The organism is Rhizobium sp. BK591 (genome assembly GCF_014195045.1).
GTDB lineage: Bacteria > Pseudomonadota > Alphaproteobacteria > Rhizobiales > Rhizobiaceae > Rhizobium > Rhizobium anhuiense.
Map to the genome: position 1 here is coordinate 113,200 of NZ_JACIAZ010000003.1, position 450,013 is coordinate 563,212.

Here is a 450,013-nt window from a genome sequence, read left to right on the forward strand (position 1 = left end):
GAGCGGTCTTTCAGGAATACGGCTGGCATGGCGGAACCTGTCGCGTTGGTCATCGCTCAGAGGTATGTCTTCATGAGGTGGATCGCAAGCGCCATGCGAGATGTGAAAGGCGCAAGTGAGACGGGGGTGTCAGTCGCCCGCCGTGAAGAATTTCCATTTGCCCGCAGGTGTGATGCCGAGGCGGTAGAAATTATATCCGCCGAACTCCTGCATGTCGGAGAGATCGCCGGCGGTGACGATGCGCAGCAGCTCGACGCGCTCCGGCGGCGTGAGCGACTTCAGATCCTTCTCGGCAAAATAGGGCCAGACATACATGTCGTCTGCGGTGCCCTGGCCGACATGCACGAAACCGGTCGAGACGATGTCGAGCATGATGGCAAGAATCTCGTCTCCGTCAGGATCGCCTGAAAGATCCTTCAGCGTGCCGATCGGATCGTCGGTCGGCTCGCCCACCGTCACCTGCGTCTGTTCGGCGCCGGTGCCCATCAGCGGCCGCAGCCGTTCGAGATCGCCGGAGGCGGCCGCCTCGACGATCTGCTCACGCATTTTGCGAACCGGCTCCGGCACCTTGCCGATATCGTAGATCACCTCGACAGGCTTGGAAGCATCCTGGGCGCCGGGCGTCTTGTCGACACCCTGATTGTTCTGGCTGTTGACCAGCGGATCAGCCATCGGAACACCGGGAGTGGTCCCGCCTTGCGGCTGGCTCTGTCCCTGAGCGTTTCCCTGCGCGGGCGGAGTGTCGTTGGCCGCCTGGCCCGGGATCTTGTGCAGTTCGGAAAGCGCATAGGCTGCCGGCGCGAGGAAAACATTGCCGGCGGCGAGGCTGAACGCAAGCAGCACCGGCGCGAGGGGAGTTCGCGAAATTTTCTCTTTACCGGGGCGCATCAATCTCTCTGATTGGTCGTTATTGCAGGGTGCGGTTCGCGGAGAATTCGCCGGCAAGCATGCGCTCACGCAGCGAATCCAGCAGGGCTTCGGCACTGTTTTCCCCATGCAATCTGATCGTCTCGCGCAGCGCATGCGCAATGGCGGCATCAGCGATGATTTCAGGCTCGATTCCGTCGGCCATGCCGTCGGCCCAAGCCTCGTTCTGGTACTCCAGAGCCGCCTGCATCTTTTCGTGGACGATCATGTCGTCGATGTCGTTGAGGCTTGCTTCCATTGTTTTTTCCTCAGAACTTCTCATGTCTTACTGCACCGTTAACAACACTAACAGCCTTTTCCCAAAACGACACGTCCGCATGCGAAAACAGGTTAATTTAAGGTTAATTTCCAAAGCGCGAGGTAATTTCTGTGGCGAGTGTTGCACCTTCGTTACGGTAGCGCTCTTCTGCCACGATGGCCGCCGGGGTGCAATCCGTATAGACCGAGGCGAAGGTGCGATAGCCGCGATTGAAGGCCGCTGTGAGCTTTTCCCGACGCTGCGGTTCGTTGCCGGTCTCCGAATCGAGCAGTTGCTGCATGCCGTCTCGCCACTCGTCGCCGCCCGCTGCCTTGCAGAGCGTTCTGAGATAATGCACCGATCCCAGCACTTCGGCGAGCCGCGCCAGCTTGTCATCATAGGGCACGGCTACAGCAGGCGGCGGCGCAATTTCCTCCTCCTGTGGAGGCGGCGTATTCTTGCCCTGCGCCATCGTGGGGCCGGCGAGCACGAGCAGGGCCAGGAAAACGCGTCGAACGGGAATCATGCTCGTAGTTGATACGCTGAGCATGACGGCAACAAGGCGTGCCTGAAAGTTTCCACTTCTATTCGCCGCCCGAAAGCCGCTCCGCGCATTCGAGCACGCTCTGCGGAACCGGCAGCCGCCGGATTTCCTCCACCGTGTACCAACCGAGGGCGGCCGCATCGTCGGCGGCTTCCGCCACCGCGTCGCGATCCGCGTCGACGCGAAAGACCGACAGCAGGAAATGGCTGTTGATGCTGCCGTCGGCCGCATGCGTCTTCAGGTCATAGGTCGAAAACAGCCGCGGATTGCGGGCGGAAATGCCGGTTTCCTCGCGGAATTCCCGCAATGCCGTTTCCTCCGGCGTTTCGCCGGGTTCGGCACGTCCGCCGGGAAAGGCATACATGTCGGCTGAAGGCGGGTTGCGTCGCAACACCAGAAGGAAGCGTCCGTCACGTTCGAGAATGGCGGCGGAGCCGGGTTTGGCGGTGGATGTCATCGGGCCTGCTCTTGCTGTGATCGCCCATCTTATCGGATGAAGAGTGCGACGGGGATTCGAAAGGTGCTTCCGTGACCTACATCATCTTTGCGTTTGCCGCTCTCTTCGAGATCGCTGGCTGCTTTGCCTTCTGGGCATGGCTGAAGCTCGAAAAGCCCGCTTGGTGGCTGGCGCCGGGCATGGTCTCCCTGGCGCTTTTCGCCTGGCTTCTGACGCTGGTTCCGAGCGAGGCTGCCGGCCGTACCTTCGCAGCCTATGGCGGCATCTACATCCTCGCCTCGCTGCTCTGGCTGTGGCTGGTTGAGAGCCGCGTGCCGGACCGTTACGACATCGGCGGCGCGCTGATCTGCCTTGCCGGCGCCAGCCTCATCCTCTTCGCGCCGAGAGGTTGAGGCGCCTTGACCGGACACGAGCTGGGTGCAAAAACAAGCCGATGTGTGGACGTTTCTCCCTGACAAGCTCCCGCGCCGACCTGCGCGATTTCTTCTCCGGTCTCGATCTCGACGATTTTCCGGCGCGCTACAATATTGCGCCGACGCAGCCGATCCTCGTCGTCATCGCGGGCGAGGGCAGGGAGCAGGGCAGCAATCTGCCCGACCGGCGCGCCGTGCTCGTGCGCTGGGGCCTCACGCCGGGCTGGGTCAAGGACCCGAAGGATTTCCCGCTGCTGATCAATGCGCGCTCCGAAACCGCGATCGGCAAAGCCTCCTTCCGCGCCGCCATGCGCCATCGCCGCGTGCTCATTCCGGCCTCCGGCTTCTATGAATGGCATCGCCCGTCCAAGGAAAGCGGCGAGCGGCCGCAGGCCTACTGGATCAGGCCGCGCCAGGGCGGGGTCATCGCCTTTGCCGGGCTGATGGAGACATGGTCCTCGGCCGACGGCTCCGAGGTCGATACCGGCGCGATCCTGACGACATCGGCCAATTCAGGCATATCGGCGATCCACGATCGCATGCCTGTCGTCATCAGACCTGAGGATTTCTCGCGCTGGCTCGATTGCAAGACGCAGGAACCACGCGACGTGGCCGACCTGATGCAGCCCGTTCAGGATGATTTTTTTGAGGCCGTCCCGGTCTCCGACAAGGTCAACAAGGTTGCCAATATGGGGCCGGACCTGCAGCAGCCGGTCGTCATCGAAAAGCCGCTGAGGGCGCCCGAGAAGCAAAAGCCGGAAGACGGCCAACTCAGCTTCTTCTGAACGATATCCTAAGATGTTCAGGGCCGCCGGCGGCCTATCGGCGCCGACGTCTCACATCAGCGGCGGCGTCGCGTCGGCCATCAGGTTTTTCGGGTTGTGCTTATGTCGCCAGAGCGTTGTTAGGAGATTTCCGGCGATCGCCTCGTCATTCACTTCGTCAGCGGTGCCTAACGCATGTAACCCGAAAGCACGCATGATCCCAATTTGAAGTCTTCCGCCTCAAGCGGATTTCTTGACGCTGGTCGGCTTATGCTTTGCCATCAGCGATGCTGCGGCAACAGCCTTCAGGCCGACGGGGCGATAGTTGGCGGCGAGGTCTGGCTTGGACGCCTGCTGTTCGCCGGTACTGCTCTTCTTCGAAGTCACGATACTCTCCTTACGTGGTTCTTCCCTGGGTATTTTATGGTTTGATGTTTGGTCACGAATAGCGACAAAACGGGGGCGTAGCTTATCAGGATTTGTAAACGCCGACCATAATTCGCGAGGCTTAACTGAAGCCTACGTTGGTTAATACTTACTGAAGGGAGCGGTTCCAATAAAAGCGCGAAAGCGGTTTTCTGGGGAAAAGCGCGCAACGGTTTTCACCGGGATAAAGCGCCTGCTTTCCCGGGGATAGCTGAGAATGAAGGAAAAGAAGCATTTCCGTCATTTGGAGAAATCCGGAAATGCTCGAAGATCAGATGTGCCGGCCGATATCGTCGTCGCCGACGCCGGGTTCCTCGATCGTCAGGGTCCCGTATTTCCGCTGCCATTTCCGTGCGCCGAAGGGAAGCGAAACGAGGTAGGCGGCAACGGTAAAGACCATTACCTCCCAGGTGTAGCTCATCAGCAGCGCCACATAGAGCACGACGCCGAGCATCATCGGCAGCACGAGATCGCGCCGCAGACGGTTGCCTTCCGATTTGCCCGACCAGACCGGCAGCCGGCTGATCAGCAGGAAGGCGATCAGCACCGTGTAGATCGACGAGAGATAGGCGAAGGTGCGGTCCGTTGCCAGTCCGAGGAAGCCGAGATAGACCGGCAGCAGCACCAGCATGGCGCCGGCCGGCGCCGGCACGCCGACGAAATATTCCGATTGCCAGCTCGCCTTGTTCTCGCGTTCTGACATGACGTTGAAGCGGGCAAGGCGAAGCCCGGCGGCGATCGCATAGATCAGGGCGGCGATCCAGCCGAGCGAACGCGCCTGGTCGAGGGCGAAGACATAGACGACGAGGGCGGGCGCGACGCCGAAATTGACGATGTCGGCAAGCGAATCCATCTGCGCGCCGAACTTCGAGGTCGCCTTCATCAGCCGCGCCACGCGCCCGTCGATGCCATCGAGGAAGGCGGCGAGCAGCACCATGGCGACGGCGAGCTCGTAACGATTCTCGAAAGCCAGCCGGATGCCGGTCAACCCGGCGCAGATCGCCAGAATGGTGATGAGGTTCGGAAAGACGAGCCGGAGCGGGATTTCGCGCAGACGCGGGCCGCGGGCGGAATCATCCGGCCCATTGGGCTCGAAAGGCGGAAAAGGCGTTTCCATATCGCGTTCCAATCGTTCCTAAAGCAATTCCAGCAAGGCTGCCCAGCGGTCGCTTCCGTGAAAAGCTGAACCGCTTTAGCTGCGGCGGCTGATGACAGGACCCTTGGCGGAGGCGAATTCGGCAATCACGGTTTCGCCGGCAACCGCCGTCTGGCCGAGCGAGACGCGTGGTGCCGCACCGGCGGGCAGGAACACGTCGAGTCGCGAGCCGAAACGGATCAGCCCGAAGCGCTCGCCGGCATCCACCGGCTCGTTCGGGTTCGCCCAGCAGAGGATGCGCCGCGCCACCAGGCCGGCAATCTGCACGACGCCGATCTGGCCGTGGCGGGTTTCGATCACCAGTCCGTTGCGCTCATTGTCCTCGCTCGCCTTGTCGAGTTCGGCGTTGACGAAGCTGCCGGGGCGGTAGTTGATGCTGACGATCCGCCCCCGCATTGGCGCCCGGTTCACATGGCAATTGAAGACGTTCATGAAGACCGAGATGCGCAGCATCGGCTCGGAGCCGAGGTCGAGCTCGGCCGGCGGCGTCACCATCTGGATCGCCGAGACCTTGCCGTCGGCAGGAGAGATCACCAGATCGTCGTCCTGCGGGGTCACGCGCTCCGGATCGCGGAAGAAATAGGCGCACCACAGCGTGAAGATCAGGCCGATCCAGAAGAGCGGCTTGAAGATCCAGCCCAAGACCAGCGATGCGACGAAGAAGGCGGCAACGAAGGGATAACCCTCCTTGTGCACGGGGACGATCGTGTTGCGAACCGTGTTGAACAGGCTCATGCTGCCGGTCTCCTTGCGTTGTCGTTTTTTGCTGGTTAGCGAAAAACCGTCTCCGGGGCAATGCTGTGGCCCTGGCCCCGGTTCCCATGCCGGGGTTCTGAACAACAAAAGCCGGCCGGCGCCGGTTTCCAGGTTCAGCTTGCCGGAGCAAGCCGCGTGATCACGCCCATGTCGTCGCTTTCGCGCACTTGCTTCAGATGTTCCTCCGCCTGTGTCGCCTCGCGCTGGCGGTTCCACATCGAGGCATAGAGGCCGTTCCTTTCGAGGAGGGCGGCATGTGTGCCGCGCTCGGCGATCTCGCCGCTTTTGAGCACGATGATTTCATCGGCGCTGATGACCGTCGAAAGACGGTGGGCGATAACAAGCGTCGTGCGGTTCTTCGAGACCACGTCGAGCGCCGTCTGGATCTCCCGCTCCGTCGTCGTGTCGAGCGCCGACGTCGCCTCGTCGAGGATCAGGATCGGCGGCGCCTTGAGGATGGTGCGGGCGATTGCCACCCGCTGCTTCTCGCCGCCGGAAAGTTTGAGCCCACGCTCGCCGACCTTGGTTTCGAACCCCTCGGGCAGCGTTTCGATGAAATGCGCGATCTGCGCCACCTCGGCCGCCGCAAAGACCTCGCCGTCGCTGGCCGATGTGCGGCCGTAGCGGATGTTGTAGGCGACCGTGTCGTTGAAGAGCACCGTATCCTGCGGCACCATGCCGATATGAGAGCGCAGGCTCTTCTGCGTCACCGTGCGGATATCCTGGCCGTCGACGGTGATCGCGCCGCTCTGAATATCGTAGAAACGATAGAGCAGCCGTGACAGCGTCGATTTGCCGGCACCCGACGGACCGACGACGGCGACCGTCTTGCCGGCCGGCACCTCGAAGGAAATGCCCTTCAGGATCGGACGGGCCGGATCGTAGGCGAAGTGCACGTCCTTGAAAGAGATTGCGCCCTGGCCGATCCTGAGCTCGCTCGCATCGGGTGCGTCTTTGACCTCGGACTTCACCTCGAGCAGGTCGAACATCTGCTCGATGTCGGTCAGCCCCTGGCGAATTTCGCGGTAGACGAAGCCGATGAAGTTGAGCGGCACGGAAAGCTGCAGCAGCATCGAATTGACGAAGACGAAATCGCCGACCGTCTGCTCGCCGCGCTGCACCGCCAGTGCCGACAGCACCAGCATGATGGTCGTGCCGATGCCGAAGATGACGCCCTGGCCGAAGTTCAGCCAGCCGAGCGAGGTCCAGACATCGGTCGCCGCCTTCTCGTAGCGTTCCATCGATTTGTCGAAGCGCTTTGCCTCCATTTCCTCATTGCCGAAATATTTGACGGTCTCGAAATTGAGGAGGGAGTCGATCGCCTTGGTGTTGGCGTCGGTATCACTGTCGTTCATCGACCGGCGGATGGCGATGCGCCAGTCGGATGCGCGGATCGTGAACCAGATATAGGCCCAGACGGTGAAGGCGGTGACGGCGAGATAGGAGAAACCGTAACCCCACCAGAAGATCACCGCCGTCAGCAGGAATTCGATGACGGTCGGGACCGAATTGAGGATCGTGAAGCGTACGATCGTCTCGATGCCCTTGGTGCCGCGCTCGATGATGCGCGAAAGCCCGCCGGTCTTGCGCTCGAGATGGAAGCGCAGCGACAGTTCGTGCATGTGCACGAAGGTCCTGTAGGCGAGTTGGCGCACCGCATGTTGCCCGACGCTGGCAAAGAGCGCGTCGCGCAGTTGGTTGAGGCCGAGCTGGATCAGCCGGGTGATGTTGTAGGCGATGACAAGGGCGATGGCGCCGGCAAAGAGCGGCGGCACGGAGCCGGCAAGATCCATCCTGCCGTTCAGCGCATCGGTCGACCACTTGAAGAAATAGGGAACCAGCAGCAATACGAATTTGGAGATCAGCAGGTAGACCGAGGCCCAGACGACGCGCATCTTGAGGTCGCTTCGGCCGGCCGGCCACATATAGGGCCAGAGGTTGAGAAGTGTGCGCAGCAGATTGGATTCCGAGACTGTCTTGCCGTTTGCCATGCTTATCTCCAGCCCGGACGAAATGTACCGTCGTAGCGGCGCTTCGATGCCGGCAAAGCGCGGAATCGGAATGTGCCTGAAGGCGTTTCCCACAACCCGCAGCCGCCAGATAGGGTGCCGCGCGGACGAATACAACACGTGCGGGCTTCAGGAAAAGAGAAGCCGGGCGGGTTATCCCGCCCGGCCTCGTCATGTTGTTGTTGGAGCTTAGAGCCGCTGACCGGAAAGACGCTTGCGGTGCAGCTCTTCGGCATTCGGCAACACATCTTTCGGCAGGCCGAAGATCTGGCCGGGGCGGATGCGATCGGGATTGATGATCTTGTCTTCGTTGGCGATGTAGATCGTCGTGTAGCGCACGCCGAGGCCATAGGTGCGGCGTGAGATCTGCCACAGCGTGTCGCCGCGGCGAATGATGACCGCCGCGTTGTTTGCCGTCAGCGGCGCCTGTTCGATCGTCTTCGGCTCATTGCTGCCGATGTCGTTTGCAGTGGGTGCCGCCGGAGCGGGTGCAGCGGTGAGTTCGGCAATCATGCCGCCCAGCCTGTCGAGTGCGGCGCCGACAGACTTCGCATCCCCGGGCAGGCTTTGCAGCAGCTTCAGCGCATTGCCGGCGACCTGCGACGAAGAGCCGGAGGCTTGTTTGAAGGCGTCCGGGGCATCGGCCGCCGGGCGGAAGTCGGCGACGGAGCGCAACGCGAATTCCGTTGCCGAGCGCGCCGCCGCAAGCTGTTCGGCGCCAGGCAGCTTGCCGTCGGCAAACAGCCCCTTCAGCAGCCCGAACGCCTTGCCGGCCTCGGCCTGGAGCTTGCCGAGCTCGCCTTCGTCGAGCGGCACCATCGAGGAGGCGCCACTCGCATCGGCCGGGACCGATTGCGCCGCGACCCTCACCTGATCGCCGGCCGGGCGATTGAAATTCACCGCCGCGCGCACGATCACTTTGCCTGTGGGGTCGACGACGTCGACGCGGATTTTGTGGTCGCCGACCGAAAGCGCCACCACGCCGTCGATGACGAAATGACCGTCGGTGCCGGCCGTGTCCTGGCCGATGAGGTTGTCGTCTGCATAGCCGATGACCTTGGCATTGGAGCGCGTCGTGCCGGCAATGAAGATCTTGTTGCCCTCGATCTCGACGGCATTGACCATCACATCGGGCGCAGTCGTCTTGTCAGGTGCGGCCGTGGCGGGAGTGGCCGGTGCCGTATCCGTGCCGCCGGAGGTATCGGTGACACCAGGCGTCTGCAACGCCAGGTCGCCGGTCGGCGCAGCCGCGGTTTCGCCCGCCGGCTTGTCCGCAGGCGGCGCCGCCGGATTGGAGGCATCGGCGACTTCGGTTCCGGCCTTCGGCGCGGTGATGATCCGGCTCGCCGCGCCGGGTTTGGAGACCATGGCGAGCAGGTTGGCGCCATTGCCGTCCTTCGGCACGGATATGGTCGCGACCTCTTCGGAAAGCGTGCTCTTGCCGTCCTTGTCCGTGAATTTCAGCACGAGCTGGTGGTCGCCGGCTGGAAGCGGATCGTCGAGGACGGCGGCAAAATCGCCGCTCGCATCGACATTGGCCGTCGTCACCACCTTTTCGCCGTCGAGCACCTCGAGTTTGCCGTTCGGTTCGGCGGAGCCGGCAATCACCGTCGAGCCGTCGGGTTCGACGCGCAAGACGTCGAAAGCCGGAAGCTTCGGTCCGGTATTCGCAGCCGCATTATTCGCAGTAGGGGCGGGCTCGGGCGCACCGGTCAGCGCGGCCTCGGCCTTGGCGATCGCGGCAGACGCATCGGCGATGTTCTCTGGCAGCGACTGAACGATGGCGAGCGCCTTTGTGCCGCCGTCCTTGGCCTTGGCGGCAAGGGTCTGGGTCGCGGGATCGAGACCCTCGGGGATGGCAAAATCGGCAAGTGCCGTCAATGCGTTGACGGCCTTGGTCTTGGCGGCGGTGAAGGCATCGATGGCGGGGCCTTTGCCATCGGCGAACAGCGCCTTGAGCTCGCTGAGCGACACGCCGGCATCGGCCGAAAGACGACCCACCTTATCGGCGACCGCAGCCGTGTCGGCGATGGTGGAGCGTGATGTCTTTGCCGCCTCGTTGACCGTGTTCTTGAGCTCCGTGCTTGCCTGGTTGATGGCGTCGCCGACCTTGGTTGCATCGCCGCCGATGCGCGGCATGACGAAAAACACCATCAATAGGATTGCGATTACGAGGACTGCAAGAGCCAGCAAGCCGGCACGGTTCTTCATCATTATGTCTCCCAAGGCGGCAATTTGCCGTAGTAACCAAAATTGCTAGCGATTCCCGTTGCTTTTCACAAGCATTCAAAGCAATTAGGCAAGCTAGGCATGCTGCTTTTCAGTCAATTTTCTTGACTGCATTGAAATGGAATAGTTGTTTGCCTCTATGACCGAACAATCTGTATCGATTCGATCCATCTGCGTTTACTGCGGCTCAAGGCCGGGACGCGATCCTTCCCACATGGCGGCCGGGCGTGCTCTCGGAAGAGAGATCGCCGAATACGGCCTGCGCCTCGTCTATGGCGGGGGTACCAAAGGCATCATGGGCGCGGTTGCGAGCGGTGTTCTTTCAGGCGGCGGTCAGGTGACGGGCATCATTCCCGAATTCCTGATCGATATGGAAGCGACTCGCCACTCGCTCGGTCAGCTCAACGAACTCATTGTAACCCCTGACATGCACGCGCGCAAACACACCATGTTCGAGCGCTCCGATGCTTTCGTCGCACTGCCCGGCGGCATCGGTACGCTGGAGGAGATCGTCGAGATCATGACCTGGGCGCAGCTCGGCCGCCACGAGAAGCCGATGGTCTTCGCCAACATCAACGGTTTCTGGGATCCGATGATGGAACTGATGCGCCATATGACCGAAGAGGGCTTCCTGCACACCGCCCACCGGGTTCAGCCGCTCGTCGTCGACGAGATCTCCGGCATCATCCCGGCGATCATGGCCCAGGCAGCCCAGCTCGCCGCCGATCGTGACGGCGAGGAGGACGTGATTTCGAAGATGTAGGGTTTCAATGCAGGTCGCCCCAGCGGTTTTGGGACAACGGCATGCATAGAACAAAGACCTGAAGCGCGTCGCGTGACTCCGGTTTGACGCGACGCCCTTTGGCGCTTCAGCGTCCGCGGCTCCCCTTCAGCATCGACCAGCTATAGAGGAACAGCCCCGCCCAGATCAGCGGGAAGGCGATCATGCGCGCCGTGCCGAGTGGCTCGTGGAAGACGAAAACCGCGATCAGGAAGATCATTGTCGGCGCGATATACTGCATGATGCCGATCGTCGAGAGCTTCAGGAGCTTGGCGCCGTTCGCATAGATCATCAGCGGCACGGCGGTGATGACGCCGCAGCCGAGCAGCAGGGTCGTGTCGGCAAGGCCGGTGCGGTAGAGATGACCCTGGCCGCTGCCGAATTCGAGATAGAGGATGTAGAGCAGGGCCGGGCCGCTCAGGATCAGCACTTCGAGGAAGAAGCCCTGGTTCGGCCCGAGCGGCAGCGTCTTGCGCAGCAGGGCATAAAAACCCCAGCTGATTGCCAGCGTCAGCGCCACCCACGGGATGCCGCCGCTATCCAGCGCGAGAACGGCGACGGCGAGGGCTGCCAGTCCGATCGCCGCCATCTGCAGCGGCTGCAGCTTTTCCTTGAGGATCACCGCGCCGAGAAAGATGCTGAACAGCGGATTGATGAAATAGCCAAGCGCCGCATCGAGCGAATGGCCGGCGCCGATCGCCCAGACATAGGTGCCCCAGTTGACGGTGATCAGCGACGCCGTCAGCGCCCCCATCGCCAGCATGCGCGGCGAGCGGAGCGCGGCACGGATATCCCCGGTGCGTCCGAGCACGACCAGCACTAGGCCTGCCAGCGGCAGCGACCAGACGATGCGATGGGCGATCACCTCGGCCGGCGAAATATGCGCCACCGCCTTCATGTAGATCGGCAGGAAGCCCCAGAGCAGATAGGCCGTCAGCGCGAAGGCGAACCCGCGCGGACTGTCTTCGTTCTTGGCCAACGGAAGGGATGCATCGGTCGACATCGGTGTTTCCATCTTTGTTCTTCTTCTGATCCGGCCTAGCTTAAGCGCCGTGAATAGGCCAATTCATTTCGTTGAATGAAGGGTGAGAAGATCTGAAGCGCAAGACGCCGGCCGGCATCGGCCGCGGCGACGCCCGAAGGGGACGAACGGTATTTGGATGGGTCTTGTCGCCGAACCGGCGGAATAGACTTATTCCGCCGCGATCTTGCCCGCCAGCTGCCGGTTCTTCATCAGCTTATAGATGACTGAATCCATCAGCGCCTGGAACGAAGCGTCGATGATGTTCTCCGAGACGCCGACCGTCCACCAGCGCACGCCGTCGCTGTCGGTGGATTCGATCAGCACGCGGGTGATCGCCTCCGTGCCGCCATTGAGGATACGCACCTTGAAATCGGCGAGCACCAGATCGTCGATCTCGTGCTGGTACTTGCCGAAATCCTTGCGCAGCGCGAGGTCGAGCGCGTTGACGGGACCTTCGGCATCGGCAACCGACATCAGCGTTTGGCCGTCGATGGTAATCTTGACCACCGCTTCCGAGACGATCTTCACACGGCCAAGACTGTCGAAGCGGCGCTCGATCATGACGCGGAAGCCGTCGATGGTGAAGAATTCGGGGATCGTGCCGAGCGTGCGGCGCGCCAGCAGCTCGAAGCTCGCATCCGCGCCCTCATAGGCATAGCCCGTCGCCTCGCGTTCCTTGACGATCGAGATCAGCAGGTCGAGCTTCGGATCGTCCTTGGCGACCTCGATGCCGCGCCGTTTCAACGCATTGATGAAGTTTGCCTTGCCGCCCTGGTCCGACACCATGACCTTGCGGAAATTGCCGACGCTTTCCGGCGGCACATGTTCATAGGTGCGCGGATCCTTGAGCAGCGCCGAGGCGTGGATGCCGGCCTTGGTGGCGAAGGCGGAAGCGCCGACATAGGGCATCTGGTGATCGGGCGAGCGGTTGAGCAACTCGTCGAAGGCATGCGAGAGCCGGGTGAGGTTGAGCAGCCGCTCCTCGTCAATCGCCGTTTCGAAACGTGTATTGTAGGCGCTCTTCAGCGCCAAGGTCGGGATCAGTGTCACCAGATTGGCATTGCCGCAGCGCTCGCCGATGCCGTTCAGCGTGCCCTGGATCTGCCGGACGCCGGCTTCGACCGCGGCAAGCGAATTGGCGACCGCCTGGCCGGTGTCGTTATGTGCATGGATGCCAAGACAGTGGCCGGGAACACCCGAGGCGATCACCGCCTCGACGATCGCCCGCACCTCCGGGGGCTGCGTGCCGCCATTGGTATCGCAGAGCACGACCCAGCGTGCGCCGCTCTCATAGGCCGTCTTGGCGCAGGCGAGCGCATAGGCCGGATTGGCCTTGAAGCCGTCGAAGAAATGTTCGCAGTCGACGATCGCCTCCTTGCCGGCGCCGACCGCCGCTTTGACGCTTTCGCCAATGCATTCGAGGTTTTCTTCATTGGTGCAGCCGAGCGCCACCGCGACGTGATAGTCCCAGCTCTTGGCGACGAAACAGATGGCGTCGCTCTTGGCCTGCAAGAGCCCTGCAATGCCGGGATCGTTGGACACCGAAATGCCTGCCCGTTTCGTCATGCCGAAGGCGACGAAACTGGCCCGGCTGGTGCGCTTCTCGCCGAAGAAGGCAGTATCCGTCGGATTGGCGCCGGGATATCCGCCCTCGACATAATCAAGGCCGAACTCGTCCAGCATGGCGGCGATCGCAATCTTATCCTCGACGGAGAAATCGATGCCGGGCGTCTGCTGCCCGTCCCGGAGCGTCGTGTCAAAGAGATAGATGCGTTCTTTCATGTCGTTTCCTCCCGCCAAGCGGGTGTTGTTTCTGTCGTGCGGATGCCCCCTCATCCGCGCTACGGGCACCTTCTCTCCGAGGGGAGAGGGGTAGCCACGTCGTTCGCCTTGTCCCCTCTCCCCTCGGGGAGAGGGTTAGGGTGAGGGGGCTTTACGGTGTGGCTTATGCCTTCCCGGCAAACTGATCCGTCGCCCGGATCAGCCGATCGAGAATCCCGGGCTCCGAATAGGCATGGCCCGCACCCTCGATCAGGTGGAACTCCGCCTTCGGCCAGGCCTTGTGCAACTGCCAGGCATATCTAGCCGGGCAGGGCATGTCGTAGCGGCCATGCACGATGACGCCGGGAATATCCTTGAGCCTGCCGGCATCGCGGATCAGCTGTCCCTCGTCCATCCAGCCGGCATTGACGAAGAAATGGTTCTCGATGCGCGCAAAGGCATAGGCGAATTCCGGCTCCTCGAACTTGCCGCTCGTCGAAGGTTCGGGCAGCAGCGTGATCGTTTCGCCTTCCCAGATACTCCAGGCCTGCGCGGCCTCGAGGCGCACCTTCCTATCCTCGTGCGTCAGGCGGCGATGATAGGCATGCATCATCTCATGCCGCTCTTCCGGCGGAATGGGAGCGATGAAGCGCTCCCACTTATCCGGGAACATTTCTGAGACGCCGAATTGATAGTACCAGTCGAGCTCGGCCTTGGTCAGCGTGTAGATACCGCGCAGGATGAGCTCGGACACGTGCTGCGGATGCGTCTCGGCATAGGCGAGCGCCAGCGTAGAACCCCAGGAGCCGCCGAACACCTGCCAGCTGTCGACGCCGGCCATTTCGCGCAGCCGCTCGATATCGGCGACGAGGTGCCAGGTCGTGTTGGCATTGAGATCCGCATGCGGCGTCGACCTGCCGCAACCGCGCTGGTCGAACAGCATGACGTCGTAAAGCGCGGGATCGAAAAGCCGGCGGTGTGCGGGCGAAAAACCGCCGCCCGGACCGCCATGGAGGAAGACGGCGGGCTTGGCGCCAGGCGTACCGGAGCGCTCCCAATAGATCACATGGCCGTCGCCGACATCGAGATGGCCGGACGCATAGGGTTCGATTTCCGGATAGAGCGTGCGCAGGATCTCGGTCATATCTTCACGCCTTTCGCGGGCCAGACTTCTGTGTCGTGATCGGGATGCTGGAAGGAGATGATCGCCTCCTGCCGGGCGTAGAAATCCTGATCCTTCAGCACCGGCGCCTTGAAGATTTCCTCGACCCAGGGCAGGCGGGCCTCGTAGTTGACCTGGATCAGCGGTGCGAGGTCGCCGCGGTCGTCGAAGGTGCCGATCGCAAGCTCCAGTCCGCCCGGATGACGATAGGTCATCGGGGTGCCGCAATTGCTGCAGAAGCCGCGATCGATATTGACCGAGGACTGGAAGTAGCTCGGCTCGCCGCGCGTCCACTCCATGCCTTCCTCAGGCGCGGTGACGAGCGCCGAGAAAAAGCCGCCGAACTGCTTCTGGCACATGCGGCAATGGCAGATCGAGGGACGCCCCAACTTGCCTGAGATGCGGAAGCGCACGGCGCCGCACTGGCATCCGCCTGTCTTGATCGTGTCCGTCATGAGGTCTCTCCGAAAGGCCAGCTTTTCGTGTCGTGGTCGGGGTGCTGATGATTGCTCGCCGCGATCGCATTCTCGCGGTCGGGCGTCTCAGGCTCCGGTTCGAGCGGCAGGCCGTCCAGCGCATGAAACCAGGACATCTTCTGGCCGGTATTCGATTGCGCCACCGGCCTGACCGCGTCGGGCTCGTCGAGCGAGCCGAGCGTGAGGTTGATGAAGCCTTCGCCCGGAATGTCGTAGAACAGCGGCGTGCCGCAATCGCCGCAGAAACCGCGCCGCACCAGATCCGAGGACTGGAACCATTTTGGCGCGCCGCGCGTCATGGTGAAATCGCTGCGCTTCACGCCGGCCAGCGGCATGAAATAATTGCCGGCCGCCTTCTGACACATGCGGCAATGGCAAAGATGGGGATAGCCGAGTTCGCCTTTGGCGCGGTAACGCACCGCCCCGCATTGGCACCCGCCGCTTTTGTCCGTTTCCGTCGTCATTCGAGCTCCTTGGGGGGGCATGCCTGCGTCTCATGATCTGGATGCTGGTAGGAGACAAGCTCGAGCAGGAAGGGAGCGGCTTGCACATCCTCCTCCGTCCTGTGCCCCGGCAATTCGTGCAGATGATCGACGAAACCGATCTTGCCCTCGACGCCGAATCGGACCAGCGGCGGAAACGCCGAAGGATCGTCGAAGGCGCCCGCGGCAATCGCCATTCCATCCGGCGCTTCGTAGGTGAGCGGCGTGCCGCAATCGCCGCAGAAGCCGCGCTCGACGAAATTGGAAGAGCGAAATCTTTTCCGCTCTCCGCGGGTCCATTCGAAATCGGCACCGCGCACCGAGACCAGCGGCGCATAATAAGCCCCGAACGCCTTCTGGCACATGCGGCAATGACAGATCGACGAATCCTTGATGTCCCCGCTGACCCGGAAACGGATCGTCCCGCATTGGCAGCCGCCGGTGTAGGTGGTCATCTCTTGACCTCCCACGTCGTCACGCGCTCGCCTGTCACCGGATCCTTGCCGTCTTTCAGCTGGATACCCTTTGCCGTCAGTTCGTCGCGGATCTTGTCGGCCTCGGTGAAGTTCTTCGCCTTCAGCATTTCGAGACGCATGGCGACCAGCGCATCGATCGCCGATGCGACGGCTTCGTCGATCTCCATCTTTTTCGGCAGCAGGCCCAGAAGGTCGGCCGTTGCCGCAAAGGTGGCGCCCACGGCGGGATCCGTATGGGCGGCCTGCGCCAGTGCATGCAATGCCTGCACCGCCGCCACCGTGTTGAGATCGTCCGCCAGCGCATTCAGCACGCTTTCATCGGGCGCCGCGTCGCCGGCTTCTGTGGCCGGCCATTTGGCGAGCAGACGTTCGGCCTCTTCCAGTCGCTTGATCGAGAAATCGATCGGCTCGCGGTAATGCGTCATCAGCATGGCAAGGCGCAGCACCTGGCCCGGCCATTGGCGGCCGCCGAAAGTATCCGTGTGCAGCAATTCGTGGATGGTGACGAAATTGCCTTCGGATTTCGACATCTTGCGGCCTTCGACCTGCAGGAACCCGTTATGCATCCAGACATTCGCCATCACTTGGGTACCATGGGCGCAGCGCGACTGGGCGATCTCGTTTTCATGGTGCGGGAAGATCAGGTCCAGCCCGCCGCCGTGAATGTCGAAGACATCGCCGAGATAACGCTTGCTCATCGCAGAGCATTCGATGTGCCATCCAGGCCGGCCGCGGCCCCACGGGCTCTCCCAGCCGGGCTCGTTGTGGCTCGACAGTTTCCAGAGCACGAAATCGCCCGGGTTCTTCTTATGCGCGTCGACGGCGATGCGCGCACCTGCCTGCTGCTCGTCGAGCGGACGCTTCGAAAGCTGACCGTAATCCGCCATGGATTTGGTGTCGAACAGCACTTCGCCCGATGCGACATAGGCATGGCCGTTACCGATCAGCTTCTCGATGATCTCGATCATCTCGGCGATGTTGTCGGTGGCGCGCGGTTCGAAATCCGGCTCCAGGCAGCCGAGTTCGGCGACATCGGCGTGAAATTGCGTTTCGGTTTTTTCGGTGACCGCGCGGATCGCCTCATTGAGTGGCAGGCCCGGGTGGTCCCGAAGTGCGCGCGCATTGATCTTGTCATCGACGTCGGTGATGTTGCGGGCGTAAATGACGTGGTCTTTGCCGTAGACATGACGCAGCAGCCGGAACAGCACATCGAAGACGATGACCGGCCGGGCATTGCCGATATGAGCGAAGTCGTAGACGGTCGGCCCGCAGACATACATGCGGACAGCGTCGGGATCGATCGGCGAAAACACCGATTTTTCCCGTGTCAGCGTGTTGTACAGCTTCAGTTCCGGCGTCGCGTCCATTCCACTCTCCCAAAGGCACGATCAGAAAAATAATGCGACCGGCGGACCGGGGCGTTTCGCATCTTGACTATTTGGGAGACGAAAACGGCCGGGCCAGCGCTCGCGCTAGCGAATAATCTTCCGGCAGATAATGCAGATAACCGTTTTCATGGCGGGTTTTATGGCCCGGTTCGCGCTTCCGGTCAAGGGGGACGAAGAGCGATCGGCGGCAACAGGATCCATCCATCCGATTCTGCCATTTTCGCGGCGCAAATCTCGCATAGCCAGATGAGAAGCTGTCGAAAATTGGGGGGAAGGGATGCGGAAACTGGCTCGATCGACGATCGGAGCAACTGCAATTCTGGTGGTCGCATTCGCGGCATATCTGGCATACGATTTCGGGATGCTTCGCTTCAACAATCCCTCTCTCGACAGCTATCCGATCCAAGGCATCGATGTCAGCCATCACCAGGGTGATATCGATTGGAAGGCGGTCGCTACGCAGGCGAATGTCCGCTTCGCCTTCATGAAGGCGACCGAAGGGGGAGATCATCGGGATTCCAAATTCGCCGACAACTGGCAGCGCGCCAGAGATGCCGGCGTGGTCAGGGGCGCTTATCATTTCTTCACCTTCTGCCGCCCGGGCAGGGATCAGGCGCAGAATGTCCTGGCGACCGTGCCGAAGGAGCAGGGAACCCTGCCCATCGCCGTCGATCTGGAGTTTGTCGGCAATTGCAACAGAGTCCCGACGCTCGAGGAAATGGCGGCCGAGGTGAGCGCCTTCTTCGCCGAACTGAAAGTCACCTTTCCCGAAAAGCCTATCTTTTACGTCACGCAGGAATTCTTCGATCAATATCTGAAAGGCAATGAATCCCGCTTCCCCGATCATTACCTGTGGCTGCGAAGCGTGTTCAGGGAGCCGAGGCAGGAAGAATGCAGCCGTTGGTCGATCTGGCAATTTGCCGATAACGGCACATTGGACGGCATTCAGGGACCGGTGGATCTCAACGTCCTATGCCCGTCGGAAACGGGCCTGGCGCATCTGTTCCCGGCCGTTGCTGCGAAGTGAGACGTCTATAGCGCCGCGCGTCTTTCTATTCCGGCAGCCGGTAATCGACGAGCTTGTTTTCCCGCACCATAAACAGTTTGCCCGTCTCCGTTACTCCGGGACCGAGCAACGGCAGGATCGCCTTCGCCACTTCGGATGGATGCGGCAATGTCTGCGGATCTTCGCCGGGGACCGCCTGCGCCCGCATCGCGGTGCGTGTCGCGCCGGGATCGACGCTGGTGATCCGCAGCGGTGTGCTTTGACTTTCGCCCGCCCATGTGCGCGCCAGCGCCTCGACGGCGGCCTTGGAGGCAGAATAGGCGCCCCAGAAGGGGCGGCATTTATGGGCAGCGCCTGAAGACAGGATGACCGCTCGGCCGGCATCGGAACGGGCGAGCAGCGGATCGACCGAGCGGATCAGCCGCCATGTCGCGGTGACGTTGATGCTCATCACCTTCTCGAACACTTTCGCTTCGATATGGCCGATCGGCGAAATGACGCCGAGCACGCCGGCATTGGCGACGAGGATGTCGAGCTTGCCCCAGCGCTCGAAGATCGAGCCGCCGAGCGCATCGATCGCATTCATGTCGGCAAGGTCGAAGGGCACGAGCGTCGCCGTGCCGCCGACGGCCTTGATCGCATCGTCGAGATCCTCGAGCCCGCCGACCGTGCGGGCGCAGGCAATCACATGGGCGCCGGCTTTGGCCAGTTCCAGCGCCGTGAAATAGCCGATGCCGCGCGACGCGCCGGTGACGAGTGCGATCTTGCCCTCAAGATTGATGTTCATGATGTCGTATTCCCCGACGAAGGGAGAGGGGTGCGGTGAACCCCTCCGGGATGGATGATAGGAAAGCCGGCCCCGGTCAGCCGTTGCTTGTCAGCCGTTGCTGGCAAGCATCGAAAGCTTGTTGCCCATCGACTCGCCGTTCTTGTCGAGTAGGCGGGTCGGGTAGTCACCGGTGAAATAGTGATCGGTGAATTGCGGCCGGGCCGGATTGCGATCCTCGCCGCCGACGGCGCGGTAAAGCCCGTTGATCGACAGGAAAGCCAGCGAATCCGCACCGATATATTTGGCCATGGCTTCGACATCGGCATACTGGTTTGCCAGCAGCTTTTCGGCATCGGGCGTGTCGATGCCGTAGAAATCCGGGAAGAAGATCATCGGGCTTGCGACGCGGACATGGACTTCGCGCGCGCCGGCTTCGCGGATCATCTGGACGATCTTGAGAGAGGTCGTGCCGCGCACGATGGAATCGTCCACCAGCACCACTCGCTTGCCTTCGATCATCGCCCGGTTGGCCGAATGCTTCAGCTTCACGCCGAAGGCGCGGATCTGCTGCGTCGGCTCGATGAAGGTACGGCCGACATAATGGTTGCGGATGATACCGTATTCGAAGGGAATGCCGCTCTGCTGGGCATAGCCGAGCGCTGCTGGCGTGCCGCCATCCGGCACCGGCACGATCACGTCGGCATCGACGGGCGATTCCTTGGCGAGGTTCATGCCCATGTTCTTGCGCGTCGTATAGACGTTGCGGCCGCCGACGACCGAATCCGGCCGGGCGAAATAGACATATTCGAACAGGCAGAGGCGCTCCGGCTGCGGCTTGCTGGGCTTGCGCGCATCGATGCTGATCGAGCCGTCGGGCTGGATTTCGCAGATGACGACTTCGCCGTTTTCCACGTCGCGGATGAACTTGGCGCCGATGATATCGAGCGCGCAGGTTTCCGAGCAGAAGATCGGCTTGCCGTCGAGTTCGCCCAGCACGAGCGGGCGGATGCCTGTGGGGTCACGGGCGGCAATCAGCTTCGTGCGCGTCATGGCGAGCATCGAATAGCCGCCTTCCATCTGGCGGATCGCATCGATGAAGCGGTCGGATGTGGACGCATGGCGCGAGCGGGCAATGAGGTGGAGGACAACTTCCGTGTCGGAGGTGGACTGACAGATGGCGCCGGTGGCGATGATCTGGCGGCGCAGCGTCAACCCGTTGGTGAAATTGCCGTTATGGGCAATGGCGATGCCGCCTTCTTCCAGTTCGGCAAAGAGCGGCTGCACGTTGCGCATTGCCACTTCGCCTGTCGTCGAGTAGCGCGTATGGCCGATCGACATGCTGCCGGGTAGGCGGGCGAGCGTCATCGGATTGGTATAGTGGTCGCCGACGAGGCCCATATGGCGCTCTTGATAAAAGCGCTTGCCGTCGAAGGAGACGATGCCGGCCGCTTCCTGTCCGCGATGCTGAAGCGCATGCAGGCCAAGCGCCGTGAGCGCTGCGGCATCGGGATGTCCCAAAATTCCGAATACCCCGCATTCTTCATGCAGCGTATCTCCGTCGAGCGGATCGTCGGTCGGGATGGCATGGGACTGGTTCATTTCTGCGGGCCTCTGCTCTCACAAGAATGGATCGGCATTTCCAGAAATAACGGAAGCCCGGCGGAGCTGGAATGCCCGACCGGACCCTCATTCACATTCCGCTCAAATGGCAATTGCCTTAAGGCGGGTCAAGCTCTTGAACACTGTGTCAATTCGCCGGCTGCTGTGCGCCGTCTGCAGGCGCATTCGGTGCGTCTTCCGCCGGAGCCTGGTCGCCCGTCGGCGGCGTGGTACCCTCAGTGCCCTGTGCCTGCGGCTGAAGCTTATCACGGATGCTCGCCGGTATCATCTGGGCAAATTGCTCCGGCAGAGCCGATTTCAGCTTCACGACCATCGAATCCAGGAAGGGCTTCGATTTGGCTTCGTTGACCCAGGCCGGGCGGTGATCGACATCGACCAGCCAGTTCCAGAAGGCGACGGCAACGACAAGCAGCAGCACGCCGCGGGCTGCCCCGAACAGGAAACCGAGCGTGCGATCAAGCGCGCCGACGCGGCTGTCGATGATGAAATCGGCGATCTTCATCGTGATGAAGGAGATGACGATGAGCGCGATCAGGAAGACGACCGCTGCCGAACCGATGATCGCAATGCGGTCGTCATCGGTGTATTTCTTCGCATAGGGCAGCAGGTAGGGATAGAGGTAGTAGGCCGCCGCCGCCGAACCGCCCCAACTCGCGATCGAGAGGATCTCGCGCGAAAAGCCGCGGACCATCGCCAGCACGGCGGAGAAGAGCACGACGCCGATGACAATACCGTCGAAAATCGTAATGGGCATGTATATTCAACTCCAGGACTGCCGCTTGGCGGCCGTGTCGTGCCTTATCGTGTGCCTCCTATATCATCACCAATCTTGGCAATGAAAGGATCAAACCTCGTCTTCCACACGCAACGCCCCCTTCGACCCGGCGATGCGCGCGACCAGATCCGGCAGGCTTTCGACCTCGCTCCAGCGCCCGCCGGAACCCTTCGGCAATTCGGCGGAGGCGGATGGAAGCAATGCTGCGGAAAAACCCAGCTTCTCGGCTTCCTTGAGGCGCTGGGCGGTGTGCGCAACCGGCCGGATGGCGCCCGACAGGCTGACTTCGCCGAAATAGACGCAATCGGCAGGAAGGGCAATACCGGCAAGCGAGGAAACGAGCGCCGAAGCGACGGCCAGATCGGCCGCCGGTTCGGTGATGCGGTAACCGCCGGCAACGTTGAGGTAGACGTCGTGCTGGCCGAGCCGGACGCCGCAATGGGCTTCGAGCACGGCCAGGATCATCGATAGCCGGGCCGAATCCCAGCCGACCACGGCGCGCCGCGGCGTGCCAAGCGAGGTCGGCGCCACCAGCGCCTGCACCTCGACGAGCACCGGACGCGTGCCTTCCATGCCGGCAAAGACGGCAGCACCTGGCGATTTTTCGTTGCGCTCGCCGAGGAAGAGCTCCGACGGGTTGGCGACTTCGCGCAAGCCCTTGTCGGACATTTCGAAGACGCCGATCTCGTCGGTCGGGCCGAAGCGGTTCTTGACCGTGCGCAGGATGCGGTAGTGATGGCCGCGATCGCCTTCGAAATAGAGCACGGCATCGACCATGTGTTCGACGACGCGCGGGCCGGCGATCTGCCCGTCCTTGGTCACATGCCCGACGAGCACCATGGCGGCCCCCGTCTGCTTGGCGAAACGGATCATCGCCTGCACACCGGTGCGCACCTGCGTCACCGTTCCCGGCGCGGATTCGGCCAGTTCGCTCCAAAGCGTCTGGATCGAATCGATGATGACGAGGTCCGGCCGCTTGCCCTCGGCGAGGGTCGCCAGAATATCCTCGACATTGGTTTCGGCCGCCAGCATCACGTCGGTATCGGCCGCCGCGAGGCGTTGCGCCCGCAGCCGGACCTGCGCTACGGCTTCTTCGCCGGAGACGTAGATGATCTTGTGGCCGCGCCGTGCAAGGGCGGCGGCCGCCTGCATCAGCAGCGTCGATTTGCCGATGCCGGGATCGCCGCCGATCAGCACCGCCGAGCCGCGCACGAAGCCGCCGCCAAGCGCCCGGTCGAGCTCCGACATGGCGGTGTGGATGCGCGGCGCCTCCTCGATCTCGCCGGATAGCGCCGTCAGCGCCACCGGGCGGCCCTTTTTCGGCGTCTTGCCCGGACCGGAGCCGATCCCGCCCATCGGGTCCTCTTCGACGATGGTGTTCCACTCGCCGCAGTTTTCGCATTTGCCGGCCCAGCGGTTATGAACCGTGCCGCAATTCTGGCAGATGAATTGTGTCCTGGCCTTCGCCATCAATTACTCTTTCAGTCCGGGTTCCCGAGGCAAGCAGACGCGCCGCTTCATCGAATCATTGTCGTGCTTGAGATAATGGCTATCGCGACGGATCAAAACTAATGATTTCCCCATCAGCGCGCGCCGTGCCTATCCTTTGTTCTCTGCTTATCCGGAACGGTGGAAGATGTTCGATTATTCGCTCGCGCACTGGCTTGCATTTCTGTCGGCTGCGGTTTTGCTCAACCTCTCGCCCGGCCCCGACATCGCCTTCATCCTCGGTCACACGATGAGAGGCGGAAAACGTGCCGGTTTTTCCGCGTTGTTCGGCGTCTGGTCTGGCGCCTGCCTGCACGTGCTGATGGCGGCACTCGGTCTTTCCGCCGTGCTTGCCGCTTCCGCCGCCGCCTTCTCGACGGTCAAATGGATCGGCGCCGCCTATCTCGTCTGGCTGGGCATCCAGGCGTTGCGCGCCGGCGGCGGCAATGGACTGATAAAGGCTGCCGGTGAAGAAATGCCGGGCGCAAGGATCTACCGGCAGGGAATCCTGGTGTCGTTGCTCAATCCGAAGGTGGCGATCTTCTTCCTGGCCTTCCTGCCGCAATTCGTCGTCGAAGGGGCAGGACCGGCATGGGCCCAACTCCTGCTGCATGGCGGGCTTATCATTGTCGTCGCTGCCTTCATCGAGCCGCCGCTCGTCCTTCTCGGCGGGCGCCTTGCCGATGCGCTCAGGCATAATCAGAAAGTCGGGCTATGGCTCGATCGCAGCCTCGGCGCGCTTTTCGTAGCGCTCGGCGTCCGCCTTGCGCTCAGCAGCCGTTGACGGGCGAACTCTACTCCTCGGCGACATAGCGCCGCTCATGGCGGAGCCCCATGCTGGTCAGGATCTCGTATCCGATCGTGCCTGCTGCCCGCGCCACGTCGTCGACTGGCATATTCTTGCCGAACAGCTCGACATAATCCCCGGCGCGCACGGCATTGTCAGGCAGGTCGGTGATATCGAAGATCGTCAGGTCCATGGTGATCCGGCCGGCAACCGGCACCTTGTGTCCGGCGATAAAGCCTTGCCCGCCTTGCGGCACCGCTTGGCGCAGCGGCACGCCGCCGCTCGACTGGCTGCGCATATAGCCGTCGGCATAACCGGCCGAGGCGATCGCCAGCCGGCTTTTGCGGTTGAGCTGCAGCGCCCGCCCATAGCTGACGGTCTCGCCGGCCTCGACATTTCGCACCTGGATGATGCGCGCTTCCGCGGTTGCCACCGGCCGCATCGGGTTCGTCATGCCGCAGACCGCTTCGCCGCCATAGAGCGCAATGCCGGGGCGGGTCAGGTCGAAGTGATAATCCTCGCCGAGAAAGATGCCGGCCGAGGCCGCAAGACTTGAATCGATGCCTTCATAGGCGGCGCTAACCCTGTGGAATGATTCGAGCTGCCGCCGGTTCATCGCATGGCTGGGATCGTCGCCGCAGGCGAGATGGCTCATGACAAGCACCGGCGCGAAACTCGCCGGCCGCGAAACATCGTCGACGAGCGCGATCGCATCGTCGATATGTAGTCCGAGCCGATTGAAACCGGTATCGACATGCAGGGCGCAGGGGTAGTCGCCGTAATCGGCCAGCACCGCCATCCAGAAGGCGAGTTGCTCGTCGGAAGAAATCACCGGCACCAGATCATTGTCGAAGAAGCGTCGCTCGGTGCCCGGCCAGATGCCGGAGAGCACGAAGATGCGCGCCTCCGGCGCATAGAGGCGAAGGGTGACGCCCTCGTCGACGGTCGCGACGAAGAAGTCGCGGGCGCCTGCCATATAGAGCGCTTCGCCGGCATCCTCGATGCCCATGCCATAGGCATCCGCCTTGACGACGGCCGAGGCGCGCGCTGCACCGGAGCGGCGCGCCATATCGCGCCAGTTCTCCGTAAGCGCGGTCAAGTCGACGGTCAGCCGCAGGCCTGCGGAAGCGAAAAGATCGTCGTCGTCGAAGGGAATGGGAAAATCTGTCATGAATCGCCGTGAAGAAATGAAGGGAAAATCACCTCACCCAGTCTAGTGAGCATTGTGGCCAAGGGAAAGCGCGGGCGGTCACATACCATCCTTTGCCGCCTGTACGATCACTTTTGTTCAAGACGCATGGCGGCTTCGGCGCTAATCTACCCGCATGCAGAACGTATCTCAGAAAGAGGCGGCGGAGGCTATGCCGCTCGCCAACGTGGAATCGGCCCGCTTTTGGCGGGACAGCCGCTTCCGTGACATGGAGTGTCTGAGCGCTACCTTTCTCACTCATGAATATGCGCCGCATGCGCACGATACATTCAGCATCGGCGCGATTGAAAGCGGCAGCCAGATCGCCACGCTGAGCGGCAGGCGGGAGGAAACCGGCCCGGGCGACCTTTATCTTATCGATCCGGGCGTCATTCATGACGGCGCTCCCGGCGGCGAGGGCTACCGCTACCGCATGATTTATCCGGACATGAAATTATTCATCGATATTCTGGAGGATGTGACGGGCAAGGCCTTTCACGCGACGCCGTCTTTTTCCGGCGGGCTTCCACGCGATCCGCAACTCGCCAATGCTTTTCACGCCGCCCACCGCACGCTCGAAAGGGGCGCAGGTGCATTGGAGTCCGATGAAAGCATGTTCTCGGTGCTGGCGGCGATCTTTGCGCGCCACGGCAGCACGATCGTCGTGCCTGTCGATACGCAGGAGCGAAGCGCCGTCGCCCGCGCGCGCGAATATCTCATCGAGAATTTCGACAGCGACGTCGGCCTTGAGGAACTGGCCGGGGTGGCGAGGTTGAGCCGCGCGCATCTCATCCGCGCCTTCCGCAAGGAATACCACATCACGCCACATGCCTTCCTGACGGACCGGCGCGTGCAGGTGGCCCGCAGGCTGCTGCGGCAGGGGCACATGCCCGCCGATATCGCGCTCGCATGCGGTTTTGCCGATCAGGCGCATTTCACCCGGCACTTCAAGGCGCGGACAGGCGTAACACCCGGTCAATTCCGTACTGGCTGATCACTTTCGTTCAATACGGCTGTGTCGGGCTGGGCTACTGCTCCGTGATCTCAATCAGGAGGTTGCCATGTTGCAGCAAAGCCGGCCATCCAGCGAATTTCTTACCGGCGAATTTCTTGCCGGAATGCGCGCCATCTTTCCGCTTGTCGTCGCCGTTGCTCCGATCGGTCTGGTTTTCGGCGCGATTTCGGCCACCAAGGGTCTTTCGGTGTTGGAAACGACGCTGATGAGTGCGCTGGTCTTCGCCGGCGGCTCGCAGTTCGTGGCAATGGATATATGGGCGCATCCGGCAAGCTGGGTCGGCGTCGGCTTCGCAACACTGCTGGTCAATATCCGCCATGTGCTGATGAGCGCGTCGCTCGGTATGAAGATGCAGTCCTTCTCCACCATCAAGCGCTATGCCGCCATGCTGTTTCTCGCTGACGAACTCTGGGCCATGGCGGAGTTCCGCGCCGGCAGCACACGGCTGACGCCCGTCTGGTATGCCGGCATCGTCGCGCCCTTCTATGTCGCCTGGGTCGGCTCTTCGCTCGCAGGCGCGTTGCTCGGCGTCTTTCTGGGCGATCCGGCGGTCATCGGTCTCGATTTCGCTTTTCCGGCCGTGTTTGTCGTGCTGGTCATGGGCTTCTGGAAGGGACCGGAAACGGGCGCAATTCTGGCCGCGAGCGGAATTGCAGCCGTCGCCGTCCATCATTTCGTGCCGGGCGTCTGGTATATCGCAGCCGGCGCTTTGGCCGGACTGGTGATGGCTTTCTGGAAGGGTGGGGTCCAGGAGCAGGCCGCATGACGCTTGATATCAATACCCTGCTTGCCATCCTCGCGATGGCATTCGCGACGATTTTCACGCGCATCAGCGGTCTCGTCCTCATCCGTCACGTGCAGCTGGACGAGCGCTGGAAAACGGCGATTGAGGCGATCCCGCCTGCGGTCCTGATGGCCGTGATCGCTCCGACCGCCTTTGCGACCGGCTGGGCGGAGACACTGGCATGTGCCGCAACGGCGCTGGCCGCCCGCCGCCTGCCGATGCTTGCCAGCGTCGTCGGCGGCGTTGTGACGGTGGCCTTGTTGCGGGCCACAGGTTTCTAGGGGAAATTGACCCGGAAAACCGCGTCAATGTTCCTCGTACTGTGTGAAGGAGGGATCGGCGAGATCGGCGAAGCGGGTGAATTCCGACTGGAAGGCGAGCTTCACCGTGCCTGTCGGCCCGTGGCGCTGCTTGGCGATGATGACGTCGGCCGTACCTTTTACCTTGTCGAACAGCGCTTCCCATTCCGGATATTTCGGATCGTGGATGTCGCGCGGCTCCGAATTTTTGACGTAGTATTCCTCGCGGAACACGAACAACACGACGTCGGCGTCCTGCTCGATCGAGCCGGATTCGCGAAGGTCGGAAAGCTGCGGGCGCTTGTCGTCGCGGCTTTCGACCTGACGCGAGAGCTGCGACAGCGCGATGATCGGAACGTTGAGCTCCTTGCCGAGCGCCTTCAGGCCGGTGGTGATCTGGGTGATTTCCTGGACGCGGTTGTCGCTGGATTTGCCCGAGCCGGTCATCAGCTGGATGTAGTCGACCACAAGCACGTCGAGGCCGCGCTGGCGCTTGAGGCGGCGGGCGCGCGCCGAAAGCTGGGCGATCGAAATACCGCCGGTCTGGTCGATATAGAGCGGCACTTTCTGCATCATCATCGAGCAGGCGACGAGCTTTTCAAAATCGGCATCGTTGATGTCGCCGCGGCGGATCTTCGAGGAGGAGACTTCCGTCTGCTCGGAGATGATACGGGTGGCGAGCTGTTCGGACGACATTTCGAGCGAATAGAAGCCGACGACGCCGCCGTTCTTCGCTTTCATGCTGCCGTCCGACTGGACTTGGCCTTCGTAGGCGGCGGCGATATTATAGGCGATATTGGTGGCAAGCGAGGTCTTGCCCATGCCGGGACGTCCGGCCAGCACGATCAAGTCCGAACGCTGCAGGCCACCCATCTTGGAATCCAGCGAATGGATGCCGGTGGAAATGCCGGAAAGCCCGCCATCGCGTTCCTTGGCGACGGCCGCCATGTCGATCGCCAGCGCAACGGCATCGTTGAAGGCCTGGAATCCGCCGTCGTAGCGGCCGTTTTCCGCCAGTTCGAAGAGGCGGCGTTCGGTATCTTCGATCTGCGACTGCGGCGGCATGTCGAGCGGCGCGTCATAGGCGATGTTGACGACGTCCTCGCCGATGGTGATCAGCGCCCGGCGCAGCGCCAGGTCGTAGATCGCCCGGCCGTAATCCTCGGCATTGATGACGGTGACGGCGTTGCTGACGAGGCTCGCCAGATATTGCGAAACCGTCATGTCGCCGACCTTCTCGTCGGCCTTCAGGAAGGTCTTGATCGTCACCGGATTGGCGATCTTGCCCATGCGGATGATATCGCCGGCAACCTCGAAGATCTTCCGATGCAGCGGTTCATAGAGATGGATAGGCTTCAGGAAGTCCGACACCCGGTAATAGGCGTCGTTGTTCATCAGGATCGCGCCCAGAAGCGCCTGCTCGGCTTCGATATTGTTGGGTGCTTCGCGATAATGCTGCTCCGACGGAGCAACGGCTGCAATCTTTCGAGCGGCGTCGTTCATCATCATCCGTTCTGTCTTTTTCCAGCTCCGGATTTGCAATTCCGGACGCGAAAATCAAGAGGCTGCGAAAGGAGCGGGAGCTCTCTTCGCCTAAATCCTGAACGCTGTGCACGTTGTTCGACTTCTCCACAGTCCTGGGCGACACAAAGGAGAAATACCGGCAGTGTCACCCGCACGACACGGTCTGGCGCCGACTCAGCGCATCCGTTTCGGAGAAGGGTATTTTAGCGTGGCGCGATAAGGCGCGCAGCAAAAACATCCAGGAAATCCCCTTAAAAAAGCGACCCCGATCGGCCGCGCCTGTCGAAGGGGTGGAAAACGGTCTGTCGAAGGTGTGTAAACGAAAAAGCCCGGCGCGATGGCCGGGCTTTCTCTCTCGTGGATCGCTCCGACGAAAATTATGCTTCGTCTTCGTCGACGCCGTCGGCTTCCGGATCGAAGAAGTCTTCCGGACGCAGCGCGTCTTCGTCGACGCCGTAGATCGCGTCGACCGAGGTGAGTTCTTCACCCTTGGCCTGGCGCTCTGCCTCTTCGGCAGAACGGGCAACGTTCAGCTCGACGTGGATTTCGACTTCGGCGTGCAGTTGCAGCTCGACCTTGTGCAGGCCGATCGACTTGATCGGCGTGTTGAGGTGGACCTGGTTGCGGCCGATGTTGAAGCCTTCGGCGGCGAGGATCTCGACGACGTCACGGGCGGCGACCGAACCGTAGAGCTGGCCGGTTTCGCCGGCGGAACGCACGACGATGAAGGACTTGCCGTCGAGAACGTCGGCGACCTTCTGGGCTTCCGACTTGCGCTCGAGGTTGCGGGCTTCGAGCGTCGCACGCTCGGCTTCGAAGCGGGTCTTGTTGGCGGCGTTGGCGCGCAGCGCCTTGCCGAGCGGCAGCAGGTAGTTACGGGCAAAGCCGTCGCGAACCTTGACGGTTTCGCCCATCTGGCCGAGCTTGGAGATGCGTTCGAGAAGAATGACTTCCATTTTCTTTTTCCTTTCTTGTGTCTCAGATTTTCGTATCGGGTTGTTTGGGGGCATCAGCATCTTTCGTCGGGGTCAGCGCGATCGCCTTGCGCGTATCGCTGAGACCAAGGACGAGGATGAGGAGAGCTGGCAGCAGCATGAGCATCGAAGCCAGGTAGCTAAGGATGAGGGCCGGCATGCGCCAGTCCTTGCCGCGCGTGCGGAAATGCAGCGAGGCGAAACCGGAGAGCATGAAACCGGCGCCGAAGGTGCCGATCACGGTCGCGCCGACCAGCGCCGGAACGCCGCCGAAGAAGCAGGCGGCAAGCCCGGCCAGGAAGATGAAGATCGAGTTGCGGTTCATGCGCAGCGACGAGGGAATGTCCTCGCGCGGGCGAAGGCCGCGGCCGGAGGCTGAGACGATGCGCACCGCAAAATAATAGGCAGCAAACAGCATGGAGACCCACATGCCGCCCTGCAAAGCCGGCAGCATCAGCAGGATCAGCGATTTGGTCTGCGCGGTCGCCGCCGGATCGGGCATGAATTCCGGCTGCTGCTGTTTGAGCGAGGTGATCAGCAGGTCGACGATCGGATCGGTGATCTCAGGCCCGTAGCCGATGATCACGCCGATGACGATGACGGCGAGCGTCACCAGGCCGCAGAGATGCAGCAGGATATCGGAGAGCGGATACCAGGCAAGCAGGTGGTCGGGGCCACCGAGTTCGGAGGCGGGACGCGCGAGATTGGCGAGATGGCTCAGCCAGCCGGCCGGCAGAAGCGTCACCAGCGTCATGATCAGCGCGAAGGAAGGCGAGATCAAGATCGCGCCGAGTGCGGCAGCGGTGGTGACGGCCGAGATCGCCGCGGCATTGCCCCATCCGAGCCCGACGATCAGGATCGGCAGCGCTGAAGCCGTGTAGAGAAGCGCGCTGAAAAACGACGGCTGCATGCTCGCGCCCAGCACCAGCAGGGCGGCGGTCAATCCGGCGAGTGCGCCGATCAGCAGCGTTCTAATGTTTAGTCGTTTCAAGGTCGCTGTCCTGCTTCATCAAGCAGTTAGAGAATGTTGCTGAATCGAATTCAGAAACGTCTCAACATGGGTTTTAAGAGTTCCGATCCGCGCCCATCGCGAAAGGGAGAAGGGAAGGCACGAATGCCTTCCCTCAATGGTATTGGCGTTGGCCGATCAGGCGACGACGTAGGGCAGCAGGCCGAGGAAACGGGCGCGCTTGATCGCCTGGGCGAGTTCGCGCTGCTTCTTCTGGGAAACGGCCGTGATGCGGGACGGAACGATCTTGCCGCGCTCGGAAATGTAGCGCTGCAGCAGACGTACGTCCTTGTAGTCGATCCGCGGCGCGTTGGCGCCGGAGAACGGGCAGGTCTTGCGGCGGCGATGGAACGGGCGGCGGACCGGAGCGGAGGAAGTTTCAGACATATCTCGGATCTCCCTTATACACGGTCTTCGCGCGGACGGCGCGGACGGTCGTCACGGTCGCCGAAGCCACCTTCACGCGGCGGACGCGGGCCACGGTCGCGATCACCGAAGCCGCCTTCACGCGGGCCACGGCCGCCTTCACGCGGACGGTCGTCACGGTCGCGCTTCTGCATCATGGCAGACGGACCTTCTTCATGCTTCTCGACGGCGATCGTCATGTAGCGAAGAACGTCTTCGCTGATGCGCATCTGACGTTCCATTTCCTGGACGGCAGCAGCCGGTGCATCGATGTCCATCAGGGCGTAGTGCGCCTTGCGGTTCTTCTTGATGCGATAGGTGAGGGACTTGAGGCCCCAGTTCTCGATACGCCCGACCTTACCGCCGTTAGCTTCGATCACACCCTTGTACTGTTCTACGAGGGCATCGACCTGCTGAGCGGAAATATCCTGCCGGGCAAGGAATACATGTTCATAAAGAGCCATGACAGCTTTGCCTTTCTTGCGTTTGGTTCAACCCGATATTCGGCGGCTAAGCCTCAACGACTGCTCCTGATTGGGTAAACCCAGGCAAGAAAGCGTTTCCGAGACGGTCGAGAGCGGAGACACGGGAGGCTGGAACGCTTCCGTTCCGAACGATTTCCAAAAGGAAACCGGCCCTCCGTTCAGCCACCAGCCAGAAGACCGGGTTAACGAACAGGGCGGCTTATACGGATTTTTTGGGCAAAGGCAAGTGCAATCGGACCCGACGCAAACCGATGGTCGGCGTCGGGGGGCGTTACGGCAAGATGATCAAAGCGTCAGCGGATACTGGCGGTGCACCTTGGCGATCTCCGCCAGGACTTCGTGAGAGAGCGTCAGTTCGGCCGCGCCGATATCGACTTTCAGCTGCTCCATCGAGGTTGCGCCGATGATGACCGAGGCCATGAACGGCCTTGATCGGCAGAAGGCGAGCGCCATGGCCGCCGGGTCGAGGCCGAAGGTTGCGGCGATCTGCAGGTAGGCTTTGGTCGCCGGTTCCTGCAACGGCTGCAGGCGACCGCCGATATCGGGGTTGATCGAACCGCGCGAACCCTTCGGCCTGCCGCCATCTACATATTTGCCGGACAGGATGCCGCCGGCAAGCGGCGAATAGGCGAGCAGCCCGACATCCTCGTGATGCGAGAGTTCGGCGAGGTCGAGATCGAAATGACGGTAGAGCAGGTTATATTCGTTCTGGACGCTGGCAACGCGCGGCAAGCTCTTCTGTTCGGAAAGCGTCAGATATTTCTGTATGCCCCAGGTGGTTTCGTTGGAAAGGCCGATCGCGCGGATCTTGCCTTCCTGCACCAGCGCGCCGAGCGTTTCCAGGATGTCGAGCATGTTGGCGACGGCCTTGTCGCGATCCTGGTTGAAGGGATTGTAGCTCCAGTTCTGGCGGAAATGGAAATGGCCGCGGTTCGGCCAGTGGACCTGGTAGAGATCGACGTAATCGGTCTTCAGCCGCGCCAGGCTGGCCTCGAGCGCCAGTCGGATATTCTTTGCATCGGCGCCTTGGCCGCCGCGAATATAGTCGCGGCCGCGGCCTGCAACCTTGGTGGCGAGCACGATATCCCCGCGCTTGCCGGTCTTTTCGAACCAGCTGCCGATATAGTCTTCGGTCCAGCCCTGCGTTTCGGCCGAAACCGGCGTGGTCGGATAAAGCTCGGCCGTGTCGAAGAAATTGACGCCTTTTTCGACGGCGTAGTCCATCTGCGCATGCGCGTCGGCTTCGCTGTTCTGCGAACCCCAGGTCATCGTGCCAAGGCAGATCTCTGAAACGGAAATCTCGGTGCGGCCTAGTGAATTGTACTTCATGGAAAAACCTTGGAAGAGAGGTGAAAGCCTTGGGAGGGTCCGCGCAAATCTAGGCTGGATTTGGCGGAGCGCAAGAGCAAAAACCGGGCTTTTGCGCGCGTGCGAAAGGCTTTGCGCATAAGGGGCCGCCACTTGACTCTGCCGGAAAGAATGTCAATTGGAGGCAAAACAGCCTCAAGGGGCGCAATCAGGGACATGAAAATGACCATCGCTTTCACTTTTCCCGGCCAGGGCAGTCAGGCCGTCGGCATGGGCAAGGATCTCGCCGAGAATTTTGCCGAAGCCCGCGCCGTCTTCGACGAGGTCGACGAGGCACTCGGTGAAAAGCTTTCGGACGTCATGTTCAATGGTCCCGAGGATACGTTGACCTTGACGGCGAACGCCCAGCCGGCGCTGATGGCCGTCTCGATCGCCGTCGTCCGCGTTCTTGAAGCCAAGGGGCTGGAGCTGAAGTCCAAGGTCGCCTATGTCGCCGGCCACTCGCTCGGCGAATATTCGGCACTTTGCGCCGCCGGCACCTTCTCGCTCGCCGATACTGCGCGGCTTTTGCGCATCCGCGGCAATGCCATGCAGGCGGCCGTCCCCGTCGGCGTCGGCGCCATGGCCGCGATCATCGGCCTCGAACACGCCGACGTCGTTGCCGTCTGCGAGGCAGCGGCTGCCGTCGGCGCCTGTCAGATCGCCAACGACAACGGCGGCGGCCAGATCGTCATCTCTGGTGAGAAGGCCGCCGTCGAAAAGGCCGCCGGCCTTGCGACCGACAAGGGCGCCAAGCGTGCCATCCTGCTGCCGGTCTCCGCTCCCTTCCATTCAACGCTGATGGCGCCGGCCGCCGACGCCATGCGCGAAGCACTGGCAACGGTTTCGAAATCCGATCCGGTCGTGCCCCTCATTGCCAATGTGCGTGCCGCCCCCGTGACCGGCGCCGACGAGATCGCCGGCCTCCTGGTCGAGCAGGTCACCGGCCAGGTCCGCTGGCGCGAGACGGTGGAATGGTTCGCCGGAAATGGCGTCACGACGCTTTATGAACTCGGTTCCGGCAAGGTGCTGACCGGCCTTGCCCGTCGCATCGACAAGACGATCAACGGCATCTCCGTCAACGGTCCGGCGGATATCGACGCGGCCGTCGCCGCCCTCATGGCCTGATTGGTATCTCCAGATATAAGGAACGTTTCCATGTTCGATCTTTCCGGCCGCAAGGCTCTCGTCACCGGCGCATCGGGCGGTATCGGCGAGGAAATCGCTCGCCTTCTTCATAAGCAGGGCGCTATCGTCGGCCTCCACGGCACCCGCGTCGAGAAGCTGGAAGCGCTGGCCGCCGAACTCGGCGAGCGCGTCAAGATCTTCCCGGCCAACCTCTCCGACCGCGATGAGGTCAAGGCGCTCGGCCAGAAGGCCGAGGCCGACCTCGAAGGCGTCGACATTCTCGTCAACAATGCCGGCATCACCCGCGACGGCTTGTTCGTGCGCATGAGCGACGAGGACTGGGACAGCGTGCTCGAAGTCAACCTGACGTCGACCTTCCGCCTGACGCGCGAATTGACGCATCCGATGATGCGTCGCCGCTATGGCCGCATCATCAACATCACATCGGTCGTCGGCGTCACCGGCAATCCGGGCCAGGCCAATTACTGCGCCTCCAAGGCTGGCATGATCGGCTTCACCAAGTCGCTGGCGCAGGAAATTGCCACCCGCAACGTGACGGTCAACTGCGTGGCGCCCGGTTTTATCGAGAGCGCCATGACCGGCAAGCTGAACGACAAGCAGAAGGAAGCGATCATGGGAGCGATCCCGATGAAACGCATGGGTACGGGCGGCGAGGTCGCTTCGGCTGTCGCTTATCTTGCCTCCTCCGAGGCTGCTTACATGACGGGCCAGACGCTGCACGTAAACGGCGGCATGGCGATGATCTGAAACGACAAACTGTTGGCATGGGTATAATTCCGCCAATAGCATGTTGAGCAATCACGAACCGTTGATTTTCTGGCTTTGCGGCAGACATAAAGCATGTTAAGCGGGCCATGACTGTGAACAGTCGTCCCGAGAAAGCAGACGGACCGGCGGGCTTTTTGCAAGCCTGGGACATCTCTGAAGCCGGGTAAACGAGTTTGCCGAGGATGTCTGAAAACATCGCAGGCTGAAACAGGGTAAGGGTGCCGCAACGGCATTCCGATCAGGACATAAGGTCGAGGAAACCGACATGAGCGATATCGCAGAACGCGTAAAGAAAATTGTTATTGATCATCTTGGCGTCGATGCCGACAAGGTCGTCGAGAGCGCCAGCTTTATCGACGATCTGGGCGCTGACTCGCTCGACACGGTCGAACTTGTCATGGCTTTCGAAGAAGAATTCGGCGTTGAAATTCCTGACGACGCTGCCGACTCGATCCTGACGGTCGGCGATGCCGTGAAGTTTATTGAGAAGGCCCAGGCCTGATCCTGTGCATTTGAGAAAGGGCGGGCCTGGAGTCCGCCCTTTTCTTTTCGGCATATTTCTCCATAGAACATAAGAGACGGGGGGAAGCACGCGATGAGACGTGTCGTCATCACCGGTACCGGCATGGTATCACCCTTGGGATGCGGAACAGAGGTGACGTGGTCCCGGCTGCTTGCCGGCCAGAACGGCGCCCGCCTCGTCACCGAATTCGAAGTCGACGACCTTCCCGCCAAGATCGCCTGCCGTATCCCTGTCGGTGACGGCACCGACGGCACATTCAATGTCGATCAGTGGATGGAGCCGAAAGAACAGCGCAAGGTCGATCCCTTCATCATCTTCGGCATGGCCGCCGCCGACATGGCGCTTGCCGATGCCGGCTGGCACCCCGAGACCGATGAGGACCAGATCGCCACCGGCGTGCTGATCGGCTCCGGCATCGGCGGCATCGAAGGCATCGTCGAGGCGGGTTACACCCTGCGCGACAAGGGCCCGCGCCGCATTTCTCCCTTCTTCATTCCCGGCCGCCTGATCAACCTCGTCTCCGGCCAGGTCTCGATCCGCCACAAGCTGCGCGGCCCCAATCATTCGGTCGTCACCGCCTGTTCGACGGGCGCGCATGCGATCGGCGATGCCGCTCGGCTGATCGCGCTGGGTGACGCCGACGTCATGGTCGCCGGCGGCACGGAATCCCCGGTCAGCCGCATTTCGCTTGCCGGCTTCGCCGCCTGCAAGGCGCTGTCGACCCAGCACAATGACGACCCGCAAAAGGCTTCGCGCCCCTACGACCGCGACCGCGACGGCTTCGTCATGGGCGAGGGCGCCGGCATCGTCGTGCTCGAGGAACTGGAACACGCCAAGGCGCGCGGCGCCAGGATCTACGCCGAAGTCGTCGGCTACGGCCTGTCGGGCGATGCCTATCACATCACCGCGCCGTCCGAGGACGGCGAGGGCGCCGGCCGTTGCATGGCGATGGCGCTGAAGAGGGCCGGGCTGACGCCGGCCGATATCGATTACATCAACGCCCACGGTACTTCCACCATGGCCGATACGATCGAACTCGGCGCCGTCGAACGGCTGGTCGGCAATGCGGCGTCGAAGATCTCGATGTCCTCGACCAAGTCGGCGACAGGGCACCTTCTCGGTGCTGCCGGCGCCATCGAGGCGATCTTCACCACGCTCGCCATCCGCGACAATATCGCGCCGCCGACGCTCAATCTCGACAATCCCGAACGTGAGACGGCGATCGATCTTGTGCCGCACAAGGCGCGCGAGCGAGAAATCAATGTGGCGCTGTCCAATTCGTTCGGATTCGGCGGCACGAACGCGTCGCTCGTGCTGCGCCGCTACGCACAATAAGGGCCTCTACGCGGCGTAACGGGTGTCCCTTGCGCCGCAGGGCGGCCGTTCCCTACGTTGCGTAGCGGGACGTGCGGGAGCATAACGACCGGCAGCGGCGCCGTTGAACGGCGGCAGAACCTGCTTTTGCCGCATTGCTTCGCGAAATAGCGAAGTGAGGGTCAAGTTTTAGAGGATTGCCGGTGAGCGATACGACGAACCAGAGCAACGATACCCCGCAGGGCGAGAACGACCGGCAGGCACAGAAGGGACCGATCATCCCGAAGTCGCCGAGCGAAGCCCTGCGTCCGGAGCGCGTTCCGGAGCCGCCGAAGCGGTCCAAGAAAGCCCGCGGACAGGTGGTTCTTTTCCTGAACTTCATCATGACCATGGCGGTTCTGGTCTGCGTCGTCGCCGTCATCGGCTTCTACTATGCCACATCGACCTATCGAAACCCCGGTCCGCTGCAGACCAACACCAATTTCATCGTCCGCAACGGCGCTGGTCTGGCCGAAATCGCCTCGAACCTCGAGCGCAATGCGATCATCAGCGATGCCCGCATCTTCCGCTATCTCACGGCAACGCATCTTTCTGCCGGTGAGAGCCTGAAAGCGGGTGAATACGAGATCAAGGCGAGGGCTTCCATGAGCGATATCATGGAGCTTCTGAAATCGGGCAAGTCCATTCTCTATTCCGTTTCCTTCCCGGAGGGCCTGACGGTCCGCCAGATGTTTGACCGCATGCTGCAGGATACTGTGCTGGAAGGCGACTTGCCGGCCGCCCTGCCGACCGAGGGCAGCCTGCGTCCGGATACCTACAAATTCTCGCGCGGCACCAAACGCTCGGAAATCATCGACCAGATGGCGGCTGCGCAGCAGAAGCTCGTCGATCAGATCTGGGACAAGCGCGACTCCTCGCTGCCGCTGCGATCCAAGGAGGAGTTCGTGACGCTCGCCTCGATCGTCGAAAAGGAAACCGGCGTTCCCGACGAGCGTGCCCATGTCGCCTCCGTTTTCCTGAACCGGCTCGGCAAGGGCATGCGCCTGCAATCCGATCCGACGATCATCTACGGTCTCTTCGGCGGCGAGGGTAAACCGGCCGACCGGCCGATCTACCAGTCGGACCTGAAGCGGGACACGCCATACAATACCTATGTCATCAAGGGGCTGCCGCCGACGCCGATCGCCAATCCCGGCAAGGATGCGCTCGAAGCCGTCGCCAATCCCTGGAAGACGCAGGATCTCTATTTCGTTGCCGACGGCACCGGCGGCCATGTCTTTGCGGCCACGCTCGAGGAGCACAACGCCAACGTCAAGCGCTGGCGCAAGCTCGAAGCCGACAAGGGTTCGGATCCGAACATCGCAGTCGACGGCCAGCCGGAAGAGCAGCCGGCGGATAGTGGCGCGACCGTCGTGCCGCCGAAGAAAAAGAAGATCAACTGATACCTTCGGGAGGTTCGCATGGCTTTGCAGTCCATGACCGGTTTTGCGCGGCGCGAGGGAACGAGCGGCCGCTGGCGCTGGGCATGGGAACTGCGCTCGGTCAACGGCAAGGGCCTTGATCTGCGCCTGCGCCTGCCGCCCGGCCTCGAACGCATGGAGGCGGAGGTCCGCCGCCTCGCCGGCGAAAGCTTCAGCCGCGGCAACCTGCAGGCATCCCTATCCGTCACCGCCGACGAGAACCGCTTCGAGGCGGTGCTGAACAGGGAGGCGCTCGCCGCCGTGCTGGCCATGCGCGAGCAATTGGACGGGGTGATCGATCCGTCGCCGCTGAAGCTCGATACGCTGCTCCTGGTGCGCGGCATCGTGGAATTCCGCGAAGGCGAGGATGGCGAGGAGGCGCTTGCCGCCCGTGACGCCGATATCGCTGCCGGTCTGTTGGCCGCGCTTGCCGATCTGAGGGCGATGCGCGAACAGGAAGGGGCGGCGCTGACCCGCATTCTTCTCGACCATGTCGCGACGATCGATGGCCTGGCACGGACGATCGAGGCCGATCCGTCGCGCTCGCAGCAGGAGATCGCTGCGCGGCTTGCCGGGCAGGTCGCCTTGCTGATGGACGGCATGGCCGCGCTCGACCGCGACAGGCTGCATGCCGAAGCCGCGCTGCTGGCGACCAAGGCCGATCTGCGCGAGGAAATCGATCGTCTGAAGGCCCATATCGCCGCCGCGCGCGATCTTCTGGTGAAAGGTGGCCCTGCAGGGCGCCGGTTGGACTTCCTTGCACAGGAATTTAACCGCGAATCGAATACCATCTGCTCGAAGTCGAATGCCTCGGCGGTCACCGCTGCCGGCATCGAGCTGAAAGTCGTGATCGACCAGTTCCGCGAGCAGGTCCAGAATTTGGAGTAAGACATGAAACCGGCGAAAACTTCGCCCGTGCAGATCGCCCGCCGCGGTCTGATGCTTGTCATTTCGTCGCCGTCGGGCGCCGGCAAGTCCACCATCGCGCGCACGCTGCTGGGGATCGACAAGAATATCGGCCTTTCCGTCAGCGTTACCACGCGCCCGCGCCGCCCGAGCGAGGTTGAGGGCGTGCATTACCACTTCAAGAGCGTGCGTGAGTTCGAGCGGCTGCGTGACAGCGATGCGCTGCTCGAATGGGCCGAGGTGCACGGCAATTTCTATGGCACGCCGCGCGAGCCGGTGGAGCAGGCCATGGCCGAAGGCCGCGACATGCTCTTCGATATCGACTGGCAGGGCGCCCAGCAATTGCAGGAGAAAATGTCGGCCGACGTCGTCTCGATCTTTGTGCTGCCGCCGACCATGACCGAACTGCAGTCGCGGCTGCATCGCCGCGCCGAGGATTCCGAAGAGGTCATCCAGACGCGCCTCGCCAACAGCCGCGCCGAGATCGCCCACTGGCGCGAATATGACTATGTCATCGTAAACGACGACCTCGACACCGCCTTCGACGCCGTTCAGTCGATCGTCAAGGCCGAACGCCTGCGCCGCGACCGCCGCCATGGCATGTTCGACTTCGTCCGCGGACTGCTGGAAGAAACGCCGTCGCTTTAGAGCAATTCCAGCAAAAGTGCACAGCGGTTTTGCGTCCGGAATTGCGTGAAAACAAAGAGATAGAGCATTTTCGTGATTCGAAGAAAAACGGAAATGCTCTAGAACGGCTGGCTTTTCGCCGAGCTTTGAAGGCTGTTCGCCAACAGGCAGAACTCTTCGACGGAAAGGGTCTCGGCTCGCCGCGCCGGATCGATCCCGGCCTTGATGAGCAGGCGCTCACCGCCGAGCGGTTTCAGGCTTTGGCGCAGCATCTTGCGGCGCTGCCCGAAGGCGGCCTGCGTCACCTTTTCCAGATCGGCGACAGCGCAGGGGATGGGATTTTCGCGGGGTGTGAGATGCACGACCGTCGACGTCACCTTCGGCGGCGGTGTGAAGGCTTGCGGCGGCACGTCGAAAGCCATGCGGGCCTCTGTCCGCCAGCCGCAGAGCACGCCGAGACGGCCGTAGTGATCATCGTCTTCGCCAGCGACGATACGCTCGCCGACTTCCTTCTGAAACATCAGCGTCAGCGACTGCCAGAACGGCGGCCAGGCTTTCGGCAGCAGCCAATTGACCAAAAGCTGCGTGCCGACGTTGTAGGGCAGGTTGGCGATGATCTTGATCGGGCCTTCCGGCGCCAATGTCTCGAAATCCGTCTTCAGCGCGTCGCCTTCGATCACCTCGAGCCGGCCGGGATAATGATCGGCGATCTCGGCGAGCGCCGGCAGGCAGCGTGTATCCCGCTCGATGGCGATAACCTTCCTGGCGCCGAGCGCCAGGATCGCGCGGGTCAACCCGCCGGGGCCGGGGCCGACCTCGATGACGGTTGCCTCGTCGAGCGTCCCCGCCGTGCGGGCGATCTTCTGGGTGAGGTTGAGATCGAGCAGGAAGTTCTGCCCGAGCGCCTTGCGCGCATCGAGGCCGTGGCGTTGGATGACGTCACGAAGCGGTGGCAGACCGTCGAGTGCAGCCATCAGCGGCGGCTTTCGGCGCTGCGGCCAAGCTGGGCGGCGAGCTTCAGCGCGGCAATGAGGCTCTGCTCGCGCGCCAGTCCCTTGCCGGCGATGCCGAAAGCGGTGCCGTGATCCGGCGAGGTGCGCACGAAGGGAAGCCCGAGCGTCACGTTGACGCTGTCGTCGAAACCGAGTGCCTTGGCCGGGATCAGCGCCTGATCGTGATACATGCAGACGGCGACATCGTATCGCGCCCGCGCCTCGTCATGGAACATCGTATCGGCGGGCAGGGGGCCGATCGCATCGATGCCCTCGTCGCGCAGGCGCTCGATCGCCGGACGGATAATGTCCTCGTCCTCCCGGCCCATCGTCCCGCCTTCGCCCGCATGCGGGTTGAGGCCGGCAACGGCGAGCCGCGGCGCCTCGATGCCGAAGCGGTGCCTGAGGTCTTCATGGGCGACGCGGCAGGTTTCGACGATCAGTTCGCCGGTCAGCGCCTGCGGCACGTCCCGGACCGGAATGTGGATGGTGACGGGAATGGCCCGGAGTTTCGGACCGGACAGCATCATGACAGGCGTCACCGGCCGGCCCGTCGCCCTGCCGGCAAGATCGGCGAGAAATTCGGTATGGCCGGGAAACCGGAAACCCGCCTCGTAGAGCACGGCCTTGGCGATCGGGTTGGTCACGACCGCGAGCGCCTCGCCGCTGATGACGAGCGACACGGCTTTCTCGATCGATGCGATCGTGCCCTTCGCCGTAGCCGCATGCGGCTCGCCGGCCACCACTTCGATGCCGGCCGGTACGGTCATGACCGGCAGCGCGTCGGCAAATAGGCCGGCAGCCTCGCTGGCCGTGTCCGTCTCGCGGATCGAAACCGCCAGATTGAGCTGGCAGGCTCTCAGCGCCAGAACATCAGGATCGCCGATCAGGAAGAAAGGCGGCAGCCCGAGTTCGCGCCGCCGCAGCCACGCCATCAGCGTAATATCCGGCCCGATGCCGGCGGGGTCGCCCTGGCTCAGCGCAAGCGGTCGCGAAAACGGTGTCGCCATCGTCGGTCAGCGGTAGGCGATCTGCGCCTTTTTGCGCAGTTCATCCAGGTATTTCTTGCTGTTTTCATTTTCCGGGCCGGCATCTTTTTTACCGGCCTTGGACTTGTCGAGATCCTCCTGGCGGAAGACCATTTCGGCGGCCTGGTCGTCGGAGACCTGGCGCTGGCTGCAGATCGCCAGATATTCGACGCCCTTGTCGGTGACGCGGGTGCCCGTCGTATTGCCCTTGGCCTGCTCGACCAGCGGTTTCCAATCCGGCGGGATCTCGGGGGCGAGCATGCGGCCGAGATCGCGCACAGACACGTCGCGCATCGTCGCGGCAAAGACCTTTGCCTGATCACAGCCCGGAAATTTCGAGCGCGACGCCTCGGCCTCGCCCTTACGCTTGCCGGTGATGGCGCCGCGCTTGGCTTCAGGAATGACGAAGATGATCTGCTGCAGCATATATTCCGTCGTCACCGGCTTCTGCTTGTTGTTCTGCATCATGCGCGAGACGAGATCATAGTTCGACAGCCGCGAGGTCGAGCCGTAGCGCGCGTTGACGACGCGCGGCCAGCTCATCTGTACGGCGATGAAAGCCTTGAAATGATCAACGCCGACGCCGGCGCGATCGAGGATCTGCGACATTTGCTCGACGGAAAGCTTGTTGCCGCTCGAAAAGCGCGCGAAAGACGCATCGACGTCCTGCTGCGAAACCGACATATGGACGCGGGAGACCTCCTGCCGCTTGAGCGTCTCGTCGACCAATTGCTCCTGCGCAGTCTTCGCATCGGCCTTCGTGTGCTGCAGGCGCAGGAAGGCCTGGCGCTTGGCGACATCGCCGCTGGTGATGGCGGTGCCGTTGACCACGGCCTTGACTTCGCTTGCCGCAAGCGCGGGACCGGCGAGGCTTGTCAGCAATGCAAGCGCCGCCCCGGCGAGGAACGTGGTTATGGCTTTTTTCGCGTCAATCATCTGTTGACCTCCCAATAGCGCCGCGAGACGTGTTCGCGGCGTCCTTACCACAGTGCGAGACATGCAGAAATCGCTCCCGTCACGGCGCGAAACCCCTATGCCTCAGATATCGACTGGCGGCAATGTCCTGCACAGGCTTACGGCGAAAGAATGGCTTCAGGCGATGTTTGCGCCCGCCTGCCGTCACTCCAGGCTGTCGGTGCCGATCTTGATGTCGCCGAGCGTGCGGAAGGTCAGCCGTGCGCCGATCGTCCAGTCGCTTGCCGTCTCGTCGTCGGAATCCCTGCTGTCGGTGTAGGCGATCGTGAAGATCGTGCACTCGTCGTCATAGGAGAGACCAAGCGTCCGGCGGCTGATCACATCATTATTCAGATCCCAGGCGATGCCGCCGAAAATCGCCCAGTAATCCTTGAACTTGATTCTGCTGCTGGTCTGGATCTCGTCATTGTCTTCGTCGAAGCCATATTCCGGCTGGGCGCTGAGATGGGTGAAGGTCACCTGCGTCGAGAAGGTGTCGTTCTGGTAAGCCGTCGTCAGGTCGCCGCGGCGGAAATCGAAATCCTTCTCGTCGAGGCGGTAGGAGGCGGTCACTGAAAGGCCGAACGGTGTCTCGACGCCGCCGAGGCCGACATAGTCGGAACGCGTGGTTTCAAGGCCGGAATCCGCGCCGACATTGACGAGATCATCGGTCGCAAACGAATTCTGACCGGCGATCTGGTAGGACTGGCCAAAAATACCGTGCAGCTTGTAGCCGCTGTCGAACGTACCGGTGTACTGGACGCCGACATTGGCGCGGGTCCCGCCTTCGACGCGGTCATAGCCCGAGAATTTGTCGCGGTCGAACAGTGAGGTGGCGTCGAAGACGAAGCTTTGCGCATCCTCGTTCGGCAGGCGGCCTGCCAGCTGCTCGTCGGGGCGGGCATAGATCTGTGCGATCGGCTCGAGAATATGCGTGCTGTTATCCGTCGTCATCAGGATCGGATAACGCATCTCCAGCCCCGCCGTGAACATCGAACGGGTGGCGGAATTGCCGTCGACATAGTTGCCGGTGTAGCCCGTGGGATCGTCCATGTTCAGCGCGAAGGCGTCGCCGCGCGCAGCCAGCAGCGGCGTGATCACCAGGCCGGTCGGCGTGACGTAGGTGCGCTTCCACTGCAGCTCGGCAGTCAGCCGCGAGGTCTGGCCCTTCAGGCCGCGGAAGCGGTCGAAGCCGTCGACGGTATAGAAGTCGTCATGGGTGCGCGAAATATTCGTCAGGTTGACATCGGCCGAAAGCTCGCCGCCGGCAAGCGGCTGCGGCGCCACATAGTGATAGTCCATCGCGGGATAGACGATCGCCTGCTTTTTCTCGGCCGTGTTTGTGCGGTCGGCATCCTGGACGTCGAAATAGAACGCCCGCATATCGAAATAATTGCGTTTTCCAAGCCCCGTCAGATAGATCTGGTTGGTCCGATCCGTGCTGCTCAGACCGCGCAGCTTGTAGGTGCGTGAAAAATTGTTGTCGCTCTGCATCATGACGTCCCAGCCGAACGTCCAGCGCGGATTGATGCGGAATTCGGCCTTCGACGCCACCATGCCACGCTGGCCGGCTTCGGCATCGCTGGTGCCGGAGCTGAAATTGTCCGGCTTTGCCTGGTCGATGCCGGCGACGCGCAGGATATGCGTGCCATTTTCGAAGCGCTGGCGGAATTCGCCTTCGACGAGGAAGCCCTGGGCCGTGTAGCCGGTGGCGGTGACCGTCGCGTCCATGCTCGGCGAGATCACGTAATAATAGGGAACGGAAAGCCCGAAGCCGAGATTCTGCGACAGGCTCATCGTCGGGAAGAGAAAGCCGGACTTGCGCTTCACCGTATTGTCGGGAACTTCCATGACCGGCACGAAGGCGATCGGATAACCGAGCAGCTCGAAGCGCGCGCGCTCCAGGCGGATCGTGTGCGTCACGCCGTTCTGGATCACGCGCTTGGCCTTGACCTGCCAGAAGGGCGCGCGTTTCGGATCTTCGGCGCAGGGAAGGCAGGCCGTGTAGACACCCTTGTTCAGAATCATCTGCGTGCCGCCGACACGCTCGCCGCTCTCGGCGACGATACGCGTATTGTCAGCCGTTTCGATGCGCAGTTCGTTCAGGAACCCGTCCGCGAAATTGTCGGTCACGTCAAGGTTGTCGGCATAGATGCGGTTGCCGTCGGGGCTGACCAGCTCGACATTGCCGAGCGCCATCATCCGGCCGGTCTTCTGATTGTACTCGACCTTCTGTGCGACCATTTTGTAGCCGCCATAATTGATCTGAACGCCGCCGACCGCCGACACCAACTGGGCGTCGCGATTGTAGAGGAGTTCGTTGGCCGAAAGCAGAAGCTTCGCCCCTTCAGGAATCTTATTCTTTATCGTTTGTTCGGGCGCGCTGGCCTGGCCGTAAGAGGCCGGGGCACTGCCGAAATAGGAAGATACAGTCGCGCCGACAAGCAGGGCAACCAGCTGTTTACTAAAATACTTGCGGTCGCCTGCCGCCACTAGCCGTCCTCCTGATGAAGCAGAATAGTCGCACCCAAGGCCAGCGCGACGACCACCGGTATCCACGTCGCCACGAAGGGAGGCACGACTCCACTGCTTCCGAATGCCTTTACAAGCACGGTGATGACATAAAGCATGAAGCCCGAGAGGATGCCACCCAGAATCACGGAGCGGGATTGGTTGAACCGGCTAAATTTTAGGGACACTGTTGCAGCAATGAGAGTCATGGCCACCAGCAGCAATGGCTGGGACAACAGGGAGTTGAATTGCGTCTCCAACGCCTTGGTTGAAATACCGAAGGATTTGGCAGCCGCAATCCGGTTGGAAAGGTCAAAGAAACCAATTGTTTCCGGCGCTGTCAGCCGCTCCTGGACGAAATCCTGTTTCAGATTGGTGCGAAGTTGAACCGAAGCTTTACGCAGGGGGATTTCGCCAGGCTTACGCTCGACGACGTTGTTAAGTTGCCAGTAACCATCTTCCAATTTTGCCGTGGCGGCATCCTGTCTCAGAATGACCTGACCACCTGAATCGAAATGGATCAGCACGGCGTCGATCAGCTTGGTTCCGTTCTCCTGAACCGTCTGAGCGCCGATGATGACATCGTCTCGGCCACTGATCTGGCGCAGCCACGGAATCTGCGGCGCCTTGCGCAGGACCGCGTTCTCGCCGCGCCAGTCGGATTCGACCAGCAGCGCCTGGCGCTGTCCCCAGGCCGCGAGCGGATTGAGCGCCGTCATCGTCAGCAGGCCGAGCGCCAGCGAGCCGGCGATGAAGGGGAACATGAACTGCCAGACCGAAATGCCGGCTGCGCGCGTGACGACCAGCTCATATTTGCGGTTGAGCCCGATCAGCACCGTCATGCCGACGAACAGCGCGATGAACGGCACGGTCTGCTGCAGGATGAGCGGCAGGCGCACGGCGGTCATCAGGATGCCGCCGCTGATCGTGTAGCCGGGCAGGCCGGACATGCGGCCCGCCGTCTCGCTGAAATCGAGCAGGAAAGAAATCGCCGAGACGCCGATCAGGAACCAGCCCGTCGTCGCCAGGTAGCGGCGAAAGAAATAACGCGACAATGTCCCGAACATCATTGGGCAGTGCCCCCGCCGGTCCTGCCGGTGGCGGCAAGCAGTCTTTCCTGCGTTCGTCTCCAGAAGGACGACATCCGGTCCCGAACGAACGACGGCATGACCAGTCGTTTGTGCAGGCCGAGGAAGACGATCGAGATGATGCTGCTGACGATCGGGATGGCGTAGAGGACGGCAATATATTCAGGGTCGGTGTCGATCTGATTGGCCGCGTAGAAGGCCGCCCATCGCATCGCGAAGGCATAGGCAAGCGCGCTCACCATCGGATGCAGCCGCGCTTCGCGGTGCGAGCGCGCGTCGCCGGCGATCGCCAGCGAAAACAGGGCAAAGACGACCGGCAGGATCCAGTCCGTCAGCCGGCGGTGCAGTTCGGCGCGGTAGCTCTGCGGCCGGATCGTATAGTCCTTGTCGGCCGGATCCGGGTTGAACAGGAACCACAGGTCACGGTCGCTGGCACGCAGCGTCGCCTGGCCGCGATTCTCGGTCATGTCGGAGAGGTCGAAGGAATAGGAATCGAAGTTGATCACCGAGACATTGCCATCGGGCGTTTTGCGGTGCACTTCGCCCTCATGCATGATCAGCGTCGTGCCCGTATCGTCGACGGCGCCTTCCTTCGCATAATAGATCAGTTCGTAGGCCGGATCGCGCTCGTCGGCGACGAACAGGCCCTTCAGCATGCGGCCCGCCATCCGCTTCGAGATCTGCACATAAAGACCTTCATCAAGCTTGCGGAAGGTCTTTTCTTCGATCACCGAAGACAGCAGGTCGGCATAGGTCTCGGCGATCATCTGGCGCACGACGGTCTTTGCACGCGGCTCGACGACGTTGTCGACGAAGAAGGAAAAGACGCTGATGACGGCGGCAAGCAGCAGGATCGGGCGGATCAGCACACTGCGCCGCGCCCCGGCCGCGTCGATGACGGTGAGCTCGGAATCGTTGTTCATCGTCGTCAGCGTCTGGGTGACCGCGATGACGAGGGCGAAGGGCAGCACGACGGGAATGATCGACGGCAGAATCATCGTCGCGAGCTTGGCGAACGAGCCGATCGACTGGCCGCTGTCGGTGACCAGGTTGATGCGCTGCAGAACCTGTGTCGTCCAAATGATCGCCAGAACGGGCAGGAGCGCCACGAGAAACATCTGGCCGACGCGCCGCAATATGTATGTCTCGAGTAGTTTCATGCCTGCCCTTGAAAGCACCTGCACGCCCAAACGGCTTTGCAGGAGAATCCCTCTACGCTCTTTGTCGCGCTTTTGCGACAAGCTGGTGTCAAAAATTCATTCAAATTTCAGAATTTTTTTGATGCTGTTGCGACTCAGTTAACGCCAGCAGTGCGGCGAAGACGACCAGCGAGGAAAGCCATCCGAGAACGACGTCGGAGAGGTAGTGCGCGCCGAAGGATAGCCGCATCGCCGGCGTGAGGATGGAGATCGCCGCCACCGGCGGCACCAGCGCGTAACGCAGGGATTTCGGAACGAAGATCAGAAGGCAGAAGAGCCAGCCGGCGCTTGCTGCCTCGCCTGATATGAACGAGCAATTCGAAACGCATTTTCCGGCAAGCGAACCCGCCTCGGCGAAATGCAGCGCACCGCCGAAAATATCCGTCTGTATCGGCCGCGGCCGGCCCCAATGTTCTTTCAGCACGACATTGACGAGCAGCACCGGTCCGATCAGCAGCGTTCCGAGTGCGACCTTGAGCTTGCGGGCCCGATCTGCGTTGAAAGTCGCGCCATGCTGCTGGTAGCATTCGATGATTTTCCACACCATCACGATCGCGACGACATAGGGCAGGCGGAAAAAGATGGTGCGTAGCAGATCGAAGGTCGCGACGTCGCGATAGGGAAAGCCGCCGCAGATGCTCCCGGCGGCGGCAGTCGCACCGCAATCTGTGGCCACGAAAAAAAGCTGGGAAAAATAGATGTCTATTCCGGGGAAGGCGCGGAAGACGGCAAGCAGCGCCCACCACGTCCAGAACAGCAGCATGAATGCGCCGAAAGTCGTTTTCGGCAGGCGGATTGCGAGCCCCCGCCATCGATTTTTCGAAAAAACTGTCAACGCGAATATCTACGAAACTGACGAAAACATGAGGGCCGTGATGGCCGCGGGCGACCATAACAATTGTCGCAAGCCATTGACAGACCCGCCAAACGCGAAATTATCCGCCAGGGACGGATTTCAAAGAATCCCAGCGGAGAAGACATGTCAGCAAAGTTGGAAATTTCATTCGCAAAGTCGGCAAAGCTCAATGGCGGCCTGTCGATCCTGTTGAAGACCGTGGAGGCCGACAGCGCTGCCGGCGCCGAAACGGTCGACCCGGCAGGCGTGATCGTCAAGGCTGCCAGGATCGCCCGATTCTCCGCGAAATCCATGAGCGCTCTCGATATCGTCGCCCCCGAAGGCGCGGCCGTCGAGCGGATCGTCGTCATCGGGCTTGGCAAGGCCGCCGAACTCACCGCCCATGACTGGCTGAAGGCCGGCGGTGCCGCGGCATCGAGAATCAAGAATACCGACAAGGCCGCTGTCTTCATCGACGTGCCTGGGCTCGAGACGAGCGCGCGGGCCGCCGCCGACTTCGCGCTCGGCATGCTGTTGCGCGCCTATAGCTTCGATACCTACAAGACGAAGAAGGGCGACGAGGAGGAGAAGCCGGCGAAATCTGTCAAGGTGACGATCGTCACCGCCGATGCGGCTGGTGCCAAGAAGGCGTTTTCCGATTCCGAAGCGGTTGCCGGCGGCGTCAATCTGGCCCGTGACCTCGTCAACGAACCGCCGAATGTGCTCGGGCCCGTCGAGTTCGCCGCCAAGGCGAGAGAGCTGGAAAAGCTCGGCGTCGAAGTGGAAATCCTGACCGAGAAGGAGATGCGCCGTCTCGGCATGGGCGCCCTTCTCGGCGTCGCCCAGGGCTCCGTGCGCCCGCCGCGCCTGGCGGTCATGCAGTGGAAGGGCGGCAAGGCCAAGGATCGTCCCGTCGCCTTCGTCGGCAAAGGCGTGGTCTTTGATACCGGCGGCATTTCGATCAAGCCGGCCGCCGGGATGGAGGACATGAAGGGCGACATGGGCGGGGCGGCAGCCGTCACCGGCCTCATGCATGTGCTCGCCTCGCGCAAGGCCGCCGTCAACGCCGTCGGTATCATCGGCCTGGTCGAGAACATGCCCGACGGCAACGCCCAGCGTCCGGGCGACATCGTCACCTCGATGTCCGGCCAGACAATCGAGGTGATCAACACCGATGCCGAGGGCCGTCTCGTGCTCTGCGATGCGCTCTGGTACTGCAACGATCGTTTCAAGCCGCAGTTCATGATCAATCTCGCCACGCTGACCGGCGCGATCGTCGTGGCGCTCGGCAACGTCCATGCCGGGCTGTTCTCCAATGACGACCAGCTTTCCGCCCAGCTGACGGCAGCGGGCCTTTCGAGCAATGAGAAGCTCTGGCGCATGCCGCTCGGCCGGGACTACGACAAGCTGATCGACAGCAAGTTCGCCGACATGAAGAATACCGGCGGCCGGCAGGCGGGCTCGATCACGGCGGCGCATTTCCTCAAACGCTTCGTGCAGGACACGCCCTGGGCGCATCTCGACATTGCCGGAACGGCGATGGGCTCGCCGCAGGACGAGATCAACCAGTCCTGGGGTTCCGGTTTCGGTGTGCGCCTGCTCGATGAACTCGTCCGCGCCCATTATGAATCCTGATGACGGACGTTCTCTTCTATCATCTGACCGAAAGCCGGCTGGAGGACGCGCTTCCGCCGCTGATCGACAAAAGCGTCGAGCGCGGCTGGCGCGTTGCAGTCCAGACGCGTGAGCCGGCGCGGCGCGATGCTCTCGATCAGCATCTTTGGACGTTCCGCGAGGAGAGCTTCCTGCCGCACGGCACCGACGAGGGCGATTTCGCCGAAAGCCAGCCGGTGCTTTTGACGGTGACGTCAGACAATGCCAATGCGGCGACCGTGCGTTTCATCGTCGACGGCGCCGAGCCGCCGCCGGCCGATGCCTATGAGCGCATCGTCTTCATGTTCGACGGTCATGACCAGGAGCAACTGGAGGAAGCCCGCGCGCAATGGAAGAAGCTGAAAGGCGAGGGGCATAACCTCACCTATTGGCAGCAGACGCCGGAGGGGCGGTGGGAGAAGAAGGCCTGACGCTGTAAGATCTTGAATTGCTGTACGAAGTCTTCCGACGTCGTTCTCAGCGGCCGTCGGAAGCCGTTATCCTTTCGACCCTTTGTCCTCGTCGAGGTTCGTCAGGATGTTGAGGGGGACGATCCCTCCCGCATCTTCCGACGGATTGAGCGCCTCCACTGCCAAAACCCGCTTTCCGCTCGGACTGACAAAAGCGAATGCCCACGCGCTGTCGGCAAAAGTGCTGACCGGCATTTCCGCCCAGCCGGCTTGATGGACAAGGCGTTCGGCATAATAGGCCTTGATGCTCTGCGGGCTGGTGGTGCTGGCGAGATTGCGCGCCAGGACACGCACGGATTTCTCTCCGAACCGCCCTTCCAGTTGGTCCAGCACCTTTTTGGTGGCCTGCCAATCCTGGGCCTGGGTCGCAGATCCGAAGGAATATTCCTCGGATCGGGAAACGCCCGGTGCATCAGGAGGCATGACGACCTGTTCGCCCGAACATGCTGCAAGGCCGAGAAGCGGCACCACAAGGATGCCAATCTTCAAAACGCGGAAAAATCGGCCCTTGCGGCGGATTTTGTTGCTCATGAGCGGCTGCCCCCGAACACTATTGCACATAGGCCGGCAAATCTTGCCGGTTTCTATGACGTTATTGCGACCCTCAGTCGTGGAATGCGTCGACGAACTTCCGCTTGCCGAGCATGAAGGCGTCGGCGACGTGGCGCAGCGGCGCGAGGTCGACATCCGATCTGCCGGCTTTGACGATTTCGGCGAAGCGACGGTAGAGCGAAGGATATTCCTGCTCCGGTTCGGCGAATGTCAGCGCACCGTTGATGGAAAACTTGGCGCCGCCCTCGGAAAGCACCATCTGGCCGGCGGCCGTCTCCGCGACGATGTCCCAGCTCTGCTTGCCGGTCTGGCGCCAGTCGAATTCGGCATGAACCGGCAGGCCGTCGGCATTGCGGAAGTGGATATCGGCCGCGATCGGCGCATCGCGATTCTCGGGAAACTCGAGAACGGCCTCGGTGATGAAGATCGGCCGCGGCAGGATATGGGTGACGATCGACAGCGCATTGATGCCGGGATCGAAGACGCCGAGGCCGCCGGCCTGCCAGATCCAATCCTGGTTCGGATGCCAGTGGCGGACATCCTCCTTCCAGATCACATGCACGCTTTCAATCGTCGTCGAGGCAAGAAACGCCTTCGCGGCCTCGACGCCCGGCGCATAGCGGGAATGCCAGCTGGCAAAGAGCGACGCGCCCTGCTTGCTCGCAAGCGCCTCGAGATCGGCCACTTCGCTCAGCGTGGCGCCGGGCGGCTTTTCCAGGAAGACATGCTTGCCGGCGACGAGTGCTTTGTAGGCTGCCTCATAGCGATATTGCGGCGGCATGCAGAGCGAAACCGCATCGATCGACGGCTCGGCGTCGAGCATCGCCTCGATCGTGGTGTAGCTCGTGACGCCTTCGACCGTGCCGTGGCGGCTCGCCGTGGCGACGAGCTTAAAATCCGGGTTCTTGGCGATGGAGGGAAGATGCTGGTCGCGGACGATCTTGCCGACGCCGACGATGGCGAGGTTGATAGGGGACATGGTGTTTCGCTCGAGCCTGTTAAAAAGTATGATTTATTGAGCCTGTTTGTAGCAGAAAGAGGCGCGCCGACAAGCTCTCCTCCTCCAATTCTGTTGTATCCTAATACATGTCGCCCGGAAGTGTGCAGCGGTTCCGGGATAACGACATGTATAAAACAAAGAGCTTTAGCGCATGATGGTTTGGCGAAGGAAGCTGTAACCCATCGCCGCGCGGGCGGCGCGCTCTTCGGAATTGCCGTCGCCACCATGCCCGCCGGAGCCGAATTCATGGAAGAGCGGACGGTGTCCCGCTTCCTCCAGCCGCGCGGCAAAGCGGCGCGCATGCGAGGGATGCACGCGGTCGTCATTGGCGGAGCTTTCGATATAGATCGGCGGATAGCTGACCTCGGTCGCCGGCCCGACATTGTGCAGCGGCGAATAACCGAGCATGAAATCCCGGTCCGCCGGCGTCTCCGGATCGCCGTATTCGTCCATCCAGGCTTGTCCTGCGCTGAACAGGTGGAAGCGTGTCATGTCGAGGACCGGCACCTGGCACCAGACGGCGCCGAAATCCTCCGGGTAGCGCGTCAGCATCACGCCGGTCAGCAGACCGCCATTGCTGCCGCCCTGGCAGGCGATCCGCGACGGCACGGTGTAGCCGCGGGCGACGAGATCGCGGGCAATGGCGACGAAATCGGCAAAGGCCCGGTCTCGCCCCTGCCGCTTGGCGCTGCGATACCAGTCGGGTCCGAATTCGCCGCCGCCGCGGATATAGGCCTGCACATAGGCGCCGCCTTGCTCCAGCCAGCGTCCCGTCACGCCGGAATAGTTCGGCGACAGCGAAACATCGAAGCCGCCATAGCCGTAAAGCAGCACCGGCAGCGCCCCCTTGATCCACTGCTTCGGCAGGATCAGCCGATAGGCAACCTTCGTCCCGTCCTCGGAAACAGCCTCCAGCGTTTCGGATGACATATCGGTCGCATCGAAATAGCTTGGCGCCGCGGCGACGAAAATCGGTTCGGCCTCTCTGCTGCGATCCGACAGCTCGAGGCGATAACAGGCCGGAGGCTGCAGGAAGCCTTGGCCGACGATGCAGAGCGTATCGTCGCCAAGATGCAGATCGGCATGCATCGGCCTGAAATGGGCCGTCTGCATGTCCGCCGGCAGCGCGATTTCGCGCTGTTCGGCATCGGGCCTTGTCAGGTCCAGCACCATGAGACGCGGACGCAGCCGATCGGAGATGATGAAGACGCACCACTCCCGCATCAGCATCATTTGCGAGATGGACTGGCCCTCGGCAGGCTGAAACAGAATCCGCTCCGGCCCGAGCAGAGCCGTCTCCGAGTTGGGGTTGAAGCGTTGCAGCACGAGGCTGCCGGACGCAACGCGCTCATCGGTCTTTGCCCGCCAAAGGCAATGATCGTGATTGAACTGGAAATCGGCCTCCTGAGGCAGATCGATGCGCCGCTGCGTGCCGTCATTGGCGATCAGGAACGCGCTGGCGACGCCGATCTCATGGGCGGCGACGAAAATGTCGATCAATCCGGCATCGGCCGAAGCGCCCGACAGGGCCGGGTCGATGACGAGATTGAAGCCGTAGACGTCCTCGTCGGCGGCTTCGAACATGACGGCGGCCTCTTCCGGCCGCTGCCCGCGCTTCAATCGCCGCCCGACCCGCGGCCATCCCGAACGGGTCGCCGAAAATCGGTCGATGGAGCCGAAATAGCAGATCTTGTCACGGCTCAGCCAATTGGCATGCGATCGCGCGGCTGGCGTATCGAAGCCGCCCTCGACGATTTGCTTGCTCTCGGCGTCGAATTCGAGCAGCCGGAGAAGATCGGAGCCGCCGTCCGAAAGTGTGAGCAGCACCCGCGTCGGTTCCCATGGGCAGGTGACGGCGCCGCGCCAGTTCCAACGCTTGCCTTCGCTCATGCAGAAGGCATCGAGATCGAAGACCGGTTCCCAGCCGGCATCGGGCAAAGGCTGCTGATCGGCCGGCAGGCGGAGCCAGACGCCGAGAGGATTGTCCTTGCTCTGCCGGAAATCGAACAACCACCCGCCTCGGCGCATCGGGACGATCAGCCTGTCCTGCTGTTCGATCAATGCTTTTATCGCATCGCGATCCCTAACGAATTCCGGTGTTCTCAGTGCCTTGTCGGAAAGCCCGTTATGCTCGTCGATGAATTGGCGGGTACGCGGATCGTCGTCCGTTTCGAGATGAAGGTTCATGTTCGACCTGCCTGATTCCGTTGACGTCGTATGTCTAGCCAATATTTCGCACAGTTAGGGCGAAATTAGTGCCGGCCGCGCAAGGCCGAGATGCTCGCGCAGTGTCGAGCCATCATATTGGGTGCGGAACAGGCCGCGTTCCTGCAGGATCGGCACGACCATCTGCGTGAAGTCTTCGAGCCCTTCGGGAAAAAACGGCGGCATGACGTTGAAGCCATCGGCGGCGCGGCTTTCAAACCATTGCTGCATCCGGTCGGCGATCTCGACCGGCGTGCCAAGCACGATATGGTGGCCGCGACCGGCGGCAACGCGCAGCGCCAACTGACGGATGGTCAGGTTCTCGCGCCTTGCAAGCGCGGTCAGCAATTCGGCACGGCTGCGCAACTGGTCGGAGATCGGAAGGTCCGGCAGAGGGCCATCGACATCGTAATCGGCAAGGCTGTGGCCGATGCGTTCTTCCAGAAGCGGCATGGCGCGTTTGATGTCAGTCCACTTGTCGAGTTCTGCAAGTTTGTCCTCGGCTTCCCTGGCGGTGCGGCCAATCACCGGCAGGAAGCCCGGCATGATGGCGACCTCGTCCGGCTGACGTCCGAAGCGCGCGACGCGCTCCTTGACGCTCTTGTAGAAGGCCTGCGCCTCTTCGAGGCTCTGCTGCGCGGTGAACACCACGTCGGCGGTGCGGGCGGCAAGATCCTGGCCGGGGCCGGATGAGCCGGCCTGGATCAGGATCGGATGGCCCTGCGGTGCGCGCGGAATGTTCAGCGGCCCCTTGACTGAGAAATACTTGCCCTTGTGATCGAGCACATGGAGCTTGGCAGGGTCGGCATAGACGCCGCTCTGCTTGTCCTTGACGAAGGCGTCGTCATCCCAGCTGTCCCACAGTCCGCGCACGACGTCGACGAATTCCTCGGCCACGGCGTAACGCTCATCGTGCTCCGGGTGCGCCTTGGAGAAATTGTTCGCCGTGCGGGCATAGGATGTCGTGACCACGTTCCAGGCGGCCCGGCCGTGGCTCAGGTGGTCGATCGAGGCGAAGGCGCGGGCAGTGTGATAGGGCTCGCCATAAGTCGTGGATGCGGTTGCCGCGAGGCCGATCTTGTCTGTCACCACGGCGAGCGCCGAAAGCAGCGTCAAAGGCTCGAAACGCGCGATCGTCGAGGGATGAGCGTCGATGCCGCTGGTCAATCCGTCGGCCAGAAAGACCATGTCGAATTTCGCTGCTTCGGCGATCTGGGACACGCGTCTCAGCAAGTCGAAATTCTCGCTTCCCGCCTCGGCGTGAGGATGACGCCAGCCGGATACGTGGTGGCCCGCCCCTTGCAGAAACAGGCCCAGGTGGATTTCTCTTTTGCGAGTCATGACAATATCCTTCGTCATTCTGGATTTCGGGCGGCATCCTGGTTGAGCAGCGCCAGAAGTTGGCGAAGGTCGGCCGTGCTGCTCATTGTCCGGACGAGCGACGGGACATCCGCGAAGGCGGGATTGCGCGCAGTTGCGTCGCGAAATTTTTCGGCCGGATCGCTCAGCCCCGGCAGGCCGTCGAAGCGGCGCTGTATCGCGCTGCCGTCGCGAAGCACGATATCGACGATCACGAAGCGGGTGCGTGGATCGCTCGACATGCGGGGCGCAGTCTCGTCGTGGCGGCGGCCGGCGCGCCGGGCAAGGTCCATCAGGCGCGGCAAGACAGGCCGCTCGTCGAAATGGTCGAGCCGCAGAGCCCCGTCGATGAGGGCGGCGGCGAACACGTATTCGGGACTGAAGCGCGCCTCGATCCCATTGCCGGGCTTGTTCACCACCAGGGCGGCATCGGCGCCGGGCGGGTAGGTGAAGGTGATATGCTCGATCGCATCAGCCTCCAGGCCTTCCCGGCTGAGGCCGATGCCGAGAGACGCGACCGGATGGCTGGCGGTGCAGCAGGGATAGGCCTTCAGCGTCAGCCCGGGCGTCACGATCTGCCATGGCGAACCCCAGTTCTCGGTCACGGCGGAAGGGCGTTCCGCGCCGAAGGCATAGACCAAATGGAAGCCGACCGGATTGTCGAGGAAATCCGGCGCGCCGCCGAAACCCGCAGCTGCCATTCTCGCCGACAGGAGCCCGGATCGCGCCGCCATGCCGGCGTGGAAAGGTTTGGCGTCCGTGCCGAACTGCAGCCGCAGGCCGGACGATTGCGTTGCCGCAAGGCCCAGCGCGACGGCGGTCTCGTCGATGGAGGCGCGGGTCAGATGGGCGATTGCCGCCGCCGCGCCGATCGTCCCGAGCGTCGCCGTGGCATGGAAACCGTTCTCGTAGTGCTTTGAGCCGAGCGACAACCCCAGCCGCGCCATGGCTTCGAGCCCGACGATATAGGAGGCGATCAGCGCATCTGCGGAAAATTCGCGCTCGGCGGCGAACGCCAGCAGGGCCGGGATGATCACGGTCGTCGGATGGCCGCGCACGCTTGCATGCACGTCGTCATAATCGAGCACATGGCCGGCATGACCGTTGACGAGCGCCGCGACCAGCGGATCGGTTCGGCGCGAGCTGCCGAGCAGGATCGCTTCGCCCGGCAGATTGGCGCCGACGGTATCTGCCAGAATGCCGGTCGTGCGGTCGCCGGCGCCTGCGATCGCACAGGCGAGAAAATCGATGATCGCCGTGCGCGCCGCGTCCAATGCCACGGGATCTTTCGATGGATCCGAGGAGATGATCGCCTGGGCGAATGCCGAAGTCAGGGGCGCGAATGTGCTCGTCATGAAAAAATCCTAGATGCCTTCGCGCACTGGCCCGCGCCCTCCGGCGAGACCGCCGACGAATTGGCGGATACGGGGATTGTCGAAGGTATGGAAAATCTGTTCAGGCGAGCCTTGGTCGACGATGCGGCCGTTCTCGGTAAAGACGACGATGTCGCTGATCTCCTCGGCGAACCGCATTTCGTGGGTCACGAGGATGCTGGTCATGCCGTCGCGGATGAGGTCGCGGATCACCCACAGCACTTCGCCCACCGTCTCGGGGTCAAGCGCCGAGGTGACTTCGTCGAACAGCACCAGTTCCGGCTTCATCGCCAGCGCGCGGGCGATCGCGACGCGCTGCTGCTGACCACCGGAAAGCTGGCCGGGATAGGCGCCGGCTTTTTCCGAAAGCCTGACCTTGTCGAGCAGTTCGCGTGCGAGTTTTTCCGCTTCGTGCCGCTCGACGCCGAGGATGCGGGTCGGGGCCAGCACGATATTGTCCAGCACGCTCAGGTGGGGAAAGAGATTGTACTGCTGGAAGACGATGCCGATACGCTTGCGCAGCGCGATGCGTTCGCTCTCCTTGGCCAGTTGATCGACGCGGGTGCCGTCGACCGTGATGCGGCCGCGCTGCGGCGCCACCAATGCGTTGATGCAGCGCAGGATCGTCGACTTTCCCGAACCGGACGGGCCGATAATGGAAACCGCATTGCCCTTGTTGACGGTGAGGTCTATGCCCTTCAGCACCTCCGTCTGGCCGAAGGACAGGTGCACTTCTTCCAGTCGCACGATCGTTTCGTCGGTTTTTGCGTTCATCATTCAAATCCTCAGGCCGTCTTGAAACGCCGCTCGAGGCGTCGGGTCAGGCGGGCGATCGGGTAGCAAAGCGTGAAGAAGGCGGCCATCACCACGATATAGGCGATGATCGTGAAATCGAGGCGGCGCACGGATGTGCTGGCATCGGTTGCGGCATGCAATAGTTCGTGCACGCCAACCAGCGAGGCGAGCGACGTGCCCATGGTAATGGAGGCCAATATGTTCATCCATGGCGGCAGCGAGCGCCGCAGGCATTGCGGCAGGATGATCCAGCGCAAGGCCTGGCCGCGCGAAAAACCGAGCCCCTTTGCCGCTTCCCATTGCGTGGTCGGGATCGAAAGGACGGCGCCGCGGGTGATCTCGGCCACATAGGCGCTGGCCGGTCCAGTATGCCGAACACGGCTCCGACGGTCGTTCCAAGCGTCATCGCGCACAGGCTGATGATGACGTTCATCATGAAGCCCGAGCCGAGATAGGGAAGCCACGTCACCAGTTCGCGCCCCAGCGTCAGGTCGGTCAGCGACCACAGGACGATAACAAGCGGGAGTGCCGTAAAGCCGATATTGCGCAGCAGGCGACCATTCCTGCGCTGCTCGGAAAGTACCGCAGTCGTCATAGGCCATACCCCGGAATGGCGAGCTTGCGCTCCACCCACAGGCCGATGCGGGCAACGGCAAGGTTGATGATGCTGAAGAACAGCAGAATGACGATCATCAGTGACACCACGTTGTCGCGCTGCGTCCAGACCATGATCGAGGCATAGGTAATCTCGCTGACTGCAATCGCATTGCCCACCGTCGTCAACTTCACGAGATTGATGAGATTGTTGACGATCGCGGGCAGCGATGCCCTCATTGCCAGGGGAACTTCGACGTAACGCAGGATCTGCAGCGCGCTGAAGCCGATGCCGCGCGCCGCTTCCACCGTGGCCGACGGCACCGCCTCGATACCTGCGCGGATCGCCTCGGCATGCAAGGCGGCGATGTGCAGTCCGACCACCGCCACCACCCAGAAGAAGGGTGTGAGCGGATTGTTCTGCGTCCCGCCGACCAGGTTCGATACGAATGTATTGAGAACGAGGAAGCTGAACATCAACTGTACCAGCGTCGGCGTGTTTCGGGTGATTTCCACGAAAGCGCGGACCGGCGTCGATAGCCAGGGCTTGCCGGATGTCAGGCAGGCGGCAAACAGCAGCCCGGCAATCAGGCTGACGGGGATCAAGAGGGCAATCAGATAGAGTGTGGTGATGAAACCATCACGCCATATCTGCGCCTCGTACCCCGCCGCCAGGAACTCGTAGTTAAGGCCAAGCCTGTTCGTCAGGTTGACGAACAGGCTGGTCATGCTGGTGTCCTGCATGTCGATCCGCCAGTGTAGCCTGTCTTACTTGCCAGCCGACAGGGTCTTGCGCTCTTGTTCGAGATAGTCGGTATTGCGGAGCCGGTTCGCCTTCGCAAATTCCAGGAGCTTTCCTGACGTATGGAGCTGCCGGATCGACTTATCGAGCGCCTCGGCCGTCTCCTTTTCGCCTTTTCGCACCCAGATCACCGAGTCGGAAGGGAGCAGTTCGGTCGGGAAGAGAATAGTGTAGTCCTTCCACTCCTCGGGCCGGTCCTCCAGCAGAAGGCCGACGGTTGCGCCGACATGGACGGCGGCGACACAATTGCCGCCCTGCAGCGCCAGCAGCGATTCCGGCTGGCTCGGCAAGCCCTTTACCTCGGCGCCGTATTGTTCGATGAGCGGCTGCGTGAAGTTCGACCCTTGCGAAACGCAGACCGGCTTTCCCTTGAGATCTGCCCAGTCCTTCAGGCCGCTGTCCTTGCGTCCGACGGCAGCACCGCCGCTGCGATCATACGGCGTCGCCACCCAATCAAGAACTTTGGCGCGGTCCTCGGTATATTGCATGTTCGCAATCAGGATATCGACCTTGCCCTGCTGGAGAAATTGCACCCGGTTCGGGGGCGTGACGGTGACTGTTTCCAGCTTGACGCCAAGATCGTCCGCGAGCGCTTTTGCAATATCGAGATTGTATCCCTTCTGCGTTTGCGATGTCGGATCGATATAGCCGAAGGGCGCCCCCGAGAGGATGACGCCAACGGTAAGGGTGCCGCGGGCTTTGATGCGGTCGAGTGTGGCATCCGCCGATGCCTGCGTTGCCGCCAGCAAGGCAATCGACATGGCGAGGAGCGCCTTCGGGAGAAATTTGCGTGACATGTTTGAGCTCCGTCTTGGGAAGGTGGAGGGACCGGTTCAGGTCCTCGAGCAATTGCAGCGCTCTTTGGCTCGACTGCTATGGCGTGGATGTGCGCCACTTCGAGGTGAGGCCGAAAGGCTGGTGATGAGATGGACGTCGGCTTCCCGCGCAATATTGGCCATGCTTCTCCGCGCTGATAGAAAAGGACGCTGACCGCATCGCTTTCCTGCGCGAATCGGCAACTGGACGGCTTTGAAAGGCATAGGGAACCGATGAGAGAGAAGGAACGTTCTGTCTCAGAGAAAATCATCATTGTGATGGATTTTGTAGATTTTATTTTCTGAAATAGGCGCGTTCGTTGAAAAATCTTGTGCACGAGAGGGTTGCTGATCGGCAACCTTCCCGCCCGGTAATGGCATCAAAAAACGGATTTTGCTCGGCCGAATTCCTGCCGTCTTGCGGCTAATCCCGACTTGGCAACCCGCCTTAGCGGATCGTCACGAAATCGGCCGAGGCAAGGACGTTGTTCGGCATCGGCGTCTTCTTGAATTTCAGCGTCACGACCTTGTAGCCTTCGGTTTCGAGTTCCGAAAGCAAGGTTGGCAGCATCGTCGCCGTGCGTTTGTGGATGTCATGCATCAGGATGATGCCGCGGCCGCGCTTGTGCAGCAGGTCCATCGTCCGCTGCGTCACGGAGACCGGCGTCGTGTTGAAATAGTCCTTGCTGTCGATGTCGACATCCATGACCACCATGTCGCGCATGGCGATCGCGGCGCGCAGCCTGTGGCTCTCGGCTAGATAGGGGAAGCGGAAGAAGGAGACATCCGTGCCGGTCGCCTTGGTCACCGCCAATTCGCCCTTGATCACCTCGGCCATCGCCGCGTCGAAATCCAGCGAACTCAAATTGGCGTGGTCATAGGTGTGACTGCCGATCGTGTTGCCGTCCTCGGCGACCTTGCGCGCCAGCGCCGGATGCATCTCGGCCATTTCGCCGACCATCATGAAGGCGCCCTTGACACCGAACTGGTCGAGGATCGCCAGTACCTTGTCCGTCCGGCCGGGGATCGGGCCGTCGTCGAAGCTCAGGATCACTTCCTTGTCCTGCAGCTTGAGATCGGCGAGCGAGGAAACCTCCAGCGTCCGCCCGGCCAGATGATGCCAGCCGGTCATGCGCGGCGCCGCAGCGTCGCCGGTATAGGCAAGCTTCCGCTCCTCGGGTGCGATCACCGAGGAGGTCTTGATCGATGTGTCCGGCGCGGATTGTCTGGTGGTGCTGCAGGCAGAAAGAGTGGCCGTGAGGGCCATGCAGGACAGAACGAAAAAACGGTACATGGAAAGGGCTCAACAAATCGGTAACGAATGTTGAGACAACCTTTCGAATTATGGTTAACGATCGGTTGATGCAGGCGGGAATTGTGCCGATGCGCGGCACTTCGCCACGCTTTCGCCAGAGCATGATGCCGAAAAGTGTGCGCGGTTTTCGGACGACATCCTGTTCTAAGGCCTGTGGCTATCCCGCCATCGCTTCTTCGTATTCGGCCGAAAGCATCAGCCAGTCTTCCTCGGCGGCAGCCAGTTTTGCCGCCGCTTCGCCGCGCTGTTTTGCCTTCTCGGCGGCCTTGGCCGGTGTCTTTTCATAAAGGGCGGGATCTGCAAGTTCCGCGTCAAGCGCCTGAATCTGTTTCTCCAGTTTCGCCGTCAAGGATTCGATTTCGTTGATCTTTTTCTTGAGTGGGGTCAGCGAGGCGCGACGTTCGGCATTGAGCTTGCGCTGGTCGGCCTTCGACGTCGCCTCTTCAGTTAGCTGCGGCTTTTCTTCTTTTTTTTTACCGGATGTGACGATCAGGTCGCGATACTCGTCCATATCGCCTTCGAAGGTCGTCACCGTACCGCCATTGACCAGCCACAGCCGGTCGACCGTCGCCTCGATCAGATGGCGATCATGCGAGATCAGGATGACGGCGCCTTCGTAATCGTTCAGCGCCTCGATCAGCGCGCGGCGGCTGTCGATGTCGAGGTGGTTGGTCGGCTCGTCGAGGATCAGCAGGTTCGGCGCATGGAAGGCGGCAAGCCCCATCAGCAACCGGGCTTTTTCGCCGCCGGAAAGATCCTTGGCGGCCGTCGCCATCTTCTCGGTCGCAAGCCCCATCTGGGCGACGCGGGCGCGCACCTTGGCCTCCGGCGCGCCGGGCATCAGCCGGCGCACATGTTCCACCGGCGACTGCTCGGGAATGAGGTCGTCGAGTTGGTGCTGCGCGAAGAAGCCGATCTTCAGGCTCGGCGCCAGCTTCACCTCGCCGCTCTCGGGTGCAAGTCGCCCCGAGATGAATTTGGCAAAGGTCGATTTGCCGTTGCCGTTCGAGCCGAGCAGGGCGATGCGGTCGTCATTGTCGATGCGCAGATTGAGGTTCTTCAGGATCGGATTGCCGGGCTCGTAGCCGACGGCGCCGCTCTGGATCGCGACGATCGGCGAGGCCGGCTGCTTTTCCGGCTCGGGAAAGGTGATCGGCTGGACGTGGTCCTCGATCACCGCGGCGACCGTTCCCATGCGCTCAAGCGCCTTGACGCGCGATTGCGCCTGCCGTGCCTTGGAAGCCTTGGCCTTGAAGCGATCGATGAAGCTCTGCAGATGTTTGCGGGCCGCGTCGTTCTTGGCCTTCGCCTTGGTCTGCAGCTCGTCGGCTTCGGCCTTCTGCCGCTCGAACTGGTCGTAGCCGCCGCGATAGAAGGTCAGCTTCTTCTGGTCGAGATGGACGATCGCATTGACCGCATTGTTCAGGAGGTCGCGATCGTGGCTGATGATGATGACGGTGTGCGGATAGCGGCGGACATAATCTTCCAGCCACAGCGTGCCTTCGAGGTCGAGATAGTTGGTCGGCTCGTCGAGCAGCAGCAGATCCGGCTCGGAAAACAGCACGGCGGCAAGGGCGACGCGCATGCGCCAGCCGCCGGAGAAGGAGGAGGCGGGGCGGGCCTGCGCCGCCTGGTCGAAACCGAGGCCGGCAAGAATGCTCGCTGCGCGCGCCTCGGCCGAATGCGCGTCGATATCGACGAGACGCATCTGGATTTCGGCGATGCGGTGCGGATCGGTCGCCGTCTCCGCCTCGGTCACCAGGGCCGTGCGTTCCTTGTCGGCGGCAAGCACGATCTCGATCAGCGCGTCTTCGGTCGCCGGTGCTTCCTGCGCCACCTGGCCGATGCGTGCGGCCTTCGGGATCGACACCGATCCGGTCTCCGAGCCGAGATCGCCGGTAATGACGCGAAACAGCGTGGACTTGCCGGCGCCGTTGCGCCCGACCAGCCCTGCCTTCGTGCCCGAAGGCAGCGAAATGCTGGCATTGTCGAGAAGCAGGCGGCCTGCAATGCGGGCGGAAATGTCGGTGAGCGTGATCATGGCCGGCGTTTTGGCCGAAAGCGCTCGCCAAGGCAAGAGTGCTTTGCCTGCCGCAAGAGACTTGTACGCCTCAGCGGCCGAAAGCCTGCACCGGTTGTCGGGGGTTCGACTGCGCGGCGAGAAGCGCCACACGGGCATTGGCCTGCAACTGCCCGGGCGTTGCCGCATCAGTGCTGAGCGCCACGCCGATCGAAATGGTGAGCCGGCCGGGATCGGCCTTGTCGGATGTCGCGAAGACGAGATTGTCCTCGACGGAGGTGCGCAGGCGCTCGGCGATCGTGATCGCATCCTGCATGCCGACATGGGAAAACAGCAGGGCGAATTCGTCGGCCTCGGTGCGGGCGATGAAATCGTTCTTCTTGACGCATTTGCGGAAGAGGCCGGCGAGCTTCTTCAGAAGCTTGTTGCCCGCCTGGGTCCCGTATCTGTCGTTGAGATCGGTGAAATTGTCGATATCGACCATCATCAGCGCGCTGCCGGCGGCACCCTCTTCGCGCGCGTAGAGATCTGATATCGTCCGGTTCAGCGCGATGCGGTTCGGAAGCCCGGTGATCCTGTCGGCCACAGTGGCCGATTGCATCGCCGAAATGCCGCGTTCCAGCGTTTCCAGCACCCTGATGTCATCCTGCAGCCTGACGCCGATTTCCATCTCCGCCGACAGCACTGTCGTCAGCGAGGCGGTGAGATAGTCGATCTCGCCGAGGAAGGCGGCAAGGCTCTGGTCGTCGTTGCCGGAAACGGATTTCAGGATCGTCCCGCAGGCGCGGGCAAAGGCGTTCTTGTGCTTCAGCCCTTCGGCAAGCCTTTCCGCCACCTCGCGCAGCATCCGGCTCGCCTCGTTGCGTGAGGTCTCCCCCGCCAGTCCGCAATGGCCGACGAGGCGGTATTTCAGGCCGAGTTCGTCGAGCATCGGCTGCTGCGGTTGCGGCCCGAGTGCTGCAATATCCTGCGCAAGGCCGGCATTGAGCCCGACGATCGCTTCATGGAAGAGTTCATAGTTGCGCGGCAGCGCGGCAACGTTGAGGCGCGCCATGTGCTGGGCAATCTTCTGAATATCCGCCATCGGCGCCGGACGCGCGGTCTCGCGCGGCACCAGTGCGTTTGCGCTTGCATTCTGCATGACGATCCCTCGCAGCCCGGCCACATCTCTCACATCCCGCTATGCCCGCAAGCTTTTAAAAGAGGCTGAATTTTCAATCGGAAAGCTCTGGATCGACGGCGGAACCGGCAAAGGCGGTTAATTCAGTGTTGATCGCCGGAGCATGATGCCGAAAGTGCGAGCGGTTTTGGATGACATCATGTCCTCGCTTTTAATTTGGATCGGATCTTACATCCACTCGCGGCCCTCGTTGCGCAGGAAGTAGATGAGATCCAGCGTGAGACTCGGCTTGCCGAGTGCCGTCAGCGTCATATGGCACTGGCCGCGATGATGGGTCTGGTGGTTGAAGAAATGCGTGAGCGCCGATGTCAGCGGCTGGGTGATCTCGACCGGCTGTACCGCCGTGACATAAGTGAAGTCGCCGGCGAGGGTTTTCTCGTCCAGCATGCTCGTCCAGGCAATGATCCGCTCATCCTCCGCTTTGCGGGCGGCGGCCAGCGCATCCAGCTCTTCGAAGAGCACGGCATCGAGTGTCGTCGGCGCATTGCCGGTGCCGGTGAAGCGCTTCATCCATATCCGGTCGGCGACGAGCAGATGATTGAGCGTGCGATGCAGCGAGCCGAAGAAGGCGCCGCGATTGCTGCGGAAGTCTGCATCGCTGAGTTCGGCCGCGGCCGCGTAGACTTGCGTGTTGGCCCAGCGATTATAGGCGGCGAACATCCTGTAATGTCTGAGCATTCACTCCCTCCCGGATTGGTCGCTGCAGTCTAGCCCGGTTTCCCCGAAATCGCAGTGATATGCCCATGAAATTTCCTGATTTGATCGCCGGCGCTTTCTGTCGTGGAATGGATGCAGCCGTGATCTCGAAAGGACTGTCATGACCAGAGCCCTCTATTCCCTCTGCGGTGCCGACGAGCGGCGCTTCTTTTCTCCCCATTGCTGGAAGGCGGTGATGGCGCTGGCGCATAAAGGGCTCGATTTCGAGGAGATTCCGACGACCTACGCCCGCATCCGCGCGATCGGCGGCGGCGTGTCGCCGACCGTGCCGGTGCTCGATGACAACGGCCGGCTGATCCCCGACAGTTTCGACATCGCCCTCTATCTGGAGGAGGCCTATCCCGAGCGGCCGTCGCTGTTTGGCGGCGAGGGCGGCAAGGCGCTATCGCGCATGGTCGAAGGCTATTCGCAGATGATCATCCATCCGGCGATCATGCGCATTGCCCTTCTCGATATCCACGCGAACCTCGACGAGGGCGACAAGGCCTATTTCCGCGAAAGCCGTGAGGTCAGGCTGGGCAAGCCGCTGGAAGTGGTTGCCGCCGATAGCGAAGCGGAGAAGGCTTCCTTCGGCGCCAAGCTGGAGCCGCTCCGCCACATGCTGAAGTTCCAGCCCTTCATCGGCGGGCAGACGCCGCTGTTTGCCGACTATATCGTCTTCGGCGCGCTGCAATGGCTGCGTGTCTCCGCCGGTCTCGCCATGCTGGCCGCCGCCGATCCGGTCATGGGCTGGTTCGAACGCTGCCTCGATCTTCACCAAAGCCGCGGCAGGACTGTGACAGCGGCGTGAAATTGCAGCCGACCCCTTGTTTTCGGGCGTTGGGGCGGGTAAAGACCGCCCACTTTTCCCGAGAAAACAGAGGATTTGACTATGGCGATTGAACGCACCTTCTCGATGATCAAGCCGGATGCAACCAAGCGCAACCTGACGGGCGCCATCACCAAGATGCTCGAAGATGCCGGTCTGCGCGTCGTCGCCTCCAAGCGCGTCTGGATGAGCCGCCGCGAAGCCGAAGGCTTCTACGCCGTTCACAAGGACCGTCCCTTCTTCGGCGAACTGGTCGAAGGCATGACCTCCGGCCCGACCGTCGTCCAGGTGCTGGAAGGCGAAGGCGCGATCCTTAAGAACCGCGAGATCATGGGCGCGACCAACCCGGCAAACGCTGACGAAGGCACGATCCGCAAGGTTCACGCCCTCTCGATCGGCGAAAACTCCGTTCACGGCTCGGATGCTCCGGAAACGGCCGCCCAGGAAATCAAGTACTGGTTCTCCGACACCGAAATCGTCGGCTGAGGCCTTACGTCGGCATTCGTGCCGAACACCTTGAATTGACTCTTGAAAGCCGGGGCTCTGCTCCGGCTTTTTCTATGTGCCCTTGTTTCTATGCCGGGCATTTATCGGTATTGGAGAAATCGACGCTGCCGTCAGGCTTGAAGACCTCAGGGTTCTTTTCATAAAGCGCGCCGATAACGAGCGGTTTGCTCGGCAGGACGGTCTGGTCGAGGTCGGAACGGAACTGCGTTTTCAATTCCTGCAGCACCTTGCCGTCCTTGTCGACCAGCCGGACACTCACGGAATAGGGGCGGTCCTTGCGCACACAGTGCAGGTTCTCGCTCTGCAGCGCGATCTTGTCGTCGATCGGGTAGATCTTCTGGTTCAGTACCAGCGGATCGCCACCTTCAGGATTTTCGAATTCGGCGATGATCACCGAACCGTCGGGAATGGGTCCTGTCTTCTTCAGCGTCAGCAGATAGGTGGCGCTCGCCACCCGATAGTTGAAGACGAAGAGATGGCCGGTGACCTCGACCAGATTTTCCGCCTGGCGCTGGCAGGCGGACAGCAGCCCGACAGTGACCGCCATCACGATCCAATAATTCCTCATGGCGTCTCCTCCTTCTTGCGGCGATAGTGCCGATTGGCCTTGGCGCGGTTGCCGCAGACCGCCATGTCGCACCAGGCCCGGCTCCGGTTCTTGCTGCGATCGATGAACAGCCAGCCGCAATTTCCGCAGATCTTCATCCGCTCCGGATCCGGCATGGCGATCAGCCGTAGCACCGAATGGGCAGTAGCCGAGGCCAGGCTGCCGGGGCTTGGGTCGCGCAATGTCTTCGCCAAGGCTTCCAACAGCCCGGCCAGCAGTTGGTCGTTGCCGCCATCGAGTATACGCTTGCGGAAATAGAGGTCGATCTCTTCCCGCAGCGCGATGAAATCCGGCTCGTTTTCCGCCGCCACCGGCGCGATGTCGCCGAAGAGGGCGCGTTCGGCGCAGAATTCGGCGGCCGCGCGCGGAAAACTCCGCATCTGATCGCTGACTGCGAAGCGATCGATCCGCCGCGTAGCATCGTGGCGCAGAACGACGCTGTTGGCGACATCGAGCGCCAGTGCGCCGCCGGCAAAGCGGTGAGGGGTCCAGGAAAAGCTCATATTGAAATTATAACTGGCAAAATAGGTTTTACCAGTTATAATTTTGCGGACGCGGAGTGTCTGGAATGGCCTATCTTCTGCAGCAGCTGGCGAATGCGGTTCCGCTCGCTGCCCTCTATGCCGCGCTCGCCTTCGGTTATGCCGTGGCCTTCGGCGTGACGAAGCGGGCCGACATCACCTATGGGGCGATCTTTGCCTTCGCCGGCCAGATTCTGCTGCTCTTCACCGAACTCGCCTATGTCAGGTTCTGGCTGGTGCTGCCGGCGGCTCTTGCCATCGGCGCCGGCGCTTCCATCGTCTATTCGCTGGCGGCGGGCCTCTGGATCGGCCGCTCGATCATGCTGCCGCTGGTCAGCAAATCGCCGAATACGGTCATCGTCGCCGCCCTCGGCATGATGATCGTGCTGATGGAGACAGCCCGGCTTGCCGCCAATAGCCACGGCATCTGGCTGCCGCCGTTCCTGAACGACACGGTCGTCTTCTGGAGCGACGGCCTGTTCAAGGTGACGCTCACCTATATCCAGCTGATCGACACCGCGCTGATGTGCGCCATCGTCGCGGTGGGTGCGCTGATCCTCAGACGTACGGCTTGGGGCCGCGTCTGGCGCGCCGTCACCGACGATCCGTTGGCCGCCGAACTCTGCGGCACCAGCGCCGATCGCGTCTTTCTCGGCGCCTATGCTGCCGCGGCCCTCGTCGCCACCCTCTGCGGCATCCTCGCCACCTTCTATTACGGCTCGATGGATTTTGGCGCCGGCCTGATGTTCGGGCTGAAGGTGCTGCTGATCGCTGCCGTCGGCGGCTACTCCGATCCGCTGCGCTCGGCCGGTGGCGCTGCCGGGCTTGCCGTCGTCGAAACTTTGTGGGGCGCCTACGGCCCCTTCGTCTGGCGGGATCTCGTCATCTTCTCGCTGCTCGTCCTGCTCCTGGTCATGAGCCGCAGGGAGCGCGTCGTGCTCTGATCATTTCCACTTGTCGCGCGCCGTATCGTCGGCGTCTTTCGCCGCGACCCAGTTGCCCGTAGCGCCATCCTTGCCATGTTCCTTCTTCCAGAAGGGGGCGGCGGTCTTCAGGAAATCCATGACGAAATTGGCGCCGTCGAACGCCGCCTGCCGGTGCGGTGCGGCTGCGACGACCAGGACGATATTCTCGCCGGCCGCGATCTTGCCGTAGCGGTGGATGGCGGTCAGGCCGAGAAGTCCGAAACGCGTTATGGCAAGATCGCCGATGCGCCGTATCTCCGCCTCCGCCATGCCGGGATAATGCTCCAGTTCGAGGGCCGCCAGCGTACCGCTTTCATCGCGGCAGAGACCGGAAAAAGTGACGACGGCGCCGATACCGGCTTTATCTTTGGAGAGCAGATCGACCTCGGTCTGCAGGTCGAAGTCTTCGTGTTGAACGCGGATGGTGGGGGTAACGGTCATGATAACATCCCCGACTGTTTTGATGCCGTAGCGGGAGGTATGGAGAGGGCGGAGGGGGGTATCGATACGACACCACCATCACCGCTTCATCCCCCGGTCATCGGCGGAAATATCCCGATCTCCCGTGCGGCGCCGATCGGTTCGTCATGCTCGACATGCTCCATGTCGAGCGCCACGCGGATCACCTCGGGATATTGAAGTGCGGTCTCATATTCTTCGCCGAGCGTCTTCAAATGATTCAGAAGATCGGCGACGGTGACGACGGAGGAGGGGAGGTCGATCTCCTCCTCGCCCTTGCCGATGCGCTCGCGCACCCATGCGAAATAGACAAGCCGCGTCATTCCTCGTCATCCACGATATGTTTCAGCCCGGCGCGGAAATAATCATAGCCAGTATAGATGGTCAGCAGTGCGGCGATCCACAGCAGCGCAATGCCGGTCTGCGTCGTATAGGGGAAGATCTCGTCACCGGCCGGGCCGGCGAGCAGGAAGGCGATGGCGACGAGCTGCAGCGTCGTCTTCCATTTGGCGATCCGTGTCACCGGTACGCTGACCTTCAGCGCCGCCAGATATTCGCGCAGTCCCGACACCAGGATCTCGCGGCAAAGAATGGTGATCGCCGCCCAGATCGACCAGCCGGCAATCGTCTGGTCGGCCGCGACCAGCAGCAAGATCGAGGCGACCAGCAGCTTGTCGGCGATCGGATCGAGCATGCGGCCGATATTCGACGTCTGGTTCCAGATGCGTGCGAGATAGCCGTCGAGGAAATCGGTGAGTGAAGCGATGACGAAGATCCACAGCGCCACCCAGCGCGCCGTGTTGCTGATCGACAGCCTGCCCTCGATGAAGAAGCAGAGAACGATCAGCGGCACGGCGAGGATGCGGCCGTAGGTCAGAAGATTGGGAATGCTGTACGCACGCGATGCCATGGGATCGTTTCTCTGAATTGATGCGCCGTTACAGCGCCGCGCGTCTTTCTGAGGCGCGCAAAGGACGCTGTAACATTTTGAACCTGCGCATCGTGCTTTCCGAAAATCGAGTCCGATTTTCGGGCCGATGCGGTAGATGACGGCTTTGGCCGCGGACCGTCAACATTCTTTCTGTCTTTTCACCGCCTTTGCGTGGAATTTGCGACGGAGGCCGGTTATTTCGCGGCGTCGTCGTGGAAATGATTATAGACCTGCTTGGCGACCGCTTCCGATATGCCTTCCACCGCCATCAGGTCGGACAGGGCGGCGCGCGAAACCGCCTTCGCCGTGCCGAAATGCTGGAGCAGCGCCCGTTTGCGCGATGGGCCGATGCCGCCGATCTCGTCGAGCGGGTTCTTGATCATTTCCTTCTTGCGCCGCGCCCGGTGTGAGCCGATCGCGAAACGATGCGCTTCGTCGCGCAGGCGCTGGATGAAGTAGAGCACCGGATCGCGCGGCGGCAGCGTGAAGCTCTCGCGCCCCGGCGGAAAGAAACGTTCGCGCCCGGCGTCGCGGTCGACGCCCTTGGCGATGCCGATCGCCGTGACGCTGTCGGTGATGCCGAGTTCGGCAAGGATGGCGCGCACCGCCGTCATTTGCCCCTGGCCGCCGTCGATCAGGATCACATCGGGCCAGGTGGGGAAGGGCATGTCGGCGGCGTCGGGTGTGGCCGCCTGCACCGTCCGGTCTGGAATGCCTTCCTCCTTGATCAACCGCGAGAAACGCCGTGTCATCACCTCCTTCATCATGCCGAAGTCGTCTCCGGGCGTGATGTCGGTCGATTTGATGTTGAACTTGCGGTACTGGTTCTTGACGAAGCCTTCCGGCCCCGCGACCACCATGCCGCCGACGGCATTGGTGCCCATGATATGCGAGTTGTCGTAGATCTCGATGCGCTGCGGCGCATAGGAAAGCCCGAACGTTTCCTTGAAACCCTCGAGCAGCCGCGACTGCGACGCCGTTTCGGCGAGCTTTCTCCCATGCGCCTCGCGTGCATTGCCGACGACATGATCGACCAGATCGCGCTTCTCGCCGCGCTGCGGCACGAGGATGGAAACCTTGTGGCCGGCCTTTTCGCTGAGTGCGGCAGCGAGCAGCTCCAACTCTTCGACCGTTTCCGACAGCATGATCTGCTTCGGCACCGGCTTGTCGTCGTAGAACTGCGCCATGAAGGAGTTCAGCACTTCGGCGCTCGAAAGCTGCGGATCGGCCTTCGGGAAATAGGCGCGATTGCCCCAGTTCTGTCCGGTGCGGAAGAAGAACACCTGGATGCAGGAAACGCCGCCCTCATGGTGGATGGCGAAAACATCAGCCTCTTCGACGCCGGCCGGATTGATGCCCTGGTGGCTCTGCACATGCGAAAGTGCCGCCAGGCGATCACGATAGATCGCCGCCCGCTCGAAATCGAGGTCCTCGGCCGCCTGGTTCATGGCCTCGGCCATATGCGACTTCACCTTCTGGCTCTTGCCGGACAGGAAGTCCTTCGCCTCCTGCACCAGTTCGCCATAACCCTCGTCGCTGACCTCATGCGTGCAGGGCCCGGAACAGCGCTTGATCTGGTAGAGCAGGCAGGGTCGCGTCCGCGTTTCGAAGACGCTGTCGGTGCAGGTGCGAATCAGGAAGGCGCGCTGCAGCGAATTGATCGTCCGCCCGACAGCGCCGGCCGAAGCGAAAGGTCCGAAATAGTCGCCCTTTCGCGCTCTCGCACCGCGATGCTTGAAAATCGCAGGCGCCCGGTGGTCGCCGGTGATGAGGATGTAGGGGAAGGACTTGTCGTCGCGCAGCAATACGTTAAAGCGCGGCCGCAAGCGTTTGATCAGATTCGCTTCCAGAAGCAGCGCTTCGGTTTCCGTGCGCGTCGTCACGAATTCCATGTTCGCCGTCTGGCGCACCATCTGGGCGATGCGGTTGGAGTGCACGCGGCCGACGGCGTAATTGCCGACGCGCTTCTTCAGGCTGCGCGCCTTGCCGACATAAAGCACGTCGCCCTCGGCATTGAACATGCGGTAGACGCCCGGGCTGTTCGGCAGCCGCTTGACGAATTCACCGATCAGTTCCGCGCCGATGAGCCCGGTTTCATTGAGGCTGCCGGCATTCCAGTCGACGGCTGCGGCAAGCGGAGCGGCGGCGGAAACATCGCCTTCCACCTCGATATCGTCTTCGTTCTCATCCGTCTCGTCGTAGAGAACGCCGCCATCCGGCAGCTTTCGTCCGTTCATTCCGTAATCTCCGCCACATCGGGCGTCTGCCAGGCGAGGTGCTGGCCGCCGTCGAGGGCAATCATCTGGCCGGTGATCGAGGGCGTGTCGTAAAGGAAGCGAATCGTTTGTCCGAATTCCTCGAGCGCCGGCCCTCGCTGCAAGATAAGGGCTGAGACCTGCGCTTGGAAGTCCTCCATCGCCTGCCGCTCGCTCGGCATCGAGGGACCGGGGCCGACGGCATTGACGCGGATGCGTGGCGCCAATGCCTGTGCAAGCGTCTGCGTCGCCGTCCACAGCGCGGATTTGGAGAGGGTATAGGAATAGAAGCTGGGCCTCAGCGCCCAAACCCGCTGGTCGATGATATTGACGATCAGCCCCGATGCCGCAACGGGCATCTGCTGCGCGAAGGCCGCCGCAAGGATAGAGGGCGCACGTACATGCAGGTCGAAGTGCAATGCCCAGGTGGCGGCATTGAAACTACGCGCTGAATCATGCTGGAAGACCGACGCATTATTGACGAGCAGATCGAGCGGCCCGAGTGCTTCCGACGCCTTCGCGACCAACGCGCCGGTTTCGCCGATATCGGTCAGGTCGGCCTGCAAGGCGGCTGCCCGATATCCCTTCCGCCGCAATTCCGCCACCAGCTCTTCGGCTTCACCAATGGAGCCGTTCGCGTGGATCGCGACGGAAAAGCCATTTGCAGCAAGGTCTTCGGCGATTGCCCGTCCTATTCTCTTAGCTGACCCTGTTATAAGGGCCGTGCGAAGTCTTTCGTCGTTCAAAATCTTGCTTTCTGATCCCGCGAGTCTGCCTGCAGACTATATAGGGGCCGGCGGAGATTATATAAATAGGCCGTTGCGGTTGCGTCCCTGAGCGAGATATTCTATGTATTATTTAAGAATGCGATTTACTAAAATAAGTATTTTAAGTTTAACTCTTCGGTATGGTTAATGAAGTGTATGTTGCGTCAAAGCAACATCGAATTTCAGCCATGCGGCTGCCACAATGATATCACAATTTGGCTCTTTCAAATCCGCATTTGAGTTCCAATTTCAGTCTCGATCCGGAAGGGACATCTGGCAATATCCCGCCAATGCTTCACTGATAGACAGATGACAAGCGGCGCGGGACTGAAAGGAGACTAAGTATGCGTGTACTCATTGCTGGCCTCATGGCCTCCGTTTTTGCAATTGCGGGCGTCTCGGCAGCTCAGGCGGCCGATGCCGTCGACCAGGTTCCGGAAGCGCCGGTTGCCCAGGACGCTCCGGTCAAGCCGGCAGGAAACTGGGAAGGCTTTTATCTCGGCGGCGCCGGCACGTACAACATGGGTGACTTCGGTTCCGACCGCCACACCTATGGTTTCGGCGGTCAGGTCTTCACCGGCTACAACTGGCAGGCGGGCCAGATCGTCTACGGCGTTGAATCCGACCTCGGCTACAGCGGCGACGACGTCTCCTCGGGCGGCGTCAAGAACAAGTATGGCTGGAACGGCTCCGTCCGTGGCCGCGTCGGCTACGACATGAACCCCTTCCTGCTCTACGGCACGGCCGGTCTGGCGATCGGCGACGTCAAGGTTTCCGACGACACCTCGGACGAAAGCAAGACGAACTTCGGCTATACGGTCGGCGCCGGCGTCGAAGCCTTCGTGACCAACAACATCACGACGCGCCTGGAATATCGTTACACCGACTACCAGAGCAAGGACTACGACCTCGACTCCGGCAGCTTCTCGCGCGGTTACGACGAGAACAGCGTCAAGCTCGGTATCGGCGTCAAGTTCTAAGCCGGACAAACCGTTCAAGCATGAAAAGCCGGGCTCATCGCCCGGCTTTTTGCTGTGCGCTTGTTGGTCCGGTCGTTCAGCCGTGCGCTTTGAGCACACTCAGCCCTGGGACTTGAGCTCGTTATGGGCAGGGAATTTCTTGCCGAACTGCCGCAGCCAGTCGGTGAGCGGCGCATGATCGGCCTCCCACTGGTCCTTGAAGCGCAGTTCAAGATAATCGAGCGTCGCGGCCAGCGCGAAATGCCCGCCGCTGAGCTTCTTGCCGAGCTTCGGCGGATTGGCGCTCAGATGCGCGAGCCCGCTCGTCGCCTTCTTCCATTGCCGGTCGATCCACGGCTGGTGAACCTTTTCCTCGTCGCGGAAGCGCCGCTCATAGACGATCGCCAGCAGGCAGTCGCAGATGCCGTCGCAGAGCGCCTCGAGGATTTCCGCATCCGTGCGCTTGCCCTTCTTGGAGGGGTAGAGCCCACCCTTCGTCAGCCGGTCGAAATAATGCATGATCGCCACGCTGTCATAGATCGAAAGCCCGTCATCGGTCAGAAGCGTCGGAATCTTGCCGAGCGGATTGTTATCCACCAGGATCGCCGGTCCGGTATTGGTGTCGACCCGGATGGCGTTCAACTCCAGCTCCAGAAAATGCGCGGCCATCCGCACCTTGTTGGAATAGGGCGAGGCGGGCGAACAAAGGAGCTTCATGGGACACCTGATGAGATTGTGGATTGCGGCGCGGACTATCCGCGAAGCTAGCGCATAACCCCGAAAATCGAAATCGATTTTCGGAAAGGATTATGCGCAAATTCAAAGTGCTACGGCGTCTTTGCGCGTCTGAAAAGACGCGCGGTGCTGTAGTTAGCTATCGTCCTTTATGGCCTTGTTCTCGCCGCGTAGCCAGAAGGCGCGGTGCGAGGCGAAACGATCCTGCGCCAGATGGTCCTTCAATGCGGGCAGCAATTGGTGCAACTCGTCCTTCAGCGTGAAGGGCGGGTTGACGATGACGAGGCCTGAGCCCGTCAATCCGGTAGTGCCGCGGTCGCTGCGAACCACGAGTTCGGCGCAGAGCATTTTCGGGATGTCGAGCGCCTGCAGGCTCTCGTGGAATTCCTTGATCGGCGCGCCCTTCTTCAGTGGATACCACAGGCAATAGGTGCCGCCGGGAAAACGCCGATAGGCCTTTTCCAACCCTTCGGCCAGACGCTGATATTCATCCTCTTCCTCGAAGGGCGGATCGACGAGCACGATGCCGCGCTTCTCCTTCGGCGGCAGATGCGCGCCGAGCGCCAGCCAGCCGTCGAGCTCGGTGATGCGGGCATGGTGATCGCCCTCGAACAGCCGGTGCAGCCTGATAAAGTCCTCGGGGTGCAGTTCCATGGCCGACAGCCGGTCCTGCGGGCGGAACAGCATGCGCGCAAGTTTCGGCGATCCAGGATAGAAGCGGATGCCGCCCTCTGGGTTGAGTTCGCGGATTGCCCAGAGGTAGGGCTCAAGCAGTTCGGAAACCTGAGGTCCGAACTCGGCCTCCATCAGCTTGCCGATGCCCTCGAGCCATTCGCCGGTTTTCTGCGTTTCCTCGGAGGAGAGGTCGTAGAGGCCGATGCCGGCATGCGTGTCGAGCACGCGGAACGCCCCATCCTTCTTCTGCATGTAGCGGATCAGCCGCGCCAGCACGGCATGTTTCAGCACATCGGCAAAGTTGCCCGCGTGGTAGATGTGGCGGTAGTTCATTTTCGCTGATGTCCGTATGAATTCGCGTCATGGCGAGCTTTTGTGGCTTTTGGCCGTGCAGGCCTTGGAATATACAAATGCCATGAACATTGCGACCCCCATCCACGCCAAATCAGAAAAGCCGGACAACAGGGTGGGCCACACCGCCTGTCCGCATGACTGTCCCTCCACCTGCGCGCTGGAGGTCGATATATCAGAGGATGGCCGCATCGGCCGCGTGCGCGGCGCCAATGACCATTCCTACACGTCGGGCGTCATCTGCGCCAAGGTCGCCCGTTATGCCGAGCGGCTCTACCATCCCGACCGCCTGATGCATCCCTTGCGCCGCGCCGGCGCCAAGGGGGCAGGGCAGTGGCAGCAGATTTCCTGGGACGATGCGCTGGATGAGATCGCCGAAGCCTTTGTGAAGGCCGAGGCGAGGGACGGCAGCGAGGCGATCTGGCCCTATTTCTACGCTGGCACCATGGGCTGGGTGCAGCGCGATTCGATCGATCGTCTGCGTCATGCCAAGCGTTACTCCGGCTTCTTCTCCTCGATCTGCACCAACCCCGCCTGGACCGGCTTCACCATGGCGACCGGCACGCTGCGTGGTCCCGATCCGCGCGAGATGGGCCGCACCGATTGCGTCGTCATCTGGGGCACCAACGCGGTCTCGACGCAGGTCAATGTGATGACCCACGCCATCAAGTCGCGCAAGGAGCGCGGCGCCAAGATCGTCGTCATCGACATTTACGACAATCCGACGATGAAGCAGGCCGACATGGCGTTGATCGTCAGGCCGGGTACCGATGCAGCACTCGCCTGCGCCGTCATGCACATCGCCTTCCGCGACGGCCATGCCAACCGTGATTATATGGCGCGGTATGCCGACGATCCCGAGGGTCTCGAAGCGCATCTGAAAACCAGGACTCCGCAATGGGCTGCCGCCATCACCGGTCTTTCGGTCGAGGAGATCGAAGCCTTCGCCAGCCTCGTCGGCACCACGAAGAAGACCTTCTTCCGCCTGGGCTATGGCTTCACCCGCCAGCGCAACGGCGCGGTCGCCATGCATGCGGCCGCCTCGATCGCCACCGTTCTCGGCTCCTGGCAATATGAAGGCGGCGGCGCCTTCCATTCGAACAGCGATATTTTCCGCATGAACAGCGCCGAACTGACCGGCCGGTCGATGAAGGATGCCGATATCCGCATGCTCGACCAGTCGCAGATCGGCCGGGTGCTGACCGGTGATGCGGTGGCGCTCCGTCATCGCGGCCCGGTGACGGCGATGCTGATCCAGAACACCAATCCCGCCAACATCGCCCCCGAGCAGCGCCTCGTCAGACGCGGCTTTGCCCGCAACGACCTCTTCGTCGCCGTCCACGAGCAGTTCATGACCGAAACGGCTGAGATCGCCGATATCGTCATTCCGGCGACGATGTTTGTCGAGCATGACGATATCTACCGGGCCGGCGGCCAGAACCATATCCTGCTGGGGCCGAAGCTGGTCGAGCCGCCGCCGACCGTGCGCACCAATCTCTTCGTCATCGAGGAACTGGCCAAACGCCTCGGCGTCGCCGATCGTCCCGGCTTCGGCTTCACCGCCCGCGAGATGGTCGACCGCATCCTCGAATCGAGCGGCCTGCCGGATTATGAGCATTTCCTCGAACACAAATGGTTCGATCGCCAGCCCGCCTTCGAGGAGGCGCATTATCTGAACGGCTTTGCCCATCCGGATGGCAAGTTCCACTTTCGCCCGGACTGGATCAATCAGCCGGCGCCGAACAAGCCGCCGGCCGCCATCGGGGTGCTCGGGCCGCATGCCGAGCTTCCGGCCTTCCCTGATCAGGTCGATGTCATCGAAGTCGCCGATTCCGAGCATCCTTTCCGGCTGGCCACGTCGCCCGCCCGCAACTTCCTGAATTCGAGCTTCTCCGAGACCAAGACCTCTCGCCAAAAGGAAGGGCGCCCCGAGGTGATGATCAATCCCGCCGACGCCGAAGCCAATGGCATCGCCCATGGCGATCTCGTTCGCATTGGCAACAGCCGCGGCGATCTGCGCATCCACGCCCGCATCACCACCGAAGTGAAATCCGGCGTGCTGATCGCCGAGGGGCTTTGGCCGAACAAGGCGCATGTCGATGGCGAGGGCATCAATGTCTTGACCGGCGCCGACCCCGTCGCACCCTATGGCGGGGCGGCCGTTCACGACAACAAGGTCTGGCTTCGCAGGGACGCAGCATGATGCAGCCGACATCACGCGTGAAGATCGTCAGCGGGGAAATTTTGTCGAATGGGTGGACGCGGCTCGCCAGCTACCTGCTCGATTATATCGACCGCAAGGGCGCAACCCAGCGGTTGAAGCGGGAAGTCTATCACCGCACGCCCGCCGCCTGCATCCTGCTTTATGATCCCAGGCGCGGCCTTGTCGTGCTCGTCCGCCAGTTCCGCCTCCCTGTTCATCTCAACGGCGATCCCGCCTGGACAATCGAGGTGCCGGCCGGCCTTCTCGACGATGATCATCCCGAGGCGGCGATCCGCCGCGAGGCGATGGAGGAGACCGGCTATCGCCTGCGCGACGCGCGCTTCCTGTTCAAATCCTATACCTCGCCGGGCGCCGTCACCGAGGTCGTCCACTTCTTCGCAGCCCTCATCGACACCGCCGACCGCGTGGCGGAAGGCGGCGGCCTGGACGAAGAGCACGAGGATATCGAGGTCCTCGAAGTCCCGCTCGACGCGGCCGCGGCAATGATCGAAACTGGCGAGATCTTCGATGCCAAGACGATCGTGCTCTTGCAATGGGCGCTTTTGAACAGGGGCAAACTTCATTAGCGGTAAGGCGATCGAGACCTGGTTCGTCAAGTTACTTCGGGCAGATCGACATGATCCGCGACCCGTTTAGTTTTCCCCGCGAACTCGCATCATCTGCTGAAAGGCGCGCTGCTTCAGTGCAGGTATCGCATTGATGATGCGCATTACGCCGCGCGTGACAGCGAGTTGAAGTCTGCCGACAATCGGCCGATGGACCAGGTCGCGGGCATCCATCTGCTTTTTCGATTCTCGGATTGCTTCGGTACTGTAGCGAAGCATCTCGACTTCGTAGGCATGTATGGCTTCGACAAGCGGTTTTCGCCCTTGGTTCGCTTCAACCAGCATGCGTCCGAGCAGTGCGGCATCGCGAAGCGCGGTATTGGCGCCCGCGCCTCGTCCTGGTGTCATCGTATGGACGGCGTCACCGAGCAGAGTGACATTCGAACTCGCCCAAGGCGTCAGCGGGACGGCGGTTCTCATCCTGATATCGTGGATCGTCGAGGGCTCCGTCATCTGAATGAGCGCATGTAAGTGCGGATGCCAGTCCCGGGTGAGTTTCAAGCCCAGTTCTCTCAATTGTTCGCCGCTCAGACCGGTCGGGTCCCGCGGCCAGTTCTGCCGAGCGCCCCATACCCCCCAACCGACGCTGTCCTCGTCGAGTGCTTCGACGAAGTCCGGCCAACGAGCAACAAAATCTGGGTCGCTTCTAGTGCCGGCGAACTCGAGCGAGTGAATGATTGCGCCGAAGCCCATCGGCGCCATGATCAGCGACATGCCTTGAAACATTTTGTCCGACAGCAGAGCTTTCGTCGCGACCGTCATCGGAATTTTGCCCCCGAGCGACACGATCCCCGTGTCTTCCAGACGCGCTTCCGGCAGACGTTGCTTGCGTACAGTCGAATTCGTGCCGTCAGCGCCCACCAGCACATCTCCCGTCGCGAGACTTCCATCCTGAAAGCAAGCTATGACCGACCCGTCGGCGCTGTTTGTGTAACTTTGAAGCGTCTTCCCGAAGAAGACGTCGTCTTCAAGTCCTCTGAGCAGAACCCGCCTCAGCGTCTTTCGAATGACGTTCTTTTCACCGTCGAGGGTGTTCGGGCCTGCATCATCGATATCGAAGCTCAGGACTTCGCCCAGTTGTTCAGTGAGCATGTTGAAATAGCGTGGCGACCTGGCGCAGGTGGCGACATAGAGATCGTAGAGTTCGCCGGGGACACAGGCTTTTAGCGCGCGGCTTCCAGCCGGGCTGATGCCGACGCGATAACCACCACTGTCGGTGCTCGGCGCAAAGTCGCGCTCATATACCGCTATGCAAACCCCAGCCTGCTTAAGCAGATGTGCGAGTGCCAAACCGCCGGTCCCGGCGCCGATAATCAAAACCTTCATGGTGTTGGTCCTAGTCGAGTTTGGGGGCGATGGAGAATTTGGCGGCGATCTGTCTCAGCCACTCCTCTGTCCAGGTGATACGCTGGGCGCGGAGGTCCCCGACAATGCCACTGACCCAGGATAATTCGGCTGCGTGGATCGCTCGGAGATATTCCATCTCGAGAAGGAAGAGCCTTGGAACAGCCTGAGCTTCCTGCAAGACGTCGTCGATCCTGCGAAGTTCCGACTCGATGGCTTTTGCTCTGAGCTCAAGCTGGCTCGCCACATCATCAGGCGTAAGCAGCGGAAGAAATGACATCGCCGCGGGGAATTCCGGATATTCTCGCGTCAGGGTCGACAATATCGCCCGCATCCATTCCAGCGCGATTTCGCGGCCTTTCTCGGTTATCTCGTACACGGTTCGCTCTGGACGCTTGTCGTCCCGGACTGTTTTCCGCGGGATGATCAAGCCCTCGCGTTCGAGCCGCTGGATTGTTTGATAAAGGCTCGCCCTCTGCGTGACATTGATCACTTCGTCCTTGCCGCGCTCCTTGATGAGCCGCTGCATTCGGTAAGGATGCATTGGCTCTTCCATGAGCATTGCAAGGACGGCGAGCGCGACTGGAGAGCGTTTGATAGATGTCATAGTAATAATACTACTAGTTTATTTATAACTAGTCAATTCGAAGGCTCCAGGTCGCTGGATTCGAGACTCGCGCTGTTTGAAACGATGGTCGTGAATCCGCGCGGCGAGCGCATTCAACCAATTCCAAAGCGCAAGTTTCCGCTTTAAGGTGATCGCGCTCGAAATTTCATACGACTGTCACGAAGCGGTTTTATCCGCTGCGGCTTGTCAATCATCGGATGCGGTCAGGAGAAAGCCCATGTGGCTCAGCAATTTCACCCTCGTTCTCCCAAACGAGGTGGTGAGTGAAGGTGCCGTGCGTGTTGAGGATGGCGTCATCGCTGAGATCAGGCCGGAGCCGGTCGCCGCCGCTGCCGTCGATGGCGGCGGACGGCTGCTGATGCCCGGATTCGTCGATCTGCACGGCGACATGATCGAGCGCGAGATCGCCCCGCGGCCGAACGCGACGATGCCGATCGATTTCGGCATCCACGAACTCGACAAGAAGCTTGCCGCCGCCGGTGTCACGACCGCCTTTGCCGCCGTCTCTTTTGCGACCGAGAGCGTCTACGGCCATGTCCGTTCGCTGGAGACGACCTCGGCAGTGATCGAGGGCATCAACCGTCTGCGCGATGATCTGCTGATCGACCACCGCGTCCATGCCCGCTACGAAATCACCAATGTCGGTGCAGCCCCGGCACTCGAGCGTCTGCTGAATGCCGACCAGATCGACATGGTGTCGCTGACCGACCACACGCCGGGCCAGGGCCAATACAACAATCTGCAGAGCTACATCCTCAGCATTTCCGAGCGCCGCGCCATCTCAGAGGACATGGCGGCGGAGATCGTCGCCAAGCGCATCGCCATGCGCAACAATCCTGACATCGAGGCCAAGCTGAAGGAGATTGTCGCGCTGTCGCTGAAGCACAAGCTGTCGCTTGCCTCGCATGACGATGACAGCGTCGAAAAGGTCGCCGAAATGTATGATCTCGGCGTGACCATCAGCGAGTTTCCGGTCACGGCGCCTGCGGCGGAAGAGGCGCGCCGCCGTGGCCTCTGGACGCTGATGGGCGCGCCGAACGCGCTGCGCGGCCAGTCGATGTCGGGCAATCTCAGCGCCCTCGATGCCGCAAGGGCCGGCCTGCTCAGCGTCATCGCCGCCGATTATCATCCGGCCGCCTTCGTGCCCGGCATCTTCAAGCTTGCCGACATGGTGGAAGGCGGCCTGCCGGCAGCCGTTGCCATGGCGACCGGCAATGCGGCCCGCTCGGCCGGTCTGTCGGATCGTGGCGAGATCGCCCTTGGTCAGCGCGCCGATCTCGTCGTGGTCGAACCGGGCGATATCAACCGCATCCGCGCCACTTTCCGCGCCGGCCGCTTCGTCTACAGCGACGGCACGCTGCATCCGCTGCGGGCTTTGGCGGCTTAGCTGCACGTCTGAGCGTCGAAATAATCCCTCCACCACAGAATGACGAGATCCCGGCTAAGCTGGCTTTCTCGTCGACGGTACCCCGACTATCACATAACTCCGGAACAAGACGCCAACGATGCGGAGTCAAGATGTCATCTGAGCCGAGATTGCTGCACAAGGAGTGGGGGCTGCTACCGCTCGTTTTAAGTGGAATCGCGACAATATGTGTAATTGTTGTGTCAATTTACTACGACAACCAATATGGTATCCCGAAAGTCTATATAGGTGGCAAATATATACAATGCGAAAAATCGGCTGCTTCCTTATTGAATGCGATTATATTTGTATATAAGTATCCAGGATTTGTTCTGATATTTATTTCTTTGATTTCTGTTGTTTTTTGTTATATATACGACAGGGGAATATTTGTTTTTGTTGTAATATATTTTGTAATATTCAACTATACATTTGCTACGATATTGAGCGGATCCAAGATTGTTTTAAGTCAAGCTTCAGTAGAGACGCTGTGTGAGAGGGGAGGTTACGGCTCGGTCGCGATTCACCTTCCTCTATTGTTTTTGTCCTCTTACGTAATCATTGGAAATATTGTTCTGGTGGCCAAGCGATGGCTCAGAAGGAGAATCAAGAATACCTGATACCACAGGATGGAATCAGTTGGCTGACCTCTGTGATTATTTTGGGGTCATAGCGGCGAGCGCTGCTCAATTCTTTCCGAAAGCTCCGGTGTTGAGATCAGTAGGGAAGACCTGATAAAGTTACAGGCTTTCAGAAAATAGCGCAGCAATCTAAGCGCGGTCGCCGATCAGCGAAATCAGCTGTGCCTTGGGTGCGGCGGTCGAGGCCTCCGCGCCGACGGCCTTGCCGCCTTCCATCGTCACCCGGCCTTCGGCAAACAGCCGCAGCGCCTGCGGATAGATTTGATGTTCGATGGTGAGCACACGCGCGGCAAGGCTTTCGGCTGTGTCGCCCGAGAGAACCGGTACGACCGCCTGGCCGATCACCGGCCCTTCATCCATGCCCTCGGTGACGAAATGCACCGTGCAGCCCGCGATCCGCATCCCGGCGTCGATCGCCCGCTGATGCGTATGCAGGCCGGGAAACAGCGGCAGCAGGGAAGGGTGGATGTTGAGCATCCGGCCTTCGTAACGCTGGATGAAAGTTGCCGTCAGTAGCCGCATGTAGCCTGCCAGGCACAGAATGTCGGGCGAAAGCTCGTCGAGCGCCGAAAAGATCGCCGCCTCATGCGCGTCCTTGCTGGCGTAGTCCTTGCGGGGGAAAGCGAAGGTGGCGATGCCTTCGGCATCAGCCTTGGCAAGCCCGCCGGCATCCGCCTTGTCGGAGATCACCCCGACGATCTCGGCCGGATAGTCGGCGGCCTTCGCCGCCGCAACCAACGCCATCATGTTGGAGCCGCTGCCTGATATGAAGACGACGACGCGTTTGCGCGGTGCGCTCATATCGCAAGCGTGCCCTTGTAGACCGTGCCGGCAGCGCCTTCGTCGCGGGCGATCATGCGGCCGAGCGTGATCACAGTCTCGCCCTCGGCTTCGAGGGCGGCCGAAACGGCCGCGACGTTCTCGACGGCAACGACGGCGATCATGCCGACGCCGCAATTGAAGGTGCGCAGCATTTCCCTGGATTCGACGCCGCCCGTCTTGGCGAGCCACGAAAACACCGCTGGAACCTTGACGGCATCAAGATCGATCTCGGCGGCTAGGTGTTTCGGCAAGACGCGCGGAATGTTTTCCGGGAAACCGCCGCCGGTGATGTGCGCCAGCGCCTTGATGGCGCCGGTCTCGCGGATCGCCTTCAGAAGCGGCTTCACATAGATGCGGGTCGGCTCGAGCAGCGCTTCGCCGAGCAGCCTGCCTTCGGCAAAAGGTGCGGCGGCGCTCCAGTCGAGGCCGGACAGTTCCACGATCTTGCGTACCAGCGAAAAGCCGTTGGAATGGACGCCGGAGGAGGCGAGGCCGAGGATCACGTCACCCTCGGCGATATCGCCCGAGGGCAGCAGCTTGCCGCGTTCGGCAGCACCCACGGCAAAACCGGCGAGATCGTAGTCGCCGGAGGAATACATGCCGGGCATCTCGGCGGTCTCGCCGCCGATCAGCGCGCAGCCGGCCTCGCGGCAGCCGGCGGCAATGCCGCCGACGATGGCTGCGCCCTGGTCGGGGTCGAGCTTGCCGGTCGCGAAATAATCGAGGAAGAACAGCGGCTCGGCGCCCTGCACCACGAGATCGTTGACGCACATGGCGACGAGGTCGATGCCGACGGTGTCGTGATAGTCGGCATCGATGGCGATCTTCAGCTTGGTGCCGACGCCGTCATTGGCGGCGACCAGAACCGGATCGCTGAAGCCCGCCGCCTTGAGGTCGAAGAGCCCGCCGAAGCCGCCGATCTCGCCATCGGCGCCGGGACGGCGCGTCGAACGCACTGCCGGCTTGATCTTCTCGACGAGGAGGTTGCCGGCATCGATATCGACGCCTGCATCGCTATATGTCAGGCCGTTTTTCCCAGACTGGCTCATGCTGGTCTCCGATGGCTATTTCAGGCGGCAAACGTGCCGCGTCATCTGCCGGTCGCAATTGCATGACAGGGGCGTTTATGCAAGCGTTGCATGGCAAAAGCCCCCAATTTCCCGCGTCTCCCTCCACCCTTTCCGGGATTTGACGCGACAGGGTTGACCATCTTTGCGCCTGCATCCTATGTGCTGAATGGCCGCTTCGGATCGGATGCGGCGTTTGGCGGCGGCGAGCAATCAACGGGGAAGCGATGCCACAGCATGTCAGCGGCAACAGTCTCAAGCGTCAGATCTTCTTCTGGCTGGCAGTGCTCGTCTTCTTCATCGTCTTTCTCTATGTCTTCAGCTCGATCCTGCTGCCTTTCATCGCCGGCATGGCGATCGCCTATTTCCTCGATCCGGTGGCCGACCGGCTTGAACGCCTGGGCCTGAGCCGCATGATGGCGACCATCGGCATTCTGGTCGCCTTCGTCATCGTCTTCGCCTTAGCGCTGATGATCCTCATTCCGGTGCTCATCAGCCAGTTCAACGATTTTGCCGAGCGTCTGCCGGGTTATATCAGCCAGTTGCAGCAGTTCATCACGCAGGCGCAGAATTCGCTGCTGCCGGACTGGGTCGAGAACCAGATGGGCGCGATCAAGGACAATCTCTCCGGCATCCTGTCGGAGGGTATGGGGTTCCTCACCGGGCTCTTCGCGCAGATCTGGAATTCCGGCAAGGCGATCGTCGACGTCATATCGCTGCTCGTCGTCACCCCCGTCGTCGCCTTCTATATCCTGCTGGACTGGGACCGCATGGTTGCCAAGGTCGATCAGTGGATCCCGCGCGATTATGTCAGCGATGTCCGCCAGATCGCCAAGGAGATCGACCAGGCGATCGCGGGCTTCATCCGCGGCCAGGGCTCGCTCTGCCTTATCCTCGGCATCTATTATGCCGTCGGCCTTTCTCTCGTCGGGTTGAATTTCGGCCTGCTGATCGGCCTCTTCGCCGGCATGATCAGTTTCATTCCCTATGTCGGCTCGATGGTTGGCCTCGTCCTCGCCATCGGCGTGGCGCTCGTGCAGTTCTGGCCGGATTATCCCTGGATCGGGCTGGTGCTCGTCGTCTTCTTCAGTGGTCAGTTCCTGGAAGGCAACATTCTGCAGCCGAAGCTCGTCGGTTCCAGCGTCGGCCTGCATCCGGTCTGGCTGATGTTTGCGCTTTTTGCCTTCGGCGCGCTCTTCGGTTTCGTCGGTCTTTTGGTCGCCGTGCCGGCCGCCGCAGCCGTCGGCGTCCTTGTTCGCTTCGCGCTTTCACGCTACCTTCAGAGCGATCTTTATTTTGGCGGGTCATCAAGCGGCCGCGCCAGGAAGACGAAATCAGTTCCCAATGAATGACGTCAAGAACGCTGATCCGAAGCGCAAGGCCGGAGAGCAGTTGCCGCTGGTCTTTTCGCACGATGCCGCAAGCGGGCGCGACGACCTCCTGATCTCGGAGCGTCTCGCCGCCGCCGTTTCGATCGTCGATGCCTGGCCCGCATGGCCATCGCCGGTCGTCGTGCTCGCCGGCCCGGTCGGCTCGGGTAAATCGCATCTTGCCCGCATCTGGCGGGACTTGAGCGGCGCCGTCGACATCCATCCCGAGCTCGGCTCGGATGCCGCCGTTGCCGCCGCCGCCGGCCCGGTGCTGTTCGAGGACGCCGATCGCCTCGGCTTCGATGACAACGCGCTATTCCACGTCATCAACAGCGTGCGCGAAAACGGCACCAGCCTGCTGATCACCAGCCGTCTCTGGCCGATGTCATGGCCGGTTTCGCTGCCCGATCTGCGCTCACGCCTGAAAGCGGCAACCGTCGTCGAGATCGGCGAACCCGATGAGGCGCTGTTGTCGCAGGTGATCGTCAAGCTCTTCGCCGACCGGCAGCTTTATATAGATGACAAACTCGTGCTCTATATCGTCAACCGGATGGAGCGGTCGCTGAACGCGGCCCAGACGATCGTCGAAAGGCTCGACCGGCTGGCCCTGTCGCGGGGTACGAAAATCACCCGGTCTCTTGCGGCCGAAGTATTGAATGAATTGGGAAATTCAGAACCGGCCGATTGACTGTCACAGTTCCGTCGTCAAACTGATATAATTGCCTTTGGCGATTGAGAACGGGGTAAGCGGACAATGGATAGTGCAGTCGCAGAACATCAAGAACTCGCTCCCGAGATCAACGACAACACTCCCCCGCTGGAAGAGCTGCTCAAGAGCCCCGAGCGCTTCATCAACCGAGAATTCTCCTGGCTGCAGTTCAACCGCCGTGTCCTCGAAGAAACGCTGAATACCGAGCATCCGCTGCTCGAGCGCGTCCGCTTCTTGTCGATCTCAGCCGCCAACCTCGATGAATTCTTCATGGTGCGTGTCGCCGGCCTCGAGGGCCAGGTGCGCCAGAACATCGCCATCCGCAGCCCCGACGGCAAGACGCCGGCCGAGCAGCTCGACTCGATCCTGCAGGAGATCGACCATCTGCAGATGGAGCAGCAGGCCTCGCTCGCCGTCCTGCAGCAATATCTCGCCAAGGAAGACATCCTGATCGTGCGCCCCGGCGCCTTGAGCGATGCCGACCGCCAGTGGCTGGCTGCCGAATTCGAACAGGCGATCTTCCCGGTCCTGACGCCGCTGTCGATCGATCCGGCCCATCCGTTCCCCTTCATTCCGAATCTCGGCTTCTCGATCGGCCTGCAGCTCGTCAGCAAGAACGGCCGCGAGCCGATGACGGCGCTGCTGCGCCTGCCGGTGGCGCTCGACCGCTTCGTTCGTCTGCCGGATGATGGAAACACGATCCGCTACATCACGCTGGAAGATGTCGCCAACATCTTCATCCATCGGCTCTACCCGGGTTACGAGGTGCAGGGTTCCGGTACGTTCCGCGTCATCCGCGACAGCGATATCGAAGTCGAGGAAGAGGCCGAGGATCTCGTCCGCTTTTTCGAAACGGCGCTGAAGCGCCGCCGCCGCGGTAAGGTCATCCGCATCGAGACCGACTCGGAAATGCCGGCCTCGCTGCGCCAGTTCGTCGTTCAGGCCCTCAATATCCCGGACAATCGCGTCGCCGTTCTGCCGGGTCTTTTGGCGTTGAACACCCTGTCCGAGATCACCAAGGCGCCGCGCGAGGATCTCAGGTTTGCCCCCTACAATGCGCGATTTCCCGAGCGCGTTCGCGAACATGCCGGCGACTGCTTTGCCGCCATCCGCGAAAAGGACATGGTCGTCCATCACCCCTACGAATCTTTCGACGTGGTGGTCCAGTTTCTTCTCCAGGCTGCGCGCGATCCTGACGTCCTGGCGATAAAGCAGACGCTTTACCGTACCTCCAACGACAGCCCGATCGTCCGCGCCCTGATCGACGCCGCCGAAGCCGGCAAGTCGGTGACGGCGCTGGTCGAGCTCAAGGCCCGCTTCGACGAAGAGGCGAACATCCGCTGGGCGCGCGATCTCGAACGCGCCGGCGTGCAGGTCGTCTTCGGTTTCATCGAGCTCAAGACCCATGCCAAGATGTCGATGGTCGTCCGGCGCGAGGAAGGCAAGCTGCGCACCTATTGCCACCTCGGAACGGGCAACTACCACCCGATCACCGCGAAGATTTATACCGACCTTTCCTATTTTACCTGCAATCCCGTCATCGCCCATGACATGGCGAATATCTTCAACTTCATCACCGGCTACGGCGAGCCTGAACAGGGCATGCAGCTCGCCATCTCGCCCTATACGATGCGCCCGCGCATCCTGCGCCACATCGAGGAGGAGATCCAGCATGCCAGGAACGGCGCGCCGGCCGCGATCTGGATGAAGATGAACGCGCTTGTCGATCCCGACATCATCGATGCGCTCTATCGCGCCAGCCATGCCGGCGTCGAGATCGATCTGGTGGTGCGCGGCATCTGCTGCCTGCGCCCGCAGGTGCCCGGGCTTTCGGAGAAGATCCGCGTCAAGTCGATCGTCGGCCGCTTCCTCGAACACAGTCGCATCTTCTGCTTCGGCAACGGCCACGGCCTGCCGTCCGATAAGGCGCTGGTTTACATCGGTTCGGCCGACATGATGCCGCGAAACCTCGATCGCCGCGTCGAAACCATGGTTCCGCTGACGAATCCGACCGTTCACGAGCAAGTCTTGTCACAGATTATGCTCGGCAACGTGATTGACAATCAACAAAGCTACGAGATATTGCCCGACGGTACGTCGCGACGCATGGAAGTGCGCAGGGGCGAAGAACCGTTCAATGCGCAGCAGTATTTCATGACCAATCCGAGCCTGTCGGGCCGTGGTGAAGCTCTGAAGTCCAGTGCGCCGAAGCTGATCGCCGGCCTGCTCGAAGGCCGCAACAACAAGTAAAACTGGACCTAAATGGTTGAATCTGAAGCCCAGGGGCGCCTTCCGGGGATCGCCCCGGTCTCCGTCGTCGATATTGGATCGAATTCCATTCGTCTAGTCGTCTACGAAGGCATGTCCCGTTCGCCGACCGTCCTGTTCAACGAAAAGGTCCTCTGCGGCCTTGGCAAGGGCGTCGCCCTTACCGGCAAGATGGATGAAGACAGCGTCGCGCGGGCTTTGGCGGCGCTGCATCGTTTCAAGGCTCTGTCCGACCAGGCGCGCGCCGCCACCATGTATGTGCTGGCAACGGCAGCCGCGCGCGAGGCGAGCAACGGTCCCGATTTCATCCACCAGGCAGAAACCATCCTGAACCGCAAAGTCCGCGTGCTTTCGGGCGAGGAAGAGGCGAAATTCGCCTCGCTCGGCATCATCAGCGGTTTCTACAATCCTGACGGCATTGCCGGCGACCTTGGCGGCGGCTCGCTGGAGCTGATCGATATCAAGGGTAAGGAATTCGGCAAGGGCATCACTCTGCCGCTCGGCGGCCTGCGCCTGTCGGAATATGCCGGCGGTTCGCTCTCCAAGGCCCAGAGCTTTGCCCGCAAGCAGTTGAAGACGGCAAAGCTGCTGTCGAAAGGCGAGGGGCGTACCTTCTACGCCGTGGGCGGCACCTGGCGAAACATCGCCAAGCTGCACATGGAAATCACCCATTATCCGCTGCACATGATGCAGGGCTATGAGGTGTCGCTCGAAGCGATGATGCAGTTCCTCGACCAGGTGGTGGCCGCGCGCGACTCCAGGGAGCCGGCGCTGCAGGCCGTTTCCAAGCACCGTCGGTCGCTGCTGCCCTTCGGCGCCGTCGCCATGAAGGAAGTGCTGAGCGCGATGAAGCCGTCGATGATTTCCTTCTCGGCGCAAGGTGTGCGCGAGGGATATCTCTATTCGCTGCTGTCGGAGGCCGAGCGCCGCGCCGATCCGCTGCTTGCCGCTGCCGGCGAGCTGGCGATCCTGCGTGCCCGCTCGCCGGAGCATGCTCGCGAGCTGGCCGAATGGACCGGCCGCATGATGCCCCTCTTCGGCATCCAGGAAACCGAAGAGGAAAGCCGCTACCGTCAGGCCGCCTGTCTGCTTGCCGATATCAGCTGGCGCGCCCATCCTGACTATCGAGGGCTGCAGGCGCTGAACGTCATCGCTCACTCTTCCTTCGTCGGCATCAGTCATCCCGGCCGCGCCTTTATCGCGCTTTCCAACTATTACCGTTTCGAAGGCCTGCATGACGACGGCGCCACCGGCCCGCTGGCCCAGATCGCCACGCCTCAGCTCATCGAGCGCGCCAAGCTGCTCGGCGGCATGCTGCGTGTCGTCTACCTCTTCTCGGCCTCGATGCCCGGCATCGTCAAGAACCTGACCTTCCGCAAATCGCCGAACCCGGACCTCGACCTCGAATTCGTCGTGCCTCCCGAGTACCGCGATTTCGCCGGCGAACGCCCGGACGGCCGCCTGCAGCAGCTGTCGAGACTGACCAACAAGCGGCTGGCGTTTCTGTTCGAGTAGGGTAGGCATCTTTACGGCGGGCTGTTTTGACCGTGCCGTCCCTCCGCCTTCCCTCATTCCTGTGCTCGTCACAGGAATCCAGCCACCGCGCGTCCGCTCGGTGAACGACTCAATGCGAGGGTTGAAAAAGTCTCTTGCGCCCAACGACTTGGGCGCACTGCATTCCTGTGACGAGCACAGGAATGAGGGAGAAACTTAGATGCCCACGACCAGATAAAAAAGGGCGGCGCTTACGTACCGCCCTCTCTATCTCACATCAAACCCGAATTACTTCGCGTTCAAAAACTCGCCGACCTCAAGCAGGCTGAACTCGTTATTGTCGGCCTTGTCGACGGCGCGGCCGGCCGAGAAGGGCAGGTTGTTGTCGTTGCCGATGATGATGTGCGTGGCGTCGACGCGGTCGACGTTTTCGATCGTCACGAACGGCATGTCGTAGACGCCGTCCTTGCTGCCGGCCTTCTTCTTGTTGTCGGGGTCCTGGATATTGAGGAGGTCGATATAGCCGATCTTGCGGACGGCCTTGCCGACATTGGCATCGTTGAACTCGATCTTGTAGACGCGCTTCAGTTCGGCCGGAGCCTCGAAGCAATCCGGCTTCGGCTGCTTGGGGTCGGCGCAGGCCTTGTCCTTGGCGCCGGCGCCGCTGTCGCGCTCGATGACGAGAGCGGTCGTGTCGTCGAGCATGTTGAAGTCGCCGATCGACACGCCCTTGTCTTCGAACGGATAGAGCCAGCTGCGGCCGGTCCACTTCTTGGCGGCGACGTCGAATTCGATAACGCGGATGGCGGTGTGGCCATCGACCGTTTCCATCGTGCCGTCATCCTTGTAGATGGCGCCTTCGAGTAGGCCGTAGAGCTTGGAACCATCCTTCGACATGGCGAGGCCTTCGAAGCCGCCGGAGCGCTTCAGGTTGAAGACCGGCATCTTCGCGGCCGGGTTGCCCGGCAGCTGGATCAGCGGATTGTCGGGCGAAAGCACCGGCTTGCCGTCGAGCGTCGTCGGGATGACGTCGGTCAGGCGGCCTGACGGGTCGAATTTCAGGATGTAGGGACCGAATTCGTCGCCGAGCCAGAAGCCGTCGGCAACCGGCTGGATCGATTCGATATCGAAGTCGGCGCCGGTGAGGTAGCGCGTGTCGGTGCCTTCGAGCACGATCGGGAACGGAGCGATCTTGTTGGGGTCGGAGAGGAAGAGGTTCTTGACGACATCAGCCTTGTTGCCGGCCCAGTCGAACTTCATCTGGTGCAGGAAGAGCATGGAGTCGGACGAGTTGGCCTTCGAGCCGAAGCCGTTGTCGGAGAGCGTCCAGAAGGTGCCGTCGGTCATCGTCTTGATGCCGGAAAAACCCTGGATCGGCTGGCCGTTGAAGGGAAGCTTCAGATCGGTGATGCGGGCGCCGTCCTTGCCGGGAACGGTGCCGAGCGCTTCGGTGCGCTTGCGGTCCGCCGTCGTGAACTTGCCGGAATGCTTGAGGAATTCGGGGGCATCGGCCGGTGCCGGAACCATGGTGTTGGCAGGCAGGATCGCCTGGCCGGCGAGCTTGGCCGGAAACTGCTGCTGGTCGGCCGCAGCGGAGGTCGCGACCAGGATGAAAAGCGATACGGAAGCAAAAAGGACGGTCTTCATAATATCCCCGTGGAACGGATGCGAATGCTTTCCGCTTAGCAGGGCTTTGATGTCAGCGAATTGACGGTTGGGTGAAGCTTTGGTGACGTGCGGCCGAACCGCTGCTCAGCCGTGCAGAATGACGGCGGGCGTGTTCAGGACGGTCACCGCGCGTGAGGAAAGCGCCATGACGCCAAGCGCCTGGCCGCGGCCCCTGACGGCATGGGTGCCGAGATCTTCGCAGGAGATGTTGTCGGGAAACTCCATGCGCCGGGCAAGCTCGGCGGAGATCAGCACCGGCCGGTTCAGACTGCGGCAGAGGGTTTCCAGCCGAGCGGTGGTGTTCACCGTATCGCCGAAATAGCTGATTTTGTGATGGTCGACGCCGACTTCGGCGGTGATGATCTCGCCGCCGTGAAGGGCGGCGCGCAGCTTCGGCACCTGGCCGTAATTTTTCCGCCAGCCGGCGGCATTGGCGTCGATATCGGCGAGAATGTCGAAGATGCAGCGCACGCAGCGCGCATTCTTGACACCACGGGCAAGCGGCCAGGTGATGATCGCGGCATCCCCGACATAGTCGTTGATCATGCCCTTGTGACGCCTGACGGGCTCGGCGAAGGTCGCAAACAGCGAGCTCAGCAGCTGCTGCGCCCTGAGGTCACCGTGCTTTTCGGCAAAGGCCGTCGAATCGACGAGATCGATGAACAGGAAGACACGTTCTTCCCTGACCGGATTGCGGTAGCGGCTGACGAGCATGCTGAGGAAAACGTCGCGGCCGAGCAGTTCTCGCACACGCAGGACGAAGATCATCAAGGCGCAGACCGCCAGCGCATAGAGGAAGACCTCGAACGGCATGATGACGAGATCGAGGAGCGACGGCGGCTTCAGCATGCCGACCGACCAGAGCAGCAGGCCCGCGCAGGCAAAGCCGATGCTCATCAGGATCTCATAGATCACCAGCTCGGTGATGATGAAGGCGAAAGTCGGCAGCTTTTGGATGCGCCTGTAGAGCGTGCGCAACAGCACCTTACGCTCGAAAGCGATGATCGGCATGCCGATGAAAAGCGCGAAGATCGCTCCGATGACGGGCGTCTGGTTGGAATAGAACATGGAATCATAGATGACGCCGCTGGCCGCGAGGACGATCGCGATCAGGATCCAATTCTGCGTCGGAGATATTTCCCGCATGCCGCCTCTGCGCCGTGATGTTTCACCCAGCCATTGTTTCCGGCCGGAACCAACCGTCAAGCGAATTCGAAACGACGGCGCCGCGTCGTTCGGACGCGTGAAGCACGATGCAGCCCTTGGAAGTGCTGCATAATCTATCCAACCTCAGAGGCTGACGGTTTCGACCTTCCGGTCGACGAAGCGCAGAGCGATGTCGCCCTGGATCAGCCGCAGCGCCGGCTCGCCGAAAAGATCGCGCCGCCAGCCGCTGAGGGCCGCGACATCGGCCTTTTCGCCCTCGGCGGCGATCCTGTCGAGATCCTCGCTGTTGGCGATCACCTTCGGCGCCACGCCGTGTTTTTCCGAAATCAGCTTCAACAGCACCTTGAGCAGTTCGACGGCGGCAGCGGCCCCTTCGGGCGCCTGCGCCTGGCGTGGTGCGTGCGGCATATCGGCCTTCGGAAGAGCAAGCGCCGCGTTGACGGCCTCGATGACAGCGGCGCCGGAAGTCGAGCGCTCCCAGCCTTTCGGAATGGTGCGCAACCGGCCCAGCGCCTCGGTATCCTTGGGCTGCTGCTGGGCGATCTCGTAGATCGCATCGTCCTTCAGCACGCGCGACCGCGGCACGTTGCGGGCGCGGGCCTCGCGTTCGCGCCAGGCGGCGACATATTTCAGGATCGCCAGCTCCTGCGGCTTGCGCAGGCGCATCTTCAATCGCTGCCAGGCATCGTCGGGATGCATGTCGTAGGTTTCGCGCGCCTCGAGAATGTCCATTTCCTCGGAGAGCCAGGAGGTGCGGCCTTCGCGATCGAGCTCCGCCTTCAGCGACAGGTAGACGTCGCGCAGGTGGGTGACGTCGGCCAGCGCATATTCCAGCTGCTTGTCGGAGAGCGGCCGGCGGCTCCAGTCGGTGAAGCGCGACGACTTGTCGATATGGACACTCTTGATGCGGCTGACCAGTTGATCGTAGGAGACGCTGTCGCCGAAGCCGCAGACCATGGCGGCGACCTGCGTGTCGAAGATCGGATGCGGAATGAGATTGCCGCGATTGAAGATGATTTCAATGTCCTGGCGCGCCGCATGAAAGACCTTCAGCACCTTCGTATCGGCCATCAGCTCGAAGAAGGGGGCGAGATCGATGCCCTTGGCCAGCGGATCGACGAGAACTTCGGTCGTCGGGCTTGCCATCTGGATCAGGCAGAGCTCCGGCCAGAAGGTCGTCTCGCGCAGGAATTCGGTGTCGATGGTGATGAAGTCGGACTTGGCCAGCTCTTTGCAGGCGGCCGCCAAATCGGCGGTGGTTTCGATCATATCATTTCATTCGCAAGGAAAAGGTCGGTTGAACCTTCCTTCTCCTTTCGGTTCGATATGTCAATACAACAGCATACGCTTCGAGCATTGCTGGCGAAGAATCACGTCCAAACTGAGGCAAGGGCGAACCACGGCGCGACGCGCGGCCACGATCGTGAAGGCGCGCGGTCTCAGCTCACCCTGAGATAACTCGTCATCCCCGTCTTCTGATGCTCGATGATATGGCAATGCAGCAGCCAGTCGCCGGGATTGTCGGCGACGAAGGCGAGCTGCACCTTCTCGTCCGGTTGGATGAGATAGGTATCGGAGGTGAGCGGCATCACCTCCCGCGTCGAGGAGGAGATCACCGTGAAGCTCATCCCGTGCAGATGGATCGGATGCGTATGCGGCGTGGTGTTCTCCAGATTGAAGACATAGCTCCTGCCGAGCTTCAATTCCGCAAGCGGCGCCGTCGGATCGGGCGTGTCGCCCGGCCACGGCACCTTGTTGATGGCCCAGAAACTGTAGCCGAGCGTGCCGCAGATGCTTTCGACGGCGGCATTCTCGGCGGTGGCGCTCAGCACCAGCGGGATCTGTTCGGCGGCGGAAAGATCGGCCTTCGGCACCGGATTTTCGACAAGCGTCCCGAGATCGCCGATATCGCGCTTCAACGATGATCCGACCGCGCGCAGGCTGGCGATCGTCTTCGGCGTCGTGCCGCGGATATCTTCCAGCGTCGCGACCGCGCCGTCGCTATCCGGCATGCGCACGGCGAGATCGAGCCGTTGACCCGGCCCGATCTGCAGGAGGTCGAGGGGAAAACGCTTCGGCACCGGGTTGCCGTCGATCGCAATCACCGTCGCATCGGCGCCTTCCATCTTCAGCGAGAAGATCCGCGTCACGTCGGTGATCGCGATGCGCAGCCGCACCAGCCCGCCGGCCGGCGCGTCATATTGCGGTTCCTGGTGCCAGTTGGCCGTGCGCACCGTGCCGTAGGTGCCGGTCTTGGCCGCGTCGCGCGGCCGGAAGGGAGCGATGAATTGCCCGTCGCCGCCGAGCCGCCAGTCACGCAGGTTCAGCACCACTTCGGCATCGAACCCCGGATCGGCTGGGTCCTCGACGACGATGACGCCGGTCATGCCGTGCCCCATCTGCGTCAGCGTGTTGCAATGTGGATGATACCAGAAGGTGCCGGCATCGGGTGGCGTGAAGGCATAATCGAAGCTGTCGCCGGTATAGATGTAGGGCTGCGTCATGAACGGTACGCCGTCCATGCGGTTGTCGATGCGAAGCCCGTGCCAGTGGATCGTGGTCGGCTCGTCGAGCCCGTTTTTCAGCCGCGCCGCATAAGGGCGTCCCTTGGTCATCCTCAAAACCGGCGGCATGCCGTCGTGGCCCCAGCTCATGATATCCTTGGTCGGTCCCGCCTCGGTCAGCATGGCCTCGGTCTTTACCGCCGTCAGCAACTGCGGCTCGGGAGCTGCCTCGGCAAGCCCGAATTTGCCGGCAATGCCAATGCCGGCGCCATAAGCGCCCGCGACGGCGGATGCCTTCAAGAGGTTGCGGCGGGTAAGCAGAGGCATGCGGACGCTCCACGGTGAGAATGCCGATCCTTTTAAAGTTGACCGGTAGCTTCAGCAATACGGCAAGCGCGGCCAAACTGCCGCAGCATGGCGGCCGCCGCCTCGCCATAAACGCGTGTCAAACGCCCGGCCGCGTGCGCCAAGCCTTGACAAATCGGAGCGTCCATGCGCTTTTCCGCCCGATTTTCTTGTCGGCGCTTGAGGGTCCTGAAACCCTTGCTGCCGTCTCAGTACATGCCAGGATTTGACATCATGCATCGCTATCGCAGCCACACATGCGCCGCACTCCGCAAGACGGATGTCGGCTCGACCGTCCGCATTTCCGGCTGGGTCCACCGCGTTCGCGACCATGGCGGCGTTCTCTTCATCGACCTTCGCGACCATTACGGCATTACCCAGGTCGTCGCCGATCCCGACAGCCCGGCCTTCAAGATGGCGGAAACCGTGCGCGGTGAATGGGTCATCCGCATCGACGGTCTCGTCAAGGCCCGCACCGAAGACACCGTCAACAAGACCATGGCGACCGGTGAGATCGAGCTCTACGCGCAGGAGATCGAAGTCCTCTCCGCCGCCAAGGAATTGCCGCTGCCGGTCTTCGGTGAGCCGGACTATCCCGAGGACGTCCGCCTCAAATATCGTTTCCTCGATCTTCGCCGCGAAACGCTGCACCGGAACATCGTCAAGCGCACCCAGGTCATCTCCGCCATGCGCCGCGAAATGGGCAATGTCGGCTTCACCGAATATACGACCCCGATCCTGACGGCTTCCTCGCCGGAAGGCGCACGCGACTTCCTCGTGCCCTCGCGCATTCATCCCGGCACCTTCTATGCCCTGCCGCAGGCGCCGCAGCAGTACAAGCAGCTGCTGATGGTCGCGGGCTTCGACCGCTACTTCCAGATCGCGCCGTGCTTCCGCGATGAAGATCCGCGCGCCGACCGCCTGCCGGGCGAATTCTATCAGCTCGACCTCGAAATGAGCTTCGTGACCCAGGAAGACGTCTGGAACACGATGGGTCCGTTGATGACCAACATTTTCGAGGAATTCGCCGAAGGCAAGCCGGTCACCAAGGAATGGCCGCGCATCCCCTATGACGAGGCGATCCGCAAATATGGTTCGGACAAGCCGGACTTGCGCAACCCGATCGTTATGGAAGCGGTGACCGAGCATTTCGCCGGCTCCGGCTTCAAGGTCTTCGCCGGCATGATCGCCTCCAACCCGAAGGTTGAGATCTGGGCGATCCCGGCAAAGACCGGCGGCTCGCGCGCCTTCTGCGACCGCATGAACGCCTGGGCGCAGAGCCAGGGCCAGCCGGGCCTCGGCTATATCTTCTGGCGCAGCGAGAACGACAAGCTCGAAGGCGCAGGTCCGCTTGCCAAGAACATCGGCGAGGAACGCACCGATGCGATCCGCACCCAGCTCGGTCTCGGTGATGGTGACGCCTGCTTCTTCGTCGCCGGCGAGCCGGAAAAGTTCTACAAGTTCGCCGGCGAGGCTCGCACCAAGGCTGGCGAAGAACTGAACCTCGTCGACCGCGACCGCTTCGAACTGTGCTGGATCGTCGACTTCCCCTTCTTCGAGTGGAGCGAGGAAGACAAGAAGGTCGACTTCGCCCACAACCCGTTCTCGATGCCGCAAGGCGGCCTTGACGCGCTGCAGAACCAGGATCCCTTGACGATCAAGGCGTTCCAGTATGACGCCGTCTGCAACGGCTTCGAAATCGCCTCGGGCTCGATCCGCAACCAGTCGCCGGAAACCATGGTCGCCGCCTTCGAGAAGGTCGGCCTCAGCCAGCAGGATGTCGAAGATCGTTTCGGCGGTCTCTACCGTGCCTTCCAGTATGGCGCGCCCCCGCATGGCGGCGCTGCCTTCGGCATCGATCGCATCGTCATGCTGCTCGTCGGCGCGAAGAACCTGCGCGAAATCTCGCTGTTCCCGATGAACCAGCAGGCCCAGGACCTCTTGATGGGGGCGCCGAGCCCGGCAACGCCGACGCAGCTGCGCGAGCTCTCGATCCGGCCGATCCCGCCGGTCAAGAAAGACTGAGATCTCTGATCCCAAATGCAAAAGCCCGGCGGCACAACCGCCGGGCTTTTTGCTTGTTTCACTCGCTCATAATGCCGCGTAGATCGCCTCGCGAAGATCGACGGTGAACTTGCCCCACATGCCCTCCAGCGTCGTGTTGGTCAGCGCCACGACGGTCAGCCCGTTGACCGGGTCGATGAACCAGCTATGGCCGTAGACGCCGCCCCATTTCAGCGTGCCCTTGGGGAAGGGGACGCCTGCCTCGGCCGGATTGGTGATAACGGACCAGCCGAAACCGAAGCCGGAACCGGGCTCGTGCTGTTGGCGGCGCCCGCCGGCCTGGTCGGTCGTCATCATCCCTACGGTTTCGCTCGAGACCAGCGGGGCGCCGCCCCTGCGGATGGTGTCGAGGATGGCGAGCACGTCACCCGCGGTTCCCGCCATGCCGGCGCCGCCCGAATGATAGGAGGCGGGGTCGAAGATACGGTTCGGCGCGAAGCGGATGGGACCCATCAGCGACATCACCAGCGCATTCTCGCCCATCAGCGCCGGTTCCGGTGAAGCATCCATATAGGCCGCCGCCAGCCGGCTGCGGTCGCGAACCGAAAACGTGGTATCGGCAAGACCGAGCGGTTTCGTCACTAGATCAGCGACCGCGTCGCCGAGCGGCACGCCGGTTTCCGCCTCGATGACGCCGCCCAGAACATCCATGGCGAGGGAATATTGCCAGTCGCTGCCCGGGGTGAAGCGCAGCGGCGCGCTGGCGATCCGCCGCAGGTTCTCGGCCAGCGGCAGTCCCGGTTCGTCGAGGCCGTCGGAAACGCCGGCGCTGATATAAGGGCCGCCGTCCTCTTCGGAGAAGCTGTAGCCGAGGCCCGCTGTATGGGTCAGCAGGTGGCGGATGCGAATGGTTGCTTCGGCGCCGTCGGGCAGCCTTGGACGGAAGTCCGGCAGCCATTGCGTCACCGCGTCGTCGAGCCCGATTCTTTCCTGCTCGACGAGCCGCATCGCGGCGATGGTGACGATCGGCTTGGTAATGGAGGCGAGCCTGAAGATCGTGTCCTCGCGCATGGCCAAACCGTTTTCGCGATCGGCAAGGCCGGCGGCGCGGCGATGGACGATCTCTCCGTCGCGGGCGATAAGCACCACCGTTCCAACCAGCCGTTGTTCGGTAAGCGCGCTTGTGATTGCCGCATCGACCGCTGCGGCAAGGGATGAACTCCTGTCGGCATCCGCCGTTTCGAGGGGAAGACTCATCAGATTAAATCTCCTATAATCACAATGACCGTTCCTGAATATAGCAAGGCGCCTCGAATTTCTAGAGTGATCATTGTGAAAAATACTCCAGACGTAGAAAAAACCACCGCCCGACGACGCGGCCGCCCGCCGGCCTTCGACCGCGAGACCGTTCTCTCGGCGGCGCGCGAGACCTTCTGGGCGCATGGATATGAGGGCGCCTCGATCGCCGATCTCACCGCCGCCATGGGCATCACGCCGCAAAGCCTCTATGCCGCCTTCCACTCGAAGGCCGATCTCTATCGCGCGGCGCTCGAGCAATATCGCGGCCTGGGCGCCGATACGTTTTCCGCGCTCGGCGAGCCGATCGACACCGTCTCCGCCTTCGAGCGCATATTGCGGGGCTCGGCGGCGATCTTCTCGGCACCGGAGCATCCGAAAGGCTGCATGATCTCGACGGCAGCGCTGAACTGCGCCAGCGAGAACGACGTGATCGTCGATCATGTTGCCGCGATGCGCCGTCGGTCGCTCGACGCTTTCACCGCGAGGATCGAGCGCGGCATTCGCGAAGGCGATATCAAGGCCGGGACGAACCCTCGCGCACTCGCACGGTTCCTCGGCGCCATCATCCAGGGCATGTCGGTGCAGGCGAGGGACGGGGCGCCTCTTGAAGAACTGCTTGATATCGCAGCCCACGCGATCGCCGAGGTCGCCCGCCACCGCGCCTGAAAACGAAAAGGCCCGGCAGTCCGTGAACTGGCCCCGAAAGTTGGACATCAACCTTTGGGGCGCAGTTCACTGCTGCCGGGCCTTTGATCGCAAGATCGAAGCGATCAGTCGTTGGCGGTAACCTTGACGCCGAGCACCTGCGGCAGGGTGTTCGGGGCGCCCATGGCGGCGCCCACGATCGTCGGGAACGGCACCGGCTTTTCAGGCGCGGCCTTGACCGTCAGGCTCTTCGGATCGTCGAGGAAGGTGTTGACGGCGGCCGAAACGGCGTTCTGCAGTTCCGGGATATTGAGCTGCGCCAGCATGATCGGCGTCATCGCCTTCAGCGAATCCGCCATCTGCTTGCCGGACATGTTCTGCTGCGAACCGGCATAATCCAGCGCGCGCTTGGTGATCGAAGCATCTTCGAAGCGCACCTGTGCGGCCTCGAAGGACAGCTGCTGCATCAGGCCAAGCATGGCAAGGCCGAGCGCCTGCTGCGACTGTTCCTTGTTCGGATTGGCTTCGGATTCCTTCATCGCATCCTGCATCGATTTCATGAAGGCCATCGTGTAGCCGGAGATCTTGAAACCGAGATTGAGCTTGCCGACGTTGGTGAAATCGAGGGCGAATTCCGAAATGTCGATCGTGCCGGGCGCGAGTTCCCAGGCGCCCTTCATGGTGATGTCGCCCTGGACGTGCTGCAGAGCGAGCTTCTCGATCGCGTCCTTGCTCTGCGCATCCTGGGTCTTGGTCAGATCGGCCTTCATGCTTTTGAAGGCGCCGTCGAAATCGAAGCCGGATTCGTCCTCGCGCAGCGTCAGGTTCATATTGCTTTCGAGCACCGAGAACACTTCCGCGCCGTCCTTGACCACCTTCAGCGGGCCGGTATGGGCACTTTCGTAGAGCATCATGGTATCGAGCGTGTCGCCGCCCGCCGTTGCCGGGATCGAAATGCCGCCGAGCGTCAGCTCCTGCGCCGTCACCGTGACGCCGTCTTCCGTTTTGTTGATATCGGGGAAGGCGGCCTCTTCGATGTAATAGCCGCCATCCTCGTCTTCTTCGACGCCGGAAAGGGTGACTTCGCCGATCGGCAGGCTCTCGCCGCCGGTCGGCTTGACGGTGACATTCTTCAAGGTCACGGTCGTGCCGTCGATGTCGATGTTCTCAGCCGCAATCGTCCCGCCCTGAGCGGCATAGGCGGCATTGAGCTTCTTCAGCAAATCGGTGCCGTCGAGAGCGAAAGCCGAACCGGCGAGCGAGAAAAAGGCGGCGCCCGACAGCATCAGCCGCGTTGTCCGGGAAATATTCATGGGGTGATTCCTCTGGTGGCGTGTGGCGGTTGGAAATCTGCAGTTACGCTACTACGGATTGGGCCCGCTTTATATTTGCGGACTTCTAAATTTCCGTTGAAAGGAACGGCAAACGAAGTCCAAATTACGGCGGAACGTTTGTCTCATCCTTACAGTGCCGCGCGTCTTTCAGACGCGCAAAGGACACTGTAACACTTTCAATCCTCGCATCGTGCTCTGCGAAAATCCATTCCGATTTTCGGAGAGCACGATGCGTTGGAGATGTCATTCCCAAGACTTCATCCACAGCTGCAATAGGCTAGATTCCTTGCCCGCCGGGCTCTTCTGGGCTAGTCAAGACCCATGGGACAAGAGATTTTGCCGCCTTCCGGCGGAGACGACGACAACATCCAGCCGGTCGACCTCAAGGCGGCGCTCGAGCAGCGTTACCTTGCCTATGCGCTGTCGACCATCATGCACCGCGCTTTGCCTGACGTGCGCGACGGGCTGAAGCCCGTCCATCGCCGCATCGTCTATGCGATGAACGAGATGGGGCTGAGGCCGAATACAGCCTTCAGGAAATGCGCCAAGATCGTCGGCGAAGTGATGGGTAACTACCATCCGCACGGCGACCAGTCGATCTACGATGCGCTTGCCCGTCTCGCCCAGGATTTCTCGCAGCGCTACACGCTGGTCAACGGCCAGGGCAATTTCGGCAATATCGACGGCGACAGCCCCGCCGCCATGCGTTACACCGAATCGAAGATGACGGCGGTCTCCGAACTGCTGCTCGAGGGCATCGATCAGGATGCCGTCGATTTCCGTGATACTTACGACGAATCGAATACCGAGCCGGTCGTCCTTCCCGGCGCCTTCCCGAATCTGCTCGCCAACGGCTCCTCCGGCATCGCCGTCGGCATGGCGACCTCGATCCCGTCGCACAATGCCCACGAGCTTTGCGATGCCGCCCTGCATCTGATCAAGCATCCGGATGCCACCGTCGAAAAGCTCGTCGAATTCATTCCCGGCCCGGACTTCCCGACCGGCGGCATCATCATCGACAGCCGCGACAGCATCATCGAGAGCTATCGTACCGGCCGCGGCGGTTTCCGCGTGCGGGCGAAATGGCAGACGGAAGATCTCGGCCGCGGCGGCTACCAGATCGTCATCACCGAAATTCCCTTCCAGGTGCAGAAATCGCGGCTGATCGAGAAGATCGCCGAGCTGCTGATCGCCCGCAAGCTGCCGTTGCTGGAGGATATCCGCGACGAATCGGCCGAGGACATCCGTGTCGTGCTGGTGCCGAAGACCCGCAGCGTCGATCCGACGATCCTGATGGAATCGATGTTCAAGCTGACGGAGCTCGAGAGCCGATTCCCGCTCAACATGAACGTGCTCTCCATGGGCCGCATCCCGCGGGTCATGGCGCTGAACGAGGTGCTGAAGGAGTGGCTGGACCACCGCCGCGAAGTTCTGCAGCGCCGCTCGCGCTTCCGTCTGGCGGCGATCGACAGGCGCCTCGAAATTCTCGGTGGTCTTCTGGTCGCCTATCTCAACATCGACGAGGTCATCCGCATCATCCGCGAGGAGGATGAGCCGAAGCCGGTGATGATGGCGCGCTGGGATCTGACCGACAATCAGGTCGAGGCGATCCTCAACATGCGGCTGCGCGCCTTGCGCAAGCTCGAAGAGTTCGAGATCCGCAAGGAATTCGACGAACTCACCAAGGAAAAGGGTGAGATCGAGACACTTCTTGCCTCCGACGAAAAGCAGTGGCAGACGGTCGCCTGGGAAATCGGCGAAGTGAAGAAGAAATTCGCCAAGGCGACCGAGGTCGGCCGCCGCCGCACGCAGTTTGCCGATGCGCCTGAGGCCGACGAGGAAGCAATCCAGCAGGCGATGATCGAGAAGGAACCGATCACCGTCGTCATTTCCGAAAAGGGTTGGATCCGCGCGCTGAAGGGCCATATCGCCGATACGGCGACGCTGACCTTCAAGGAAGGCGACGGCTTGAAGATAGCCTTCCCGGCGCAGACGACGGACAAGATCCTGATCGTCACGACCGGCGGCAAGGCCTTCACGCTCGGCGGCGACAAGTTGCCCGGCGGTCGCGGTCACGGCGAGCCGCTGCGCATCATGGTCGACATGGATAACGATCAGGCGGTGTTGACCGCTTTCGTCCACGATCCCGCGCGCAAGCAGCTGATTGTCTCCACAGCCGGCAACGGCTTCGTCGTTCCGGAGGCAGAGCTGGTCGCCAATACGCGCAAGGGCAAGCAGATCATGAACGTCGCGCTGCCCGAGGAAACGCAACTGCTCGTGCCCGTCAGCGGCGACCATGTCGCCGTCGTCGGCGAAAACCGCAAGCTGCTGGTCTTCCCGCTGGCGCAGGTGCCGGAGATGTCGCGCGGCAAGGGCGTCCGTCTGCAGCGTTACAAGGATGGCGGCATTTCCGACGTCCGCTGCTTCGCGATATCAGACGGCCTTATCTGGGAAGACAGTGCCGGCCGTACCTTCACGAAGAACAAGGACGAGCTTGCCGAATGGCTGGCCGACCGCGCCACTGCCGGTCGCACCGTGCCGAAGGGCTTTCCGCGCAGCGGTAAATTCGCCGGCTGAGGCATAAATTCCGCGCTCGTCTCTTGGCGGGCGCGGCAACTCCTCTATCTCATTGCTGTTACCAAAAATATGAGAGGCCGGCTCCGGAGGCGGACGGAATGGTCGCAGGCCGCGCACGGGAGGAGTGTGCGCGCATTACCGGAGGAAAATTGATGCCCGCCAGCACAATTAAAGTGCATGTCAGCCACACCTACAGGGCCCCGCCCGCCGTCGTCTACGACGCCTGGCTTAACCCCGAAATCGCCCGCCGCTTCCTGTTCGCGACCGATGACGGTCACGTCATCCGCGCCGATATCGATCCGCATGTCGGCGGCCGTTTCTTCGTCGTCGACCGCCGCCCGACCGGCGACGCCTTCCACCAGGGAGTCTTCCTGGAACTGAAGCGCCCACGACGCATGGTCTTCAGCTTCTCCGTCGAGGAGCATGATCACAATTGCGACCGCGTCGAAATCGAGATCGAGCCTCTCGGCGGCGGCAGCCGCCTGACGTTGACCCACGAAATGTGCGCCGAATGGGCCGAACACGAGGAAAAGACCCGGCAAGGCTGGGCGCATGTGATCGAGGGGCTTGGCAGGGAACTGGAGCAGCAGCAGTTCAAGGCGACGGGTTGAGCGCTATGCTGAAATCCCGAAGGAAGCGGGTCGCGCCTTCCTCGTCGATCTCGCCGGCGGCGACGTCGAGTACAAATGCAATGACCTGCGCGTTATCGGCATTGATGACGTAGCGGTTGATATAGAAACGTAAACGCCGCGAGATAGCCGGTACGCTTGTTTCCATCCTTGAATGGGTGGTTTCTAACAATGGCGTAGAGATAGGCTGCGGCGAATACGAAGATATCGGTTTCGCCATGTGCCGACCTTGTCGAGCGGCCGTGCCAAACTGGTTTCCAATGCGTTGGCATCCCGCAGGCCAGACAGACCGCCGTGCTCGGCGATCTGCTCGTCATGCATATTTTCAATCGCCTGGCGAATTCGCGGAGCGCCACTCGATATTTTTCCATGCCGATGCGGGCTGCCCGCACTTGCTCGGCAAGGTCAGCCGATTCCGGCACGAGCCGAATATTACCCTCGACCTCTCGCAATTCGAGGCTGTCACCGCTGCTCAAGCCCAGCCGCTGCAGTACCTCTTTAGGGATAATAACGCCCTCGGAATTGCCGACCTTGCGGATTGTGCCCTTCATCATTTTATCCCCTGTAATAACGGAGTTACAACATGGTCCGATCCGGCGGCAACGTCCTATTCCGCTGGTTGCCTGATGCTCTTCTCCCGCACCATCCAGAAGCAATGCCCGGCGATCGCCGTCACCAGGATGCCGCCGCCGACCAGCGTCATCGTCGCCGGCGTTTCGGCGAAGATCAGCCAAACCCAGATCGGCGCGAGCACGGTCTCCAGCAGATAGAACATGCCGACTTCAGGCGCGGAAAGATAACGCGGCCCCGTTGCAAGGCACCAGAAGGCGACCGGCATCATGATGGCGCCATTCAAGAGGATCCAGCCGGGATGGGCGATGGAAAATCCCAAGGGCAGAGCTTGCGCGAGGCCGAGGGCGGCCGGCAGGATGGCGGCAAGCAGCGGCACGAAGCCCATTTCCCGGCGCGAGCCACGTCCGATGGTGATGGCTGCGGCAAGAATAAGCGCGCTGAGAAGCGCCATGGCGTCGCCAAAAATATGGCCGCTCGCAAGCCCTTCGCGCACGATCAGCCCGACGCCGAAGATCATAAACAGCATGGCGATCAGCGTCGCGGCCTGCGGCTTCTCCTTCAGGAAAATCCAGGAAAGCAGGGCAGCGAACATCGGGTTGAAGGCGACGATGAAGACGACATTGGCTGTGGCCGTATTGAAGACTGAAAGCACGAAGGTGAGGGAGGAGAGGCCGTAAAGCAGGCCGGCGAATAGGCCTGCTCGCCCAGGAATGAGGACCGGCCATTTGCCCGAGGCAAGGCGCATTGCTCCAAGGATGACGAGCGTCGCAAGAATCGTTGCTGCGCTTCGTATTCCCAGGATCGACCAGATGTCGCCATCGCCAAGACGGACGAGCGGGATATCCATCGAAAGCGCCAGCCCGCCGATCGCCGTCAGCAGCAGACCCTTCCGATGATCGGAAAGAGCGGTGGGGAACATTCAGTCGTGGGTGCTTTCGGGCATGGAGGCGGGATCGAAGCGTTCCCAGCCGCGCGGCGTCAGATGCTCCTGCGGCTGGAAGCGCGTCTTGTAGTCCATTTTCCGCGACCCTTGAACCCAGTAGCCGAGATAGACATGCGGCAGTCCCAGCGCTTTCGTGCGCCTGATATGGTCGAGAATCATGAAGGTGCCGAGCGAACGCCGATCGAGCGCCGGATTGAAATAGGAATAGACCATCGACAGCCCGTCGCTCATCGTATCGGTCAGCGCTGCGGCAAGCAGCTCGCCCTTCGGCCGCTGCTCCAGTCCGGAGCCTTCCTCGCGCTGGCGGTATTCGATGATTCTCGTATTCACATGCGTGTCTTCCACCATGATCGCATAGTCGAGCACGGTCATGTCGGACATGCCGCCCTGCTGGTGGCGAAAATCGAGATAACGCCGGAAGAGCGAATATTGCTCGCTGGAAGGCTGGGCGGGGAATTCAGTGGCGATGACGTCGGAATTGGCGGCAAGCACCCGCTTCATCGATTTCGTCGGCTCGAATTCCTGGGCGAGAATGCGCACGGAAACGCAGGCGCGACAGGATTCGCAGGCCGGGCGGTAGGCGATGTTCTGCGAGCGGCGGAAACCGCCCTGCGTCAGGATGTCGTTCATCTCGGCGGCACGCGGGCCGACCAGATGGGTGAACACCTTGCGCTCCATCTCATGCGGCAAATATGGACACGCAGCCGGAGCCGTCAGATAAAACTGCGGGGATGGCGTGGTCTGCGTATTCATTTGTCGCGGAAATTTCCTTGTCGAGACAGTGCCGTTTTCAGACAGCATGACCTAAGAATAGAAAACGTCAACAGCGGGGCGGGTTTCGCCCTTCATTTCAGTCTTCTAATTTTAGATATGGAGCGTCCGAAGTTCCCGGCAAAGGCAAGGCGGAGACTTTATTTCGTCTCCGCCCTCCAAAAAAGCCCAAAGTTGCAATGAGGCTCTGAGCCAGGGTCTCAGGCTGTGCGCACCGTTGCCGTGCCGACCAGCAGGTCGTGGACGAGACGGCTGCGCTCGATGAACAGGCCGGCCAGCAGGATGAGCGGCGTCAGCACCGAGTTGAGGATCCAGAACAGCGCCAGATGCACGATCGCCGTCATGAAATCCATCGGCCGCCCATCGACGCGCACGATTGCGATTCCCATGGCGCGCATGCCGAGCGAGGCCTGGCTCGGCCCGCCCACCGTCAGGCCGAAGTAAATGCCGGCGACGATGACGAAGAGGGCAGGGTAGAGAAAGAAGCCGAGCCCCAGCGTGACGATCGACAGGAAGAACAGTACGATCGCCGCGGGAATGCAGAGCAGCGCCACGATGACGTAATCGAGGATGAAGGCGAGGACACGGCGGCTCAACACGCCGCTATAGGCGCGCCAGTCCTCCGGTGCGGCATAAAGCGGATTGGGGTTGTAGCTCATCTCAATCTCCTGCGGAAAAACGATGCCGCTGATATGGTATCGGCAGGGCAAAATGCAATAATATGTCTGCCCCCAAATCGCCAATCTGCTTGAAATCACCGCTTCGCGAGAATCCTCGCCACCTCGACCGCGAAATAGGTGAGGATGCCGTCGCATCCTGCCCGCTTGAACGACAGCAGCGTTTCGAGCATCGCCCGCTCGCCGTCGATCCAGCCGTTCATCGCCGCAGCCTTGATCTGCGTATATTCGCCGGAAACCTGGTAGGCGAAGGTCGGCAAGCCGAAGGCCTCCTTTATCCGCCAGCAGATATCGAGATAGGGCAGGCCGGGCTTGACCATCAGCATGTCGGCGCCTTCCTCGACGTCGAGGGCCGCGTCGCGGACTGCCTCGGTGCCGTTGGCGGGGTCGAGATAATAGGTCTTCTTGTCGCCTTTCAGCAGCCCGCCCGTCGAGATCGCCTCGCGATAGGGACCGTAGAAGGCGGAGGCGAATTTCGTCGCATAGCTCATGATGCCGACGTTCTGGTGGCCGGCCGCATCGAGCGCCATGCGGATCGCGCCGATACGCCCATCCATCATCTCCGACGGTGCGATGATGTCTGCGCCGGCATCCGCCTGCATCACGGCGGCGCGCGCCACCTGGTCGACCGTTTCGTCATTGACGATTTCGCCGTCTCTGAGAATACCGTCATGGCCGTGGCTGGTGAAGGGATCGAGCGCGACGTCGGTGATGACGCCGATATTGGGCACCGCCTTCTTGATCGCTGCCGTCGCCTGGTTGATCAGATTGTTGGCTTCGAGGCTGTTCGAGCCGGTCTCGTCGCGCAATTCCATCTCGATATTCGGAAAGGTGGCAAGTGCCGGAATGCCGAGGCCGGCCGCTTCACGCGCGGCTTCCACGGCTTTGTCGATGCTCATCCGGTTGACGCCGGGCATGGCCGGGATCGGATCGACGATGCCGGAACCCGGGACGATGAAGATCGGCCAGATCAGGTCGTCGACCGTCAGCCGGTTCTCCTGCACCAGCCGGCGTGTCCAATCCGCCTTGCGGTTGCGCCGCATGCGGCGATGGCCGGTGATCTCGTCGACGAGATGAGTCCTGTCCTGCATGATATCTGTCCCAAGCCCATTCCATTTATCCGAGCGCTCATTATCATGGCGCCCGGAAAATCCAAACCGGACGATTGGCCGCGGCGGAAAACCTCCGGCGCATAACCGCGAAATTTGGAGTCGATTTTCAGGGTTATGCGCCAACGCAATGTGATAGAGCGTCCTCAGCCCGTCTTGTCAGATGCGCGGGCGCCTTTGTGAAGATGCAACCCCAAACCGATGTCTGCGCTATGGAAACCGATTCCCCGACGATACCGAAACGCACGCTGGCGGATATCCTCTTCATTCTCTTCCTGAGGCTGGTTGCCGTCTCCTGCTTCTGGTTCGGCCTGCAATATTGGGCGATGCTCGTCGGCTATTCGCTGGTCGGCGCCGGCCGCTTCGATCTTTTGAGCCTGCCGTGGAAGGTAGCGAGCACCAGTCTCGCGGTGCTTTTCCCCGTTGCCTCCCTCGGTCTCTGGCTCACCGTTTCCTGGGGACCGGTGATCTGGGTGCTCGCTGCCGGCGGGCAGATCCTGATGTATGGCCTGCTGCCGGATATTTTCGGCCCCAACCAGCTGATCATCCTGCTGCATGTCTTGGTCGCCGTCGTTTACTGGATTTTCCGCCTGCTGCTGTGGCTGGAAAAGCGCCGGCATCGCCGCCAGGTAAGCGTTGATTTACCCTGAGACAACGTGGAGTTACCGGTAAGGCTCCGTTAAGCCTGCGGTTTAAGTCGAATTTTATATGTATTCGATAGGGTCTCACTCAAGGCGGGAAGAAAACACACCGCCAAACAAACAGTGAGGCAGTTAATATGAATACGAAAATCAAGCCGCAGGCGGTATCGACCTTCCGTGACCAGCAGGATCATGACATCCGTGATCTTTACATGGAATCCCTTCATCTCGTTGAACGTCTGCACCGTCGTCTTCTCGACGTCATCAAGGACGAATTCGACCGTCAGGGTCGCAGCGACGTCAACGCCATTCAGGCGCTGCTCCTTTTCAACATCGGCAATTCCGAGCTGACCGCCGGCGAGCTGCGCTCGCGTGGCTACTATCTCGGCTCCAACGTTTCCTACAACGTCAAGAAGCTGGTCGATCTCGGCTTCATCAACCACCAGCGCTCCCGCATCGACCGCCGATCGGTCCGCATCAGCCTGACCGAAACCGGCCAGGACATCGCCGAAACGGTGGCCAAGCTCTACGAACGCCACATCGCCTCGATCGACAAGGTCGGCGGCATCGGCACCGACGAGTTCACCCAGATGAACAAGCTGCTCCAGCGTCTGGACCGTTTCTGGAACGATCAGATCCTCTATCGTCTCTAAAACCCGGACCTCCTTTCAGGGTTGCAGAAAATCGGACGTGTTCCCTGCACGTCCGATTTGCCGTTTGATCCGCGTGGCATCTTTGCAACGCAGGGCAGACAAGCGCAAAGCCCGGTATTCAAGCCGTTTTTTAGCCGTTATTAACCGGCACGGTTTACCCCGTCATATGGTTCGTTGCGTCGTGTTCCCGGCAGCCGACAGTCCTTCTGCCGACCTGGCAACACGAATTGGCCATATTGGTGTGGCAGCGCAAGGCTTAACAACCGGCGCTTTCAATGGACCGATCAGAGTTCAGGCTTTCTCATCGCAATCTTGTGATGGGGGAGGCGGAGTTTTTTGATACGCCGGGACAACGAATGGACAGGGATCTGCGTTAAAGCGCAGTGATTTCGCAAAGAGCCGCGGCTTGTTCTTATGGCGGCATTGAGTGGTTGGGACTATGTCGAAGAAAAACGGAATTGAAGCTCTCTCTCGCCGCGCTTTCCTTGCGTCCGCGGCAACGGTTGGCGCCAGCGCGATCGCGGCGCCGGCATTTGCGCAATCGGCGCTCGATACGCTGATCAACGCGCCGCGCCGCGGCAACTGGGACGACCAGTTCGACGCCAAGGCGGCGTCGCGCACGGCGACCGCCATGGTTTCCAACACGCCGATCCTTGGGCCCCAATCTGTCGCGAGCGCCCAGCAGGCAATCATGCAGTATCAGCAGATCGCCGCAGCCGGAGGCTGGCCCGAGGTCAATCCCGGTGATCAGCGCCTGCAACTCGGCGTCAGCTCTCCCGCCGTCCAGGCGCTGCGCCAGCGTCTCGCGATCACCGGCGATCTGCCGCGCGAGGCCGGCCTGTCCAACGCCTTCGATTCCTATGTCGACGGCGCCGTCAAGCGCTTCCAGGCGCGTCACGGTCTGCCGGCCGATGGCGTTCTCGGCGAATTCACCCTGAAGGCGATGAACATCCCCGCCGATGTTCGCCTGCAGCAGCTGAACACCAATGTCGTCCGTCTGCAGACCTTCCCCGAGGACTTGGGCCGCCGTCACCTGATGGTCAATATCCCGGCCGCCTATGTCGAGGCCGTCGAAGACGGCAGTGTCGCGACGCGTCACACCGCGGTCGTCGGCCGCTTGAGCCGCCCGACGCATCTGGTCAATTCGAAGATCTACGAGGTCATCCTCAATCCTTACTGGACGGCGCCGCGCTCGATCGTCGAGAAGGACATCATGCCGCTGATGCGCAAGGATCCGACCTATCTCGAAAAGAACGCCATCCGCCTGATCGACGGCAAGGGCAACGAAGTCGCCCCCGAAACCGTCGACTGGAACGGCGAGGCGCCGAACCTGATGTTCCGACAGGACCCCGGCAAGATCAACGCCATGGCGTCGACGAAGATCAACTTCTACAACAAGAACGGCGAGTACATGCACGACACGCCGCAGCAGGGCCTGTTCAACAAGCTGATGCGCTTCGAATCCTCGGGCTGCGTCCGCGTGCAGAACGTGCGCGACCTGACCAACTGGCTGCTGCGCGAGACCCCCGGCTGGAGCCGCCAGCAGATGGAGCAGGTGATCGCCACCGGCGTCAACACGCCGATCAAACTCGCGGCGGAAGTTCCGGTTTACTTCGTCTATATCTCTGCCTGGGGCATGCCCGACGGCATCGTCCAGTTCCGTGACGACATCTATCAGATGGACGGCAATGCCGAGCTGGCGCTCGACACCACGGCTGGCATGGAACAGCCGGTTCAGTAAGCGGCAAGCTCTGCATCGCAATTTGAGAACCGCGCTTTCGGGCGCGGTTTTTTTATGCCGGGAGGGGCTCTCCATAAAATGGCCGCCAGGCATCGGCGCGGCGCGGCCGGAAAAGAGCGTGAGCGCGCGCTTTGCTCAGCAAATGTCGTTCTTCGTATTGCCCTTGCCACAGCGGAAGGCTAATACCTCAGCGCATTCCAGTTGAGGAGCCCGCCCATGACCAATGCTTCCACCGAATCCTTCTTCAATCGCTCGCTTGCGGACGTCGATCCGGACATTTTCAGCGCGATCGGAAAGGAGCTCGGTCGCCAACGGCACGAGATCGAACTGATCGCTTCTGAGAACATCGTCTCCCGCGCCGTGTTGGAAGCCCAGGGCTCCATCATGACCAACAAATATGCCGAGGGTTATCCCGGCAAGCGTTATTACGGCGGCTGCCAGTTCGTCGATATCGCCGAGGAACTGGCGATCGAGCGCGCCAAGAAGCTGTTCGGCGTCAATTTCGCCAACGTCCAGCCGAATTCCGGTTCGCAGATGAACCAGGCCGTGTTCCTGGCGCTCCTGCAGCCCGGCGACACTTTCATGGGTCTCGACCTGAATTCGGGCGGCCATCTCACGCATGGTTCGCCGGTCAACATGTCCGGCAAGTGGTTCAACGTCGTTTCCTACGGCGTGCGCGAAGGCGATAACCTGCTCGACATGGAGGAGGTCGCCCGCAAGGCCGAAGAAACCAAGCCGAAGCTCATCATCGCCGGCGGCACTGCCTATTCCCGCATCTGGGACTGGAAGCGCTTCCGCGAGATCGCCGACAGCGTCGGCGCCTATCTGATGGTCGACATGGCCCATATTGCCGGCCTCGTCGCCGGTGGCGTTCATCCGTCGCCGTTCCCGCATTGCCATGTCGCGACGACGACGACCCACAAGTCGCTGCGCGGCCCGCGCGGCGGCGTCATCCTCACCAATGACGAGGATCTGGCGAAGAAATTCAATTCGGCCGTTTTCCCCGGCCTGCAGGGTGGTCCGCTGATGCACATCATCGCCGCCAAGGCCGTTGCCTTCGGCGAGGCACTGCAGCCGGAATTCAAGGATTATGCCGCTCAGGTCGTCAAGAATGCCAAGGCGCTCGCTGAAACGTTGATCGCCGGCGGCCTCGACGTCGTCTCCGGCGGCACCGACAACCACCTGATGCTGGTCGACCTGCGCAAGAAGAACGCCACCGGCAAGCGCGCCGAGGCAGCGCTCGGCCGTGCCTACGTCACCTGCAACAAGAATGGCATTCCCTTCGATCCGGAAAAGCCCTTCGTCACCTCGGGTGTGCGCCTGGGCGCACCGGCCGGCACCACCCGTGGCTTCAAGGAAGCGGAATTCCGCGAAATCGGCAATCTCATTGTCGAGGTTCTCGACGGCCTGAAGGTCGCCAATTCCGATGAAGGCAATGCCGCCGTAGAAGCCGCCGTGCGCGGCAAGGTGGTCAATCTCACCGACCGCTTCCCCATGTATGGCTACATGGGATAAGGAGTAGGGATGCGCTGCCCCTATTGCGGTTCGGAAGATACTCAGGTCAAGGATTCGCGCCCGGCGGAGGACAACACCTCCATCCGCCGGCGGCGCATCTGTCCGGATTGCGGCGGTCGCTTCACCACCTTCGAGCGCGTGCAGCTGCGCGAGCTGATGGTCATCAAGAAGACCGGCCGCAAGGTGCCATTCGACCGCGACAAGCTGGTGCGCTCTTTCGAGGTGGCGCTACGCAAGCGCCCGGTCGAGCGGGATCGCATCGAGCGCGCCGTCTCCGGCATCGTCCGCCGGCTTGAAAGCTCCGGCGAAACCGAGATCTCTTCCGAGCAGATCGGCCTGCAGGTGCTGGAGGCGATGAAGAGCCTCGATGATGTCGGCTTCGTGCGCTACGCCTCGGTCTATCGGGATTTCTCGCTTGCCGAGGATTTCGAGAAGGTCATTTCGGAAATCAACGCCAAGATTGCCCGCGACCCGCTGGACAGGTGAGCCATGAGCATCACGCCGCATGACGAACGTTTCATGGCGGCGGCGATCCGCCTGTCGCGCTGGCATCTCGGCCGCACCGCTACCAACCCCTCCGTCGGATGCGTGATCGTCAGGGATGGCGTCATCGTCGGCCGGGCGGTGACGGCGCTCGGGGGCCGCCCGCATGCCGAGACGCAGGCGCTGGCTGAAGCCGGCGCGCTCGCCCGCGGCGCCACCGCCTATGTGACGCTCGAACCTTGCTCGCATCACGGCAAGACGCCGCCCTGTTCCGAGGCGCTGATCGCCTCTGGCGTTGGCCGCGTCGTCATCAGCGTCACCGATCCAGATCCGCGTGTCTCGGGCCGCGGCATCGCCATGCTGCGTGAAGCCGGCATACAGGTGGATGCCGGTGCTCTGGAGGAAGAGGGCCGGCGTTCGATTGCCGCCTATCTCACCCGCCAGACGAAGAACCGGCCCTATGTGACTCTCAAGCTTGCCGTTTCCGCCGACGGCATGGTCGGCCGTCAGGGGGAGGGACAGGTGGCAATCACCGGCCCGCTTGCCCGCGCGCAGGTGCATGCGCTGCGCGCCGAAACCGATGCGATCCTCGTCGGCATCGGCACGGCGATTGCGGACGATCCGCTGCTGACGGTGCGAACACCAGGTCTCGAAGCCCAGTCCCCGATCCGCATCGTTCTCGATCCCACCCTGGCATTGCCGCTGACCAGCAAGCTCGCCCTGACGGCGCGGGACGTGCCTGTCATCGTGGTGGCGAGTGAGGAAGTGTGGCCTTTGTCGGCGGATGCGGAGGGGCTACCCCCCTCTATCCTGCCGGACACCTCCCCACCTGTGGGGGGTCCGAAGGACGGGTCGAGACCTGTGGCTCGGCCCCGGTACTCCGGCAGGGCAGAAGGCGGTACCCCACCCACAGACGCTACCGACATGGACTCGCGCCGCGCCGCACTCGAAGCCGCCGGCGTCGAGATCGTCTATTGCAATCCTTACCATCCGGAAATCCTGCTGCCGGCACTCGCAACACGCGGTATTTCCTCGCTTCTGGTCGAGGGCGGCGCAAAGACGGCGCGGCTTTTCCTCGAGGCTGGCCTCGTCGACCGTATCCAGCTTTATCAGGCGCCTGTCGTTATCGGCCAGCGCGGTATTGAATCGCCGCTTGATGCAACCGACATACCATCGGGTTTTGCCCATAGGGGCACGCGGATGTTCGGCGAAGATCGCCTGGACGAATATGAAAGAGGGTTTTGATGTTCACCGGAATAGTCACCGATGTCGGCACGGTCGAATCCGTTTCCCCGTTGAAGGAAGGCATCCGCCTGCGGGTCGCGACCGCCTATGATCCCGCGACCATCGACATGGGCGCCTCGATCTCGCATGCCGGCATCTGCCTGACCGTCACCGCCCTGCCGGCCGAAGGCAGCAACGGCCGCTGGTACGAGGTCGAGGCCTGGGAGGAGGCGCTCCGGCTGACGACGATCGGCACCTGGCGGGAAGGCAGCCGCATCAATCTCGAACGGTCGCTGAAGATCGGCGATGAGCTCGGCGGCCATATCGTTTCCGGCCATGTCGACGGCAAGGCGGAAATCCTCTCGGTGACATCGGAGGGTGACGCCACGCGCTACCGCCTGCGTGCGCCCGAACACCTCGCAAAATTCGTCGCCCCCAAGGGTTCGATCGCACTCGACGGCACCTCGCTGACGGTCAATGCGGTCGACGGCACGGATTTCGACGTGCTGCTCATCCGCCATACGCTCGAAGTCACCACCTGGGGCGACCGCAAGGCCGGCGATTTCGTCAATTTCGAGGTCGATACCATGGCGCGTTACGCCGCCCGGCTGGCCGAATTCCCCAGCGCCTCAGCCTGAAATGTGCCCCTCACCCTAACCTGCCGGGGTCGAGCCACTCGTATCGCCCCGTCCTTCGGACCCCCGTAAAAGCGGGGCGAGGGGACGTGCCATGCGAGACGCCGGCGAAGGACGGAGAGGTCGCCGCATATTCCCTTCGCCCCGTTTACGGGGAGAAGGTGCCGGCAGGCGGATGAGGGGCCGCTACCGCGAAAACTGAATAATCTCGCCATTGTATTGCGTCCGCGCCGTCTCGCGAAAACCGAGCTTGGCTGCCACCCGCAACGAAGCCTCATTCTCGGGGCTGATGATGCAGCTCATTGGTTTTCCTGGGAAATGCGCCTCCGCCCAGCCGATCAGGATTGCCAGCGCCTCGGTGGCATAACCGCGGCCGTGTGCTAAGGGCATCAGCGCCCAGCCGACTTCCATCGTCCCTTCGATCGACGGTTCCATCTCGCGGCGGGCTTCGAGGAAGCCCGCTTCGCCGATGAACCGGCCGCTCTCTTTTTCGATGATCGCCAGAAAGCCGAAGCCCATATGATGCCACATGCCGGCGAGGCGCAGCATGCGGCTCCAGCTCTGCTCGCGCGTCGATGGCACGCCGGTGATGAAGCGAACGACGTCCTCGTTTGCCCATAATGCCGCATGCGCCTCGAAATCGTCGAGGCGGTGAGGGCGCAGCGTCAGCCGCGCCGTTTCGAAGGTCGGAATGTCGGTCACATCAGGTCCTTATGGAAATCGCGCCCTCAGGCGCCGGGCTCGCCGTCCCAATAATCGAGATCACCTTCCGACCGTCCGATGTGGCGGAAGCGCCCGGCTTTTGTGCCGTCCCTGTTGGTCTTGGCAAGGAACTTTCCGGAATCGGGATATTCGACGATCTCGGTCTTCGCCATCGTCGAGATGCCGAGATAGACAAGCGTCGTCGTGCCGGTGTTGATGATTTGGTGCGCCGTTTCCGGCCCGCCAGCCGGCGCGCCGAGCACGTCGCCCGCCCTGATCGGATGGCGCGCGTCGCCGAAGCGGTATTCGCCGGTGCCTGCGATTATATGGAAGAGTTCGTCTTCGACATGATGATTGTGGAAGGGACAGCCCGACTTGCCTGGCGGTACCTCGTTGTAGCTGACGCCGAGTCCGGCGAGGCCGAGAAGCGTGCCGAACGAGGTGTCGACGCTTTCATAGAACTCGCCCTGTTTCCAATGGTCGAGCTTGAGATCGGCGGTATTGATCACCGCCTTCGGTTCCATCGCCATGATGTTCTCCTGTTCCAGGAAGAGAAACTATCATCGCGCCGGAAAATTCAATGCCTATCTCGGAAATCCCCGGCATGGGCGGAGAGGAGACCGCCGCCCATGCTGTGAGCGGCCGCGCATGGAATGGAACACGCTAGGGACGCTCGATCACTTCAACCCACGCATACCCCCGAAGATCGATTCCGATCTCGGGGGTATGCGCTGGAGCGTCAGCGGACGTAGAAGGTCAAGCTTCCGTCGGCTGCCTGCTCGGCGTTGACGATGTTGCGGACGTCGACGCCTTCATTGTTGAGCCGGTGGGCCAGCGATCTGTTGGCGTCGATCGAGGCCTGGATGCCGCGAACGGCCTGACCGGAGCGTTCCGGCGCCGAGCGCGGACCGGTCGTTTCGTCGTCGAGATTGCGCCAGTTATGGACCTGCTCGACATTGAAATCATTGCCGTGGAAGGTCCGGAGTGTCTGTTCGATGCCCTGGGCCGTGTTCATTCCAAGGCTTTCGGCCCGGCTGACGCCGGCAAATGCGAGCGAGGAGAGGGCTGCGGCGAGGGTGACGGTGACAACGCGGTTCATGATGGTATCCTTTCATCTGCTTTGACGGTCGACTGTCGTTGCAGGGGATCGTCTGCGTCACGACATGGAATTGGCGTTGCCCTCTTCGCGATTCAATGGGTTAAGCCACTGAAAATCCATTAAGAATTGTTCATGAAAACCGCCTTCGAATTGCCGTTTTCAAGGCATCCGGGAAAGCTGATTTGAAAGGCTTGCCCAGCAGTGCAGGCAGGACGCGGCTATCCCCTTGCAGATATTTCTTCTTTGGCATTGGGGCATCGGGCGAAATTGCTTGCCATTCGGACGAAGGCATGTTTTGACCGCGGGCTGCCGAGTGGGAAATGTCCCGCCAACCGAAGGTGAACCATGCCGAGAGAGACCGCTCCCCATATTTTGATCGTTGAGGCCCGCTTCTACGACGACATGGCCGACGCCCTGCTCGAAGGCGCGACTTTCGCATTGCAAGAAGCCGGCGCCACCTTCGAGGTGGTCACCGTTCCCGGCGCACTGGAAATTCCGGCGGCGATTGCCATGTCGCTCGATGGAGACGACAATGGCGGCACGCATTATGACGGCTATGTCGCCCTCGGCATGGTCATTCGCGGCGAGACCTATCACTTCGATATCGTGTCGAACGAATCCTCGCGCGCCTTGATGGATCTTGCGGTCAGCGAGTCCCTTGCCATCGGCAACGGCATCCTGACCGTCGAAAACGATGAACAGGCATGGGCGCGCGCGCGCCGCTCGGATAAGGATAAGGGCGGATTTGCCGCTCGTGCAGCTCTGACGATGATCGAGCTGAAGCAGAAACTGGGTGCATAACGAATGAACGACGACAAGACGGAACGGCCGGTCAAGACTGCAAACCAGCGGGGCGCTGCCCGTCTTGCTGCCGTTCAGGCACTTTATCAAATGGATGTCGGCGGCACCGGCGTTCTGGAAATCGTCGCCGAATACGAGGCGCACCGTCTTGGCCAGGAACTCGACGGCGCGACCTATCTGAAGGCCGATGCCGCCTGGTTCCGTTCCATCGTCTCCGGCGTCGTGCGCGATCAGGTCCGCCTCGATCCGCTGATTGCCGCGGCACTGCAGGATGATTGGGCCTTGTCGCGCCTCGACAGCACCGTGCGCGCCATTCTGCGCGCCGGCGTCTTCGAGATCACCGACCGCAAGGACGTTCCCGTGGCGGTCATCGTCACCGAATATGTCGAGATCGCCCAGGCCTTCTTCGACGACGACGAGCCGAAGCTTGTCAACGCCGTGCTCGACCGCATCGCCAAGCAGGTCCGCGGCGAGGCGAAGAAATAACTCCTTAGCCGCCAAACAATCTCCCTGCGTCTTTCTTCGCACTGCAATGGTTTTCGCCCGTTGCGGTCTTGACGCAACGTGATCGACCACGCAATCTCCGCACCGCTTAGCTGTGGCATTTCTGTGGAGAGGAAGGCGATTCGGCGGCGTATCTGCCGGAGAAGGAGTGATCTCCGGCCTATGGGAGGAACGAGCGAAATGACCATTCTTTTATGCGTAATCGCATGCGGTCTGCTCTCGGTGGTCTATGCCGCCTGGGCAACCCGGTCGGTGCTTGCCGCCGATCAGGGCAATAGCCGCATGCAGGAGATCGCGGGTTACATCCGCGAAGGCGCTCAAGCCTATCTGACGCGCCAGTACAGAACCATTGCCCTTGTCGGCGTTGTTGTTTTCATCGCAGCCTGGCTGCTTCTTTCCGCCACGGCCGCCATCGGTTTCCTGATTGGCGCCGTACTATCAGGCGCTGCCGGTTTCATCGGCATGCATGTCTCCGTCCGCGCCAATGTGCGCACCGCCCAGGCAGCCTCCATCAGCCTTTCCGCTGGCCTCGACATCGCCTTCAAGTCGGGTGCGATCACCGGCATGCTGGTGGCCGGTCTGGCGCTGCTCGGCGTCTCCATCTACTACACTATTTTGACCATCGGGCTCGGCCATGAGAGCGGCTCGCGCGAAGTCATCGATGCGCTGGTGGCGCTCGGCTTCGGCGCTTCGCTGATCTCGATCTTCGCCCGTCTCGGTGGCGGTATCTTCACCAAGGGCGCCGACGTCGGTGGCGACCTCGTCGGCAAGGTGGAGGCCGGCATTCCCGAAGACGATCCGCGCAACCCGGCAACGATTGCCGATAATGTCGGCGACAATGTCGGCGACTGCGCCGGCATGGCCGCCGACCTCTTCGAGACCTATGCGGTCTCGGTCGTCGCCACCATGGTTCTCGCCGCCATCTTCTTTGCCGGCGCGCCGATCCTCCAGTCTGCGATGGTCTATCCGCTGGCGATCTGCGGTGCCTGCATCATCACCTCGATCATCGGCACCTTCTTCGTCAAGCTCGGTGCGAACGGTTCGATCATGGGCGCTCTTTACAAGGGTCTCATCGTCACCGGCCTGCTGTCGATCGTCGGTCTCGGCGCTGCCACCTCGCTGACCATCGGCTGGGGCTCGATCGGCTCCGTCGGCGGCGCCGATATCTCGGGCGCGCACCTCTTCTTCTGCGGCGTCATCGGCCTCGTCGTCACCGCACTGATCGTGGTGATCACCGAATATTATACCGGCACCGGCAAGCGCCCGGTCGTCTCGATCGCCCAGGCCTCGGTCACCGGTCACGGCACCAACGTCATCCAGGGCCTGGCCGTCTCGCTGGAATCGACGGCACTGCCGGCGATCGTCATCGTCGGCGGCATTCTCGCCACCTACCAGCTCGGAGGCCTGTTCGGCACCGGCATTGCGGTCACGGCGATGCTGGGCATTGCCGGGATGATCGTCGCGCTCGACGCCTTCGGACCGGTGACGGACAATGCCGGCGGTATCGCCGAAATGTCGCATCTGCCGCCGGAGGTGCGCAAATCCACCGACGCGCTCGATGCTGTCGGCAATACGACCAAAGCCGTCACCAAGGGTTATGCCATCGGTTCCGCCGGTCTCGGCGCACTGGTTCTCTTCGCCGCCTACTCATACGACCTCAAATATTTTGCGGCGAATGGCGACAAGTTCCCTTATTTCGCGGGCATAGGCGAAATTTCCTTCGATCTTTCCAACCCCTACGTCGTGGCGGGATTGATCTTCGGAGGTCTCGTTCCCTACCTCTTCGGCGGCATTGCCATGACCGCCGTCGGCCGTGCGGCCGGCGCGATCGTCGAGGAAGTCCGCCGTCAGTTCAAGGAAAAGCCCGGCATCATGCAGGGCACGGAAAAGCCGGATTACGGCAGGGCCGTCGACCTTCTGACCAAGGCCGCCATCCGCGAGATGATCGTGCCGTCGCTGCTGCCGGTGCTGGCGCCGATCGTCGTCTATTTCGGCGTGCTGCTCATCTCCGGCTCCAAGGCTTCCGCCTTTGCCGCCCTCGGCGCATCGCTGCTCGGCGTCATCATCAACGGCCTCTTCGTCGCCATCTCGATGACATCGGGCGGTGGCGCCTGGGACAATGCCAAGAAGAGCTTCGAGGACGGTTTCGTCGACAAGGACGGCGTGCGTCACATGAAGGGTTCGGATGCGCACAAGGCCTCCGTCACCGGCGATACGGTCGGCGATCCCTACAAGGATACCGCCGGCCCCGCCGTCAACCCGGCGATCAAGATCACCAATATCGTCGCACTTCTGCTGCTCGCTGTTCTCGCTGGCTAGACGGGATCAGAGACCATTAAAAAACCCGCCGGAGCGATCCGGCGGGTTTTTCGTATGAGGTATGTCCGATCAGCGCAGGCTGCTTGGGTTCTGCGGCGTACCGCCGGCGCCGCCGCCGAACAGGCTGCGGGCAGCACTTGCGGCGCTGCCGCCGGAGAGCATCTGCTGCAGGAAGGTGAGTTCCTTGCCGCCGGTCGGCGTAACGCGTCCGATCGTGTCGAACACCTTGCCGTCCTGCAGCGTATAGTTGGCGCGGCGGCTGACGACGTTGTCCTTGTCGAAATAGATTGCCAGAACGCTCTGGTCGACGACCTTCAGCTTCTGGAAGGCGACGGCACGCGTGCGTCGCTGCGAGATATAATAGAAGACTTCGCCGTCGAAGGTCGCCGTCGTCGACGGGGTGCCGAGCGACAGCAGCACCTGCTCGCGGCTTGAGCCCTCCGGAACGAGGTTCAGCGACTGCTGGTCGGCGACATAACCGCCGTTGAGCACGGTGCTGGTCTGGCAGCCGGAAAGAGCTGATGTGGAGGCGATTATGAAGGCAATGGCCGCACTGCTGAAGAATTTCATGTCAGACTTGAAATACCGTTTCTTCAACGACATCTACTCCCTTGAGTGTCGATAGCAGCCATTTTGGGCCTTGCACGCTTTCCTCCTGCAAAACCATTGTGGCCATTCCGAGTCGAATGTCCCGAATTCGCTTCGTAGACGCATTGAAGGCATTGTCCCGAAACTGGCCACGATCAGCATTGCAATTCGCGCCTGCTTCGGTAAACCAGCTTTCGAAATCATGCAACAAGGCCAGACGCCAGCCGGCATGAAGAATGAGGCATTTCCGGAAAAAACAATGATCTTCGGGCTCTTCCGTAAGAAAAACAACAATCAGGCGATCGTCGACAGGCAATATGCGGCCTTGGCGGCGGCCGCGCGCATGCCGGAACTCTACGAGCAGCTCAATGTGCCCGATACGGTCATGGGCCGTTTCGAGATGCTGTCGATCACCATGATTCTGTTTTTTCGCCGCACGCGCGCTTCCGCCACCAGCGGTCAGGAGATCGCCCAGGAGATCGTCGACGCCTTCTTCCAGGATATCGACTATTCGATCCGCGAGCTCGGCATCGGCGACAACAGCGTGCCGAAGCGCATGAAGAAGCTTGCCGGCATGTTTTACGGCCGGCTCGAAGCCTATTCGAAGGCGATGGACACCGGCGATGCCGAAGCCCTGGCTCTTGCTCTTCAACGCAATATCTACCCCGAAACCGAAGCGCCGGCCGATATGTCCGGCCTCGCCGGATGGATGATCACCGCGGAAGCGCATCTGTCCGCTCTAGCCGAAGAGGTGATCGCCACCGGCTCGGCAACGCTTTCGCCGGTCGCCAGCCCACCGGTTGCCTGAAGGAGGAAACGATGAAGAATGATCGGGACGATGTTCCCTTCTCCTATCATGTCAAGGTCGGCCATATTTCGGCCAACCCCGTCGAGGTCCATGTCGAGGCCGACGCCAGCGAACTCACGGCGCTTGCCAAGACCTGGAACGTCGTTTCCGTCGACGATCTCAGCGCCGATCTGCAGATTGCCCGCTGGAAGCGCGACGGCGTGCGCATCAAGGGCCGCGTGCAGGCGAAGATCGTCCAGTCCTGCGTCGTGACGCTGGAACCGGTCGAATCCGCCATCGATGAGAGCTTCGAGCAGATCTTCGTGCCGGAGGGCTCCAAGCTTGCGCGCCAGCCCGGCAGCGACGCCGGCGAGATGCTGCTCGATCCCGACGGTCCCGATCTGCCCGAAACCTTTGTCGGCGATACGATCGATGCCGGCGAGGTGGTTGCAGAATTCGCCGCTCTGGCGATTGATCCCTATCCGCGCAAGGAGGGTATCGAATTCTCAGGTCATATCGAAGATAGCGGCGAGGACGATAAAAAACCCTCCGCTTTCGCGGTCCTCAAGGACTGGAAAAAGGACTGAAGCGTCTCTGGCATTTGACACAATTCAGTTGTAAGCGACGCCAAAACCGGTATTTTGGCCGAAATTTCGCCCCTCGGCGAAAAGAAGGATCAGGGACGCGTGATCAGAATATCTCTCGACCTCATGGGTGGCGACTTTGGTCCCCAGGTTGTCATCCCCGGCGCCGCCAAGGCGCTGGATCGGCATCCGGATATTTCCTTCGTTTTCTACGGTCTCAAGGAACAGTGCGATCCGGTTCTCGCCAAGTTTCCGAAACTCAAAGAAAAATCGCTCTTTCACGATTGCGAACTTGCCGTTGCTATGGATGAGAAGCCGAGCCAGGCGCTGCGCCGCGGCCGCTATATCTCCACCATGTGGCGTTCGATCGAGGCGGTGAAGACGGGGGAGGCCGACGTCGCGGTCTCGGCCGGCAATACCGGGGCGCTGATGGCGATGGCGAAGTTCTGTCTGCGCACCATGGCCAATATCGAGCGCCCGGCGATCGCTGCGATCTGGCCGACGCTGAAGGGTGAGAGCATCGTCCTGGACGTCGGTGCGACGATCGGCGCCGATGCGCAGCAGCTGATGGATTTCGCCCTGATGGGTGGCGCCATGGCGCGCGCGCTGTTCGAAGTCGAACGCCCGACGATCGGCCTTCTGAACGTCGGTGTCGAGGAGATGAAGGGCCAGGAGGAGGTCAAGGAAGCCGGCCGGCTGTTGCGCGAGGCCAATATCGATTCGCTCGAATATTCCGGCTTTGTCGAGGGCAACGACCTTGGCAAGGGCACGGTCGACGTGGTCGTCACCGAAGGATTCTCCGGCAACATCGCACTCAAGACCGCCGAGGGCACCGCCAAGCAGATCGGCGAATATCTGCGTGCCGCCATGTCGCGCACGCTGCTCGCCCGCATCGGCTACCTCTTTGCCAAAAGCGCCTTCGACATGCTTCGTGAGAAGCTCGATCCGAGCAAGGTCAATGGCGGCGTGTTTCTCGGCCTGAACGGTATCGTCATCAAGAGCCATGGCGGAGCGAATGCCGAAGGCATCGCAGCCGCCATCGAAGTCGGCTACGACATGGCCAAGAACGGCCTCAATCAGAAAATAGAAAACGATCTTAAGAAATATCATGCCAAACGGCTGCCCCCAATGGGCCCGGAAGCGGCATGAGCGATAGGGTTCAGTCAAATATGATCCGTTCAGTGGTACGCGGGTTCGGAGCCGCACTTCCGAAGCGCGTGATGACCAATGGTGACATGGAGGCGATCGTCGACACATCCGACGAATGGATCGTCCAGCGCACCGGCATCCGCCAGCGTTATATCGCCGGTGATGACGAAACGACGGCGTCGCTCGGCGAGGCCGCCGCGCGTGCAGCCCTTGCCAATGGCGGTCTGACGCCCGCCGACATCGATCTCATCATCTGCGCCACCTCGACGCCGGACAACACCTTTCCGGCAACGTCGGTCAACATCCAGAACCGTCTCGGCATGAGCCACGGCTTTGCCTTCGACGTCCAGGCTGTCTGCACCGGTTTCGTCTATGCGGTCACCACAGCAGATGCCTATATCCGCGGCGGGCTTGCCAAGCGCGTTCTCGTCATCGGCGCCGAAACTTTTTCGCGCATTCTCGACTGGAACGACCGCACCACCTGCGTGCTTTTCGGCGATGGCGCCGGCGCGATCATACTCGAAGCGACCGAAGGCGAGGGCACCGTTGCCGACCGCGGCGTGCTGACCGCGCATCTGCGTTCCGACGGCTCGCATAAGGAAAAGCTGTATGTCGATGGCGGACCGTCGACGACCGGCACTGTCGGCAAGCTGCGCATGGAAGGCCGCGAGGTCTTCAAATATGCCGTCGGCATGATCACCGATGTCATTCAGGCGGCTTTCGATTCGACCGGCACCACTGCCGATGATCTCGACTGGCTGGTGCCGCACCAGGCCAATCGACGCATCATCGATGGTTCGGCGAAGAAGCTGAACATCGACGCGGCGAAAGTCGTCGTAACCGTCGACCTGCACGGCAACACGTCGGCCGCCTCGATCCCGCTCGCACTGGCGACCGCTGCCGGCGACGGCCGCATCAAGAAGGGCGACCTGGTGATGCTCGAAGCGATGGGCGGCGGCTTTACCTGGGGCGCCGTTCTGCTGCGCTGGTAGGCAGGAATCCTAAAAAACTGGCGGCGAACAAGAGCTTGACCGTAAGGCGCAAGACAAATACTCTTCGTGCGATTTCACAAAATAGTTTGTAGTGGGCGGGGAAACCATGACCGGAAAAACAGTGACGCGAGCAGACCTGGCGGAATCCGTTTTCCGAAAGGTCGGGCTTTCCCGGACCGAATCTGCCGAACTCGTCGAAACCGTCATCGACGAGATCTGCAATGCGATCGTGCGCGGTGAAACCGTCAAGCTTTCCTCCTTTGCCACTTTCCAGGTGCGCGACAAGAACGAGCGGATCGGCCGCAACCCGAAGACCGGCGAGGAGGTTCCGATTTCCCCGCGCCGTGTCATGACCTTCAAGGCGTCGAACGTGTTGAAGACGCGCATCCTCAAGGCGCATGTCGCTCGCAAGATCAAGCTGAAGCCGCAGAATCCGGCTCCCTGATCATCGGCTTCCCGTTTCTAAGCAGCGTTTTTTGCTTTCGCACTGTCCAACGTTGTGCGCAACGTCGAGACATGACTTGAATTGTCGACGCCAAACCGTTGAAATATGATGAGTCGCCGTTGGATCGAGCCGCGAGGTCGCGTAGCAGTATGACGTTGGACAAGAGCCCCGATGCCTTTCGCACCATCAGCGAAGTCGCAGACGATCTTGATCTGCCGCAGCATGTGCTGCGCTTCTGGGAAACGCGTTTTCCCCAGATAAAGCCGATGAAGCGCGGCGGCGGCCGTCGTTATTACCGGCCGGAGGACGTGGATCTCCTCAAGGGCATCCGGCATCTGCTCTATGATCACGGCTATACGATCAAGGGTGTGCAGAAGCTTCTGAAGACCAATGGCAACAAGTTCGTCATATCGGTCGGCCACGGCGATCTCGCCAGCGTCGAGGCGCTTGCCTCGGGCGTGCAGGATGCCGGTGCCGGCGAACCGCGCGTCGGCATGGCCGACGAAGATCAGATCGTCGGCCGCGCCAAGCCGCCGATCACCCGCCGATTCTTCAATTTCGTCGCTGGAGACGACGAGCAGGAAGTTTCGATCGGCAAGTCGAGCGTCGGCAAGGAAGACAGGGCGCTACTGCAGGAGGCGCTCTATGATCTCCTGGAATGCAAGCGCCTGCTCGACCAGGTGCGCTGAACCGCTTCAGGCTTCGGTCAGCCGCTTCATCGCCTGTTCGAGTTCGCTAAGCTGGAAGGGTTTTTGCAGCACGGGCAATGTGCTGGGGCTGCTGCCATCAGGCGCGGTGCCGTATCCCGTCGCGTAGAGATAAGGTTTGCCGCGTTCGTCGAGCAGCTTTGCGACCGGCAGTGAACTCTGCCCGGCCAGCGAGACGTCGAGTATGGCAGCGTCGAACTCCGTATCCCTGGCGGTTGCCAGCGCTCGCTCCAGATCGGGCGCGCTGGCGCAGACCCGGTAACCCAGATCGGCGAGCATGTCCTCGAGCAGCATGGCAATCAGCGCGTCGTCTTCGACGATGAATATGTCTTTCATGATCCGGTCCACCCATTGCCCCCTTGCTAGAGCGCCGTGCGTCCTTTCGGATGCACAAAGGACGCTCCGACACTTTAAACCTACGCATCGTGCTTTCCAAAAATCGATTCTGATTTTCGGAAAGCACGATGCGTAGGCATGATGGTTTATGTGGACCGCTTGCACGGCTCGTCAAGACGTCGTGCCCGGCAGTGTGAGAAACAGCATATTGCCGGTTGAAATTCGATGTGCAAAAGCTGGGATGCCGGCCGCGCAACGGCCACTTGCTGCATAATTCCTGAAATCCGAATCGATTTCGGGATAAAATTATGCAGAAATCCAAAGTGTTACAGCGTCTTTTGCGCGTCTGAAAAGACATGGCGGTGCTGTAAGAAGGGGTGTCGGATGGATTTGCTGAGTGCCACGGATTGGCTGCGTCACAGGCCGGGTTTTACCTACCCGCTTGCCGTTGCCTTCGTTGGTCTGACGTTTCTTTTGAGGCTTGCCGCCAGCGACTATCTCTCCGGCTTTCCCTTTCTGAGCTTCCTTCCGGCGATATTGCTCGCAAGTTTCATCGGCGGCGCCGGGCCGGGCCTTGTCGCGGCCATGCTTGCCGCTTTCATCGTCCAGCAATTTTTCGTCGAGCCGCACAATATTTTCTGGCCGGTCAGCGCCGGCCAATGGGTCGGTCTTTCCACTTATCTCATCAATGCCGCGATCATCGTCGGCCTGATGGAGATGATCATTATCGCCCATGAGCGGCAGAGCCGCCTTCGCAACGAGCTCAACAGCTTCAACACGCGCCTCGAAGAGACGGTGGTCCAGCGCACGGCCGAGCTCCGCCACGAGATGGAAGAGAATGCTGCCGCTCAGGCGCAGGTCCGCCAGTTGCAGAAGATGGAGACGATCGGACAGCTGACCGGCGGCGTCGCTCACGATTTCAACAACATGCTGGCGATCATCATCGGTAACCTCGATCTCGCCCAGCGGCGCCTGACCGGCAACGAGGATCCCCGGCTGCTGAATTCCATCCAGAACGCCAAAGACGGCGCGCAGAGGGCGGCCGTTCTGACCGCGCGCCTTCTCGCCTTCTCGCGCCAGCAGCCGCTCGCGCCTGAAGTGATCGACCTCAACAAGCTGGTCGGCGGCATGTCCGAGCTGCTACGGCGCACGCTCGGCGAGCAGATCCGGATCGAGACCGTGCTCGCCGGTGGCCTCTGGCCAAGCTTTGCCGATCTGAGCCAGCTCGAGAACGCTATTCTGAACCTGGCCGTCAACGCCCGTGATGCCATGCCGGGCGGCGGAAATCTGACGATCGAGACCGCCAATACCGAACTCGACGAGCGCTATTCTCGCATGCATTCGGAGGTGGAGGCCGGCCAGTATGTGATGATCAGCATCACCGATACCGGCACCGGCATGTCGCCGGAGGTGATCGAGCGCGCCTTCGACCCGTTCTACACGACCAAGGGACCCGGCAAGGGCACCGGTCTCGGCCTTAGCCAGGTTTACGGCTACATCAAGCAGAGCGGCGGCCACATCAAGATCTATTCGGAAATCGACAGGGGCACGACGGTGAAGATCTATCTTCCCCGTCATGTCGGCGCGACGGACGCCCGCTTGAGCGCCGCCGGCGCTCAGCCGCTTCCTCAGGGCAGCGTCAACGATACGATCCTGGTGGTGGAGGATGATGAGAACGTCCGCACCATGACCGCAGAAAGCCTGCATGAACTCGGTTACACCGTATTGCAGGCGGCAAGCGGTATGGAGGCGCTTTTGCTTCTGGAGGAGAATGCGGCAGTCGACCTGATCTTCACCGATATCGTCATGCCGCAGATGAGCGGACGCCAGCTTGCCGATGTCGTCCAGGAAAAATGGCCGGCGATCCGGATCCTCTACACGACGGGCTACACCCGCAATGCCATCGTCCACAATGGTGTGCTCGATCACGGCGTTTCCCTGCTCGCCAAGCCCTTCAGCTTGGAGCAGCTCGCCCACAAGATTCGTGAACTTCTGAATGTGCCGGTGAGGATGGAAGATGAGCGGACGTGAAGCCGCTAGATCATAATGCCGAAAAGTGTGTGCGGTTTTCGCACGACATCATGTTCTACTCCTTAATTTAGAACAGGATTTAGATTTTAGGCTGGCCGGGCCTAAAATCATCCTGTTCTAGACGGCCGCACGTCCACGGTTAGATCAGATTATTCCAGGACCTGGATTATGCGGTGCGTCTTCGGCTCGACGATCACGCGCCGCTCGTTGACGACGGTGTAGCCGTAGCCGTCGACGTTGGGCACGGTATGCACTTCGACGGTATCGGGCAGTGTCGCGCCGACTGCGATATCGCCTTCATAGACGACGGACGGCGCGGTTTGCTCCATCACATAGGTGCGCACTTCGCCGGGCAATACCACGGAGCCGGTCGGTGCGGGATCGGTGACGATGACGGTGCTCTGCGCGAAGGCGGCGGAGCTGATGGTCAGCATGGCGGCCGCAGCCAGCATAATCTTGCGCATGGGATATTCTCCTTTTCCTACCCAGACATCAACGCAACGCCGGCCATGCGGCATAGTTCCCCACTGACTTTTGCCGGACGGAGACACGCGCAATGAGAGCGGTTGAGGTGTTGCGAAACTGGTTTGTGCATCATACGGTTGAGCTGTCCGAATAACGTCCAGTGTGATTCCCTCCGGTGATATCAGCGGCTCGTTCTTTTTTACTCTTCATTAACCATGCTGGCGGTTTATGTCGGATGAACGGCCGGGTGGTCGTTGATTCGAAGGTCCGTCGCGTTTCGGTTCGCGAATGGATATCTGAAAAGACGATTGCGGCGGCTCGAAACATGCGTTTGCGGAAGACGATATCGCTGATGGCCGTGGCAGGCGTGATGGCCGGCTGCACGTCGACCGGCGGTGTGCATCAGCCTTCCGGGCCGGAAACCGTGGCGCCTGAAAAGGCGCTGGTCCTGCCGCCGCCGGGCGGCCCGTCGATCGTCAGCGTCGTCGAGCGCAAGCGCGGCAACGGCGTCGAGCAGACGATCTCGCTGTTTACCTCATCCGCCGTGCCCGGTCAGAATTTCCTCAAGGTCCAGTTCCTCGGCGCTTCCGGCGCCAATCCCGGCACCGGCAATGCCGGCTTCAGCATGATCAACGAGAGCGGCATTACCCGCGAGGTGGCCCGCTCGGCCCCCGGTGTGCCGATGGCGACCTCGGCGACCTTCCTGCAAAACGCTTATGGGCCCTTCGGCTATGCCGCCGGCCGCAGCCGCGCAGGCGACACCTGCATCTATGCCTGGCAACAGATCCGGTCGAGTGCCGCCGCCAATACCCAGGCGCGCAATTTCGGCATGATCCAGCTGCGTCTGCGTCTCTGCGATGCGAGTGCTACCGAGCGTCAGCTGCTCGGCATTGTCTACGGCTACACCGTATCAGGCACGTTCGACGGCGAGATCTGGAATCCTTACGGCAATCCGCCGCCCGCCGATGGTGCGCTCGGGCGCAGCGGCGCGCCGATCTATCCCGACGAGGGCGGTTATCGCGCCAGTCCGATGCCGATCGGCTATGAGCCGGCGCCCGCGATTGTCAGCCGGCCGCGGGCAACGCCTCTTCGCAAGACCCCGACCTCGCAACCGGCTCAAGGCGCAGCACCTATGCCCGCGCCCATTGGCCCGCGCGTGCCGCTGCCGGGCGAGGCGCCACAGACGAGCGCAAAGCCGGATGCCGCGCCTGCGCCGAACCAACAATCGGCAAGGGCGATCGGCGTCACCGTGCCTTCGCCGGACTGTATAGGCGACGCGGCCATGACGGCCGCCTGCCGGAAATAGTGAGCATGCCAGGGGCGCCGGAAGGCGCCCTGGTTGAGCAACTTCGAAGGAACGACGATGCGCAAAGCCCGCAGTGTCATCATATGGGCCGTGGTTTCGCTCTGCCTGATCGTGCTGATCACGCTGCCGGTCAACCTGCAGACCCAGCTCATCACCAGCATCACCGTGGTAACCGTCATGGCGGTGATCAAGGTCTTGAAGGGCGAGGGGACGTGGCGCCTCGTGGCGCTTGCCTTCGGCACTTCGATCGTGCTGCGTTATGTCTATTGGCGCACCACCAATACGCTGCCGCCTATGAACCAGCCTGAGAATTTCATTCCCGGCCTGCTGCTTTATCTCGCCGAAATGTATAGCGTCGCGATGCTGGCGCTCAGCCTTTTCATCGTCGCCACACCGCTGCCGCCGCGCCCCTCGCGTGCCGCCAATCCCGGGCGTCTGCCGCATGTCGATGTCTTCGTACCGTCCTATAACGAGGATGCCGGGCTTCTCGGAAACACGCTCGCCGCCGCCAAGGCCATGGATTATCCGGCCGAGAAGCTGCATGTCTGGCTGCTCGACGACGGCGGCACCTTGCAGAAGCGCAATTCCGGCAAGCTGCTCGAAGCCCAGGCGGCTGCCGCCCGCCATATCGAGCTGAAGCAACTCTGTCAGGATCTCGACGTCAGCTACCTCACGCGCGACCGCAACGAGCACGCCAAGGCCGGCAATCTCAACAACGGCATGAAACATTCGACCGGCGAACTCATCGCCGTCTTCGATGCCGACCACGCGCCGGCTCGCGATTTCCTGCTCGAGACCGTCGGTTATTTCGAAGACGATCCGAAGCTCTTCCTCGTCCAGACCCCGCACTTCTTCATCAATCCCGATCCGCTGGAGCGCAATCTGCGCACCTTCGACAAGATGCCGAGCGAGAACGAGATGTTCTACGGCATCATCCAGCGCGGCCTCGATAAATGGAACGCCGCCTTCTTCTGCGGCTCGGCGGCGGTTCTGAGCCGCAAGGCGCTCGAATCCCAGAACGGCTTTTCCGGCATCAGCATCACCGAGGATTGCGAGACGGCGCTAGCGCTTCATGGCAGCGGCTGGAACAGCATCTATGTCGACAAGCCGCTGATCGCCGGCCTGCAGCCGGCCACCTTCGCAAGCTTCATCGGTCAGCGCAGCCGCTGGGCGCAGGGCATGATGCAGATCCTGCGCTTTCGCTTCCCGCTTCTGAAGCGCGGCCTGACGATCCCGCAGCGCTTCTGCTACATGTCGTCTACGCTTTTCTGGCTCTTCCCGTTCCCGCGGACGATCTTCCTGTTTGCGCCGCTCTTCTACCTGTTCTTCGATCTGGAGATCTTCACCGCCTCCGGCGGCGAGTTCCTTGCCTATACGCTGGCCTACATGCTCGTGAACCTGATGATGCAGAACTACCTCTACGGGTCGTTCCGCTGGCCCTGGATTTCCGAGCTGTACGAATATGTCCAGACCGTACATCTGCTGCCGGCCGTGGTCTCCGTCATGCTCAATCCGAGGAAGCCGACCTTCAAGGTCACCGCCAAGGATGAATCGATCGCCGTCAGCCGTCTGTCGGAGATCAGCCGTCCGTTCTTCGTCATCTTTGCGGTACAGATCGTCGCGCTCATCATCACCATCTACAGGATCTATGCCGAGCCTTATAAGGCCGACGTCACGCTCGTCGTCGGCGGCTGGAACCTCATCAACCTGATCATGGCCGGTTGCGCGCTGGGTGTCGTGTCGGAACGCGGCGAGCGCGCCTTGTCCCGCCGCGTCCGAGTTAACCGGCGCTGCGAATTCGGCGCCAACGGCAAGTGGTACGCGGCTTCGATCGAGGACGTTTCCGTCCACGGTGCGAGGCTTCACATCTTCAACAAGCAACTCGACGAGATGCTGGTCGGCGCACTCGGCGAAATCCGCTTCCGACCCTATAGCGGCGCCGATCTGGAAACCCTGCCGCTCATCGTCCGCAACATCGAGCCGTCGGGCGACATCAGCAATGTCGGCTGCCAGTACGTGCCGAAAAGCGCGCTCGACCATCGCCTGATCGCCGACCTGATGTTTGCCAATTCCGGTCAGTGGACCGAGTTTCAGGCCTCGCGCCGCCGCAATCCCGGCCTGATCCGCGGCACCATCTGGTTCCTCGGCCTGTCGTTCTACCAGACGAGCCGCGGCCTCATTTACTTCTTCCGCAGCATGCGGCCGGAGCGGGAAGCCCAGCAGCGGGCGGCAAAGGTCAATGCCGGATGAGAAGGATCGTCGCCGCCTCGCTTCTCCTGCTGAATGCCTCCGCCTTTGCCCAGGCGCAGACGGCGCCCTTCGACATGTCCGGCGAGCGGCCACCCGGGGCATCCGTTACCCCGAGATTGACGCCACCCACGCCGCCGACAGCCCCTGCACCCGCTCCCGGCACGCCTCCGGTTTCCGTAACACCCGCACCTGCAACGCCGGCCGCTCCTGCTCCCGCAGCCGTTCCTCCGACGATTGTCGTCCAGCCGCAACTGGCAGCACCCGCGCTCCAGCCAGCCGCGGCGGCAAATACCGCTGCGCCGCCGCGCTCCGGCGATGTCCGTCGCTATGTCGTGCCCTTTTCGAAACTGGATCTCAGTGGCGAATACGATCGCCGGTCATGGTCGGTCTATCTGACGCCGGAACAGGCGGCGGCCAAGGCAAGCTTTACCTTCGCCTACCAGAATGCGATCGTCGTCGCGCCTGAGGCCTCGGCGGTGACCGTCTATCTCAACAACCGCCCGATCGGCCAACAGCGCGTCGGCTCGCCGGATGGACCGTCGGCCGTCACCTTCCAGGTTCCGCCCGGTTTGCTACAGCCCGGCGCCAATCTCGTCACCTTCGAGGCCGCCCAGCGCCACCGCACCGATTGCAGCATCCAGTCCACTTATGAGCTGTGGTCGAATATCGATCCGGCCGGAACCTATCTGAGCTTTGCCGGCAGGGATGCCGCCCAGCTGTCGAGCGCCGACGCGATCCGCGCCATCGGCGTCAACGGCGCCGGCAAGACCGAGTTCGACATCGTCGTCCCGGCACTGGAGCAGCCGGGAACCACCAAGCCGCTGCTGCGACTGGCGCAGGGCCTGTCTGTGCTGAGCAGCATGCCGAACCAGATCTTTGCCTTCAGCACCGCTTCGCTTCCGGCCGCCGGGCCAGGTAAACTCAGCGTGCTCGTCGGTACCGCGGCGGAGCTGCGGCCGCTTTTTCCGAGCCTGCCGCCCGGCGCCGAAAGTGCGGCATTCGCCGCTTTTGCCACCGATCCGCGCAGCGGTTCGCCGGTGCTTCTGATCAGCGGCCCCTCCTGGCAGGCGGTCTCCTCGGCGATTGATACCATCGTCTCGCCGACCGACAGGTCCTCGGATGTCCGCCGCGACGTGCTCACCACCGAGCGCTGGAGCGCGCCGAACGCGCCGCTGGTCTTTTCCGATACGAACATCGCCTTGTCCCAACTCGGCGTGAAGACCACCGAATTCTCCGGCCGGCGGCTGCGGACCAGTTTCAACGTCGCCGTGCCGGCCGATTTTTATGCCAATGCCTACGGCGAGGCGAAGGTGCTGCTCGACGCCGCCTATACCGATAACGTGCTGCCCGGCAGCCACATCGATATCTACGTCAACGACAACATCGCCTCCACCGTGCCGATCACCACCACCACCGGCGGCATTCTCCGTCATCTGCCGATTCGCGTGACGATGCGGCACTTCAAGCCCGGTCTCAATTCGGTGGCGATCGAGGCGATCCTGATGACCAAGGACGATGCGGCTTGCGCGCCGGGCGCCACGGCCGGTGCGACGCCGCGCTTTGCCCTGTTCGACACATCCGAGCTGCAGATTCCGGATTTTGCCCGCGTCGGTCAGCGTCCGAATCTGGCGGCAATGTCCGGCACCGCCTATCCCTATGGTCGGGCCACCGAGCCGACGCCGCTCTTTATCGACCGCGTCGATGCCGATACGCTTTCGGCCGCCGCCACGCTGCTCGGCCAGATGGCGATCACGGTCGGCCATCCGATTGCCGTCGACACCGTCGCCTCGCCGAATATGATCGGCGATCGCGACGCCATCTTCATCGGCTCCGTCTCGCAGATGCCGGCCACCGCGTTGTCGCAGGCCAATATTTCGACGGAGAGCCAAGCCTCGTGGCGTCCGGTGGCCGATACGCAGGCGAGCGTCGTCGATACCGGTACGGCCTTTGAGGAATGGAATTCCAAGGTCAGCGGCGGTGTCTTGCACAACCGGATCACGGCTTTCCGCGAATGGGTGTCGCGCAATTTCGATATCTCCCGCAGTTCGCTGCAATTCGTGCCCGGCGCCGAGGAGATTTTCACGCCGTCCAACGTCGACACGCTCCTGGTGGCCCAGGGCTCCAGTCCCGCGGGGGCGGGCGCGTGGACCGTGGTGACGGCGCCGTCGGCGAAGGATTTGCGCGAAGGGCTGGAGGTTCTGACCGCGCAGCTGAACTGGCCGCAGATATCAGGCCACATCACCACCTACTCGAGCAAGACAGGCAAGATCGAGACCGTGCCCGTCACCCGTTTCGATTTCGTGCCGTCCACCCCCTGGTCGATCTCCAATTACCGCTTGATCGCCGCCAACTGGCTGTCGACGAATATCCTCTCCTATGCCTTCCTGCTGGTCGTCTTCGTGCTGCTGATCGGGGTCACCACCTCAAGCATGCTCGGAAGGCTGGGTCGGTCGAAATGAGACGGTTACGCGCGCTCCTGCTTGCGGCATCGGTCGCGCTCGCTCCGGCTGGAGCGCCCGCCGTTGCGCAGCAGGCGATGATCAATGCCGGCGCATGGTCGGCATACAAGGCGAAGTTTCTCGATGCGAGCGGCCGTATCGTAGACAACGGCAACGGCAATATCAGCCACAGCGAAGGGCAGGGCTATGGCATGCTGCTCGCCTATCTCGCCGCTAGCCCCGCCGATTTCGAGCAGATCTGGTATTTTACCCGCACCGAACTGCTGCTGCGCGACGATGGCCTGGCCGTCTGGAAATGGGATCCGAACGTCAAGCCGCACGTCACCGACACCAACAACGCCTCGGATGGCGACATGCTGATCGCCTATGCGCTGGCGCTGGCCGGCACGGCGTGGAAACGCGAGGACTATATCCTTGCCGCCTCCCGCATGGCGCAGGCGCTGCTTGCCGAAACCGTCGTGCGCTCGGCTGGCCGGACGCTCCTGTTGCCGGGAAGCGAGGGTTTTACCGGCAGCGACCGTGACGACGGTCCCGTCGTCAACCCGTCCTACTGGATTTACGAGGCTATTCCGGTGATGGCGGCGCTCGCTCCGTCGGATGCCTGGAAACAACTGTCGGAAGATGGCGTGGCGCTGCTGAAGACGATGCAGTTCGGCCCGCGCAAGCTTCCCGCCGAATGGGTGAGCCTGCGCGGTCAGCCGCAGCCGGCCGAGGGTTTCGACGCGGAATTTGCCTATAACGCCATTCGCATTCCGCTTTATCTCGTTCGCGGCGGCGTCACCGACAAGGCGCTGCTGACCCACCTGCGCGAGGGGATGTCGAAAGACGGTGTTCCTGCCACCTTCGATCTGACCACCGGCCGGCCGAAGGCGGTGTTGCCGGATCCGGGTTATAGAATTGTTAACGATGTTGTGGCCTGTGTAATCGATGGGACCAAGCTGCCGGGCTCGGCCCTGCAATTTGCGCCCGCACTCTATTATCCGTCTACGCTCCAGTTGCTGGGGCTGGCCTATATCGGGGAGAAGCATCCGGAGTGTCTGTGAAGTCTTCCCTCGTGGCGGTTTCAGCGGCAGTCGTGGTGGCGACCCTCGTCACCGGGCTGAAGGATCGTGCCGCTCTGCAGGAACGGTTCGGCCTTGGGCCTGCCGGCAAGCCGGTGCCGGAGCTGATGATGGTGGGCCGCATCAAGCCGGCCGATGCTCCCGGCGGCAATTCCGAATTCAACGCGCAGCTCGTCGCCGACAAGATCGAGGCAATCACCTCCTCGCCGCCGCCGGCACCGGATACCTCCGCGCCGGATGCCGCAGCACAGCAGCCTGAAGCGCCTCCACCTGTGGCATCACAACCTGCGGCACCGCAGACGGCCGCCCCGCCGGCGCCGGTCACGCCCCCCATCGTTTCCGAGCCGCCCGCGCCGCAACAGGCTGCGGCGCCGCCGCCGCCCGCCGTCGATGAAAGTGCGCTTCGTTATTTCGCCAGCCGCGGCGACAAGCTGCGCCTGCAGGCCGAAATCTCCCGCCTTCAGGCGCTCTACCCCAACTGGGTTCCGCCGGCCGATCCGCTCGCCGTGCCGCAGAATGGCGACAAACAGCTCGAGGCCATGTGGCAACTCTATTCCGATGGCCGCTATGCGGAGCTGCGCAAGGCGATCGCCGACCGCCAGGCAGCCGATGCCGGATGGCAGCCGCCGGCCGATCTGCTCGACCGGCTTGATGTCGCCGAGGCCCGCGCCCGCCTCATCAATGCGTCCGACCTCAAGCAATTTGCGACGGTGGTCGATACCGCTGCCGCAACGCCGAGCCTGCTCACCTGCAGCGAGATCGATATTCTCTGGCGCGTGGCCGAAGCCTTCATCCGGACCGAGAGGACGCAGCGCGGCCAGGACGCCTACACCTATATCCTGAAGAACTGCCCCAATCCGGCCGAGCGGCAGGCGACGGTCGAAAAAGCCTCGACGCTGCTTGCCTACCAGCCGATGCAGGCGCTGCTCGCGCTGGAGAGGCCTGCCAGTGAGGGCAGCAGCGAATTCGATGCGATCCGCGACAACCTCGCCCGGCGCTTCATGGCCGAAGGCAATGACGATCCGAATCTCGCCATCGCGCCCGATTATGTCGCCCGTCTCGAAAAGCTCGCCGCGACCCAGGGGCTTGCCTCGGATGCGCTGCTGCTCGGCTGGTATCAGCTTCGCCGCAACAACGATGCCGATGCCGAGAAGTGGTTCCGCGCCGCCCGCGCCAAGCAAGATTCGGCGGCCGCTTCGCAGGGGCTGGCGCTGGCGCTGATTGCCCGCAAGGCGCCGCAGGAAGCCGAAGAGGTGATGTTCCGCTGGCGCGCCGATTCCGAGGATGCAACATCAACCTATCTCGCCGCCACCGCCAATCTGATGGCGCTGCAGCCGCCGGCCGATCTGGCCGAGGATGTGCTGCATCGCGTCGCCGCCGAAGTCATCGCCCGCAAATACGCGCCGACGGCGCAGCAGTTCGGCTGGTATGCCCGTTCACTCAATCAGTTCCAGACCGCCGCACGCTGGTTCGAGACGGCTCTTGCCTGGAAACCTGATGACGAACCGTCCGCCTATGGCCTTGTCATCACCCGCGAGCAGTTGAGCGACCGCAAGGGCGTGCTCGACCTCCAGCGCGCCTGGGCCGGCCGGTCGACCCGGATCACCAAACTCGAAGATACCTCCTCGCTGACGCCGAATGCGGTCGCGACAGAGAAGGGGACGCTCGCTCCGCAGCAGCCGGTTCAGCCGACGCAGCCGCCGCGTCCGACCGCCGCTCAACCGCTCCCAGCCGAGCAGGGACCTGCACAGAAGCCGGAGCCGGAAGTCGCCGTTGGCGCGGCAAGGCCTTCGCTGCAGACGGTGACCGTCCAGCGCGGTCCGCGCCAGACACGCGGCTGCTCGACGACCATCGATGCAGGGCAGCTCAGCCCGGCCGACGCCCTGTCGCGCGGCTGGTGCCTGATGGATATCAACCGGCCGATGGAGGCGATCTCGGCCTTCGAGGCGGCATTGCAGAGCCCGGCCCGCAAGGTCCGTGAAGACGCGGCCTACGGCCAGAGTCTTGCCTATCTGCGCGCCGGCCTTTCCGGCAATGCTGCCGTCGCGGCCACCAAGGCGCCACAGAACCGACAGCGCGCCGCCGAGCTTCAGGTGGCGATCCTCGCCGACCGGGCGCTTTCGGCCTTCGATGCCGGCCGTTATCGCGAAACCCTGATCTATCTCGATCAGCGTGCCCAGCTGCAGCAGGAACGTATCGACCTGATGGTTCTGCGCGGCTACTGCTACCTCAATCTCAAAATGTACGGCGATGCGACCCGTATCTTCGAAGCCGCTGCCGCGACCGGCAGCCGTGATGCCGCCCGCGGCCTTGCCGACGTCCGCAACGTCACCCATCCGGACGTCAACGACTGACGTTGACGCCGCCGCCGCTCTCCGCTACTCGCCTGCGCAGGGGCCGCCGCGGCCTCATGCTTCCCGGCCTCATGCTTCAAGGAAAAGCCCGTGCCCGCTCGCCATGACGTCCTCGACAGGTCCTATGATGCCTTCCTCTTCGATATGGACGGAACCCTCCTGAATTCCATCGCCGTCGTCGAACGCGTCTGGAGCGACTGGGCAAGACGCCACGGCTTCGAACCGGAGGTTTTCCTGAAGACCATCCACGGCATCCGCGCCTCCGACGTCATCCGCGGGCTCGGCCTGCCCGGCGTCGATCCGGCCCACGAGTCGGATCTGCTGCTCGCCGAGGAGATGGAGGATGTCTCCGGCATCGTCGAAATCCAGGGCGCCATCCGCTTCCTCTCCGCCATTGCCGATGGCAAATGGGCAATCGTCACCTCGGCGCCGATCGAGCTCGCCAGGCGCCGCATGGCTGCCGCCGGCATCCCGATGCCGAAGGTCATCGTCAGCGGCCAGGAGGTCAAATCAGGCAAGCCCAGCCCCGAAGGTTATCTGCTCGGCGCAAGCCGCCTCGGCGTCGATCCCGCGAAATGCCTGGTCTTCGAAGATGCCGTCGCCGGCATCCTCGCCGGTGAAGCCGCCGGCGCCGACGTCACCGTCATCACCGAAACCCACGCCACCCCATTCGAAACACCGCATTTTTCGATCGCCAACTACCAGGCATGGCAGCCCATTCAAACCGCTGAAGGCCGATTGGCACTCGCCGCGATCTGAGCATTCGCACAAACCGCTTCCTTTTTGTGGGAGGCAAGGTTTTTCCGCTTGCATTGCACGCGCTGAAAAACTAAACGAAGCAAGCCGTTTCGGCAGGTCGGGGCGTAGCGCAGCCCGGTAGCGCACTTGACTGGGGGTCAAGGGGTCGCTGGTTCGAGTCCAGTCGCCCCGACCATTTATCCCCTTGAAATCCCAGTCAGAATGTCACTTTCTTCGTCCCGCCGGTGGCGGAAAACGGAACGAGACATGGCCAGTAGTGCTGAAACGGGAACCGAAAACCCCGGAAAAGTCCCGAACGAAAACGTCATTTGTTGATGTTGCAGACGAGTTGCTGCGCCGCCATTGAAAACACGGCGGGCGTTACGCCGTCTTCAGTGCGGTTTCTGAGCGATCGCGATCATCGACTTCGCCAGCAGCGGAACCCTCCCGACATATTCGAAGTCGACGTCTTCGAAGCCTGTTTCGACGAGCAGCGTGCTGAGCGTTTCGGGAGACCAGAATTTGATATGGCCATGGTCCTTGAGCGGCATGAAATGGTCATCCATCTTTCCGCTTACGGCCAACGCCAGATTTTTCCAGTAGCCGTGAAAAGGCGTCGAGACGACCGCGATGCCGCCGGGCTTGACCAGATCGTAAATGGTGGCCGAGAAAGATTTGGGATCATAAACATGCTCCACCACTTCGAGGCTTATCACCGCATCGAAGGTCCCGTACCGGCTGGAGAGATCTTCGTAACCAGAGCCGATCTCCAGCGGAAGATCGGGATGAGCCGTTCTCGCTTTCGCAATGCCGTCCTCGGACGGATCGACACCGACGACGTCGTAACCTTTTTTTGCCAGCACGGCGGCAGCACCGCCGGTGCCGCAACCGAGGTCGAAGACCGCAGTCTCGTTTGCCTCCTGGAAATTATTCTGGAGAACATCGACAACGGCCGGCAAGATATAGGAATGGGCGGTCGCCGGCTTGGCGTGGACATAGGTAGTCGCGTCCAGTTCGATAGACATGTTACCTCCTGATAAGTGAGCCGCCGCAATGGTACGGCGGACTTTGACGGCAGTGTGGTGTCGTTGTGGTATTAAGGTGATAAACGCCGAAGGCGTTCGCGGCTGGCAAGGGATCTCCAGCGGTCCCGGCGCTCGTCTCGGGGAAATCCGCGAAGCTGATTGACAGGGTGCCAGGAAGATGCTGAAAACGGGCCGCAATTGAGGTTGCCGCATTCTCGCGGACCAAAGGGCCGCTGTATCGGCTCCAGCCGTTTCGACCATTTAAAATAAATAACGCGCCGGAATACCCTTTGGGAGTGTGTCACAAATAGTTCCTGTAGTTCTTTTTGGTACTCCCTCAGTTGGGAGAGGTGATGATTGTTGTATTTTGTTAAGGCTATACAGAGCTTTGAAGTTAAGAGCCCAATTTTGATTTGAAAAAGATCTGAACCCTCTTCGCTTTCTGGCGAATATGTGTAGATTAACATTATCCCTGTCAGAAATAGCCTAGTGCGAGCGCATGGCGGATATGAAGCAGAATCTCACTTGCAGGCAGGCCCTCGCAGCCGCTTTCCAAGCTCTCTCGGAAGAGGCCGTCAAAGCCGGCTGGTCGGAGGGCGATGTCGCCCTCGCGCTCGCTGAACTAGCCGAGGAGCAGGTGATCGAAGTGACCGCCAAGGTCATCACGGAAGGCTCCATCCATCCCCAGTTCGCCGCCAGCGGCCGTAGCAGCTAGAGCAATTCACACCAGCAATCCTGCCGCTTTGGCTGCCGTGACGAAGGAAGCCTGCGCTGCGCGCGGGCTGCGCAGTCCGTCGAGCGCATCCAGGCAATGCTGGCGCGCAACGCGATAATCGCGCCCGCGCTTGCTCGGCCACCGTTTCAGATATTCGACGGCCTCCCAGACGGTGGAAACGATCAGGCTGCTATTTGGAGAAAGGACCCGGACGGGGGAGGGAAAGCGTATTTCGCTCACGTCTGCACTCACTGATTCCTGCTACAAGCGCCACCAAACGCGCGGGACAAAATTTTGTTCCATAATTTTATTCCCCGGGAATTTGCGCAGTTGCTAAAGTTCGGACCGTCGCGCATAATGATTTTATGACGGTTGCGGAGGGCGGCCGGCGATGCAAGCGTGAATGCGTTTGCCCTCGGAGGATGTGCGGCGTGATGTTACGATCATCAATTCATCCGCATGATTTACCGCTATTTTCGGAAGATCTCGATTTGCTGTCGCAAGTGCTCGACAAGGTCTGCGACGAACGCGGCCTGGCCAGGACGACACCGGAGGCCGAGCGGATCGGTGCGGTCATCATTCAGCTCTACAGGCAGGGCGTGAAGGACGGCGGCAAACTCGCCGATCTCGCAAAAACCTATCTCTGACGATCAGTTCTGCTCGATCGACACACCATTCTTGCCGATGCTCATCTCGATCCCCTGCGGCTTGCTTTCCTCGTGGAAGATGTAGGCGCCAAGACCGACGACGGCGACGACGAGAACGCCGATGATGACGTAGAGACCATTGCTGCGGTTCAAGAGACTGCCCCCGGATGTGTTCATGGGACAGCGAAACGCTGAGCGCACCGATTGGTTCCGTCAGTCGTCGTTGGCGGCGTTGAGGTTTTCCGGCCGGATGCCGTCATCGCTGGAGCTGCGTGCGCGCAACCGGATGCCGGGGCCGCCTTCATCCTGATTGCCGCTGGAAAGGAAGATGATGCCGTGCGCTTCGAGCGTACTGCGCACATCGAACAGCGCGTGCGGCTCGCCCGCAAATTCGCCGTTTTCGAGCGCCGTCACGGTCTCCACGGGCAGGCCGCTGGCGGCGGCGAGCTCTTCGATACTCATTCCGATCATGGCGCGCGCGCCGCGTATCTGCGTTGCCGTTATCATGGTGGAAAATCTAGCGCATTTGCAGCGCTTCTCAAGTGGCCCGGCGATTGATTGGCGAACGAAGCAATGCTGCATGCATTCTTCAAACGTCCCTCAGTTTTACGCCAAACAGATCATCATGCATGCGCTGGACCGCGATCCCCACGCCGCCCATTAGGGCGGCCCGGTTTCCGAAGCGGCTGATCTCGATGCGCGGCGGGTAAGGGGTACAACGCGGCAGGAAACGCCGGATGGCGTCCACGAGTTCCGGTCTCGAGCCGATGCTGCCACCGGTGATCACCAGTTCAGGATCAAGAGTTGCTCCGATTGCCGCAATGGCGACCGCCACCAGCCTGGCCGTCTCTTCGATTGCGGCCACGGCGCTTGTATCTCCTGCATCAAACGCGGCGAAGAGATCGGCCACGGTGGATGCGTCACGCCCGCCGAAACCGGTGTAGCGGCGCAGCATCGCCACGCTGCCGACCGCGCTCTCAAAGGTTCCAAGCGTAAAGCCGCCGGGATCGAACGCATCCCCGCCGATCGGGAGATAGGCGATTTCGCCGGCCGCGCCACGCGCGCCGCGCAACAGAGTTCCGTTGGCGATGATGCCCATGCCGACGCCTGTTCCAAGGGCAACGAAAGCAAAATTGCCGGTTTCGACACCGTGTCCCTGCCACCGCTCCCCTTGCGCCGCAAGGTTCACATCGTTTTCCACGATCACGGTGATACCCATTCTGTCGCTGAAGACTTGCTGCAGATTTATGGCGTCGATGCCGGGGATATTCGGCGCGACGTTGATGTGTCCGGTGACCGGATCGAGCACGCCGGGTGTGCCCAGGACGGCGAGACGGAGCTTGTCGGCGGTGGTCCCGGCCGCAAGCGCGAGTTCAACGAGAAGATCGCTGAATTGATTGACGAGATGCATGCCTCCGCGCGGGTCGGTGGCCACTTTGGTTTCGGCAACCACGTTTCCCAACAGATCGCAGATGGCTGCGGCGATCTTGGTGCCTCCGAGATCGATAGAGACAGCCAGTCCGGCCCTCGCATTGATTTCATAGATAATGGCATTCCGGCCTGGACGACCGTCGGTCTGCCCGACAGGTTTCAGCCATCCGTCATCCTCGAGGTCGCGCACGACCTCGGAAATCGTCTGCTTTGATAGACCGGTCAGCTTGGCGATATCGGCGCGGGAGATCGGCCCGTTTGCCAAAATGGTTCGGATCACCGCATTGGTTGAAATTTTTCGTGCGATGGGTGTCTGTACGACGGAAGATGTCATTGCCATCCAGCCAGATCGATCCAATTAGTTCGGAGCGCATACTTAATTGGGGCGATATTAGATCATAATTATCAAGAAGAAGAGAAATTCGGAGGCTTGGCTCCGCCGTCCTCCCGGATTTGAGTATAGCAAGATCGGCAATTTGTCTATGTCCTTGACAAATAGGGATCGGCCTGTAGGCTGAGGTCAACGCGCAATCCAATGCGCGTGATATAAAGAGGGTCGAGGAGCAGTATGCGCCATACGTCTCGTCCGGGTAGACATGCGCTCGCCAAGGTCGTCCGAAGAGGAGCTGGCCTGGGCTTATTCGGCTCTATTTCTTTTTCTCGTCCTGCTGTCTGTTGAACTTGGCGTGCGGGGATCTGCCCATGATAAAGCCTTCGACTGATGGACAGCTTTTCGCCGAAGAGCCCGTATTACTGCCTGTAATGGCGCCGCGCCTTCAGGCCGATGTTCATCCGGGTGGATATGCTGATCTTGCCCTGTGGGGAGCCGGCAGCCTGGGGCGTGTGAGATTTTCTCCACTCACCGGCCCTTATGCTTATGCCCCGAACCGAGTCGTCTCGAAACAGGGCGGCGTGTTTGTCGCGCAGTCGCGGCCGGTGATGCTGATCCGCCAAGCAAGCCTTCGGGGCGTGTACCCTGCGCGTCGTTGCGCTTGGTGGCACGAGCCGGATGGCAAGGGTCCCAGGGTGAGGGTCACCCGCAACCACCATCGGCAGACTTTCGAAATGGCCTGGGGTGTCCTCATTGTCGAAACGTCGGGTTCGGATTTGCGGATCGCCATCGGCGCCTCAGGAGACGAAGCTGAGAAAGCGTTGAGCCTCACCAGCGAAGCCATCATCGGGGAAGCCGCTGAATATGCGGCGCGTTGCGACAGGATGCCCGAGGCCGATCCGTTGATGCGCAGCATGGTCAGCCAGGGGATACACGCCGCTCTTTCCAGCATCAGGCACGACGAAAACGGGGCCTTCGCTGGCCTTGCCGCCGGGCAGGCCTATAGTGCTCCGGCGCGAACCTATTACCGCGACGGCTACTGGACGATGCAGCCTCTTTTGATGCTGGCGCCGGAGGTGGTGCGCGACGAGATCCGAATTCTCGCCAAGGGAGTGCAGCCGGATGGAGAGGCCCCGAGCGGCGTGATCTTGACGGGGCCGGCGCAATCACAGGCCTGGCAGCACTTTGTCGCCGACAGCAAGGCCAATCCCAAAAACCACAAAAGAGCCGTTCCGGAATACCACAACCGTCCGCAGGACTGGTGGAGCGATCACTTCGACAGCCCGCTTTTTTTCATTCTGTTTCTGAGCGATTATTTCAGCGTGACGCAAGACCTGGCAGAGGTGCAACTGCACTGGCCGATCGTCAGAGCAATCACCGATCGCTATCTCGGCCTGGCCGGGGCTGACAGCGTTCTGCCGCTGAAACCGCGCAACGACCGGGACTGGGCCGACAACGTCTATCGTGAGGGTCTCGTCTCCTATGACCTCGGTCTTTTCGTCGGCGCCATGGACGCGGTGGCAAGGCTTGGCGAGGGCCACGATCCGACGCTTGCCGCACGCGCGCTCAAGACCGCAAATCTGGCCCGTGAAGAAATCGAGGCCAGGCTGTTCGTGCCGGCAACGGCGGGATATATCGATTATGGAACGCCTGGCGCTTTCATCGAGGATCATCTGGCTCTCGACAGCCTGACCTTGTCGCGATTCAGCGCAATTTCGAAGCATAGGGCCGTCGGCTTGTTGAAAGCTTTTGAAAACAGACTGGAAACGCGCAACAATCAACAACAGCCCTATGGCAGTTGGGGTGTCATGTGCGCCTATCCGCCATTCAAGCGGCAAGGCGATCTGCGATCCAAGACCGCTTTTCCCTACCGCTACCACAATGGCTCGGACTGGCCGTATTGGGATGGCGCCTATGCAGAAGAACGCCTTCGCCACGGACTTGGGGGTGCACGCTATGCATTGACACGCTGGTGGGAAACCTGCCTCGACAATGGCTGGATCGGTGCGGTGGAATATTTCTCGCCGCCTTATGGGCGCGGTTCCCTGCTTCAGGGCTGGAGTGCCATGCCGGCGGCGGTCGTCTTGAAATATGGCCTGGACGCTGCAAATGCGGAGCCAAGGTCATGAACAATACTGCGCCGTCGGTTCTAGCGGGACCCCTCATCGATCCGCATCGCGAAGGCGACGGAACCATCCCGTTCGAATTCGGAAAAGCCGAGGTGATGGTAGAAGCCCCTGGCGCGGTGGTTGTTGGGATCGACACCGAGATGCACCGCTCGGACGCCGTGATCTCTCAGCGCCTCAAGCTCAATGCTGATCATCCTGCGTCCCCAACCGGCTGCCTGAAGTCCGGGAAGGATGTTGATGTGAAGATGCGCGGGGTAGTCGTCTTGAAGCCACGGCGTGCCGCTGCGCGGGTTTTGAATACGTTCGATCACGTCGGCGTCGCGCGGACGGGCGGGCGTCAGGCCAGCGATCTCCTGGCGGACGAACGGCCACCAATTCGCCTGCAACTCTCTGTCGAACGCCCTGGTATCCGGGACGCCGACGATATAGCCGACCGGGCGGCCGTCCTGAATCAACACAAAGGCAAAGTCTTCGGCGAATTTGAGATAGGGCACCGACCAGATGTAGCCGGGCAGATGCGGGTCGCTATAGAGCGCGCTGGCATCGTCGCCGCCGTTCGCGGTTTTCAGGCAGATGTCGAAAAGGGCTTCGGTATCCGCTTCGGTCGCCGGGCGGATGGAGCAGTTGTTGTCCATCACTTTGCCACCTCCTGCGTGGCGTTTTTTTATTTCAGGTTGCGAGGGAGGCTCATGCATTGACGATTACCTCAGATTCGCCAGCCCGGCAAAGCTCTGGGGGAAGAAAACGTTCGGCCGTCGCCTGGGCGGCAGGTCTGAACGGAAAGTGGAGAATAAATCAATGAGGTGGAACCGATGAATAGAAGCGTGAAATCGATCAACATACTGCCGGGATGCCAATGGAAGGCAGCCGTCGCGCTTGCTGGTGCAGCGCTTATAAGTTTGGGCCTTTCGGCAGCCGCGCGCGCTGACGATCTGGCTGTGTGGGATGACCAGACCTATGAAGGTCAGAGCGCTGTTATAGAGCAACTGAACAAGGAGTTCGAAGCTGCGCATCCCGGTGTCACGATCAAACGCACCGCCCGCACCTTTGATGACATGAAGTTGACGCTGAAGCTTGCGGTTTCGGCAGGGAACGGCCCTGTCATCACGAAGGTCAACCAGGGCGCCGGCGACATGGGCGCGATGGTCAAGGAAGGATTGCTCCTTCCGGTTGACGACTACATCAAGAAATACAGCTGGGACAAGCGGCAGTCGGATTCAGTGCTTGCTCGAGACCGCTGGGAGGATGGAAAGTTCGGGGTCGGCAAGACCTACGGCATATCAGGCCTCGGTGAGATCGTTGGTCTCTTTTACAATAAAAAGATCCTCGACGATGCGGGCGTAGCATTGCCGCAAACCTTCGAGGAGTTTCTGGCCGATCTTGATAAGCTGAAGGAAAAAGGCGTTGCGCCCTTCATGATGGGCTCGGCAAAGCAGCATCTGGCCCTGCACATGATCGGCGCCATCGAGCAAGCGCATATCGACGCGAGCAATCGCGCCGAACTTGATGATCTGATCTACGGCAGGGGCGGTTCCTGGAACACCAAGGGGAACATCGAATCCGCGAAACTCGTGCAGCAATGGGCACAGGGCGGTTATTTTTTCCCCGGTTTCGAGGGCATCTCGGGTGATGACGCCGTCCAGCTTTTCATATCAGGGCAGGGTGCCTTCCTGATCTCCGGAACCTGGTATTTCGGCGACATGCAACACAATCCGGATATCGGCTTCATGGCCATTCCCGCCCCGAAGGGCATTTCCAAACCATTGAGTGTCGGAGGCGTGGACCTTGCTTGGGCGATAACGAGCCTTGCCAAAACCAAGGCAACGCAGGACCTGGCAGGCGATTATATCGACTATATGGTTTCGGAAAAGGCTGCTGAAACATGGGCCGCTGCCGGCTATCTTCCGGCGACGTCGCTGGCGGCCGACGCAAAGCCAAAGCTCACGCCGCTGCTGAGCTCCGGCATCGAAATGTGGAAGACACTCAACGCGAACGACGCGCTCGGCCATTACCCCGACTGGTCGAGCCCGACGATGCTGAAGACGATAGACGACAACACGCCGCTTCTTCTGTCCGGCAATATCACCCCCGAAGCCTTCGTCGACGCCATGGACAAGGACTATCAGGCGTATTTGAAGGATAAGAAATAAAAGGTGCGGGCGCCGGTCGCGGCCGTCCGCCTTGGAGGCCGCGGCCCGCGTCTTGTCGATCCACGTTAAAATCAGCGCTGCGAGCTGCGGCTTGCAGCGCGATCACCAGCGCCTTGGCTTCATGGAGTACTGGATGAAACGCTCCGCACTTGATGGCTCGAAACACACCAATTTTATCTATTTATTGCCTGGATTGCTGCTCTATGCGGCCTTTGTCTTTGGACCGATTATTGCGGCTTTGGCTTTGAGCCTGACCAGTTGGGACGGCTTGAGCATGCCCAGTTGGGTTGGCTTGGGCAATTACGTCGATCTCTTTTCCGACAATCGTTTTTATATCGCCTTGCGTAACAATGCCGCGCTGATGATCTTCTATTGTGTTCTGCCGCTGGTGCTCGGTATAGGCCTTGCCGCCTGCGTCTGGAATCTGAAGCAACGCGAACAGCTCGCGCTGCGGACATTCTTGTTCCTGCCTTACATCATGCCGACGGCCGTGTTGGGCATCATCTGGGCATGGCTCTACAATCCTGCCTTTGGCCCGTTCAATCAGTTTCTGAGAGCAGTAGGGTTGGGCGCCTTGGCGTTGCCGTGGCTCGGCGATTTCAATTTTGTGCTCCCCGCGGTCGGGATCGTTGCCACTTGGTATTTCTTCGGTTTTTGCATGGTCATCTTCCTCACAGGAATTCAGCGCATCGACCCGTCTCTCTTCGACGCCGCCAAGGTCGATGGCGCTTCGGCGCGAAAAACCTTTTTCTGGATCACGCTGCCGCTTCTATTGCCTGAGATAAGGGTGGTTTTGCTTTTGACGGTCATCGCGTCGATCAAGAGCTTCGACCTGATTTTCACGATGACCCGAGGGGGACCCGCCAACGCCACCCTCGTGCCGAATATCTACATGTATCAGCTCGGCTTCGAGCTCAATCGCTTCGGCGCCGCGGCGGCCATCGCCATTGTCGGCGCGGTACTCACATTCGTCATCAACTATGCAATTCACCGATTTGTGGGATCGCAGAATAAAGGATTGGCTTGATGAGCCGTTCGTCCAACTTTCCCGTCGGTGCACTATTCCTCCGCATTGTCCTCTGGCTTCTTGCGTTCGTCACCATCATCCCCTTCCTGCTTCTGCTTCTGACGTCGATAAAGAGCAAGGCTGACGTTCTGCAGGGTGCGTTCGCTTTGCCGGCATATCCCCATTTCGAAAATTACGTCGATGCCTGGAATGCCGGACATTTCAACGTTTACTTCTGGAATTCGATTACAGTTGTCATACCCGTCGTTGCTGCCAGCGTCTTTCTGGGCCTGCTGACCGGTTTTGCCTTCGCTTACCTGTCATTTCCGTTTCGGCGCACGCTGTTCGCTATCCTGACGCTCGGCATGATGGTGCCGGCGGAGGCCTTCATCATCCCGCTTTATTATGAAATGCGTTATCTCGGCCTTATCAACACCTATGCGGCTCTGATCTTGCCGCAGATCGCGATGTCGATACCGTTCTCAACGATCTTCCTCGCCAGCGCGATGCAGCAATTGCCGGAAGAAGTTCTCGAAGCGGCGGTTCTCGATGGCGCCGGACGCTTCTATATCCTCCGTAAGATCGTTATCCCGCTTATGGTGCCGGCAATGTCGACGCTGGCGCTGTTCCTGTTCATCTGGACCTGGAATGAGTTTTTGATCCCCTTCATTCTGGTCAACGACGACGCCTATCGGACGCTGCCCCTCGGTATGCTGTTTTTCCAAGGGCGCTACACTGTCAATACGCCGGTTTTGACCGCCGGTGCGGTGATCGTCATTGCCCCGCTCATCCTGACCTATCTGGTTTTCCAGCGGCGGTTCATTGCCGGCCTGACGGCAGGAGCCACGAAATAGACAGCTGTGCGATTTCAGACGCGCAAAGCACGATGCGCCAGAGGGTCAGGCCTCACGCCGGTCCCTGGCGCCTTCGCTCGCGCTTGTGGCGCACTTCCAGCGCCGCGCAGCCCCAGACGGTGCCAAGCAGCAGATAGACATGGCGCCAGTGGTCGATGTCGATGACGTTGCCGATCGCCGCATGGCCGAGGACGGAGATCCAGGCGACCATCAGGAAGGGTTGCCACGGCCGGTCGAGCAGCAGGTATCGAAAGCCGAGGGCGAGCGTCCAGACAAGCATGCCGACATAGCTGACGAAGCCGAGCCAGCCATAGGTGGTCAGCGATTTCAGCCAGATATTATGCTCGTCCTCGGGAAACATCGTCCCGAACACCAGCGGACCGATGCCGAGCGGGCGCTCCATCATCATGGTGAAGCCGATCCGGTGGCGCTCGAAGCGGCCGAGATGTTCGCCGTCATATTGCTGCACCAGCTGGGCGCGCGCTGAAAACAGTTCGGCGACCTTCGGGATCTGCAGCGCCACCAGCAGCGAGGCGACCAGCATGATGATCGCCGCCAGCGATAGCACCAGGACCCTCAGACGAAAGGCGCCGCTGCGCTCCTTGAGCAGCATGATGAAGATCAGCAGCACCAGGCCGAGCGCAAAAAGCCCCCAGGCGGCGCGGGAAAAGGAGAGGAAGATGCCGAGTGCAAGCACGAGCAGGGCGGCGGCCTTCAACGGCGATTTCTTCAGGTCGCCGGCCAGAATGCCGTGGATGAGGTAGAGCGATGGCGGCACCAGAAAGGGGCCGAAAACGTTGGGGTCCTGGAAGGCGCCTTTGGCGCGGTCGTAGAGCGTGAAGACCTCCGCGCCCGGAAATGCGTGGAAATAGCCGAGTACGCCGAGCGCCGAGGTGGCGACGGCGGCGAAGGTCCAGGCGTTGAACATCAACGGCAGCCGCTTGTGGCTGTCCTCGATGATTGCTGCATAGAACACCGCCGTCAGCGCCAGGAAGGTCGACACCGCGATATACATCGGCCCCGTCGCCAGGTCCTTCATCTGCGTCAGCGACAGCATGCCGCCGATATTGAAGGTGAGCAGCAAGGCGAGCAGCGGCGCTACGCCGCGCGAAATCCTGAGGCCCAGGATGAACCAGAGGCCGATCAGCCCGGCCATCCAGAGTTCATAGGGCGCCGGCTCGTCGATCACGAAACCGGAGAGGAAGACGCCGAAGGCGACGAAGGCCGAGCCGATCAGGCGCAGCGTCATCCGCTGCGGGTGGGCGACACGGGGATATGTCGCCTCGATCGCGCTCAATAGGCGTTTTCCGTGTTGAGCAGCCGGATCGGTGTCAGGAACAGGATCTTGAGATCGAACCAGAGCGACCAGTTCTCGATGTAATAGAGGTCGTAAGCCGTGCGGAACTTGATCTTCTCGTCATTGTCGACTTCGCCGCGCCAGCCGTTGATCTGCGCCCAGCCGGTGACGCCGGGCTTGACGCGGTGGCGGGCGAAATAGCCCTCGACGACATCGGAGAAGGCGCGATCGCGCGCCTGGGCGAGAACGGCATGCGGCCGCGGACCGACCAGCGAAAGCTCGCCTCTCAGCACATTGAAAAGCTGCGGCAATTCGTCGATCGAGCTCTTGCGGATGATACGCCCGACGCGGGTAACACGTGGATCGCCCTTGGTCACCGCAGCCTTGCCTGTGGGGTCGGCCATGTTGGTGTACATCGAGCGGAACTTGAAGACGTTGATGATCTCGTTGTTGAAGCCGTGGCGCTTCTGCATGAAGAAGACCGGGCCTTCGGAGGTCGCCTTGATGGCGATCGCGGTCGCGACCATCACCGGCCAGAGCAGCGCAAGCGCGACCACGGTGAAGAAGATGTCGAAGCCGCGCTTGGCGACGGAATCCCAGTCGCGGATCGGCTTCTTGAAAATGTCGAGCATCGGCACCGTGCCGACATGCGAGTAGGCGCGCGGCCGGAAGCGCAGCCGGTTGGCATGCGCGGCAAGGCGGATATCGACCGGCAGAACCCAGAGCTTCTTCAAAAGGTCGTAGATGCGGGCCTCGGCCGAAAGCGGCAGGGCGATGATCAGCATGTCGATGCGCGTCAGCCGTACGAATTCGACGAGTTCGGCCACGGTGCCGAGCTTCGGATAACCGGCGACCATGATCGGCGAGCGTTTCTCTCCGCGGTCGTCGAAGATGCCGCAGATGCGGATGTCGTTGTCGTCCTGCTGTTCGAGGACGCGGATCAGATCCTTGGCCGGCTCGCCGCCGCCGACGATGACGGCGCGGCGCTCCATGATGCCGTTGCGCGCCCAGTTGCGGATGCCGTAAGCGACGAGGAAACGTTCGGCCACAAGGAAGAGCGCGCCGGCTGCGAACCAAGAAATATAGGCATCGACCATTGCCCATGTGGTGCCGCGAATGAGCGTAAACAGGCCGAGGGTCAGAAGAAGCGCGATCGTCCACGACGCCAGAATGCGCGGCATCAGCCGCAGCTTCGCCCGAAGCGCGGGAATGGTGTAGGTGTCGGTAAGCTGGAGGCCGATGACGGTCAAGGCAGAAGCGATCGCCGCCATGCCAGCCCGCACCAGCGCGGAATCGTGGCCGTCGCCGGGCCAGACATAGTGGACGATCAGGGCGATTGCGAAGAGCGCCAGGAATTCCAACAGCCGCAATTGCCCGATGATGATGGCCGGCGAATAGGTTCCATCGCGGAACTGCTCGGCGATCTGGCGGGCATAGGGGTTGATCTCGGTCGGGTCGGAAGGTTTTTCCTTACCTGCGTCGCCGCGCACCTCGATGTCGGAGACCTGCTTGCGCAGCGCTTCCACGTCGAATTGATCGCCTTTTTCCAGCTTGTTCATGGGGCCAGCTTGTCTATGGGGCATTGTCGCTCATTGTCACCGAGCGAAATACCAGAAAGCCCCTAAGAAATATTTACGAGGCGGCGGGCATTGCTTGGGCCGGCAGCGGTCTCGACGAGTTCGTGGTACAATTTCAGCACATCGCGCGCCATGACGGCGGAGGAAAACACCGCCTTCACCGCCTCGGGCTTCGGCATCGTCCTGGCGTGCCAGCCGGGCGTGCTCAGCGTTTCCGCCATGACGCGGGCGAGATCGTCGGAATTGCCGGGCTCCACCAGTGCAGCGCTGTCGGCGCCGAGCACCTCGGGAATGCCGCCGACTCGGCTTGCGATGATCGTCTTGCCGGCGCCGAGCCCCTCGAGCACGATATAGGGCATGGCTTCGGCGCGCGAGGGAACGACGAGGTTCTGCGCCATCGAGAAAGCCTCATGCACCCGCATTGCCGGCAGCATGCCGATACGTTTGCCGAGGCCGCGTTCGACCATCATCTCGCGGTAGCGGTCGCGATCCGGCCCGTCGCCGATCATCAGCGCCGACAGCGGCCTGCCGAGCAGCCGTTCGGTCTTGGCGAAGGCATCGACAAACAGATCGGGACCCTTGAGGTCCCGGAGCATTCCCACATAGATGAAATGCACGGCATCCGAACGGGTCGGGATCGGCTCGAAATCACGCTCGCTGATACCGTTATAGATCAGTTTCGTCTTCGTCCGCGGCTTACCCACCTTGCGTGCATAGGTGTCGCGCTCATATTCGCAGATGAAGACCAGCGCATCGGTGAAATATTCCTGCAGCCGCTCCATCCTCAGGACGAACTGTCCACTGAAGGAGGAGCGCGAATAATGCAGGCTTCCGCCATGTGCGGTATAGAGGCGGGCTACGCGATACCTGTTCACCCGCAACGCTGAGCCGGCAAGTCGCGCGAGCACGCCGCCCTTGGCGCCGTGTCCGTGCAGCACATCCGGCCGCAAACTTTTGATTTTCTTGTATGTATCCCACATCGTCGCAATATCGGACGGGCTGATCGAACGCCGGATCGGCACGCGTGTCAGGCCGAGCGAGAGATAGGGTCTTATATCGTCGAACAGGCTGTCCTCGTACTCGCCGCCGGTCGAGCTGTCGCAGAGGATGCCGATTTGATGACCGGCCTTGCTGTGCTCCTCGACCAGATCGCGGACATGGCGGAATATTCCGCCGACCGGCGACCTGAAGCAATGGAGGATGCGGAGCGGTCTCTGTTTTGACATTGCTCAGAAGAGCCGTTCGCGAACGTAGATCGTGTCGCCTGCAATGATCGGGCCCGATATGTTGATGCGGCCGGTCAGCACCTGTCCGTTGATCTTGCGGGTGACGTCGACCATGCTCTGGTTGGCGCGGCTGGTGAAGCCGCCGGCAACCGCGATGGCATTCTGCACCGTCATGCCGGGAACATAGGCATACTGGCCGGGCTGGCCGACTTCACCCATGATGAAGATCGAACGGTAGCGATCGACATCGATGGTGACGTCGGGATCGCGAAGATAGCCTTGCTGCAGTTTCTGGGCGATCTGCCCCGAGAGTTGCTGCAGGGTCCGGCCGCGGGCAGGGACCTGGCCGATGAGCGGGAAGGCGATATAGCCGGCCTGATCCACCGTATAGGTGTTGGTCAGGCTCTGCTGGTCGAAAACGGTAACACGCAACCGATCGCCGCTGTCGAGCGTATAGGGCTGGATGGTCGCCTCGTTGAAGGCCTTCGGAGCCGGCTTATACGTCGTGCAGCCGCCCAGTGCTGCCGTCATGGCTGCAAGGCTCAGGGCCAAAAAGATCTTGGGCTGGACGAAAGACATCCGTTTGTGCTCACAGAAAATGAACTCGGTGCAGTCGTTATCGATCCGTTAGGGTTAATGCCCGGTAAAGGACGCTTGCAATTTCCCGGTATCCTTGATCGATCGTCCCTCCTCTACTTGGCAAGGTCGCCATTAACCGTTGAGTTACCATGGTCGTTTACACTTGCGGCACCTTTGTTGTGGAGTAAGAGCATGTCCAGCGTAGCTCGTGATCAGGATGTGGACATCGACCTCGGCCAGTTGGCCCGCGCGGTCTGGGCGCGCCGTCTGCGGATTTTGACGATCACCCTCGTGGGGGCGGGCGTCGCCTTTGCCGGCGCCAAGATCATGTCGCCGCAATATCGCAGCGAAACGCGCATCCTCATCGAACCCCGTGCGCCGGCCTTTGCCAACACCCAGCAGGTCAACGACGCCAGCGCCGGTCCGCTGATGGATGAACTCAACATCGCCAGCCAGGTGCAGCTCCTGCAATCGGCAGATCTCCTCAAGAAGGTGATCAACGACCTGAAGCTCTACAACCTGCCGGAATTCGACGATGCCGCCAACGGCTCGGCGATGAGCAGCATCCTGGTGAAGCTGCACCTGAAAAAGAACCCGCTGGAGAATCCGCCGGAAGAGCGTGTCATCGATGCCTTCGTCGAGCGCCTGCAGGTCTATCAGGTACCGGGTTCACGCGTCATCGGCATCAATTTCACCTCCAAGGACCCGAAACTCGCCGCCGCAATTCCGAACGCCATGGCGAATGTCTACCTTTCGACCCAGAGCGGCGCCAAGCTCGATTCCAACTCCGAGGCGACCCGCTGGCTGGAGCCGGAGATCGAAGGCCTGCGACGGAAGGTCAGCGAAGCCGAGAAGAAGGTCGCCGAATACCGCACCTCGCACGGGCTGTTGCAGACGAACGGCACGACCACTTTTCCGGCGCAGCAATTGAACGATATCTCCGCCGAACTGACCCGCGTCAGGGGCGACAAGGCCAATGCCGAGGCGAGAGCGCAGGCGGTGCGCAATGCGCTGTCTTCGGGCGAAGCCTCCGATACGCTGCCCGACATCATGTCCTCGCAGGCGATCCAGCGGCTGAAGGCGACGGAATCCGGCCTGCAGTCGCAGATCTCCGATCTGCAGACCAGTCTTCTCAACAACCATCCGCGGCTGAAAAGCCTGCGTGCGCAACTCGCCGATATCCGTACCCAGATCCGCCAGGAGACGCAGAAGATCCTGACGAGCATCGAGAACGAGTCCAAGGTCGCAGATCTCCGCGCTAGCGAACTCGAGCGCCAGTCGGACACGGTGCAGGCCACCAGCGCCCGCGCCGGTGAGGATGAGGTCGGTCTCAATGCGCTGGAGCGTGAGGCCAACGCCCAGCGCCAGCTGCTCGAAACCTATCTGGTGCGCTATCGCGAGGCCGCCTCCCGCGCCGACAGCAATTCGAGCCCAGCGGATGCCCGCATCGTGTCCAGGGCCGTCGAGCCGGTCGATCCCTATTTCCCCAAGGTGGTGCCGATCGTCGTCGTCGCTGCCGTCGCGACGCTGATTATGAGCGCCATCATCACCATGCTGGCCGAACTTTTCAGCGGCCGGGCGCTCCGCCCGGTGGATGCGTCCCCGGAGGCAATCGAGGCGGAAGCAGCCGTCGAGGAGAAGCATGTGCCGCAGGCCGCTCCGATCGCCGTAGCAGTCAGAAAGCCCGTGCAGCCGAGCATGCTCGCCGTGGTCGCGGACGAGGATGAGCCGGTAGCGGCCGTGGAGGCTGCCGAGGCGCCGGAGGACGACAATGAATTCTCCATCGCCTCAGTTGCGGATTATCTGACCGGCAGCCGTGCGCCGCTGGCAATTGCCATATCCCCGACCGGTGACAATGGTTCGGCGGCGACGGTTTCGCTGACCCGCACGCTCGCCGACGCCGGCCGCCGCGTCATCCTCATCGATATGACCGGCTCCGGCTACCCCACGGAACTGATGGTCGAGGATCAGGCCGCCCTTGGCGTCACCGATTTGCTTTGCGGCGAAGCCGCCTTCGGCGACACGATCCACAGCGACCGCCTGTCCGATGCCCATCTGATCCCCCAGGGCCAGAGCGACGTGCGCCGGGCCATGCGCGGTGTCGACCGGCTGTCCTTGCTGCTCGATGCGCTTGCCGCCGCCTACGACCTCGTGGTGGTCGAATGCGGTTCGGCCGATGTGGCCGGCGTCTCGCGGCTGACGCGCAGCCGCGACGTCGAGATCATCCTCTCGCTGCCTGAAGTCGAAGAGACCATCTTCGTTGCACTGATGACGGAATTCCAGGCTGCGGGCTATGAGCGCGTCGTGCTGATGTCGGGCGGCGAAGGGGCCGAGCAGGAGTTCGGCCGGGCGGCCTGAACGGTTGAAGCATGTCGCGCAAAAGTGTGCCGCGGTTTTGCGGCAACGACATGCGTAAAAACAAAAGGATAGAGCGGTTCTGCGTTTCAGTTAAAAGCTGAACCGCTCTAGCCAATTCGTGCCCGGACGCCCTGGGCGAATCTATAAAGCTTCGGGCGCGCCTTGATATGGGCCTTGCTGCGGGTGACGACCCGGTGGGCGGCGCCGGCGAGAACGCCGAACCGAGAGACCGGCAGCACCACGTCGTAGTGGGCGGTCTCCACAGGCGCCCAGGAGCGCTTGTAGGTCTGGTCGCCGAGACCGAAATCGAACAGCGCGACACCCTTGCCATGCAATCCCGAAATGGTCTGCCAATAGAGGAATTCGCCGGGGCTGGTATCAGGCACGAGCTCCTCATCGATCGCGCCGAACTGGCAGATGATGTGGTCACCCTTGCGCGAGATGCCTGCTATCGCGGCGATCCTGCCCTCAAGCGCGCCCTTGAGCCGGAGCACCTGCATCTGCAGCCCGAAATACTGCCTGCTGTCATCCACCCTGTCGAGCAAGCCATGCAGGAAGGCCTGCGTTTCCCTGTCGGCGAAAACGTCGGGAAGGCCGAGACTGGCAAAGCGTGCGCTCTTCAGGCGGAAAAAGATATCGAGCAGGCGATGCTGCTCTTCCGATGTCTCGGGAATGACGTATTCGAAGCCGCCGGCTGCCTCGAGGCGCTTCGACTGAACACGGAATTTCTTGCGCCGGTTCTTGGCGTTGAGCTGCTTCAGCGTTTCCTCGAAAGTCGAGAAGAACGGCAGCTGGTAGGCATGATTCTGGTTCTGCACCATCGGCAGTCCGGTGAGCGGGGTCTGTCGCCCCCGCCATTCCAGCGGAATGTTCTGCAGCAGCAGCAGATCGGCTTGGCCCCTGAGCGCCTGTTGTAGCTGGCCGGCGAACTTGCCGGCATCAATGGATCCGCCGCTTTCCGCAAAACTCTCGGAGAACAGGCCGGTATTGATGTTGCTGTGATCGGCACCGATGAACTTCGCGATCGCCAGTCCCCGGGACTTGACGATTTCGACCGGCAGAATGAAAGCCGTCTGGCCGGCATGGGTGCCTTTGAGGATTGCAAGCGGCCGCTGGAAGGCGCTCACCCAGGCGGCGCACCAGTCGTAGCTTTGATGGAGTGATTGCAGATTGTCGCGCTCCAGAGCCCGCCAGTCATCTTCCAGCGGCTGCATCGCGTCGAATACGTCGATGTCGATTTCAGCCATGGCGAGTTTCATGCTCAGCTGGCGCAGGCGCGACATGGCCATATCGGCCAGCGCCACCTTGTCGGACGGCTGTTCATGGACATCGAGCTTTTGCGTCTGCACGGTTTTCTCCGGTCAAGAATGCTGAACGGGAAAGTAGGTATGGGAGACGTATATTTGGTTTAATCGCAGGCGGTGAGCGAGGTTTTCCGCGCATCACGGTTATTCGGCCGTTAATGACCTACCGCTGCGGCGGCCCGGCCATCCATTTGATGATTACCATCGCCGGCAATACCCAGAGCAGGCCGGTGAGAAAGAAATAGAGCAGATGTCCCCACCAGGGCGCGTTGCCGAGCGTTGCCACCGCGATCGTGTTCGCCACCAGCGCATAGACGAGCACGAGCACGATGATGAGGATCGTGCCGATGAATTTGCGGAGGCGGACGGGCATCGGTTATCTCTCGGCATGGAGGGGGCGAACCGGCGCGACGGCATGCCGCAAAGGTTCGGGGCTTGTTTTGCATGAGCCGGTGGGGCAAATCAACTGCCGGATAGAAGGAGACATCATGGCCGTCGCAAACCCGACCACGGAACAGGCGATCCTGAGCGAAATGCGCAAGCAGAATCGCGACCGCCGCGCCTTGCGCCTCTGGCTCGGCTTCGTGCTTTTGGCGCTCTTCTGTCTCGTGCTCGTCGGCGGCGCCACGCGACTGACCAATTCCGGCCTGTCGATTACCGAGTGGAAGCCGATCCATGGCGTCATCCCGCCGCTGTCGGCCGCCGAGTGGGAGGAGGAATTCCGCCTCTATCAGCGCATTCCCGAATTTCAGCAGCTGAACAGTTCCATGACCGTCGACGAGTTCAAGGGCATCTTCTGGTGGGAATGGGCGCACCGGCTGATCGCCCGCGGCATCGGCGTGATCTTCGCGCTGCCGCTGATCTATTTCTGGCTGACGGGGCGTATCGAAAAGCGCCTGCGCTGGCCGCTCGTCGGCATCCTGGCGCTCGGCGGCCTGCAGGGCTTTATCGGCTGGTGGATGGTGTCTTCGGGCCTTTCCGTCCGCACCGACGTCAGCCAGTACCGGCTCGCCACGCATCTCGTCATGGCCTGCCTGATCTTTGCCGGCTGCATGTGGATCATGCGCGGTCTCTCACCGCACTCCGACGATCCGCCGCCGGCCAGAAGCTCGCGCGCCTTTGCCGCCGCGATCGCCATCTTCTCGCTGTTCCAGATCTATCTCGGCGCGCTGGTGGCGGGGCTCGATGCCGGTTTTTCCTACAATACCTGGCCGCTGATGGATGGCGCCGTTATCCCCTCCGATCTGCTGATCCAGCAGCCCTTCTGGATCAATGTTTTCGAGAACCCGAAGACGGTGCAGTTCATCCACCGCATCGGCGCCTACACGCTCTTCGCATTGACGCTGATCAACATGGTGATCGCCCTTCGCGCGGCACCTTGGACCACCCATGCACGCCGTGCCGTGCTGCTTTTCGCACTGGTGACGATGCAGGCGGCGATCGGCATCGCCACGCTGCTGATGCAGGTGCCGCTCCACTGGGGCCTGTTGCATCAGGCCGGTGCGCTGGTGGTTTTCGGTTTCGCCGTCGCCAACTGGCGCGGCTTTTACGGTGAATATCCGCATGGGACGATGATCGCCGAACGCGATTGAAGCCGTCGCTGCTGGGTTCTACCGCAGCACCCCATCGAGCAGCGGCATGCCGATGATCGCGGCGGCGGCGATCAGGACGTAGCAGGCGATACGGAAGGTCCGTTCTTCGGCAAGCCCGAACAGTTTCGACCCGCCATAGAGCCCGACCGCATAACTCGGCAGGACGACGACGGTGAGCGCGAAGACGGCAGGCACGAACAGCCCGCCGAAATAATAGCTGATGGCGCTGAGAACGCTCGAGATCGAGAAATAGAGCACGACATTTGCCCGGACGCGGGTGAAGTCGCTCTTGCCGCCGAGCCAATAGGCGACAACCGGCGGCCCGCCGAGCTGCGCGGCGCCGCTGAAAAGCCCGGCGATCAGCCCGACGCCGCTGGTGAGCGGTGCGGATGCCTCGCCGTGGTAGCGCCATCCCGATACCAGCAGCGCAAGCAGGCAGCTGGCGATGATCGTGATACTCCAGCGCAAGAGCAGCGGGTCGAGCAACGCCAGTATCGCCGTGCCGGCCGGAATGCCGAGCGCAGCACCTGCCGCCATGACGAAAACTTCTCGCCGGTTGGCGCCGCGCCAGGCCGGCGGGATCATCCCGAGCGAGGCAACGCCGTCGATGACGAGCAGGATCGGCGAGATCAGCTTCGGCCCGACGATCGCGCCGCCGAGCGGAACGAAGATCAGGGCGGCGCCGAAGCCGGAAAAGCCGCGGGCAAGCCCGGCGATGAAGGCAAAGACCATCAGCGCATAGATGCCTTGGTCGGGCAGGGCGGCGGTAAACCATGCGTGCACGCCATCGACCAGCGCATCGAGCGTCATGACATCAGGCTCCGTGATTCGGGAACGGCAGGCGAGGAAGGTCCGCCCTCATAGCCCAATCGTCGCCGATGATCGAGCCGAAAACGATGCTGCGGCCGCCGAGGCAGGCGGCCACGAGATCATTGTATAACGAGATCGACACGAAGCGTGAGCGGCATCATCTCGATGCCGCCATTCACGCCCTTACGAGGCGAGCATCAGGTCCATGTTCTGGACGGCGGCGCCCGATGCGCCCTTGCCGAGATTGTCGAGCAGCGCCACCAAATTGACCTGCGAAGCGCCTGGGGTGCCGAAGACGAAGAGCTTCATCGTGTCCTTGCCTTCGAGCTCGACGGCGTTGACGCGGGCAAGCCCCTTGCTTTCGGCCAGCGGCACGACACTGACGATATCCTGGCCGGCATAATGGGCGACGAGGGCGGCATGGATGCTCTCCATCGTCGCGCCCTCGGCGAGATCGTCGAGATGCAGCGGCACCTGCACGATCATCCCTTGAGCAAACTTGCCGACAGATGGCGAGAAGATCGGCGCGCGGTCGAGCAGGCCGTGCACGGTCATCTCCGGCACATGTTTATGGGTGAGCGGCAGGCCATAGAGGAAATGCGGTGCGGTGATCGCATCCGGGTGATCCGGGTTTTCCATCTGCGCGATCATCTGCTTGCCGCCGCCGGTATAACCGGAGACCGCGTTGACCGTGACCGGATAACCGTCCGGCAGAATGCCGGCGGCGCGCAGCGGCCGGATGAGACCGATCGCTCCCGTCGGATAGCAGCCGGGATTGGCGACGAAACGGGCGGCCTTGATCCTGTCGGCCTGCGCACCGTCCATCTCGGCAAAGCCATAGGCCCAACCGGGATTGACGCGGAAGGCGGTCGAGGTGTCGATGACGCGCACATTGTTGTTGGCCGAAACCATCTGAACCGCTTCCTTCGACGCGTCGTCGGGCAGGCAGAGAATAGCGATATCGGCGCTGTTCAGCATGTCCTCGCGCAGGGCGGCGTTGCGCCGCTCGGCTTCGGGGATGGACAGAAGCTCGACATCGCGGCGGCCGGCCATGCGCGTGCGGATCTGCAGACCCGTCGTGCCGTGTTCGCCGTCGATGAAGATTTTCGGTGCCATGTTAAACCTGCGCTTTCAATGGGTTCTGAAGGTTTCCGGATTCAGTTTGAGCGATGATAAGTCAGCCTTGTGACACGGCGATGGCGCGTCGCTCGGCGTGAAGCCCCAGCATATACATCGCCACCGTTGCCCCCGCAATGGCGGTGATATCGGCATGATCATAGGGCGGCGATACCTCGACGACATCAGCGCCACGGATATCGAGCTGGTGCAGGCGCTGCAGCACCGAGAGGATCTTGACGCTCGACGGCCCGCCGGCAACCGGTGTGCCGGTACCCGGCGCAAAGGCCGGATCGAGGCAATCGATATCGAAGGTGAGATAGGCTGGCGCCCCGCGCGTATGGGAGATGATCGCCGAGGCGATATCGCCGGCGCTCATTTCTTCGACCTGATGACCGTAGAGAATATTGACGCCGCAATCCTCCGGCGCATGGGTGCGGATGCCGATCTGGATCGAGCGGTCGGGATCGATGATGCCTTCGCGAGCCGCCCGCGCCACGAAGGAGCCATGGTCGATGCGCCGTTCTTCGTCGAACCAGGTGTCCTGGTGCGCGTCGAACTGCACGAGCGCCAGCGGCCCATGTTTTGCCACATGGGCTTTCAGCAGCGGCCAGGTGACGTAATGATCGCCGCCGAGCGTCAGCAGGAAGGCGCCGCTGTCGAGGATGACATTCGCCTGGCGCTCGATGGCGGCAGGCGTATCCTGATGATTGCCGTAGTCGAGCAGGCAGTCGCCGTAGTCGATCACCGCCATGTCGGCGAAGAGATCGCGGTGGAAGGGATATTGCGCGTCATTGTCGAAGATCGCCGAGGCGCGCCGGATCGCCTGCGGCCCGAAGCGCGTGCCCGGCCTGTTCGATGTCGCGGCATCGAAGGGAATCCCCCAGACGGCGACGTCGACGCCGGCGAGTTCCTTGGTGAAGCGGCGACGCATGAAGGACAGCGCGCCGGCAAAGGTCGGGTCGCTGGCGGCAGAAGTGAGGCTGGTCGCCGTGAAGGCGTGGTCAATCGATCTGTTCGCCAAGTCATGCTCCTTTTTTCGGTGGCAAAACCATAGTCGCGTTCGGTGCGGACGCTGCGTTGCATGATCACCGTTCGACGCCAAAGCGTCGGGTGGCGGTCTCGCGAAGGAATTGGCTGATCCCTTGCGCGCAGAAAGGGGTAGGCGAGCTGCGGGCAGATTTCAAGCCATCGATCGGATGACGGCCGCCCATTGCGGTCGAGCGGCCGTTCTTGACCATCTGCTGTCAGGCCGGCTGCCGCAGGGACCACAACCCGGCGAGCGTCGCCAGCGCGCTCACAGAGATATAGCCAACGACCGGCCAGGCGCTGTCGCCGCCGAGCAGAAGCACAAAGACCGTTCCGGCAAAGCCGACCAAGATGCTCTCGACACAGAAATACAACGCGACCGCCGTTCCTGCCGTGTCGCCAAAGGCCTCAAGCGCGCCATTGGCAGTCACCGCGGTCGCCAGGACGATGCCGATCGCGATGATCCACATCGGCACGACGAAGCTGACAAAGGAGGGCTGCAGAAACAATTCTCCAAAGGCAAGCAGCACGGCGCCGAGAAGCAGCGTCGCCATGCCTCTGGCAAGACTGCCTGCAATGCCCCAGCGCATGACGAAGCTTTTGGCGAAAGGCGCCGTCACGATCATCGCCAGTGCCACGGTGGCAAAGGCGACGCTGAAGCCGATGCCGGAGAAGCCGGCCCTATCGATCAGGATACGGGGTGCCGTCGAGAAGAAGACGAAGAAGGCACCCATCGCCGTGCTGAAGCCTAATGTATAGACCCAGAAGGGAAAGCTCTTCAGGATCGGGCGGAGGGCGATCTTCGCGGTGGCGGCGGGACGGGTCTCATGCCACCGCATGCCGGCGTTGAAAAGGGCGGCAACCGAAAGGAGGCCGATGACGAGGAAGATGGCGCGCCAGCCGAAGCGATCGGCGATCAAGGCTCCGGCGATGGGGCCCAATGCCGGCACGAAGGAGAGGATGGAGCCGAGCAGGCTATAGATCGTGCTGCTTTCGGGACGCCCGGCGTAGACGTCGCGCACTGTTGCGAAGGTTGCGACGAGAGCCGCCGACGCACCGACTGCCTGCAGCAATCTCCAGGCCACGAAAAGCGGTGCCGCCGAAGTGCCGGCAAGCAGGAAGGAGGAAGCGGCAAAGAGTGCCGTGCCTCCGAGCAGGACGGGCCGTCGTCCGACAATATCGGAAATCGGCCCGAAGACGATCTGCCCGGCGCCGAGCACGAGCATATAGAGGCTGAGGGTCAGTTGGATGACTTCAGGTGAGGTGCCGAGCGCCTCCGGCATAACAGGCACAATCGGCAGATAGATATCCATGGCGAGAGAGGTCAAGATGTCGAAAGGCGCCATCAGCAGCATGGCTGCCGGCACGGAATAGCTCCAGCGCTGGATTTTGGGATAAGACATGGGAAAGCATCCGCTCAAATGATTTCATTCGGCGGCGATCTGTCTTTTCATCAGTATCGGAATTGGCCGGACAGACGCCGCAACAACAGGGCAGGGTTGTTGCGGCCTATTTGTCTGCGGACTTGGTTGTTCCCATGATGCGACCCTGACTGCGGCTTCGCTCATTCGCGAAGCGTTTTGCCCAGTTTCTACCAGCAGAGTTTCTACCAGCAGAACCGAAATGCGACAATGGCAGCCGGCACGCTTCCGCCTGGGTTGAACAGCGCAAATAAAAAGGCCGGGTTTCCCCGGCCTTCGTAATTCCGTCTGTCCGAAGCGATTAACGCTTGGAGAACTGGAAGGAGCGGCGGGCCTTTGCCTTGCCGTACTTCTTGCGTTCGACGACGCGGCTGTCGCGGGTCAGGAAGCCGCCCTTCTTCAGCACCGAGCGCAGGCCCGGCTCGAAGTAGGTCAGCGCCTTGGAGAGACCGTGGCGAACAGCGCCGGCCTGGCCGGACAGGCCACCGCCGGCAACGGTTGCGACGATGTCGAACTGGCCGTCACGGGCAGCCGCAACGATCGGCTGGCGCAGGATCATCTGCAGCACCGGACGGGCGAAATATTCCGCGAATTCCTTGCCGTTGATGATGATCTTGCCGGAGCCCGGCTTCACCCAGACGCGGGCGACGGCGTTCTTGCGCTTGCCGGTCGCGTAGGAGCGGCCGAGCGAATCGACCTTGCGGACGTGGGCCGGAGCAGCAGCTTCGGAAGCCGTGCCGAGATCCTTCAGGGAGGAGAGGTCAGCCATGATCAGGCGCTCCTTACGTTCTTTTTGTTGAGCGCGGCAACGTCGAGGGCGACCGGCTGCTGGGCTTCATGGGGATGGTTGGAGCCGGCGTAAACGCGCAGGTTCTTCATCTGGCGACGGCCGAGCGGGCCACGCGGAACCATGCGTTCGACGGCCTTTTCGAGGACGCGCTCCGGGAAGCGGCCTTCGATGATCTGGCGTGCGGTGCGTTCCTTGATGCCGCCGGCATAACCGGTGTGCCAGTAGTAGACCTTGTCGGAATACTTCTTGCCGGTGAAAACGACCTTGTCGGCATTGATGACGATGACGTTGTCGCCGTCGTCAACGTGGGGCGTGAAGGTTGCCTTGTGCTTGCCGCGCAGGCGCATAGCGATGATGGAAGCGAGACGGCCAACGACCAGCCCTTCGGCGTCGATGATCACCCACTTCTTCTCCACCTCTGCAGGCTTCTGGGAGAAGGTTGCCATAGTGAATACTCTCTTTTGGGACCCTTGGCCCGAGGGCTTGAAGGGCGTTTCTTGTTGCTTGGATTGGCAGGCGCAAGGCATGCCAAAAAGAAAGCAGCCCGGATAGGCTGCGTTCTGGCGCGGTGTATAAAGGGAACGTGACATCGGGTCAATATCGACTCTTCCGACGCCTGTAAAAAATTCAAAGCGAAAACAATATGTTAGATATGTGGTATTATGATACCTCACATTTGTTAGGTCGTGAACTGGGGAGGCTGACGTTTTTTATCTCGTCGCTGCCGGCTTTTGAAACCGCATCCCGCGGTCGAAAGCGGCCTAACCTTTGAACTCGCGCAGGCATTTCATCATTTCGCGAAGGCCGCGTGTCAGATGTTTGTCCCGGCGCAGCACCATGCCGAGGCGGCGCGTGAGCTGCGGATTCAGCGATGATGTCGTCACCAGGCCGGCGCGTTCGCGCTTCAGCGCCAGTCCCGGCAGGATCGACCAGCCGAGCCCCACCGCCACCAGTTCCTTGATTGCCTCGATGCTGCCGAACTCCATCGCGGGGCGGATTCTGGTATTGGGAGCAGCCAGCCACGCATCGATTGCCCGCCGCGTATTGCCTCCCTCGTAAAGCAGCAGCGTCCTGTCGCGCATGAAGGCGGCGTCCGGCCCGCCTTCGGGAATGAGACTGCCTGCGGGAGCGACGGCCAGCAGTTCCTCCTCGTAGAAGGGTTCGATCTCGAAGTTCCGTCCCGATGCCGGCAGGGCGATGACGGCGATGTCGAGGCTATTGTCCTCCAGATCGCGCAGAACGTCGTCGGCATCACCGATGCGCACGGTGATTTCGAGGCCGGGCATGCGTTTTCTGGCGGCGGCGATGGCGCGCGGCAGCAGATGGATCGACGCCGTGCCGCCGCTGCCGATGCGCACGCGGCCGCTTGCGCCATCTCTGTACGGCAGCATCGCTTCTTCCGCCGCCGCCGAATCCTGCAGCAGGCGTCGTGCATGCGCGAGAAGATCGAGACCTGCCGCGGTGGGCTGCGCCCGTCGCCCGACGCGCTCGATCAGCCGGACACCGAGCCGCTGTTCGAGGCCCTTTACCTGCAGGCTGACGGCTGGTTGCGTCAGGCCCTCCTTGTCGGCTGCAGCCGTAAAGCTTCCGAGATCGGCAACATTGACGAAGGTCGCGAGTTGATCGAGGTTGAGCGCCATGCCAAAGAAATCCTTATGCATATCATAATATCTATAAGCTTCTTTCATGGCGTCTTCCAGCGCATCTTTCATCCGTTGAAGGAAGGAAGAACAGATGGCTTTGGAAACAAGCGGGATCTTTGTGGCGCCTCGCGATATCGTTCGATCGAAACTGCGCCGCCTGGCGCGTTGGGGCCTGCGGCGGGTGGCCGTCATCGAACATCATCTCGAAAAGCGTCGTAGCCGCCGCACGCTGTCCGAACTCACCGACAACGAGCTTCGCGATGTCGGTCTGACGCGTGCGCAGGCAAGTGCCGAGGCATCGAAGTCGTGGTTCTGGTCCTGACGGCAGCGGCTTACGCGCGGCGTGCGGATCCTGCTCGAAATTGCCAGCGCCTTGTGGCAAAACGTCTGCTTGGAATCGAGCGAGCGCAGGGAGCAGCATCATGGCCGAAATCGTATCCTTCCCGGACGCAGCCAGGGCAGAAGAGGGCGGATTGCTGACCCGCTCGCTGCGCGACGGCGTGCTGCGGTTGGTGCTCAACAATCCGCCGGCCAATGTGCTTTCGATCGCGCTTCTCGAAGCGCTGATGCACGAGCTGGAGACGGCCGGGGCGGATTCGGATGTGCGCGTCGTCGTCATCGCTTCGATCGGCAACGTCTTTTCCGCCGGGCATGATCTCAAGGAACTCACGACCCATCGCGCCGATGAAGATCAGGGGGCCGGCTTCTTCGAAAAGTCCTTCCGGCTCGCTGCCGATCTGATGCTGAAGATCGCCCATCTGCCGAAGCCTGTCATCGCCGAGATCGACGGGCTTGCAACGGCTGCGGGCTGTCAGCTGGTTGCCTCCTGCGATCTGGCGATCTGCACCGACAGTTCGACATTCTGCACGCCGGGCGTCAACATCGGCCTGTTCTGTTCGACGCCGATGGTTGCCGTTTCCCGTGCCGCGCACCGCAAGCAGGCAATGGAAATGCTGCTGACCGGCGAGACGATCGACGCCTCGACCGCCAAGGATTTCGGCCTCGTCAACCGCATCGTGCCGAAACAGTATCTGGTGCAGGTCGTGTCCAAATATGCGGCGGTGATCGCCAGCAAATCGCCGATGGCGCTGAGGATCGGCAAGGAAGCCTTCAACCGCCAGCTCGAACTGCCGGTGGAGGCGGCCTATGATTATACCGCCAAGTTGATGGTCGAAAACATGCTGACGCAGGACGCGCAGGAAGGGATCGGCGCCTTCCTCGGCAAGCGTATGCCGGAATGGAAGGGCGAATGACTCACGCCAGTTTCAGAACCAGTCCGCCGATTGCGATAACCACGCCGGCGACGTAGCGCCAGATGCTGGCCTTTTCCTTGAAGACGGTGATCGAGATCACCAGCGCAAAGAGGATCGCGGTTTCGCGCAGAGCGGCGACGGTCGCGACCGGGGCTTTCGTCATCGCCCAGAGCGCCAGCCCGTAGGAAGCGATCGAGCCGGCGCCGCCGATGAGGCCGCGCCACCAGTTGCGACGGACGTGGCGCGCGACGGCGGCAGCGCCGCGCTGCGACGCTGCCCAGGCAAACAGCAGCACCGGCGGCAACAGCGACATCCACAAAGTGTAGGAAACCGCATTGCCGGAGATGCGTGCGCCGATACCGTCGACATAGGTGTAGCTGGCGATGACGCAGGCATTGGCAAGCGCGAACATGACGGCGCGGCTGCTGCCGCGCTGCGCCTCCAAAGCCAGCGTCAGCACCCCGGCCGAAATCGTCATCGTGCCGGCAAGAGCGCCCCAGGAAAGATCTTCCTTGAGGATGAAACCGCTTGTCGCGGCAATCAGCAGCGGTGCGCTGCCACGCATCAATGGATAGACGAGGCCGATATCGCCGGCGCGGTAGGCGGCGGCGACCAATTGAAAATAGGCGAATTGCAGGATGGCCGAGGCGCCGATGAACGGCCAGGCTGAGGCTTGCGGCAGCGGCAGGAATGCCAGGAACGGCAGCGCCGAAACCGCACCGCCGGCCGAGATCAGTGCCGCATCGAGGGATTTGTCGCTCCCCGCCTTGACGATGGCGTTCCATGTCGCGTGCAGCAGTGCGCCGAAGAGAACGAGCAGGATGACGTCGAGAGGCAAGGGAGTAAATCCGGAAAGGATGAGAAGAAGCGGAACACGCCTCGCTTCAGCGTTTCGAATTCCTGAAAAGACAACTGAGATTTGCACGAAAATGCACGGCGGCGGCCGCTTATGCGGTCATGTGTCGAATAGCATTCTTTCAGTAGGTGAACAATGGTGGCTCATTGGAGCAATTTTTACGTGCGCGCGACATGCGTTCAATCCAGGCGCTCCTTTCAACTATGAGATGTTTCTAATGGACATAAGAACATAGCGCGGCATTATCATGAACAAAAGGAGAAAAAAGCTGTCGGAACTCGGAAGCAGATTATCCTATGCTGCTGAAATATAGATATTATTCTATAACTTTGACATAGGGGAAAATTAAAGCTTTTGATTGTGCAATCTTCAAAAAATCGCAGCGCGGGATTGAGCCCCAAACCTTTCGCAAGCGCGAAAGACGTATAGTTTCCCGCGGCCGTTACAACCGTTAAAACCATCAAAGTTGATGATGGGGAACGAAAAGCATCCCGTCAAGGTTGTCGATGTTCTGGCAGTTCAGGACCGGGCAGCGGGGATCGTCCTTCGAGGGAATATGCGTCCATTCCGCATAATCGGTCGCGTCGCAATAATTGCTGTTGCGGACATAGCGATCGTAGAGCGGCAAGCCGCGGGGAGACTGGTAGCGGAAGATGACGGCGCCCTGATTGTGGATGGCGGCGCGCACGCTGGCACAGCTCATGGCGAGCGGATTGTAGCGCGAGATCGCCAGCGCCGGCGATGCGGCAAGCACGAGCATGAGGGCAAGAGCGATTTTTTTCATCGAATCATCCTCAGGGAGTATCCAATTCATATATACGGAAAAGACGCCCAGCCGGTTTCACGGAAATGCAAAAAAACATGCGGGGCCGTGCTGAAGGGCTTTCGGGAGTGGAGACACGGACATGAATCACGACGCTTACACGGATGACTACCTCGCCGGAATCCTGCATTCGGTAAAGACCATCGCTCTGACCGGCGCTTCGCCCAATCCGGCCCGGCCGAGCAACGGCGTCATGGGTTATCTGCTGTCGTGCGGCTATGAGGTCATTCCTGTCAATCCGGGGCAGGCGGGTAAGCAGATTCAGGGCCGTACCGTGTATGCCCGGCTCGCCGACATTCCCGTGCCGATCGACATGGTCGACGTATTTCGCGCCTCCGAATATCTGGACGGGGTCATCGAGGAGGCGCTGGCGCTGAGCCCGCTGCCGAAGATCATCTGGTCTCAACTTGGTGTCCGCGACGATGCGGCGGCGGCAAAGGCGGAGGCCGTCGGTGTCAAGGTGGTGATGAACCGTTGCCCGGCGATCGAATATCCTCGTCTCATTGCCTGAGTTGCTGTTGGCGGAGACGGATTTTCCACGGAACGCCCGCGGGTTGAAACGGATCGCGATTAACTTTCGTTCGTGAGTGGTTATGATCCCGCTCGTCAGCAATAACGGGAGGACGACATGGCCAAGAACGATCCGGGATTCAACACGTTGGCGATCCATGCCGGCGCACAGCCCGACCCGGCGACCGGCGCGCGGGTAACGCCGATCTACCAGACGACCGCTTTCGTCTTCAATGATTCCGATCATGCCGCCGCCCTCTTCGGCCTGCAGGCCTTCGGAAACATCTACACCCGCATCATGAACCCGACCCAGGCCGTGCTCGAGGAGCGTGTCGCAGCGCTCGAGGGCGGCACGGCAGCACTTGCCGTCGCCTCCGGCCATGCAGCGCAGATGATCGTCTTCCACACCATCATGCGCCCCGGCGAGAACTTCATCGCTGCGCGCAGGCTCTATGGCGGCTCGATCAACCAATTCGGCCATGCCTTCGAGAATTTCGGCTGGCAGGTGCGCTGGGCCGATTCCGACGATCCGGCAAGCTTCGAAAGCCAGATCGACGACAAGACGCGCGGTATCTTCATCGAAAGCCTGGCCAATCCCGGCGGCACCTTCGTCGATATCGCCGCCATTGCCGACGTCGCACACCGCAACGGCCTGCCGCTGATCGTCGACAACACGTTGGCGACCCCCTATTTCATCCGTCCGATCGAGCATGGCGCCGACATCGTCGTACATTCGCTGACGAAATTTCTCGGCGGCCACGGCAATTCCATGGGCGGCCTCATCGTCGACGGCGGCACCTTCGACTGGTCGAAATCCGGCAATTACCCGATGCTGTCGAGCCCGCGGCCGGAATATAACGGCATGGTCCTGCACGCGACGTTCGGTAATTTCGCCTTTGCGATCGCTGCCCGCGTGCTCGGCCTGCGCGATCTTGGGCCGGCGATTTCGCCCTTCAACGCCTTCCTGATCCTGACCGGCATCGAGACGCTGCCGCTTCGCATGCAGCGCCACAGCGACAATGCGATCGCCGTCGCCAAGTGGCTGAAGGCGCACAGCAAGATCGCCTGGGTGAATTATGCCGGCCTCGACGACGACCCGAACCATGCCCTGCAGCAGCGCTATTCGCCGAAGGGCGCCGGCTCCATCTTCACCTTCGGCGTCAAAGGCGGCTATGAGGCGGGCAAGACGCTGGTCGAGGGACTGGAGCTCTTCTCCCACCTCGCCAATATCGGCGACACCCGTTCGCTCGTCATCCATCCGGCCTCGACGACGCACCGGCAATTGACCGACGAGCAGAGGATCGCCGCCGGCGCCGGGTCTGACGTCGTGCGCCTTTCCGTCGGCATCGAAGACGTCAAGGACATCATCGCCGATCTCGAACAGGCGCTCTCGAAGATCTGAGATCAAAGGGGTCCATAATGACCACGGCAAATTTCATCACCTTCAGCATCGACGGCGTCCAACCGGAGTTCGGCGCCCCGGAGCCCGGCCGGATCATCTCGGGCGATCCGCAATTCCGTAGCTGGAACCTGGAGGAGGCCGAAGGTGGCCTCTATTCCGGTATCTGGGAGGCGACGCCGGGCAAGTGGCGGATTGTCTACGAAGAGTGGGAATATTTCAGCCTGCTCTCCGGCCATTCGATCGTGACGGAGGAGGGCGGCGAGCCGGTGCATCTGAAGGCGGGTGACCGGATGATCCTCAGGCCCGGCTTTAGGGGAACGTGGGAAGTCGTTGAAACGACTCGCAAGGATTATGTGATCAAGGTTTGAGCAGACCGACGCCGGCGACCCCGGGCCTGTCCCGGTTTGCGGCGATAGTGGCCTGTTTTTCCGCCAATGACAGCGCTTCCTTGCCGGATAGAACGCTTTTAACCAATCCCATTAATCGGGCCTACATCGTCAAATGCTAGATCTGATCTGCAGCGCATTGCGGACATGATGTCTCCTGCCGTCTCACAGACATGGCCTTGCAATTAATCTTTGCGGAATTTGCATGTCGTCGAATCTTGCAGGTAGGCACGTTCGGACTCAGACGTCTTCCATCATTGCGACAACCGTCTGCTTCCTCGTCGTCGCTCTCGTCCTGACCGGCCTTATGGCTCATGTCGTCGTCAAGATGACCCGGTCGGCAAACGAGATCGACGATGCCAGGGCCAATCGCGCTGCCCGCGCCGCAATCGGCGCATTTGTGGCTCGCCTGGGTTCGACAACGACTGACAATGCCGTATGGGACGATGCCTATCGTGCGACCTCATCGCCGACCGCCGCCGATTGGGCCTATGAGAATTGGGGAAAAACCAGCGAGGATTACGCGCTCTATGACGGCGCGATCGTCATCGGCCCCGACCGGTCTTCGGTTGTCTCGGCCTATGCCAAAGGCAAGCCCTTCCAGCCGAGCGCGTTTTTTGGCGAAACCTTTGATCAGCAGATCAATGCGGCCGCTGATCCTGGGCGGGCGCCGGTGGTCAATTTCATCAAGACCGAGAGCGGCGTCGCGCTGATCGCCTCGCAGGCAATCCAGCCGTTCGAGGCGAGCGGCGAGCTTCCGAAGCTCAGCACGTTGAGCTTCTACAAGGACATCACGCCTGAGGTTCTCGACACGCTCTCGAACGAACATGAACTCGAAGGCCTGCACCTCGAGACGACGCCCAAGCCGGCGTTCCTGAACGCGCCGATCACCGACATGAAGGGGGCCGTCATCGGCTATCTCGTCTGGCCGAGCAAGGCGCCCGGAAGCACCGTGTTTCATCAGGTTGCTCCTTACGTCGCGGCCGCTATCGCCATCCTTGCGCTGTTCCTGATCGGCGTTCTGATGGTTGGCGCGTCCGAGGCGCGACGCCTGCGCCAGTTGGCGCAAGCAGCACTTTTCGAGGCGGGCCATGATAGCCTGAGTGGCCTGTTGAACAGGCATGGGCTTCTCAGCCTGCTGGAAGACCTGGAGGATGTGGGCTCTACGCCACTCCGGCTCTATCTGGTCGACCTTGATGGCTTCAAGGCCGTCAACGATGCCTGGGGGCATGCGGTGGGGGACGATTTGATCCGGCTGGTCTCGAACGCGCTGACCGCCTGCCACCCCGAAGTCGTTGCCGCGGCCCGGCTGGGGGGCGACGAATTTGCATTGGTGCACGTCGGATCCGCTACGTGCGAAGACATGGAAAAGACCATTCTGGCGTTGTTTACCGAGCCCTTCAAAATCGACGGACGAACGATCGAAGTCGGCGCAAGCATCGGAGCGGCCGCGCTCAACGGAGACATTCCGCCTTTGGAGCTGCTCCGCAGAGCGGATATGGCCCTCTATCGCGCCAAGACAAATGGCAGGGGTCAGGCGATCGAATACGATCCTGAACTGGACCAGGAACGCCAACGCGTCGCCGAGTTGGAAGGCCTGTTGAAGCACGCCATCAGCAGTGGCGCGATCGAAGCCGTTTTCCAGCCTCTCGTCTCCGCCACAACAGGCGCCGTCACTGGTCTTGAGGCGTTGGCACGCTGGCGAACGGCGACGGGCAACATCAGTCCGGAGATTTTCATCCCGCTTGCCGAGAGATGCGGCCTCATCGATGCGCTTGGCGTTCATATGCTCAGAACATCGATCGAGCATGCCAAGAACTGGCCCGATCTGGCATTGTCGGTGAATGTTTCGCCGATCCAGCTCTGCAATCCGGAATTTGCCGCCGAAGTGATCTCGGTGCTGCAGGAACTCGATTTCAATCCAAGCCGGCTGACGCTGGAGATCACCGAAGGTGTCCTGATGACAAATCCGGACCAGGCGCGACGATCGATAGATCAGCTGAAGCGCGTCGGCATCAAGTTTGCGCTCGATGACTTCGGCTGCGGCTACGCCAGCATTGGCGCATTGCGGCAGTTCGGGTTTGATCGCATGAAGATCGACCGCTCGCTCGTGTCGGCTCTCGACGAAGGCTCAAATGGCGCCGATGTTCTTCGGGCGACCATTTCCCTGGCGACCGCCCTGCAGATTCCGGTGACCGCCGAAGGGATCGAGAATACCCGCCAGGCGGCGATCTTGCGCGACGCCGGCTGCGATCAGCTGCAGGGATATCTGCTTGGAAGACCTATGTCGGCACACGACATATCCAGCAAGCTGGAAGAAGAGTCAGCCGCATGACTTTCCAGGCGCGGCTGTGATCACCATTGCAGATCCAGCCGGTCCAGCCCGTGGAAATGGTAGACGTCCTTGACCACCGGCGTCTTTGACAGTTTGAGACCGGGAAGCCGTTCGAACAGGATCGGCAGCACGACATTGAGCTCCAGCCGGGCCAGCGGCGCGCCGATGCAGAAATGGATACCGGCGCCGAAGGAGAGGTTCGCCGCCTCGTTGCGATCCGGCCGGAAGGCGAGGGGATCGGTGAATTTCGCCGGGTCGAGATTGGCGGCGGCGAGGATGAGGCTCACCTTGTCGCCGCGCTTGAAGGAGACGCCGTCGATTTCGGCAGGCTCCAGCGCCCAGCGCTGGAAGATGTGCACCGGCGCGCCGATGCGCAAGGTTTCCTCGACCGTGCGCTCCGTCGTCGCTTCGTCCCGGAAGAGTTCCGAGGGATCGCAGCCGCTGTCGAGGATGATGCGCACGGAATTGCCGATCTGGTGCACGGTCGCCTCATGCCCGGCATTGAGCAGCACGATCGTCGTCGAGACGAGCTCCTCCTCGGTCAGATATTGGCCCTTGTGCTCGGTATGGATCATGTGGGTAAGCAGGTCGTCGCGCGGCTCGGCGCGGCGTTCTGCGATCACCGTCTTGACGTAGTCGGAAAATTCCTTGGCCGCCCGTTCGGCCTCTTCCTCCTGCTCGCGCGTGCGGCCGAACATGTACATGCGGACATAGGCGTGCGACCAGGCAAGCAGCTGCGGCCCCATCTCCTCGGGAATGCCGATCATCCGGGCGATCATCGTCACCGGGATGATGTCGGCAAAGGCCGAGAGCAGCTCGACCTCGCCCTTTTTCGCGAAGCCGTCGATCAGCCGGTTGGCGAGTTCGGCAAGCTCCGGTTTCATCTTCTCGACATGGCGGGAGACGAAGGCGCGGTTGACGAGCGTGCGCAGCCGCGTGTGCTCGGGCGGTTCGAGTTCGAGCAGGGAATACCGTTCCGAGAGATCGAAACTGGCAAGATGCGGCATCGGCTCGGCAAGGCCGAGCTCCTCGCGGCTGGCGATATGCAGGATCTGCCGGCCGAAGCGGCGATCGCGCAGCAGCGCGTTCACATGGTCGTAGCCTGTGAAGAACCACTGCTTCTGCTCGCTCCAGTAGAAGGTCGGGCAATGGGCGTGAAGTGCTGCATAGGCGGCATTCGGGTTGCCGTAGAAGGCCGGGTTGCGGCCGTCCAGCGAGACGTGGCGGCGAGCCGGATCGATCGAGAGAAAGGACGGTATCATCATGTCCCGAGGCTTAGCGGATTTGCCGTGCCTCGGAAAGATGCGGGTGAAGAAGCGGGCTAGCCGGCCCGCGACAGCGTGCCCATGCGCCGCAGGGCCTCGACCTGATCGTCGACCGTCGGCACGAGTTCGCCGGCGGTGCTGCTCGGTGTGGCCGGTGCAGGGGCTGCGGCCTCCGCTTCGCCGAAGGTGACCGTGCAGTTGCGGCCGGCGGCCTTGGCGGCATAGAGCGCCCGGTCGGCAGCCGAGATCAGCTTGTCGATATTGGCTTCGATCGAGGAGGCGAGCGCGATGCCGATGCTGACCGTGACCGGGACGATCGCTTCGCCGGTGCTGACGGGCAGGCGGCAGAATTCGGTGCGGATGGCTTCGGCGATCGCCTCGGCTTCCGTCTGGTCCGTAACCGCGGCGAAGGCTGCGAATTCCTCGCCGCCCATGCGGCCGAAGATGCTGTTCGGAATATACTGGCGGGCCATGCGGGCAAACGCGGTGAGTACGGCATCGCCGGATTGGTGGCCGAAACGATCGTTGACGCGCTTGAAATGGTCGAGATCGAAGAGCATCACTGCGACCTGGCGCTGCTCGTTATGGGCTTTTTCCTGGGTGGCGTCGAAATAGCCGAGCAGGCCGCGGCGGTTGAGCACGCCGGTCAGCGAATCGGTCAGGGTCAGCGCACGCAGGTGCCGTTCGGAGCGCTCCATGATCAGCCGGCACGTGAACGCGAAGGCGATGGTCAGCAGGAAGGCGCTGGCCATGGCGGAGACGCCGCCGAGATTGGTCGCCTCGATGTCGCTCGGCAGCGTCAGCGCCGTCGTCAGCGCCGAGCCGAAGCACAGGCAGCCCTGGATGACGAAGACGCCCATCAGTTTGACGCGGGTGCGCTCGCGGCGCATGTCGCCGGCGGCAACCGCCATGGCGAGTGCCGTCGCACCTGTCGCCGAAGCGAGATTGTAGAGCACCACGCGGTTCGAATAATCGCTGTTGACCCAGGGCAGGAAAACCCCGGCCAGCCAGATGACCGGCGGCAGCAGCGCCCACCATTCGATCCTCTTGCGGTCGAGTGCGAGAAAACCCGCCACCCAGGCGCTCTGGCCGAGCAGCGCAATGGCATTGCCCGCCTCGATGGAAAGCACGCTTGGGATTTCGCTGCGCAAGGCAATCATCGCAAAGCCGATGCCGGTCAGAAGGAAGCCGAGACCCCAATAGAGATAGGCCTCGTTCCTGACGTTGTGGCGCCAGGCGACGAACAGCACCAAAGCAAGCGTCATGGCCTCGGAACACCAGATGGCGAGACCTGTAGCAATATTGAACACGGCAGCAAACCCCTCGTCTGTCGGCCCTTTTCAGTTGGCTTGCATCCTTGCCGAGGAAGCTCGCCACTTCCTTAATGTCGCTGCGCTGCGGCATGGTTTTGGGCCGATATCTGCCGGTAGGCTTTCCGTTGGGTAAACGTGTATAAGCACGGTCGAATGAAGTAAGCCTTCCTTCATCCTGTCATGGAGAAAAACCGGGGGAGACAATGCCGAGGGCTCGCCGTTAACAGGCGTTTGGGGGAAAGAGGCTACCAGGAACCGCCCGGCCCCGCCTTCTTAACGTTATCCTCAGGCGTGTCTTGAAGAGGAGGGCAGGGACACTCTATGTAGGGATAAGACATTTTTCTTTGATTCCCGGCGCCGGCCGGCGAGACGTTGACAAAGGACGCACATGAGAAACCCAGTCGATACCGCTATGGCCCTCGTGCCGATGGTCGTGGAACAGACCAACCGCGGTGAACGCTCCTACGACATCTATTCCCGCCTGTTGAAGGAACGCATCATCTTCCTGACGGGCGCCGTCGAAGACCACATGGCGACGCTCGTCTGCGCCCAGCTTCTCTTCCTCGAGGCCGAAAACCCGAAGAAGGAAATCGCCCTCTACATCAATTCGCCCGGTGGCGTCGTCACCGCAGGCATGGCGATTTACGATACGATGCAGTTCATCAAGCCCGCGGTTTCGACGCTCTGCATCGGCCAGGCCGCGTCCATGGGCTCGCTGCTGCTGGCCGCCGGCCACAAGGACATGCGCTTCGCCACGCCGAATTCCCGCATCATGGTGCATCAGCCCTCGGGCGGCTTCCAGGGCCAGGCTTCGGACATCGAGCGCCACGCCCGCGACATCCTCAAGATGAAGCGCCGCCTGAACGAGGTCTATGTCAAGCACACCGGCCGCACCTATGAAGAAGTTGAAAAGACGCTCGATCGTGACCATTTCATGGATGCGGACGAAGCCCAGGGCTGGGGCGTCATCGACAAGGTTCTGACGTCGCGCCTCGAAATGGAAGGCGAACAGGCCTAGTAATTAATTGGGATGGTGTTTTTGTCGCCACAGTTCTATCCCATTTGTGATTGAACAAGGGCTTTCATCCGGCGACGAAGACGCTAATAGTAACTATTAATGCTATGTTGAATTTTTATGACATAGCATTCGGCATTCGAAGGGGAATTCGTTGCCGCCGGAACCCGGACATGATTGGTTGGGACCGGTTCGTACCCCCTGAAGCCCTTCTCGGCAAAGGCTCCGGAAACGGAGTGCCGCCAGGAGCTGATAGAGTGGACCGCGATTTCGCCTTGAAAAGCGGCGTGCTGGAAGGAAAATGATATGAGCAAGGTCAGCGGCAGCAACGGCGGCGACTCCAAGAACACTCTCTATTGTTCGTTCTGCGGAAAGAGCCAGCACGAAGTCCGGAAACTGATTGCCGGACCGACCGTCTTCATCTGCGATGAATGCGTCGAATTGTGCATGGACATCATCCGCGAGGAGAACAAGTCCTCGATGGTCAAGTCCCGCGACGGCGTTCCGACGCCCCAGGACATCATCAAGGTCCTCGACGAATATGTCATCGGCCAGCGGCAGGCGAAGAAGATCCTGTCGGTCGCCGTGCACAACCACTACAAGCGCCTGGCGCACGCCTCCAAGAACGGCGAAGTCGAGCTGGCGAAGTCGAACATCATGCTCGTCGGCCCGACGGGCTGCGGCAAGACCTATCTTGCCCAGACGCTGGCCCGGATCATCGACGTTCCCTTCACCATGGCCGATGCGACGACGCTGACCGAGGCCGGTTATGTCGGCGAGGACGTCGAAAACATCATCCTGAAGCTCCTGCAGTCTGCCGACTACAACGTCGAGCGTGCGCAGCGCGGCATCGTCTACATCGACGAAGTCGACAAGATTTCGCGCAAGTCCGACAACCCGTCGATCACCCGCGACGTCTCGGGCGAGGGCGTGCAGCAGGCGCTGCTGAAGATCATGGAAGGCACGGTCGCTTCCGTACCGCCGCAGGGCGGCCGCAAGCACCCGCAGCAGGAATTCCTGCAGGTCGACACGACGAACATCCTGTTCATCTGCGGCGGCGCCTTCGCCGGCCTCGACAAGATCATCTCCGCCCGTGGCGAGAAGACCTCGATCGGCTTCGGCGCCACCGTCAAGGCCCAGGACGACCGCCGCGTCGGCGAAGTCCTGCGCGAACTGGAGCCGGAAGACCTGGTCAAGTTTGGCCTCATCCCCGAGTTCATCGGCCGTCTGCCGGTTCTGGCGACGCTCGAGGATCTCGATGAAGATGCGCTGATCCAGATCCTGTCCGAGCCGAAGAACGCGCTGATCAAGCAGTATCAGCGCCTGTTCGAGATGGAAGACGTGGAACTGACCTTCCACGAGGATGCCCTGCGCGAAATCGCCCGCAAGGCGATCGTGCGCAAGACCGGCGCCCGCGGCCTTCGCTCGATCATGGAGAAGATCCTGCTCGACACGATGTTCGAACTGCCGACGCTGGAAGGCGTGCGCGAGGTCGTCATCTCGGAGGAAGTGGTGCGCGGTTCGGCCCGTCCGCTTTACATCTATGCCGATCGTCAGGAAGAAAAGGCCAACGCTTCGGCGTGATCTTGCTGCTTTCCTATGATTATTTTGGGGGCTTGCCATCGGCAGGCCCCTTTCTATTTGAAAAACCATGCGAGGCGCTGTTAGTATTTTGCCGGTGGGAACCGGAATTGCCTTTGCCGATGTTGCGCAAAGGGGAGTGCTTGGCAATGATGCCGTGATTCCGTAAGCCTATTGTTGGCGTTTGTATTTTAGCCGGGTCGGAAGTGGTAAGCGCCGGTCCAGCCACGCGCTTCATAGTGTTGGCGTTCCGTTGTAACAAAGCCGTCACATCCGGGGAACGCGGGCGTTAGCGTGGCTTGAAAAGCGTAGTCAGAACCTCCACTTGTAGCAACAAGTGAGAGTGCCGGCCGGTCCCAAGCGGCCGTGCAGAGAGCCCGGTAACGGGACGATGGAAAGGACATAAAATGACGAAGAAAACGTCTGTAGCGAGCAGCACTGCCTACCCTGTTCTGCCCCTGCGCGACATCGTGGTTTTCCCGCATATGATCGTGCCGCTGTTCGTCGGACGGGAAAAGTCGATCCGTGCGCTCGAAGAGGTCATGGGTTCCGACAAGCAGATCATGCTGGTGACGCAGATCAACGCCAGTGACGACGATCCGGATCCGTCCGCGATCCACAATGTCGGCACCGTGGCGAACGTGTTGCAGCTCCTGAAGCTGCCCGACGGCACCGTCAAGGTTCTGGTCGAAGGCCGCGCCCGCGCCGAGATCGACACCTATACCAGCCGCGAGGATTTCTATGAGGCGCTCGGCCATGTGCTCGAGGAGCCGCATGACGATCCGGTCGAACTGGAAGCCTTGTCGCGTTCGGTCGTCTCCGAATTCGAAAGCTATGTGAAGCTCAACAAGAAGATTTCGCCCGAAGTGGTCGGCGCCGCCAGCCAGATCGACGACTATTCCAAGCTCGCCGATACGGTCGCCTCGCATCTGTCGATCAAGATCACCGAGAAGCAGGAGATGCTGGAGACGACCAGCGTCAAACAGCGCCTCGAAAAAGCTCTCGGCTTCATGGAAGGCGAGATCTCGGTCCTGCAGGTCGAAAAGCGTATCCGCTCGCGCGTCAAGCGCCAGATGGAGAAGACCCAGCGCGAATATTATCTTAACGAGCAGATGAAGGCGATCCAGAAGGAACTCGGCGACGGCGAGGAAGGCCGCGACGAGATGAGCGAGCTGGAAGAGCGCATCTCCAAGACCAAGCTGTCCAAGGAAGCCCGTGAAAAGGCCGATGCGGAACTGAAGAAGCTGCGCCAGATGAGCCCGATGTCGGCGGAAGCCACCGTCGTGCGCAATTATCTGGACTGGCTGCTCGGCATTCCGTGGGGCAAGAAGTCGAAGATCAAGGCCGATCTCAACAATGCCGAGAAGATCCTCGAAGCCGATCACTTCGGTCTCGACAAGGTCAAGGAGCGCATCGTCGAATATCTGGCCGTGCAGGCCCGCGCCACCAAGATCAAGGGCCCGATCCTGTGCCTCGTCGGCCCTCCGGGCGTCGGCAAGACCTCGCTCGCCCAGTCGATCGCCAAGGCGACCGGCCGTGAGTATGTCCGCATGGCACTCGGCGGCGTTCGCGACGAAGCCGAAATCCGCGGTCACCGCCGCACCTATATCGGCTCGATGCCCGGCAAGGTCATTCAGTCGATGAAGAAGGCGAAGAAGTCCAACCCGCTCTTCCTGCTCGACGAGATCGACAAGATGGGCATGGACTTCCGCGGTGATCCGTCCTCGGCTCTGCTCGAAGTGCTCGATCCGGCGCAGAACTCGACCTTTATGGACCACTACCTGGAAGTCGAATACGACCTGTCGGACGTGATGTTCATCACGACGGCGAATACGCTGAACATTCCAGCACCCCTGATGGACCGCATGGAAATCATCCGTATCGCCGGCTACACCGAGGATGAAAAGCGCGAGATCGCCAAGCGGCACCTGCTGCCGAAGGCCATCAAGGAACATGCGTTGCAGCCGGAGGAATTCTCGGTCAGCGACGACGCCCTGATGGCGATCAGCCAGCAGTACACCCGCGAAGCCGGTGTCCGCAGCTTCGAACGCGAATTGATGAAGCTCGCCCGCAAGGCGGTCACCGAGATCATCAAGGGCAAGACGAAGTCCGTTCACGTGACGGCCGCCAACATCTCCGACTATCTGGGCGTCCCGCGCTTCCGCCATGGCGAAGCCGAGGGCGAGGATCAGGTCGGCGTCGTGACCGGTCTTGCCTGGACGGAGGTCGGCGGCGAGCTGCTGACCATCGAAGGTGTGATGATGCCGGGCAAGGGCCGCATGACGGTCACCGGCAATCTGAAGGACGTCATGAAGGAATCGATCTCGGCAGCGGCCTCCTATGTCCGCTCGCGCGCCGTCGATTTCGGCATCGAGCCGCCGCGCTTCGACAAGAGCGACATCCACGTGCACGTGCCGGAAGGCGCGACACCGAAGGACGGCCCCTCGGCCGGCGTCGCCATGGCAACCGCGATCGTCTCGATCATGACCGGTATCCCGGTGAGCAGGCATGTGGCCATGACCGGTGAAATCACCCTTCGCGGCCGTGTGCTGCCGATCGGCGGTCTCAAGGAAAAGCTGCTCGCAGCGCTTCGCGGCGGCATCAAGAAGGTGCTGATTCCGGAGGAAAACGCCAAGGACCTGGCGGAGATTCCGGATAATGTGAAGAACAACATGGAGATCATCCCGGTATCCCGCATGGGCGAGGTGATCAAGCATGCGCTGATCCGGCGGCCGGAGCCGATCGAATGGGACGGCACGGTGGAAACGCCCGTCATCGCAACGGTCGAAGGCCTCGATGAGACGGGCGCAACCATAGCGCATTGAGTGGCCTGTGCCACATTTATGCCCCATTGGGACAAAACACGCAAAAAGGCTGGCGGAAACGCCAGCCTTTTTTGTGAAAACGTCATGTAGACGCTTGCTTTTCCTTGATTTGCAGGGCTTTTGGGTTTCCGGCGGGCCTGATGAAACCTATTCTGCGCCTAGCTTACATTTGAGTCGTTTCATACCATTTAGAAAGGGGTGGAAACATGAACAAGAATGAACTCGTGTCCGCAGTAGCCGAAAAGGCAGGACTGACGAAGTCTGACGCGGCTTCCGCTGTTGACGCGGTTTTCGACGTTGTCCAGGCTGAACTCAAGAACAAGGGCGACATCCGCCTCGCGGGTTTCGGCAGCTTCACCGTTTCTCATCGCGCTGCAACGAAGGGCCGTAACCCGTCCACGGGCGCTGAAGTCGACATTCCGGCTCGCAACGTGCCGAAATTCACGCCCGGCAAGGGCCTGAAGGACGCCGTCAACGGCTGATCTGAGATTATCCGCCAACCGGAAACGAGACCGGTTGTGCAGGATTTGAGAGGGGTTCGGCTTGCCGGACCCCTTTTGCTTTGCCGGACCTTTTTGCTTTGGTTGATCTTGCCGCCGCGCGGGCTTTGATCTACGACATTTCTGTTCTCAGGGCGGGGTGAAACTCCCCACCGGCGGTAAGGGTTTACAGCGCCGCGCGTCTTTTCAGACGCGCAAAGGACGCTGTAGCATTTTAAGTTGCTGCATAATTTTTCCCTTAAATCGGTTCCGATTTAAGGAAATTATCCAGTAGGCTCAAGCCCGCGAGCGCCTTCTCTCATGTCGAAGCGGGGGAGGGGTCAGCAGATCCGGTGCGATTCCGGAGCCGACGGTTAAAGTCCGGATGGAAGAGAATGAGTGTCGGCTGTGCGAAGGGCAGGGGTCTGCCCCGTGTCGCTTGGTCGTGGCTCATGCGTCCTGATTTATGTTGGTCCCTGGTTTCGGATGAGAGACATGAATCAGACTTCCCTAGCCGCAGAGCCGTCTCGCGCCGTTGTCGGCGCCCTCTGGATGGTCCTTGCCGGCATTGCTTTTTCGCTTCTCAACGTCGTCACCCAATGGCTGACGATGAAGCTTGCCTTCCCCTCGGCCCCGGCCGCCTTCTGGCAATATGGCTTCGCTTTCCTGTTCTCGCTGCCCTTCCTTCGCAGGCTCGGCCTTGCGGCGATGCGCACGCGCTATCCCTGGCGTCACCTGGCGCGCGTCGCACTTGCCGCGCTCGGCGTCGAGGCCTGGATCGCCGGCCTTGCTTCGGTGCCGATCTGGCAGGCGATCGCATTGGTGATGACCTCACCCTTCTTCATCATTCTGGGCGCCCGGCTTTTCCTTGGCGAGCGCGTCGGCCCGGCCCGCTGGGCGGCGACCGCGGCCGGTTTCACCGGAGCGATGATCATTCTGCAGCCCTGGTCGGACGGTTTTGGCTGGGCGGCTCTCCTGCCCGTGCTCTCGGCGCTATTATGGGGCGCCTCGTCGCTGATCACCAAGAGCCTGACGGGCATCGAACGACCGGAGACGATCACCGTCTGGCTGCTCGTGCTGCTGACGCCGATCAATGGCGGGCTGGCGCTCGCGGCAGGCTTTGCCGTGCCGACCGGGGCGACCCTTGCCCTGTTCCTGCTGGCGGGGCTTTTGACCGCGGCAGCCCAGTATTTCCTCACTCTTGCCTATGCCGCAGCCGATGCCGCCTATGTCCAGCCTTTCGACGATCTGAAGCTGCCGTTGAACGTGCTGGCCGGTTGGCTGTTCTTCGGTTATGCGCCGGCGGGTTATCTCTGGTTGGGAGCGGCTCTGATCCTCTCCGCGTCGCTTTTCATCATGCGAAACGAGATGCGCAGGGAGCGCAAACCCGCCTGAGGTGATCCGGCGAAAAATGCCGCCTCTGTCATGCCTCTGTCATGCCGCTCCCGCAGAAAACTCATGTTTCGAATATTCGACACATGGGGGATTTCATGACCATTTCATCGCGCAAGGCAGCGCTTGCTGCCGTGCTTCTCGCATCCGTCGCCTTTCCGGCCGCGGCCGAACCAGTTTTCAACCGCATCGCTTCCTTCCCGGTCGCCCAGAACCTGCCTGATGACAAGGACAAGCTGTCGGTCAGCTCCGCCGAAATCATCACTGCGACCGACGACGGCAACACGCTGATCTATAGCGACAGCCCGCTCGGCGCGATCGGCTTCATCGACATCACCGACGCCAAGGCTCCGAAAGCCGGCGGCGCTGTCATGATGGACGGTGAGCCGACCTCGGTCACCTCGAGCGCCGGCAAGGCGCTCGTCGCCGTCAACACCTCCGAAAGCAAGGCAAAGCCCTCGGGGCGTCTCGCGATCGTCGATGTCGCGACCAGGAAGATCGAGAGCACTTGCGATCTCGGCGGCCAGCCGGATTCGATCGCCCTCAACAAGGACAAGACGCTCGGCGCCATCGCCATCGAAAACGAGCGTGACGAAGAGGTCAATGACGGCAAGATCCCGCAGATGCCGGCCGGCGACCTCGTCGTCTTCCAGGTCAGGAACGGCACCGTCGATTGCGGCACCATCAAGCATGTGGCGCTGACCGGCCTTGCCGGCGTCGCCCCGGAGGATCCGGAGCCGGAATTCGTCGCCTTCAACGGGTTGAACGAGATTGCGCTGACGCTGCAGGAAAACAACGAGATTGTCATCATCGACGCCAATACGGCCGCGGTGAAGACGCATTTCTCCGCCGGCAGCGTCGATCTGACCGGCATCGACACCAAGCGTGACGGCGCCCTGAAATTTTCAGGCGAATCCAAGGGCGTGCTGCGCGAGCCCGACGCCGTGAAGTGGCTCGACGACAACCGCCTCCTCGTCGCCAATGAAGGCGACTACCAGGGCGGCTCGCGTGGTTTCACCATCTTCGACAAGACGGGCAAGCTTCTCTACGAATCGGGCGCATCCTTCGAACGCGCTGTCGCCCATATCGGCCACTATCCGGAAAGCCGGTCGGGATCGAAGGGCGTCGAGCCCGAAGGTCTCGAAGCCGCCAAATTCGGCGACGAGCAATATTTCTTCCTGCTCGCCGAACGCGCCTCGGTCGTCGGCGTCTATAAGGATACCGGCGCCGATCCCGAACTCGTCCAGTTGCTGCCGTCCGGCATTTCGCCGGAAGGCGCGATCGCCATTCCTGCGCGCAATCTGCTTGCGACCGCCAACGAACTCGACCTCGGCAAGGACGGCGGTGCGCGCTCGCATGTGATGATCTATGAGCGCTCGGAAGGCGAAAAGGCCTATCCGCAGATCGTCTCCGCCGACAAGGACGGCAATCCGATCGGCTTTGCAGCTCTTTCGGGTCTTGCTGCCGTTCCGGGCAAGCCGGGCATGCTCTATGCCGTCAGCGACAGCGTTCTCGGCTCGCAGCCGACGATCTACACGATCGATGCCAGCAAGAAGCCGGCCGTCATCACCGAGGCCCTTGTCGTCAGGCGTGACGGCGCTCCGGCCCAGAAGCTCGACATCGAAGGCATCGCGGCTGCCGCCGACGGCTCCTTCTGGCTCGCCTCGGAAGGCTACAGTGAACGTCTCGTTCCGCACGCCCTCTATAACGTCAATGCCAAGGGCGACATCAAGGCCGAGATCGCCCTGCCGAAGGAGCTTGCCGCCAACGAAATCCGCTACGGCTTCGAAGGCGTGACCATTGTCGGCACCGGTGACGATACGACACTCTGGATGGCGGTGCAGCGCGAGTGGGGTGACGACGAGAAGGGCTTCGTCAAGCTCGTCTCCTACAATCCGAAGAGGAAGGAATGGGGCGCCGTGCGCTATCCGCTCGACAAGACGGAAACCGGCTGGGTCGGCCTGTCGGAAATCTCGGCCCAGGGCGACAGCGTCTACATCATCGAGCGCGACAACCTGGTCGGCGATGCCGCCAGGCTGAAGAAGCTCTACAAGGTCGCGATATCGGAGCTGAAGCCCGCCAAGCTTGGCGGTGCACTGCCGGTCGTCAAGAAGACCGAAGCACACGACTTCCTCGGTGAACTCAAGACCGCGACCAACGGCTATGTGCTCGACAAGCTCGAAGGCTTCACCTTCGACGCCTCGGGCAAACCCTACGCGGTCACCGACAATGACGGCGTCAGCGACTCCTCCGGCGAGACACTGTTCTTCCCGGTCGAGCTGAATGCGACAAACTGAAACCTGCCCCTCGCCCTAGCCCTCTCCCCGTAAAACGGGGAGAGGGGACGTGCCCTGCGAGAGGTATACGGGGAACGGAGGCGTTGCGGCATGGTCCCTTCACCCCGCGAGCGTGGAGAAGGTGGCGGAAGCCGGATGAGGGGCCATCTGGCCTCCCCAGCCAAGAATCAGCACTCCAACCCTACCAGCGCTGATGCACATGCGGCGCGATCAGCTGCTCGTAGATCTCGCGGGTTGCGGCCATGATGTCGGCCGAAAGCGGGGCAAGGTCGGCGGCGGCGGCGTTGGCTCTGGCTTGCTCGGCATTGCGGGCGCCGGGGATGACGACGGTGACGGCTTCAGCCATCAGGATCCAGCGGAGCGCGAAGGCGGCCATCGTGGCGCCTGCGGGCACCAGCTTGCGCACCTCTTCCACCGCCTGCAGGCCGACCTCGAAGGGCACGCCGGCGAAGGTCTCGCCGACATCGAAGGCCTCGCCGTGACGATTGAAATTACGGTGGTCGTCGCTGGCAAAGTGCGTGTCTCGGGTGATCTTGCCGGAGAGGAGACCGCTTGCGAGCGGCACGCGGGCGATGATCGCCACGTTCTTGCGGCGCGCCTCTTGGAAGAACAGGTGGTCGGGGCGCTGGCGGAAGATGTTGTAGATGATCTGGATGCTGACGACGCCGGGATATTCGATCGCCTTCAACCCGTCCTCGACCTTTTCGACGCTGACGCCGTAACCCTTGATCTTGCCGGCCTTCTGCAGCGCGTCCAGGCTCTCGAAGACCTCCGGTTGGTAAAGCACCTCGCGCGGCGGGCAGTGCAGTTGCACGAGGTCGAGGCTGTCGACCACGAGGTTCTTGAGGCTGCGATCGATGAAGCCTTCGAGATTGGCCGTGGTGTAGCCTTCGGCGACATGCGGGTTGAGGCGGCGGCCGGCCTTGGTGGCGACCATCGGGCGGGCGCCGCCGCGCGTCTTCAGCACGTCGGCGATGATTTTTTCCGAGCGGCCGTCGCCGTAGACATCAGCCGTATCGATGAATGTCATGCCGGCATCGAGTGCGGCATTCAGGGCGGCGCGTCCGTCCGCCTCGCTGATATCGCCCCAGGAGCCGCCGATCTGCCAGGCGCCGAAGCCGACATTGGTGACGGTGAAGGGCATGCGGCCAAAAGCATGGTGTTTCATGAAAAATCCTCCCTACTGCATGTCGCCTGAAACTGTGTAGGGATAACGACATGCATAAAAACAAAGAGCCAAGGCGCGTCGCATGAAGCAAGCGCGATGCGATGCGCTTTGGTGATGAAAGACATTGGAATTATCAGTCGGGCGACTTTGCGGCAATTGTCGATCCGGCTTTGATTGGCCGCCTCGATGAAATATCGTTCCGCCACAAGGCTTCAACCGCAATGAATGGAAAAGGAAAGATCATGGAGATCAAACCCGCCGGCTCTCGCCCCTCGACGAAGCCACCGGCCGACTATTTCACCGGCGCTGTCCGCCAGGATCCGCTGATGGAAGCGCCGGCGCCGGCCCGGGCGAGGGCGGTCTCCGTCACCTTCGAACCCGGCGCCCGCACGGCCTGGCATACGCATCCGCTCGGCCAGACACTGATCGTCACATCAGGCAAGGGCCTCGCCCAGAGCTGGGGCGGGGACATCCGCGAAATCCGCCCCGGCGATACCGTCTGGTTCGCACCTGATGAAAAACATTGGCACGGTGCTGCCCCGGATACGGCGATGACGCATATCGCCGTGCACGAGGCGCTGGATGGCAGCCATGTCGACTGGATGGAGAAGGTCAGCGACGAGCAATATTCCGGCAAAGTGTGAGCGGATCAGAGCCGCTTCAGGCAATAGGAAAAATGCGCGTGCGATTCGACCGTCAGGAACTCGAATTGCCAGCCGTAATCCTTGCAGAACTTGGTGACCGCCTCGACGACGCCATAGACGATCGGCTTCACCGTATTGCCGGTGCAGAAATCATGCCCGGCAATGCGCCCCGTCCGCTTCACCTTCTTGTCGCAGAGCAGCAGTTCCTGCCAGGTGAGGTCGAAGGAATGGTCGGTATCGATATAGGCCCAGTCGAGGAAATCGTCCTCGAATTCGGCAAGCTTCTCCAGCGATGTGCCTTGCATCAGGTGCAGCCGGCCGGCCGCGATCTCGCCCGCGAAGTTCGTGTGGATCGCGTCTAACCCGGAGCTGTAACGATCCATCGACCAGGGATCGATGAGGTAGAGCTGCGCCGGACGGTTCTTTTCCAGGATCTCTGCCGTATATTCGCCGAAGGCTGCGCCCACTTCGACGCCGATGCCGCCGTTCGGGATGCGATAGAGCAATTCGCCGCGGTCCGGCAGCAGCCGGGCGTTTTCCATGTGATGGGCGCTGAGCGGCGTGCGCGGCATGCTCGCCCGGAGCGCCTGCCTTTCTTCACGTGTCTTCATCTCTGATCTCGGGATTGCGGGCGACTGACGGCCCTGATGCGGTTTGACGGGAAGGTAGGAGCGACTGGTGCCGATGACAACCGCATGACGGGAATTTGCTTCTTTTCGACAAACCGCTAAGTTCCATCTGTGAACTGACGAAAAAGCCTCGGGAGGAGCGATTTCATGAGACGCATGTGGCCTGAAGAATTCAACGCCATCATCAGCGGAGCTGAGGAGGTGATGTTGGAAACACCAGCCGAGGCCGGCGAAGCGCCGCTGCAGCGCAAGGCTCTGAAGGCGCGAATCACCATGCAGGATTATGAGCGGATCTGGCCGCTCGCCGAGATGCGCTTCCGGCTTGGCGAAAGGGATGGCAAGGCCATCACGCTGATCACCACCAATCCCCATTACCATGCCTGGCACCCGAAGGACGGCGGCAGCGTCGATTCCGTGTCGGACAGCGGCCGCCATTACAAGACGGACTATCTCGTCGTGCACTTCCTGCTCGACGATGTGAAGGAAACGTCTCCCGCCTGAGGCTGAGGCCCGGTGCGGCCGGAAGCCGCACCGGCGTCCTGTGGAAGCCAAGTTGATCCCGACGCTGATGACAACGGCGGCGATATCGCTAACTTGGGCGAACCATATCCTTACGAATTGGAGGTTCCCGTGACAGGCAACGTGCTGGATATCCCGGTCAAGACTGTGGATGGTCGCGAGACCACGCTCAACGAATACAAGGGCAGGGTGCTCCTGGTCGTCAATGTCGCCTCGAAATGCGGGCTCACGCCGCAATATGAGGGGCTGGAAAAGCTCTATGGCGAAAAGCGCGAGCGCGGCTTCGTCATCGCCGCTTTCCCCGCCAACGACTTCAAGGGCCAGGAACCCGGCACCGACGCCGAGATCCTCGACTTCTGCACCAGCGCCTATGACGTCACCTTCCCGATCTTCTCGAAGATCTCGGTCAAGGGCGAGGCGCAGCATCCGCTTTACCGGCAACTGACCAAATCGGGTGTCGCGACGACCGGCGACGGACCGATGCGCGAGCGCCTGAAATCCCACGGCATGACAGGCGGCGACGAGGACGACATCCTCTGGAACTTCGAAAAATTCCTGATCGGCCGCGACGGCAGAGTCGCCGCCCGTTTCGCGCCTGACGTGACCGCAGATGATTCGCGGCTGGTTTCGGCGGTGGATAAGGAATTGGCGAAGAGATGAAGGCCCTCGGGCGACACCAGTGGCGTCTGGACTGCGATGAGTGCTCGGCCGGTGTTCAGATCCCAAGCACGGTCACAAGCGGGGGCGTAAAGTCCTTGTAGCCCAGTCTCGGCCAGTCACACCTTCTGTCGAATCGCGTTTTTGGTTCGTGGCGCTGGCATTTCGGATTCGTCTTGAAGGCGTATCCGGGCAGGCTGACATAGATGGCACTTGGCGTACAAAGGGCAATAGCGATGCACAGCGTCAAGGCGGAGCACAGGGCCTTCATGGCACACCTCCAGGCGTCGTAAGCCTTTAAGCGCGGAAACTTTCCGGGCGGCAAATATTCCCACTTTTGCCGAGCCCCATCCATTCGCCCAATAGGAGGTGGCGCGGCGGCCGGGAGTAGTCCGTTTTGGTGGAGTGCTGTCGCGATGGCGCGCATCTGAAGCTGCCGGGCGTAACGCCTTATTGCGCCGGAACGTCTCGCCGAATGCCGCCTCGAGAATGTAGACCCGCCCACAATTCGGATCATGCGGCGAGCCGGGCATCGGCCAGCCGATTGCACCGGGCACGGAGAATCGTGACAACCGACAGGCGGCGTATGGGCTTTGCGACGATCCACCGGAAGACGATTCGCAGCTGGTTTCGGCGGTGGATCAACAACTGGCGAAGCGTAACGATGAGTGCCCGCCAAACGGAAGGCGTACCCATCACCCCAATCACGCAATCACTTCTGCGTCAGAGAAAATGAGAAGGCGCATCGGGCGCCGCTCATAAATGAAACGCGGTTCTGGAAAAACGAAAACCTATATTCATCGCCACTTTGACCGCTGTCTCTAAAAGATGCGGGGAATCGGCTGATTTTGCTGAAGACGCCGCGCTGGCTGGCTTTCATGATTTCCAGGCTGCAGGCTGAATTGTCGGCATCGACCGAAAAAACAATCGGCAGATCCGACTGCATTCTCAGGAGATATGTTCTGGCTTCGCGGCCCGGAGTTTCTCCCGAGGTCGTCATCGTCTGGTCCCCGGCAGACAGGAACACCTCTTGCGCGGGCTCCTTGGCAATGCACGGCGGCACAGCCACGCCGGCGAGAAGCAGCGCAGAGATGATGGCAACGATTTTCATGAGGTGTCTCCTGACGAAACACCTTGCGCAGATCGTGACCGGATTAGCGAGCTAATTCGAAAGCCCGAATCGGATGGACAAGCAGCGGGAAAGTTTGGAAATGGTGGGCGATGAGAGACTCGAACTCCCGACATCCTCGGTGTAAACGAGGCGCTCTACCAACTGAGCTAATCGCCCATCGCAAACGAAGCCGGATCGGCCTGCCGCGTTGGTGGCCGTGATCTATGCGGAACGCGGCAAAACCGCAAGAGTGTTTGTGAAGATTTTTTGATTTTTTTGGTGGTGCTCCCGTGTCTTGCCCCGTGTCTTGCCCCGTGTCTGGCAATGCCGCTTAGGTTCGGCTCGGCTGTGGAAAAGTGAGAGGAGGGTGACGCGCATCTCCGTTTCGAAGGCGCTGCGTCTGCGCTTGAGCATCGCTGCGGAACACGGAAGTGCCGGCTTTTGTTCATCTGGCACCCAACCCGTCGAAACATTTCACAGACTGTCATGGTTTTGTCTCCAAACCTGCTTGACACTAAAAGACGAACCCCGTAGTTAGCCGCTCATCGAAACGGGCAGCCGTTTTGGTGAGGGTGCGAAGGCATCCGGACTGCTTGAAATGAATTGCGGGTGTAGCTCAGTTGGTTAGAGTGCCGGCCTGTCACGCCGGAGGTCGCGGGTTCGAGCCCCGTCACTCGCGCCATTTCAAGTCTTTGTAAAACGCAAATGCGATTTGTCGTTTGTCCGGTTTTCTTCATCCTCGCGGCCGCCAATGGCCGATCATATGCGCGGGTGTAGCTCAGTCGGTTAGAGTGCCGGCCTGTCACGCCGGAGGTCGCGGGTTCGAGCCCCGTCACTCGCGCCATTTTCTTCCGAAAGCCATGCAGTTTCCAATGGTCAGACATGCAGCTTCAGGCGGCTTGCGTGGATTTGTCGCGACATCGTTGCATCTGCTTGATAATGTCCGCGCGCGACGCGTCGAATTGCCTCTGTAAATCTCTTGCGCCGGGGCGTCGGCTGCGCTAACCACGGCTTGTTGCAACGCACGTTCGCTTGCCGGGCATTTGCCCAAATGCGCGCCTGGCGCCTCCGGCAAGCAGGGATGAACATGATGACTGAACTGCTCAGTTCTTATATTCCGATCGCTATCTTCATCGCTATCGCGCTCGTTATCGGCCTGGCGCTGCTCATTGCGCCGTTCGCCGTGGCTTTCAAAGCGCCTGATTCGGAAAAGCTCTCGGCTTACGAATGCGGCTTCAACGCGTTCGACGACGCCCGCATGAAGTTCGACATCCGCTTCTACCTCGTGTCGATCCTCTTCATCATCTTCGACCTCGAAGTCGCCTTCCTCTTCCCCTGGGCCGTTTCCTTCGGCGCCATCGGCTGGTTCGGCTTCTGGTCCATGATGGTCTTCCTTCTCGTGCTGACCATCGGCTTTATCTATGAATGGAAGAAGGGAGCCCTGGAATGGGAGTAGCCCCTGTGAGCAATCAGCCCCTCGTCGCCCAGCAGCCGAAGGGGATCATCGATCCCTCGACCGGCAAGCCGATCGGCAGCAACGACGCCTTCTTCGGCGAGATCAACAATGAGCTCGCCGACAAGGGTTTCCTTGTCACCTCGACCGACGAGCTGATCAACTGGGCCCGCACCGGCTCGCTGATGTGGATGACCTTCGGTCTGGCCTGCTGCGCCGTCGAAATGATGCAGCTGTCGATGCCGCGCTACGACGTCGAGCGCTTCGGCTTTGCGCCACGCGCCTCGCCGCGCCAGTCCGACGTGATGATCGTCGCCGGCACGCTGACCAACAAGATGGCGCCGGCGCTGCGCAAGGTCTATGACCAGATGCCCGAGCCGCGCTACGTCATCTCGATGGGCTCCTGCGCCAATGGCGGCGGCTATTATCACTATTCCTATTCGGTGGTGCGCGGTTGCGACCGCATCGTGCCGATCGACATCTACGTGCCGGGCTGTCCCCCCACGGCGGAGGCGCTGCTTTACGGCGTGCTTCTGCTGCAGAAGAAGATCCGGCGTACCGGCACGATCGAACGCTAAGGGTTAAGGACAAGGCAATATGAGTGAAGCCCTGACTGAGCTTGCGTCCTACCTTGGTGAAGCGCGCGGCAACCTGGTCGCCGCATCGCAGACGAAGTATGGCGAGCTGACGGTGACGACGACGGGTGAAAACCTGGTCGCGCTGCTGACCTTTTTGCGCGACGACGCCAAATGCGGTTTCGTCAACCTGATCGATATTTGCGGCGTCGACTGGCCGCAGCGCGAGCTGCGTTTCGATGTCGTCTATCATCTGCTGTCGCCGAAGAAGAACCTGCGCATCCGCGTCAAGGTCGCGACCGACGAAGATACGCCAGTTCCCTCGGCCTGCGCCGTCTATCCCGGCGCCGACTGGTTCGAGCGCGAGACCTGGGATATGTACGGCGTGCTCTTCACCGGTCACCCGGACCTGCGCCGCATCCTGACCGACTACGGTTTCGAAGGCCACCCGCTGCGCAAGGACTTCCCGACGACAGGTTTCGTCGAGGTCCGTTACGACGACGCCGCGAAACGCGTCGTGTACGAGCCGGTCGAGTTGAAGCAGGAATTCCGCAACTTCGACTTCATGTCGCCATGGGAAGGCACCGACTATGTGCTGCCCGGTGATGAAAAAGCGAAGCAATAAATTAAAGGCGGCTGGCGGCTTTCGCCGCCACTCATCGGTTATCTGAGAACGCGAGCCATCGCCATGACAGAACATAACGTCCGCAACTTCAACATCAACTTCGGACCGCAGCATCCGGCGGCGCATGGCGTTCTTCGTCTTGTCCTGGAGCTTGACGGCGAAATTGTGGAGCGGGTTGATCCGCATATCGGCCTGTTGCATCGCGGCACCGAGAAGCTGATCGAGACCAAGACCTATCTTCAGGCCGTGCCCTATTTCGATCGCCTCGACTATGTCGCGCCGATGAACCAGGAGCATGCCTATGCGCTGGCCGTCGAAAAGCTGCTCGGCATCGAGATTCCGATCCGCGGCCAGCTGATCCGCGTGCTCTATTCGGAAATCGGCCGCATCCTCTCGCATCTTCTGAACGTCACCACGCAGGCCATGGACGTCGGGGCGCTGACGCCGCCGCTCTGGGGCTTCGAAGAGCGTGAAAAGCTGATGGTGTTTTACGAGCGCGCCAGCGGTTCGCGCATGCACGCTGCTTATGTCCGCCCGGGCGGCGTCCATCAGGACCTGCCGGAACAGCTCGTGCAGGATATCGGCGACTGGTGCGACCCCTTCCTGAAGGCGCTCGACGACATCGACGACCTGCTCACCGGCAACCGCATCTTCAAGCAGCGCAACGTCGATATCGGCGTCGTCTCGCTGGAAGACTGCTGGGCCTGGGGCTTTTCCGGCGTCATGGTGCGCGGTTCGGGCGCTGCCTGGGATCTGCGCCGCGCCCAGCCTTATGAATGTTATTCCGATCTCGAATTCGACATTCCGATCGGCAAGAACGGCGACAACTACGACCGCTACCTGATCCGCATGATCGAGATGCGCGAATCGGTCCGCATCATGAAGCAATGCGTCAATCGCCTGCTGTCCGATGCCAAGACCGGCCCCTTCTCGTCGATCGACGGCAAGGTCGTACCGCCGAAGCGCGGCGAGATGAAGCGCTCGATGGAAGCGCTGATCCACCACTTCAAGCTCTATACCGAAGGCTACCACGTGCCGGCCGGCGAAGTGTACGCCGCCGTCGAGGCGCCGAAGGGCGAGTTCGGCGTCTATCTCGTCTCCGACGGCTCCAACAAGCCTTATCGCTGCAAGATCCGCGCGCCGGGTTATGCCCATCTGCAGGCGATGGACTTCATGTGCCGCGGCCATCAGCTTGCCGACGTCGCGGCCGTGCTCGGCTCGCTCGACATCGTCTTCGGCGAGGTGGACCGCTGATGCAGCTTCTGCCGCTGGCCGTCGCACTCCTTCTTTCGGCATCCGGAGTTTCGGCTCAGGAGGCCGATAGCCTCGGCACGCCGCTGGGCCATAAGGAAGAGACGCCGCCGGCGCAGCAATCGTCCATGGGCGAGCTTTTGTCCAAGGGCTATCAGATCAAGGCTGCCGTTCCGAACGGCGGCAAATTCGTAGTGTTTATGCAGAAAGACCAGTCGGCCTATGCCTGCGAAATGCAGTCTTTGACCGCTTCGCGGTGTGGAACCCTAAACTGACAAGGCGTGAGGAAGAATGTCCGTTCGTCGATTAGCCGAAGATCAATTTCAGCCTGCCGCATTCGCCTTCAGCGATGAGAATGCGGTCTGGGCGGACAAGACGATCCAGAAATACCCCGCCGGCCGCCAGCAATCGGCGGTCATTCCGCTATTGATGCGGGCGCAGGAGCAGGACGGTTGGGTCACGCGCGCGGCGATCGAAAAGATCGCCGACATGCTCGACATGGCCTATATCAGAGTGCTCGAGGTCGCGACCTTCTATACGCAGTTCCAGCTGCATCCTGTCGGCACGCGCGCCCATGTCCAGGTCTGCGGCACGACGCCCTGCATGCTGCGCGGCTCGGAAGCGCTGATGTCGGTCTGCAAGAGCAAGATCCATGCCCATGCCTTCGAGCGCAATGCCGAAGGCACGCTGTCCTGGGAAGAGGTCGAATGTCTCGGGGCCTGCGTCAACGCGCCGATGGTGATGATCGGCAAGGACACCTATGAGGACCTGACGCCAGAGCGTCTCGAAGAGATCATCGACGTCTTTGCCGCCGGCAATGGCGCCAGCATCAAGCCCGGCACCCAGATCGACCGGATATTTTCAGCGCCCGAAGGCGGCCCGACCTCGCTGACGACGGAAGAGCCGAAGGCCAGGACGCGCGCCAAGAAGGCCGATGCCGAAACCGTGTCGGCCCCGGTCGACGCCGCGCCGGTTCCGCCTTCCGAGGCCGCCCGCCCGAAGAGCACCGATGCCGAGACCAATGCAGCGCTGAAGACGCCGGCAACCGCACCGAAGGCGGCGGCGAAGAACGCCAAGGCCGCCGAAGAGCAGCCGATATCGGGCACGGCGGCTGCCGAACCGGCGCCGAAAGCTACCGTCAAGGCCGAAGCCGCCCCGTCGGCCAAGCCTTCCCTGACCGACAAGAACCGTCCGTCCGGCATCGAAAAGCCCGCAGCCCCGGATGATCTGAAGATGATCTCGGGCGTCGGTCCGAAGATCGAGGCGACGCTGAACGAAATCGGCATCTTCACCTTCGCGCAGGTCGCGGGCTGGAAGAAGGCCGAACGCGAATGGGTCGACGGCTACCTGAACTTCCGCGGCCGCATCGAGCGCGATGACTGGGTCAAGCAGGCCAAGGCGCTCGCCAAGGGCGGGGAAGCGGAATATATCAAGGTCTTCGGCAAGAAGCCGCGGTAAGAGGTGAAGCATGTTACAAGATAAAGACCGCATCTTTACCAACATCTACGGCCTCAAGGACAAGTCCCTGAAGGGCGCGATGAGCCGCGGCCACTGGGACGGCACCAAGCAGATCCTCGAAAAGGGCCGTGACTGGATCATCAACGAGATGAAGGCATCCGGCCTTCGCGGTCGCGGCGGCGCTGGCTTCCCCACGGGTCTCAAATGGTCCTTCATGCCGAAGGAAAGCGACGGACGCCCGCATTACCTCGTCGTCAACGCCGACGAATCCGAGCCCGGTACCTGCAAGGACCGCGACATCATGCGCCACGATCCGCATACGCTGATCGAAGGCTGCGTCATCGCGAGCTTCGCCATGGGCGCCAATGCGGCCTACATCTATGTGCGCGGCGAATATATAAGAGAGCGCGAGGCGCTGCAGGCGGCGATCGACGAATGCTATGATTACGGCCTGCTCGGCAAGAACAACAAGCTCGGCTGGGACATGGACATCTTCGTCCATCATGGCGCCGGCGCCTATATCTGCGGCGAGGAAACCGCGCTGCTCGAAAGCCTCGAAGGCAAGAAGGGCCAGCCGCGCCTGAAGCCGCCATTCCCGGCCAATATGGGCCTCTACGGCTGCCCGACGACTGTCAACAACGTCGAATCGATCGCTGTTGCACCGACGATCCTGCGCCGCGGCGCCGGCTGGTTCTCCGCCATCGGCCGCCCGAACAATGTCGGCACCAAGCTGTTCATGCTCTCCGGCCACGTCAACAAGCCGTGCACGGTCGAAGAGGAAATGGGCATCACCTTCCGCGAGCTGGTCGATCGCCACGCCGGCGGCATCCGCGGCGGCTGGGACAATCTGCTCGCCGTCATTCCGGGCGGCGCATCCTGCCCGATCGTTCCGGCCAAGGACATCATCGACTGCCCGATGGATTTCGACGGCTTGCGCGGCGTCGGCTCCTCCTTCGGCACGGCGGCGGCGATCGTCATGGACAAGTCCACCGACGTCATAAAGGCGATCGCCCGCATCTCCGCCTTCTTCAAGCACGAGAGCTGCGGTCAGTGCACGCCGTGCCGCGAAGGCACGGGCTGGATGTGGCGGGTGATGGAACGCATGGCCAAGGGCAATGCCCAGAAGCGCGAAATCGACATGCTGTTCCAGGTGACCAAGCAGATCGAAGGCCACACCATCTGTGCGCTGGGCGACGCAGCCGCATGGCCGGTGCAGGGTCTGATCCGTAACTTCCGTCCCGAGATCGAAAAGCGCATCGACCAGTATACGGCGAGCGCGCTCGATCACGGCGCGGTTCTGGAGGCGGCTGAATAATCATGGCGGACAATGCATCCAAGGCTGGGAAGAAGGAAGAAGTCGCCGATTTCGCGGCCGGTTTCGGCCGCCTTGCCGCCGAGATGCTTGAAAATGCACAGGCGATGCCGGTGCATCCGCTGATGGCGCATCCGGCTGCAGCCTTTGCCGCGGCAACGGCGATCGGCTTCGGTTTCTCGACGCAGATGGCCGGCGCCTTCTTCGGCGCCTGGCAGAGCGCCCTGGAAACCACGAGCAAAGTCGCTGCCGCTCTCGATGACACGCCGCCGGACGAGCCGGCGCCCGATGTCGAAATCCGGCCGGAGAATATTCGCCCTGCCGTCAAGGCTTTCACCAAGCCGGCGGCCGGGAAGAAGGCAGGGCCGACACTGACTGTCGTCAGGCCGGTCAGCGAACCGATCCCGGCCAGCCAGACGAAGCCGGTCACTGAAGCGAAGCCGGTCACTGAAGCGAAGTCTGTCGGCCAAATGAAGTCGGTTAGCGATACGAAGCCGGGCCAGCTGAAGCCGGCCGTGAAGGCAAGACCGGCTGCGCGGGCTGTCAAGGCCGACGATCTCAAGCTGATCGCCGGCATCGGCCCGAAGCTGGAGCAGGTGCTGAACGCCAAGGGTATTCGCAGCTTCGCCGAGATTGCCGCCTGGACCGACGCGGAAATCGCCCGGCTCGACGCCGAACTCGGCTTCAACGGCCGCATCGGCCGTGACGACTGGACCGGTCAGGCAAAAGTTCTGGCAGGGCGAGGCCGCAGGAAGAAATGAACTGTCCGGCCGTGTCAATCGGCCGGAAGAATGGGCAGATCGGCGGACGGGCGGGGGCCTTTCGATGCCGGTGCGGGTTCCGGGTCTGGAACGCGTGACAGAGAATTTCGGCGACATCCGGTGTCGGCAGGACGAAAGATCCGGCTTGGCAATGAGAATGTTGCAAAAATAGGTTTGTTTGCCGTCATCAGGCAAACGGGAAACAGGACTGAGCGACGATGGCAAAACTGAAGATTGACGGCAACGAGATCGAAGTTCCGGATCATTTCACGCTATTGCAGGCGTGTGAGGATGCCGGCGCCGAGGTTCCGCGCTTCTGCTTCCACGAGCGCCTGTCGGTTGCCGGCAATTGCCGCATGTGCCTCGTCGAGGTGAAGGGTGGCCCGCCGAAGCCGCAGGCTTCCTGCGCCATGAGCGTGCGCGACATTCGCGGCGGCCCGAACGGCGAACTGCCCGAGGTCTTCACCAACACCCCGATGGTCAAAAAGGCCCGCGAAGGTGTGATGGAATTCCTGCTGATCAACCATCCGCTGGATTGCCCGATCTGCGACCAGGGCGGCGAATGCGACCTGCAGGACCAGGCGATGGCCTTCGGCATCGACACCTCGCGCTATCAGGAAGACAAGCGCGCCGTCGAGGACAAGTATATCGGCCCGCTCGTCAAGACGGTGATGAACCGCTGCATCCACTGCACACGCTGCGTTCGCTTCACCACTGAAGTTGCCGGCATTTCCGAACTCGGCCTGATCGGCCGCGGCGAGGATGCCGAGATCACCACCTATCTCGAACAGGCGATGACCTCCGAGCTGCAGGGCAACGTCGTCGACCTTTGCCCGGTCGGCGCGCTCACCTCCAAGCCCTTCGCCTTCACCGCGCGTCCGTGGGAATTGAACAAGACCGAATCGATCGACGTCATGGATGCCGTCGGTTCGGCGATCCGCGTCGACACCCGCGGCCGCGAAGTCATGCGCATCCTGCCGCGTGTCAACGAGGCGATCAACGAGGAGTGGATCTCCGACAAGAGCCGCTTCATCTGGGACGGCTTGAAGACCCAGCGCCTCGACCGGCCTTATGTGCGCCGCGACGGCCGCCTGCAGCCCGCCACCTGGGCCGAAGCTTTCGGCGCCATCAAGGCCGCCGTCAGCGCCACCTCGGGCGACAAGATCGGCGCGATCGCTGGCGACCTTGCTTCCGTCGAGGAAATGTATGCGCTCTCCGAACTGGTGAAGTCGCTGGGCTCGACCAATCTCGACTGTCGCCAGGATGGGGCGGCACTCGATCCGTCGCTCGGCCGCGCAAGCTACCTGTTCAACCCGACCATTTCGGGCATCGACCAGGCCGATGCGCTGTTGATCATCGGCGCCAATCCGCGCTTCGAGGCGGCGATCCTCAACGCCCGCATCCGCAAGCGCTGGCGCCGCGGCAAGTTCCCGATCGGCGTGATCGGCGAGCCGGGCGAGCTGCGCTACAGCTATGATTACCTCGGCGGCGGTCCCGACACGCTGAAGGATCTGATCGACGGCAACCACGCTTTCGCCGAGGTGCTGAAGAACGCCGCCAAGCCGATGATCATCATCGGCCAGGGCGCGCTGTCGCGCACCGACGGCGCCGGCGTTCTCGCCAGTGCCGCCAAGCTCGCCGGTTCGGTCGGTGCAGTCGTCGAAGGCTGGAACGGCTTTGCCGTCCTCCATACCGCAGCCTCGCGTGTCGGCGGCCTCGACCTCGGCTTCGTGCCGGGTGCTGCCGGCGTCAATGCCGCCGAAATGCTGAGCGCGATGGACGTGCTCTTCCTGCTCGGCGCCGACGAACTCGATTTCGCCGCCAAGAAGGCCAGGCTCACCGTCTATATCGGCTCGCATGGCGACAACGGCGCGCATCATGCCGACGTCATCCTGCCGGCTGCAGCCTATACCGAAAAGTCCGGCACCTGGGTCAACACTGAAGGCCGCGTCCAGATGGGCAACCGCGCTGGCTTTGCGCCGGGCGACGCCCGCGAGGACTGGGCGATCATCCGCGCCCTGTCCGACGTGCTCGGCAAGAAGCTTCCCTTCGATTCGCTGAGCGAACTGCGCGTCCGGCTCTACGCCGCTTTCCCGCATTTCGCCGCCATCGACGAGATCGCCGAAAGCGATAGCGCCCAAATTGCCGCAGTTGCGAAAAAAGCCGGCAAGATGAACAAGTCAGGGTTTGCGTCGCCGGTCAAAGACTTCTATTTGACGAACCCGATAGCGCGCGCCTCGGCTGTCATGGCGGAGTGCTCGGCATTGGCCCGCAACAACTTCAAAGTCGCGGCAGAGTAAGGGCAGGGGACTATGGATTCTTTCTTTTCGACCTATGTCTGGCCGGCGATCATCATGATCGGTCAGTCGCTGCTGCTTCTGGTCTGCCTGCTCGTCTTCATCGCCTATGTGCTGCTCGCCGACCGCAAGATCTGGGCGGCCGTACAGCTGCGCCGCGGCCCGAACGTCGTCGGTCCCTTCGGGCTGTTCCAGTCCTTCGCCGACCTTCTGAAGTTCGTCTTCAAGGAGCCGATCATTCCGGCCGGCGCCAACAAGGCGGTGTTCCTGCTGGCCCCGCTGGTGACGGTGCTGCTGGCGCTGTCCACCTGGGCGGTGGTGCCGCTGGCCGACGGATGGGTGATCGCCAACATCAATGTCGGCATCCTCTATATTTTCGCCATCTCCTCGCTCGAGGTCTACGGCATCATCATGGGCGGCTGGGCTTCGAACTCGAAATATCCCTTCCTCGGCGCGCTGCGCTCGGCGGCACAGATGGTCTCCTATGAAGTCTCGATCGGCTTCGTCATCGTCACCGTGCTTCTCTGCGTCGGCTCGCTGAACCTGACCGATATCGTCAATGCCCAGCATACCGGCCTCGGCACCATGCTCGGCCTGCCGTCGTCGTTCCTCGACTGGCACTGGCTGTCGCTCTTCCCGATGTTCATCATCTTCTTCATTTCGGCGCTCGCCGAGACGAACCGTCCGCCCTTCGACCTTCCGGAAGCCGAATCGGAACTTGTCGCCGGCTTCATGGTCGAATACGGCTCCTCGCCATACATGATGTTCATGCTCGGCGAATATGCGGCCGTCGTCCTGATGTGCTCGCTGACGACCATCCTTTTCCTCGGCGGCTGGCTGCCGCCGGTCGATTTCTGGCTCATCAATTGGGTGCCGGGCATCATCTGGTTCATGCTGAAGGCCTGCTTCGTGTTCTTCATGTTCGCGATGGTCAAGGCTTTCGTACCGCGTTACCGCTACGACCAGCTCATGCGCCTCGGCTGGAAGGTCTTCCTGCCGCTGTCGCTCGCCATGGTCGTCATCGTTGCATTCGTGCTGAAACTGACGGGTTGGGCATGATCATGTCCGCTCTCGTTTCCGGCAAAATTGGAGGTTGAAGATGGCAAGCTTGTCCGGCTCCATCAGCTCGCTGTTTCTCAAGGAATTCGTCGGCGCGTTCTTCTTGTCGATGCGCTATTTCTTCCGCCAGAAGGCGACGATCAACTATCCCTTCGAAAAGGGTCCGGTCTCCCCGCGTTTCCGCGGCGAGCATGCGCTGCGCCGTTATCCCAACGGCGAGGAACGCTGCATCGCCTGCAAGCTCTGCGAGGCGATCTGTCCTGCCCAGGCGATCACCATTGAGGCGGGTCCCCGCCGCAATGACGGCACGCGCCGCACGGTGCGTTACGACATCGACATGGTGAAGTGCATCTATTGCGGCTTCTGCCAGGAAGCCTGCCCGGTCGACGCGATCGTCGAAGGCCCGAATTTCGAATTTGCGACGGAAACCCGCGAAGAACTCTATTTCGACAAGGCGCGGCTTCTGGACAACGGAGACCGGTGGGAGCGCGAAATCGCCCGCAACATCGCGATCGACTCGCCGTACCGCTGATTGAGATTTGAAATGCCGCGATGGAGCAACGGCTCCGATCGCGGTCAATATGCACAGGAGCTTTGACGGTTCGCGCCGCGCAAAGCTCTATCGGGCAGGGAAACTCCCGGCTGCCCGGGGGAAGATGAAAAAGGCACCAACATGGGTCTGCAGGCTCTATTTTTCTATCTTTTCGCCTTTGTCGCGGTGGCGTCGGCGTTCATGGTCATCTGGGCGAAGAACCCGGTTCACTCGGTTCTGTTCCTGATCCTGGTGTTCTTCAACGCGGCCGGCCTCTTCCTGCTGCTCGGTGCCGAATTCCTGGCGATGATCCTGCTGGTCGTCTATGTCGGCGCCGTCGCCGTGCTCTTCCTCTTCGTGGTGATGATGCTCGATATCGACTTCACCGAACTGAGGGCCGGCGTTCTCGAATATGCGCCGATCGGCGGGCTGATCGGGGTGATCCTGGCGGCCGAACTGATCGTCGTCATCGGCGGCAGCGTCATCTCGCCTGAGATCGCCAAATCGGTCGCCATGCCGATACCGGCATTGACGGAGCGCACCAATACGGCCGCCCTCGGCGACGTGCTCTACACCAACTACGTCTATTTCTTCCAGATCGCCGGTCTGGTGCTGCTGGTGGCCATGATCGGCGCGATCGTGCTGACGCTCAGGCACCGCACCAACATCAAGCGGCAGAATATTCCCAGGCAGGTTGCCCGCACGCCCGCCACCGCCGTCGAGGTGGTGTCGGTCAAGCCCGGGCAGGGCGTCTAAAGGCAGGTCAAGGAACAAAGAACATGGTCATCGGACTTTCCCACTACCTGACGGTCAGCGCCATCCTCTTCACGCTCGGCGTCTTCGGCATCTTCCTGAACCGGAAGAATGTCATCGTCATCCTGATGTCGATCGAACTGATCCTGCTTGCCGTCAACATCAACATGGTCGCCTTCTCCTCCTTCCTGAACGACATCGTCGGCCAGGTCTTCGCGCTGTTCATCTTGACGGTCGCGGCAGCCGAAGCGGCGATCGGTCTTGCAATTCTCGTTGTCTTCTACCGCAACCGCGGCTCGATCGCGGTCGAAGACGTCAATATGATGAAGGGCTGAGTGGCTCATGTTCCTCTATAAGGCTATCGTCTTTCTTCCCTTGATCGGTGCGATCGTCGCCGGCCTCTTCGGCCGCGCCATCGGCGCCAAGGCTTCGGAATATGTCACCAGCGGCCTGATGATCATCGCCGCCATCCTGTCCTGGGTTGTCTTCTTCACGGTCGGCATGGGCCACGCCGAAGGCGGCCCGATCAAGGTCGAGGTGCTGCGCTGGATCCAGTCCGGCGGCATCGACGTCTCCTGGTCGTTGCGCGTCGATACGCTGACCTCGGTGATGCTGATCGTCGTCAACACGGTCTCGACGCTGGTGCATGTCTATTCGATCGGTTACATGCACACCGATCCGCACCGCCCGCGCTTCTTCGCCTATCTCTCGCTCTTCACCTTCGCCATGCTGATGCTGGTGACCGCCGACAACCTTGCCCAGATGTTCTTCGGCTGGGAAGGCGTCGGTCTCGCCTCCTATCTGCTGATCGGTTTCTGGTTCAAGAAGCCGTCGGCGACGGCTGCGGCGATGAAGGCCTTCATCGTCAACCGCGTCGGCGACTTCGGCTTCGTGCTCGGCATTGCCGGCGTCTTCGTGCTGTTCGGCTCGATCAATTTCGACACGATCTTCGCCAATGCCTCGAACTTCGCCCCGCATGAAGGCGGCGGCGAGGCGGGCGAGGTGATCCTCAACCTCTTCGGCATGCAGCTCGACAAGGCGCATGCGCTGACCGGCATCTGCCTGCTGCTGTTCATGGGCGCGATGGGCAAGTCGGCGCAGTTCCTGCTGCACACCTGGCTGCCGGACGCCATGGAAGGCCCGACCCCGGTCTCGGCCCTCATCCATGCCGCCACCATGGTCACCGCCGGCGTCTTCCTCGTCGCCCGCATGTCGCCGCTCTTCGAACTGTCGCACGATGCACTCGTCGTCGTCACCGTGATCGGCGCGATCACCGCCTTCTTCGCGGCCACCGTCGGCCTCGTGCAGAACGACATCAAGCGCGTCATCGCCTATTCCACCTGCTCGCAGCTCGGCTACATGTTCGTGGCGCTCGGGGTAGGGGCCTATGGCGCGGCGATCTTCCACCTCTTCACCCATGCCTTCTTCAAGGCGCTGCTCTTCCTCTGCGCCGGCTCGGTCATCCACGCTGTCGATGGCGAGCAGGACATGCGCTACATGGGCGGCCTGCGGCCGCACATTAAGTGGACGTTCCGTATGATGATCATCGGCACGCTGGCGATCACCGGCGTCGGCATTCCCTTCACGCCGTTCGGTCTTGCCGGCTTCTTCTCCAAGGACGTGATCATCGAGGCGACCTATGCATCGCATTCGCCGGTCTCGGGCTTCGCCTTCGCGCTGCTCGTCATCGCGGCTCTGTTCACCAGCTTCTATTCCTGGCGCCTGATCTTCATGACCTTCTATGGAAAGCCGCGCGCCTCGCACGAGGTCATGCACCACGTCCACGAGTCGCCGCAGGTCATGCTGGTGCCGCTCTATCTGCTGGCGGTTGGCGCGGTGCTTGCTGGCTACTTCTTCGAAGGCCGTTTCTACGGCGAGGAGTATGCCGAGTTCTGGAAGGGCGCGCTCTTTACTGGCGCCGAGAACGAACTGGTCGAAGAGTTCCACCATGTGCCGGCGCTCGTGGCTTTGAGCCCGTTCATCGCCATGGTGCTCGGCTTCGTCACGGCCTGGTACATGTATATCCGCTCGCCGCAGACGCCGCGCATCCTGGCGCAGCAGCATCGCGTGCTCTACCAGTTCCTGTTGAACAAGTGGTATTTCGACGAGCTCTACGACTTCCTCTTCGTCCGCACCGCCAAGGCGCTCGGCCGCTTCCTGTGGAAGAAGGGTGATGTCGGCGTCATCGACACCTACGGCCCGAACGGCGTCGCCGCCCGCGTCGTCGCCGTCACCGACCGCGTCGTCCGCCTGCAGACCGGTTACCTCTATCACTACGCCTTCGCCATGCTGATCGGCATTGCGGCGCTCGTTACCTGGATGATGCTCGGGAGTTCCTTCTGATGACCGATTGGCCTATTCTTTCAACGGTCACCTTCCTGCCGCTCGTCGGCGTGGTGCTCCTGCTATTGATGAACGGCGAGAGCGAAACCGGCCGGAAGAACGTGCTGTGGATCTCGCTGATCACCACCGTCTTCACCTTCGTCGTCTCGCTCTTGATCTGGACCGGCTTCGACAATGCGAATCCGGGCTTCCAGATGGTCGAGAAGCATAACTGGCTCGGCACCGGCATCGGCTACCACGTCGGCGTCGACGGCATCTCGATGCTGTTCGTCATCCTGTCGACCTTCCTCATGCCCTTCTGCGTGCTGGCGAGCTGGCTCTCGATCGAGAAGCGCCTGAAGGAATATATGATCGCCTTCCTCATCCTGGAAACGATGATGGTCGGCGTCTTCGTCTCGCTCGATATCGTGCTGTTCTACGTCTTCTTCGAAGCGGGCCTCATTCCGATGTTCCTGATCATCGGCGTGTGGGGCGGCAAGGACCGCGTCTATGCGAGCTACAAGTTCTTCCTCTATACGCTGCTCGGCTCGGTGCTGATGCTGCTCGCCATCATGGCGATGTATTGGCAGGCCGGCACGACCGACATCACCGCGCTGCTCGCCTACAAGTTCCCGCCGGCGCTGCAGACCTGGTTATGGCTTGCCTTCTTCGCCTCCTTCGCGGTGAAGATGCCGATGTGGCCGGTCCATACCTGGCTTCCCGATGCCCACGTTCAGGCGCCGACGGCAGGCTCGGTGATCTTGGCCGGCGTGCTCCTGAAGCTCGGCGGCTACGGTCTTATCCGCTTCTCGCTCGGCATGTTCCCGGTCGCCTCCGATTATTTCGCGCCGCTCGTCTTCGCCATGTCGGTGATTGCCATCATCTATACCTCGCTGGTGGCGATGATGCAGGACGACATCAAGAAGCTGATCGCCTATTCCTCCGTGGCTCATATGGGCTACGTGACCATGGGCATCTTTGCGGCCAACATGCAGGGCGTTCAGGGCTCCATCTTCCAGATGCTGTCGCACGGCATCGTCTCCGGCGCGCTCTTCCTCTGCGTCGGCGTCGTCTACGACCGCACGCACACCCGCGAGATCAACGCCTATGGCGGCCTCGTCAACAACATGCCGAAATATGCCGTCGCGATGATGGTCTTCACCATGGCCAATGTCGGGCTTCCCGGCACGTCGGGCTTCATCGGCGAATTCCTGACGCTGATGGGCGTCTTCCGGGTCAACACCTGGGTCGCGCTCTTTGCCGCCACCGGCGTCATCCTCTCGGCTGCCTACGCGCTCTGGCTTTATCGCCGGGTGATCTTCGGCGCGCTGGAGAAGGAGAAGCTGAAGGCGCTGCTCGATCTGTCGCCGCGCGAGCAGCTGATCCTCTACCCGCTGGTCGCGCTGACCATCTTCTTCGGCGTTTACCCGGCTCCGGTCTTCGATGCGACGGCCGCCTCGGTGGATCTGCTGGTCAACAACTACACGGCCGCCGTGCACGCAGCGCAGAATGTTGCGCTGTCTATGAAATGATGACGGGACTTATTGGACATGACCGCTGAAACAATTCTCCTCAGTCTGCATCTTTCCGCGCCGGAGCTCATCCTCGCGGTCGGCGCCCTTGTCCTGTTGATGGTCGGCGTCTTCTCAGGCGAGCGGTCGGGCCTTGTCGTCACCGGCCTCGCCATCGTCCTACTCCTGGCCTCGGGCCTGTGGCTGCTCTTCGTGCCCGCAGAAGGCCTTGCTTATGGCGGCGTCTACATGGCCGACGGCTTCTCCCGCTTCATGAAGCTGGTGGCGCTGATCGGTTCGCTGGTGGCTCTGTTCATGACGATCGGTCACGCCCGCGAGAACCAGCTCGACAAGTTCGAGTTCCCGGTCCTGCTGGTGCTTGCGACCCTCGGCATCCTGCTGATGATCTCGGCCAACGACCTGATCTCGCTCTATCTGGCGCTGGAACTGCAGTCGCTGGCGCTTTATGTCGTCGCCGCGATCAACCGTGACAGCCTGAAGTCGACCGAAGCAGGGCTGAAATATTTCGTCCTCGGCGCGCTGTCCTCCGGCATGCTGCTCTACGGCATGTCGCTGGTCTATGGCTTCACCGGCCACACCCACTTCTCCGAGATCGCCCAGGCGCTGTCGGTCGAGGGTGCGCGTTCGCTCGGCCTCATCTTCGGCCTGGTCTTCATCCTCGCCGGCATCGCCTTCAAGATTTCGGCCGTTCCCTTCCACATGTGGACGCCCGACGTGTATGAAGGCGCGCCGACGCCGGTGACCGCCTTCCTTGCCGCAGCCCCCAAGGTTGCCGCCATGGCGATGATGACCCGCATCGTCATCACCGCCTTCCAGCCGGTTCTGGCGGACTGGCAGCAGGTCGTCGTCTTCATCTCGATCGCCTCGATGCTGCTCGGCTCGTTTGCCGCCATCGGCCAGAAGAACATCAAGCGACTGATGGCCTATTCCTCGATCGGTCACATGGGTTATGCGCTGGTCGGCCTTGCCGCCGGCAACCAGACCGGCGTCACCGGCGTCATGCTTTATATGGTCATCTATATGGTTATGACGCTCGGCACCTTCGCGATCATCATGTCGATGCGCCGCAAGGACGGCACCGTCGTCGAAAATGTCGACGATCTCGCCGGCCTTTCCACAACGAACCCGTTCATGGCCGTGGTACTGACGGCGCTGATGTTCTCGCTCGCCGGCATCCCGCCGCTCGCCGGCTTCTTCGCCAAGTACTTCGTCTTCGTCGCCGCCATCGAAGCCAAGCTCTATGCGCTCGCCATCATCGGCGTGCTCGCCTCGGTCGTCGGCGCGTACTATTATCTGCGAGTCATCAAGCTGATGTGGTTCGATGAAGCGACTGGCGAATTCGCCCGTGTCTCCGGTGCGCTGCGTCTGGTCTTCGGGCTCTCCGGCCTGTTCGTCACCGTCTATGTCCTCATCGGCGGTCCGATCGGTGGCGCGGCAGAGCTTGCCGCCGCGACGCTCTTTTGATGGCTTCCGACGGGCGGCGCCGGATATCGCTCGGCGATTTCAGGCACGAGGCTCTGTCGGAGACGTCGTCCACCAACAGCGAATGCCTCGCCCGGGCTCGGGCGGGCGACGGCGGCAATCTCTGGGTGACCGCCGAAAGACAGACCGGCGGCCGCGGCCGCCGCGGCAGGCTCTGGGTTTCCGAACGCGGCAATCTCTACGCTTCGCTTCTGCTGATCGACCCGGCGCCGATGGAGCGCCTGAGCTCCCTGCCGCTGGCCGTTGCCGTTGCCGTACACCAGGCGATCCGCATGGTGCTGCCTCCGGGCGCCGAGCCACTCGAGGTCAAATGGCCGAACGATATTCTTATCGGCCGAAAGAAGACCTGCGGCATCCTCGTCGAAGGTGAGAGGCTGCCGGACGGCCGTTACGCGCTGATTGTCGGCATCGGCATCAATGTCTCGGTGATGCCGGATAATCCGCTCTACCCCGTCACCTGCCTGCGTCAGCAGGGAAGTGCGGCCTCTCCGGAGGAACTCTTCGCCCATCTCTTCGCCGCAATGGCTGAGGTGCTTGATCTATGGGACGAGGGCCGCGGCATCGGCGAGATCACGGCGCTCTGGCGCGCCATCGCCTGCGGCATCGGCGAAAAGATTACGGTGAATTTGCCGGACCGATCGATTTCCGGACAATTCGCGGGAATTGATGATAATGGCTTGTTGATGCTCGATACCGGCGCTGGCAGGATAGTGCCCATTGCCGCCGGTGATGTGTTTTTTGGATAGCGGAACAAACGAAAATTATGGCGAAACAGGACGAACTGGTATTCCTGCCTCTGGGCGGCGTTGGCGAGATTGGCATGAATCTCGCTCTTTATGGCTACGGCCCGCCCGAGCATCGCCAGTGGATCATGGTCGATTGCGGCGTCACCTTTCCCGGGCCCGACCTGCCGGGCGTCGACCTCGTGCTGCCCGATATCCGCTTCCTCGCCAGCGAGCGGAAGAACCTCAAGGCGATCATCATCACCCACGCGCATGAAGACCATTACGGCGCGCTGGCCGATCTCTGGCCCGGCCTCAATGTGCCGGTCTATGCGTCGGGCTTTACCGCGGGTCTGCTCGAAGCCAAGCGCAATTTCGAGAAGGCGACGATCGGCGAAGTGCCGGTGACGCCGTTCAAGGCGGGCGATACGATCAATGTCGGCCCCTTCAGCATCGAAGGCGTGGCCGTCAACCATTCGATCCCCGAGCCTATGTCGCTGATGATCCGCACGCCGGTCGGCAATGTCATCCATACCGGCGACTGGAAGATCGACCACGAGCCTTCGCTCGGGCCGCTGACCGACGAGACACGTTTCCGCCAGCTCGGCGACGAGGGCGTTCTGGCGCTGATGTGCGATTCCACCAATGCGCTGCGCGACGGTGTTTCGCCCTCCGAGAAGGATGTGTCCGAAAGCCTGCGCAAGATCATCGAGAATGCCGAGGGCAGGGTGGCGATCACCACCTTCTCGTCGAATGTCGGGCGCATCCGTACCGTTGCCGAGGCCGCCGAGGCGGCCGGTCGCGAAGTGCTGCTGCTCGGCAGCTCGCTGAAGCGCGTCGTCGATGTCGCCCAGGATATCGGCCTGATGGAAGGCGTGAAGCCCTTCATCTCCGAGGAGGAATACGGTTATATCCCGCGCGATAAGGTCGTCGTCATCCTGACCGGCAGCCAGGGCGAGGCACGGGCAGCCCTTGCCAAGCTCTCCCGCGACGAAATGCGCAATGTGGCCTTTGCGGCAGGCGATATCGTCGTCTTTTCCTCGCGCGCCATTCCCGGCAACGAGAAGGCGATCCAGGATATCAAGAACGGCCTCGTCGAGCAGGGCGTGCACATCATCACCGATACCGAGGCGCTGGTCCACGTGTCCGGCCATCCCCGCCGCAACGAGTTGCAGCGGATGTATGAGTGGACGCGGCCGAAGATCGTCGTGCCGGTGCATGGCGAGGCGACGCATCTGACGGCGCACAAGGAATTGGCCGAGCAATCCGGGATCGCGATCGTTCCGCGGGTGCGCAACGGCGATATCCTGCGACTGGCGCCCGGTCCCGTCGAGGTGATCGGCGAAGCGCCGCATGGCCGCATCTATAAGGACGGCACGCTGATCGGCGATTTCGACGAGATGGGCATCGGCGAGCGCAAGAAGCTCTCCTATGTCGGCCATGTCGCCGTCAACGTCGTGCTCGACGCCCGCTATGACATCGTCGGCGATCCCGATCTCGTGTCGATCGGCCTGCCGGTCTATGACGACGAGGGCGAGGAGATGGAAGATACGCTGTTCGACGCGGCGGTCAGCGCCATCGAAAGCATTCCGCGCGCCCGCCGCAAGGATATCGACATGCTGCAGGAGGCCGTGCGCCGCGCCATCCGCTCGGCCGCCAATCACGCCTGGGGTAAGAAGCCCGTCGTCACCGCCTTCGTCACCAAGGTCTGATCATGCTCGGCCGGGTCAACCATATCGCCATCGCCGTTCCCGATCTGGCAGTGGCGACGGCCGCCTATCGCGACACGCTAGGGGCTGCGGTATCGCAGCCGCAGGCTCTGCCGGAGCACGGCGTCACCGTCGTCTTCGTCGAACTGCCGAACACCAAGGTCGAATTGTTGCAGCCGCTGGGTGACACTTCGCCGATCGCAGCCTTCCTCGAAAAGAACCCGTCCGGCGGCATGCACCACATCTGCTACGAGGTGGACGATATTCTTCTCGCCCGTGACCGGCTGGTCGAGGCGGGTGCCAGAGTGCTCGGCGATATCAAGCCGAAGACCGGCGCGCATGGCAAGCCGGTGCTCTTTCTGCATCCCAAGGATTTCTTTGGCACGCTGATCGAACTCGAACAGGCCTGACTCCTGCTGCGGCAGAGTGACCCGAAGGCGACTAAACGCTTCGTTCGCTTTGAGTTGGTCGCCATTCCGCCGTATAAGGACGCGATATCAGCGCGACATCAACGGGACCGATAATGCTCGAGATCTTTCTTCAGGGATTTGCCGTCTACTTCATCATCTGGTGGATGACGCTTTTCGCCGTTCTGCCGATCGGTCTGCGCACCCAGGCGGAAGACAATGATGTGGTGCTCGGCACCGTTCCGAGTGCGCCCGCCCGGTTTCGCGCCGCTTTCGTCTTTTCGCTGACGACGCTGATTTCGGCTGTGATCTACGGCCTCTGGTACGTTTGCGACACCTATTTCGGTTGGGGCTTCGACGCCCTGCCGCAACTCGGTCCCAGCTTCTATTGAAGTGTGGCTTTTGCTCAAACTTTGAGCATATGCAAATCTATTGAAAAGCGAATTTCGTCATACCGGCGTCATGCTGTTGCGGCACAGAGCTGACGTAACGGAATGAGGATCATCCCCTACGGAAGCTGCGAGTTTCGTGGATGAGGTGGGGAGCCGAAAAGCCAAAAAAAAACAAGGCTAGAAGCCTTGTTTTAAGTATCGCGTGATCTGTAACCGTTGCCGGGGCTGCGACGAGCGCGCCTAAGATCTGATCCTCCCAAGACTTGACCGCGAATTCGGCAAGAATTTATCCTTCCTGCCTGTTTTGTGAGCTAAAGCTAGCTCAAACATTGGGCTTTGTCATCAGCTTTTTTTGCATTTTTGCTACACTCTAGCAAAATTTTTCTGTTGACAAGATTTTCGTTCAAGTCCTTATAAATACGCGCTTTTTCTGGCCCGTTCATTTTGCGGGTGCGAACATGCGCTTCCGGGAGGTTGCCAACATCCGTTGCGGGTTTCCTTCCTGCCGCGAAGCGGCTATGAACGCTCCCACATCAACAATTGCCTTCGATTCCGCTTGCTGCGGGATCTCAACTGCTTCGGAATCCGCCATGCGTCTGTCTCGCTTTTTCATGCCCATCCTCAAGGAAAATCCCAAGGAGGCGGAAATCGTCTCCCACCGGCTGATGCTGCGCGCCGGCATGATCCGTCAGCAGTCGCAGGGCATCTATTCCTGGCTGCCGCTCGGCAAGCGCGTGCTCGACAAGGTCAACGCCATTATCCGCGACGAGCAGAACCGCGCGGGCGCCATCGAGCTGTCGATGCCGACGCTGCAATCGGCCGAACTCTGGCAGGAAAGCGGCCGCTATGACGCCTACGGCAAGGAGATGCTGCGCATCAAGGACCGCCAGGATCGGCCGATGCTTTACGGCCCCACCAACGAGGAGATGGTAACGGATATTTTCCGCTCTTCCGTCAAATCCTACAAGGACCTGCCGCTCAATCTCTATCACATCCAGCTGAAATTCCGCGACGAGATCCGTCCGCGCTTCGGCACCATGCGCTCGCGCGAATTCATGATGAAGGACGCCTATTCCTTCGATCTGACGCGCGAAGGGGCGGAGCATTCCTACAATAAGATGTTCGCCGCCTATCTCAGAACCTTCGATCGGTTGGGCCTGCGCGCCATTCCGATGCGCGCCGACACCGGCCCGATCGGCGGCAATCTCAGCCATGAGTTCATCATCCTCGCCGACACCGGCGAATCCGAAGTCTTCTGCCACAAGGATTTCGTCGGTTTCGATATTCCCGGCGAACACACCGATTTCGACAGCGTCGAGGGCCTGCAGGCGATCTTCGACAAGTGGACCTCGCTCTATGCGGCGACCTCGGAAATGCACGATGAGGCGGCTTTCAACGCCGTTCCCGAAGGCGACCGGCTTTCGGCGCGTGGTATCGAGGTCGGCCACATCTTCTATTTCGGCACCAAATATTCCGAGCCGATGGGCGCAAAAGTGCAGGGACCGGACGGCAAGGAACACTTCGTCCACATGGGTTCCTATGGTATCGGGCCGACACGCCTTGTTCCCGCCATCATCGAAGCATCGCATGACGACAACGGAATCATCTGGCCGGCATCGGTCGCGCCCTTCGATGTCGTGGTGATCAACATGAAGGCGGGCGATCAGGCCTGCGACGATACCTGCGAGCTGATCTATGCCGCGCTGAGCAAGGCCGGCAAGGATGTGCTCTACGACGATACCGACGATCGGGCCGGTACGAAATTCGCGACCGCCGACCTGATCGGCGTGCCCGTCCAGATCATCGCCGGCCCGCGCGCGGTCGCCAACGGCGAAGTTGAAGTGAAGGACCGCAAGACCGGCGCCCGCGAAACGATGACCATCGAAGCGGCGATCAACCGGTTCGTGGCTTAAGGAAACGGAGGCGAAATGGCAGAGGCAGCAGTGGACCGGAGTTCAAAATCCGGCTTGGGTCCGGCTGGCAAGCCATTTTCCACCTTCGAACGCCTCGTGGCGTGGCGTTATCTGCGCGCCCGCCGCAAGGAGGCCTTCATCTCGGTAATCGCCGGCTTCTCCTTCGTCGGCATCATGCTGGGCGTTGCGACGTTGATCATCGTCATGGCCGTTATGAACGGCTTCCGCACCGAGCTCGTTTCGCGCATTCTCGGCATTAACGGCCACATGATCGTCCAGCCGGTCGACGGCCCCTTCACCGATTATCCCGCTCTCAGCGGCAAGCTCGCCGCCGTACCCGGCGTCAAGATGGCGCTGCCCTTGGTGGAGGGCCAGGTGCTCGCTTCCGCCCAGGCCGGTGGCAGCACCGGCGCGCTGGTGCGCGGCGCCCGCGCCGACGACCTGACCAAGCTCAAGACGATCTCCGACAACATCAAATCCGGCGATATGGTCGGCTATGCCTCCGGCGACGGTGTGCTGATCGGCACCCGCATGGCCGACCAGCTCGGTCTGCGCGTCGGCGATCTCATTACGCTGACGTCGCCAGATGGTGACATCACGCCGATGGGCGTCAGCCCGCGCATCAAGTCCTACAAGATCTCAGGCCTCTTCGAGATCGGCATGTCGGAATATGACTCCTCGATCATCTTCATGCCGCTCGAGGAAGCGCAGCTCTATTTCAACGCCGAGGGGCTGGTGCAGTCGATCGAGCTCTTCGTCGACAATCCGGACGATATCGACGATCTCAGGCCCAAGGTGGAGGAGGCGGCCGGCCGCCAGATCGCCATTACCGACTGGCGCCAGCGCAACCAGACCTTCTTCTCCGCACTCCAGGTCGAGCGCAACGTCATGTTCATGATCTTGACGCTGATCGTGCTTGTCGCGGCGCTGAATATCATTTCCGGCCTCATCATGCTGGTGAAGGACAAGGGCAGCGATATCGCCATTCTGCGCACCATGGGCGCCACCGCCGGTGCGATCATGCGCATCTTCTTCATGACCGGGGCAGCGATCGGCATCGTCGGCACTATTGCCGGCGTTCTGCTCGGCGTTCTCGTCTGCGTCAACATCGAATCTGTCCGCCAGTTCTTCTCCTGGATATCAGGCACCGTACTCTTCAATCCGCAGGTCTATTTCCTCAGCCAGTTGCCGGCCGAAATGGATCTCAGCGAAACGATCTCGATCGTCGTCATGGCGCTGACGCTGTCCTTCATTGCGACCATTTTCCCCGCCTGGCGTGCCTCAAAGCTCGATCCGGTGCAGGCCCTGCGCTACGAATAAGGAATGCCGCCTTCATGAAACGCAACGTCGTTCTCAAGCTTACCGGCGTCGAGCGCCATTACGGGCAGGGCGATACGCTGCTCCCGATCCTGAAGGGCGCAGATTTTTCGATATCGAAAGGCGAAATCGTCGCTCTCGTCGCCCCTTCCGGCACCGGCAAATCGACGCTGCTGCATGTCGCCGGCCTCCTGGAGCATCCGGACGGCGGTGAAGTCAACATCAATGGCCATGCCTGTGACGGCCTGAGCGACGATAAACGTACCGCGATCCGCCGCAGCGAAATCGGGTTCGTCTACCAGTTCCACCACCTGCTGCCGGAATTCTCGGCGCTCGAAAACATCATGATGCCGCAGCTGATCGCCGGGCTTTCCTGGAAGGAAGCCGGAGAGCGGGCCGCCCAGCTTCTCGATTATATGCGCATCGGCCATCGTGGTTCGCACCGCCCGGGCGAGCTTTCCGGAGGCGAGCAGCAGCGCGTTGCGATCGCCCGCGCCGTCGCCAATGCGCCGACCCTGCTTCTTGCCGATGAGCCGACCGGCAATCTCGACCCGGAAACGGCAAGCTACGTCTTCGACGCGCTGGAAGCGCTGGTGCGCCAGTCCGGCCTTGCCGCCCTGATCGCCACCCACAATCACGAGCTTGCCCGCCGCATGGATCGGCGCGTCACGATCTCCGACGGCAAGATCGTTGATTTCTGAGGCTGTGCTCAGGGGATGACCAGCCCGCCGCGATAATCGAGCGCATAGGCCTTCTGGCCGTCGACCATGATGCATTCATGGCCGGTGAACCGCGCACAGCCGCCTTCGCTGCTATCGATATAGCGGCCGAACGGATGATCGAATTCCATGCCGTCCAGAAACCGGCCCTCTCGATACATCGCCGAAAGTGCAGCCTTGATCACCGCTCCGGCTGCTGTGCCGTCGATGAGCTCAGGCGCAATGACGCAGCCGAAATAATTCATCGCCCAGGCGGGCTCTCCGGCAAACCACACCACTTCCTGCCCGGCGAAATCGGTGCCGCCGAAATAGCTGTCGAGATAGCGCCAGTCACCGCGTTCGTAACCGATATCGTGGGAACCCGGCCGGCACGGCGCGCGCGGCACGCCGCCCCCGACATAGGTCGCAGCCTTCGCCTCCACGATGAATTCATTCAGCATCGCAATGTCGAGCATGTCGTTCTCCCTTCGGCCCGATGCTGGCAAATAGGTCGCGACATGTAAAGAACAAAAAGAGAACTTCTGGTGGAGTAAGCGCATCACTTTGAGGGGAAGGCGGCCGCCCGAACACGATGTCTGGTCTGTGGGGGCGGGGCAAGGGCATGGCGGCCCCAGATCACAACAAGTGCCAGTTCGTGCGATTCGCCGCGCGCATCCGGGATTTTCCACACGCAAGAAAGAAGGAAAAGATTCCTGTTGACAACGGAACATACATGGAACAAATTGAAAACATAACGAGTAAAGGAGAGCCCGATGACTGACATGATCCGTGATATCGCAGCATTTACCTCCATCGCAATGTTCGTTGCCAGCTTCTCGCTCATCGTGATGGCGATCTAAAGTTTTCAGGGGACCGCATGGCAATCATGCGGTCCGGAGGCGGGACTTCTTCTGGACATCATCGCCCTCTATGCCGACAATGCGTCCGATTCATTCGGGTGATTGGGAAGGCATGTCATGGCGGATACGGCAAAGGGTTCAACGGGTGAGGCGACCGGCGGCACGCCGGGTTTCATCCACCTGAGGGTCCATTCCGCCTATTCGCTTCTCGAGGGCGCTCTGCCGCTGAAGAAGATCCTCTACAAGGCGACCGGCGACAGCCAGCCGGCGATTGCGATCACCGACACCAACAATCTGTTCGTCGCCCTCGAATTCTCCCAGAAGGCGATGGACGAGGGCCTGCAGCCGATCATCGGCTGTCAGGTCTCGATCGACATGGGAGATGGGTTGGAAACGGAAAAGCGCGGCGGCCAGCAAGCCCTGGTCAAGCTGCCGTCGATCGTTCTTCTCGCCGCGACCGATGCCGGCTACGAACGGCTCGTCGATCTCGTCAGCCGGGCCTATCTCGGCGGCGAAAGCAACCAGGCCGTTCATATCAAAGCCTCCTGGTTGGAAGAGGCCGGCACGGAAGGGCTGATCGCATTGACCGGCGCCCCGACCGGCCCGGTCGACATGGCGATCAGGGAAGGACATCCCGCCCAGGCGGAGGCCCGACTGCTCTTGCTGAAGCGTCTCTTCGGCGACAGGCTCTATGTCGAGCTGCAGCGCCACGGCACCTACGACAAGCGGCACGAGCAGAAGATTGTCGGGCTTGCCTATGCCCACGACCTGCCGCTGGTTGCGACCAACGAGGCCTTCTTTCCGACGCGCGACGATTACGACGCCCATGATGCGCTGATGGCGGTCGCGCACAACGCCATCGTCTCCGACGACAGCCGCTTTCGCCTGACGCCCGATCACTATCTGAAGAGCCGGGCCGAGATGGCCAAGCTCTTCGCAGACCTGCCGGAAGCGCTGGAAAATACCATCGAGATCGCCAGGCGCTGCTCCTTCGTGCTGAAGACCAGAAAGCCGATCCTGCCGCGCTTCACCGGTGCGACCGACGATGCCGAGGAGGCCGAACGCGCCGAGGCGAGCGAGCTGCGCCGCCAGGCGGTCGAAGGGCTGGACATGCGGCTGGCCACGCTCGGCATGTCGCCGGGTTACGAGGAGAAGGATTATCGCGAGCGGCTGGATTTCGAGCTCAGCGTTATCGAACGCATGCGGTTTCCCGGCTACTTCCTGATCGTTGCCGACTTCATCAAATGGGCCAAGCAGCATGACATTCCCGTCGGTCCCGGCCGCGGCTCGGGCGCCGGTTCGCTGGTCGCCTATGCCTTGACGATCACCGACGTCGATCCCTTGCGTTTTTCGCTGCTCTTCGAGCGCTTCCTCAATCCCGAACGCGTCTCGATGCCGGACTTCGACATCGACTTCTGCCAGGACCGCCGCGAAGAGGTGATCCGCTACGTCCAGGCCAAGTATGGCCGCGAGCAGGTGGCGCAGATCATCACCTTCGGTTCGCTGCAGGCGCGCGCCGCCCTTCGCGACGTCGGCCGCGTGCTGGAAATGCCTTACGGCCAGGTCGACAAGATCTGCAAACTGGTGCCGAACAACCCGGCCAATCCGACCCCGCTGTCCAAAGCGATCGAAGAGGAGCCGAAGCTGCAGGAGGAGGCGGCTAAGGAACCGGTTGTCGCGCGCCTGCTCGATATCGCCCAGAAGATCGAGGGACTTTACCGCCACGCCTCGACCCATGCCGCCGGCATCGTCATCGGCGACCGCCCGCTTTCCAAGCTGGTGCCGATGTATCGCGATCCGCGCTCCGATATGCCGGTCACCCAGTTCAACATGAAATGGGTCGAGCAGGCCGGCCTGGTCAAGTTCGACTTCCTCGGTCTGAAGACGCTGACGGTGCTGAAGGTCGCTGTCGATTTCGTCGCCAAGCTCGGCATCAAGGTCGATCTCGCGGCCATTCCTCTCGACGACAAGAAGACCTACGAGATGCTGTCGCGCGGTGAAACGGTCGGCGTGTTCCAGGTGGAAAGTGCCGGCATGCGCAAGGCGCTGATCGGCATGAAGCCGGACTGCATCGAGGACATCATCGCGCTGGTGGCGCTCTATCGTCCGGGCCCGATGGAGAACATCCCGACCTACAATGCCCGCAAGCACGGTGACGAAGAGCTGGAATCGATCCATCCGATGATCGACCACCTGCTCAAGGAAACGCAAGGCGTCATCGTCTACCAGGAGCAGGTGATGCAGATCGCCCAGGTCCTGTCCGGTTATTCGCTGGGTGAAGCCGACCTTCTGCGCCGCGCCATGGGCAAGAAGATCAAGGCCGAGATGGACCAGCAGCGCGAGCGCTTCGTCGTCGGCGCCGTCAAGAACGGCGTGTCGAAGCCGCAGGCCGACAATATCTTCGAACTGTTGGCGAAGTTCGCCAATTACGGCTTCAACAAGTCGCATGCCGCCGCCTACGCCATCGTCTCCTACCAGACGGCCTACATGAAGGCGCATTATCCGGTCGAATTCCTCGCCGCCTCGATGACGCTCGACATGTCCAACACGGAAAAGGTCAATGACTTCCGCCAGGATGCCAAGCGCCTCGGCATCGAGGTGATCGCACCCTCGGTGCAGACCTCCTTCCGCCATTTCGAAACCGGCGACAACCGCATCTACTACGCGCTCGCCGCCCTCAAGGGCGTCGGCGAATCCGCCGTCGACCATATGGTCGAGGTGCGTGGCGACAAGTCCTTTGCCAGCATCGAGGATTTCTGCCTGCGCATCGATCCGCGCCAGGTCAATCGGCGCGTGCTCGAAAGCCTGATCTATGCCGGCGCCTTCGATTGTTTCGATATGGACCGCGCCCAGCTAGCCGCCGGCCTCGACCGCGTCCTCGGTTATGCCCAGCGTGCCCAGGAGAACAAGCTGAGCGGCCAGTCGGACATTTTCGGCAGCACGCTGACCTCGGGACCTGAGAAAATCTCCCTGCCGCCGTTCTCGCCCTGGCTCCCCTCGGAGCGGCTGCTGAAGGAATTCCAGGTGCTGGGCTTCTATCTCACGGCCCACCCGCTCGATTCCTACAACAACATCCTGCAGAAGATGCGGGTGCAGACCTTTGCCGAATTTTCCCAAGCGATCAAACAGGGCGCGGCCAATGCCCGGCTTGCCGGCACCGTCATCTCCAAGCAGGAGCGCAAGACCCGCACCGGCAACAAGATGGGCATCATCGTCTTTTCGGATTCTTCCGGCCAGTTCGAAGCGGTGCTGTTTTCGGAAATGCTGAACCAGTATCGCGACGTGCTGGAATCGGGAAAATCCTTCGTGCTGACGGCCACCGGCGAGGAGCGGCCGGAGGGCATCGGCCTGCGCATCCAGACGATCCAGTCGCTGGAGGAAAAGTCGCTGCAGATGCAGAAGGCGCTGCGCGTCTATGTCAGAGATTCCGGGCCGCTCAGGATGGTGGCCGGCCATCTGAACGCCAAGGGCGACGGCCTCGTTTCCTTCATCGTCATCAAGGAGGAGGGCAAACGCGAGGTGGAAGTGGCGCTGCCGGAGAAATACCGCATCACCCCGGAGATCGCCGCCGCCCTTCGCGCCGCCCCCGGTGTCGTCGACGTCGAGCTTGTTTGATCAGCCCCGCGTCACCCGCGGGTGATCGTGATGAAATCCGTGCCTTCGCCGGTCTCCCGGCCGAGGCCGGTATCGGAGATCGTCAGCGTCGAGCCGGGCGCGATCAGCGCATCGATCCTGCGGCGGGTCTCGTCGGGGATCGTGATGCGGCTGAGTGAACGGGCGATCGGCTTGCCCGTGACGATCGAGCTTTCCTGATTGGTGATGCCGAGCCGCTTCATCGTCTCGCGGGAGAGATTGTTCTCGAGCGTGATGCCGAGCCAGTCCGCCGTACCGGCCTTTTCATCGACCGCGTGCAGCGTGAAGAAATGTGTGCCGAGCGCCAAGCCCGGATCGGCGATCGTCACCGGCGCTTCGAAGATCGGCTTGAAGGCCTGCCGCACCATGATGACACCATTCGGCGGCGCACCCTTGCCGGTTGCGGCATAGACTTCCTTGAGGAGCGTGTCGGAGACCAGGCTCCTGTCGCCGGCAAATTCCGCCGGCCGCAGCGCCCTGAAATCCTTGATCGCCTGCACGGTCGACGGGCCGAGCAAGCCGTCCGGATCGCCGGCGGAAAAGCCGAGCTGGTTGAGCAGGGTCTGGATGTCGATCACCGTCTCGCGCAGCGTCCGGCGCGTGATCAGCATGCTGATCGGCTCGGACGGCGGTTCGGGTTCGGGTGTTGCGGCCGGCTGTATTGCCGGCATCGGCATCGCAGCCGTGTCGTTCATTGCCACCTGCACTGGTATCCCGGGGCTGTCGGGCATGGAGGGCCGCAGCTCCACATCCGAAAGCAGCGGCATGGCCGCCGGTGCGTCGGGATGGAAAAGGGTCGGGTGGTCGATCGGCTGCGGCACGACTTCGCCGTCGCTGATGATGACGGGAACACCGGGGTCGGTCATGCCATAAAGCATTTTGGCGAAGGCGCCGGGCATACGCACGCAGCCATGCGAGGCTGGATAACGCGGCACCGAATTCGATTCATGCAGCGCGATGCCGGACCAGGTCAGCCGTTGCATGAACGGCATCGGGGCGTTGGAATAGAGATTGGATTCGTGGTATTTCTGCTTCTCGAGCACCGAGAAGATGCCGCTCGGCGTCGTGTGGCCGTCCTTGCCGGTCGAGACTTTCGAGGTCGCGACGACCTCGGTGCCATCATAGACCGCAAGCGACTGCTTGTCCTTCGAGACGATGATCTGCAGCGTGCGCGCATCCACAGCAAGGGCAGGGTGCACGAGTGCGGTGGCCGACAGCAAGCCGAGGCCGAAGACGAGACGCGAGAACATGATACCCAACCATACGCAATACTTGTCCGGCAGATTATGGGACGAAGTTTAAGGAAGATTTTATAGGCCGGGCTTGATGTTGCCCTCACGCGTTAGTGATCGCGTTTGCCGCCGCCGAACGTATAGCCGGTCTCGACCGTCTTCTTGCCGAACTTGTCGCGCAGCTTGTCCATCGCTGCTTCGGCGGCCGCTCGCCGGCCCGATTGCTGGTCGATGAGGTCGGGCGGATCTGCGCGGGCGGCGTCGCCGAGATCGGTGACGCCGATGCCGAGCAGTCGGAACTTCGTGCCGTCGGTCTCTTTTTCGAGAAGCTCGAGCCCAGTGCGGAAGATCTTGTCGGCAAGCTGGGTCGGGTCTTCCAGCTTGCGGTTGCGGGTGCGCGATTTGAAATCGGCGCTCTTCATCTTCAGCACCACTGTCTGGCCGGCAATGCCGCCTTTCTTCAGCCGCCAGGAGACCTTTTCGGAGAGGTTGCGCAGGATCGGCACCAGCTCCTCATGACGCGAGATGTCGTCGAAAAAGGTCGTCTCGGACGAAACGCTTTTGGCCGCATCGTTGAGATGCACCTCGCGGTCGTCGATGCCGCGCGACAGCCGTGCGAGCCGCTGGCCGATGCTGCCATAGCGGCGCATCAGGTCGTTCTCCTCCATCTGCTGCAACTGGCCGATGGTGCGGATGCCGTCCGCTTCCAGCGTCGCCGCAAAAGCCTTGCCGACGCCCCAGATCGTGGTGACCGGACGCGGCGCCAGGAATTCGACCGCTTCCTCACGGCCGATGACGGAAAAGCCGCGCGGCTTCTGCAGGTCGGAGGCGACCTTGGCGAGAAATTTGCAGTAGGAAAGCCCGACCGAAACGGTGATGCCGATTTCCTTTTCGACGCGGCGGGCGAATTTGGCGAGCGTGCGCGCCGGCGGATCGTGATGCAGCCTCTCGGTGCCGCCAAGCTCCAGAAAGGCCTCGTCGATCGACAGCGGCTGCACCAGCGGCGTCAGATCCTGCATCATGGTCCGCACCTGCCGCCCGACCCGGACATATTTTTCCATGTCGGGGCGGATGACGATCGCCTGCGGGCACGCCTCCAGCGCCTTGAACATCGGCATGGCCGACCGCACGCCGTGGATGCGGGCGATATAACAAGCGGTGGACACCACGCCGCGTTTGCCGCCGCCGATGATGACGGGCTTGTCGGCAAGTTCCGGATTGTCGCGTTTCTCCACCGCTGCGTAGAAAGCGTCGCAATCGATATGCGCAAGCGTCAATGCGTAGAGTTCACGATGGCGTACGAGACGGGGGCTGCCGCAGGAAACGCAACGGCGCGCCTCGCCCTTCTGCTCGGCAAGGCAGTCGCGACAAAAGCCGGGTGTCTTGTCAGGCGCAGGCGTCATGATGAGAACAAAGATTGAACGCCGGGACATTACGCCTTAAGCTTCCGAGTCACAAGAGACGCGGGAGCTTTGCCTTTGGATGACGACCTTCGTTTCGAGCCGGTCACCTCAGAGCGCTGGGACGACTTCGAAATCCTGTTCGGGCCGCAGGGTGCCTTCTATAACTGCTGGTGCGTTGCGCTGCGCCTGCCGCATGCGATCAGGACCGAGATGGCGCCCGACGAGCGCAAGGCGCATATCCGGGAGCGGATCAAGGCAGGCCCGCCGCCGGGCATTCTCTGTTATGCCGACGGCACGCCGGTCGCCTGGGTGCAGGTCGGGCCGCGTCATGACGTGCCACAGTTCAATTCGCCGCGCACCGTCTCGCGGCCGCTGGAGGAAGACGATGCGCATGATCCGTCCATCTGGGCCGTCAGTTGCTTTTTCCTGCTGCCCAAACTGCGCGGCAAGGGAATGAGCCATCGCCTGCTCGCCGCCGCGATTGATCATGCCCGGCGCCAGGGAGCGCGGCTGCTCGAAGCCTGCCCGATCGATCATGTGAAGCAGTCGAAATCCGTGACGCTCTGCATCGGTTCGACGGCGATCTTTGATGCCGCCGGTTTCGAAACGGTGGCGCGGCGCAAGGACGGCCGTCCGCTCATGCGGCTGGAACTGCGCGAGTGACCGCGCCGGACAGAAAATGCGCCTCGATGAGTTCGGCCACATGCGTCCAGTCCGTAGCGCGGGTAATGTCATCGGCGGCCGCCGGTGCGAAACGATGGACAGGTGAGTTCGGCATCAGATGAATGAGCAGGCAATCGGCGACGTGATCCCTGACGGAATGCAGATTGCGCGCCATATCATCGATGAAGACGACGGGAAGGGAGCGGCTGGCATGCAAGGCGTGAACGATCGGCCCCTTGGGCTGTTCGGTGGCAAGCAGCGGAAAAAGCAGGCCCATCCTGTCGAGCAGGCGACGGCGCTGGTCCTGGAACCGCGGCTGCATGGCCGTCAGGAAAAGCACATCGGCCTCTTCGGAAAGCCGGTCGAGCGTTTCGACGACGCGATCGAGCGGCGTCTGCCACTGCTCCTGCGCTTCGAAGAACTCCTCGATCAGCCGACTGACCTGCTGATCCTCGATCTCCGTGCCATCCGCCTGCGAGACGATGTTGCCGTGAAGCCGGAACGATCGCGGCAGAAACGCATGCCCCTGGCTCTCGAGGAAAAGCTGGAAGGGACCGATGAACTGCAGCACGACGTCGTCGACGTCGCAGACGATCAGCGGCCGTTCGCCGAGGCGAATATGCGAGATGTCGAATTCCCCGGAGGTCACGGTCAGTATTCTCCGGAATCGAGGCCCGGCGAAGAGAAATGCCGCCAGGCGGCGGTCACCGTCTCCGGGCTTATGCCGCTTGCCGCGCAGAAGGCCAAGGCCGTCGGTTCGTGGTTCATCAGGAAATCCATCATGCCGGCGAGAAATCCCGGATCGTTGACGGCGTTGCGCACCTGGCCGGGCGCCACACCCGTCAGGGCGAGAAAGCGGCCGAACATGTCGGGATCGCCGGCAAGCCAGCCGAGCACGGCAATCGCCGTCTCGTGCGGGTCGGCTGCCAGTTGTTTCGATGTCTTGAAGTTGCTTTGCATTTCGCGGGGTAAGTTACCTTTTCTTCAACCAAATACCGGTAGCGTGCGCTATCGGTTTCACGCAGCTTTTGTCCGCATGTGCCTTTCTCATGGGACGAACCGCTGCGCGAACGGACGTAGGGACAGCTTGTCATGCCCAAACAGGTGATGATTGTAGAAGATAACGAGCTCAACATGAAGCTCTTTCGCGACCTCATCGAGGCGTCCGGTTATACCACGATCCAGACCCGAAACGGCATGGAGGCGCTGGATCTGGCGCGCAAGCATCGCCCCGATCTCATCCTCATGGACATTCAGCTTCCCGAGGTCTCCGGCCTCGAAGTCACCAAATGGCTGAAGGAAGACGACGAGCTGCATGTGATTCCCGTCATCGCCGTCACGGCTTTCGCGATGAAGGGCGACGAGGAGCGGATCCGCCAGGGCGGCTGCGAGGCCTATGTTTCCAAGCCGATCTCGGTTCCAAAATTCATCGAGACGATCAAGACCTATCTGGGCGATGCTTGACGCATCGGAAAGACACTTATGACTGCGCGAATACTGGTGGTTGACGATATTCCGGCCAACGTGAAGCTGCTTGAGGCGCGGCTGCTCGCGGAGTATTTCGACGTGATGACCGCAGCCGACGGCTACACGGCGCTGGCGATCTGCGAGCGCAACCAGGTCGATCTCATCCTGCTCGACATCATGATGCCCGGCATAGACGGTTTCGAGGTCTGCGAACGGCTGAAGGCGAGCCAGAAGACAGCCCATATTCCAGTCGTCATGGTCACCGCGCTCGACCAGCCGGCCGATCGCGTGCGCGGCCTGAAGGCTGGCGCCGATGATTTCCTCACCAAGCCGGTCAACGATCTGCAGCTGATCTCTCGGGTGAAGAGCCTGCTGCGGCTGAAGACGTTGAGCGACGAGCTGCGCATCCGCTCCGATACCGCCCATACGATGGGCATCGACGACCTCGCGCGGGCAGGCGAGGGCCGCGCCGATGAGACCGCTCAAGTGTTGCTCGTTGACGGCCGCGCCAATTCGCAGGAGCGCCTCGTCAAGGCGCTGAAGCCGGTCGCCGACGTGCTTGCCCTTTCCGATCCGCAGGCTGCCCTCTTCGAGGCGGCCGAAAGCGCCTTCGATCTCGTCATCGTCAATGCCAATTTCGATGACTACGATCCGCTTCGCCTCTGCTCGCAGCTGCGCTCGCTGGAGCGCACGCGCTTCCTGCCGATTTTGATCATCACCGAGCAGGGCGCGGACGACATGGTGGTGCGCGCGCTCGATCTCGGCGTCAACGATTACATCATCCGCCCGGTCGATCCCAACGAGCTTGTTGCCCGCAGCCTGACGCAGATCCGCCGCAAGCGCTACAACGACCGCCTGCGCGCCAGCGTCAAGCAGACGATCGAGCTTGCCGTCACCGATCCGCTGACCGGCCTTTATAACCGGCGCTATCTCGACAACCATCTGAACGTACTCTTCAACCGTTCGATGGCCCGGGGCCGACCGCTTTCGGTGTTGATCACCGATATCGATCGCTTCAAGCAGGTAAACGACACCTACGGCCATGACGGCGGCGACGAAGTGCTGCGGGAATTCGCAAATCGCGTCCGTTCGACCATCCGTGGCGCCGATCTCGCCTGCCGCTACGGTGGCGAGGAATTCGTCGTCGTGATGCCCGACACCTCGCCGGAAATTGCCGCTACTGTAGCCGAGCGCCTGCGCGCGGCGATCGAAAGCGCTCCCTTCATGCTGAAACACGCCGGCCAAGCGCTGAACGTCACCGCTTCCTTCGGCATCGCCTCGCGGATTGCGGCGGTACTGACCCCGGACCAGCTGATGAAACAGGCGGATCTGGCCCTTTACGAGGCCAAGAATACCGGCCGCAACCGCGTGGTCGCCGCAGCCGCCTGACGAATCAGTTGCCGCCATAGGCACCATTTGCGGGTTTTCCACCGCTGTAAGCCAATCGTTACCGATTTTTAATCTTCGCTTATGCAATGCGGGGCGAAAATTTTGCAACTCAATAGCCCAAAAATGGACCATCGGCGTTGCTGCGGATATGTCGACCTGCGACAGTGTTGAGGATGTCTGGCCGCTGGCTCAAGATGAAATGGAGACTATAAAAAATGCCTGTCGCCGGAAGGGCCAAATAGACTGCGGCGACGTCACCTCACGTAAGGGGAGAGGAGGCGTAAGTTGTTAAGTTATATTGTCGAATTTCTTGGGATGGTCCAACTCTAGGCTTCAAGCCCAAGCAGAGCCGACAAATCTTTGTATGTCCCAAATCTGGACTTTTAACCATAGAATCAGGCTAACAAATTTCACCATTAAGAATTTGTTGATTTTCTTTCATTTCTGCGCAAATTATCGGCTCATAAGAGAAGCGCTCCCGTTGAGGAGTTGTCGATACCCCATGATGCTCAGGTCCGCCGCATCTCCTGGGTCGTGGGGTCGGTCGGCTAGTAGGCAAGTTATAGCGGTTCCTCGTGCCGTTTTGCATGCTGGCCGACCCCCTTTCACAAAAACGCCGTCACTTCCCGAAGATGGAAGGGCGGCGTTTTGTCTGTTTGCGCTATCATCTCGTCAAAGACGATCATCCGGACAATAAAAAACGCGCAACCCGAAAGCGCGCGCTTTTTTGAAATCCGTCAGCTCAAGCGATTACTTGATCTTGGTTTCCTTGAACTCGACATGCTTCTTAGCAATCGGGTCGTACTTCGTCTTCGTCATCTTGTCCGTCATCGTACGGCTGTTCTTCGTCGTGACGTAGAAGAAACCGGTGTCGGCTGTCGACAGCAGCTTGATCTTGATTGTTGTAGCCTTGGCCATGGTCGTCCTGCCTTTAAGAAAATGAAAGCCGTGGAAGCCGGATGGGCTCCACGGCAAATTCTGGCGCGAAACTACGAATCCAGCCCGAAAAGTCAAGTCCGTTTTCGAATGAACATCAGTCTGATGCCGGAAAGTAGGGCGTACAGGCCGAAGAAGGCGGCAATCGCCCAGGCAAAACCATTATTTCCAGCGACATCGATCGCCGCGCCGATCGCCTGCGGCCCGGCCACGGTTCCCATCGCATAACAGAAGACGAAGGCAGCATTGGCCGCCGCAAGGTCGGAACCCGTCAGCCGCGAGCCGAGATGGCTGAGTCCGACCGTATAGAGGCCGGAGACGCAGCCGCCCCAGAAAAGCAGGAGCCCGGCCATCAGCAGCCAGTTGTCGACCAGCAGCGGCAGCATCATCGAGCCGATGAACCCCATCAGCGCCATGGCAGCCAGAAGCGGCCGCTTGTCGCCGATGCGGTCGGAGAGCAGGCCGAGCGGGATCTGAAAGATGACGTTGCCGACACCCATCATGGTCAGCAGAAGTGCTGCCTGCGATTCGGTGAAATGGGCGCGCACGGCAAAGATCGGGAAAAGCGACAGCCCGCCCGCTTCGACCGCGCCGAAGATGAAGACCGCCGCCGTCGCCGTCGGCACCAGGAAGACGTAGCGCATGAAATGCAGCTCCGGTTTTTCCTCGAGCACCGGGCTTTCGTCGCGGGCGATGAAGATCGGGATGGCGGCAAGCAGGATGGCGGCGGCGCCGATCAGGAAGGGGAAGATGCCGTCGCTGCCGAGGATCGAAAAGAGCAGCGGCCCGGCCGCAAAGCCAAGGGAAAGCACCGTCGCGTAGATGCCGAGCACGAAGCCGCGCTTGGAAGGCGGCGAAGCGGCATTGATCCAGAATTCGGAGAGGATGAACAGCGTCGTCGTCGCGCCATGGAAGGCGAAACGCAGCGGAAACCACATCCAGAAATCCTCGGCGTAATAAAAACCGAGCGCGCTCAGCGCCGAAATCAGCACCGCCCAGAGCATCGTCGGCGCAACGCCGTATTTATGGGCAAGCTTGGTGGTGATTGGTGCGGCGGCCATCGCCGCAACCCCGGCCATCGCCGTGTTGAGCCCGATCAAGGTGGACGAGATGCCGCGTTTTTCGAGGATGATGCTGAGAAGCGGGAGTCCGAGGCCGATTGCTATGCCGACGGCTGATATGGACGAGATGGCTGCCACCAGAGAAGGCCAATGGATTTCCTCGACATCGCCCGGTGTGCCGTTTCTCGGCTGAGACATTTATCCATCCTTAGAAAGCTACGCGAGCGAACCGGCCTGTCACCTCGCATAGAAAGACACAGGCGTGCCAAACCCAGGTGACGGGCAGCGTTTCGCAGTATTTCCGATGTGAGTGACCACCTGCGGAATGTAAAGCCTGTTCAGACAAGAAAAGCGTACCATGTCAAGTCGTTGAGGATCGTCGGCTGCCGCGTTCGGGTGGTGGTCGGTGGAGCGCTGGCACTACACGTTAAATATGTCTGGAAGGTGAAGGCGCTAAAGTGCGTCGCGATCTTTCAGATTCGCGGCTCGCGCTTTTGCTCGACATGCTCTAATCCGGCCGGCCGGGGATGTCATAATCGTCCGCACCATCACTCTCCCCGCCGAAACCGTGCATGCGCAGCGCCCACTGCAGGCCGATGACGCCGCCCTTGATAGGCTGGATCGAGGCGAGCGCTGTGATGACGGTGATCGGCGCCCAGATGGCAAGGTGCACCCAGACCGGCAGCACGAAGGTCAGGTCGGTCAGCATATAGCCGCCGACCACGACGTGGCCAAGGACGAGAATGACGATATAGGGCGGCAGGTCGTCGGCGCGTTGGTGATGCATCGCCTCGCCGCAGGCCGCGCAATGATCGACCGGTTTCAGGAAGGCGCGAAAGAGCTTGCCGTTACCGCAGGCCGGGCAGCGGTTCATCAGCCCGCGCATGACCGAGCGCCCAACCGGACGCTCGACCTCGGGCGCATCTCCGTAGCGGACCGCCGGATCGGTCGGTGTGATCATCGCCTGTTCCTCTTTCGGACATAGAGCCCCGTGCGTCCTTTCGGACGCACAAAGAACGCTCTAACTCTTTCAATCCTTGCATCACGCTTTTCGAAAATCGATTCCGATTTTCGAGCCGGTGGGCTAGTGCCGTCCGCGCGGCGGCCTCGTTCCGGGTTTCTTGCGGACCTGGCCCCTGTCGCGGCGGCCCGCTTTGTGGAAGGAGCGCACCGCCGTCGGCATCTCGCGGCCCTCGCTGATCATCTCGAAACGCAGCGCGCCGGCAAGCGGGATCGCTTCGGCAAGCTTCACGGTGACGCTGTCGCCCAGGCGATAGCCGAGCCCCGTTCGCTCCCCCGACAGCGCCTGATGCGCCTCGTCATAGATGAAATAATCGGTGCCGAGCGTAGATATAGGGACGAAGCCGTCGGCGCCATAGTCCGGCAAGGCGACAAAAAGCCCCGATTTCGTCACGCCGGAGACCCGCCCGGCAAATTCCTCGCCGACGCGGCCGCTCAGATGATGGGCGATCAGCCGGTCGACCGTCTCGCGCTCGGCGGCCATGGCGCGGCGCTCGAAGGTCGAGATTTCGGCGGCGATATCGTCGAGTGCCGCCTCTTCGTCGGGCGTAATGCCGCCTTCGCCGAAGCCCAGCGAACCGACGAGGGCGCGATGCACGATGAGATCGGCGTAGCGGCGGATCGGCGAGGTGAAGTGGGCGTATTTCATCAGGTTGAGGCCGAAATGACCGATATTCTCGGGACCGTAGATCGCCTGGCTCTGCGAACGCAGCACCATCTCGTTGACCATGGTCTGGTGCGGCGTACCGTCCGCCTTCGCCAGAATGCCGTTGAAGCTGTTGGCGCGCATATTCCCGCCCTTGGCCAGCGAGATGCCGAGTGTCGCCAGGAACTCGCGCAGGATTTCCTGCTTGGCGAGCGTCGGGCCGTCATGGATGCGATAGATCAGCGGCTGGCGTTTCTTTTCCAGGGTCTCGGCGGCACAGACATTCGCCTGGATCATCATTTCTTCGATCAGCTTATGCGCATCGAGCCGCGGCGGCACGAAGACCCGGTCGACCGTGCCGTCGGGCTTCAGCAGGATCTTGCGCTCCGGCATGTCGAGTTCCAGCGGCTGGCGCCGGTCGCGTCCGCGCTTCATCACCTCATAGGCGTGCCAGAGCGGCTTCAGGATCGGCTCGAGCATCGGTCCGGTCTGATCGTCCGGCTTGCCGTCGATCGCCGCCTGCGCCTGCTGGTAGGAGAGCTTTGCGGCGCTCTTCATCATGATGCGATGGAAGGTGTGGCCGATCTTGCGGCCTTCCGCGGAAAAGCTCATGCGCACGGCGAGCGCCGGGCGGTCGACGCCTTGCTTCAGCGAGCAGAGATCGTTGGAGATGCGCTCCGGCAGCATCGGCACGACGCGATCCGGGAAATAGACCGAGTTGCCGCGCTTCAGCGCCTCGCGGTCGAGCGGCGAATTGGGGCGGACATACCAGGAAACGTCGGCAATCGCGACGGTGACGAGGACGCCGCCGGGATTGTCGGGCGAGGGGTCGAGCTCGGCATAGACCGCATCGTCATGGTCCTTGGCGTCGGCCGGATCGATGGTGATCAGCGGCACGTCGCGCCAATCCTCGCGATGCGACATGTTGGCAGGCTTGGCGTCATCCGCCTCGGCGATGACCGCAGGCGGGAAGACATGCGGGATGCCGTGTGCATGGATGGCGATCATCGAGATTGCCTTTTCCGAACCGACGGAACCGACGACGGAAAGCACCTTGGCGCGCGGCAGGCCGAAGCGGCCGAGACGGGCGACTTCCACTTCGACCAGGTCGCCGTCCGCGGCGCCGCCGGTGAAGTCGGGATCGATCACCATTTCCTCGCCGCGCCGTTCGATCGGCAGCAGCCGGCCACCGCCGCCGGGTGCTGCGCGGAAGACGCCCATCGAGGCGCCGCGGCGCCTGTCGATCACCTTGATGATCCGCGCCGTATAGGCCGGCCCGCCGCGATCGACGGCCGGGAAGATCTTTGCCAGGATGCGGTCGCCGAGGCCGGCGACGGGCGCCTTGCCCCTGCCCTGGCGGCCTGCGGGCGATTGCTGGCGGATGGCGACGGCGGGTGCGACGCCCTGGTCCTCCGGCCATTCCGCCGGCCGGCCGATCAGATCGCCATCCTTGTCGCGTGTGGTGATATCGAGAACGGTGACGGGCGGCAGCGCGCCGGGACGGATCAGCGACTTGCGGTTCTTCTGCAGCATGCCTTCCTGCTCGAGTTCCTGCAGCATGTGCTTGAGCTCGACGCGGCTGTCGCCCTTCAGGCCGAAAGCCTTGGCGAGTTCGCGTTTGGAGGCTTTCTGCGGATGATCGGCGATGAAGCGCAGGATCACCTCGCGTGAGGGCAGGGCGCCGTGGACGATGTTCAGCGGCTCGACGGCGGGAGCATCCTTGCCCGAGCGGCCGATCTTGCCCGGGCGCTTGCCCGCGGGGTTCGTTCTCTCGCGCGGTATCCTGCTCACGTCAGCCCTTTTTCGATTTCGCCGGCGCTTTCGCCTTCGTTGCCTTCGGCTTGGCCGCCGTCTTGGTGGTCTTGGCTTCGGCGGCCGCCGCCTTCGGCTTGGCCTTCGCCTTTGCCGTCTTGCCTGCAGGCGCCTTGCCGGCCTTTTCGGTGATCAGCGCGAGCGCTTCCTCGACGGTGATCGCCTGCGGGTCCTTGCCCTTCGGCAATGTCGCATTGACCTTGCCCCAATTGACGTAAGGTCCGTACTTGCCGTCGCGAACGGTGATGGGGCCGCCATCAGGATGATCGCCGAGCGTCTTCAGCGCCGCCGGTGTCCCGCGCGAACCCCGCCCCGGCGCCTGGTTCGCCTTTTCGGCGATAACAGTCACGGCACGGTTGAGGCCGACCGAGAACACGTCCTCGACGGTTTCCAGATTGGCATAGGAACCGTCATGCAGGAGGAACGGCCCGTAGCGACCGATGCCGGATGAGATCATCTTGCCCGTTTCGGGGTGTTTGCCGATATCGCGCGGCAGCGAGATCAACGCCATCGCCTTTTCATAGTCGATATCCTCGGGCTTCCATCCCTTCGGCAGCGAGGCGCGTTTGGCTTCCTTGCCGTCGCCGCGCTGGATATAGGGGCCGAAGCGGCCGGACCGCAGCGTCAGCTCCTCGCCGGTCGTCGGATCGGTGCCGAGGTTCTTCGGCTCGTTAAGGGCAGCACCGTCCGCCTCTCCGCCGTTTTCGGAGGAGAGCTGGCGGGTGTAGTTGCAATCCGGATAATTTGAGCAGCCGACGAAGGCGCCGTATTTGCCGAGCTTCAGCGACAGGTTGCCGGTGCCGCAGACCTGGCAGATCCGGGGATCGCTGCCATCCTCGCGCTTCGGGAAGACGAGCGGCGCCAGCGCCTCGTTCAGCGAATCGAGCACGTTGGTGACGCGCAGTTCCTTGGTGTCCTCGATCTGGGCGAAGAAATCCTTCCAGAAGTCGCGCAGCACCTGCTTCCAGTTCAGCTCGCCGGCGGAAATCCGGTCGAGCTTCTCTTCGAGATCGGCGGTGAAGTCGTATTCGACATATTTGGTGAAGAAGCTTTCGAGGAAAGCGGTCACCAGCCGGCCCTTGGCCTGCGGGATAAGCTTGCGCTTGTCGATCGTCACATAGTCGCGGTCGCGCAACGTCGCCAGCGTCGCGGCATAGGTGGAGGGGCGGCCGATGCCGAGCTCTTCCATCTTCTTGATCAGCGAGGCTTCCGAATAGCGCGGCGGCGGCTCGGTGAAATGCTGCGTCGAGTTGATCTTCTGCTTGGCGAGCGTCTCGCGTGCATTGATCTCCGGCAGGCGGCCATCCTCGTCGCCGTCGTCACTCTGCTCGCCGTCCTCCTTCTGGTCGGTATAGGCGGCGATGAAACCGTCGAAGCGGATGACCGAACCGACGGCGCGCAGCCCGGCCTTCTCGCCCTTGTTGTCGGCGGTGATTTCAGCCGTCGTGCGCTCGATTTCGGCCGACGCCATCTGGCTGGCGATGCCGCGCTTCCAGATCAGGTCGTAGAGGCGGATCTGATCGGCATCGAGGAATTTGCGCACGCGGTCGGGCGAGCGGTAGAAATCGGTCGGACGGATCGCCTCGTGCGCCTCCTGGGCGTTCTTGGCCTTGGTGGAATAGAAGCGCGCCTTCTCGGGCATATAGCGCTCGCCGAACTGGTCGACGATGGCGCGGCGCGCCGCATCGATCGCCTCGGGCGCCATCTGCACGCCGTCGGTTCGCATATAGGTGATGAGACCGACCGTCTCGCCGCCGATATCGACGCCTTCATAGAGCTTCTGGGCGATCTGCATGGTGCGCGAGGCGGAGAAGCCGAGATTGGAGGAGGCGGCCTGCTGCAGGGTCGAGGTCGTAAACGGCGGTCCGGGATTGCGCTTGACCGGTTTCGCTTCGACGGAGTCGACGATATAGCTTGCGCCTTCGAGCAATGCCTTGAGCTTGCCGGCATCCTCGCCGTTGCCGATCGCGCGCGGCTGCAGCCGTTTGCCATTCGCCGAAACCAGCCTGGCCTCGAACTCGTCGCCGCGCGGTGTCTTTAGAAGGGCCGAGATGTTCCAGTATTCTTCCGAAATGAAGCGTTCGATCTCGGATTCACGGTCGCAGACCAGACGAAGCGCCACCGACTGGACGCGGCCGGCCGACCGGGCGCCGGGCAGCTTGCGCCAGAGCACCGGCGAAAGATTGAAGCCGACCAGATAGTCGAGCGCGCGCCGCGCCAGATAGGCGTCGACGAGCGGCACGTCGATGTCGCGCGGATCGGCCATCGCGTCGAGCACCGCCTTCTTGGTGATGGCGTTGAAGACGACGCGTTTGACCGGCTTGCCGTTCAGCACGCGCTTCTTGTTCAGCATATCGAGAACGTGCCAGGAAATCGCTTCGCCTTCGCGATCCGGGTCGGTCGCGAGAAAAAGGCCGTCGGAGGATTTCACCGCATCGGCAATATCCTTCATCCGCTTTGCGGAGGCGCTATCGACCTCCCAAAGCATTTCGAAATCCTGATCAGGAAGAACTGAGCCGTCCTTGGCAGGCAGATCGCGCACATGGCCGAAGGAGGCGAGCACTTTGTATCCCGGACCCAGATACTTGTTGATCGTCTTGGCCTTGGCAGGCGATTCCACCACTACAACATTCATGATGATTCTCTAAAAAGGAAACGACGCCAGCGTTGAAGCCAGCGCGACACACACCGAAAGATGGATCCCGGCCCTCCGACATGGACAGGGAAATCGCCGCGGTCAAGGGGTTTGCTACAATTTTAGTTCTTGCATCCGGTGCAGCCGAAGGGAGTTTATCGGGGAAATGCAATCTTAGATAGGTTGTCGAAGGTTTTCGACACAGGGGGCGGCAATTCTGCGATATCGTGCAAAGTTCAATCGGAAAGCGAGACGAACCCGCCCTGATGCCGCTGCAGCCTGCCCGATATATCGAGTTCCAGAAGGATGAGATAGACCGCGGATGCCGACAGACCGGTATGGCGGATGACGTCGTCGATCTCGACTGGCGTCGGCCCGAGCGCATCGATGACGCGGGTTCGGTCGGGATCGCCGGGTGGCACCGAAATTGCCTTGCCCTCACGCGCCGGTTCCTCTGCCATCGATGACGGGAACAGGTCGAATTGCGCAAGCGGCGCCAAAGCCTCGACGACATCGACGGGGGCGGTGACGATCGATGCACCGTCCTTCAGCAGGCCGTTGGTGCCATGGCAGCGCGGATCGAGGGGGGAGCCGGGCACGGCAAACACCAGGCGACCGAACTCGCCGGCAAGCCGCGCCGTGATCAGCGAGCCCGAACGTGTCGCTGCTTCGATGACGACGAGGCCGAGCGCAATGCCGGCGATCAGCCGGTTCCGGCGCGGAAAGTCGCGGGCGCGGGGCTCCCAGCCGAAGGGCATCTCGCTGACCGCCAGGCCGTTGCCGCCGGTGATCTCTTCGAGCAAGCCGATATTCTCCGGCGGGTAGGGCTGGTCGAGACCCCCGGCAAGGGCAGCGATGGTGCCTGTCTCGAGGCTCGCACGGTGGGCTGATGTGTCGATGCCGCGCGCCAGCCCCGAGACCACGGTATAACCCGCCCTGCCGCAGTCGCGCGCCACCATCGCCGCGAATTTCGCGCCTGCGACCGAGGCGTTGCGTGAGCCGACAATGCCGACGGCCGGTCGTTTGGCGGCGGCAAGCGCGCCTTTGACGGCGAGAAGCGGCGGTGCGCCGTCGATCTGTTTCAGTGCCTGCGGATAGTCCGGCTCACCGATGCCCACGAAGCGGGCGCCGAAACGATGCGCTGCCTCCAGTTCCCGATGTGCTTCGGCCTCGCTGGCGATGCGGATTGCCCGCGTGGCGCCGCCGCGCGCCGAAAGCTCCGGCAATGCGGCAAGCGCTGCCTCGGCCGAACCGAAATGATTGATGAGGTCGCGAAAGGTGGCGGGGCCGATATTGTCGGAACGGATGAGGCGCAGCCAGGCAATTCTCTGCCGTTCGGTCAGCACGACGCCTTTTGGTCCCGCGCTCAGCGCATCCATTATCCCTTTGCCCCGATCTTGCTTTCCGTCCCGCCCATCAGCCGCGAGATATTCGCCTTGTGCTTCCAGTAGGAAATCAGGGTCATGATCGCCATCACTGCCGCAACCTTTTCGTTGCCCAGGATCCACAGCGCCACCGGGATGACAAGCATGGCGACCAGTGCCGACAGCGAGGAGTAGCGGGTGGTGAAGGCGACGGCCAGCCAGACGGCGGCGAAGAGCACGACCATGATCGGCGCGACGCCGAGCAGGGTGCCGATATAGGTGGCGACACCCTTGCCGCCCTTGAAGCCGATCCAGATCGGGAAGAGATGGCCGATGAAGGCGAAGAAGCCGGCGATGATCGCCGCCTCCTCACCGAGGAAATAGCCGACGACCCAGGCCGCCGCCGATGCCTTCAGCGCATCGAGCAGCAGCGTCGCCGCGGCGAGCTTGCGGTTTCCGGTTCTGAGCACATTGGTCGCGCCGATATTGCCGGAGCCGATGCTGCGCACGTCGCCGAGGCCGGCCGCACGCGTCAGGATCAGGCCGAAAGGAATGGAGCCGAAGAGATATCCGATGATGGCTGCGGCAAGCGCGATCGGCAGGGTGATCTGCCATGACATGAGATTGGATAACATATGCCCCCTCGGCCCTCCGTGGCCTATCCTCGGTCCAGCCGTCTCCTAAATTGCGTGGACAAGCTTTCCCGAGACGTATGTCGCGACCGCCCGTCCGCTGAAGCGCGCATCCTCGAACGGCGTATTCTTCGAACGGGAGAGAAGCATGTCTTTGGCGACAAGCCAAGGCTCATCGAGATCGATCAGCGCGATATCGGCCGCCGCACCCGGCTTCAGCGTGCCGGCGGCGAGGCCGAAAATCTCGGCGGGGCGGGTCGACATGGCGTCGATCAGGCGCATCAGGCTCACCTGGCCGCCATGGTAAAGCCTCAGCGCCGCCGCCAGCATGGTTTCGAGCCCGATCGCGCCGTCCTCCGCCTCGGCGAAGGGCAGGCGCTTCGTATCGACATCCTGCGGGTCATGCGAGGAGACGATGATGTCGATCGCGCCGCTGGCAAGGGCCTCGACCATCGCCACCCGGTCGTCTTCCGGTCGCAGCGGCGGATAGAGCTTGAAGAAGGTGCGGTATTCGCCGATGTCGTTTTCGTTGAGCGCCAGATTGTTGATCGAGATGCCTGAGGTCACCTTGGCGCCGCGGCTGCGGGCGCGTTCGATCGCCTCGACCGATTCCGGCACCGAGATCATCGCGGCATGATAACGTCCACGCGTCAGCGCAGCGATCCTGAGATCGCGTTCAAGCGGAATGAGTTCGGCTTCCTTCGGAATGCCGGAGAGCCCGAGCCAGCTGGCGAAAAGCCCCTCATGCATGACGCCGTTGGCGCCGAGATATTTGTCACGCGTCTCGCAGGAAATGACGGCGCCGAATTCGCGCGCATAGGTCATGATCCGGCGCAGCACCTGCGTGTCGTGGACGCTGGAATGGGCATCGGTGAAGGCGACGGCGCCGGCCTGCATCAACAGGCCGATCTCGGTCATTTCCTCGCCGGCAAGGCCCTTGGTGATGGCGGCTGCCGGATAGACATTGACGGCGGCCGTATCCCGCGCCGTCTTCTTGACGAATTCGACGAGCGCGATGTCGTCGATGACGGGATCGGTGTCCGGCATCATGATGATCGAGGTGACGCCCCCGGCCGCCGCCGCCCGGCTCGCCGAGGCGATCGTCTCACGATGCTCGCCGCCGGGTTCGCCGATATGGACGCGCGCATCGACGAGGCCGGGCGTCGCCACAAGGCCCGTGCAGTCGCGGATGACGGCGCCATCAGGCGCGCCCTGGTTCTGCGCCGCATGGCCGGCGGCGATGATCACGCCGTTTTCGGCGATGATCGTTCCGACTTCATCGAGGTTGCGCGAGGGATCGATGATGCGGACGTTCTTGAGGACGATCGGGTTGCTCATGCCATCATTCCATCGCTGCGGGGACCCTGGTTCTGCGAGACGAGCAGCGTCTCCATGACCGCCATGCGCACCGCCACCCCCATCTCCACCTGTTCGGCGATCACACTCTGCGGCCCGTCCGCCACCTCGGACGCGATCTCGACGCCGCGGTTCATCGGGCCGGGATGCATGACCAGCGCATCCTCCTTGGCGGCTTTCAGCGTTTCGGCGTCGAGTCCGTAGAAGTGATAATATTCGCGCACCGAAGGCACGAAGGCGCCGGACATGCGCTCGCGCTGCAGCCGCAGCATCATCACGACGTCGGCGTCCTTCAACCCTTCCTTCATCGAATGGAAGACCTCGACGCCCATCTCGGCGATGCCGGCAGGCAGGAGGGTTGCAGGTGCGACGACACGGACGCGGGCGCCCATCGCGTTGAGCAATAGGATGTTGGAGCGCGCCACCCGCGAATGCAGCACGTCGCCGCAGATTGCCACGATGATGCGCGACAGCTTGCCCTTGGCGCGACGGATCGTCAGCGCGTCGAGCAGCGCCTGGGTCGGATGTTCGTGCTGCCCGTCGCCGGCATTGACGACCGAGCAGGAGACCTTCTGGGCGAGAAGGGCGGCGGCACCTGCGCTCGAATGGCGGATCACCAGCACGTCGGGGCGCATCGCATTCAGCGTCATCGCGGTGTCGATCAGCGTTTCGCCTTTCTTCACCGAGGAATTGCCGACCGACATGTTCATGACGTCGGCCCCGAGCCTCTTACCGGCAAGCTCGAAGGAGGCCTGTGTGCGGGTCGATGCCTCGAAGAAGAGATTGATCTGCGTCAGCCCGCGCAGCGTCGACGTCTTCTTTTCTCTCTGGCGGCTGATCTTGACGGCCTCATCCGCCTTGTCGAGAAGATAGGTGATATCCTGCTCGGTGAGGCCCTTGATGCCGATGAGGTGGCGGTGGGGGAAAAAGACCATGACCTTGCCTCTTGCTGTCTCTGCCGGGTCTATAAAGAGTGCTGCCCGCCGGGGCAAGCATGCGCTGTGGGCAAAGGCTTATGTCCCCATGCATTTTCGCCCGAATTCCGATAGAGCAGAATGAACCGAATCATAACTTCCGGTTTCCCTTTGCCGGGTTCTTACACTAGAAGCGAATTATGACCTCCGCCAACCGGACTGACGACAAACTCGCAGAACTCAACCAGCCGAGCCTGTGGTCCGGCATCAACGCCTATCGATCCGATCCGCTGATCGTCGACCTGACGGCGGCCCTCCCGCGCGGCATCCGCGAAGACCTGGAAAATATGGGCCGCTACGTCACCTCGCCGGAGGCGCAGGAACTGGCGCGCATGGCCAACCAGGGCGCGCCGCAGCTGCGCACCCATGGTCCGCGCGGTGAGCGCCTCGACGTCGTCGAGTTCCATCCCGCCTGGCACGCGCTGATGCGCCGCTCCATGTCGGTCGGGCTGCATTCCTCCGTCTGGGACCCGCAGGCCGATACCGAGGCCAAGGATGAGGCGCACAAGGTTCGCGCCGCGCGGTTTTATCTGACGTCACAGCTGGAATCCGGCCATCTCTGCCCGCTGACGATGACCAGCGCCTCGGTTGCGGCGCTGTCGGCTTCGCCCGCTGTCCAAAAGGACTGGGCGCCAAAGATCCTCTCGCGCAAATATGATTCGTCGAACAAGCCCGCCATGCAGAAATCCGCCGTGACCATCGGCATGGGCATGACGGAAAAGCAGGGCGGCACGGATGTGCGCGCCAACAGGACCGCTGCCGAAAAGGTCAGCGAGGGTATCTACCGGCTGTCCGGCCACAAATGGTTCATGTCCGCGCCGATGAGCGATGCCTTCATCATGCTGGCGCAGACGAAGGAGGGCATGGGTTCCTTTCTCGTGCCGCGCCTTCTGGAAGATGGTTCCGCCAACGGGTTGCAGTTCCAGCGGTTGAAGGACAAGGTCGGCAACCGCTCCAACGCCTCTTCCGAGGTCGAGTTTACAGACACATTCGGTTTCCTGCTCGGCGGTCCGGATGCCGGCATCCGCACCATCCTCGATATGGTGACGCTGACCAGGCTCGACTGTGCGCTGGCCTCATCGGGCATCATGCGCGCCTCGCTTGCCGAAGCCGTGCATCACACCCGCGGCCGCAGCGTCTTCGGTAAGATGCTGGTCAACCAGCCGATCATGACGCGCGTGCTCGCCGACATGGCGCTCGATGTCGCCGCCGCGACGGCGCTGTCCTTCCGTCTTGCCGACGCCTTCGACAAGGCGCGCGGCAATGCCGAGGAGGCGGCCTATGCCCGCGTCATGACGCCGGTCGCCAAATACTGGTGCTGCAAGATCGCGCCGGCGCTGATCTACGAGGCGATGGAATGCATCGGCGGCAACGGCTACATCGAAGATCGCCCGATCGCCCGCCATTACCGCGAGGCGCCCGTCAACGCCATCTGGGAAGGCTCCGGCAACGTCATGGCGCTCGACGTGCTGCGTGTGCTCAACCGTGGCAAGGATCTGTTCGAAACCGTCTTCGCCGGCCTTGCCCGCGATCTCGGCCCTGCCGGCAAGAAGACGATCGACGTGTTGCGCGCCGCAATCGCGCTGTGTGAACAGGACGAGGGCGCCGCGCGCCTGCTTGTCGAGCAACTGGCGCTGGCTGCCGGTGCCGCCGAACTCTATCGGCTGGGCGCCGGGCGCATTGCCGATGCCTTCATCGAGACGCGCCTTGCCGGCGGCTGGCGCTCCACTTACGGCATGCTCGATTCCCGTTTCGACGCCAGCTACATCGTCGACTTGCTCTATCCGCCGGCGGCCTGATCGCAACCGGGGATGATGGTCGCTCTTCGCCGGCGTCGAGCCGAGCGATAGTGAAGCGCTCTATGCCGTCTCGCTTGCGGTACACAGTGGCAAAGTGCCGCCCATTTCTACTCCCCACGCTATCGCCATAAACGAAAATCCGGCCGCGTCGCCGCGGCCGGATTTCAGTGTTTACGTCCGAAAATCAGCGTTCAGAAGAAGCCACGGCGCTGCCACCAGCCGGCTTTCTTCGGCTTGCCGTCATCGCCGTCGCCATTCTCGACGCGGGTGGTGGATTTCACCGTCGGCTCGGAGGAGGAGATATTGGATTCGCGGTTGGCGCGAACCGGCTTTGCCTCTTCCTGGACTGATGTTTCGAGATCGGCGGAGGCTTCCACCAACTCCGGTTCTGCCTCGACCACAGGTGCGGTCTCCGCCACCGGTTCCTCGACCGGCGCTGCCGCCGGTTTGCGGCGGCCGCGGCTGCGGGCGGGCTTCACATCTTCGGTGATGACCACTGCGCTCTCGACGGCTGCCATCGCGGGCTGAGCTTCGTCAGCCTGCTCGGCAATCGCCTCGACAGCTACGGCTTCACCAGGAGCGCCGTCGTTCGAAACGTCGTCACCTTCGTCCTCGTCGCCGCCATTGTCTTCACCGGCTTCGCCGGCCGTCAGCTCGGAGCCATCCTCGGCGCGATTGCGGCGACCGCCACGCTTGCCGCGACGGCGGCGCTTGCGGCGCTGCGATTCCTCGCTTTCAGCGCGCGTCTCGGGTGTGGCTTCGGTGTTTTCATCACCTTCGCCGCCCTCGTCGTCGCCATCCTCATCCTCGTCACCGGCTTCGCCTGCTGCCGATACCGGCTGCTCGGCATTGCCGTTGCGGCCGCGGCGGCGCCTGCGGCGCTTGCGCTTGCGGTTACTGTCACCTTCGCCTTCCGAGCGCGCTGCTGCGGGGCGTTCGGCAGCGGCCGGCTTTTCCTCGAGTTCTTCGTCTTCCTCTTCATCCACTTCGATGACGATATCGTCGTCGTCATCCTCGGGAATGGCTGCGAAGTTGAAGAGTGTTTCGATCTTGACCGGGTTTTCCACGGCTTCGCCGCGATCGATCGCGAAATGCTGCGCACCGACCGAACCGTCCGCGTCGATGACGATCGCGACGCCGAAACGGCTTTCGTAATCGATGATCGTCTGGCGCTTGTGGTTGAGCAAATAGAGCGCGATGTCAGGAGTGGTGCGCACGGTGATGTTGTGCGTGGTGTTCTTCAGCAGATATTCCTCGATGCCGCGCAGCACATGCAGCGCGACGGAGGACTGCGAACGCACATGGCCGGTGCCGCCGCAATGCGAGCACACCTGCGTGGTCGATTCGAGAACCGAAGCGCGGATGCGCTGGCGCGACATTTCGAGCAGGCCGAAATGCGAGATCCGGCCGACCTGGATGCGGGCGCGGTCGTTCTTCAGGCATTCCTTCAGCTTCTTCTCGACGGCGCGGTTGTTGCGCTTTTCTTCCATGTCGATGAAGTCGATGACGATCAGGCCGGCAAGGTCGCGCAGGCGAAGCTGGCGGGCGATTTCTTCCGCGGCTTCGAGGTTCGTCTGCAGCGCGGTATCCTCGATTGAGTGTTCGCGCGTCGAGCGGCCGGAGTTGACGTCGATCGAAACCAGCGCTTCCGTCTGGTTCATGATCAGGTAGCCGCCGGAACGCAGGGTCACCTGCGGCTGCAGCATGCGGTCGAGCTGGGCTTCGATGCCCGAGCGCGAGAAGATCGGGTGGATGTCGCGATAGGGCTGAACCACCTTGGCGTGGCTCGGCATCAGCATCTTCATGAAGTCTTTCGCTTCACGATAGCCGTCTTCGCCGGCAACGATGATCTCGCTGATGTCCTTGTTGTAGAGGTCGCGGATCGAGCGCTTGATCAGCGAGCCTTCCTCATAGACGAGGCAGGGAGCGGTGGACGCCAGCGTCAGCGTGCGTACGTTCTCCCACAGGCGCATCAGATATTCGAAGTCGCGCTTGACCTCGACCTTGGTGCGGTTGGCGCCGGCGGTGCGAAGAATGACGCCCATGCCCTGAGGTACCTCGAGCATGCGCGCGATTTCCTTCAGGCGCTTGCGGTCGGCAGGGTTGGTGATCTTGCGGGAAATGCCGCCGCCGCGCGCCGTGTTCGGCATCAAGACGGAATAGCGGCCGGCGAGCGAGAGATAGGTGGTAAGGGCTGCACCCTTGTTGCCGCGCTCTTCCTTGGCGACCTGCACGAGCAGGATCTGGCGGCGCTTGATGACTTCCTGGATGCGGTACTGCTTGCGCGGCTTGCGCTGCACGCGGTCCGGCACTTCTTCCATCGCGTCTTCGGCGCCGACGGATTCGATGACTTCCTCTTCGCCGTGATCGTCATCGTCGTCATCATCATCGTGGCGACGCTTGCTGGTATCGACGTCCTCGGAAATCTCGTCGGTTTCCACCATGGCGGCCATCGCGCCGCCGGTCGAGCCGTCATCCTCGTTGTCGACGGTCGAAGCGCCTTCGGCTTCGACGTCTGTGGGAACGGCGTCCTCGGTCGCGGTCGTTTCGGCGACCGGTTCGGTCACCTTCTTGCGGCTGCGGCGCGGCCTTGCCTTCTTGGCCGGCGCTTCGTCTGCGGCCTCGGGCGATGCCGCGGCCTCTGCCGCTGTCGTCTCTTCCGTTACGGCAGCCGCTTCCGGCGCCTTTGCCGGAACGATGCCGACATCCGGCTGATCCTGCTTGGAAAGATCGACCATCGGCGCGGTTTCGACATGCTCGACATCTTCGTCGCGGCGATGCTCCTCGGCTTCGGCACGAAGCAGTGCCTGACGATCGGCAAGCGGTATCTGGTAATAGTCGGGATGGATTTCGGCGAAGGCCAGGAAGCCGTGCCGGTTGCCGCCGTAATCGACGAAGGCGGCTTGCAGCGAGGGCTCGACCCTCGTTACCTTTGCAAGATAGATGTTGCCGCGGATCTGCTTCTTGTGCTGGGACTCGAAGTCAAATTCTTCTATGCGGTTCCCGCGAACGACAACGACGCGCGTCTCTTCCTCGTGAGACGCATCGATAAGCATTTTGTCTGCCATGTAAGCTGTGCTCCTCGGCGTGGCCGCGAGAGCGCATTCCCGACTGCTGTTGAAACAGAAAGAATGCGGTCCACTGTAGCCGCGCCGGATAATGAAAGTCGCGCCTGATGCGAGGGGGAGGGCAGCAGCCAGACAGCAGCCGGAACCATTTCGGTCCGGGGCCTGTACACTTCAGATAAAACCTGCTGCGAAACCATCAACAACCAAGCGTGATCGACAAATACGAAGACCCGTTCGGGTCCGATGAGTTTGCTCCCTGAGAGCGTGGTGGCTGATCCACCAATGAATTCCGACAATAAGCCGGAAAATCAGGATCCAGTTCTAGGGATGAAGCGCATGAGACGGCGGACGATGACCGATGTGGCGCCAGGTCCTGATCTGGCTGGCAGCCTTTGCGGCGACTCTATCCCGTCAACACTTTACCCTGAAATTCGTTGTATGTTTTCTGTGTCACAATAGCAAGGGAAAAGCCAAATGTGCCATAATATTGATGGATTTCGTAACGCATAGAAGCTGGGGATAAAGTGATCGCGATTCGGCAGGCTAACGGGTGTTTCGTCACGGGGACGTTCGCTGCAGCCGCGTCGGGTTCATGGCAATTCAAATAGGGTGTGGCGGTTTATTGTATAAGAGGGCTCGGATCGCGGCGAAATCCGCAGCGCGGCGATCGACATTCGCAAGGCGGGTTCTGACGGCAATGCTTCTGGCCGCCAGCCTCCTGGCCGTTGCCGACTCCGTCGAAGCCGGAGATCCGCTGCTCGCCTATGGTGCGCGCATCGTCGGCGACGACGCCAGGACCCGCATCGTCATCGACTTCGATCGCGAACCGCGCTTCTCCGTCCACTATATCGCCAATCCGGAACGCATCGTCGTCGACCTGCCGGCCACCGCCTTCGGCTTTCCGGCGAAGGATCTTGCCGCCCGCGGCCTGTTCAAGGACATCCGTTACGGCAAGATGGACGAGGAAAGCGCCCGCATCGTGCTGACGACGGCAAGGCCGGTGAAGCTGGCGCTCGCCAAAGTGCAGGCCGACGAGGCAGGCAAGGGGCATCGCCTCGTGCTCGATGCCGAGATGATCGACAAGCAGGCCTTTGCCGAGCTGGTGAAGACCCAATCCTGGAACGATCAAACTGAGGCGGACCAGACGACCAGCGCCATTCCGGCGCCTGAGAAAGCCGCTCCCGGCGATTTCGTCATCGCCGTCGATGCCGGCCATGGCGGCATCGATACCGGCGCGATCGGCGTCGACACCAAGACCGAGGAAAAGCAGGTAACGCTCGCCTTCGCCAAGGCGCTGACCGACCGGTTGAACAAGGAACCGGGCATCAAGGCTTTCCTGACGCGCGAGGATGACGAGTTCCTGTCGCTTTCGCAGCGCGTGCTGATCGCCCGCCAGAACCATGCCGGCCTGTTCATTTCCCTGCATGCCGACACGCTGAAGCAGAAAGATATCCGCGGCGCGACCGTCTACACGATCTCCGACAAGGCATCCGACAAGCTCGCCGCCGACCTTGCCGATCGTGAAAACCTTTCCGACCAGATCGCGGGCAAGGAGACGGTCGCCGAGCCGCCCGAGGTCGCAGACATCCTGCTCGATCTGACCCGGCGCGAGACCCAGGCCTTTTCGATCTCGCTGGCCGAGAGCGTGCTGAATTCCTTCAAGGATCAGGTTGGCACCATCAACAATCCACACCGTCACGCCGGCTTTCGCGTGCTGCAGGCCCCTGACGTGCCGTCGATCCTTCTCGAGCTCGGCTTCCTCTCGAATGCCGATGACGAGAAACTGCTGCTCGACGAGACCTGGCGCGACAAGATCGCCGGTCTCTTGACCGACGCAGTGAAGCGATACCGCGCCGCCGTCATGGCGAATGGCGGCTAATCAATGCCACGCAAAGAGCTGTAGCGGGTTGTGGCATGGCGATATGCATAAAAAACAACGACTTAAAGCGCGTCACATGAATCAAGTTCTGAGCAAGATGCCTCAGATTGGCGGCGGCGACGGCGTTGCTTGGATGTGACAGTTCTAATGAAACGCTGCTGCAGCGGTGAATGCGGCGGGCAGAGCCCTATTTTGCTCACATTCGCGCCGTTACTCCGGCTTATGTTTCGTAGGCCTGAGGCGCGGAATCGGCTTGTGGCGGTAACGCTCATGGAGTAAGCCGCGCAACGTGCAAATTGCCTTGATCCATGCAATCGTTGCGTCTGCGCCGATTGAAGATCGAAAAGACCGGTAGCTGAAATATGGTTAGACTTTTTGGATATTTCTTCGGAATGGCCTGCGTCCTGTTTCTGGTCGCGGCGGCGGGTGTTGCCATCTATATCACCAATGTCGCCAGGGATCTGCCGGACTATGCCGTTCTGAACAGCTACGCGCCGCCGGTGACCACCCGCGTTCATGCCGGCAACGGCGCCCTGATGGCCGAATACGCCAAGGAAAAGCGTCTTTTCCTGCCGATCCAGGCCATTCCCGACCGCGTGAAGGCCGCTTTCCTGTCGGCCGAAGATAAGAATTTCTACAATCACCCGGGCGTCGATCTTACCGGTCTCGGCCGCGCAATCCTCGTCAACCTGCAGAATTTCGGCTCCGGCCGCCGTCCGGTCGGCGCCTCCACCATTACCCAGCAGGTCGCCAAGAACTTCCTTTTGAGCTCGGACCAGACGATCGACCGCAAGATCAAGGAAGCGATCCTCTCCTTCCGCATCGAGCAGGCCTACAGCAAGGACAAGATCCTCGAACTCTACCTGAACGAGATTTTCTTCGGCCTGAATTCCTACGGCATCGCCGGCGCAGCACTCACCTATTTCAACAAATCCGTCACCGAACTGACCGTCGCCGAGGCAGCCTACCTGGCCTCGCTGCCGAAGGGGCCCGCCAATTATCATCCTTTCCGCCACCCGGAAGCTGCGCTCGAGCGCCGCAACTGGGTGATCGACCGCATGGTCGAGAACGGCTATGTCAGCCAGAGCGACGGTGAGGAAGCCAAGAAGCAGCCGCTCGGCGTCACCGCCCGCACGACCGGCCCGTCGCTCTTTGCATCGGATTATTTCGCCGAAGCCGTGCGTCGCCAGCTGATCGACCAATATGGCGAAAAGGTTCTCTATGAGGGTGGCCTTTCAGTGCGCACGTCGCTCGATCCGCAGATGCAGCTCGCTGCCCGCAAGGCGCTGCAGGACGGTCTGGTCACCTATGACGAGCGCCGAGGTTTCCACGGCCCCCTCAAGCAGATCGATGCGAGCGGTGACTGGGGCAAGGCGCTTGCCGATATCCCCGCACTGTCCGACGTGCCGGAATGGCGGCTTGCCGTCGTGCTCGCCGTGTCCGACAGCAATGTCGACATCGGCCTGCAGCCGGCCAAGGATGGAAGCGGCAAGGTCGCGGCTGAGCGTCAACGCGGCACGATCGATGCCAAGAACATGCAGTGGGCCTTCCGTTCGGCCGACGGCGCCCGCAAGACCGCGAAGTCGCCGGTCGGCGTCCTGGCCCCCGGCGACGTCGTTTATGTCGCAAAGCTCGGCGACGACGCCTCGACCTCCTACCGCCTGCAGCAGCCGCCGAAGGTGCAGGGCGGCCTGGTCGCCATGGACCCGAAGACCGGCCGCGTGCTGGCCATGGTCGGCGGCTTCTCCTACTCGCAGTCCGAATTCAACCGCGCCACCCAGGCGATGCGCCAGCCGGGCTCCTCGTTCAAGCCCTTCGTCTATGCGGCGGCGATGGACAATGGTTATACGCCGGCCTCCGTCATCATGGATGCGCCGATCGAGATCGTGTCGGGCGGCCAGGTCTGGAAGCCGGAAAACTACGGCGGCGAAGTCGGCGGGCCCTCGACGCTGCGCTCGGGCATCGAGCATTCGCGCAACCTGATGACGGTGCGCCTCGCCAACGATCTCGGCATGAACATCGTCGCCGAATATGCAGAGCGCTTCGGCATCTACGATCACATGCTGCCGGTTCTCTCCATGTCGCTCGGCGCCGGCGACACGACGGTGCTGCGCATGGTCTCGGCCTATTCGGTCATCGCCAATGGCGGCAAGCAGATCAAGCCGACATTGATCGACCGTATTCAGGACCGCTATGGCAAGACGATCTTCAAGCATGAGGAGCGTCTGTGCGAGGGCTGCAATGCCGGTGACTGGCAAAACCAGGAAGAGCCGAATGTCGTCGACAATCGCGAAACCGTTCTCGACCCGATGACCGCCTACCAGATCACCTCGATGATGCAGGGCGTCATCCAGCGCGGCACCGCCGCCGGCAAGATCGACCTCGGCGGCCGCGACGTCGCCGGCAAGACCGGCACCACCAACGACGAGAAGGATGCCTGGTTCGTCGGCTTCACGCCGGATCTGGTTGCCGGCCTCTATATGGGCTTCGATACGCCGGCCCCGCTCGGCCGCGGCGGCACCGGCGGCGGTCTCTCCGCCCCGATCTTCAACGAATTCATGCAGGCCGCCGTCAAGGATACGCCGGAATCCAAATTCGTCATCCCGCCCGGCATGAACCTGATCCCGATCGACCGCAAGACCGGCATGGCGGCCGCGGACGGCGATCCGAACACCATTGTCGAGGCTTTCAAGCCCGGCACCGGCCCGGCCGACAGCTTCTCCGTCATCGGCATGGACAGCACCATGGCGCCGGAGGAGATCCTGAAGACCTCGCCGCAGGCCAACCAAGCCGTCCAGACCGGAACGCCCGGCCTGTTCTGACCGTCGCCGAATTTTGGAACGCTTGCCGCGGCCCTTTACATCCGCGGCGGGCGTCTCTAGAGCATTTCCAGCAAAAGTGCGCAGCGGTTTTGCGTCCGGAATTGCGTGAAACAAAGACGTAAACCAGCACTTGAAGAGACCGAGCAGAGAAGCGGAAAATGCGAGCGGAAATCGAAAACGTAGTCGATGAAACCAAGCAGGCTATCACCCTGCTGAGGAGGCATCTTTGACTGGGACCAGGCGATAAGACGACTGGACTGGTTGAACAACAAGGCAGAGGATCCGAACCTCTGGAACGATGCACAGGAAGCGCAGAAGCTGATGCGCGAGCGCCAGCAGCTCGATGACGGCATCAACGGCGTCAAGCAGCTCGAACAGCAGCTGAACGACAATATCGAGCTGATCGAGCTTGGCGAGGAAGAGGGCGACCAGGGCGTCGTCAAGGAAGCCGAGGACACGCTGAAGGCCTTGAAGGCCGAGGCCGCCCGCCGCCAGGTGGAGGCGATGCTCTCCGGCGAAGCCGATAGCAACGACACCTATCTCGAAGTCCATTCCGGCGCCGGCGGTACCGAAAGCCAGGACTGGGCCAACATGCTGTTGCGCATGTACACCCGCTGGGCCGAACGCCAGCGTTTCAAGGTCGAGCTTCTCGAAGTCCATGACGGCGAAGAAGCGGGCATCAAATCCGCGACCCTGCTCGTCAAGGGCCACAATGCCTATGGCTGGCTGAAGACGGAATCGGGCGTGCACCGGCTGGTGCGCATCTCGCCTTACGACAGCAATGCGCGCCGCCACACCTCATTCTCGTCGATCTGGGTCTATCCGGTTGTCGACGACTCGATCCAGATCGAGATCAACGAAAGCGACTGCCGCATCGATACCTATCGTTCGTCGGGCGCCGGCGGCCAGCACGTCAACACCACCGACTCGGCCGTGCGCATCACGCATATCCCGACCGGTATCGTCGTGCAGTGCCAGCAGGAGCGTTCGCAGCACAAGAACCGCGCCAAGGCGTGGGACATGCTGCGTGCCCGCATGTACGAAGCGGAACTGAAGAAGCGTGAGGACGCCGCCAACGCCGAAGCCGCCTCCAAGACGGATATCGGCTGGGGCCACCAGATTCGCTCCTACGTACTGCAGCCCTACCAGTTGGTGAAGGACCTGCGCACCGGCGTCGCCAGCAGCGCCCCGGATGATGTGCTCGACGGTGATCTGAACGAGTTCATGGAAGCGGCCCTTGCCCACCGCATCAGCGGCGCCGCGGACGCGGTTGTCGAGGATGTCGACTGATAGGGTACAGCAGAATCGAGACACGAAGGCCCCGGAGACGGGGCTTTTCTTTGTTCAGACCATGGCGCTGACGTCGCTGTCGTGAAACAGCGCGGCCGACAGATCGGCAATCTCGTCATGAATGGCGGCGCGTTCGATGCCCGGGGGATCGGTAAAGAGTTCTGCGGCAAAGGCGAGGCCGAGCGCCGTGCCCTCCGGCACGAAGACATAATGTCCAAGGCCGCCGCCGAAGATTCTAAGACGACTGCGTCGCAGCCGTGCATGCAGCCATGACGAACATTCCTCCGCCGGTGCCGCCGTGTCGGCATCGCCGACCAGGATAAGGGTGGGCGCATCGACGGCCTTCAGGCTTTCCTCGCTGAAACAGAGAACGGACCGGCCCGGCGCGCAGACGAGCGCGGCCTTGATTCTCTCGTCACGGTAGGACTGCGACACGCGCGACCATGAATCGCGAAACACATCGCTGGTGCGCAGCAATGTCGGGATATGGTCGGCCAGGTCGGGAAATTCCCTTGGTCCGCGCGAACCACCGGATTTCATCCGGGACGGGTCAAACTGCGAGAACTGGGCGACAGCACCAAGCAGCAGCATCACGCTATAGGCTCCAGCCGAAAATCCGGCCGCAAACACGCGGGCCGTTTCGATATGGCCCGAGAGATCGCCGAGCCAGTCATCGCTATGGTCGAGCATGTAGCTGAGGTCGGGCGCCCGCTCCCAAAGGCAGGCAAAGCCTTCGGCGCGATAAGGCTCGATGCCCGTATTGCCGTGATGGCTGACGCCGAGCGCTGCAAATCCGCGATCGACCAGGCGTCGCGCCAGCCACTCCAGTCCGGCCGCGGATCCGCCGGTGCCGTGCGACAGAAGGACGAGGGGGTAGGGCCGGGCCGCCGGCCGGATGGGCGCATCGCGGGCAACAGTCGCCTTCTGAAACCAGCTTCTTTCCGTTATATCGCTTTCCCGGGCGTCATCGGCAGCCGGGTACCAGAGCGACCAGTTGATCGGCCTGGGGCCGGCTGCGTCCCAATTCGACCTCTTCTTGTCGTAGAGGATGCCCTCGCGATAGCCCAGTTTCATCGCCCAGATGTCTCTCCGAACAATTCCCAGCCGTTCAATTCGTCGCCTTCTCCACGGTGATGTCGCCGAATTCGTCGATCAGCACGGTCCAGCTATCCGGCTCGGCGGCGGGATCGGTCTTCAGATAGATCGTGGCAAACAGCCCCGGCTCCTTCATGATGCCGTTCGAATTCTCCGGGCGTATATCGGTAACGTAAGGCTTCAGGTCGCTGATTTCCTGCAGTTCGATGGTCGAGGCGATCGCCGGGCCGGTCTCTGTCTGGGCAATCTGCTGCAGGTAGACCTTCGAGGTCCTGTCGGCCTGGCGGACGGCAAAGAGCTTGTAGTAGCCGTGGCGCTGGGTGGCCTTTCCCTCGGGGTTGGCGACGCTCTCGGCACCCATCGGCGCCCGCTCGACATCAGGTGCGTTGCCGTCATCCTCCCAATAGCCGGTGCTGGTCGCGAAAATCACCGATGCCGGCAGGATGGCATCCTGCGCCGGGGCGGCTGCGACCGACCATCCCAATAGGAAAATGGTGGTCGTCAATATCCCTCGCATGGCCATCGTCTCAATCCTTGAACTGCTCGGCGAGAATACGGTCGGACCAGGAGCGGTCGGGATCGGAGAGGATGCGCGCCGTCATATGCTCCGACTGGGCGATTCGGATATGCAGCACCGACTTGACCTCGGTATTGTCGGCCACGGCGTTCACCGGCCGCTTCTCCGGCTCGAGAATGTCGATATCGACGGTCACTTTGTTCGGAAGCAGCGCGCCCCTCCAGCGCCGCGGCCTGAACGCGCTGACCGGCGTCATCGCGAGCAGCGGCGCTTCGAGCGGCAGGATCGGGCCATGGGCGGAAAGATTATAGGCCGTCGATCCGGCCGGTGTCGCCACCATCAGCCCGTCGCAGATGAGTTCCTCCAGGCGGACGCGCCCATCTATCATGACCCGCAGATTCGCCGCCTGATAGGACTGGCGAAAAAGATAGACCTCGTTGATGGCCAGCGCCGTCGAGTTGGTGCCGTCGGCATTGGCCGTCGTCATCTGCAATGGCCGGAAGACGTTTTCGACGGCAAGGCAGATGCGTTCCTGAAGCTGTTCGGTGCGATAATCGTTCATCAGGAATCCGACCGAACCGCGATTCATGCCGTAAACCAGTTTGCCGGAGTTCATGGTGTGGTGCAGCGTCTGCAGCATGAAACCGTCGCCGCCAAGCGCGACGATGACGTCGGCTTCGTCAGCCGGCACGTCACCATAGAGGCGAATCAGCTCCTCGCGAGCGGCAAGCGCCTCCGTCGTTGGTGAGGCGAGAAAGGATAGCGTCTGAAATGAACGGCCCATGCAATGCCCTTTATGATGCTGTCCTAGCTAAAGGATAAAGGCCTTGTACGACAAGGACGTTTTCTGCCGCGAAGCGTTTTGAGCCGCAGCCGACCTGTTCGCGCAGGCACGGATTTCCCTTTACAGAATCATAGAATCTGCTAGTTGGGCAATTATTGCCCTTGTAGCTCAGTTGGTAGAGCACCTGATTTGTAATCAGGGGGTCGCGGGTTCGAACCCTGCCGGGGGCACCACTAATTATCTGAAAACGCTGCGTTATTCTGAAAAGAACAACGCAGCGTTTTTGTTTTTGGGGTCACTCTGGGGCCACCGCGATTTTCCCTGCAGTTGTTAACAGCTTTGTTTTGATTCAGTCTTGCTGGAATATCGGCGCTTCTTCGGCATCGTCCGAGCGCTTGCGCGACGGCGATGAAACCCAGTCGCCCCGCGAGGGGCGTGAGGCCCTTCCCCGGGGGAGGGCCGCAGCACCGCCCTTGGGCGGGGTGGGGATGGAAGGCATCACGTATTTGTACGGGACGGCAGCCGTCAAATCGTTTCGGATTTGGAATGTATTTTCGGCGCTTGACCAATTCGCCGTCTCGCATGACCATAAAAAACACCGCTGTCATCGGGCTGGAACCCTCGGCGGTGTTTTTGGAGTAGTAAATGATGATTGCCGTTGGCGCGATTGCTGTAAAGCCCCCCGTATTTGAACGGTGACCGCCAGGCTGGGACATAGCCCAGCCGACCCAACGGAAGCCCCTTTCGCAAATTTCAGTGTTGACAATTCGGACGCGGACGTAGGGTCTGACAGTCCGCGCAAGGCCGACGCACAAGCCTACGTCGTGCCCGAGTTCTCTACAGACGGCGAGTGGCGCAAGGACCCCCAAAGGCACCGTCCCGTCGGCATGTCGTGGCGTATGCCGTCCGAGGAACTCAAGAAGGTCCTCGATATCCCGGTGATGGCCAACGCATCCGAGCAGGAAGTCTGCGACGCCTTCACGGCTGACGCGATCGTATCCGCCCATCTCTATCCCGGCCGCCGCATCTCCTATTCGAGACGCGAAGCCTACTGGCAGAAGCGCGTCCGCTACTCAGGCCCCGCCTTCCGTCGTGACACCGTCATCAAGGCCATCGACGCGCTAGTCGCCAGGGGCATTCTTATTGATCACGATCTCCGTCCTGTCGGGAAGCGTGGCGTCCAGTCGTCCTATCTGCCGAACCCGATGCTCGTTGCCCTCGAAATGCCGAAGCTGAACAGGAAGCGCGGCGAGTGCATCATTCTGCGTGACGCGGCCGGCGACATGCTGGCCTACAAGGACACCCCGGAGACACGCGACAGCCGGTACGTTCTCGATCGTGTAAACGATGTCCTGGAGCGCGCCGAGTTCACGGTGGCGGGAGAAGGCGTCACGACCGACGGACAGTGGACCAGGATCGAGGACCGGGTGTTTTCCACCTCGTCGACTTCGATGCACCGCGTCTTCAATCAGGGTGTCTGGACATCGGGCGGACGTTTCTACGGTGCCTTCTGGCAGACCATGCGCGGCCGCCACAGACACACAATAATGATCGACGGCGAGCGGACCGAGGAAGTGGACTACGACTACCTCCACGCCCGCATCATCTACGCGTGGGCGCGCAAGAAACTCTCCGGCGATCCCTACATCATCGAAGGCTTTCCAAGGAACGTGGCGAAGCGTGCGTTCTTCATCATCGTCAACGCCAAGGGCTACCTCAAGGCGAAGGGAGCCGTAGCCGAGTACCTTGAGAAGAAGGGCATGAACCCGAAACTCGCGGGCAAGCTGATCGACGCCATAAAGAAGCGGCACGAGCCGGTAGACAAGTATTTCCATTCGGGCAAGGGACTGGAGTTGCAGAACCTCGACGCGAGGATGGCCGAGTATGTGCTGCGCGTGATGACTGTCCAGAAGGGCGTACCGTGCTTGCCGATCCACGACAGTTTCATCGTGCCAGAAGGACAGGTGAAGAACCTCGTCAGGACCATGAAAGCGGCTTACGAAAAGTACGTCGGTCGTGCGAGCTCTTCCCTCTGCTCAGTAAGGTCTGTTGCAACTTTCGACTCAACAAAATCACAGGCTTGGGTTCAAAATTCACCACACCTTCACACGCTGCCCCCTTCCACACCCACCAAGGTTAATTATAGGAGCCGAGTACACGACGATTCAGTACTGCAGAACCGGGAACCTCAGGCGCTCGATTTGGATACTGTGGCTACGGTGGAAACGGAGTCCTTCAACGCCCCTGTGAAAAGCAAGACGGAAACCCTGAAGGCGGAGCAACCAGTCGTCATCGTTCGTCGTCAGATACCCGCTTTCCTCCGCAAGGCACAGGAAGACAGCGCGCGAGCTTGGCAGGAACAGCAGGTTCGGAAGAAGGATCGCAAGGAGACCCTTGCCCATCTCGTCGCCCTTTCGATCGCTTCGGCGACAGACGCAGAAGAAGAATGCCTCGCCGGGGGCAGTCGATCCCACGTCCCGCCGAAACCGGCGGCGCGATACTGACGTTCCTACGGCTACCCTAGCTTCCGGTCTCGGCATGCGCGAATGCCCACGTCATCCTCCTGCCGAGGACCGCGATGCTTGACGCTCCGATACGCTCATCTTCGTCTAGGGTGCGGTTCCCGCTTTGAGATGACCCACGGGTCATTTTGGAAGGGAACGATGCTGTACGGCCACGCATTGAGCCTCGTACGGCTCTAATATACGTTCGGATGGATCAGAGTGCATCTGAATCCCTTTCCCCACACTCAGCGCCAAGCCTGCCACCGTTCTCGCGCTATCAACGCCAGGGGCGTCCTGCACTTCGTTGCGGCCCTGCGGGTGACTGCCACTCCGAGCGCCGGCAATCTTGGAGCCATCGGGACGGGGAACATTAAGACTTCCGCCCTGCGGGCGGGTTCGAAGCTCGGCCTGCGGCCCGCATCGAACAGGGAACTGGCCCTTCCCACCAATACTTAAAATCCTACCCATCCAGTTAACCCTCACTCCGGCACGACGCAACCATGCCGCGTTGTTCCCTGGGCTCAATTCTCATGCCGTGGTAAAAAGGAAGGGTAGTAAAAACAGAGAAGAGGCGCTCCGATGGAGATCAGAAGAACAACCATTCCGGGTTTGACCTTCGTCGTTGAGGTCGAGGAGGTTAACCACAGGGACGCCCGCGGCGGGCTGATCTGTTACGTGGCCTTGCTCTACAGGGTCGATCCAAAGACGAAGGCCCGACACCTTGTTCGGCGCTCCCGTATTCCCGGCGCTGCCGACGATATGCGCCGCGAGTTTCGACAGGGCGGCATCCAGTCATTCCGTAGGCTCCAACCAGCCAGAGCCTGAAACAGGAAGGAAATACCCATGCTAATGCTCCGCATCCTCACCCTTCCCATCGCCCTGCTAACGTTTGCCGGCCTCTATTCGGCAGCCATCAAGGTGCCTACAACGGTGGAGTTCGTCAGCCTGTTGATGTGGCCCCTGTTGGTTGCAGCATTGCTCGTCAGGGTTTCTATTTGCATCTCCCGCTCTGTAATCGGAAAGAAAATTCAAGAACTCGCATAAACCTGAGTTCTTGAATTATTTTAGTTTAAATTCAAGACCTTAAACGTTTGCCAGGGGTGGTGTGCGACTGCTATAAACGTGTCGCAATAGTCGACAAAATACAACCGTAGAGGAGCGTAAGTGAAAAAAATGAAGGCAGTAGTATGGATAGACTGGCAGCCCGATGATGATGTCTTCGGCGAGGCGGCGATGATCGGGACGTCTGACAAGTACCTCGATCTGGTAGTGACGCCGGTAGAGCGGGGCGCGGTTTGGGACGTCATCGACGGAGGGGACAGGATCGCGTCCGACGATGCTGATAGCGTGGAGGAGGCAAAGCGCAAAGCTGAAACAGCAGCTCGACGAGCACTGTTCAGGGTCGTCACGAAGGACGACACAGAGTAGGCGCGCGCATCGATTTCATTCGAGAAGCAGAGAGCGGCATTCTGCCGCTCTTGTTGCGTCGGCGATCCAGCGTGCTTGCTTAGATCGTCACGTACTTGTCCATGATATCATCGGGCGAATTCCCGCCCTCACTGTGATATTCATTGGGCAGCAACCCTGCCATCATCTCATCGAGATCGACCCGGCGAGGACGCTGCGGGCGACGACGTAAGGTCCGGTCAGCCTCCTGAGTAGCGTCCTCCGTTGCTTGGCCCTTCCTGCCGATCTCATCTCGATATTCGCGGTGTAGGCGCAACGCCTGGCGAAGATCGGATTTGGTGCCTGTGCGAAGGGTGTCGAATCCCGGTACCTTTTCCAGCGCGGCGATCTCTAAAGTTATGTCCGCGAATGTCCGGCCGTAAAGCATGTGGCGCGCACGACCAACATTCGACTTGATGTTCCGCGCGGTATCGCGCGATCGATGTCCACCCCGCACCAGCCACTGGAGAAATCGTTCATCGGCCGGCTGGTAGCTGCTGCCTTCCTGTCGGCTTGCAATGACCTCTCCAATGATCTTGATAACCGGCGCTGGCACGGCGTTTGCAATCATCTGCATAAGATCGCGGTCATTGCCCGCGCTCCATTTCCACCGATGGGGGAAGCCTTGAAGACGAGACATGACATACGGCGTCATCGCAGCAGTATCTGTGGGATGTGCACTGTCGCGTGGATGCGTCTGGGATCGGAAGCGGCCGGTTGGTGGCTCTGCGGACGTACGCGTGATGGTCGCGAAGGGCTCGTCCACCGTCCGGACCCCACGGCCGTTATAGAACGGCCGGGTAAACACATGGCCGGTGGCAATTACCTCGGCGATCTCGGGATTCCAGGGGTTGTCGGGATCGGGCATTCGGCCAAAGGTATTCGAGAAAGCTTGTCGAATCGTGAGTTGTTTGGGCGTGGCGGCTTCACGAATTGCCGTTTCAAGGAAGCCGTCGCATTCCCCCAGTCGACCGACCGCAATCAAGCGTTTTCTGGCCTGCGGTACTCCGTAGCGCGAGCAGTCGATTACGACCTCCGTGATCCCGTAGCCGGCGTTTTTCAAGACTTCCCGAGCTTGTGGCCACGTCTTTTTGTTTTTGCCGAGCGCCTCTTTAACGTTTTCCATGAGAAACCATGTCGGGCGGACGGCAACGATCGTCAAAGCAAACGCCAGTGTTAGCTTGGCGTTCTCTTTTTCAACTCCACTTCCAGCCGGGGAATAATCCTGACACGGCGGACCGCCGCAGATCATGTCTGGCGACAGTTCGAGCAATTTGGGAACAATGAGCAAGAGATTGCTGAGGTCCGCCTCATGGGCATGTGGGCCGACATTCCGGCAATAGTTTTTCACCGCGTCTTCGTTGTTGTCATAGGCAGCGACGACGTCAAAGCCCGCCCGTTTCAGACCGAGCGACATACCGCCAGCGCCACAAAACAGTTCTACGACTCTCATTTCACCCCCCGGACCGTCACGAAGTTGTACGTGACGGTTGTAGCTGGGAGGAATGAGGAAAGTGCGATCCTCGTCGTTAAAATCCGGTCTATCGAGGATTGAAGCCTGCGCGACTCAATTGAGATCGAAGGCCCTGAAGCGCGTCCACCATATTCCAGGCCTCGTCCTCGGAGGCGGAGAACGGACGCACGCGGTCGATGTTCGACCGCTTACACAGTTGGGCCAGTGTCCGGCACTGATCGTCGTCGAGCCTGATTGCGTTGAAGTCTGTCATGTCATGATCCTTTCAATTCGGCAGGCGAACCTTTGCCCATTTCGATTTGCGATATTCAGGATTGATCGCCTTGACGACATCGCGTTGCGCCCGATCGAGATAGAACCAGGCATCCTCTTCCTGACCGGCATAGCTCTCGTTCGTTTTGTCAAGGGCGTTGAGCGCAAGGCCGATCGCCATGCGTTCAGTGGTCGATCCCGGTAGCTCGCTGGCGTCGATCTCGCCGCGAGCGACTTGCCCGATCTTCTCCAGAATCTTGAATGTTATTGTACCTGGCTGCATGTTGCCTCCTTAGCGACGTGGGCGAGTTCCTGAGGTTCACTGTTGCGATCATCGGCCATACGCGCAGCCTTCAAGGCCTTTGCCAAACTTGGATGCGGCTCATATGTCATGGCATCGTCGGTAATGTCCTGAACATGCCACCATCGACGATCCGGTTGCCGCCGGCCGCTTCCAGAGATGTAGTCGCCGCCGAATTCAATCACGTCACCAGGCTGAACACAGTCGAGGTCGACCACTTCGCCTACCGCACGCAAGAATGACCTCTCGCAGTTCGCGGCATTTTTGCCGCGCATGATGGCGGCCCAATTACGACCTCGCTTGTGGTTGCAGAAGGCGGGGTTTTCGATCGATCGGCCATCCAATTCGACGGTCTTCATGCCGCTGCTCCTTCCTTCTCCTTGCGGATCGTTGAAATGTAGTTGAGGCACGTAGCTTCTGCGATTTCGATGCCTGCGGCTTTGAGCCCACGGGCGATCGTCTTGTGCGAGAAACCCTGTCGCGTCATTTCCTCGATCACGGACCAAACTTCCGGTGCGGAAATCTGCTGCCTGAAGGATGGGTGCGCGTTGGCCTCGGCAAACCTCTTGAGAGCGGCGGCGGTTGCAGTGGGATTGAAAGCTGTGATGGTCATGAGTGCGTTCCTTTGTTGATGAGTTCTTTCTTGATCAAGTCTGTGACGACTTCGCGTATCGTCGTTTCCTGCCGTGCGGCGTGGATTTTGAGCGCCGTCAGCGTTCCGGAAGGAAGGTCCACGCTTAGCCGCTCTCGCGGATGTCCATTCTTCGGGATTTCGGTCACGCCATTGCCTCCTCCACTTTCTGTGCTGCCTCGACGACATCCGCCTGGATTTCCTCAAGGAGACCAATTGCGTCCTCTAGGGCTTCAATCGCTACATTCGCAGCCTCACCTCGTGCACTTTCGCCGATGCTGGACGGCATCGCAGCGAGGTATTCTTCCTCTTCGTCCTTCAGCGCCTCGATGTCGTATTTCAGTTCTTCGATAACAGCCTCAATCGGCTGAATTTGATCCAGCAGTTTCTGGAGACTTTTCCGTCTGGCCTTATTCACTCCATTCCCTTTCTGTTGACTTTCGGACACGGCTCCGCCGCGCGCCGAGGCACGCCGATCCATTGATCTCGTTTCCGTGTTTCAGGATTTCATGTGATCTGGGGAAGTGCGTTTGTGACTGCCCACATTTCAAATGCTGCCGGATGGGCGCGGTCCCGTCAACAGGACGACGAGAAATATTCTCAACTAACCCATTGATAGTAAAGTTTAAAATACACTTTACACCTTGCTCGCCCCAGTCGATCATCACGTACAAGTACGTGACTGCTCAAGACCGGCACGCCCCGATGCGGAAAACGAAAGAGCGGCGTTTCTGCCGCTCTCTCGTTTTCCGCCCTGTAAGGCGGTCACAATCCTCCTACAGCGTTCCCAGCCTTTCACCTCTCCTCGATTTCGAAGTCTAGGATACCGGTTGCGGTCTGCCCTGTTCCGGCGTCCATCACCTTCACGGCAAGCTCATGCTCGCCGGCAAGGGGAACCCCAGAAAACTCCCGTGTTTTCGGATTGTAGGTCATCCATTCCGGCGTCGAAGTCGGGACGATCTCCACGGCCCCAGTCGACCTCGTAACAACGACGCCCACGGTCAACGGCTGGCCTGCCTTGAGACGGGCGACGGGCGACGTGTCGGGGCTTGTGAACTCCACGCGCAGCGCGTCGGCAGGCGGATGCGGGAACGATCCGGCATTAGCCGGTACAATCGCCAGAGTGAGGAGGACGAGACTGCTGAAAAAAGAACGTGTCATCGGGGAATGAACCTCATGTGCATATCGAGCGTCGGAGTGCGTTTCCCGTCCTGGTGCATTTCTACGATGTAGTTGCCGGGCGTCGGAGCGCCGCGCAGCAGACGCCCATATGTCGTCGGTACCTCCCGCACGAACGGAGGCAACCCCACGAGTTCGATGCCCTTGTAGCCGTGAAATTTCAGGAGCACCTGGTCTCCATCCTCTGCCCGACATCTGAGATCGTAGGTGTGGCCGCAAAACATTCCGCCGCCCGACATCGGGGCACACGGCAGCGGTGACGTGTGAATTATGGCCTCCGCCTCGTCTGCCGCAGCAGGCCCTGCCACTAATACCGCCCAGGCGATGGCAATGATCCAGATGAATTTCATTCCGCGCCCTCCGGTTCTTCGGGAAATCGCTACCACCCCACGCGCGATCCCAAAATAAGGGTCCACGAAATCAGGCAGGCGACGGGAAAGAGCAGCGAAAAGATCAGCGTCGTCCATGCCAACACCCATATATCCCCTTCGAGAATCCAGCCGGTCAGACCGTATGCTTTCGGTAAGTTGGCTGAGCTGAGTTCCCCTATCATGCGCCGCTCTCCCTCTTTCCGCCGACTGAGACACTTGAAGAAGGCTCGGCCCAAGCAGCAATCCGGTTAGGCAGGGTATACCAGATCGCTGCGAGCCAAACAGAAGCGACGGCAGCGAGGGCGTGCACGGTGCAGAACACCGTTAGCGTTACGATCGATGCTGACAGGTGTGGCAGCCCTGCCAGTCCGCAGAGGATCGCCAGACCAAGCCCGCCCGCCGTCGAAATCATGAGCTTCTTCATTTCTTGCCTCCTGGTTTTAGTCCCATTGCCATTTTAGGCATCGTTGCCCTGCCGGCCAAAGCGAGTACCCCCGTGATGGCCTTGTTCGTCATGGTCGCCTCACCACCGCTTCCCGAAATCCCGATCCAGCGCGGAATACGGTCTGGCAGAAGCCAGCTCTGGCCGAACAGTTGCAGGCAGATAAACCACGTCATGTATGCCTGGAGGATGGACAGCACGAAGAAACCGAGAAGTCCCACCACGGAGCCGCCGGTCTGAGCCAAAAATGCTGTTGCCCAGACCTTGTCGAGCGTGCCGAGTAGGACGTTGAAGACTGGGTACGATCCGGCCAGCGCGAGGATAGCCAGCACGGGACGGAGAAAGATGTCGACCGTCAGCATGAGGCCGCCACGGACGGACTCGCCCGCGAAACTGTCGCTGTTGTCCATCTTCATCCAGCGCATGCACCAGATCGGCAGCGCGATCATGGCCTCAAGCAGTGCCGAAACCAGCGCCACGCCGGCCATCATCAGGAAGAAAAACGGCAGGACCGGTATGAGATAGGCCCGGATTGAGCCGATCATCAGGAGCAAGCCGACAATTGGCTTGCCGAAGTCCGAAAACCACAGAGCCGCACCGTCCGCACCGAGTGCATCCGAAACGGAGTTGCTCGCAACCGTCATCAGCACGCCGCCTGCGGCGATCGCTCCCCACCCGATCGATATCATCGCGTGTCCGGACGATACCAGCGCACTCATGGCATCGCCTTTTATGGCGGATGCCGTCGCCGCCCATTCGGCCAGCGATCGCGCGACGGGAGCCAGCATCTTTGTCAGAAGGCCTGACTGGTCGTCCCCTGCGGCGGCGAAGTCGTTGGCAGACAGCGAGGCACGCTCCATTTCTCCCGTGACTTGCAGGCGAAGCGCCGCGAAGGCACGTTCGATCGCTTGTCCGAAATCTCCGTCTACCCTGGGCGGCGTATCTTCGATCAGTTCGTTAGTGAGGGATGTCGTCAGTTCGGATATCTGCGACAGGCCCATGAAGTACATGCCGGCCGTGAGGAAACCATCGGTTCTCGCTCCTTCGGCGAGCTTCGAGCGCGATTCCGTTTCGATGGTGCCGACCGTCGCCTTGGCCGCATCGGAGATGGCCTCGTCAAACCGCGCGCCTGCTGTTCGGATATCCACGACGAGATGTGGCGACAGAACGGTACCTGCAATCGCTTTCGTCATGCCGTCCGCCGAGGAAATGCCGGACGTTTCCGCCGCCAGCTTGGCATATTTCGCCGCCTCGGGTCGAAAGGCATTTACAAGATCGGACACTGCCTTCCGACGGGCATCCGAGAAGGCATCCCGATTGTCGGGCACGGTATACGAAAACCTTCCGCATGTCGGGCCGTAGCTCCAGGTGACCATCTTGTCGTAACCGAGCATACCGAGGCCGGACACGTTGCCCATTGGATCGGGTCTGGGCGTCTCCCAGCCCCAGAATGCTCCCGCCTTGTTATAAACGGCTGCACATATCTCGTGCTGGAGGACGGCCATGGCAACCGTCGATCCTGCCGATGACGTCGGAGTGATGGTAACGCCATCTTTCGCAATGACGGAGACAAAGACGTTCCAAGCGTCGTCGGCGAGATTGATGCCGCTTCGCGCAACGACATCGCGGAGCAGATAGTGGGCAGGAGAAAATCCGGACGGCATCGGAGCCAGAAGGCCTATGCCGAGCACGACGCGCAGCGGCGTCCATATCTGGTGCCAGCGCTCGCCCAGCGGCTTGCCCGTTTGAGCGCTTGCCACGACCGCCTGCACGGTACCGAATGCGATCGACAGGCCGCAAAGGAAGAACAAGACACTGGTGAAAAGCTGCAACGTTCGACCCCAAGGAGAGGAGGCATCCGTCGGAAGAACAGCAGTGACGAGCTTCCAGGCAATGTTGGTGGCAGGTGGCTCCGTAACTAGGCTCGCGACAAAATCGATCATCGTGGACCTCCCTTCATTCCGCCAGGACCATCGCTTCCGTCCGGTCCTTCGCGTTTGGCGTCAGGCGTGACGTCCTTGTCTGCCTCAACGTCGGAGCCGCGCTTGTCGAGGCCGAGCGCCTTCTTTTCCGTCTCGGTCAGGGCAACTAAGACGACCGGCAGAGCCAGCCGCGGCGAGGGTTTCGGCTTCGCCGTGGTTCCCGCCGTTCCCGAGTTGCCCGCGCTCCCTTTGTCGTCGTCGCCGCCAGAACTCGGGTCGGCGTCTGGGGACACGGGCGCGGCTTCGAAATCCGCCACGCTCCTGGGCTCTTCCAGGTCATCAAGCATGCCTTGGCCGATGGCGGCCAGTTCCGGCAGCGTGTGCCAGATCGCCGCGAGCCAGGGCTTCGCGCATGGCTGCATGCTGGTCTCGCGAAGGAGTTCGGCATGGAGCTGGACGCGATCCCGCAGCGCAAGCCAGCCCGCGGCGTCCCCGCTGGACGCCAGCTTTTCCAGATAGGCGAGTAACGCCGGGGATTCCTGCTCAAGGAACGATTGACGGTGGTGAGTCGGCCGCCCGTGCACCACGAGGCACCAGCGAACGATCTCAACGGCAGCGCCATGCGCCAGATCGAGGTGCTGCATGTCGATGTCCCGAAGGACACTGCGGGCATTGCCCCAGAAGATTTCTTCGCCTGTCGTCATGGTGTAGGTACTCCTCCCGGTGTTGGTGTCGGCTCGTCCAGCGCGGCGGCGAGCGCCGCGGACAAGGTCCGGATTTCCTGCTGTGCGGCCACGAGACGTTGTCCCTGTTGCCGGAACGCATGGCGCTGCTCGGAAGCTCTCTTCTCCGCCTGACGCCGCGAGGCATTCGCCTTCGCAGTTTCCGCCTTCGCCTTTTCTGCAGCAGCTTTCGCGGCGGTGAGGTCGCGGATGAACTCCCGGCGGATTTCGGCACGGATTCGGGACCCCTGGATTCCATCTACGACGGCGCGAACGGCCCCGCCTATCCCCGCCAGACGGGCGGCGGATGCTTTGATCTGGGCGGCATCCGCTTTGATCGCCGCCGCGTCCGCCCGTGTCTGGCCGATGTAAGCTTGGCCTTGCCGCTTCACGACCGTCGCCCGCTCGACAGCGTTCTTGAGCGCCGCTGCCTGGGCTTGTTCGGCCTTCCATTCTTCGCGCGTCAAACGCCGACGGGCAGGACCGAGGCGCGTCAGACCGCAAGGCACGGCGACGGCGTTGTGATAGGAATCTTGCCAATCCCGCATCGCGGCCTTGTACGCCGCGTCGGCCCTCTTATTGAGCGCCTTACCGTCCTCGCCGTCTCGTGCGCCGGCCGCCTTCACCGCCTTTTTGGCAACGACGCCAGGATGATAGACGCCCGCACGCATTTGGGGATCATGGGTTGGCAGTACATATGCATGGATATGCCATTGCTGTTCGTCGGTGTGGTGGACTACGGATTTGAGCGCAGGGCCGTATTGCTCCTTGAGCCATGCAACTGTCCGCCGCTCCCAATCCCGCACTTCCTCCGCCTTTTTCGGATCGGCGCGGACCTCGTCGACGGTGTACGGATGCGAGGCGACGACCGTATGCAAAGTCTTCTGCTTGGAGTCGAGTTTCCGAAGTTTTCCCCGTGCGCCAGGCGTCATCGCCGCCGCGGCCGCCGTGTCATGCATCTGTCGGACGTCATCCACGCCGACGCCATAAATCACAGTCGGGGGCTTGGGATCGGCGACGTGGACAGACGCGATCGGCTTACGGGAGGCCTCATCGAAAATGAAACCCGTGGAGCGGCCCTTGTCGTCAGGTTTGCGCGACCAGGATTCGAGGTGGACGAACTGATAGGCCATGGACGCACCTCGTCAGTTCAGAGTACGGTCATGCAGTAGGAGAATTCACCGTCACGTTCCCGGAGCGAAAATCGCGGATCGTGGGCTTGCTCTTCCATCGTGGCCAGCCAGTCGGCACGGCTCATTCCGTCGGGGATGACGTACGTGAATGGCCGATTTTGAGGTACGCGGATGCTGAAGACTCCAGCGACGGTATCCAGAAACGCACCCGTCTGCATTTCCACGAGTTCTGGAGACGATGTGCTCGCGTGTTCCGTGAACCCATAGGACCGCAGCTGCGCGAAAAACTCCGGCGGTTCGCGGATGATAGTCAGGGACGCCAGATCGCCATCAGCAAGGCGGACGAGCATGAAGTAAATCGGAGGGCGTGGCATCGTAGGCACTCAAAGGAATGCCTCAGCGTGCCCCCAGATACCACCGGCGGAAAGGAAAAAATGACTGTAGTGACCGACTACAGTCATTCGCGGGGCTCATGACATCGGCTCTCCGAGGGCCGCGCTGCAGAGCCATTTCATGGAGACCTGGCGGGGGCCATGTCGTCGCCAGATCGACGAGGCAACCGCGTGGTTGCCCTCGGTGAGGTCGCCGCCGCCGCCGAACTGTGCCCAGACAGCGGCCTTGATTCCCTTGAGCAACTGATTGGTTTCGGCGTGCGGGTCGGCCTGGGATTCGACGAGGTTGTTTCCCTTAGTTCGCTCGTCATGGCCTCTGTCGGCCGGTATTCGCCCCAATTGACGTCACACCCGCGAGAGAGGCCGCAGCCGTGCCGGGGTCGGCAGGCACCACGAAATCATCAGGCATCCAATAATCTTTAAGTCCTCATCAGCTAGTCCATCTGCGGCGTGGAACGAAGGTGCTCCTCGACTTTGATGGCCGCGTGCCCCGTCTCTAGCCTTCCGCCCGAAGGGGCGTGCTTTGCCTGCCACTGCCAGCGGGCACTTCGCTTCTTGGTGAAAGATACGTGCCCAAAGTTACCTCATCTCGACAGGCGCACCACATTGGTGCAGATTGGTGTAATGAGTCTGACGCGGCAATCAAATCCGAAACGAAAACGCTTTAGTATCGCCCTTGACGTGGCGGACTACGACGCGCTGCAGAAGCTCGGTGCTGCGCAACGGCCGCCGCTAAAGCAACAGTATTTGATTGAACTAGCAGTTAAGAATTTGCTCGACCAGTATGCAAATCGCCAGCTTTCTTTCCCATTGGATCGACCAAACGCATGAGGTTCATTGATTTATTCGCGGGCCTCGGTGGATTCCACCAAGCTTTAACCCGGCTCGGTCACGAGTGCGTATTCGCTTCAGAACTCAACGAAGAGTTAGCGCGCCTGTATGAGGACAACTTTGGCACCAAGCCGATGGGTGATATTAAAGTTTCCTACTCGGAAGTACCGCCCCACGACATCCTTTGTGCAGGTTTTCCGTGCCAGCCTTTTTCGAAGGCAGGAGATCAACTCGGTTTCGATTGCCCACAATGGGGCGACCTATTCGACTATGTGGTCAAGATCATCGAATGCCACGAGCCGATGTACGTGATCATTGAGAACGTCCCTAACCTCCTGCGCCATGACGGAGGCAGGACCTGGAAGAGAGTGCACGAACGGCTCCATGGCCTGGGTTACGATGTCGATGCTCGCAAGCTGTCGCCACACATGTTTGGCGTTCCTCAGACAAGAGAGCGTGCGATTATTGTAGGCTCCCGCAAAGGACTGACGTCCTTCGAATGGCCCGCGCCAACACATGTGGGGGACGATCTAAATATTCGCACTATACTGGACAAGAATCCGGTTGGCGCTCGTGTGCTGCCTGATCATTTCGTTCGCTATCTCGAAGTATGGCAGAGCTTGCTAGATGCACTGCCTGCTGGACTCGAATTGCCCTCGTTCCCCATCTGGGCAATGGAGTTTGGAGCGACTTATCCGGTGCGAGCCGGGTCGCCAGTTGGGCGAGGACTTTCCGAGGTTCGTGAATTTCGGGGCGCGTTTGGAAAACCGTTGCGAGGTCTGTCCGATGAGGAAATCCTTGACGCATTGCCGCCCTATGCGCGTGGCAGCGAGTCAACATTTCCAGAATGGAAAATCCAGTTCATCGAGCAGAATCGCCAATTTTACCGGACTCATCAGAAAACCATCGACCGATGGCTCCCGAAAATCCTCGATTTCGCCCCAAGCTTTCAGAAGCTTGAGTGGAATTGGAAAGGTGGCCCGAGGGACCTGTGGCAGACGGTCATTCAGTTCCGCGCGTCTGGAATTCGCGCGAAGCGACCTACCTTCGCGCCGTCGCTGGTAGCGCTCACGACCAGTCAGGTACCGGTCATTCCATGGGAGCGTCGCTACATGACAATGAGGGAATGCGCTCGCTTGCAGAGTATGGGCGATCTTCCGCATCTGCCGAAGGCGCAGGGGGCCGCTTATAAAGCCCTCGGCAACGCGGTGAATGTGACTGTGATCGAAGCTGTTGCGCGCAACTTGATCGGCCAGACGCACGAACCGCCTACTGAAAAACCTTTGGCATTGGCGAGTAGCATAGCAAGTCGAAATGACGTGCAGTTTGCTCATGCGAGCTAAACACGGCGGCGGGTTGGGCCCGCTGCAAATTGAGATTGCCTCTCAAGGGAATTAAAGAGCGAGAAAAGGATGTCCGTTGACGTCCTACCGGAGGGAATGTGGACGAGATCGATAATGGCGAGATCGCAAGGCTCCTGAGTAACCTCTCAAGTCGGACGCAGCTCCCGGACAATATCAAGTCAAAGCCGCCGACTGAGTTTTCAGCGGCTGATGTCGGCTTTGAGGATAATAGTTGGCTCGCTAGAGTCGTGGAAGTTCAGGGCTGGCTCTGGCTCGATGACCCCTTGAATAAAGACGAGACTGAGTCCGCAACCGCGATTAGGTTGTTCAATCAACTTGCTCCAGACACGGAAGAGTTGTTGTTCAATGTTTCGAACGGCGTCGTTCGAATGACCGAGCAGGGCGTAGACGTTTTGGAGAGCCGACTTGCCCGAGCCGATGAACGGAGTTCGCGGTTCGTTGAGGCGCTTGACGATGACGAATCGCGGAGTTCCGCGTCAGCTGTCTGGGAGCAGGAATGGGATGAGCAAGAGGTACGCGAGCCGCCGAACATAAAAGCCAAAGTCGATGCTCTGCCAATTGTTGAGTTTGTCGGCCACGCCCGAGAAGGGGAATTAGACCTCAACCCGCCCTACCAACGTGAGTACATTTGGTCTAACCCGGACTCTCAGAAGCTTATCGAGTCAATCCTACGTGGCATACCGCTACCCTCCATCATCCTCGCGACGGTAGCGGACGACGACAAACTCCAGATCGTTGACGGCAAGCAGCGCCTGACGTCAATCTTACGCTTTGTCGGCGCTCACCCTTCTGCAATAGCCTTTGCTGTAGAGAAAGACGATCTTGCGCTATTTCACAGGAGCTTTCGCAAATTCGCGAAAAAGTACGCGCTCACGCCGGACGACGTTCGCAAGCATTACCTGCCATTTAAAACTAGAAACTACGAGAAAACAGACCCGCTAAGAGCACTTTCTGGAAAGTTTTATGACGAGATAAGAGAGGTCCAGATTCCAATTGGCGGAAAGCCGGTCGCTGTCCGGAAGCTTTTTGACTCAAACTCTTCTCCATACCGGATTCCCATCCTGCGATATGAAGACACCGCGGTTCGCGATATCCATCAGGTGTTCAGGATATACAATCAGCAAGGCGTTAAATTGAATGCCGAAGAGATTCGTAACGCAGTCTACAACCACCTGAAAATTGTCCAGTTGATGCTTTTCATCGGAGGCGACCGCGCCGACCCTTTGATGGCGGAGTACGCCGTCGAGGCCGGCGTCGATCCTTCCTTTGCGTACAGCGTGATTGCCGACATGGGCTTCAGCATCGCGCGCTTTAGACGCACAAAGGTGCTGTTATGGATGGTGGCCGCACTGTTGCATCCGACAGGGACGGCGGGAAGCTATCGCGCACCATCGACGGCCAGCCACATCGATAGCTTTCTTGAAGCGATAGACAAGAAGCTCCCGCGGCTTCGTACGACGCAAGTTTTGACCGAGCTCGCACGTGACCTGGTCGCTGCCATTGAACTCCATGCCGAGGCAGACCGAGCTTGGCATCCACGTTTTCGCAGCAAACGTGAATCTGGAACGAAATGGGAGGAATTGGGCGCGGTGGCCAGTTTGGCGGCGTGCTTCGTCCTCGTTATGCTTAGTAAACAAGATCGTTTACTTGGTGGCGTCGATGAAGTTAGGGCCGTCACGAAAGAGAAGAAAGGTCCCGATAGTACTCAGAACAAAACTCAGTGGGGCCATATTTCAGACTCGCTGTTGACGATCCTTGAGACAGTCGGAGTAACCCCTGAAGAAATGCGGACGGCTATGGACGAGCGTTACGGCACGTCAGCTGTAGATGGGCTTATCGAACTGCGCACGTTGGCTGCGGATGCTTGAACCTAACTCGAAATCGATAACCGTAGTTCCGGCGCAAGCGGTCTCATCTAAAACTGATGAGGAGCGAGCCAGTTGGTGGGACCAATACAAAGTCAACGCCGCTGCCCAACTGTCGCCGACGGCGCTGAAGGTGCTGGAGGCCGACGCCCGCTACATTGTGGAGAAGGCTCTTCCCGGTTCAGATGGCAACATCGACGCCGACGCCTGGCCAGAGGAAGGCCTCCGAACCGGCATGGTTATCGGCTCTGTCCAGTCAGGGAAGACTGCCAGCATGTTGGCGGTCGCAAGTCTGGCGTTGGATAAGGGCGTTGACGTTGTCGTGCTGTTGGCGGGTACCCGCGTAGGTCTTTGGCTGCAGACTTATGAACGCATGCTTTCGCAACTAGACGGTAGTTCACGCGACACAGCCTATGCGCGCTCTAGCGTGCGGCTGATCTTGCCTCAGCCTGAAGATGTTTTAAACCCCGATCGGATGGGACCAACGAGCTATTTGAAGCCCTCTAAGGCCACGCTCGCGGTTCGTCAGGGCATCCCTATGATTATCGTCGTTCCCAAGCTCGACGAACATCTCCTTCACCTTTCCCGAATGCTGAAAAATGTACTGAGTAGTACGATCCTTGCAGGCGGTGATCGAGCAACTACAATGTTGGTCCTCGATGATGAGGCTGACGACGCCTCCGTGCTCGATAGCGCCACGTCGGACAAAGTCACGCCGCGTTTCATCGCCGCACTATGGAGCGGTGATCACCACAACTCCTCATCCCGAGATGCGAATTTGCGGGCATCTTACGTTGCCTACACTGCCACGCCCCAGGCAAATTACCTTCAAGAGTCCCATAATCCACTTGCACCGAGAGAGTTCAGCGCTGCGCTGCGGGTGGCGGGTCATGAGGGGGAAATCACGCCCCGTTCGCTCACCTATCTGGAGCCCAATGGTATCCGCGGTTACTACTGCGGCGGCGACATGTATTACGATGCCACGAGTTTCCTCTCGGGACCGCTCACGGTGTCGTGGCCGTATCCTGAGTTGCGACCCGGTGAAACCGAGAGCGAACTAGCTGAGCGACAAGAGGTCCTTCGCTGGGAGGCGATATCGGCCGCGATACGAAGCTTTATGGTCGGGGCCGCGGCGCGTCTTCTTATAGACGGTCGTCGGTACTCTGACGTTGCCGGTCGCGTGTTCCCCGACCGAAATACGCTTCAGGCGGCGATGCCCCGTGCGCACACAATGATGTTTCATCCTTCGGTTCGTAAGGACGCTCATTTCGCGGCAGCAGAGGATATTGCGCGTTGGTCCCGTGCGCTTCCTGGCAATGAGCGCAACATTGAACTACCTGAGGGCGACGATGGCGAGCCAATAGTCGCTCTTGATCCGGCCGGTCTAGCTGTTCGACTTCAGTTGGAAGAAGAGAAGTGGCGCGCTTGTTATTCGAGTTTTGAGCATTCACGCCTTGCTCTGTCCAGTTTTCCGGGTGCTGCCTATCCCCGCCTGGATGAGGCTAGGTGGACGGAGGTCTACTCTCTCCTTGTGAATGAGATTTTTCCGAATGTCGCTCTGCGAGTTCTAAACAGCGATCCTGCAGCGGATGATCATCCTCGTTTTGAACCCACCGAAACTGCCGAGGGATGGCGTTCACCCGAGGACCTTCTTACCATCTTCGTAGCGGGAAACATTCTTTCACGAGGTCTTACGGTTGAGGGACTCGCGACCAGCCTCTTTCTCCGAAGCAGCACAGAACCTGCGGCGGACACTCAGATGCAGATGCAGCGTTGGTTCGGCTATCGGGGGGCGCACTTGCCTTTCTGCCGGGTGTTTCTGCTTGAGGACCAGCTCACGCTTTTTCGCCAGTACAACATTCGCGACAGGGCGCTAAAGTCGCTCGTACTTCGGCGGATGGCACTGCCTCAAGATGAGACTGCTGCTGGAACCCTCATCTTGGAGGGCTTGGATTTTGTGGCGACGAGCAAGATTGAGACCCGCAAAATTCCACTCAGTCCAGGGCCAAGCCCTCAAATTCGGCTTGTGGAAAGGTCTAATCCTGATTTGGCAAGCCATAACAATGGCATACTTGTATCCGAACTGGGACGAGGGAGATGGGACGAGATCGATGCTGCCCGCAACGTTGGAAGAATACGTAGCGAGCCAATTGGTCTGCTTGAACTTGCAGATTTGCTGGATCAACTTCGTTATACACAGCACGACCCCAGCCTCGAAGATGAACTCAGCCGGCGCTGGGCCAGTCTTCAGCATAGTCTCGGCTTGAGCGACCCACTGTTCCGCCCACCTGGGCTCAATCCTATGCCATATCGTGTTCGCCCCCAGTCTTGCCCCTATGCCATGGCGGCCTACCTTCGACTTTGGCACGCGCTCGGCACCGGCCATTACGCGCCAGGCTTCCACGCTACTGACAAGGCGGATTTGCCATGGTCCCAACTCGATGGCCGTACCACTCCGCAGTTCTACCTCGCAGTACGCTCGGGTGAAAAACAGTCGACTGTTTCTGAGCTTCGATCGCTCGGCATCGGCGCGATGATCCGTGGTATTGGACCAAATGATCGGCTAAACACTCTTTGGGGTAGTCGAGGATACGACAGCAGCGGCTATTTTGGCGACCAGTTTATCGACTATCATTACCACGGGCGCAGACCAGTGCCTCGCTTGCGAGATGGCGACACCTGGCGGCCTCGTGGACATCCTGGGCTTGCTCTTTTTCACGTAATAAGTGATGACCAAGGAGGGCCAGACATGGTTACCCTCGGCCTGGGTTTGCCGCACGGTGGACCTGATCACATTGCGGCCCTCAGACGATGATGGACTTCCGAACGATCAATTTCGAAACGTTGCGCGATCAGCTTTCCGACCTTGAGGTTCCTGCCGGAAATGCACGTCGCCTTCTCTGGGTCGTGCCCGAACGCCTTGGTGCTGCTATGACCAGCAGCGGCCTCTACGAAATCTTCTTGGCGGGCCGAGAACTGTCCGCAACGCAAGCTGTAGTCGCGCGCAACCTCCAATACGACCGTTGGGAGCCTAGTGACGGTGGAGCAGAATTCGCGGCGACGCGCGTATTGCTCGGCTCCGCGGCGCATTTCGCGGCGGTGGCGGCGTTGATCGTGACCGAGTTAGCGCGCCTTGACCTCTCTACGCATGTGGCGATGCAGGCAGCATTCAACGAAGTGGAGCCGATTATCGAGTTGGCAATTCGACGTGGGACCTTGTCAACCGAGTCATTGATTGGTCTGTTCGCAGAACTCCAAGTGCTGCGCGTCGCACTTCTTGCAAGTCCCTTGGCGGGCCGGCCGATAACCTTGATAGCCTGGCGTGGCTGGACGAAGGGACGCGACTTCGTCATGGGGCGGCATGCAGTCGAAGTCAAAGCGACATTAGGTGACACGTCTCGCCATGCCTTTAGTGGGCTTCACCAACTTGAGGCTCAGACCTTACCTGACGGCGCACAGGAAATGGTACATCTCCTTAGCGTCGGCTTGACCGAGGTTCACCAAGGCGGGCAGAGTTTGCCCGAACTGGTCGACGACATTTTGTTCTTACTAAGTGACGCCCCCCCAACGGGAGCGGGCACATGCACGCAATTCTTAGGGATGGTCCGGGAATATGGTGGTATTGGCACTTCCGGTTATGATCATGCGACCATGAGAGGCTGGAGCGCCTATCAAATTCGTCTCCAGACCACGTTCACAAGGCTCTATGCGATAAATGATCCCGAAATGCGCCTCCTTACAAGTGCTGCACTCGACGGTACATTCGTTGTACCCGGCACACTAAGTTTCGAAATGCAGCTACCAACTCGCGTCTCTGCGTTCAACCCGACTCAGAACTGGCAGGGCGAGATCGCAGCGATGGTGGCTAGATAGGGAACTGAGCAACTGCGTCGGCCGTATCAGGTGCATGTACGTGGTCGATATGGCCGATTTTGTCCACTAAGATCGGCCGTGAAGCAGTATCAAAGCCTTGTTCGGTTTCTAAATATTTTTCGCACATAGTCGTCCTTTGGAGTTCTCAGTTCGCCCGCGTCAGTTTATTAAACTGCCATTGCTCAACAATGGCGGGTGTAAACTATGGTCGATTTCAAGAAACTCAGGGAGGCAAAGGCTAAGCCAAAGCCAATTAACCCCCGCGATATCTTTAACTCACTCCCCAAACCTCCGGGGATTAACGATCTATACGCAAGCCAAGCTGAGGTATTAGACTCCTGGTTTCCGAGACGGACCGATAACGATGTTGTCGTTAAGCTGCATACCGGCGGCGGAAAAACGTTAGTTGCGCTGCTGATGGCGCAATCGGTCATGAATGAAACCGGTGAAGCCGTCCTCTACCTTGCCCCGACTAACCAATTGGTTGAGCAGGTTCTTGCCAAGAGCAAGGATTACGGAATCCCTGCCGTTCCCTACACACGGGGCCAGCCACTCCCAGCCGACTTCCTTGATGGCAAAAGCGTTCTTGTCGGCTCTTACGAGACCCTTTTCAATGGACGTAGCAAATTTGGCGTCAGGGGGTCCGGACAGGAAGTTGTCAAGGTCGGTGCAATCGTTCTTGACGATGCGCATGTTGCTCTCTCGTCAGTCCGAGACGCGTTCACACTTACCATCTCGGCCAAATCCCACGGCGACGTATACAAAGAACTCGCGGACCGATTTAGGCCGGCTTTCAAAGAAGTTGGTCGCAACGGTACCTTTACCGATATCGTCACCGGGAAGGAAAATGGTGTTGCGGAAGTCCCGAGTTGGGCATGGCATAGAAAGCTGGACGAGTTGCAACAATATCTCGCTGGCAAGGTTGACGGTATTGATGCCTTCGTGTGGCCTTTCCTGCGCGACAATCTCGCGGTTTGCCATTGCTTATTCAGCAAGTCCGCCGTTTCGATCACTCCTATTTTCCCCCCTGTCGACCTGCTGCCGACCTTCGACGATTGCAGTCGACGCATTTACATGTCGGCCACGATCGCTGACGACAGTGAGATCATACGAACCTTCGGCGCATCTCAGGAAGCAGTAGCCAAACCCATCACTTCAGCATCCTTGGCAGGCGTAGGCGAGCGTATGATACTCGTCCCTGGTCTGATGAAGCTTGGTGACACGGCGATTGTGCCGATGGTGAAAAAGATCGCAAAAGCGCTCGCTGCGAAAGATCGAGGCGTTGCAATTCTTTCACCTTCGGGCCCCGCCGCAAAGGAATGGACCGATATTGCGGAGTATCCGGAAACGACGAAAGCCGTATCCGAGAGCATAGCATCTATGCAGGCGAGCAAGACCTTTGGTCCTCTGGTGCTTGCGAACCGTTATGATGGAATCGATCTTGCTGGAAACGCGTGTCGGTTACTCGTCATGGATAACCTGCCCCAAGGCACCAACAACTATGATGTTTTTCGTATGAACGTTGTCGCTGATGCGGCTGTCAGTTCGCTATTAGCTCAACGGATAGAGCAAGGTATCGGCAGAGGAACGCGAGGCGGCGCAGATTTCTGCGTAACTATATTGGTTGGAGCCAAACTCGTAGGCTGGATTGGCCGCAGAAAGAACCTAGACTTTCTCACGGCAAGCACACGCATTCAGCTGAAGATGGGACAAGAGGTGAGCGAGGCCGTTACCACACCCAAGGAGGTCGGGGAGACAATTCTCAAATGCATTAATCGCGACCCCGATTGGGTCGCCTATCACGCGTCTGAGCTCGCCGAGGCCGTTCATGCCGTCCCGGTAGATGAAGCATCAATGAAGATGGCATCCGCAGAACGCCGCGCCTTTAGGCTTCAGCGATTAGGGCAGTTCGAGAAGGCCATTATTGCTTTGGAAAAGCTGATGGGTGACGCAGCCTTGGCCAAAGATTTCCAGCGTCGAGCTTGGCTCGCAGCCTCAGCCGCGCGGATTGCCTACCAGATGGAGGACGAGCAGAAGGGACAGCGGTTACAGACCACCGCCTTCTCCGCGAACAACAATCACAGCCCACCGCGAGTACGGCCTGCTTACGTTACAAGGCCAATGCCGGGTAAGCAGTCGGGAGCCATCGTCCAGCGTCTACAGGAATACGACCAACGTGCGGCGATACTTGCCGATTTTGAGGAGGCAGTAAGCAACCTCGTGCCGGAAGCTTCAGCCACCAGGTACGAAGAAGCTCTAGCCAACCTTGGTCTTTACCTTGGCTTTGAGTCTGAGCGGCCAGAGAAAATTCATGAGGTCGGGCCAGACGTGCTCTGGCGCACCGATGCAGCCTTCGATTTCGTCATCGAGGCGAAGAGTGAGAAAGACGAGGCCAATCCACTCTATAAGAAGGATCATGCCCAGCTACTCGAAGCAGAGCATTGGTTCAAGCAGACATATCCGGGTCGAGAGGCGATTCGAGTCTCCGCCCTCCCTGAAGCGGTAGCTGACGAGAAGGCGACACCCGCAGGCAGTTTTGCTTTTCGGCTAGATGAGATCACTAAAGTCGTGACTGCCTTACGTGGGGTTCTAACTGAACTAACCGGCGTCGGTGGCGACTTTGACATGCTCAGTGAACATTGTGAGGCAGCGCTAATCAAAGCTAGGCTTAAACCGATGATGATCCGCGACTCATTCATGAAACCTTTCGGCAAAGCGCAAACCAAAGCATAGTGTATCAATCATCGAAGCTTCTTTAGCATATACGACGAGCCAGCCTCGTTGCCAACTGACGTGCGGAGCCATAAAGAATCTGGGGTCGGCCTTGAAGCAAATGAAGTTCAGTGAACTGATTCAAAACCTACGGCACGGGATGAACGACGACGTGATCGCGTTTGTCATTGCGGTGTCTCGATTTGACTTTGCCTTCAAGAAAGCCGGCGGATTTTTCACGCGACCATATGGGACTACGCCCGACGTTGACTGGCAGCACCACGTGCCCAACGCCTTCGCAGGCTTTGAAACGAAATGTGAAGACCTTCGCAGTACAGAGTTTTTCTTGAGGCCTCCCCGGGAGTTCAAGCGCGTTGATGGCGTCGCGGAATTCACCCAACAACCTGCTGCCCTCAGCGACACCAAGTCAATTTTTTGGGCAATTTGGACGCTGCGGAAAAACTTAATGCATGGCACAAAAGGCAAGCTGTTCTCCCGGGATCATATCCTCGTACGCGACGCCAATGTCGTTCTTGAACGAGCGTTCCAATTTTGCCAAGATTCTGATGATTTGCACTTATTATCGGTTGCTGAAATAATGCAAAAAGTCGAGTCCGAGGTCCTCGAGGATGAGGGCGAGTAACGAGCCCCGCCGCGGTCATCAAACGGGTGAATGCTGTTCGAACCGTCAACGACGCGTCGATTCCACCGGGCTAGATGCCACCCACGTCTGCATGATGAGGCAAAAATGTTGGTCTATTCTGATTGGACGCCGATCACGTCTCCATCTGCGTCGAAATCCTCTGATCGCAAGGTACCAAATGACCGAACCGGAAAATAAAGCCCTTTCGTATATTGCTACTGAGACGGACCCAGCATCTCTTCTCCAGATAGCTCGAAATGCCCAAGGCAAGTCACCATCCGTTGAAAAAGCAGCTCTCCGACGTCTAGCGGAAGTTTCCGCCAAGCATATGCCAGGAACTGTGGAGCACGCGTGCTGGCAGATGGTCCATGCAGTCGAGGCGCTACGCCGATTAAACGGACGCAAGGTGCCGCGTATGAATCGTATGCGCGCGAAGATTGAGAAGGATGGAGAAATCGGTGCGCTTGAGTACTGCGCCCGGAAAAAGACCGACGGCTTCGACGAAGTGATGGACTACGGGACGCCCGAACTCACCGCTGAGGCAATTGTCTTGCGCCATGCGAGCCACTTTAGTCCAGTCGCCGTTGCCGCCGCGCAATCGCGGCTCGAACAGCGGGGTGTACAGTTCGACCCCAGGGGCAACATCGTTTGATGGAAAGCAGCTAACTGCCCACGCAAGCATCCGGAGACAGCCAGGAGCAGAGTGACGTCACGTACCTCAACGTGACGTTCGCCATGCGTGAGGCCGATTTAAGTGAGCCGCCTGTCCTCGCTCGGCGGCTTTGGTGGTCGGCGTAAGAGGTCAGTTCATCTCGTATTCGTCTGACTCGTAGTGAGTTCGTAACTGCTCGGCGGTCCATTCGACGTCGGGTTCATCGAGTTCGAACCATCGATCATCTGGACGTTTCGCTTCCCCATGAGCTCCGAGGATCATATGTTGCCAGAGTTCTAGCATCCGCAGCTTCAGCGAGGAATCGGTGTCGAGATCATAAAACCGCTCGATGACGCTGATCTTACCTTCGCCCTTGTGCGTGACCTTCCCAACCTCGCTTACGATATCATCATACGGGAACCCGAGCTTGCGGCCTTTCTTCCCTATGTGTGTGACAAAAGCCCGCCTCAGGTCGTGACTGGCGAAGTCCGTTCCTTCCAGCGGCCCACCGGGCTTTCTGGCCGATTGGAAAATGTCGTTGACGAGCTTGTTTGATATGTGCCCGTTCCCCGCAACATGTGCGTAGCGCTTCTTCAATTGGGGAAAGAGAAAGTTGTTGGGGTCTTTGTCTGGCGAACGCTCCCGGTATCGCATTAGTGCCGCATGTCCCGCCCACGCCGCCCAAGACGGTAAGGGAAGCGGACGGTAAAGCTTATTCTTGTCCGGCCCCAAGTACCACACGTAGTCGTACCGCCCGCGAGTATCGTAAGTCCGCGCCATTTGGTTGTGAAACGTCGTCGTGACCGTTTCAATCCGCTGCCCGGTAAGAGCTTGCAGCGTAACGGCCATCCTCGCCTCGTGCGGGAAATTCTGATGCGGAATCCAAAAGAGAAAGTCGTAAAGCTGCTTCAGCGACATGTACGGGCGGACGAAAATGTCGTCCGCGTTTATGACGTCGCGCTTTTTAAAGTCGGGTTGCTCGACCGCGGGTAATCCGATTGTCGGGTTCATCTTGAGCCCGGTGGTGCGGCGAGGGTCCATCGCAAACTTGAAAGCCGCTTTCAGGCCATTTTCCGTTTGCTCCGCCGCGCGGACATTGTCTTTTGGAATACCGTTGACCATTCCGCCGCGCTCAAGGATGTTCTGGCGGACGCCCAGAATGTCGAGTTGGGTAATGTTCGCGATCGGTTTTCCAGCGAGGTGAACGAAATCGGTAGCAAGTTTGCTGTTTTTCGCGGCTCCAAGCGCCGACCGGTAGGTAGAGTGCATCGCATCGCTCTTATATATCTTCGCCCACGCGAGATATTCGTCGCGAAGAACTTCCCAGGTCCATGCCCCATCGACTTTCACGGCGGCGACGTTCTCCGCAGCTTCCACAGATGGTGTTGCGGTAGGCTGCGAAAATAGTGCGGCAACCATGATTTTGATGTCGTCGTTTACGCGACCGGCCTTCCAGCTTGCCTTTATCCGTGCGGCAATCAGTCGAACGAGGGGCATCTGGTCGACCCCGAAGCTGTCAAGCGGAGCGAAGGAAATCTTATTCTTCTTGGTCATAACCCACCAACCGGCGGTGCCGTTCTTTACGCGGATGCACAAGCCCGCGACGTCGCTATCTCGAAATGTTACCTCAGTACGTGACTGTGCAGCCGATCGTGCCTTCTCAACGGTCTTCCTATCGATGTATTCGGCCACTTAGACCTCCTGATTTTTTAGGCCACCAACTCTGAATGGGGCCACCCTGGAGCCACCATGGTTCTTGTGCAAGAGTGAAACATGTAGCGCCGCGCAGGTTCGCGAAAGATTTTGGAAGTTGGGAGAATTTTAACTTTTTATAGCTATATCAGCACGATAGGTCGGATTGTTGATTTCTGGATTACGAAGCAAAAAGGTTGTATTTTACTATTTGCTTGATTTGTAATCAGGGGGTCCCGGGTTCGAACCCTGGCGGGGGCACCAGCCTACGCTCTGTGAGCTTCGGCTCGGCGAGCTGAAGAAAGCTGCTAAGCGAAGGCGCCGCCTTCGGAGGCCATAACCTCGGTTCGACGCTGCTTTGTTCGATCGCACCCAGCAGATTTTTTTAATAGCCCGCATCGCTCGATGAACCGCGCGTGAAGGGCTGCTTCAGCGCCAATTCAGCCGCGCCCGACTATCTTCGCCTCATCATCAATGAGGAAACAGCCATGAGGCTCGCACATCTCTTTCTCGCCGCAACCATTTCAGTCGGTGGGGCTTTCGCGTCCGTCGCACCGGCGGCCGCCATGCCGGTCGAGCGGCCGGCAGTGTCGGCACAGGGCGATATCGTTCAAATTCGTGATGGCTGGCGACGTGATCGCGACCGTGACGATGGTGACGACCGTGGCTGGCGTGACGACCGTGGCTGGCGCGACGAGCGCGATTGGCGCCGCTCCCATTGGCGCGATGATCGCCGTCATTGGCGGCGGTGGCGTGCCGAGCGTTGGCAGGAACGCCGCGAGTGGCGCGATCGTGATCGCGGCATGCCTTTCTGGCTCTACCGCAGCTGAAGATAAAGGCCCGGATCATTCGGGCCTTTGTTTTAATGCGCGATAGGTTCATTGACGCTCGCCTCGATCCTGTCGCCATTGCCGGTCTCTCCGGCGCCCGATGGCGACATCATCGCGATGCTGAGCACGGAGACGACCATGAAGGCGACGACGGCGATCATTATGCGCATGAGCGTTCAATCCTCGTTCGATTCCGGGATTAACGCGTAAGCGCCCTCCGCGTTCCGGCCGGGATTATTGCACCGGTCCCGGCGTCGCGGGGCCGGGCGCCGTCGGCGACAGGGGATCGGGCTGGTGGATGGGATGCGAGGTGTCCACCCAGATGATGCTGAGAATAATCACGACGAAGACCGCGACGAAGAGGATACCGAAAATCAGCGGTCGAATGGCCATGATGGGAATCGTTCCTTCTTGCTTCTGACCGGTCGCGCCAACCGGTCATCGCCCGATCATAGTGTTCCGGAAGGTCTTTCCAAGGCAAAAGTGGATTTCTCCGGCATCGGCCAGGCGTTGCACGGGTCTTGCCGGCATCCGTTTCCCATCTGTCGCGCCGGATCGAACCATGTCAGAGATACCGAAGCATTTCAGAGGCGGACTGTGATGAAGCGGACGATCAAGACATCGACTATCCTTGCGGCACTGATTTCCTTGGCCGGAGCGTCCGAAAGCCCGGCACCGTTCGACAGGCCGATAAAAGTGGACGTCGTCGCGCTGCCGAAGGACGAACTCAATCCTGATGCAAAGCCGAAGATCACCTGCAGCCGTTATCCCGCCTTCATGGTCAAGGAAGTCGATCTCGGCGAGGTCGGAGCCGAAAAGCTGGCGCTGCTTGCCGCCGATGCGCCCTGTGAGCGCGCCGACGAACGCGAGCGGGTGATCGAGGACGATATAGCCGGTTATCTCATGGGCGTCAGCGGCGGTTTCGTCTTCTTCCGGGCAGCGGACGGGTGGAACGGCGGACTGCCTTTCGTCGTCTACGATGCGGCGACGGGCGAGCGGCTACTCGACGATTCGTTTGAGGGCGACAATTTTGCCGCGATAAGGAGCGGGAAGGGGGAGCTGACCCTCGACTTCCGCCGCGTCTACACGGCGTCCTGCTCGCTCTATCTCGATGGTGCTGCCTGCGCAAAGGCGATCGCCGCCGACACCGGGCTGCCGCTGAAGCAGCTGCCGGATTGTGCCTCAGCCTACAAGGCGGAAATCAAACGCAGCCCCGGCCACGCTGGTGAAATCGAGAAGCTGCCGAGCGTGATCGTCTATCCCGTCGAGGTGGCCTATGTGGCGGGCGATACACTGCGCCGACCGCTGGACGGACCTGCCAGCTGCCAGACGCCGAGCTGAGCAGGAGCGCGGCGTCCGAGCAGGCCAGCCTATGCCTTCAGGTGGAGACGCGCCGCATAAAGCGCGATCGCTGCGGCATTCGAGACGTTGAGCGATTTGATCGCGCCCGGCATATCGAGGCGGGCAAGTGCGTTGACAGTTTCCCGCGTCTTCTGCCGAAGTCCCTTGCCTTCGGAGCCGAGCACCAGCGCCACCTTCTCGCCAGAGAAGGTGCCTTCGAGCGGCGCCGGCCCTTCCGAATCAAGGCCGATGGTGGAGAAACCGAGCTTGTGCAATTCGCCGAGCGCATCCGCGAGATTGGTGACCTGTATATAAGGTATCAGCTCCAGCGCGCCGGAGGCGGACTTGGCGAGCACGCCTGACTCGGTCGGGCTATGTCTCTGGGTGGTGATAACGGCGCCGGCATTGAAGGCGACGGCTGAACGCATGATCGCGCCGACATTGTGCGGATCGGTCACCTGATCGAGGACGAGCAGGAGAGGGCTGTCCTTCAGCGCTTCGAGTCGGCGTACCGGAAGCGGCCGTGTTTCCAGCATGACGCCCTGATGGATCGCTTCCGGGCCGAGCACCTTATCGATCTCCTGCGGCGAGACGATTTCGAAGGGAATGCCGAGCGTTTCGACGTCGACTTCGAGCCGCGCCAGCGCATTCTGCGTCACGAACAGCTTGATCTTCTTGCGCTCGGGATTGTCGAGGGCGGCGCGCACCGTATGCAGGCCGTAAAGATGCACCTGATCGGGGGCAAGAGCCGGCGGCTTCCAGTCCTCGGCCCCGCGCCTGCGCTTCTGCGGCTGAGGTGTCGGAATCTCGCCGCGTTCGCGCTTGGCGTCCCGGTGGGCGCGCCGCAGATTGGCGTAATGCGTATCCTTGGCGGATGGGTCTGTCGCGGACTTGCCGCCGGATTTGTTGTCTTTGCTCATGCGGCTTTATAGCTATGGCGCTCGCCGCCGCATAGGCTTTCTTTCATATGCCGGCTTTCGGCGGCGAATGAAATTTTTCGTGTTTTTTCCGTTGTCATCGTGTTGACAGACTGAAATGCTCCGGTCATATACGCGGCGCAGACGACGGGCGGCAACGCTTCGAAGTCTGACGAACTTGGTCTAGCGATCCGGACGAAAACTGGAGAGATGCCCGAGTGGTTAAAGGGGACGGACTGTAAATCCGTTGGCTCAGCCTACGTTGGTTCAAATCCAACTCTCTCCACCATTCGTCATCGGATCGGACCACCCCGCGGGTATAGCTCAATGGTAGAGCAGCAGCCTTCCAAGCTGAATACGCGGGTTCGATTCCCGCTACCCGCTCCAGTTTCCCTGAAGCCAGTTCATACGACCGCCGCCGCGGTAGTTTTTGGGTGTTTCCGCGCTGGCGATGAATTCCACGATGGCGGCCATCGCCTGACGGGCGAGGGGCGGTCGGCGCCGACCGCCTGAGCTTCGTCCCCCAGTCGTCCATGCGATTTTCTCTGAGATTTCAGGGATTTTCGAGGGCACTTCGGCGAATCGCCTTGCAGGCGGCGAATTGTCTCCCATATGCGCTGTCAGGCCAAGAATGGCGTCTGCAATTAAGTCTTGCGCAATGTCGCCGAAAGCCTTAAACGGCGGCACTAAACCGGTTCGCCGGGGCCCACCATTTCGTTCACAGGAAGCATTCAAATGGCAAAGAGTAAGTTTGAGCGCAACAAGCCGCACGTCAACATCGGCACGATCGGCCACGTTGACCACGGCAAGACGTCTCTGACGGCAGCGATCACGAAGTACTTCGGTGAGTTCAAGGCGTACGACCAGATCGACGCGGCTCCGGAAGAAAAGGCTCGTGGCATCACCATTTCGACGGCACACGTCGAATATGAGACGCCGGCCCGCCACTACGCGCACGTCGACTGCCCCGGCCACGCCGACTACGTCAAGAACATGATCACCGGTGCTGCCCAGATGGACGGCGCGATCCTGGTGTGCTCGGCCGCTGACGGCCCGATGCCGCAGACGCGCGAACACATCCTTCTGGCCCGCCAGGTCGGCGTTCCGGCGATCGTGGTGTTCCTGAACAAGGTCGACCAGGTTGACGACGCCGAGCTTCTCGAACTGGTCGAGCTCGAAGTTCGCGAACTGCTGTCGTCCTACGACTTCCCGGGCGACGATATCCCGGTCGTCAAGGGTTCGGCGCTCGCTGCTCTCGAAGATTCGGACAAGAAGATCGGCGAAGACGCGATCCGCGAGCTGATGGCTGCGGTTGACGCCTACATCCCGACGCCTGAGCGTCCGATCGACCAGCCGTTCCTGATGCCGATCGAAGACGTGTTCTCGATCTCGGGCCGCGGCACGGTTGTGACCGGCCGCGTCGAGCGTGGCATCGTCAAGGTTGGCGAAGAAGTCGAGATCGTCGGCATCCGCCCGACCTCGAAGACGACGGTGACCGGCGTTGAAATGTTCCGCAAGCTGCTCGATCAGGGCCAGGCCGGCGACAACATCGGCGCGCTGATCCGCGGTGTGAACCGTGACGGCGTCGAGCGTGGTCAGATTCTCTGCAAGCCGGGTTCTGTCAAGCCGCACAAGAAGTTCATGGCGGAAGCCTACATCCTGACGAAGGAAGAGGGTGGCCGTCATACGCCGTTCTTCACCAACTACCGTCCGCAGTTCTACTTCCGCACGACCGACGTGACGGGCATTGTGACGCTGCCGGAAGGCACGGAGATGGTTATGCCGGGCGACAACGTCACGGTTGCCGTCGAGCTGATCGTTCCGATCGCGATGGAAGAAAAGCTGCGCTTCGCTATCCGCGAAGGCGGCCGCACCGTCGGCGCCGGTATCGTCGCTTCGATCGTCGAGTAACTTTCGAGTTATCCGCAATTATGAAGACCCCGCTGGAAACAGCGGGGTTTTTCATTTTCATGGCTTCCGGTAGGTTTAACAGGTGTTGTAAAAATATCGTTAAATTGGCCTGTCACAGTATTTTGTTCATCTCACATTCAGAAACCGGTTTGTGAATGGCCCATTTTAGTCCAGACTCCTTCTTGCAAAGAGGAGAGCCCGGATGATTCCAAAGGCCACATTCGCTGCGACGATATTCGCTATGTATGTTTTCACGATGTTTTTCATCGCTGCAATTCCGCAAGAGGTTGTTCAGGCAGCCGGAGTGCAGGTCAACGAGATAAGCGTCGTCAAGTGACGACGTTGGAGTTAAGCGTCGTCAAGTGACGACGCTGGAGGTAAGTGTCGTCAAGTGACGACCCTTGCAGAGCATCGCAGCCTTCTGCGATGATCGGAAATGATCGGCCAGGCGCTCCCGGATAGGATGCTCCTGGCGACGCGGGGGTGAACCCTTGCACGACGCTCGCTTGCTCTTCGCGCGGAAGCGTCTCACTATGCCTCCGATTTCATGACGCGGAGGATATTCCATGAAGAGACGCATTCTGCTCACGGGCGGTTCGGGCAAGGCAGGTCGCCATACTGTGCCATGGCTCGTCAATGCCGGTTACGAGGTTCACAACCTCGATCTCGTGCCGCTGGATAGCCCCGGCGTCACCAATCTCATCGCCGACATCACCGACAGCGGTCAGGTCTTCAATGCGCTCTCGATGCATCGCGATTTTCCCGATCTCGATGCGGGCAGGGGCGTGCAGCCCTTCGATGCTGTCGTGCATTTCGCCGCCATCCCGCGCATTCTGATCAAGCCCGACAACGAAACCTTCCGCATCAACACGATGGGCACCTACAATGTCATCGAGGCGGCGGTGAAGCTCGGCATCAGGAAGATCATCGTCGCATCGAGCGAGACGACCTACGGCGTCTGCTTCGCCGAAGGCCATCGCGATTTCCACCATTTCCCGCTGGAGGAGGACTACGACGTCAATCCGATGGATTCTTACGGCCTTTCCAAGGTGGTCAACGAAAAGACGGCGCGCGCCTTTGCCGAACGCTCGGGTTTCGACATTTATGCGCTGCGCATCGGCAACGTCATCGAGCCGCACGAATACGAGAAATTCCCCACCTTTTTCGCCAATCCCGAGATGCGCAAGCGCATCGCCTGGAGCTATATCGACGCCCGCGACCTCGGACAGATCTGCCATCTGTGCATCGAGAAGGACGGTCTCGGCTATCAGGTCTTCAACGCCGCCAACGACACTGTCTCGGCCAACACGCCGTCGAAGGAGCTTGCAAAGCGATTCTTCCCGAACGTGCCCTTCATCCGCGAGATCGGCGAATATGAGGGTCTGCTCTCCAACCGCAAGATTCGCGAGGTGCTGGGCTTTAAAGAAGAGCACGATTGGCGGAAATATGTGAACCTCTGAACGGATCTTGGTCGCCCGGTGGAAAAGCCTACTGCTCGCATATGAGGAGAATGGCTTTGAAAATCGAAAATCGTGCTTGCCAATCCCGTGCCGTCGTCTTAAAGGGAGCGCCATGCTTTTCAGCAGCGATTTGCGGGCCTTGGCTCTGGCGCTGAATGACAGGTATGAAGGGGTATAGCTCAGTTGGTAGAGCGGCGGTCTCCAAAACCGCAGGTCGTAGGTTCGAGCCCTACTGCCCCTGCCATTCTCCTTGATGCGGGACAGCGCGGACATGCTCGCGGCATTCCGGCCGGGGATTGATGGGTGGTAAGTAATTTCGTTAAACTTCGGTTTCCCTCTTGTGTATTCGGAAATCGGTGTTTATTTAGGGTTCAACAGACACGCGGTGCGTGGGGCTGATAGTTTCAGCTTTACGCGCCGTAATTGCGTGGGCAGTCGATGGCATCCAAATCCAATCCGTTTGCGTTTCTGCAGCAGGTTCGCTCCGAGACGTCCAAAGTTACATGGCCGTCGCGCCGCGAGACGATGATCTCGACGGTTATGGTGCTTGTGATGGTGGTTTTCGCCGCGCTGTTTTTCTTTGCCGCTGACCAGCTGATTGGCTGGGTTCTGAGCTTCGTGCTGAATACCGGCAACTGATACGGGTGGAGATGAAAATGGCGGCACGTTGGTACATCGTCCACGCATATTCTAATTTTGAAAAGAAGGTGGCTGAAGACATCGAGAACAAGGCTCGCCAGAAGGGGCTGGAGCACCTGTTCGAGAAGATCCTCGTGCCGACCGAAAAGGTGGTGGAAGTGCGTCGCGGCCGCAAGGTCGATTCGGAGCGCAAGTTTTTCCCGGGCTACGTCATGGTTCGCGCCAATCTGACGGATGAAGCCTATCACCTGATCAAGAATACGCCGAAGGTCACAGGTTTCCTCGGCTCCGACAATAAGCCCGTTCCGATTCCGGATTACGAAGCCGAGCGCATTCTCGGTCAGGTCCAGGAAGGTGTCGAGCGGCCGAAGGCCTCCATTACCTTCGAGATCGGCGAGCAGGTCCGCGTTTCCGACGGCCCGTTCGCGTCGTTCAACGGCACGGTTCAGGATGTGGACGAAGAACGTTCGCGCCTGAAGGTGGAAGTGTCGATCTTCGGCCGCGCAACGCCGGTCGAGCTGGAATACGCTCAGGTCGAGAAGGTCTGATTGCAGAGACTGGAGGCTGGCCCTTGCGGCCTGTTTCCTGCGGACTTTGTCCGCATCCGCGTGGAAGGTGAGGGGTCTTAGCCGGACCCTAACGATCCGCACCACGCAACCGCAGCCGCCGGAGAGATCCGGCATCACGGGCCGGGCGACCGGCCGTTCATGAAAGGCAGAGAGATATGGCTAAGAAAGTTGCAGGCCAGCTCAAGCTTCAGGTCAAGGCAGGATCGGCAAACCCGTCCCCGCCGATTGGTCCGGCGCTTGGTCAGCGTGGCATTAACATCATGGAATTCTGCAAGGCGTTCAATGCCGCCACGCAGGAAATGGAAAAGGGTATGCCGATTCCGGTCGTCATCACCTATTACCAGGACAAGTCCTTCACCTTCGCGATGAAGCAGCCTCCGGTCAGCTACTGGCTGAAGAAGGAAGCGAAGATCACGTCCGGTTCCAAGACGCCCGGCAAGGGCGCCAAGGCCGGCTCCCTCACCAAGGCTCAGATCAAGACGATCGCAGAAGCCAAGATGAAGGATCTGAACGCAGCGGATATCGAAGGTGCAATGGCGATGATCGAGGGCTCTGCCCGCGCCATGGGCCTGGAAGTGGTGGGTTAAGATCATGGCTGGTAAGCGCACGCAGAAGATCAACGAAGGTGTTGATCCCACCAAGCTCTACGCTCTGAGCCTGGCCATCGGCATGGTCAAGGAACGGGCTGTCGCCAAGTTCGACGAAACCATCGAAGTCTCGATGAACCTCGGCGTCGACCCGCGCCATGCGGACCAGATGGTTCGCGGCGTCGTCAACCTGCCGAACGGCACAGGCCGTACGGTTCGCGTCGCAGTCTTCGCGCGTGGCGCCAAGGCTGATGAAGCCAAGGCTGCCGGTGCTGATATCGTCGGCGCTGAAGAGCTCGTCGAAATCGTCCAGGGCGGCAAGATCGAATTCGATCGCTGCATCGCCACCCCCGACATGATGCCGCTCGTCGGCCGTCTCGGTAAGGTTCTCGGCCCCCGCGGCATGATGCCGAACCCGAAGGTCGGCACCGTCACCATGGACGTCGCCGGAGCCGTCAAGGCTTCCAAGGGCGGCGCTGTCGAGTTCCGCGTCGAGAAGGCTGGCATCGTCCATGCCGGTATCGGCAAGGCCTCTTTCGACGCCAAGGCTCTGGAAGAAAACATCCGCGCCTTCGCTGACGCCGTCATCAAGGCAAAGCCGGCTGGCGCCAAGGGCAACTATGTCAAGCGCGTGGCGATTTCCTCGACCATGGGCCCGGGCGTCAAGATCGAAGTCGGCTCGGTCACCGCAGCTCCGACTGCATAAGTTCGCGCCCAAGGACTTGGGCGCAATGGTCGGGCTTTGAGCCCGGCGACTGAATTTCCGGCCTCGCAAGGGGCCGGAATATTCCGGAGAAATCCGGAATCCTGTCCGAGATTGCAGGTGGTTTTCCCTTAATCACTTGGCCTGCATGAGACGGGTAAGACCCGAATTGCATGAAGTTCGCTTCTCGTAACTCGGTTCGAGCCTTGGATGCCTTGTGCCTCTTTAGCCTTGATTGGCGCGGGAGCGCGGGGGGACAGGATCCTCAAGCGTCGCTTGGGATCTCACATGATCCCAGGAGGCAAAGGCAACCCGGCAGGTCCGATTTCGGTCCTGCCAACTGGAGATAGGCAGTGGAAAGAGCGGAAAAACGCGAATTCGTCACGGAACTGAACGAAGTCTTCAAGGCTTCGGGCTCAGTTGTCGTGGCCCACTATGCTGGTGCCACAGTCGCGCAGATGAACGATTTTCGTTCGAAGATGCGTGCAGCTGGCGGTACCGTCAAAGTCGCGAAGAACCGCCTGGCCAAAATTGCCCTTCAGGGTACGGAAGCGGAAGGGATTACCAATCTCTTCAAAGGTCAGACGCTGATTGCATACAGCAATGACCCGATCACCGCTCCGAAGGTCGTCATGGATTTCGCCAAGACCAATGACAAGATCATTGTTCTGGGCGGCGCCATGGGAACAACCACGCTCAACGCCGAAGCAGTCAAGTCGCTTGCGACCCTGCCTTCGCTTGATGAGCTGCGTGCGAAGCTGCTGGGCATGATCCAGACACCGGCTACCCGCATCGCTGGGGTTGTTGCAGCACCGGCAAGCCAGCTTGCTCGCGTGTTTGCGGCCTACGCCAAGAAGGACGAAGCCGCGTAAGGCGGTTTTTCGCTGTTTATAATCAACCGGTTCGAACCGAACAAAAGGAACTAGTAAAATGGCTGATCTCGCAAAGATCGTAGACGACCTCTCCTCGCTGACCGTTCTGGAAGCTGCAGAACTGTCGAAGCTTCTCGAAGAAAAGTGGGGCGTTTCCGCTGCTGCTCCGGTAGCTGTTGCTGCCGCTGCCGGTGGTGCTGGCCCTGCTGTCGTTGAAGAAGAAAAGACCGAATTCGACGTCATCCTCGTCGACGCTGGTGCCAACAAGATCAACGTCATCAAGGAAGTCCGCGCCATCACCGGTCTCGGCCTCAAGGAAGCCAAGGACCTCGTCGAGGCCGCTCCGAAGGCTGTCAAGGAAGGCGTCAACAAGGCTGAAGCCGCTGACATCAAGAAGAAGCTTGAAGACGCTGGCGCCAAGGCCGACGTCAAGTAATCTTGAACTGCTTTTGGGAGGCAGCATCTACTGCCTCCCATTTGCCGTTTTTCTGAACGAATTACCCAAAAGCCGCGTCAAAACGGCTTTTGGGTAATGGGTTCTTCAAAAGGATAGTCTCGCACCGAAGGCAGCACAGCAATCCGAGCTGAGCGTTTTCGGGAGTCGGACGAGATTGAATTACTCATTGATTGACGGGATCGACTGGCCATCGGTTCCCGTCCGTTGCAGGCCCGGGTGCAAGATTTTGAAGGAGCGACGATGGCTCAGACCCTTTCGTTCAACGGTCGCAGGCGCGTACGCAAGTTTTTTGGTAAGATCCCCGAAGTCGCAGAAATGCCGAACCTCATCGAGGTTCAGAAGGCGTCCTACGACCAGTTTTTGATGGTTGAAGAGCCGAAGGGCGGTCGTCCCGACGAGGGCCTTCAGGCCGTCTTCAAGTCGGTTTTCCCGATCACCGATTTCTCCGGCGCTTCCATGCTGGAATTCGTGTCCTACGAATTCGAACCGCCGAAGTTCGACGTTGATGAATGCCGTCAGCGCGACCTGACCTATGCAGCGCCGCTGAAGGTGACGCTGCGCCTCATCGTGTTCGATATCGACGAAGATACGGGCGCGAAGTCGATCAAGGACATCAAGGAGCAGTCCGTCTACATGGGCGACATGCCGCTCATGACCAATAACGGCACGTTCATCGTCAACGGCACCGAGCGCGTGATCGTCTCCCAGATGCACCGTTCGCCGGGCGTCTTCTTCGACCACGACAAGGGCAAGAGCCATTCGTCCGGCAAGCTGCTCTTTGCTGCGCGTGTCATTCCTTACCGCGGTTCCTGGCTCGATATTGAATTCGACGCCAAGGACATCGTCTACGCCCGTATCGACCGCCGCCGCAAGATTCCGGTCACGTCGCTGCTGATGGCGCTTGGCATGGACGGCGAGGAAATCCTCGACACCTTCTATACGAAGTCGCTCTACAAGCGCGACGGCGAAGGCTGGCGCATTCCCTTCAAGCCGGAAACGCTGAAGGGCGCCAAGGCGATCACCGAGATGGTCGACGCCGATACCGGCGAAGTCGTCGTGGAAGCCGGCAAGAAGCTGACCCCGCGCCTGCTGCGCCAGCTCTCCGACAAGGGCCTGAAGGCGCTGAAGGCCGGCGACGACGACCTTTACGGCAACTACCTTGCCGAAGACATCGTCAACTACTCCACGGGTGAAATCTATCTCGAGGCCGGCGACGAAATCGACGAGAAGACGCTTGGCGTCATCCTGTCGAACGGTTTCGACGAGATCCCGGTTCTCGGCATCGACCACATCAATGTCGGCGCCTATATCCGCAACACGCTGTCTGCCGACAAGAACGAGAACCGTCAGGACGCTCTGTTCGACATCTACCGCGTCATGCGTCCGGGTGAGCCGCCGACCATGGAATCGGCCGAAGCCATGTTCAACTCGCTGTTCTTCGATGCGGAGCGCTACGACCTCTCCGCCGTCGGCCGCGTCAAGATGAACATGCGCCTCGACCTGACCGTCGAAGACACCGTCCGCATCCTGCGCAAGGACGACATCCTGGCCGTGGTCAGGATGCTGGTCGAATTGCGCGACGGCAAGGGCGAGATCGACGACATCGACAACCTCGGCAACCGCCGCGTCCGTTCGGTCGGCGAACTGATGGAAAATCAGTACCGTCTCGGCCTCTTGCGCATGGAACGTGCGATCAAGGAACGCATGTCCTCGATCGAGATCGACACGGTCATGCCGCAGGATCTGATCAACGCCAAGCCGGCAGCCGCCGCCGTCCGCGAATTCTTCGGCTCCTCGCAGCTCTCGCAGTTCATGGACCAGGTCAACCCGCTCTCGGAAATCACCCACAAGCGCCGTCTTTCGGCTCTCGGTCCGGGCGGTCTGACCCGTGAGCGCGCCGGCTTCGAAGTCCGCGACGTGCATCCGACCCACTATGGCCGCATTTGCCCGATCGAAACGCCGGAAGGCCCGAACATCGGTCTCATCAACTCGCTTGCGACCTTTGCCCGCGTCAACAAGTACGGCTTCATCGAAAGCCCGTACCGCCGCATCGTCGACGGCAAGGTGACGAACGACGTGCTCTACCTCTCCGCCATGGAAGAGGCGAAGTACTACGTCGCCCAGGCCAACGCCGAAATGAACGCCGACGGTTCCTTCGTCGACGAATTCGTCGTCTGCCGTCATGCCGGCGAAGTCATGCTCGCGCCGCGCGACAGCATGAACCTGATGGACGTTTCGCCGAAGCAGGTCGTTTCGGTCGCAGCCGCGCTCATCCCGTTCCTGGAAAACGACGACGCCAACCGCGCGCTCATGGGCTCGAACATGCAGCGTCAGGCCGTGCCGCTGCTGCGTGCCGAAGCCCCGTTCGTCGGTACCGGCATGGAGCCGGTCGTTGCCCGTGACTCCGGCGCCGCCATCGGTGCCCGTCGCGGCGGCGTGGTCGACCAGGTCGACGCGACGCGTATCGTTATCCGCGCCACGGAAGACCTCGAAGCCGGCAAATCCGGCGTCGATATCTACCGCCTGCAGAAGTTCCAGCGTTCGAACCAGAACACCTGCGTCAACCAGCGTCCGCTGGTCACCGTCGGTGACGTCGTCAACCGCGGCGACATTCTCGCCGACGGTCCGTCGACCGATCTCGGCGACCTGGCGCTTGGCCGCAACGCGCTCGTCGCGTTCATGCCCTGGAACGGCTACAACTACGAAGACTCGATCCTGCTCTCCGAACGTATCGTTGCCGACGACGTGTTCACCTCCATCCACATCGAAGAATTCGAAGTGATGGCGCGCGACACCAAGCTTGGTCCCGAGGAAATCACCCGCGATATTCCGAACGTTTCGGAAGAAGCGCTGAAGAACCTCGACGAAGCCGGCATCGTCTATATCGGCGCCGAAGTTCAGCCGGGCGATATCCTCGTCGGCAAGATCACCCCGAAGGGCGAAAGCCCGATGACGCCGGAAGAAAAGCTTCTGCGCGCCATCTTCGGCGAAAAGGCCTCCGACGTGCGCGATACCTCCATGCGCATGCCGCCCGGCACCTACGGCACGATCGTCGAAGTCCGTGTCTTCAACCGCCATGGCGTCGAGAAGGACGAGCGTGCGATGGCGATCGAGCGCGAAGAGATCGAGCGTCTGGCAAAGGACCGCGACGACGAGCAGGCGATCCTCGACCGTAACGTCTACGGCCGTCTGATCGACATGCTGCGCGGCCAGGTCTCCATTGCCGGCCCGAAGGGCTTCAAGAAGGGCACCGAGCTTTCGAACGCCGTCGTCTCCGAATATCCCCGCTCGCAGTGGTGGATGTTCGCGGTCGAGGACGAGAAGGTCCAGAGCGAACTCGAAGCACTCCGCGGCCAGTACGACGAATCCAAGTCGCGCCTCGAACAGCGCTTCATGGATAAGGTCGAGAAGGTCCAGCGCGGCGATGAAATGCCTCCTGGCGTCATGAAGATGGTCAAGGTCTTCGTCGCCGTGAAGCGCAAGATCCAGCCGGGCGACAAGATGGCCGGCCGTCACGGGAACAAGGGCGTGGTCTCGCGCATTGTGCCTGTCGAGGACATGCCGTTCCTCGAAGACGGCACGCATGTCGACGTCGTTCTGAACCCGCTCGGTGTGCCCTCGCGCATGAACGTCGGCCAGATCCTGGAAACGCATCTGGGCTGGGCTTGCGCCGGCATGGGTCGCCAGATCGGCGAACTGATCGAAGCCTACAAGGCCAATGGCAACATCGAGCCGCTGCGCAAGACCATCGGCGATGTCGTCGGTGACGGTCCGAAGGCCGAACAGGTCCACGACTTCGACGATGAGTCGGTCCTGCGTCTCGCCGACCAGTGGAAGCGCGGCGTTTCGATTGCGACGCCTGTTTTCGACGGTGCGCATGAAGGCGACGTCAACGACATGCTGCGTCTGGCAGGTCTCAAGGACACGGGTCAGTCGACGCTTTATGACGGCCGTACCGGCGAGCAGTTCGACCGCCAGGTGACTGTGGGCTACATCTACATGCTGAAGCTCAACCACCTGGTCGACGACAAGATCCATGCCCGTTCGATCGGTCCTTACTCGCTCGTGACCCAGCAGCCGCTGGGCGGCAAGGCGCAGTTCGGCGGCCAGCGCTTCGGCGAAATGGAAGTCTGGGCGCTCGAAGCTTACGGCGCCGCCTACACGCTGCAGGAAATGCTGACGGTGAAGTCGGACGACGTCGCCGGCCGCACCAAGGTCTACGAAGCCATCGTCCGTGGAGACGACACGTTCGAAGCCGGTATTCCGGAAAGCTTCAACGTTCTCGTCAAGGAAATGCGCTCGCTGGGCCTCAGCGTCGAGCTCGAGAACACCAAGCTTGACGAGGCGCAGGCAGCTCAGCTGCCCGACGCGGCCGAGTAAGCACTTGATAGGGCGTGCGCTGCCAATGCGGCGCACGCCGGTCCCGCCGGGCGCCGTATCCGTGTCGGCCCGGGAGGGAAGTTTCGCCGCATCTTGCGGTTATTCTCGTTTAAGCGAGGGAGGCGGCTCCCGGGAAATTGCCGCCGACCATCGCATTTTGAGGGCGCTTTAGCCCATGAAGGAGACAGGCATGAACCAAGAGGTCATGAATCTTTTCAATCCGCAGGTGCCTGCACAGAATTTCGATTCCATTCGGATTTCGATCGCGTCTCCGGAGAAGATCCTCTCCTGGTCCTACGGTGAGATCAAGAAGCCGGAAACCATCAACTACCGTACGTTCAAGCCGGAACGCGACGGTCTGTTCTGCGCGCGCATCTTCGGGCCGATCAAGGACTACGAATGCCTGTGCGGCAAGTACAAGCGCATGAAGTACAAGGGCATCATCTGCGAAAAGTGCGGCGTCGAAGTCACGCTGTCGCGCGTTCGCCGTGAGCGCATGGGCCATATCGAGCTCGCCGCTCCCGTCGCCCACATCTGGTTCCTGAAGTCGCTGCCATCGCGCATCTCGACGCTGCTCGACATGACGCTGAAGGATGTCGAGCGCGTCCTCTACTTCGAAAACTACATCGTCACCGAGCCGGGCCTGACCGCCCTGAAGGAGCACCAGCTCCTCTCGGAAGAAGAGTACATGCTTGCCGTCGACGAATACGGCGAAGACCAGTTCACCGCGATGATCGGCGCTGAGGCGATCTACGAGATGCTCGCCTCGATGAACCTCGAAAAGATCGCTGGCGACCTGCGTTCCGAGCTTGCCGACACCACGTCGGATCTCAAGCAGAAGAAGCTGATGAAGCGCCTGAAGATCGTCGAGAACTTCATGGAGTCGGGCAACCGTCCGGAATGGATGATCATGAAGGTCGTCCCGGTCATTCCGCCGGACCTGCGTCCGCTGGTTCCGCTCGACGGCGGCCGTTTCGCGACGTCGGATCTGAACGATCTTTACCGCCGCGTCATCAACCGCAACAACCGCCTGAAGCGCCTGATCGAGCTTCGCGCGCCGGGCATCATCATCCGCAACGAAAAGCGCATGCTGCAGGAATCTGTTGACGCGCTGTTCGACAACGGCCGGCGCGGCCGCGTCATCACCGGCGCCAACAAGCGTCCGCTGAAGTCGCTCTCCGACATGCTGAAGGGCAAGCAGGGCCGCTTCCGCCAGAACCTGCTCGGCAAGCGCGTCGACTATTCCGGTCGTTCGGTCATCGTCACCGGCCCGGAACTGAAGCTGCACCAGTGCGGCCTGCCGAAGAAGATGGCGCTCGAGCTCTTCAAGCCGTTCATCTATGCCCGCCTCGACGCCAAGGGTTATTCCTCGACCGTCAAGCAGGCCAAGAAACTGGTCGAAAAGGAAAAGCCGGAAGTCTGGGATATCCTCGACGAGGTCATCCGCGAGCATCCGGTTCTCCTGAACCGCGCACCGACGCTGCACCGCCTGGGCATCCAGGCCTTCGAACCCACCCTGGTCGAAGGCAAGGCGATCCAGCTGCATCCGCTCGTCTGCACGGCCTTCAACGCCGACTTCGACGGTGACCAGATGGCCGTTCACGTGCCGCTGTCGCTCGAAGCCCAGCTCGAAGCCCGCGTGCTGATGATGTCGACCAACAACATCCTGCATCCGGCCAACGGCGCGCCGATCATCGTTCCCTCGCAGGACATGGTTCTCGGCCTCTACTACCTGTCGATCCTGAACCAGAACGAGCCGGGCGAAGGCATGGCCTTCTCCGACCTCGGCGAACTGCATCACGCCCTCGAAAGCAAGGTCGTGACGCTGCACACCAAGATCCGCGGCCGCTTCAAGTCGATCGACGAGGATGGCAAGCCCTACTCGAAGATCTATGAGACGACGCCTGGCCGTCTGCTCATCGGCGAACTGCTGCCGAAGAACGGCAAGGTGCCCTTCGACATCTGCAACCAGGAAATGACCAAGAAGAACATCTCCAAGATGATCGACACGGTCTATCGCCACTGCGGCCAGAAGGACACGGTCATTTTCTGCGACCGCATCATGCAGCTCGGCTTCTCCCATGCCTGCCGCGCCGGCATTTCGTTCGGCAAGGACGACATGGTCATTCCGGATGCCAAGGCCAAGATCGTTGCCGACACCGAAAGCCTGGTGAAGGAATACGAGCAGCAGTACAATGACGGCCTGATCACCCAGGGCGAAAAGTACAACAAGGTTGTCGACGCCTGGGGCAAGGCGACCGAAAAGGTCGCCGAAGAGATGATGGCCCGCATTAAGGCGGTCGAGTTCGACGAGAAGACCGGTCGTCAGAAGCCGATGAACTCGATCTACATGATGAGCCACTCCGGCGCCCGCGGTTCTCCGAACCAGATGCGTCAGCTGGGCGGCATGCGCGGCCTGATGGCCAAGCCGTCGGGCGAAATCATCGAGACGCCGATCATCTCGAACTTCAAGGAAGGCCTGACCGTCAACGAGTACTTCAACTCGACGCACGGCGCCCGCAAGGGTCTGGCAGACACCGCGCTCAAGACCGCCAACTCCGGTTACCTCACGCGCCGTCTCGTCGACGTCGCGCAGGACTGCATCGTCACGCACGTCGATTGCGGAACGCAGACGGGCCTCACCATGACCGCCATCGTCGATGCCGGCCAGGTCGTTGCCTCGATCGGTGCTCGCATCCTCGGCCGTACGGCGCTCGACGATATCGATCATCCGATCACCGGTGAGCGCATCGTCGATGCCGGTAAGATGATCCTCGAGCCCGATGTCGTCGAAATCGAGAAGGCCGGTATCCAGTCGATCCGGATTCGCTCGGCACTGACCTGCGAAATCCAGACGGGCGTCTGCTCGGTCTGCTACGGCCGCGACCTCGCGCGTGGTACGCCTGTCAACATGGGCGAAGCCGTCGGCGTCATCGCAGCTCAGTCGATCGGTGAACCGGGCACCCAGCTCACCATGCGTACCTTCCACCTTGGCGGTACGGCAACCGTGGTCGACCAGTCGTTCCTCGAAGCCTCGTATGAAGGTACGGTGCAGATCAAGAACCGCAACATCCTGCGCAACTCCGATGGCAACCTCGTTGCCATGGGCCGCAACATGACCGTCCAGATCCTGGACGAACGTGGTGTCGAGCGGTCGTCGCAGCGTGTGGCCTACGGTTCGAAGCTGCATGTCGACGAAGGCGACAAGGTCAAGCGCGGCCAGCGTCTGGCGGAGTGGGACCCCTACACCCGTCCGATGATGACGGAAGTAGCCGGTACCGTTCAGTTCGAAGACCTGGTCGACGGTCTCTCCGTTCTGGAAGCGACCGACGAATCCACCGGCATCACCAAGCGTCAGGTCATCGACTGGCGTTCGACCCCCCGCGGTTCGGACCTCAAGCCGGCGATCGTCATCAAGGATGCCAGCGGCAATGTCGCCAAGCTGTCGCGTGGCGGCGACGCCCGCTTCCTGCTCTCGGTCGACGCGATCCTGTCGGTCGAGCCGGGCACAAAGGTCTCCCAGGGTGACGTTCTCGCGCGTTCGCCGCTGGAAAGCGCCAAGACCAAGGACATCACCGGCGGTCTGCCGCGTGTTGCCGAACTGTTCGAAGCCCGTCGTCCGAAGGACCACGCCATCATCGCGGAGATCGATGGTACGATCCGCCTCGGCCGCGACTACAAGAACAAGCGCCGCGTCATCATCGAGCCGGCGGAAGACGGTGTCGAGCCTGTCGAATACCTGATCCCGAAGGGCAAGCCCTTCCACCTTCAGGAAGGCGACTATATCGAAAAGGGTGACTACATCCTCGACGGTAACCCGGCTCCGCACGACATCCTGGCGATCAAGGGCGTGGAGGCTCTGGCCTCCTACCTCGTCAACGAGATCCAGGAAGTCTACCGCCTGCAGGGCGTTGTCATCAACGACAAGCACATCGAGGTGATCGTCCGTCAGATGCTGCAGAAGGTGGAAATCACCGATGCAGGCGACTCGACCTATATCGTCGGCGACAATGTCGACCGGATCGAGCTCGAAGACGTCAACGATCATCTGATCGAGCAGGGCAAGAAGCCCGCCTACGGCGATCCGGTTCTTCTCGGCATCACCAAGGCGTCGCTGCAGACCCCGTCCTTCATCTCGGCCGCGTCCTTCCAGGAAACGACCAAGGTGCTGACGGAAGCTGCGATCGCCGGCAAGACCGACGGCCTGCAGGGTCTGAAGGAAAACGTCATCGTCGGTCGCCTCATCCCGGCCGGCACCGGCGGCACCATGACCCAGATCCGCCGCATCGCCACGTCGCGCGACGAGATGATCCTCGAAGAGCGCCGCAAGGGCACCGGGGCTGCCGTTGCTACGCCGATGCTGCAGGACATGGCCGAAAAGGCTCCGGCTGCGGAATAATCCGCCGGCTGAAGTCGTTGAATTGAAAAACCGCCCGGAGCGATCCGGGCGGTTTTCGTTTTTGGTCTGCTCTGTTTGGTCGGGCGGGGAGGGAGCGCGCCCCGCGCGGCTCCCTTCAGTTGAAGCGGATGATCGCGACTTCGCCGTCGACGGCGCCCTGATAGGCGGAGGCGTGCGGTTCCTCGGCAGGCACCTCGGTCAGCATGCCGATCTGGTCGAGATCGGCCTCAATGAAGCCTTCCTCGGCAAGGGCGTTCAGGGCCTCGCGGACGGCGGTGTCGTCGTCGGGCGCCTTCAGCATGATATGCAGGTCGATGCCTTCGCTGGCGTCGGACTCGTAGCCCTTGCCGATGATGATGAAGATCATCGGACCATCGAAATTATTGTCGTTATCAGGTGTCGTGATCATCGCCTGTCCTTCGGCTCTTTGACGATTCGCTCGCTCGAATCCCCTGTGAGGGCCGAGCGCTGCAATTGCTGATTCCTTAGCTGCTTTTGCTGCGATGCCCAAGTTTTTATCTTGGCGCACGGCTGTGAATTCGTCTAGGAGGGTGAAAACAGGGCGTCAGGCCCGCATATCAAGGCGATGCGGCGAGTTTATTTCTTAACCGGCCTTGACGAGATGGGTGGAAACCAGTAGTACCCCGGCCATCAGATCCCATGTGAGGCTTGGCTGTTCGGGGCGACGCGCCCTGAAGTTCACCTCAAACAAGGTTCTAAACGCACGTTGAAGTCATGATGCTGCACGCACGACGCATATTCTATGCGTCCTCTGCTCCTTGTGGTCCATCTGCGGAAGCGGATCGGGCCATATTTTGCGCATTGACGGAAAGCGTGCGTCACTGCCGGAGACGGCGCGAGTTCAAGCCCGCAAGGGTACTGAGATAAAACGTAAGGGATGGTTGAATGCCTACCGTAAACCAGCTGATCCGCAAGCCTCGCCAGGCGAACGTAAAGCGTAACAAGGTTCCCGCACTCCAGGAGAACCCGCAGAAGCGCGGCGTTTGCACGCGCGTCTACACGACGACGCCGAAGAAGCCGAACTCGGCTCTGCGTAAGGTCGCAAAGATCCGCCTGACCAACGGCTTCGAAGTCATTGGTTACATCCCCGGGGAAGGTCATAACCTTCAGGAACACTCTGTCGTCATGATCCGTGGCGGCCGCGTCAAGGACCTTCCGGGTGTCCGTTATCACATCATCCGCGGCGTTCTCGATACCCAGGGTGTCAAGAACCGCAAGCAGCGCCGCTCCAAGTACGGCGCGAAGCGTCCGAAGTAATTCGGTTTTGAATAATTCGGCGCTGCGCGAGGTCCTCCGCGTGATGAAGCGCCTTAACGATTGAAGAGACGAAAACTATGTCCAGACGCCATAAAGCAGAAAAGCGCGAGATCAATCCGGATCCGAAGTTCGGCGATCTCGTCGTCACCAAGTTCATGAATGCCATCATGCTCGACGGCAAGAAGTCCGTTGCTGAAAACATCGTCTACGGTGCGTTCGACGCCGTCCAGGGCAAGTCCAAGCAGGAGCCGCTCACGGTTTTCCATTCTGCGCTCGACAACATTGCCCCGCACGTTGAAGTCCGCTCGCGCCGTGTCGGTGGTGCGACCTATCAGGTCCCGGTCGACGTTCGTCCGGAGCGCCGCCAGGCTCTCGCCATTCGCTGGCTGATCGCTGCTGCCCGCAAGCGCAATGAAACGACTATGGTTGACCGCCTTTCCGGCGAACTGCTCGATGCGTCCAACAACCGTGGCTCCGCCGTCAAGAAGCGCGAAGACACGCACAAGATGGCTGACGCCAACCGCGCATTCTCGCACTATCGCTGGTAATTCCGAACGGTATCGAAAGGCAGTCCACAATGGCTCGCGAATATAAGATCGAAGATTACCGCAATTTCGGTATCATGGCGCATATCGACGCCGGCAAGACCACGACCACCGAGCGTATCCTTTACTACACCGGCAAGTCGCACAAGATCGGCGAAGTCCACGACGGCGCAGCCACCATGGACTGGATGGAGCAGGAGCAGGAGCGTGGCATCACGATCACCTCTGCTGCCACCACGACCTTCTGGAAGGGCCGTGACGGCAAGATGCGCCGCTTCAACATCATCGACACCCCCGGCCACGTCGACTTCACCATCGAAGTCGAGCGTTCGCTGCGCGTTCTCGACGGCGCCATCGCGCTGCTCGACGCCAACGCAGGTGTTGAGCCGCAGACGGAAACCGTCTGGCGTCAGGCCGAGAAGTACAACGTCCCGCGGATGATCTTCTGCAACAAGATGGACAAGACCGGCGCGGACTTCTACCGCTCCGTCGAGATGATCAAGACCCGTCTCGGCGCAACGGCTGTCGTCATGCAGCTGCCGATCGGCGCTGAAAGCGACTTCAAGGGCGTCATCGACCTCATCGAGATGAACGCTCTCATCTGGCGCGACGAGTCGCTCGGCGCCCAGTGGGATGTCGTCGAGATCCCCGAGGATATGAAGGCCAAGGCCGAAGAATATCGCGAAAAGCTGATCGAGACGGTCGTCGATATCGACGAAGCCGCCATGGAAGCCTATCTCGAAGGCGTTCTGCCCGACAACGATCAGATCCGCGCGCTGGTTCGCCGCGGCACGATCGACGTCAAGTTCCACCCGATGTTCTGCGGCACCGCCTTCAAGAACAAGGGCGTGCAGCCGCTGCTCGACGCCGTCGTCGACTACCTGCCGTCGCCGATGGACATCCCGGCGATCAAGGGCATCGACTTCAAGACGGAAGCTGACATCGAGCGTCACGCCGACGACAACGAGCCGCTTTCCATGCTCGCCTTCAAGATCATGAACGACCCCTTCGTCGGTTCGCTGACCTTCGCCCGCATCTACTCCGGCAAGCTCGAAAAGGGCGCGTCGGTCATGAACACGGTCAAGGACAAGCGCGAGCGCGTCGGCCGCATGCTGCAGATGCACTCCAACTCGCGTGAAGACATCGAAGAAGCCTTCGCAGGCGACATCGTCGCTCTCGCCGGCCTCAAGGAAACCACGACGGGCGACACGCTTTGCGATCCGCTGAAGCCGGTTATCCTCGAGCGCATGGAATTCCCCGAGCCGGTCATCCAGATCGCCATCGAGCCGAAGACCAAGGGCGACCAGGAAAAGATGGGCCTCGCGCTCAACCGCCTGGCTGCTGAAGATCCTTCCTTCCGCGTCAAGACCGACCAGGAATCCGGCCAGACCATCATTGCCGGCATGGGCGAACTGCATCTCGACATCATCGTCGACCGCATGCGTCGTGAATTCAAGGTCGAAGCAACCGTCGGCGCGCCGCAGGTTGCCTACCGCGAAACCATCACCCGGACGCACGAAGAAGACTACACGCACAAGAAGCAGTCCGGTGGTACCGGCCAGTTCGCGCGCGTCAAGATCATCTTCGAACCGAACCCGGACGGCGACGACTTCAAGTTCGAATCGAAGATTGTCGGTGGTTCCGTTCCGAAGGAATACATCCCCGGCGTCCAGAAGGGCATCGAAAGCGTCCTGTCTTCGGGTCCGCTGGCTGGCTTCCCGATGCTCGGCGTCAAGGCGACCCTCATCGACGGCGCCTTCCACGACGTCGACTCCTCGGTTCTCGCCTTCGAAATCGCATCGCGTGCCTGCTTCCGTGAAGCAGCCAAGAAGGCCGGCGCTCAGCTGCTCGAGCCGATGATGAAGGTCGAAGTCGTGACCCCGGAAGATTACGTCGGCGACGTCATCGGCGACCTGAACTCCCGTCGCGGCCAGATCCAGGGCCAGGAAAGCCGTGGTATCGCCGTCGTCATCAACGCGAACGTTCCGCTCGCGAACATGTTCAAGTACGTCGACAACCTGCGCTCCATGTCTCAGGGCCGCGCTCAGTACACGATGACCTTCGATCACTATTCGCCGGTCCCGTCGAACGTCGCAACAGAAATCCAGGCAAAGTATTCCGGTCAGAAGTGACCGGCATACCAATTGACCGATAACAAGAATTAGATCCCCTCGGGGACTAGCAAAACGGAGAGCCGAAAATGGCAAAGAGTAAGTTTGAGCGCAACAAGCCGCACGTCAACATCGGCACGATCGGCCACGTTGACCACGGCAAGACGTCTCTGACGGCAGCGATCACGAAGTACTTCGGTGAGTTCAAGGCGTACGACCAGATCGACGCGGCTCCGGAAGAAAAGGCTCGTGGCATCACCATTTCGACGGCACACGTCGAATATGAGACGCCGGCCCGCCACTACGCGCACGTCGACTGCCCCGGCCACGCCGACTACGTCAAGAACATGATCACCGGTGCTGCCCAGATGGACGGCGCGATCCTGGTGTGCTCGGCCGCTGACGGCCCGATGCCGCAGACGCGCGAACACATCCTTCTGGCCCGCCAGGTCGGCGTTCCGGCGATCGTGGTGTTCCTGAACAAGGTCGACCAGGTTGACGACGCCGAGCTTCTCGAACTGGTCGAGCTCGAAGTTCGCGAACTGCTGTCGTCCTACGACTTCCCGGGCGACGATATCCCGGTCGTCAAGGGTTCGGCGCTCGCTGCTCTCGAAGATTCGGACAAGAAGATCGGCGAAGACGCGATCCGCGAGCTGATGGCTGCGGTTGACGCCTACATCCCGACGCCTGAGCGTCCGATCGACCAGCCGTTCCTGATGCCGATCGAAGACGTGTTCTCGATCTCGGGCCGCGGCACGGTTGTGACCGGCCGCGTCGAGCGTGGCATCGTCAAGGTTGGCGAAGAAGTCGAGATCGTCGGCATCCGCCCGACCTCGAAGACGACGGTGACCGGCGTTGAAATGTTCCGCAAGCTGCTCGATCAGGGCCAGGCCGGCGACAACATCGGCGCGCTGATCCGCGGTGTGAACCGTGACGGCGTCGAGCGTGGTCAGATTCTCTGCAAGCCGGGTTCTGTCAAGCCGCACAAGAAGTTCATGGCGGAAGCCTACATCCTGACGAAGGAAGAGGGTGGCCGTCATACGCCGTTCTTCACCAACTACCGTCCGCAGTTCTACTTCCGCACGACCGACGTGACGGGCATTGTGACGCTGCCGGAAGGCACGGAGATGGTTATGCCGGGCGACAACGTCACGGTTGCCGTCGAGCTGATCGTTCCGATCGCGATGGAAGAAAAGCTGCGCTTCGCTATCCGCGAAGGCGGCCGCACCGTCGGCGCCGGTATCGTCGCTTCGATCGTCGAGTAATTAGCGGCTGGGCCACCAGGCCCAAGGAAAGGATAGGGACGCCGATCTGGGTGTCCCTCTCGATCTTTGAAACCGGTGGCCCGCTAACGTAACTGAAGGTAAGTCGTGTCCCTCAATGGTGACACGCGGATAACAGACACAAGGATAAAGTCGAATGAACGGCCAGAATATCCGCATCCGCCTGAAGGCGTTCGATCACCGGATTCTCGATGCCTCCACGCGCGAGATCGTATCGACGGCGAAGCGCACCGGTGCCAGCGTCCGGGGCCCCGTTCCGCTTCCGACCCGCATCGAGAAGTTTACGGTCAACCGGTCCCCGCACATCGACAAGAAGAGCCGTGAACAGTTCGAGATGCGCACGCATAAGCGCCTTCTCGATATCGTTGACCCGACCCCGCAGACGGTAGACGCGCTGATGAAGCTCGATCTCGCCGCCGGTGTCGATGTTGAGATCAAGCTCTGAGACCTCGGGTCTTCGGGCTGAGTGAGAAGGATTGAACCGATGCGTTCAGGTGTGATTGCACAGAAGGTGGGAATGACCCGCGTCTATAACGACGCCGGCGAGCATGTCCCGGTAACGGTACTGCGCATGGAGGCCGTCCAGGTCGTTGCCACGCGCACTGTCGAAAAGAATGGCTATACCGCAGTTCAGCTCGGTGCCGGCCAGGCGAAGGTGAAGAACACGTCGAAGGCGATGCGCGGCAACTTTGCCGTTGCCAACGTCGAGCCGAAGGCCAAGGTCGCAGAATTCCGCGTGTCGGAAGATCAGCTGCTCGAAGTCGGCACTGAGATCAAGGCGGGTCACTTTGCAGCCGGTCAGCTCGTCGACGTGACGGGCACGACGATCGGTAAGGGTTTTGCCGGCGCCATGAAGCGCCACGGTTTCGGCGGTCTGCGCGCCACGCACGGTGTGTCGGTTTCGCACCGCTCGCACGGTTCGACCGGCTCGCGCCAGGATCCGGGCAAGGTTTTCAAGAACAAGAAGATGGCTGGTCACATGGGCCAGACGCGTGTCACGACGCAGAACCTGGAAGTGGTTTCGACCGACGAAGATCGTGGTCTGATCCTGATCAAGGGTGCTGTTCCTGGTTCCAAGGGTGCCTGGATCATCGTGCGCGACGCCGTCAAGTCGGCCGCGAAGTAAGGGAGCCAGATCAATGGAATTGAACGTCAAGACCCTCGAGGGAAAAGACGCCGGGAAGGTTTCCCTTTCGGACGCGATTTTCGGCCTCGAGCCCCGCGAAGACATTCTCGCCCGCGTCATCCGCTGGCAGCTTGCCAAGAAGCAGCAGGGCACGCACAAGGCTAAGGGCCGCGCTGAAGTTTCGCGCACCGGCGCCAAGATGTACAAGCAGAAGGGTACGGGCCGCGCCCGCCACCATTCGGCTCGCGCTCCGCAGTTCCGCGGCGGCGGCAAGGCTCACGGCCCGGTCGTGCGCAGCCACGAGCATGATCTTCCCAAGAAGGTTCGTGCACTCGGCCTTCGCCATGCCCTTTCGGCCAAGATCAAGGCCGATGACGTCATCGTCATCGACAACCTGGTTGCCACCGAAGCCAAGACCAAGGCTCTCGCGTCCGTTTTCGAGACGCTCGGCCTGACCAACGCCCTCTTCATCGGCGGCGCAGAGCTTGATGGCAACTTCAAGCTCGCAGCTCAGAACATCCCGAACATCGATGTTCTGCCGATCCAGGGCATCAACGTTTACGACATCGTGCGCCGCGGCAAGCTCGTGCTTTCCAAGGCTGCGGTTGAAGCGCTAGAGGAGCGATTCAAGTGACCGATCTTCGCCACTACGATGTGATCGTCTCCCCGGCGATCACCGAAAAGTCCACGCTGGTATCCGAAAACAACCAGGTTGTTTTCAATGTCGCCAAGCAGGCGACGAAGCCGGAAATCAAGGCTGCTGTCGAGGCGCTGTTCGGCGTCAAGGTTACGGCCGTCAACACTCTGCTGCGCAAGGGCAAGACCAAGCGGTTCCGCGGTTTCGTCGGCAAGCAGAAGGACGTGAAGAAGGCTGTCGTAACCCTGGCTGAAGGCCAGACGATCGACGTCTCCACCGGTCTCTGAGGTATAAGAAAATGGCATTGAAAACATTCAATCCGATCACCCCGAGCCAGCGCCAGCTGGTCATCGTCGACCGCTCGGCCCTCTACAAGGGCAAGCCGGTCAAGGCGCTGACGGAAGGTCTGACCAAGAGCGGCGGTCGTAACAACCTCGGTCGCATCACCGCCCGCTTCATCGGCGGCGGTCACAAGCGCACCTATCGTCTGATCGACTTCAAGCGTCGCAAGTTCGACGTCGAAGGCACCGTCGAGCGTATCGAATACGATCCGAACCGCACGGCGTTCATCGCGCTGGTGACCTATGCTGATGGCGAAAAGGCTTATATCCTCGCTCCGCAGCGCCTCGCTGCCGGTGACAAGGTCATCGCTTCCGAGAAGGCTGTTGACGTCAAGCCCGGCAACACCATGCCGCTGCAGTTCATCCCGGTCGGCTCCATCATCCACAATGTGGAAATGAAGCCGGGCAAGGGTGGTCAGATCGCTCGCTCCGCCGGTGGCTACGCACAGCTCGTCGGCCGCGACCAGGGCATGGCGATCCTTCGCCTGAACTCCGGTGAACAGCGTCTCGTCCATGGCTCCTGCCTTGCTTCGATCGGCGCCGTCTCCAACCCGGATCACGCCAACATCAACGACGGCAAGGCCGGTCGTACGGTTTGGCGCGGCAAGCGTCCGCATAACCGCGGCGTCGTCATGAACCCGGTCGACCATCCGCACGGCGGTGGTGAAGGCCGCACCTCTGGTGGTCGCCATCCGGTGACACCCTGGGGCAAGCCGACCAAGGGCAAGCGCACCCGGTCGAACAAGTCGACCGACAAGATGATCATGCGCTCGCGTCATCAGCGTAAGAAGTAAGAGAGGAAGTCTCCAATGGCTCGTTCAGTATGGAAAGGTCCGTTCGTTGACGGCTATCTTCTCAAGAAGGCTGAGAAGGTTCGTGAAGGCGGACGTGCAGAAGTGATCAAGATCTGGAGCCGTCGCTCCACGATCCTGCCGCAGTTCGTCGGTCTTACCTTCGGCGTCTACAACGGCAGCAAGCATATTCCGGTCAGCGTCAATGAAGACATGGTCGGCCACAAATTCGGTGAATTCTCTCCGACCCGCACCTACTACGGTCACGGCGCGGACAAGAAGGCGAAGAGGAAGTAACAATGGGCAAGGCAAAAGCCGAACGCCGGCTGAAGGACAACGAGGCGCAAGCAGTCGCCCGCACGCTCCGCGTCAGCCCCCAGAAGCTCAACCTGGTTGCTGCGGCTATCCGTGGCAAGAAGGTCGAGCGCGCACTCGCTGAGCTGGAGTTCTCCCGCAAGCGCATCGCAGGCGCCGTCAAGAAGACGCTCGAATCTGCGATCGCCAATGCCGAGAACAACCACGATCTCGACGTCGACTCGCTTGTCGTCGCCGAGGCCTATGTCGGCAAGTCGATCGTCATGAAGCGTTTCCACGCTCGTGGCCGTGGTCGCGCGTCGCGCATCGAAAAGCCCTTCGCGCACCTGACGATCGTCGTTCGTGAAGTGCAGGCAGTAGAGGAGGCCGCATAATGGGTCAGAAAATCAATCCAATCGGTTTCCGTCTTGGCATCAACCGTACCTGGGATAGCCGCTGGTTCGCGGACAATGCCGAGTACGGCCAGCTGCTGCACGAAGACCTGAAGATGCGCAAGTTCGTCATGAGCGAACTGAAGCAGGCCGGGATCTCCAAGGTGGTCATCGAGCGTCCGCACAAGAAGTGCCGCGTCACGATCCACTCGGCACGTCCGGGCCTCATCATCGGCCGCAAGGGCGCAGACATCGACAAGCTCCGCAAGAAGCTGTCGGACATGACGAATTCGGAAACGCACCTCAACATCGTCGAAGTGCGCAAGCCCGAAGTCGACGCGACGCTGGTCGCTCAGTCGATCGCCCAGCAGCTCGAGCGCCGCGTGGCTTTCCGCCGCGCCATGAAGCGCGCCGTTCAGTCCGCGATGCGTCTTGGCGCCGAAGGCATCAAGATCACCTGCGCCGGCCGTCTCGGCGGCGCTGAAATCGCCCGTACGGAATGGTACCGCGAAGGTCGTGTGCCGCTGCACACGCTGCGCGCCGACATCGACTACGGCACGGCTGAAGCAGAAACCGCATTCGGCATCTGCGGCATCAAGGTCTGGATCTTCAAGGGCGAAATCCTTGAGCACGATCCGATGGCTTCCGAGCGCCGTGCGATGGAAGGTGACGCCCAGGGTCCGGCAAGCCGTGACCGTGACCGCGACAGAGACCGTCGCCGCGACAACGCTTGATAGCGCGCGTGGCAGAGAAGTTCGGAGAATAAGAAAATGTTGCAGCCAAAGCGTACCAAGTACCGCAAGCAGTTCAAGGGCCGCATCAAGGGCGTCGCCAAGGGCGGTTCTGACCTGGCATTCGGCGAATTCGGCCTGAAGGCTCAGGAACCCAACCGCGTCAACGCGCGCGAGATCGAAGCGGCCCGCCGCGCGATCACGCGTTATATGAAGCGCGCCGGCCGTGTATGGATCCGCGTGTTCCCGGACGTTCCGGTAACCGCAAAGCCGACCGAAGTCCGTATGGGTAAGGGTAAGGGCTCCGTTGAATACTGGGCATGCAAGGTCAAGCCCGGCCGTATGATGTTCGAGATCGACGGTGTCAGCGAAGAAATCGCCCGCGAGGCGCTTCGTCTCGGCTCTGCCAAGCTCTCGGTCAAGACGCGCTTCGTTCAGCGCATTGCAGAGTAAGGGATTGAGCTCATGAAAGCCTCAGATGTTCGCGGGTTCACCGCCGACCAACTCAAGGACGAGCTTGCCAAGCTGAAGAAGGAGCAGTTCAACCTGCGCTTCCAGAAGGCGACCGGCCAGCTCGAAAAGTCCTCGCGCATCAACGAAGTCCGCAAGGACATCGCCCGCGTGAAAACCATTGCCCGCCAGAAGGCGGCAGAAGTTAAGGCCTAAAGGAAGAAAAATATGCCGAAGCGCATCCTGCAGGGCGTCGTCGTTGGCGACAAGAACGAGAAGACGGTAGTGGTTCGTGTCGAGCGTCGTTTCGCTCACCCGCTGCTCCAGAAGACCGTTCGTCGTTCCAAGAAGTACAAGGCCCACGACGAGAACAACCAGTACAAGATCGGCGATACCGTATCCATCGAGGAATGCGCGCCGATTTCCAAGGACAAGCGTTGGACGGTGATTTCCGCCCAGGGCAAGTAACAGAATTTTGTGCGAGGCCTTGCGTCTCGCCGAAATATCTGTATGAAGCAGCGTCAGAACGCTCGAATGCCGGGCGTTCTTTTGCTTTGAGCGCACGGAAGGTCCCGTTCGGGAAACCACCCTGGCACGATCGACCCCGCGCTATTCAGCTATTGCCGCGTCTGTGTTGCCGTCATGGCAGCTCGGCCGGCGAAAATTTTCATAAGCCGGAGTAGGGGGCTAGCCCAACCATTCCGGTAAACCAAGAAGGCGACCTGATATGATTCAGATGCAAACAAACCTCGACGTCGCGGATAATTCCGGCGCACGTCGTGTCATGTGCATCAAGGTGCTGGGCGGCTCGAAGCGCAAGTATGCCTCGATCGGCGACGTCATCGTCGTTTCGATCAAGGAAGCGATCCCGCGCGGCCGTGTGAAGAAGGGTGACGTGATGAAGGCGGTTGTCGTTCGTACCGCCAAGGATATCCGTCGTCCGGATGGCTCCGTCATCCGCTTTGACACCAACGCAGCAGTCCTCATCGACAACAAGAAAGAGCCGATCGGCACCCGTATCTTCGGACCGGTTCCGCGCGAACTTCGCGCCAAGAACCACATGAAGATCATCTCGCTGGCTCCCGAAGTACTGTAAGGAGCGAAGCGATGCAGAAGATTCGTAAGGGCGACAAGGTCGTCATGCTCGCTGGCAAGGACAAGGGCCGCACCGGCGAAGTTGTCCAGGTCATGCCAAAGGAAGATCGTGCCGTCGTTCGTGGCGTCAACGTCGTCAAGCGCCACCAGCGCCAGACGCAGACCCAGGAAGCCGGCATTATCAACAAGGAAGCCTCGGTTCACCTGTCCAACGTTGCAATCGTCGACAAGGACGGTAAGCCGACCCGCGTCGGTTTCAAGGTTGTTGACGGCAAGAAGGTCCGTGTGGCCAAGCGTTCTGGAGAAGTGATCGATGGCTGAGGCAAAATACGAGCCACGGCTCAAGAAGGAATATGTCGAGCGCATCCGCAAGGCGATGCAGGAGCAGTTCTCCTACGCCAACGAGATGATGATTCCGAAGCTCGACAAGATCGTGATCAACATGGGTGTTGGCGAAGCGACCGCTGACTCGAAGAAGCCGACGGTTGCTGCCGCCGACCTCGCAGCGATCGCCGGCCAGAAGCCGGTCATCACCCGCGCACGCAACTCTATCGCAGGCTTCAAGGTCCGCGAACAGATGCCGATCGGCGCCAAGGTTACCCTTCGCGGCGCCCGCATGTACGAGTTCCTGGACCGTCTCGTGAACATCGCGCTCCCGCGCGTTCGCGACTTCCGCGGCCTGAACCCGAAGAGCTTTGACGGCCGTGGCAACTTCGCCATGGGCATCAAGGAGCACATTGTGTTCCCTGAGATCAACTACGACAAGGTTGATCAGATGTGGGGCATGGACATCATCGTTTGCACGACGGCGACGACCGACGACGAAGCACGGGCTCTTCTGAAAGAGTTCAGCTTCCCGTTCCGTCAATAACCGTAACGACGAGCGTAGAAAAGGAACCTGACATGGCGAAGACAAGCGCAGTTGAAAAGAACAAGCGCCGCCGTACTACGGTCGCCAACCAGGCCGCTAAGCGGGCTGCGTTGAAGGCGATCATCATGAACCAGGCTCTTCCGATCGAAGAGCGGTTCAAGGCCTCGATCAAGCTGGCATCCCTGCCGCGCGATGGATCGAAGACCCGTATTCGCAACCGTTGCGAAGTCTCGGGGCGTCCGCGCGCATATTACCGTAAACTGCGCATGTCGCGTATCGCGCTGCGTGAACTCGGCAATCTCGGCAAGGTGCCGGGCATCGTCAAGTCGAGCTGGTAAGGAGCAGGTTACATGACAATGACTGATCCGTTGGGCGATATGCTCACCCGCATCCGCAACGGCGCTTCCCGCCGCAAGTCGTCGGTCTCGACGCCTGCGTCCAAGCTCCGTGCGCGTGTTCTCGATGTCCTGCAGTCCGAAGGCTACATCCGTGGCTATTCCGTTGTCGATTTCGGCAATGGCAAGTCGGAACTCAGCATCGAGCTGAAATATTATGAAGGCGCATCGGTGATCCGTGAGATCGGCCGTGTGTCCAAGCCGGGCCGCCGGGTTTATGTCTCGGTCAAGTCCATTCCGCAGGTCGCGAACGGTCTCGGCATCACCATCCTTTCGACTCCGAAGGGTGTGATGGCCGATCACCAGGCTCGCGAACAGAACGTTGGCGGCGAGGTTCTTTGCTCGGTCTTCTAAGATCGGGCAGGGGTCTCCATAGCGAACAGACAGGATAGAAACATGTCTCGTATCGGTAAAAAGCCCGTTCAGGTACCTGCTGGGATCACGGCTACGGTCGATGGTCAGAAGGTGACTGCAAAGGGTCCGAAGGGCGAGCTGTTTTTCGTTGCTAACGACGAAATCAGCCTCAAGCTCGAAAATAACGCGGTCGTCGTAACGCCGCTCAGCCAGACCAAGGATGCACGTTCGAAGTGGGGCATGTCCCGCACGATGATCGAAGGCATCTTCAAGGGCGTCAAGGACGGTTTCGAGCGCAAGCTTGAAATCAACGGCGTTGGTTACCGCGCCTCCATGCAGGGCAAGAACCTGCAGCTGGCTCTCGGTTTCAGCCACGACGTGATCTATGAGCCGCCGGTCGGTATCTCGATCGCTGTTCCGAAGCCGACTGAAATCATCGTCAGCGGCATCAACAAGCAGCAGGTCGGCCAGGTTGCCGCCGAAATCCGCGAATATCGCGGTCCCGAGCCTTACAAGGGCAAGGGCGTCAAGTACGCCGACGAGCGGATCGTCCGCAAAGAAGGCAAGAAGAAGTAAGGATCACGCGAAATGGCTAGCAGGAAAGAAGCACTTGCACGTCGTGCCAACCGCGTGCGCCGTCAACTCAAGTCGGTGGCCAATGGCCGTCCGCGCCTGTCGGTTCATCGCTCCTCGAAGAACATCTACGCCCAGGTCATCGATGATGTGGCCGGCAAGACGCTCGCGTCTGCCTCCACCCTCGAAAAGGATCTGCGCGGTTCTCTGAAGACCGGTGCCGATACCGCCGCCGCTGCCGTCGTAGGCAAGCTCGTTGCCGAGCGCGCCTCCAAGGCCGGTGTTACGGAAGTCGTGTTCGACCGTGGCGCCTTCATCTATCACGGCCGCATCAAGGCTCTCGCCGAAGCGGCCCGCGAAGGCGGTCTCACCTTCTGATCAGTTTCCGGCCGGACGCTTTCAGCGCCGGCCGGATTTTCGCCGGACCGCAGGCACTTCCCGAAAGGGGAGGCTGATGCGGTCCACATGTGTTTGCCGATTGCACCCGGAAAAGAAAAAGGAAGAGGACAATGGCACAGGAAAGAAGGCCGCAGCGGGAAGACCGCCAGAGCCGTGAAGAGCGCGATAGCGAATTCGTCGACAAGCTGGTCGCGATCAACCGCGTCGCCAAGGTCGTCAAGGGCGGCCGTCGTTTTGGTTTCGCAGCACTCGTCGTCGTCGGCGACCAGAAGGGCCGCGTCGGCTTCGGCCATGGCAAGGCACGTGAAGTGCCGGAAGCCATCCGCAAGGCAACCGAAGCCGCCAAGCGCGAACTGATCTTCGTACCGCTGCGTGACGGCCGTACGCTGCATCACGACGTCCATGGCCGCCATGGCGCCGGCAAGGTTCTGCTGCGTTCGGCCAAGGTCGGTACCGGCATCATCGCCGGCGGTCCGATGCGCGCCGTATTCGAAACGCTCGGCATGCACGACGTCGTCGCCAAGTCGACCGGTTCGTCGAACCCCTACAACATGGTTCGCGCCACCTTCGACGCTCTGAAGCACCAGGTTCACCCGAAGGACATCGCAGCTCAGCGCGGCATCAAGTATGCAACGCTGCAGGCTCGTCGTAGCGCCTCCGGCAACGCCTCTGAAGAATAAGAGGAGTTTGACAGATGGCCAAGGCTACCAAGAAAGCTGAAGCGAAGACTGTCACGATCGAACAGATCGGCAGCCCGATTCGCCGTCCGGATGTTCAGCAGCGCACGCTGATCGGTCTCGGACTGAACAAGATGCACCGTCGCCGCACGCTGGAGGATACTCCTTCGGTTCGTGGCATGATCCGTGCTGTCCAGCATCTCGTTCGCGTCGTCGACGAGAAGTGAGACGGAGGAAACGCTCATGAAACTGAATGAAATCAAGGACAACGAAGGCTCGACCCACAGCCGCAAGCGTCTCGGCCGCGGTATCGGCTCGGGCTCGGGTAAGACCGGTGGTCGCGGCGTGAAGGGTCAGAAGTCCCGCTCGGGCGTCGCCATCAACGGCTTCGAAGGTGGCCAGATGCCGATCTATCGTCGCCTGCCGAAGCGCGGCTTCAACAACATTTTCGCTTCCGATTTTGTTGTCGTGTCGCTCGGCCGTATCCAGGCGGCAATCGACGCCGGCAAGCTCGACGCCAAGGCGACCGTTGATGCCGCTGCCCTCAAGGCCGCTGGCGTCATCCGTCGCCCCAAGGACGGCGTTCGCGTTCTCGCCGATGGCGAGCTCAAGGCCAAGGTGACGATCGTCGTTGCAGGCGCCTCCAAGCCTGCCGTCGAGAAGATCGAAAAGGCCGGCGGCACCGTGACGCTGCTTTCGGCTCCGGCTGCTGCCGAATAATAATCTGATGATATATCGCCCGGGGTGCTTCACACCGGGCGATTTTGCTCCCATATGTGGGCCTCACAAAAACTTGGCTGGCGCGCCCGCGTCATACCGGTAAGACTAAAACGAGGGTGAGGCATGGGGTTGCATTGCAATCCGTTCTGAACCCGGTTTTGAATAATTTTCATACTGATTCCGGGGCCGGCCTATCCCCCAGAGACGCCGGAATTGGTAGCGCGGAGAAACGCATGGCTTCTGCAGCGGAACAATTGGCATCCAACCTCAATTTTTCGACCTTTGCCAAAGCCGAGGATTTGAAGAAGCGCTTGTGGTTCACACTGGCAGCTCTCCTCGTCTACAGGCTCGGCACCCATATTCCGCTTCCGGGCCTCAATCCCGAAGCCTATGCCCAGGCTTTCCGCGGCCAGGCAGGCGGCATTCTCGGCCTTTTCAACATGTTCTCGGGCGGCGCCGTTCAGCGCATGGCGATCTTCGCGCTCGGCATCATGCCCTATATCTCTGCTTCGATCATCGTGCAGCTCATGACCTCGGTCGTGCCGGCGCTCGAAAACCTCAAGAAGGAGGGCGAGCAGGGCCGCAAGATCATCAACCAGTATACCCGCTACGGCACCGTCATCCTCGGCGCGCTGCAGGCCTACGGCATTGCCGCCGGTCTTGAGAGCGGCCAGGGCCTCGTCGTCGATCCGGGCTGGTTCTTCCGTGTTTCCACCGTTCTGACGCTGCTCGGCGGCACGATGTTCCTGATGTGGCTCGGCGAGCAGATCACCTCGCGCGGCATCGGCAACGGCATCTCGCTGATCATCTTCGCCGGCATCGCCGCCGGTCTCCCGACGGCCCTTGCCGGCACGCTCGAGCTCGGCCGCACCGGCGCGCTGTCGACCTTCCTCATCCTGCTCGTCATCATTGTGGCGATCGGCGTCATCGGCGTGATCGTTTTCGTCGAGCGTGCGCAGCGCCGGCTGCTGATTCAGTATCCGAAGCGCCAGGTCGGCAACCGCATGTTCCAGGGCGATACCTCGCACCTGCCGCTGAAGCTCAACACCTCGGGCGTCATCCCGGCGATCTTCGCCTCCTCGCTGCTGCTGCTGCCGGCAACGCTTGCGGGCTTTGCCAACACCACGGCTATGCCCTCCTGGGCGACGTCGATCGTCGCGGCGCTGGGCCACGGCCAGCCGCTCTACATGGTGCTCTACGCGGCGCTGATCGCCTTCTTCGCCTTCTTCTACACGGCCATCGTCTTCAATCCGAAGGACACGGCCGACAATCTGAAGAAGCATGGCGGCTTCATTCCCGGCATCCGTCCGGGCGAGCGCACTGCCGAATATATCGACTACGTGCTGACCCGCATCACGGTGATCGGCGCGATCTATCTCGTCTTCGTCTGCATCCTTCCGGAGATCTTGGTGTCGCAAACCGGCATCCCATTATCCCTTGGTGGGACTTCGCTTTTGATCGTGGTTAGCGTAACTCTTGATACGGTTGCACAGATCCAGGGTCACCTGATCGCGCAGCAATACGAAGGCCTGATCAAGAAATCGAAGTTGCGTGGAGGAAAGAGGGGGCGATGAGACTTATCCTTTTGGGGCCGCCGGGCGCGGGTAAGGGAACCCAGGCCCAGCGGATCGTGGAAAAGCACGGCATTCCGCAGCTTTCCACGGGAGACATGCTGCGTGCAGCGGTCAACGCCGGTACGGATGTCGGCAAGCGCGCCAAGGCGGTCATGGACGCCGGCAAACTCGTCTCGGATGAGATCGTCATCGCCATCGTTTCCGAGCGAATCGATCAACCCGATTGCGCCAATGGCTTCATTCTTGACGGTTTCCCGCGGACGCTCGTCCAGGCGGATGCCACCGAGGCGATGCTGAGGGCAAAGGGTCTCGGCCTGTCCGTCGTCATCGAATTCCGTGTCGATGATGCCGAACTGATCCGCCGTGTCGCCGGTCGTTATTCCTGCGCGCAGTGCGGCAGCGTCTATCACGATAGCGATAAGGTTCCGGCTGCCGAAGGCGTGTGCGACAAGTGCGGTTCGACGCACTTCAAGCGCCGTCCCGATGACAATCCGGAGACCATGACGGCTCGGCTGCAGGTCTACTACAAGGAAACCTCGCCGCTGATCGGTTATTACCATGCCAAGGGCAAACTCAAGTCCGTGGACGGCATGGCGGACATCGATCAGGTGACTGCCGAGGTCGAAAGCATTCTTTCCAAGCTTTAAGGCTTTGAAAATAAACTTGGCGGAACGGTTGCTTTTCAGCAGTGATTCCGCTAAACACCGCGCCAACTCGCGACATTCCATGCGATCGGCGCGGATTTCCCAGGGAAGTCCGGGTGCGGTCGTTTTGACATGTTACGGACGTAAATCTGAACGGGCGGTTCTAAAGACCGCATAACGAAGCCCACTTGCCGGATGGCAACTGGAATGCAAGGAGAACAGGCGTGGCACGTATCGCTGGCGTCAACATCCCGACTGCGAAGCGCGTTGTTATTGCGCTGACCTACATTCACGGGATCGGTCCGAAATTCGCACAGGAAATCGTCGAGAAGGTCGGTATCCCGGCTGAACGTCGTGTGCATCAGCTGACGGACGCAGAAGTCCTTCAGATCCGCGAAGCCATTGACCGCGACTATCAGGTCGAAGGCGATCTTCGTCGCGATACCGCGATGAACATCAAGCGCCTGATGGACCTCGGCTGCTACCGCGGCCTGCGTCATCGCCGCGGCCTTCCGGTCCGCGGCCAGCGCACGCACACCAATGCCCGCACCCGCAAGGGCCCGGCAAAGGCAATCGCTGGTAAGAAGAAGTAATTTCCGGGAAACCGGGGTAGGGAGGCTGGCGGTCTGCGCCGGCCTCTTTTGAGTTTGGAGCGGGACCATATAGGCGCCGTTCCGGTGTAGCCGCTGGCATTACGGCGGTGAAGAGATCAACGAAAGGAATACCATGGCTAAGGAAGCCGTCCGCGTTCGCCGTCGCGAGCGCAAGAATATCTCGTCGGGTGTCGCTCACGTCAACTCGACCTTCAACAACACGATGATCACCATCACCGACGCGCAGGGCAATGCGATCGCATGGTCGTCGGCTGGCGCAAAGGGCTTCAAGGGCTCGCGCAAGTCGACCCCGTTCGCCGCCCAGATCGCTGCCGAAGACTGCGCCAAGAAGGCCCAGGAACACGGCATGAAGTCGCTGGAAGTCGAAGTCTGCGGTCCGGGTTCGGGTCGTGAATCGGCTCTGCGCGCGCTCCAGGCTGCAGGTTTCATGATCACGTCCATCCGCGACGTGACCCCGATCCCGCACAATGGCTGCCGTCCGCGCAAGAAGCGCCGCGTCTGATCATCGCTCTCGTCACCGGTGAGCGCCTGCGCGCTCCCGGTGGTTTTCAAGCTCGGTTGCCACGATTGGATGGTGGCAACGAACGGAAGGCAAACTCATGATTCAGAAGAACTGGCAGGAACTGATCAAGCCGAACAAGGTGGAGTTCTCCTCGAGCTCGCGCACCAGGGCGACGCTCGTTGCCGAACCGCTGGAGCGCGGCTTCGGCCTCACCCTCGGCAACGCGCTGCGTCGCGTTCTGCTCTCCTCGCTGCGCGGTGCTGCCGTCACGGCGGTGCAGATCGACGGCGTGCTGCATGAATTCTCCTCGATTCCAGGCGTCCGCGAAGACGTGACGGACATCGTGCTCAACATCAAGGAAATCGCCATCAAGATGGATGGCGACGACGCAAAGCGCATGGTCGTGCGCAAGCAGGGCCCGGGCGTTGTTACGGCTGGCGACATTCAGACGGTCGGCGATATCGAAATCCTCAACCCCGAGCATGTCATCTGCACGCTCGACGAGGGCGCCGAAATCCGCATGGAGTTCACCGTCAACAACGGCAAGGGCTACGTTCCGGCCGAGCGCAATCGTGCGGAAGATGCTCCGATCGGTCTCATCCCGGTCGACAGCCTCTACTCGCCGGTCAAGAAGGTGTCCTACAAGGTTGAAAATACCCGCGAAGGACAGGTTCTCGACTACGACAAGCTGAACATGACCATCGAAACCGATGGCTCGATCACCGGCGAAGACGCCGTCGCTTTTGCGGCGCGCATTCTCCAGGATCAGCTTGGCGTCTTCGTCAACTTCGACGAGCCGCAGAAGGAAACCGAAGAGGAAGCAGTCACCGAACTCGCTTTCAACCCGGCTCTCCTCAAGAAGGTAGACGAACTCGAACTGTCGGTCCGTTCGGCAAACTGCCTGAAGAACGACAACATCGTCTACATCGGCGACCTCATTCAGAAGACCGAAGCAGAAATGCTCCGCACGCCGAATTTTGGTCGCAAGTCGCTGAACGAAATCAAGGAAGTTCTCGCTTCCATGGGCCTGCACCTCGGCATGGAAGTGCCGGCATGGCCGCCCGAGAACATCGAAGATCTCGCCAAGCGTTACGAAGACCAATACTGAGAAAACAAAAGGCAGGCTCTTTCGGCTGCCTTTCCCCGTCAAACAGCAGGCCGATCGCCTGCATGTGCCAGGAAACGGCAGGCCCATTTAGCGTAAGGGCACCTGCATTAAAGGAGAATAGCAATGCGCCATGGTAAAGCCGGCCGCAAGCTGAATAGAACTGCAAGCCACCGCAAGGCGATGTTCGCCAACATGGCGGCTTCGCTGATTACCCACGAGCAGATCGTCACGACCCTGCCGAAGGCCAAGGAAATCCGTCCGATCGTCGAGAAGCTCGTCACGCTCGGCAAGCGCGGCGACCTGCATGCTCGCCGCCAGGCGATCTCGCAGATCCGCGATGCTGCCGTCGTTTCGAAGCTCTTCGACACGATCGCAACGCGTTACGCCACCCGCAACGGCGGCTACCTGCGCATCATGAAGGCCGGCTTCCGCCAGGGCGACAATGCCGCCATGGCCGTTGTCGAATTCGTTGATCGCGACACCTTCGCCAAGGGCGCAGCCGACAAGGCCCGCGTCGCTGCCGAAGAACAGGCCGTCGCCGCTTAATCTTCCGTTTCGGCGGAAACAAAACAGCCGGGCTGCAAAGCCCGGCTGTTTTTGTTTGTGCGCCGGCGGACAGCCTTTGCTTGATCATTCGATATCTGCACCTCGGCCGTCCAACCGGCGGAAATTGAGATAGGACAGGTCATTGCGCGCAATTATTCAAACTCGCTCTCGAGCGCAGTTCCTGCGTCTCGCAGCCCTGCTTCTTGTCATCGCTCTCGGGCTGGCGCTCCGGCGCTTTGGCTATGCGGCCGATCTGCCCTTCGTCGTCGTCAAATATGGCGGATCGGCGCTCTGGGGCGCGATGGTCTATCTGCTGGTGTCGCTCATAGCCGCAAGGTCCCGGCGGGCAGTCATCGCCGTCATAGCGTTGCTCATCGCGATCTCCGTGGAACTGTTCCGGCTCTATCACACGCCCTGGCTCGACGCCTTTCGGCTGACCACGGCAGGCACCCTGCTGCTGGGCCGGATATTCTCGCTTTGGAATATGCTGGCCTATGCCATCGGCATTGCTACGGCCTGCACCCTCGATCCCGCACGTCGGTGAAGCTTCTCGCCGGTCGTTTGCGCCTCACGAAGCCGAGGCCATTGCGCGATTGCGCGTCCGTCCCTGGCCCTTTTTCCTGTTGCGCGCGATCGGCCGGTAGGAGCGGTAGAGGATGAGCGCGATGATCAGCCCGACATAGATATATTGCTCGAGGTCGAGGATCTTGGTCGAGAGCGCGAAATGCAGCGCTCCGCTGGCGGCGATGATGTAGATCAGGCGATGCAGCCAGATCCAGTTCTTGCCGAGGCGGCGGATCGAGAAATTATTGGATGTCAGCGCCAGCGGAATGAGCATGGCAAGGGCTGCCATGCCGAACATGATGAAGGGGCGCTTCAGCACGTCGTTGATGACGGCAGAGATATCCATGGCCTGGTCGAGCACCATGTAGACGGTGAAATGCATTAGCGCGTAGTAGAAGGTCAGCAGGCCCAGCGCGCGGCGATAGCGCAGATAATTCCAGCCGAAGAGCTCGCGGGCCGGGGACACGGCAAGTGTTGCGATCAGGAAGCGGATCGTCCAGATGCCGAGGAAGAGCTCGAAGGTCTTGACTGGATCGGCGCCGAGCTGATCGGTCGCGCCGAGATAGAAAGTCCAGGCCGCAGGCACCAGCCCGACGACGTAGAGCAGCCAGACGGAGGCGGGTTGCCAGCGCTTGGGGATGGCGAGCGACAGTTCCGCCATCAGAAATTCGCCTTCAGATCCATGCCGGCATAAAGACCCGCCACCTCGTCGGCATAGCCGTTGAAGGGCAGGGTGGGATGGCGGCTCGCACCGAAGAAGCCGCTTTCGCCGATGCGCCGCTCGCTCGCCTGGCTCCAGCGCGGATGATCGACATCAGGGTTGACGTTGGCGTAGAAGCCGTATTCCTGCGGATTGGTCACCTGCCAGGTATTCTTAGGCTGCTGGTCGGTGAGCGTGATCTTGACGATCGATTTGATGCCCTTGAAACCGTATTTCCACGGCACGACGAGGCGGATCGGCGCGCCGTTCTGGTTCGGCAGCGTTTCGCCATAGAGCCCGACGGCAAGCAGCGTCAGCGGATGGCGCGCTTCGTCGAGGCGCAAACCTTCGACATAGGGCCAGTCGAGCGACTGGAAGAAGCCCTTCTGCCCCGGCATTTCTTCCGGCCGCACGACGGTTTCGAAGGCGACGTATTTGGCGCTGCCGAGCGGTTCCACCTTGTCGAGCAGCGATGCCAGCGGAAAACCGTCCCACGGGATGACCATTGACCAGGCCTCGACGCAGCGCATCCGGTAGGTTCGTTCCTCGATCGGGAATTCCTTCATCAGCGCCTCGATGTCGAAGGTGCCGGGCTTGTTGACCATGCCGTCGACCTTGACCGTCCAGGGCAGCGGCTTGAAATCGCCGGAAAGAGCTGCGGGATCGCCCTTGTCGAGGCCGAACTCATAGAAGTTGTTGTAGGTCGTGACATCCTTGATCGGCGTCGGCTTCTCGTCGACCTTATACTTGCTCTGGACGGCGGAAAGCGCCGCAGCACTCGCCTTGCCGGCGCTGTAGAGCGCCACGGCGCCAAGCGCTGCCGCGCCGAGGAATTCACGACGCCGCACATAGATCTGGCGCGGTGTTATCTCCGATGACGCGATCTTCGGTGGGCGATAGCTTGGCATGGCGAAACCTCCTGGGCGGATCTGTGAAATATAGTCTTAAACGAACCACCCGCACACTCGGATGAGTGTCTAAGCCTTGAATATTACCGACGGGAAGCCAATTTTTTGTGTTCGGCGGTGATGGAATAGGCTGTAACGAAACATCGCGCCGAACCGTATATGATCGATGGGCTTGTGGCGCTTGGCCGATGGCGTACCGGATTTGAGCTTCCAGGTAGTGACAGCCCCCGTCGATTGGATTAGGACAATTCCAAAAAGCAGCGTTTGCCCGGCCTGCAGGCTCCATGCCGCCCCGCTTTGCCTGATAATTCCGCCACGTTGAGGAAGACACCGATGCCAGCTTACCGTTCCAGAACCACGACCCATGGCCGCAACATGGCGGGCGCCCGCGGCCTTTGGCGCGCCACGGGCATGAAGGATTCGGATTTCGGCAAGCCGATCATCGCGGTGGTGAATTCCTTCACCCAGTTCGTGCCCGGCCACGTGCACCTGAAGGACCTCGGCCAGCTGGTCGCCCGCGAGATCGAAGCGGCCGGTGGTGTCGCCAAGGAATTCAACACGATCGCCGTCGATGACGGTATCGCCATGGGCCATGACGGCATGCTCTATTCGCTGCCCTCGCGTGAGCTCATCGCCGACAGCGTCGAATATATGGTCAATGCCCATTGCGCCGACGCCATGGTCTGCATCTCCAACTGCGACAAGATCACTCCCGGCATGCTGATGGCGTCGCTGCGCCTCAACATTCCCACAGTCTTCGTCTCCGGCGGTCCGATGGAAGCCGGCAAGGTCGTGCTGCACGGCAAGACGCATGCGCTCGACCTCGTTGATGCCATGGTCGCCGCGGCCGACGACAAGATCAGCGACGAAGACGTCCAGACCATCGAACGCTCGGCCTGTCCGACTTGCGGCTCTTGCTCCGGCATGTTCACCGCCAATTCGATGAACTGCCTGACGGAAGCGCTCGGCCTGTCGTTGCCCGGCAACGGCTCGACGCTCGCCACCCACGCCGACCGCAAGCGGCTCTTCGTCGAGGCCGGCCATCTGATCGTCGATCTCGCCCGCCGCTATTACGAGCAGGACGACGTCAAGGCGCTGCCGCGCACCATCGCTTCCAAGCAGGCTTTCGAGAATGCCATGGCGCTCGACATCGCCATGGGCGGCTCGACCAATACGGTCCTGCACATCCTTGCCGCCGCCCATGAAGGCGAGGTCGATTTCACCATGACCGATATCGACGCGCTGTCGCGCCGCGTGCCGTGCCTGTCGAAGGTCGCGCCCGCCAAGAGCGATGTGCATATGGAAGACGTCCACCGCGCCGGCGGCATCATGTCGATCCTCGGCGAGCTCGACAAGGGCGGTCTCTTGAACCGCGATTGCCCGACCGTCCATGCCGAGACGCTGGGCGATGCGATCGATCGCTGGGATATCACCCGCACCAACAGCGAAACTGTCCGCAAATTCTATCGCGCCGCTCCGGGCGGCATCCCGACCCAGGTCGCCTTCAGCCAGGAGGCCCGCTGGGACGAGCTCGACACCGATCGCCAGAACGGCGTCATCCGTTCGGTCGAACATCCCTTCTCGAAAGATGGTGGCCTCGCCGTGCTCAAGGGCAACCTTGCGATCGACGGCTGCATCGTCAAGACGGCCGGCGTCGATGAATCGATCCTGAAATTCTCCGGCCCCGCCCGCGTCTTCGAAAGCCAGGATGCCTCCGTCAAGGCGATCCTTTCCAACGAGGTCAAATCAGGCGACGTCGTCGTCATCCGCTATGAAGGCCCGAAGGGCGGCCCCGGCATGCAGGAAATGCTCTATCCAACGAGCTATCTGAAGTCGAGGGGCCTCGGCAAGGCCTGCGCCCTCATCACCGACGGCCGCTTCTCCGGCGGCACCTCCGGCCTGTCGATCGGCCATGTCTCACCGGAAGCGGCCAATGGCGGCATCATCGGCCTGGTGCGTGAAGGCGACATGATCGACATCGACATCCCCAACCGTACGATCAGCCTGCGCGTCAGCGAAACCGAACTTGCCGCCCGCCGCGCCGATCAGGACGCCAAGGGTTGGTACCCGGTCGAAGTCCGCAAGCGCAACGTCACGACCGCGTTGAAGGCCTACGCCGCCTTCGCAACGAGCGCCGATCGCGGCGCCGTGCGCGATCTGAACGCCCGTTGAGGCATCTCAACCGATTACCTGCTGATTAAAAGTCAGCGGCTCTACCAACCGGTCGCTTTCACAGCGGCCGGTTGATGTTTTTATAGGTCTCGCCGAGTTGCTTCAGCCGCTCGTCATAAGCAGCCTTGATGCAGGTCGCATCTGCCCCGCATTCCTGCCGTTTCTTCAGCCAGGCCGTCTGTTCGTCCTGCAGCGTGCCGCGCGAGCCCATCGCCAGCAGGCCGGAGAGCAGATCGAAGGTCGTCACCATCTGCACGTCGGCATCGTTGAGCGCGCGGTTGTCGCAGATCGCCTTTTCATCCGGCTTCAATTCTTTCGCGTCGCAATCGAAACTGGCCGCCTGTGCCACGGGCGATGCGAGGAGCAGGGTCGCAAAGCCGAAGGCTGCCGTCATCATTCTTGTCATCATCATGCATATGTTCCCGTTGGTGCCGTTCAGGCGAGCCTGCTGAGTGCCAGAGCCAGGAAGATGATGCAGGCGAGCCAGACGGCAAGGATGAAGATCATTCCGAGACGACTGGAGGGGCGCTCGATGCGCTTGGCCGCCTCCGTGCGGAGCTCGATCATCACCTCCACCGGCACGAGCCGGATAGCCAGCATGATGCCGAGCGGCACGATCAGGAGATCGTCGAGATAGCCGAGCACGGGAATGAAATCGGGGATGAGATCGATCGGCGACAGCGCGTAGGCGGCAACAGTGCCGGCCACCGTTTTGGCATGCCAGGGCACGCGTGGATCGCGAGCGGCAAACCAAAGGGCCACGATGTCACGCTTCAGTGACTTCGCCCAGAGTTTGGCTTTCGATATCAGTTGCATGGCCAATCTTCCTGAATCAAATTCACAATGACTTCAACCGGTTTCCGAGGCGTCCTCTTGCCTTATTCTTCCATGCTTCCGCCCTCTTTCCTTTCTAGCGTCGGGCCGCAGAACGGGACGATTTTAGGCCGGCCGGCCTAAAATCTGAATCCTGTTCGCAATTAAATAGTTAGAGCATGATGTCGTCCGAAAACCGCTCACATTTTTCGGCATCATGCTCTAAAACGTTCCTCAAGAGGATTCAAAAGGGATACCCATGCAAGGCCTGTTCAAGCGCGCGTCCGTCTCGCTCTTCGCTCTCATGCTCATTCTGCCGGCCGCGGCCGATGCGCAGACTGCAAAGACCGTCCCCGAGAGCCAGATGCAGATGCAGCTCTCCTTCGCGCCGCTCGTCAAACAAACGTCAGGCGCCGTCGTCAATGTCTATGCGGAAAAGATCGTCCAGCGGCAGTCGCCCTTTGCCGGCGATCCTTTCTTCGAGCAGTTTTTCGGCCAGCAGATGCCGAACCGTTCGGAAAAGCAGTCCTCGCTTGGTTCCGGCGTCATCGTTGAGGCGAACGGCACTGTCGTCACCAACAATCACGTCGTCGAAGGCGCCGACGACATCAAGATCGCGCTGTCGGATGGCCGCGAATTCCCTTGCAAGGTGGTGCTGCGCGACGACCGCGTCGATCTTGCCGTCCTGAGGATCGATACCAAGGAAAGCTTCCCGACATTGCCGATCGGCAATTCCGATTCGGTCGAGGTCGGCGATCTCGTGCTGGCGATCGGCAACCCCTTCGGCGTCGGCCAGACGGTGACGAGCGGTATCGTCTCGGCACTGGCCCGCAACCAGGTGGTCAGGAACGAGTTCGGCTTCTTCATCCAGACCGATGCCTCGATCAATCCCGGCAATTCCGGCGGCGCCTTGATGAACATGAAGGGCGAGCTGATCGGCATCAATACGGCGATCTTCTCCCGCGGCGGCGGCTCGAACGGTATCGGCTTCGCCATCCCCGCCAATCTCGTCAAGGTCTTCCTCGCCTCGGCCGATGCCGGCGTCAAATCCTTCGAGCGGCCCTATGTCGGCGCCAGTTTCGATGCCGTGACCTCTGAGGTGGCTGAAGCGCTCGGGCTGAACAAGGCGCGCGGCGCGCTCGTCGTCAAGGTCTCGGAAGGCGGGCCGGCGGCCAAGGCCGGGCTGAAGGCCGGGGAAATCGTCACCGCCGTCGACGGCATTTCTGTCGAACATCCCGATGCACTGCTCTACCGGCTGACGACGGCCGGTCTCGGCAAATCGGTCAAGCTCACCGTCGTCGAGAACGGCCGCGAGGAGCAATTGCCGCTGACGCTCGACCGCGCCCCGGAGACCTCGCCGCGCGACCAGCGCACGATCGGCGGCCACACGCCGTTTACCGGCGCCGTCGTCGAGAACCTGTCGCCGCGGGTTGCCGACGAGTTGCGCATGCCGCCGGAATCGGCAGGCGTCGTCGTCTCCGAGGTGAAAGAGGATTCGCCTGCCGCCCGTTTGGGCTTCGAGCCGAAGGATATCATCGTCTCGATCAACGGCACGGATGTGAAGTCGACCAGCGAACTGTCCGAGATCGCCGATAGCGACCCCGGCCTCTGGCGAGTGGAAATCGAGCGCGACGGCCAGCGCATCCGGCAGTTTTTCCGATGAGCAACGATCTCTTCGCGCCGCGTGTTCCGGAGGAGGTCGCCGCCAGGCGGCCGCTTGCCGACCGGCTGCGGCCGAAGACGCTTGCCGATGTCACCGGTCAGGAACACCTGACCGGTGAGGATGGCGTGCTGAAAAGGATGATCGAAAGCGGCTCGCTCGGCTCGATGATCTTTTGGGGGCCGCCAGGCACCGGCAAGACGACGGTGGCGCGGCTGCTTTCGGGCGAGGCCGGGCTGGCCTTCGAGCAGATATCGGCGATCTTTTCCGGCGTCGCCGATCTGAAGAAGGTGTTCGAGACAGCCCGCCTGCGGCGCATGGACGGCCGTCAGACGCTGCTCTTCGTCGATGAGATCCATCGTTTCAATCGTGCCCAGCAGGACAGTTTCCTGCCGGTCATGGAGGACGGCACCGTCATCCTCGTCGGCGCCACCACCGAGAACCCGTCCTTCGAGCTCAACGCCGCTCTCTTGTCGCGGGCCCGTGTCCTCACCTTCAAGTCGCATGACGAGGAGAGCCTGGAGGAACTGCTGAAGCGCGCCGAGGCGATCGAGCAGAAGCCGCTGCCGCTGACCGAGGAGGCGCGCGCCAGCCTGATCCGCATGGCCGACGGTGATGGCCGGGCGGTGCTGACGCTCGCCGAAGAGGTCTGGCGCGCCGCGCGCGAGGGCGAGAGCTTCGATACCGAGGGCCTGACGCGCATCGTCCAGCGCCGTGCCCCAGTCTACGACAAGGCGCAGGACGGGCACTACAATCTGATCTCGGCGCTGCATAAATCCGTGCGCGGCTCGGATCCCGATGCCGCGCTCTATTATCTCGCCCGCATGTTCGATGCCGGCGAAGACCCGCTCTATCTCGGCCGGCGGCTGGTGCGCATGGCGGTGGAGGATATCGGTCTTGCCGATCCGCAGGCGCTGGTGATCTGCAATGCCGCCAAGGATGCCTACGATTATCTCGGCTCGCCGGAAGGCGAACTGGCGCTGGCGCAAGCCTGCATCTATCTCGCCACCGCGCCGAAGTCGAATGCCGTCTACACCGCCTTCAAGGCGGCCAGCCAGGCGGCAAAACAGAACGGTTCGCTGCTGCCGCCGAAACATATCCTCAATGCGCCGACCAAGCTGATGAAGGGCGAAGGTTACGGCGAGGGCTATCGTTACGATCACGACGAGCCGGATGCCTTTTCCGGTCAAGATTATTTCCCGGAGAAGATGGGCCGCCAGACCTTCTACGATCCGCCGGAGCGCGGATTCGAGCGCGACATCCGCAAGCGGCTGGAATGGTGGGCGAAACTTCGCAAGGAGCGCAATCCGCGCTGACGGGTTTATGCCTGTTGGGTTGGCGAAGGGGCTCACCCGCCAAGAGCGATCGCTATTGCAACCAGAAGCAACCCGAGAGAAGTCATCGTCATCCCTGCGCGAAAAGGCCTGCCTCCCGAAAATCTCGCCCACGCATAGCCCGTCACAAACAGCAGCATGATGAGAAACAGGTTGCTGACTCTCAGAGCTAGGTGCGCGCTGTCGATGAGAAGGAAAGGGGTCACTGCCGGAATGGAGGTGATGGAGACCAGAAAGAAGACCGCGATGGCGGCACAGAGATCACCTTTCGATAGGGACACCGTCACAGGATCGGCCCGAGATGCAAGCGTCAGGAGTGATCGATAGAGCGTGTCCGCGTCCCCGGCCTTTGCAGAAAACGGTGCTTCTTCGATCGGGAATTCTTTCGCGAGCATCTCAAGCGCCGCAGCTTCGCTTCTGGCGGCTTTAATTTGCCGAAAAAGGCGCAGCCGTCTGCTCTTGTAAAACGTCGTACCCAGAATGAACAACACGGCATCAATGATCCCCCAAGCGACGTTGCATCCGATTGTTGCGACGATCAACTCGTGGACATCTAACCCTTCATCCTCAAAAACGAGCCTTGAACCTACCGTAAATGTTAGCGCCATGATCAATCCGAAAAGGACCTCACCGAGCGCATCGCCGGGATCGATGATATTGGTGATACGACCGATCGGGCTCGAAGTCATGGACTGCCCCCAGGTGATGAAGATCATGGCCCGCTGTTCCTCACTCTCTAGCAGAGCATGAATGAGGAGCCGACTTGCAACTGGCGGCGCGGGGTAAGCCTCGCGACCACAGAACTGTGACCGACGTCGCGGTCTGATTCATTGATCGCAATCAACGATCGGCAGGATTGGGCGTCTCGTGATCACGGTTTTTCGACAGAGCAGCTTCAGCGCTTGCTTTTGCGCGTCCGAAAGATGCGTGGGTGCTGTAAAATTCAGGAGGGCCGCGGCATCTTCTGATTTGCGGGCGCCGCGATCACCTTGACGGCGGATTCCGCAAGCCCGTGATGGCCCTCCATGTCGACGACGACATGCCAGTGGCCGCTTTCCGGCACGGCGATCCTGATCGGCGATTTGCGCGCTACGCCGCCGATATATTTGAAATCGAGAACCTCGGTGAACCGCTGAAAATTCGGTGACGTCATCAGCCGGACATTGTTCACCGCATTCAACGACACCTCGATGACCGATCCGGCGCGTTGTTCCTTGAGATCGTAATGGGTGAAGCGGAAATTCGGTTTCGGCATCGGTCTCGCGGCGTCTGAAGTCTCTGCGCCAGGATTTTACCAGCATGCCGGTTAAGGAAAAGTTGGAATTGGCCTTTCAGCTCACGTCTTCGCGCTCCGCCTCAGAGCCAGCCGAAAATGACGTAGAGCTCGACACAGGCGAGCACCACGCCGAAGACGATGAACGCCTGGGCGGTGCGCCTCTCGCGCATCTGCCGGCTGCCGCGCGTGATCCTGTAGGGGCGAAGAGGCCGGAAACCGGAGGACATGAGATTTCGCATGGCTTTTTGACCTTTGCAGTGATGGCGAAAGGCTACTGCCGCTTGCGATAGGAAATCCATTCGGAGAGAGGGGCGAAAATGTAGAAATGGCATAAAGGCCGATGGCAGAAATTTCGAAGCGCGGTGTCGGAAACGCATGATCGCCGCCGTCCTTGCGATATCGAAGCAAACATGGGAGCAAGGACATGTCGAAGATGACGCTGATTTCGATGATCGCAACGGCTGCCGCATTCCTGGCCGCACCCGATATGTCAGGTGCTGAAAGTGGAAGGCCTGTCATCGAGGACAATAAGGCCGTAGCGCCGATGGTCAGGAAGGGAAGCGTGCCGGTCAACGGCATCGATTATTACTACGAGATCCGCGGGGAGGGCGAACCGTTGCTGCTCCTTCACGGCGGCCTCGGGCAGATCGAGATGTTCGCGCCGGTCATGCCCATCTTCACCGACCACCGCCAGGTGATCGCCGTCGACCTGCAGGGCCATGGCCGCACGCCGCTCGGCAAGCGGCCGATCGAGCTTCCGGCGATCGGCGCCGATCTCGCGATCCTGGTGAAGCAGCTCGGTTACGACAAACTCGACGTCTTCGGTTATTCCTTTGGCGGCGGGGTGGCGCTGAACATGGCGGCGAACGCGCCCGACCAGGTGCGCCGGCTGGTGATACTCTCTGCACCCTATGCGCAGAACGGCTTCTTCCCGGAGATGCTGCCGCAGCAGGCGGCCGTCGGCGCCGGCATGGCCGAGATGATGAAGGACACGCCGATGTTCCTCTCCTACAAGGCGGTGGCGCCTGATGTTTCTGAATTTCCGAAGCTGCTCGACGCCATGGGCGCGCTGATGCGTGAACCCGCCGACTACAGCGATGCGGTCGCGAAGCTCACCATGCCGGTCATGCTGATCTATGGCGATGCCGACATGATCCGCCCCGAGCATATGGTCGACTTCTATCACAAGCTCGGCGGCGGTCTGCGCGATGCGGGCTGGATGCGGGAAAACATGTCGAAGAACCGGCTGGCGATCCTGCCCGATCTCACCCATTACGAGACCTTCGCCTCTCCCCTCATGGCGAATATGGCAATGACCTTCCTCGATGGCGGCGGCAAGGCGCCGAATTGGGCCGAGCAGGTCGGAAAGTAAGTCAAGGCGGCCGGGTTTCTCCCGGCCTTTCCTTTTCTCCGCAGTCAGCGGTCGCGCTGGTTTTCCCGATCCAATTGTGTCACCAGCGCCAGGATCGTTTCCGAGACTGGGGTCGGAACGGCACTCAGGCGTCCGAGCGCCACCACCATGCCGACCAGCGGCGTGATTTCGAGCGCCTTGCCGCCGATCAGATCCTGCAGCATCGATGTGCGCACGGCGCCGATATGGCGCGATTGCTCGAGCCGCTGCTCGACGGTCATGCTGAAACGCGCGCCCAAGGCCTCGCCGACGGCGCGGACCTCGTTCATCACCTTGCCGACTGTGGTCGAAAGTGCCGGATCCGCCATGATGTCGGTCATCAGCGCCCTGGTCAGCGCGCTGATCGGGTTGAAGGCGGTATTGCCCATCAGCTTGCTCCAGATCTCGTCACGGATAACAGCCGTCGTCGTGATGTTGAGGCCGGCGTCGGTCAGCACCGCGGCGATCGCCTTGAGATCGGCCGACATCTCGCCTGAGGGCTCGCCGAGCACGAAGCGGCCGTTGTTGGCAAGCTGGATCTCGCCGGGATAGATGACCTCTGCCCCTTGATAAGCGACGCAGCCGATCACCCGTTCCGGCCCGATCAGTCGCCAAAGCCTGCCGCCGGGATCGAGCTCGTCGAACTGCAGCTCGGCATGCCGGCTCTGGATATCGCGGTGAAAATACCACCACGGAATGCCGTTGAGGATCATGACGACGCGGGTGCCTTCCTTGAGGAGGCCTGCAATACCTTCGGCAGCGGGTGCCAGCTGATGCCCCTTGAGGCCGGTGATGACGAGATCCTGCGGCGGCAATGTCCTGGGATCGTCGGTTGCGGTGAGGCGGACATTGAGCGGCCTTTCCGCACCGGCTTCGCGCAGGCTGAGACCATTGTCGCGGATGGCGTCGAGATGGGCTCCACGCACGACGACGGAGATGATGGCGTCGTTTTCGGCGTGGCTTGCAAGCTTGACGGCGATAGCGCCGCCGAGCGCCCCGGCGCCATAGATGCAGATGGACTTGATGGACATGCTCGCCTCTTCATGGTGGTGATCGAACCTAGATCTAGGCCATTCCATACGCGAGGCGAACGCTAATTTGCCGCATGCTGCACTTTCCTGCACTCACGGCGCGCAGCCGCCGCATCCCGGAGATTCGGGAGGCAACGGCTGCCCCACCTTGGTCTTCAGGCCGAGCCCGTTGCCTCGCTTGGAAAATCCGTGGACAAAGCGAGCTGGCGCCAGGCGGCAAGTTCCTTTTCGACGCTGGCGTGCTGATCCTCGATGACGGCCACCGTATCGCTGCCGAACGGCATGCGCAGCGGCGGATTGGGCGAATTGGCGAGCGTCATGATGCCGGCGGCAAGCTTGGCGGGATCGCCGGGCTGGGTATGGTTGGCATCAACAGCGAAGCTGCGCATGTTGCCGGCCGGCGTGCCTTCGTAATCGGCGATGGAGGCCGGGCTGACCGCCAGCGACGTGTCGGCGAGGAAGTCGGTGCGGAAGAAGCCAGGCTCGACGATCGTCACCTTGATGCCTAAAGGTTCGAGTTCGGCGGCCATCGATTCGGACAAGCCTTCGACGGCGAACTTCGTCGAGCCGTAGACGCCCCAGCCGGGATAGCCGAAATAACCGCCAATTGAGGAAAAGTTCAGGATGTGGCCGGAGCGCTGGCGGCGCATATGGGGCAGCACTGCGCGCGTCACCTTCAGCAGACCGAAGACGTTGGTGGCATAGAGCCTCTCGATCTCTTCGGCCGTGGCTTCCTCGACAGCGCCAAGCAGGCCGTAGCCGGCATTGTTGGCGAGAATATCGATGCGGCCGAAGCGGGCGATGCCGGCAGCCGCAGCCTCTTTCGCCTGCGCCTCGTTGGTGACGTCGAGGGCGACGGCAAGCAGGTTCGGGTGGTCGCCCAACTGCTCGGTCACGGTCTTCGGGTTGCGGGCGGTGGCGATGACGGCATCGCCTGATGCGAGGGCTTCTTTGGTCATCAGCGCGCCGAAGCCGCGAGATGCACCAGTGATGAACCAGACTTTCATGACGAATTCCTTTCGAACTATTCGGTTGGCGGTGGCATCTCTGTGCCGACGAGGTGAATTTGACTGAAAATTCGTTGCTGTATAAGATTTGTTATTCTTGAAACTATGATGAGCTTATTTCAGCAATGCGCGCCACCGAACTGTCCGAACTCGCGGCTTTCGCCGCCGTCGCGCGGCACAAGAGCTTTCGCAAGGCAGGCGAGGAGCGGGGCGTCACTGCTTCCGCGGTCAGCCATGCCGTGCTCAATCTCGAAGACCGGATCGGCATCCGCCTGCTCAACCGCACGACGCGCAGCGTCTCGCTGACGGAGGCCGGCGAACTGTTGATCTCGCATCTTGACCCGGCCTTCGGCGAGATGGCGGCAGCGCTCGATGCGCTGAACCGCTACCGAGACACGCCCTTCGGCAAGGTGCGGATCAACGTGCCGAATTCGATCGGCCCCTTCGTCATCGGCCGCATCATCGGTCCGCTGTTGACAAAGAACCCCAATTTGCAGCTGGAGATCAACGCGACAGACAGGCTGGTCGATATCGTCGAGGAGGGGTTTGATGCCGGCATCCGCTTCGGCGAGCGCGTCACCGAGGGCATGATCGCGCTGCGCATCAAGCCGCGCATCCGCCTGGTCGTCGTCGGTTCGCCCGCCTATTTCGAGACCCGGCCGAAACCGGCGACACCGCATGAGCTCAAGCGCCATCTCTGCATCCAGAACATGTTTCCATCAGGTGCGCGCTATGCCTGGGAGTTCGAGAAGGATGGCCAGACCGTGAGCTTTCAGCCGACCGGGCCGCTGTCGCTCGACGATCACGAGCTGATGATGCAGGCAGCACTTAGCGGCGTTGGCCTTGCCTATATCTGGGAGCCGCGCGTGGAGAAGGCGGTCGCCGGCGGCGAACTGATCCAGGTGCTGGACGACTGGTGTCAGCCGGAGGAACCGCTCTATCTCTACTATCCGAGCCGCCGCCATATGTCGGCGGGTTTCAGGGCTGTTATCGACGCGATAAGAGCGGAGTAAAAAAGGTCGGGATTGGCATCCGTCACCCTTTTGACTCCCATGGGCGAACTGGCCAATGATGCTGCCGTGACCCGCATCATCGGGAGAGGTTGATGAACAATCGGATTTTGTCTGCCGGTAATCGAAGGCTCGCAAGGCGGCTCGGATGTCTGTTGCCTGCGCTTACTGCGATGGCGTTGCTGGCATCCGGCGTGTCTGCGCAGGACATTGGGCCGCAAAGCCAGGCCTCGCGTGAGCAGGTCGAAAAACTCGTCAGCCTTTGGAAGAAACACTTTGCCGGCGCCGACAGCCTGCAGCAGCGGCGGACGGCCTTCAGAACGCTGATGGAGACGACGCCGGGACCGACGCGCATCCAGGTCCGGCAGGTCGATGCCGACGGCGTCGATGCCGAACTGATGTGGCCCGCCCGACTTCATCACCCGATCGGCCAAAGGGTGATCCTCTATATCCATGGCGGCGGCTTTTCCAGCGGCTCCATCCGCACGCACAGCCTGATTGCCGGCTCGCTCGCCAAGGCCGCATCGAGCGACGTTCTTCTCGTCGATTATCGGCTGATGCCTGAATATGGCTATCCCGCGCAGATCAACGACGCGCTGACCGCCTATCGCTGGCTTCTCGACAACGGCTATCGGAGCGAGAACATCATCGTCGCCGGAGACGGCGCCGGCGGCAATATCGCGATCGAGACGGTGCTGCGGCAGATGCAGGTCGCAAAGCCGTTGCCGGCGGCTGTGATTGCGCTCAGCCCCATTACCGATCTTGCCGCGACGGGCGGATCGATGACATCGAATGCCGAAAGCGATCCGCTGGTCGGCAAGGACTGGATCGAGACCTTGCGCAAGACCTATCTCCGCACCCGGTCTCCGACCGATCCTCAGGCCTCGCCGCTCTATGCCGACATGACCGGCTTTCCGCCGCTGCTGCTGCAGGTCGGTTCCGGCGAAGTCCTGCTGGACGATACGCTGCGGCTCGCCGACAAGGCGCGCCAAGCGGGAGTGGACGTCACCACCGAGGTCTGGCCGGGAATGCCGCATCAATGGCAGCTGTTTCCCTCGCTGCTCGACGATGCCGACCGATCGAGCCAGAACATCGCCGAATTTGCGATCCGGCATTTTGCGGACAAACCACAGGAGTAGGGCCGCAGGGGAACAGGGGGCCGCAGGAGCAGGCGCCCTCGGTCATCGCATCATTGCGATGTGCCACGAGACGGTGAGGGCGCCAGAGGCCGCTCCACCTCCCGGCCGACGCTGAGTGTCTTTCGCACATTCGGCTCCAGCCGCTCGATATAGGCGTGGTCGGGTGCAGCGCCCAGCGCATCCAGCATTTTCGAGAAGAAACACCGGGCCGCGGCCGCAGCCGTGACGTCGAAGACATCGGCATCGCTCAGTCCGTGTTTTTTCAGCCCGTCTATATCCTGCTGGGTGACCGACGTCGCATCGCGCGCCACTTTGGCGGCAAAGGCCATGATCGCGCGTTCGCCGGCATCGATCGGCGCCTTCTCCGTCTCGTTGACAACTGCCGTGAGCCCGTCGCTGGTGAAACCCTCGCGCAGCAGCACCGAGCCGTGCGCCAGCATGCAATAGGAGGATTTCAGCTCCTTGGCTGCCGCCAGCGTCACCAGTTCATAGCGCCTGAGGCTCATATGGCTGCGAATGCTCGAAAGCAGCGCCGCCCAGCTCTCCATCACCTCCGGCCGGTGGCCGAAGGCCCGGTACATGTTCGGCAGATATCCATAATTCGCCTCGGCCGACGCATACATCGACGTCGTCTTCTCGCTGGCGGATGCATTGGGGGTGTGAATGAAAGCCATGGCGTGATCCTCCTCTATTGCGAGAAGGATAGGGTAGATATGGCGGACAGCAATCCTGAAACGTCAGGCCGCGTCATTGGTCGCGGAAGCGTTACCGCTTCTCTTGATGGGAAGGGTTACGGTGAATGTCGACCCGCATCCTTTTGCGCTTCGAACCTCTATCGAGCCGTTATGCAGCTCGACGATCTGCTTCACCAGATTGAGGCCGATACCCGTTCCGGCAATCCCGATCGACGTCCGGGCACGAAAATAGCGCTGGAACAGCCGGGGCACGTCTTCCGGATCGATCCCCACACCGTCATCGCTGACCGAAACTTTGACGTTTCCTGTCTCTGCCCATGCCGTGACGCGAATTTCGGAGGTTCCAGGCGCGTATTTGACGGCATTGGAAAGCAGGTTGGTAAAGACCTGTGCCAAAGTGCGGGGATCGCCATCGATGAACTCGGGAAGCCCATCTATGTCCAAAACAAAGCTGTGCGTCTTTGCGATCGTCGACTGCCGCTCGCAGCAGGTTCTTATCAATGATCTTAATGCGCAAGCGGTGTAGCTGATATCGATCTTGCCGGTATCGAGGCGTCCGGCCGACAGGATGCTCTCCATGAGATCGACAATCCGGTTCACCGATGCGCGGATCTGATCGACCTTGTCGCTGAGAAATTCGGGTTCGACCGCCCCTCGTTTACGCAGCAGCCGCTGGGCAGCGGCGTCGATGATGGCAAGCGGGGTCCTGAATTCATGCGATGCCATCGCCACGAACTGCCGCTGCAATTCGTTGATGTTCCGCTCCTGCGTGAGCATGCGTTCTAGTTCCCGCGCTTGCCGCTCGACTTCCGCCGTACGACTCTTCACCGTCGCTTCGAGCTGATCGTGATGCCGGCGCAGCTCTTCGGCAAGGCGCACGGTCTTGGTGACGTCTTCATGGGTGGCGACGTATCCACCGTTTTGCATCGGATTGTGGGTGATCTTGATAACCCGCCCATCGGTGAGCACGATGTTCTGGCTGGCTACCGCACCGCGGGCCGTCGCTTCGAAAACGACATCAAAATAGGTAGCGGTATCGGCCGGGCCATTTCCCTCCCGGCTGCGATAGGCCAGGATATCCACGAGTGGCGTCCCCGGTTGCGTCAGCAGGTCCGGCAGATTGTACATCCGCGCATAGGAGGGGTTGCACAATATCAGGTTCTTGACGGAATCGAACATGCACAGCCCATGCGGCATGTTGCTGAGGGCTGCGTCGAACCGGCGATGTTGTTCGGCCAGGCTGTCTTCGACGCGAATGAGCGTCGAGATGTCTTCATAGCTGAGGATCCAGCCTCCATCCTTCGATGGCGCGCAGGTCAATGAGATCATCCGTCCGTCGGAAAGTACGAACTGAGACGTATGCGGTTTGCCGATCGCCGATCGCCGGGATGCCACCGCACGGCAGTCGGCGCCCAACAATCCGTCGATAGCCATTCCCTTGCGGATGGCGCCTTCCGGAAGGCCGAGAATATCAAGCGTGCGGGAATTGAACGCCGTTACCGCACTGGCAGGATCGAGCAGGACAATGCCCTGAGGCAGGCTCTCCAGAATGGATTCAAACGAGTGTGGCATCCTCCGGTCCTGCTTCAGATCTGGTGCGTTGCACGTCTGCGTAGCATTGGTCAGAAACGATAAAGTTTCGCTAATGTCTGTCGGTGGGAACTGCTCGACGGAAAGCTGGGGGAATACGGCTCTCCGGCATTCTTCTATCTTTCTCAGATAGGCGAACCAGCGTTCAGGGGGAAGTTGCTTTGCGTCTGCCTGCAGGCCGCGGCGAACCGTAGGTCGACTTCAGGTGGAACGCCAGGCTGAGCAACAGATAGTCATCCTTGTTGTCGATGTCCTTGCCCATCAACAACTGCGCCCGCTGCAGCCTTTGATAGAGGGTGTTGGTGTGTATGCCGAGGCAGGCCGCTGCCTTGGACGCTGATTTTCCGCTCTCGATGTAGGTTTCCAGGGTCCTGAGAAGGGCGTCGCCGTTTGCTTCCTTCTCGAAGGGAGCGAGTATCTGATCGGCGAATTCGAGGATATCAGCCGCGGATTGTTTGCGCAGCAGTCTGTCGATGCCGGTCTCGCTGTGCATGAGGATGCCCGCCCGATGCCGCATGCTCATGAGATGCGCGGCCTCGACAGCCTGTGCGGCGCCTTCCGGATAAGGATGGGGTGCGCTTTGAATGAGGCTCGCCCCGCAGCACCATCCCTCAGCTACCGCCTGGTCTCCGATGGATGCCAGATTCGTCCGCAGGGCCTCCTCGGTGGCAGCGCAAAACAGCAGGAAGACGCCTTCATCGGTATAGAATGACAGCTGGTTGCGGATCGTCGCCGCCTTCAACGCCTGCTGCAGCGTTCTCTGCAGGAACAGGCTCTGGTTCTGGGCGCTCCCTTGCTCATGCCTGATAAAGATGATCTGGCAGTACTTCCTGATCTGGAAGCCGAACCGGACGGCGCCACCCGATGTGGCCTGATCATCCTTTCCTAAAACCTCGAAGTGCTTCCGTTTCCTGCTGTTGAGGATATCGTCGTGTGAGGCGCTGCGGACAATTTCGAGCGCGACGAAAGCGGAAACCACGCCGAGGATCGCCGCGCAATAGCCTGCATTGTCGCCGCGCTCGGAACGAAAGGTTCCGACGACGTCGTCGGCGACACGGACGGGATGCACGAATATGCTTTCTCGCTGGCGCAGGCCACCGTCGAGGAGTGCGGCCGGCACGTCCTTCGTCGTCTTCGGCTCCTTCCATCCCTTGGAGCCGAACGTCGTTCCAAAAATATCGGCATAGTGGAAATCGATGCCGTAATGGGTCGCGATCTCGTCCAGATGTTCGCCGAGCGGCCGATGGTGCGTGAAGATGGACAGGATGTCGTCATGGGCCGAGAGCGAGCGCGCCAGCTCTGCGTTGCGCCTTTCGATCTCCAGCCGCATCCGGTTGATGCTTTCATTCGACCGAACGGCCTGCTCGTAGGCCTGCGACTTCTTGTAGGCGATGGCAAGCTGCGTCGCCACGGCCGCAAGCAGGCCTACGCTGAATGCGCCATAGGCGGAGCCCTGCCGAAACGACATGACGGTCAGCGTTCCCAGCGTCGTCGTGTCGGTCCTGATGGGAACGCAGATGAGGCTGTGAGAGAGACGCTGTTCGGATAGGAAGCGAACGTTTGGCGCACGCAGATTCGCATGGGCATCTCTGATATCGGCGGCCGAGTTCAGCAGGACGGGTGTTCCGGTCGAGAAGACGCTGCCGGAGATCGATTCCTGAGGCTTGATGCGATAATTGTAATAATCGTCGTCGAAGCCGACTTGTGACACCGGAATGAGGAGACCTGAGGCCTCGTCGTAAAGTCTCAGGACGCCCGCGTCGCTCTCGGCTATCACGCTCAGCGTCTGCTCGAGCGCGTTTACGTTGATCTCGTTCGGATCGAGGGAGTCGAGGACATTGCGATTGATGGCGTTCATGGCCTGGACGGCGCGGTTCTGAAAGCGGATGACTGTGCTGAGTACGATCTCCTGCAGGTGCGCAAGGGCGATTTCAGCGTGGGCACCGGGTATTCGCACCTCGCAGATGGCCCCGGCAAAATAGGAAATATCGGCGATCAATATGGCGTCGTCGCCGTCGCGGTGATGGCTGAATCCGATCGCAGGTTCCGGCGCGTCGGTCTCCGAAACCATGGGCCGGCCCGTAACCCGCCGCCAGCTGATGCGAGGTCGATCCGGCAGGCGCAAAAGCGAAGCCTCGATTTCGTCCATGATCGTCATGTTGGCAACCTTGTGTCTTTTCACATAAATAAACCGAGCATGATGTGTGTTTCAACATCCAAAAGCGACTGCTCACATATTAAGCATGTTTTATAAACGCTCAAAAAAGGGGAGCATTCCATGCTTAGTCAAATCAAGCGAAGGCACGTCATTGTTGCGATGCTGTTTGTCTGCTGGGTCGTCGGTTTCCTCGACAAGACCGCGATCAACATCGCCATCATTCCGATCGTCGACGAGTTCCACCTGACTTCCGAACAGTCCGGGATGATCATCAGCGCATTCTTTCTCGCCTATTCTCTGACGCAGCTCGTCGGAGGATACCTTGTCGATCGGCTGGGAACCCGATCGGTCTTGACCTCCGCAGTCGGTATCTGGTCGCTCGGCACGGTCGCATGCGGCGCTGTCAGCTCCGCCATGGGGCTCGCCGTGTCGCGCGTCCTGGTCGGAATGGGCGAGGCTGTCTTTCCGGCGGGAAGCTCGGTCGCCATAACCGAGAACTTCAAAAAGGAGAGCATGGCCAGGCCGAAATCGGTCATTCAGTCGGGAGCCTCTGTCGGCTTTGCCGTAGGCTCGCTGGTAACCACGGCCTTGATTGCCTACTTCAACTGGCGCGTCATGTTCGTCACCCTCGGCTTGGTCGGACTGGTTCTTGCGATCGCGCTCTATCTGGTCATGAAGCCAGTCGCCGGCGCGGCTTCGATCTCCGCCGGCCCGAAAACGGCAAAGTCGGAAAAAGCTCGGATCACGGCGTTGCTCAAGAATGCACTGACCTGGAAGATCGCCCTCTGCTACTTCTTCACCAACATCGTCTTTTGGGGTCTCCAGTCCTGGCTCCCGTCCTATTGGGTGAAGGTCAAGGGCATGAGCATGATGTCGATGGGCGCCTATTCGGCAATCCCGCCGACGCTCGGCTTCCTGTCCTTCCTGTTCTGCGGCTGGCTGCTCGACCGCTATTTCCACAAGAAGGAAAAGTATCTCATCTGCATCGGCGCCCTGGTGTCGGCGGCGTTCATCTATCTGATGGCCAACGCTTCCTCCATCCCGCTGGCCTTCTTCTATCTCACGGTTTCAAACGTCTTCCTGAACGCGATCTCGATCAGCGTGTTCGTGACGATCATGAAACATTACCCCAGCCACTCGGTGGGGACAGCGACGGGCCTGATCAACTCCCTGGCCCAGATCGGATCCTTCGTCTCGCCGACAGCGATCGGGGCCATCCTGCACGCCACAGACCAGAATTATCAGACAGCCTTCCTGGCGATCATCGGCTGCGCTGTCGTGACCTTCGCCGTGGCGGCGACGCTTCCGACCGGAAGCAAGGACGAACTGGTCGCCGATCAAGCAATTCCAGGACTGGTGAAATGACATATATCGACATCATCGAGCGCGTGCTCACCGACAAGGCGGAAGGGCTGCAGTCGGCAGCCAATGAAATCTGGTCTTTCGCCGAAATCCGCTATGAAGAGTACAAGTCGGCCGCATTGCTCGCCGACCTTCTCGAAGCGGAGGGGTTTGCCGTCGAGCGCCGGGCCGGCGGCATCGAGACGGCTTTCGTCGCAAGCTACGGCGAGGGACAGCCGGTCGTGGCGATCCTGGGCGAGTTCGATGCGCTTCCCAATCTCAGCCAGGAGGGCGAGGTCGTCGGATATAAGCCCATCATCCCCGGCGGCAACGGCCATGGATGCGGGCATAATCTGCTGGGTGTCGGTTCGCTGGCCGCCGCCTTGGCGCTCAAGGCCTGCAAGGAAGAACTCGGGCTTGCCGGTACGGTCCGCTTCTACGGCTGCCCTGCCGAAGAGGGCGGTGGCGGCAAGGCCTTCATGGCCCGTGAGGGACTGTTCGATGGCGTCGACGTTGCCTTCACCTGGCACCCGTGGGATGAAAACCTCGCCTATCATGCAAGAATGCTGGCGACGAACCAGGTCTATTTCACCTTCCGTGGCGTCAGCGCGCATGCCGGCTTCGAACCTCATCTCGGACGAAGCGCGCTCGATGCCGTCGAGCTGATGAATGTCGGGGCGAACTTCCTGCGCGAGCACATCGTTCAGGACGGCAGGATTCACTATGCGATAACCGATACCGGCGGAAAGGCGCCTAATGTCGTGCAGTCGCAAGCCGAAGTGCTCTACAAGGTCCGCGCGCCGCTGATGGATCAGGTGCGCGACATTACCGAACGGGTCAAGGACGTGGCGCGCGGAGCGGCGCTGATGACCGGAACGGAGGTCGAGATCACCTTCGATGCAGCCTCTGCCGACCTGATCCCGAACGCCACGCTGGCAGGCGTCATTCACCAGGAACTCGGCAAGATCGGCGGAGCGTCCTTCTCCAACAGCGAGAAGGCGTTCGCGGCGGAGATCCAGAAGACTTTTCCCAAGGACGTTCAAGCGCGCATCGAGAAGCGCGGAACGATCCTCTCCGCGCATATCAACGAGTTTCAGGAAAAGCCGACGTTCCTGCACGGTTCGACCGATGTCGGCGACGTCAGCTGGATCGTTCCCACCGGACAGGTCTACATGGCGACATCAGCCTACGGAACGCCTCCGCATAGCTGGCAGATGGTTGCGCAAGGCAAGGCCTCCTACGCGCATAAGGGAATGCTTCAGGCCGGCAAGGTCATGGCCGCCGCCGCCGCCAGATGTCTCCAGAACAGCGAGTTGATCGTCCAGGCGAAGCAGGAACACGTCAGGGAACTCGGAGGCGCTTCCTACAAGCCTCTCATCCCGCCCGAGACGAAGCCGATGAAGGTCCGCTAGACAAATGCGGACGGTTATGCGAGCCATGGAATAGTTACGAGCAACAGCGAGCGGCGAGGGGACTTCAGCCGAGTTTGGCTAGTTGCTCCTCCAGCAGATCAAGGCTGTCCTCTCCGACCTCGTTGACATCATTCGGCATGGGATCGCCGGTCTCCTGGTAAACAAGCCAGGCGACGTACATGGCCGCCGTCGTCAGCGCGTTCCAGCCGTCTTCGCTGGGCTTTCCCACGGCCTCGGAGAGCCGACGGAGTGTCCCGCGCTCATCGTCGCTGTAAATGAGGTCGGAGAAATATCGGCCGGTCAGGCGTCCATCGCCACTCCCAATACGGATTGCCGCCAGGGCGGCCCTGGCTTCGGACGCGTCGGGTTCGATGCGCTCGATGTGTGCGACCAAAGCCGCGGCAACGGTTGCCAAGCGCCGTGCTTGTTCGCGTTGCGGCAGGCCGGTCAACTCGGCGCGCAGTTTCATGTCTCCATGCTCTCCACTGAGTTTGTCGCAAAGTTTTTAACACAGATAGAAGCCCTTCCGGCTTGTCCCAGAAGGTCTGCCGATTGCGGCGCATTGCTCGTGTTTAGATCGGTCGAAAAAATCGAACGATGGCGCGTAACGGGTCGTCCTTTTAGAACGTTCCAATTCTAAAATGAAGGGTTCTGCGACAATTAGAAAATCATTACGCCGAAAATAGCCAATAAATGGCATCAGATTAAGATTTCTCTTGACAGAATTGGAACGTTCCAAATATTTAACGATCAATCAACGTTTGGTGTTCGGAGGAAGAGGTGACGAAGGCGCGGGTGACCGTCATCGATATCGCAAAGGCGGCTGGCGTCTCCAAATCGACGGTTTCGCTCGTGCTTCAGGGCTCTTCCCTGGTCAATGAGGGGACGCGGTCCAAGGTCAATGCGGTGATGCGCGAGCTGGGCTATGTCTACAATCGCGGCGCAGCCAATCTTCGCCAAGCCGGCGCCAAATCGCGGATCATCGGGGTCGTCGTGAACGATCTGACGAACAGCTTCTTTGCGGAGCTGGCAGTCGGCGTCGACATGGTCGTTCAGTCGGCCGGATTCGTGCAGTTCCTGTCGAACACCAGTGAGAGCATCGACAGGCAGCGCGAGGTCGTCGCATCGATGCGGGAACATGGCATTTCCGGGCTCATCGTGTCGCCGGCGCGCGCCACCGATGCTGCAGACTTCAAGCCGCTCGTCGCGGCAGGCATACCGGTGGTGGTCGTCGTGCGAAACCTGCCCGGCGCCAAAGTCTCGTCGATCGTCTCCGACAACCGGGCCGGCATGATGTCGGCGGTCAAGCACCTGGCGGGGCTCGGCCACAAGCGCATCGCTTTCCTCGGCGGTTTTCCCGACACCGCCGTTTTCGACGACCGCCTTGCCGGTTACCGAAGCGGCATGGAAGCAGCCGGGCTCGACTACCACCAAGAACTTGTCGTCTCGTCGGCGCCGTCGCGCGCCGGCGGGGTCGAGGCGATCGGAAAAGCGCTCGTTCTTACCGACAGACCGACGGCGGCCGTCTGCTTCAACGATGCCGTCGCCTTCGGTGTTTGCGACGGGTTGCGCGCGCGCCGTCTGGAGCCCGGCTCCGACTTCGCGGTCGTGGGTTTCGATGACGTCATCGAGGCTCAGGCGGCGGTTCCGGCGCTGACAACGGTCTCGGTCGATCCGCAAGGCATTGGGCGCCGCGGCGCGCAGATGCTTCTCAAGCAAATCAGTGCGGGTAAGGCCGAGGCGGAGACGGTGACAACAGCCGTCCGGCTGGTCGTTCGCGAGAGCTGTGGAGCCGGCATGAGCGTCAAGATCAAACAGGACTCTGTCTAATGCCAATGAAGAAGCACCTCACCCCGGCCGAAGCGGCCGCGCTGATCCCGGATGGCGCTGTTGTCACGGTGTCGTCTTCGAGCGGTCTCGGCTGCCCGAACCTGATGCTGAAGGCGATCGGCGAACGTTTCGATGCGACCGGTCATCCCAAGGACATTACCACCCTTCACCCGATCGCTGCCGGCGACATGAGCGGCATCAAGGGCGTCGACTATATCGCCAAGAAGGGACTGCTCAAACGCATCATCGGCGGCTCCTATCCCTCCGGTCCGTCGTCATCAGAGCCGCCACTGATCTGGCAGATGATCACCAGCAACGAGATCCCGGCCTACAACATTCCCTCCGGCATTCTTTTCGACATTCATCGTGAAGCCGCCGCCAAGCGACCAGGCGTCCTGACCAAGATCGGCATCGATACATTCGTCGATCCAGAGCGGCAGGGTTGCGCGATGAACGGCCTGGCGTCGGAACATCCGGTGGTCAAGCGTGTCAGCTTCGAAGGCGACGACTGGCTGTTTTTTCCCGCGATCGTCCCCAAGGTCGCCATAATCCGCGCCACCACGGCCGACGAGCGCGGCAACCTCACCTACGAACATGAAGGCGCCTATCTCGGCGGACTTGATCAGGCCCTGGCCGCCCGCAACAATGGCGGCATCGTCATCGCCCAGGTCAAGCGGATCACCAAGGAAGGCTCGCTGAAGCCGCATGACGTCCGTGTGCCCGGAATGCTGGTCGATTATGTGGTCGTCGATCCGGAGCAGAAGCAGACGACGCAGACGCAGTACGATCCGGCGATTTCGGGGGAGATCTTCCGCCCGCTCGATAGTTTCAGCGTCCCGGAGTTCAATGTTCAGAAAGTCATCGCGCGCCGTGTCGCGCAGGAACTTCAGACGGGAAGCTGCGTCAATCTCGGCTTCGGCATCTCGGCCAACGTGCCGCGCATTCTGCTGGAGGAGGGGCTCCACGGCGCAGTCACCTGGGTGATCGAGCAGGGTGCCGTCGGCGGCGTGCCGCTGCTCGACTTCGCCTTTGGCTGCGCCTCCAACGCCGACGCCTACATGCCGTCTCCCTATCAGTTCACCTATTTCCAGGGCGCAGGCTTCGATGCCTCGCTGCTGTCCTTCCTTGAGATCGGCAAAGACGGTTCGGTCAATGTCTCCAAGCTCTCCTTCCGGCCGCATGTGACGGCTGGCGCCGGAGGCTTCGTCGACATCACCGCGCGGGCGAAGAAGATCGTCTTCTCCGGCATGTTCAACGCCGGAGCGAAGCTTTCGATCGCCGATGGCGCGCTACTAATCGAGAAGGAAGGCAAGTTGAAGAAACTCGTCAACGAGGTCGAACATGTCACCTTCAGCGGTAGGCGCGCGATCGAGCAAGGGCAGGATATCACCTATGTCACCGAGCGGTGCGTGATGAAGCTGACGCGCGATGGCATCGTCCTCACCGAGATTGCCCCTGGCGTCGATCTCCAGTCCCACATCCTCGATCAATCGGAGTTTCCATTGATCGTCGCGCCTGATCTGAAGGTCATGGACGCGGCGCTCTTCGCGGAGGCAGCGATCGGCCTGTCGCTTCCAGAAAAAAAGGCACGCACGCTGGAGGGCAGCTTCCATGGCTAGCGGATCCGTCAGAATTGACGTCGATGGACATGTTGCGACGCTGACGATTTCTCGTCCGGAGAAGCTGAACGCGCTCGACCTGGACATGCTGAAAGCGCTGGCGGATGCGGCTGACGAGGTGGAGGCGAACGCCAATGTGCGCGCTGCCATTCTCACGGGCGAAGGAAAGGGCTTTTCCGCCGGTGGCGATATCAAGGCCTGGGGCGGAATGTTGCCTCAGGAGTTCGGTCATCTCTGGGTTCGCCACGGCCACCGTATTTTCGAAAGACTGGCGACACTCAGGGTGCCGTTGGTCGCGGCTCTGAACGGCCACGCTCTCGGAGGAGGGCTTGAGCTTGCGGGCGTCGCGGACATTCGCCTCGCCGAGCAGCACATCAAGATCGGCCTGCCGGAGACCGGCCTTGGCATGGTGCCGGGCTGGTCCGGGACGCAGCGTCTTGTGCGCCGGTTCGGGGCGCAGGCCGTCCGGCGTATGGCCCTGGGTGGCGAGATATTCACCGCCGAGGAGGCACGCCTTCTCGGGATCGTGGACGCGGTTGTTCCCACAGGAAACGCGCTGGCCGCTGCCAAGGAATATGCGCAGCGGATTGCTGCAAGGGGGCCGGCTGCGACCGAGATCGCGAAGTTGATGATCGCATCGGCGAACGGCGAAGACAACGGAACCGCGGTCGAAGCCCTGGGCTCGATCCTCGCTGCGAAGACCGGCGATCTGAAGGAGGGCGTCGCATCATTCAGCGAGAAGCGCCCGGCAACGTTCAAGGGAGAATGGTAATGACGGTCCTCGTCAACCCCACGGCACTGAGCAACCACAGAGCGCGTGATTTCAAGATGCTCATCGACGGCAAATGGGAGGCAGGCTCCTCCGGTCCGATCGAGCGTGTCGCGCCAAGCCATGGTGTCGTGGTCAGCCGCTTCCCGACGGGCAGCAGCACGGACGCCGAGCGGGCGATCGCCGCGGCACGCAGGGCCTTCGACCTTGGGCCGTGGCCGCGGATGACCGCTTCCGAACGTTCCGCCATCCTGCTCAAGGCCGCCGATCTGATTGCGACGCGTGCGGAGGAGCTGGCATTTCTCGATGCGATCGAGGCGGGAAAGCCGATCACGCAGGTGCGGGGAGAAATTGCCGGATCCGTTGACATATGGCGCTACGCGGCAGCGCTCGCACGTGACCTCCACGGCGAAAGCTACAACACGCTCGGCGATGGCACATTGGGGGTCGTGCTGCGCGAAGCGATCGGCGTGGTGTCGATCATCACGCCCTGGAACTTCCCGTTCCTGATCGTCGGCCAGAAGCTGCCGTTTGCCTTGGCCGCCGGCTGCACCACCGTCGTCAAGCCCTCGGAACTGACCTCGGGATCGACGCTCGTGCTGGGAGAAATCCTGCAGCAGGCCGGCATTCCCGATGGTGTCGTCAATATTGTCACCGGCCGGGGACCTGAGGTCGGCGCGGTCATGACGTCGCATCCTGACGTCGATATGGTGTCCTTCACCGGCTCGACCGGCGTCGGCAAGCTGACCATGGCGAATGCCGCCCAGACGCTGAAGAAGGTTTCGCTGGAGCTGGGTGGGAAGAACCCGCAGATCGTATTCCCGGATGCCGATCTTGATGCATTCATCGATGCCGCGGTCTTCGGCGCATATTTCAATGCCGGCGAGTGCTGCAATGCCGGCTCACGGCTGGTCCTTCATAAATCAATCGCTGCCGATGTCGTCAGGCGGATTGCCGAATTGTCGAAGGCGGTGAAGGTCGGCGATCCCCTCGACCCTTCGACGCAGGTCGGCGCCATCATCACGCCGCAGCATCTGGAGAAGATATCGGGATATGTCGCCGGCGCCAGAAGCAGCGGCGCCCGCGTCGCTTATGGCGGCGAGACGCTCGATCTCGGCATGGGGCAGTTCATGTCGCCGACGATCCTCGAAGAGGTCACCCCTGATATGGCCGTGGCGCGTGAGGAAGTCTTCGGGCCGGTCCTGTCGGTCCTGACATTCGAGACATCAGCCGAAGCCATCAGGATCGCCAATTCCATCGACTACGGCCTGTCGGCCGGTGTCTGGAGCCGCGATTTCGACACCTGCCTGACGATCGGGCGGTCGGTGCGGGCGGGCACGATCTGGATGAACACCTTCATGGACGGCGCCTCGGAGCTTCCCTTTGGCGGTTACAAGCAAAGCGGCCTCGGCCGCGAGCTCGGCCGTGATGCGGTCGAAGACTACACGGAGACCAAGACGCTGAACATGCATATCGGCAAACGCACCAATTGGTGGATGCCGCAGACGGAAAAGCCGGCTTAGCCGGCGGCCGAACTACGCTCGAGGAGGGCGGGTGATTGGTGCGGGAATGGGTCCCGCATCTTCCAAACTGGAACTGGGAGGTTCTTCGATGAACAGGTTTTTGACCACGACCGCAATGATCGCATTGGCTCTGGCCAGCGGTAGCGTGTCCGTACGCGCAGCCGACGTGAAGGAAGTGCAGATGCTGCACTGGTGGACGTCGGGCGGCGAGGCAGCGGCGCTGAACGTTCTGAAGCAGGACCTGTCGAAGGAAGGTTTTGCCTGGAAGGATGTTCCGGTGGCCGGCGGTGGCGGTGACGCGGCGATGACGGCGCTGAAGGCGATGGTGGCGGCCGGCACCTATCCGACAGCCTCGCAGATGCTGGGGTATACCGTGCTCGATTATGCCCAGGCCGGTGTCATGGGCGACCTGACGGAGACGGCGAAGAAGGAAGGCTGGGACAAGTCGGTGCCGGCGGCGCTGCAGAAGTTCTCGGTCTATGACGGCAAGTGGGTCGCAGCCCCCGTTAACGTCCACTCGGTCAACTGGCTGTGGATCAACAAGGCGGTGATGGACAAGATCGGCGGCACCCAGCCGAAGACCTTTGACGATCTGATCGCCCTGCTTGACAAGGCCAAGGCCGCCGGCGTCATCCCGCTCGCCCTTGGCGGCCAGAACTGGCAGGAAGCGACGATGTTCGATTCCATCGTGCTGTCGACCGGCGGTCCGGAGTTCTACAAGAAGGCCTTCAACGACCTCGATGAAGAGTCGCTGAAGTCCGACACGATGAAGAAGTCCTTCGACAATCTGGCGACGATCGTCAAATATGTCGATCCGAACTTCTCCGGCCGCGACTGGAACCTCGCCACCGCCATGGTCATCAAGGGTGACGCGCTGGTGCAGGTGATGGGCGACTGGGCCAAGGGCGAATTCGTCGCCGCCAAGAAGACGCCGGATACCGACTTCCTGTGCTACCGCTTCCCCGGCACCGACGGCAGCGTGATCTACAACTCCGACATGTTCGGCATGTTCAACGTCCCCGACGACCGCAAGGCGGCGCAGGTGGCGCTGGCAACCGCAACGCTGTCGAAGAGCTTCCAGTCGGCCTTCAACGTCGTCAAGGGTTCGGTGCCGGCTCGTACCGACGTTCCCGATACCGACTTCGACGCCTGCGGCAAGAAGGGTATCGCCGACCTGAAGGCTGCCAATGAAGGCGGCACGCTGTTCGGCTCGCTGGCGCAAGGCTATGGCGCACCGCCGGCGATTGCCAATGCCTACAAGGACGTCGTCTCGAAGTTCGTCCACGGCCAGATCAAGACCTCCGACGAGGCCGTGACCCAGCTGGTCCAGGCGATCGACGACGCCCGCTGAGATCACTTGTGATGACAATGCTTCCCCGCGTGACCCGCGGGGAAGCTTCAGGCTCCGCGCCGATCACGCAGGATGATCATGCCCGGACGATATCGAGGAGCCATCATGCGGGGAGGAGATGACATTCCATGAGCACAGTTGCGACTACCGATCCGGTTCTGACGCCGCGGCAATCGACGGGTATCTCGTTGCGCGGCCGGCTGCAGGATGCGCTGCCGAAGATCGTGCTGGCGCCGAGCTTCGTCATCACCATCATCTTCGTCTACGGCTTCATCATCTGGACGGCCTATCTGTCCTTCACCAATTCCAAGACCTTTCCCTCCTATGCGCTGACCGGCGCACGCGCCTATCAGCGGCTGTGGCGCTGGACCTTCGAGAGCGATCCGCCGTCCTCCTGGTATACCTCGATCACCAACATGGCGATCTTCGGCTTCCTCTATGTCGGCATCTGCCTGGCGCTCGGTCTCTTCCTCGCCATCCTGCTCGACCAGAAGATCCGCGGCGAGGGGCTGCTCCGGCCGATCTTCCTCTATCCGATGGCGCTCTCCTTCATCGTCACCGGCGTTGCCTGGAAATGGTTCCTCGACCCCGGCCTCGGCCTGGAACAGACGCTGCACCACTTCGGCTGGACGAGCTTCCACTTCGACTGGATCAAGAACAAGGACTTCGTCATCTACACCGTCGTCATCGCCGGTGTGTGGCAGGCGTCGGGCTTCGTCATGGCGATGTTCCTGGCGGGCCTGCGCGGCATCGACGGCGAGATCATGAAGGCGGCCCAGATCGACGGCGCCTCGCCCTTCCAGCTCTACCGCCGCATCGTCATTCCATTGCTGCGGCCGATCTTTCTGTCGGCCTTCATCGTGCTCGCCCATATGGCGATCAAGTCTTATGACTTGGTGGTGGCGCTGACCTCGGGCGGGCCGGGCGGCTCGGCCTGGCTGCCGTCCAACTTCATGTATGAATACACCTTCAAGCGCAACGAGATGGCCGTCGGCTCGGCCAGCGCCATCATCATGCTGATGACCATCTCGGCAATCATCGTGCCCTATCTCTATTCCGAACTGAAGGAGAAGGCGCGATGAGCAGCCTGACCTCTTCACCGGTAACCTCGGCAGCAACGTTCTCGCAGGCCGGCGACAACAGGAGCGACAACAGCAGCAACAGCCGCTGGATCGGCCGCACCGTCATCTACGGCCTGCTCGTGATCTTCGCCGTCCTCTATCTGATGCCGCTCTTCGTCATGCTGACCACCTCGTTCAAGACCATGGACGAGATCCAGAACGGCAACATGCTGGCGCTGCCGCAAGCCCCGACCTTCGATCCCTGGATCAAGGCCTGGGGCGAGACCTGCGTCGGGCTCACCTGCGCCGGCATCAAGGGCTACTTCTGGAACTCGATCAAGATGGTGGTGCCGGCCGTCGCCATCTCCACCATCATGGGGGCGCTGAACGGTTATATCCTGACCAAATGGCGCTTTCCCGGCCACACGCTGGTGTTCGGGCTGATGCTGTTTGCCTGCTTCATTCCGTTCCAGTCGGTGCTGTTGCCGATGGCGACGATCCTCGGTTCGCTCGGCCGCTTCGGCATGACGCTGCAGAACGCCACCGGCTTTGCCTTCGGCTTCGGCAATCCGACCGTCAATCTGGTCTTCGTCCATGTCGTCTATGGCCTGGGCTTCACGACGCTGTTCTTCCGCAATTTCTACGAGGCCTTTCCGACCGAGCTGGTGCGGGCCGCCCAGGTCGATGGCGCCAGCTTCTTCCAGATCTTCCGGCGCATCATGCTGCCGAACTCGCTGCCGATCATCGTCGTCACCGTCATCTACCAGTTCACCAATATCTGGAACGACTTCCTGTTTGCCTCGGCCTATGCCGGCACCGGCGATTCCATGCCGATGACGGTGGCGCTCAACAATGTCGTCAACACCTCGACCGGGGTGGTCGAATACAATGTCAACATGGCGGCGGCGATGATCGCCGCCGTGCCGACGCTCATCGTCTATATCCTCGCCGGCCGCTACTTCGTGCGCGGTCTGATGGCGGGCGCTGTCAAAGGGTAATCCATGGCCTTCCTCGAAATCTCCGGTCTTAAAAAGCGCTTCGGCGCCGTCGACATTCTCAAGGGCATCGACCTCGAACTCGACAAGGGCGGCTTTCTCGTGCTGGTCGGCCCGTCCGGCTGCGGCAAGTCCACCCTGCTCAACACCATTGCCGGGCTGGAGACGATCACCTCGGGCGATATCAGGATCGACGGGCGCGACATCAGCGGCCTGCATCCCTCCAAGCGCGACATCGCCATGGTGTTCCAGTCCTATGCGCTCTATCCGAACATGACGGTGGCGGGCAACATCGCCTTCGGCATGGAGATCCGCGGCGTGCCGAAGGACGAACGTGCCAAGGCGATCAAGCAGGTCTCCGACATGCTGCAGATCGGCCATCTGCTCGACCGCAAGCCGAGCCAGCTGTCGGGCGGCCAGCGCCAGCGCGTCGCCATGGGGAGAGCCTTGGTGCGCAATCCGCAGGTCTTCCTGTTCGATGAACCGCTCTCCAATCTCGATGCCAAGCTGCGGGTCGACATGCGCACCGAGATCAAGCGGCTGCATCAGCGCATGGGCACCACCTTCGTCTATGTCACCCATGATCAGATCGAGGCGATGACGCTGGCGACCAAGATCGCCGTGCTGAAGGACGGCGTGCTGCAGCAGTTCGGCACGCCGGCCGAGATCTATAACAGCCCCTCCAATATCTTCGTCGCCGACTTCATGGGATCGCCGGCGATGAACCTCTTGACCGCCACCGTCGAAAACGGCGCCGGCGGGCTCGAAGTCTCGCTGGAGCGGCCGAATGCCGCCCCGCTCAAGCTCCCCGTCATGGCTGGCAACAATGGCCTGACCACCTATACCGGCAGACAGGTGATCTTCGGCATCCGCCCCGAGGCCTTGACCGATCCGGATGGCGCCGACCGCAAGGCGCGCATGCTGAGCGAGGGCGACTGCCTGATCGAAGTCGTCGAACCGGCCGGCTCCGACACCTTCGCCGTCACCAAGCTCGGCGGCAAATCCGTCGTCGCCCGGCTGCGCGCCGATGCCGGTATCGCGCCAGGCCAGACAACCCGACTGGCCTTCAATCTCGATAAGGCCGTCTTCTTCGATCCACAAAGCCAGGCGAGGATCGGGTGATGGCCAGGTGCTGATATGAGCGGTTCACCAGATATCGTCATCATCGGTTCAGGCGTCGGCGGCTCCACGGTCGCCGCCGGCCTGGCGGTGACCGGCGCCCGGATATTGATCCTCGAGGCCGGCGATCACATCGCCGATCTTCCGGTCAATCGCGACCAGCGCGCCATCTTCCAGCGCGGGCATTTTCGGCCGAAGGAAACCTGGTACGAGGCGAACGGCAAGGGATTCAACCCCGGCAACTACTACAATGTCGGCGGGAATTCGAAGTTTTACGGCGCGGTCTTGTCGCGCTATCGCGAGCAGGATTTCGACGTCATCGAGCACCGGGAAGGTGTGTCGCCGGCCTGGCCGTTTCCCTATGAAACCCTGGAGCCGTGGTATTGCCGGGCGGAACTGATGTATCAGGTTCGCGGCAGTCTGGGCGAGGATCCCACGGAACCGTATCATTCGGCTGCCTACGACTATCCGCCGGTCCCTGACGAGGCGCCGATCGCTGATGTCAGGGCGCGTCTCAAGAAGAAAGGCCTGCATCCGTTTTCCCTGCCGCTCGGCCTGGATCTCGATGCCTGGCTCTCCAAGGCACGCACGCCTTGGGATGCGCATCCCAATTCACGGGACGGCAAGATGGACGCCGAGACTGCAGCCCTTGCCGTGGCGCTGAAGCACGAGAACGTCCGGCTCGAAACCAATGCGCGCGTGACGAGGCTCGACATGGGCGCGGGGAACCGGATCGACCGGGTGACCTATGTCAAGAACGGTGAGACGCTGACCGTTTCGGCGAAGATCGTCATCCTCGCCGCCGGGGCGGTCCAGTCCTCCGTGCTTTTGCTGCGCTCGAAAAACGACCGCTTCGCAAGCGGCCTGGCGAATTCTTCCGATCAGGTGGGCCGCAACTTCATGAACCACAATGCGTCGGCCGTTATCGGCGTCTCGCCAAAATTCAGGAACACGGCTGTCTACCAGAAGACGTTTGCCTTTAACGACTTCTATCTCTCGGACGGTGAGGGAGGACCACCGCTCGGCAATGTGCAGCTCCTGGGCCGCATTTCCGAGAAAGTCCTCAAGGGCTCTCTGCCGCAGGCTCCGGAATGGTTTCTGCGCTTCATCACAACTCATGCCATCGACTTCTATGCCATGAGCGAGGACGTGCCCAATCCCGAAAGCCGGGTCATGGTCGATGGAGACCGGATCATTCTTCAATGGCAGCGAAGCAACTGGGACGCCCATCTTGCCCTTGTCGCCAAGCTGAAGGTCATCCTGAAATCGATCGGATTTCCGGTCGTGCTGTCGCGGCCCTTCGACAAACGCACGCCCTCCCATCAATGCGGAACGATACGCATCGGCAACGATCCCGCGACAGCGCCGTTGGATCCGTACTGCCGTTCCTACGATCACCAGAACCTCTTCGTCGTCGACGCCGGTTTCCTCCCCACCTCGGCGGCGGTCAATCCTGCGCTCACCGTCGCCGCCCAGGCGCTGAGAGTGGCGGATCACATTGCGGCGAAGGACTTTGCGGGCATGACAGAGGCGCTGGCGGTCGCCAGGCCGGATGCAACAGGACAGTAAAATGGGATTCGATTACATCATCACCGGCGCCGGTCCGGCAGGATGCGTGCTGGCAAGCCGGCTGAGCGAAGATCCTGATGTCAGTGTCCTCCTGCTCGAAGCGGGTGGAGGCGACTGGAATCCGCTGTTTCACATGCCGGCCGGCTTCGCCAAGATGACCAAAGGCGTCGCCAGCTGGGGATGGGAAACCGTTCCCCAGAAGCACATGAAAGGCAGGGTGCTGCGTTATACGCAGGCGAAAGTCATCGGTGGCGGCTCGTCGATCAACGCACAGCTCTATACCCGCGGCAACGCTGCGGATTATGACCTCTGGGCGCGGGAGGACGGCTGCGAGGGCTGGGATTACCGCTCGATCCTTCCCTATTTCAAACGCGCGGAGGACAACCAGCGCTTCGCCGACGACTACCACGCCTATGGCGGTCCGCTGGGGGTCTCGATGCCGGCTGCGCCGCTGCCGATCTGCGACGCCTATATCCGTGCGGGGCAGGAACTCGGCATTCCCTACAACCACGATTTCAACGGCCGCCAGCAGGCGGGCGTGGGATTTTACCAACTGACGCAGCGCAATCGCCGCCGGTCGTCGGCTTCGCTCGCCTATCTCTCGCCGATCAAGGACCGCAAGAACCTGACGGTCCGGACCGGCGCTCGCGTCGCGCGCATCATCGTCGAGGGAGGCCGTGCGACAGGCGTCGAGATCGTGACCGCGCGCGGCCAGGAGATCATCCGCGCCGAACGCGAAGTGCTGATTTCTTCCGGCGCTATCGGATCGCCGAAGCTGCTTCTGCAGTCCGGCATCGGACCGGCCGACCATCTGCGCTCGGTTGGCGTCAAGGTGCTTCACGATCTGCCGGGTGTCGGCGGCAACCTCCAGGATCACCTGGATCTTTTCGTCATATCCGAATGCACCGGCGATCACACCTATGACGGCGTCGCAAAGATCCACCGCACGCTTTGGGCAGGGCTTCAGTATGTCCTGTTCCGCACCGGTCCGGTCGCCTCGTCGCTCTTCGAGACCGGCGGTTTCTGGTACGCCGATCCGCAAGCGCGTTCCCCTGATATCCAGTTCCACCTCGGTTTGGGATCGGGCATCGAAGCGGGCGTCGAGCGGCTCAAGAATGCAGGTGTGACGCTCAACTCTGCCTATCTGCATCCGCGCTCGCGCGGGACGGTCCGTCTGTCATCCGCCGACCCGGCTGCCGCGCCCTTGATCGACCCCAATTACTGGTCGGATCCTCACGACAGGAAGATGTCTTTGGAGGGGCTCAAGCTCGCGCGCGAGATCATGCAGCAGGCGGCGCTGAAGCCCTATGTCATGGCCGAAAGGCTTCCGGGACCGAATGTCATGACCGACGAAGAGCTCTTCGATTATGGCTGCGCCAACGCAAAGACCGATCATCATCCGGTCGGTACCTGCAAGATGGGGACGGGGCCTGACGCGGTTGTCGGGCTCGATCTCAAGGTCCATGGCCTCGAAGGCCTGAGGGTATGCGATTCATCCGTCATGCCGCGCGTGCCGTCGTGCAACACCAACGCCCCGACGATCATGGTCGGTGAAAAAGGGTCGGACCTCATTCGGGGCTTGCCGGCACTTGCCCCCACCATTTTCGCCTACGAACGCAACGATGCGCGGCCTCGGGCTCGCGCCGAAATCCGGTGAGCCGCGTCGAGAGGAGAGACGACAATGTCTGAAGTCAAAGTGGCCGTGCTTGGCGCCTCGGGCTGGATGGGGAAGGTCCACACGATGGCCTACCAGACCTTTCCGCATTTCTTCGGAGTGTCGGACGGAACGGCGCGGGTCGTCGCTCTCGTCGAAGGCCCCTCGACGGCAGCCGAGGATATTGACCACCGAGCGCCGGGCGCAAAAATTCTTGGGGATTGGAAACTGGCGGTCGCGGATCCCGATGTCGATCTGATCGATATCTGCCTGCCTGACCATCTTCACTACGAGGTGGCCAAGGCGGCTTTGCTGGCCGGCAAACATGTCTACTGCGAGAAGCCATTGGCAAACACCGCCGCTGAAGCGCGGGAGCTGGCCGACATCGCCAGGGAAAAGGGCGTCATTACCCGCGTCGGGCACGCCTTCCCCCGAAACCCGGTCCATGATCTTGCGAAAGACATCATTCAATCCGGCGAAATCGGCGAGATCAAGCTGTTCCGCGGCTGCCAGCACGTCGACATGTATGGTGATCCCTATGCGCCGTTCATGTGGCGCGCCGATGGAAAGCTTGCGCCGACCGGGATCGTCGGTGATACCGGCTCGCACATTTTCAGTTTCATGGATTTCCTGATTGGCCGCGTCAGTTCCTTGATCGCCGACAATCTGATCGTGACGCCGCGCAGGCCTGTCGTCGAGGGTCTTGCCTATGGTGAGCAGGTGAAACTGACAGGCAACGAGTCCTGGGCTGATATCACCAACCCCGATGCAACGAACCTGCTCTGCCGGTTCGAAAACGGCGCCGGCGGAATCGTCGATTTCAGCCGTGTCGCGACCGGCCGCAAGTTCATGCAGACCTATGAAATCTACGGAACGAAAGGCAGCATCGCCTTTAACTATGACGAGATAAACCGGCTGCGCTTCTACTCCAACGACGACCGGACGGGGCGGCGCGGCTTCCGGGAGATCGACGTGGGACCTGAAAATTCGACCTTCCGGGCTTTTCTCCCGCTGCCGAATTTCGGATTAGGCTATAATGAAAGCAAGATCATCGAAGTGGCCGAGGTGATCCGCTCGATCGTTGCCAACAGGCCGATGTGGCCGACATTCGAGACCGGTCACCACATCTGCCAGATCGTCGACGCATGCATGGAGTCTTCCCGGCAGAGGCGCTGGGTCGACATCCCGCTGGCTGAACGCCAATGACCATGGACGTTCCGCAGGAAATTCTCGACGCGCTGACCGATGTCGACATGCCGCGGCTGCCACCCGAGGCCGCTCCTTCGGAAACGGTCCGGCTCGCCGGCGTTGAGGTGCCGGTCTATCGGGCCGGCTGCATCGTCGTCGGATCCGGCGCGGCAGGTCTGCGGGCGGCGGTGGAATTGAAGCGGCGCGGCGATGACGTCGTTATCGTCAGCCAAAGCGCGTGGGGTGGAACCTCGGCCTGTTCGGGATCGGACAAGCAGACCCTGCACACTGCGAATACGGCGGATCAGGGCGACAATTACAAGGCGATGGCCCGATCCATCCGCAGCGGCGGCGCGATGGACGAGGACACGGCCTACGTCGAGGCGGTGGGCTCGTCGCGGATGATGGCGTCGCTCCAGTTCTTGGGCCTGCCGCTGCCCCAGGATCCGCTTGGGGGAACGCTGAGATATCAGACCGATCATGATGAGGTCGGGCGCGCCACCAGCTGCGGCCCGCGCACCTCGCGCCTGATGGTCAAGGTGCTGGCCGAGGAGGCGATCCGACTGGGCGTGCCGTTTTACAACCAGACCACGGCGGTCAAGATCCTCACTGGGGGCGAGGGGGCTGACCGTCATGTCGTCGGCATGCTTGTCATGCGCGCCAGCGACCGTACAGAGCAGAATCCGCTGGGTATCGCGCTGTTCGTCAGCAGCGTGATCGTGCTCGCCGCCGGCGGGCCGGGCGAACTCTATCGCGACAGCGTTTATCCCAATGGCTGCTTCGGCTCTCTTGGATTGGCGCTGGAAGCCGGCGTCGAACTCGTCAACCTGACCGAAAGCCAGTTCGGCATCGGAACGCGCAGGGAAGGATTTCCATGGAACCTGTCGGGCACCTATGTCCAGGCGATCCCGCATATCTATTCGATCGATAGCGAAGGCGTCGAACACCACTTCCTGGCAGACTATTACCGCAGCACGCAAGAACTGGCGTCGAACGTCTTCCGCAAGGGCTATCAGTGGCCCTTTCATGCGACGCGCATGCTCGATTTCGGCTCCAGCCTGGTCGATCTCGCCATCTCTAGCGAAACTGCCGCTGGCCGGCGCGTTTTCATGGACTTCAACCGCAATCCGCTGTCCGTACCGGGCGATCTGCCGTTCAGCCTGGAAAGACTGGACGAAGATGTCCGCGACTATCTCGGCAAGGCCGGCGCCGACCAGGACATGCCGATCGATCGATTGAAGCATATGAACCCGCTCGCGATCGAGCTCTACCGCCGCTATAAGATCGATATTGCCGAAGAGCCGCTCGAATTTGCGGTCAACAACCAGCATATGAACGGCGGCATCATGATCGACACCTGGGGCCGCAGCAATCTCGGCGGCTGTTACGCGGTCGGGGAGGCCGCGGGCACCCATGGGGTGACGAGGCCGGGGGGAGCGGCGCTCAATGCCGGGCAGGTCTTCGGCACCCGCGCGGCCGAGCACATCAGCGCGAGCGGCAGGGCGAAGCGGACAGCTTCAGGGGATATAACCGGTACGGCAGAGACAGGCATCTCCGATCTCCTTGCCGCCCTTCGCACCGAGAGCCCACTCACCGTCAAATCGATCCGCTCGGAGGTGCAGGCGCGAATGAGCGAGAAGGCTGGCATCCTCTGCGATCAGCAGAATGTGGCCCGAGCCTTGATCGAAGCGCGCAAACTGAATGTGGACATCCGCGCCAACGGCGTCGCCTATGGTCGCGCAGCGGAGGCGGTCCGAGGCGTGCAATGGCGGCATATGGCGCTCGCCTCGGAAGCCGTGCTCAGCGCGCTTGATTTCTTCATTCGCGGTGGCGGCGGCAGCCGTGGGGCGCGAGCGATATGCGATATAGCGGGCGAATCCACGCCGCTCGCGCGCTCAGGTCCATTGCCGGATTATCGCTTCCGGAAAGAACGCGAATCGCATCGCAAGGAGCAGATCGTCGTTCGTCTCGATGGTGATGAGATAAGGCTTTCAACGCAGGCGAACCGTAGTTTCGATGAAAGCGCCAAGTCCTTCTTCGAGCGGGACTGGCCATCCTGGTTGACGGGCCGCATCTACGACTGAGGTCGGACGAATGAGGGGACGCCAGATCGGCTGATCAATCAGGATTCGCAACCGCGGGCGGAACACGAACTCGCTCGGTGTCGTCAGAGCCTTCGGCAATGGCTTCCTCGCTTCTGCGCATTCGCCTTGGCGGATTCTTGCCTTCGATAGGCTTCGGCGACATTTGGTCGTCGGCCTGGATCTCATCGGTGTTGAGGTAGTTCTTGCTTTCGTCCATAGCGGTCACCTCAGGTTGGGGAATTGCGATGCAGGAAAACGATTCTCCGCATCGGCGCTTTGCACGCTAACGCTCGGCGACATGACGGGTTCCCTCGCTGGTCGGCCAGCGGTGGCCGAGGCTCATAGGTCGGCTCCGGCTTCGGAAACGTCGAGCTCGATTATGACGGGCGCGTGGTCGCTCGTATGTTCCCAGCCGCGCGGTTTTCTCCGGACCGTCGCCGATCGAAGCCATGGCGCGACGGCCGGACTGAGCAGGAAGTGGTCGATCCGAAGCCCCGCGTCACGTTCGAAGCTGTTTCGCCAATATTTCCAGAAGGTGTAGATGCGCTCGCCCGGATGCAGATGCCTGATGGCGTCGGTCCAGCCCTGGCCGACGAGTTGCGCATAGGCCTTGCGCACTTCCGGTCTGAAGAGGGCATCGTCCAGCCAGCGTTCCGGCTTATAGACGTCGATCTCCGTCGGCATGACGTTGAAGTCGCCGGCCAGGATCGAAGGCACCTCGAGCTCGAGGAGTTCGGCGGCGTATTCGTGCAGGCGACGGAACCACCGGAGTTTGTACTCGAACTTGACGCCCGGGAACGGATTTCCGTTCGGAAGATACAGGCACCCGATCACGATGCCGTCGACGACAGCTTCGATATAGCGGCTGTGGCTATCATCGGGATCGCCGGGAAGTCCGCGCCGCGTCAGGATCGGTGTCTTGCCCTTGGCCAGGATGGCTACCCCGTTCCAGGATCGCTGTCCGTGCCAGACGGCGCCGTAGCCGGCCCTTTCGATCTCCCTTCGCGGAAACCCCGCGTCGTCTGTCTTCAGTTCCTGGAGGCACACCACATCAGGGGCGTCCTCCTTGAGCCAGCGCAGCAGGATGTCCAGCCGTCCATTGATCCCATTGACGTTGTAGGTTGCGATTTTCATCATACTCCCGGAAGCCGGGCCCCCGCCGGACATGCTCTAGAAACGCTCTTAAATTTCCTCCTCGGAATGTCTTGCCGGCCATGGCTGGCGCCTCAACGCGTCGCACCGAAGACGAAGGCGATGCCGGCGACGATCGCAACTGCTGTCAGCGGCTGCCGGCGTATCCGATCCTCGAGGTCGTGGACGAAGCTGCTTGCTTCCGCCTTTGCCAGGCGGGCTGTCCCGGAAGCCAGCTCCGAAGCCGACTCCGCTATCCGACCGGCTTCTTTCTGAAGCGCGCGCATCTTCTCGTGATCGGCATCAAATCCTTCGGAGGAACGGGCGAATTCGCCGGTCGAGCGCAGAGCTTGATCCGCGAGCGGAAACGCCTCGTCGAGTTTGGTGGGATCGGGCTCTCGCTTCACGCGCTCGGCGGCCTCGACGTCGCTGCGCCCGGCAGGAATTGAGGTGTGGGTGGCTGACACCGGGTCGGAGGCCGGAAAAGTGTCCTCGATTGCGCTGTCGAGTTCGCCCTTTCGGGACTGCTTCCGCTGCTCTGCCTGTTCTTTTCGCATGGATTGGACTGCGGGGGATTCGTTCGGGTTTGCCATCGGGGTTTCCTCTGTTGCACTTCGACAAACAAAGCGACGACGAGCGGAGAAGTTCCATAGAAATGCTTCCGCGCCTCACAGAGCAACAGCGACGCGCGAAACGAGCAATGCCGGCGCGCGCAATCGCTCGGACTTTTCTGGACGACGAGGGTCACAATCAATCAGTCGGACCAAAGTCTTGCCAGTGCCTACTACCTAGGTCGGTTGCATTCTGCATTGGGAAAAGCGAGAAATCTCATGCGCCATATGGCATATATTGTATGGAAAACGGCGAAGAACCGCCGAACGAGGCTATTGCATGAATATCCGGAAACGCGATTTTCTGAGATTGGGCGGCAGCGCGGCCATCGCCCTGGTCGCTGCCGCATCGCCAGCCACTTTGAATCTCGACGGTTTCCTTCCTGGTCTGGCGGTGGAACGCGCACAGGCAAAAGACGGCAACAACGGCAATGGCGGCGGTAACGGCAATGGGGGAGGGAACGGCAACAGCGGCAATGGCAACGGGGGAGGGAATGGGAATAGTGGCGGCAGCGGCAATGGCTCGGGAAATGGCAATAGCGGTGGCAACTCCGGTAGCGGTTCTGGATCCTCTTCCAGTTCCTCTTCAAATACCTCTTCTACAGGGGCGTCGGGAGGATCGGGAACGAAAGCGACCGAAGCGTCCGATGGCTCGATCAATGTCCGTCACGCGAATGGCATCACGGAAAGCCTGCGCAGTGGCCGCTACATCATGAAGGACTCGAAAGGGCGGACGATCGTAAGCCGGCAGGCGACGGCCAACGATGCCCTCCGATTGAGCCGTTTCTTTCGCTAAAAGCTGAATCTTGTTTTAATGCAGTTCGCGCCATTGCAGAGCCGCTTCCGTCCTGTTCGAGGCGCCGAGCTTGCTCAGAATCTGGGTCATATGGTGTTTCACGGTCTTTTCCTGCAGGCCGAGACGCAAGCCGATATGCTTGTTTGACAAGCCTTGAGCGACAAGATCCATCACCTCGCGTTCCCGTGGCGTCAGACTGCTTTTATCCGACGTTCCGCCATTCAGTGAATTCTCCATGACCTTTGCCGACATGGTTGGCGAGATATATCGCGTTCCACCGAGGACGGTTTGGATTGCTTCGGCGAGACCGCGGGAGCCGACACCCTTCAGAACATAACCCATCGCGCCCCGTTGCAGAGCGTCAAGCAAGGTGTCCACCTCCTCGGATACCGTCAACATCAGCACTTTCGTCGTCGGGCTCCGCTCCAGGACGTTGCTGATCGCAGACAGCCCGCCGCCGGGCATCGAGACATCGAGGAGCATAATGTCGGGGCGGTTGTCCGAAGCGATCATCGCCGCGTCATCGCTGCTGGCGCCTTCGCCAATGACGACAAAGCTGCTGATCTCCGACAAGCTGCGCGTGACGCCCTCGCGAAAAAGCGGGTGGTCGTCCACGACGCCGATGGTGATTGATGTCATCTCTAATCTCCCACTTCCATAGGCTCGAAGGTCATGGTCACGGTCGTCCCACCTTCCCCTGTCTTGATGTCGAAGGATCCTCCGAGGCTGTCGATGCGTTCCCGAAGTCCGACAAGACCGAGGCTCGCTGGCCTCACCTCGGTCGGATCGAAGCCATTGCCGCGATCGCTGACCTCGACACGGACATGGCCTTTGTGCGAGACGGCGCTGACAGCCTGCTGAACGCCGCCGCCGTGGCGATAGGCGTTGTTCAAGGCTTCCTGGACGAAGCGATAGATACAGATCTTCACGGCAGGAGCAAGTTCAGGTCCATCCTCGTCGATGACGGTTTCGACATTGGTTTCTGTCTTATGCTGATGCGCTTCGACGACCCGCATGACGATCTCGGTGATCGATGACTTCTCGATCTGCGGCAGCACCAGCCCGCTACAGATATTGCGGATCTCCGTCATCGCCTCGGCAAGGCTCGAGCGTATCCAGGAAAGCTCTTTCTCGCGTGCTTCGGGCTCTGTGGAAGCGTTGATCAACAAATCGCTGTCCAGCCGCAATGAGGCATAGGCGATGTGCTGGGCCGGACCGTCGTGCAGATCGGCGCCGATGCTGCGCAGATATGTTTCGTTGAGCGCCGCCGCCCGCTGGGAGGCGCGCTGCAGCCGCCGCTGAAGCCCGCGATTTTCCGAAAGCAGCGCAGACAGTTCATTGACCCGTTCCTTGAGATCCTTGCGTTGCGCCTCGATCGTGCGACTGCCCCGAAATACCAGAGCGGAGAGAATAAGGAAAAAGATTGCCGTGAGAGCGGCGACGGCGCCCCAGCTCCGGAGCCTGGCATGCGCCAGACTGTCGCTCAGTCCTTCTGCCGTCTCGTAGAACTCAAGGACGGCGACCGCCTGTCCGGACCAAGGCTGGAGGACAGGATTGTAGATTTCCATGAGCGGCTTGCCGAGTGCGCGCTCCTCGCTGCTTTCCGGATCGCTGGCGATCTCGTAGCGCGCAACCAGAGACCCTGCGAATGCGCTGCGGAGTTTGTCGTTGACCGGGAATCTCTTTCCCACCAGTTCCTTCTCGTTCGAATAAAGGATGGTGCCGTCGCCTCGCCACAGCTTGAACGAAACAAGACGCCTGCCGAGCGCACCCTGGCCGAGCGTCTCGTCGAGAGCCTGGGCACTGCCTTCGTCCAGCAGCGATTCCTTTTGCATGTCGGGAAGCAGCGGCGCGACGACGCTGTCCACATATAGTGCCGTTGCAGCACCGGAATTGTGGATGACTGCCTCCTCTATGAGGTGGGTGACGAGAATGCCCACCAAGAACATGGTGGCGATCGATATGAGCCCACCCGCGACGAAGAACTGGGAGGCGAGGGTGCGGGCATTCCAGCGGCGAAGCCAATTCATTTTGATACCGGCGAGAGACTTGCAGAATAACCTACCGCTTCTTTAGAGTTTTTCCAAACGGTGTCAGGGTGCATTCCTCGTATCGAAGATCTCGGCGCCCGCTATGCTCTGGGTCAACCGGAGGCTATCGCCCGACATGGCTGCGCCGAAAACGTAGAGAAGGGCGGCCAGAACGATAACAAGAGCGAAAACGGACGCGCTGCAGGCGCCATTGATTCGGGATCTATTAGTCCGGGACATGTTCGGATCTCCTTCGGTATCGTTCGAAACGGAGCGGAACCGGTGCCCGTTCCACATTGGGGCTTCGGTCGGAGAAGGGTGGGACCAAGGTCTGATCCCGTGGACATTCGCAGATTCAGGCATATTTCAGGCTCGATGGGCTCGGGTCTGGAGGTTTGCGAGTGACAGCTTCTATCGATATCGAAGGCGGCGCCGGCGCCGGATCTCTGGCGCTTTTTCCGGAAAGCGTTGCCGACCTATACGAGACCTTTCTCGTGCCGATCCTCTTCGAACCCTATGCATCGGAAATGGCAATCATCGCCGAACGGTCGCAACCAGGCAGTGTTCTCGAGGTCGCTGCGGGGACGGGCGCTTTGACACGCGCTCTGCGGGCGAGGCTTGATCCAGCAACCGAGATCGTTGCTACCGACCTCAGCCAGGCGATGATTGACGTCGGCGCATCTTCGCTGACGCTGTCGCGGACCCACTGGATGCACGCCGATGCGCAAGATCTGCCGTTTGCGCCCTCGATGTTCGATCTCGTCGTCTGCCAGTTCGGCGTGATGTTCTTTCCTGATAAGCCGAAGGCCTATGGCGAGGCTAAAAGAGTGTTGCGCAGCGGCGGTCATTTTCTGTTCTCGACGTGGGATTCACTCGAGGCCAACGATTTCGCAAGATGTGTGGATGAATGCCTGGGAAGGTTCTTCCCGTCAGATCCGCCGGATTTTTTCAGGCGCTTGCCATATTCCTACTTCGACCCCGATCTGATCAAGGCGCAACTGACTGCGGCGGGGTTTGATGCGGTGTCCTGCGATCGGGTCGAATTGACATCCGTCGCAGCCACCGCGCGCGACGTGGCTGCGGCGTTCTGCCAAGGCACTCCGCTCAGGGGAGAAATCGAACAGCGGGCGCCGGAACGTATGTCGGAAATCGTCGATCAAGTGGCCGAGCGCGTGGAATCGCGCTACGGAGCCCGTCCTAGCGGCGGCATGAGCGCGCTCATCGCCGCCGGCCGCGCACCATAATGCTGCGTGGCGCGGGGTGTCGTCTCGATCAGGCGCTTCCTCAGGCGGTCCAAGAGATCTATCCGCCCGGATATGACGGCTCATCGGACTTTAGCGGGTCTGCGTAGGAGGCGTCCTCTATCGCGCGGATGACGTGCCGCTCGATCACCAAACAGGTCTCGTCGTACTCTTGCACCAGGTTCGGATTGAACCGTCGCTTTCGAACGGAGTCGCGGGCTTCGACTGCCATCTGATAGGCTTCGAAGAGCTCGAGCAGCCACGGGTCGCGCGCTTCCATGATCAGCTTCCGCATCTGCGGCAGGCGCATCGCCAGGCGCCTGCGTCCGGCTTCCCGACGGTTGGATCGCGCCATCTCCTTCGATCTCCTGCTTATGCCCGCGATTACGCGGCTTCTGGATTCTGAAATAGCGTCGGCAACGGACGTTGGAATGGGTTTAGGACCAAAGGCCGGGATCGCTCAGACTGAGGTCCGGGGCGTGGAACGACCCCGCCTCCAGCCAGTTGGTTTGGCAGCGGTCACGAAGGCCGCTCCAACACAAGGAGGAAACAATGCTCTCCAAACTTATCGTCGGCGCAGCAACTGCCGCGACCCTCATGTCGGGCGTCGCATTCGCCCAATCCTCGACCGTCAATGGTGCGGCCGGCGGTGCAATCACCGGAGCGATCGTCGGTGGTCCCGTTGGCGCTGCTGTCGGCGGCGTTGCCGGCGCAGTCGTGGGCACGGCGATCGATCCGCCGCCGGCAAAGGTCGTCACCTATGTCCGCGAGGCCCCGGCGCCCTCGGCACGCGTGGTCGTGAAGGAAAAGGTCGTTATCGGTCAACCCCTGCCGGAGACGGTCGTCGTCACGCCCATTCCGGACGACCCCACCTATGCTTACGCGGTGGTCAATGATGAACGCGTCATCGTCGAACCGTCGTCCCGCAAGGTGATCCAGGTTATCAAGTGACCTGATCCTCTGCGCGGCCTCTGCCGCACCTTCCTTCCGGAAATCAACTTTTAAGGACCCGAGAACCGCCGCACGACGGACGCCAGCGTCGTCGTGCGGCCAAAGCAACGAGCCGGCGGCCCTGCGCCGCCGGGCCTGAGGAGAGGAACATGATCTATTCCGAAGAGAAATCCGGTGGTCTGGCCGTGCCGCTGATCGCCATCATGCTGGCTATTGCCGGCATTCTCGCCGTGCTTGTCGCTACCGGCGGCCGAGAGAGCGCGGCTGTCGGCCGCGTCTGGGTTCCCCAGGCGCAACAGCAAGGTTCGGGACAATGAACGCCATCGCATCCCTTGCCTTTGGCATTGTCAGCTCTGTCGGAGCCTGCATCGCTGCCGCATCTGTCGCGTCCCACGTCGTGGCGGAGTCCGAACCACACACCTTCAACGACCTCGCAGCACGCGATCTATGGACGACGACGCCAGTGAAAATCGACCCGCGGCAGCAGCGCTATGAGCGAATTCCGCCGCTCTATTCCAGCTATGTCACCGAGGCGCCGGCGATCATGATGTCAGCGGCAAGATCGGATGCCGCTCGCCCGTCAACCGAACTTCCGCCGCCTCAGCCAAAACTTTCGGCCGAACACCTTGCCTGGTGTGGGGAACGCTACCGCTCCTTCAATCCCGAAACGAACACTTATCGATCCTATAGCGGCGAGACCCGCGAGTGCTCGCCGCCGTTCCGGCAGATCACCGCGGAATCCGATGAACGCGTCGGCATGAAAGCGAATGCACAGGCGGCAGCCCGGTGCGCTGCTCGCTACAAGTCGTATCGACCGGAAGACAACACATATCAACCATGGGATGGACCGAGACGCTCCTGCGACATGTCGGATCTCCTTGCGACGCGCAATTGATCATCGGGGGTGGGCGCGGTCTATGCCAAGCTGCACTGACCGGGATGTCGGACCAAAGTCCGTGTTACAAACGCTGCGGTTGTGATAACCGGTTGTATTAGAGGTTGGAGATCGGGGATGGCAACGACGCTGATAACGGAAATCCAGCAGGCGCAGACAAGGCTCCCGTTCTTGAGCAGGGCGGATAGAGGAGCCCTCATCGTTCGCATCCTCCACGAACTGAAGGCGCATCGGCGGGAGGCGCTCGGAAACGTGCCGGCCGAGCGCTGCGTTTGGATCGACACCCTCATCGCCTCCGTGTCTTCGACGATCTCGGAAATCGTCAGCATGCAGGACGCCGAGTTCAATCGTGTCCTGAACGAGTTCGAAAAGCTAATGGCGACGCTCGATGACATTTCGCATACGAAGAAGCGGCCGAAGACAATTCATTGAGGAATACATTGGCAGGCACTTACCCATCAGCTTCGATGGCGTAGCGCATCCACCAGAGCGACGAAGGCTGGAGAGGACTGCCTTCTGCTGGGATAGTAGAGATGGTAGCCATCCCAGTGTGGTGAAAAGGATTGCAGCACGCGTCTCAGATGGCCCTTTGCGATATGGGCAAGAGCGACATCTTCCGGCACGTATGCCAGGCCAAGTCCGTGCAGAGCCGCTTCCACACTCTGATAGGAGTTGTTGAAGGCAAGCTGTCCCTCCACTCTGATCCTGATTTCTTTCCCATTGTCTTCGAACTCCCATGCCCAGAAGCCCCCGTAGGTCGGCAGGCGCTCGTTGATGCAGTTGTGGCGGACGAGGTCCTGCGGATGCTCCGGAATCCCCATGCTGTCGAAATAGGAGGGCGCGCCAACGACGGCAAAAGGGAAATCAGGCCCAATGCGCGTCGAGATCATGTCTTTCGCCACCTGCTCTCCCATCCGGACGCCCGCGTCGAAGCGCTCCCTCACGATGTCGGACAGTCCGTTCTCGCGTATCAGTTCGACTTTGATGTCAGGGTTGTCCGGCAGGAAGCGCTGAAGCTTCGGCCAGATGATGCAGTTGATAGCGTGATCGGATGCCGTGATGCGAATGTTCCCGGCGGGTCTTTCCCGGAGCGCCGTGAGAGCGTCGAGCTGAGCATCGATCTCGTCGAAATGTGGCCCCACGCCTTGAAATAATCGTTCTCCCGCTTCGGTGAGCGAAACGGCTCGGGTGGTCCGGGTCAGAAGGCGGATGCCCAGGCGCGCCTCGAGCTGGCGGACGATATGGCTGAGTGCCGACTGGGACACGCCCAGCTTCGCAGCGGCGCGCGTAAAGCTCTTCTCTCGGGCGACCGCCAGAAAAACCATCAGGTCATTGACGTTCTCGCGCGGCATTGATGGGCTCCTTCGGATCAAATGGCGGTTGTACCGAATTTGCAGGGGCCGGACATTGAAATCATCGTGAACATATGGCCGATACGTGCGCTGTCGGCGGAATTCTCCAACCGTCTCGTCGCAATGGAACAAGTTGCAGCGCTGGCCATTTGTCGTCCATGAAAACAGCCCTGCCGATGTCGCTGCTCGCTCTCACCATCTCCGTTGGCGGTGCGAGCGCGCGGGAACTCCAACCCGAAGCCATCAATACCGCGTCGATTGCTTCCATTGAGGCAGGCAAGCCCAAGCCCGCAGATCCAGACCCGGCGATCGCCCGCCTTCAGGTTCTGCTCGACCGGGCGGGTTCGTCTCCAGGCGAGATCGATGGCCTCTACGGGGAAAACGTCAGCAAGGCCGTGGCCGGCTTCGAGGCGATGAACAAGCTTCCTGTCGATGGCAGGCTGGATCCGGAAGTCATCTCCCACCTGGAAGGCAATGGCCCGATCGTCGCCCCGATCGTTGAAAGCTACGTCGTTTCGGCGGAGGATGCTGCCGGCCTCGTCGACAAGATCCCCGAGGACTATGGCGAGAAGGCGAAGATGCAGAGCTTGGGATATGTGAACGTTGCCGAGAAGCTGTCCGAGCGCTTCCACATGGGTATCGATCTTCTCAATGCCCTCAACCCGGGTTCGCAGTTCGCTCCCGGCGATACGGTGTGGGTCGTGAACTCAGGTCCGCCGAGGGAAGGAAAGGTCAAGAGGATCGAAGCCGACAAGAAGACGGGGCAGGTGCTCGCCTATGCCGAGGACGGATCACTGCTTGCCGTCTATCCCGCGACGATCGGCAGCGAAGACAATCCGGCGCCGTCGGGCAAGCATAAGGTCAAGGGCGTGGCGAAGATGCCGGTCTACCGATATGACCCGAAGCGCAACTTCAAGCAGGGAAAGAACGACAAGGTCCTGACCATCCCGAAAGGACCGAATGGCCCGGTTGGCACGGTGTGGATCGATCTGACCGAACCGACCTATGGAATCCATGGCACGCCGGAGCCGAAGCTCATCGACAAGGTTGGATCGCATGGCTGCGTGCGGCTGACGAACTGGGACGCCGAAGAGCTGGCCGGCATGGTCAAGCCAGGAGTCCTGGTGGACTTCGTCAATCGAAGTGCAGCCACGCCGAAGTGAGGCCCGCACCCGCCGCCTGATCGTCAGCGATTCACGACGCCTTGGCTTCGAAAGCGGGGGCGAAATCACCGAGCGATTTCGCCTTGAGGATCATGCCCTCGATATCCTGCTCCACGATCGCTTCGAGATCGGCGAAGCTGTCGATAACGTAATAGATCGGCTGGAGGATATCGATCCGGTAGGGCGTTCTCAGCACGCTCATGAGATCGAACGGCCGGAACTCGCAGGCCTTGCCTTCCATTGCCGCTTTCGCTTCGCTTGGCGATGAGACGATGCCCGCGCCGAAGCAGCGCCGGCCCTGCGGCGTGTTGATCAGGCCGAATTCGACGGTGAACCAGAAGATGCGGAACAGATGCCAGGAATAACCCTTGCCGAGACCGACGGCGGTTTCGCCGAAATGCCGGACGAAATTGGCATAGCTCTGATTGGTGAGCATCGGGCAGTGGCCGAAAACCTCGTGGAACAGGTCCGGTTCCTCGATATAGTCGATATGTTCGCGACGGCGCAGGAAGGTTGCAAGCGGGAATTTGCCTTGCGACAGAAGCTCATAAAAGCGTGAGGGCGGAATGAGGGCCGGCACGCCTTCGACGCCGAAGCCGGTGGTCTCGTTCAGGCGTCTGTTCACATCGAGAAGCTGAGGCACCTTATCAGGCGTCAGTCCCAGCAATTTGACGCCGTCCAGATATTCGCGGCACGCCGTATCGGCGAGCAGCTTCATCTGACGCCGGTAGAGCTCGCCCCATATCGCATCTTCATCCGGGGTATAGTCATAGAGGCCGTCCGGGCCGGGCAGTTTGGCGGTGTAGCTGCTTTCCTTGGTCATTCGCTGATCCTCCCAGATGCGGCGCTATTCCTCCCATTATGATCCAGGTTTGGAGGATTTTCTTTTCTTTCGTGCTGGCTGTTGCCATACTGTTGGCAAATCTTCCCGAAAGCGGCGCATAAAATGAAAGAAACTGGGAATTTTCACCGCAAGCTTCTGCAACTCGTTCAGGCCGACGGCAGCCTTTCGCTGGCAGACCTGGCCGAAAAGGCCGGCATGTCGCAGAGTTCGGCTTGGCGGAAGATCCAGGAACTGGAAGCCGACGGCGTCATCCGCAAGCGGGTGACGCTGCTCGATCCCGGAAAACTCGATCTCAAGCTCTGCGTCATTGCCCATGTGACGCTGGAGGATCACCACGAAGAGGCGGTTGCCTCTTTCGCTTCCGTTGTGCTGGAGCGGCCGGAGATCATGGAGTGTTACGCCCTGTCAGGTGCCTTCGACTATATGCTGAAGATCCGGGCGAGGGACGTGGAAAGCTACGAAGCCTTCATGACCCGCTACCTCATGCGCAATCCGCATGTGCGCACCGTCGTCTCGAGCTTCGTGCTGCGCGAGCTGAAATTCTCGACCGAACTGCCGCTCTGATTGAGATGCGTCTAGGGCGATGCTGTCGCCGTATCAATGACCCGGCATGTGCACCGGAAAGCCTTCGAATGTCTTCAGCGTGTCGAGCACGATCGACGTCTTCACATGCTGCACCGACTCGTGCGGCAACAGAACGTCGTTGACGAATTTGGAGAGGTCGGCGAGCCCGCGGGTCGCCACTTTCAGGTGATAGTCCATTTCACCGGTCAGCGCATAGGCTTCGAGAACTTCCGGCAGTCCGTTGATCAGCTGCGAAAACCGGCGGGCATTGTCCCGGTTGTGGGTGGCAAGCGTCACCGAAATGACCACCAGCATATCCAGACCCAGCTTCTGCTGATCGAGGTAGGCGCGGTAGCTGCGAATATATCCCTCAGCCTCCAGTCTCGTGCGCCGGCGCGAGCATTGCGACGGTGAAAGCGCGATCCGCTCGCCGAGCTCGTTGTTCGTCAACCGTCCGTCCTTTTGAAGTTCCTGGAGCAGGCGCAAATCCAATTTGTCGAGCTGTTCATCCATTGCGCAAAATCTCCAAAATACTCACGAACCGTGCATAATATCTTCTTGGAACATGAAGAATGCAAGAACTTTGCGCGCGTTTTGGGCCACACTTTGCACCAGTCAAGGTTCAATCCTCAGGAGGAGAAAATGGGCCCTTTTCCACATGACGCGCCGCCTTCGGAAATCACCCCCGACAACCCGGCCGGCACCGACGGCTTCGAATTCGTCGAATTCGCCCATCCCGAGCCCGAGAAGCTCAGCGAGCTCTTCACACGCATGGGCTATGTCGCGGTCGCCAGGCACAAGACCAAGGACATCACCGTCTGGCGCCAGGGTGATATCAACTATGTCCTGAACGCCGAACCCGGCAGCCATGCCGCCCGTTTCGTCGCAGCTCATGGTCCCTGCGCCCCGTCGATGGCATGGCGCGTCGTCGACGCCAGGCACGCCTTCGATCATGCGGTGTCGAAGGGCGCCGTTCCCTATGAAGGGGACGACAAGATGCTCGACGTCCCGGCGATCGTCGGCATTGGCGGCTCGCTGCTCTATTTCGTCGAGACCTATGGTGCAAAGGGATCGGTTTACGATGCCGAGTTCGATTGGCTTGGCGAGCGCAACCCGCATCCCCAGGGGATCGGCTTCTATTATCTCGACCATCTCACCCACAACGTCTTCCGCGGCAACATGGACAAGTGGTGGGATTTTTACCGCAACCTGTTCAATTTCAAGCAGATCCACTTCTTCGATATCGATGGCCGCATCACAGGTCTGGTCAGCCGCGCCATCACCTCACCCTGCGGCAAGATCCGCATTCCGCTGAATGAATCGAAGGACGATACCAGCCAGATCGAGGAATATTTGAAGAAGTACCGGGGCGAGGGCATCCAGCACATCGCCGTTGGAACGGAGGACATCTACGACGCGACCGACAGGCTGGCCGATAACGGCCTGCGCTTCATGCCGGGTCCGCCGGAGACCTATTACGACATGTCCTATGAACGGGTGAACGGCCATAGCGAACCGATCGAGCGCATGAAGAAGCACGGCATCCTCATCGACGGCGAAGGCGTGGTGAATGGCGGCATGACGAAAATCCTGCTGCAGATCTTCTCTAAGACCGTCATCGGCCCGATCTTCTTCGAATTCATCCAGCGCAAGGGCGACGAGGGCTTCGGCGAGGGCAACTTCCGTGCGCTGTTCGAGTCAATCGAGGCCGATCAGATCAAGCGTGGTGTCATCGGCACGGCGGCGGAGTAAACTCTAAGCGCCGCGGGTTTTCAGACCCGCGGCGCTGCGGCGTTTTCGGGGAGGAGTTGAGAATGGACCAGACATCGATCCAGGCTTCCGAGAGTGAAGCCGCGACGGCAAACAAGCTGAAATACATGCCGGGCTTCGGCAACGACTTCGAAACCGAGTCGCTGCCCGGCGCCTTACCGCAGGGCCAGAACAGCCCGCAGAAATGCAATTACGGCCTCTATGCCGAGCAGCTGTCCGGCTCGCCGTTCACCGCGCCGCGCGGCACGAATGAAAGGTCCTGGCTTTATCGCATTCGACCGAGCGTGCGCCACACCCGCCGCTTCTCCAACGCTTCCTATCCGCTCTGGAAAACCGCACCCTGCCTGGACGAGCATTCGCTGCCTCTCGGCCAGCTTCGCTGGGATCCGATCCCCGCGCCCACGGAAAAGCTGACCTTTCTCGAGGGAGTGCGGACCATCACGACGGCAGGCGATGCCACCACCCAGGTCGGCATGTCGGCCCATGCCTACCTCTTCAATGAGGACATGGTCGACGATTACTTCTTCAACGCCGATGGTGAACTGCTGATCGTGCCGCAGCTCGGCGCCATCAGAGTGTTCACCGAAATGGGCATCATGGATGTCGAGCCCCTGGAAATATGCCTCATCCCGCGCGGCATGATGTTCAAGATTTTGAGGGGCGGCGAGCAGACGGTGTGGCGTGGCTATATCTGCGAGAATTACGGCGCGAAATTCACGCTGCCGGACCGCGGGCCGATCGGCGCCAACTGCCTGGCCAACCCGCGCGACTTCAAGACACCGGTCGCCGCCTTCGAGGACAAGGAAACGCCCTGCCGCGTCCATGTGAAGTGGTGCGGAAAATTCTATGTCACGGAGATCGGCCACTCGCCGCTCGATGTGGTCGCCTGGCACGGCAATTACGCGCCTTACAAATATGACCTGCGGACGTTTTCTCCGGTCGGCGCCATCAGCTTCGACCATCCCGATCCGTCGATCTTTTCCGTGCTGACCGCGCCCACCGAAGATGCCGGCACCGCCAATGTCGATTTCGTGATCTTTCCGCCGCGCTGGCTGGTCGCCGAGCATACGTTCCGTCCGCCCTGGTACCACCGCAACATCATGAGCGAATTCATGGGCCTGATCCACGGCCAGTACGACGCCAAGGAGGAGGGTTTCGTGCCGGGCGGCATGAGCCTGCACAACATGATGCTTCCCCACGGGCCGGATGCGCTCGCCTTCGAAAAGGCATCCAATACCGAGCTCAAGCCGGTGAAGCTCGATCACACCATGGCCTTCATGTTCGAGACCCGGTACCCGCAGCAACTGACGAAATATGCGGCCGAGCTCGAAACGCTGCAGGATGACTACCTCGAGTGCTGGGACGGCCTGGAACGCAAGTTCGACGGAACCCCCGGATTCAAGTGAAGTATCAAGTGAAGCATCAAGCGAAGACATCCTCCAGCACAGGAATTCGGACATGAAACTTGCGACGTTGAAGGACTCTACGCGGGACGGCCGGCTGGTCGTCGTTTCCCGCGACCTGACCCGCTGTTCGGAAGTCGGCCACATCGCCCGCACATTGCAGGCAGCACTCGACGACTGGGAGCATGTGGCGCCGAGGCTTGCATTGATTGCCGAAGGCATCGAGACCGGAGCCCAGCCGACGATCCGCTTTCACGAACATGACGCAACGTCACCTCTACCGCGGGCCTACCAATGGGCCGATGGTTCCGCTTACGTCAACCATGTCGAATTGGTGCGCAAGGCGCGCGGCGCCGAGATGCCGGCGAGCTTCTGGACCGATCCGCTGATCTATCAAGGCGGGTCGGACACTTTCCTCGCTCCGCGCGAGCCGATCGTGATGGCCGACGAGGCTTACGGGATCGACATGGAGGGCGAGGTCGCCGTCATCACCGGCGACGTCGCCATGGGTTCCGGCCCGGAAGCGGCGCGCAGCGCCATTCGCCTGCTGATGCTCGTCAACGACGTGTCGCTGCGCGGTCTGATCCCCGACGAACTGGCGAAGGGATTTGGTTTCTTCCAGTCCAAGCCGGCCTCAGCATTTTCGCCGGTCGCCGTAACGCCGGATGAACTCGAAGACGCCTGGGATGGCGGCAAGCTGCACCTGCCACTGTTGGTGAGCTTGAACGGCAAGGCATTCGGCAAGGCCAACGCCGGCATCGACATGACATTCGATTTCGGCCAGCTGATCGCCCATGCCGCCAAAACCCGCCATCTCGCGGCCGGCACGATCATCGGCTCGGGAACGGTGTCCAACAAGCTGGACGGCGGCCCCGGCAAGCCGGTGGAGGAGGGAGGAAACGGTTACTCCTGCATCGCTGAACTCCGGATGATCGAGGCCATCGAGACCGGATCGCCGAAGACCCCCTTCATGAAGTTCGGCGATCAGGTCCGCATCGAGATGAAGGATCATGCCGGCCATTCGATCTTCGGGGCGATCGAGCAGACGGTCGAGAAATACGAGGGGGCCGGGCGGCAATGAACGAGGTCGTTCTCTACGACTACTGGCGATCATCGGCGAGTTATCGCGTCCGCATCGCGCTCAATCTCCTGGGCGTCGACTATCGGACCGTGCCGATCAACCTGTTGGAGGGCGCGCACAGGAGGCCGGACTATCTCGCGCTCAACCCGCAGGGCTTCGTGCCGACACTGGTGATCGATGGGAAAACACTGACGCAGTCGCTTGCTATCATCGAATATCTGGCCGAGACCCGACCGGAATGCGGATTGCTGCCATCGGATATCGCCGATCGCCAGAAAGTCCGCGCCCTCGCATATGCGGTTGCCATGGACATCCATCCGATCTGCAACCTGCATGTCGTCTCGCACCTCATGACGCTAACAGACAAGACGGATGCCCGCGAGGAATGGATGAAGCATTTCATCACCGACGGGCTTCGCAAACTGGAAGCCATGATCGGCAACGGCGATGGCGCGTTCAGCTTCGGAGATACACCGACGATGGCGGACCTCTGTCTCGTTCCCCAGGTCTACAACGCCCGCCGCTGGGGCGTGGATCTGACCGCTTTCACGCGTATCGTCGATATCGACGCCAGATGCGCCGAACTGCCCGCTTTCCAGGCGGCGCATCCTGACCGGGTGAAACCATAACGGCAGGCCTAACCACACGAAATCCGAAGGCGCACTGCCTTTTTCCTGCTGCTCCCACATCAATTGCCGGCACCGCGTCGGATCGCCTGGGCTGGGATCTATCGATCGCGGCGAGCTACCGGCGTTTACCGTGTCTTATCACTTCTGATTGTGCCGCTTGCCAGAAGATCGCTCCTTGTGCATTGATCAGGTCGCTGGGGTAGGTCTGAAATGTTCTCGTCAAAGCTGTTGATCTTCAAACTCGTAATGGACACGGGTTTGATCGCATTGAACGCTGATGGGATTTGATGATCACCCCCGGCAATACATACGTGAGCAAGATATGCTGCGAGTGACGACGGGAGAAATACACGTGCTCGAAGGCTGGAGAAGAATACGGAAATCCGTGTCGTTCATATCGATGCTGCTGGCTTTCGCCGCCCTGGCGCAGGAGACGCATGCGGCAATTTCCTATGAACGTCTCGACGGCGCGCCGGGCAAGCGCGGCCTTGCGATAAAGGGCGCGTTCGAAATCTCCGACGATCCGAAGGCGCTTGTCGACGAGTACAAGCAGTTCCAGCCGGCCTATATTACCTTTGACTCGCCCGGTGGAAACGTGATCGTCGCGATCGAGTTCGGCCGCACCATCCGCGCGTTGAATGCGCGAACGATCCAGCTCAGAGCCGTGGAATGCGCATCGGCTTGCGCCTTCGCCTTCGTCGGTGGCGTTCAAAGATTTGCCGAGCCGGGGTCCATCGGCGTGCATCGGGTTTCCCTATCCGAAGATGCCGCCATGGACAGCAATTTGGCAGTCTCGTCTGTTCAATCGCTGACCGGCGAGATCATCGGATATTTGACCGACATGGGGGTGAGCCCCAATCTGCTGCAGCTCAGCCTGTCGATTGACAGCACCGATATAAGGTATCTCACCGCTGCGGAAATGCGAGACTGGAATATCATCACGCCCGAGGACATGTCCTCGCCATCGGCGGGCGAGCCGCCACCGCCGGGCGCTGCGCCACAGGTGAGCGCCACACCCGCCGTCACGCCATCAGACCCAAGCGCTTCCGAGGAGGCCACCGCAGCCGCACCCGGCGACCTGACCACGGAGGCGGTTGATTTCGTCAACCGTTACAATGACGAATGGTCGAAAGACAGCGCTTCTGCGCTTGATTTCATGAAGAGCGTCTATGCCGATCAGGTTTCCTTCTTCGGGACCGTGGTCGACAAAGACGTCGTCTTGAAAGACAAGGCAGCCTTCGCCCAACGCTGGCCAGAACGCATATACAGCGTCAAACCCGGCTCCGTGACCGCCAGCTGCGCTGGAAAATGCGAAATGTCGGGAATTGTCGAGTGGTTTGCTCGAAACCGAGAAACGGGTAGGACAACCTCCGGGATGGCGGAATTCTCTTTCGTGTGGAACACCGCCTCCCTGCAGATCGAGTCCGAGACCGGAAAGGTGATCGCCACGGACAAAGGAGCCAAAGCGCCGGATCGGTTGATCCAGCAGTGGATAGGACTGGACGACATCTGCCGCGGCAGCACCGATCGCTACGGCATCGAGACGGAGCGGGCCTGCAAACGGCGCAAGCAGATCAGTCCGCTGCTCAATCGCGTCGACTGGTGCTATGGCCATGAGGATGAAGCCGGAATGGATATGCAATGGCACAAATGCGATGCCAACTCCCGTAGGTATTGAGATTAAGTACGAGGCGGTTTCACCGTCGGCTGCGGCGAGCGCGGAGTAGAAGGCAAGAAGACCACGGCGTCTATCTCGAGCTTCAAACGAGTGGCGATCGTCTCGGCCAAATAAAAAGCCGCCGGCAGCTGACTGTCGGCGGCTTTTGACTATCGATCAGTTTGTGTCGGACGCCTTTCAACGGGGCGCGCTAGACAACAAGCGCCCACTCAGCTGCACCCGCTCGTAGCACCACACGTGTCGCACTTCTCGCAGGTCCCATTCCGCACCATCGTGAAGTTCTGGCACTCCGAGCACATGTTGCCGGTATAGCCCTGCATGATCGAGCGTTGGCGGCGTTCGGCCTCCCGCTTCTTGGCTTCGGATTTCGCCGTGGCCGCGTCGGCCGCCGCCTTGTCGGAGAAGAGGGCGGTTGCGTCGCTGGTGATTTCGTCGATCACCTCTTCGGCAATCTCTTCCGCCAGTTCCTTGGCGCGCTCCTCATAGTCGCGCTTGAAGGCGACGATTTCGGAGGTGGAGATGGCGACCGTCGGCTCCAGCTTGCGGGCGGCACTGCCGGCAAAGGCAGTCACGGTACCGGTGGAAGCAGCGCGGGCAGGGGCGGCAGTCGCCGCACCCTTGGGCTCGGCCGCTGCCTGGCGTTCGCCGCCGGTGCCGGAGACCAGGGTCGGCTTGTAGCCGCGGGTCCAGCCGGTGGAGAGCAGGTTGGTCTTGCCCTCCTGGATGCCCTTGCCGAGCGCGGTGTTGGAGAAGTCGGACGTATCAACATGCGCCAAGTCGTGGCGGCCGAGATAGGAGACGGCAAGTTCGCGGAAGACGTAGTCGAGGATCGACGTGGCGTTCTTGATCGCGTCATTGCCGATGACCATGCCGGCCGGCTCGAACTTCGTGAAGGTGAAGGCCTCGACATATTCCTCGAGCGGCACGCCATATTGCAGGCCGAGCGAGATGGCGATGGCGAAATTGTTCATCATCGCGCGGAAGGCAGCGCCTTCCTTGTGCATGTCGATGAAGATCTCGCCGAGGCGGCCGTCGCCGAACTCGCCGGTGCGGAGATAGACCTTGTGTCCGCCGACGGCGGCCTTCTGGGTGTAGCCCTGGCGGCGGTTCGGCAGCTTCTCGCGTTCGCGCGAAACGCGTTCGATCACCCGCTCGATGATCTTCTCGGTGATGGTGACGGCCTGGGCGGCGACCGGCGCCTGCAGCAGTTCCTCCAGCGCATCCTCGTCATCCTCGTCTTCGATCAGCGAGGCATTGAGCGGCTGCGACAGCTTCGAGCCGTCGCGATAGAGCGCGTTGGCCTTGAGGCCGAGCTTCCAGGAGAGCAGGTAGGCGTTCTTGCAATCCTCGACGGTCGCCTCGTTCGGCATGTTGATCGTCTTGGAAATCGCACCCGAGATGAACGGCTGGGCCGCCGCCATCATGCGGATGTGGCTTTCCACAGAGAGGTAGCGCTTGCCGATCTTGCCGCAGGGATTGGCGCAATCGAAGACCGGCAGATGCTCATTCTTGAGGAAGGGCGCGCCTTCCAGCGTCATCGCACCGCAGACATGGATGTTGGCGGCTTCGATGTCCTTCTTCGAGAAGCCGATATGGTCGAGCAGGCTGAAGCTCATGTCGGACAGTTGTTCGTCGGAAACCTTCAGCGTGTCCCTCAGGAAGTCGGCGCCGAGCGTCCACTGGTTGAAGACGAACTTGATGTCGAAGGCGCTCTTCAGCGCGGCGTTGACGGCTTCCACCTTCTCGTCGGTGAAGCCCTTGGTCTTCAGCGTCGAGGGGTTGATCGCCGGCGCCTGGTTCAGGTTGCCGTGGCCGACGGCATAGGCCTCGATCTCGGCGAGCTGGCTCTCCGAATAGCCGAGCGTGCGCAGCGCTTCGGGCACGGCGCGGTTGATGATCTTGAAGTAGCCGCCGCCGGCGAGCTTCTTGAACTTGACGAGGGCGAAGTCGGGCTCGATGCCGGTGGTGTCGCAATCCATGACGAGACCGATCGTGCCGGTGGGCGCGATGACCGAGACCTGGGCATTGCGATAGCCATGCTGTTCGCCGAGCTCGAGCGCCTTGTCCCAGGCCGATTTGGCATGGGCGACGAGATCCTGGTCCGGGTTTTCCGAATGGATCAGCGCGACCGGGTTGATCGACAGGGCCTCATAGCCCGATGTTTCGCCATGGGCGGCGCGGCGATGGTTGCGGATGACCCGCAGCATGCTCTCGCGGTTTGGCGCGAAGTTCGGGAAGGGCCCGAGTTCGGCAGCCATTTCGGCCGACGTCGCATAGCAGACGCCGGTCATGATCGCAGTCAGCGAACCGGCAATGGCGCGGGCCTCGGTGGAGTCGTAGGGAATGCCCGACGACATCAGCAGGCCGCCGATATTGGCGTAGCCGAGACCGAGCGTGCGGTATTCGTAGGAGAGTTCGGCAATGCGCTTCGACGGGAACTGCGCCATCATCACCGAGACTTCGAGCACAACGGTCCACAGGCGAACTGCATGTTCGTAATCGGCAATGTTGATGCGCTTGGTGGCCTTGTCCTTGAACTGCAGCAGGTTCAGCGAGGCAAGGTTGCAGGCCGTGTCGTCGAGGAACATATATTCCGAGCACGGGTTCGAGCCGCGGATCGGGCCGCCGGCCGGCGAAGTGTGCCAGTCGTTCATCGTCGTGTTGAAGTGGATGCCCGGATCTGCCGAGGCCCAGGCAGCGTAGGAAATCGTTTCCCAGAGATCGCGCGCCTTCAGCGTCTTCATCACCCTGCCATCCTTGCGGGCGGTCAGGTTCCAATCGCCATCATTCTCGACGGCGCGCAGGAAGTCGTCCTTGATCGAGACGGAGTTGTTGGAGTTCTGGCCCGATACCGTGAGGTAGGCTTCCGAATCCCAATCCGTGTCGTAGGTCTTGAACTGGAGATCCTTATAGCCCTGGCGGGCGAACTGGATGACGCGCTGGACGTAGTTCTCCGGAACCTGGTCCTTCTTGGCAGCGCGGATTTCGCGCTTTAGGGCAGGGTTCTTGGCCGGGTCGAAGCAATCGCCGTTGTCGCCGCCTTCACAATTGAAGCAGGCCTTCATGATCGCCTTCAGATGCTTGGCGACGACCTTCGAGCCGGTGACCAGGGCCGCGACCTTCTGCTCTTCCTTGACCTTCCAGTTGATGTATTCCTCGATGTCGGGATGGTCGATATCGACGACCACCATCTTGGCGGCGCGGCGCGTCGTGCCGCCCGATTTGATGGCGCCGGCGGCGCGGTCGCCGATCTTCAGGAAGCTCATCAGACCGGAGGAGCGGCCGCCGCCGGAAAGCTTTTCGCCTTCGCCGCGCAGCATGGAGAAGTTGGAGCCCGTGCCGGAGCCGTATTTGAACAGGCGCGCTTCACGCACCCAGAGGTCCATGATGCCGCCTTCGTTGACGAGATCGTCCTCGACCGACTGGATGAAGCAGGCATGCGGCTGCGGATGTTCGTAGGCCGACTTGGACTTGGTCAGCTTGCCGGTGAAGGGATCGACATAGAAATGGCCCTGGCCTGGGCCGTCGATGCCGTAGGCCCAGTGCAGGCCGGTGTTGAACCATTGCGGAGAGTTCGGGGCGACGCGCTGGGTGGCGAGCATATAGGCAAGCTCGTCCTTGAAGGCCGCGGCGTCTTCCTCGGAGGAGAAATAGCCGCCCTTCCAGCCCCAATAGGTCCAGGTGCCGGCAAGACGGTCGAAAACCTGGCGCGCATCGATTTCGGAGCCGGTCTGCTCATCCTTCGGCAGGGTCTTCAGCGCAGCATCGTCGGGAACGGAGCGCCACAGGAAGGAGGGAACGTCGTTTTCCTCGACCTTCTTCAGGCGGGTGGGGACGCCAGCCTTGCGGAAATACTTCTGCGCCAGAACGTCGGTCGCGACCTGGGAGAACTGCGCGGGAACGTCGATATTCTCGAGGCGGAACACGATCGAACCGTCGGGGTTCTTGATCTCGCTCGTCGCCTTGCGGAATTCGATATCCGCATAGGCGCCTTGGCCGGCCTTCGTGAAACGACGTTCGATGCGCATGGTCTTGACCTCGTGTTGGCGCCCGATCCCCAGCGACCGGGGCGCAAAATTCCTATCCGGCGGCACTTTGTCGTCGTGCAGCCAGCCTCGTTTCCGTATCGTGACAGGGGTGTCATCCGGAGATGTCCTTCCTGTATCTTGTGGTGATGGTGGCTGCAAACGCTAAATATAGTATTAACAGCTTATTATCGCCAGTCCCGACGTCACTTTTTTTGGAGGCTGAAAACCGCGCAGAGAACCTGTCGGGTCTGAACCGCTCCCGGCGCATCACCCTGATTCTGCGTCCTGATTTTCAAAAGGGAACCGGGCTCGTTACCTCCGGTCCTGTCGCCGCCGCAACATCGAAAACAGTAAAGTTTGAAACAGCTGATTCCGTCAAGGGCTGGCTTTTAATTGATTGCTAACCACAACATGTTGTGGATGCGCCTGTGGAGATTGGGGAAAGCCGGGGAGCGCTGAAATTACAATGGCTTGCAGGCGTTGCCGGCTAAGGAAAAGGCCGGAACGATAAAAAAGCGCCCTGCGGCAAATCTTGTGATGGCATTTCCGGCGCAAATGCGCATGGCGATTCGGCGAGAAAACGAGCGGTCTTAAAGCGCGTCGATGGCGATGGTAACGGTGGCCACGCCGATCGGCCTGTTCTCTTCGTCCATGACCACGAAGCTCGCCTGCGTCTCGAGTATCTGAGTGGATTCGTTGCGCTCGGCCCGGTCGATGAAGACCTCTCGCGAGCCGTTGGCGAAGGTTCTGAGATATTTCTCTTCGTCGCCCTGCCAGTAGTCGGCGGTAATGATGCTCTGCCCGACATTCAGTCCATGACTATCGGTGACGAAAAATTCGACGATCGCTCCCTGCGAGGCGTCCTGCCTGGCTTTCAGGTAATGCGACACGGATCTGTCGAGCAGCAGCTTGACCATATGCAGGTGATGCTGATCGACCTCAGATCGGTAAGTGTCATCGAGCACCCGCATATCCATTTCGCTGACGTTGCCGAACTCCGCGTTCTGCTCGGCAATGGCCTTCAGCACCAATGGCGTTTCCACCATTGGCCGGATCTGCTTCTCGACATAGTCGCGCACAAGGGGGATATAGGCAGGCTCGGCGCGGACAGGCGTGAGGGAAAACAGACATGCCGCCAGCCCGACGGTCACAACCGCTGCTCTACGCCCCCACCGCGCCATCTTGTTTCCCTATATCACATCGTTTGCTGCACGCTTTAAGCGCAATTTGATGCGATTCGCAGCTGTCGAGTTTATGCGAACACGATAAAATAGATGTGCTGCTCCCGATAGCGGATTCAGGAAACCCCGCAGACAAAAACTGGAACAATTTCAAGTGGTAAATACGAAGGCCGCGCGCTGTGATCGGTGGCGATCAGCCTGCGCCTTTGGCGATCGGCTCCTGATAGGTGAAGCCCATGTCCCAGGGGAAGTAGATCCAGGTGTCCTGGCTCACCTCGGTGACGAAGGTGTCGACCGTCGGCACGCCCTTCGGCTTGGCATAGACGCAAGCAAAATGCGCCCTCGGCAGCATGGCGCGCACCTGGGCGGCGGTCTTGCCGGTATCCGTCAGGTCGTCGACGACGAGCACGCCTTCGCCGCCATTTTCCTGAAGTTCGGGCGCGATCCCCTTGAGCAGCACCATGTCGCCCTGGTTGACATAATCATGATAGGAGGCGACGCAGACGGTCTCGATCAGCCGGATGTTCAGCTCGCGTGAGATGATCGCCGCCGGAACGAGGCCGCCGCGGGTGATGCAGACGATCGCCTTGAACGCCTGATTGAGGCCGGCTAGCCGCCAGGCAAGGGCGCGTGCATCGCGGTGGAACTGATCCCAGGAAACGGGAAAGGCTTTATCGGGAAGGGACATTCGGGCTGCTCCGCGGCATGAAAAACGATACGCCGTTTGCCGGCGACCAGATGGGCTTGGAACGGCGATCGGCAAAACGAGAAATCGCGTAGCCGAAACTGCGCGAAATCGCGAGCTGCAGCTGCGCGAGATCGCGAGCTGCACTGCGCGAGTTGTGGCCGAGGCTCGAAGCTCTCATCGGTCGCTGCAATTAGCGGGATTTGCCGGCAAAACGCAAGAGCAGCAATGATTGCGGCAAGAGGATCATCGCGACAACAGGGTCAGCGCCGTCATCGATTGCAGCAAGCTCTTCGTCGTGCCGCCGAAGATCATCTGCCAGAGCCAGGAATGCGTATAGGCGCCCATGACGAGAAGATCGATGCTGCTGTCCGAAAGCCGGTTCTCGATGACATGCGACGCGTTCTTGTCCACACTTTGGGCCGTCGAAAGCGTCGTCTTCACGCCATGACGGGCGAGTGTGGCGGCAATCTCGGCGCCGGCGGTGAGCGGCGATTGCAGCGCCGTGTCGGCCGGATCGACCGAAAAGATCTCCACCTCCTCGGCGGCTTTGAGGATCGGCAACGCGTCGAAGGTCGCGCGCGCCACCTCCTTCGAGCCGTTCCAGGCGATCAGCACGCGTTTGATCGGCTTCGGCTGGCGGATGATATAGGGGATCATCAGCACCGGCCGGCCGGTTTCGAAAAGGAAGCTGTCGACGTCGACTTGGCTGTCGGAAGGTTTGGCCGGATCGGCCTGCGAGGCGATCAGAAGGTCGGCGCTGCGTGCACTTTCGATCAGCGGCGCGGAGCCGTAGCCGGTTGAGGTCGCAAAGCTGCGCCACTCGTAGGAGGCGCCTGTCGCAGCCGCTTTTGCCCGGAAGATGCGCTCAACCGCGAGCGTTTCGCTATGCGCCATGTCCTGCAGCGCCTGCACGGCGACGGGATCGGGGATTTCCATCGGCGCCACCAGCGGCACGGCGGAGATGATTTCGGCATGCAGGCCGATCACATGGGCACCGCTTTCAGCGGCGATGGCAAAGGCGAAATCGGCAACCGCAGCACTATTATCGGATGTATCGAGTATGGCGAGAATGGTTTTGTAAGACATATCAATTCTCCTTGCGCTGAAATGGCGTGCGCGAGGGAAGGAATGCACCGGCCCCTTCTGCTGTTCCTTGACAGGGATCAAGGATGACCCCCGTTCCGGCGTTTCCTTCAAGCCTCGGCAGAATGGTTTTCTGTGATGTCCTTCCTCCGGCGGATGGCTTCGATCATCGCCTGCACCTCGGCGCCGGCCGCATCGATCACTGCCTGCGAGCGGCCGCGCACGACGATCTCGGTCGAGAATTTCTGGCCGATATAGCGCGGGTAGGAGCCGATGCTGGTTTCCGGATGCGCTTTCTGGATCGCGGTCAAGGGCGTGCCGATTTCACCTTCGCCGTAAGGGCAGGCGATGGCGAGCGACAGCACCGGCGTGCCGGTCCGAAGCGCCGGCAGCACATTGTCGACCATTGCCTGGAAGACCTGCGGGACGCCGGCCATGACATGGACATTGCCGATGATGAAGCCAGGCGCCGTCGAGACGGGATTGGCGATATGCACGGCCCCGCGCGGCATGCGCGCCATGCGCTGGCGGGCTTCGGTGAATTCCATCTCGCGGCGCCGATACATTTCGGCCAGCAGCGTCATCGCCGTTTCGTCGTATTCGCAGGGCAGGCCGAAAGCCTTGGAGATGGCGTCGGCGGTGATGTCGTCATGCGTCGGCCCGATGCCGCCCGAAGTGAAGACGTAATCATATTTGCCGCGAAGCGCATTTAGCGCCTCGACGATCGCCTCCTCGTCGTCGGCGACGATGCGCACCTCCTTGAGGTCGATGCCGGAAAGCGTGAGCAGATCGGCGAGATGGCCAATATTTTTGTCCTTGGTGCGGCCGGAAAGAAGTTCGTCGCCGATGGCGAGCATGGCGGCGGTGACGACGATGTCTTGGCTCATGGGATGTTCCGTAATGTGAAGCTGGTGAATAGGTAGCGCCGTTCGATCTCTTTGCAAACAGCCGGAGCATTATGCCGCAAGTGCAAGCGGTTATCGGACGGCAGCATCTGCGTCCATTTTGCTGAAATGAAAAGGCAAGTGAATTTTCGTCTACATCAGTTGAACACTGAGTTCTTCAGGCCGGGGCTTTGTTCAAGCAGGCGGGCTGATAGACATCCTCCGGTCACGAAATTCAACCCGATGTTTCAAGAAAGATAGAAGATGGCGAAGGTTCTCGTCCTTTATTATTCGGCTTACGGCCATATCGAAACCATGGCCTATGCCGTCGCCGAAGGCGCGAAGTCGGCCGGTGCCGAGGTCACCGTCAAGCGCGTTCCGGAACTGGTTCCGGAAGAGGTCGCCAAGGCTTCCTATTACAAGGTCGATCAGGCCGCTCCGATCGCCACCGTCGACGAACTGGCGGATTATGACGCGATCATCGTCGGTGCCGGCACCCGCTTCGGCACGGTCGCCTCGCAGATGCGCAATTTCTGGGATCAGACGGGCGGCCTCTGGTTCGCCGGCAAGCTCGTCGGCAAGATTGGTTCGGTCTTCACCTCTTCGGCCACCCAGCATGGCGGCCAGGAATCGACCATCCTCGGCTTCATCCCGACCTTCCTGCACCAGGGCATGGTCGTTGCCGGCCTTCCCTATGCCTTCCAGGGCCAGATGGGCACCGAGGAAGTCAAGGGCGGCTCGCCCTACGGCGCGTCCACCATCACCAACGGCGATGGCTCGCGCCAGCCCTCCGAGATCGAGCTGGAAGGCGCGAAATACCAGGGCGCCCATGTTGCCAAGCTGGCCGCCAAGCTCGCCTGAGCGTTGATACTGACATGATGAAGGGTGCGGCGGGCGTGAGGCTCGCCGCGCCTTATCCGTTTTCGTTGGCGCAGCCGACAAAACGAGCACAATTTTACGCCTCGCGGCTCTTCCCATCGCCAATGACGCAAGATATTGAAAACGCAGCAAGCGGGCGTGGCGAAACTGGTAGACGCAAGGGACTTAAAATCCCTCGGCCTTGGCTGTACGGGTTCGACCCCCGTCGCCCGCACCATCTTCACAATCCTGTTTGAATATGCCTGTATTTTGTGCGTAAAAGCGCGTTGTTGCTTGACAATGACATTTTCGGTGCAAGGATTGCGCCGCGGCGGTTGAGTAAGTGTTGTCTTGTGGGAGTAAGACGATGGTTTACGATTGGAGTGGGGCGAGGGTTCGGCGCATCCGAATCTTCAAGACCAGTGTCGCACTTGTTCTGGGAACTGCGATGGCTGCAATACCACTGTTCTTTTGGGCAGTGCAGTTGCGCGCTTTCTAAGCTGGGACAATCAGCGTTCCGCTAGGGGAAGCGCGTTGGGCGCTTTCGTGTCGCGCCGCCTGTTGATCACCCAGCCGGCGAGCAGCCCGACGGCGGCACCCATGGCCTTGATACCCGCGTCATGCAGGCGCGGATGCCGCGTCGGCGAGAAGTACTGCAAATATTCGATGCCAACCGCACCGGCGATCAGCAGCACCGCCACCAATTTCCACTGTTTCGGATAGGCGAGCGCAAAGGCAAGGCCGAGGAGAACATAGGCGCTTGCGCGATCGGTATTGACCGTCGTCACTGTATCCGGCCTCAGCCCGATCGGTGAAATCGTGACGACGAGGATGAAGGCGAGCAGCAGCCAGGCGAGCGGTTTTGCGAGTTTGAATGTGATCATGGCTTCATATTAGTGGCTGGCCTTTTCATTGACAGTTAAAATCAGTTCATGTGCCGCTGATTTTGCGATTGGCTTAAGAAAAGCTTCCCAGGAGCGAACTGCAAATGGTCGAAGCGGGCTTTCTATTGCCGGCCGGCCTGTGCCATAGCGGCGCTGCAATCATGAGAATGGATCACGCCCGTGACGAGACTTGATGTCGAAAGCGCCGAAGAGGCAATGCGCAGCCTGTTTCCGGCAACGCCACTGCAGCTGAACGACCATCTGTCGGCCCGCTACGGGGCCGACATCTGGCTGAAGCGCGAGGACCTGTCGCCGGTGCGCTCCTACAAGATCCGCGGCGCCTTCAATTTCTTCCGCAAGGCGATCGGGCAGGGTGCGGCCGGCAAGACTTTCGTCTGCGCCTCGGCCGGCAATCATGCCCAGGGCTTTGCCTTCGTCTGCCGCCATTTCGGGGTGCCGGGCGTCGTCTTCATGCCGGTGACGACACCGCAGCAGAAGATCGACAAGACCCGCATGTTCGGCGCCGAATTCATCACCATCCGGCTGTTCGGCGACTTCTTCGACCAGTGCTACCAGGCCGCCCGCGAACATGTCGAGGCGGTCGGCGGCGTCATGGTGCCGCCCTTCGACCATGAGGACATCATCGAGGGCCAGGCGACGGTCGCCGCCGAAATCATGCAGCAGCTGCCGGAAGGAACCGTGCCCGACATGGTCGTCCTGCCGGTCGGCGGCGGCGGACTTGCCGCCGGCATCACCGGTTATCTCGACGGCACCGTGCCGAAATCGGCCTTCGTCTTCACTGAACCCGCCGGCGCGCCGAGCCTCAGGCGCAGCATCGAGGCGGGCAAGGTGACGACACTGGCCAAGGTCGACAATTTCGTCGATGGCGCCGCCGTCGCCCGCATCGGCGACCTGAATTTCGCCGCCCTTCGCCATTTCCCGGCAAGCCAAGTGCATCTGATGCCGGAGAACGCCATCTGCGTCACCATTCAGGAGATGCTGAATGTCGAAGGCGTCGTGCTGGAACCGGCCGGCGCCCTGTCGCTGACGGCGATCGCCGCGATGGACGGCCAAACGATCCGTGGCAAGACCGTCGTTGCCGTCGTCTCCGGCGGCAATTTCGATTTCGAGCGTCTGCCTGACGTAAAGGAAAGAGCCATGCGTTACGCGGGGCTGAAGAAATACTTCATCCTGCGGCTCGCCCAGCGCCCCGGCGCGCTCAGGGATTTCCTCAATCTGCTCGGTCCCGACGACGATATCGCCCGGTTCGAATATCTGAAGAAATCGGCACGCAACTTCGGCTCGATCCTGATCGGCATCGAAACCAAGGCGCCTGAGAATTTCGCCCGGCTGATCGGAAATTTCGAAGCTGCCGGCATGGGTTACGAGGATATCACCGAAAACGAGATCCTCGCCAACCTGATCATTTGACTTGGCGACAGCGATGCCGTCGTGCTAAAGGCGGAGCATGGCTTCGTTCATTTCAAATATCTTTTCGATGTTCTCCGGCGGCGGCAAACCGGCCACGGAAGCGGCAGGCCCTTCCGGCGAGCCCCAGCTTTACGGCGATTGCACGATCTATGCCGAGCCGCGCAGGGAAGGCAGCCAGTATCGCCTTGCCGGCCGCATTGAAAAGAAGGTCGGCGACGAGGTGCTGGTGCGCAATTTCATTCGCGCCGATCTGTTTTCTTCCTCCGACGACGCGATCGAATGCACGGTGCGCAAGGCGCATCAGATCATCGATCAGCATGGTTCGTCACTCTTTGGTGACGGCGAAAAGATTCGTCAGGTCTGAAATCGGGATCCGCCGGATCAGCACGCGATGCCGGCCCGCAATTGTTCTTGTTTATCAATCGGGTGACCCCGGGCCCCCGCCGGCGAACGCGATCTCACTCACGCAATCTTAAAGGATTGGGGTGAAAGGTATCTCCTGCAGGATTTGCAGGACGCCCTCGTGTTTGACTTTTTCCGACGATCGACCAAAGGATTCGCTGTCGCGATCGCCGCGCCGGCAGGAGACCGAGGGCGGATGTCCGGAGCCGAGCTATCGTGATGGAGACACTCAACCTCCTTCTCTTCGTCGTCGAAGCCATCGCCTATTTCGCGCTGATGGTGACGCTTCTGCATTTCCGTCATCGGCTCGGTCTCGGGGTTTTCCTGACGGCGCTCGGCGTCATGCATTTCATGGAGACCTATCTGGCGGCGGTCTTCTACGTCTCGCTGCCGTTCGGGGACGTATCGCCGGGTTCATCCGTCTTCTTCTCCGGCAAGCTGATGATGATCCTGATGCTTTATCTGCAGGAGGATGCCGCGACGGTGCGCCAGCCGATCTATGGCCTGTTCCTCGGTAACCTGCTCACCGTCGGCATCGCCGGGGTGCTCCAGCTGCACCAGCCCCTGCAGATGTCGCCGGACCACACCCCCGACGTCGATTTCCTCAAGGAGATGGGCTGGCTGATGGTCTGGGGCACGGCGCTGCTCTATGTCGATTCGCTCGGCATCATCCTGCTGTACGAAAAACTCGGCGACTTCTTCCGCCGCCGCGTCGTCCTGCGCTTCCTGATTTCAGGCTTCGTGCTGCTGACTTTCGACCAGATCGGCTTCTTTTCCGCGCTGCATTATTTCTTGGGAGTGCCGATCGCCGCCTTCTGGGGCGGCTGGAAGGCAAAGATGTTTGCCGTCTGCCTCTATGCGGCGATGTTCGCCATCTATGAGTATTACATTCGCCGCGGTCGGGCGGCCGTGTCTGCACGCTCGATCAGCGACGTGTTCGGCGACCTGACATTCCGCGAGCGCTACAACGATCTTCTGGAGCGCACCGGCCGCGATATGCTCACCGGCGTCTACGATCGGACGCGCATGGAGATGGAAGCGCCGCTGATGCTGCGCGAGGCGCTGAAGCAAGGCCTGTTCGCCACCGTCCTCATTCTCGATGCCGATCACTTCAAGGATGTCAATGACGGCTACGGCCATCTCCAGGGCGACGAAGTGCTGAAGGCGATCGCCGCCCGATTGGGCACGACGCTGCGGTCCAGCGACCGCGTCTTCCGCTTCGGCGGCGAGGAATTCGTTGCCGTCTGCCCAGGCACTGACCACGAGGAGGGGCTGCGGCTCGCCGAGCGCCTCCGTTGGACGATCGCGACCAGCGTCAAGACGCCGGATGACAGGCCGGTCACCGTCAGTATCGGCGTTGCGACCGCCGATGAGGACGGCGTCGATTTCACCGCCGTGCTGACGGCTGCCGACGGCAGGCTCTACGCGGCGAAGAAGAGCGGCCGCAACTGCGTCGTCGGCCGCTCAGGCGTGGTGAAACTCAATTAGTCCGGCTGGCCTTAATTTTGAAACTCTTCCCACTTGGCTGAACTCGATGTTGAGGATGTTGCTCCAACCGCAACATTTGTCATTGGATTTCAGTATTTTCAATATGTTAGTGGAAACATAAAAACGGCTTGTTCGTAAAATCCAAACGTGATCTCCATTGCCGCAATATCCCGGATGAGTTTTCCTGCGAAGGGCGTGGAGACATGAGTGATTCAATGGCACGGAAGAAAGTCGATGGCGGCGAGTTCGCCGTTTTGTGTATCGGAGGGTTTCTTCTTTCGATCGCTTATGGCGTGACCTTTCTGATCCCGGTGCTGGTGGGTCAGCGTGGCGGCGACGAGGCGCTGGCCGGTCTGATCATTTCGGCCGCCACTGTCAGCACCGTCATTATGGTGATCCTCTCCGGCCACATCGCGGATGCCATCGGCTCGGCGCGGGCGGTGGCTGTTTCGGGACTGTTTCTTGCGGCATCGGCGCTGGGATTCGCCATCATCCCATCGGCGGGATTGAGCCTGATGATTGTCGGTTTCATCCTCGGCATCGGTTGGGGCGCGTTTTATACGCTCGGACCCATTCTGGTCGCCGCGATCGTCGAGCCCGTGCACCGCATCAGGTTTTTTGCCCTGCTTTCGGGATCGATGATGTCGGGCATCGGCGCTGGACCGATCATTGGCCGCATTGCCACCGGCTGGTCGATGCCGATCGAGACAGCCTTCGTATTTGCCTTCCTCTCCAGTCTCGCCGGCGGTGCGCTTTACTTTTTGCTCCACATCAGGCTGACCAAGGCCGGCAAGATCTTGCCGCATGTCAACAAGATCTCGTTTGGCGCGACGCGGGAGGTGATTGCTTCGCCGGCCATCTATTCCATCGTCATGGTCGGCATCGGCGGTGCGATGTTCGGCGGGCTGTCCAGCTTTCAGACCAGCTACGCCAAGGCGCACGGGTTCGACTACTCCCTGTTCTTCATCGGCTTCATGTCCGCCGCGATTCTGAGCCGGCTGTTCGTGGCGGGCTATGTGGTCAAGAAGGACCCGCTCTATTCGCTCTTGATCCTGACCAGCCTGACGCTGGCATCGATCCTGCTGTTCCTGATGCTGATATCAAGTCAGCTTGCCTATCTCGGAGGCGCAGCGATGCTGGGTCTGGGCTATGGGCTGACCTATTCCGTCATCAACGGCCTGGCTGCCAATGAGGCTCCCGCCGGCCTTATGCCGCAATCACTTCTGTTGTTCTCGCTGGCCTATATCATCGGCGTCTTCGGCTTTCCGCTGATCGCCGGCAATCTGATCGTTTCCTCCGGCGTGCAGACCATGCTGTACGTCGTGCTCATGCTTGCCGTCCTGAATTTCGCACTTGTCCTGTTTCGTATTGCCCAGCGCGCGACAGGCGCAAACGAAGCAAGCGTCCTCAGGAGAAAATAGCAGCGCTCGAGGACGGCGGACCGGGTCGGCGAGGAGATTGACGGCGGGGCCGGGCAAGGTCACTTGCCCGGCCCGGCAGGTTCAGGCGGCGCGAAAAATCTTGGCGCCGGAGGGGGCGCTCGTCATGCCGCCATCGACGGTGATCTCGATGCCGGTGACGTTGGCCGAATCATCCGAAGCCAGATAGAGCGCCGCCTTGGCGATTTCGTCGGCTTCGCTCATGCGGCCGAGCGGGCTCATGCCGCCGATGCGGGCCTCGAGCGCCGACATTGCATCTTCCGTCTGGGCCATCGGCGACCAGATCGGCGTCTTCGTGCCGCCTGGCGTTACCTGATTGACGCGGATGCCGCGCGGCGCAAGTTCGGACGCCATATTGCGCGTCATCGCCCGGACCGCCGCCTTGGTCGCCGCATAGGCCGACCAGCCGGGAGCGCCGAGCACGGCATGCACCGAACCATTGAGGATCACCGAAGCGCCGTCATTGAGATGCGGCAGGGCCGATTGCACCGTGAAGAAAACCGCCGTCAGATTGGTGCTGATGATCTGGTTGAACTGCTCCGGCGAGGTGTCACCAAGTGGCGTCGCGCCGCCGATGCCGGCATTGGCGAAGACGATGTCGAACTTGCCGACCTTTCCGGCGGCTTCCGCAAAGGCCTTTTCGGTGGCGGCGGCATCGGTGACATCGACCTTCAGCGCCAGCACGCCGGCCCCGAGCGCCTTTTCGGCAGCGGCGAGCGTTTCCGGGTTGCGGCCGGTGATGACGACCCTGGCGCCCTCATCGATGAAGACTCGGGCGGTCGCAAGACCGATGCCGCTGTTTCCGCCGGTGATCAGGGCGATCTTGTTTCTTAGACGCATGATTCATGCTCCTCTTGGAATTGGCAACGATCTAGATTATGATCGTTATCTATCAGGATTACGATAGTAATCCATATGAGTCAAGAAGCAGTACTGGAGAGATTTCGGATGGGCCGTTCGCAGCTGGAGAAACAGAAGACGCACGAGAAGATTGTCGAGACCGCGTCGAAGCGGCTGCGCGAGGAGGGGCTTGACGGTATCGGCGTCGCCGACCTGATGAAGGAAGCCGGACTGACCGTCGGCGGCTTCTACAAGCATTTCGCCTCCCGCGACGATTTGGTCGCCGAGGCGATCCAGTCCGCTTTCGATTCATGGGGACGCAAGCTGGAGGCCGAAGGCATCAACCCGGCGGAGATGACGGCCGCCGATGTCGCCGATCGTTATGTCAGCGCCTATCACCGTGACAATCCGGGTGAGGGCTGCCCTTTTGCCGCGCTGACCTCCGACATATCCCGCAGCGGCGAGAAGGCGCGGGGGATCGCGACGGACGGGCTCCGGCGTAATTTCGCGTCATTGGCGGGCAAGGCTGCGGGAGCGGACGATAGAGAACGGCGGCGCAAGGCGATCATGGCCTTCGCGATGATGGCCGGCGGCGTTGGCCTTGCCAGGATTTCATCCGATGAAGAACTCTCGGCCGAAATCCTGGCGACCGTCCGGGATTTTGTCGCCGATATCGACAAATGACGAACGGCCGGCGAGAGCCGGCCGTTCCATGGAGCGTTTTAGGCGCCGATCAGGCGGCTAAGGCGATTTCCTGGACGCGCGACTTGGCGGCGCCGATGGCTTTTTCGGCAGCTTCCGGTCCGAAGGCCAGGCCTTCGACATAGATGGTCTCGACATCGGTGATGCCGAGGAAGCCGAGAACCGACTTCAGGTACGGAACGGCATGGTTCAGCGGAGCAGCCGGTCCCTGCGAATAGACCCCACCGGAAGCCAGTACCACATAAACCTTCTTACCGGTCAGGAGGCCGACCGGGCCGCTTTCCGTGTACTTGAAGGTCACGCCGGCGCGGGCGACGTTGTCGATCCAGGTCTTCAGCGACGAATAGATGTTGAAGTTGATCAGGCCGGTGCTGATGACGATCGTGTCGGCGGCAAACAACTCGTTGACGAGTTCGTCGGAGGTTTTGATGGCTGCGATTTCTTCGGCGGTACGGGCTTCTGCCGGCTTGCGGATCGCGCCGGTAAAGAGGTCATCGATATGCGGCAGCGGGTTGGTGGCCAGGTCACGGCGGACGACGACGCTGCCCGGGTTCTGGCTCTTCAGCTTTTCGGCGAGATCGACGGCGATCGGCGTCGAGAGCGATTCGGCACGCGGGCTGGACGTCAGAAGAAGGATGGACGACATGGTGCATTTCCTTTCGAATTGAATTTGACGGCCCGTTGCTGGGAGATGAGCCGCAGTCTCGATCAGGAAAATAGGTCTGGCCTGCTATCGAAAAAACGGGGATAATGTCGATCGAAACTATCGATGGAATGGATGGAAGATGCTGCCGAACCCAACGCTGGACCAATTGCAGGTGTTTCTGACCGTTGCCGAAACCGGCAGCTTCTCGGCCGCTTCGCGGGCGCTGAACCGGGCGCAATCGGTGGTGAGCTATACGATCGCCAATCTGGAGGCGCAGCTTGAAGTGCCGCTTTTCGAGCGCTCCGGTGCGCGCCAGCCGAAGCTGACGGAAGCGGGCAAGGCGATGCTGGAGGATGCGCGGCGCATTCTGGGCGACCTGCAGGTCATGCGGGCGCGGGTCAAGAGCCTGAGGGAAGGGCTCGAAGCGGAGGTGTCCGTCGCCATCAGCGTCATGGTGCCGTCACGGGCCATGGTGGATGTATTGCGCGAATTCCGCGAGATGTTTCCCACCGTTTCGTTGAACCTCAATGTCGGCGAGCTCGGAATGGTCATGGATCTCGTCCTCAGCGGCAAGGCGACGATCGGCATTGGCGGCGCAGTCGTCAAGCAGGACGATTCGATCGTTACGGAGCGGATCGGTCATTCCTTCATGTTGCCGGTTGCCGCGCGCAACCACCCGCTGGCTGGGATTGGCCGGCCGCTGACGCTGGGCGATGTGCGTGAGGAAGTGCAGCTCGTCGTTACCGATGCGTCGGGCCGGACGAAGGGCCGCGATTTCAACGTTCTGTCCTACAAGACCTGGCGCGTCAGCGATATTGCAACGAAGCACCAGCTCATCAAAGCCGGTCTTGGCTGGGGCGGCCTCCCGGCTTCCCTGATCCATGACGATCTGGTGAGCGGCACGCTCGTCCATCTCGATCTGGATGCCTATGAACAGGGGGAGTATCCGATATATTCGGTGCGCCAGCTCGCCAACCCGCCCGGACCTGCCGCCACCTGGATGATTGATGCGTTCCGCTCGCGGCTTTCCCATTGCCCGAGCCAGGCCGATTTCCATGCGCAGATGGCCGAACTCCAGGAACCCGCGGCACCGCTCGCGGCAGAATGATGAAGGCGCGGGTGCCGCGCCTTCGTCTACATATCCTTCGATGCGTAGATTCAAGGTGTTAGAGCGTCCTTTGTGCGTCCGAAAGGACGCACGGCGCTCTAGAGAACCAGCCTGAACTTGGAGAAACCGTCGGCGCCTTCGCCGGCATCCTCGATCTTGACGCTCTTTACCTCGCCGAGGAACTGCTTCGCCTTCGGGCCACTTTCGAAGGTCGCGGTCGTACCGGGAAGCGGTTTGAAGGTCCAGTTTGCGTCGGCCGACGGATTGATCGTGCCCTGGTCATGGATATAGCGGACGATGACGTCGCGGTTGGTATCCGGCGCCTGGAAGATCACCTTGTCTGCGGTGATCTCCGGGAAATTGCCGCCGCCGCCGGCGCGGTAATTGTTCGAGACGACGACGAACTTTTGGGCCGGATCGATCGGCTTGCCATCGAAGGCGAGGTTCTGGATGCGGTTGGCGTCCGGATTGATCGCCTTGCCGGATGAATCATATTTCGGCGGCTGCGACAGGTCGATCTGGTAGGTGACCCCGTCGATCACGTCGAAATTATAGGACGGGAAGTCGCTGTTGAGCAGCGGCGCGTCCTTCGAGCCCGCTTCGATGTGATTGAACATGCCGGCCGACATTTCGAGCCAGTTCTTCACCTGTGCGCCGGTGATGGCGACAGCCTGCACCGTGTTCGGGTAGAGATAGAGATCGGCGACGTTCTTGATGGCGATATTGCCGGCTGGAACGTCGGTATAGTAGTCGGCGCCGCCACGCCCGCCGGCCTTGAAGGGAGCCGCCGCCGAAAGCACCGGCAGGTCCTTGAAAGCGGTATCGGCGAGCATCTGCCTGATGTACCAGGTCTGCGCCTGTGAGACGACCTGCACCGAAGGGTCGTCGGCGACCAGCGCGAAGTAGGAGTAGAGCGGTGCGGACGTCTTGCCGACCGGGGTGCGGACATAGGCAAGGGTCGCCTCGTGCTCGGCCTTGGCGGCCTCGACCACTTCCTTCTTGTCTGCGTAATCGGCCACCACCTTCTTCTTGTCGTCGCGATGATAGATCGGCCGGGCTTCCGCGGTGAAATCGACGATCTTCCAGCTATTGCCGTCCTTTTCGAGCAGCAGGTCGATCAGGCCGAGATGCGAGCCCCAGAAGCCGGCCATCACGGTGGGCTTGCCATGCAGGGTGCCCTTGACCGGATCGGCATTGGCGATGCCGTCCCAGCTCTTCGGGCCGGGGAAGACGAGATGCTGGTGACCGGTGAAGATGGCGTCGATCCTGTCGACGGCCGCCAGATGCAGTGAGGCGTTTTCCATCTTTTCGGACGGTGCGCTGCCGTCGATGCCGGAATGGGAGAGTGCGATGACGATATCGGCGCCGGCCTCCTTCATGGCGGGAACCCAGGCCTTGGCGGCCTCGACGATATCGCGCGTTTGCGCCTTGCCTTCGAGGTTCTTGATGTCCCAGAGCATGATCTGCGGCGGGACGAAGCCGATGAAGCCGATCTTGACCGGGCTCTCATTACCGGCGCCGTCCTTGATCTGTTTTTCCAAGACGACGTAGGGCTTGAAGAAGAGGTCGTCCTGCTTCGGGTCCGAGGCAAGCTGGCCCTTGGTCAGGTTGGCGCAGACGAAGGGGAAGTTCGCGCCCGAGAGTACCTTGAACATGAAGTCGAGGCCGTAGTTGAACTCGTGATTCCCGAGCGTTCCCACCGTATAGCCGAGCGTGTTCATCGCCTTGATCACCGGATGGACGTCGCCCTCCTTCATGCCGTGCTGATAGGCCATGTAGTCGCCCATCGGATTGCCCTGCAGCACGTCGCCATTGTCGATCAGCAGCGAGTTGACGGCCTCGGCGCGGATGCCGTCGATGATCGTCCCGGTGCGGGCAAGACCCATCGTGTCGTTCGGCTTGTCGGCATAATAGTCATAGGGGAAGACGTTGACGTGAATATCCGTCGTTTCCATCAGCCTCAGATGCGCCTGGTTGGCGCTGGCCCGCGCGCTGAAGGGGTGCAGCAGCACCAGGGCGGAAGTGGCGGCGAGGCCGCCGAGCAGGGAACGGCGGCTCATTACGCCAACATCGAAAATAGAAGACATGGAAACTCTCCTTCAAGGATCATGCATCGTCCGGCCCGTCAGAATTAGGACGATTTGCCGTGGAGTACACTGCGAAAATGACAGGACGTCAAAACAATCCGCCGGGAAAGCAGCGTGGCTCCGAAATACAATTTATGGTGCAGTGGTCCGGCTGAAATTTCATCGGGGACGGATCATCGGCAGGATCGATCCTGCTCCGCCGTCAACGCCAAGAGCGCCGCCATCGACTTCGGAGGCGTCAGGCTGTCGTAGACGCAAGGGGCGGTCACCCTCGACGTCAACGTCAACCGCAGCTACTGGAACGATCTTAGCCGCTCCTTCGGGGCAAAGGCGGTGCAGCCTTACGATTTCAGTGTCGATGCCGCCAAGTGAGGCGTCCGATCGCCATTGGCGCCTGATATGGTCAACGGGCGGGTCGCCAGTACCGGCCGGACTTCTTTATGGAAGAATCGGAAATAGGAGGACACCTGTGCCCGCGCATTAGAGTTCACGTCGAACTGGATGCCGACGCGGCCGTTGTGCTTCCAGCGGATGACGCCTTCGAGCAGCCCGAGGTTTTCGGCCTCGATCCGCACCTTGCTGCCGGAGGCGGCATGGAACGGCCCTTTCATCTCCAGGGCGGCGCCGGTTACCGACAGGTTGAGAATGCGGGCATCCACCTGGCTGTTCAGATATTTGACATTGCCGAAAACGCGGCAGCTTTTCCGGTCGGCCTTTCGGGCCGTGATTTTCAAATTACGAGTCATACTGTCTCCCTTCTACAGCGAGGGAGCATAGCGCCCGAAAATTGAAATGGTTTTAGGGGCTTGGCTAAAATTGCAGTGAAACCGTCAGTTTGCCGCGGCGGCTCTGCGTCCCACTACATGTTCGCGCCAGACCGTGAAGATGCCGGCGGCGACCACGATCGCCGAGCCGACGATCATGTTGATGCTGAGCGTTTCGTCATAGATCACCATGCCGATGATCGAGGCGTAGACAAGTGACAGATAGGTCAGCGGCTGGACGGCGGCAGCATCGAGAATATCGTAGGCGCGAATGAGGAAATAATGGCTGGAGATGCTGGTCATACAGACGAGCGCCATCCAGCCCCAGTCGCCCGGCGACATCCAGCTCCAGTAGAATGGTCCGACCAGCGTCATCGTGACGCCGCCGACGACGCCGGTATAGAAGAAGCTGGTCATCGACGAATCGTCGCGGCTGACCAGGCGGGTGGCGATGACATAGAAGGCGAAGTTGAAGCAGGAAATGACGGCCAGAAGCAGCTTGAGGTCGAAAAATTCGCCTTCCGGCTTCAGGATCAGCAACACCCCGAACAGTCCGGCGCCGATCGCCGCCCACCGCCGCCACCCGACCCGCTCGCCGAGGATCGGCATTGCCAGCAGCGCGATCAGGATCGGCGTCGCGGAAAAGATCGCCTGTGAACGGGCAAGGCCGATCATGGCAAAACAGGTGATGGCGAGAACCACCTGAATCGCAAGCAGAACGCCGCGCGTCACCTGCAGGAAAGGCCGCTTGGTGCGGGCCGTCGCCTTGAGACCGCCGCGCATCTTCGAGGCGAGAATGATCGTGAAGAGCGCGAAAGCCCAGTAGCGGATCATCGTCACGAAGATCGGCGGATAGGTCGATGCCAGATGTTTCGAGATCGCGTCCTGCAAGGAGAAGATGGTGATTGCCAGCAGGGCGAAAATATAGCCGTGGGTCTTCGATGTCATGACATGCCGTTGAGCGGGAAACGCCCGCGCGCACCGAAAGTCTGGGCAGGCTTTCAATGAATATGCAAGGCCTCAAAGGCCGACATTCGGCCTGTCGATGATTTCTCTGAGCGCGAAACTGGAATTGATCTTGACGACGTGGGGCAGGGCAGACAGCCAGTCGCGGTGGATGCGCTCATAATCCTCGAGATCGCGCGCGGCGACGCGCAGGATATAATCGTATTCGCCCGACATCAGGTAGCAGACGAGCACGTTGGGGCAGAGCTTCACCGCCGCCTCGAATTCGGCCAGCGTCTTGGCGAACTGGCCGGAGAGCGAGATATGCACGATGGCGATCATCTTGTAGTCGAGCGCCTTGTGCGAAAGGCGGGCATGGTAGCCGTCGATGACGCCGCTTCTTTCCAAGATGTCGAGCCGGCGTGAACAGGCCGAAGGCGACAGTCCGATCCTTTCGGCAAGCTCGGCATTGGTGATGCGGGCATCGGCCTGCAGCACCTTCAGAATCGCAAGATCGATGGTGTCGAGATCGGCCATTCGAAGAACCTTCGAAGAAAGAGGGGCATTGCACAATAATCGCCGAAAAAATGCATTTGTGCAAATCGTCTTTGCAAGGACATTTCGCGGCCTTGATGATTGGATTCATCGTCTGAGGAGATCCGCGACTGCGGAGTGACATGAGAGGAACGCCAATGCGTGTCGGTTGCCCGAAGGAAATCAAGAATCATGAATATCGCGTCGGCCTGACGCCGGCTTCGGTGCGCGAATATGTCGCCCACGGGCACGAAGTCTGGGTCGAGACCAAGGCGGGCACCGGCATCGGCGCCGATGATGCCGCCTATGCCGCGGCTGGCGCCAAGATCGCCGCCTCTGCTAAAGATATCTTCGAAAAGTGCGACATGATCGTCAAGGTGAAGGAGCCGCAGCCCTCTGAATGGGCGCAACTCCGCGACGGTCAGCTTCTCTACACCTATCTGCATCTGGCGCCGGATCCCGAACAGACCAAGGGTCTGATCGCCTCCGGGGTGACCGCGATTGCCTATGAGACGGTGACCGACGAGCGCGGCGGCCTGCCGCTGCTGGCGCCGATGTCGGAAGTGGCAGGACGCCTGTCGATCCAGGCAGGAGCGACCGCGCTGCAGAAAGCCAACGGCGGCCTCGGCGTCCTGCTCGGCGGCGTACCCGGCGTGCTGCCGGCCAAGGTCGCGGTGATCGGCGGCGGCGTCGTCGGCCTGCATGCGGCCCGGATGGCCGCCGGTCTCGGCGCCGATGTCAGCATCCTCGACAAGTCGCTGCCGCGCCTACGCCAGCTCGACGATATCTTTTCCGGCCGCATCCACACCCGTTATTCCAGCATCCAGGCGCTGGAGGAGGAAGTCTTTTCGGCCGACCTGATTATCGGCGCGGTGCTGATCCCCGGCGCTGCTGCTCCGAAGCTCGTCACCCGGGAAATGCTTTCCGGCATGAAGAAGGGCTCCGTCATTGTCGATGTCGCCATCGACCAGGGCGGCTGCTTCGAGACCTCGCATGCGACGACCCATTCCGATCCGACCTATGAGGTTGACGGCGTCGTGCATTATTGCGTCGCCAACATGCCGGGCGCCGTGCCGGTCACCTCGGCGCATGCGCTGAACAATGCCACGCTGGTTCATGGTCTGGCGCTTGCCGATCGCGGCCTGCGCGCCATCGCCGAAGACAAGCATCTGAGGAATGGTCTCAACGTCCACAAGGGCCGCATCACCAGCAAGCCGGTCGCCGACGCACTGGGTTACGAAGCCTTCGCGCCGGAGAGCGTACTGAACGTAGCGTAAGCTATCTCACTCAAGGTGATGGCTTACAGCATTATTCTTCGATCGGCAGGGCGGTATCCGAAGGGATGCCGCCTTCTTTGTATGACGGCGCACCTGTAATCGAACCGCGACCGTCGGCGGCGTTGGAGCTATGTTTTTCCTCGTCAGGCAGCGCGATGAGTTGTGTCCCTCCCGAACAGTTGCCATCGTATCATGCCGATGTGCAGTCGCCATCCAAACGGAGCAGCAATGACGGTTGAGAGTCGAGAGCAAACATCGCCGGTTCCGCTTCGAACGTCACCGACCGGGCTCGAAACATATATTGCCGGCAGAACACTCGTCAGCGGGGATGGCCCAGCCTGGACCGACATATTCGTGCAGGTGTTTTCCCGCCTGAAGGTGCAACACCCCTTTCTTGTTCCGGCAGTCGCCGAGCCTCTCGTTGTTTGGGTGATCTCAGGCCAAGCATGTGTCGAGGAACGCGATCTGGGCGGGGAGTGGGAGGCCAATACAGTCAAAGTTGGGGACTTTTTTCTGACGCGGTCGCCCACGCCATACGAAATGCGCTGGCATGCCGAGGGAGACGAACCTTTCCAGGTAATGCATCTCTATCTCTCCGTTCCGTTGTTCGACCGGGTGGCGGAAGGGGTTCTCGGCAAGGCTGCCAGCGCCATGCGCCTGCGCGACGTATCTGGCGGCCGCGACCAGCATCTTTCCACCATGCTGGAACTGATCCATGCTGAACTGACGGCAGAAGGGCAGGGAAGTCGGCTCTTCGTGCAGGGATTGGCGCAGACGCTCGCTGTTCATCTTATTCGACAATATGCAACATTTGATGCAGAGACACGGCCGTCAAATGCCCTCCCGGGCGCCAAGCTACGGCGGGCCATCGCATTCATGGAAGCCAACCTTCAAGAGCCGTTTGATCTCGCACGTCTGGCGCAAACGGCCGGCATGAGCGCTTTTCACTTCAGCCGCCTCTTCAAGAAAGCCACCGGCCTTTCCCCATCCCATTACTTCATTCGCCAACGCATAGCCAAAGCCCAGCAACTTCTGCAGGAAACCAGCACCAGCATCATCGAGATCGGCATGTCCGTGGGGTATTCGAGCCCCAGCCATTTTGCTCAGATTTTCCGCCGGGAGGCCGGCGTCTCCCCCAGCGACTACCGTCGCAGTTAAAACGCGTCGCGATCTTTCAGATTGGCTCCTTGCGCTTTTAGGCCTTTGTTTTTGCGCATGTCTCGCAAAATCGCTGCACAGTTTTGCGTGGCATGCTTTAGGAATTCAGCTTGGTCCTTGCGGTTTTGAGCAAGATCCCAACAGGTCCCGCAAGGTCCCGAGAGAGGGATCATGCCCGCTTCCTTATGTTCCTCCTTGTCGAACACGACCGTCCTTTCGGTTGGAAGGGCGCCAGACAAGGAGATAAACCATGACGAATATCAGTGGAAAAATCGCGCTGGTCACCGGCGCCTCGAGCGGCATCGGCGCCGCTACCGCGTTGAAGCTCGCCGAGGCCGGCGCAAAGGTTGGGATCGCCGCCCGTCGCACCGACAAACTTGAAGGCCTCCAAAAGGAGATCGCCTCCAGGGGCGGTGAAGCCCTTGTGATCGAAATGGACGTGGTCGATCCAGCCTCCGTCGAAGCCGGCGTCAAAAAGCTGTTGGGTGCCTATGGTTCGATCGACATTCTCGTCAACAATGCCGGTCTGATGCCGCTTTCGGATGTCGATCAGTTCAAAGTCGACGAATGGCACCGGATGGTCGACGTCAATGTGAAGGGCCTGCTGAATACCACGGCTGCCGTTCTGCCGCAGATGATCAATCAACATTCCGGCCACATCTTCAACATGTCGTCGATCGCTGGCCGCAAGGTCTTCAAAGGCCTGTCGATCTATTGCGCCACCAAGCACGCGGTGGCCGCGTTCTCCGACGGCCTGCGCATGGAAGTGGGCCAGAAGCACAATATTCGGGTGACCTGCATCCAGCCGGGTGCCGTGGCGACCGAGCTGTACGATCACATCACCGAACCCGGCTATATCAAGCAGATGGACGATCTTGCCAAGCAAATGACGTTCCTGCAGGGCGAGGACATCGGCGACACCATCGTCTTTGCGGCGCAGGCGCCCGCACATGTGAATGTCGCGGAACTCTTCGTTCTGCCGGTCGAACAGGGCTGGTAACCACGCCAGAAGGTCTTTCAGCTTCCCTGCATACGTGCGGGGAAGAAACTCGCGAAGGAACCGCACGATGAAAGAGATTTCCGCTTCCCAGGCCTATCGCCTGCTCGAACCGGGCCCGATCGTTCTTGTGACGACGAGCCTTGAGGGAACGCCCAATGTGATGACAATGGGTTTTCACATGATGGTCCAGCACGCACCGCCGCTGATCGGTTGCGTCATCGGCCCCTGGGACTTCAGCCACCAGACTTTGAAAAAGACCGGCGAATGCGTGATTGCGATTCCAGCCACCGATCTTGCCGAAACCGTGGTGGACATCGGCAATTGCTCCGGTGACACGGTGGACAAGTTCGAGCGGTTCGGCTTGGGGACTCGTCCAGCAAAGGATGTCGCGGCGCCGTTGCTGGTGGACTGCCTTGCCAATATCGAATGCCGTCTTGCCGATCCGAGCCTCGTCGATCGATACAATCTCTTCATCCTCGAAGCGAAGAGGATCTGGATCGACGAGGCCCGCAAGGAACGGCGGACCATGCATCATCGTGGCGACGGCAGCTTCACCGTGGATGGCGGCACACTCGATCTCCGGAAGCGCATGGTTAAGTGGCGGCACTTGCCATAAGGCGCGCCGCCGCACGCAAAACACACATCCCAAACTTCACATTGATTGAAAGGATATAATCATGTCCGCCTACCTCGTTGTCGATCTTGATATCCACGACCCCGAAGCCATTGCCGATTACCGTTCGAAGGCCCTGCCTCTGGTGGCAAAGGCCGGCGGCCGTCTCATCGCTCTCGATGACGCCCCCCTCGAACTCGAAGGCTGGCAGGCGACGAATATGCTGATCATCGAGTTTCTCGATATGGATGCCATCCGTGGTCTCTTTGCATCGCCCGAATATGCGCCGCTCGCACACCAACGGCAGGCTGCCGCAGGTTCGCGGATCATTGCTTTACGCGGCGTTTGATAACATTCGAGGGCGCGATCCTGGCAGCATTCGTCCGGGGAAACCGAAACGGCCCGCCGATTACAGCAGAAGGAGCGTGCCGGCGAATTCACGACTTCTTGTTGCGCCTCGACGGCCGCCGATCAGGCGCCAGCCTCCGCCAGGGCCGGCGCCTTTAGCTTGTCGATCCGGCACTGGAAGCAGTTGTTGCGCGCGGAGCGCACATGCACATAGGCGATATCAGATCGTCCCAGCAGCTCTTCGCCATAGGCCGGAATATCGCCGATCTCAGTCACCGCGCCGGTACCGTAGACGATGCGGTCGTTCTCGCTATAGCCGCGGACGATGAAGTCGCGACTCGTCGTCAGCACCGGCGGCATGATCTCTTCGGCGGCATAACGTGCACAAGGTTGCTTGTGCAGGAAGACCGGGCCGGTTTCGGCATAGGGCTGCAGCTTCGGGAAGGGCCGGTAGGCGAAGACCAGCAACGCCTTGCCGGCATCGATATTCTGAAGGCAGTGGCGGCAGGGATGGCCGGGACCATCGGAAACGATCGTCTCGGGCAGCCTGTCATAGGCGTCGCGCCCGCCGTTCCAGAGGTGTTCGGCGTCGGTCGTCGGCATGGCGACAAAACGAATGGCGGTCATGGCAGATCTCCTTTGTGATTGCCATGAAATGCACCCGGACGAGCGTGCAAGCCACCCGTTTCTTGCGCGCCGCAGGCATTGGGCGATCGTGGGCCAGCTTGCCTCTGCGGTATAATGCTATCGTCGCGTCAATCGTGTCTCTCGTCGCCGCGGCGGGTATGTCTGGCGTCTTCATCCCGTGATACACGATCGGGACGGTACATGTACGGCCCATGCTGGGTCTGAGAGGCTGCGCGGGCCGGGCGGCTAACTCCTCACGAATTTCGGTTTCTAGGGATAGATCATGGCTGACGAAACGGCATTGAATTTCGCGGACTTCTATGATGCCGAGCTTGCTCTTCATAACGCGCATTTTCGGGTCGCCGCCGCGGTTGGGCAGTCTGATTGTGTGCTCGATATCGGTTGCGGCGCCGGACAAACCACTCGTGATGCCGCTCGTGTTACAGAAACAGGACGAGCGCATGGAATCGACCTGTCCGTGACGATGCTGGATATCGCCCGTCGCCGCAGCGCCGAGGAGGGGTTGTCCAATGTTACGTTCGAAGTGGCGGATGCACAGAACCATTTCTTCGCACAAGGGGGGTTCGACCTTTGCATCAGCCGATTTGGCGTCATGTTCTTTGCCGATCCGGCGGCCGCCTTCGCCAATATCGCCAACGCCGTACGGCCGGGCGGGCGTTTCGTTTTCATGGTCTGGCAGGGCAGAGATCGCAATGAGTGGGCGACCGCTATACATGAGGCGCTCAACCCGGATTCAACCGGTCCGGTTGCGGCCGGCAAAGCCTTTTCACTGAGCGAACCCTCGGTGACGTCTCGATTGCTCGAGACGGCCGGGTTCACTGCCGTCGAGTTTCGTGAAATCAGCGAGCCTGTGTTCTACGGTCCGGATCCTGAGACTGCATTGGCGACTATTCAGACATTTGAAAATGTCGAGACGGCTCTCAATCATCCCACTGCTGCGTCCGAAATACGGGCGCGTCTACTCGACATGCTGCGAGCGCACCAGACATCCCATGGAATTCAGTTCGATTCGCGCGCATGGCTGATCACCGGCCACCGGCACGGCTAGAGCCTTTCCGGGTCCGCCGCAACACTGCATGACGAAAAGGAGAAACCCTTGGCCGACGTCGATCTCGCGCTGCTGGCGCAACAGAATGCCGAAATACTGGAAGAGCTGAGGGCTCTGCGCCGGGAGGTGGCGGAGCTCAAGGAACAGTCGGGCCGCACGCTCGATTTCGAGCGCCGCAACGATCCGCGCCGCCCGAACAGCCTTACACAGCGTTAGTCATCTCCACCTATGTCGGGGAGGAGGCCGTCAACTTTTCCGCGCGAGCTCCAGAAGCTCCTTGTCGCTCAGCGGCCGGACGATTCCGGTGCCGGTGGAGACGGGGGAGAAGCCGTACATCTGATAGAGCTGCAGCGCGCGCGGGTGGTCGAGATTGTTGGTGGTGGTGGTGACCCGCTTCGGATTGAGCGACCAGATGGCATAGAGCGCCTGCAGCAGGAACCATTTGCCGATGCCGAGACCGAGCGCATGTTCGATCAGGCCGAAATGGCTGAGCTCGATCACATCCTCGTCTTCGCAGAAATATTCGTAGAATCCGGCGGGTGCGCCGTTCACATAGAGAACGCTGATATTGTTGCGCTTGTCGTTCAATGTCTCGGCAAGCTGCTCGTCGCTCATGCGCAACCGGTCCACCCATTGCCAGCGCGCGCCCACCTGCCGGTAGAGATAACGATAGAAGGGTAGCGGAATCTGGGGAGCGCGCATGATCGCCGTCTGGATATTGACGGGCACCGGCATGCTTGCCTTCGGCGGCGACGTCATTTCGAGCCGGGTGATGTGAGCTTTCAGCGAAGCAGGTGTCTTCCCCATGGCGATCAGGCTTTGACCGGTGTCGGCGGACCGGTAACGATGGGCGTATCGTCACGGCTGCCCCATTCGCTCCACGAGCCGTCATAAAGCTTGTTGTCGTTATGGCCGAGCGATTCCAGCGCCAGCGTGATGATCGCTGCGGTGATCCCCGAGCCGCAAGAGGTGACGACGGGCTTCGAAAGATCGATGCCGGCATCCTCGATCGTCTGCCTGAGTTCGGGCAGCGATTTGAACCGGCCCTGGTTGGCAAATACGCCGGAAGGCAGGCTGCGGGCGCCCGGCATATGGCCGGAGCGCATGCCGGCACGCGGTTCGGGCTCGGCGGCGGCGAAGCGGCCGGCGCTGCGGGCATCGGCGATTTGCATGGCACCGCTGGAGACGATGTCGCGCATTCTATCGAGCGTCACCACGCGGCTTTCGTCGAAGTCAGGCGTGAAACTCGCCGGCGCAAGGTTGGGTGCTGCGGTTTCCAGCGGACGGCCTTCTGCCTTCCAGCCATCGAGGCCGCCGTCGAGCACGAAGACATTCTTTGCCCCCATCACCCGGAACAGCCACCAGACGCGTGGCGAGGCGAACAGGCCGATGCCGTCATAGACGACGATCCGATCCTTCTCGCTGATGCCGAGCCGCCCGACTTCGGTGGCGAAATAGTCGGGCGAGGGGATCGTGTGCGGCAGTGATGTCGAGTGGTCGGCGATCTTGTCCTGGTCAAAGCGGATGGCGCCGGGAATATGGCCGGCCGCATATTCGGCATCGGCATCGCGTTTTTGCGCCGGTAGATAGAAGGAGGCGTCCAGCACGCGCAGATCGGCTTTCCCGAGTTCGGACTGCAGCCAATCGGCCGAAACGACGAAACGGCTCTTGGTCTCACTCATGATGGTCTCCCTTGATGGTCAGGCTTCGTCGCCGGGCGTGCCGAAGCGGATGCGGAAGCGCCGGTTCTCTTTGCCCTTTTTTTCGATCTTGGCGATATGGATCCGGCCGACTTCCTGGGTCTCGGAGACATGTGTGCCGCCGCAGGGTTGGCTGTCAATCGAGGAGTTCTCGCCGATGCAGACGAGGCTGACGCGCCCGAGCCCGATCGGCGGGCGTACATTCTTCGATTTGACGATGTCAGGATTGGCGACAAGCTCCTCGTCGGTGATCCACTGCAGATAGACCGGATGGTTGTCACCGACCAGTTCCATCAGCTTGGCCGTCACCTCATCCTTGTCGATCGTCTCGGCCATGTCGAAATCGACGCGGCTCTCCTCCTCGCCGACGGCAGCCCCGGTTATCGGATAGGAGCAGACAACGGAAAGCAGGTGGCAGGCCGTGTGCATGCGCATCAGCCTGTAGCGGCGCGGCCAGTCGACATGCAGCACCAGCGTTTCGCCGATCACAGGCCTCGGCTCGTTTTCGAGCGGCACATGGATGATGATATCCTTGCTCGGACCATGCTTCGTCTGGCCGAGCGCGATCTTGCTGCCGTCGGCGCGTTCGAACTCACCGGTATCACCAGGCTGGCCACCTGATGTCGCATAGAAACAGGTCTGATCCAGTTCGATGCCCCCGTCTTCGTGAACGGCCGTGACGACCGCTTCGCACGTCGAGAGATAGAAGTCGTCACGATAGAGGGCATTAACGGGCATGGGGTCTCACGCGGGCTCGTAGGGAACGTGGATATCAGGCGACTTGGCCATCCAGCCCGGAACGGGTAGTCCCTTCGACGTCAGGAAATCCGGGTTGAAGAGCTTCGACTGATAGCGGTTGCCGTAGTCGCAGAGGATTGTCACCACCGTGTGACCGGGGCCGAGATCCCGGGCGAGATTGACCGCGCCGGCAATGTTGATGGCTGTCGAGCCGCCGAGGCACAGGCCCTCGTTCTCGACGAGATCGAAAAGATAGGGAAGCGCTTCGGCATCGGAGACCCGATAGGAGAAATCGGGCGTGAAGCCTTCGAGATTGGCGGTGATACGGCCCTGGCCGATGCCCTCGGTGATCGAGGATCCTTCGGATTTCAGCGTGCCGTTCTGGTAGAATTCATAGAGTGCAGCGCCGTCGGGGTCGGCGATGCCGATCTTGACGTCTGATTTGAAAGCCTTGAGGCCGGCCGCCACGCCGGCCAGCGTGCCGCCGGAGCCGACGGAGCAGATGAAGCCGTCGACCTTGCCGTCGGTGTCTTTCCAGATTTCCTTGGCGGTCGTTTCGACATGCGCCTGACGGTTGGCGACGTTGTCGAACTGGTTTGCCCAGATTGCGCCGTTCGGCTCGGTCTTCGCCAGCTGTTCTGCCAGCCGCCCGGATACCTTCACATAGTTGTTCGGGTTTTTGTAGGGAACGGCGGGCACTTCGACCAGTTCGGCGCCGAGCAGCTTCAGCGCATCTTTCTTTTCCTGGCTCTGCGTTTCCGGGATGACGATGACGGTGCGGTAACCGAGCGCCTTGGCGACCAGCGTCAGGCCGATACCGGTATTGCCGGCCGTGCCTTCGACGATGACGCCGCCCGGGCGAAGCAGTCCCTTCCGCTCTGCGTCGCGGATGATGTAGAGCGCGGCGCGATCCTTCACCGACTGGCCGGGGTTCAGGAACTCCGCCTTGCCGAGAATGGTGCAGCCGGTCACCTCTGAGGCGCCCTTGAGTTTGATCAGGGGCGTGTTGCCGATGGCTTCGAGGACGGAGGGGTGGAAGGTCATGGAATCTGCCTCTATTCGAACTCTTACTTTAGGAACGGTCTTTTCCCTTCACAAGGCTGGGTTGGCAAGAAAAGCTATTCCACGCCTCTGTTGGACACGATAAAATTTCGCTTTCCTCCCCGAAATTGTGTACGGCCCGCAATCCCGCCCTGTGAGGGTGATCCGAAGATTGACTTTCCCCGTACGGATGACGACAAAGCGAAACGGAGCGCGGCAACAGGGCGTGACCGAAACAGACATGGTTCACGAGCAGATCGACACGATCGATGCATTGATGGCGCATTATGTTGCCGGCTCCTTGCCCGAGCCGGCGCGCGTGCTGGTACAGTCTCATCTCGAAATGAAACCGGACAATCGCAGCCTGGTGAACAGCCTCGAGCTGCTGGCCGGCGAAGCGTTGGAAAACGTGCCTGAAGCGGCTATTGCCGATCGCGACGGGCGGCTTGCGACGATCTTTTCCTCTGCATCTCCCGGAACGCCGCCGCCGGCGGCGGCGCGGCCGGAAAACGCGCTGTTTCCCCAAGCCTTGCGCGATCTCGTCGGCTTCGAGGCCGAGGATGTGCCCTGGCGCACGCGGCTGCCGGGCTTCAGGGAATATCCGCTCGACATGGACGGCTGCGAGGTCAACCTGATGTGGATCCGTCCGGGCCGCGCCTTGCCGGCGCACACCCACAAGGGCATGGAACTGATCCTCATTCTCGACGGCGCCTTCAACGATGAACGCGGCCGCTTCGGCCCCGGCGACATCTCTATTGCCGACGAGACGGTCGACCATCGGCCGGTCGCCGAAAAGGACAGGCCTTGCATCGCCTTTGCCGTTTCCGACGGGCCGGTCAGACTCACGGGATCCTTTCGTCAGCTGATCGGCGACCTGATCGGCTGAAAGCAGCCACAATGGTGTGATAGAGCCATAAATCCGGGAGAGGTGAGGAACTTCCGGACCTGTTTTCACATTGATCAGGCAGCCCGGAGGAACATGTCATGCGTGATTTCATCGCCCGTCCCGAACATGGAATCGTCTGGATCTCGGGCGCGAGTTCCGGCATCGGCCGGGCGCTGGCGCTGAAGCTGGCCGGCGAAGGATACAAGGTCGCCGTCACTGCCAGAAGCCATGAAAAGCTGGTCGAGCTGCAGACCGAGGCCAGCGGCCTTTCCGGCAGTATTGTCGTTCTCGACGGCGACGTCACCGATGCCGAGGACATGGAACATATCATGGCTTCCATCGAATATGAGCACGGCACGCTCGCCATGGCGATCCTCAATGCCGGCGTCTACCTGCCTGTTCATGCCGAGGATCTGAACCGCGCCGATTTCGAGAAGAGCTTCGCCGTCAATCTTTCCGGCGTCGTCAACTGCCTGTTGCCGGCAATCCGCCATATGAAGGAAAAGGAGCAGGGGCAGATCGCCATCGTCTCCTCCGTCACCGGCTATGGCGGCCTGCCGACAGGCGCTGCCTACGGCGCCACCAAGGCGGCGTTGATCAATATGACCGAGAGCCTGAAATTCGATCTCGATAAGATGGGCATCCGCATCCAGCTCGTCAGCCCGGGCTTCGTCGATACGCCGGCGACGCGGAAGAACGCCTTTCCGATGCCGGCCCTGGTATCGGTCGAGGAGGCCGCCCGGCAGATTGCTGCCGGGTTGAAATCGCAGGTCTTCGAGATCACCTTCCCGAAGCGCTTCACCACCATGCTGAAGCTCGGACGCCTGTTGCCTTACAGCGCCTATTTCGCGCTGGTGAACCGCGCGACCGGCTGGCGGGAGCGGCCGCCCTTGGCTGGTCACCATCCGGCGACGCCGCATCCGGCGGAATGATCAACGGCGCGAGAACACGACCTGGCGCACATCGATGTTGCGGGCGCGGAAGCCGGCTTCGCAATAGAACAGGTAGAATTCCCAGAGCCGCTTGAAACGCTCGTCGAAGCCCATCGGGCGGATGCGCTCCCAGACCGACCAGAAGCGTTCGCGCCATTCGGCCAGCGTGCGGGCATAGTCGAGCCCGAAGCCGAAATCCTTGACCAGCGACAGATCGACCTTGCCGGCAAGCTCGGCCAGATGATTGCGCGTCGGCAGCATGCCGCCGGGAAAGACGTATTTCTGGATGAAGTCGGGGTTGCTGCGATACTGGTCGAAGGATTCCGGCCGGATGGTGATGATCTGCAGGCCGGCCTTGCCGCCCGGCTTCAGACATTGCCTGAGCTTTGAAAAATAGGATGGCCAGTACCTCTCGCCGACCGCTTCGAACATCTCGATCGAGACGATCCGGTCGTAGAGGCCTGTTTCATCGCGGTAATCCTGGAAGCGGAATTTCACGCGGTCGTCGAGGCCGGCCTTTTGGATGCGCTCCTCGGCAAAGGCGAGTTGCTCGCGGCTGATCGTCAGGCCTGTTACCTTGCAGTTCAGCTCGCTTGCGGCAAACTCCGCAAAACCGCCCCAACCGCAGCCGATCTCAAGCACGTGGTCGCCGGGGCCGATGCCGGTCGCTTCGGCAAGCGCCCGGTATTTGGCATTCTGGGCCGATTGCAGGTCGTTGGCGCCCGTGGAATAGAGCGCTGAGGAATAGGTCATGCTCGGATCGAGCCATTGCCTGTAGAAATCGTTGCCGAGATCGTAATGGGCGGAGATGTTGCGTTTCGAGCCCGTCTTGGTATTGGCGTTCATCCAATGGCGGACGCGCTCGAAAAGGCGGCCGAGGCCGCCCTTGCCATGCGCATAGCTGTGCGCGGCCTCGCCGTTGACGAGGAAGAGCTCGAGGAAGGCGGCGATGTCGGGGCTGTCCCAGTCGCCATCCATATAGGTTTCGGCGACGCCGATCGTGCCGCTCGTCAGCGCCCTATAGGCAAGGTTCCAGTTGCGGAGGTGGAGTGCCGCCTTCGGTCCCGCCTTTTTGCCCTCGACCAGCAGCCTGCGGCCGTCGGGGAGTGTGACGGCAAGCGAACCGTGCTGCATGTGCAGAAGTCCGCGCAGGGCTAGCCTTGCCTTGAAGGGCAGACCCTTCACTATGCGGGACATATTTTCGGCCGTCAGCGTCACCGCATCACGAGCCAGCAGGTTCCAATCCTGCGCCTTGCTCATCTTTTCTCCTCCAGCATTTTCGTGCCGGTTAGGGACGACGATACACCCATTATGATATGCACGGCCGCCCCCTCGGCCATTGCATCGAACGCTACCGCATAATTCCCGAAATCGGAATAGATTTAGCAGTTCAAAAAGTTACGGCTCCTTTGCGCGGGGCAACGAGGCTGTCATGTCATTCCGCGGCTTCCGCAAGCGGGCGGGGCTGTCGGACGCTTACTTCAGGCGGCGGTGCCGGACGCCTGATGTAGCGAGCGCCCTTCAGCCACAATTTCAGCGCCTCCCAATGGATCCCGGCAATGATCTTGAAGGTGAGGAAGGGGATGCGCGCCGTCAGCCCCAGCAGCGAGGCGCTGGTCAATTGCATGTGCCTTCCGGAAAATGTCGCCGAGAGAAGCGGGCCTTCATGATCGTTTTCCAGGATGCGCCAGCGGATTTCGGCACCGGGCGGCAGCATGCGGAAATGATAACGCGCCGCCATGCCGATGAAGGGCGAAACGTGGAAGCGCTTGTCGCAGCTCTGGCGAAGCCCGCTTTCCGACATCTCACCGGGGCCGACGGGACAGACATAGCTGTGCCGCTCGCCAAACGTATTGCGCACCTCATAGATCATCGCGACGAGTGCGCCGCCACCATCATAGGCGTGATAGACAGAGAGCGGGTTGAAGACATAGCCGAGAATTCGGGGGTAACAGACGAGCAGGATCCTGTCCGCGCGGTCGAGCCCCGTCTCGGCGAACAGCCTGTCGACATAGGCGCGCAGCGTCGCGCTCCCGGCACTGGCATGGTCCTTCTCGTGGAACGAGACAAGATTGCGCCGATTGACGGAAAACAGCGACGATAGCCTGCCAGCCTCATCCAGCCTGTCGAGGTCTACGAGCAGCGAGAAGACGCGGTAGCGGAAGCGATGACCGAACGGTTTCATCCGTTGATGCATGATGTCGCCGACATAGAGCGTTGCCGCGGCATCTGGTGGAGGGCCGTTGGTCATCGTATTCATGCCGTGTTTTTCGCCGCGCCCTGTCATGCCGCTACGTCCGGTTGAGGCTTGAGGATGGCGGTTCGGGTAGTTCGCCAGGGGATGATCCCGCCCAAGGCTTCCGCCGCCGCCAGACCGGAAACGAGGCCATCCTCGTGGAATCCGTAGCCCGTCCAGGCGCCGGCGAAATAGCAATGGCTTTGTCCCTGAATGGTGACAAGCGCCTGTTGTGCAGCCATGGCGTCCGCCGAGAATTGCGGATGGTCGTAGGTGAATTCGGCAAACACCTTGTCACGTTCCGGCTCCCGGTCGGGATTGAGAGTGACGAACAACGGAAAATTGTCGTCGATGCCTTGCAGCCGGTTCATCCAGTAGGTGACGGCAACGCCGGCATTTCCCTCTTCACGGCTGGAGCGCAAATAGTTCCACGAGGCCCAAAGCTTGCGCCGCTGCGGCATCAACGATTGGTCGCGGTGCAGGACGACGCGGTTCGGCTGGTAGGGAATGGCGGCAAAGAGCCTGCTTTCCCTATCGCTGGCATCGGCGAGCAGGCGTGCCGTCTGATCGCTATGGCAGGCGAAGATCACCTTGTCGAACAGGTGTTCGCCGCCCGTTTCGTCGATGAGCGTCACGCCGTGCTCGGAGCGGATGACGGCGCGCACGCCGCAGGAAAGTTTCACCCGTTCGCCGAGGGGTCGAAGCAGCCGGTCGAGATAGGTGCGGCTGCCGCCGGTGACCGTCCGCCACTGGTGCTGCCGGCGGTAGATCAGCCGGTGATTGTCGAAGAAATTGACGAAGTGCTCGGCCGGAAACTGCAGCATGCGGGCGGACGGCGTCGACCAGATTGCCGCCGCCATCGGCATCAGATAATTGTTGGTGAAACCGGGCGAGAAGCCGCGCCAGTCGAGATAATCGCCGATCGAGCGTGAGGCGAGATGGCCGGCGGCCCGATCTTCGAGGCAGCTGCGGTTGAAGCGCAGGATCTCGCGGATCATCCACAGAAATGACGGCCGCAGCAGGTTGCGCTTCTGCGCGAAGACCGAGGACAGTCCGCCGCCGCTCCATTCCAGCCTGCCGTGGTCGAGCGAGAGCGAAAAGCTCATGTCGCTGGCATGCGTCGCAATGCCGAGCTCGGCAAACAGCGCCGTCAGATTGGGGTAATTCTGTTCATTATAGACGATGAAGCCGGTGTCGACCGCAATCCCAAAGCCGTTGTAATCGACGTCGACGGTCGCCGTATGGCCACCGGCCCGCGCCTGGTTCTCGTAGAGCGTGACGTCGTGCACGGTGTTCAGCGCCCAGGCAGCGGAGGCGCCCGATATGCCGGAGCCGATGACGGCGATCTTCAGCCGGCGCGATGCGGGACGGACATGCGCGTTCATGCGGCATCCCTCGTGGCGTTGTAGGCGGCGAGCGCTCGGTTGCGTGCGTTCGCATGATCGACGATCGGTTTCGGATAGGTTTGGCCCAGCGTGATGCCGGCCTCGTCGAGCACGCCTTGCGGCGCCTCGAATGGCCGGTGGATGTATTTTGCCCCGAGCCCTCGAAGCTCCGGCACATGAGCTCTGACATAGTCGCCGCCGGGATCGAAGGTTTCGCCCTGCAGCACCGGATTGAAGATGCGGAAGAACGGCGAGGCGTCGGCTCCCGAGCCTGCCACCCACTGCCAGCTTGCCGCATTGTTGGCGGGATCGGCATCAACAAGCGTGTCACGGAACCAGGCCTCGCCGCGTCGCCAATCGATCATCAGATCCTTGATAAGGAAGGAGGCGACGATCATGCGCACGCGATTGTGCATCCAGCCGTGGCGCCAGAGTTGGCGCATGCCGGCATCGACGATCGGATAACCGGTCAGCCCTCTGCACCACGCCTTGAAATCCTCGCCGTCGTTGCGCCATTCGAAGCCGTCGAAACGATCGTTCCAGTTGGCCGAGGCAAGACGCGGGAAATGGAAGAGCAGGTGATAGGAAAATTCGCGCCAGGCGATCTCCTTGCGGAAATGCACGATATCGGTTGCCGGCACCCGTTTCGACAGGCCGCGTGTCGCGTGCCAGATGCGGGCAGGGGATATCTCGCCGAGAGCCAGATGCGGCGACAGCATCGATGTTGCCGGTCTTGCCGGATAATCGCGGTTTTGCTTGTAGCCGTCGAGTGCGTCCTCGGCGAAAGCATGGAGCTTCTTCCGGGCGCCTTCTTCGCCAGGTGTCCAGAGATCGGCGAAATCGCCTGCCCAATCCGGTTTCACCGGCAGCAGCTTCCAGCTCTCCAGCCTTTCCGAGTTCGGAAGTTGCGATGCGAGAAGCAGTTTCGCCGGCGCATCCAGCGGCGGCTCCGGTTCGCAGCCACCCTCCAGCGCGCGCCAGAATGGCGTATAGACGCGATAGGGCGTGCCATTGCCGGTCATTAGCCGGGAAGGTTCGTGCAGCAACTGACCGCCGAAGCTTCTCGCTTCGACCGCCTGCTTCTCCAGTTCGTGCTTGATCCGGATGTCGATCGACATTCCGGATGGATCGTAGCGCCGGTTCCAGAAGACGGCTTCCGCGCCGCTTTCCCTGATCAGGGCGCAGAGCACCGCAAGCGCATCGCCGCTGGCCAGCACCAGCCGCCCCTGCCGCTTGCCCAGCGAGCCGTCCAGCGCCGCCAGCGAATGGTGCAGCCACCAGGCCTGCGCGGCACCCAGTGGACCGGTGCCTGCCGCCTGCGGCTCTCTGATATAGAGAGGGATGACCGGCCGTCCGGAGTGATGGGCGGCGTTGAGAGCCTGGTTGTCGTCAAGGCGCAAGTCCTTGCGAAACCAGAGGATAACAGGTGTTGCCGTGTCCTTTGCCAATGAAGCCATTCCCGTTCGTGTTCTTTCAAGCTGTTACGGCGGTACGGAACACGCGGATCAAAAGTTTCATCCGAAAGAAAAGCTTTCATGGCTGTCATGAAAAAGGCCGGTGTGAACCGGCCTTTTTCAAGCATGGCGCACGTTTGTGCGACATGCTCAGAGCGGGGGACTGTCCGCTCAGTTGTCGTATTCGCGGCAGGCTTCGCTGATCGATGCACCGCTCTGGCCGCCGCGCGTGTCGACGCCGGACATCTGTTGCGGCATTCCGGGGCATTCCATCGTCTGCGGCCGCCCGATGCTCTGGGTCGTCATCGGATCGACCGGCGAGACGGGGACCGGGCGTATGCCATTGTCATCGTTGGTGTAATCGGACGAATAGGTACCCGAGCTCGGATCGGTCGAGCCGCCATTCGTCGGCCCGATCGGATCCGGGTTCGACTGGGCAAAGGCCGACGATGCCATGCCGATCGCGAGTAACGAAGCGGCGATAAGGGATCTAGACATGGGATATATCCTCCTTGGATTTTCATCTTGGATGACCCTGATGTAACTGCCAGGCTGAATCATTGTTCCGAAATTTGCCGAAAACCTGCATTCAAGCCGCACGGCGTGGCCGACATGGTTATGCGTAAACCTTAACGGGCGATGTCGCTGGATCGGTGCCAGCGCATGCCCTACTTGCATGCGGAGATACTAAAAAACCGTGGCATGAGGCCGCAATGTTCATCTCCTTTCGCGAAGCCGCAGATCTCGGTCTCCAGATCGCACTTGCACTCACCTTGACGGTGAGCGGCATGGCGGTCGCCTCTTACGCCGTCAGGAATGACAAGACTAAAATTTCCGCGATCAACGTCAGCCGTCCCTCGCTCTGGACCGCCGTTCCGGTGCGCGTCGACTTGACCACACAGACCTACCTGCGTGCCGACGCTCCAGCCGGACTGGAACTCGCCGGCGCCGCGGATGATTTTTGCCACGATCCGATCGGCCTCCGGCTCTCCTGCGACCTGATCACCACGACCGCCAGCACAGCCTTTTAGGCGAAGCCTCTCCGCAGCCTCCAGCCCGCAGGCATAGGCAGCGAGGCAGGCGATGACTTCAGCGCGAACGGCTGGCGGCCGCCGTCTGAACGGGCAGGATCGTCGATGCCTTGATGTCCTTCAGCACAAACATCGTATGCATCTCCTTGATGCCGGGCAGGCGGCGGATCACCGTCATGGCGAATTCGGCATAGCTGTCGAGATCGGCCGCGACCACCTGCAAAAGGAAATCGGCCTCGCCGGCGACGGAATAACAGGCGACCACCGCTTCCAGTGCGCCGACCTCGCGTTCGAACCGTTCGGCCTCGTCATGGGAATGCGTGTCGATCTGGACGCGGACGAAAGCGAGGACGCCGAGGCCAACGGCGCGGCGATCGACAACAGCCTGATAGCCGCGGATGACGCCGGCCTCTTCAAGCCTTTTCACCCTGCGCCAACAAGGCGAGGTCGACATCCCCACGCGTTCGGCAAGCTCCTGGTTCGTCAGCCGCCCCTCGCTTTGCAGCGCCTTCAATATGCGGATATCTCCCGGCTCGAATTCCATGATCGGTATGTCCTTTCGAATTTTTTCGGTCGCCGGGAAAATCCTACCTGATTTGGATGTGAGACGTCAGGAATAGGCAGGATATTTCTCTGCCTTTCGATAGGGTGAGGACGTCGAACCGAGAAGGAGCGGACGAATGATGGTTGAGGACTGGCGTGTCGCCGTGATCGTCGAGCCAGGGCTGCCGGCCGGCGAACTCGCCAATACGGTTGCGGTGCTGTCGATCGGCCTCGGTGCCGCGGCACCCGCACTTGCCGGGGCACGGCTGAGCGATCATGCCGGTCGGGCATTTCATGTCAGTGCCAATAAGCCGGTTCCGGTGCTGCAGGCGGCAGCGGCCGATCTGAGATCGCTCTTGCTGAAGGCACTGCCGGCGCCCGAAGGGGCGCTGGTGGTGCCGTTCCCGCGTTTTGCTCGAGCGCTGCACGTCTATGCCGATTATGAGGCTTCGATGCCCGAACGCGACCTCTCTTCGGAGGTCATCGACGGCGTCGGGCTCGCCGGCCCGACGAAATGGATCCGCTCGCTGACGGGCTCGCTAAAGCTGCTTCGTTGATCCGAGTGGCCGGGCGTGTGGATAGGCTCGTCTCGCGAAAGCTTGCAAAAGGCCATGATTTGCCGTTTGATCGAGCGATACGACGACCATCCGACACTCTTCCTTAAAAGGATCCGCCTTTGTCCCTGCCGATGCCCCGCGGCTTCGAGAAGCCTTATGCCGCCTTCCTGTTCGATATGGACGGCACCATCCTCAATTCGATCCGTGCGGCCGAGCGTGCATGGAGTGACTGGGCAAGGCGCCACGGGCTCGATGTCGCAACCTTTTTGCCGAAGATGCACGGATCGCGCGGCATCGACACGATCACCCGGCTGAACCTGCCCGGCGTCGATCCCGAACATGAATCCAGGCTGGTGACCGAGGCCGAGATCGCCGATGTCAGCGATGTCGTTGCCATCCCGGGTGCTGCGGCATTTTTGAGTTCACTGCCGCCGGATCGCTGGGCGATCGTCACCTCCTCGCCTCTGCGCCTTGCCCACAGGCGGCTGGAGGCGGCGGGGCTGCCGCTGCCGAAATTCATGGTGACGGCGGAGGACGTGAAGGTCGGAAAACCCGATCCGCAATGTTACATTCTCGGCGCCGAACGCCTCGGCGTCGGCACGCGGGACTGCCTGGTATTCGAGGATGTCGCAGCCGGCATCACCGCCGGCGAAGCGGCGGGCGCCGATGTCATGGTCGTCACCGCAACCCATCACGACAAGATGGAAACGCCCCATCCGACGCTCTCATCCTATGACGAGATCGCGGTTCGCATCTCTGCCGAGCGTAAGATGCTGATCGTCCCCGCCACGGCCTGACATCAGTCCCGCCGCGTTACAGCATCCTTTGCGCTTTCACTCCGCGGCTGCGGCAAGACATCGATCGATGATCCTGCCGATTTCGCTGCGGCAGGAGCCGCAATTGGTTCCGGCGCTCGTTTCCTTGCCGACCGCCTCGACGCTGTGGCATCCGCCGCGCACGGCGGCAGCGATCTGATTGACTCCGACGCTGAAGCAGGAGCAGACGGTGGCGCCCGGATCCGGCCTGCCGGCTCCGGGACGGCCAGCGACCAGCGCAAAGCGCTTCCTGAGGTCGCCATGCGAGGCAGTAAGCTGCGAGATCGCCCAATTGCGCGCGACGGCGACCGGCTCGCGGGCGAGAAACAGCGCGGCAAGCAGGACCTCGCCATCGAAAAAGGCTAGCCTGAGGTCGCCGGATTGCCGGTCGGCATAACCCAGTGGTTCGACCTCGGCCGGAATGGCGAACACCGCCCGGCACCAGGCTGTCCAGTCTTCGACAGCTTCACCGAAGGCAAGCTCCAGCCGCCAGCCGCCGGAGGCTTTCGCCAGCGCCCAATAGGCCGCGTTGGGCGTGGCCGGTTTTGTAGCAGAGACGGCGAAGCCATAATGGGTGGCGCGGAAGGGCCGGATGGCGACAGCAACATTCTTCGACGCCGGCTGACCGGAAACGGGATCGGTGATCGGCGCGACCACGGCATCGATCCGCGCTTTCGCGGCGAACTGATCGTTCCAGTGCATCGGCGCAAAGACGCCGCTGCGAGCCTGACGATCGGTCACCAGCGCCCGGACGATCGCCTTGCCATGGGGGCTTTCGATCTCGACCAGACCGGCGCTTGATATACCGGTCTCGATCGCGTCACGCGGATGGATCTCGGCAAAGGGTTCGGCGATGTGGGCGGAAAGGCGTGCGCTCTTTCCGGTTCGCGTCATCGTGTGCCACTGGTCGCGGATGCGCCCGGTATTCAGCGTGAAGGGGAAATCGGCACTGGTGCGATCCGTGGCCGGCGGTTTGACCGCGACAAAACGTGCCTTGCCATCCGGATGGAAGAATCCACCCTCGGCGAAGAAGCGGGTGACGCCGGGTGCGGTCCCTGCCGGCTGCGGCCACTGGAAGGGCGAAAGCTCGTCATAGGCGTCGCCGCTGATATCGGCGCGCGCGCCGATGTCGAAATCGCGGCTGCCGTTATTTTCGAAGGTGGAAAGCGCGGCGTGCTCCGCAAAGATTGCGTCTGGCGCATCAAAATCGAAGGCGGCGGCAAATCCCATGCGGCGCCCGACCTCGGCAAGCTGCCACCAGTCGGCTCTTGCATCGCCGGGGAGCCCTAGAAACGGCCGCTGCCGGGAAATGCGCCGTTCGGAATTGGTGACGGTCCCGTCCTTCTCGCCCCAGCCGAGCGAGGGCAAAAGCACGTCTGCGTGCCGGGTCGTATCCGTCTCTTTGAGGATGTCCGACACGACGACGAAGGGACAGGCGGCGATCGCGCTTTCGACGCTATCGGCATCCGGCATCGAGACGACGGGATTGGTGGCCATGATCCAGAGCGCCTTGATGCGTCCGTCGGCCACGGCGCGGAACATGTCGACCGCCTTCAGGCCGGGTTTTGCGGCGATGACGGGCGAATTCCAGAAGCGCTGCACGCGGTCCCGGTCATCGGTATTCTCGATCGCCATATGGGCGGCAAGCATATTGGCAAGGCCGCCGACCTCGCGCCCGCCCATGGCGTTCGGCTGGCCGGTCAGCGAGAACGGTCCCATGCCGGGACGGCCGATGCGGCCGGTCGCCAGGTGGCAGTTGAGGATGGCATTGACCTTGTCGGTGCCGGAGGCGGATTGATTGACGCCCTGGCTGTAGCAGGTGACGACTTTCGGCGTCGTCTCGAACAGGCGGAAGAACTCCCTGATCTGCATGGCCGGCAGGCCGGTGCGTTCCAGGAGTTCGTTGATATCAAGTGCTGCGGCCGCCGCAAAAGCCTCGCCGAAACCTTCCGTATGGGCGCCGATATAGTTCTGATCGATGGCCGGGCTTGTCGCGAGATGGGCAAGCAGTCCCATGAACAGCGCGACGTCGCCGTCGGGGCGGATCGCCAGGTGCAGGTCGGCGATATCGCATGTCATCGTCCGGCGCGGATCGATGACGACGATCCGCATGTTGGGCCGCGCCGTCTTGGCGGCGGCAAGCCGCTGGTAGATGACGGGATGACACCAGGCAAGGTTGGAGCCGGTCAGGATCACCAGATCGGCGAGTTCGATATCCTCATAGGTTCCGGGCACCGTGTCGGCGCCGAAGGCGCGGCGATGCCCCGCCACGGAGGAGGACATGCAGAGCCTTGAATTGGTATCGATATTGGCCGAGCCGATGAAGCCCTTCATCAGCTTGTTGGCGACGTAGTAATCCTCGGTCAGCAACTGGCCCGAGACGTAGAAGGCGACAGCGTCAGGCCCGTGTTCGGCGATCGTTTCAGAAAAACGCCGGGCGACCAGGTCAAGTGCTTCGTCCCAACCGCTCCGTTCGCCTGCGATTTCGGGATAGAGAATCCGGCCGTCGAGATCGATGGTTTCGGCAAGGGCCGACCCCTTCGAGCAGAGCCGGCCGAAATTCGACGGATGCTCGGGATCTCCCTTGACGCTGACGGTTCCGGCCTCATCGACCGTGGCGAGGACGCCGCAGCCGACGCCGCAATAGGGACAGGTGGTCTTGACCTCAGCCGCCATCTATTCCGCCGCCATCATCAGGCTTTCGAGCGCGATGAAGAGGGCGCCGTCCTCATTGCGGACCGGGATGGTCCGCACCTGGCCCTCGTCGGCGCCGAGCGCCTTGCCGGTTTCGAGGGAGATCACCCAGTTGTGCAACGGGCAGGTGACCGCCTTGGCATGCACGATGCCCTGGGAGAGCGGGCCGCCCTTGTGCGGGCAATGGTCTTCGATGGCGAAGACCTCGTTTTCAGCCGTGCGGAAGACGGCGATCTTGCCCTGCGGTGTTTTCACGCAGCGCGCGCCGCGTAAGGGGATGTCGGAGATGTCACCGATTGGATGCCAGTTTTCATTGGGCCAGTTCATGTCCATCTCCTTACTCGGCTGCCTGCGGATAGCCGATCGTCGCCATCGGCTTGAACTCGTGCTTGTCCTTGCCGGAAACACGCTCCGACCAGGGATCGACCTGGGCAAATTTCTGGCTGAAGACGAAGCGGTCGTAATAGGCCTGGCGCTTTTCGGCATCGCCCATGATCTGGCGGCGGATTTCCTCCAGGCCGATGCGCTTGGCCCACTTGTAGATGCGCTCGAGATAGCGGGCCTGCTCGCGGTACATCTGCGTCAGCGCCACGATATGCTCCAGCGCCTCGTCCTCGGTCCGGACAAGCCCAAGAACCTCCGTGCCCTTGATGTCGAGACCGGCCGCACCGGCAAAATGGATCTCGAAACCGGAATCGACGCAGATCACGCCGATGTCCTTGCAGGTCGCTTCCGCGCAGTTGCGCGGGCAGCCGGAGACGGCCATCTTCAGCTTGGCCGGCGTCCAGGAGCCCCACATGAATTTCTCGATGCGAATGCCGAGACCGGTGGAGTCCTGCGTACCGAAGCGGCACCAGTCCGAGCCGACGCAGGTCTTCACGGTACGCAGACCCTTGGCATAGGCCTGGCCGGAGACGAAGCCGGCCTTGCCGAGATCGGCCCAGACGGCGGGCAGGTCTTCCTTCTCGATGCCGAGCAGGTCGATGCGCTGGCCGCCGGTCACCTTGACCATCGGGATCTCGAATTTGTCGACGACATCGGCGATGGCGCGCAGCTCGTTCGAATTGGTGACGCCGCCCCACATGCGCGGAACGACGGAGTAGGTGCCGTCCTTCTGGATATTGGCATGCACGCGCTCATTGATGAAACGCGACTGGTAGTCGTCGGCATATTCGTCCGGCCAGTCGCAGACGAGGTAATAGTTGAGCGCCGGCCGACATTTGGCGCAGCCGCAGGAAGTCTTCCATTCCAGCTCCTGCATGACGGCAGGTATGCTCTTCAGGCCCTTGGCCTTGATCAGACGGCGGACATCGTCATGGCCGAGTTCGGTACAGGTGCACATCGGCTGGACGGCGGCCGGATTGTAGCTGTCGCCGAGCGTCAGTGCCATGAGTTGCTCGACGAGGCCGGTACAGGAGCCGCACGAGGCGGATGCCTTCGTGTGGGCACGGACGTCGTCGAGCGACGTCAGCCCCTTGCCTGAAATCGTCGAAGTGATTTTGCCCTTGCATACGCCGTTGCAGCCACAGATCTCCGCGTCATCCGGCAAGGCTGCAACGGCCGCCATAGGGTCCAGCGGCGACCCTCCCTGATAGGCCTGTCCGAAGATCAGCGTCTCGCGCATCTCCGAAATATCGGTGGCCTTCTTCTTCAGATCGTTGAACCATGCCCCGTCGGCGGTCTCGCCGTAAAGCACAGTGCCGATGATCTTGTTGTCCTTCAGCACCAGGCGCTTATAGACGCCGGCGCTGGCATCGCGCAGCACGATCTCCTCGCGGTCGTCGCCGTCGGCGAAGTCACCGAGTGAATAAAGCTCGATGCCGGTGACCTTGAGCTTGGTCGGCGTATCGGCGTGAACGAAGGCGGGCGAGCGATCGCCAGAGAGATGCGCGGCAGCGATTCGGGCCATTTCATAGAGCGGCGCAACGAGGCCATAGACCATGCCGCCCACTTCGGCGCATTCGCCGAGCGCGAGAATATCGCCATCCGAGGTCTGCATGCCGGAATCGACGACGATGCCGCGATTGACCGCAATGCCGGCGTCCTTCGCAAGGCCGACACTGGGACGAATGCCGACGGCCATCACAACAAGCGTTGCCGGGATGATGCGGCCGTCGTCAAGCTCGATGCCTTCGACCTTGCCGTTGCCGATGATCGCCTTGGTATTGGCCTTGCAGATGACCTTGATGCCGCGCTCCTCCACCGCCTTCTGCAATAGATAGCCGGCGGCGGGATCGAGCTGGCGCTCCATCAGCGTCGGCATGACGTGCAGCACGGTGACGTCCATGCCGCGCTGGGCAAGACCGGCGGCTGCTTCCAGGCCAAGCAGGCCGCCGCCGATCACGACAGCCTTTTCGCGCGACTGGGCGGCAAGCAGCATGGCCTGCACGTCGTCGAGATCGCGATAGGTGATGACGCCGGGCAGATCCTTGCCGGGAACGGGGATGATGAAGGGCACCGAACCGGTTGCGATCACCAGCTTGTCGTAGCTTTCGGTGACGCCGTGGTCGGAGGTGACGGTCTTGGCGACGCGATCGATATTGACGATCTTGTGGCCCTTGTAGAGCATGATGCCGTGCTTGATATACCAGCCGTCACCGTGAATGATGATCTGCTCGTAATCCTTCTCGCCGGAGAGAACCGGCGACAGCATGATGCGGTCGTAGTTGACGCGCGGCTCGGCATTGAAGATCGTAACTTCATAGCGTCCGGGCGCCTGTTCGAAGAGGTGCTCCAGCATGCGCCCGGGCGCCATGCCATTGCCGATGATGACGAGTTTTTCGGTCATATTTCCAAGTCCTTAGATCAGGTTGCAGCCACGGGCGCCGAGTGCCCTTGGCGCGACAGTTGCTTGACGGACAGGTGCATCCAGATGAGTGAGGTGACGACGATCGCAAACAGCAGCAGGAAACAGCTGGACCAGAGGCCGGTCATGTCCTTGAGGAGGCCGAAGGCGATCGGAAGGATGAAGCCGCCAAGGCCGCCCATCATCCCGACGACGCCGCCGACTGCGCCGACGTTTTCCGGATAGTAGGCCGGAATGTGCTTGTAGACGGCGGCCTTGCCGAGGCTCATGAAGAAGCCGAGCACGAAGATCACCACGATGAAGATGACCGGCGTGATGGTCGCAGCCGGTAGCGACAGGATGAGGGTGGCGACGGCCGACACGGCAAACATCGTATACATGACGCTGCGCGCGCCCTTCTTGTCCGACAGCACGCCGCCGAAGGCGCGGAAGATGCTGCCGGGAATGGAATAGGCGGCCGCGATCATGCCGGCAGTTTCGAGGTTGAAGCCGTAGACGCCGACGAGGTAGCGCGGCAGCCACAGCGACAGGGCGACGAAGCCGCCGAAAGCGAAGAAATAGTAGAGCGAGAAGCGCCAGACCTGAACGTTCTGCAGCGGCGCGAATTCCTGGGCAAAACTCTTGGACGCGACGTTGCGCTCGCGGCGGAGACGGTAGGCCGGATCATCGGTCGTGGTGAACCAGAAGACGATTGCCATCAGCGCCAGACAGACGGCCCAGATCTCGGCAACCGCCTGCCAGCCCCAGGCGAGCAGCACGAAAGGAGCGGCGAATTTGGTCACGGCTGCGCCGACATTGCCGGCGCCGAAGATGCCGAGCGCGGTTCCCTGCTTCTCCGCCGGAAAGAAAGGCGAGACATAGGCGACACCGACCGCAAACGAGCCGCCGGCAAGGCCGACACCGAGGCCGGCGATCAGCATTTGCGTATAAGTCTGGGCATAGGAGAGCAGGAAGGTCGCCAATGCGGCGGCCAGCATGGTGAGCGTGTAAACGAGACGGCCGCCGTAACGCCCCGTCCAGATGCCGAGGACGATGCGCACGAGCGAACCGGTCAGCACCGGAGTGCCGACCAGCAGGCCGAACTCGGCCTCGTTCAGCCCGAGATCCTGCTTGATGCGAATGCCGATGATCGCGAAGATCGTCCAGACGGCAAAACAGAGGGTGAAGGCGACCGTGGAAATCCACAATGCTTTGGCTGGTTCGCCGGCGGACATGGGTGGCACTTTCTCGATGACAGACATAACTTCTCCGGGGCCCGACAAGGTCGTGCCGATCCATCGCTGAGGGTTAAAACAAAAAGCCGCTGGTCAGGACGCGCATACACGAGGTGCGCGAAATATCCTGATCAGCGGCTTTGCTGGTGGCGCCCGCCGTTGGACGCCGAATTCTTGGGCCTTCCGGCCGGTTACCCGGAGACAATCGACATGATCGCCCAGGTATTTGATTTCAAATCACCGAGATCTGCTTCTTCCATTTGAAGAGGATCTCCGTGTCTTCCGTGAACGCCTGCTGGCGCTCTTTCTGCGCAGATCGCCTTTGACCGGTGCGGTAATATCCTTGCAAGCTGCGTGCCAGTTTGTCGCTTTTTGTGTAATGTATTGATTTATTTACATTTCTCGAAATCGGCCGTTTGCTTGTTTTTCGAGCTGTCGACAGTTGTGCTAATCTTTTGTGCGCTTGCCATGTGGGGCGCAGATCCTTGCTGGCGTTTTGGGCAGGCGGGCGTGGATCAGATTTCGTCGCCGGTAACGAAGGGCAGGGCGCTTTTGACGGCAAAGCCTGCGACATAATCAGGCAGCCTCGCCGGGTCGAAGACATGGCCGTCCATGAAACGGTCGCCCTCGTCGCCGCCTTCGATGCGGATATCGGCATCATCGGGTGCGTTGCCGTCGCCGAGCGCTGTCCGATAGAGATCCGGGCGGTAGGCGGACGCGGCAGCCCTTGCCATGTTGAGGCTGGCCTCGGCCTGCCCCCAGCGGATCATCTGGCTGTATATCCACAGCGCCTGGCTTGGCCGAGGATAATTGGCGAATCCGGAATGGAACATGAAATAATCGGCGATGATGCGCCGGTTGCCCTTTGCGTCGAGGCTGAATTCGCCGGCGAGCACGCGGCGGATGATCTCGACGGGGGCAGCGATATAGCGGGGGTCGGCAAGAGCGGCCGCCAGCGCATCGTGATTGTCCGGCTGGTCGCACCAGCGGGCTGCCGCATCGAGCGCCACGATCAGCCTGGAAACGGTTTCCGGATGGGTTTCCGCCCAATCCGGCCGCATGCCGATCACCTTTTCCGGGGCGGACGGCCAGATATCCTGCTTGGCGGCGACGATGCGGCCGACGCCGCGCTCCGAAGCGACCATATTCCACGGCGCGCCGACGCAGAAACCGTCGATCGCACCGGCGGCCAGCGCATCCGAAGTCATCGGCGGCGGCACCACGACGAGCTTGACGTCCTTATCGGGATCGATGCCGCCGGCGGCCAGCCAGTAGCGGAATTCGTAATTATGCGAGGAGAAGGGATAGGTGACCCCGAAGGTCGGCAGCGGTTCGCCGCGCACCTTCATCGCCGCCAGTGTTTTTGCCAGGGCGCGGGCATTGTCGAGCGCGCCTGCCGTTTCCGGCAGTCCCGCGTCATTGCGCATCCTGTCGAAGAGCCGCGTCGACAGGGTGATCGCATTGCCGCCGCGCCCCAGCGAAAACGGTGTGATCGTCGGTGAGGGATTGGAGCCGAGGCCGAGCATGGAGGCGACGGGCATTGGCGACAGCATGTGGGCGATATCGAACTGGCGGAATGCCAGACGGTCACGCACATTCGCCCAGGAGACATCCTTGACGAGATCGAGCGTCAGGCCTTCCTTCTGCGCGAAACCGAATTCCGCCGCTGCAATCAGCACTGACGCATCGACGAGCGGAATGAAACCGGCCCTGAGCACTTTCGGTCCTTCGGCATTCAGGCGCATGGGCGAGGGCAACTCGCCGCCTGATTTGGCGGTCTTCGTCATCATATCCACTCCGGTTTCCTCCGGAAATTCATCAGGTCGGCCATTACATCAACAGCCCCGCGGCGGTGACGACGCTCTGGGCGATTTCCGACATCTTCTTCTTTTCGTTCATCGCCGTCTGCCGCAGCAGCGCGAAGGCCTCTTCCTCAGACAGGCCGCGCATCTTCATCAATATGCCCTTGGCGCGCTCGATGAGCTTGCGTTCTTCCAGCGCTGAGCGGGCATCGGCAAGCTCGCGCCGCAGCCGGCTGAAGGCGTTGAAGCGGCTGACGGCCATGTCGAGGATCGGCTTGACGCGTTCCTTCTTCAGGCCATCGACGATATAGGCCGAGACGCCGGCATCGACGGCGGCCTCGATCGAGGCGGTGTCGGAGCGATCGACGAACATGGCGATCGGACGGCTGACCGTGCGCGTCAGCTGGAAGAGATGCTCCATCATGTCGCGATTGGGATTTTCGATATCGATGATGATCACGTCGGGCATCAGCGTTTCGATGATTCGCGCAATGCCGTTGACCTCATGGACCACGGTGACGTGCGCATGCCCTGCCTCGCGCAGCCCCTCTTCGATGATGGAGGCGCGAATGGCATTTTCGTCGATCACCAGAATTGTCAGATCGCGATGCGTCATTGCTATATTTATGACGCGCTGCAGCAATTTTGGCAAGGTGTCGCCTGAAAACTGTGCAAAAATAGATATGCGCAAAAAATAATCAAATTGCCGCATTTTCGGGCGAGGGCATTCCGTCGGCCAGCAGCGCATGACCGCACTGCATGGCGCGGTGTTCCAGCAGGCCTTCAGCGAAGGAGCCGCCTATTTCAACCAGCTGATCGTCGATGGTGAAGCCAAATTCGTCGAGACGGCGCTTGGCCATGGCGGAAGCTCCTGAAGCCGGAAGCCTTCGACGAATGGCAGAAGGGCGCCCAGGGCGTATGGGACGATTTCGCGCCTGTTGTCGGCGGCATCGACAGGATCAAATCCATCCAGGCCGCCTGAAGCAAGGGGCAAGGCAGTTGTGCCTGCCGCTTTTGACGGGACCGATGGAAAACCATCGGTCTCTTTGTCGCGCGCACATGCCGGAAAAATAATGCCGGAGCAGGCCGGAAATCGAAAGAGCATGCCTTCGGTAATCGTGGTATATGACTTACTTAAAATCCTGGAATGGGAAGTCTTTTACCTTCGGCCGGTGCGATCCTGTTGACCGCAATCTCGCGACCGCTCCCGGCGGACGGATCCCATGGCCTCGATTTGAGAAGAACAACATTGAACACAAGGCTTTGGAGGGCCGACCATGAGCTTACGCATCAACGATATTGCCCCCGATTTTACCGCCGACACCACCCAGGGACCGATCAGCTTCCATGATTGGATCGGCAATGGCTGGGCCGTCCTGTTCTCGCATCCGAAGAATTTCACGCCTGTCTGCACCACCGAGCTCGGCGCCATGGCCGGCCTGGCGGGGGAGTTTTCCAAGCGTGGTGCCAAGATCATCGGCATCTCCGTCGATCCTGTGGAAAGCCATGCCAAGTGGAAGAACGACATCAAGACCGCCACCGGTTTCGACGTCGAATATCCCCTGATCGGTGACAAGGACCTCAAGGTCGCCAAGCTCTATGACATGCTGCCGGCCGGCGCCGGCGAGAGCTCGGAAGGCCGCACGCCTGCCGACAATGCGACGGTGCGTTCGGTTTTCATCATCGGTCCCGACAAGAAGATCAAACTGATCCTGACCTATCCGATGACGACGGGCCGCAATTTCAATGAGATCCTGCGCGCCATCGATTCCATCCAGCTGACGGCCAAGCACCAGGTGGCGACGCCGGCGAACTGGAACCAGGGTGAGGACGTCATCATCACCGCTGCGGTTTCCAACGAAGACGCGATCACGCGTTTCGGTTCCTTCGATACGGTTCTGCCCTATCTCAGGAAGACCAAGCAGCCGACCGCCTGATCGCTGCTTCCCAACTGCTACAAAGCCGCCGCGAAAGCAGTTTCGCGGCGGCTTTTTGTTGATGCGGAAGGCGGTGATGATCGCCGTAGTTGTCAGATTAAGCGGTGGCTTTTCGTGCCCGAACCGCATCGCCGAATGCCTGAAACAACGCACGGTTCACGGGGTTGGTCTGCGGATCGTATTCGGCATGCCATTGCACGCCGAGCGCAAATCCCGGCGCATCCTTGAACCGTATCGCCTCGATCGTCCCGTCCTCTGCAATGCCTTCGGCAACGACCCTGTCGCCAAGCTCGAGAATGCCCTGTCCATGCAGGGAGTTCACCCGGATCGTCTCCCGGCCGAGGATGCGTGCAAACATCCCATCCTGTATAAGTTGAACATCGTGACGATCGCCGAAAACGATGGCGAGGTCGGGATGGATCTCGCCGGTTTCCAGGCGCGGCATTCGGTGGTTCATGCGTCCGGGCAATTCCCGGATTTCGGGATGCAGCGAGCCGCCGGCCGCGACGTTCATTTCCTGGAAACCGCGGCATATGCCGAAAATAGGAACGCCGCGCGCTACACAGGCTTCGATCAATGGCAGCGCCAGCCCGTCACGATCCTCGTCATAAGGTTCATGCTTGGGATCCGGCACCGTGTTGAAACGGCTGGGATGGACATTGGCTCTGGCGCCTGTCAGCAGAATGCCGTCGACGACAGCCAGCAGATCGGCGATATCGGCCAGTTTGGGGTTGCCGGCAAACATCAGCGGAAGCTTCCTACCCGTATCGATGGTATTGAGAATTCCGCGTCGCGATGGAAGTTCGAACCCGCCGAGATCCGATGATAGGCCGGAAATGTCAGTCCGACATGGGGAGGAGATCGGCGAAGGCCATGCTTTCGCTTTGCCTTCTGTTTTCCCACGTGGATGCGGTCACGGCTCAGCCGGAAGGAAGCGCGGGACCGCCGGCCTGTCTCTATTCAGGTCCTTCAGCGTCGGGATCGGGTGAAGCGCTCTGCATCCGTAAGGACAGTTTCAATCGTGACCTTTGCGTCGCGATCGAGCATTTCGCCAGCGCCAATCAATTGCCGCCGGATTATTTCGCCCGTCTCATCTGGCGCGAGAGCACCTTTCGCCCCGATGCCGTCAGCTTCAAAGGAGCGCAGGGGATTGCGCAGTTCATGCCCGGTACGGCGAAACTGCGCGGTCTTGAAGACAGCTACCAGGTGTTGGAAGCCCTGCGGAAATCGGCGCAGTATCTCGACGAACTGCGCAATCGCTTCGGCAATCTCGGCCTTGCCGCTGCCGCCTATAATGCCGGCGAAAACGGCCTAGCATCTTACCTTACGTCAGGAAGATTACCCTACGAAACGCGCAGCTATGTCACGGCGATCACTGCCCATACGGTCGAGGAATGGAAGGATAACCCACCGCAAGATGCGGCCGCCCCGCTCGACAAGGACAAGTCCTTCATCGATGGTTGCGTGGCGCTCGCGGAGAGACGGACGTTGAAGGACACGCCCTGGCGTCAGGAGGGCGAATGGGCCCCCTGGGGCGTCCAGCTTGCGGCGAATGCGAATGTCGCGGTGGCCCGACGCATGTTTCTCGATGCCGTGCAGGATCTGCCTGCGCCCCTGAATGCCGAGCAGCCGCTGATCCTGCGCCAGCGCGATCGCAGCTTCGGTTTTCGCCCGCGCTACGCTGCCCGCATCGGTCGGCAGACGCGTATGGAAGCCAATGATCTCTGCAACCAGATCCGCAAACACGGCGGCACCTGCCTTGTTTTCAAGAACCGGTAGCGGGCCTGGCCCAGCCGCCTGGATCATGAAAAGTCTGCTTGCAGGATCGCCTGAGCGCAGCATATTCGACACGGAAATGCCAAAGGAGGAATGACGATGCGGGTTTTGGTAATCGGGGCAACGGGCCATGTCGGAACCTATCTCGTTCCCCGCCTGGTGGAGGCAGGTCATGACGTCGTCACGATCAGCCGCGGCACGGCGAAGCCTTATACGGAAAACCATGCCTGGGCTTCTGTCGATCAGCGTCAGATGGATCGGGCGGCGATGGAGCGGGTGGGTGATTTCGGCCCGGCCGTCCGTGAAGTGAAAGCCGATATCGTCATCGACATGATCTGCTTCACGCTGGAAAGTGCCGAGCAGCTGGTGACGGCGCTGTCGGGGCATGTCGGCCATTTCCTGCATACCGGCACGATCTGGACGCATGGCCATGCCAGCGCCGTGCCGACGCTGGAAGAGGCGCCGAAATCTCCCTTCGGCGATTACGGCACGCAGAAGGCTGATATCGAAACCTACCTGCTACAGCAGGCAAGGCTTCGCGGATTTCCGGCCACCATCATCCATCCCGGTCATATTGTCGGTCCGGGCTGGGCGCCGCTCAATCCAGCCGGCAATTTCAACCTGCAGGTCTTTTCAACCCTTGCCCGCGGAGAGACCCTGGCGCTGCCCAATTTCGGTCTGGAGACCGTTCATCACGTCCATGCCGATGATGTGGCGGCGATGTTCATGGATGCGATCGCCAACTGGAATGCCTCGATCGGCGAAAGTTTCCACGCGGTCTCTCAGCAGGCGCTGACGCTTCGCGGCTACGCCGAATCCATGTCGCGGTGGTTCGGGCATGAGCCGAAGCTCACCTTCGCGCCGTTCGATGCCTGGGCCAAAGGCCAGACGGCCGAGGATGCGGAGGCGACCTGGGAGCATATCGCCCGCAGCCCGAATTGCTCGATCGCCAAAGCCAGGCGCTTGCTTGGGTTTACCCCGAGATATCAGTCGCTGCAGGCGGTGCAGGAATCGGTCGGCTGGCTGGTCGGGCAGGGGCGGATCAAGACCTGACCCACCATTGCCGCGGGCTGCTAACGGATCAGGATAGCCCTGAAATCATTGACATTGGTTCCGGTCGGGCCGGTTTCAAACAGATCGCCGCTGGCCGCAAAGCCTGAATAGCTGTCATTGCCGTCGAGCAGGCGGCGCGGATCGAGCCCGGCGGCGCGCAGGCGCTTCACCGTGCCGCCATCGGCAAAGGCGCCGGCATTATCCTCCGAGCCGTCGATCCCGTCCGTGTCGGCAGCAAGGACATGGATGCCCTCCTGTCCGTCGATCGCAAGCCCCATGGCGAGCGCGAATTCGCCGTTGCGTCCGCCCTTGCCGCCCTTGGCGCGCAGCGTCACCGTCGTCTCGCCGCCGGAAAGGATGACGACCGGCTTCGAAAACGGCCTGTTCCGGCCCAATACTTCGCGGGCGATCGCTGCATGCACCAGCGCCACGTCGCGCGATTCCCCCTCGATCGCATCCGAAAGGATCGCCGGCTCGATCCCCTGCGATTTTGCCAGTGCCGCAGCGGCCTCCAGCGAAACGCCCGCGGAGGCGATGATGTGGTGCGCGTGCCGTGAGAAGACCGGATCGTCCGGGCGAGGGGCATCGGCCTTCGGCGAGTTCAGATGGTCGAGTGCGGCCTGCGGCAGCTGCAATCCATATTGCCGGATGATCTCGAGCGCATCGTGTCGTGTCGAACCATCCGGCACCGTCGGCCCGGAGGCGACATGGGCCGGGTTGTCGCCGGGAATGTCGGAGACAACAAGACTGACGACCTTCGCTCTGGTCGCTGCCGCAAGCCTTCCGCCCTTGATGGTGGAGAGATGCTTGCGCACGACGTTCATCGCCGAAATCGGCGCGCCCGAGGCAAGTAGCATTTCGTTGAGAGCGATCTCGTCTTCGAGGGTCAGCCCTTCCGGCGGAGCGGGCAGCAGCGCCGAGCCGCCGCCGCAGATCAGCGCGATCACCAGATCGTCTTCCGTCAAGCCGTTCACCGTTTCCATCAACCGCTTTGCCCCGGCGAGCCCCGCGGCATCGGGTACCGGATGGGCGGCCTCGATGATTTCGATGCCGAGCGTCTCGCAACCATAGCCGTAGCGGGTGACCACCAGGCCTTCGATCGCTCCGTCCCAGACGCTTTCGAGGGCACGCGCCATTTGCGCCGCGCCCTTGCCGGCGCCAATCACCACGGTCCTTCCCTTCGGCCTGTCAGGCAGATGCGCTTTGATGCCGGTCAGCGGATCGGCGGCGCGAACCGCCGCGTCGAACAGGCTTTTCAGGAAGTCGCGGGGAGCTGATATCCTCATCGGTGGTCTCTGCTGCTTCGGTGTCGATAGGGATGGTACAGTGCTTTAATTCTCGGCCCCGAAGGTCCGCAAGACATTGGCCGCACCACAGCCTATTGCATAATTCAAACTGTTACAGTGCCGCGCGTCAGTCGGCGAGGGCCGCCAGGATACGAACCCAGGATCGTATGCCTTTGTGGAAGCTGGAGAGATCATATTTTTCGTTCGGGCTGTGGACGCGGTTGTCGAAGCGGGCAAAGCCGACCAGGAGGGCATCGCATCCGAGCCGGCGTTTGAAGTCGCCGACGATGGGGATCGAGCCTCCCGTGCCGGCAAGAGCCGCTTCGCATTGCCATTCTGTCGAAAGCGCCTGAAGCGTCCTGGTGAGAAACGGACTGTCGATCGGCATGACGGTGGCCGGCGAAAGTCCATAATCCCTGAAACTGACCGAACAATCCCTGGGGATACGTGCGCGCACATGCCGCTGGAAGGCATCGCGGATCGCTTGGGGATCCTGTCCTTCCACCAGTCGAAACGAAATCTTGGCGCTTGCCTTCGCCGGAATGACCGTCTTGAAGCCTTCGCCCGTATAGCCGCCGCTCATGCCGTTGATCTCGCAGCTCGGCCGCGCCCAGATCTGTTCGAGGACGGAACGGCCTGCCTCGCCGGCCGGATCTCTCAGGCCGATATCGCCGAGAAAGGCCTCCTCGTCGAAGGGCAGTCTTTTCCACAGCGCCTTGATGGCGTCGGGGAGCTCTTTCACGCCGTCATAGAAACCTTCGACCGCAACGCCGCCATCGGTTCGCCGCAGGCTTGAAACGATGTCTGACAACACCTGCAGCGGATTGCGTGCGGCATTGCCGAACATGCCGGAATGCAGGTCCTGATCGGCGCAGGTGATCTCGATTTCCGTGGTGTAGATACCGCGCAGCATCGTGGTGACGGCAGGCGTTTCACGATCCCACATATCCGTGTCGCAGACGAAAACAGCATCGGCCTTCAACTCGTCCGCCGTGGCATCCAGAAAGGGTGCGAGACTCGGACTGCCGGCCTCTTCTTCGCCTTCGAACAGCATGCTCACCTGCACCGGCAGTTTCCCGGTAACGCTTTTCCAGGCGCGGCAGGCTTCGACGAAGGTCATCAATTGTCCTTTATCGTCGGAGGCGCCGCGCGCCACGATCGCGGTATCGCCGTTCGGCAAGGCTTCCATGCGCGGCTCGAACGGATCGCTGGTCCACAGTGCCAGCGGATCGACCGGCTGGACATCGTAATGGCCGTAAAACAGCAGATGCGGTGCGGATGCCGCCTTTTCATGCGCGACCACCATCGGATGGCCGGTCGTTTTGCGCACCGATGCTTCGAAGCCGATGGCAGCCAGATCCCGGCTCAGCCATTCGGCGGCGGCGCGGCATTGATCGCGATAAGCCGGGTCGGTCGAGACGCTCGGAATGCGGATCAGCTCGAAAAGCCGCGCCAGGCTGTCATCGAGGCTCCGGTCCACATGGGCAAGAACGGCGTCGATATCCTGATTGCTGATACTGGCCATGGTTTCTCCTCAGCGGCTCAATCTTCCGGGTCGAGAATGCAGCACTGCTCGGCAAGCGGGATCAGTACGGCGGACGCCCCTGTTTCCAGCGGGTCGGACAAAGCTCCATTGGCGGTAATCTCTCCCGCCGATGTCGCGCATTTATACTGATAGGCCCGGCCGAGATAGGTGCGGGTGCCGAGCACGGCGGCGATGCCATCGCCGTCACGGCTGACGGCAAGGCCGTCTGCGCGGCAGGCCAGCACGAAGTCGTCCTTGATCGGCCCGAATGCATCCTGAGACAGATGCAGCCGTGCGCCGCCCGTCGCTTCGGCGGTCACGATCGCTCCGTTGCGCGCGGTTACCTTCATCCGGATCAGGTTCTCGAAGCCGACGAACCGGGCGACGAAGGCATTGGCCGGCTGGCGGTACAGCACCTCCGGCGCATCGAGCTGCATGATGCGCCCGGCATTCATGATCGCCACCCTGTCGGAGATCGAGAATGCCTCTTCCTGGTCGTGGGTGACGTAAAGCGATGTCGTGCCGTTGGCGCGCTGGAGCTGCCTGATCTCGACGCGCATGTCGATCCTGAGCTTTGCATCGAGATTGGAAAGCGGCTCGTCGAACATCAGCAGCGGCGGCTCGATGACCAGTGCCCGGGCGAGCGCCACGCGCTGTTTCTGGCCGCCGGAGAGAGCCGAAGGCAGGCGGTCGGCGAAGGCGGAAAGGCCGACGCGCTCCAGCATGGCCATCGTTCTCTTCGTCCGTTCCGGCTGGGGAACACGACGCTGCCTCAGGCCGAAGGCGACATTGTCCTGCACGCTCAGGTGAGGAAAAAGCGCGTAGTTCTGAAAGACCAGACCAATGTCGCGCGCATGCGCAGGAAGGCCGGTGAGGTCGCGTTCGCCGAGCTTGATGCTGCCGCTGGTCGGCTGCAGAAAACCGGCCACCAGGCGCAATGTCGTCGTCTTGCCGCAGCCGCTGGAGCCGAGCAGGGAAACCAGCTCCCCGGCCATGACTGAGATCGACAGGTCCTTGAGAACCTCAGTGCTGCCGTAATGGGCGGAGATGGAATCGATGGTGAGGGATACGGTCAAGAGCGTTCTACTTTGTCAGGAAGGTGAGACCGAGCGTGGCCTCGACGACGGCCATGACGCCGACTGTCACGAACATCAGCAGCACCGATACCGAGGCGATCGTCGGATCGAAGAACTGTTCCATATGCGCAAGGATCTGGATCGGCAGCGTCGAGATGCCAGGACCGGTCAGGAAGACTGACACCGACACGTCGTTGATCGAGGTGATGAAGGCGAGGATGAAGGCGGCAATGACCCCGGCGCGGATATTTGGCAGGACCACGGTCAGGAAGGTTTTCAGCGGCGGGCAACCCAGGCTGATCGCCGCCTCCTCGACGGAAAAATCGAAGGCCGCCAGGCTGGCGCCGACGACCCGCACCGAATAGGGCAGGATCAGCAGCGCATGACCGACCAGCAGGCTGATGAAGATCGGAAGCCCGAGGCCGATCGTGACCGACTTCATCAGCGAGAATCCGAAGACGATCTCCGGCACCAGGATCGGCAGGACGAAAATGGTGGAAAGCCAGCGCGGCAATTCCACCCGGTAGCGGTTGATCGCATAGGCGGCCGGGATGCCGATCAGCAGCGATAGCGCCGTGCCGAGAAAGGCGACCTGCAGGCTGGTCAGCGCCGTCGTGCGGAAGGCCTCGATCTCGAAGATATTGACGAACCAGCGCAATGTCAGGCCCTGCGGCGGGAAGGTCAGATAGGTCGTGTCGCTGAAGGCCGCACCGACGATGATGACCAGCGGTGCGAGCAGGAAGAAGAAAACGCAGGCCGCGAAGGCGGCGAGGATCGGGTGAACGCGCCTGTCCATCACACCGCCATCGGATTGAGCCGGCGTGCAACGCGGCTCATGATGAGGACGACGCCGAGCGTCAGCACCACCATGATGGCGGCGATCGTCGATGCACCCACCCAATCGAAGGTGACCATGGCGCGCTGGTAGAGGAAGGTCCCCATCATCATCTGCTTTTCTCCGCCGAGCAGTTGCGGTGTCGCATAGGAGGTGAAGCTGCCGGTGAACACCAGCACGGCGCCGACGATGAGGCCGGGTGTCGCCAGCGGCAGGATCACCTGAAGGAATGTCATCAGCGGTCTGGCGCCGAGCGAAGCGGATGCATCGATCAGATCGCGCGGGATGCCCTCAAGCACGCCGACGAGCGTCAGGATCATCAGGGGAACGAAGAGATAGACCATGGCGACGATCACCGAGCCTTCGGTATAGAGCATCGAAAGCGGCTCACTGAGGATACCGGTCGAGATCAGCATGGTGTTGAGGATGCCGTTCTTCCCGAGAATAATCAGCCATGCGAAGGATCGGACGACGACACCTGTCAGCAGTGGAAAAACCGCTGCGATGATCATGATACTCTTCGCGCGGCCGGGCATTTGGGCGATCACATAGGCGGTGATGAAACCCACGGTGAGGGAGATCGCCGTGGTGATCAGAGCGATCTCCAGCGTTCGGTAAAGAACCGCCCGGCGAAAGCCGCTGCTGAAGAATGTCACATAGGGCGCAAACACGCCCTTCGGTTCCGCAAACGTCGCCGCGATGGTGATGGCGACGGGAACGATGAGAAGCGCAACGACGGCAATCGTCGCCGGCATCGTCAATCCCCATCTGGCAAAATGCTTCATCTCAAAACTCGTGGCATGTCCTGATATCGGGAGCGCCGCATCTCGGACTCGGATGTGCGGCGCTTCCAGGTCTGACCGAGGCCCGGCAATAAACCGGCCTCGGGCCGGGATACCGGCAGCTTACTGAGCGAAGACTTCGTTCCAGCGGTCGATCCAGTCAGCCTTGGCGGCATTCATCTTGGCATAGTCGATGCGGGTGAGGCTCGCGACCATATCCGCGCCATAGGTCCAGATCTTCGCCTGATCCGGAGTCAGGCTGACCTTGGTCGAGATCGGCGCATCGACGCCTTGTTCGGCTTCAGCCTGCTGGACGTCCTTGGACAGGATGAAGTTGATGAACTGATGCGCCAGTTCGACATTTTCCGAACCCTTCGGGATGTTCACCGTATTCAGCGTGGCGATGTCGCCGTCCTTGAGCTTGGCCCATGTCATCGTCGGAACGGCCGCCTGCATCGATGCCAGGGTAAAGTCCTGGGCCAGCGCAACGCGCACTTCGCCTGTCGATATCAGGTTTACCAGCTCCGAGCCGGTGTTGTAGTTCTTGACGACATTGGGCTTCAGCGCCTCGATTTCCGAGAAGGCCTTGTCGGTGTCCTCATAGGCATCCGCGCCGCCATGCTTGCCGGCTTCCAGAACGACCAGCGGGCCGGCGGTGGTGGTGATGCCGGGCAGGGAGACGGAGCTTTTCAGATCGTCGCGCCACAGGTCGCCCCAGGCGGTGATCGGCGGGTTGACCTTGGCGGAATCATAGACGATGCCGACGCGCCCGATCGTATAGGCGGGGCCGTATTTGCCCTGAGGCGCCTTGCCCAGTTCGTAGATATCCGCAAGATTGGGGATCTTCGAGGGATCGATCTCCTGGAACAATCCCTGTTCGATGCCGAGCTGCGAGAAGCTGTCGGTGAGGTAGATGACATCGACGCCCTTGCCATCGCGCAGTTTCAGCTTGTTGAGCCGGTCGGCGTTGTTGCCGGTCTCGAACACGATCTCGCAGCCGCAGATCTTCTTGAAGGGCGTGATGATGTTGGCGTTCATCTTCTCGCCGTTATAGCCCCACCAGGAGATGGTCAGCGTCTTCGATTGCGCATGGGCCGCAGCGGTGCCGCCGGCGGCGGCAAGCAGCGCAAGAGAGAGGATTCGGGCGAAACGTCTGGCCTTCATGAGCAATATCCTTCTGTGAAAACGGCGTTGATAATCGGGATCATGCCCCTTGGATTTGAGGGATACTATTTTTTGATCGATCGGCTCGCAAGCTCAATACTTGGGCAAATGCGTACTTGCTTGGGGAATTTTCCAAGATCGAACCATCAGTAGCTCTCGGTTGATGACGTCTTGTTGTTGATCGCAAAGCGTGTTGCGCCAGCGCTTTACACATTCGCGCGTGGTCTTTACGGTCCGCGGCGGTTCCAGCGTCTCACGGGCATTTCATTCATGGTTACCTCGCGCACCGCACTTCCTGATGACTTGCTGATCAACGCGTCCGACGAGGTTCGGACGCGCCAGGATCTTGTGCTGACGGCGCTCGGACGCCGGCCCGCCGACAGGCTGCTGCGCGTCGGCAGATTGCTCGATGTCCACACCAGGACATGGCTCGACGATCAGGAGATCGTCATCAAGGGCCGCCGTATCGCCTATGTCGGCCCTGCCGGCAGTTATGTTGGCGAGGTGAACGAGCGCTTTTCCGAGCCGGATCTTGCGGCCGTGCCGGGCTTCGGCGAGGCACACAAACATATCGAAAGCTCCCATCTGACGCCCGAATGGGAGGCGGCGCTGGTAATGCCGCATGGCGTGACCTGGACGTGTGAGGCGAGCCACGAATTTTCCAACGTCAACGGCGCCCGCAACCTGGAATTCTGGCTGGAAGCGCGCCGGCGCGGATCGCCGATGAAAATCTTTCCCCTGCCTGGCTCCGCCGTGCCGCCGACCGCCTACGAGTGGGGTGGCGGCTGGTTCGGTTACGACGAACAGAAGGCCTTCCTGTCCGAAAGCCTGATGGTCGCCGGGCTCGACGAAGTCATGGACTGGCCGTCCATATCCGATCCCGGCAATCCTTCCTACAACCGGCTGTGGGGCATGATCGGCGCCACCTTCGAACAACGCGGCGTCATCGAAGGCCACGGTGCCGGACTGCGCGACATGGCCTCGATCAACGCCTTTGCCGCGGCGGGTCTCGCCTCCGATCACGAAGGCTGGTTCCTCGATGAGATCTGGCAGAAACTCCTCCACGGTCTTTTCATCGAGCTCAGGCCACATTCCCTGCCGGAGGTCATCCGCGGCCTGATCGACAAGGGGCTGACGGACTGGTCGCAGATCGCCCTGGTGACCGACGACCGCAGCGCCTCGGACACGCTGAAAATCGGTGCGACCGACCACAATGTCCGCCTCGCCATCGAAAACGGCCTTGCGCCGGAGATCGCCATCCAATGCGTCACCCTCAATCCGGCGCGCCATATGCGGCTGACGCCGTGGGTCGGATCGATCGCACCGGGCCGCTTCGCCGATATCGTTCTTCTCAGCGACGTCGGCAGCCTGTCGATCGAAAAGGTGTGGGCGGACGGGCGTCCTGTGTCCGAGGGTGCGACCTTCATTGGCGTGCGCCCGGAAATCGACTGGCCGCAATGGGCGACGCGCACCGTGACCATAGACAGGACGGTCACGGCAGACGATTTCCGCATCGAGGCGCCGCCGAACCGGGCCACGGTCAACACAGCACTTTTGCGGCCGTTTCACTGGCACGACGATTTCATCACCATGGAATTGCCGGTAGAAGATGGCCTCGTGCAGCGGGATCCCGCGCGCAATGTTACCAAATTCTCGATTGTCGACCGGTTTTCCGGGGAGGCCAAGATCTCCAGGATGTTCTGGCTGGGCACCGGACCGCGCACGCCGGAGACGGCGCTCGCCTCCACGCTCGGGCACGACAAGCACAATATCTGGACGGTCGGTTCGTCGGACGAGGCGATGGCGCAGGCCGTCAATGCCCTGAACGAGCAGCAGGGCGGCTGGGCGCTGGTATCCGGCGGCAAGATTCTCGCCCGCGTCCGCTACGAGGTCGGCGGCCTGATGACGGCCCGTTCGGCCGAAGCGCTCGATGCGGAGATGCAGGCTCTTTATGCGGCCGGTGCCGGGATCGACTGGATGTACGAGCCGACCTTTTCGCCTCGATGGTGGCCGGGCTTTCCCGAACGCCTGTCGTTTGCAACGCTTACCTGCTCACCCTGGCGCTGGGTCCTGGTCGCGCCGTCGGAGCTGGCGCCGGAGGGGTTCGTGAACGTGCTCACAGGCAAGACCCATCCGATTGTCTGGTGACATTGCGGAGCGCCAAAAATCCACCTGATTGATCTTCTGACTGCAGCAATAGAAAGCATTAACCATAGTCCCTTAGATAACGAACAGGATCAAGGGAACCTGTGTTCGATGGCTGATGAAATGACCCACCGCCCCGCCGCCTCCAGTGAAGGCAGGGTGATTGCTTTCCCCTCCGGAACCGGAACTGCCAATATCGAGCGTTGCGCCCGCGAACTCGGCCGACGGCATGGCGCGGATGCGCTGGAATTCTGGAAGGCCGAATGCCGCAGGCTTGCCGATCAGCTTCTGGCGGCCGGGATACCGGAGAGCGACGTCCGTCAGCGGGTGATGTGGTTTCAGGAGGATGTCCAGAACGAACTCGTCCTCAGCCATCAAAAGCGGGCCGTTGCCTCTTCGTAAACTGCCTCTGGCGGCAGCGCCAGCAACCGGTCGGCCATCTCCTGCTTGAGCCAGGCGAGGCGCTCCTCTTCCGCGGGCGTCCGGTCGGTCTTGCGGCCGAGCGTGATGAACTCCTCGCGGACATGGCCGTCACGCAATTGCAGGGTGACGGTTCGTCCGCGATAGCTGAGTTCGAAGACGTAGCGAGCGAGGATGTCGCCGCGCTCCGTCCGGTCGAGCGAGGGGTCGACGCTATAGCGTCCTTCCGTCAGCGCACGCGTCACCATTTCGAAGGCGTCACGCCCGCCGGGACCGCGAAAGGCCGTGCGGATCGAGATTTCGCGGCGCTCCGGTGGTCCATCGACGCTGAGCAGCGGAAACGCGCGCTCCATCACCTTGAAGGCATGGGCGACACCGCCGGGAAAACCGTAGCCATGATAGTGCATGATATCGGCAAAGCCGTAGGCAAGCGGCTTGCCGTCTTCGAGAACTTCGATCTTCGCTTCGTTCATCTCGATCTTCCTTTGTCCAATTCCCGGCGCATCCAGGGAAGAAAACCATCCAGGAAACGCGTCGTCGCCGGCATGAAATGCGATCCGTGGTGGAAGCAGGGGTCGAGGCTGGTGATCACCATGCGCCCCGCCGTCGTGACCTCGTCCACATAGAGGATCGGCTTGCCTTCCTCATTCACCGCAAGAACCTCGACGCCCTCGGGTGGATCGAACCAGCCGTGAAGATGCCAGGTCAGGTCGTCCTGCCCGAGATGTTCGAACAGTGAATGGTGCGGGGAGGCGATCCTGACGCCGAGATCGGCGCCCTCGGTCAGCCACCACCACCAGTTCGTCGGCTGAGGTGTGAAATGGATAGCAGGCAGGAACGCCTGCCAGGCCGTCTCGCCGGTCGCGACGATCGTGCCGCCCTGATCGAGATAGTCGCGCAGCTGGGCCGCATGCGGCGCCAACCGGTCCGCCGGTGTGCGGCAGGGAATGAACAGCACCTGGTGTTTGCCGAGTTCGACCGAGGGCAGGTCCTCCGGCCGCACCAGGCTGTCGAAATAATGCCGGTAACGCGGCGCTTCCAGCGTCTCGATATGGTAGTAGGCGCCAGGATGGATCGCGAGCACGCTCATCGGTTCAGTTCCCCCGCCAGCCAGGCGATGGCGCGGCCGGCCAGCTGCTTCTGGATGTCGGGATCGTCTCCGCAACCCCAGAATTCGTTGCCGGCATGCGACAATACCTCTCCGCCCGCCGGCCGCGCCCAGATCCAGTCGATGGGCACCGCAGCCGGTCCCAATGTATTGATCGCGACGGCGCCTGATGGCATCGGATTGTGTCCCCGGCCGTAGAACCCGGCGACGCCGCGGTTCGTTTCCAGCATCCTCTGATCGATGCCGGCAAAGACCGGATGATCGAAGCGCCTGATTTGGGCGAAGTCTGACCGCTTCGGCTGCGGCATGGGAATATAGACGCCGAGTTCCGGCAGGATCGGCCGGAGCATATGGCCGTTGAAGATCCACCGGCCGCCGCGATCGAGGAAGGACGCCACCGCCGAGGCATATTTGAGAAAGCCGATCTGATCGAGATGGATGGTGGTGATCAGGCCGCTTGCGGCGGCAAAATGCGCCTCCGCAAGCTCCGTCTCGCGTACCGTCATCAGCTTGCCCTGCGCGGTTGCCTCCGCGAAAGCCGGCGCGCTCAGGGTGAAGGGGTCCTGATAGTGCGACTGGATGAGAAGAATGGTCATGCGGCGCGAATTCCTGCAAAGGCGGGCAGGACCGCCTGATGTCTTTCGCCTGCCGGACCGACAAGCTCGACAACCCGCATCGGCACCCCGTAGAGCCGTTCCAGATGGTCCGGCGTGATCGTCTCCGCGACCGGGCCGAACAGCGATTGACCATCAGGCATCATCAGCAGTGCGTCGTCGGCGGCCGCGAGCGCATGGTTCGGATCATGTGTGGTGAAGGCGATCGCCTTGTCGCGCGGCTCGCGAAGGCTCTTGAGCAGGTCGAGCAGCCGCTCCTGGTTGCGAAGGTCGAGTGCCGCTGCCGGCTCATCGAGGACGATCGCCTGCGAGCCGGTGGCGAGCGCCCGTGCCAGAAGCACGAGCTGCCGTTCGCCGCCGGAAAGCCGGTCGAAGAAATGATCGGCAAAGCGGGCAGCGCCCGCCCGCTCGAGCGCGGCATGGGCAATCTCGAAATCATCAGGTCCCGGCTGTCCGAAGAGGCCGAGATGCGCTGCCCGTCCCATGACGGTGACATCGATGGCGCGGTAGCGCTGGTTGCTGCTTCCGGTCTGCGGGACATAACCGACAATGGCGGGCGCGACGCGGCTGCCTTCGTCCAGCCGTTGAAAACCGAGCAGTGCTTTCAGCGTCGTCGTCTTGCCGCGCCCGTTGGGGCCGAGAATGGCGAGCGACCGCCCGACGGCAACCGAGAAGCTGAGACGGTCGAGAATGATGCGCGTCCCGAACCTGACGACCGCATCCGTCAAGCCGATCATGATCCCGTCCTTTCCCGATAGTGATGACGCAGCAGCGTTGCGAAGATCGGCGCGCCGACGAGGGCGGTAATGACGCCGAGCGGGATCTCCGCCGCCGTCGCCGCGCGGGCGAGCGTATCGATGCAGACCATGAACCCTGCGCCGAGCACGGCGGCCGCCGGCAGTAGCGCGCGGTGATCATGACCGACCAGCAGGCGGGCGGCGTGGGGAATGACGATGCCGATCCAGCCGATGATGCCGGAGACCGCGACCTGGCTGCCGACGATGACGGCGATGAGGCAGAAGACCAGCCATCTCTCGCGTGTCGTATTGGCGCCGAGGCTGCGGGCCTCGGCCTCGTCGAGCGACAGGATGTTGAGCCGGAAACGGAGCATCCACAGGAAGCAGCTTCCGAGGATGAGGCCCGGTGCCGCCACCAACGTGCGTTCCCAGGTGGCGGTCGCAAACGATCCCATCAGCCAGTAGACGATGGCGGGAAGGGATGTGTTGGGATCGGCGATGAATTGCAGCAGCGAGACGACCGCCGAGAACATCGAACTGATGACCAGTCCCGACAGGATCACGGTCACCGTTTCCGACCGGCCGTTGATGCGCGAGAGCAGTCCCACCAGGATGACGGCCGCCATGCCGCAGAAAAACACCATGGCGATCAGCGGAAATCCCCAGATACCGAGCATGATCGCCAGGGCGCCGCCAAAGGCTGCACCCTGGGATATGCCCAATATGTCGGGCGAGACCAGGGGATTTCGAAACACACCCTGAAGGCCGGCGCCCGAGATGGCGAGCCCGGCGCCGGCAAGTGCTGCCAGCACCACGCGCGGCGCCCGCACCAGCAAGACGATGCGTTCGTCGATCCCGGCAAGCTCCCGCGACGGATCGCTGATCCCCTGCCAGATCAGCTCCAGCGCACGTCCTGGCGGCACCGAGAACCGTCCGACGCAGAGGCTGACGGTGAAGGCAATCACCAGCAGCGCCAGCAGCAAGGCGAAAATCAGCGTCTGCCTGGCGAGGTGGATTCGGCGGGCAGCGGGCACCGCCTCGTCCTGCGTCATCGTCGTCATGACATTACCTAGCCTCGAACTGCGCGTAGTCGGCGGAGGCGCCCTGATCCTTCAGCCAAAGGATATTGTCGATATCGCCGTCGGTCAGGTCGTAGTTGTAAAGCGTCTTGTAGGCCGTCTTCATTTCCGCCCGCAGATCGTATTTGAAGATATCGGGATGGAGCAGGTTGGCGGTCCACATCCAGGACAACGGTGATTCCTGGTTCGGCGGATCCCAGCGATAGCCGCCGAGCGGCATCCTATAGACTCGCTTGGATTTGGCGGCATTGGTCAGGGACAGGATCGGATCCTTATAGACCCAGTCGACGTTCAGCTTGGCCTCAAAAGCATTGAGGAAGATGACGTCGGGGTTCCATTGCGCGATCTGTTCCTTGTTCACCGAGACCGTGCCGTTGAGTTCGGCAGAGGCGTTTTTCCCGCCCGCAAGCGCGATGGACCAGGCATTGTAATTGCCCTTGGTGCCCGATGCGCTGATATCGGAGAGCGCGCGGCCGAGATAGAGAACGTTCGGCCTCTTGTCATCGGGAATAACGGTCGCCTTGGCTTCGATATCCTTCTGGACGCGGTCGCGCCATTCCACCAGTTCGCCGATCCGCTCGGGCTTGCCGATCGCCTTCGAAGCCATGGTCATATAGTCGCGGGTCAGCTCTTCCGTGCCGTAGAGGATCAGCATCGTGGTGAGGCCGGCATTGGTGATCGGTGCGACGATATCGGCGCCGCGATCGCCCCACTGGATCACGAGGTCGGGATTGGCGGCGGTCAGCGCCTCGACATTCGGTACGAAATTCGGCGCCGTCACGTCGGAGGGAATATCCTTGGCTTCGGGGAAGATCTTTCCGAGAATCCCTTCGACCACGGCACTCTTCGCCGTCGGGTTCATGCCGACGAGCTTCCTGGTGCTGCCATCCAGCGCAATGACGGTGGACGCCATCGGGATGACGATCGAGACGACTCGCTCGGCCGCTTTTGCCAGCCGTACCTCGCGGTTTCCCTGATCCTTGAAGACGATCTCTTCGGCAAAAGCTGCCGGTGCAAAAAGCACGGCGGCAAGGGCTGCCGCCATGCGGCGGCGGCAAGCAGTTGCGATAACAAGCGAAAGCGGAACCATGGTGTCTCCCCGTACAGGCATATGCGATGAGCGCCATTCCTATTCCGCGTATTTAATCTTGTCTACAAATCTCCACTTTAATTAGCGACATGTCGTGGAACCCTCATCGATACCTAGCGCAGCAGCCCGGCGGACCGGAGGGCATCTTCAATGACCTTCTGAATACCGCCACGGTCGCTGCCCGCGCCAAATGGATCCGGGGTATTTTCCGGTTGAGTAGCTGAGGGCCTCGCGTCGCGCCGTTTCTCAAACGAGGGAACGAGACCCCAGGACCTGGCAATTTCGACAGTCGAGGAAATTCCGACGTCAAGCATGAAGGGGCCGCTTGCCCCGTAGCCGGTGCCGACATCGAGTGGCGTGCCGTGACCCATGCCGGCAATCGTATAGAGTTCGATCACCTCGCTACCGTGCGGATCGGTCCAGACCTGACGCTGATGTTGTCCGATATCTTCGATGCGCGCCGGCGATGCGCCGACGCCGTGGACATGTCTCCATTGCTCGATGATCGCATTCGCGTTGGATGCGGCGACGGTTCTGTCTGCGGTCCCCTGCCAGAGTGACAATGTCGGCCACGGGCCTTTGTGTTTTGAAGCGTTTCTCAACCGCAGTTCAAGCTCTTTGCCAGTCGGGCCACCTTGACCGCGCATCCGGTCGAACGCTTCGGGAATGGTCGCGGCACTTGCGTATGGCAGGCCTGCGATGATCGCGCCGCCGGCAAAAAACTCGGGATAGGTCGCGAGCATGGCGGCGGCCATGGCGCCGCCGGCCGACAGCCCCGTCACAAACACACGTCTGCCGTCAATACCATGTTCCGCAACGACCTTTGCGATCATCTGGCGAATGGAAGAGACCTCGCCATAATCCCGGCGAATATCCTCCGGGTTGAACCAGTTGAAGCAGAGGTTTGGATTGTTTGCCCTTTGCTGCTCGGGAAACAACAGCGCGAAGCCATAGTCCTCGGCCAATCGCGACCACCCGGATCCGCTATCATAGCCGGCGGCGGTCTGGGTGCAGCCGTGCAGGACAACGACCAGGGCCATGTTTTTCCCGCGCTTCGACGGCAAATAGGTGTAGCCCCCCAAGGCACCCGGGTTTGTGCCAAACGCGTCCAAGGCGACGAGATCGGAGTTGCCCTGCGTGGGTTGAGTGCGAAGTGTTCCTCGCAGCGCAGCAAGGCGTGCAAGGGTGTCTGACATAGATCTCATGAAACTCTCCGCCAATCAGCAGCCGGGATGGCGGTGATGCCTGACTAAACGCTTCAGCCTACGAAAGGTTGCTGCACTGCACAATGTTTATTTTTGGAACGGCAGCCTTTCCAAGGGCGGGCGCGCTCTCCTGAGGAGCGCACCCGCTAAGTTATTCAGATATCTTATTTTCTTTTAGCAAAACGAGGGAACATACCCGCTTGCACCGGGTTATCAGCGGCAATCTTCCCCATGAAGATATGAACGCGAGGAAACCAATGAAAAAGATTCTACTGACAACGGCTGCCTTCCTGATGGCGGCCTCCGTTTCGCTCGCACAGAGCCAGACACCGACGACAAGCCAGGAAACGCCGGCTGTGGCGACGCCTGATACCAACAACCCGGGCGCGCCTGTCCAAGGCAAGAACAGTTTCACCGAAGACCAGGCCAAGTCGCGGCTTGAGGATGCGGGCTACAGCGCCGTCACCGGTCTCAAGCTTGACGATCAGGGCGTGTGGCGTGCGTCCGCGACCAAGGATGCCAAGCAGGTGCAGGTGGCACTCGATTACCAGGGCAACATCGTCGTCAAGTGACGGCCGACCCTTTCCTCAACATCGAAGGATAACATTATGAAGACTGTAACAGGACTGTTCGACAACTACGAAGATGCGAAGTCGGCCGTTGGTGAGCTCGAAGCCGCCGGCATTGCATCGAAGGAAATCAGCATCGTTTCGAATACCGGCGATGGCCGCACCGTCGAGGGGCAGGGCAGTAACGCTGCCGAAGGCGCCGGCACCGGCGCCGGGATCGGCGCTCTCGCAGGCGGTGCTGGCGGTCTGCTCACGGGTCTTGGCATGATCGCCATTCCGGGTGTCGGCCCTGTCGTTGCCGCGGGATGGCTGGTCGCAACGCTGGCCGGAGCAACTGCCGGCGCAGTCGTCGGAGGGGCCGCAGGCGGCGTGGTTGGCGCGCTCGTCAAATCGGGTGTGCCCGAAGAAGACGCCCACGTCTACGCCGAAGGCGTCCGTCGCGGCGGCTCGCTGGTCACAGCCCGTGTCGAGGATGATAAGGCCATGGCGGCCAGAGCGATTCTCGACCGCTCCGAAAGTGTCGACATTGCCGAGCGGCGCGCATCCTATACCAAAAACGGCTGGGAGCGCTTCGACGATACGCTTGACCCCTATACACCGGCCGAAGTGGATGCCGAACGTGGCCGGTATTCGACCGGCCCGCGTATCTGATCTTCTGCGAATAGTTTTGGAAAGCCGGCCTTCACCAGGGCCGGCTTTTTCATGGCGGCGGTTCAACTTGTGAAGGCTGCCAATTCGATGGCAGCTTGCTGGCACAGCAAAGACGGCCGCCCAACTTGATCGGCCTCGGCGGCGCGAGGAACTTCGGCCTGGATATGGAGTTGATGTTGTCGATTGACAGCACTGATGCTGCGATTGAACGAGGCCTTTCAGATGTCGAACAAACCCAACTTCTTCTCTTCCTTTGCAACTGCCGTCGCCGACCTCTCGGGAAAGCCGTTCACCTTTGTCGCGGCTCTGGCGCTTGTGTTCGTCTGGGCGGTGTCAGGCCCGTTTTTCGGCTATTCTGAAACCTGGCAGCTTGTCATCAATACCACCACGACCATCATCACATTCCTGATGGTGTTTGTGTTGCAGAACAGCCAGAACCGTGACGGAAAGGCTTTGCAGGCCAAGCTTGACGAACTCATCCTGACGAGCCAGGCCGCCAACAAATTTGTCGGTATCGAAAAGCTGGAGGAGGGCGAACTCAGGGAAATGAGCAAGACCCTTGCCGAAAAGGCAGAATGCGTCGAGGAAAAAGCGGATGAGAAATCTGCCGCAGAGGCAGCGTCCGCCTAATTCGCGCTCTCTGAGATTTGGCCGTGATGTTGCTGGCGCATTCCCTCGATTGCGTCGGCGTCGTTCTTCTCAGCCGCAATCCAGTGGTTTCCTGCCTTGCTTGAGCGGATCAACTCATCGAGCTTGGCATGGAGTGCCATCATGTCCCGATTCTGGGAGTGCTGCACCAGCAGCAAAATGAAAAATATAGTGAGTGTCCCGAGCATGTTGGTCAGCAGAAACCACTGCCGTGGGAAGGAAATGCTGAGACCCACTGCCGCCCATAGAGCTATGAACGCGATCAGCATGACCGGGACCACACGATGCCCTGCCCATGAGACGGCCAAGTCAGAGATCTGTCGAAAGCGCCAGTGCATACGGCTCTCCACAGCGCGTAAAAGGAAAATAGAGCAGATCGGGACAGCTTCCATCGCCCGGGCTGATAAATAGACGCTGCAAACGACCTAAAACCCGCGTTTCCACGGGTTTTACGTTACGAACATGACGACGAGACGGTCAATTCAATTTGACCGATGGCTCCCGACCCCAGACCCGCAGTTTGCCAAGCGCCTTGATAAAGGCGCTGACATCCTTCGCCGCTCCGAGTGCAATCACGCCCTCATCCAGAGAATCGGCAATGCCGGCTTTTTGCATCAGCGGCAGCGCTGTCTCCACATAGCCGATGAACTTGCAGTGCACGAAGGCATCCGCCACGAAATCGCGGGCCGTTGCCTCCTTCAGCAGATCGCCGGTTCCCTCGGCCGAGGGGAGGAGGGCGACGGCGTCGTAAAGCACCGAAGGTCCGCCGTCGATCATCTGATGCGCCTCGATCCAATTGCCGTCCGAGAGCGTCACGCCGCCGATCTTCGGCGCGATCACTTCGAATGTTGCCTTCTGCTCGGTGATCTCGGCAAGCAGCGCCTTGAAGACAGCGGCATCGCTGCCGTCGCTGACAAGAATGCCGAGCTTGCGTCCTTCGAACCGACCCGGGCCGCGCTCGATAATGCTGAGCGCCGGCGACGGCTCGAGATCCTGCCGGGTCGGCATGGCCGCGTCGGCAGGCTTCGGCATCGACTTGAATCCGAGGGCGTGGCCGACCTTGCTGGCCAGAGTCTCATCGATGTTCATCAGATGCGAGACCATGCGCTCGCGAATGACCGGCGTTTCGACCTTGCTCAGTTCGAAGATCAGCGCCGCGGCAATATGGCGTTGCTCCGGCGGGGTCTGGCTGATGTAGAACTGCCGGGCCTGGCTGTAATGATCGGCAAAGCTTTCCGGCCGCAGCCGAACCTTGGGACCCTGTTCCTCGGCGGGGAAGTGGCGATAGCCCTGCACCGGCGATTCCCGTGGCCCCTGATTCCAGGAGTTCGGCTGGTAATTGACGCGCCCGACAGGATTGCGCATCGCCATATGGCCATCCTGCTGAAAATTGTGGAAGGGACACTTCGGCGCGTTGATCGGCAGATGTGTGAAATTCGGACCACCCAGACGTTTCAGCTGCGTGTCGAGATAGGAGAAGTTCCGTCCCTGCAGAAGCGGATCGTTGCTGAAGTCGATGCCGGGAGGAACATTCTGCGTCATGAAGGCGACCTGTTCGGTCTCCGCAAAAAAGTTCTCCGGCATTCGGTCGAGAACGAGACGGCCGATCGCTTTGACCGGAAGGATCTCCTCCGGAATGATCTTCGTTGGATCGAGGATGTCGAAGTCGAACGTGTCGGCGAAGTCCTGATCGAAGAGCTGCACGCAGAGTTCCCATTCCGGGAAGGCTCCCGACTGGATCGACTGCCAGAGGTCGCGGCGATGGAAATCCGGATCGGCACCATTGATCTTGACTGCTTCGTTCCAGGCGACGGACTGCAGACCGAGTTTCGGTTTCCAATGAAATTTGACGAAGGTCGACTCATCCGCTGCATTGACGAAGCGGAAGGTATGCACGCCGAAACCCTCCATGAAGCGGAAGGATCGTGGAATGGCGCGGTCCGACATCACCCACATGATCATGTGCATGCTTTCGGGCGTCAGCGTGATGAAATCCCAGAAATTGTCATGCGCCGACTGCGCCTGCGGAAATTCCTTGTCGGGCTCCGGCTTTACCGAATGGATGATGTCGGGAAACTTGATTGCATCCTGAATAAAGAAGACCGGGATATTATTGCCGACCAGATCCCAATTTCCCTGCTGGGTGTAGATCTTCACAGCAAAACCGCGCACGTCGCGCGCCAGATCAAACGAACCCTTGCTGCCGGCGACGGTCGAAAACCGCACGAAAGCCGGTGTTTTTTCGCCGGGCCGCTGGAAAAGATCGGCCCGGGTATAGGCGGCCAGGGATGCGTATGTTTCGAAGTAGCCATGGGCGCCGTAACCGCGGGCATGGACGACCCGTTCGGGGATGCGCTCGTGGTCGAAATGAAAGATCTTCTCGCGGAAGTGGAAGTCATCGATGAGGGCAGGGCCGCGGGAGCCGACGCGAAGCGTATTCTGATCGTCGGACACGGGGCCGCCTTGAGCGGTGGTCAGCACAGGCTTGCCGTCTTCGGCAAACTGATGAAGCTCGCCGCCTGCGCCGCGGTGCAGCTTCTGATCATGGATCGTTGCATTGTCCGAGGGCGAGGTTTTGGACGTGTTCTTGGCCATCTCTATTCTCCGGAAAGGGTGTGACCTAACCGAAGCTCCACAATGGCCACATGTTCCGCTTTATGCGAAATAAACCGCCACTGAGGAGAGAAGCCGCTTCACTGCGGCCGAGAACCAGCCACACGAGGCAGGGATAGCCCCAGATAAAATTGGGACGCGGAGCCTTTCGACCTCGCGTCCCCGTTTCGTCTGCCCCTAGGTTCGGGAGGTAACGATAAGATCTTCCTCTTCGTCGCGTTGCGATCCGCCGAAAGCTGCAGCGGCCGCGGCGATGAAAGCCCCGATCAGAAGTGACAACGAGCCGAGCAAGGCCGTCGTGGAGGCCGCCTTGCGTGCCTCATCGGCGGCTTTCTGGGCGGCGACCTTGGCGTCTTCAATGCGCTTCAGGACGGTGTCGACGCGGGTGCGTGCATCGGCTTCGGAAAGGCCGGTGCGCGCAGCGACGATCGTGGCAAGATAGGCCTTGTCGTCATCCGGGATCTGGCCGGCGGCGGCACCGTTGAGGAGAATGCGGGAGACCTCAGCCGTTGCCGCAGTATCATCGGATGTCGCGCCTGCTCGGGCCTGTTCAGGACGCAGCAATGCGTCGGTAAAATAGGCGGTGGAGAGATCGACAGGCGATGAAGTCGACGATGCTGCTGCAGTACCGGCGGCAGTGGCGGCCGAACTCACGGCTTGTGCGCCCGCACCGGCAAGCGAAGTCAGCGACGAGGCGAGAAATCCGGCGACGAAGATCGTCGCCAGCGCCCAGCTTATGAAGCCATGCGCCGTGTCACGGAAGAACACCTCGTCAGTGTGGACGGCCGCCCACTTGGTTCGCAGCCGCCCGGTGATATAGCCGCCGAGCCCGGAGGAGAGCCATTGCACGACAACGAGCCAGATCGCTGCCGTGACCCCCACGGTGCCGAGCGAACTGCTTTGGCCCGACCAGGGCGACACCATCGTCAACCCGACCCCGGATCCAAGCAGCAACAGAATGAGGGTCACTCCGATGGCCGCAGCGGCGCCGCCGAAGATAGGCCCCCATGCCATGGCGGATTTGGAGGATTCGACCGGAGTAGCAATCTCTCCGGCACCTGTCATTGAAACCGACATGATCTGTTCCTATCGCATAAACAGAGCAAGAAGGATGATGATCGGCAGTGGAACACCAAGCAGCCAAAGCAAAATACCGCGACCCATGAAAGACCTCCTGTCAGAACCTGACGTTACGTGGTTGATGCCACTCAACTTTGAACCACGGTCTTTGTTCCCGGCCGGCTTGGTCATCGACGATGCTGATAGGAAGCGACAAGAATCTTCCGCATTCGGAACTAACGCAAGCCGGGCAGCGCCCCTATATCTTCAGGCGAAAGGTGATCTGGAAGGGAGAGCAGCGGCTTTCATCGCTCGGTCACGGCCTAAACGGGAGAAGCATCGATGAACAGATTTCGGGCATTTGTCGCAGCCGGCGCAATCAGTCTTGCCGTCATGGCCTCGGCCTGCTCGACGCCGCCGAATTCATATGGCACGGCATCAGGATATCAGCCGGGCGATTCAATGAACCGGGCCTGTGCGGATGGCTTCCGTCCCGGTGACGGCCGTTCGTGTAGCTATTAGAGATAGCCGCCTCTTTGTCGCTTGCGAGAGAGGTGCTGCGTAAGCGGTCATTCCGTTTAGTGACAGCCGCAACGGCAGCGCCGATCGCAGCGTCATCGAACAGTAT

The 450,013-nt window shown here is 61.1% G+C and carries 433 protein-coding genes, 9 tRNA genes, 7 pseudogenes and 1 riboswitch (1 of these 450 cut by a window edge); of the genes and pseudogenes, 236 read left to right on the forward strand and 213 right to left on the reverse strand.

Annotated elements, in window-relative coordinates; translation table 11 throughout:
• The 5 genes from FHX10_RS13600 to FHX10_RS13620 form a co-directional block, all read right to left on the reverse strand.
• Positions 1 to 29, reverse strand: partial view of a YgfZ/GcvT domain-containing protein gene (locus FHX10_RS13600; RefSeq protein ID WP_184389512.1) — the start only. The gene continues 835 nt to the left of window position 1, outside the view; only the first 29 of its 864 coding nucleotides appear in the window; its start codon is at positions 27 to 29; its stop codon lies beyond the left edge, outside the window.
• Between the two features lie 100 nt (positions 30 to 129).
• Positions 130 to 888 carry a hypothetical protein gene (locus FHX10_RS13605; protein WP_063474245.1) on the reverse strand — a complete coding sequence of 253 codons (759 nt, stop codon included), beginning with the start codon at positions 886 to 888 and terminating at the stop codon, positions 130 to 132.
• Between the two features lie 19 nt (positions 889 to 907).
• A complete protein-coding gene (locus tag FHX10_RS13610) occupies positions 908 to 1,165 on the reverse strand; it encodes a hypothetical protein (RefSeq protein ID WP_047616277.1) in 258 nt (85 codons plus the stop codon).
• 103 nt (positions 1,166 to 1,268) lie between these two features.
• Entirely contained in the window at positions 1,269 to 1,715 is a 447-nt protein-coding gene (locus tag FHX10_RS13615; protein ID WP_063474246.1) for a TIGR02301 family protein, read from the reverse strand.
• A gap of 34 nt (positions 1,716 to 1,749) precedes the next feature.
• Positions 1,750 to 2,166, reverse strand: coding sequence for an NUDIX hydrolase (locus tag FHX10_RS13620; RefSeq protein ID WP_047616281.1), 417 nt, complete (start codon positions 2,164 to 2,166; stop codon positions 1,750 to 1,752).
• 71 nt (positions 2,167 to 2,237) lie between these two features.
• Here FHX10_RS13620 and FHX10_RS13625 point away from each other — a divergent pair, with 71 nt between their 5' ends.
• Both FHX10_RS13625 and FHX10_RS13630 read left to right on the forward strand, forming a co-directional pair.
• On the forward strand, positions 2,238 to 2,558 hold the full coding sequence (locus FHX10_RS13625) for a YnfA family protein (RefSeq protein ID WP_047616284.1): 321 nt from the start codon (positions 2,238 to 2,240) through the stop codon (positions 2,556 to 2,558).
• Between the two features lie 41 nt (positions 2,559 to 2,599).
• A complete protein-coding gene (locus FHX10_RS13630; protein WP_047616286.1) occupies positions 2,600 to 3,364 on the forward strand; it encodes an SOS response-associated peptidase in 765 nt (254 codons plus the stop codon).
• Positions 3,365 to 3,583: 219 nt separating this feature from the next.
• On the opposite strand, the gene FHX10_RS13635 is transcribed toward FHX10_RS13630, so the two are convergent.
• From FHX10_RS13635 to FHX10_RS13655, 5 genes are all read right to left on the reverse strand, one after another.
• The gene (locus tag FHX10_RS13635) at positions 3,584 to 3,730 is read right to left on the reverse strand and encodes a hypothetical protein (protein ID WP_164735938.1); all 147 of its coding nucleotides are present in this window, start codon (positions 3,728 to 3,730) and stop codon (positions 3,584 to 3,586) included.
• A 310-nt stretch (positions 3,731 to 4,040) separates the two neighbouring features.
• Positions 4,041 to 4,886: a CDP-diacylglycerol--serine O-phosphatidyltransferase gene (gene pssA / locus FHX10_RS13640; RefSeq protein WP_048338675.1), complete on the reverse strand. Its 846-nt coding sequence runs from the start codon at positions 4,884 to 4,886 to the stop codon at positions 4,041 to 4,043.
• A 75-nt stretch (positions 4,887 to 4,961) separates the two neighbouring features.
• Positions 4,962 to 5,897, reverse strand: coding sequence for a phosphatidylserine decarboxylase (locus tag FHX10_RS13645; RefSeq protein WP_312862854.1), 936 nt, complete (start codon positions 5,895 to 5,897; stop codon positions 4,962 to 4,964).
• Positions 5,795 to 7,672, reverse strand: a complete 1,878-nt coding sequence (locus FHX10_RS13650) for an ABCB family ABC transporter ATP-binding protein/permease (protein WP_047616292.1) — start codon at positions 7,670 to 7,672, stop codon at positions 5,795 to 5,797. Before FHX10_RS13650 ends, FHX10_RS13645 begins: the two co-directional genes overlap by 103 nt.
• A 207-nt stretch (positions 7,673 to 7,879) precedes the next feature.
• A complete protein-coding gene (locus tag FHX10_RS13655; protein WP_184389514.1) occupies positions 7,880 to 9,904 on the reverse strand; it encodes a LysM peptidoglycan-binding domain-containing protein in 2,025 nt (674 codons plus the stop codon).
• A gap of 154 nt (positions 9,905 to 10,058) precedes the next feature.
• Between FHX10_RS13655 and FHX10_RS13660 the strand changes: the two genes are divergently transcribed.
• Positions 10,059 to 10,682: a TIGR00730 family Rossman fold protein gene (locus FHX10_RS13660; RefSeq protein ID WP_080759971.1), complete on the forward strand. Its 624-nt coding sequence runs from the start codon at positions 10,059 to 10,061 to the stop codon at positions 10,680 to 10,682.
• A gap of 106 nt (positions 10,683 to 10,788) precedes the next feature.
• On the opposite strand, the gene rarD is transcribed toward FHX10_RS13660, so the two are convergent.
• The 7 genes from rarD to cysS all read right to left on the reverse strand — a co-directional run bounded on the left by rarD (position 10,789) and on the right by cysS (position 17,448).
• Positions 10,789 to 11,703, reverse strand: a complete 915-nt coding sequence (gene rarD, locus FHX10_RS13665; RefSeq protein WP_097595046.1) for an EamA family transporter RarD — start codon at positions 11,701 to 11,703, stop codon at positions 10,789 to 10,791.
• Between the two features lie 189 nt (positions 11,704 to 11,892).
• The gene (gene cimA, locus FHX10_RS13670; protein ID WP_047616297.1) at positions 11,893 to 13,506 is read right to left on the reverse strand and encodes a citramalate synthase; all 1,614 of its coding nucleotides are present in this window, start codon (positions 13,504 to 13,506) and stop codon (positions 11,893 to 11,895) included.
• A 163-nt stretch (positions 13,507 to 13,669) separates the two neighbouring features.
• Complete coding sequence (gene pip / locus FHX10_RS13675; protein WP_028756966.1) at positions 13,670 to 14,629, reverse strand: prolyl aminopeptidase; 960 nt, start codon at positions 14,627 to 14,629, stop codon at positions 13,670 to 13,672.
• Positions 14,626 to 15,102, reverse strand: a complete 477-nt coding sequence (locus FHX10_RS13680; RefSeq protein ID WP_047616299.1) for a GFA family protein — start codon at positions 15,100 to 15,102, stop codon at positions 14,626 to 14,628. Before FHX10_RS13680 ends, pip begins: the two co-directional genes overlap by 4 nt.
• Complete coding sequence (locus tag FHX10_RS13685) at positions 15,099 to 15,587, reverse strand: GFA family protein (protein ID WP_183905319.1); 489 nt, start codon at positions 15,585 to 15,587, stop codon at positions 15,099 to 15,101. The genes FHX10_RS13680 and FHX10_RS13685 overlap by 4 nt, the downstream gene beginning before the upstream one ends.
• Positions 15,584 to 16,060 carry a GFA family protein gene (locus FHX10_RS13690; protein ID WP_184389515.1) on the reverse strand — a complete coding sequence of 159 codons (477 nt, stop codon included), beginning with the start codon at positions 16,058 to 16,060 and terminating at the stop codon, positions 15,584 to 15,586. Before FHX10_RS13690 ends, FHX10_RS13685 begins: the two co-directional genes overlap by 4 nt.
• Positions 16,057 to 17,448, reverse strand: coding sequence for a cysteine--tRNA ligase (gene cysS / locus FHX10_RS13695; RefSeq protein ID WP_063474254.1), 1,392 nt, complete (start codon positions 17,446 to 17,448; stop codon positions 16,057 to 16,059). Before cysS ends, FHX10_RS13690 begins: the two co-directional genes overlap by 4 nt.
• A 298-nt stretch (positions 17,449 to 17,746) precedes the next feature.
• Here cysS and FHX10_RS13700 point away from each other — a divergent pair, with 298 nt between their 5' ends.
• Positions 17,747 to 18,496: a GH25 family lysozyme gene (locus FHX10_RS13700; RefSeq protein ID WP_028756961.1), complete on the forward strand. Its 750-nt coding sequence runs from the start codon at positions 17,747 to 17,749 to the stop codon at positions 18,494 to 18,496.
• A 25-nt stretch (positions 18,497 to 18,521) separates the two neighbouring features.
• Here the strand turns inward: FHX10_RS13700 and FHX10_RS13705 are convergent, their stop codons facing one another.
• The 4 genes from FHX10_RS13705 to radA form a co-directional block, all read right to left on the reverse strand.
• A complete protein-coding gene (locus FHX10_RS13705) occupies positions 18,522 to 19,262 on the reverse strand; it encodes an SDR family NAD(P)-dependent oxidoreductase (RefSeq protein WP_028756960.1) in 741 nt (246 codons plus the stop codon).
• Between the two features lie 90 nt (positions 19,263 to 19,352).
• Complete coding sequence (purF, locus tag FHX10_RS13710; protein WP_028756959.1) at positions 19,353 to 20,843, reverse strand: amidophosphoribosyltransferase; 1,491 nt, start codon at positions 20,841 to 20,843, stop codon at positions 19,353 to 19,355.
• 148 nt (positions 20,844 to 20,991) lie between these two features.
• On the reverse strand, positions 20,992 to 21,618 hold the full coding sequence (locus FHX10_RS13715; protein ID WP_028756958.1) for a CvpA family protein: 627 nt from the start codon (positions 21,616 to 21,618) through the stop codon (positions 20,992 to 20,994).
• A gap of 90 nt (positions 21,619 to 21,708) precedes the next feature.
• Positions 21,709 to 23,109: a DNA repair protein RadA gene (gene radA / locus FHX10_RS13720; protein ID WP_028756957.1), complete on the reverse strand. Its 1,401-nt coding sequence runs from the start codon at positions 23,107 to 23,109 to the stop codon at positions 21,709 to 21,711.
• 166 nt (positions 23,110 to 23,275) lie between these two features.
• Between radA and FHX10_RS13725 the strand changes: the two genes are divergently transcribed.
• Positions 23,276 to 23,911, forward strand: a complete 636-nt coding sequence (locus FHX10_RS13725) for a LysE family translocator (RefSeq protein ID WP_097631074.1) — start codon at positions 23,276 to 23,278, stop codon at positions 23,909 to 23,911.
• 10 nt (positions 23,912 to 23,921) lie between these two features.
• Here FHX10_RS13725 and alr read toward each other — a convergent pair whose 3' ends face one another.
• The gene (gene alr / locus FHX10_RS13730) at positions 23,922 to 25,085 is read right to left on the reverse strand and encodes an alanine racemase (protein WP_018241436.1); all 1,164 of its coding nucleotides are present in this window, start codon (positions 25,083 to 25,085) and stop codon (positions 23,922 to 23,924) included.
• A gap of 190 nt (positions 25,086 to 25,275) precedes the next feature.
• Between alr and FHX10_RS13735 the strand changes: the two genes are divergently transcribed.
• The 3 genes from FHX10_RS13735 (at position 25,276) to FHX10_RS13745 (ending at position 27,183) form a co-directional block, all read left to right on the forward strand.
• Complete coding sequence (locus FHX10_RS13735; RefSeq protein WP_183908411.1) at positions 25,276 to 26,097, forward strand: AraC family transcriptional regulator; 822 nt, start codon at positions 25,276 to 25,278, stop codon at positions 26,095 to 26,097.
• A gap of 67 nt (positions 26,098 to 26,164) precedes the next feature.
• Positions 26,165 to 26,884, forward strand: coding sequence for an AzlC family ABC transporter permease (locus FHX10_RS13740; protein WP_028756954.1), 720 nt, complete (start codon positions 26,165 to 26,167; stop codon positions 26,882 to 26,884).
• Complete coding sequence (locus FHX10_RS13745) at positions 26,881 to 27,183, forward strand: AzlD family protein (protein ID WP_028756953.1); 303 nt, start codon at positions 26,881 to 26,883, stop codon at positions 27,181 to 27,183. The genes FHX10_RS13740 and FHX10_RS13745 overlap by 4 nt, the downstream gene beginning before the upstream one ends.
• Positions 27,184 to 27,207: 24 nt before the next feature.
• Here FHX10_RS13745 and FHX10_RS13750 read toward each other — a convergent pair whose 3' ends face one another.
• The 6 genes from FHX10_RS13750 to FHX10_RS13775 all read right to left on the reverse strand — a co-directional run bounded on the left by FHX10_RS13750 (position 27,208) and on the right by FHX10_RS13775 (position 32,927).
• Entirely contained in the window at positions 27,208 to 28,704 is a 1,497-nt protein-coding gene (locus FHX10_RS13750; protein WP_183908409.1) for a replicative DNA helicase, read from the reverse strand.
• A 398-nt stretch (positions 28,705 to 29,102) separates the two neighbouring features.
• Positions 29,103 to 29,681, reverse strand: a complete 579-nt coding sequence (gene rplI, locus FHX10_RS13755; RefSeq protein WP_028756952.1) for a 50S ribosomal protein L9 — start codon at positions 29,679 to 29,681, stop codon at positions 29,103 to 29,105.
• A gap of 22 nt (positions 29,682 to 29,703) precedes the next feature.
• Positions 29,704 to 30,690 (reverse strand): DUF2232 domain-containing protein, encoded by a 987-nt coding sequence (locus FHX10_RS13760; RefSeq protein WP_047616315.1) that lies wholly within the window; start codon positions 30,688 to 30,690, stop codon positions 29,704 to 29,706.
• A gap of 156 nt (positions 30,691 to 30,846) precedes the next feature.
• Positions 30,847 to 31,095, reverse strand: coding sequence for a 30S ribosomal protein S18 (gene rpsR, locus FHX10_RS13765; protein ID WP_003547038.1), 249 nt, complete (start codon positions 31,093 to 31,095; stop codon positions 30,847 to 30,849).
• Positions 31,096 to 31,109: 14 nt separating this feature from the next.
• Positions 31,110 to 31,577, reverse strand: coding sequence for a 30S ribosomal protein S6 (gene rpsF / locus FHX10_RS13770; protein WP_003547040.1), 468 nt, complete (start codon positions 31,575 to 31,577; stop codon positions 31,110 to 31,112).
• A 306-nt stretch (positions 31,578 to 31,883) separates the two neighbouring features.
• Complete coding sequence (locus FHX10_RS13775; protein WP_028756969.1) at positions 31,884 to 32,927, reverse strand: aldo/keto reductase; 1,044 nt, start codon at positions 32,925 to 32,927, stop codon at positions 31,884 to 31,886.
• Between the two features lie 201 nt (positions 32,928 to 33,128).
• Here FHX10_RS13775 and fabD point away from each other — a divergent pair, with 201 nt between their 5' ends.
• The 7 genes from fabD to gmk all read left to right on the forward strand — a co-directional run bounded on the left by fabD (position 33,129) and on the right by gmk (position 39,713).
• A complete protein-coding gene (gene fabD, locus FHX10_RS13780; protein ID WP_028756971.1) occupies positions 33,129 to 34,073 on the forward strand; it encodes an ACP S-malonyltransferase in 945 nt (314 codons plus the stop codon).
• Positions 34,074 to 34,103: 30 nt separating this feature from the next.
• Complete coding sequence (gene fabG, locus FHX10_RS13785; protein WP_028756972.1) at positions 34,104 to 34,841, forward strand: 3-oxoacyl-[acyl-carrier-protein] reductase; 738 nt, start codon at positions 34,104 to 34,106, stop codon at positions 34,839 to 34,841.
• 286 nt (positions 34,842 to 35,127) lie between these two features.
• Positions 35,128 to 35,364 (forward strand): acyl carrier protein, encoded by a 237-nt coding sequence (locus tag FHX10_RS13790; protein WP_003547058.1) that lies wholly within the window; start codon positions 35,128 to 35,130, stop codon positions 35,362 to 35,364.
• Between the two features lie 93 nt (positions 35,365 to 35,457).
• Positions 35,458 to 36,720, forward strand: a complete 1,263-nt coding sequence (gene fabF / locus FHX10_RS13795; RefSeq protein ID WP_028756973.1) for a beta-ketoacyl-ACP synthase II — start codon at positions 35,458 to 35,460, stop codon at positions 36,718 to 36,720.
• A 182-nt stretch (positions 36,721 to 36,902) separates the two neighbouring features.
• A complete protein-coding gene (gene mltG, locus FHX10_RS13800) occupies positions 36,903 to 38,141 on the forward strand; it encodes an endolytic transglycosylase MltG (RefSeq protein WP_028756974.1) in 1,239 nt (412 codons plus the stop codon).
• An 18-nt stretch (positions 38,142 to 38,159) separates the two neighbouring features.
• Complete coding sequence (locus FHX10_RS13805) at positions 38,160 to 39,047, forward strand: YicC/YloC family endoribonuclease (protein WP_184389516.1); 888 nt, start codon at positions 38,160 to 38,162, stop codon at positions 39,045 to 39,047.
• A 3-nt stretch (positions 39,048 to 39,050) separates the two neighbouring features.
• Positions 39,051 to 39,713, forward strand: coding sequence for a guanylate kinase (gene gmk, locus FHX10_RS13810; RefSeq protein ID WP_028756976.1), 663 nt, complete (start codon positions 39,051 to 39,053; stop codon positions 39,711 to 39,713).
• Between the two features lie 98 nt (positions 39,714 to 39,811).
• Here the strand turns inward: gmk and rsmA are convergent, their stop codons facing one another.
• The 7 genes from rsmA to FHX10_RS13845 form a co-directional block, all read right to left on the reverse strand.
• On the reverse strand, positions 39,812 to 40,666 hold the full coding sequence (gene rsmA, locus FHX10_RS13815) for a 16S rRNA (adenine(1518)-N(6)/adenine(1519)-N(6))-dimethyltransferase RsmA (RefSeq protein WP_028756977.1): 855 nt from the start codon (positions 40,664 to 40,666) through the stop codon (positions 39,812 to 39,814).
• The gene (gene pdxA / locus FHX10_RS13820; protein ID WP_183908312.1) at positions 40,666 to 41,694 is read right to left on the reverse strand and encodes a 4-hydroxythreonine-4-phosphate dehydrogenase PdxA; all 1,029 of its coding nucleotides are present in this window, start codon (positions 41,692 to 41,694) and stop codon (positions 40,666 to 40,668) included. The genes rsmA and pdxA overlap by 1 nt, the downstream gene beginning before the upstream one ends.
• 6 nt (positions 41,695 to 41,700) lie before the next feature.
• A complete protein-coding gene (locus tag FHX10_RS13825; protein WP_097595060.1) occupies positions 41,701 to 42,648 on the reverse strand; it encodes a peptidylprolyl isomerase in 948 nt (315 codons plus the stop codon).
• Positions 42,649 to 42,831: 183 nt separating this feature from the next.
• Positions 42,832 to 45,159 (reverse strand): LPS-assembly protein LptD, encoded by a 2,328-nt coding sequence (locus FHX10_RS13830; protein WP_028756980.1) that lies wholly within the window; start codon positions 45,157 to 45,159, stop codon positions 42,832 to 42,834.
• Positions 45,159 to 46,247: an LPS export ABC transporter permease LptG gene (lptG, locus tag FHX10_RS13835; protein WP_028756981.1), complete on the reverse strand. Its 1,089-nt coding sequence runs from the start codon at positions 46,245 to 46,247 to the stop codon at positions 45,159 to 45,161. Before lptG ends, FHX10_RS13830 begins: the two co-directional genes overlap by 1 nt.
• Complete coding sequence (gene lptF / locus FHX10_RS13840; protein ID WP_028758445.1) at positions 46,244 to 47,425, reverse strand: LPS export ABC transporter permease LptF; 1,182 nt, start codon at positions 47,423 to 47,425, stop codon at positions 46,244 to 46,246. Before lptF ends, lptG begins: the two co-directional genes overlap by 4 nt.
• A gap of 100 nt (positions 47,426 to 47,525) precedes the next feature.
• Positions 47,526 to 48,299: a phosphatase PAP2 family protein gene (locus tag FHX10_RS13845; RefSeq protein ID WP_028758446.1), complete on the reverse strand. Its 774-nt coding sequence runs from the start codon at positions 48,297 to 48,299 to the stop codon at positions 47,526 to 47,528.
• 144 nt (positions 48,300 to 48,443) lie between these two features.
• Between FHX10_RS13845 and FHX10_RS13850 the strand changes: the two genes are divergently transcribed.
• Positions 48,444 to 49,934 carry a leucyl aminopeptidase gene (locus FHX10_RS13850; RefSeq protein WP_097542975.1) on the forward strand — a complete coding sequence of 497 codons (1,491 nt, stop codon included), beginning with the start codon at positions 48,444 to 48,446 and terminating at the stop codon, positions 49,932 to 49,934.
• Positions 49,934 to 50,383, forward strand: coding sequence for a DNA polymerase III subunit chi (locus FHX10_RS13855; protein ID WP_183908310.1), 450 nt, complete (start codon positions 49,934 to 49,936; stop codon positions 50,381 to 50,383). Before FHX10_RS13850 ends, FHX10_RS13855 begins: the two co-directional genes overlap by 1 nt.
• A gap of 66 nt (positions 50,384 to 50,449) precedes the next feature.
• Here FHX10_RS13855 and FHX10_RS13860 read toward each other — a convergent pair whose 3' ends face one another.
• The 13 genes and pseudogenes from FHX10_RS13860 to FHX10_RS13920 form a co-directional block, all read right to left on the reverse strand.
• Positions 50,450 to 50,953 (reverse strand): hypothetical protein, encoded by a 504-nt coding sequence (locus FHX10_RS13860; protein WP_028758449.1) that lies wholly within the window; start codon positions 50,951 to 50,953, stop codon positions 50,450 to 50,452.
• A 73-nt stretch (positions 50,954 to 51,026) separates the two neighbouring features.
• Complete coding sequence (locus tag FHX10_RS13865) at positions 51,027 to 51,953, reverse strand: Gfo/Idh/MocA family protein (protein ID WP_184389518.1); 927 nt, start codon at positions 51,951 to 51,953, stop codon at positions 51,027 to 51,029.
• A gap of 165 nt (positions 51,954 to 52,118) precedes the next feature.
• Positions 52,119 to 54,161, reverse strand: a complete 2,043-nt coding sequence (locus tag FHX10_RS13870) for a prolyl oligopeptidase family serine peptidase (RefSeq protein ID WP_184389521.1) — start codon at positions 54,159 to 54,161, stop codon at positions 52,119 to 52,121.
• Between the two features lie 54 nt (positions 54,162 to 54,215).
• On the reverse strand, positions 54,216 to 55,520 hold the full coding sequence (locus FHX10_RS13875) for an LLM class flavin-dependent oxidoreductase (RefSeq protein WP_184389523.1): 1,305 nt from the start codon (positions 55,518 to 55,520) through the stop codon (positions 54,216 to 54,218).
• Between the two features lie 14 nt (positions 55,521 to 55,534).
• Complete coding sequence (locus FHX10_RS13880; RefSeq protein ID WP_183908306.1) at positions 55,535 to 56,893, reverse strand: MmgE/PrpD family protein; 1,359 nt, start codon at positions 56,891 to 56,893, stop codon at positions 55,535 to 55,537.
• Between the two features lie 9 nt (positions 56,894 to 56,902).
• A complete protein-coding gene (locus tag FHX10_RS13885; RefSeq protein ID WP_183908304.1) occupies positions 56,903 to 57,685 on the reverse strand; it encodes an amino acid ABC transporter ATP-binding protein in 783 nt (260 codons plus the stop codon).
• A gap of 11 nt (positions 57,686 to 57,696) precedes the next feature.
• Positions 57,697 to 58,301 (reverse strand): annotated as a pseudogene (locus FHX10_RS13890) (ABC transporter permease subunit).
• Complete coding sequence (locus tag FHX10_RS13895; protein WP_183908302.1) at positions 58,298 to 59,044, reverse strand: amino acid ABC transporter permease; 747 nt, start codon at positions 59,042 to 59,044, stop codon at positions 58,298 to 58,300. Before FHX10_RS13895 ends, FHX10_RS13890 begins: the two are co-directional and overlap by 4 nt.
• Before the next feature lie 24 nt (positions 59,045 to 59,068).
• Entirely contained in the window at positions 59,069 to 59,899 is an 831-nt protein-coding gene (locus FHX10_RS13900; protein WP_047616335.1) for a transporter substrate-binding domain-containing protein, read from the reverse strand.
• 466 nt (positions 59,900 to 60,365) lie between these two features.
• Positions 60,366 to 61,211: a polysaccharide deacetylase family protein gene (locus tag FHX10_RS13905; protein WP_097631070.1), complete on the reverse strand. Its 846-nt coding sequence runs from the start codon at positions 61,209 to 61,211 to the stop codon at positions 60,366 to 60,368.
• 178 nt (positions 61,212 to 61,389) lie between these two features.
• A complete protein-coding gene (locus FHX10_RS13910) occupies positions 61,390 to 63,273 on the reverse strand; it encodes an ABC-F family ATP-binding cassette domain-containing protein (RefSeq protein WP_025570187.1) in 1,884 nt (627 codons plus the stop codon).
• 70 nt (positions 63,274 to 63,343) lie between these two features.
• Positions 63,344 to 64,393 (reverse strand): GGDEF domain-containing protein, encoded by a 1,050-nt coding sequence (locus tag FHX10_RS13915; protein ID WP_183908298.1) that lies wholly within the window; start codon positions 64,391 to 64,393, stop codon positions 63,344 to 63,346.
• A gap of 207 nt (positions 64,394 to 64,600) precedes the next feature.
• Positions 64,601 to 65,110, reverse strand: coding sequence for a DinB family protein (locus tag FHX10_RS13920; RefSeq protein ID WP_183908296.1), 510 nt, complete (start codon positions 65,108 to 65,110; stop codon positions 64,601 to 64,603).
• Between the two features lie 139 nt (positions 65,111 to 65,249).
• Here FHX10_RS13920 and FHX10_RS13925 point away from each other — a divergent pair, with 139 nt between their 5' ends.
• Together FHX10_RS13925 and ndk are read left to right on the forward strand one after the other, a co-directional pair.
• Positions 65,250 to 65,939, forward strand: coding sequence for a glutathione S-transferase family protein (locus FHX10_RS13925; protein WP_025570192.1), 690 nt, complete (start codon positions 65,250 to 65,252; stop codon positions 65,937 to 65,939).
• 81 nt (positions 65,940 to 66,020) lie between these two features.
• Positions 66,021 to 66,443, forward strand: coding sequence for a nucleoside-diphosphate kinase (ndk, locus tag FHX10_RS13930; protein WP_004680549.1), 423 nt, complete (start codon positions 66,021 to 66,023; stop codon positions 66,441 to 66,443).
• An 88-nt stretch (positions 66,444 to 66,531) separates the two neighbouring features.
• On the opposite strand, the gene FHX10_RS13935 is transcribed toward ndk, so the two are convergent.
• Together FHX10_RS13935 and FHX10_RS13940 are read right to left on the reverse strand one after the other, a co-directional pair.
• Positions 66,532 to 67,032 (reverse strand): hypothetical protein, encoded by a 501-nt coding sequence (locus tag FHX10_RS13935; RefSeq protein ID WP_048338664.1) that lies wholly within the window; start codon positions 67,030 to 67,032, stop codon positions 66,532 to 66,534.
• Positions 67,029 to 67,574: a CGNR zinc finger domain-containing protein gene (locus FHX10_RS13940; protein WP_183908294.1), complete on the reverse strand. Its 546-nt coding sequence runs from the start codon at positions 67,572 to 67,574 to the stop codon at positions 67,029 to 67,031. Before FHX10_RS13940 ends, FHX10_RS13935 begins: the two co-directional genes overlap by 4 nt.
• Positions 67,575 to 67,639: 65 nt before the next feature.
• Here FHX10_RS13940 and FHX10_RS13945 point away from each other — a divergent pair, with 65 nt between their 5' ends.
• On the forward strand, positions 67,640 to 68,536 hold the full coding sequence (locus FHX10_RS13945; RefSeq protein ID WP_047616348.1) for a branched-chain amino acid ABC transporter permease: 897 nt from the start codon (positions 67,640 to 67,642) through the stop codon (positions 68,534 to 68,536).
• Here FHX10_RS13945 and FHX10_RS13950 read toward each other — a convergent pair whose 3' ends face one another.
• From FHX10_RS13950 to FHX10_RS13970, 5 genes are all read right to left on the reverse strand, one after another.
• Positions 68,537 to 68,998, reverse strand: coding sequence for a molybdenum cofactor biosynthesis protein MoaE (locus FHX10_RS13950; RefSeq protein WP_025570201.1), 462 nt, complete (start codon positions 68,996 to 68,998; stop codon positions 68,537 to 68,539).
• An 86-nt stretch (positions 68,999 to 69,084) separates the two neighbouring features.
• Complete coding sequence (gene moaD, locus FHX10_RS13955; RefSeq protein ID WP_025570203.1) at positions 69,085 to 69,339, reverse strand: molybdopterin converting factor subunit 1; 255 nt, start codon at positions 69,337 to 69,339, stop codon at positions 69,085 to 69,087.
• The gene (pgsA, locus tag FHX10_RS13960; protein WP_003574129.1) at positions 69,336 to 69,926 is read right to left on the reverse strand and encodes a CDP-diacylglycerol--glycerol-3-phosphate 3-phosphatidyltransferase; all 591 of its coding nucleotides are present in this window, start codon (positions 69,924 to 69,926) and stop codon (positions 69,336 to 69,338) included. The genes moaD and pgsA overlap by 4 nt, the downstream gene beginning before the upstream one ends.
• Before the next feature lie 215 nt (positions 69,927 to 70,141).
• Positions 70,142 to 72,184: an excinuclease ABC subunit UvrC gene (uvrC, locus tag FHX10_RS13965; protein WP_183908292.1), complete on the reverse strand. Its 2,043-nt coding sequence runs from the start codon at positions 72,182 to 72,184 to the stop codon at positions 70,142 to 70,144.
• Entirely contained in the window at positions 72,181 to 72,948 is a 768-nt protein-coding gene (locus tag FHX10_RS13970; protein ID WP_047616353.1) for an SDR family oxidoreductase, read from the reverse strand. Before FHX10_RS13970 ends, uvrC begins: the two co-directional genes overlap by 4 nt.
• Positions 72,949 to 73,313: 365 nt before the next feature.
• Between FHX10_RS13970 and FHX10_RS13975 the strand changes: the two genes are divergently transcribed.
• Positions 73,314 to 73,949: an outer membrane protein gene (locus tag FHX10_RS13975; protein ID WP_025570209.1), complete on the forward strand. Its 636-nt coding sequence runs from the start codon at positions 73,314 to 73,316 to the stop codon at positions 73,947 to 73,949.
• A 99-nt stretch (positions 73,950 to 74,048) separates the two neighbouring features.
• Here FHX10_RS13975 and FHX10_RS13980 read toward each other — a convergent pair whose 3' ends face one another.
• Both FHX10_RS13980 and FHX10_RS13985 read right to left on the reverse strand, forming a co-directional pair.
• Entirely contained in the window at positions 74,049 to 74,645 is a 597-nt protein-coding gene (locus tag FHX10_RS13980; RefSeq protein ID WP_047616355.1) for a glutathione S-transferase, read from the reverse strand.
• Positions 74,646 to 74,798: 153 nt separating this feature from the next.
• Positions 74,799 to 75,671: a 23S rRNA (adenine(2030)-N(6))-methyltransferase RlmJ gene (locus FHX10_RS13985; protein WP_184389525.1), complete on the reverse strand. Its 873-nt coding sequence runs from the start codon at positions 75,669 to 75,671 to the stop codon at positions 74,799 to 74,801.
• 16 nt (positions 75,672 to 75,687) lie between these two features.
• Here FHX10_RS13985 and FHX10_RS13990 point away from each other — a divergent pair, with 16 nt between their 5' ends.
• Complete coding sequence (locus FHX10_RS13990) at positions 75,688 to 77,892, forward strand: molybdopterin oxidoreductase family protein (RefSeq protein WP_183908288.1); 2,205 nt, start codon at positions 75,688 to 75,690, stop codon at positions 77,890 to 77,892.
• Positions 77,889 to 78,479, forward strand: a complete 591-nt coding sequence (locus tag FHX10_RS13995; protein WP_184389527.1) for an NUDIX domain-containing protein — start codon at positions 77,889 to 77,891, stop codon at positions 78,477 to 78,479. Before FHX10_RS13990 ends, FHX10_RS13995 begins: the two co-directional genes overlap by 4 nt.
• 66 nt (positions 78,480 to 78,545) lie before the next feature.
• Here the strand turns inward: FHX10_RS13995 and FHX10_RS14000 are convergent, their stop codons facing one another.
• Positions 78,546 to 79,844 (reverse strand): FAD-dependent oxidoreductase, encoded by a 1,299-nt coding sequence (locus tag FHX10_RS14000; RefSeq protein ID WP_183908286.1) that lies wholly within the window; start codon positions 79,842 to 79,844, stop codon positions 78,546 to 78,548.
• Between the two features lie 10 nt (positions 79,845 to 79,854).
• Positions 79,855 to 80,469: a PadR family transcriptional regulator gene (locus tag FHX10_RS14005; RefSeq protein ID WP_183908284.1), complete on the reverse strand. Its 615-nt coding sequence runs from the start codon at positions 80,467 to 80,469 to the stop codon at positions 79,855 to 79,857.
• 238 nt (positions 80,470 to 80,707) lie between these two features.
• On the opposite strand from FHX10_RS14005, the gene FHX10_RS14010 reads away from it, so the two are divergent.
• Positions 80,708 to 81,877 (forward strand): alpha-D-ribose 1-methylphosphonate 5-triphosphate diphosphatase, encoded by a 1,170-nt coding sequence (locus FHX10_RS14010; protein WP_184389529.1) that lies wholly within the window; start codon positions 80,708 to 80,710, stop codon positions 81,875 to 81,877.
• A gap of 788 nt (positions 81,878 to 82,665) precedes the next feature.
• On the opposite strand, the gene purN is transcribed toward FHX10_RS14010, so the two are convergent.
• A complete protein-coding gene (gene purN / locus FHX10_RS14015) occupies positions 82,666 to 83,337 on the reverse strand; it encodes a phosphoribosylglycinamide formyltransferase (protein WP_097542987.1) in 672 nt (223 codons plus the stop codon).
• The gene (gene purM / locus FHX10_RS14020; protein WP_025570225.1) at positions 83,334 to 84,407 is read right to left on the reverse strand and encodes a phosphoribosylformylglycinamidine cyclo-ligase; all 1,074 of its coding nucleotides are present in this window, start codon (positions 84,405 to 84,407) and stop codon (positions 83,334 to 83,336) included. Before purM ends, purN begins: the two co-directional genes overlap by 4 nt.
• A 245-nt stretch (positions 84,408 to 84,652) precedes the next feature.
• Between purM and FHX10_RS14025 the strand changes: the two genes are divergently transcribed.
• The 4 genes from FHX10_RS14025 to ppx all read left to right on the forward strand — a co-directional run bounded on the left by FHX10_RS14025 (position 84,653) and on the right by ppx (position 90,287).
• On the forward strand, positions 84,653 to 85,777 hold the full coding sequence (locus FHX10_RS14025; RefSeq protein WP_097542988.1) for an AI-2E family transporter: 1,125 nt from the start codon (positions 84,653 to 84,655) through the stop codon (positions 85,775 to 85,777).
• Positions 85,770 to 86,483: a DnaA regulatory inactivator HdaA gene (hdaA, locus tag FHX10_RS14030; RefSeq protein WP_025570229.1), complete on the forward strand. Its 714-nt coding sequence runs from the start codon at positions 85,770 to 85,772 to the stop codon at positions 86,481 to 86,483. The genes FHX10_RS14025 and hdaA overlap by 8 nt, the downstream gene beginning before the upstream one ends.
• 66 nt (positions 86,484 to 86,549) lie before the next feature.
• On the forward strand, positions 86,550 to 88,754 hold the full coding sequence (locus FHX10_RS14035; protein WP_047616369.1) for an RNA degradosome polyphosphate kinase: 2,205 nt from the start codon (positions 86,550 to 86,552) through the stop codon (positions 88,752 to 88,754).
• A 12-nt stretch (positions 88,755 to 88,766) separates the two neighbouring features.
• A complete protein-coding gene (gene ppx / locus FHX10_RS14040) occupies positions 88,767 to 90,287 on the forward strand; it encodes an exopolyphosphatase (RefSeq protein WP_184389531.1) in 1,521 nt (506 codons plus the stop codon).
• A 267-nt stretch (positions 90,288 to 90,554) separates the two neighbouring features.
• Here the strand turns inward: ppx and FHX10_RS14045 are convergent, their stop codons facing one another.
• From FHX10_RS14045 to FHX10_RS14060, 4 genes are all read right to left on the reverse strand, one after another.
• Entirely contained in the window at positions 90,555 to 91,913 is a 1,359-nt protein-coding gene (locus FHX10_RS14045; protein ID WP_063474264.1) for an esterase-like activity of phytase family protein, read from the reverse strand.
• A gap of 105 nt (positions 91,914 to 92,018) precedes the next feature.
• Positions 92,019 to 93,080 carry an adenylate/guanylate cyclase domain-containing protein gene (locus tag FHX10_RS14050; RefSeq protein ID WP_025570680.1) on the reverse strand — a complete coding sequence of 354 codons (1,062 nt, stop codon included), beginning with the start codon at positions 93,078 to 93,080 and terminating at the stop codon, positions 92,019 to 92,021.
• A gap of 144 nt (positions 93,081 to 93,224) precedes the next feature.
• Positions 93,225 to 94,370 carry a ribonuclease D gene (gene rnd / locus FHX10_RS14055; protein WP_063474265.1) on the reverse strand — a complete coding sequence of 382 codons (1,146 nt, stop codon included), beginning with the start codon at positions 94,368 to 94,370 and terminating at the stop codon, positions 93,225 to 93,227.
• Positions 94,371 to 94,540: 170 nt separating this feature from the next.
• Positions 94,541 to 95,932, reverse strand: a complete 1,392-nt coding sequence (locus tag FHX10_RS14060; protein WP_097542991.1) for a multicopper oxidase family protein — start codon at positions 95,930 to 95,932, stop codon at positions 94,541 to 94,543.
• A gap of 252 nt (positions 95,933 to 96,184) precedes the next feature.
• Between FHX10_RS14060 and aspS the strand changes: the two genes are divergently transcribed.
• Entirely contained in the window at positions 96,185 to 97,975 is a 1,791-nt protein-coding gene (gene aspS, locus FHX10_RS14065) for an aspartate--tRNA ligase (RefSeq protein ID WP_047616382.1), read from the forward strand.
• 66 nt (positions 97,976 to 98,041) lie between these two features.
• On the opposite strand, the gene FHX10_RS14070 is transcribed toward aspS, so the two are convergent.
• Positions 98,042 to 99,211 (reverse strand): serine hydrolase domain-containing protein, encoded by a 1,170-nt coding sequence (locus FHX10_RS14070; protein WP_097542992.1) that lies wholly within the window; start codon positions 99,209 to 99,211, stop codon positions 98,042 to 98,044.
• 66 nt (positions 99,212 to 99,277) lie between these two features.
• Here FHX10_RS14070 and FHX10_RS14075 point away from each other — a divergent pair, with 66 nt between their 5' ends.
• Positions 99,278 to 99,919, forward strand: a complete 642-nt coding sequence (locus FHX10_RS14075) for a TetR/AcrR family transcriptional regulator (protein ID WP_097542993.1) — start codon at positions 99,278 to 99,280, stop codon at positions 99,917 to 99,919.
• A gap of 104 nt (positions 99,920 to 100,023) precedes the next feature.
• Here FHX10_RS14075 and FHX10_RS14080 read toward each other — a convergent pair whose 3' ends face one another.
• Positions 100,024 to 101,211 carry a membrane protein gene (locus FHX10_RS14080; RefSeq protein WP_047616388.1) on the reverse strand — a complete coding sequence of 396 codons (1,188 nt, stop codon included), beginning with the start codon at positions 101,209 to 101,211 and terminating at the stop codon, positions 100,024 to 100,026.
• Between the two features lie 342 nt (positions 101,212 to 101,553).
• Here FHX10_RS14080 and parC point away from each other — a divergent pair, with 342 nt between their 5' ends.
• Together parC and FHX10_RS14090 are read left to right on the forward strand one after the other, a co-directional pair.
• Positions 101,554 to 103,809 carry a DNA topoisomerase IV subunit A gene (gene parC, locus FHX10_RS14085; protein ID WP_097542994.1) on the forward strand — a complete coding sequence of 752 codons (2,256 nt, stop codon included), beginning with the start codon at positions 101,554 to 101,556 and terminating at the stop codon, positions 103,807 to 103,809.
• A gap of 152 nt (positions 103,810 to 103,961) precedes the next feature.
• Positions 103,962 to 104,420 (forward strand): SRPBCC domain-containing protein, encoded by a 459-nt coding sequence (locus FHX10_RS14090; RefSeq protein ID WP_047616391.1) that lies wholly within the window; start codon positions 103,962 to 103,964, stop codon positions 104,418 to 104,420.
• Here FHX10_RS14090 and FHX10_RS14095 read toward each other — a convergent pair.
• The 6 genes and pseudogenes from FHX10_RS14095 to hemB all read right to left on the reverse strand — a co-directional run bounded on the left by FHX10_RS14095 (position 104,404) and on the right by hemB (position 108,493).
• Positions 104,404 to 104,759: pseudogene (locus FHX10_RS14095) on the reverse strand (type II toxin-antitoxin system death-on-curing family toxin). The gene FHX10_RS14090 and the pseudogene FHX10_RS14095 sit on opposite strands and share 17 nt — an antisense overlap.
• 11 nt (positions 104,760 to 104,770) lie before the next feature.
• A pseudogene (locus tag FHX10_RS14100) lies at positions 104,771 to 104,989 on the reverse strand (AbrB/MazE/SpoVT family DNA-binding domain-containing protein); the annotation flags it as partial.
• A 56-nt stretch (positions 104,990 to 105,045) separates the two neighbouring features.
• Complete coding sequence (locus FHX10_RS14105; protein WP_097542996.1) at positions 105,046 to 105,930, reverse strand: DMT family transporter; 885 nt, start codon at positions 105,928 to 105,930, stop codon at positions 105,046 to 105,048.
• Entirely contained in the window at positions 105,931 to 106,707 is a 777-nt protein-coding gene (locus tag FHX10_RS14110; protein ID WP_183908280.1) for an arginyltransferase, read from the reverse strand.
• 218 nt (positions 106,708 to 106,925) lie between these two features.
• Positions 106,926 to 107,384, reverse strand: a complete 459-nt coding sequence (locus tag FHX10_RS14115) for an RDD family protein (protein WP_047616624.1) — start codon at positions 107,382 to 107,384, stop codon at positions 106,926 to 106,928.
• Between the two features lie 95 nt (positions 107,385 to 107,479).
• Positions 107,480 to 108,493: a porphobilinogen synthase gene (gene hemB / locus FHX10_RS14120; RefSeq protein ID WP_063474273.1), complete on the reverse strand. Its 1,014-nt coding sequence runs from the start codon at positions 108,491 to 108,493 to the stop codon at positions 107,480 to 107,482.
• A gap of 230 nt (positions 108,494 to 108,723) precedes the next feature.
• Between hemB and FHX10_RS14125 the strand changes: the two genes are divergently transcribed.
• From FHX10_RS14125 to FHX10_RS14155, 7 genes are all read left to right on the forward strand, one after another.
• Positions 108,724 to 109,161: a DUF6163 family protein gene (locus FHX10_RS14125; protein ID WP_047616398.1), complete on the forward strand. Its 438-nt coding sequence runs from the start codon at positions 108,724 to 108,726 to the stop codon at positions 109,159 to 109,161.
• Positions 109,162 to 109,289: 128 nt separating this feature from the next.
• Positions 109,290 to 109,805, forward strand: a complete 516-nt coding sequence (ldtR, locus tag FHX10_RS14130; RefSeq protein WP_003547156.1) for a transcriptional regulator LdtR — start codon at positions 109,290 to 109,292, stop codon at positions 109,803 to 109,805.
• A gap of 439 nt (positions 109,806 to 110,244) precedes the next feature.
• The gene (locus tag FHX10_RS14135; RefSeq protein ID WP_047616400.1) at positions 110,245 to 111,546 is read left to right on the forward strand and encodes a murein L,D-transpeptidase; all 1,302 of its coding nucleotides are present in this window, start codon (positions 110,245 to 110,247) and stop codon (positions 111,544 to 111,546) included.
• A gap of 216 nt (positions 111,547 to 111,762) precedes the next feature.
• Positions 111,763 to 113,061 carry a serine hydroxymethyltransferase gene (gene glyA, locus FHX10_RS14140; RefSeq protein ID WP_183908278.1) on the forward strand — a complete coding sequence of 433 codons (1,299 nt, stop codon included), beginning with the start codon at positions 111,763 to 111,765 and terminating at the stop codon, positions 113,059 to 113,061.
• A gap of 9 nt (positions 113,062 to 113,070) precedes the next feature.
• Positions 113,071 to 113,547 carry a transcriptional regulator NrdR gene (gene nrdR, locus FHX10_RS14145; protein ID WP_003547190.1) on the forward strand — a complete coding sequence of 159 codons (477 nt, stop codon included), beginning with the start codon at positions 113,071 to 113,073 and terminating at the stop codon, positions 113,545 to 113,547.
• A 3-nt stretch (positions 113,548 to 113,550) separates the two neighbouring features.
• Positions 113,551 to 114,789 (forward strand): bifunctional diaminohydroxyphosphoribosylaminopyrimidine deaminase/5-amino-6-(5-phosphoribosylamino)uracil reductase RibD, encoded by a 1,239-nt coding sequence (gene ribD, locus FHX10_RS14150; RefSeq protein WP_063474275.1) that lies wholly within the window; start codon positions 113,551 to 113,553, stop codon positions 114,787 to 114,789.
• Positions 114,789 to 115,406, forward strand: a complete 618-nt coding sequence (locus tag FHX10_RS14155; RefSeq protein ID WP_047616404.1) for a riboflavin synthase — start codon at positions 114,789 to 114,791, stop codon at positions 115,404 to 115,406. The genes ribD and FHX10_RS14155 overlap by 1 nt, the downstream gene beginning before the upstream one ends.
• 183 nt (positions 115,407 to 115,589) lie before the next feature.
• Here the strand turns inward: FHX10_RS14155 and FHX10_RS14160 are convergent, their stop codons facing one another.
• The 3 genes from FHX10_RS14160 to FHX10_RS14170 form a co-directional block, all read right to left on the reverse strand.
• Positions 115,590 to 116,105, reverse strand: a complete 516-nt coding sequence (locus FHX10_RS14160) for a GNAT family N-acetyltransferase (RefSeq protein ID WP_097543001.1) — start codon at positions 116,103 to 116,105, stop codon at positions 115,590 to 115,592.
• 26 nt (positions 116,106 to 116,131) lie between these two features.
• Entirely contained in the window at positions 116,132 to 116,635 is a 504-nt protein-coding gene (locus tag FHX10_RS14165; RefSeq protein WP_183908274.1) for a cupin domain-containing protein, read from the reverse strand.
• A gap of 209 nt (positions 116,636 to 116,844) precedes the next feature.
• Complete coding sequence (locus tag FHX10_RS14170; RefSeq protein ID WP_183908272.1) at positions 116,845 to 117,204, reverse strand: hypothetical protein; 360 nt, start codon at positions 117,202 to 117,204, stop codon at positions 116,845 to 116,847.
• Positions 117,205 to 117,549: 345 nt separating this feature from the next.
• On the opposite strand from FHX10_RS14170, the gene ribH reads away from it, so the two are divergent.
• The 3 genes from ribH to FHX10_RS14185 all read left to right on the forward strand — a co-directional run bounded on the left by ribH (position 117,550) and on the right by FHX10_RS14185 (position 120,828).
• Positions 117,550 to 118,005: a 6,7-dimethyl-8-ribityllumazine synthase gene (gene ribH / locus FHX10_RS14175; protein WP_004674116.1), complete on the forward strand. Its 456-nt coding sequence runs from the start codon at positions 117,550 to 117,552 to the stop codon at positions 118,003 to 118,005.
• Between the two features lie 3 nt (positions 118,006 to 118,008).
• Positions 118,009 to 118,491 carry a transcription antitermination factor NusB gene (nusB, locus tag FHX10_RS14180; protein WP_018241520.1) on the forward strand — a complete coding sequence of 161 codons (483 nt, stop codon included), beginning with the start codon at positions 118,009 to 118,011 and terminating at the stop codon, positions 118,489 to 118,491.
• A gap of 198 nt (positions 118,492 to 118,689) precedes the next feature.
• Positions 118,690 to 120,828, forward strand: a complete 2,139-nt coding sequence (locus FHX10_RS14185) for a sodium-translocating pyrophosphatase (RefSeq protein ID WP_047616414.1) — start codon at positions 118,690 to 118,692, stop codon at positions 120,826 to 120,828.
• Positions 120,829 to 120,897: 69 nt separating this feature from the next.
• Here FHX10_RS14185 and FHX10_RS14190 read toward each other — a convergent pair whose 3' ends face one another.
• The gene (locus tag FHX10_RS14190) at positions 120,898 to 121,431 is read right to left on the reverse strand and encodes an outer membrane protein assembly factor BamE (protein ID WP_047616416.1); all 534 of its coding nucleotides are present in this window, start codon (positions 121,429 to 121,431) and stop codon (positions 120,898 to 120,900) included.
• 187 nt (positions 121,432 to 121,618) lie between these two features.
• Between FHX10_RS14190 and FHX10_RS14195 the strand changes: the two genes are divergently transcribed.
• From FHX10_RS14195 to FHX10_RS14220, 6 genes are all read left to right on the forward strand, one after another.
• Positions 121,619 to 122,224, forward strand: coding sequence for a ubiquinol-cytochrome C chaperone family protein (locus FHX10_RS14195; RefSeq protein ID WP_183908271.1), 606 nt, complete (start codon positions 121,619 to 121,621; stop codon positions 122,222 to 122,224).
• A gap of 11 nt (positions 122,225 to 122,235) precedes the next feature.
• Positions 122,236 to 122,790, forward strand: a complete 555-nt coding sequence (locus FHX10_RS14200; RefSeq protein ID WP_047616418.1) for a YceD family protein — start codon at positions 122,236 to 122,238, stop codon at positions 122,788 to 122,790.
• A 99-nt stretch (positions 122,791 to 122,889) separates the two neighbouring features.
• Positions 122,890 to 123,936, forward strand: coding sequence for a phosphate acyltransferase PlsX (gene plsX, locus FHX10_RS14205; protein ID WP_047616628.1), 1,047 nt, complete (start codon positions 122,890 to 122,892; stop codon positions 123,934 to 123,936).
• A gap of 20 nt (positions 123,937 to 123,956) precedes the next feature.
• A complete protein-coding gene (locus tag FHX10_RS14210) occupies positions 123,957 to 124,928 on the forward strand; it encodes a beta-ketoacyl-ACP synthase III (protein WP_047616630.1) in 972 nt (323 codons plus the stop codon).
• Positions 124,929 to 125,034: 106 nt separating this feature from the next.
• Entirely contained in the window at positions 125,035 to 125,373 is a 339-nt protein-coding gene (locus FHX10_RS14215; protein ID WP_047616420.1) for an integration host factor subunit alpha, read from the forward strand.
• A 149-nt stretch (positions 125,374 to 125,522) separates the two neighbouring features.
• On the forward strand, positions 125,523 to 126,062 hold the full coding sequence (locus tag FHX10_RS14220) for a MerR family transcriptional regulator (RefSeq protein WP_047616421.1): 540 nt from the start codon (positions 125,523 to 125,525) through the stop codon (positions 126,060 to 126,062).
• Between the two features lie 6 nt (positions 126,063 to 126,068).
• Here FHX10_RS14220 and FHX10_RS14225 read toward each other — a convergent pair whose 3' ends face one another.
• Positions 126,069 to 126,416, reverse strand: a complete 348-nt coding sequence (locus FHX10_RS14225) for a response regulator (protein WP_018447482.1) — start codon at positions 126,414 to 126,416, stop codon at positions 126,069 to 126,071.
• 384 nt (positions 126,417 to 126,800) lie between these two features.
• Here FHX10_RS14225 and FHX10_RS14230 point away from each other — a divergent pair, with 384 nt between their 5' ends.
• Positions 126,801 to 128,447 (forward strand): ATP-binding protein, encoded by a 1,647-nt coding sequence (locus FHX10_RS14230; RefSeq protein ID WP_047616423.1) that lies wholly within the window; start codon positions 126,801 to 126,803, stop codon positions 128,445 to 128,447.
• 149 nt (positions 128,448 to 128,596) lie between these two features.
• Here FHX10_RS14230 and FHX10_RS14235 read toward each other — a convergent pair whose 3' ends face one another.
• Positions 128,597 to 128,911 carry a DUF1236 domain-containing protein gene (locus FHX10_RS14235; protein ID WP_063474280.1) on the reverse strand — a complete coding sequence of 105 codons (315 nt, stop codon included), beginning with the start codon at positions 128,909 to 128,911 and terminating at the stop codon, positions 128,597 to 128,599.
• 326 nt (positions 128,912 to 129,237) lie between these two features.
• Here FHX10_RS14235 and bcsN point away from each other — a divergent pair, with 326 nt between their 5' ends.
• The 7 genes from bcsN to FHX10_RS14270 all read left to right on the forward strand — a co-directional run bounded on the left by bcsN (position 129,238) and on the right by FHX10_RS14270 (position 139,276).
• Complete coding sequence (gene bcsN, locus FHX10_RS14240) at positions 129,238 to 130,218, forward strand: cellulose biosynthesis protein BcsN (protein WP_097543049.1); 981 nt, start codon at positions 129,238 to 129,240, stop codon at positions 130,216 to 130,218.
• A 57-nt stretch (positions 130,219 to 130,275) separates the two neighbouring features.
• Positions 130,276 to 132,468, forward strand: coding sequence for a UDP-forming cellulose synthase catalytic subunit (gene bcsA / locus FHX10_RS14245; protein ID WP_047616634.1), 2,193 nt, complete (start codon positions 130,276 to 130,278; stop codon positions 132,466 to 132,468).
• On the forward strand, positions 132,465 to 134,927 hold the full coding sequence (locus FHX10_RS14250; RefSeq protein ID WP_183908267.1) for a cellulose biosynthesis cyclic di-GMP-binding regulatory protein BcsB: 2,463 nt from the start codon (positions 132,465 to 132,467) through the stop codon (positions 134,925 to 134,927). Before bcsA ends, FHX10_RS14250 begins: the two co-directional genes overlap by 4 nt.
• Entirely contained in the window at positions 134,924 to 135,970 is a 1,047-nt protein-coding gene (locus FHX10_RS14255; RefSeq protein WP_047616429.1) for a glycosyl hydrolase family 8, read from the forward strand. Before FHX10_RS14250 ends, FHX10_RS14255 begins: the two co-directional genes overlap by 4 nt.
• Complete coding sequence (locus tag FHX10_RS14260; RefSeq protein WP_184389533.1) at positions 135,967 to 138,342, forward strand: cellulose synthase; 2,376 nt, start codon at positions 135,967 to 135,969, stop codon at positions 138,340 to 138,342. The genes FHX10_RS14255 and FHX10_RS14260 overlap by 4 nt, the downstream gene beginning before the upstream one ends.
• Positions 138,343 to 138,432: 90 nt before the next feature.
• Positions 138,433 to 139,101, forward strand: coding sequence for an HAD family hydrolase (locus FHX10_RS14265; RefSeq protein ID WP_063474284.1), 669 nt, complete (start codon positions 138,433 to 138,435; stop codon positions 139,099 to 139,101).
• A 98-nt stretch (positions 139,102 to 139,199) separates the two neighbouring features.
• Positions 139,200 to 139,276 (forward strand) — tRNA-Pro (locus FHX10_RS14270).
• 196 nt (positions 139,277 to 139,472) lie between these two features.
• Here FHX10_RS14270 and FHX10_RS14275 read toward each other — a convergent pair.
• The gene (locus FHX10_RS14275) at positions 139,473 to 140,105 is read right to left on the reverse strand and encodes a bifunctional 2-polyprenyl-6-hydroxyphenol methylase/3-demethylubiquinol 3-O-methyltransferase UbiG (RefSeq protein ID WP_184389535.1); all 633 of its coding nucleotides are present in this window, start codon (positions 140,103 to 140,105) and stop codon (positions 139,473 to 139,475) included.
• A gap of 499 nt (positions 140,106 to 140,604) precedes the next feature.
• Here FHX10_RS14275 and FHX10_RS14280 point away from each other — a divergent pair, with 499 nt between their 5' ends.
• Positions 140,605 to 140,820, forward strand: a complete 216-nt coding sequence (locus FHX10_RS14280) for a hypothetical protein (RefSeq protein WP_047616437.1) — start codon at positions 140,605 to 140,607, stop codon at positions 140,818 to 140,820.
• 6 nt (positions 140,821 to 140,826) lie between these two features.
• Here FHX10_RS14280 and FHX10_RS14285 read toward each other — a convergent pair whose 3' ends face one another.
• Entirely contained in the window at positions 140,827 to 141,060 is a 234-nt protein-coding gene (locus FHX10_RS14285; protein WP_047616438.1) for a DUF982 domain-containing protein, read from the reverse strand.
• 194 nt (positions 141,061 to 141,254) lie between these two features.
• Here FHX10_RS14285 and FHX10_RS14290 point away from each other — a divergent pair, with 194 nt between their 5' ends.
• Complete coding sequence (locus FHX10_RS14290) at positions 141,255 to 141,467, forward strand: hypothetical protein (protein ID WP_029872887.1); 213 nt, start codon at positions 141,255 to 141,257, stop codon at positions 141,465 to 141,467.
• Positions 141,468 to 141,470: 3 nt separating this feature from the next.
• Here FHX10_RS14290 and FHX10_RS14295 read toward each other — a convergent pair whose 3' ends face one another.
• The 3 genes from FHX10_RS14295 to FHX10_RS14305 form a co-directional block, all read right to left on the reverse strand.
• On the reverse strand, positions 141,471 to 141,620 hold the full coding sequence (locus tag FHX10_RS14295) for a hypothetical protein (RefSeq protein WP_047616637.1): 150 nt from the start codon (positions 141,618 to 141,620) through the stop codon (positions 141,471 to 141,473).
• 60 nt (positions 141,621 to 141,680) lie between these two features.
• Positions 141,681 to 141,974 carry a helix-turn-helix domain-containing protein gene (locus tag FHX10_RS14300; RefSeq protein ID WP_047616439.1) on the reverse strand — a complete coding sequence of 98 codons (294 nt, stop codon included), beginning with the start codon at positions 141,972 to 141,974 and terminating at the stop codon, positions 141,681 to 141,683.
• 82 nt (positions 141,975 to 142,056) lie between these two features.
• Complete coding sequence (locus FHX10_RS14305) at positions 142,057 to 143,238, reverse strand: ROK family transcriptional regulator (protein ID WP_047616440.1); 1,182 nt, start codon at positions 143,236 to 143,238, stop codon at positions 142,057 to 142,059.
• A gap of 362 nt (positions 143,239 to 143,600) precedes the next feature.
• Between FHX10_RS14305 and FHX10_RS14310 the strand changes: the two genes are divergently transcribed.
• Entirely contained in the window at positions 143,601 to 145,358 is a 1,758-nt protein-coding gene (locus FHX10_RS14310; RefSeq protein ID WP_047616441.1) for a glycogen debranching protein, read from the forward strand.
• A 20-nt stretch (positions 145,359 to 145,378) separates the two neighbouring features.
• Here the strand turns inward: FHX10_RS14310 and FHX10_RS14315 are convergent, their stop codons facing one another.
• On the reverse strand, positions 145,379 to 145,993 hold the full coding sequence (locus FHX10_RS14315; RefSeq protein WP_047616442.1) for a GNAT family N-acetyltransferase: 615 nt from the start codon (positions 145,991 to 145,993) through the stop codon (positions 145,379 to 145,381).
• A gap of 177 nt (positions 145,994 to 146,170) precedes the next feature.
• Here FHX10_RS14315 and FHX10_RS14320 point away from each other — a divergent pair, with 177 nt between their 5' ends.
• The 3 genes from FHX10_RS14320 to FHX10_RS14330 all read left to right on the forward strand — a co-directional run bounded on the left by FHX10_RS14320 (position 146,171) and on the right by FHX10_RS14330 (position 149,368).
• A complete protein-coding gene (locus FHX10_RS14320) occupies positions 146,171 to 147,508 on the forward strand; it encodes an extracellular solute-binding protein (protein ID WP_063474288.1) in 1,338 nt (445 codons plus the stop codon).
• Between the two features lie 133 nt (positions 147,509 to 147,641).
• Positions 147,642 to 148,535, forward strand: coding sequence for a carbohydrate ABC transporter permease (locus FHX10_RS14325; protein ID WP_184389985.1), 894 nt, complete (start codon positions 147,642 to 147,644; stop codon positions 148,533 to 148,535).
• Positions 148,535 to 149,368 (forward strand): carbohydrate ABC transporter permease, encoded by an 834-nt coding sequence (locus tag FHX10_RS14330; protein WP_097543010.1) that lies wholly within the window; start codon positions 148,535 to 148,537, stop codon positions 149,366 to 149,368. The genes FHX10_RS14325 and FHX10_RS14330 overlap by 1 nt, the downstream gene beginning before the upstream one ends.
• A gap of 52 nt (positions 149,369 to 149,420) precedes the next feature.
• On the opposite strand, the gene FHX10_RS14335 is transcribed toward FHX10_RS14330, so the two are convergent.
• The 4 genes and pseudogenes from FHX10_RS14335 to FHX10_RS14350 form a co-directional block, all read right to left on the reverse strand.
• Positions 149,421 to 150,665 carry an O-antigen ligase family protein gene (locus FHX10_RS14335; RefSeq protein WP_063474290.1) on the reverse strand — a complete coding sequence of 415 codons (1,245 nt, stop codon included), beginning with the start codon at positions 150,663 to 150,665 and terminating at the stop codon, positions 149,421 to 149,423.
• Positions 150,662 to 152,224, reverse strand: a complete 1,563-nt coding sequence (locus FHX10_RS14340; RefSeq protein WP_097543011.1) for an undecaprenyl-phosphate glucose phosphotransferase — start codon at positions 152,222 to 152,224, stop codon at positions 150,662 to 150,664. The genes FHX10_RS14335 and FHX10_RS14340 overlap by 4 nt, the downstream gene beginning before the upstream one ends.
• A gap of 73 nt (positions 152,225 to 152,297) precedes the next feature.
• Positions 152,298 to 153,468, reverse strand: a pseudogene (locus FHX10_RS14345) (glycosyltransferase family 4 protein).
• A gap of 3 nt (positions 153,469 to 153,471) precedes the next feature.
• Complete coding sequence (locus FHX10_RS14350; RefSeq protein WP_047616454.1) at positions 153,472 to 154,047, reverse strand: polysaccharide biosynthesis/export family protein; 576 nt, start codon at positions 154,045 to 154,047, stop codon at positions 153,472 to 153,474.
• Between the two features lie 192 nt (positions 154,048 to 154,239).
• On the opposite strand from FHX10_RS14350, the gene FHX10_RS14355 reads away from it, so the two are divergent.
• Positions 154,240 to 156,405, forward strand: a complete 2,166-nt coding sequence (locus tag FHX10_RS14355; protein WP_047616456.1) for a GumC family protein — start codon at positions 154,240 to 154,242, stop codon at positions 156,403 to 156,405.
• 107 nt (positions 156,406 to 156,512) lie between these two features.
• On the opposite strand, the gene FHX10_RS14360 is transcribed toward FHX10_RS14355, so the two are convergent.
• The gene (locus FHX10_RS14360; protein ID WP_097543012.1) at positions 156,513 to 157,754 is read right to left on the reverse strand and encodes a GNAT family N-acetyltransferase; all 1,242 of its coding nucleotides are present in this window, start codon (positions 157,752 to 157,754) and stop codon (positions 156,513 to 156,515) included.
• A gap of 118 nt (positions 157,755 to 157,872) precedes the next feature.
• Positions 157,873 to 158,082 (reverse strand): DUF2842 domain-containing protein, encoded by a 210-nt coding sequence (locus FHX10_RS14365; protein ID WP_047616460.1) that lies wholly within the window; start codon positions 158,080 to 158,082, stop codon positions 157,873 to 157,875.
• 115 nt (positions 158,083 to 158,197) lie between these two features.
• On the opposite strand from FHX10_RS14365, the gene FHX10_RS14370 reads away from it, so the two are divergent.
• Complete coding sequence (locus tag FHX10_RS14370; RefSeq protein WP_097543013.1) at positions 158,198 to 159,301, forward strand: COX15/CtaA family protein; 1,104 nt, start codon at positions 158,198 to 158,200, stop codon at positions 159,299 to 159,301.
• Between the two features lie 18 nt (positions 159,302 to 159,319).
• Here FHX10_RS14370 and FHX10_RS14375 read toward each other — a convergent pair whose 3' ends face one another.
• From FHX10_RS14375 to FHX10_RS14405, 7 genes are all read right to left on the reverse strand, one after another.
• Positions 159,320 to 160,111: a sulfite exporter TauE/SafE family protein gene (locus FHX10_RS14375; protein ID WP_097543051.1), complete on the reverse strand. Its 792-nt coding sequence runs from the start codon at positions 160,109 to 160,111 to the stop codon at positions 159,320 to 159,322.
• Positions 160,112 to 160,294: 183 nt separating this feature from the next.
• Complete coding sequence (argC, locus tag FHX10_RS14380; protein WP_063474292.1) at positions 160,295 to 161,227, reverse strand: N-acetyl-gamma-glutamyl-phosphate reductase; 933 nt, start codon at positions 161,225 to 161,227, stop codon at positions 160,295 to 160,297.
• Between the two features lie 61 nt (positions 161,228 to 161,288).
• Positions 161,289 to 162,251 (reverse strand): agmatinase, encoded by a 963-nt coding sequence (gene speB, locus FHX10_RS14385; RefSeq protein WP_063474293.1) that lies wholly within the window; start codon positions 162,249 to 162,251, stop codon positions 161,289 to 161,291.
• A 223-nt stretch (positions 162,252 to 162,474) separates the two neighbouring features.
• Positions 162,475 to 163,659, reverse strand: coding sequence for a CmlA/FloR family chloramphenicol efflux MFS transporter (gene cml / locus FHX10_RS14390; protein WP_097543014.1), 1,185 nt, complete (start codon positions 163,657 to 163,659; stop codon positions 162,475 to 162,477).
• A 319-nt stretch (positions 163,660 to 163,978) separates the two neighbouring features.
• The gene (gene rpsI / locus FHX10_RS14395) at positions 163,979 to 164,446 is read right to left on the reverse strand and encodes a 30S ribosomal protein S9 (RefSeq protein ID WP_047616469.1); all 468 of its coding nucleotides are present in this window, start codon (positions 164,444 to 164,446) and stop codon (positions 163,979 to 163,981) included.
• Positions 164,447 to 164,448: 2 nt separating this feature from the next.
• Positions 164,449 to 164,913, reverse strand: a complete 465-nt coding sequence (gene rplM / locus FHX10_RS14400) for a 50S ribosomal protein L13 (RefSeq protein WP_012483399.1) — start codon at positions 164,911 to 164,913, stop codon at positions 164,449 to 164,451.
• Positions 164,914 to 165,228: 315 nt separating this feature from the next.
• The gene (locus FHX10_RS14405; RefSeq protein ID WP_183908407.1) at positions 165,229 to 166,128 is read right to left on the reverse strand and encodes a LysR family transcriptional regulator; all 900 of its coding nucleotides are present in this window, start codon (positions 166,126 to 166,128) and stop codon (positions 165,229 to 165,231) included.
• Positions 166,129 to 166,201: 73 nt separating this feature from the next.
• Between FHX10_RS14405 and FHX10_RS14410 the strand changes: the two genes are divergently transcribed.
• Both FHX10_RS14410 and FHX10_RS14415 read left to right on the forward strand, forming a co-directional pair.
• Complete coding sequence (locus FHX10_RS14410; RefSeq protein WP_183908254.1) at positions 166,202 to 166,432, forward strand: DUF1127 domain-containing protein; 231 nt, start codon at positions 166,202 to 166,204, stop codon at positions 166,430 to 166,432.
• A 100-nt stretch (positions 166,433 to 166,532) separates the two neighbouring features.
• A complete protein-coding gene (locus FHX10_RS14415; protein WP_183908252.1) occupies positions 166,533 to 167,363 on the forward strand; it encodes an enoyl-CoA hydratase in 831 nt (276 codons plus the stop codon).
• Between the two features lies 1 nt (position 167,364).
• Here the strand turns inward: FHX10_RS14415 and FHX10_RS14420 are convergent, their stop codons facing one another.
• Both FHX10_RS14420 and FHX10_RS14425 read right to left on the reverse strand, forming a co-directional pair.
• Positions 167,365 to 168,201 (reverse strand): EamA family transporter, encoded by an 837-nt coding sequence (locus FHX10_RS14420; RefSeq protein WP_183908250.1) that lies wholly within the window; start codon positions 168,199 to 168,201, stop codon positions 167,365 to 167,367.
• Positions 168,202 to 168,679: 478 nt separating this feature from the next.
• On the reverse strand, positions 168,680 to 169,003 hold the full coding sequence (locus FHX10_RS14425) for a hypothetical protein (RefSeq protein WP_063474297.1): 324 nt from the start codon (positions 169,001 to 169,003) through the stop codon (positions 168,680 to 168,682).
• 121 nt (positions 169,004 to 169,124) lie between these two features.
• On the opposite strand from FHX10_RS14425, the gene FHX10_RS14430 reads away from it, so the two are divergent.
• The 4 genes from FHX10_RS14430 to FHX10_RS14445 all read left to right on the forward strand — a co-directional run bounded on the left by FHX10_RS14430 (position 169,125) and on the right by FHX10_RS14445 (position 173,675).
• Complete coding sequence (locus FHX10_RS14430; RefSeq protein WP_048338657.1) at positions 169,125 to 169,553, forward strand: CoA-binding protein; 429 nt, start codon at positions 169,125 to 169,127, stop codon at positions 169,551 to 169,553.
• A gap of 117 nt (positions 169,554 to 169,670) precedes the next feature.
• Complete coding sequence (locus FHX10_RS14435) at positions 169,671 to 170,954, forward strand: O-acetylhomoserine aminocarboxypropyltransferase (protein WP_047616478.1); 1,284 nt, start codon at positions 169,671 to 169,673, stop codon at positions 170,952 to 170,954.
• A gap of 17 nt (positions 170,955 to 170,971) precedes the next feature.
• The gene (locus FHX10_RS14440; RefSeq protein ID WP_047616480.1) at positions 170,972 to 171,322 is read left to right on the forward strand and encodes a cupin domain-containing protein; all 351 of its coding nucleotides are present in this window, start codon (positions 170,972 to 170,974) and stop codon (positions 171,320 to 171,322) included.
• 223 nt (positions 171,323 to 171,545) lie between these two features.
• On the forward strand, positions 171,546 to 173,675 hold the full coding sequence (locus FHX10_RS14445; protein ID WP_047616481.1) for a bifunctional diguanylate cyclase/phosphodiesterase: 2,130 nt from the start codon (positions 171,546 to 171,548) through the stop codon (positions 173,673 to 173,675).
• 20 nt (positions 173,676 to 173,695) lie between these two features.
• On the opposite strand, the gene FHX10_RS14450 is transcribed toward FHX10_RS14445, so the two are convergent.
• Together FHX10_RS14450 and FHX10_RS14455 are read right to left on the reverse strand one after the other, a co-directional pair.
• Complete coding sequence (locus FHX10_RS14450) at positions 173,696 to 174,940, reverse strand: cytochrome P450 (protein WP_063474299.1); 1,245 nt, start codon at positions 174,938 to 174,940, stop codon at positions 173,696 to 173,698.
• 56 nt (positions 174,941 to 174,996) lie between these two features.
• Positions 174,997 to 176,250 carry a GGDEF domain-containing protein gene (locus tag FHX10_RS14455; RefSeq protein ID WP_047616484.1) on the reverse strand — a complete coding sequence of 418 codons (1,254 nt, stop codon included), beginning with the start codon at positions 176,248 to 176,250 and terminating at the stop codon, positions 174,997 to 174,999.
• Between the two features lie 391 nt (positions 176,251 to 176,641).
• Between FHX10_RS14455 and clpP the strand changes: the two genes are divergently transcribed.
• The 6 genes from clpP to FHX10_RS14485 all read left to right on the forward strand — a co-directional run bounded on the left by clpP (position 176,642) and on the right by FHX10_RS14485 (position 185,842).
• Entirely contained in the window at positions 176,642 to 177,271 is a 630-nt protein-coding gene (gene clpP / locus FHX10_RS14460) for an ATP-dependent Clp endopeptidase proteolytic subunit ClpP (protein ID WP_003573944.1), read from the forward strand.
• Positions 177,272 to 177,574: 303 nt separating this feature from the next.
• Positions 177,575 to 178,852, forward strand: a complete 1,278-nt coding sequence (gene clpX / locus FHX10_RS14465) for an ATP-dependent Clp protease ATP-binding subunit ClpX (protein ID WP_003573940.1) — start codon at positions 177,575 to 177,577, stop codon at positions 178,850 to 178,852.
• Positions 178,853 to 179,256: 404 nt separating this feature from the next.
• A complete protein-coding gene (lon, locus tag FHX10_RS14470; protein WP_047616487.1) occupies positions 179,257 to 181,674 on the forward strand; it encodes an endopeptidase La in 2,418 nt (805 codons plus the stop codon).
• A gap of 206 nt (positions 181,675 to 181,880) precedes the next feature.
• Positions 181,881 to 182,156, forward strand: a complete 276-nt coding sequence (gene hupB, locus FHX10_RS14475; RefSeq protein WP_003558438.1) for a DNA-binding protein HupB — start codon at positions 181,881 to 181,883, stop codon at positions 182,154 to 182,156.
• Between the two features lie 139 nt (positions 182,157 to 182,295).
• Positions 182,296 to 182,554: riboswitch (FMN riboswitch) on the forward strand.
• Positions 182,555 to 182,648: 94 nt separating this feature from the next.
• Complete coding sequence (locus tag FHX10_RS14480) at positions 182,649 to 183,548, forward strand: DMT family transporter (RefSeq protein ID WP_127430626.1); 900 nt, start codon at positions 182,649 to 182,651, stop codon at positions 183,546 to 183,548.
• Between the two features lie 95 nt (positions 183,549 to 183,643).
• Positions 183,644 to 185,842 carry an esterase-like activity of phytase family protein gene (locus FHX10_RS14485; RefSeq protein ID WP_246781229.1) on the forward strand — a complete coding sequence of 733 codons (2,199 nt, stop codon included), beginning with the start codon at positions 183,644 to 183,646 and terminating at the stop codon, positions 185,840 to 185,842.
• Positions 185,843 to 186,023: 181 nt separating this feature from the next.
• Here FHX10_RS14485 and FHX10_RS14490 read toward each other — a convergent pair whose 3' ends face one another.
• Positions 186,024 to 187,010 (reverse strand): aldo/keto reductase, encoded by a 987-nt coding sequence (locus tag FHX10_RS14490; RefSeq protein ID WP_184389539.1) that lies wholly within the window; start codon positions 187,008 to 187,010, stop codon positions 186,024 to 186,026.
• Positions 187,011 to 187,252: 242 nt separating this feature from the next.
• Between FHX10_RS14490 and FHX10_RS14495 the strand changes: the two genes are divergently transcribed.
• Positions 187,253 to 187,654: a cupin domain-containing protein gene (locus tag FHX10_RS14495; RefSeq protein ID WP_245294555.1), complete on the forward strand. Its 402-nt coding sequence runs from the start codon at positions 187,253 to 187,255 to the stop codon at positions 187,652 to 187,654.
• 5 nt (positions 187,655 to 187,659) lie between these two features.
• Here FHX10_RS14495 and FHX10_RS14500 read toward each other — a convergent pair whose 3' ends face one another.
• On the reverse strand, positions 187,660 to 188,265 hold the full coding sequence (locus FHX10_RS14500; protein ID WP_183908242.1) for a class I SAM-dependent methyltransferase: 606 nt from the start codon (positions 188,263 to 188,265) through the stop codon (positions 187,660 to 187,662).
• A gap of 165 nt (positions 188,266 to 188,430) precedes the next feature.
• Between FHX10_RS14500 and FHX10_RS14505 the strand changes: the two genes are divergently transcribed.
• Together FHX10_RS14505 and FHX10_RS14510 are read left to right on the forward strand one after the other, a co-directional pair.
• Positions 188,431 to 188,784: a hypothetical protein gene (locus FHX10_RS14505; protein WP_018241586.1), complete on the forward strand. Its 354-nt coding sequence runs from the start codon at positions 188,431 to 188,433 to the stop codon at positions 188,782 to 188,784.
• A 129-nt stretch (positions 188,785 to 188,913) separates the two neighbouring features.
• Positions 188,914 to 189,462, forward strand: coding sequence for a glutathione peroxidase (locus FHX10_RS14510; protein ID WP_047616651.1), 549 nt, complete (start codon positions 188,914 to 188,916; stop codon positions 189,460 to 189,462).
• Between the two features lie 55 nt (positions 189,463 to 189,517).
• Here FHX10_RS14510 and FHX10_RS35585 read toward each other — a convergent pair whose 3' ends face one another.
• The 3 genes from FHX10_RS35585 to FHX10_RS14520 all read right to left on the reverse strand — a co-directional run bounded on the left by FHX10_RS35585 (position 189,518) and on the right by FHX10_RS14520 (position 190,747).
• Positions 189,518 to 189,730 (reverse strand): hypothetical protein, encoded by a 213-nt coding sequence (locus FHX10_RS35585; RefSeq protein ID WP_048338652.1) that lies wholly within the window; start codon positions 189,728 to 189,730, stop codon positions 189,518 to 189,520.
• 441 nt (positions 189,731 to 190,171) lie between these two features.
• Positions 190,172 to 190,570: a hypothetical protein gene (locus FHX10_RS14515; protein WP_047616501.1), complete on the reverse strand. Its 399-nt coding sequence runs from the start codon at positions 190,568 to 190,570 to the stop codon at positions 190,172 to 190,174.
• 101 nt (positions 190,571 to 190,671) lie between these two features.
• Positions 190,672 to 190,747 (reverse strand) — tRNA-Val (locus FHX10_RS14520).
• 428 nt (positions 190,748 to 191,175) lie between these two features.
• On the opposite strand from FHX10_RS14520, the gene FHX10_RS14525 reads away from it, so the two are divergent.
• From FHX10_RS14525 to FHX10_RS14630, 22 genes are all read left to right on the forward strand, one after another.
• A tRNA-Asp gene (locus FHX10_RS14525) sits at positions 191,176 to 191,252 on the forward strand.
• Between the two features lie 85 nt (positions 191,253 to 191,337).
• Positions 191,338 to 191,414, forward strand: a tRNA-Asp gene (locus FHX10_RS14530).
• Positions 191,415 to 191,660: 246 nt separating this feature from the next.
• Positions 191,661 to 192,026 carry an NADH-quinone oxidoreductase subunit A gene (locus tag FHX10_RS14535; protein ID WP_010055493.1) on the forward strand — a complete coding sequence of 122 codons (366 nt, stop codon included), beginning with the start codon at positions 191,661 to 191,663 and terminating at the stop codon, positions 192,024 to 192,026.
• Positions 192,017 to 192,601, forward strand: a complete 585-nt coding sequence (locus FHX10_RS14540) for a NuoB/complex I 20 kDa subunit family protein (RefSeq protein WP_003578567.1) — start codon at positions 192,017 to 192,019, stop codon at positions 192,599 to 192,601. Before FHX10_RS14535 ends, FHX10_RS14540 begins: the two co-directional genes overlap by 10 nt.
• Before the next feature lie 19 nt (positions 192,602 to 192,620).
• A complete protein-coding gene (locus FHX10_RS14545; RefSeq protein ID WP_047616504.1) occupies positions 192,621 to 193,223 on the forward strand; it encodes an NADH-quinone oxidoreductase subunit C in 603 nt (200 codons plus the stop codon).
• A 63-nt stretch (positions 193,224 to 193,286) separates the two neighbouring features.
• A complete protein-coding gene (locus tag FHX10_RS14550) occupies positions 193,287 to 194,477 on the forward strand; it encodes an NADH-quinone oxidoreductase subunit D (RefSeq protein ID WP_047616506.1) in 1,191 nt (396 codons plus the stop codon).
• The gene (locus FHX10_RS14555) at positions 194,477 to 194,749 is read left to right on the forward strand and encodes a hypothetical protein (RefSeq protein ID WP_047616508.1); all 273 of its coding nucleotides are present in this window, start codon (positions 194,477 to 194,479) and stop codon (positions 194,747 to 194,749) included. The genes FHX10_RS14550 and FHX10_RS14555 overlap by 1 nt, the downstream gene beginning before the upstream one ends.
• Before the next feature lie 16 nt (positions 194,750 to 194,765).
• Positions 194,766 to 195,932, forward strand: a complete 1,167-nt coding sequence (locus FHX10_RS14560; RefSeq protein WP_047616510.1) for an NADH-quinone oxidoreductase subunit E — start codon at positions 194,766 to 194,768, stop codon at positions 195,930 to 195,932.
• 10 nt (positions 195,933 to 195,942) lie between these two features.
• Positions 195,943 to 197,247, forward strand: a complete 1,305-nt coding sequence (gene nuoF, locus FHX10_RS14565) for an NADH-quinone oxidoreductase subunit NuoF (RefSeq protein ID WP_003547378.1) — start codon at positions 195,943 to 195,945, stop codon at positions 197,245 to 197,247.
• Positions 197,248 to 197,249: 2 nt separating this feature from the next.
• Positions 197,250 to 198,005, forward strand: a complete 756-nt coding sequence (locus FHX10_RS14570) for a 5' DNA nuclease (RefSeq protein ID WP_184389541.1) — start codon at positions 197,250 to 197,252, stop codon at positions 198,003 to 198,005.
• A gap of 218 nt (positions 198,006 to 198,223) precedes the next feature.
• A complete protein-coding gene (nuoG, locus tag FHX10_RS14575) occupies positions 198,224 to 200,305 on the forward strand; it encodes an NADH-quinone oxidoreductase subunit NuoG (RefSeq protein WP_097543029.1) in 2,082 nt (693 codons plus the stop codon).
• 12 nt (positions 200,306 to 200,317) lie between these two features.
• On the forward strand, positions 200,318 to 201,361 hold the full coding sequence (nuoH, locus tag FHX10_RS14580; protein WP_047616518.1) for an NADH-quinone oxidoreductase subunit NuoH: 1,044 nt from the start codon (positions 200,318 to 200,320) through the stop codon (positions 201,359 to 201,361).
• Positions 201,362 to 201,401: 40 nt separating this feature from the next.
• Positions 201,402 to 201,893, forward strand: coding sequence for an NADH-quinone oxidoreductase subunit NuoI (nuoI, locus tag FHX10_RS14585; protein ID WP_003547385.1), 492 nt, complete (start codon positions 201,402 to 201,404; stop codon positions 201,891 to 201,893).
• A gap of 141 nt (positions 201,894 to 202,034) precedes the next feature.
• Positions 202,035 to 202,649 (forward strand): NADH-quinone oxidoreductase subunit J, encoded by a 615-nt coding sequence (locus FHX10_RS14590; protein ID WP_047616520.1) that lies wholly within the window; start codon positions 202,035 to 202,037, stop codon positions 202,647 to 202,649.
• A 23-nt stretch (positions 202,650 to 202,672) separates the two neighbouring features.
• Positions 202,673 to 202,981, forward strand: a complete 309-nt coding sequence (gene nuoK / locus FHX10_RS14595) for an NADH-quinone oxidoreductase subunit NuoK (RefSeq protein ID WP_003547388.1) — start codon at positions 202,673 to 202,675, stop codon at positions 202,979 to 202,981.
• 7 nt (positions 202,982 to 202,988) lie between these two features.
• Complete coding sequence (nuoL, locus tag FHX10_RS14600) at positions 202,989 to 204,989, forward strand: NADH-quinone oxidoreductase subunit L (RefSeq protein ID WP_097543030.1); 2,001 nt, start codon at positions 202,989 to 202,991, stop codon at positions 204,987 to 204,989.
• On the forward strand, positions 204,989 to 206,500 hold the full coding sequence (locus FHX10_RS14605) for an NADH-quinone oxidoreductase subunit M (protein ID WP_047616524.1): 1,512 nt from the start codon (positions 204,989 to 204,991) through the stop codon (positions 206,498 to 206,500). Before nuoL ends, FHX10_RS14605 begins: the two co-directional genes overlap by 1 nt.
• Before the next feature lie 18 nt (positions 206,501 to 206,518).
• The gene (gene nuoN / locus FHX10_RS14610) at positions 206,519 to 207,964 is read left to right on the forward strand and encodes an NADH-quinone oxidoreductase subunit NuoN (protein ID WP_048338649.1); all 1,446 of its coding nucleotides are present in this window, start codon (positions 206,519 to 206,521) and stop codon (positions 207,962 to 207,964) included.
• Positions 207,964 to 208,728 (forward strand): biotin--[acetyl-CoA-carboxylase] ligase, encoded by a 765-nt coding sequence (locus tag FHX10_RS14615; protein WP_097543031.1) that lies wholly within the window; start codon positions 207,964 to 207,966, stop codon positions 208,726 to 208,728. The genes nuoN and FHX10_RS14615 overlap by 1 nt, the downstream gene beginning before the upstream one ends.
• A gap of 17 nt (positions 208,729 to 208,745) precedes the next feature.
• Positions 208,746 to 210,416, forward strand: coding sequence for a ribonuclease J (locus FHX10_RS14620; protein ID WP_047616529.1), 1,671 nt, complete (start codon positions 208,746 to 208,748; stop codon positions 210,414 to 210,416).
• A gap of 2 nt (positions 210,417 to 210,418) precedes the next feature.
• On the forward strand, positions 210,419 to 210,823 hold the full coding sequence (mce, locus tag FHX10_RS14625) for a methylmalonyl-CoA epimerase (protein ID WP_047616531.1): 405 nt from the start codon (positions 210,419 to 210,421) through the stop codon (positions 210,821 to 210,823).
• A gap of 113 nt (positions 210,824 to 210,936) precedes the next feature.
• Positions 210,937 to 211,212 carry a DUF1467 family protein gene (locus tag FHX10_RS14630; RefSeq protein ID WP_047616533.1) on the forward strand — a complete coding sequence of 92 codons (276 nt, stop codon included), beginning with the start codon at positions 210,937 to 210,939 and terminating at the stop codon, positions 211,210 to 211,212.
• Positions 211,213 to 211,651: 439 nt separating this feature from the next.
• On the opposite strand, the gene FHX10_RS14635 is transcribed toward FHX10_RS14630, so the two are convergent.
• Positions 211,652 to 211,804 carry a hypothetical protein gene (locus tag FHX10_RS14635; protein WP_164735936.1) on the reverse strand — a complete coding sequence of 51 codons (153 nt, stop codon included), beginning with the start codon at positions 211,802 to 211,804 and terminating at the stop codon, positions 211,652 to 211,654.
• Here FHX10_RS14635 and proS point away from each other — a divergent pair.
• The 3 genes from proS to FHX10_RS14650 are packed head-to-tail and all read left to right on the forward strand — an operon-like array spanning position 211,803 to position 215,143.
• Positions 211,803 to 213,125, forward strand: a complete 1,323-nt coding sequence (proS, locus tag FHX10_RS14640; RefSeq protein WP_047616535.1) for a proline--tRNA ligase — start codon at positions 211,803 to 211,805, stop codon at positions 213,123 to 213,125. The two genes, FHX10_RS14635 and proS, sit on opposite strands and share 2 nt — an antisense overlap.
• Before the next feature lie 15 nt (positions 213,126 to 213,140).
• The gene (locus FHX10_RS14645) at positions 213,141 to 214,445 is read left to right on the forward strand and encodes a lipoprotein-releasing ABC transporter permease subunit (RefSeq protein WP_047616538.1); all 1,305 of its coding nucleotides are present in this window, start codon (positions 213,141 to 213,143) and stop codon (positions 214,443 to 214,445) included.
• Between the two features lie 14 nt (positions 214,446 to 214,459).
• Positions 214,460 to 215,143, forward strand: a complete 684-nt coding sequence (locus tag FHX10_RS14650; protein WP_097543033.1) for an ABC transporter ATP-binding protein — start codon at positions 214,460 to 214,462, stop codon at positions 215,141 to 215,143.
• 8 nt (positions 215,144 to 215,151) lie between these two features.
• Here the strand turns inward: FHX10_RS14650 and FHX10_RS14655 are convergent, their stop codons facing one another.
• Positions 215,152 to 215,616, reverse strand: a complete 465-nt coding sequence (locus FHX10_RS14655; RefSeq protein WP_063474312.1) for a DUF5680 domain-containing protein — start codon at positions 215,614 to 215,616, stop codon at positions 215,152 to 215,154.
• Between the two features lie 501 nt (positions 215,617 to 216,117).
• Here FHX10_RS14655 and dnaE point away from each other — a divergent pair.
• A complete protein-coding gene (dnaE, locus tag FHX10_RS14660) occupies positions 216,118 to 219,615 on the forward strand; it encodes a DNA polymerase III subunit alpha (RefSeq protein WP_097543034.1) in 3,498 nt (1,165 codons plus the stop codon).
• A gap of 11 nt (positions 219,616 to 219,626) precedes the next feature.
• Here dnaE and FHX10_RS14665 read toward each other — a convergent pair whose 3' ends face one another.
• Together FHX10_RS14665 and FHX10_RS14670 are read right to left on the reverse strand one after the other, a co-directional pair.
• Positions 219,627 to 220,883 carry a L,D-transpeptidase family protein gene (locus FHX10_RS14665; RefSeq protein WP_097543035.1) on the reverse strand — a complete coding sequence of 419 codons (1,257 nt, stop codon included), beginning with the start codon at positions 220,881 to 220,883 and terminating at the stop codon, positions 219,627 to 219,629.
• A gap of 92 nt (positions 220,884 to 220,975) precedes the next feature.
• Entirely contained in the window at positions 220,976 to 222,268 is a 1,293-nt protein-coding gene (locus FHX10_RS14670; protein WP_184389987.1) for a DNA polymerase IV, read from the reverse strand.
• A gap of 75 nt (positions 222,269 to 222,343) precedes the next feature.
• Here FHX10_RS14670 and FHX10_RS14675 point away from each other — a divergent pair, with 75 nt between their 5' ends.
• Positions 222,344 to 222,931, forward strand: a complete 588-nt coding sequence (locus FHX10_RS14675) for a GNAT family N-acetyltransferase (RefSeq protein WP_097543036.1) — start codon at positions 222,344 to 222,346, stop codon at positions 222,929 to 222,931.
• Here the strand turns inward: FHX10_RS14675 and FHX10_RS14680 are convergent.
• Together FHX10_RS14680 and FHX10_RS14685 are read right to left on the reverse strand one after the other, a co-directional pair.
• Entirely contained in the window at positions 222,906 to 223,580 is a 675-nt protein-coding gene (locus FHX10_RS14680) for a hypothetical protein (protein WP_097543037.1), read from the reverse strand. The genes FHX10_RS14675 and FHX10_RS14680 overlap by 26 nt on opposite strands.
• A 2-nt stretch (positions 223,581 to 223,582) precedes the next feature.
• Complete coding sequence (locus FHX10_RS14685; RefSeq protein WP_047616556.1) at positions 223,583 to 223,891, reverse strand: DUF3572 domain-containing protein; 309 nt, start codon at positions 223,889 to 223,891, stop codon at positions 223,583 to 223,585.
• A gap of 132 nt (positions 223,892 to 224,023) precedes the next feature.
• Between FHX10_RS14685 and FHX10_RS14690 the strand changes: the two genes are divergently transcribed.
• Entirely contained in the window at positions 224,024 to 224,395 is a 372-nt protein-coding gene (locus FHX10_RS14690; RefSeq protein WP_003547430.1) for a response regulator, read from the forward strand.
• Positions 224,396 to 224,413: 18 nt separating this feature from the next.
• Positions 224,414 to 225,787, forward strand: coding sequence for a PleD family two-component system response regulator (locus FHX10_RS14695; protein WP_063474317.1), 1,374 nt, complete (start codon positions 224,414 to 224,416; stop codon positions 225,785 to 225,787).
• A 750-nt stretch (positions 225,788 to 226,537) separates the two neighbouring features.
• On the opposite strand, the gene rpmG is transcribed toward FHX10_RS14695, so the two are convergent.
• The 9 genes from rpmG to FHX10_RS14740 all read right to left on the reverse strand — a co-directional run bounded on the left by rpmG (position 226,538) and on the right by FHX10_RS14740 (position 238,184).
• Positions 226,538 to 226,705, reverse strand: coding sequence for a 50S ribosomal protein L33 (rpmG, locus tag FHX10_RS14700; protein ID WP_003587245.1), 168 nt, complete (start codon positions 226,703 to 226,705; stop codon positions 226,538 to 226,540).
• Positions 226,706 to 226,797: 92 nt separating this feature from the next.
• Entirely contained in the window at positions 226,798 to 227,982 is a 1,185-nt protein-coding gene (locus FHX10_RS14705) for an MFS transporter (protein ID WP_063474318.1), read from the reverse strand.
• Positions 227,983 to 228,292: 310 nt separating this feature from the next.
• Complete coding sequence (locus FHX10_RS14710; RefSeq protein WP_047616564.1) at positions 228,293 to 228,745, reverse strand: DUF983 domain-containing protein; 453 nt, start codon at positions 228,743 to 228,745, stop codon at positions 228,293 to 228,295.
• 123 nt (positions 228,746 to 228,868) lie between these two features.
• Positions 228,869 to 231,241: a ribonuclease R gene (gene rnr / locus FHX10_RS14715; protein ID WP_097543038.1), complete on the reverse strand. Its 2,373-nt coding sequence runs from the start codon at positions 231,239 to 231,241 to the stop codon at positions 228,869 to 228,871.
• 1 nt (position 231,242) lies between these two features.
• Entirely contained in the window at positions 231,243 to 233,897 is a 2,655-nt protein-coding gene (gene topA, locus FHX10_RS14720; protein WP_047616568.1) for a type I DNA topoisomerase, read from the reverse strand.
• Positions 233,898 to 234,133: 236 nt separating this feature from the next.
• Complete coding sequence (gene dprA, locus FHX10_RS14725) at positions 234,134 to 235,276, reverse strand: DNA-processing protein DprA (RefSeq protein WP_097543039.1); 1,143 nt, start codon at positions 235,274 to 235,276, stop codon at positions 234,134 to 234,136.
• On the reverse strand, positions 235,276 to 235,896 hold the full coding sequence (gene plsY / locus FHX10_RS14730; RefSeq protein WP_097543040.1) for a glycerol-3-phosphate 1-O-acyltransferase PlsY: 621 nt from the start codon (positions 235,894 to 235,896) through the stop codon (positions 235,276 to 235,278). Before plsY ends, dprA begins: the two co-directional genes overlap by 1 nt.
• A 45-nt stretch (positions 235,897 to 235,941) precedes the next feature.
• The gene (locus FHX10_RS14735; protein WP_097543041.1) at positions 235,942 to 237,231 is read right to left on the reverse strand and encodes a dihydroorotase; all 1,290 of its coding nucleotides are present in this window, start codon (positions 237,229 to 237,231) and stop codon (positions 235,942 to 235,944) included.
• Positions 237,228 to 238,184 carry an aspartate carbamoyltransferase catalytic subunit gene (locus FHX10_RS14740; RefSeq protein WP_007626148.1) on the reverse strand — a complete coding sequence of 319 codons (957 nt, stop codon included), beginning with the start codon at positions 238,182 to 238,184 and terminating at the stop codon, positions 237,228 to 237,230. Before FHX10_RS14740 ends, FHX10_RS14735 begins: the two co-directional genes overlap by 4 nt.
• Positions 238,185 to 238,363: 179 nt before the next feature.
• On the opposite strand from FHX10_RS14740, the gene FHX10_RS14745 reads away from it, so the two are divergent.
• On the forward strand, positions 238,364 to 240,022 hold the full coding sequence (locus FHX10_RS14745) for an acyl-CoA dehydrogenase family protein (RefSeq protein ID WP_184389542.1): 1,659 nt from the start codon (positions 238,364 to 238,366) through the stop codon (positions 240,020 to 240,022).
• A gap of 191 nt (positions 240,023 to 240,213) precedes the next feature.
• On the opposite strand, the gene FHX10_RS14750 is transcribed toward FHX10_RS14745, so the two are convergent.
• Entirely contained in the window at positions 240,214 to 243,090 is a 2,877-nt protein-coding gene (locus FHX10_RS14750) for a ribonuclease E/G (RefSeq protein WP_097543042.1), read from the reverse strand.
• 622 nt (positions 243,091 to 243,712) lie between these two features.
• On the opposite strand from FHX10_RS14750, the gene FHX10_RS14755 reads away from it, so the two are divergent.
• The 3 genes from FHX10_RS14755 (at position 243,713) to prfB (ending at position 249,081) form a co-directional block, all read left to right on the forward strand.
• The gene (locus FHX10_RS14755) at positions 243,713 to 244,969 is read left to right on the forward strand and encodes an N-acetylmuramoyl-L-alanine amidase (protein WP_184389544.1); all 1,257 of its coding nucleotides are present in this window, start codon (positions 243,713 to 243,715) and stop codon (positions 244,967 to 244,969) included.
• Positions 244,970 to 245,331: 362 nt separating this feature from the next.
• Positions 245,332 to 247,791 carry a penicillin-binding protein 1A gene (locus FHX10_RS14760; protein WP_047616584.1) on the forward strand — a complete coding sequence of 820 codons (2,460 nt, stop codon included), beginning with the start codon at positions 245,332 to 245,334 and terminating at the stop codon, positions 247,789 to 247,791.
• Positions 247,792 to 247,949: 158 nt separating this feature from the next.
• A protein-coding gene (gene prfB, locus FHX10_RS14765) for a peptide chain release factor 2 (protein WP_164735935.1) occupies positions 247,950 to 249,081 on the forward strand; the annotation gives its coding sequence in 2 pieces (ribosomal slippage) (positions 247,950 to 248,018 and positions 248,020 to 249,081; 1,131 coding nt in all).
• A gap of 54 nt (positions 249,082 to 249,135) precedes the next feature.
• Here the strand turns inward: prfB and FHX10_RS14770 are convergent.
• Genes FHX10_RS14770 through FHX10_RS14780 form a run of 3 tightly spaced genes read right to left on the reverse strand, consistent with a single transcriptional unit; the run spans position 249,136 to position 251,477 of the window.
• Entirely contained in the window at positions 249,136 to 250,155 is a 1,020-nt protein-coding gene (locus FHX10_RS14770; protein WP_097543045.1) for an alpha/beta hydrolase family protein, read from the reverse strand.
• Between the two features lie 34 nt (positions 250,156 to 250,189).
• Positions 250,190 to 250,699, reverse strand: a complete 510-nt coding sequence (locus FHX10_RS14775; RefSeq protein ID WP_184389546.1) for a hypothetical protein — start codon at positions 250,697 to 250,699, stop codon at positions 250,190 to 250,192.
• Positions 250,700 to 250,703: 4 nt separating this feature from the next.
• Positions 250,704 to 251,477 carry an NAD kinase gene (locus FHX10_RS14780; RefSeq protein ID WP_047616590.1) on the reverse strand — a complete coding sequence of 258 codons (774 nt, stop codon included), beginning with the start codon at positions 251,475 to 251,477 and terminating at the stop codon, positions 250,704 to 250,706.
• A 157-nt stretch (positions 251,478 to 251,634) separates the two neighbouring features.
• Between FHX10_RS14780 and FHX10_RS14785 the strand changes: the two genes are divergently transcribed.
• From FHX10_RS14785 to FHX10_RS14800, 4 genes are all read left to right on the forward strand, one after another.
• A tRNA-Thr gene (locus FHX10_RS14785) sits at positions 251,635 to 251,710 on the forward strand.
• Positions 251,711 to 252,301: 591 nt separating this feature from the next.
• A complete protein-coding gene (locus FHX10_RS14790) occupies positions 252,302 to 253,981 on the forward strand; it encodes a hypothetical protein (RefSeq protein WP_184389548.1) in 1,680 nt (559 codons plus the stop codon).
• A gap of 843 nt (positions 253,982 to 254,824) precedes the next feature.
• Positions 254,825 to 255,025, forward strand: coding sequence for a hypothetical protein (locus FHX10_RS14795; protein WP_184389550.1), 201 nt, complete (start codon positions 254,825 to 254,827; stop codon positions 255,023 to 255,025).
• Positions 255,026 to 255,145: 120 nt separating this feature from the next.
• On the forward strand, positions 255,146 to 255,409 hold the full coding sequence (locus tag FHX10_RS14800; protein WP_184389552.1) for a hypothetical protein: 264 nt from the start codon (positions 255,146 to 255,148) through the stop codon (positions 255,407 to 255,409).
• Between the two features lie 79 nt (positions 255,410 to 255,488).
• Here FHX10_RS14800 and FHX10_RS14805 read toward each other — a convergent pair whose 3' ends face one another.
• The 14 genes from FHX10_RS14805 to FHX10_RS14870 form a co-directional block, all read right to left on the reverse strand.
• Complete coding sequence (locus FHX10_RS14805) at positions 255,489 to 256,880, reverse strand: DNA cytosine methyltransferase (protein ID WP_184389554.1); 1,392 nt, start codon at positions 256,878 to 256,880, stop codon at positions 255,489 to 255,491.
• An 88-nt stretch (positions 256,881 to 256,968) separates the two neighbouring features.
• Positions 256,969 to 257,154, reverse strand: a complete 186-nt coding sequence (locus FHX10_RS14810) for a hypothetical protein (protein WP_184389556.1) — start codon at positions 257,152 to 257,154, stop codon at positions 256,969 to 256,971.
• A gap of 12 nt (positions 257,155 to 257,166) precedes the next feature.
• On the reverse strand, positions 257,167 to 257,436 hold the full coding sequence (locus tag FHX10_RS14815) for a hypothetical protein (protein WP_184389558.1): 270 nt from the start codon (positions 257,434 to 257,436) through the stop codon (positions 257,167 to 257,169).
• Positions 257,418 to 257,813: a hypothetical protein gene (locus FHX10_RS14820; RefSeq protein WP_184389561.1), complete on the reverse strand. Its 396-nt coding sequence runs from the start codon at positions 257,811 to 257,813 to the stop codon at positions 257,418 to 257,420. The genes FHX10_RS14815 and FHX10_RS14820 overlap by 19 nt, the downstream gene beginning before the upstream one ends.
• Positions 257,810 to 258,067 carry a hypothetical protein gene (locus FHX10_RS14825; protein ID WP_184389563.1) on the reverse strand — a complete coding sequence of 86 codons (258 nt, stop codon included), beginning with the start codon at positions 258,065 to 258,067 and terminating at the stop codon, positions 257,810 to 257,812. Before FHX10_RS14825 ends, FHX10_RS14820 begins: the two co-directional genes overlap by 4 nt.
• Positions 258,064 to 258,234: a hypothetical protein gene (locus tag FHX10_RS14830; RefSeq protein WP_184389565.1), complete on the reverse strand. Its 171-nt coding sequence runs from the start codon at positions 258,232 to 258,234 to the stop codon at positions 258,064 to 258,066. The genes FHX10_RS14825 and FHX10_RS14830 overlap by 4 nt, the downstream gene beginning before the upstream one ends.
• Positions 258,231 to 258,566 (reverse strand): hypothetical protein, encoded by a 336-nt coding sequence (locus FHX10_RS14835; RefSeq protein ID WP_210294410.1) that lies wholly within the window; start codon positions 258,564 to 258,566, stop codon positions 258,231 to 258,233. The genes FHX10_RS14830 and FHX10_RS14835 overlap by 4 nt, the downstream gene beginning before the upstream one ends.
• A gap of 314 nt (positions 258,567 to 258,880) precedes the next feature.
• Positions 258,881 to 259,246, reverse strand: coding sequence for a hypothetical protein (locus FHX10_RS14840; protein WP_184389567.1), 366 nt, complete (start codon positions 259,244 to 259,246; stop codon positions 258,881 to 258,883).
• On the reverse strand, positions 259,243 to 259,731 hold the full coding sequence (locus FHX10_RS14845; RefSeq protein WP_184389569.1) for a hypothetical protein: 489 nt from the start codon (positions 259,729 to 259,731) through the stop codon (positions 259,243 to 259,245). The genes FHX10_RS14840 and FHX10_RS14845 overlap by 4 nt, the downstream gene beginning before the upstream one ends.
• A gap of 82 nt (positions 259,732 to 259,813) precedes the next feature.
• Positions 259,814 to 260,059, reverse strand: a complete 246-nt coding sequence (locus FHX10_RS14850; RefSeq protein WP_184389572.1) for a hypothetical protein — start codon at positions 260,057 to 260,059, stop codon at positions 259,814 to 259,816.
• The gene (locus FHX10_RS14855; RefSeq protein WP_184389573.1) at positions 260,056 to 262,020 is read right to left on the reverse strand and encodes a DotA/TraY family protein; all 1,965 of its coding nucleotides are present in this window, start codon (positions 262,018 to 262,020) and stop codon (positions 260,056 to 260,058) included. The genes FHX10_RS14850 and FHX10_RS14855 overlap by 4 nt, the downstream gene beginning before the upstream one ends.
• Positions 262,017 to 262,703: a hypothetical protein gene (locus tag FHX10_RS14860; protein WP_184389574.1), complete on the reverse strand. Its 687-nt coding sequence runs from the start codon at positions 262,701 to 262,703 to the stop codon at positions 262,017 to 262,019. Before FHX10_RS14860 ends, FHX10_RS14855 begins: the two co-directional genes overlap by 4 nt.
• Entirely contained in the window at positions 262,700 to 263,854 is a 1,155-nt protein-coding gene (locus tag FHX10_RS14865) for a hypothetical protein (RefSeq protein WP_184389575.1), read from the reverse strand. Before FHX10_RS14865 ends, FHX10_RS14860 begins: the two co-directional genes overlap by 4 nt.
• A gap of 17 nt (positions 263,855 to 263,871) precedes the next feature.
• Positions 263,872 to 264,204: a hypothetical protein gene (locus FHX10_RS14870; protein WP_184389576.1), complete on the reverse strand. Its 333-nt coding sequence runs from the start codon at positions 264,202 to 264,204 to the stop codon at positions 263,872 to 263,874.
• A 648-nt stretch (positions 264,205 to 264,852) separates the two neighbouring features.
• Between FHX10_RS14870 and FHX10_RS14875 the strand changes: the two genes are divergently transcribed.
• The 8 genes from FHX10_RS14875 (at position 264,853) to FHX10_RS14910 (ending at position 276,186) form a co-directional block, all read left to right on the forward strand.
• The gene (locus FHX10_RS14875; RefSeq protein WP_184389578.1) at positions 264,853 to 265,077 is read left to right on the forward strand and encodes a hypothetical protein; all 225 of its coding nucleotides are present in this window, start codon (positions 264,853 to 264,855) and stop codon (positions 265,075 to 265,077) included.
• Positions 265,074 to 266,420 carry a DNA (cytosine-5-)-methyltransferase gene (gene dcm / locus FHX10_RS14880; protein ID WP_184389579.1) on the forward strand — a complete coding sequence of 449 codons (1,347 nt, stop codon included), beginning with the start codon at positions 265,074 to 265,076 and terminating at the stop codon, positions 266,418 to 266,420. The genes FHX10_RS14875 and dcm overlap by 4 nt, the downstream gene beginning before the upstream one ends.
• A 98-nt stretch (positions 266,421 to 266,518) precedes the next feature.
• On the forward strand, positions 266,519 to 268,309 hold the full coding sequence (locus tag FHX10_RS14885) for a DUF262 domain-containing protein (protein WP_184389581.1): 1,791 nt from the start codon (positions 266,519 to 266,521) through the stop codon (positions 268,307 to 268,309).
• Positions 268,302 to 271,121: a Z1 domain-containing protein gene (locus FHX10_RS14890; protein ID WP_184389584.1), complete on the forward strand. Its 2,820-nt coding sequence runs from the start codon at positions 268,302 to 268,304 to the stop codon at positions 271,119 to 271,121. Before FHX10_RS14885 ends, FHX10_RS14890 begins: the two co-directional genes overlap by 8 nt.
• Positions 271,118 to 272,179: a PD-(D/E)XK motif protein gene (locus FHX10_RS14895; protein WP_184389585.1), complete on the forward strand. Its 1,062-nt coding sequence runs from the start codon at positions 271,118 to 271,120 to the stop codon at positions 272,177 to 272,179. The genes FHX10_RS14890 and FHX10_RS14895 overlap by 4 nt, the downstream gene beginning before the upstream one ends.
• 204 nt (positions 272,180 to 272,383) lie before the next feature.
• Positions 272,384 to 274,912, forward strand: a complete 2,529-nt coding sequence (locus FHX10_RS14900; protein ID WP_184389586.1) for a DEAD/DEAH box helicase — start codon at positions 272,384 to 272,386, stop codon at positions 274,910 to 274,912.
• A gap of 91 nt (positions 274,913 to 275,003) precedes the next feature.
• Positions 275,004 to 275,534, forward strand: coding sequence for a hypothetical protein (locus tag FHX10_RS14905; RefSeq protein ID WP_184389587.1), 531 nt, complete (start codon positions 275,004 to 275,006; stop codon positions 275,532 to 275,534).
• 178 nt (positions 275,535 to 275,712) lie between these two features.
• Entirely contained in the window at positions 275,713 to 276,186 is a 474-nt protein-coding gene (locus FHX10_RS14910) for a hypothetical protein (RefSeq protein WP_184389589.1), read from the forward strand.
• Between the two features lie 150 nt (positions 276,187 to 276,336).
• On the opposite strand, the gene FHX10_RS14915 is transcribed toward FHX10_RS14910, so the two are convergent.
• Positions 276,337 to 277,878: a hypothetical protein gene (locus FHX10_RS14915; protein WP_184389590.1), complete on the reverse strand. Its 1,542-nt coding sequence runs from the start codon at positions 277,876 to 277,878 to the stop codon at positions 276,337 to 276,339.
• Between the two features lie 416 nt (positions 277,879 to 278,294).
• Here FHX10_RS14915 and FHX10_RS14920 point away from each other — a divergent pair, with 416 nt between their 5' ends.
• Positions 278,295 to 278,708 (forward strand): hypothetical protein, encoded by a 414-nt coding sequence (locus FHX10_RS14920; protein ID WP_183908215.1) that lies wholly within the window; start codon positions 278,295 to 278,297, stop codon positions 278,706 to 278,708.
• Positions 278,709 to 278,740: 32 nt separating this feature from the next.
• Here the strand turns inward: FHX10_RS14920 and FHX10_RS14925 are convergent, their stop codons facing one another.
• Together FHX10_RS14925 and FHX10_RS14930 are read right to left on the reverse strand one after the other, a co-directional pair.
• On the reverse strand, positions 278,741 to 278,878 hold the full coding sequence (locus FHX10_RS14925; RefSeq protein WP_164735934.1) for a hypothetical protein: 138 nt from the start codon (positions 278,876 to 278,878) through the stop codon (positions 278,741 to 278,743).
• A 64-nt stretch (positions 278,879 to 278,942) separates the two neighbouring features.
• Entirely contained in the window at positions 278,943 to 279,101 is a 159-nt protein-coding gene (locus tag FHX10_RS14930; RefSeq protein WP_164735933.1) for a hypothetical protein, read from the reverse strand.
• Positions 279,102 to 279,308: 207 nt separating this feature from the next.
• Between FHX10_RS14930 and FHX10_RS14935 the strand changes: the two genes are divergently transcribed.
• Positions 279,309 to 280,049, forward strand: a complete 741-nt coding sequence (locus FHX10_RS14935; protein WP_063474328.1) for a hypothetical protein — start codon at positions 279,309 to 279,311, stop codon at positions 280,047 to 280,049.
• Positions 280,050 to 280,078: 29 nt separating this feature from the next.
• Here FHX10_RS14935 and rlmB read toward each other — a convergent pair whose 3' ends face one another.
• Positions 280,079 to 280,969 carry a 23S rRNA (guanosine(2251)-2'-O)-methyltransferase RlmB gene (gene rlmB, locus FHX10_RS14940; RefSeq protein WP_047616594.1) on the reverse strand — a complete coding sequence of 297 codons (891 nt, stop codon included), beginning with the start codon at positions 280,967 to 280,969 and terminating at the stop codon, positions 280,079 to 280,081.
• 201 nt (positions 280,970 to 281,170) lie between these two features.
• Between rlmB and FHX10_RS14945 the strand changes: the two genes are divergently transcribed.
• The 14 genes from FHX10_RS14945 to rpoC all read left to right on the forward strand — a co-directional run bounded on the left by FHX10_RS14945 (position 281,171) and on the right by rpoC (position 296,943).
• Positions 281,171 to 281,255: transfer RNA gene (locus FHX10_RS14945), tRNA-Tyr, on the forward strand.
• Positions 281,256 to 281,279: 24 nt separating this feature from the next.
• Positions 281,280 to 281,353 (forward strand) — tRNA-Gly (locus tag FHX10_RS14950).
• Positions 281,354 to 281,701: 348 nt separating this feature from the next.
• Positions 281,702 to 282,877, forward strand: coding sequence for an elongation factor Tu (tuf, locus tag FHX10_RS14955; RefSeq protein WP_028757605.1), 1,176 nt, complete (start codon positions 281,702 to 281,704; stop codon positions 282,875 to 282,877).
• A gap of 202 nt (positions 282,878 to 283,079) precedes the next feature.
• The gene (locus tag FHX10_RS35465) at positions 283,080 to 283,214 is read left to right on the forward strand and encodes a hypothetical protein (protein ID WP_010069473.1); all 135 of its coding nucleotides are present in this window, start codon (positions 283,080 to 283,082) and stop codon (positions 283,212 to 283,214) included.
• Between the two features lie 229 nt (positions 283,215 to 283,443).
• Positions 283,444 to 284,337, forward strand: coding sequence for an NAD-dependent epimerase/dehydratase family protein (locus tag FHX10_RS14960; RefSeq protein WP_097545464.1), 894 nt, complete (start codon positions 283,444 to 283,446; stop codon positions 284,335 to 284,337).
• A 168-nt stretch (positions 284,338 to 284,505) separates the two neighbouring features.
• Positions 284,506 to 284,581, forward strand: a tRNA-Trp gene (locus FHX10_RS14965).
• Between the two features lie 194 nt (positions 284,582 to 284,775).
• Positions 284,776 to 284,976 (forward strand): preprotein translocase subunit SecE, encoded by a 201-nt coding sequence (secE, locus tag FHX10_RS14970; RefSeq protein ID WP_003573826.1) that lies wholly within the window; start codon positions 284,776 to 284,778, stop codon positions 284,974 to 284,976.
• Between the two features lie 17 nt (positions 284,977 to 284,993).
• On the forward strand, positions 284,994 to 285,524 hold the full coding sequence (nusG, locus tag FHX10_RS14975; RefSeq protein ID WP_003547516.1) for a transcription termination/antitermination protein NusG: 531 nt from the start codon (positions 284,994 to 284,996) through the stop codon (positions 285,522 to 285,524).
• Positions 285,525 to 285,700: 176 nt separating this feature from the next.
• A complete protein-coding gene (rplK, locus tag FHX10_RS14980; RefSeq protein WP_047620024.1) occupies positions 285,701 to 286,132 on the forward strand; it encodes a 50S ribosomal protein L11 in 432 nt (143 codons plus the stop codon).
• A gap of 4 nt (positions 286,133 to 286,136) precedes the next feature.
• A complete protein-coding gene (rplA, locus tag FHX10_RS14985) occupies positions 286,137 to 286,838 on the forward strand; it encodes a 50S ribosomal protein L1 (protein ID WP_047620022.1) in 702 nt (233 codons plus the stop codon).
• A gap of 350 nt (positions 286,839 to 287,188) precedes the next feature.
• Entirely contained in the window at positions 287,189 to 287,707 is a 519-nt protein-coding gene (gene rplJ / locus FHX10_RS14990; RefSeq protein WP_028757410.1) for a 50S ribosomal protein L10, read from the forward strand.
• A 58-nt stretch (positions 287,708 to 287,765) separates the two neighbouring features.
• A complete protein-coding gene (gene rplL, locus FHX10_RS14995; RefSeq protein WP_028757409.1) occupies positions 287,766 to 288,143 on the forward strand; it encodes a 50S ribosomal protein L7/L12 in 378 nt (125 codons plus the stop codon).
• Between the two features lie 261 nt (positions 288,144 to 288,404).
• Positions 288,405 to 292,544 (forward strand): DNA-directed RNA polymerase subunit beta, encoded by a 4,140-nt coding sequence (gene rpoB, locus FHX10_RS15000; RefSeq protein ID WP_028757408.1) that lies wholly within the window; start codon positions 288,405 to 288,407, stop codon positions 292,542 to 292,544.
• 190 nt (positions 292,545 to 292,734) lie between these two features.
• The gene (gene rpoC, locus FHX10_RS15005) at positions 292,735 to 296,943 is read left to right on the forward strand and encodes a DNA-directed RNA polymerase subunit beta' (protein WP_047620027.1); all 4,209 of its coding nucleotides are present in this window, start codon (positions 292,735 to 292,737) and stop codon (positions 296,941 to 296,943) included.
• 115 nt (positions 296,944 to 297,058) lie between these two features.
• Here rpoC and FHX10_RS15010 read toward each other — a convergent pair whose 3' ends face one another.
• Entirely contained in the window at positions 297,059 to 297,352 is a 294-nt protein-coding gene (locus tag FHX10_RS15010) for a hypothetical protein (RefSeq protein WP_028757598.1), read from the reverse strand.
• A gap of 497 nt (positions 297,353 to 297,849) precedes the next feature.
• Here FHX10_RS15010 and rpsL point away from each other — a divergent pair, with 497 nt between their 5' ends.
• The 32 genes from rpsL to FHX10_RS15170 all read left to right on the forward strand — a co-directional run bounded on the left by rpsL (position 297,850) and on the right by FHX10_RS15170 (position 317,538).
• A complete protein-coding gene (gene rpsL / locus FHX10_RS15015; protein ID WP_003547537.1) occupies positions 297,850 to 298,221 on the forward strand; it encodes a 30S ribosomal protein S12 in 372 nt (123 codons plus the stop codon).
• A 77-nt stretch (positions 298,222 to 298,298) separates the two neighbouring features.
• Positions 298,299 to 298,769: a 30S ribosomal protein S7 gene (gene rpsG / locus FHX10_RS15020; RefSeq protein WP_028757597.1), complete on the forward strand. Its 471-nt coding sequence runs from the start codon at positions 298,299 to 298,301 to the stop codon at positions 298,767 to 298,769.
• 29 nt (positions 298,770 to 298,798) lie between these two features.
• A complete protein-coding gene (gene fusA, locus FHX10_RS15025) occupies positions 298,799 to 300,898 on the forward strand; it encodes an elongation factor G (RefSeq protein WP_029868122.1) in 2,100 nt (699 codons plus the stop codon).
• Positions 300,899 to 300,966: 68 nt separating this feature from the next.
• A complete protein-coding gene (gene tuf / locus FHX10_RS15030) occupies positions 300,967 to 302,142 on the forward strand; it encodes an elongation factor Tu (RefSeq protein ID WP_028757605.1) in 1,176 nt (391 codons plus the stop codon).
• A gap of 154 nt (positions 302,143 to 302,296) precedes the next feature.
• The gene (gene rpsJ / locus FHX10_RS15035; protein WP_003547547.1) at positions 302,297 to 302,605 is read left to right on the forward strand and encodes a 30S ribosomal protein S10; all 309 of its coding nucleotides are present in this window, start codon (positions 302,297 to 302,299) and stop codon (positions 302,603 to 302,605) included.
• Between the two features lie 39 nt (positions 302,606 to 302,644).
• On the forward strand, positions 302,645 to 303,286 hold the full coding sequence (gene rplC / locus FHX10_RS15040) for a 50S ribosomal protein L3 (protein WP_028757604.1): 642 nt from the start codon (positions 302,645 to 302,647) through the stop codon (positions 303,284 to 303,286).
• Between the two features lie 13 nt (positions 303,287 to 303,299).
• Entirely contained in the window at positions 303,300 to 303,920 is a 621-nt protein-coding gene (rplD, locus tag FHX10_RS15045) for a 50S ribosomal protein L4 (RefSeq protein ID WP_029868123.1), read from the forward strand.
• Entirely contained in the window at positions 303,917 to 304,210 is a 294-nt protein-coding gene (locus tag FHX10_RS15050; RefSeq protein ID WP_003547550.1) for a 50S ribosomal protein L23, read from the forward strand. The genes rplD and FHX10_RS15050 overlap by 4 nt, the downstream gene beginning before the upstream one ends.
• An 11-nt stretch (positions 304,211 to 304,221) precedes the next feature.
• Positions 304,222 to 305,058 (forward strand): 50S ribosomal protein L2, encoded by an 837-nt coding sequence (gene rplB / locus FHX10_RS15055; RefSeq protein WP_003573799.1) that lies wholly within the window; start codon positions 304,222 to 304,224, stop codon positions 305,056 to 305,058.
• 15 nt (positions 305,059 to 305,073) lie between these two features.
• A complete protein-coding gene (rpsS, locus tag FHX10_RS15060) occupies positions 305,074 to 305,352 on the forward strand; it encodes a 30S ribosomal protein S19 (protein ID WP_003573797.1) in 279 nt (92 codons plus the stop codon).
• 2 nt (positions 305,353 to 305,354) lie between these two features.
• Positions 305,355 to 305,744 (forward strand): 50S ribosomal protein L22, encoded by a 390-nt coding sequence (gene rplV / locus FHX10_RS15065; protein ID WP_007626081.1) that lies wholly within the window; start codon positions 305,355 to 305,357, stop codon positions 305,742 to 305,744.
• A complete protein-coding gene (gene rpsC, locus FHX10_RS15070) occupies positions 305,744 to 306,475 on the forward strand; it encodes a 30S ribosomal protein S3 (protein WP_003587196.1) in 732 nt (243 codons plus the stop codon). The genes rplV and rpsC overlap by 1 nt, the downstream gene beginning before the upstream one ends.
• 36 nt (positions 306,476 to 306,511) lie before the next feature.
• Positions 306,512 to 306,925: a 50S ribosomal protein L16 gene (rplP, locus tag FHX10_RS15075; protein ID WP_003573792.1), complete on the forward strand. Its 414-nt coding sequence runs from the start codon at positions 306,512 to 306,514 to the stop codon at positions 306,923 to 306,925.
• 12 nt (positions 306,926 to 306,937) lie between these two features.
• The gene (rpmC, locus tag FHX10_RS15080) at positions 306,938 to 307,138 is read left to right on the forward strand and encodes a 50S ribosomal protein L29 (protein ID WP_003547556.1); all 201 of its coding nucleotides are present in this window, start codon (positions 306,938 to 306,940) and stop codon (positions 307,136 to 307,138) included.
• Between the two features lie 12 nt (positions 307,139 to 307,150).
• Positions 307,151 to 307,390: a 30S ribosomal protein S17 gene (rpsQ, locus tag FHX10_RS15085; RefSeq protein WP_003547557.1), complete on the forward strand. Its 240-nt coding sequence runs from the start codon at positions 307,151 to 307,153 to the stop codon at positions 307,388 to 307,390.
• A 259-nt stretch (positions 307,391 to 307,649) separates the two neighbouring features.
• Positions 307,650 to 308,018: a 50S ribosomal protein L14 gene (gene rplN / locus FHX10_RS15090; protein WP_003573790.1), complete on the forward strand. Its 369-nt coding sequence runs from the start codon at positions 307,650 to 307,652 to the stop codon at positions 308,016 to 308,018.
• An 11-nt stretch (positions 308,019 to 308,029) separates the two neighbouring features.
• Positions 308,030 to 308,338 carry a 50S ribosomal protein L24 gene (rplX, locus tag FHX10_RS15095; protein ID WP_003587195.1) on the forward strand — a complete coding sequence of 103 codons (309 nt, stop codon included), beginning with the start codon at positions 308,030 to 308,032 and terminating at the stop codon, positions 308,336 to 308,338.
• Complete coding sequence (gene rplE, locus FHX10_RS15100) at positions 308,331 to 308,888, forward strand: 50S ribosomal protein L5 (RefSeq protein ID WP_003573788.1); 558 nt, start codon at positions 308,331 to 308,333, stop codon at positions 308,886 to 308,888. The genes rplX and rplE overlap by 8 nt, the downstream gene beginning before the upstream one ends.
• Before the next feature lie 32 nt (positions 308,889 to 308,920).
• Positions 308,921 to 309,226, forward strand: a complete 306-nt coding sequence (gene rpsN / locus FHX10_RS15105; RefSeq protein WP_003573787.1) for a 30S ribosomal protein S14 — start codon at positions 308,921 to 308,923, stop codon at positions 309,224 to 309,226.
• A 12-nt stretch (positions 309,227 to 309,238) separates the two neighbouring features.
• A complete protein-coding gene (rpsH, locus tag FHX10_RS15110) occupies positions 309,239 to 309,637 on the forward strand; it encodes a 30S ribosomal protein S8 (protein WP_003547562.1) in 399 nt (132 codons plus the stop codon).
• 42 nt (positions 309,638 to 309,679) lie between these two features.
• The gene (rplF, locus tag FHX10_RS15115; RefSeq protein WP_029868125.1) at positions 309,680 to 310,213 is read left to right on the forward strand and encodes a 50S ribosomal protein L6; all 534 of its coding nucleotides are present in this window, start codon (positions 309,680 to 309,682) and stop codon (positions 310,211 to 310,213) included.
• 12 nt (positions 310,214 to 310,225) lie between these two features.
• Positions 310,226 to 310,588 carry a 50S ribosomal protein L18 gene (gene rplR / locus FHX10_RS15120; protein WP_029868126.1) on the forward strand — a complete coding sequence of 121 codons (363 nt, stop codon included), beginning with the start codon at positions 310,226 to 310,228 and terminating at the stop codon, positions 310,586 to 310,588.
• Between the two features lie 131 nt (positions 310,589 to 310,719).
• Complete coding sequence (rpsE, locus tag FHX10_RS15125; RefSeq protein ID WP_003573784.1) at positions 310,720 to 311,289, forward strand: 30S ribosomal protein S5; 570 nt, start codon at positions 310,720 to 310,722, stop codon at positions 311,287 to 311,289.
• Between the two features lie 14 nt (positions 311,290 to 311,303).
• A complete protein-coding gene (gene rpmD / locus FHX10_RS15130) occupies positions 311,304 to 311,513 on the forward strand; it encodes a 50S ribosomal protein L30 (protein ID WP_003547566.1) in 210 nt (69 codons plus the stop codon).
• A 16-nt stretch (positions 311,514 to 311,529) separates the two neighbouring features.
• The gene (gene rplO, locus FHX10_RS15135; RefSeq protein WP_029868127.1) at positions 311,530 to 312,006 is read left to right on the forward strand and encodes a 50S ribosomal protein L15; all 477 of its coding nucleotides are present in this window, start codon (positions 311,530 to 311,532) and stop codon (positions 312,004 to 312,006) included.
• A gap of 233 nt (positions 312,007 to 312,239) precedes the next feature.
• Complete coding sequence (secY, locus tag FHX10_RS15140; RefSeq protein WP_029868128.1) at positions 312,240 to 313,580, forward strand: preprotein translocase subunit SecY; 1,341 nt, start codon at positions 312,240 to 312,242, stop codon at positions 313,578 to 313,580.
• Complete coding sequence (locus FHX10_RS15145; RefSeq protein ID WP_029868130.1) at positions 313,577 to 314,227, forward strand: adenylate kinase; 651 nt, start codon at positions 313,577 to 313,579, stop codon at positions 314,225 to 314,227. Before secY ends, FHX10_RS15145 begins: the two co-directional genes overlap by 4 nt.
• A gap of 221 nt (positions 314,228 to 314,448) precedes the next feature.
• Entirely contained in the window at positions 314,449 to 314,817 is a 369-nt protein-coding gene (rpsM, locus tag FHX10_RS15150; RefSeq protein ID WP_003573772.1) for a 30S ribosomal protein S13, read from the forward strand.
• A 133-nt stretch (positions 314,818 to 314,950) separates the two neighbouring features.
• Positions 314,951 to 315,340 (forward strand): 30S ribosomal protein S11, encoded by a 390-nt coding sequence (gene rpsK, locus FHX10_RS15155; RefSeq protein WP_003547577.1) that lies wholly within the window; start codon positions 314,951 to 314,953, stop codon positions 315,338 to 315,340.
• 97 nt (positions 315,341 to 315,437) lie between these two features.
• The gene (locus FHX10_RS15160) at positions 315,438 to 316,448 is read left to right on the forward strand and encodes a DNA-directed RNA polymerase subunit alpha (RefSeq protein ID WP_003547579.1); all 1,011 of its coding nucleotides are present in this window, start codon (positions 315,438 to 315,440) and stop codon (positions 316,446 to 316,448) included.
• 123 nt (positions 316,449 to 316,571) lie between these two features.
• Complete coding sequence (gene rplQ / locus FHX10_RS15165) at positions 316,572 to 316,994, forward strand: 50S ribosomal protein L17 (protein ID WP_003573769.1); 423 nt, start codon at positions 316,572 to 316,574, stop codon at positions 316,992 to 316,994.
• Positions 316,995 to 317,136: 142 nt separating this feature from the next.
• A complete protein-coding gene (locus FHX10_RS15170) occupies positions 317,137 to 317,538 on the forward strand; it encodes a DUF2809 domain-containing protein (RefSeq protein ID WP_097623609.1) in 402 nt (133 codons plus the stop codon).
• Between the two features lie 24 nt (positions 317,539 to 317,562).
• On the opposite strand, the gene msrQ is transcribed toward FHX10_RS15170, so the two are convergent.
• Positions 317,563 to 318,219, reverse strand: a complete 657-nt coding sequence (msrQ, locus tag FHX10_RS15175; RefSeq protein WP_097623608.1) for a protein-methionine-sulfoxide reductase heme-binding subunit MsrQ — start codon at positions 318,217 to 318,219, stop codon at positions 317,563 to 317,565.
• On the reverse strand, positions 318,219 to 319,166 hold the full coding sequence (msrP, locus tag FHX10_RS15180) for a protein-methionine-sulfoxide reductase catalytic subunit MsrP (protein ID WP_029868132.1): 948 nt from the start codon (positions 319,164 to 319,166) through the stop codon (positions 318,219 to 318,221). The genes msrQ and msrP overlap by 1 nt, the downstream gene beginning before the upstream one ends.
• 333 nt (positions 319,167 to 319,499) lie before the next feature.
• Between msrP and ilvD the strand changes: the two genes are divergently transcribed.
• Positions 319,500 to 321,338 carry a dihydroxy-acid dehydratase gene (ilvD, locus tag FHX10_RS15185; RefSeq protein WP_029868134.1) on the forward strand — a complete coding sequence of 613 codons (1,839 nt, stop codon included), beginning with the start codon at positions 319,500 to 319,502 and terminating at the stop codon, positions 321,336 to 321,338.
• Between the two features lie 58 nt (positions 321,339 to 321,396).
• On the opposite strand, the gene FHX10_RS15190 is transcribed toward ilvD, so the two are convergent.
• Entirely contained in the window at positions 321,397 to 321,750 is a 354-nt protein-coding gene (locus FHX10_RS15190) for a lysozyme inhibitor LprI family protein (RefSeq protein WP_029868135.1), read from the reverse strand.
• A 23-nt stretch (positions 321,751 to 321,773) separates the two neighbouring features.
• Complete coding sequence (locus FHX10_RS15195; RefSeq protein WP_029868136.1) at positions 321,774 to 322,154, reverse strand: YkvA family protein; 381 nt, start codon at positions 322,152 to 322,154, stop codon at positions 321,774 to 321,776.
• Between the two features lie 256 nt (positions 322,155 to 322,410).
• Between FHX10_RS15195 and FHX10_RS15200 the strand changes: the two genes are divergently transcribed.
• On the forward strand, positions 322,411 to 323,814 hold the full coding sequence (locus FHX10_RS15200; protein WP_029868484.1) for a DegQ family serine endoprotease: 1,404 nt from the start codon (positions 322,411 to 322,413) through the stop codon (positions 323,812 to 323,814).
• Positions 323,811 to 325,127 (forward strand): replication-associated recombination protein A, encoded by a 1,317-nt coding sequence (locus tag FHX10_RS15205; protein ID WP_063473384.1) that lies wholly within the window; start codon positions 323,811 to 323,813, stop codon positions 325,125 to 325,127. The genes FHX10_RS15200 and FHX10_RS15205 overlap by 4 nt, the downstream gene beginning before the upstream one ends.
• A 32-nt stretch (positions 325,128 to 325,159) precedes the next feature.
• Here FHX10_RS15205 and FHX10_RS15210 read toward each other — a convergent pair whose 3' ends face one another.
• From FHX10_RS15210 to FHX10_RS15220, 3 genes are all read right to left on the reverse strand, one after another.
• Entirely contained in the window at positions 325,160 to 325,834 is a 675-nt protein-coding gene (locus FHX10_RS15210) for a VIT1/CCC1 transporter family protein (RefSeq protein ID WP_097545251.1), read from the reverse strand.
• Between the two features lie 254 nt (positions 325,835 to 326,088).
• The gene (locus FHX10_RS15215; protein ID WP_184389591.1) at positions 326,089 to 326,400 is read right to left on the reverse strand and encodes a DUF1883 domain-containing protein; all 312 of its coding nucleotides are present in this window, start codon (positions 326,398 to 326,400) and stop codon (positions 326,089 to 326,091) included.
• A gap of 101 nt (positions 326,401 to 326,501) precedes the next feature.
• The gene (locus FHX10_RS15220; protein ID WP_155295777.1) at positions 326,502 to 326,660 is read right to left on the reverse strand and encodes a hypothetical protein; all 159 of its coding nucleotides are present in this window, start codon (positions 326,658 to 326,660) and stop codon (positions 326,502 to 326,504) included.
• A 185-nt stretch (positions 326,661 to 326,845) separates the two neighbouring features.
• On the opposite strand from FHX10_RS15220, the gene FHX10_RS15225 reads away from it, so the two are divergent.
• The gene (locus tag FHX10_RS15225) at positions 326,846 to 327,793 is read left to right on the forward strand and encodes an alpha/beta fold hydrolase (protein WP_097623607.1); all 948 of its coding nucleotides are present in this window, start codon (positions 326,846 to 326,848) and stop codon (positions 327,791 to 327,793) included.
• A 44-nt stretch (positions 327,794 to 327,837) separates the two neighbouring features.
• Here the strand turns inward: FHX10_RS15225 and FHX10_RS15230 are convergent, their stop codons facing one another.
• A complete protein-coding gene (locus FHX10_RS15230; protein WP_097545248.1) occupies positions 327,838 to 328,842 on the reverse strand; it encodes a ketopantoate reductase family protein in 1,005 nt (334 codons plus the stop codon).
• Positions 328,843 to 328,997: 155 nt separating this feature from the next.
• Positions 328,998 to 329,849 carry an oxidoreductase gene (locus FHX10_RS15235; RefSeq protein ID WP_097545247.1) on the reverse strand — a complete coding sequence of 284 codons (852 nt, stop codon included), beginning with the start codon at positions 329,847 to 329,849 and terminating at the stop codon, positions 328,998 to 329,000.
• Between the two features lie 125 nt (positions 329,850 to 329,974).
• Between FHX10_RS15235 and FHX10_RS15240 the strand changes: the two genes are divergently transcribed.
• Together FHX10_RS15240 and FHX10_RS15245 are read left to right on the forward strand one after the other, a co-directional pair.
• A complete protein-coding gene (locus tag FHX10_RS15240; RefSeq protein WP_047619884.1) occupies positions 329,975 to 330,862 on the forward strand; it encodes a LysR family transcriptional regulator in 888 nt (295 codons plus the stop codon).
• A gap of 92 nt (positions 330,863 to 330,954) precedes the next feature.
• Complete coding sequence (locus FHX10_RS15245) at positions 330,955 to 331,998, forward strand: alpha/beta hydrolase (RefSeq protein ID WP_047619886.1); 1,044 nt, start codon at positions 330,955 to 330,957, stop codon at positions 331,996 to 331,998.
• A gap of 50 nt (positions 331,999 to 332,048) precedes the next feature.
• On the opposite strand, the gene FHX10_RS15250 is transcribed toward FHX10_RS15245, so the two are convergent.
• The 3 genes from FHX10_RS15250 to FHX10_RS15260 form a co-directional block, all read right to left on the reverse strand.
• On the reverse strand, positions 332,049 to 332,672 hold the full coding sequence (locus tag FHX10_RS15250) for a carboxymuconolactone decarboxylase family protein (RefSeq protein WP_047619888.1): 624 nt from the start codon (positions 332,670 to 332,672) through the stop codon (positions 332,049 to 332,051).
• Positions 332,673 to 332,735: 63 nt separating this feature from the next.
• The gene (locus tag FHX10_RS15255; protein ID WP_184389593.1) at positions 332,736 to 334,265 is read right to left on the reverse strand and encodes a PAS-domain containing protein; all 1,530 of its coding nucleotides are present in this window, start codon (positions 334,263 to 334,265) and stop codon (positions 332,736 to 332,738) included.
• Between the two features lie 163 nt (positions 334,266 to 334,428).
• Positions 334,429 to 336,441, reverse strand: a complete 2,013-nt coding sequence (locus FHX10_RS15260) for a helix-turn-helix domain-containing protein (RefSeq protein ID WP_097545246.1) — start codon at positions 336,439 to 336,441, stop codon at positions 334,429 to 334,431.
• A gap of 120 nt (positions 336,442 to 336,561) precedes the next feature.
• Between FHX10_RS15260 and FHX10_RS15265 the strand changes: the two genes are divergently transcribed.
• Together FHX10_RS15265 and FHX10_RS15270 are read left to right on the forward strand one after the other, a co-directional pair.
• The gene (locus FHX10_RS15265; RefSeq protein WP_047619894.1) at positions 336,562 to 337,806 is read left to right on the forward strand and encodes an MFS transporter; all 1,245 of its coding nucleotides are present in this window, start codon (positions 336,562 to 336,564) and stop codon (positions 337,804 to 337,806) included.
• A complete protein-coding gene (locus FHX10_RS15270) occupies positions 337,803 to 339,194 on the forward strand; it encodes an amidohydrolase (protein ID WP_097545244.1) in 1,392 nt (463 codons plus the stop codon). The genes FHX10_RS15265 and FHX10_RS15270 overlap by 4 nt, the downstream gene beginning before the upstream one ends.
• A 64-nt stretch (positions 339,195 to 339,258) precedes the next feature.
• Here FHX10_RS15270 and FHX10_RS15275 read toward each other — a convergent pair whose 3' ends face one another.
• The gene (locus FHX10_RS15275; RefSeq protein WP_097545243.1) at positions 339,259 to 339,663 is read right to left on the reverse strand and encodes an Imm6 family immunity protein; all 405 of its coding nucleotides are present in this window, start codon (positions 339,661 to 339,663) and stop codon (positions 339,259 to 339,261) included.
• Between the two features lie 311 nt (positions 339,664 to 339,974).
• Between FHX10_RS15275 and FHX10_RS15280 the strand changes: the two genes are divergently transcribed.
• From FHX10_RS15280 to FHX10_RS15335, 12 genes are all read left to right on the forward strand, one after another.
• Complete coding sequence (locus FHX10_RS15280) at positions 339,975 to 341,024, forward strand: LacI family DNA-binding transcriptional regulator (RefSeq protein WP_097545242.1); 1,050 nt, start codon at positions 339,975 to 339,977, stop codon at positions 341,022 to 341,024.
• Between the two features lie 5 nt (positions 341,025 to 341,029).
• The gene (locus FHX10_RS15285; protein WP_097545241.1) at positions 341,030 to 342,643 is read left to right on the forward strand and encodes an acyl CoA:acetate/3-ketoacid CoA transferase; all 1,614 of its coding nucleotides are present in this window, start codon (positions 341,030 to 341,032) and stop codon (positions 342,641 to 342,643) included.
• Entirely contained in the window at positions 342,636 to 343,415 is a 780-nt protein-coding gene (locus FHX10_RS15290) for an enoyl-CoA hydratase/isomerase family protein (RefSeq protein ID WP_047619901.1), read from the forward strand. Before FHX10_RS15285 ends, FHX10_RS15290 begins: the two co-directional genes overlap by 8 nt.
• Entirely contained in the window at positions 343,415 to 344,935 is a 1,521-nt protein-coding gene (locus tag FHX10_RS15295; RefSeq protein ID WP_097545240.1) for an aldehyde dehydrogenase family protein, read from the forward strand. Before FHX10_RS15290 ends, FHX10_RS15295 begins: the two co-directional genes overlap by 1 nt.
• 88 nt (positions 344,936 to 345,023) lie before the next feature.
• Positions 345,024 to 346,286 carry an ABC transporter substrate-binding protein gene (locus FHX10_RS15300; protein ID WP_132576205.1) on the forward strand — a complete coding sequence of 421 codons (1,263 nt, stop codon included), beginning with the start codon at positions 345,024 to 345,026 and terminating at the stop codon, positions 346,284 to 346,286.
• A gap of 128 nt (positions 346,287 to 346,414) precedes the next feature.
• Positions 346,415 to 347,368: a carbohydrate ABC transporter permease gene (locus FHX10_RS15305; RefSeq protein ID WP_028755623.1), complete on the forward strand. Its 954-nt coding sequence runs from the start codon at positions 346,415 to 346,417 to the stop codon at positions 347,366 to 347,368.
• Entirely contained in the window at positions 347,365 to 348,345 is a 981-nt protein-coding gene (locus FHX10_RS15310) for a carbohydrate ABC transporter permease (protein ID WP_028757119.1), read from the forward strand. Before FHX10_RS15305 ends, FHX10_RS15310 begins: the two co-directional genes overlap by 4 nt.
• A gap of 3 nt (positions 348,346 to 348,348) precedes the next feature.
• The gene (locus tag FHX10_RS15315) at positions 348,349 to 349,464 is read left to right on the forward strand and encodes an ABC transporter ATP-binding protein (RefSeq protein ID WP_184389595.1); all 1,116 of its coding nucleotides are present in this window, start codon (positions 348,349 to 348,351) and stop codon (positions 349,462 to 349,464) included.
• A gap of 15 nt (positions 349,465 to 349,479) precedes the next feature.
• Complete coding sequence (locus FHX10_RS15320; protein WP_047614523.1) at positions 349,480 to 351,030, forward strand: GMC oxidoreductase; 1,551 nt, start codon at positions 349,480 to 349,482, stop codon at positions 351,028 to 351,030.
• A gap of 1 nt (position 351,031) precedes the next feature.
• The gene (locus FHX10_RS15325) at positions 351,032 to 352,687 is read left to right on the forward strand and encodes a GMC family oxidoreductase (RefSeq protein ID WP_097545171.1); all 1,656 of its coding nucleotides are present in this window, start codon (positions 351,032 to 351,034) and stop codon (positions 352,685 to 352,687) included.
• 24 nt (positions 352,688 to 352,711) lie between these two features.
• A complete protein-coding gene (locus FHX10_RS15330) occupies positions 352,712 to 353,890 on the forward strand; it encodes a Gfo/Idh/MocA family protein (RefSeq protein WP_184389596.1) in 1,179 nt (392 codons plus the stop codon).
• Entirely contained in the window at positions 353,887 to 355,956 is a 2,070-nt protein-coding gene (locus FHX10_RS15335) for an FAD-binding protein (RefSeq protein WP_097545173.1), read from the forward strand. Before FHX10_RS15330 ends, FHX10_RS15335 begins: the two co-directional genes overlap by 4 nt.
• A 34-nt stretch (positions 355,957 to 355,990) precedes the next feature.
• On the opposite strand, the gene FHX10_RS15340 is transcribed toward FHX10_RS15335, so the two are convergent.
• The 3 genes from FHX10_RS15340 to FHX10_RS15350 all read right to left on the reverse strand — a co-directional run bounded on the left by FHX10_RS15340 (position 355,991) and on the right by FHX10_RS15350 (position 357,680).
• Positions 355,991 to 356,173: a hypothetical protein gene (locus FHX10_RS15340; RefSeq protein ID WP_097545174.1), complete on the reverse strand. Its 183-nt coding sequence runs from the start codon at positions 356,171 to 356,173 to the stop codon at positions 355,991 to 355,993.
• Between the two features lie 122 nt (positions 356,174 to 356,295).
• Positions 356,296 to 357,090: an exodeoxyribonuclease III gene (xth, locus tag FHX10_RS15345; protein WP_097545175.1), complete on the reverse strand. Its 795-nt coding sequence runs from the start codon at positions 357,088 to 357,090 to the stop codon at positions 356,296 to 356,298.
• A gap of 92 nt (positions 357,091 to 357,182) precedes the next feature.
• Complete coding sequence (locus FHX10_RS15350; RefSeq protein ID WP_097545176.1) at positions 357,183 to 357,680, reverse strand: hypothetical protein; 498 nt, start codon at positions 357,678 to 357,680, stop codon at positions 357,183 to 357,185.
• 298 nt (positions 357,681 to 357,978) lie between these two features.
• Between FHX10_RS15350 and FHX10_RS15355 the strand changes: the two genes are divergently transcribed.
• The gene (locus FHX10_RS15355; protein WP_097545177.1) at positions 357,979 to 358,494 is read left to right on the forward strand and encodes a hypothetical protein; all 516 of its coding nucleotides are present in this window, start codon (positions 357,979 to 357,981) and stop codon (positions 358,492 to 358,494) included.
• A gap of 15 nt (positions 358,495 to 358,509) precedes the next feature.
• Here FHX10_RS15355 and FHX10_RS15360 read toward each other — a convergent pair whose 3' ends face one another.
• Positions 358,510 to 359,133, reverse strand: a complete 624-nt coding sequence (locus tag FHX10_RS15360) for a response regulator (RefSeq protein ID WP_047614536.1) — start codon at positions 359,131 to 359,133, stop codon at positions 358,510 to 358,512.
• Positions 359,134 to 359,135: 2 nt separating this feature from the next.
• Complete coding sequence (locus tag FHX10_RS15365; RefSeq protein WP_097545178.1) at positions 359,136 to 360,524, reverse strand: sensor histidine kinase; 1,389 nt, start codon at positions 360,522 to 360,524, stop codon at positions 359,136 to 359,138.
• Positions 360,525 to 360,925: 401 nt separating this feature from the next.
• On the opposite strand from FHX10_RS15365, the gene FHX10_RS15370 reads away from it, so the two are divergent.
• Positions 360,926 to 361,768, forward strand: a complete 843-nt coding sequence (locus tag FHX10_RS15370; RefSeq protein WP_097545179.1) for a class I SAM-dependent methyltransferase — start codon at positions 360,926 to 360,928, stop codon at positions 361,766 to 361,768.
• Positions 361,769 to 361,826: 58 nt separating this feature from the next.
• On the opposite strand, the gene FHX10_RS15375 is transcribed toward FHX10_RS15370, so the two are convergent.
• Positions 361,827 to 362,120, reverse strand: a complete 294-nt coding sequence (locus tag FHX10_RS15375) for a hypothetical protein (protein ID WP_047614542.1) — start codon at positions 362,118 to 362,120, stop codon at positions 361,827 to 361,829.
• A 197-nt stretch (positions 362,121 to 362,317) separates the two neighbouring features.
• On the opposite strand from FHX10_RS15375, the gene FHX10_RS15380 reads away from it, so the two are divergent.
• The 4 genes from FHX10_RS15380 (at position 362,318) to FHX10_RS15395 (ending at position 364,043) form a co-directional block, all read left to right on the forward strand.
• Entirely contained in the window at positions 362,318 to 362,716 is a 399-nt protein-coding gene (locus tag FHX10_RS15380) for a DUF1236 domain-containing protein (RefSeq protein WP_047614544.1), read from the forward strand.
• 149 nt (positions 362,717 to 362,865) lie between these two features.
• Positions 362,866 to 363,033 carry a hypothetical protein gene (locus FHX10_RS15385; protein WP_164735955.1) on the forward strand — a complete coding sequence of 56 codons (168 nt, stop codon included), beginning with the start codon at positions 362,866 to 362,868 and terminating at the stop codon, positions 363,031 to 363,033.
• Entirely contained in the window at positions 363,030 to 363,611 is a 582-nt protein-coding gene (locus tag FHX10_RS15390; protein ID WP_047614545.1) for a BA14K family protein, read from the forward strand. The genes FHX10_RS15385 and FHX10_RS15390 overlap by 4 nt, the downstream gene beginning before the upstream one ends.
• Positions 363,612 to 363,728: 117 nt before the next feature.
• Complete coding sequence (locus FHX10_RS15395; RefSeq protein WP_047614547.1) at positions 363,729 to 364,043, forward strand: hypothetical protein; 315 nt, start codon at positions 363,729 to 363,731, stop codon at positions 364,041 to 364,043.
• Between the two features lie 26 nt (positions 364,044 to 364,069).
• On the opposite strand, the gene FHX10_RS15400 is transcribed toward FHX10_RS15395, so the two are convergent.
• Positions 364,070 to 364,963, reverse strand: coding sequence for a LysR family transcriptional regulator (locus FHX10_RS15400; RefSeq protein ID WP_184389599.1), 894 nt, complete (start codon positions 364,961 to 364,963; stop codon positions 364,070 to 364,072).
• Between the two features lie 149 nt (positions 364,964 to 365,112).
• Between FHX10_RS15400 and FHX10_RS15405 the strand changes: the two genes are divergently transcribed.
• A complete protein-coding gene (locus FHX10_RS15405; protein ID WP_097623493.1) occupies positions 365,113 to 366,126 on the forward strand; it encodes a L,D-transpeptidase in 1,014 nt (337 codons plus the stop codon).
• A gap of 31 nt (positions 366,127 to 366,157) precedes the next feature.
• Here FHX10_RS15405 and FHX10_RS15410 read toward each other — a convergent pair whose 3' ends face one another.
• Entirely contained in the window at positions 366,158 to 366,949 is a 792-nt protein-coding gene (locus FHX10_RS15410; protein ID WP_047614550.1) for a phenylalanine 4-monooxygenase, read from the reverse strand.
• 123 nt (positions 366,950 to 367,072) lie between these two features.
• On the opposite strand from FHX10_RS15410, the gene FHX10_RS15415 reads away from it, so the two are divergent.
• A complete protein-coding gene (locus FHX10_RS15415; protein WP_029867957.1) occupies positions 367,073 to 367,534 on the forward strand; it encodes an Lrp/AsnC family transcriptional regulator in 462 nt (153 codons plus the stop codon).
• A 33-nt stretch (positions 367,535 to 367,567) separates the two neighbouring features.
• Here FHX10_RS15415 and FHX10_RS15420 read toward each other — a convergent pair whose 3' ends face one another.
• A complete protein-coding gene (locus tag FHX10_RS15420) occupies positions 367,568 to 368,047 on the reverse strand; it encodes an Lrp/AsnC family transcriptional regulator (RefSeq protein ID WP_029867958.1) in 480 nt (159 codons plus the stop codon).
• A 129-nt stretch (positions 368,048 to 368,176) separates the two neighbouring features.
• Between FHX10_RS15420 and hppD the strand changes: the two genes are divergently transcribed.
• The 5 genes from hppD to FHX10_RS15445 all read left to right on the forward strand — a co-directional run bounded on the left by hppD (position 368,177) and on the right by FHX10_RS15445 (position 374,095).
• A complete protein-coding gene (hppD, locus tag FHX10_RS15425; protein WP_029867959.1) occupies positions 368,177 to 369,286 on the forward strand; it encodes a 4-hydroxyphenylpyruvate dioxygenase in 1,110 nt (369 codons plus the stop codon).
• 62 nt (positions 369,287 to 369,348) lie between these two features.
• Positions 369,349 to 370,710 (forward strand): homogentisate 1,2-dioxygenase, encoded by a 1,362-nt coding sequence (gene hmgA, locus FHX10_RS15430; RefSeq protein WP_097545181.1) that lies wholly within the window; start codon positions 369,349 to 369,351, stop codon positions 370,708 to 370,710.
• Positions 370,711 to 370,762: 52 nt separating this feature from the next.
• Positions 370,763 to 371,788 (forward strand): fumarylacetoacetate hydrolase family protein, encoded by a 1,026-nt coding sequence (locus FHX10_RS15435; protein ID WP_029867961.1) that lies wholly within the window; start codon positions 370,763 to 370,765, stop codon positions 371,786 to 371,788.
• Positions 371,785 to 372,417, forward strand: a complete 633-nt coding sequence (gene maiA, locus FHX10_RS15440; RefSeq protein ID WP_097545182.1) for a maleylacetoacetate isomerase — start codon at positions 371,785 to 371,787, stop codon at positions 372,415 to 372,417. The genes FHX10_RS15435 and maiA overlap by 4 nt, the downstream gene beginning before the upstream one ends.
• Positions 372,418 to 372,769: 352 nt before the next feature.
• Entirely contained in the window at positions 372,770 to 374,095 is a 1,326-nt protein-coding gene (locus tag FHX10_RS15445; protein ID WP_097623492.1) for a hypothetical protein, read from the forward strand.
• A gap of 209 nt (positions 374,096 to 374,304) precedes the next feature.
• Here FHX10_RS15445 and FHX10_RS15450 read toward each other — a convergent pair whose 3' ends face one another.
• Positions 374,305 to 378,123 carry a vitamin B12-dependent ribonucleotide reductase gene (locus tag FHX10_RS15450; protein ID WP_029867963.1) on the reverse strand — a complete coding sequence of 1,273 codons (3,819 nt, stop codon included), beginning with the start codon at positions 378,121 to 378,123 and terminating at the stop codon, positions 374,305 to 374,307.
• A gap of 122 nt (positions 378,124 to 378,245) precedes the next feature.
• Here FHX10_RS15450 and FHX10_RS15455 point away from each other — a divergent pair, with 122 nt between their 5' ends.
• Positions 378,246 to 378,527, forward strand: coding sequence for a hypothetical protein (locus FHX10_RS15455; RefSeq protein WP_029867964.1), 282 nt, complete (start codon positions 378,246 to 378,248; stop codon positions 378,525 to 378,527).
• Between the two features lie 186 nt (positions 378,528 to 378,713).
• Here FHX10_RS15455 and FHX10_RS15460 read toward each other — a convergent pair whose 3' ends face one another.
• The 4 genes from FHX10_RS15460 to FHX10_RS15475 all read right to left on the reverse strand — a co-directional run bounded on the left by FHX10_RS15460 (position 378,714) and on the right by FHX10_RS15475 (position 381,962).
• A complete protein-coding gene (locus tag FHX10_RS15460) occupies positions 378,714 to 379,304 on the reverse strand; it encodes a hypothetical protein (RefSeq protein WP_029867965.1) in 591 nt (196 codons plus the stop codon).
• 193 nt (positions 379,305 to 379,497) lie between these two features.
• Positions 379,498 to 379,992: a xanthine phosphoribosyltransferase gene (gene gpt, locus FHX10_RS15465; protein ID WP_029867966.1), complete on the reverse strand. Its 495-nt coding sequence runs from the start codon at positions 379,990 to 379,992 to the stop codon at positions 379,498 to 379,500.
• Between the two features lie 243 nt (positions 379,993 to 380,235).
• Positions 380,236 to 381,078 (reverse strand): universal stress protein, encoded by an 843-nt coding sequence (locus FHX10_RS15470; RefSeq protein WP_029867968.1) that lies wholly within the window; start codon positions 381,076 to 381,078, stop codon positions 380,236 to 380,238.
• Positions 381,079 to 381,185: 107 nt separating this feature from the next.
• Positions 381,186 to 381,962: a competence/damage-inducible protein A gene (locus FHX10_RS15475; RefSeq protein ID WP_029867969.1), complete on the reverse strand. Its 777-nt coding sequence runs from the start codon at positions 381,960 to 381,962 to the stop codon at positions 381,186 to 381,188.
• 261 nt (positions 381,963 to 382,223) lie between these two features.
• On the opposite strand from FHX10_RS15475, the gene wrbA reads away from it, so the two are divergent.
• Together wrbA and FHX10_RS15485 are read left to right on the forward strand one after the other, a co-directional pair.
• Positions 382,224 to 382,820 carry an NAD(P)H:quinone oxidoreductase type IV gene (wrbA, locus tag FHX10_RS15480; RefSeq protein ID WP_029867970.1) on the forward strand — a complete coding sequence of 199 codons (597 nt, stop codon included), beginning with the start codon at positions 382,224 to 382,226 and terminating at the stop codon, positions 382,818 to 382,820.
• A gap of 150 nt (positions 382,821 to 382,970) precedes the next feature.
• A tRNA-Leu gene (locus tag FHX10_RS15485) sits at positions 382,971 to 383,055 on the forward strand.
• Positions 383,056 to 383,326: 271 nt separating this feature from the next.
• Here the strand turns inward: FHX10_RS15485 and FHX10_RS15490 are convergent.
• Positions 383,327 to 383,701: a VanZ family protein gene (locus FHX10_RS15490; RefSeq protein WP_029867971.1), complete on the reverse strand. Its 375-nt coding sequence runs from the start codon at positions 383,699 to 383,701 to the stop codon at positions 383,327 to 383,329.
• A gap of 180 nt (positions 383,702 to 383,881) precedes the next feature.
• Here FHX10_RS15490 and ilvA point away from each other — a divergent pair, with 180 nt between their 5' ends.
• From ilvA to FHX10_RS15510, 4 genes are all read left to right on the forward strand, one after another.
• A complete protein-coding gene (gene ilvA / locus FHX10_RS15495; RefSeq protein ID WP_029867972.1) occupies positions 383,882 to 385,132 on the forward strand; it encodes a threonine ammonia-lyase in 1,251 nt (416 codons plus the stop codon).
• Positions 385,133 to 385,169: 37 nt separating this feature from the next.
• Positions 385,170 to 385,496: an HlyU family transcriptional regulator gene (locus FHX10_RS15500; RefSeq protein WP_029867973.1), complete on the forward strand. Its 327-nt coding sequence runs from the start codon at positions 385,170 to 385,172 to the stop codon at positions 385,494 to 385,496.
• Between the two features lie 254 nt (positions 385,497 to 385,750).
• On the forward strand, positions 385,751 to 387,022 hold the full coding sequence (locus FHX10_RS15505; RefSeq protein WP_049813629.1) for a sensor domain-containing diguanylate cyclase: 1,272 nt from the start codon (positions 385,751 to 385,753) through the stop codon (positions 387,020 to 387,022).
• Between the two features lie 203 nt (positions 387,023 to 387,225).
• Entirely contained in the window at positions 387,226 to 388,443 is a 1,218-nt protein-coding gene (locus tag FHX10_RS15510) for an MFS transporter (RefSeq protein ID WP_029867976.1), read from the forward strand.
• An 81-nt stretch (positions 388,444 to 388,524) separates the two neighbouring features.
• Here the strand turns inward: FHX10_RS15510 and FHX10_RS15515 are convergent, their stop codons facing one another.
• Positions 388,525 to 389,301, reverse strand: coding sequence for an SDR family oxidoreductase (locus FHX10_RS15515; protein ID WP_029867977.1), 777 nt, complete (start codon positions 389,299 to 389,301; stop codon positions 388,525 to 388,527).
• 108 nt (positions 389,302 to 389,409) lie between these two features.
• On the opposite strand from FHX10_RS15515, the gene FHX10_RS15520 reads away from it, so the two are divergent.
• On the forward strand, positions 389,410 to 389,985 hold the full coding sequence (locus FHX10_RS15520; RefSeq protein WP_029867978.1) for a TetR/AcrR family transcriptional regulator: 576 nt from the start codon (positions 389,410 to 389,412) through the stop codon (positions 389,983 to 389,985).
• 49 nt (positions 389,986 to 390,034) lie between these two features.
• Here the strand turns inward: FHX10_RS15520 and FHX10_RS15525 are convergent, their stop codons facing one another.
• Positions 390,035 to 390,649 (reverse strand): FMN-dependent NADH-azoreductase, encoded by a 615-nt coding sequence (locus FHX10_RS15525; RefSeq protein WP_029867979.1) that lies wholly within the window; start codon positions 390,647 to 390,649, stop codon positions 390,035 to 390,037.
• 139 nt (positions 390,650 to 390,788) lie between these two features.
• Here FHX10_RS15525 and FHX10_RS15530 point away from each other — a divergent pair, with 139 nt between their 5' ends.
• Entirely contained in the window at positions 390,789 to 391,757 is a 969-nt protein-coding gene (locus FHX10_RS15530; protein WP_029867980.1) for a LysR family transcriptional regulator, read from the forward strand.
• A gap of 98 nt (positions 391,758 to 391,855) precedes the next feature.
• On the opposite strand, the gene FHX10_RS15535 is transcribed toward FHX10_RS15530, so the two are convergent.
• From FHX10_RS15535 to FHX10_RS15550, 4 genes are all read right to left on the reverse strand, one after another.
• A complete protein-coding gene (locus tag FHX10_RS15535) occupies positions 391,856 to 393,844 on the reverse strand; it encodes a bifunctional 2',3'-cyclic-nucleotide 2'-phosphodiesterase/3'-nucleotidase (protein WP_029867981.1) in 1,989 nt (662 codons plus the stop codon).
• A gap of 341 nt (positions 393,845 to 394,185) precedes the next feature.
• Complete coding sequence (locus FHX10_RS15540) at positions 394,186 to 394,590, reverse strand: PilZ domain-containing protein (protein WP_029867982.1); 405 nt, start codon at positions 394,588 to 394,590, stop codon at positions 394,186 to 394,188.
• An 84-nt stretch (positions 394,591 to 394,674) separates the two neighbouring features.
• On the reverse strand, positions 394,675 to 395,556 hold the full coding sequence (locus tag FHX10_RS15545; protein ID WP_029867983.1) for a DMT family transporter: 882 nt from the start codon (positions 395,554 to 395,556) through the stop codon (positions 394,675 to 394,677).
• Positions 395,557 to 395,628: 72 nt separating this feature from the next.
• Positions 395,629 to 396,090: an Lrp/AsnC family transcriptional regulator gene (locus tag FHX10_RS15550; RefSeq protein ID WP_028757384.1), complete on the reverse strand. Its 462-nt coding sequence runs from the start codon at positions 396,088 to 396,090 to the stop codon at positions 395,629 to 395,631.
• A gap of 155 nt (positions 396,091 to 396,245) precedes the next feature.
• Here FHX10_RS15550 and ald point away from each other — a divergent pair, with 155 nt between their 5' ends.
• From ald to FHX10_RS15580, 5 genes are all read left to right on the forward strand, one after another.
• Positions 396,246 to 397,364: an alanine dehydrogenase gene (ald, locus tag FHX10_RS15555; RefSeq protein WP_028757383.1), complete on the forward strand. Its 1,119-nt coding sequence runs from the start codon at positions 396,246 to 396,248 to the stop codon at positions 397,362 to 397,364.
• A gap of 228 nt (positions 397,365 to 397,592) precedes the next feature.
• On the forward strand, positions 397,593 to 398,522 hold the full coding sequence (locus FHX10_RS15560) for a helix-turn-helix domain-containing protein (RefSeq protein ID WP_028757382.1): 930 nt from the start codon (positions 397,593 to 397,595) through the stop codon (positions 398,520 to 398,522).
• Between the two features lie 250 nt (positions 398,523 to 398,772).
• Positions 398,773 to 399,522 (forward strand): SDR family oxidoreductase, encoded by a 750-nt coding sequence (locus FHX10_RS15570; RefSeq protein WP_028757380.1) that lies wholly within the window; start codon positions 398,773 to 398,775, stop codon positions 399,520 to 399,522.
• A 67-nt stretch (positions 399,523 to 399,589) separates the two neighbouring features.
• Complete coding sequence (locus FHX10_RS15575; RefSeq protein ID WP_029867985.1) at positions 399,590 to 400,138, forward strand: flavin reductase family protein; 549 nt, start codon at positions 399,590 to 399,592, stop codon at positions 400,136 to 400,138.
• Positions 400,139 to 400,199: 61 nt separating this feature from the next.
• Positions 400,200 to 400,484 (forward strand): DUF1330 domain-containing protein, encoded by a 285-nt coding sequence (locus FHX10_RS15580; protein ID WP_028757378.1) that lies wholly within the window; start codon positions 400,200 to 400,202, stop codon positions 400,482 to 400,484.
• Positions 400,485 to 400,606: 122 nt separating this feature from the next.
• Here FHX10_RS15580 and FHX10_RS15585 read toward each other — a convergent pair whose 3' ends face one another.
• Entirely contained in the window at positions 400,607 to 401,110 is a 504-nt protein-coding gene (locus FHX10_RS15585) for a DUF1203 domain-containing protein (RefSeq protein WP_029867986.1), read from the reverse strand.
• A 280-nt stretch (positions 401,111 to 401,390) separates the two neighbouring features.
• On the opposite strand from FHX10_RS15585, the gene FHX10_RS15590 reads away from it, so the two are divergent.
• The gene (locus FHX10_RS15590; RefSeq protein WP_029867987.1) at positions 401,391 to 402,179 is read left to right on the forward strand and encodes a class I SAM-dependent methyltransferase; all 789 of its coding nucleotides are present in this window, start codon (positions 401,391 to 401,393) and stop codon (positions 402,177 to 402,179) included.
• Between the two features lie 48 nt (positions 402,180 to 402,227).
• Positions 402,228 to 402,395, forward strand: a complete 168-nt coding sequence (locus FHX10_RS15595; protein ID WP_164735956.1) for a hypothetical protein — start codon at positions 402,228 to 402,230, stop codon at positions 402,393 to 402,395.
• A gap of 30 nt (positions 402,396 to 402,425) precedes the next feature.
• Here the strand turns inward: FHX10_RS15595 and FHX10_RS15600 are convergent, their stop codons facing one another.
• The 4 genes from FHX10_RS15600 to FHX10_RS15615 are packed head-to-tail and all read right to left on the reverse strand — an operon-like array spanning position 402,426 to position 405,661.
• The gene (locus FHX10_RS15600; RefSeq protein ID WP_029867988.1) at positions 402,426 to 402,986 is read right to left on the reverse strand and encodes a GNAT family N-acetyltransferase; all 561 of its coding nucleotides are present in this window, start codon (positions 402,984 to 402,986) and stop codon (positions 402,426 to 402,428) included.
• Between the two features lie 5 nt (positions 402,987 to 402,991).
• A complete protein-coding gene (sseA, locus tag FHX10_RS15605) occupies positions 402,992 to 403,861 on the reverse strand; it encodes a 3-mercaptopyruvate sulfurtransferase (RefSeq protein ID WP_029867989.1) in 870 nt (289 codons plus the stop codon).
• 18 nt (positions 403,862 to 403,879) lie between these two features.
• Positions 403,880 to 404,617, reverse strand: a complete 738-nt coding sequence (locus FHX10_RS15610) for an alanyl-tRNA editing protein (protein ID WP_029867990.1) — start codon at positions 404,615 to 404,617, stop codon at positions 403,880 to 403,882.
• Positions 404,618 to 404,623: 6 nt separating this feature from the next.
• Positions 404,624 to 405,661, reverse strand: a complete 1,038-nt coding sequence (locus FHX10_RS15615) for a cysteine synthase A (protein WP_029867991.1) — start codon at positions 405,659 to 405,661, stop codon at positions 404,624 to 404,626.
• Positions 405,662 to 405,884: 223 nt separating this feature from the next.
• Between FHX10_RS15615 and FHX10_RS15620 the strand changes: the two genes are divergently transcribed.
• Positions 405,885 to 406,544, forward strand: a complete 660-nt coding sequence (locus FHX10_RS15620) for a ChrR family anti-sigma-E factor (protein ID WP_029867992.1) — start codon at positions 405,885 to 405,887, stop codon at positions 406,542 to 406,544.
• A gap of 98 nt (positions 406,545 to 406,642) precedes the next feature.
• Positions 406,643 to 407,476 (forward strand): SDR family NAD(P)-dependent oxidoreductase, encoded by an 834-nt coding sequence (locus FHX10_RS15625; RefSeq protein ID WP_029867993.1) that lies wholly within the window; start codon positions 406,643 to 406,645, stop codon positions 407,474 to 407,476.
• On the opposite strand, the gene FHX10_RS15630 is transcribed toward FHX10_RS15625, so the two are convergent.
• The 5 genes from FHX10_RS15630 to FHX10_RS15650 all read right to left on the reverse strand — a co-directional run bounded on the left by FHX10_RS15630 (position 407,477) and on the right by FHX10_RS15650 (position 413,049).
• On the reverse strand, positions 407,477 to 408,736 hold the full coding sequence (locus FHX10_RS15630; protein ID WP_047614699.1) for an SAM-dependent methyltransferase: 1,260 nt from the start codon (positions 408,734 to 408,736) through the stop codon (positions 407,477 to 407,479).
• A gap of 175 nt (positions 408,737 to 408,911) precedes the next feature.
• On the reverse strand, positions 408,912 to 409,763 hold the full coding sequence (locus FHX10_RS15635) for a DUF1365 domain-containing protein (RefSeq protein ID WP_047614700.1): 852 nt from the start codon (positions 409,761 to 409,763) through the stop codon (positions 408,912 to 408,914).
• A complete protein-coding gene (locus FHX10_RS15640; protein WP_184389601.1) occupies positions 409,760 to 411,097 on the reverse strand; it encodes an NAD(P)/FAD-dependent oxidoreductase in 1,338 nt (445 codons plus the stop codon). Before FHX10_RS15640 ends, FHX10_RS15635 begins: the two co-directional genes overlap by 4 nt.
• Positions 411,094 to 412,545, reverse strand: a complete 1,452-nt coding sequence (locus FHX10_RS15645) for a cryptochrome/photolyase family protein (RefSeq protein WP_097543917.1) — start codon at positions 412,543 to 412,545, stop codon at positions 411,094 to 411,096. The genes FHX10_RS15640 and FHX10_RS15645 overlap by 4 nt, the downstream gene beginning before the upstream one ends.
• A gap of 177 nt (positions 412,546 to 412,722) precedes the next feature.
• Positions 412,723 to 413,049 (reverse strand): hypothetical protein, encoded by a 327-nt coding sequence (locus FHX10_RS15650; RefSeq protein WP_028757671.1) that lies wholly within the window; start codon positions 413,047 to 413,049, stop codon positions 412,723 to 412,725.
• Positions 413,050 to 413,264: 215 nt separating this feature from the next.
• On the opposite strand from FHX10_RS15650, the gene FHX10_RS15655 reads away from it, so the two are divergent.
• Positions 413,265 to 413,582: a hypothetical protein gene (locus FHX10_RS15655; protein WP_028757670.1), complete on the forward strand. Its 318-nt coding sequence runs from the start codon at positions 413,265 to 413,267 to the stop codon at positions 413,580 to 413,582.
• A 58-nt stretch (positions 413,583 to 413,640) separates the two neighbouring features.
• On the opposite strand, the gene FHX10_RS15660 is transcribed toward FHX10_RS15655, so the two are convergent.
• Entirely contained in the window at positions 413,641 to 414,126 is a 486-nt protein-coding gene (locus FHX10_RS15660) for an Lrp/AsnC family transcriptional regulator (RefSeq protein ID WP_028757669.1), read from the reverse strand.
• A 136-nt stretch (positions 414,127 to 414,262) separates the two neighbouring features.
• Between FHX10_RS15660 and FHX10_RS15665 the strand changes: the two genes are divergently transcribed.
• Together FHX10_RS15665 and FHX10_RS15670 are read left to right on the forward strand one after the other, a co-directional pair.
• A complete protein-coding gene (locus tag FHX10_RS15665) occupies positions 414,263 to 414,682 on the forward strand; it encodes a DUF2000 domain-containing protein (RefSeq protein ID WP_028757668.1) in 420 nt (139 codons plus the stop codon).
• Between the two features lie 119 nt (positions 414,683 to 414,801).
• Positions 414,802 to 415,479 (forward strand): HAD family hydrolase, encoded by a 678-nt coding sequence (locus FHX10_RS15670; RefSeq protein ID WP_047614706.1) that lies wholly within the window; start codon positions 414,802 to 414,804, stop codon positions 415,477 to 415,479.
• Between the two features lie 36 nt (positions 415,480 to 415,515).
• Here FHX10_RS15670 and FHX10_RS15675 read toward each other — a convergent pair whose 3' ends face one another.
• From FHX10_RS15675 to FHX10_RS15700, 6 genes are all read right to left on the reverse strand, one after another.
• On the reverse strand, positions 415,516 to 418,173 hold the full coding sequence (locus tag FHX10_RS15675) for a nitrate reductase (protein WP_097543824.1): 2,658 nt from the start codon (positions 418,171 to 418,173) through the stop codon (positions 415,516 to 415,518).
• Positions 418,174 to 418,524: a nitrite reductase small subunit NirD gene (gene nirD, locus FHX10_RS15680; RefSeq protein ID WP_047614709.1), complete on the reverse strand. Its 351-nt coding sequence runs from the start codon at positions 418,522 to 418,524 to the stop codon at positions 418,174 to 418,176.
• A gap of 4 nt (positions 418,525 to 418,528) precedes the next feature.
• Positions 418,529 to 420,979 carry a nitrite reductase large subunit NirB gene (gene nirB / locus FHX10_RS15685; protein ID WP_047614711.1) on the reverse strand — a complete coding sequence of 817 codons (2,451 nt, stop codon included), beginning with the start codon at positions 420,977 to 420,979 and terminating at the stop codon, positions 418,529 to 418,531.
• Positions 420,980 to 420,996: 17 nt separating this feature from the next.
• On the reverse strand, positions 420,997 to 422,238 hold the full coding sequence (locus FHX10_RS15690; RefSeq protein WP_047614713.1) for an MFS transporter: 1,242 nt from the start codon (positions 422,236 to 422,238) through the stop codon (positions 420,997 to 420,999).
• Positions 422,239 to 422,726: 488 nt separating this feature from the next.
• Positions 422,727 to 424,007 carry a CmpA/NrtA family ABC transporter substrate-binding protein gene (locus tag FHX10_RS15695; protein WP_174824492.1) on the reverse strand — a complete coding sequence of 427 codons (1,281 nt, stop codon included), beginning with the start codon at positions 424,005 to 424,007 and terminating at the stop codon, positions 422,727 to 422,729.
• 34 nt (positions 424,008 to 424,041) lie between these two features.
• On the reverse strand, positions 424,042 to 424,629 hold the full coding sequence (locus tag FHX10_RS15700) for an ANTAR domain-containing response regulator (RefSeq protein ID WP_047614717.1): 588 nt from the start codon (positions 424,627 to 424,629) through the stop codon (positions 424,042 to 424,044).
• A 148-nt stretch (positions 424,630 to 424,777) separates the two neighbouring features.
• Between FHX10_RS15700 and FHX10_RS15705 the strand changes: the two are divergent.
• Positions 424,778 to 424,995 (forward strand): annotated as a pseudogene (locus FHX10_RS15705) (TRAP transporter substrate-binding protein); the annotation flags it as partial.
• 295 nt (positions 424,996 to 425,290) lie between these two features.
• Positions 425,291 to 425,950, forward strand: coding sequence for a peroxiredoxin (locus FHX10_RS15710; RefSeq protein ID WP_017964008.1), 660 nt, complete (start codon positions 425,291 to 425,293; stop codon positions 425,948 to 425,950).
• A 97-nt stretch (positions 425,951 to 426,047) separates the two neighbouring features.
• Here the strand turns inward: FHX10_RS15710 and FHX10_RS15715 are convergent.
• Positions 426,048 to 426,710, reverse strand: a pseudogene (locus FHX10_RS15715) (gamma-glutamyl-gamma-aminobutyrate hydrolase family protein); the annotation flags it as partial.
• Between the two features lie 35 nt (positions 426,711 to 426,745).
• On the opposite strand from FHX10_RS15715, the gene FHX10_RS15720 reads away from it, so the two are divergent.
• Complete coding sequence (locus FHX10_RS15720) at positions 426,746 to 427,729, forward strand: lytic transglycosylase domain-containing protein (protein ID WP_174824493.1); 984 nt, start codon at positions 426,746 to 426,748, stop codon at positions 427,727 to 427,729.
• 96 nt (positions 427,730 to 427,825) lie between these two features.
• A complete protein-coding gene (locus FHX10_RS15725; protein WP_047615362.1) occupies positions 427,826 to 428,779 on the forward strand; it encodes an NAD-dependent epimerase/dehydratase family protein in 954 nt (317 codons plus the stop codon).
• 20 nt (positions 428,780 to 428,799) lie between these two features.
• Here FHX10_RS15725 and FHX10_RS15730 read toward each other — a convergent pair whose 3' ends face one another.
• The 6 genes from FHX10_RS15730 to FHX10_RS15755 form a co-directional block, all read right to left on the reverse strand.
• The gene (locus FHX10_RS15730) at positions 428,800 to 430,065 is read right to left on the reverse strand and encodes a glycerate kinase (protein ID WP_097543826.1); all 1,266 of its coding nucleotides are present in this window, start codon (positions 430,063 to 430,065) and stop codon (positions 428,800 to 428,802) included.
• A gap of 127 nt (positions 430,066 to 430,192) precedes the next feature.
• On the reverse strand, positions 430,193 to 431,590 hold the full coding sequence (locus tag FHX10_RS15735) for a dipeptidase (RefSeq protein ID WP_097543827.1): 1,398 nt from the start codon (positions 431,588 to 431,590) through the stop codon (positions 430,193 to 430,195).
• A 17-nt stretch (positions 431,591 to 431,607) separates the two neighbouring features.
• Positions 431,608 to 432,666, reverse strand: a complete 1,059-nt coding sequence (locus FHX10_RS15740; RefSeq protein ID WP_047614727.1) for an ABC transporter ATP-binding protein — start codon at positions 432,664 to 432,666, stop codon at positions 431,608 to 431,610.
• 7 nt (positions 432,667 to 432,673) lie between these two features.
• Positions 432,674 to 433,465, reverse strand: a complete 792-nt coding sequence (locus tag FHX10_RS15745) for an ABC transporter permease (RefSeq protein ID WP_047614729.1) — start codon at positions 433,463 to 433,465, stop codon at positions 432,674 to 432,676.
• Positions 433,462 to 434,286 carry an ABC transporter permease gene (locus FHX10_RS15750; protein ID WP_047614731.1) on the reverse strand — a complete coding sequence of 275 codons (825 nt, stop codon included), beginning with the start codon at positions 434,284 to 434,286 and terminating at the stop codon, positions 433,462 to 433,464. Before FHX10_RS15750 ends, FHX10_RS15745 begins: the two co-directional genes overlap by 4 nt.
• 120 nt (positions 434,287 to 434,406) lie before the next feature.
• Positions 434,407 to 435,447 (reverse strand): ABC transporter substrate-binding protein, encoded by a 1,041-nt coding sequence (locus FHX10_RS15755; RefSeq protein WP_047614733.1) that lies wholly within the window; start codon positions 435,445 to 435,447, stop codon positions 434,407 to 434,409.
• Positions 435,448 to 435,519: 72 nt separating this feature from the next.
• On the opposite strand from FHX10_RS15755, the pseudogene FHX10_RS15760 reads away from it, so the two are divergent.
• Together FHX10_RS15760 and FHX10_RS15765 are read left to right on the forward strand one after the other, a co-directional pair.
• Positions 435,520 to 437,595 (forward strand): annotated as a pseudogene (locus FHX10_RS15760) (adenine deaminase).
• A gap of 108 nt (positions 437,596 to 437,703) precedes the next feature.
• Positions 437,704 to 437,994: a DUF6074 family protein gene (locus FHX10_RS15765; RefSeq protein WP_080759889.1), complete on the forward strand. Its 291-nt coding sequence runs from the start codon at positions 437,704 to 437,706 to the stop codon at positions 437,992 to 437,994.
• Here the strand turns inward: FHX10_RS15765 and FHX10_RS15770 are convergent.
• From FHX10_RS15770 to FHX10_RS15800, 7 genes are all read right to left on the reverse strand, one after another.
• Positions 437,967 to 438,485 (reverse strand): hypothetical protein, encoded by a 519-nt coding sequence (locus FHX10_RS15770; RefSeq protein ID WP_097543828.1) that lies wholly within the window; start codon positions 438,483 to 438,485, stop codon positions 437,967 to 437,969. The genes FHX10_RS15765 and FHX10_RS15770 overlap by 28 nt on opposite strands.
• Positions 438,482 to 439,102, reverse strand: coding sequence for a hypothetical protein (locus tag FHX10_RS15775; RefSeq protein ID WP_097543829.1), 621 nt, complete (start codon positions 439,100 to 439,102; stop codon positions 438,482 to 438,484). Before FHX10_RS15775 ends, FHX10_RS15770 begins: the two co-directional genes overlap by 4 nt.
• On the reverse strand, positions 439,099 to 439,716 hold the full coding sequence (locus FHX10_RS15780) for a hypothetical protein (protein WP_097543830.1): 618 nt from the start codon (positions 439,714 to 439,716) through the stop codon (positions 439,099 to 439,101). Before FHX10_RS15780 ends, FHX10_RS15775 begins: the two co-directional genes overlap by 4 nt.
• Positions 439,713 to 440,471: an ABC transporter ATP-binding protein gene (locus FHX10_RS15785; RefSeq protein WP_063475434.1), complete on the reverse strand. Its 759-nt coding sequence runs from the start codon at positions 440,469 to 440,471 to the stop codon at positions 439,713 to 439,715. The genes FHX10_RS15780 and FHX10_RS15785 overlap by 4 nt, the downstream gene beginning before the upstream one ends.
• Positions 440,468 to 441,532 carry a FecCD family ABC transporter permease gene (locus tag FHX10_RS15790; protein WP_052213365.1) on the reverse strand — a complete coding sequence of 355 codons (1,065 nt, stop codon included), beginning with the start codon at positions 441,530 to 441,532 and terminating at the stop codon, positions 440,468 to 440,470. The genes FHX10_RS15785 and FHX10_RS15790 overlap by 4 nt, the downstream gene beginning before the upstream one ends.
• Before the next feature lie 4 nt (positions 441,533 to 441,536).
• Positions 441,537 to 442,640 carry an ABC transporter substrate-binding protein gene (locus FHX10_RS15795; protein ID WP_174824494.1) on the reverse strand — a complete coding sequence of 368 codons (1,104 nt, stop codon included), beginning with the start codon at positions 442,638 to 442,640 and terminating at the stop codon, positions 441,537 to 441,539.
• A 113-nt stretch (positions 442,641 to 442,753) separates the two neighbouring features.
• Positions 442,754 to 443,845: an alpha/beta hydrolase family esterase gene (locus FHX10_RS15800; RefSeq protein WP_097543832.1), complete on the reverse strand. Its 1,092-nt coding sequence runs from the start codon at positions 443,843 to 443,845 to the stop codon at positions 442,754 to 442,756.
• Positions 443,846 to 444,102: 257 nt separating this feature from the next.
• Here FHX10_RS15800 and FHX10_RS15805 point away from each other — a divergent pair, with 257 nt between their 5' ends.
• From FHX10_RS15805 to FHX10_RS15815, 3 genes are all read left to right on the forward strand, one after another.
• Positions 444,103 to 444,417: a PepSY domain-containing protein gene (locus FHX10_RS15805; protein WP_047614749.1), complete on the forward strand. Its 315-nt coding sequence runs from the start codon at positions 444,103 to 444,105 to the stop codon at positions 444,415 to 444,417.
• 36 nt (positions 444,418 to 444,453) lie between these two features.
• Positions 444,454 to 445,065 carry a general stress protein gene (locus tag FHX10_RS15810; protein WP_097543833.1) on the forward strand — a complete coding sequence of 204 codons (612 nt, stop codon included), beginning with the start codon at positions 444,454 to 444,456 and terminating at the stop codon, positions 445,063 to 445,065.
• Between the two features lie 222 nt (positions 445,066 to 445,287).
• On the forward strand, positions 445,288 to 445,695 hold the full coding sequence (locus tag FHX10_RS15815) for a low affinity iron permease family protein (protein WP_047615366.1): 408 nt from the start codon (positions 445,288 to 445,290) through the stop codon (positions 445,693 to 445,695).
• Here the strand turns inward: FHX10_RS15815 and FHX10_RS15820 are convergent.
• The 3 genes from FHX10_RS15820 to FHX10_RS15830 form a co-directional block, all read right to left on the reverse strand.
• Entirely contained in the window at positions 445,692 to 446,051 is a 360-nt protein-coding gene (locus FHX10_RS15820) for a low affinity iron permease family protein (protein ID WP_047614753.1), read from the reverse strand. The two genes, FHX10_RS15815 and FHX10_RS15820, sit on opposite strands and share 4 nt — an antisense overlap.
• 139 nt (positions 446,052 to 446,190) lie before the next feature.
• Positions 446,191 to 448,308: a catalase gene (locus FHX10_RS15825; RefSeq protein WP_097543834.1), complete on the reverse strand. Its 2,118-nt coding sequence runs from the start codon at positions 448,306 to 448,308 to the stop codon at positions 446,191 to 446,193.
• Between the two features lie 195 nt (positions 448,309 to 448,503).
• Complete coding sequence (locus tag FHX10_RS15830) at positions 448,504 to 449,403, reverse strand: hypothetical protein (RefSeq protein ID WP_097543835.1); 900 nt, start codon at positions 449,401 to 449,403, stop codon at positions 448,504 to 448,506.
• A 324-nt stretch (positions 449,404 to 449,727) separates the two neighbouring features.
• On the opposite strand from FHX10_RS15830, the gene FHX10_RS35120 reads away from it, so the two are divergent.
• Positions 449,728 to 449,907, forward strand: a complete 180-nt coding sequence (locus FHX10_RS35120; protein WP_080759894.1) for a hypothetical protein — start codon at positions 449,728 to 449,730, stop codon at positions 449,905 to 449,907.
• The last annotated feature ends 106 nt before the right edge of the window (positions 449,908 to 450,013 follow it).

What these genes read in the sequence shown, in the direction of transcription:
- FHX10_RS15665 (WP_028757668.1), top strand. Translation starts at nt 414,263, where the DNA reads ATGATGGTTGAGGACTGGCGTGTCGCCGTGATCGTCGAGCCAGGGCTG.
- FHX10_RS15340 (WP_097545174.1), bottom strand. Translation starts at nt 356,173, where the DNA reads ATGGACGAAAGCAAGAACTACCTCAACACCGATGAGATCCAGGCCGAC.
- fabG (WP_028756972.1), top strand. Translation starts at nt 34,104, where the DNA reads ATGTTCGATCTTTCCGGCCGCAAGGCTCTCGTCACCGGCGCATCGGGC.
- FHX10_RS13855 (WP_183908310.1), top strand. Translation starts at nt 49,934, where the DNA reads ATGACGGACGTTCTCTTCTATCATCTGACCGAAAGCCGGCTGGAGGAC.
- moaD (WP_025570203.1), bottom strand. Translation starts at nt 69,339, where the DNA reads ATGACGCGGCTTGTCTATTTCGCATGGGTGCGCGAGCGCATCGGCAAG.
- FHX10_RS15290 (WP_047619901.1), top strand. Translation starts at nt 342,636, where the DNA reads ATGGCTAGCGGATCCGTCAGAATTGACGTCGATGGACATGTTGCGACG.
- FHX10_RS15700 (WP_047614717.1), bottom strand. Translation starts at nt 424,629, where the DNA reads ATGACGCATCGCGATCTGACAATTCTGGTGATCGACGAAAATGCCATT.
- FHX10_RS15765 (WP_080759889.1), top strand. Translation starts at nt 437,704, where the DNA reads ATGGCTGATGAAATGACCCACCGCCCCGCCGCCTCCAGTGAAGGCAGG.
- FHX10_RS13655 (WP_184389514.1), bottom strand. Translation starts at nt 9,904, where the DNA reads ATGATGAAGAACCGTGCCGGCTTGCTGGCTCTTGCAGTCCTCGTAATC.
- pgsA (WP_003574129.1), bottom strand. Translation starts at nt 69,926, where the DNA reads ATGGCATCGCGTGCGTACAGCATTCCCAATCTTCTGACCTACGGCCGC.
- FHX10_RS15275 (WP_097545243.1), bottom strand. Translation starts at nt 339,663, where the DNA reads ATGAAACTGCGCGCCGAGTTGACCGGCCTGCCGCAACGCGAACAAGCA.
- FHX10_RS13630 (WP_047616286.1), top strand. Translation starts at nt 2,600, where the DNA reads ATGTGTGGACGTTTCTCCCTGACAAGCTCCCGCGCCGACCTGCGCGAT.
- FHX10_RS14220 (WP_047616421.1), top strand. Translation starts at nt 125,523, where the DNA reads ATGACGTTGGACAAGAGCCCCGATGCCTTTCGCACCATCAGCGAAGTC.
- FHX10_RS15190 (WP_029868135.1), bottom strand. Translation starts at nt 321,750, where the DNA reads ATGATGATGACAAGAATGATGACGGCAGCCTTCGGCTTTGCGACCCTG.
- FHX10_RS15215 (WP_184389591.1), bottom strand. Translation starts at nt 326,400, where the DNA reads ATGCCGAAACCGAATTTCCGCTTCACCCATTACGATCTCAAGGAACAA.
- FHX10_RS14840 (WP_184389567.1), bottom strand. Translation starts at nt 259,246, where the DNA reads ATGACACGTTCTTTTTTCAGCAGTCTCGTCCTCCTCACTCTGGCGATT.
- FHX10_RS14635 (WP_164735936.1), bottom strand. Translation starts at nt 211,804, where the DNA reads ATGGCGGATTCCGAAGCAGTTGAGATCCCGCAGCAAGCGGAATCGAAG.
- FHX10_RS14200 (WP_047616418.1), top strand. Translation starts at nt 122,236, where the DNA reads ATGAAGAATGATCGGGACGATGTTCCCTTCTCCTATCATGTCAAGGTC.
- FHX10_RS13900 (WP_047616335.1), bottom strand. Translation starts at nt 59,899, where the DNA reads ATGTCACGCAAATTTCTCCCGAAGGCGCTCCTCGCCATGTCGATTGCC.
- FHX10_RS15820 (WP_047614753.1), bottom strand. Translation starts at nt 446,051, where the DNA reads ATGCACTGGCGCTTTCGACAGATCTCTGACTTGGCCGTCTCATGGGCA.
- secY (WP_029868128.1), top strand. Translation starts at nt 312,240, where the DNA reads ATGGCTTCTGCAGCGGAACAATTGGCATCCAACCTCAATTTTTCGACC.
- FHX10_RS15525 (WP_029867979.1), bottom strand. Translation starts at nt 390,649, where the DNA reads ATGTCGTCCATCCTTCTTCTGACGTCCAGCCCGCGTGCCGAATCGCTC.
- FHX10_RS15560 (WP_028757382.1), top strand. Translation starts at nt 397,593, where the DNA reads ATGACGGTTGAGAGTCGAGAGCAAACATCGCCGGTTCCGCTTCGAACG.
- FHX10_RS15710 (WP_017964008.1), top strand. Translation starts at nt 425,291, where the DNA reads ATGAGCTTACGCATCAACGATATTGCCCCCGATTTTACCGCCGACACC.
- FHX10_RS15630 (WP_047614699.1), bottom strand. Translation starts at nt 408,736, where the DNA reads ATGAGCAAGGCGCAGGATTGGAACCTGCTGGCTCGTGATGCGGTGACG.
- rsmA (WP_028756977.1), bottom strand. Translation starts at nt 40,666, where the DNA reads ATGGCTGCACTCGACGGTCTGCCACCGCTTCGTGACGTCATCCAACGC.
- rplK (WP_047620024.1), top strand. Translation starts at nt 285,701, where the DNA reads ATGGCTAAGAAAGTTGCAGGCCAGCTCAAGCTTCAGGTCAAGGCAGGA.
- FHX10_RS15625 (WP_029867993.1), top strand. Translation starts at nt 406,643, where the DNA reads ATGCGTGATTTCATCGCCCGTCCCGAACATGGAATCGTCTGGATCTCG.
- FHX10_RS14310 (WP_047616441.1), top strand. Translation starts at nt 143,601, where the DNA reads ATGATAAAGCCTTCGACTGATGGACAGCTTTTCGCCGAAGAGCCCGTA.
- nrdR (WP_003547190.1), top strand. Translation starts at nt 113,071, where the DNA reads ATGCGCTGCCCCTATTGCGGTTCGGAAGATACTCAGGTCAAGGATTCG.
- FHX10_RS15400 (WP_184389599.1), bottom strand. Translation starts at nt 364,963, where the DNA reads ATGCCGCGCGAGAACGTCAATGACCTGATGGTTTTTCTGGCGGTCGCC.
- FHX10_RS14165 (WP_183908274.1), bottom strand. Translation starts at nt 116,635, where the DNA reads ATGGCGATGGAACCGAAGGCGGTGATCAATACCGCCGATCTCAAGCTC.
- purN (WP_097542987.1), bottom strand. Translation starts at nt 83,337, where the DNA reads ATGAGCGCACCGCGCAAACGCGTCGTCGTCTTCATATCAGGCAGCGGC.
- FHX10_RS15230 (WP_097545248.1), bottom strand. Translation starts at nt 328,842, where the DNA reads ATGTCCATCAAGTCCATCTGCATCTATGGCGCCGGGGCGCTCGGCGGC.
- FHX10_RS14290 (WP_029872887.1), top strand. Translation starts at nt 141,255, where the DNA reads ATGTTACGATCATCAATTCATCCGCATGATTTACCGCTATTTTCGGAA.
- FHX10_RS13850 (WP_097542975.1), top strand. Translation starts at nt 48,444, where the DNA reads ATGTCAGCAAAGTTGGAAATTTCATTCGCAAAGTCGGCAAAGCTCAAT.
- FHX10_RS14025 (WP_097542988.1), top strand. Translation starts at nt 84,653, where the DNA reads ATGCCACAGCATGTCAGCGGCAACAGTCTCAAGCGTCAGATCTTCTTC.
- FHX10_RS15520 (WP_029867978.1), top strand. Translation starts at nt 389,410, where the DNA reads ATGGGCCGTTCGCAGCTGGAGAAACAGAAGACGCACGAGAAGATTGTC.
- rplQ (WP_003573769.1), top strand. Translation starts at nt 316,572, where the DNA reads ATGCGCCATGGTAAAGCCGGCCGCAAGCTGAATAGAACTGCAAGCCAC.
- rplF (WP_029868125.1), top strand. Translation starts at nt 309,680, where the DNA reads ATGTCTCGTATCGGTAAAAAGCCCGTTCAGGTACCTGCTGGGATCACG.
- FHX10_RS14560 (WP_047616510.1), top strand. Translation starts at nt 194,766, where the DNA reads ATGTCCGTTCGTCGATTAGCCGAAGATCAATTTCAGCCTGCCGCATTC.
- rarD (WP_097595046.1), bottom strand. Translation starts at nt 11,703, where the DNA reads ATGTCGACCGATGCATCCCTTCCGTTGGCCAAGAACGAAGACAGTCCG.
- FHX10_RS14550 (WP_047616506.1), top strand. Translation starts at nt 193,287, where the DNA reads ATGACAGAACATAACGTCCGCAACTTCAACATCAACTTCGGACCGCAG.
- xth (WP_097545175.1), bottom strand. Translation starts at nt 357,090, where the DNA reads ATGAAAATCGCAACCTACAACGTCAATGGGATCAATGGACGGCTGGAC.
- FHX10_RS15615 (WP_029867991.1), bottom strand. Translation starts at nt 405,661, where the DNA reads ATGACCTTCCACCCCTCCGTCCTCGAAGCCATCGGCAACACGCCCCTG.
- plsY (WP_097543040.1), bottom strand. Translation starts at nt 235,896, where the DNA reads ATGTTATCCAATCTCATGTCATGGCAGATCACCCTGCCGATCGCGCTT.
- FHX10_RS14930 (WP_164735933.1), bottom strand. Translation starts at nt 279,101, where the DNA reads ATGGCCATTCGACCGCTGATTTTCGGTATCCTCTTCGTCGCGGTCTTC.
- FHX10_RS14430 (WP_048338657.1), top strand. Translation starts at nt 169,125, where the DNA reads ATGAATCACGACGCTTACACGGATGACTACCTCGCCGGAATCCTGCAT.
- FHX10_RS13735 (WP_183908411.1), top strand. Translation starts at nt 25,276, where the DNA reads ATGCCGCTCGCCAACGTGGAATCGGCCCGCTTTTGGCGGGACAGCCGC.
- FHX10_RS15770 (WP_097543828.1), bottom strand. Translation starts at nt 438,485, where the DNA reads ATGAACGAAGCGAAGATCGAAGTTCTCGAAGACGGCAAGCCGCTTGCC.
- rplV (WP_007626081.1), top strand. Translation starts at nt 305,355, where the DNA reads ATGGGCAAGGCAAAAGCCGAACGCCGGCTGAAGGACAACGAGGCGCAA.
- FHX10_RS14340 (WP_097543011.1), bottom strand. Translation starts at nt 152,224, where the DNA reads ATGAACAAGCTGGAAAAAGGCGATCAATTCGACGTGGAAGCGCTGCGC.
- FHX10_RS13950 (WP_025570201.1), bottom strand. Translation starts at nt 68,998, where the DNA reads ATGACCGTTACCCCCACCATCCGCGTTCAACACGAAGACTTCGACCTG.
- FHX10_RS14540 (WP_003578567.1), top strand. Translation starts at nt 192,017, where the DNA reads ATGGGAGTAGCCCCTGTGAGCAATCAGCCCCTCGTCGCCCAGCAGCCG.
- FHX10_RS15600 (WP_029867988.1), bottom strand. Translation starts at nt 402,986, where the DNA reads ATGGGGAAGACACCTGCTTCGCTGAAAGCTCACATCACCCGGCTCGAA.
- FHX10_RS14855 (WP_184389573.1), bottom strand. Translation starts at nt 262,020, where the DNA reads ATGATCGATTTTGTCGCGAGCCTAGTTACGGAGCCACCTGCCACCAAC.
- FHX10_RS15805 (WP_047614749.1), top strand. Translation starts at nt 444,103, where the DNA reads ATGAAAAAGATTCTACTGACAACGGCTGCCTTCCTGATGGCGGCCTCC.
- FHX10_RS15780 (WP_097543830.1), bottom strand. Translation starts at nt 439,716, where the DNA reads ATGACCATTCTTCTCATCCAGTCGCACTATCAGGACCCCTTCACCCTG.
- FHX10_RS15640 (WP_184389601.1), bottom strand. Translation starts at nt 411,097, where the DNA reads ATGAACGCGCATGTCCGTCCCGCATCGCGCCGGCTGAAGATCGCCGTC.
- FHX10_RS15775 (WP_097543829.1), bottom strand. Translation starts at nt 439,102, where the DNA reads ATGAGCGTGCTCGCGATCCATCCTGGCGCCTACTACCATATCGAGACG.
- ribH (WP_004674116.1), top strand. Translation starts at nt 117,550, where the DNA reads ATGCCGAGAGAGACCGCTCCCCATATTTTGATCGTTGAGGCCCGCTTC.
- FHX10_RS13650 (WP_047616292.1), bottom strand. Translation starts at nt 7,672, where the DNA reads ATGGCAAACGGCAAGACAGTCTCGGAATCCAATCTGCTGCGCACACTT.
- FHX10_RS14110 (WP_183908280.1), bottom strand. Translation starts at nt 106,707, where the DNA reads ATGAATACGCAGACCACGCCATCCCCGCAGTTTTATCTGACGGCTCCG.
- FHX10_RS14490 (WP_184389539.1), bottom strand. Translation starts at nt 187,010, where the DNA reads ATGAAACACCATGCTTTTGGCCGCATGCCCTTCACCGTCACCAATGTC.
- FHX10_RS14305 (WP_047616440.1), bottom strand. Translation starts at nt 143,238, where the DNA reads ATGGCAATGACATCTTCCGTCGTACAGACACCCATCGCACGAAAAATT.
- FHX10_RS15300 (WP_132576205.1), top strand. Translation starts at nt 345,024, where the DNA reads ATGAACAGGTTTTTGACCACGACCGCAATGATCGCATTGGCTCTGGCC.
- rplC (WP_028757604.1), top strand. Translation starts at nt 302,645, where the DNA reads ATGCGTTCAGGTGTGATTGCACAGAAGGTGGGAATGACCCGCGTCTAT.
- FHX10_RS14320 (WP_063474288.1), top strand. Translation starts at nt 146,171, where the DNA reads ATGAATAGAAGCGTGAAATCGATCAACATACTGCCGGGATGCCAATGG.
- FHX10_RS14370 (WP_097543013.1), top strand. Translation starts at nt 158,198, where the DNA reads ATGGCCGTCGCAAACCCGACCACGGAACAGGCGATCCTGAGCGAAATG.
- FHX10_RS15660 (WP_028757669.1), bottom strand. Translation starts at nt 414,126, where the DNA reads ATGGAATTCGAGCCGGGAGATATCCGCATATTGAAGGCGCTGCAAAGC.
- rplE (WP_003573788.1), top strand. Translation starts at nt 308,331, where the DNA reads ATGGCTGAGGCAAAATACGAGCCACGGCTCAAGAAGGAATATGTCGAG.
- nirD (WP_047614709.1), bottom strand. Translation starts at nt 418,524, where the DNA reads ATGGACATGAACTGGCCCAATGAAAACTGGCATCCAATCGGTGACATC.
- FHX10_RS14935 (WP_063474328.1), top strand. Translation starts at nt 279,309, where the DNA reads ATGAAGCGGACGATCAAGACATCGACTATCCTTGCGGCACTGATTTCC.
- rplA (WP_047620022.1), top strand. Translation starts at nt 286,137, where the DNA reads ATGGCTGGTAAGCGCACGCAGAAGATCAACGAAGGTGTTGATCCCACC.
- FHX10_RS14485 (WP_246781229.1), top strand. Translation starts at nt 183,644, where the DNA reads ATGACCATTTCATCGCGCAAGGCAGCGCTTGCTGCCGTGCTTCTCGCA.
- FHX10_RS14690 (WP_003547430.1), top strand. Translation starts at nt 224,024, where the DNA reads ATGCCCAAACAGGTGATGATTGTAGAAGATAACGAGCTCAACATGAAG.
- rnd (WP_063474265.1), bottom strand. Translation starts at nt 94,370, where the DNA reads ATGATCGAAACCACCGCCGATTTGGCGGCCGCCTGCAAAGAGCTGGCC.
- FHX10_RS14695 (WP_063474317.1), top strand. Translation starts at nt 224,414, where the DNA reads ATGACTGCGCGAATACTGGTGGTTGACGATATTCCGGCCAACGTGAAG.
- FHX10_RS15385 (WP_164735955.1), top strand. Translation starts at nt 362,866, where the DNA reads ATGATCTATTCCGAAGAGAAATCCGGTGGTCTGGCCGTGCCGCTGATC.
- FHX10_RS14035 (WP_047616369.1), top strand. Translation starts at nt 86,550, where the DNA reads ATGGATAGTGCAGTCGCAGAACATCAAGAACTCGCTCCCGAGATCAAC.
- FHX10_RS15535 (WP_029867981.1), bottom strand. Translation starts at nt 393,844, where the DNA reads ATGTCTTCTATTTTCGATGTTGGCGTAATGAGCCGCCGTTCCCTGCTC.
- FHX10_RS14410 (WP_183908254.1), top strand. Translation starts at nt 166,202, where the DNA reads ATGGCTTTGGAAACAAGCGGGATCTTTGTGGCGCCTCGCGATATCGTT.
- FHX10_RS15415 (WP_029867957.1), top strand. Translation starts at nt 367,073, where the DNA reads ATGAAAGAAACTGGGAATTTTCACCGCAAGCTTCTGCAACTCGTTCAG.
- FHX10_RS15790 (WP_052213365.1), bottom strand. Translation starts at nt 441,532, where the DNA reads ATGACGACGATGACGCAGGACGAGGCGGTGCCCGCTGCCCGCCGAATC.
- rpsN (WP_003573787.1), top strand. Translation starts at nt 308,921, where the DNA reads ATGGCGAAGACAAGCGCAGTTGAAAAGAACAAGCGCCGCCGTACTACG.
- rlmB (WP_047616594.1), bottom strand. Translation starts at nt 280,969, where the DNA reads ATGAGCAAAGACAACAAATCCGGCGGCAAGTCCGCGACAGACCCATCC.
- hmgA (WP_097545181.1), top strand. Translation starts at nt 369,349, where the DNA reads ATGGACCAGACATCGATCCAGGCTTCCGAGAGTGAAGCCGCGACGGCA.
- FHX10_RS15800 (WP_097543832.1), bottom strand. Translation starts at nt 443,845, where the DNA reads ATGAGATCTATGTCAGACACCCTTGCACGCCTTGCTGCGCTGCGAGGA.
- FHX10_RS14750 (WP_097543042.1), bottom strand. Translation starts at nt 243,090, where the DNA reads ATGGCAGACAAAATGCTTATCGATGCGTCTCACGAGGAAGAGACGCGC.
- FHX10_RS13805 (WP_184389516.1), top strand. Translation starts at nt 38,160, where the DNA reads ATGGCTTTGCAGTCCATGACCGGTTTTGCGCGGCGCGAGGGAACGAGC.
- glyA (WP_183908278.1), top strand. Translation starts at nt 111,763, where the DNA reads ATGACCAATGCTTCCACCGAATCCTTCTTCAATCGCTCGCTTGCGGAC.
- rpsR (WP_003547038.1), bottom strand. Translation starts at nt 31,095, where the DNA reads ATGTCTGAAACTTCCTCCGCTCCGGTCCGCCGCCCGTTCCATCGCCGC.
- FHX10_RS15160 (WP_003547579.1), top strand. Translation starts at nt 315,438, where the DNA reads ATGATTCAGAAGAACTGGCAGGAACTGATCAAGCCGAACAAGGTGGAG.
- FHX10_RS14090 (WP_047616391.1), top strand. Translation starts at nt 103,962, where the DNA reads ATGCCCGCCAGCACAATTAAAGTGCATGTCAGCCACACCTACAGGGCC.
- FHX10_RS14820 (WP_184389561.1), bottom strand. Translation starts at nt 257,813, where the DNA reads ATGAAGACCGTCGAATTGGATGGCCGATCGATCGAAAACCCCGCCTTC.
- FHX10_RS14515 (WP_047616501.1), bottom strand. Translation starts at nt 190,570, where the DNA reads ATGAAAATCGTTGCCATCATCTCTGCGCTGCTTCTCGCCGGCGTGGCT.
- ilvD (WP_029868134.1), top strand. Translation starts at nt 319,500, where the DNA reads ATGCCAGCTTACCGTTCCAGAACCACGACCCATGGCCGCAACATGGCG.
- FHX10_RS35465 (WP_010069473.1), top strand. Translation starts at nt 283,080, where the DNA reads ATGATTCCAAAGGCCACATTCGCTGCGACGATATTCGCTATGTATGTT.
- FHX10_RS15515 (WP_029867977.1), bottom strand. Translation starts at nt 389,301, where the DNA reads ATGCGTCTAAGAAACAAGATCGCCCTGATCACCGGCGGAAACAGCGGC.
- nirB (WP_047614711.1), bottom strand. Translation starts at nt 420,979, where the DNA reads ATGACCGAAAAACTCGTCATCATCGGCAATGGCATGGCGCCCGGGCGC.
- rpsE (WP_003573784.1), top strand. Translation starts at nt 310,720, where the DNA reads ATGGCACAGGAAAGAAGGCCGCAGCGGGAAGACCGCCAGAGCCGTGAA.
- FHX10_RS15375 (WP_047614542.1), bottom strand. Translation starts at nt 362,120, where the DNA reads ATGGCGCGATCCAACCGTCGGGAAGCCGGACGCAGGCGCCTGGCGATG.
- FHX10_RS15200 (WP_029868484.1), top strand. Translation starts at nt 322,411, where the DNA reads ATGCAAGGCCTGTTCAAGCGCGCGTCCGTCTCGCTCTTCGCTCTCATG.
- FHX10_RS14850 (WP_184389572.1), bottom strand. Translation starts at nt 260,059, where the DNA reads ATGAAGAAGCTCATGATTTCGACGGCGGGCGGGCTTGGTCTGGCGATC.
- FHX10_RS14810 (WP_184389556.1), bottom strand. Translation starts at nt 257,154, where the DNA reads ATGACAGACTTCAACGCAATCAGGCTCGACGACGATCAGTGCCGGACA.
- gpt (WP_029867966.1), bottom strand. Translation starts at nt 379,992, where the DNA reads ATGTCCCTTCCCGATAAAGCCTTTCCCGTTTCCTGGGATCAGTTCCAC.
- FHX10_RS15610 (WP_029867990.1), bottom strand. Translation starts at nt 404,617, where the DNA reads ATGCCCGTTAATGCCCTCTATCGTGACGACTTCTATCTCTCGACGTGC.
- cimA (WP_047616297.1), bottom strand. Translation starts at nt 13,506, where the DNA reads ATGAAAGAACGCATCTATCTCTTTGACACGACGCTCCGGGACGGGCAG.
- FHX10_RS14895 (WP_184389585.1), top strand. Translation starts at nt 271,118, where the DNA reads ATGATGGACTTCCGAACGATCAATTTCGAAACGTTGCGCGATCAGCTT.
- rpsI (WP_047616469.1), bottom strand. Translation starts at nt 164,446, where the DNA reads ATGGCTGACCTCTCCTCCCTGAAGGATCTCGGCACGGCTTCCGAAGCT.
- FHX10_RS14495 (WP_245294555.1), top strand. Translation starts at nt 187,253, where the DNA reads ATGGAGATCAAACCCGCCGGCTCTCGCCCCTCGACGAAGCCACCGGCC.
- FHX10_RS15510 (WP_029867976.1), top strand. Translation starts at nt 387,226, where the DNA reads ATGAGTGATTCAATGGCACGGAAGAAAGTCGATGGCGGCGAGTTCGCC.
- FHX10_RS15635 (WP_047614700.1), bottom strand. Translation starts at nt 409,763, where the DNA reads ATGACAGGGCGCGGCGAAAAACACGGCATGAATACGATGACCAACGGC.
- FHX10_RS14315 (WP_047616442.1), bottom strand. Translation starts at nt 145,993, where the DNA reads ATGGACAACAACTGCTCCATCCGCCCGGCGACCGAAGCGGATACCGAA.
- FHX10_RS15380 (WP_047614544.1), top strand. Translation starts at nt 362,318, where the DNA reads ATGCTCTCCAAACTTATCGTCGGCGCAGCAACTGCCGCGACCCTCATG.
- FHX10_RS14050 (WP_025570680.1), bottom strand. Translation starts at nt 93,080, where the DNA reads ATGCGGGAAATATCTCCGACGCAGAATTGGATCCTGATCGCGATCGTC.
- FHX10_RS14535 (WP_010055493.1), top strand. Translation starts at nt 191,661, where the DNA reads ATGACTGAACTGCTCAGTTCTTATATTCCGATCGCTATCTTCATCGCT.
- FHX10_RS13925 (WP_025570192.1), top strand. Translation starts at nt 65,250, where the DNA reads ATGACCAGAGCCCTCTATTCCCTCTGCGGTGCCGACGAGCGGCGCTTC.
- FHX10_RS15690 (WP_047614713.1), bottom strand. Translation starts at nt 422,238, where the DNA reads ATGTCTGTCATCGAGAAAGTGCCACCCATGTCCGCCGGCGAACCAGCC.
- FHX10_RS13740 (WP_028756954.1), top strand. Translation starts at nt 26,165, where the DNA reads ATGTTGCAGCAAAGCCGGCCATCCAGCGAATTTCTTACCGGCGAATTT.
- FHX10_RS14505 (WP_018241586.1), top strand. Translation starts at nt 188,431, where the DNA reads ATGAGACGCATGTGGCCTGAAGAATTCAACGCCATCATCAGCGGAGCT.
- FHX10_RS15755 (WP_047614733.1), bottom strand. Translation starts at nt 435,447, where the DNA reads ATGAAGGCCAGACGTTTCGCCCGAATCCTCTCTCTTGCGCTGCTTGCC.
- FHX10_RS13685 (WP_183905319.1), bottom strand. Translation starts at nt 15,587, where the DNA reads ATGACGACGGAAACGGACAAAAGCGGCGGGTGCCAATGCGGGGCGGTG.
- FHX10_RS15145 (WP_029868130.1), top strand. Translation starts at nt 313,577, where the DNA reads ATGAGACTTATCCTTTTGGGGCCGCCGGGCGCGGGTAAGGGAACCCAG.
- tuf (WP_028757605.1), top strand. Translation starts at nt 300,967, where the DNA reads ATGGCAAAGAGTAAGTTTGAGCGCAACAAGCCGCACGTCAACATCGGC.
- ald (WP_028757383.1), top strand. Translation starts at nt 396,246, where the DNA reads ATGCGTGTCGGTTGCCCGAAGGAAATCAAGAATCATGAATATCGCGTC.
- FHX10_RS14425 (WP_063474297.1), bottom strand. Translation starts at nt 169,003, where the DNA reads ATGAAAAAAATCGCTCTTGCCCTCATGCTCGTGCTTGCCGCATCGCCG.
- FHX10_RS15295 (WP_097545240.1), top strand. Translation starts at nt 343,415, where the DNA reads ATGACGGTCCTCGTCAACCCCACGGCACTGAGCAACCACAGAGCGCGT.
- FHX10_RS15655 (WP_028757670.1), top strand. Translation starts at nt 413,265, where the DNA reads ATGTTCATCTCCTTTCGCGAAGCCGCAGATCTCGGTCTCCAGATCGCA.
- pip (WP_028756966.1), bottom strand. Translation starts at nt 14,629, where the DNA reads ATGACCGAGATCCTGCGCACGCTCTATCCGGAAATCGAACCCTATGCG.
- FHX10_RS14590 (WP_047616520.1), top strand. Translation starts at nt 202,035, where the DNA reads ATGGGTCTGCAGGCTCTATTTTTCTATCTTTTCGCCTTTGTCGCGGTG.
- FHX10_RS14775 (WP_184389546.1), bottom strand. Translation starts at nt 250,699, where the DNA reads ATGGCCATGCGAGGGATATTGACGACCACCATTTTCCTATTGGGATGG.
- FHX10_RS13875 (WP_184389523.1), bottom strand. Translation starts at nt 55,520, where the DNA reads ATGACTCGCAAAAGAGAAATCCACCTGGGCCTGTTTCTGCAAGGGGCG.
- rplX (WP_003587195.1), top strand. Translation starts at nt 308,030, where the DNA reads ATGCAGAAGATTCGTAAGGGCGACAAGGTCGTCATGCTCGCTGGCAAG.
- FHX10_RS15355 (WP_097545177.1), top strand. Translation starts at nt 357,979, where the DNA reads ATGAATATCCGGAAACGCGATTTTCTGAGATTGGGCGGCAGCGCGGCC.
- FHX10_RS14325 (WP_184389985.1), top strand. Translation starts at nt 147,642, where the DNA reads ATGAAACGCTCCGCACTTGATGGCTCGAAACACACCAATTTTATCTAT.
- FHX10_RS14865 (WP_184389575.1), bottom strand. Translation starts at nt 263,854, where the DNA reads ATGGCCTATCAGTTCGTCCACCTCGAATCCTGGTCGCGCAAACCTGAC.
- FHX10_RS14415 (WP_183908252.1), top strand. Translation starts at nt 166,533, where the DNA reads ATGGCCGAAATCGTATCCTTCCCGGACGCAGCCAGGGCAGAAGAGGGC.
- FHX10_RS13975 (WP_025570209.1), top strand. Translation starts at nt 73,314, where the DNA reads ATGCGTGTACTCATTGCTGGCCTCATGGCCTCCGTTTTTGCAATTGCG.
- FHX10_RS15205 (WP_063473384.1), top strand. Translation starts at nt 323,811, where the DNA reads ATGAGCAACGATCTCTTCGCGCCGCGTGTTCCGGAGGAGGTCGCCGCC.
- nuoN (WP_048338649.1), top strand. Translation starts at nt 206,519, where the DNA reads ATGACCGCTGAAACAATTCTCCTCAGTCTGCATCTTTCCGCGCCGGAG.
- FHX10_RS14250 (WP_183908267.1), top strand. Translation starts at nt 132,465, where the DNA reads ATGAGAAGGATCGTCGCCGCCTCGCTTCTCCTGCTGAATGCCTCCGCC.
- nusB (WP_018241520.1), top strand. Translation starts at nt 118,009, where the DNA reads ATGAACGACGACAAGACGGAACGGCCGGTCAAGACTGCAAACCAGCGG.
- FHX10_RS14405 (WP_183908407.1), bottom strand. Translation starts at nt 166,128, where the DNA reads ATGCATAAGGATTTCTTTGGCATGGCGCTCAACCTCGATCAACTCGCG.
- FHX10_RS15330 (WP_184389596.1), top strand. Translation starts at nt 352,712, where the DNA reads ATGTCTGAAGTCAAAGTGGCCGTGCTTGGCGCCTCGGGCTGGATGGGG.
- FHX10_RS15730 (WP_097543826.1), bottom strand. Translation starts at nt 430,065, where the DNA reads ATGAGGATATCAGCTCCCCGCGACTTCCTGAAAAGCCTGTTCGACGCG.
- FHX10_RS14255 (WP_047616429.1), top strand. Translation starts at nt 134,924, where the DNA reads ATGAGACGGTTACGCGCGCTCCTGCTTGCGGCATCGGTCGCGCTCGCT.
- FHX10_RS15320 (WP_047614523.1), top strand. Translation starts at nt 349,480, where the DNA reads ATGAGCGGTTCACCAGATATCGTCATCATCGGTTCAGGCGTCGGCGGC.
- FHX10_RS14105 (WP_097542996.1), bottom strand. Translation starts at nt 105,930, where the DNA reads ATGTTCCCCACCGCTCTTTCCGATCATCGGAAGGGTCTGCTGCTGACG.
- bcsA (WP_047616634.1), top strand. Translation starts at nt 130,276, where the DNA reads ATGCGCAAAGCCCGCAGTGTCATCATATGGGCCGTGGTTTCGCTCTGC.
- FHX10_RS14845 (WP_184389569.1), bottom strand. Translation starts at nt 259,731, where the DNA reads ATGGACGACGCTGATCTTTTCGCTGCTCTTTCCCGTCGCCTGCCTGAT.
- rplI (WP_028756952.1), bottom strand. Translation starts at nt 29,681, where the DNA reads ATGGAAGTCATTCTTCTCGAACGCATCTCCAAGCTCGGCCAGATGGGC.
- FHX10_RS14745 (WP_184389542.1), top strand. Translation starts at nt 238,364, where the DNA reads ATGACCTCCGCCAACCGGACTGACGACAAACTCGCAGAACTCAACCAG.
- gmk (WP_028756976.1), top strand. Translation starts at nt 39,051, where the DNA reads ATGAAACCGGCGAAAACTTCGCCCGTGCAGATCGCCCGCCGCGGTCTG.
- FHX10_RS15435 (WP_029867961.1), top strand. Translation starts at nt 370,763, where the DNA reads ATGAAACTTGCGACGTTGAAGGACTCTACGCGGGACGGCCGGCTGGTC.
- hemB (WP_063474273.1), bottom strand. Translation starts at nt 108,493, where the DNA reads ATGCAGGACAGGACTCATCTCGTCGACGAGATCACCGGCCATCGCCGC.
- FHX10_RS15585 (WP_029867986.1), bottom strand. Translation starts at nt 401,110, where the DNA reads ATGACCGCCATTCGTTTTGTCGCCATGCCGACGACCGACGCCGAACAC.
- FHX10_RS15450 (WP_029867963.1), bottom strand. Translation starts at nt 378,123, where the DNA reads ATGCGCATCGAACGTCGTTTCACGAAGGCCGGCCAAGGCGCCTATGCG.
- FHX10_RS14375 (WP_097543051.1), bottom strand. Translation starts at nt 160,111, where the DNA reads ATGACGCTCGATGCGCTGGTCGATGGCGTGCACGCATGGTTTACCGCC.
- FHX10_RS13990 (WP_183908288.1), top strand. Translation starts at nt 75,688, where the DNA reads ATGAATTCGCGTCATGGCGAGCTTTTGTGGCTTTTGGCCGTGCAGGCC.
- FHX10_RS14685 (WP_047616556.1), bottom strand. Translation starts at nt 223,891, where the DNA reads ATGCAAAGCAACTTCAAGACATCGAAACAACTGGCAGCCGACCCGCAC.
- FHX10_RS15350 (WP_097545176.1), bottom strand. Translation starts at nt 357,680, where the DNA reads ATGGCAAACCCGAACGAATCCCCCGCAGTCCAATCCATGCGAAAAGAA.
- FHX10_RS15010 (WP_028757598.1), bottom strand. Translation starts at nt 297,352, where the DNA reads ATGATCACGACACCTGATAACGACAATAATTTCGATGGTCCGATGATC.
- FHX10_RS14500 (WP_183908242.1), bottom strand. Translation starts at nt 188,265, where the DNA reads ATGAAGACACGTGAAGAAAGGCAGGCGCTCCGGGCGAGCATGCCGCGC.
- FHX10_RS35585 (WP_048338652.1), bottom strand. Translation starts at nt 189,730, where the DNA reads ATGAAGGCCCTGTGCTCCGCCTTGACGCTGTGCATCGCTATTGCCCTT.
- FHX10_RS13880 (WP_183908306.1), bottom strand. Translation starts at nt 56,893, where the DNA reads ATGACGAGCACATTCGCGCCCCTGACTTCGGCATTCGCCCAGGCGATC.
- FHX10_RS15720 (WP_174824493.1), top strand. Translation starts at nt 426,746, where the DNA reads ATGGAAGTTCGAACCCGCCGAGATCCGATGATAGGCCGGAAATGTCAG.
- FHX10_RS15390 (WP_047614545.1), top strand. Translation starts at nt 363,030, where the DNA reads ATGAACGCCATCGCATCCCTTGCCTTTGGCATTGTCAGCTCTGTCGGA.
- FHX10_RS13910 (WP_025570187.1), bottom strand. Translation starts at nt 63,273, where the DNA reads ATGATCACGCTCACCGACATTTCCGCCCGCATTGCAGGCCGCCTGCTT.
- FHX10_RS13610 (WP_047616277.1), bottom strand. Translation starts at nt 1,165, where the DNA reads ATGGAAGCAAGCCTCAACGACATCGACGACATGATCGTCCACGAAAAG.
- topA (WP_047616568.1), bottom strand. Translation starts at nt 233,897, where the DNA reads ATGAATGTTGTAGTGGTGGAATCGCCTGCCAAGGCCAAGACGATCAAC.
- FHX10_RS15810 (WP_097543833.1), top strand. Translation starts at nt 444,454, where the DNA reads ATGAAGACTGTAACAGGACTGTTCGACAACTACGAAGATGCGAAGTCG.
- FHX10_RS14330 (WP_097543010.1), top strand. Translation starts at nt 148,535, where the DNA reads ATGAGCCGTTCGTCCAACTTTCCCGTCGGTGCACTATTCCTCCGCATT.
- FHX10_RS15360 (WP_047614536.1), bottom strand. Translation starts at nt 359,133, where the DNA reads ATGACATCAATCACCATCGGCGTCGTGGACGACCACCCGCTTTTTCGC.
- FHX10_RS15305 (WP_028755623.1), top strand. Translation starts at nt 346,415, where the DNA reads ATGAGCACAGTTGCGACTACCGATCCGGTTCTGACGCCGCGGCAATCG.
- FHX10_RS14760 (WP_047616584.1), top strand. Translation starts at nt 245,332, where the DNA reads ATGGTTAGACTTTTTGGATATTTCTTCGGAATGGCCTGCGTCCTGTTT.
- FHX10_RS14210 (WP_047616630.1), top strand. Translation starts at nt 123,957, where the DNA reads ATGATCCGTTCAGTGGTACGCGGGTTCGGAGCCGCACTTCCGAAGCGC.
- FHX10_RS14735 (WP_097543041.1), bottom strand. Translation starts at nt 237,231, where the DNA reads ATGAGCAACCCGATCGTCCTCAAGAACGTCCGCATCATCGATCCCTCG.
- FHX10_RS14365 (WP_047616460.1), bottom strand. Translation starts at nt 158,082, where the DNA reads ATGCCCGTCCGCCTCCGCAAATTCATCGGCACGATCCTCATCATCGTG.
- FHX10_RS14615 (WP_097543031.1), top strand. Translation starts at nt 207,964, where the DNA reads ATGGCTTCCGACGGGCGGCGCCGGATATCGCTCGGCGATTTCAGGCAC.
- FHX10_RS14770 (WP_097543045.1), bottom strand. Translation starts at nt 250,155, where the DNA reads ATGAAACTGGGCTATCGCGAGGGCATCCTCTACGACAAGAAGAGGTCG.
- FHX10_RS14275 (WP_184389535.1), bottom strand. Translation starts at nt 140,105, where the DNA reads ATGTCTATCGAACTGGACGCGACTACCTATGTCCACGCCAAGCCGGCG.
- FHX10_RS14225 (WP_018447482.1), bottom strand. Translation starts at nt 126,416, where the DNA reads ATGAAAGACATATTCATCGTCGAAGACGACGCGCTGATTGCCATGCTG.
- rpsQ (WP_003547557.1), top strand. Translation starts at nt 307,151, where the DNA reads ATGCCGAAGCGCATCCTGCAGGGCGTCGTCGTTGGCGACAAGAACGAG.
- dprA (WP_097543039.1), bottom strand. Translation starts at nt 235,276, where the DNA reads ATGGATGCGCTGAGCGCGGGACCAAAAGGCGTCGTGCTGACCGAACGG.
- FHX10_RS15325 (WP_097545171.1), top strand. Translation starts at nt 351,032, where the DNA reads ATGGGATTCGATTACATCATCACCGGCGCCGGTCCGGCAGGATGCGTG.
- bcsN (WP_097543049.1), top strand. Translation starts at nt 129,238, where the DNA reads ATGCGTTTGCGGAAGACGATATCGCTGATGGCCGTGGCAGGCGTGATG.
- FHX10_RS14925 (WP_164735934.1), bottom strand. Translation starts at nt 278,878, where the DNA reads ATGCGCATAATGATCGCCGTCGTCGCCTTCATGGTCGTCTCCGTGCTC.
- FHX10_RS14195 (WP_183908271.1), top strand. Translation starts at nt 121,619, where the DNA reads ATGCAACAAGGCCAGACGCCAGCCGGCATGAAGAATGAGGCATTTCCG.
- lptF (WP_028758445.1), bottom strand. Translation starts at nt 47,425, where the DNA reads ATGAAACTACTCGAGACATACATATTGCGGCGCGTCGGCCAGATGTTT.
- FHX10_RS13860 (WP_028758449.1), bottom strand. Translation starts at nt 50,953, where the DNA reads ATGAGCAACAAAATCCGCCGCAAGGGCCGATTTTTCCGCGTTTTGAAG.
- FHX10_RS13980 (WP_047616355.1), bottom strand. Translation starts at nt 74,645, where the DNA reads ATGAAGCTCCTTTGTTCGCCCGCCTCGCCCTATTCCAACAAGGTGCGG.
- FHX10_RS14280 (WP_047616437.1), top strand. Translation starts at nt 140,605, where the DNA reads ATGGCGGATATGAAGCAGAATCTCACTTGCAGGCAGGCCCTCGCAGCC.
- argC (WP_063474292.1), bottom strand. Translation starts at nt 161,227, where the DNA reads ATGGCACCGAAAATCTTCATCGACGGCGAACACGGCACGACGGGTCTG.
- FHX10_RS15255 (WP_184389593.1), bottom strand. Translation starts at nt 334,265, where the DNA reads ATGCCACACTCGTTTGAATCCATTCTGGAGAGCCTGCCTCAGGGCATT.
- FHX10_RS14185 (WP_047616414.1), top strand. Translation starts at nt 118,690, where the DNA reads ATGACCATTCTTTTATGCGTAATCGCATGCGGTCTGCTCTCGGTGGTC.
- FHX10_RS15460 (WP_029867965.1), bottom strand. Translation starts at nt 379,304, where the DNA reads ATGGCGCGGTGGGGGCGTAGAGCAGCGGTTGTGACCGTCGGGCTGGCG.
- FHX10_RS14480 (WP_127430626.1), top strand. Translation starts at nt 182,649, where the DNA reads ATGAATCAGACTTCCCTAGCCGCAGAGCCGTCTCGCGCCGTTGTCGGC.
- FHX10_RS14795 (WP_184389550.1), top strand. Translation starts at nt 254,825, where the DNA reads ATGCTAATGCTCCGCATCCTCACCCTTCCCATCGCCCTGCTAACGTTT.
- msrQ (WP_097623608.1), bottom strand. Translation starts at nt 318,219, where the DNA reads ATGGCGGAACTGTCGCTCGCCATCCCCAAGCGCTGGCAACCCGCCTCC.
- FHX10_RS15815 (WP_047615366.1), top strand. Translation starts at nt 445,288, where the DNA reads ATGTCGAACAAACCCAACTTCTTCTCTTCCTTTGCAACTGCCGTCGCC.
- hupB (WP_003558438.1), top strand. Translation starts at nt 181,881, where the DNA reads ATGAACAAGAATGAACTCGTGTCCGCAGTAGCCGAAAAGGCAGGACTG.
- FHX10_RS15795 (WP_174824494.1), bottom strand. Translation starts at nt 442,640, where the DNA reads ATGGTTCCGCTTTCGCTTGTTATCGCAACTGCTTGCCGCCGCCGCATG.
- FHX10_RS13920 (WP_183908296.1), bottom strand. Translation starts at nt 65,110, where the DNA reads ATGCTCAGACATTACAGGATGTTCGCCGCCTATAATCGCTGGGCCAAC.
- FHX10_RS15570 (WP_028757380.1), top strand. Translation starts at nt 398,773, where the DNA reads ATGACGAATATCAGTGGAAAAATCGCGCTGGTCACCGGCGCCTCGAGC.
- FHX10_RS15410 (WP_047614550.1), bottom strand. Translation starts at nt 366,949, where the DNA reads ATGACCAAGGAAAGCAGCTACACCGCCAAACTGCCCGGCCCGGACGGC.
- FHX10_RS15470 (WP_029867968.1), bottom strand. Translation starts at nt 381,078, where the DNA reads ATGTCTTACAAAACCATTCTCGCCATACTCGATACATCCGATAATAGT.
- FHX10_RS14080 (WP_047616388.1), bottom strand. Translation starts at nt 101,211, where the DNA reads ATGAATATTTCCCGGACAACGCGGCTGATGCTGTCGGGCGCCGCCTTT.
- FHX10_RS14155 (WP_047616404.1), top strand. Translation starts at nt 114,789, where the DNA reads ATGTTCACCGGAATAGTCACCGATGTCGGCACGGTCGAATCCGTTTCC.
- hdaA (WP_025570229.1), top strand. Translation starts at nt 85,770, where the DNA reads ATGAATGACGTCAAGAACGCTGATCCGAAGCGCAAGGCCGGAGAGCAG.
- FHX10_RS15240 (WP_047619884.1), top strand. Translation starts at nt 329,975, where the DNA reads ATGCGCGCCACCGAACTGTCCGAACTCGCGGCTTTCGCCGCCGTCGCG.
- FHX10_RS14870 (WP_184389576.1), bottom strand. Translation starts at nt 264,204, where the DNA reads ATGCTCGTCCGCCTTGCTGATGGCGATCTGGCGTCCCTGACTATCATC.
- nuoI (WP_003547385.1), top strand. Translation starts at nt 201,402, where the DNA reads ATGGCAAGCTTGTCCGGCTCCATCAGCTCGCTGTTTCTCAAGGAATTC.
- FHX10_RS15475 (WP_029867969.1), bottom strand. Translation starts at nt 381,962, where the DNA reads ATGAGCCAAGACATCGTCGTCACCGCCGCCATGCTCGCCATCGGCGAC.
- maiA (WP_097545182.1), top strand. Translation starts at nt 371,785, where the DNA reads ATGAACGAGGTCGTTCTCTACGACTACTGGCGATCATCGGCGAGTTAT.
- FHX10_RS14450 (WP_063474299.1), bottom strand. Translation starts at nt 174,940, where the DNA reads ATGATGATACCGTCCTTTCTCTCGATCGATCCGGCTCGCCGCCACGTC.
- rplL (WP_028757409.1), top strand. Translation starts at nt 287,766, where the DNA reads ATGGCTGATCTCGCAAAGATCGTAGACGACCTCTCCTCGCTGACCGTT.
- rpoB (WP_028757408.1), top strand. Translation starts at nt 288,405, where the DNA reads ATGGCTCAGACCCTTTCGTTCAACGGTCGCAGGCGCGTACGCAAGTTT.
- FHX10_RS14670 (WP_184389987.1), bottom strand. Translation starts at nt 222,268, where the DNA reads ATGACGCCTGCGCCTGACAAGACACCCGGCTTTTGTCGCGACTGCCTT.
- tuf (WP_028757605.1), top strand. Translation starts at nt 281,702, where the DNA reads ATGGCAAAGAGTAAGTTTGAGCGCAACAAGCCGCACGTCAACATCGGC.
- FHX10_RS15490 (WP_029867971.1), bottom strand. Translation starts at nt 383,701, where the DNA reads ATGATCACATTCAAACTCGCAAAACCGCTCGCCTGGCTGCTGCTCGCC.
- FHX10_RS15540 (WP_029867982.1), bottom strand. Translation starts at nt 394,590, where the DNA reads ATGACTCGTAATTTGAAAATCACGGCCCGAAAGGCCGACCGGAAAAGC.
- cml (WP_097543014.1), bottom strand. Translation starts at nt 163,659, where the DNA reads ATGTCTTATCCCAAAATCCAGCGCTGGAGCTATTCCGTGCCGGCAGCC.
- FHX10_RS13615 (WP_063474246.1), bottom strand. Translation starts at nt 1,715, where the DNA reads ATGCTCAGCGTATCAACTACGAGCATGATTCCCGTTCGACGCGTTTTC.
- FHX10_RS14190 (WP_047616416.1), bottom strand. Translation starts at nt 121,431, where the DNA reads ATGTCGTTGAAGAAACGGTATTTCAAGTCTGACATGAAATTCTTCAGC.
- alr (WP_018241436.1), bottom strand. Translation starts at nt 25,085, where the DNA reads ATGACAGATTTTCCCATTCCCTTCGACGACGACGATCTTTTCGCTTCC.
- FHX10_RS13825 (WP_097595060.1), bottom strand. Translation starts at nt 42,648, where the DNA reads ATGATTGACGCGAAAAAAGCCATAACCACGTTCCTCGCCGGGGCGGCG.
- FHX10_RS15725 (WP_047615362.1), top strand. Translation starts at nt 427,826, where the DNA reads ATGCGGGTTTTGGTAATCGGGGCAACGGGCCATGTCGGAACCTATCTC.
- ribD (WP_063474275.1), top strand. Translation starts at nt 113,551, where the DNA reads ATGAGCATCACGCCGCATGACGAACGTTTCATGGCGGCGGCGATCCGC.
- FHX10_RS13995 (WP_184389527.1), top strand. Translation starts at nt 77,889, where the DNA reads ATGATGCAGCCGACATCACGCGTGAAGATCGTCAGCGGGGAAATTTTG.
- FHX10_RS13620 (WP_047616281.1), bottom strand. Translation starts at nt 2,166, where the DNA reads ATGACATCCACCGCCAAACCCGGCTCCGCCGCCATTCTCGAACGTGAC.
- fusA (WP_029868122.1), top strand. Translation starts at nt 298,799, where the DNA reads ATGGCTCGCGAATATAAGATCGAAGATTACCGCAATTTCGGTATCATG.
- FHX10_RS13940 (WP_183908294.1), bottom strand. Translation starts at nt 67,574, where the DNA reads ATGAGCTTTTCCTGGACCCCTCACCGCTTTGCCGGCGGCGCACTGGCG.
- FHX10_RS13775 (WP_028756969.1), bottom strand. Translation starts at nt 32,927, where the DNA reads ATGAAGTACAATTCACTAGGCCGCACCGAGATTTCCGTTTCAGAGATC.
- rpsH (WP_003547562.1), top strand. Translation starts at nt 309,239, where the DNA reads ATGACAATGACTGATCCGTTGGGCGATATGCTCACCCGCATCCGCAAC.
- hppD (WP_029867959.1), top strand. Translation starts at nt 368,177, where the DNA reads ATGGGCCCTTTTCCACATGACGCGCCGCCTTCGGAAATCACCCCCGAC.
- FHX10_RS13705 (WP_028756960.1), bottom strand. Translation starts at nt 19,262, where the DNA reads ATGAACATCAATCTTGAGGGCAAGATCGCACTCGTCACCGGCGCGTCG.
- secE (WP_003573826.1), top strand. Translation starts at nt 284,776, where the DNA reads ATGGCATCCAAATCCAATCCGTTTGCGTTTCTGCAGCAGGTTCGCTCC.
- FHX10_RS14350 (WP_047616454.1), bottom strand. Translation starts at nt 154,047, where the DNA reads ATGTCTTTCGTCCAGCCCAAGATCTTTTTGGCCCTGAGCCTTGCAGCC.
- FHX10_RS14355 (WP_047616456.1), top strand. Translation starts at nt 154,240, where the DNA reads ATGTCCAGCGTAGCTCGTGATCAGGATGTGGACATCGACCTCGGCCAG.
- FHX10_RS15220 (WP_155295777.1), bottom strand. Translation starts at nt 326,660, where the DNA reads ATGCGAAATCTCATGTCCTCCGGTTTCCGGCCTCTTCGCCCCTACAGG.
- FHX10_RS13745 (WP_028756953.1), top strand. Translation starts at nt 26,881, where the DNA reads ATGACGCTTGATATCAATACCCTGCTTGCCATCCTCGCGATGGCATTC.
- FHX10_RS14860 (WP_184389574.1), bottom strand. Translation starts at nt 262,703, where the DNA reads ATGACGACAGGCGAAGAAATCTTCTGGGGCAATGCCCGCAGTGTCCTT.
- FHX10_RS14705 (WP_063474318.1), bottom strand. Translation starts at nt 227,982, where the DNA reads ATGTCTCAGCCGAGAAACGGCACACCGGGCGATGTCGAGGAAATCCAT.
- FHX10_RS13905 (WP_097631070.1), bottom strand. Translation starts at nt 61,211, where the DNA reads ATGTACCGTTTTTTCGTTCTGTCCTGCATGGCCCTCACGGCCACTCTT.
- FHX10_RS14215 (WP_047616420.1), top strand. Translation starts at nt 125,035, where the DNA reads ATGACCGGAAAAACAGTGACGCGAGCAGACCTGGCGGAATCCGTTTTC.
- rplR (WP_029868126.1), top strand. Translation starts at nt 310,226, where the DNA reads ATGGCTAGCAGGAAAGAAGCACTTGCACGTCGTGCCAACCGCGTGCGC.
- rpsC (WP_003587196.1), top strand. Translation starts at nt 305,744, where the DNA reads ATGGGTCAGAAAATCAATCCAATCGGTTTCCGTCTTGGCATCAACCGT.
- FHX10_RS14060 (WP_097542991.1), bottom strand. Translation starts at nt 95,932, where the DNA reads ATGCCTCTGCTTACCCGCCGCAACCTCTTGAAGGCATCCGCCGTCGCG.
- FHX10_RS14960 (WP_097545464.1), top strand. Translation starts at nt 283,444, where the DNA reads ATGAAGAGACGCATTCTGCTCACGGGCGGTTCGGGCAAGGCAGGTCGC.
- proS (WP_047616535.1), top strand. Translation starts at nt 211,803, where the DNA reads ATGCGTCTGTCTCGCTTTTTCATGCCCATCCTCAAGGAAAATCCCAAG.
- FHX10_RS13865 (WP_184389518.1), bottom strand. Translation starts at nt 51,953, where the DNA reads ATGTCCCCTATCAACCTCGCCATCGTCGGCGTCGGCAAGATCGTCCGC.
- aspS (WP_047616382.1), top strand. Translation starts at nt 96,185, where the DNA reads ATGCATCGCTATCGCAGCCACACATGCGCCGCACTCCGCAAGACGGAT.
- rplN (WP_003573790.1), top strand. Translation starts at nt 307,650, where the DNA reads ATGATTCAGATGCAAACAAACCTCGACGTCGCGGATAATTCCGGCGCA.
- FHX10_RS13885 (WP_183908304.1), bottom strand. Translation starts at nt 57,685, where the DNA reads ATGAACGCAAAAACCGACGAAACGATCGTGCGACTGGAAGAAGTGCAC.
- FHX10_RS13935 (WP_048338664.1), bottom strand. Translation starts at nt 67,032, where the DNA reads ATGAGGAATTATTGGATCGTGATGGCGGTCACTGTCGGGCTGCTGTCC.
- FHX10_RS13895 (WP_183908302.1), bottom strand. Translation starts at nt 59,044, where the DNA reads ATGCAGGACACCAGCATGACCAGCCTGTTCGTCAACCTGACGAACAGG.
- radA (WP_028756957.1), bottom strand. Translation starts at nt 23,109, where the DNA reads ATGGCGAAGGCCAGGACACAATTCATCTGCCAGAATTGCGGCACGGTT.
- FHX10_RS13700 (WP_028756961.1), top strand. Translation starts at nt 17,747, where the DNA reads ATGCGGAAACTGGCTCGATCGACGATCGGAGCAACTGCAATTCTGGTG.
- FHX10_RS14300 (WP_047616439.1), bottom strand. Translation starts at nt 141,974, where the DNA reads ATGATAACGGCAACGCAGATACGCGGCGCGCGCGCCATGATCGGAATG.
- FHX10_RS15285 (WP_097545241.1), top strand. Translation starts at nt 341,030, where the DNA reads ATGAAGAAGCACCTCACCCCGGCCGAAGCGGCCGCGCTGATCCCGGAT.
- FHX10_RS15365 (WP_097545178.1), bottom strand. Translation starts at nt 360,524, where the DNA reads ATGAATTGGCTTCGCCGCTGGAATGCCCGCACCCTCGCCTCCCAGTTC.
- FHX10_RS15500 (WP_029867973.1), top strand. Translation starts at nt 385,170, where the DNA reads ATGGCTTCGTTCATTTCAAATATCTTTTCGATGTTCTCCGGCGGCGGC.
- rpmC (WP_003547556.1), top strand. Translation starts at nt 306,938, where the DNA reads ATGAAAGCCTCAGATGTTCGCGGGTTCACCGCCGACCAACTCAAGGAC.
- FHX10_RS15265 (WP_047619894.1), top strand. Translation starts at nt 336,562, where the DNA reads ATGCTTAGTCAAATCAAGCGAAGGCACGTCATTGTTGCGATGCTGTTT.
- fabF (WP_028756973.1), top strand. Translation starts at nt 35,458, where the DNA reads ATGAGACGTGTCGTCATCACCGGTACCGGCATGGTATCACCCTTGGGA.
- FHX10_RS14045 (WP_063474264.1), bottom strand. Translation starts at nt 91,913, where the DNA reads ATGAAGACCGTCCTTTTTGCTTCCGTATCGCTTTTCATCCTGGTCGCG.
- nuoL (WP_097543030.1), top strand. Translation starts at nt 202,989, where the DNA reads ATGTTCCTCTATAAGGCTATCGTCTTTCTTCCCTTGATCGGTGCGATC.
- FHX10_RS15335 (WP_097545173.1), top strand. Translation starts at nt 353,887, where the DNA reads ATGACCATGGACGTTCCGCAGGAAATTCTCGACGCGCTGACCGATGTC.
- FHX10_RS14005 (WP_183908284.1), bottom strand. Translation starts at nt 80,469, where the DNA reads ATGACATCTATCAAACGCTCTCCAGTCGCGCTCGCCGTCCTTGCAATG.
- FHX10_RS15420 (WP_029867958.1), bottom strand. Translation starts at nt 368,047, where the DNA reads ATGGATGAACAGCTCGACAAATTGGATTTGCGCCTGCTCCAGGAACTT.
- nuoH (WP_047616518.1), top strand. Translation starts at nt 200,318, where the DNA reads ATGGATTCTTTCTTTTCGACCTATGTCTGGCCGGCGATCATCATGATC.
- rplP (WP_003573792.1), top strand. Translation starts at nt 306,512, where the DNA reads ATGTTGCAGCCAAAGCGTACCAAGTACCGCAAGCAGTTCAAGGGCCGC.
- FHX10_RS14000 (WP_183908286.1), bottom strand. Translation starts at nt 79,844, where the DNA reads ATGAAGGTTTTGATTATCGGCGCCGGGACCGGCGGTTTGGCACTCGCA.
- FHX10_RS14070 (WP_097542992.1), bottom strand. Translation starts at nt 99,211, where the DNA reads ATGAGTCTTCCCCTCGAAACGGCGGATGCCGACAGGAGTTCATCCCTT.
- FHX10_RS14115 (WP_047616624.1), bottom strand. Translation starts at nt 107,384, where the DNA reads ATGAGCTACAACCCCAATCCGCTTTATGCCGCACCGGAGGACTGGCGC.
- FHX10_RS15735 (WP_097543827.1), bottom strand. Translation starts at nt 431,590, where the DNA reads ATGGCCAGTATCAGCAATCAGGATATCGACGCCGTTCTTGCCCATGTG.
- FHX10_RS14890 (WP_184389584.1), top strand. Translation starts at nt 268,302, where the DNA reads ATGCTTGAACCTAACTCGAAATCGATAACCGTAGTTCCGGCGCAAGCG.
- parC (WP_097542994.1), top strand. Translation starts at nt 101,554, where the DNA reads ATGGGACAAGAGATTTTGCCGCCTTCCGGCGGAGACGACGACAACATC.
- FHX10_RS14630 (WP_047616533.1), top strand. Translation starts at nt 210,937, where the DNA reads ATGCTCGAGATCTTTCTTCAGGGATTTGCCGTCTACTTCATCATCTGG.
- rpsL (WP_003547537.1), top strand. Translation starts at nt 297,850, where the DNA reads ATGCCTACCGTAAACCAGCTGATCCGCAAGCCTCGCCAGGCGAACGTA.
- FHX10_RS14605 (WP_047616524.1), top strand. Translation starts at nt 204,989, where the DNA reads ATGACCGATTGGCCTATTCTTTCAACGGTCACCTTCCTGCCGCTCGTC.
- rplM (WP_012483399.1), bottom strand. Translation starts at nt 164,913, where the DNA reads ATGGCAACCTTCTCCCAGAAGCCTGCAGAGGTGGAGAAGAAGTGGGTG.
- FHX10_RS14650 (WP_097543033.1), top strand. Translation starts at nt 214,460, where the DNA reads ATGAAACGCAACGTCGTTCTCAAGCTTACCGGCGTCGAGCGCCATTAC.
- FHX10_RS14805 (WP_184389554.1), bottom strand. Translation starts at nt 256,880, where the DNA reads ATGAGAGTCGTAGAACTGTTTTGTGGCGCTGGCGGTATGTCGCTCGGT.
- FHX10_RS15650 (WP_028757671.1), bottom strand. Translation starts at nt 413,049, where the DNA reads ATGTCTAGATCCCTTATCGCCGCTTCGTTACTCGCGATCGGCATGGCA.
- FHX10_RS13790 (WP_003547058.1), top strand. Translation starts at nt 35,128, where the DNA reads ATGAGCGATATCGCAGAACGCGTAAAGAAAATTGTTATTGATCATCTT.
- FHX10_RS15575 (WP_029867985.1), top strand. Translation starts at nt 399,590, where the DNA reads ATGAAAGAGATTTCCGCTTCCCAGGCCTATCGCCTGCTCGAACCGGGC.
- FHX10_RS14125 (WP_047616398.1), top strand. Translation starts at nt 108,724, where the DNA reads ATGGAAACCGATTCCCCGACGATACCGAAACGCACGCTGGCGGATATC.
- FHX10_RS15675 (WP_097543824.1), bottom strand. Translation starts at nt 418,173, where the DNA reads ATGGCGGCTGAGGTCAAGACCACCTGTCCCTATTGCGGCGTCGGCTGC.
- FHX10_RS15310 (WP_028757119.1), top strand. Translation starts at nt 347,365, where the DNA reads ATGAGCAGCCTGACCTCTTCACCGGTAACCTCGGCAGCAACGTTCTCG.
- cysS (WP_063474254.1), bottom strand. Translation starts at nt 17,448, where the DNA reads ATGGACGCGACGCCGGAACTGAAGCTGTACAACACGCTGACACGGGAA.
- FHX10_RS14825 (WP_184389563.1), bottom strand. Translation starts at nt 258,067, where the DNA reads ATGACCATCACAGCTTTCAATCCCACTGCAACCGCCGCCGCTCTCAAG.
- FHX10_RS14440 (WP_047616480.1), top strand. Translation starts at nt 170,972, where the DNA reads ATGACCACGGCAAATTTCATCACCTTCAGCATCGACGGCGTCCAACCG.
- msrP (WP_029868132.1), bottom strand. Translation starts at nt 319,166, where the DNA reads ATGCCAAGCTATCGCCCACCGAAGATCGCGTCATCGGAGATAACACCG.
- FHX10_RS13915 (WP_183908298.1), bottom strand. Translation starts at nt 64,393, where the DNA reads ATGCAGAATGCAAGCGCAAACGCACTGGTGCCGCGCGAGACCGCGCGT.
- rpmD (WP_003547566.1), top strand. Translation starts at nt 311,304, where the DNA reads ATGGCCAAGGCTACCAAGAAAGCTGAAGCGAAGACTGTCACGATCGAA.
- ndk (WP_004680549.1), top strand. Translation starts at nt 66,021, where the DNA reads ATGGCGATTGAACGCACCTTCTCGATGATCAAGCCGGATGCAACCAAG.
- FHX10_RS13715 (WP_028756958.1), bottom strand. Translation starts at nt 21,618, where the DNA reads ATGCCCATTACGATTTTCGACGGTATTGTCATCGGCGTCGTGCTCTTC.
- rpmG (WP_003587245.1), bottom strand. Translation starts at nt 226,705, where the DNA reads ATGGCCAAGGCTACAACAATCAAGATCAAGCTGCTGTCGACAGCCGAC.
- FHX10_RS14740 (WP_007626148.1), bottom strand. Translation starts at nt 238,184, where the DNA reads ATGGTCTTTTTCCCCCACCGCCACCTCATCGGCATCAAGGGCCTCACC.
- FHX10_RS13725 (WP_097631074.1), top strand. Translation starts at nt 23,276, where the DNA reads ATGTTCGATTATTCGCTCGCGCACTGGCTTGCATTTCTGTCGGCTGCG.
- FHX10_RS15830 (WP_097543835.1), bottom strand. Translation starts at nt 449,403, where the DNA reads ATGTCGGTTTCAATGACAGGTGCCGGAGAGATTGCTACTCCGGTCGAA.
- FHX10_RS14910 (WP_184389589.1), top strand. Translation starts at nt 275,713, where the DNA reads ATGACCGAACCGGAAAATAAAGCCCTTTCGTATATTGCTACTGAGACG.
- rpsF (WP_003547040.1), bottom strand. Translation starts at nt 31,577, where the DNA reads ATGGCTCTTTATGAACATGTATTCCTTGCCCGGCAGGATATTTCCGCT.
- rpsK (WP_003547577.1), top strand. Translation starts at nt 314,951, where the DNA reads ATGGCTAAGGAAGCCGTCCGCGTTCGCCGTCGCGAGCGCAAGAATATC.
- purF (WP_028756959.1), bottom strand. Translation starts at nt 20,843, where the DNA reads ATGAACCAGTCCCATGCCATCCCGACCGACGATCCGCTCGACGGAGAT.
- rpsG (WP_028757597.1), top strand. Translation starts at nt 298,299, where the DNA reads ATGTCCAGACGCCATAAAGCAGAAAAGCGCGAGATCAATCCGGATCCG.
- ldtR (WP_003547156.1), top strand. Translation starts at nt 109,290, where the DNA reads ATGAATACGAAAATCAAGCCGCAGGCGGTATCGACCTTCCGTGACCAG.
- FHX10_RS14835 (WP_210294410.1), bottom strand. Translation starts at nt 258,566, where the DNA reads ATGGATCGGCGTGCCTCGGCGCGCGGCGGAGCCGTGTCCGAAAGTCAA.
- nuoG (WP_097543029.1), top strand. Translation starts at nt 198,224, where the DNA reads ATGGCAAAACTGAAGATTGACGGCAACGAGATCGAAGTTCCGGATCAT.
- FHX10_RS15825 (WP_097543834.1), bottom strand. Translation starts at nt 448,308, where the DNA reads ATGGCCAAGAACACGTCCAAAACCTCGCCCTCGGACAATGCAACGATC.
- FHX10_RS15455 (WP_029867964.1), top strand. Translation starts at nt 378,246, where the DNA reads ATGTCCTTCCTGTATCTTGTGGTGATGGTGGCTGCAAACGCTAAATAT.
- rplD (WP_029868123.1), top strand. Translation starts at nt 303,300, where the DNA reads ATGGAATTGAACGTCAAGACCCTCGAGGGAAAAGACGCCGGGAAGGTT.
- FHX10_RS14230 (WP_047616423.1), top strand. Translation starts at nt 126,801, where the DNA reads ATGGATTTGCTGAGTGCCACGGATTGGCTGCGTCACAGGCCGGGTTTT.
- FHX10_RS15270 (WP_097545244.1), top strand. Translation starts at nt 337,803, where the DNA reads ATGACATATATCGACATCATCGAGCGCGTGCTCACCGACAAGGCGGAA.
- FHX10_RS14570 (WP_184389541.1), top strand. Translation starts at nt 197,250, where the DNA reads ATGGCGGACAATGCATCCAAGGCTGGGAAGAAGGAAGAAGTCGCCGAT.
- FHX10_RS14645 (WP_047616538.1), top strand. Translation starts at nt 213,141, where the DNA reads ATGGCAGAGGCAGCAGTGGACCGGAGTTCAAAATCCGGCTTGGGTCCG.
- FHX10_RS14620 (WP_047616529.1), top strand. Translation starts at nt 208,746, where the DNA reads ATGGCGAAACAGGACGAACTGGTATTCCTGCCTCTGGGCGGCGTTGGC.
- FHX10_RS15235 (WP_097545247.1), bottom strand. Translation starts at nt 329,849, where the DNA reads ATGAAAGTCTGGTTCATCACTGGTGCATCTCGCGGCTTCGGCGCGCTG.
- nuoK (WP_003547388.1), top strand. Translation starts at nt 202,673, where the DNA reads ATGGTCATCGGACTTTCCCACTACCTGACGGTCAGCGCCATCCTCTTC.
- rpoC (WP_047620027.1), top strand. Translation starts at nt 292,735, where the DNA reads ATGAACCAAGAGGTCATGAATCTTTTCAATCCGCAGGTGCCTGCACAG.
- FHX10_RS14815 (WP_184389558.1), bottom strand. Translation starts at nt 257,436, where the DNA reads ATGCAGCCAGGTACAATAACATTCAAGATTCTGGAGAAGATCGGGCAA.
- FHX10_RS13870 (WP_184389521.1), bottom strand. Translation starts at nt 54,161, where the DNA reads ATGAACCTTCATCTCGAAACGGACGACGATCCGCGTACCCGCCAATTC.
- FHX10_RS14235 (WP_063474280.1), bottom strand. Translation starts at nt 128,911, where the DNA reads ATGCGCAAGATTATGCTGGCTGCGGCCGCCATGCTGACCATCAGCTCC.
- FHX10_RS15395 (WP_047614547.1), top strand. Translation starts at nt 363,729, where the DNA reads ATGGCAACGACGCTGATAACGGAAATCCAGCAGGCGCAGACAAGGCTC.
- FHX10_RS15750 (WP_047614731.1), bottom strand. Translation starts at nt 434,286, where the DNA reads ATGAAGCATTTTGCCAGATGGGGATTGACGATGCCGGCGACGATTGCC.
- wrbA (WP_029867970.1), top strand. Translation starts at nt 382,224, where the DNA reads ATGGCGAAGGTTCTCGTCCTTTATTATTCGGCTTACGGCCATATCGAA.
- FHX10_RS35120 (WP_080759894.1), top strand. Translation starts at nt 449,728, where the DNA reads ATGAACAGATTTCGGGCATTTGTCGCAGCCGGCGCAATCAGTCTTGCC.
- FHX10_RS13605 (WP_063474245.1), bottom strand. Translation starts at nt 888, where the DNA reads ATGCGCCCCGGTAAAGAGAAAATTTCGCGAACTCCCCTCGCGCCGGTG.
- FHX10_RS14545 (WP_047616504.1), top strand. Translation starts at nt 192,621, where the DNA reads ATGAGTGAAGCCCTGACTGAGCTTGCGTCCTACCTTGGTGAAGCGCGC.
- FHX10_RS14135 (WP_047616400.1), top strand. Translation starts at nt 110,245, where the DNA reads ATGTCGAAGAAAAACGGAATTGAAGCTCTCTCTCGCCGCGCTTTCCTT.
- uvrC (WP_183908292.1), bottom strand. Translation starts at nt 72,184, where the DNA reads ATGAACGGACGAAAGCTGCCGGATGGCGGCGTTCTCTACGACGAGACG.
- FHX10_RS13660 (WP_080759971.1), top strand. Translation starts at nt 10,059, where the DNA reads ATGACCGAACAATCTGTATCGATTCGATCCATCTGCGTTTACTGCGGC.
- rpsS (WP_003573797.1), top strand. Translation starts at nt 305,074, where the DNA reads ATGGCTCGTTCAGTATGGAAAGGTCCGTTCGTTGACGGCTATCTTCTC.
- FHX10_RS15195 (WP_029868136.1), bottom strand. Translation starts at nt 322,154, where the DNA reads ATGCAACTGATATCGAAAGCCAAACTCTGGGCGAAGTCACTGAAGCGT.
- FHX10_RS13750 (WP_183908409.1), bottom strand. Translation starts at nt 28,704, where the DNA reads ATGAACGACGCCGCTCGAAAGATTGCAGCCGTTGCTCCGTCGGAGCAG.
- clpP (WP_003573944.1), top strand. Translation starts at nt 176,642, where the DNA reads ATGAGAAACCCAGTCGATACCGCTATGGCCCTCGTGCCGATGGTCGTG.
- FHX10_RS14710 (WP_047616564.1), bottom strand. Translation starts at nt 228,745, where the DNA reads ATGATCACACCGACCGATCCGGCGGTCCGCTACGGAGATGCGCCCGAG.
- FHX10_RS14010 (WP_184389529.1), top strand. Translation starts at nt 80,708, where the DNA reads ATGTGGCTCAGCAATTTCACCCTCGTTCTCCCAAACGAGGTGGTGAGT.
- FHX10_RS15785 (WP_063475434.1), bottom strand. Translation starts at nt 440,471, where the DNA reads ATGATCGGCTTGACGGATGCGGTCGTCAGGTTCGGGACGCGCATCATT.
- sseA (WP_029867989.1), bottom strand. Translation starts at nt 403,861, where the DNA reads ATGAGTGAGACCAAGAGCCGTTTCGTCGTTTCGGCCGATTGGCTGCAG.
- clpX (WP_003573940.1), top strand. Translation starts at nt 177,575, where the DNA reads ATGAGCAAGGTCAGCGGCAGCAACGGCGGCGACTCCAAGAACACTCTC.
- FHX10_RS15580 (WP_028757378.1), top strand. Translation starts at nt 400,200, where the DNA reads ATGTCCGCCTACCTCGTTGTCGATCTTGATATCCACGACCCCGAAGCC.
- FHX10_RS15260 (WP_097545246.1), bottom strand. Translation starts at nt 336,441, where the DNA reads ATGACGATCATGGACGAAATCGAGGCTTCGCTTTTGCGCCTGCCGGAT.
- FHX10_RS15530 (WP_029867980.1), top strand. Translation starts at nt 390,789, where the DNA reads ATGCTGCCGAACCCAACGCTGGACCAATTGCAGGTGTTTCTGACCGTT.
- FHX10_RS15250 (WP_047619888.1), bottom strand. Translation starts at nt 332,672, where the DNA reads ATGGCTTTCATTCACACCCCCAATGCATCCGCCAGCGAGAAGACGACG.
- nuoF (WP_003547378.1), top strand. Translation starts at nt 195,943, where the DNA reads ATGTTACAAGATAAAGACCGCATCTTTACCAACATCTACGGCCTCAAG.
- FHX10_RS14665 (WP_097543035.1), bottom strand. Translation starts at nt 220,883, where the DNA reads ATGTTCTCGCGTCTCGTCTTCGGCCTCGGCTTGCTGTCGGCCACCGCA.
- pssA (WP_048338675.1), bottom strand. Translation starts at nt 4,886, where the DNA reads ATGGAAACGCCTTTTCCGCCTTTCGAGCCCAATGGGCCGGATGATTCC.
- FHX10_RS15210 (WP_097545251.1), bottom strand. Translation starts at nt 325,834, where the DNA reads ATGACTTCGAGCCCGATCGGTCGTATCACCAATATCATCGATCCCGGC.
- FHX10_RS15225 (WP_097623607.1), top strand. Translation starts at nt 326,846, where the DNA reads ATGTCGAAGATGACGCTGATTTCGATGATCGCAACGGCTGCCGCATTC.
- FHX10_RS13985 (WP_184389525.1), bottom strand. Translation starts at nt 75,671, where the DNA reads ATGAACTACCGCCACATCTACCACGCGGGCAACTTTGCCGATGTGCTG.
- FHX10_RS15315 (WP_184389595.1), top strand. Translation starts at nt 348,349, where the DNA reads ATGGCCTTCCTCGAAATCTCCGGTCTTAAAAAGCGCTTCGGCGCCGTC.
- rplB (WP_003573799.1), top strand. Translation starts at nt 304,222, where the DNA reads ATGGCATTGAAAACATTCAATCCGATCACCCCGAGCCAGCGCCAGCTG.
- rplO (WP_029868127.1), top strand. Translation starts at nt 311,530, where the DNA reads ATGAAACTGAATGAAATCAAGGACAACGAAGGCTCGACCCACAGCCGC.
- dcm (WP_184389579.1), top strand. Translation starts at nt 265,074, where the DNA reads ATGAGGTTCATTGATTTATTCGCGGGCCTCGGTGGATTCCACCAAGCT.
- rpsJ (WP_003547547.1), top strand. Translation starts at nt 302,297, where the DNA reads ATGAACGGCCAGAATATCCGCATCCGCCTGAAGGCGTTCGATCACCGG.
- FHX10_RS14170 (WP_183908272.1), bottom strand. Translation starts at nt 117,204, where the DNA reads ATGAACCGCGTTGTCACCGTCACCCTCGCCGCAGCCCTCTCCTCGCTC.
- mce (WP_047616531.1), top strand. Translation starts at nt 210,419, where the DNA reads ATGCTCGGCCGGGTCAACCATATCGCCATCGCCGTTCCCGATCTGGCA.
- FHX10_RS14555 (WP_047616508.1), top strand. Translation starts at nt 194,477, where the DNA reads ATGCAGCTTCTGCCGCTGGCCGTCGCACTCCTTCTTTCGGCATCCGGA.
- FHX10_RS13945 (WP_047616348.1), top strand. Translation starts at nt 67,640, where the DNA reads ATGGCCTATCTTCTGCAGCAGCTGGCGAATGCGGTTCCGCTCGCTGCC.
- FHX10_RS14900 (WP_184389586.1), top strand. Translation starts at nt 272,384, where the DNA reads ATGGTCGATTTCAAGAAACTCAGGGAGGCAAAGGCTAAGCCAAAGCCA.
- FHX10_RS15245 (WP_047619886.1), top strand. Translation starts at nt 330,955, where the DNA reads ATGAACAATCGGATTTTGTCTGCCGGTAATCGAAGGCTCGCAAGGCGG.
- ppx (WP_184389531.1), top strand. Translation starts at nt 88,767, where the DNA reads ATGGTTGAATCTGAAGCCCAGGGGCGCCTTCCGGGGATCGCCCCGGTC.
- lon (WP_047616487.1), top strand. Translation starts at nt 179,257, where the DNA reads ATGACGAAGAAAACGTCTGTAGCGAGCAGCACTGCCTACCCTGTTCTG.
- FHX10_RS13690 (WP_184389515.1), bottom strand. Translation starts at nt 16,060, where the DNA reads ATGACCACCTACACCGGCGGCTGCCAATGCGGGACGATCCGTTTCCGG.
- fabD (WP_028756971.1), top strand. Translation starts at nt 33,129, where the DNA reads ATGACCATCGCTTTCACTTTTCCCGGCCAGGGCAGTCAGGCCGTCGGC.
- lptG (WP_028756981.1), bottom strand. Translation starts at nt 46,247, where the DNA reads ATGATGTTCGGGACATTGTCGCGTTATTTCTTTCGCCGCTACCTGGCG.
- FHX10_RS14435 (WP_047616478.1), top strand. Translation starts at nt 169,671, where the DNA reads ATGGCCAAGAACGATCCGGGATTCAACACGTTGGCGATCCATGCCGGC.
- FHX10_RS14655 (WP_063474312.1), bottom strand. Translation starts at nt 215,616, where the DNA reads ATGCTCGACATTGCGATGCTGAATGAATTCATCGTGGAGGCGAAGGCT.
- nusG (WP_003547516.1), top strand. Translation starts at nt 284,994, where the DNA reads ATGGCGGCACGTTGGTACATCGTCCACGCATATTCTAATTTTGAAAAG.
- dnaE (WP_097543034.1), top strand. Translation starts at nt 216,118, where the DNA reads ATGGCGGATACGGCAAAGGGTTCAACGGGTGAGGCGACCGGCGGCACG.
- purM (WP_025570225.1), bottom strand. Translation starts at nt 84,407, where the DNA reads ATGAGCCAGTCTGGGAAAAACGGCCTGACATATAGCGATGCAGGCGTC.
- FHX10_RS15545 (WP_029867983.1), bottom strand. Translation starts at nt 395,556, where the DNA reads ATGACATCGAAGACCCACGGCTATATTTTCGCCCTGCTGGCAATCACC.
- FHX10_RS15550 (WP_028757384.1), bottom strand. Translation starts at nt 396,090, where the DNA reads ATGGCCGATCTCGACACCATCGATCTTGCGATTCTGAAGGTGCTGCAG.
- FHX10_RS14445 (WP_047616481.1), top strand. Translation starts at nt 171,546, where the DNA reads ATGTCGTCGAATCTTGCAGGTAGGCACGTTCGGACTCAGACGTCTTCC.
- pdxA (WP_183908312.1), bottom strand. Translation starts at nt 41,694, where the DNA reads ATGGCGACACCGTTTTCGCGACCGCTTGCGCTGAGCCAGGGCGACCCC.
- FHX10_RS13680 (WP_047616299.1), bottom strand. Translation starts at nt 15,102, where the DNA reads ATGACGGACACGATCAAGACAGGCGGATGCCAGTGCGGCGCCGTGCGC.
- FHX10_RS14780 (WP_047616590.1), bottom strand. Translation starts at nt 251,477, where the DNA reads ATGGGCCGTTCATTTCAGACGCTATCCTTTCTCGCCTCACCAACGACG.